The following is a 461,373-nucleotide window of genomic DNA, read 5'->3' as shown; positions in this document are numbered from 1 at the left end:
CGACGCTGATTTCGTTCAGCGCCTGCCACTTCTCACCCGCGATCGTCCACGGCTCGATGTTGCGGTTGTTCGCGCTCGTCGGGTCACTGCCGGTGCCCATGAACGGCATGCCCAGGATCGCCGCGAACTCCAGCTCGGTCTGCAGCCGGTCGTAGTCCCCGGTGGTCATCTTGCCACCGGCGCTGTTCGGGCCGTTCCAGGTGCTCGGGACGAACCCGTGGTTGCCGATCGCCTCCAGGCCGTACGCGTCGAGGAAGCCGCGCAGGGTCCGGGCGTAGGCGAGGTAGGCCGCGCGCGACTCCGCGGTGGTCGTCCCGCCCGGCGCCGGGTTGGGCGCGGCCCCGCCCGGGTTGGAGGCGTGCTGGCCGTAGCCGGCGAACTCGACCTGCTTGAAGCCGGCCTTGGCCAGGAACTCGAACAGCTCCTGCCAGCCGCCCGGCAGCGGCACCAGCGGGCCGAGGTCGGTAGGGTCATGCGGGAAGTTGGGCCCGCCCAGGTAGCCCATCGTCGGGGCCACGCCGAGCGCGCGGCTCGCGGCGATACCGAGACGGGTCGGCACGTCGCGCTGGGTGAAGGTGATCGTGCCGAGCTTGCCGCCGGGGATGAGCCGCCCGTTGGCGGCGCTCGCTAACGACGGCGAGAACACGGACGCGGGGCCGAGCGGGCTGAAGACGGCCGCTGCGGTGAGGCCCGCGCCGGCCAGGAACTTGCGCCGGCTGACGTTGCCGATGGACATCGTTGCTCCTTCGCTGTTGTGCGGGGTGTGCGGCCCGGGGCGGGGCGCGCCTTGTATCCCAGGGGTGACGCGGCCCCGCCCCGGCGGGTGGTGCTAGGGCACTCGCACGCCCTGGCCGCCGAACTCCACCCAGTTGAGGTTGAAGAAGTTGTTCGTCGGACCGCCCGCGACGGGACGGAACACCAGGTAGATCCGGTGCGCGCCGCCCGGGTCGGTGATCGGGAAGGTCTGGCTGGCGTACGTGGTCGCGTTCGCCGTGGCCGCGATCGTGACCGTGGTCAGGACCGGACCGTCCACGGAGTCGAGGCGGACCTCGACGGCCCCGGTTCCGGCCGCGCCGCTGCCGCCGGAGGTCCGCAACGTCAGCGTGTCGATGTTCGTGAGGTTGATCGTTCCGTTGAGGGCGATCCAGTCACCGCTGCCGATGCCGTTGCGCTGCAGCCCGCCGCCGGTGTCCGCGGTCGCCGCGGTGCTCGTGCCGGACTGGTCGATCGCCCACTCGACCTCCTGCTTCTTCTGCCGGATGGTCGCCTGGTTCACGGTGGTCAGCGCCGGGACGCCGCCGGGACCACCGAGGTCGGTGTACGAGGCGCTGATCACGCCGAACACGTTGCCGCCGTGCGAGGAGTCCTCGTCGAGGGTGGGCAGCGTCCCGGAGCAGCCGGTCGCGGTGGACTCCGCGTGCCCGTGGCTGTCGTGCCCGAGCACGAACGTCACCTGGACGCGGGAGCAGTCGATCTGGCCGTCCTGCGGGTCGGTGACCGTCACGTTGAACGGAATCGTGTCGCCGAAGGCGAACAGGCCGCCCTCGATCGGCACGGTGACCTTGACCGTCGGTGAGGTGTTGCCGACGGTGATGGTCGTGTTGGCCGAGGCCGTCTTGCCGCTGGAGTCCGTCACGGTCAGCCGCGCCGTGTAGACCCCGTTGGCGGTGTAGGTGAAGGTCGGGTTCGGGTCGACCGAGTCGATCGTGCCGTTGCCGTCGAAGTCCCACGCGAACTTGATGGAGTCGGCCGGGTCCGGGTCGTTGGAGCCCTCGCTGGAGAAGTTCACGGTGAGCGGCCCGACGCCGTCGGTCGGCGTGGCGGTGAGCTTCGCGATGGGTGCTCGCGTGCCCTTGACGTAGCTGAACTTCACCAGCGCCGCGTCGGGGTTCGCCGTGAAGAACCCGTCGCCGTAGGTCAGCAGGTAGAAGCTGCCGTCCTTGCCCCACTTCATGTCCATGGGGTTGTCGCACAGGAACGGACGGGCCGCCGTCGCCGGGCCGTCGCCGCAGCTGAGCAGATCGTTGATCTTGAAGACCTTCCCGTCCGAGTCCAGCCGGACCTCCCGCAGGTAGTCGCGGGTGAACTCGCCGAAGAAGATCGAGTTGTCGTAGTACTCCGGGAACTTCGTCGGGTTGGGGTTGTTCTTGTCGTACTCGTACTTGGCCGCGCCGTGCGGGCCGACGCCGCCGGTGCCGAGCTCCGGGAACAGCTGCGGGCACTTCCCGGGCGGGCTCTGCATGTAGTACGCCGCGCAGGGGGTGCCGAGCGGGTTGGCCGCGTTGTTGTCCTGGAAGGAGTACCAGATGTCCGGCTGCGCGATCGGCGGCCCATAGGTCAGACCGGTGTTCCACCGCGAGGTGTTCTCGGGGCCGCGGTTCGGGTTGTTGCACTCGAACGCCTGCGGCGGGTTGTCCAGCGGCGTCGAGGTGTTGAAGTTCCACCGGTAGTACGGCAGGTCCGGCGAGTAGCACAGCGGCCAGCCGTAGTTGGACGGCTTCCGCACGATCTCCACCCGGCCGGTCCCCGCCGGGCCGCGGTTCACCTGCGGCGTGGAGGAGTCCGGCGAGTAGTCGGTGACGTAGGCGACGCCGTCGCTGTCCACCGTGATGCGGAACGGGTTGCGGAAGCCCATGGCGTAGATCTCGGGCCGGGTCTTGCCGCCGCCCTCCTCCTTGCCGGTGAAGAGGTTGCCCGCCGGAACGGTGTACGACCCGTCGTCCTGGACGTGGATGCGCAGGATCTTGCCGCGCAGGTCGTTGGTGTTCTGGGCCGAGCGCCGGGCGTCGACGTACGGCGCGTTGTAGAGCCCGGCCGCGGTCATCTGGTCGTTGAACGGCGCGAACCCGCCCGAGTTGCCGCCACCGGCCGGCGTGTCGTCGCCGGTCACCATCCACAGGTTGTTGTCCTTGTCGAAGGTGATGTCACCCGCGACATGGCAGCAGGCACCGCGCTCGACCGGGACCTTCAGGATCTTCTGCTCGCTCGTCAGGTCGAGGTGCGGCTCGGCCCCGTCCACGAACTTGAACCGGGACAGCTGGAAGTACCCCTTCCAGGGGTCCCAGACGCTCGGGTCGGCACCGGTGGTCGGCGAGTTCGCGGTCGGCGTCGTCGCCGGGAACGGCGCGTCCTGGGTCGCCGGCGCGTAGTACAGGTAGACCCAGTGGTTGTTGGCGAAGTCGTTGTCGACGGCCGGCCCGTACAGGCCGTCCTCGCTCGCCGTGTAGACCGGGATCTTGGCCAGCACGTGGCTGGTGTTCTTGGCCGGGTCGTGCAGCCGGAGGGTGCCGAGGCGGTCGGTCTGGACGACCCGGCCGTCGGGCAGCACGTCGAAGCCGATCGGCTCACCGACGTTCGGCGGCGCGGCGACGGTCTCCATCTGGTAGTTGGCCAGCACCGTGGCGCCGCAGTCGCCGTCGGTCATGCCGGCGGCCCACTGGATCGCACCGGCGAGGTGCGCGCGCAGGTCCGTCGTGCCGAAGCTGGCCGGGGTGTCGCCGAGCCCGGTGTAGAAGGAGCGGCCGCCCCGGTAGTCCTTGCACCAGGTGATCGGGTGGTCGGCGCCCATGGTGCCGCCGGTGTACGTGTTCTCGTCGACGGTCGCCAGCACGTGCGAGAAGCCGCGCACGTTGGACGTGAAGTTGTACCACTGGTCGGTGCGCTTCCAGTACTCCGGAAGCTCCTTCGACGCCGGGTGCACGCGGTCGGCCACCTTGACCGTGGCCTGCGTGACCTTCGACGAGCCGGACGCCCGGGTGCCCAGCAGGTCGGTCAGGAACGACCAGGTCGGCTGCGTCTCGATCGCCGAGTGGACACCGACGAAGCCGCCACCGTCGCGGTAGTAGTCCTCGAACGCGGCCTGCTGGGTCGCGTCGAGCACGTCGCCGGAGGTGTTGAGGAAGACGACGACGCGGAACTGCTTGAGGTGCGGCTGGTCGAACTTGCGCGCGTCGTCGGTCTGCTCGACCGTGAACCGGAACTGGTTGCCCAGCTGGCGGATCGCCTCGACGCCCGCCGTGGTCGCCGGGTGCTGCCCGTTGGCTGCCTTCGTGAACACCAGGACCTTGTACTGATTGCCGTTGCCGTTGTTGCCGGCCGGTGGGGGCGCGGCGGCCGCTGGGGTGGACGCGGCCGCGGGACCGACCAGCGCAGAGCCAACGAGCGCGAGCAGGCCGGCGAACGCGGATACGCGACGGCCGGGAGCTCTGAACATGGAACCTCCTCCGCGGGGTGTTGCCGGACGAGCGAACCGCCGAAGACCCGATGCGCAGTCGCTGGCAGACGACGTCCGGCCGGGGAAAGGGATGGTGTGGATGCGGCGCGCCCGGAGGGAAGGCGTGCGGCGAGTGAGTTGCCGTGGTGGTGTTGGTGATCTTGGTGGTGCGGCGATGACGTCGCGATGAGGTGTGCCTGGGTGCCCGCCGGGATCCCGCGCGGGGCGGGGCGGGCGGCTCGCTCGATCAACGCATAGCCGTCACCGTATACGTCGGTCCGAGCAAAAGAAAGGCTTGAAAATTCGAAAGTAACGTCTATTTTGACGCATCTTCTGCTGGAACCAGCAAAAGTCCCGCCAGTGGCCCGGCGACGGGATCACCGTCAAAAGAGCGCAAGAACCGCCCGCGGCGTTACTCGCCGGGGCGGTGGGTGAGATTTCGATGCGTGACGGTGCCGACGCGTCAGGTCGACGAGCCCGGCCGGGGCGGGCATCCGCTGTGGCGCCTCTGGTGCGGCCGGGGAGATCCCGACCCCGGCCACACCGTCGACCGCTCCGTTTCCGCCGCTTCCGGCCGCGGGCGCCTTCCCGGCCGGACCCTCTGTGCGGCGTCACCGGAGAGCTGTGCGCTCCGGAGTTGCCCGCGCGCCGGCCGGCGGGGCGGCGGCGCGCATTGCCGGCACGGGCGGTCCGGTAACGGCTGCGACCGCCGCGGACGCGGCTGGGTCGGCGCTCGTCACGGCGCCCTACCTCCGGCTCGTTCACACGACGGAACGTTGCCGTGCGTGTTGGACACTAGGACCTTCCGCCCATCGTGTCCAGACTTCCAAATTCTAGAAGCTATCTTTTTGCGAATCTGACAAAAGTTGGCCGCACCTGACATACTGTGGCCCGGGCCCGGCACGTTCGACCTCGAGCTGCGATCCCCCGCTCGTCGGCCGGCGCCATCCCTCATGGTGGCGGCGGCGAACGGGGCGATGCCAGGCAGATCGAGCGGACGTCCCGACGCCGATCCGGGCTCGGGGCGGCTCCGCCCAGCAACTGTGAGCGAGCAGGACACCGAGGCGCTGCGGGTGGCGATCACGCGCGCCTACCGGCGCTTCTGGTCCGAGCGCCCCGCCGGTGAGCTCGGCGACCACGACCGCGTCACGCCCGGGTCGACGTGCCAGACGATCAACCGGCTGGCCGCCGGTGGCTACGTGTACGAAGGAAGGATCCGACGGAGATCCAAAATGAAGGCCCGGGAGGATCTCCCGGGCCTTCATTTTGGCTGGTCAAGCCGGTGGAGCCGCCTGACGGAATCGAACCGTCGACCTATTCATTACGAGTGAATCGCTCTGCCGACTGAGCTAAGGCGGCAACGGTTCCATAGTGTACGGCACTCCCCGGGGGTGCACGCGAGGGGATTCCCCGTTCCGCCGGACCCCGGTAACGTCCGGCGCGTGATGCCCGACGATATGCCACCTGCCCCGGGGGAGCTGACCGCCGAGCCCGGCGAGCCGCTGCTGCCGATCCCCCAGGAGGACGACGAGGCTGCGCCCGCGCCGCCCGGGGGCCGCCCGACCGCGCTGGACCCCGACCAGATGGGGTTCACGCCGCGGCGCGGGGTGCCGTGGCTGAGCCCGGTACTGCTGAGCGGGACGGCGGTGCGGGTGCTGCTGGCGGACCTTTTCGGGGCGTACCTCGACAAGCGCGAGCTGCAGAACGCCCTCTCCTCCCGCATCCTGCGCGAGGGGGCCGGCTACGCGGGCGAGGCCGGCGACGGGGACTGGCCGGACGGCGGGGAGCTGTGGCTGGACTACGCCGCCGACACCGGGGACGGCTTCAACGCCACCTACTCCGTGGCGTACCTGCTGGCCCAGCCGAGCCTGACCGTCGACGGCCACGAGCTGCCGCGGGGCGAGGTGCTGGTCCTCGGCGGCGATCAGGTCTATCCGACGGCGAGCGGGCAGCAGTACGAGGACCGCTTCAAGGGCCCGTTCCGCGCGGCCTTGCCGGAGCGCCCGGCGGAGGGCCCCGCGCCGCGAATGTATGCGGTGCCGGGCAACCACGACTGGTACGACGGCCTGACCGCCTTCCTGCGGCTGTTCGTCCGCGGCGACGAGGGCTCCGTCGGGGGCTGGCGGACCCGGCAGTCGCGGTCGTACTTCGCGATCGAGCTGCCGCACCGCTGGTGGCTGCTCGGCCTCGACGTGCAGGGCGACGCCTACATCGACGACCCCCAGCTGCGCTACTTCCGCTCGGTCGCCGCCCGCCTCGGCCCCGGCGACAAGGTCATCATCTGCCCGCCGTCGCCGAGCTGGGTGGAGTCGACCGACGACCGCAAGGCCTACGACAGCCTCGACTACTTCGTACGCACGATCATCGACCCCACCGGCGCGGACGTCCGCGTGATGATCTCCGGCGACCTGCACCACTACGCGCGCTACTCCCGCCCGGGCCGGGAGCTCATCACCTCCGGCGGCGGCGGGGCGTATCTCTACCCGACCCACGAGCTGCCCGAGCAGATCTCGGTGCCGCCGAAGCGCACGCAGGTCCGCAACGCGTCACCGTCGCTGCCGTACGACCTCAAGCGCACCTTCCCCACCAAGCCGCAGTCCCGCGGCCTGGCCCTCGGCGTCTTCTGGCGCCTGCCGTGGCGCAACCCGGTGTTCCTGGGCCTGCTGGGGCTGCTGCAGACGCTCACCATGCTCGCGTTCGTCAACGCCGCGGACCGGGTCGTCTCCGGCGTCGAGCAGCGCCTGGTGACCGTCCCCGCCGTGCTCATGGCGGTCCTCGACGTCCTCGGAACCTGTCTGCTCGCGATGCCCCGCTCGGCCGGCCGGCGAAGGCCGAGACACTGGCTGCTGGGCATCCTGCACGGCCTGGCCTTCGTCGGCCTGGCGACGCTGGGCACCTGGGCCTGGCTGAGCCTGCCGATCGTGGACCTGGCCTGGCCGTTGCCCCTGCTCATCGCGATCGTGCTGTACTTGCCGCTGTCGGCCGTCGCGGCGGGGGAGCTCTTCGCGCTGTACCTTCTCATCGCCGCGAAGTTCGACGTGAACCTCAACGAGCTCTTCGCCGGCCAGGGCATCACGGACTACAAGGGCTTCCTGCGCCTGCACTTCACCGCCGACGGCGGCCTCACGATCTACCCGATCGGTGTGCGCCGCACCGGCCGCCACTGGCACGCCCGCCCCGACGCCGCCCTCGACGCCCCGTGGTTCGAGCCCGGCCGGCCCCTCGAACCCCACCTCATCGACGACCCGATCACCATCGCATGAGCTCCTACCCGCAGTTCCTCCTCTTCGCCACGCTCCTGGTAGTGATACCCGGCGCCGACTTCACCGTGGTCGCGAAGAACACCCTGACGGGCGGCGCCCGCCGCGGCGCCTGGGCGTCCGTGGGCGTCTCGGCGTCGAACGTGGTGCAGGGCGCCGCCGCCGTGGCGGGCCTGGGCGCCGTGGTGGTCCGCGTGGAACCGTTGTTCCAGGCCGTGAAGTGGGCCGGAATCCTGTACCTGCTGTACCTGGCCCTCGAGTCCTTCCGATCCTTGCGCCGCGGCGAGTACCCACCGATCCCGGATGCCTCCGCCTCGGGCGCGGGCGGCCTGCGCCAGGGCTTCCTGTCCAACATCACGAACCCGAAGGTCCTCGTCTTCTACCTGGCGGTCCTGCCGCAGTTCCTCGGCCCGTCCTCGCCACCGCTGACCCTGATGGCGTACGCCCTGAGCCACGCCCTGCTCTCGCTGCTCTACCTGCTCCTGGTCGTCGCCCTGCTGAACCGGGTCCGCCGCTTCTTCGCCAGCCGTCGAGTGCGCCGCGCCCTGGACGCCACGACGGGCACGGTCCTGGTCGCCCTCAGCGCCCGCCTGGCCCTGGAGCACTGACCACGCCCGGTCAGAGGTTGACCCGCGTAACCCCGGAAATGGCGACACCGCCCCGCGGCACCACCGGCGGGTGATACGCCAACTCCACCAGCATGCCCTCGTACCGCCGGACGAGCGCCGCCCCTTCGTCAAGCGCCTCGGCCGCGGCCCGAAGCACCCGCTCCACAATCCGAGTGGCCGCCCCGACCAGCTCGACGTCAACGGCGTCCCCGGCGGTCACAACGGCCACGGCCTCGGCGGAGCACACGACCCGGGCAATCGCCTCCGCCAGCTCACGCCGAAACCCTTCGGCCCACCCGGCCACCGAGTCGATGTACGCGACGGTCGAAGCCACCTTCCCCACGATGGTCTGAGCCTCCCCGGCGGACCCGATATGCTCGGCCAGCGCGTCCCAGACGATCCCGAACGCCTCAGCCCCACCGCCTTCCCAGGCACTGCGAGCGACATCGGCCTCAAGCTTCCCGGGCAACCCACCGAACCGCGAGCCGACGCCCCGCAACTCACCGGCAGCGTTCCGCAGCCCTTCAACGTCGAGCCGCAACGCGTACTCAAGCACGTCGACCGGCATCCCCCCGACCCGCCGCACGAGCTCGAGGGCCTCACCGCCCAACGGCATCCCACCCCGACCCACAATGTCCCCGACCCGCCGGAACAGGTCTTCCCCGACCCCGGCCAGCCGATCAAGCGCATCGATCACGCCGCCACCCCACAACCCCGCCGCCAGCGATGCTCCCCGCCACTCGAACCAACGCGCCCGCCCACGATCCGCCACGCGCCCACGACGACCAACCCGCGCTCGACAGGCCGCCCGCCTTCAACGGACGCCTCGTTCCAGGCGAACCTCACGCTTCGACCAGACACCCCACTCCGGACGGGTTGCTCATTCGAGGCAGACCGCTCCCTCCAGACGGACCCCGCGCTCCGACCGAACGCTTCGCTCCAGGCGAACCCCGCACCTTGACCGAACACCTCACTCCAGACGGGTTGCTCATTCCGAGCACACCGCTCCCCCCAAACCAACCCCACGCTCCGACCCAACACCTCACTCCACGCGAACCCCACACCTCGACCGAACACCTCACCCCAAGCAGGTCGCTCACTCCGAGCACACCGCTCCCCCCAAACCAACCCCACGCTCCGACCCAACACCTCACTCCACGCGAACCCCACACCTCGACCGAACACCTCACCCCAAGCAGGGTGCTCGTTCTGGGTAACGCGGGCGCTCTGAGCGGACGGTTCGCTTTGGGTAGATCGCTGACTTTGGGAGGCTCGCCCGCTCACGACGGACCGCCCACTTCGCGGGGGCGGCTCGCTTCGGATGATCAACCCGCACACACCGGGCGCGGGCCGCTCGCATTTGACGGGCCGCCAGCTCACAACTGACCGCTCGCTTCTGGCGCGTCGCCCGCTGGCGGCGGACCGCTCGCTTCCGGCATCTCGCCAGCCCGAAACGCTGCCGGTCACGGGATGACCCGCGAGTCTTCTTCGGCGCTGCGATACTCGGCCGCCACCCGCCGCACAGCGTGCGCCGTCTCGGCCAGCCGAGCCCCGTGCGCCGAGGCCTCCCGCCCTCGGCTGGTCAGCGCGGCGGCCAGCAGCCGATGCAGGTCTCGCCCCAGCTGCCCCAGCGCCCCGTCCGAGTCCGCCCCGAGCACCCGGGCTCCCGGATCCACGATGTTGAGCGTGGTGCTGGCCCCGGCCAGCTCGTCCCCGGCCTCCTCGAGCCGCCGGGCAAGTTCCTCAAGCCGCATCTACGCCACCGCCCATCGGACAACCACCGCCGAGGGACCGCTGCCGTCCGCTCCCGGCCCAGAAATCACCGCGGATCCGGTCACCCCACATAGCCTGTCGCAGCCCGCCCAGGAGGATGCCGACTCGCCCTCGACGAGCCCGCGATCGCAGACGCCCCACCAGCCACCGCTCACCGGGCACATCGGCACCTCACCCCCGTCGTCGTCCGTCGAGCCCATCGACAGCCCCGCGCTATCGCAGGGACCGGTAGTCCCCAAACGTCTCCCCGTGCAGCCGCTTCCGCGCCCAGGCCGCAGCATCCGCAGCGGCGGTGACCGCCTCCCGAACCGACCGCGACAAACCCTCGCTGGTCTTGCTGTGCAGGGAACCGTTGATGCGCACGTCACGGATCGTCCCGTCGGCGGTGACCAGCACCTCGACCAGCCCATCGGCCGACCGCACGGTCACCTCGACGGTCTTCACCGCCTTGTCGAACTCGGCATGCAGAGCCTCGATCCGGCGGTAGCGCTCGACCGCCTCCTCGATCCACGCCTCGTCGATCTCACGCCCCATGCAACCTCCCCCGGTGACCGTACGGCACCGCCCGCTCACCGCGGAAGCCCGAATCAAGCCCTGTGGATAACTCCGCCACCAAGCCCCGAACCGCGCCCACTGCAAGACGTGGAGCCGCGAGGACGGACGGTCCACAGCAAAGACGGGCCGCCGCAGCGACGATCCATCGCGCGGAGGGCTCCGGCAAAGACTGTCCACCGCAGGAATGCGCCACCACAGAGACGGGCGCCCACCGTTGATCGACGCCGCGAGGCGCCGGACGAAACCGAAGCTACGGCACAGGCGTATATCGCGGCCCGAGGCCCACTCGCAGCGCGACGGCATCCCCGGCCGGGGAGCTCCCGCGTTGCGCGGGACCGCACGCCACCCCGAATACCGCACCGGGCGCGCCCACACGACTCCTCCACGCGGCCCGGCCACCGGCTACGGCTCGCCCACGACCCGAAGTTCGACCGCCAACGAAGGTTCGACTGCCAGTAGCGACCCCAGCTGGCCGTGGAGCGGAGGGCGCTTGTCGGCGGGGGAGAGAGGGCCGGACAGCGAGGGGCTAGCCGCGCCAGAGGGAGAGCATCATCGCCTCCACCGCGATGCGGGGCTTCACGTTGGCCTCGATGGCCACGCGGCAGTCCAGGACCGCCTCCAGGCGGCGCAGGGCGCTCTCCGGGGTCCACTTCTCGGCCGCGGCGTCCGCGAGCTCGTCGATGTCGCCGTGGACCGGGGACACCTCCGCCCGGAAGGCGTGGGCCAGGACGTCGCGGTAAAAGCCGGCCAGGTCGACCAGCGCGCGGTCCAGCGAGTCGCGCTGGGTCCGGGTGGCGCGGGACTTCTGGCGGCGCTCCAGGTCCTTCAGCTGGCCCGCCGAGCCGCGGGCCGCGCCCGCGGCGCCCTTGCCCGTGCCGCCGGCGCCCAGGGCCGTCTCCAGGGCCGAGCGCTCCTTGGCGTCGATCTCGACCACCGACGCGGCGGCCTCGGCCTCGGCCGCCTCGATCAGGGCGCTCGCGGCGTCGAAGGCGGCGCCGATGCCGGTCAGGCGGCGCGGCACGGCCAGGACGGCGTCGCGGCGGGTGCGGGCCTGCGGGTCGCGGGCCAGGCGGCGGGCGCGGCCGACGTGGCCCTGCGACGCGGCGGCGGCCCAGGCGGCGGTCGCCGCGTCGATGCCGTCGCGGCGCTGCAGGACCGCGGCGATGGCGTCAGCGGGGGGCTGCCGCAGCGGCACGACCCGGCAGCGCGACCGGATCGTCACCGAGATGTCGTCGGGGTGCGTGCTCGGCGTGCACAGCAGGAAGACCGTGCGCGCGGGCGGCTCCTCGACGGCCTTGAGCAAGGCGTTGCCGGCCGCCTCGGTGAGCCGGTCGGCGTCCTCGACCAGCAGCACCTGCCAGCGCCCCTGCGTCGGCGAGCTCGCGGCGCGCAGCACCAACGCGCGCATCTCGCCCACGGCGATGGACAGCCCCTCCGGCACCACGAAGCGCACGTCCGCGTGCGTCCCGGCCAGCGCTGTGTGGCAGGCCTGGCAACTGCCGCACCCGCCGTTGGGGCACTGCAGCGCCGCCGCGAACGTCCGGGCGGCCACCGACCGCCCCGACCCGGGCGGCCCGGTGAACAGCCAGGCGTGCGTCATGGCCTGCTGCCCCGCGGCGTCGGGCACCTCACCGCGCACGATCGCGTCGGCCGCCTCGACCGCCCGCGACAGCGTGGCCACGGCGTCGGGCTGCCCGACCAGCTCCTCGAAGATCGGCGGCGTCATACCCGCGTGCCCTCATCCCGAAAACCCGAAATATCAGATAAGTCGGACTTGCCACGCAAATCCGACTCGTTGGCAGCCTCACCATCGCCATCGCCACCGGCCGCGGCGCCTCCCCCGCGCCCGTCCGGGGAGCCCGACGCGGATGCGCCGCCGGCGGAGTCTGCGGAGCGCTGGACCCCGGCACCCCGCGACGAGCGCCGACCGGCTCCCCCGGAAACGTCAGGGCCCGGCCCGGCACCGCCGCCCGCGGAGCCCTCGGCACCGTCGCCCCGGGGGCGGGCGCCGGGCAACCCCACGCCGCCGGCGGCCGGCGGCGGCACAGGCGCGGTGTCGGAGGAGGTGGCCGTGAAGACGGAGGGTGCGGTGGCCGAGACGTCGTCCGGGTCCGGGTCGCCGGTCAGCGTCGCGGCGACCTCGGCCGTATCGTGCAGAACCGTCTCCACCGAGGACTCGTCCTCCGGGATCAGGTGGCGGACGCGCTGCAGGATGCCCCCGGCCAGCGCGTCGATGCCGTTCGTCGCGTCGAGGACCAGGTAGCGGCTCGGGTCCGCCGAGGCGAGGTCCAAGAACGCGTAGCGCACGCGCTCGTGGAAGGCCAGCGACTCGCTCTCCAGGCGGTCCGCGTCGCCGCGGCGGCCCGCGCGGGCCAGGCCGAGCGACGGGTCGAGGTCGAGCAGGACGACGAGGTCGGGCTTGAGGCCACCGGTCGCCCACTTCGACAGCCAGGACACCTCGTCGACCGGCAGGGTGCGGCCGGCGCCCTGGTAGGCAAGCGACGAGTCGACGTAGCGGTCGCTGATGACCACCGCGCCGCGGGCCAGGGCCGGGCGCACCACCGAGGCGACGTGGTGGGCGCGGTCGGCCGCGTAGAGCAGGGCCTCGGAGCGCGGCGAGACGACGTCGCCGCCCTCGGACGGGCGGTCCAGCACCAGGCTGCGGATGCGGGAGCCGACCGGAGTGGCGCCGGGCTCGTGGGTGACCACGACGTCGCGGCCGATCGCGCGCAGGGCGTCGGCGAGCAGGTTGACCTGGGTGGACTTGCCCGCGCCCTCGCCGCCCTCGAAGACGATGAACAGCCCGTGCGTGGAGCGGGGGTCGGCGGAGCTCAGCGGGCGGCCGCGGATCGAGCCGAGCAGGTCGGCCAGGATCGGGACGTCCTTCTTGTCGTCCATCTGGCGCAGGGCGAAGAGGCCGGCGAGGACGCCGAGGACGCCGGCGATCGCGAGCAGCGGGCGGGTGCTGGAGACCTCGAAGTCGTAGAAGCCCAGGTTGATCTTGCGGGTGCCGCCGAGGCCAACGATGACGCTGGACAGCGAGATGGTCAGCATGAGCACCACGCGGGTGCCCATCTGCACGAAGGCGAAGGCACGGCCGCGCATGTCGTCGGTGACCTCGCCGCCCAGCAGCGTCGTGCCGGACAGGAACGCCATGCCGGCCCCGACGCCGACCAGCAGCGCGCCGCCGACGGCGATGGACAGGTGCGTGGCGAAGGCGAGGATGATCACGGAGCCCGCGGCCAGGATGATCGACAGGCCGAACCAGCGGCGGCGCGACAGCGCGCCGACGAGCCTCGGGCCGGCCGCGATGCCGACCCCCAGGCCGAGAAACAGCACGGCGAAGAGCAGGGCGAACGCGGCCGTGCCGGCGCTGAGCGAGACCGCGTAGAACTTCGCGGTGCCGACCACCACGCCACCGCCGGCGAAGGCGCCGAAGATGCCCAGCACCAGGCCGCGCACCAGCGGGGTCTTGCTGACGAAGGCCCAGCCCAGGATGAACTCGCGCAGCATGCCGGGCCGGCGCTCGACGCCCGCGGTGCGCCGGCCGCTGATCTCGCGGATGCCGAAGAAGACGGTCGCCGCGGTGGCCAGGAACGACAGCGCGTTGAACCACAGCGCGAGGCTGCTCGGCTGCACACCGGCCGGGGCGTCGGCGCCGAACACGGCCGTCACCAGCCATTGCAGGCCGATGAGCACCAGGGCGGCGGCGACCGGGGTGATGCCGTAGGTCGTGGCGAGGGTGAGCTGGTTGGCCGTCTCCAGCCGCGCCCGGGGCAGGAGGTTGGGCACGGCCGCTTCCTTGGCCGGCGTCCAGATCATCGCGACGGTCTCGATGACGAACGTGGCGATCGCGGTCCAGGTGATGACCAGCGCGCCGTCGTGGATGACGAGCGCCGCGGCCGGGATGGAGGCGAAGAAGGCGAATCGGATCAGGTCGCAGACGACCATCGTGTAGCGGCGGTCGAACCGGTCGGCGAAGACGCCCGCGACCGGGCCGAGGATGAGCGCGGGCAGCAGGCGCACGGCGATGACCGAGCCGAACGCGACGCCCTGGGCGGCCTCGTTGGAGACCTGCGCGGCGGCGAACGTGGAGGCGGCGAGCAGGCCGAGCCAGTCGCCGAGGGACGACAGGCCCAGGACCGCCCAGAGCCGGCGGAAGGGCCGGATGCGCAACACGGCCTGGAGTCCCCCGAAACCGGAGAGATCGCTGCTGGCGATGGCGGCCACCCCCTTTTCTCCGGTCTCACGCTACAGGTCACCTCCGACAATTCCGGAGGCACCGCCGAGTACGCGAGCTTCTTTCATATTCCTCTGCATCTCGGTACGGTGAGGCGTGTCCAGCTCCCGTGCCGCCCGGCGGGCCCGTTACGACCGGGCCACCGCCGATCTCGATCCGCCGTTCGCGCTCGTCGACCTCGACGCCTTCGACGCCAACAGCGCGGCCCTCGTCGCGCGGGCGGCGGGCAAGCCGCTGCGCGTGCCGAGCAAGTCGGTCCGGGTCCGCGCGCTGATCGACCGCACCCTGGCCCGGCCCGGCTGGCACGGCATCATGGCGTTCACCCTTCCGGAGGCGATCTGGCTGGCCGGGCACGGCACCGCCGACGACATCCTGGTCGCCTACCCGACCGCCGACCGGGCGGCCGTGCGCCGCCTGGCCACCGACGAGAAGCTCGCCGCCGCCATCACCGTGATGGTCGACGGCACCGAGCAGCTCGACCTCGTCGACGCGCTCGTGCCGGCCGACCGGCGCGCCGCGCCCGTGCGGGTCTGCATCGACCTCGACGCGTCCTGGCGCCCGCTGGCCAAGGTCCACATCGGCGTGCGCCGCTCACCCGTGCACAGCGCGAAGCAGGCCGGCGAACTGGCCGCCGCGATCGCCGCGCGGCCGGGGTTCCGCCTGGTCGGCCTCATGTCGTACGAGGCGCAGATCGCCGGCCTCGGTGACGCCCCGCCCGGCCGCCCGGTGCGCGGCGCGCTCATCCGGGCCATCCAGGCGCGCTCGATGCCGGAGCTGCTGGCCCGCCGGTCCGCGGTCGTCGCCGAGGTACGCCGCCACGCCGAGCTGGAGTTCGTCAACGGCGGCGGCACCGGCAGCGTAGCCGCGACGGCCGCCGACCCGGCCGTGACCGAGGTCGCCGCCGGATCGGGGCTCTTCGGGCCGTGGCTCTTCGACGGGTACCGCAACTGGCGCCCGCAACCAGCGGCCTTCTTCGCCCTGTCGATCGTGCGGCGCCCCGACGCCACCACCGCGACCGCCCTCGGCGGCGGCTGGATCGCCTCCGGCGAGACGTCGCCGGCCCGCCAGCCGCTGCCCTGGCTGCCGGATGGCCTGCGGCTCATCGGCACGGAGGGCGCCGGCGAGGTGCAGACCCCGCTCGTCGGCCCGGGCGCCGCCGGCCTGCGGGTGGGCGAGCGGGTGTACTTCCGCCACTCCAAGGCCGGCGAGCTGTGCGAGCACGTCAACGAGATCCACCTGGTCCAGGGTGATCGGATCGTCGAGACCGTCCCGACGTATCGCGGCGAGGGCAGAATCTTCCTGTGACCCGCTGGCGCCAGGCCATGGAGGCGGCCCTCTACGGGCCCGACGGCTTCTTCACGCGGGAGCGCCCCGCCGATCACTTCCGCACCAGCGTGCACGCCTCGCCGCTGTTCGCCGGCGCCGTCGCGACGCTGCTGGGCCGGCTCGACGAGGCCCTGGACCGCCCGGACCGCCTCGACCTCGTCGACGTCGGAGCCGGCCGGGGCGAGCTGCTGACCGGCGTCCTGGCCGCGCTGCCGGACGACGTGCGTCGCCGGGTGCGCGCGACCGGGGTCGAGAAGGCACCCCGCCCGGGTGAATTACCGTCCACGATCGGGTGGACCTCGAATCCGCCCGACGGCACCGTCGGAATGCTGATCGCCACCGAGTGGCTCGACAACGTGCCCGCGGACATAGTGGAGCTCGACTCCGCTTTCCGGATTCGGTACCTCAAGTGCGATCTGACCCCCGCCGACGACCCCCTCGACCCGGCGGACCGGGCCTGGCTGGACCGCTGGTGGCCGCTGGACGGCGCCCCGCCGGGCGCCCGGGCCGAGATCGGCGCGCCGCGCGACGAGGCCTGGGCCGCCGCCGTGGCCACCGTCGAGCGCGGCGTCGCCGTCGCCGTCGACTACGGCCACTTCGCCGGCGACCGCCCGCTCTTCGGCACCCTGACCGGCTACCGCGACGGCCGGCAGGTCGAGCCGATCCCCGACGGCGGGCGCGATCTGACGATCTCGGTCGCCTTCGATCCGCTGCTCTCCCCCGGCACGCTGGTGCTGGCGCAGCGCGAGGCCCTGCGCCTGCTCGGCGTCGACGGCGCCCGCCCGCCGCTCGCGCTGGCGGGCACCGACCCCGCCGGATACATGCGCGCCCTGGCCCGCGCCTCGGCCGCCGCCGAGCTCACCGACCCGCACGGGCTCGGTGGCCACCAGTGGATACTGCATTGGGTATGACCGATGGTCATACCGGCGGTACACTTCGAGGCATGACGACCAAGGTGACACTCTCGTTCTCCGACCAGACCATCACCGACGCCCGGCACTGGGCCGAGCGCGACGGGGTGTCGCTCAGTGCGTGGATCGACCGCGCCGCGCAGGAGCGCGCCCTGCGGGAGATCTTCTCGGCCCACGCCGAGGCGGTCCGCCGCGCCAAGATCGATCTCGACGCGTCCGCACTCGCCGACGAGGAGGAGATCGCGCTCGTCAACGCCGAGCTATACCGTGGACGCCGTGCGTCGCGGTGAAGTGTGGCTCATCAAGGGTGCCCGTGAGCGGCTCGGCCTGATCATCAGCTCGGACGTGTTCAACAGCACCGACGTCCCCGTCGTCATCGTGGCCGAGGTGACCGACGCCGAGGAGCTGCGGGACTCGCCGCTCGCGGTGGAGCTCGACGAGTTCGTGGTCATGCCCGACCGGCTCTCCTCGCCACTGAAGCGCTGGTTCGTGGAGCGGGTCGCGGTCGCGGACACCAGCACCATGCACAACGTCTCGCGCGCGCTGCGCATCCTTCAGGATCTTTAGCCCGGCCCTCTAGGCTTGACGGCATGACGTCCGAGGTGACGGTCGGGACGGGCACGGGGCTCGACACCGCCGACATGGTGCTCAACATCGGCCCCCAGCACCCCTCGACGCACGGCGTGCTGCGCCTGCGGCTGGTGCTCGACGGCGAGCGGGTGCTCAGCGCCGAGCCGATCATCGGCTACATGCACCGCGGCGCCGAGAAGCTCTTCGAGGTGCGCGACTACCGCCAGATCATCATGCTCGCCAACCGCCACGACTGGCTGTCGGCGTTCTGCAACGAGCTCGGGGTCGTGCTCGCGGTCGAACGGCTCATGGGCATCGAGGTGCCCGAGCGGGCGGTGTGGCTGCGCACCGCGCTGGCCGAACTCAACCGGGTGCTCAACCACCTGATGTTCCTCGGCTCGTATCCGCTGGAGATCGGCGCCATCACGCCCGTGTTCTACGCCTTCCGGGAGCGCGAGACGATCCAGGCCGTGCTCGAGGAGGCTTCGGGCGGGCGGATGCACTACATGTACAACCGCGTCGGCGGGCTCAAGGAGGAGGTCCCGGCCGGGTGGACCGGGCGGGCCCGGGCCGCGATCGACCAGGTCCGCCGGCGCCTGCCCGACCTGGACGGCCTGATCCGGCGCAACGAGATCTTCCTGGCCCGCACGGTCGGGGTCGGGGTGCTCAGCGCCGCCGACGCCGCCGCGTTCGGGGCGTCGGGGCCGGTCGCGCGGGCCTCCGGGCTCGACCTGGACCTGCGCCGCGACGAGCCGTACCTCGCCTACGGTGAGCTCTCGGTGCCGGTGGTGACCCGGACAACGGGTGACTGCCACGCGCGCTTCGAGGTGCTGCTGGACCAGGTGTACGTCTCCCTCGACCTCGCCCAGCAGTGCCTGGACCGGGTCGACCGGCTCAGCGGGCCGGTGAACGTGCGCCTGCCGAAGGTGGTCAAGGCGCCGGAGGGCCACACCTACGCGTGGACCGAGAACCCGCTCGGCGTCAACGGGTACTACCTCGTCTCCCGCGGCGAGAAGACTCCCTGGCGGCTCAAGCTGCGCACCGCCTCGTACGCGAACGTCCAGGCGCTCTCGACGCTCCTGCCCGGCACGCTCGTGCCCGACCTGATCGCGATCCTGGGCTCGATGTTCTTCGTCGTGGGTGACATCGACAAGTAGGGCGGCATCGACAAAGCGGCCGGCTACCGCCAGCGGTCGTCGTCGCCCTCGAAGTCGACGATCTGCCGGGCCGCCCGGCCGCCGCGGTGCTCGTCGCGGCCGCCGTTCCAGCCGTACTCCTCGTCGTCGTCCGCCCGCGCGCGCCGCGGCACCCGCTCCTCGTCGCGTCCCTGGCCCGAGGTCCAGCGCGAGGCCGGCTCGGCCGGCGAGGCGGGCAGGGCCGCCTGGGCACCGCCCAGGGCCCGGTCGGTGCGGTCGTGGCGCACCTGCGACCAGCGGGTCGCGCCGGTCTCGTCGCGGCGACCCTCCTCATGACTGCGCTCCGACCAATGCGCCTCCTCGCGCCGGCCCACCTCGACGCGCGCCTGCTCGCCGGAGGCCCAGCTGCGCTCGCGCTCGCGACGGGCCTCGGAGCGGCGCGGGCTCTCGGTGCCGGACTCGTAGCGGCGCTCGATGCGCGGGTCGAACGCGTCGTCGTCGCGGTCGTCGGGATCGGCCCGGCGCCGGCCGCCGCCGCGCCGCTCGCCGCTGTGGTCGCCGTCCAGGGCGCGGTGGCCGCCCGAGGGGGGCTCCTCGGGGTAGTACTCCTCGTGCCGCACCGTCGCCCAGCGATCCTCGATGCGCACGTGGGTGCCCGTCTCGTCGGCGTGGACGGCGGAGCGCCGCTCGCCCATGCGCAGCTCCCGGCCACCGCGCTCGTCGCTGTGCACCGAGGCCCAGCGGTCGGTGGTGCGCAGCCCGGTGACCTCGTCCTCGTCGTCGGGCTCGGCCCGGCGCCGGCCGCCGCCGCGGCGCTCGACGTCCGCCCGCTCGGCGCGCGGCTGGTGCTGCGGCCAGTCCCCGCTCTCGGCCCGTGCCATCCGCTCGTGCAGCAACTGCTGGGTCCACGAGTCCTCGCGGGGCCGCTCCCGGGTCCGCTCGTCGCGCGGCTGGGGCCGCTCCACCCGCTCGGAGCGCTCAGAACGTTCGGAGCGCTCAGGACGGTCGGAGCGGTCAGGACGGTCGGAGCGGTCAGGACGTTCTGACCATTCGCCCCGCTCGGGCCGCTCCGCGCGGCGCCCGTGCTCCCCGCTGCGGTGCGCCTCGTGGGGCTCGGGGCGGGCCGGGCCGCGCTCGGAGCGGTCGGGGCGGCGCTGCTGGGGAATGTCGGGGCGCGCGGGCACGGCTCCGTAGACGGTGCCGGAGCGGGACTCGGCCGGGTCGACGACCATCGTCTTCGTGGTGACCTGCACGGTCTCGGTGTGCCGCAGGACGCCCTGGGGCACCGACGCCGAGCCGGTCGGGTGGGGCTGCGGCGGCGGCTGGGCGGCGGCCCGCTCGACCTGCCCGCGCAGCATCTCGACCTGGTTGCGCAGCGCGTCGACGGTCTCGTGCAGGACCCCGATGCGCTCCATGAGCTGGCCGTGGGTCTGGCGGGCGGCGTGGGTGATGTCACCGCGGACGTTCTCGCGAAGGGTGTCGATCTCCTCGTACACCATCTCCTCGACCTCGCCCTTGACCGTCTCGCCCTCGCGCCGCAGCGCGATCGACAGGCCGATGCACACGACGGCGAGCAGGCCGACAACGGCGGCGAACTGCAGGACGAAGCCGCTGCCCACGAGGAAGAGCAGGGCGGCGAGCGGGGCCAGCCCGATCCCGCCCCAGAAGAGCAGCTGGAGCACCATCGTGCTCCGCTTCGACCCGGGGGGTCCGGTGGTCTCCGCGGCCGGCATGTGCAGAGAACTTACCCGCTCCACAGCACAAACGAAATGTCCCCTCGTACCGCCCGCGGCGGGCGATACGAGGGGGCTGAGATTTCGGCTAACCCAGCGATCCGTCGGACGAGAAGACCAGCGCGAGCGAGGCGTTGCCCTTCTTCAGGGCGTCCTTGCTCTGCGGGCCGCCGGCGTCCAGGCTGAGCACCTTGCCGAACTGGATCTTGTACGTGTTCTCCAGGCCGGGCTGGCAGAACGGCCGCTGCGGGCACTCCGGCGGGCCACCGAGGACGGAGGCCTGACCCGAGCACTTGGCGGCGAAGTCGCTGAGCGTCTTCAACCCGTACTTCGACGCGAACTCCGACGTCACCGCGAACGCGTTGCCGTCGGTGGCCTTCGACGCCTTGCCGAAGGTGAGCCCCTGCTTGCCGCCGATCTCCTTGAGCGCGGCAACGGTCTTGTCCACGTCACCCGAGGCGAGTGGCGTGGCGCTCTTGCCGTTGACCGACTGGTTGATGAACTCGGTCAGCGTCGCGGCGTACTCCGGGACGATCTGGATGTCGCCCTTGGTCAGCTGGCCGTAGTACACCTCCCGCTGCCCGATCGTCTGCACCGAGGCGTCGTATCCGGCCGCGTCGAGGACGATCTCGTAGAGCGCGCCCAGGGTGGCGCTCTCCGAGAAGTTCGCGGCGCCGATCTTGATGGCCCCGCCCTTGCCCTTCTCGATGCCGGTGGTGAGGTTCTCGGCCTTGGCGAAGTCCTCCGCCGCGACCTTGGAGGTCTTGCGGTCGACGTCGACCGCCTTGTTGAGCGCGATCAGCTTCTCGGGGGTCAGCGCGCCGGAGACCTTGTCCAGCGCCGCGACGAGGACCGGGTCGGCGACCTTCGTGTTGATGGCCGCAATGACGTTGTCCGCCTGCTGCAGCTTCTTGTCGTCGTCGAGCACGACAAGCTTCTCCCCCGCGACCGGGGCACATCCCGCCCCGCTGACGCTCGCCGGCGCCTGGGTGCCCGAGGAACCCGACTCACCGCAGGCAGCGAGGCCCGCACCGGCGAGACTTAGGGCTAGCACCCCGAACATGGCGCGCATGGCTGTACGCAAAATGGCCCGCCTTCCGTGTCCCGGCGCGATCACTGTGACCGGCCGCGTGTCCGACGGACGGCGCTTATCGGCTGTCAAAGAAGCCCGCCCGCTCTCCATAGGCAACCCCGGAGATGGAAATTCGGCAACCGCACCCAGGCACGTTTTCGTAACGACCGGTCACGGTTCCCTCATCGCGGGTGGTGGTTCACGCTCATGAGCGGCCCGCGGCCTGCCGCAGCACCTTCGGTGTGAGCTTACGCTCTATGAGCGCCATCACGCCGTCGATGATCAGCGCGAGCCCGGCGACGAGGACCGCGCCGGCCAGGATCTGCCCGCCGTGGCCGGGGCCGAGGCCGAAGCCGGCCGAGATGATCATGCCGAGGCCGCCGCCGTTGACCGCCGTGGCCAGGGTCGCGGTGGCGACCACGGTGGTGGTGGCGATGCGCAGGCCGGTGGCGAGGAAGGGTACGGCCAACGGCAGCTCGACGCGGAAGAGCCGCTGCGCCGAGGTCATGCCGACGCCCCGCGCGGCGTCGCGGACCTCGGGGTCGATCTCCCGCATGCCGGTGTAGGCGTTGGCCAGCAGCGCCGGCAGCGCGAACACCGCGAGCGCGATGACGACCGCGGGCTTGCCGAGCCCGAGCGGCGTGAGCGTGAGGATCGTCAGCAGCGCGATCACGGGGATGGCCTGGGTCAGGTTGGACAGCAGCACGATGACCCCGGCCGCGGCGCCGCGGCGGCCGAGCGTGATGCCGAGCGGCCAGGCGACCACGCAGCCCAGCAGCACCGCGGCGACCGAGATCTCGATGTGCTCGCCCAGCCGTTCCAGGATCCCGCCGGGGTTGGTCCAGTTCAGCGGGTCGTTGAACCAGACCAGCGCGTCATTGATGATGCTCACGCCGCCCGCCTCCGCGCCCACGGGGTCAGCACCCGGCTGACCAGGATCAGTATCACGTCGAGCACCAGCGCCAGCGCGACGCAGGCGACGGCCGCCGTGGCGATCTCGGCCTTGTAGTAGTTGTTGCGGAAGCCGGCCAGGATCAGCCCGCCGAGGCCGCCCTGGGAGCCGACGATCGCGCCGACAGTGACCAACGCCACTGTCGAGACCGTCGCCAGGCGCAGGCCGGTGAGGATGCCGGGCAGCGCGAGCGGCAGCTCGACCCGCCAGAGCCGGGCGAAGCGGCCGTAACCCATCGCGGTGGCGGCCTCGCGCACGTCGTCGGGGACCTGCAGCAGGCCGGTGAGGGCGTTGCGGATCAGCACGATCAGCGCGTACGACGTCAATGCCACGATCACCGGGGAGCGCCCGGTGCCCATGAACGGGGCCAGGAAGGCCAGCAGCGCGAGCGACGGGATCGTGTAAAGCACGCCGGCTGATGTCAGAATCGGCGTGGCGAGCGGGCGGACCCAGTACGCCAGCACCGCCAGCGGGATCGCGATGACCACCGCGATCGCCACCGACCACACCGTGATGACCACGTGGTCGAGGAGCGCATCCCGGATCGTGTCGTAGTTGTCCCGGACGTACGACCAGGAGAACCAGGGGTTGCCCGCCTCACCGCGAGCCAGGAAGGACATGCGTGGACGTTACCGCGAAGCACGACGCCGCGCCGATCGCGCTCGATCGGCTGCGCAAGGTGTATCCGGACGGCACGGTCGCGGTCGAGGAGCTCAGCCTCGAGGTCGGCAGCGGCGAGGTCACGGTGCTCATCGGCCCGTCCGGCTGCGGCAAGTCGACCGTCCTGCGCATGGTGAACCGGCTCATCGAGCCCACCGCCGGCCGCATTCTCATCGACGGCTCCGACGTGACCACCGCGGACCCCACGCGGCTGCGGCGCACGATCGGATACGTCATCCAGAACGTGGGCCTGTTCCCCCACCAGAACGTGCACACCAACGTCGGCACGGTGCCGCGGATGCTCGGCTGGGACAAGCGCCGGATCGCCGAGCGCACCGACGAGCTGCTCGACCTCGTGGGGCTGGCGCCGGCGCAATATGCGAAGCGGTATCCGCACGAGCTGTCCGGTGGGCAGCGCCAGCGCGTCGGCTTCGCCCGGGCCCTGGCCGCGGACCCGCGGGTGCTGCTCATGGACGAGCCGTTCTCGGCCGTCGACCCGATCAACCGGGGGCGGCTGCAGGACGAGTTCCTGCGGCTGCGGCAGGCGGTGCGCAAGACCACGATCCTGGTCACGCACGACCTGCAGGAGGCGATCAAGCTCGGCGACCGCATCGCGGTGCTGTCGGATCACGCACAGCTGCAGCAGTACGCGACCCCGGCGGAGCTGCTGGCCCGGCCCGGCAACGAGTTCGTGGAGCGGTTCGTCGGCGAGGACCGCGGAATCATGCGGCTGTCCGTGACGCGGATTCCGGCCGACGGGCTGCGGCCGGTCGCCGAGGCCGGCGACGGCGCACCGGTGGTCGCGGCGAGCGCGACGCTGCGGGAGGCGTTCGGGGCGATGCTCGCGGCCGGGAAGGGCGCCGTGGTGGTCCGCGACGGCGATTCGCCGGTCGGCGCGCTGACCGCCGCCGACGTCCAGGTCGCCTTGGCGTCAGCGGCGGTTTCCGAGGGGCGCTGAGAAGGTTTCGTACCAGTCATGCTTCGCGCCGGCCATCGTCACCAGCCGATGATCAGGCCGTAGCCCGCTCCCCCGGCGGCGTTGGCGGTCGCCTGGCCGATCGAGGCGTTAGGCGGCCCACCCGGTGAAGATTGCTCGGCGTGGACCTCAAGGCCATCGGCGCGGTTCATCACGCTGCTCGTCGGCGCGCAGCCGGCCGGCGTCGCCGACAGCGGCGTCGGAGTCCCCGGCCGGCCGGGCGAGCGTCTCCAGGACGATGCCCCGCTCGCCGCCGGGACAAGGCCTTCGGCCGCACAACCAACTGATACCGTTACATCCGTAGATGTGCCCTATTTGCCAGGTTGCGTAATGTTGCCGTGCTGCATGACGTAGTCGATGAACGCGGCCCGCACCAGCGGCTCGTTCTCGCCGTAGTCGTGGCTGGTGGCCTCGCGCCACAGCGCGACCGCGTCGTCGATGGTCGCGTCGAGGGAGCCGATCCAGCCGTCCTGGGTGTCGTCGTCGCTGAGCGTCACGTGCGTGAACAGGTCCCAGAAGAACTTGATGTCGCGCCGCTGCCGGGCCAGCGTGAACGCCCGGTCCCTCAGGTCCTCGGTGGTCAGGGCATCGAGCTGTTCCAGCGTGACGTCGGTCATGCTCACAAGATTATCGGGTGCCCCAGCGCTCCTCGACTCCCCAGCCCCGATCGGAGCCGCCGCCGGCGCCGTCGAAGCCGCTGTTGCCGGACGACCAGCTCCCCGTGCGGCTCGGCGGGGCAGACCAGTTGTCCTCGGGCTCCCGCTCCGGCTGCGGCGAGGTGATCGACGGCGGCGTCCAGACGTCCTCGTCGCTGCCCTCCGGCGTGGCGCGCGGCCGCCCGAACGTCTCGACCAGCCGGGTCACCACCAGGCCGATGGCGATCGCCCCGGCGGCCAGCGCGAACGGCGGGAGCTTCCAGCCCTCCGCCGCCGTGTAGCGCAGCAGCAGCGTGATCACCGCGACCGCGAGCAGCGTGCCGAGGACACCGCCGCGTCGGCCGAACGCCGAGGTGCCGCCGACCAGGGCCGCACCGAGCGCGAGGCCGGTGATCGTGAGCCCGTTGAACGAGGCCGCGCCGTCGGCGGTGGTCACCCCGCGCTGGTCGAGCGCGAGCAGCACCCCGGCGACCGTCGCGAGCAGCGCGGACCCGGCGATGGCCAGGCCGGTGAGCGTGGCCGCCGCGCCGCCGCGCCGGTCGGCGGGGTCGCGCACGGGCCGGAACCGGCCGAGCGAGCGCCGCAGCGGCTGGATCAGGCCGAGGCCCCCGCCGACGGCCAGGACGACGGCCACGCCGATCGCCCACCACATGGCGTGGCCATGGGGGTCGTACGCCCCGGCGACGATCTTCTCCCCGGGCTGCTCGCCGATCCAGGCGACCAGCCCCAGCGCTCCGGCCAGGCTCGCCGCCCAGCCGGGCACGTGGAACGCGACGACCAGCACCGCGATCACGACGCCGACGCCGAGGGCGATCAGCGCGGTGATGCCGGCGGTCATCAGCAGGCCGCGATCGGAATTCTTGGCGAAGAACAGGGCCGCCGCGAAGGCGATCGGGCCGACGGCGAGGTTGGTCGCCCCGGCGCGCAGGGTCAGGCCGACCGCCGCGGCGGCCAGGCCCAGCTCGGCCCCGGCGAGCAGCAGCGACCGCAGCTCGGTGCCGCGCAGCGCGGCGGGGCTCGCGTCGCGCAGGAGGTAGAGCAGTGCGGCCGCGGCCAGCAGCAGGACCAGCTCCCACAGCGCGTGCACGGCGAAGCGGTCGCGGCCGGGCTCGCCGTGCTCGGGGTCGTCGAAGACGTCGCCGAGCTGTTGCGGGGTGGGCGTGCGGTAGCGGCTCGGGGCGGCCTCGGAAGGCGGGCCGTAGGCGGGCGAGACCGGATAGCTGCCGGGCGTGTAGACCGAGGAGCCGGAGACGCCCAGCGTCGGTGCGTCCTCGGGGACGCCCCCGGACCGGAAGTCGGGCTCCTCCCGGAACCCGGGCTCACCGCGGAACCGCGAGTCGTCGTACGCCATGGCGCGCGCCTCCTGCCAACCGACGGGTACGGTCGCACAGTAACCGCGGAAGGTGACCAGCGACAGACCTTGCCTCAGGCAGGATCCTGCGCCGATCGGCCGGGCTCCGCCCGCCGGGGCGGTTCAGGCGACCTGGTCGTCCGGCGCGCGGTCGGCCCCGTCCGGGCGGTTCTGCCGGGGCAGGTCCTTGTCGCGGCCGTTGGGCGGCACCCGGCAGGAGCGCTCCAGCCAGAGCGCGGCGGCGATGAGCACGATGGAGCCGGCCACCCCGAGCAGGGCCTGTGGCAGGTTCTCCGAGACCTTGGCCAGCACCCCACGCTGGGTGAGCAGCCAGGAGGACAGGCCGACGTACATCCCGCCGAACAGCGCCGCGACCAGGGCCGAGGCCTTGCCGAGCACCGCGTAACGGGCGATCACCAGCGGCTGGAGCGGGCCGGCGCCCTCCTTGCGCAGGATGCGGTTGCGGGTCGAATACGCCTCGATCCCCTCGAAGATCGCCAGACCGATCATCGTCAGCGGCGGCAGCCAGGGCAGGGTGGGCAGGCTGTTCCAGAAGTTGCTGATGGCGATCCACGCCAGCGCGGTGGTAGCGAGCGCCGCGACCACCAGCGTGGCCGGGCTCGTCGGCTCCATCCGGTTCTTGGGCCCGTCGGGCCGTTTGGCTCCGTTGACGTTGCGGTCTTCGGGTGACGGCGTGGCCATCGGCTTTCCGCTCCAGATCACGTATCGAGGTGGACGTCGGCTCTTGGACGCAGGTCGGCAAGGTCATCGGCGACCTCGTCCGCGCGGAGCAGGTCGTTGACCCACCCGTGCCCGGGCAGCTGCGCATACGGCTGAATGTCGATCCACGGCCGGAGCACGAATGCCCGTAGATGGGCGCGCGGATGCGGCAGGGTCAGGTCGGGATCGCCGGAGGTGACCGGCGATCCGTCGTCGTTCCACACGGCAATCACGTCAACGTCCAGGGTACGCGGGCCGAAACGGCGAGCAGGATCACGCACGCGACCCGCCGCGTCCTCGAGCCGGTGCGCGGTCGCGAGCCAGTCCTGCGGCGCGGCGCCCGGATCGACGGCGAGCAGCACGGCGTTGAGGTAATGCGGCTGGTCGGGGTCGCCCCAGGGCGGCGTCTCGTACACCCCGGAGACCACCGCCACCCGCTCCCCCAGCCCCGCGACCGCCCCCTTGAGGTGCGCCTCCCGGTCCCCGAGGTTGCTGCCCAGCGCGAGCACGGCCGTGGTCACCGCTGCTCCCGCCGGATCGTCACGCTGACGTCGGTGAACTGCAGCGGGATGGGGGCGCCCGGCTTGTGCACGGTCACCGTGGTCGCACGGACCCGGGCGTCGCCGAGGCACACGGCGGCCAGACGCTCGGCGAGGGTCTCGATCAGGTTCACCGGCTCGCCGGCGACCACGGCGGCCAGACGCTCGGCCAGCTCGCCGTAGTGGACGGTGTCGGTGACGTCGTCGGAGGCGGCGGCCTCGCGCAGGTCGAGCTCGAGGTCGGCGTCGATCACGAAGTCCTGGCCCTCGCGGCGCTCGAAGTCGAACACGCCGTGGAATCCCCGGACCGTGAGACCGCGCAGAGTAATACGGTCCGTGCTGCTCACATCGCCGCCCTGGTCGCCTGCCACACCTTGATCGCGTCCACGTTGCCACGAACCTCGTGAACGCGCACGCCCCAGGCACCGGCGGCGACCGACAGGACCGTGGTCGCGACGGTCGCGGCCTCCCGCTGCGTCGCCGGCCGGTCGCGGCCCTCGTCGTCGGCCAGCAGGCGGCCCAGGTGCGACTTGCGGCTCGAGCCGACCAGGACCGGATGGCCGAGCGCGACCAGCTCGGGCAGGTGGGCCGCGAGCTTCCAGGTGTGCTCAGGCCGCTTGGCGAAGCCCAGGCCAGGGTCGAGAATCAGCCGGTCGGGCGCGACACCGGCGGCGACCGCGGCGTCCACGCGCTCCAGCAGCTCGGCCGCGACCTCCTTGACCACGTCGTCGTACACCGCGAGGTCGGCCATCCGCCGGGAGTGCCCGCGCCAGTGCATGAGCACCCAGGGGCAGCCGGCGTCGGCGACCAGCCGGGCCATGTCCGGGTCGGCGAGGCCCCCGGAGACGTCGTTGACCAGCTCGGCGCCGGCCTCCAGGGCGGCGGCGGCCACGGCGGCGCGGGTGGTGTCGATGCTCATCGCCACCCCGTGGGCCGCGAGCGTGCGGATCACCGGCACCACGCGGGCCAGCTCGGTCGGCGCGTCGACCCGCTCGGCGCCCGGCCGGGTGCTCTCCCCGCCCACGTCGATGACGTCGGCGCCCTCCGCGCGCATCTGCAGCGCGTGCGCCACGGCCGCGTCCAGGTCCGCGTAGCGACCGCCGTCGGAGAAGCTGTCCGGCGTCACGTTGAGCACACCCATCACCACGGGCGAGGGACGTCGCAAGACCATCACTTGAATGAAGGTACTCAACTCAACGGAGCCACTCGGTGGCGACCTGCGACAACCGCGCCGGAGGGCGTGAGCCGACGCCTCACGAGGCACACTGTGCACACTGACCACGGACCGGTCAGCTTGTTGGAAAGAGGGCCGCAACGTACTCTCTGCAAGTGAACGTTATTCGGACCGTTAAACCCGACAATGGGCATTTAGCAGGGCAAACACCCGGATAAGGTTCCGCTGGAGGGCGACACAGCAGCCGGGGTTGTACCACCGGGTCGTCTTTTCGGCGAGGCTTAACGCGCGGCGTGCACCTCGCCCGTCGCGCCTCCGGGGAGGTCTGATGATGTTGATGGAGATCGGCCAGGCGATGTGGGGCTCCGCCACACGCGCCGTGGATGCGATCGCCCTCGCGCCGACGCCAACACCCGAGCCGAAGACGATCAACACCGACGGCATCCTCACGTTCTTCACCACCAAGATCGTGCCGATCCTGCTCGCGGCACTCGGGGTGATCTTCATCGGCCGGGCCAGCAAGGGCGAGGTGTCGCGCGTCCTGACGAGCTCGGCGATCGCCATCATCGGCCTCGCCTTCGTTGCCGGGGCCGCGTCGCTGTTCTTCTTCGGCGACTCGTTGGTCAACCTCATCTTCAAGTAGGCCTGACCGACCATGCGCCTGCGAACTGACGACGACATCTACCGGGCTCGCCTCGTCTACCTTGGCCCGCCCGGATACACGCTGCCCATCCAGCTGCCGTATGCGCAGTACGGGGTGTTCGCGCTGCTGGTGCCGCTGTTCATGTTCATCCGTTACCTGATCACGCTGCACGTCGACTACTTCCCCGCCTACGAGATCGCGCTCGCGATCGTGGCGACGTCGCTGATCTTCCGTTACGTCGACCCCGATCGACCCGCCCGCATGGTGGTCCGCACCGCCCTGACCGACTGGCGTCACACCCGCGAGCCCAGCTCCGAGCTGCGCGACGCCCGCCTGGTCGCCTCCAAGGTGCGCATCCGCCCGGAACTCACCGGTGATCTCGTATGACCACTCCGCCTCCCCGCCGGACCGGGGAACATCAGGACCGCTCGGACTTCGACGACGACGCTACGCAGTCAACCGATTACGATGGTGGCCTCCGCGCGGTCGCCGAGGGCGGCCGCGTCGCCATGTTCCGCGGGACCGGCCCCAACGGTTCGGACACCGCGGGTGGCGCGCGGGGCTCCCGCGGCTCGGCCGGTGAGGCCGGGCGCGGGGCCGAGCGGCCGGTCAGCGGGCAGCCCGCGCCGGACGTCGACTCGCCGTTCATGGGGCTGTTCGACGACCCGCCGGGCGGCAACCCGCGCGACCGGCTCCGCGCCCTGGAGCCCGGCGCCGGGCGGGTGGAGCGCGTCCAGCCGGTCTCCGGCGTTCCGATCTCGGCCGCACCCGCCTCCGGGGCGCCGCGCGCGCCCGAGGACCTGCGGGCGCCGACGCGGGCCGTGCCGCGCAACCCGGCGGTCGAGCCGGCGCGGACCAACGGGGAGCGGCACACCACGCGGCCGGCCCTCAGCGACCGGCCGGCGACCCGGGAGCGGCCCGCGCTGGGCGACCGGCCCTATGGCGACCGGTCTCCGTCCGGCGAGCATCCGCCGCTGGGCAGCCGTGCCGGTTCGGGTGGCCGGCCCGCCCTGGGCGATCGGTCCGCTTCCCGGGACCGCACCGGTTCGATCGATCGCACCGGTTCCATTGACCGGGCTGGCTCGGTCGACCGGACCAATCCCGGCGGCCAGTCCATTTCGCGCGATCGGGGCGGCCCGGGCGATCGGGGCAGCTCGGGTGATCGGGGCAGCTCGGGTGATCGGGGCGGCTCGCGTGGCCGGGGCAATTTTGGTGATCGGCCCGACTTCGCAGCCCCGTCCGGGGAGCATCCGCCGCTCGGCGCGCGGGACCGTTCGCCGTCGGGCGAGCATCCGCCGCTCGGTCAGCGGGACGCGTTCGGCGGGCCCGCAGCGCCGCGGCCGCCGGAGCGGGTCTCGCGGCAGGGCGACCGCACGCCGGAGCGGCGCGGGCGGGCCGACGAGCGGTTCCGCGCGACCGACGAGTGGGCCGCGGAGCGCTACGGCCCGCCGGGGGCGCGCTCGGCGGAGCGGTCCGGGGTGCCGGGCGAGCGTTCGGCGGAGCGCCACGGGTCGTCGGGTGAGCGGGCGGCCGGAGCGGGCACAAGCAGTACCGGCCGGAAGAACTCGGTGACCACCGCGCCGCCGCCACCGGCGCGACGGACCGTGCCCGCCCGCGGCGTCCCCGCTCAGCAGCCCCCGCGGACGCCGCGGGTCCAGCCGCCGCCGCAGCGCGGCCGCCGGACGCCGCTGGACAAGACGCCGAAGCCTCGGCACAAGGACCGCAGCGCCGCCATCGACCTGGCGATCACCGAGATCGCCGGGCACCTGACGTTCACGCCCAACACGGTCACCGCGTGGTACTGGCTGCCCGAGGTGCGCTGGGCGTTCCGCCCGGACGCCGAGCGCGAGGCGCTGCTGTCGGCGGTCTCGGAGCAGTTCGCGGGCCTGGCGGGTTTCCGGCTGCACCTGCGGCGCACGACCCGGCCGTTCCCGGCCGACCAGTGGGCCCGCGTGGTCGACGCCAACACGCCGCGCCCGCTGCCCTCCGCCGCGGGGCCGTCGTGGGCCGACCACCTGGTCGCCGCGCAGAAGCACCTGCTGTCGATCAATCACGCCGAGGGCCAGACGTACCTGGGCATCGCCTTCGCCCGCCGCACGCTCGGCGACACCTTCGCCGAGCGCATCGGCGCGCTGTTCAAGCGCGGGGTCGCCGACGCCGAGCGGCGCCGCATGGCCCGCACCGTCGAGCAGTTCGACGAGGTGCTGGGCGCCTTCGGCATGCGCGGCCGGCGGGTCACCACGGCCGAGCTGGAGTGGCTGCTGTACCGCTCCGTCGCGCTGTGCATGCAGCCGCCGGCGAACATCACCACGCTCGACGGGGGATGGGACGCGGGCGACCTGCTGGCGCTGACCGAGTCGGTGGAGCGTTACCGCACGCCGTACGGATCGACGGTGAAGCTGGTCAACCGGGTGACCGGCGAGGAGCGTCACGTCGCCGTGCTCACCGTCGGGCGCATGGAGCCGCTGGAGATCCCCGAGCGGCACGAGCCGTGGCTACACTTCCACGAGCGCCTGCCGTGGCCGATGGAGCTGTCGTCGCGGATCGACATCCTCGGCCCGGGCGACTCGTTCCGCAATCTCGAGCACCGGCTCCGCCTGATCCGCTCGCAGCAGGCCGACTACTCCGAGCACGGCATCGACGCACCGCCCGAGCTCGAGCGCCTGGCCATGCGCGCGCTCACGATCGGCGACGAGATCAGCACCGGCCTGCCGGTCGACTCTTCCCGCGCCCACGGCTGGCACCGCATCGCGGTCGGCGGCCGGACCCGCGAGGAGGCGCTGGAGCGGGCGCGGCGGGTCACGCAGTTGTACTCGCGCGAGATGCGCATCGCCCTGCAGCACCCGAAGAACCAGGACTGGCTGGCCCGCGAGTTCATCCCGGGCGAACCGCTGGCCAACACCGGCTACGTGCGCCGCATGCCGGTCAAGCTCTTCGCCGCCGCCCTGCCGCAGGCCGCCTCCACCGTCGGCGACCGCCGCGGCGACCTCATCGGCCGCACCGCGGGCACCTCCCGCCGCCCGGTCTTCCTCGACCTGCACTTCCCGATGGAGGTGCGGGAGCGCTCGGGCCTGGCGGTCTTCGTGGCCGAGCCGGGCGGTGGCAAGTCGACCCTCATGGGCGCCCTGGGCTACCTGGCGGCGCGGCGCGGGGTGCAGGTGACGCTGCTGGACCCGTCCGGCCCCCTGGCCCGCCTCGCCAGCATGCCGGAGCTGGCCCCGTACTCCCGCGTGCTCAACCTGACCGGCTCCGAGCAGGGGACGCTGGCGCCGTACGCGCTGATTCCGACCCCGCAGCGTGGCCACTACGCGCCCGGCCCGGGCGGCGACCGCGAGTTCGAGATCGCGATCTCCAACGCCCGCGCCGAGCGCCGCATGCTCGTGCAGGACATCTGCATGATGCTCGTCCCGCCCCAGGTCGCCCGCGAGGCCGCCACCGCGACGATGCTGCGCCACGCCGTCCGCCAGGTCCCCGCCGAAGAGTCCTCGACCCTCGAGGACGTCATCCGCTCCCTGCGCGACACCGGCGACCACGATGCCGCCGAGCTCGGCAACCTCCTGCTCGACACCGCCGAGATGCCCCTGGCCATGCTCTTCTTCGGCTCCCCGCCCGCCGGCCTGCTCGGCGCCGACGCCGGCATCACGATCATCACCATGGCCGGCCTCCGCCTGCCCGACCTCAAGATCGAGCGCGAGTACTGGTCCGCCGAGGAGTCCCTCGCCCTGCCCATGCTCCACACCGCCCACCGCCTGGCCGTCCGCCGCTGCTACGGCGGCGACATGGCCGCCCGCAAGCTCGTGGGCCTGGACGAGGCCCACTTCATGGAAGGCTGGCGCTCCGGCCGCTCCTTCCTGGTCCGCCTGGCCCGCGACTCCCGCAAGTGGAACCTCGCGGCCCTGGTCGCCTCCCAGAACCCCAAGGACATCCTGGGCCTGGACGTGCAGAATCTCGTCTCAACCGTCTTCGTCGGCCGCATCGCCGAGGACACCGAGATCGCCGCCGAGGCCCTCCGCCTCCTGCGCGTGCCGACGGACGTCGGCTACGAGCAGACGCTGGCGGCCCTTTCCCAGGTGGACACCAGCTCATCGTCACGCCTGGGCTTCCGCGAATTCGTGATGCGCGACGTGGACGGGCGCGTGCAGAAGGTCCGGGTCGATGTCTCGTACGTCACCGACCTGCTCCGCTACCTGGACACGACACCGGGGGGTGTACCAAGCGCCGGCAACGCAGTCGGCGGCGAAATCGTGGACGTCCACGATGACGACCCGGAGGATGATCGGTGAGACGCCTGCCCGTGCACGTGGCCGTGGTCCTCGTCACGGCCATGGCCACCCTCTTCGGAGGCCCGATTCCGGCGGCCAAAGCCGCCCCGTCCACCCACGCCCCCGGCGACCCCCTCTGCACCGTCGAGGAATGGCGGGTTCCGAGCAATTTCCAGAACTGCGCTAATCGACTACAGGTCGACGTGCAAGGAAAGTTGTCTTGTTTGAACGCTCCAACCCCGAGCGCTCCGGACTCCGGCATGGCCGGATGGTTCGCCCAGCAGCCTGAATCGTCGAAGACGACTGGCCTCCGCTTTAAGTATAGCGACTACGGATACGCCGGCTACGACTTCAGCACCTACGATCTAAAGTGCGCTTCAGTCGTCACAAACCCTAGCGCAGAATTTGAAAACACAATCGCGAACGGAGAGTTCACCCTCGCTACGGGCATTCTCGGCGCTTCGAACGCTCTGCGCGAGCGCGCCTGGGATCCAGCTTACATGTGGGGCTGGGCCGATCCCCTAGTCGAACAGGCCACCCGGGCCGTTTACGATAAGGTCTTCACCGTCTTCGGCGCCATTACCCTCGCAATCGTCGGCCTTTACCTTCTCTGGCGCTCCCGACAGTCGGACCTCTCCAATGCGATGACAACCGCTGGATGGGCCATATTCGTCATGGTGCTCATGAGCGCTATCGCAGCGTGGCCAACCTGGTCTGCCAGCCTTGCCGACAAGGGTCTGATCAGCAGCCTCGGAGTGATCCACGACGCCGTCGGCCCCCGAGATGAATCAGCAAATGCCAGCGAGTGCAACAACATCGACCCAGCAGCTTGCAAAGACACTCGCCCACCTGCGGTACGTGCGAGTGACACCGTCGTAGATGGACTGCTTTACCACAACTGGCTGCGAGGAACACTGGGCTCGGCCGACAGCGACACCGCCAAGAAGTATGGCCCGGCCCTATATGACGCGAAATCCTTCAGTTGGGCCGAAATCGAGCTGATCCGAGCTGACGAAAAGCGGGCCAGAGACGCCGAAGAGAAGCGGATCCGAAACAAGGAACCCGGCCCGCCAGTCGAGTCGAAGATGCGGCAAGTCGTCGAGGAAGGGAAACAGCAGCGCTGGATGCGAATCGCTGAACAGATTCGCACAGAAGACCCGGAAGCGTACGAGCACCTACAGGGCAGCAAGGGCATGGACCGCATCGGGGCAGGATTCCTGGCGATCATTTCCACCCTGTTCTTCGCCCTCTTCGACGTGACCGCATCAGTGCTAGTCATCCTCGGGTTCTTGCTGTTTCGCTGGGCCGTGATCGCCGCACCTATCCTCGGCACCATCGGTCTGCTACGTCCAGCAAACGCTGGGCTTCGTCGACTCGGGAACGCAGTTATCGCGGCACTGTTCAACATCATCATCTTCGGCACTGGATCAGCGATCTACCTCTTTGCGGTCACGCTCATCCTCCAGACCCCTTCACTGGCCCCGTGGCTTCAGGTCGTTCTGATCTGGCTTACCGGGGTGGTTGGGTGGTTGCTGCTGCGGCCCTATCGGCGGATTACGCAGCTCGGGGGTAAGGACTCGACGCGGGCTATTACATCTGCCGGTAGTTGGCATCGGTTGTTCATGCGTGATGTGCGGCAGGCGGCGGCGCTCAAAGTTGTTGAGGCCGGGGGGACCAGGGAGCCTGGAGCTCAGCGGCGGGGTGGGGAGAGCGTTCAGACGCAGGCCCGGCCCGAGTCTCGTAGTGAAGACAGTGTCACTGTTGGTGGCGGCGGGGACATGGTGCCCGTTGAGCGGCCGGAGACTGGGCGGGCGTCGCGGGGTTCTGGGGCGCAGCGGACTTCTCGGCGGCGGGAGCCTTCCTGGGAAGAGCCCGACGTGCCTTCCGAGAGTGCACCCTCCTACTCGATCTATCGGCCCGACTCGGATCGGTCCTCCGCTGGGGAGCGGGCGCCGGCTCGACGGCCCGAATCGGCGAGTCTTCCCGGGTAGGCGGCACAGATGCGGACTGTTCTGCGGCTGCTCGGTACGCGGTACGGCATTGCGCTGGTACTGGTGGTCGTGGTGCTTGCCGTTGTGGGGGTCGGGCGTACGGTGTTCGATCGCGGCGGTGGGGACTCGGCCAACGATGCGCTCGGGCCCACCGTCGCGCCGGTGCCCACCTCGGCCGATCCATATGCCTCGCTGGGGGACGACGGGGTGGACGAGACGCCTGTCGTCGCGCCGTCCCTCAGCAAGGGGGCCCCGGACGTTTCCACCGTCGCTACACGGTTCGCCGAGGCGTGGATTCGTAAGCCTGGGATTACCGGGGAGCAGTGGCGGGCCGCGTTGAAGCCGGACGCGTCCGCGGAGCTCATGGCCGATCTGGCCGAGACCGATCCCGCCGATGTGCCCACCGCGACGATTACCGGGTCCCCGCAGCTTGAGAACGTCGGGTCGGCCACCGTTGCCAAGTTCCCCGCCGAGGGCGGGACGATCGTGCTTGAGCTGCAGGTCGCCGACGGGCGGTGGCAGGTCACCTCGCTGGACTGGGAGACGGCGTGAGCATTCTCGGGGAAAGCGACGATTTCGAGGTACCGACGCGAGGAAAACGGCTTCGGCCCGCCTTTCTGGTGGCTCTCTGCGCCGGATTGGTCCTGATCTGCTGCGGGGCGGGGGTTGTCGGGTTCTTCATGGACGCGGCGCGCAACACGCAGGACTACGACGCAGCGGGATGCGGCAACGGGCAGCTGGTCGACGCCTCGGCCAAGCTGCCGAGCCACCATGAGCTGTCCGAGGAGCAGGTGCGCAACGCGGCGATCATCGTGCGCGTGGGGCAGGACATGAACGTGCCGCCGCGCGGGTGGGTGATCGCCGTCGCGACCGCGATGCAGGAGTCGAGCCTGCACAACCTGCCGAACCTCGGGGCGCGCAACGACCACGACTCGCTCGGGCTGTTCCAGCAGCGGCCGAGCACGGGGTGGGGCGCGCCGGCGCAGGTCATGGATCCGCAGTACGCCTCCCGGAAGTTCTACGAGAAGCTCCTGCAGGTCCCCGGCTGGGAGCGCCTCAGCCTCACCCGGGCCGCCCAGCGGGTGCAGCGCAGCGCGTACCCCAACGCGTACGCGAAACACGAGCAGCTGGCGAGCACCGTCGTCAACTCGCTCACCGGCGGGGCGGCGCGCGCGGCCGGGGACTCCACGAAGCTGACGTGCGTCAGCGGCGATCAGATCGCGGCGTCGGGCTGGACGGCACCGGTCAACGGGGAGGTCGGCTCCGGGTTCCGGACCGCCTCGCGCCCCACCCACCAGGGCGTCGACCTCATCGTGCCGCGCAACACCGTCATCCGGGCCGCGGCCGCCGGGCTCGTGGTGAAGGTGCGCTGCCAGGCCCACCTCGCCAACGGCACCGATTGGGGCTGCTGGCGCGACGGCTCGCCATCCGTGCTCGGATGCGGCTGGTACGTCGAGATCCAGCACGCCAACGGCCTGCTCACGCGGTACTGCCACATGATCAAGAAGCCCAGTGTCGTTATCGGGCAGCACGTCGCGCCCGGTCAGGAGATCGGGTTCTCGGGGACTACTGGGCACTCGTCTGGGCCGCACCTGCACTTCGAGGTACACATGAACAGCGATCCGAGTAACAATGGCGCCATCGACCCCGTGCCGTTCATGCAGCGCAATGGGGCGCCACTGGGGGTCAAGCCGTGACCGATCTGCCCGCCGGAGGGGACTTCCCCGACTGGGACCTGCTCGCCGGGAGTGAGCGCGCACCGGCCGGGATCGAGCTGGTGCCGGCCTCGATACTGCGCGAGCTGCGCGGGCGGCGGGCCGTGATCGGGCTGCCGGGGCTGGGATGGCGTGGGGACCTGCGCATCGACGACGTCGTCGTGCAGGCCAGCCGGACCTATGTTCCGGCGTTGCCGGAGCAGGAGTGGTACCGCGCAGAGGCCGAGCAGACCGAGGTGTTCGCGCCACTCGTGCCGCTGGAGCGGGTATGGGTGGAGCGGGTTTCGTCATCTGTCACCCGGTCCGGCGACGACTTCCAACTGGTTTCGCTGGATGCACCGCCCTCGCGGGCGCCTCGGCGGATTCGCGACGTCCCAGGGGTTACCGGGCGGCGGGTTGTTCGCGTGCCAGGGCCTGAGGACAAGACGGGCCGGGATCAGCGGGATTTACGGGCGGTTACTGAGGCGTACAGCGGGGTTGAGGGGGATATTTGCGTACGGGTCTGCCGAGAGGTGGACTGGTATCGGTGGGCGTGGAGCGGGCAGGCCCCAAAGACCCTGGAGGTCCCGATCCACCTGCTCTGGGTCGAGTAATTCAGCTCAGCCTGGTTGCCGAGCAAACACGCCATCCATTCACGTCTCGGAGCCCGAACTCCCATCGCTGGCTAACTACCGTCGTCCCGTTGCCCTGCGCGGCGCCGACATCCAGGTTGGTATTAATTGTTGCCGAGTTACTGGATTCCACAACAGACAGATCTCTCAAGGTCACCTGAATACCTACGCCGGTTTCTGATTCGCGACTCTCGATCGTGCCCAGTAGGTCGTCGACCTGACTAAGGTTGGCGTCGCCGCAAGTGAAAAGCTTCGCGCGGGTCTTGTCGCGGATCGAGAACTTCGCGGTGATGTATTGCTGGAGCGAGACCGCCGGCGTCCCACGCTCCGGTGTCGTCGCCTTGTCGTAAGCAACGTAGAAGGTCAGGCCGCCGCCCAGACAGACTGCCACTAGTACACCCAGCAAGGTCCATAGGATCGTGCGGCGGAGTTGGCCCGGTTTGCGGGGTGGCTGTGGCGGAGCCGTCGGCGGTGGAGGTGGCCCAGTGCGAGGCCGTCCAATAGGAACGCCCCTATCGATGATCTCGCCCTCGAGGACCTCGTCGGCTCCCGGCCGTGACCGGGGAATCGCCTTCCCCTGCTCCACAGCTGGGTCGTTGGGCTTCGATGGGTCCACGCTCCAGAGGCTAGCCGCCGCGCGCCCGCGAGGCATCCTCCCGCGCCGCGGACTTCCGGCGAGCCCGGGCCGCGGGCTGAAGGCGGGGATGAGTGCGAGGCGGCTACCTGCGACAACATGAGAGCAGTAGTGTGCCTGCTGACTGGATTAGCAGTCTGCGTTACCGTTCCCGCATCTGGCTTGGATCGGAAGGGGCGAAGTGGCACGCCTGCGGGCACGGATCGAGCGAGCGGCTGCGCAGCATCGGCACACCGCTGCGCTGATCGCCGCCGCCGGGCCGATTCTTGAGGGATATTCGCCCAACGCCGCCCCGGCTGAGCAATACGCGGAGCAGCACGATCTCGCCGCGGGTCTGCGGGCCAACGCGGCGATGCTGGCGCCGGGGTGGCTCGGGGCCCAGTTGGACGCGCTGGCGCCCGCCACACCGCTCGGCGGGCCGCTGCCGCCCACGTTCGTACGGGTCGGTCAGGCTCATCCGCTCGACGACGCCCGGTTTCCGGTGATTGTGCCGCTGCTGCGGGCGGGCCACATCGCGATCGACGCCGATGCGCGGGACAGCCGGGTGGCGGGGCTGCTGCGGAGCCTGGTGCTGCGGCTGCTGGCCTCGTCGCCGCCCGGGTCGGTGCGGATCCGCACCGTGGACGCGGTCGTCGACGGGTCGACGTTCGGGTGGTTCGGCGGGATCGAGGCGATCATGCCGCCGCCGGCGACGGATGCCGAAGGCCTGCGGGCAGTACTGGATGAGGGCGAGCGCTGGCTCGCGACGCGGACCGACGGGCCGGCGCCGACGCTGCTGATCGTGATCGCCTCGCTGCCCGAGCTGACGGAGGGGCGCGACCTGGCGCGCATCGCGCAGCTCGCGCACGCCGGGCCGGCCGGGCGGCTGCACCTGATCGCCGCGGGCTGGCCGCCGCCGCCGCTGACGCAGGAGACGACGCAGGCGCCGCTGCCGCACGCCACCCAGATCGCGATCCGCAACCCGCACGCCTGGGTCGGCGACCCGCCGGGGGCCACGTTCTCCGGCACCGGGACCGGGCCGAGCCGGCTCAACGCGCCCGTGTACCTCGACCCCGACCCGCCCGCCGAGCTCGTCCGCCGGGTCTGCGCGCAGCTGAGCGGGCCGTGGACGGCGCCGCCCGCGCCCGTGGGCGAGGCGAGCCGGAAGGCGTGGCTGGAGTATGTGGCGGCCGGGCAGCGCCTCGACGCCGTACGCCGCGAGGTCATCGCCATCGTGGCCGAGCACAAGTCGGCGCTCAAGGCCGCGCAGCAGGACCTGACCGCCATCCGGGCCAAGCTCGCCCACCACGAGGCGTACCTCCAGGAGGTCGTCGGCGAGGCGGGCGGCCGCCCCGTCGAGCTCGTACCCCCCTGGCCTGAGATCCAGGCCGCCCACGCCGCCCTGACGTCGGTGGCGCAGCCGCTGGACCCGCGCCGGGGCGCGCCCATGGCCCCGCCACCGCCTCCGGCCGCACTCATGCCCGGACCGGGCGGCTGGCCGCAGGGGCAGCGCATCATGACCAACCCGGTCAGCGCCCCGCCGCGGCCTCCCCTGAGCGTGCCGCCGGTGTCGGGGATACCGGGAACGCCTGCGGCCGCGGGAGCGCCACCGCGCCCCCTGCCGAACACAGGTGGCTATCCCATGGTCACGCCGCGCAGCGCACCGCCGGCGATGCGCAACAGCGGGGGACCGACCAGCGGTGTGCCGGTGTCCGGGGCGCCGGGTGCCGTCGGGACGGGCGTCGTGAGCCCGCTGAGCCCGCCTGTGCCGGAGTCGGTGCCCGGGAGGGTGTCGCAGGCCCTGCGATACGCGGCGGCCGGTCTGAAGCGCTCTGAGGCGGACTTGGCGGCGCCCGGACGCCAGGCGGCGTCGAACCGGCGGGTGTGGGTCAACGCGGCGATCTACTTCGGTTTCGCGCTCCTCGCCGCGGTCGTGCAGATCCCCGCGCTGGTGGCGAGCGAGGATCTCACCGGCGCGGGTCTCCTGGCCCTTCCCTGCGCTCTCGTACTCCCGGCCATCGCCTTCGGCCTCGGCTGGCTCACGATCGGCGCGATGACCCGCAAGACCACGTCGCGAACGCCCGTCCTGGGCCTCATCATCAGCCTGCTGGCGCTCGTTCCGGTGCTGGTCTTCGGCGGCGTGCTGCTGCTGGCCTGACCGGAGCGCCACCGGGCGCTAGCCGTGCATGATCAGCGCCATCGCCTCGGACCGGGACTTCGCGTCGTCCCGCAGCAGCCCCCGGACCGCGGACGTGATCGTGCGCGACCCGCCCTTCTGGATGCCCCGCATCGACATGCACATGTGCTCGCACTCGATGACCACGATGACGCCCCGCGGCACGAGCTGCGCCATGAGCAGGTCAGCGATCTGCGCCGTGAGCCGCTCCTGGACCTGCGGCCGCCGCGCGTACACCTCGACCAGCCGCGCCAGCTTCGACAGCCCGGTGATCCGCCCGTCATGCCCCGGGATGTACCCGATGTGCGCCACCCCGTGGAACGGCAGCAGGTGGTGCTCGCACATGGACATGACCTCGATGTCCCGCACGAGCACGAGCTCCTCGTGGTCGGCCTCGAAGGTGGTGGAGAGCACCTGGGCGGGGTCGACGCGCAGGCCGGCGAAGAGCTCGGCGTAGGCGCGCGCCACGCGGGCCGGGGTCTTGCGCAGGCCGTCGCGGTCGGGGTCCTCACCCACCGCGATCAGAATCTCACGGACGGCGTCCTCGATGCGTTTGAGGTCGACGTTGCGCTCGACCTCGACGCCGCTCAGCTTGCCGCTGACCAGCCGCGCGGCGACGTGGTCGAGCTCCCGGTCAGCAACGAGCCCGGCACCGTTATCAGTGTCGGGCTCGGTGCTGCTGTACTCGCTCAGTGCGTGCCGTCCGGGGTCTCGCCGCCGCTGGTGATGCGCACGTGGTCGTCGCCGCCCACGCTCACCGGCTGGGTGACCTCGGAGCCGTTCGTGCCGGCCTCGATCGCGCGCCGGCGCCGGCCGTTGCCGCTGAAGGGGGCCATCGGCGGGCGCTTGACCACGCGGGCGCAGATGCGGGTCATGTCCGTCTGGGAGATGGTCTCCTTCTCCATGAGCTCCTCGACGATGTTGTCGAGGACGTCGCGATACTCGACCAGGATCTCCCAGGCCTCGTCGTGCGCGATCTCGATCAGGGAGCGCATCTCGGCGTCGATCTCGGCGGCGATCTTCTCGGAGTAGTCCCGCTCGTGGCCCATGGTGCGGCCCAGGAACGGCTCGCCCTCGCCGGTGCCGTACTTGACGGCGCCCAGCTTGGCGCTCATGCCGTACTCCGTGATCATCGACCGGGCGAGCGCGGTCGCCTTCTCGATGTCGTTGCCGGCGCCGGTGGTCGGCTCGTGGAAGACCAGCTCCTCGGCGGCCCGGCCGCCCAGCGCGTAGGCCAGGGTGTCGATCATCTCGGAGCGGGTCTGCGTGTACTTGTCCTCGGTGGGCAGGACCAGCGTGTGGCCCAGCGAGCGGCCGCGGGACAGGATGGTCACCTTGTGCACGGGTGCTGAGTGGGGCAGCGCCCAGGCGACGAGCGCGTGGCCGCCCTCGTGGTATGCGGTGACCTTCTTCTCGTGCTCGCTCATCACGCGGGTGCGCCGCTCGGGGCCGGCGATGACCCGGTCGATGGCCTCTTCGAGGTAGTCGTTGGTGATCGCCCGCTTGTCGTTGCGGGCCGCCAGCAGCGCCGACTCGTTGATCACGTTGGCCAGGTCGGCGCCGGTGAAGCCGGGCGTGCGCCGGGCGACCGAGTCGAGGTCGACGTCGGGCGTGAACGGCTTGCCCTTGGCGTGGACCCGCAGGATCGCCTTGCGGCCCTCCATGTCGGGGCGGTCGACGGCGATCTGGCGGTCGAAGCGGCCGGGGCGCAGCAGGGCCGGGTCGAGGATGTCGGGCCGGTTGGTCGCGGCGATCAGGATGACGCCGCCCTTGGTGTCGAAGCCGTCCATCTCGACGAGCAGCTGGTTGAGCGTCTGCTCGCGCTCGTCGTGACCGCCGCCCATGCCGGCGCCGCGGTGGCGGCCGACGGCGTCGATCTCGTCGACGAACACGATCGCGGGCGCGTTGGCCTTGGCCTGCTCGAACAGGTCGCGGACGCGGGAGGCACCGACACCGACGAACATCTCGACGAAGTCCGAGCCGGAGATCGAGTAGAACGGCACCCCGGCCTCGCCGGCGACCGCGCGGGCCAGCAGCGTCTTACCGGTGCCGGGCGGCCCGTAGAGCAGCACGCCCTTCGGGATCTTCGCGCCGAGCGCCTGGTACTTCGCCGGGGCCTGCAGGAAGTCCTTGATCTCGTGCAGTTCCTCGACGGCCTCGTCGGACCCGGCGACGTCGGCGAACGTCGTCTTCGGGGTGTCCTTCGAGATCAGTTTCGCCTTGGACTTGCCGAAATTGAGCACGCGGGAGCCGCCGCCCTGCATCTGCGACATGAACAGCAGCAGCAGGACCACCAGCACCGCGATCGGCAGCAGGTTGATCAGCAGGCTGATGAAGATGTTGTCCTGCGTGACGTTGACGTTGAACTCGTCGAGCTTCTTCTGCGACTTGAGCGTGCTGAGTTCGTTCTGCAGTTCGTCAGCGCTCTGCGAGGAGAACTGGCCCTGGATCTTGTTGGTTTCCGTGCCCTTGACCTTGATCTTGTTGCGGAGATCAAGGTTGAGCGTCTGCTCCTTGTCCTGGATCACAGCCTTCTTCGCGTTGCCGTCGCGAAGCTGCTCGAGCACGACGGACGTGTCCGCCTTGGTGTAGCTCGGGCCGGAGGTGAAGAAGGAACTGAGCACGATGGCACCGATGATCACCAGAAGGATCCAGACCACCGGCCGGCGGAACAAACGGGTACGTTCCATGTTGTCGTCGGACGCGCTCGGCGCCCGGCCCCTCCATCCGTAAGGCCGTCGACCGCACCGGACCCACTTTTCCGGTGCGGTGCCGAAAGCGCCGCCAAGGGTATGGGCTCAGTTGACGCTTGCGACCATTTGACGGTACACCGTGGCACCGACAGTCGCGGATCGGCGTCGGCCGGGGAGGATGGGCTCTCAGCAGACTCTCAGGAAAGGTCCACCAAAACAGCCGGTCAGCCGCGTCCGTACACCGACGGCTTCAACACCCCGACGAACGGCAGGTCACGGTAGCGCTCCGCGTAGTCCAGACCGTATCCGACCACGAACTCGCTCGGGATGTCGAATCCGACATATCGCACCGGAATGCTGACCTTCAGCGCGTCGGGCTTGCGCAGCAGCGCCACCACGTCGACCTGCGCGGCGGAGCGGCTCTCAAGGTACTTCAGCAGCCACGACAGCGTCAGCCCGGAGTCGACGATGTCCTCGACCACGATCACGTGCCGCCCGGCGATGTCCCGGTCCAGGTCCTTGAGGATCCGCACGACCCCGGACGAGGTCGTCCCCTGCCCGTACGACGACACCGCCATGAACTCGAGCTCGACCGGCGGCCCGACCCGCCCGAGCGCCCGCGCGAAGTCGGCCATGAACATGACCGCGCCCTTGAGCACGCCCACGAGCAGGATCGACTCGGCGTCGGCGTGATCGGCCGCGACCTGCTTGGCCAGTTCCGCCGTCTTGTCGCGGATCTGCTCCTCGCTGACGATCACGTGTTCGATGTCGGACGAGTGCCAGGTGGTGCCGTCGGCCATGCGACAAGCCTGCACCATCAGCGCGCCAGGATCGATCCGGGGTCACTCCTTGAGAGAACTCTCCCACTCAGTGGGCCCGTCGCGCAGCCGTCGGCCCACGGCTCCGATCCCGCCACATATCTGACCGCCGTACGTCAGATCGCCCACCTCCTGCCGAACACCCTCGGCTCCTCGGCCGCGCCGGCTCGACGCACACGTCCAGCCCCGAGTGCCAGTACCACGGCGGCCGGTCCAACGCCGCCTGCGGATCCAGCCCGGTGGTCAACGGTTGAGCTGCATGGGCCCGCCCACAGCCAGCTAGCTTCGACCTGCCCACTCCGCAGCGGACTACTCGTCCGCCGAGCAGTGGGCAGGCGCCCTCCCCACAGTCACGCGGGTCCACCGCACAGCAGCCCGCCGACCCTGGTCACGAAGAGCCCGCCGGGCAGCGCCACCGCCCCCTGCCCGTGCCAGCCCACGACCAGGGCCTCCAACGCCACGACGTGCTGGTACGAAAGGCCGGTCCCGGGGCACCCCAGCCGGAGCGCCCAGCCGTGCAGCACCCGCCCCCGGACCGCCTCCGGCATGCGCCGCAGGGCGTCGACCGAAAGCCTGCCCGGCTCGACCAGCGCCTCCCGCAGCGCCACGCCCGCCACCTCGTCGAGGTATTCGGAGTCGACTCGAACCATCCGGGCCGTTCGCGCCAGGTTGCCCACCACCCGCTCCCCCAGCGCCTCGACAACGGGCCGAAGCCGCGACCGCGCGAACGCATGGTCGACGTTGTGCGGGTCCTGCCACACCGGAAGCCCCTCGGCCGCACAGGCGGCCCGGGTCTCGGCCCGGCTGATGTCCAGCAGCGGCCGTACGAACAACACCCCGTTACGCACCCGCCGCTCGGCCATCCCCGCCAGCCCCCGCGGCCCGGCCCCGCGGGCCAGCGCCAGCAGCACCGTCTCGGCCTGATCGTCCCGGGTGTGCCCGAGCAGCACCATCCCGGCCCGATGCTCCCGAGCCGCGGCCTCCAGCGCGGCATACCGAGCCTCCCGGGCTGCCGCCTCCGGCCCCCCACCGGCCCCGACCCGCACGCTACGCACCTGCACCGGCGCGAACCCGCGCGCAAGCGCCCAGTCCGCAAGCTCCGCGGCCCGCTCCCCGGACCCGCCCTGCAGCCCATGGTCGACGGTCACCAGCCCACACCGAAGCCCGCCCCGCCGGCAGACAAACAACGCCGCCACCGCCAACGCCAGCGAGTCCGCCCCACCCGAACAGGCCACCAACACCGTGTCCGCTTCCCGGCCAGGCACCATCTCGACCAAACCTGAGGGGCAACTCTCAGCCTCACGGGTCAGACCGGCGGCGAGCGGGCCCCGCTCACCGGCCCCGTCCGCGGACACACCCGCCCCGGCGGGCGTACCCGCGGCCCCGACCGGCGAGACATCAGCCCAGGTCAGCGAGGCGTCGGCCGCAGCCGAGGCCGGCCAAACCTGAGGCTCGGGAGGTGAGACCTCAGTCCCGACCGGCGAAACCTCGGCCTCGGCAGCCGAGCCCCCGGCCTCGACTGCGTGACCCGCGGGCCGGCGCCGCACCGTCTCCCGCTCGCCCGCGGCGGCCTCGCCCGCCACGAACGCCGGACGCAACTCGCCCAGGCTGCGCCGAACCGCATTCCGAATCGCGGCAACCGCGGGTGCGAGCGCAGCCACTCGTTCAGCCGCTGTTGACCGGCTTGGCTGGCCCCTCGCCACTGCCCACGGCTCCCCCGCCCGCCTTGTCGCCCTGCGGGGCATCCGGATCATCGCCCGTCGAGGCCGCCGCCGCATCGTCCTCGGCCGTGCTGCTGTCTGCCGAGGCCCCGGCCAGGTCGCTCTTCGCCGAGGTCTCCAGCACGTCGCTGTCCACCGGCTCGCCGTCACCGGCGGTCTTCGCCACGCTCATCGCCTCACCCGGCTCGAACGCCCCGATCGGCTCCGGCGCGCCGGCCACCTCTTCACCGGTCGCATTCAGCTCGTCCCCGGCCTCGGGGTCCGTCTCGGTGGTCGTTTGCTCCTTGCCTTCGGCCGGCGCCTCGGCCGCGGGCGGCTCGGCCTCGGCGGGAATGTCCCCCGGGGCGGGCTCGCCGCCGGCATCGGCCGCGGAGGCGGGAGGCTCGTGTGGTGCCGAACCCGGGGAAACGGCGGTCGTGGACTCGTCCGCCGCCAACCCGGCAACCTCGGTCGGCTCGGCGACGCCGGCCTCCGCCGGGGCCTCGTCCAGCGGCTCCGGCACCGTCGGAACCGGGGACGGCGGGGGCTCGACCGCAGCCGGCGGCGAAGCGCTCGCCGCGGCGGCCGGGGGCGGCGGGGCCGCGATCGAAGCCGACGAGGGGTTGGCCGGGCGGTTCAGGGCGCTGGTGCCGAGGACCCGGACGACCCAGGCGTCGGGCTCGGTCAGCTCGTCGAGGCGCGGGATGGTCAGCGGGGACTGCCAGATCTTGTTGAAGCCGTCCATGCCGACGCGGTCGACGACGGCGTGCACGAACTTGCGGCCCTCGGCATACTGACGCAGCTTCACGTCGATGCCGAGGAGCTTGCGCAGGACCCGGTCGAGCGGGTTGCCGGCCTCGCGGCGGCGGTTGAACTTGGAGCGGATGTCCTCCACGGTCGGCACGACGTCCGGGCCGACGCCGTCCATGACGAACTCGGCGTGGCCCTCCAGCACCGTCATCAGGGCGGTCAGCCGGTCCAGCACGGCCTTCTGGCCGGGGGTCTGGACGAGGTCGAGGACCGAGACGCGGCTTTCGGGGTCGCGCACCGCGTCGGCGAGGGCGCTGATGCCGCGGCGCAGGCGCTCGGCGAGCTGGTCCTGGTTGAGCTGTGAGGCGTCGACGAACGCGCCGACCTCGCCGAGGAAGTAGCCCCGCATCCAGGGCACGGCGGTGAACTGCACGCGGTGGGTCACCTCGTGCAGGCAGACCCAGAGGCGGAAGTCGCGGGAGTCGGCGCCGAGCTTGCGTTCGGCCTCGACGATGTTGGGCGCCACGAGCAGTAGCTGGCCGGGGTCGGCGGAGAAGACCTCATACTGGCCGAGGACCTTGCCGGACAGGTACGCCAGCACGGTCCCGGCCTGCACGCCCGTGAACCGCGATCCGATGGCGCTGGCGATCGCGCCCGGCTGCTTGCCGCCCGCAAGCCGCTCGGCCAGCGGCTGGATGACCTGCCGCAGCCCCTCGATGTTGGTGGTGGCCCAGTCGCGGCGGTCGACGACGCGGACCGGCGGCCCCTGGATCATGGCCTTGAGACGGGTGAACTCGTAGACGTGCCCGGCGGCCTCCTCGGCCAGACCGCGCAGGTCGGTGACGGCGTCCGCGGCCTGCTCGTAAGACACGGCGGGGCCGCTCTTGCCCAGCGCCGCTGCGGTTGCCGCGGCCAGATCCCAATCGACGAACTGCGCCATGACCCAACCGTACCCGTGTGCGGCCAGCGTCGCGGAAGGTGAAAACCCTGAGTGAACCCTGATCGACCCAGCGTGACGGCTGCTTCGCTCAGCGACATCCACACGCGGCGAGAGCTGCGGCGACGCGATCCAGCGCGACGACCGCCTGGTTGGCGTTGGTGGTCTGGTCCGCCATGAACGCGAACGCCAGCGTCCGCCCGTCCGCGTCGACGACGACGCCGGCGAGCGAGTTCACCCCGGTCAGCGTGCCGGTCTTGGCCCGCACCAGTCCGGCGGCCGAGTTCCCCTCGTTCGCCTTGAGAAAACGCATGGAGAGGGTGCCGGAGTACGCCGCGACGGGCAGGCCGCTGAAGATCGCGCGCAGGTCGCCGCGGTCGGCCCGCGCGGCCATCGCCAGGATCGCGGTCAGCAGCGCCGGGGAGAGGCGATCGTTGCGGGAGAAGCCGCTGCCGTCGACGAGGCCGTACCCCGCCACGGGCAGCCCGAGTTCCTCGAGCACACTCTTCATGGCCGCCGCGCCGCCCTCGAACGACGCCGGCTGGTTCTTGGCCAGGGCGACCTGGCGGGCGAGCGCGTCGGCGAGCACGTTGTCGCTCTCCTGCAGCATGAACTCGACCATCCGCGACACCGGCGCCGACTCGACCTTGCCCAGTTCCTTGGCGCCCTCCGGCGCGGTGCCGGCCGCGACCGCACCCGTCGGCACGCCCAGCGCCTTGGCGAACGCCTGGGCGGCCTGCGCGTCGGGCTGGGGATAGCGGTCGGAGTACTTCGTCGACTTGGTCCGCCCACCCTCGGTCATCAGCGGCGTCATGACGGCGCCGGATCCACCGGTGGTGGCGTCCTCGTCCCACCCCGGCCCGATCCCGGGCCCGGTGTAGACCGAGTTGTCGTAGAGGACCCTGGTCGGGGCCGCGTCGCCGAGCGCCTGCTTGACCTGCTTGGCGAGGTCGTCGAGGCGGGCGGCGCCGGGGTAGTACGAGGTCGGGAAGACCGCGAGCGTCGGGTCTCCGCCCGCGACGATCACAACCTCACCGGGCTGGGCACCGGCGACGACGCGGGTCGGGATGCGGTACGCCGGCCCGCGCGTGGCCAGCACGGCCGCCGCGGTGACGATCTTGGTGGTCGACGCCGGGGTCATCGCCGCGTCCTGCTCCGAGGAGAAGATCGACTGCCCCGTGGTCACGTCCACCACCGACGCGGTGATGTGCGGGCCGAGCGCCGGCACGGCCAGCAGCGGCGCCAGCACCGAGGAGACCCCGCCCTGGCTCGGCATCGGCGCCTGACCGTCCGCCGCGGCGAGCACCGCGGGCGGTGCGGCCGGGGTCGCGCCCGCCGTCCAGCGCGTCTTCTGCCCGCCGGCGAGCCCGAGCCCGTCGACGATCGAGGTGCCCGCGGACAGCGCGGCCACGGCCGCGACGAGCGCCACGACCAGCCCGGCGACGGCGGCGATCAGGCCGACCCGCCCGCCGCTCTGTGGTGTTTCCCTCGCCACCGGACCCTCCCCGCATTGCCCGACCGTGCCGTACGCGAGACTAATGGTCGGCGCAGCGGTGCGAGGGTGAGGAGTCGTCACATGGACTTCGACGTCACGGTCGAAATCCCCAAGGGTCAGCGCAACAAGTACGAGGTTGACCACGCCACAGGCCGGATTCGGCTGGACCGGACACTGTTCACCTCCACGCAGTACCCGGCGGACTACGGCTACATCGAGGGCACACTCGGCCAGGACGAGGACCCGCTCGACGCGCTCGTGCTCGTGCAGTCCCCGACCTTCCCGGGCTGTCTGATCCGCTCGCGGGCGATCGGCATGTTCCGCATGACGGACGAGAAGGGCGGCGACGACAAGGTCCTGTGCGTCCCGGCCGACGATCCCCGGCTGGAGCACCTGCGGGACATCCACCACCTGGGCGAGTTCGACCGCCTGGAGATCCAGCACTTCTTCGAGGTCTACAAGGACCTGGAGCCCGGCAAGAGCGTCGAGGGCGCGACGTGGGTCGGCCGCGTCGAGGCGGAGGCGGAGATCGTCGAGTCCCGCCGGCGCTACGCGGAGGCGATCGCCGCGGGCACATACCACGACCCGGGCGTAGCCCCGATCGCTCACCCGGTCGATTAGCCCGGCGTTTCACTCAAGTAGCCGGACCTTCACGACACGCCCGGCCGCCCCAAGGGCGGCCGGGCGTCATTCGTTTCCGCCAAGCCCCCGATCCCGTTCCGCCCGGCCCACCGCCCCCGATCCCGCTCCGCCCAGCCCGCGGCCCGAATCCCCGATCGGCCCCGGTCACGCGCGGCCCGGGTCCGAATCCGCCCCGACCCCGGTCCGTTTCTGCTCGACGCTGTTCCGCTCCCGCCCAGCCCCCGATCCCGTTTCTGCCCAGCCTCCTCCGATCCGCTGAGTAACCCGGGGCAACAGGCCGAGACCGCACCCGGTCGCGCCGGCGCTGGGGTGCTCGGCGTATCGCGACTCGCCCCGGCCGGGCAGCCGCGAGCAGGGCGCCTGCCGCCGGCCGCGCCTTCCCGGCCTTTCACCGCCGGTTCAGCCGAACAGCCCGTAGAGTCCCAGGACCGCGCACGCGATCGGCACGACGGCGACCAGGCACAGCGTGTCGAGCAGGTCCACGGCCTGCCCCACGTACGGCGAGGCCGGCCGCCCCGCCAAGCGTGCACCCGCGACGGCGACGACGAGCGCCACCAGGGGTACGACCGCGGAAATGATCTTCGCGTCGACCCGGACGAACAACGCGAGCAGGACGAACCCGGCCACACCCGCCACGATCAGGGGCAGCCGCTGCCGGACGGTCAGGAAGGTCCGCGCCCGCAGCAGTAGCGCGGTCGACGCGACCGCCACCAGGACCGTGCCGGAGACGTCGCCGGAGCGTGCCAGCACCAGCGACGCCCCGGCGCCCGCGATCGCGAGCCCCAGCAGCATTCCGGTGAGCATCTCGTCGGTGCGCGCCACGGCGGCGAAAATCCGCGTGCGGTCGGCCGCCGTGGTCAGCCCGCGTCCGCTGGAGGCCAGCTCGCCGGGGTCGGTGACGATCGGCATGGGCAGTTTTCCGAGGCGGATGGCCAGCAGCGGTACCCCGGCCACGCCCGCCACCAGCACCGCCAGCAGAACGGCCGCAGCCGCCGCGGGGCGGATCGCGGTTGCCAGCAGCCCGGTGAGCGCACCCAGCGCGCCGGCGCTGATCCCGGCCACGAAGATCCGCAGCAGGTGTGCGACGCCGGCCGCGGCGACCAGGGCGGCCAGCAGCAGGGCGACGCCGGCGAGCAGTGTGCGGTCGGCCGGCGTGGCCGGCTCGGGCGCGGCCAGCCAACCGCCCGCCGCGGCGAACGGCATCGCGAAGACGGCCAGGCCCGCCCCGACCAGGGCGTCGCCGTAGGCTCGCGAGGCCGTGACGCCGGCCAGCACCAGCCCGACCGCGACGGCCGCCGCGACCAGGGGCTGGTCGTTCCGCACGATCGACAGCAGCGCGACGAGGAGGCCGGCGCCGGTGACCCCGATCGCGGTCGCGCGGGTCGCGGCCGGGCTCCAGGGCAGGCCCTGGCGGCGCGCACCCGCCGCAATGGCCTCGACGACGTCGTCATACTCCAGCTCGGGCCAGCCCGTGCGGGCCGGGACCAGGTGCAGGACGGCGCCGTCGTACACCCCCTGCCCCGCCAGGCCCGCGGCGGACGACAGGGTGGTCCCGTCCGCGCGACGCAGTAGCCAACCTCCGTGCCGCTCCCCGTCGTCGGCGAGTCCGGCCCCGGCGTGCTGCAGGAGCTCCGGAAGCAGTTCAGCCAGCGGTACCGCATCAGGCACCGCGACATCGACGCGCCGCTGGGGTGCGTTGATCGTGATGCGGGCCAGTCCGGCCGGGGCGGTCGACATGGGCAATAGAGGTACCACGTGCCCCGGCCCGCCGTCCGCCCCGTCGAGCCGGCAATCACAGATGGTGAACAAGTCGTCACGATCTATCCGGCGGGGCCGCGAAATGTCGTACCGGGCGCCTAAAGTTCCCGGACGTGAGCACGGTCCTCGTCAAGCGATCACCACGGCGTCCCGCTCCGGAGATCCCGAGCGGGGAGCTTGTCGTGCAGGCACCTCCGGAGATTCCCCAGGCGCCCGCATCGCGCTGGCAGCAACTGATCCAGGTCGTGCCCATGCTCACCGGCACCCTCGCCACGGCGCTGCTGTTCGCCGGGCGGGAGGGCGGGACGTATTCATATGTGATCGGCGCGGTCTTCGGCTTCTCCACCCTCGGCATGCTGTTCACGTCGGCCGGCCCCGGCGCGCCGAAGAAGGCGGAGATGATCGCGGCCCGGCGGGAGTATCTGCGCCACCTGGCGACCCTGCGCCGCAGCGTGCGCGAGACCGTCACCAAGCAGCGCAACGGCCTGCACTACCGCCATCCCGACCCGCACTGCCTGTGGTCGTCGGTGGACGGCTACCGGCTGTGGGAGCGGCGCCCGACCGACGGCGACTTCGCCATCGTGCGGGTCGCGGTCGGACCGCAGACGCTCGCCACCCCGCTGATCCCGCCGATGACCCGGCCCCTGGAGGACCTGGAGCCGATGACCGCGGCCGCGCTGCGTCGGTTCCTCGACGCGTATTCGGTGGTGCCGGACCTGCCGGTGGCCATCTCCCTGCGCAGCTTCGCCCGGATCCACCTGCGGGCCGGCCGCCGGCGCCCGGGCTCGGGGCCGGCGGGGGTGCACGACCCGGCCCGCGCGCTGACCCGAGCGGTCCTCGCCCAGCTCGCCGTCTTCCACGCCCCCGACGATCTGCTCATCGCCGCCTGCGTCGCGCCCGAGCGGCGTGAATGGTGGGAGTGGACGAAGTGGCTGCCGCACGCCCTGCACCCGACCCGCACCGACGCCGCCGGTCCGGTCCGGCTCTTCGCCGACACCGCGAAGGAGCTCGAGGAGCGCCTCGACGACCTGCTGCGCAGCCGCGGCCGGTTCGACGCCGGCCACGAGCCGGGCCCGCCGTCCGGGCCGCACGTGGTCGTGGTGCTCGACGGCGGCGACCTCTCCGGCAGCGTCCACATCGGCACCGACGGCGGGATCGACGGCGTCACCCTGATCGACCTCGACCGGGAGCCGCCGCGCCTGCTCGACCGGTCCTCGATCGTGCTGGACGTGGCCGCCGGGCGCCTGACCACGACATCGGCCGACGACGACGTCACCGAGTCCCGGCCGCCGATCGGGGTCGCCGACGCGCTCGACCCCGCCGAGGCCGAGGCCGTCGCCCGCCGGCTGGCGCCGCTGCGGCTGGCGATCGCCACCGGCGCCGACCAGCAACCCGGCGAAGCCCGCGACGCCGGCACCGACCTGGACTTTCCGACACTGCTCGGCATCGGCGACCCGGAGGCGCTGGACCTCACGCGCCTGTGGGCGCCGCGGCCGCACCGCGACCGGCTGCGCATCGCCATCGGCGCCGGACCGCAGGGCCAGCCGGTCGACCTGGACCTCAAGGAGTCGGCTGAGGACGGGATGGGCCCGCACGGGCTGCTCATCGGCGCGACCGGCTCCGGCAAGTCCGAGCTGCTGCGCACGCTGGTGCTCGGGCTCGCCGCGACCCACTCCTCCGAGACGCTCAACTTCGTCCTCATCGACTACAAGGGCGGCGCGACGTTCGCGCGGATGGACCGCCTGCCGCACGTCGCCGCGTTCATCTCCAACCTGCGCTCGGAGCTGCTGCTGGTCGATCGGATGACCGACGCGATCACCGGCGAGGTGGTCCGGCGCCAGGAGGTGCTGCGCCGCTCGGGCGGCTACGACTCGGTCCGCGACTACGAGCGGGCCCGGGCCGGCGGGGGGCCGCTCGCGCCGCTGCCGAGCCTGCTGATCGTCTGCGACGAGTTCAGCGAGCTGCTGGAGGCCAAGCCCGACTTCATCGACCTGTTCGTGCAGATCGGACGAGTGGGCCGGTCGCTGGGCATCCACCTGCTGCTCGCCTCGCAGCGGCTCGAGGAGGGGCGGCTGCGGGGCCTGGACACCCACCTGTCGTACCGCATCGGCCTGCGCACGTTCACCTCGCTCGAGTCGCGGACGGTGCTGGGGGTGCCGGACGCGTACGAGCTGCCGAAGAAGCCCGGCGGGCACGGCATCCTCAAGTCCGGCACCGAGCCGCTGACCCGGTTCAAGGGCGCCTACGTCGGCGGCCTCTGGCAGCGGGCGGGACGCTCCGCGGCGGTGCCCGGCGGCGGGGGGCGGCCGCGGGTGATGGAGTATGCGACCCGATACATGCCCGTGCCACCACCGCCCAGGACCGAGGCCGAGCCGGCCGAGGCGCCCGAGGGCGAGAGCCTGCTGGACATCGTCGTCGAGCAGCTCGCCGGGCGGGGCGCGCCGGCGCACCAGGTGTGGCTGCCGCCACTGGGCGTCTCGGCGCCGCTGGACGACCTGCTCGGGCCGGTCGCCGTCGACCGCGCCCGCGGGCTGACCGTCACCAACCCGCAGCTGCACGGCGCCCTGCACGTGCCGGTCGCGCTCATCGACAACCCGCTCGAGCAGCGTCGCGACGTGCTGTGGTTCCGCCTCGACGGCGCCCAGGGGAACGTGGCGGTGGTCGGCGGGCCGCGCAGCGGCAAGTCGGTGGCGCTGCGCACGCTGGTCACGACCCTCGCACTCACCCATACGCCGGAGGAGGTCCAGGTGTACTGCCTGGACTTCGGCGGCGGCCAGCTCTCCGGCCTGCGGGCTCTGCCGCATGTCGGCGGGGTGGCGGGCCGGCTCGACACCGACCTCGTCCGGCGCACGGTCGGCGAGGTGGCGTCCATCCTCGCGGCCCGCGAGCAACACTTCGCCGCGGCCGGCATCGACGGGATGGCCACCTACCGCCGGCGGCGCGCGGCCGGCGGCGCCGGGAGCCCCGACGACGGCTGGGGTGACGTGTTCCTGGTCGTCGACGGATGGCCGAGCGTGCGCAAGGACTACGAGGATCTCGAGGCCGTGATGCTGGACATCGCGACGCGCGGGTTGTCGTACGGCATTCACATGGTCGTCTCCGCCTCGCGCTGGATGGACTTCCGCGCCAACCTTCGCGACCTGCTCGGGGCGCGGGTGGAGCTGCGGCTCGGCGACGTGACCGACTCGCTCGCCTCACGCAAGGCCGCCGGCAGCGTGCCGTCCGACGCGCCCGGGCGGGGCATCACACAGGAGGGTCTGCACCTGCTCGTGGTCGAGCCGCAGCTGACCAACGGCGACCCGGGCGAGCTGGTCACGGCGATCGCGTCGGCGTGGACGGGCGCCCCGGCCCGGCCCGTGCGGATGCTGCCCGCCGCAGTGCCCTTCTCCGCGATCGCCGGCGACGCCGACCCGGGCAACCGTCTCGCGCTACCGATCGGCATCGCCGAGTCCAACCTCCAGCCCGTGCGGATCGACTTCGCCGGGGAGCCGCACCTCATGGCGTTCGGCGACGCCGAGTCCGGCAAGTCGACGCTGCTGCGCGGAATCGCGGCCTCGATCAGCACCCGGTTCACGCCGGAGGAGGCGCGGATCGTGCTGATCGACCACCGGCGCAGCCTGCTGGGGGCGGTCCGGACCGAGCACCTGATCGGATACGGCACTGGCACCGAGCAGACCGCGGACCTGATCGCGTCCGTCGCCAACTACATGCAGCGGCGCCTGCCCGGGCCTGACGTCACCGAGGAGCAGCTGCGCAACCGCAGCTGGTGGACCGGGCCGCAGTGCTTCGTCCTGGTCGACGACTACGACCTGGTGCCGACCTCGGCGGGCAACCCGCTGGCGCCGCTGGTGCCCTATCTCGCCCAGGCCCGCGATATCGGCCTGCACCTGATCGTGGCCCGGCACAGCGGCGGCGCCGGGCGTGCCCTCTTCGAGCCGGTGCTGCAGCGCCTCAAGGAGCTCGCGTCGCCGACCCTGCTCATGTCCGGCGATCGGGACGAGAGCCTGGGTCTTGGCAACGTACGGTTCAGCGCCCTGCCGCCGGGGCGCGCCCGCCTCGTGACACGAAAGGAGAGCGGCACCCTGATCCAGATCGCGGACCTGCCGGCCACCTGATCCCACCGGACGCCGGCCAAACCCCGAACCCGCGGCCGCGGTCGAACTGGCCAGCAGGCACGGTTGGAGCGGACCTGCCGGCCACCTGACCCCACCGCACGCCAGCTAAACCTCGAACCCGCGGCCGCGTCGAACCGGCCAGCGGGCACGGTTGGAGCGAACCTGCCGGCCACCTGATGCCACCGCACGCCGGCTAACCCAGAACCCGCGGCCGCGGTCGAACCGGCCAGCAGGCACGGTTGGACTGGCAATGGACGCCCGTCGAAGTGGGCAGAGGGCGATCTCGACCCTTGGGACGGTGGTTTTGCCACGTTTCGGCGAGGTGGGCCGAGAGGCCTGACAGATCCGGGCAACACGGTCCAGAATGATGTCCATCGCGTTCTCCTCCCTCACCCGCGCCGCCGGCCGTGTCCTTGCTTTTGGGCTGTCGGCGGCGCTCGCCTGTGCGGTGGGGGTTGGGGTCGCGCCCGGGGCGGCGTTCGCCGATCAGGTTCGCGGGGAGCAGTGGCAGCTCAGCGCGCTCGATGCCAAGAATGCCTGGAAAGTGTCGACCGGCAAGGGTGTGGTCGTTGCCGTCATCGACAGCGGGGTCGACGCCACGCATCCGGATCTGGCCGGACAGGTACTGCCGGGGATCGATCTCGTCGAGCCGGAGGCGGGATACGACGGGAAGGTCGACCCGGTGGGCCACGGTACGACCGTGGCGGCGCTCATCGCCGGGAGCGGGCGGAACGGCTCGGGAGTCGAGGGGATCGCGCCGGGGGCGAAGATCCTGCCGATCCGGGTGCTGGACAAGGCGAACAAGTACGACGATCCGGGCATCGTGGCGCGGGCCGTGCGGTGGGCGGTGGATCATCGGGCGACCGTGATCAACCTGTCGCTCGGCGGGGCGCTGCGCAGCGAGGCGATCGCGGGGGCGCTGCAGTACGCGGCCGAGCATGACGTCGTCGTCGTTGCGTGTACTGGGAACGTCGCCACCGATCCGTCGATCCATCAGGTGTGGTACCCGGCGCGGGAGCCCGGGGTCGTCGCGGTGGCCGGGCTCGGGGCGGCCCGGTCGGCCGGCGGCAAGGGCGGGGACGCGCTCTGGTCGGGCTCGCTCACCGGGCCCGAGACGGTGCTCACGGCGCCGGCGGTGAACCTGACCGGGGCGAAGCCCGGGGGCGGCTACTGGCAGGTGCAGGGCACGAGCTTCGCGGCGCCGCTGGTGGCGGGGGCGGCCTCGCTGGTGCGGGCGCGGTTTCCGGGGATGAGCGCGGCGAACGTGATCAACCGGCTGATCGGGACGGCGAAGGATCTCGGGCCGAAGGGGCGCGACGACCGGTTCGGGTATGGCGAGGTCGATCCCGTCGCGGCCCTGCGCACCAGCATCGGCGAGGTGTCGGCGAACCCGCTCGCCGCGGCACCGGCCGAGGCCGTCGTGGACGCGCCGGCCGAGGAGTCGGCACCCGTGGCGCAGGGCGGGGCGGCGCCACTGCCCGACGGGACCGAGCCTGAGCTTCGGCAGATGGCCGGCGACGAGCGGGCCGGGGTCAGCGCGGTCGCCGGGCTGACGGCCATGCTGCTGATCCTGACCGGGGGCGCGGCCGGGGTGCTGCTGCATCACCGCCGCCGTGCCAAGCACCCGCCGACGTTCTGAACACTGCGCCGCATGGCCGGGCCGGCTTCAGCGCTGAGCCTGGGAATCGGGCAGGCGCGGATCGGCCCGGAATGCACAAAGAGGACGAAGACGCAGCTGGTGCGGTGACCGTGAGACCGCCGCGATCGGGTGCCTCAGGCGCACTTGCCGGTGGGGGTCGGGTCGGTGTGGATCTTGCCGGCGTCGGCGACGGTCGAGGCCTCGTCCGCCGTCACCGCGAAGCCGGTCTGTGGGTCGTCGGCGGCCGCGGCGAAGATGACGCCCAGGACCTCGCCGTTCGGGGCGAGCAGCGGGCCGCCCGAGTTGCCGGAGCGGACCAGCCCCCGGATCGTGTAGATCTCGCGCGTGACCTTGCCGTCGTCGTAGATGTCGGGGCCGGTGATGTTGCGGTGGTCGCGGATACGGGCCGACTGCGCGTCGTACGGCCCGTCGAGGGGGTATCCGAGCACGATCGCGTCCGCGTTGGAGTCGGACTTCTTGGTCGCGAAGGGCATGATCGGGGCGTTGAGGCTCTTGACGTAAAGCACCGCGATGTCCCGCTGCGGATCGTAGGCGACCACGGTCGCGGGCAGCGGGCGGGAGGAGCCGTCGACCAGGATGCTGACGGTCTTGGTGCCGGCGACCACGTGGGCGTTGGTCATGACGCGGTTCTGCGCGTAGACGAAGCCGGAGCCCTCGATGCGCCGCGAGCAGCTCGGCGCCTGGCCGAGGACCTTCACGACGGACTTCTTGGAGTTCTTGACCAGCTCGGAGCCGGCGAGCTTCGGGTCCGGCGGGGAGACCTCCTTGACCCGGGTCGGCGACAGGCCGTCGAAGACGTCGGGGAAGCCGCGGGTGTCGACGGTGTCGCGCAGCGCCTGGGAGAGCGCGTCGGCCTCGGCCGGCATGGCCTTGTCGACCACGCCGAGGATGAGCGAGTTGCTCACCGACCGGGCCAGCCAGGGCAGCGACGAGGTGCTCAGCGGCGCGGCGACGAGCCAGACGACGAGGAGGACGGCCACCACGGAGACGACGGCGCCGCCCGCGTTGTCGACCGCCTGGGCGTTGCGGTTGACGATCGCGCTGCGCAGCCGGTTGCCGACGAAGCTGGCCAGCGCCTGGCCGGCCACCGCGAGGCCGAAGACCGCGGTGAGCGAGATGACCACGCGGGCCTGGTCGGACTGGAAGAAGTTCTCGGCCAGCATCGGGCCCAGCTGCAGCCCCAGCAGCGCCCCGCCGAAGAAGCCGACGAATGACAGCAGACCAACAAGGAACCCCTGGCGGTATCCGTTGATGGCGAACATCACCATGAGGAGCAGAAGGACGATATCGATCACGCTGCCAGACACGCATTCAACGTACAGGTGCGGCACCAGATGTCGGCAGTTCCTCAACTCGGCCGGTCGGCCAGTCCACCGCCCATCCGCCGAGTTCCAGCAGCGTGGAGAGCACGCCGGCGGTGAAACCCCACACCAGCATGTCGTGGATCCGAAACGCCGGGCCGATCCATCCGCTCGGGTGGCGCAGCCGCAGCCGGTGCGCGGGATCGACCAGCTCACGGATCGGGAGCCGCTCGACGCGGGCCACCTCGCGCGGGTCCGCCGGGCCGACCGGGTGCGGCTCGCGCCACCAGGCGATGACCGGCGTGACGAGGAAGTTGCTGACCGGGATCCACAGCGTGGGCAGGGTGGTGACGACCTCGACCGTGCTCGGGTCCAGGCCGACCTCCTCCTCGGCCTCCCGCAGCGCGCACGCGATCGTGTCGGCGTCGCCGGGGTCGACCGCGCCGCCGGGGAAGGCGGGCTGGCCGGCGTGGTTGCGCATGGTGTCGGCACGCTGCAGCAGCAGCACGTCGGGGCCGGTCACGGGGTCTTCGCCGAACAGGATGAGCACGGCACTCTGCCGCCGCCCCTCGCCGTCCGGGGTCGGCAGCCGCGTGTAGTCGGACGCCTCGGACGAGCGAACCTTGTCGATCAGCGGCCGGAGCCAGTCCGGCGGATTACTCATAACCCCTCCACACTCCGATAGCCGAAAGAAGGGAAATGCCGGATATGTCGCGGCGCGAAGCGCCCGACATATCCGGAAAAAGCCGACGTGAACCAGCCGGACTCAGGCAACGGAAGCCCGCGCGCGGACCGCGAAAAGCCGAGCCCGAGCCCGAACCCGGACTCGGGGTCGGGCCGGAGCACGGCGCAAGAGGGCGCCGCGGACGCAACGGTGAGTGTCATACCGACACCCCGAGGTGCTGGTTCGTCAGCTCCCTCAGGCGCGCCTCGGTGAGGGCCTCACCCTGGTAGACGTACGCGATCCGGCCCTGCGGCGTGATGAACAGCGTCGCCGGCAGGTTGAACAGCGCCTTGGACACCACCGGGCTCACCGCGGTCGCGAACTGCTGCCCCTGGTCCTCCAGGATCGTGAACGTGAGCTTGTCGTCCTCGATCACCGACTGAGCCTGGTCGTGGCGGTCCTTCGTGGCGATGCCGACCACCCGCACGCGGCCCTGGCCGGCGACCGAGAAGCGCTGCAGCTCCGGCAACTCCTTGCGGCACGGCTCGCACCACGAGGCCCACAGGTTCACCACGGTCGGCATGCCGCCGAGGTCGGCGATGTCGGTGTAGCGGCCGCCGGAGAAGCAGGGCAGGGCCATGGCGGGAAGAGCGGGCCCGGATTCGGTACCGCCCGGGGCCGCCGCCGCGCTCGGCCGTTCGACGCAGCGCGGGCCGGGCGCCGCGGTGGCGTCGGCACCGGGGGCGTGGACGTCCGCGGTGCAGGCCGTGAGGCCCAGCAGTACGGCAGCGGCGGCAAGCAGCAGGCGAGCCCTCACAGGACCAGCTCCGCCAGCTCGCTCGCGCGCGGGCCCTTGAGCAGCTTGACGGCGACCTCCACCTCGGTCGGGCCCAGCCCGTAGGACGGGCAGTCCCGTTTCAGGGTGCAGGCGCCGCAGGCCGGCGTGCGGGCGTGGCAGACGCGGCGGCCGTGGAAGATCACGCGGTGGGAGAGCATGGTCCAGTCACGTGGCTCGATGAGCGGGGCGACCGCGAACTCGATCTTCACCGGGTCGCGCTCGGCGGTCCAGTTCCAGCGCTCGGCGACCAGGCGCTTGAAGTGGGTGTCGACGGTGATGCCGGGCACGTCGAAGGCGTTGCCGAGCACGACGTTGGCGGTCTTGCGGCCCATCCCGGGCAGGGCCACCAGCTCGGCGAGGGTGCCGGGGATCTCGCCGTCGTGCCGCTCGACCAGCGCCTGCCCGAGCCGGATGAGCGAGTCGGTCTTGTTGCGGAAGAAGCCCGTCGGTTTGATGAGCTCCTGCATCTCCTCACGGTCGGCCCCGGCATACGCGACGGCGTCCGGGTAGCGCGCGAACAGCTTCGGCGTCACCTGGTTGACCCGCTCGTCGGTGCACTGCGCGGAGAGGATCGTGGCGACGGCGAGCTCGAGCGGTGTGGTGAAGTCCAGCTCACAGTGCGCGTCGGGGTGGATCGTCACGAGGGCGCGGGCCATCCGCCGCGCCCGCCGCTTCAACGCCAACGCGGTCTCGGTCACGCAACGACAATACGTCGCCCGTCACCGCACCCCGATCCGGCGACCCGCGACCGAGCCGAACAAGCGCTTGGTAGAAACATCACACCTGGGGCGGCGTGATCGTCCCGTCGGCCGCGATCTTGGCCCCGGTCTTGGGAAAGTCCTGCTTGGACAGGTCGGACACCATCGGGATGGCCTGCTTCTTCGGGTCCGGCTTGGGCAGGCCCGGCGAGACCATGTACGTGGCGGTCAGCGACCCGCCCTTCCAGGTCCCGTCGCCGAGCAGCTGCACTTTCAGCACCCCGCCGACGCCGACGATCCCGTTGTAGGACAGCGCCTTGTACCCGCCGAAGTTGCCCAGGCTGTAGGCGATCAGCCGCCCCTTGTAGAACTCCATCCCGCGCATGACGTGCGGGCCGTGCCCGACGACCAGGTCGGCCCCGGCGTCGACGACCCGGTGACCGAACGCGATCGGATCGCAGCGGTTCTCGCCGAGGAACATCTCGGTGCCAGCCTTCACGTGGGTCTTGTCCGAGCCCTCGGCGCCCTGGTGGACCTGCACGACCACGAGGTCGGCCTTGGTCGCCGCCTCCTTGACGATCTTCTCGGCGGCGTCGAGGTCGGAGCAGAGGTTGGACCACTTGTAGGAGGCGAACCCGATCACGGCGATCTTGACGCCCTTGGCCTCGCCGACGGAGATGTCGCCCGGCCAGCCGGTGTACTTGATCCCGGCCTCGTCCAGCGTCTTCTGCGAGTTCTTGTACCCGACCTCGCCGAAGTCGTAGGCGTGGTTGTTCGCCATGTTCATCATCATGAAGCCCGCGTCCTTGAGGTTCTGCGCGTACGCGGGCGGGGTGCGGAAGGCGAAGCAGGTCTTGCCGGCGCTCTCGGCCGAGCACTTGCCGACGCCGGTGTCGTCGGTCAGCACCTGCTCGAGGTTGCCCATCTGGAAGTCGGCCTGCAGATACTCCTTCACCGGGTCGAAGAAGCCCTTGCCGTTGTTCGGCGGCAGGCCGCCCGGGGCCATGCCCATGACGATGTCGCCGGTGGCGCTGAGCGTGATGCCCTCGGCCGGGCCGGGGACCGCGCCGCCGGGCGCGGACGAGCCACCGCCGCCGGCCTTGGAGGCGCCACCCTGGGCCTGCGACCCGCCCTGGGTCTGGCTCGCGGCCGGCTCCTTGTCGTCGCCGCCGAGGAAGGTGGCCGCGCCCGCGGTGCCGGCGCCGATGACCACCGCCGCGACGGCGCCCAGGATGATCGCCGTGCGGCGGCCGCCGCCGCGCGGGGCCGGGGCCTCGCCGGGCAGCGGGAGCTTGCGCCGGCCGGCGCGCTCCTCGGGCTGGTACGCCTTGGCCGCGTACAGATCCTCGGGCCGCTGCGGCCCCGGGATCGGCTCGCGCCCGCCACCGTAGAGGGGGCCCGTGGCCGGCGACTGCCCGTAGACGTTTCCGGTCCCCTCGCCGCCGCCGCCCGGGAAGACCTGGCCGGTGCGACCCGCCGCAAATCCGTCGAAACTACCCGTGCCGGGGCCGTAACCCTCGCCCGGGCGGCCCGGTTGATCCTGAGGAGGGACGTGCGACGTGCCGTAGCCGGTCCGGTCTTCCCGGGGCTCATCGGGCCAGCGGGACGGTCCGCCGTACACCGTCATCCGAATCCACTCCAGCACTCGCGACACCCCGCGCCCACGGTGAGCGCGGTCGGGCACACGAGCGGGTCGTGTCCGACGCGAAGATATCGCACCCCCGCGACCCCCGGGCCGCCCTTGCGGACGACTGCCTCGTCGCAGGTCGCGGTGTACCATGACCAGCCTGCCCAACAGCCGGAACGCGACGCCGTATGCATAAACTGGCCTTCGCGCGATCGCTTCGCAGCGGCAAGGGCGCGCCGACGGATTTGAGGTGGACGCGATGGACGAGGTACTGGCGCGGAGCGGAATCTTCCAGGGGGTTGAGGCCGACGCCGCGGAATCCCTCGCCAAGGAGATGGAGACGATCGACGTTCGCAAGGGCGAGGTCGTGTTCAGCGAGGGTGAGCCCGGTGACAGCCTTTACATCGTGCTGTCCGGAAAGATCAAGGTCGGGCGCCGCGCGGCCGACGGCCGGCAGAACCTGATCGCCGTCATGGGCCCCAGCGACATGGTCGGCGAGCTGTCCCTGTTCGACCCGGGCCCGCGCACCGCGACGGCCACCGCCGTGCTCGACACCCGCCTGGCGCGACTGCGCAAGCAGGCGCTGCGGCCGTGGCTGACCAACCGGCCCGAGATCGCCGAGCAGTTGCTGCGCGTGCTGGCCCGCCGCCTGCGCCGCACCAACGACTCGCTGGCCGACCTCATCTTCACCGACGTGCCCGGCCGCGTGGCCAAGACGCTGCTGCAGATGGCCGGGCGCTTCGGCACCCGCGACGGCGGCGTGCTGCGGGTCAACCACGACCTGACCCAGGAGGAGATGGCGCAGCTCGTCGGCGCCTCGCGCGAGACGGTGAACAAGGCCCTGGCCGACTTCGCCTCCCGCGGCTGGCTCCGCCTGGACGGCAAGAGTGTGATCATCATGGACCCGGAGCGCCTCGCCCGCCGCGCCCGAGTCTGATCGAAGGCCGCCTCGGAAGAGGCGGCCTTTCTGGTGGCGAGAAACAATCAGGCTTGACTGTTTGTTTTTCGCGATACACCCTGGAGGTCATGCAGGAGCGCAGCCGGGTCACGCAGCGGCGCCTGCTGGAGGCGACCGTCGAGTGCCTCTACGAGTTCGGCTGGTCCGGCGCCACCACCACGGTCATCGCCGATCGCGCGGGCGTCTCCCGCGGCGCCCAGCTGCACCACTACCCCACCCGCGCCGCCCTGGTGCTCGCCGCCGTGCAGCACCTGGCCGAGCGGCGCGCCGAGGAGATCCGCACCGAGGCCGCCGCGCTGACGGGCGAGCGGGCCGAACGCCTCGACCGGGTGATCGAGCTGCTCGCCGCCGCCTTCACCGGCCCGCTGTTCGTGGCCGCGCTCGAGGTCTGGGTCGCCGCGCGCACCGACGCCGAGCTGCGCGACGCGCTCGTGCCGCTGGAGGCGCGGGTCGGGCGCGAGATGCACCGGCTCACCGTCGACGTGCTGGGCGCGGACGAGTCGCGGCCGGGCGTGCGGGAGGCGGTCCAGGCCACGCTCGACCTGCTGCGCGGCCTCGGCGTGGCCAACTTGCTCACCGACGACTCCGCCCGCCGCGATCAGCTCCTCGCGGCCTGGAAGCAGCAGCTCGCGAAACTGATCTAGGAGGCGGACGTGCAGCTCGACGAGGTGCTGCGTGACCTGAAAGCCGAGTCGGAGGCGCTGGACCGGCTGGTGGCCGGCCTGGCTCCGCACGAGTGGAGCCGCCCGACGCCCGCGCCCGGCTGGAGCGTCGCGCACCAGATCGCCCACCTGAGCTGGACCGACGAGCTTGCCACGCTGGCCAATGCCGACCCGGCCGGCTTCTTCGCCCGGCTGAGCGAGACCCTCGACGAGGACCCGCGGACCTACGTGGACCGGGCCGCGGCCGCGGGCGTCGCCCCGCCGGAGGAGCTGCTGGCGCGCTGGCGGGCGGGGCGGGCGGCCCTGGCCGAGGCGCTGCTCGCCGTGCCGGTGGGCGAGAAGCGGCCCTGGTTCGGCCCGGCGATGTCGCCGTTGTCGTGCGCGACCGGCCGGATCATGGAGACCTGGGCGCACGGGCGGGACATCGCCGAGACCTTCCCCGGCGACGAGCGCGCGCGGGAGCACCTGCGCCCGACGCAGCGGCTGCGCCAGGTGGCCTTCATCGGGTACCGCACAATCGCTCACGGCTTCGAGTCCCACGGCCGCGACGCCCCCGCGGACCCCTTCCGGGTCGAGCTGGCCCTGTCCGGCGGCGGCCTGCTGATCTTCGGCCCGCCGGACGCCGCCGACCGGGTGACCGGCCCGATCCTGGACTTCTGCCTGCTGGTCACCCAGCGGCGACACCCGGCCGACCTGGCGCTGCAGGCCACCGGCGACGCCGCGAACGCCTGGCTCGGCGTGGCCCAGGCGTTCGCCGGCCCGCCCGGCGCCGGCCGCGAGCCCCGGACGGCGAACCGATGACGGCACCCCTGCGCGTCGGCAACGCCTCCGGCTTCTACGGCGACCGGGCCACGGCCTGGCGCGAGATGCTCGACGGCGGCGAGCTCGACGTGCTCACCGGCGACTACCTGGCCGAGCTCACGATGCTCATCCTCGGCCGGGACCGGCTCAAGGACCCGGCGACCGGCTACGCGAAGACGTTCCCGCGCCAGCTGGAGTCCGTCCTCGGCACCGCGAAGGAGCGCGGCGTACGCCTCGTCGCCAACGCCGGCGGCCTCAACCCGGCCGGGCTGGCCGAGGCGGTCCGGGCCCTCGCCGCGCGGCTCGGCCTGGACGTGGCCGTCGCGCACGTGGAGGGCGACGACGTCACCGGGCGGGCCACCGAGCTGGGCCTCGGGCAGCCGCTGACCGCGAACGCGTACCTCGGCGCGTTCGGCATCGCCGAGTGCCTCACGGCCGGCGCGGACGTGGTGGTCACCGGCCGGGTCACCGACGCGTCCCTGGTCGTCGGCCCCGGCATCGCCCGCTTCGGCTGGACCCGCGCCGACCTCGACGCCCTCGCCGGCGCGACGGTCGCCGGGCACGTCCTGGAGTGCGGCGCCCAGGCCACCGGCGGCAACTTCGCGTTCTTCACCGAGCTGCCCGACGGCGCCCGGCGCCCCGGCTTCCCCCTCGCCGAGCTGCACGCCGACGGCTCCGCGGTGATCACCAAGCACCCGGGGACCGGCGGGGCCGTGACGGTGGAGACGGTGACCGCGCAGCTACTGTACGAGATCGAGACCCCGGCCTATGCGGGCCCCGACGTGGTCGCCGACTTCGCCTCGGTCCGCCTCGCCCAGGACGGCCCCGACCGCGTCCGGATCACCGGCGCCCGCGGCGCCCCGCCCCCGCCGGCGCTCAAGGTCGGCGTCAACACCCTGGGCGGCTTCCGCAACGCCATGACGTTCGTGCTGTGCGGGCTGAAGATCGAAGAGAAGGCCGCGCTCGTACGCGCGCAGCTCACCGACGCCCTCGGCCCCGACGGCCTCGACTTCACCCTGGCCCGCACCGACCGCGAAGACGCGCCCTCGCAGGCCGCGGCGAGCGCCCTGCTGACCGCCACGGTGAAGGACCCGGACCCCAAGCGCGCGGGCCGGCGGTTCTCACAGGCTGCGGTCGAGCTGGCCCTGGCGTCCTACCCGGGCCTGGCCCTGAGCACTCCCCCCGGTGACGCGACCCCGTACGGCGTCTTCACCGGCCACTACGTCCCCCAGACCGCGATCGAGCACATCGCGGTGCGGCCCGACGGCACTCGCCGCCCGATCCCGCCACCAACCACGACGCGAATCCCAAACATCCATGTTTCAGGCGTTACATCCGTATTCGTCCCTCAAAATACGATACGCCGGCCTTTGGGCGACCTGTTCGGAGCGCGCTCGGGCGACAAGGGCGGCGACGCGAACATCGGGGTCTGGGCCCGCTCCGACGAGGCCTACGCATGGCTGCGCGCGAACCTCACCGTCGGGCGCCTCAAGGAGCTCCTGCCCGAAACCGCGCAGCTGGCCGTCGAGCGGTATGACCTGCCGAACCTGAAGGCCGTGAACTTCGTGGTGCGCGGCATCCTCGGCGAGGGCGTCGCGGCCGGCACCCGCTTCGACCCGCAGGGCAAGGCGCTGGGCGAGTGGCTGCGCTCGCGGATCGTAGAGCTGCCGGCATGAGTGACCCGTTCGAGACCGAGGAGCGCCGCCGCCTGCGCGAGCTGACCCGCGCGTTCGTCACCAGGGAGGTGCGGCCCCACCTCGACGACTGGGAGAACGCCGGCGAGGTGCCCCGCGACCTGCACCGCAGGGCCGCCGAGATCGGCCTGCTCGGCATCGGCTTCCCGGAGGAGGTCGGCGGCAGCGGCGGCGACCTGCTCGACACCGTGACCGTCACCGAGGAGCTGATCCGGGCCGGCGGCTCGTCGGGGCTGGTCGCGGCGCTGTACACGCACGGCATCGCGCTCCCGCACATCGTCGCGTCCGGCAAGCCCGCGCTCATCGAGCGGTTCGTCCGCCCCACGCTGCGGGGCGAGCTGATCGGCTGCCTGGCGGTGACCGAGCCGGACGGCGGCTCCGACGTGGCCGGGGTGCGCACGCGGGCCGTGAGCGACGGCGACGAGTACGTGGTCGACGGCGCCAAGACGTACATCACCAGCGGCGCCCGCGCCGACTTCGCCACCACCGCCGTGCGGACCGAGGCGGGTTTCCGCCTCCTGGTGGTCGGCGGCGGCTTCACCGTCACCCGGAGGCTGGAAAAGATGGGCTGGCACTGCTCGGACACCGCGGAGCTCGCCTTCACCGGCGTGCGGGTGCCCAAGGATCACGTCGTGGGCGGGTTCGGCGAGCTCATGACGCACTTCGCGACCGAGCGGATCTCGCTTTCGGTACAGGCGTACGCCACCGCCCAGCGCTGCCTGGACCTCACGCTCGCCTGGGTGCGCGACCGGCACACGTTCGGCCGCCCGCTCGCGAGCCGGCAGGTGGTCCGGCACCGGCTCGCGGAGATGGCGCGGCAGGTCGACGTGGCCCGCACGTACGTCCGCCACGTCGCCGTCCGTGTCGCAAGCGGCGAGCGGCTCGTTACGGAGGTGGCGATGGCGAAGAACACCGCGGTCGCGACCTGCGACCACGTCGTCGACCAGGCCGTGCAACTGCACGGCGGCCTGGGGTACGTCCGCGACGCCGAGGTCGAGCGCCACTACCGCGACGCTCGGATCATGGGCATCGGCGGCGGGACCACGGAGATCATGAACGAGATCATCGCGAAGCAGTTGGGGGTCTGAGGCATGCCGGTTCTGACGAGCACCCTCGACCAACGCGCCGGCGTCCATCGGGAGAATCGCCAGGCGATGCTCGAGCGGCTGACCGAGCTGGAGTCGGCGCTGCGCCAGGCGCGCGGCGGCGGGGGCGAGAAGTACGTGGCGCGCCACCACGCGCGGGGCAAGCTGCTGCCGCGCGAGCGCATCGAGCTGCTGGTGGACCGCGACTCGCCGTTCCTGGAGATCTGCCCGGTCGCGGCCTGGGGCACCGACTACCCGGTCGGCGCGAGCGTGGTCGCCGGCATCGGGATCGTCGAGGGCGTCCCGTGCATGATCGTGGCGAACGACCCGACGGTGCGCGGCGGCGCGGTCAACCCGTTCTCGCTGAAGAAGACCCAGCGGGCCGGGCAGATCGCCCGCGAGAACCGGCTGCCGCTGGTCAACCTGGTCGAGTCGGGCGGCGCCGACCTGCCCCAGCAGGCGGAGATCTTCATCCCGGGCGGGGCCGCGTTCCGGGACCTGACCCGCCTGTCGGCCGCGGCGATCCCCACCGTCGCGGTGGTGTTCGGCAACGCGACCGCCGGCGGCGCGTACATCCCCGGCATGTCCGACTACACGATCTTCGTGCGCGACCGGGCCAAGGTGTTCCTGGCCGGGCCGCCGCTGGTGAAGATGGCCACCGGCGAGACCGTCGACGACGAGACCCTCGGCGGCGCGGCGATGCACGCCACCCGCTCCGGCCTGGCCGACTACATCGCCGAGGACGAGCGCGACGGCCTGCGCCTGGCCCGCGACTGCATCCGCAACTTCGCTTTTCCTGTCGCCCACACCTACGGTGCCGAGCCCAAGTTCGACGCAGACGACCTGCTCGGCATCCCCTCGGCCGACCTGCGGGTGCCGTTCGACCCGCGCGAGATCCTGGCCCGGGTCCTCGACGGCAGCGAGTTCGACGAGTTCAAGCCCGCGTACGGGCCGGCGCTGTGCACGGGGTGGGGCGCGATCCACGGCCACCGGGTCGGCGTGCTGGCCAACGTCCGCGGCGTGCTGTTCTCCGCCGAGGCGCAGAAGGCGGCCCAGTTCATCCAGCTCGCCAACGCGGCCGGCACCCCGCTGGTCTTCCTGCAGAACACCACCGGCTACATGGTCGGCAGCGAGTACGAGCAGGGCGGGATCATCAAGCACGGCGCGCTGATGATCAACGCGGTGGCGAACTCGCGCGTACCCCACCTGACGATCAACATCGGCGCCTCCTACGGCGCCGGCAACTACGGCATGTGCGGCCGCGCCTTCGAGCCGCGGTTCCTCTTCACCTGGCCCAACGCCAAGTCCGCGGTCATGGGGCCGGCCCAGCTGGCCGGGGTGCTGTCGATCGTGGCCCGGCAGGCGTCCGAGGCCAAGGGGCACGCCTACGACGAGGAGCAGGACCGCACCATGCGGTTCATGGTCGAGCACAAGGTCGAGCAGGAGTCGGCGGCACTGTTTCTCTCCGGCCGCCTGTACGACGACGGCGTGATCGACCCACGCGACACCCGGACGGTGCTGGGCATGTGCCTGGCGCTGGTCGGCACCGGATCCGGACCGGGTCCGCAGCAATTCGGCGTGTTCCGGCATTAGGGGAGCCATAGTGATTCGAAGGCTGCTGGTAGCCAACCGCGGCGAGATCGCCCGCCGGGTGTTCGCCACGTGCCGGGCCATGGGGGTCGAGACCGTCGCCGTCTACTCCGACGCCGACGCCGACTCCCCGCACGTCGCCGAGGCCGACTACGCCGTGCACCTGCCGGGCAACGCGCCCACGGCGACGTACCTGCGCGGCGACCTGCTCATCGCGGCGGCGCGCAAGTGCGGCGCCGACGCGGTACACCCGGGATATGGCTTTCTGTCGGAGAACGCCGAGTTCGCCCGCGCGGTCATCGACGCCGGACTGACCTGGGTCGGGCCGTCGCCGAAGGCGATCGCCCTGATGGGCTCCAAGCTGGAGGCCAAGGCTCTGCTGGCCGACGCCGGCGTGCCGATGCTGCCGACCGCGGTCGAGCCCGAGGACGTCGACACCTTCCCGGTGCTGGTCAAGGCCTCGGCCGGCGGCGGGGGGCGGGGCATGCGGATCGTGCGCGACCCCGAGTCGCTCGCCGAGGCGGTCGCCGCGGCGCGCCGGGAGGCGGCGTCGGCGTTCGGGGACGGCACGGTCTTCTGCGAGCGGTACGTCGAGCGCGCCCGCCACATCGAGGTCCAGATCATGGCCGACTCGCACGGCAACGTGGTCCCCCTCGGCGAACGCGAGTGCTCGATCCAGCGCCGGCACCAGAAGATCCTGGAGGAGACCCCGTCGCCGGCGGTCGACCCGCCGCTGCGCGAGAGGCTGTGCCAGGCGGCGATCGCGGCCGCCCGCGCCGTGTCGTACGTGGGCGCCGGCACCGTCGAGTTCCTGCTCGCCCCCAGCGGCGAGTTCTTCTTCCTGGAGATGAACACCCGGCTGCAGGTCGAGCACCCGGTGACCGAGTGCGTCGTCGGCGCCGACATGGTCCGGCTGCAGCTGGTCGTGGCCGAGGGCGGCGCCCTGCCGTTCAACGGGCCGCCGCCGCTGCGCGGCCACGCGATCGAGGTCCGCCTGTACGCCGAGGACCCCGCCTACGCCTGGATGCCCTCGACGGGCACGCTGCACCGCTTCGACATTCCCGGCGCGACCCACACGTTCGGCCCCCTGCCCGCGCCCGGCCTGCGGCTGGACTCGGGCGTCGCGGACGGCTCGGTCGTCGGCGTGCACTACGACCCGATGCTCGCCAAGCTCATCGCCTGGGCCCCGACCCGCGCCGAGGCGGCCCGGATGCTCGGCGCGGCCCTGGCCCGGGCGCGCATCCACGGCGTGACCACCAACCGCGACCTGCTCGTACGGGTGCTGCGGCACTCGGCGTTCCTCTCCGGCGGCACCGACACCGCCTTCCTGGATCGCCACCCGGAAGTCTTCGCGCCCCTGCTGTCCTCCGTGGACGCCGTACGGCTGTCCTGCCTCGCCGCGGCCCTCGCGGGCGCCGCGCGGCGGGCCAAGACCGCGCTGCTGCCCGGCCTGCCCTCCGGCTGGCGCAACGTCCCCAGCGCGCTGCAGACGGTGGTGTACGAGGGGCCGACCGGCATGATCGAGGTCGGATACCGCCTCGACCGCGCCAACGACCTCGCCGCCTGGGCCGTGCGCCGGATCGACCCGGAGGACGTCGGCCTGCCCGGCGCCGCGCTCGATCCGGCCGGCGCCCCGGACCACCCGCCGGCCGCGATCCTCAGCGCGACCGGCGAGCGGGTCGTGCTCGACGTCGGCGGCGTGCGGCTGCAGTTCGCGGTCCACGAGGTCGACGGTGTGTCCTTCGTGGACAGTTCCGAGGGTTCGGTGACGCTGACGGAGCTGCCGCGGTATCCGCTGCCCGTCGCCGAGGCGCCCGAGGGTTCCCTGGTCGCCCCGCTGCCGGGCGCGGTCGGCCGGGTTCTCGTCGTGCCCGGCCAGCGGGTCGCGGCCGGCGACCTGCTGCTGACGGTGGAGGCGATGAAGCTCGAGCACCCCGTGCACGCCCCCACCGACGGCGTCATCAGCGACCTGCGGGTCGCGGCCGGCTCGCAGGTCGAGTCCGGCGCACTGCTGGCGGTGCTCTCCCCCTCATAGTCCCCTTTGGAGTTCACGTGGACTTCGACTACACCCCTCAACAACAGGACCTCCGCGAGGCGGTCGCCAAGCTCGGCCGGCGCTACGGCCACGAGTACTTCGTGCGCAAGGCCAAGGCCGGCGAGCACTCCGACGAGCTGTGGCAGGAGGCGGCCCGGCTCGGCTACCTCGGCGTCAGCGTGCCCGAGCGCTATGATGGCGGGGGCGGCGGCATCACGGAGCTGGCGATCGTCTGCGAGGAGCTGGCCGCGGCCGGCTGCCCGCTGCTGCTGCTCGTCGTCTCCCCCGCGATCGCCGCGACGATCGTCGCCAAGCACGGCACCGACGCCCAGCGGCAGGCCCTGCTGCCCGGCTTCGCGGCCGGCACGCTGAAGGTCTGCTTCGCCATCACCGAGCCCGACGCCGGCTCGAACTTCCACAAGCTGACCACCGTCGCCCGTCCGTTCGACGGCGGCTACTCGCTGACCGGCCGCAAGGTGTACATTTCGGGCGTCGACGAGGCCGAGAAGGTCATGGTGGTCGCACGCCTTTCGGACGAGCGCACCGGCAAGCTCAAGCCGGCCCTGTTCCTGGTCCCCACCAACGCTCCCGGCCTGACGGCGACAAAGCTGGACATGCAGATCGTCAGCCCCGAGAACCAGTTCATGCTGTACCTCGACGACGTCCGCGTCCCCGCCGAGTCCCTCGTCGGCGAGGACCCCGAGGCGGGCCTGCCAGCATTGTTCTCAGGCCTCAACCCCGAGCGGATCACCGTCGCCGCGATGGCGTGCGGCACCGCGCGATACGCCCTGGAGCGCGCCTCCGCCTACACTGCCACCCGCGCGGTGTGGGGCCGCCCGATCGGCGCCCACCAGGGCGTGGCCCACCCCCTCGCACACGCCCATATCCAGGTAGAGTTGGCGCGGCTGATGGTCGCGAAGGCGGCGACCCTGTACGACGCGGGCCGCGACCTGGAGGCGGGCGTCGCGGCGAACATGGCAAAGTACGCATCGGCCGAGGCCGCGGCCCTGGCGGTGGACACGGCGATCCAGTCGCTGGGCGGCAACGGCATGACCACGGAGTTCGGCGTAGCCACCCTACTGGGCGCGGTCAGGGCCGGCCGAATAGCGCCGGTCTCCCGCGAGATGATCCTGAACTTCGTCTCCCAGCACCTGATGGGCCAGGAAAAGTCGTACTGACAACGCCCTCCGGGGAGTGACACCTCAACCCGAGGCCCGTCACTCCCCCCGGGTCTACACATCGCCACCTGCCCGGACACTGCGAAGCAACCCGGATCGACGCACCACGCCCGGCCCGCGTCGCGCCGGCCCGCCGAGGCCGGCCGCATCAAGGAGCGCACGCTGCGCCGCCCACGCCGAAGCGCACGCTACGCCACCCATGCCGGCCAGCCCAGCCCCCGCCCCGTGCCGACCAGCCCAACCCCACCCATGCCGACCAGCCAACCTCCGCCAATGCCGACCAGCCCAGCCCCCGCCCCATGCCGACCAGCCCAACCCCGCCTGTGCCGGCCTGCCCGAGCGGCTCTACTCGCCCCGCCCGTGCCGGCCACGCCCGAGCGGTTTGCGCCCGCGCTCACCGTCCACGGATGGTGCGATCACGGCGATCTGGTGGCGCCCAACGCTGGCACGGCCAGGCTGCCAACCAGCGCCTCTACCCGCGCCGGGCGGCTTGCCATGGCCAGGTGGCCTGCTCCAGTGCCCCGCCCGCCCCGGCGGCTGCGGCACACCGAGGTGGCGTCCCAACCAACGCCCCTGCCCGCCCCAGCAGCTTGCCGCCCGGCCCTCGCCGCCCGGCCCTCGCCACCCGGCCCTCGCCACCCAGCCTCGCCGCCCAGCCTCGCCGCCGCCCGGCCCTCGCCACCCAGCCTCGCCGCCGCCCAGCCTTGCGGGCCGGCCCCGCTGACCGGGCGCCCTCGCCCTCGGTGCCGGTCACCCCGGCTCGCGGGGGCCGTGGTTACGCCGTGGTGCCCGCAAGCGATCTCGCTCGGTGCCGGCCAGGGGCGTCACCTTGCCTTGTGGAGCTGGTCGCCGGTCATGGCGTCGGTGCCGCGGCCGGCCAGGCAGCGATACGTTGTCGGGCCCGCCTTCTGGGCCGCCTCGGTCGGCAGGAGGACGTCGATTTCCCAGTTGGCGGCGGCGATGTTGACCGAGACCAGCGTGGTGCGGCCGCAGACCGTGGCGACCGCCGGGTCCTTCTTGCTGGTGACGTCGCTGCCGGTCGGGAGGTCACCGTAGGCGAAGACCTCCCACGAGTGCTTGCCCGAACAGTCGATCGGGGCGAAGTCGGCGTCGAAGCACTCCGGGGTGTCGGAGCAGTGGGCGTCGGCGCTGGCGACCGGGCCGCAGGTCGATGTCGGCGGGGCGGCGATCGCGGACTTCGACGCGCTCGGGCCGGGGGTGCCGTCGCCGAACCCGTACGCCACGGCGAGGCTCGCCAGGGCGGCCACCGCGAGCAGGCCGCCGAGCACGCCGATCCACAAACCCCGGCGGCTCACGAGCGACGGCTTGTCCGATCTGTCCCCGAAGTCACCGGCGCCGGGGCCGGAGGGGCCGGAGGAAGGCACGAACGGGTCCACGGGCGGCGCGACCGGAGCGGGCGAACCGCCCAGACCGGGCAGACCACCGCTCGGGCCGCCACCGGACGGGACGTCCCAGCCGCCGCCGGACAAGCTACCGCCGGACGATCCGCCGCCGGATGGGCCGCCGCCGGACGAGCGGGCGGACGCGCCGGTGGAGGACAGGCGGTTGGTCGGGGGCTCTTCGGCGCCGGCCTGGTGCGGCACCGTCTGCTCCGGGTCGCGCGGGACGCCGCCCAGGAACGGGGAGTCCAGCAGCCGGTCGGCCGGCGGCGGAGGCGGGAGCGGCGGCGACGGGTAGACCGGCTCGACCGGCGGGGAGCCGAGTGGCGGCACGATCACCGGCGGGGCGGGCGAGAGCTGCAGGGCGATCAGCGCGTCGCGCAGCTGCAGGGCGGTCGGGCGGGCCGAGTCGTCGTTGGACATGCCCGCGCGGAGGACCGCCATCAGCTCGCCGGGGCAGCCGGGCAGGTCGGGGATGTGCTCGTTGAACATGTCGACCAGGGACAGCAGGCTGGGCATCTGGCCCTCCTGCCAGCGGGGCGGGCGGCCCCGCATCAGGGCATAGAGCGTCGCGCAGAGGGCGTAGACATCCGCGGCCGGGCCCGGCGGGGCGTGGCGGAAGGTCTCGGGCGGGGCGTAGGCCGGCGTGAGCACGTCGAGGGTGATGGACACGTCGCGCCACTCGGCGAGGATGGCCAGGCCGAAGTCGGCCAGGGCGGGCTCGCCGAAGCGGGAGTAGAGGATGTTGGCGGGCTTGACGTCGCGGTGCAGGACGCCCAGGGAGTGGGCGTCCGCGAGCGCATCGGCGATCTTGAAGCCGACCTCGCGGACCTCGGCGGCGGTCAGCGGTGCGGTGCGCATGCGCTCCGCATAGGACCCGTCGCAGAGCTCCATGACCAGATAGGGGTGGCCGTCGCCGGTGACGCCGGCGTCGAAGAGGTCGACGACGTGCGGGTGGCTGGACATGCGGCCGGCGGCGCGAGCCTCGCGCAGGAAGCGGCGGCGGTCGCGCTCGGTCTCCAGGGTGCGGTTCTCGACCTTGACGGCGACGTCGCGGCCGACCGACTCCTGCTCGGCCCGGTAGACGGTGGCGTAACCGCCGCGAGCCAGCACCGAGAACCCAGTCAGGCCGGGAACCGTAGGGAGAGGAGCCGATTCAGTCACGGTAAGACCGTACGACAGGGGTACGACAGTTCTCCGTCACGCATCGGCCACAGCCGAACTTCAGGACTCGGCGACCACCGCAACGGAGTCGCTCGCGCACTCTCGGTTGGCTTCGAGGGCCTCACGCAGTACTGCTGCGGCATAATCGCGACCGCGAACGTCCTCGCCCGGAGCGCCCTGCGCCTGCCTGGCCCAGTCCAGCGCCTCGGCGTTGCGCCCGGCGACCAGCAGTGCCGCGGCGTAGGCGGCCACCGCCTGCCGGCGGGAGAAGATCACGGACGGGCCGGGGCGTTCGGCGGCGACGCAGCTCAGCGTCGAAAGCGCCGCCGGCAGGTCGCCCTGCGCGAGGCGGGCCAGGCCGAACAGCACGCGCGGGCCCACCGTTGCGGGCTCGAGCACGTCGTGGGTCTCGACAACCTGCAGCACCGCGCGGGCGTCGGCCTCGGCGGCGACGGGGTCGCCCCGGTCGAGGCTCACGAACCCGCGCATCGTGCGCGACATGCCCAGCAGCAGCGGGTGCCCGGTCTTCTCGCCCCACTCGGTGGCGTCGGAGAGCAGATCGTACGCGTGCGCCGGCTCCGAAAGCTCGCGCGCGACCACGCCACGCACGACCAGCGCCAGGCCGCGGCCCCAGTCGTCGCCGGCCGCGGCGAACTCGCGGTAGGCGCGGCGGGCCTCCCGGTCGGCCTCGGCCAGGTCGCCGCTCTCGGCCGCCGCGAACGCCTCGACCGCGCGCAGGGTGCCCACAGCCCACGCGTCGCCGACCCGCTCGCCGAAGGGCAGGAACGCCTTGGCCAGTCGCCGGGCCTCACCGAGCCGCCCGGCGAGCAGCCGCACGAACGCCGTGGTGCCGCGCAGCCAGGCCCGCCCGACCGGGTCGCCGAGCTCGGCGAAGCGGCGGGCGGCCCGCCCGAGCGCCGCGTCGGCGCCGGCGAAGTCGCCCCGGGTGGTCGTGACCCAGGCCAGGTGCTGCAGCGACCATGCCTGGGCGCGCCGGTCACCGGCGGTGACGGCGATCTGGAACGACTCGGCGAAGCGGCCGCCGGCCTCGGCCAGGCGCCCCTCCAGGAAGTCGGCCATACCGAGGCGGCGCATGGCGTCGCCGCGCTCATACGTCAGGTGGGCCGCGGTCGCCGCCTCCAGAGCCTCGGTCAGCGTGGCGTAGCTGCGGCGGTGGTCGCCCATCGCCCGATAGGCGCGCCCGGCCACGAGCAGCGCGCCGACCCGCACCGACGCCTCGTCGCCGGCGTTGGCCGTGACCTTTTCGGCGTATCCCAGCGCCTCCGACGCCCGCCCCAGCTGCAGCAGCGCCCGCGCGTGCACCAGCCGGTCGGCCGCGGGCAGCGTGCCGCCCCCGAGCGCCGCCGCGCGATCGGCGGCCTGGGCGGCCTGGGCCGGCTCCCCGCCGGACAGCGCGGTCCGGCGGCGCGGCCGAGCGCCTGCACGCCCAGCGGCGCGGCGGAGCGCGCGAGCGAGTCCGGCCGCAGGCCGACGACGTCGGCGAGCCGGCTGGCCCGCTCGGCGTGCTCGGCGATGAACGCGTCGGCGGCGCCGAGCGACATGTTGAGGCCGGCGACGTTGCCGGTGCCGCCCCCGGTCAGGAACGCGGCGACCGCCGCCGCGGCCCAGCGCGACAGGGCCGCGTGCCGCTCGGCGAGGTCGGCCTTGCCGATGCCGGCGTACGCCGCCTCGCGCAGCAGCGGCGTGGCGAAGGCGAACCCGCCCCGGCCGCGGCGCAGCATGCGGCGCTGCAGCAGCTCCTCGACGGCGCGCTCGAGCTCGACCGCGGCGACGACCGCGGGCCGGGGCGGCTGGCCGGGCGGGTTGAAGCGCAGGGCCTCGAGCGCGCGGGCCGGCACCGTGTCGCCGATGACCGCCGCGTCGCGTAGCACGGCCCGGGTGTCGACGGGCAGCGCGTCGATGCGCGCGGCGAGCACGGCGGCGAGGTCGCGGGAGAGCAACCGGCCGCCAAGGGAGCCGGGCGCGAGCCGCCAGCCGGGTGGGTCGGTGCCGGCGACGGTGGTCAGCGCGCCCCGCTCCTGCAGCAGCGTGACGAGCTCGGCGAGGTAGAACGGGTTGCCCTGGGCGGTCGCCAGCAGCCGGTCCTCGTCGGGCGGGGCGAGGCGCCCGCCGCCGAGATACGCCGAGAGCAGCCGTGCCGCGTCCGCACCCCGCAGCGGCGGAATTGGTACGACCTCCGCGTCCGCGATCCGCGTCAGCACGCCGGCGGAGCGCACCAGCTCTGGGCGGCCCAGCAGCACGATGAGCACCGGGCCGGCGAGCCGCTCGATGGTGGCCCCGAGCGCGTCCAGCGTCTCCGGCGTCGCGTCGTGCAGGTCGTCGACGATCACCACCAGCGGCGTCTCGGCGGCCAGGCCCGACAGCAGCTCCGCGACCGCGTTCGGCACGGCGTCCAGGTCCAGCTCGTCGGCCTTGGCCCCGGGCGCGACCCAGGCGGTGTCGCCGACCGCCTCGGTGTAGCCGATCAGGCTCAGCAGCAGGTCGCTGGCGAACCGCGGCGGCTCCGGGCGCCCGCGCGCGGCTCGGGCCAGGCGCTGCGCGAGACGGCGCAGTCGCTCCTCGACCGCCTCGCGGGTCAGCACGGCGTCGGGCGGCAGGCCGATCGCGACCCGCACCAGGTCGGCCAGCGGGGCCAGGCGCCGCCGCTCGCCGAACGCTGCGCAGTGCACCGACAGCACGCGGGCGCCGCCGCCGGGGGCGAAGCCCACCGAGGGGGTGTATCCCGCGCCGCCCAGGTAACCCGCGGCGAAGCGCTCGATCTCGCCGGCGAGCCGCGTCTTGCCCAGGCCCGCCTCGCCGGTGAGCACCAGGACCCGCGACTCCTGGCGGTCGGCGATCTCCGCGAGGCGCCCGGAGACCCGGCCCAGCTCCGGCTCCCGCCCCACGAACGGTGCCTCGTCGCCGAGGCCGGAGCGGGTGCCCGGGGCGTCGAGCAGGCCGAGCAGCTCGAACGCGTCGACCGGCTCCCGCTTGCCCTTCAGCCGCAGCGGGCGCAGCGCGCGCCAGGAGGCGAGGCGGCGGGTGGACGAGGAGGTGCGATCTCCCGCGTACACCGCGCCGATCGCGGCCGCGTCGGCGAGCCGGGCGGCGGTGTTGACGGTGTCGCCGATGACCGTGTATTCGATGCCGGCCTGCACACCCGCGACCACCGGCCCGGTGTTGAGGCCGATGCGCAGGCCCAGCGGGGCGCCGCCGCCGCGCTCGTCGTCCAGCACGCGCCGCACCGCCCGCTGCATCGACAGCGCGGCGCGCACGGCCCGCTCGGCGTCGTCCTCGTGCGCGACCGGCGCGCCGAACACGGCCATGATCCCGTCGCCGGTGAGCTTGTCGACGTGCCCGCCGAACGTCTTGACGGCACCGGCCAGCGCGGCGAGAACCCGGTCGGTGACGGCTCCGACCCGCTCCGGGTCGAGATCCTCCGACCAGGCGGTGAAGTCCGAGAGGTCACCGAAGAGCACGGTGACGATGCGCCGCTCGGCTGCCGGCAAGGTGGCCGCGGCCGGCAGCGCGGAACCGCAGTGGTGGCAGAACCGCGCACCGGGAACGGCCACAGTCCCGCACACCGAACACGTCACGTTGCACTCAACCCATCAACGGGTGGGTGTGATTCCCGTCGCAGAAAATCTAGCTGCGCGCGCACGCTGAGCTCGGCCGCCGGCCACAGCGCGCGATCGACGTCGGCGTAGACCCGCGCCACGACCTCGGGCGCGTCGCCCGCCCCCGCCGCGACCGCCGCCCGCACCTGCTCCAGCCGCGCCTCGCGGTGCTGCCGGTAGAAGCGCGCGGCGACGCTGGTGTCGGTCAACGCCGGCCCGTGACCGGGCAGCGCCGGGCGCCCGTCGAGCGCGGCGAGGCGCCCGAGGCTGTCCAGGTAGTCGCCGAGGTCGCCGTCGGGCCAGGCCACGATGGTGGTCCCGCGCCCGAGGATCGTGTCGCCCGTCAGCACGATCTCCTCGCCGCGGTGCCGCACGAGGAAGCACACGGAGTCCTTGGTGTGCCCGGGCGTGGGCAGCGGCTCGACCGTGACCCCGCCGGCCTCGAGCCCGTCGAGCACGGGCGGGTTGTGCACCGGGGCGCCGGTCAGCTCGGCCAGGCGCCGCACGCCCTCCGTGTGGTCGATGTGGCCGTGGGTGAGCACGATCGCGGCGACGGGCGCGTGGGCGGCGACCGCGCGCAGGTGCCCCTCGTCGAGCGGCCCCGGGTCGACGACGATGCTGCCGCCACCCGGCGCGCGCAGCAGCCAGGTGTTGGTGCCCTCCAGCGTCATCGGCCCCGGATTGGGCGCGCGGACGAGCGTCACCCAGGCGGGCAACGCGGCGAGCACCTCGGCGGCAGGGGTGGTGACGTGGCTTACCACGAACGAATCGTACGGCGGGCCGCTTCGCCCGACACGTCACCCGACCGGCCAGTGGGACGCCCGGTATGGTCGGTTTCCGGCCCTGATCAGCCCCCTTGTCACGCCCCGCCACGGCCCTTGCACGGCCCGCGTTGCCAAATGATCACAGCGAGCCCACCCGGCCTTACGGTCCGCGTGCCGATCAGTCGCGGCGCGTGAGCGCCCGCGGCGGGTTGCAGGGTGACGGTGCGGCCGAGGGCTTCAGGGTTGGCGTACCCAGGTTGCGGATCTTGCGGCCGGTGCCGACCTGGGTGGTGTGGTAGTCGGGGCTTGCCAGACGATGCGCCGGCAGCGTTCGCCGAGGAAGGTGCGGTTGGGCGACGTGTCGCTTTCGCGCTGTGCAGGCTTCCGACCTGCGGATTGTCAGCCGGCGACCCAGGGTGGGCGCGAAAAATGATGATAAAGGCGAAATGTCCGGCGACGGAGTCGCCGGACATTTCGGTGACCATCCGGGTGCAGCCGCGAGAGCGCGCCGCCGGATCAGGCGACCTCGAGGATCGCCTCGACCTCGACCGGCGCGTTCAGCGGCAGCGCCGAGACGCCCACCGCGCTGCGCGCGTGCTTCCCGGCCTCCCCGAACACCTCGCCCAACAGCTCGGAGGCCCCGTTGACGACGCCGGGCTGCCCGGTGAACCCGGCCGCCGAGGCCACGAACCCGACGATCTTCACGACCTTGACCACCCGGCCCAGCCCGACCAGGTTCTCCACGGCCGCGAGCACGTTGATCCCGCAGATCCGGGCCAGGTCCTTGGCCTGCTCGGGCGAGACCTCCGCGCCCACGAGCCCGGTGGCCGCCAGGGAGCCCTCGACCATCGGCAGCTGCCCCGAGACGTACACATGGCCGCCGGTCTGCACCGCGGGGACGTAGGCGGCGACAGGGGGTACGACTGGCGGAACGGATATCCCCAGCTGCGCGAGCCGGGCGTAGACGTCGCCGTCCATGTTCACCCGGCCTTCGGACGCTTGAAGTAGGCGACGAGGTTCTCCGGGTTGGGGCCGGGCACGATGGCCACCAGCTCCCAGCCCTCCTCGCCGAAGTTGTCGAGGATCATCTTGGTGTTGTGGACCAGCAGCGGCGCGGTCAGGTACTCCCATTTCTGCATGTGGGGACAGTAACGCCGCGCGATCCGGCTCCGTCGGGCACAGCCTGATATCGAGCCCCCCACGGCTGGCCTCGGGCCGCTACTGTGAGGGCCGCCGTCGCGTGTGTCGCACAAAGGTGGGAAAAATGACGCAACCGCCCCAATACCCGGGCCAGCCGGAGTATCCGGGCCAGCCTGCGGGTCAGCCGGGTCAGCCGGGCTGGCCGCCGCCCCCACCGGCGGTGCACGACCCGTTCGCGGTGCAGCCGGACCCGTATGCGCCCCTGCCGACCTCGGCCCCGCCGACCTCCGGCCAGCCCTACGCCCAGCCGTATGCGCCGCCGACCGGGCAGATCCCCCCGACAGGCGCGTTCGGGCAGCCCACGGGGCAGTTCCCGCCGCCCACCGGGCAGTTCCCGACGGGGCCGATGCCGCCCACCGGGCCGATCCCGCAGCCGGGCATGGCGCCACCGTTCTCCGGGCCGCCGGCGCAGGGCTACCCGGTCTATCCGCCGCAGGGCCCGGAGAAGAAGAAGCGCGGCCTGACGATCACCCTGATCGTGCTGGCCGTTGTCGTCGTGCTGTGCGGCGGTGGCGGCGCGGCAGCATATTTCGTCGTGCAGAACAACCAGGGCACCGGCGCGCCGACGGCGGTCGAGGCGGTCAACAGCTTCCTGACCGCGGTGTACAAGAACAAGAGCGCCGACGACGCGCTCAAGTACGTGTGCTCCTCGTCTCGTAACAAGGACAAGCTGGCCGCGCGGGTGGACGAGATCCGCAAGTACGACTCGGGGCTCAGCAGCCCCACGTACACGTGGCCGACCCCGGCGGTGGAGAAGCAGAGCAAGGACGAGGCGACGCTCGCGGTGTCGGTGAAGGTGATCACGAGTGACGAGAAGGTCGCCGAGTCGAAGTACAAGTACATCGCCACGCACTCCAAGGGCTGGTGGGTGTGCGAGGTCACTGCCGCGTGAACGGTCCGCAGCGATGCGGAGGGGCCGTTCACCAGAAGCACTGCCGGCGCTCGACCATGTAGCGTCGAAGGCGTGACGGCACGCGATTCTTCGGACGGGCGGGGCGGCTACGGCTGGCCCGCCCGTCTGCATGTGGTCACCGGCAAGGGCGGCACGGGCAAGACCACCGTGGCCGCGGCGCTGGCGCTCGCCCTGGCCCGCGACGGCAAGCGGACGCTGCTGATCGAGGTCGAGGCCCGGCAGGGCATCGCCCAGCTGTTCGACCGCGACCCGCTGCCCTACCAGGAGCTGCGCATCGCCACGGCCAGGGGCGGCGGCGAGATGCGGGCGCTGGCGGTCGACGTGGAAGAGGCGCTGCTGGAGTACCTCGAGATGTTCTACCGCCTGGGTGTGGCCGGTCGGGCGCTGCGCAAGGTCGGCGCGGTCGACTTCGCCACCACGATCGCCCCGGGCCTGCGCGACGTGCTGCTCACCGGCAAGATCAAGGAAGCGGTCACCCGCACGGCCGACGGGCGGCGGGTCTACGACGCCGTCGTGCTGGACGCGCCGCCGACCGGGCGGATCGGCCGGTTCCTCAACGTGACGGCCGAGACGGCGCGGCTGGCGAAGGTCGGGCCGATCAAGACCCAGAGCGAGGGCGTCGCGGCGATCCTGCGCTCGCCGATGACCGCTGTGCACGTCGTCACCCTCCTGGAGGAGATGCCGGTCCAGGAGACGGCGGACGCGATCGAGGAGCTGACCCGGCTGGGCATCCCGATCGGGACCGTGATCGTCAACGCCACCCGCCCGCCGGTGCTGGCCGACGCCAAGCTCACCCGGGCCGACCTGCGCCGGGGGCTGGCCGCGGCCGGGCTGGGCGCCGACAAGGAGCTGCTCGGCGGGCTCGTCGGCGAGGGCCGGGCCTACCAGACCAAGGTCGCCGCGGAGGCCTCCCTGCGGGCCGAGCTGCTCGGCCTCGGCCGGCCGGTGGTCGAGCTGCCCGTAGTGCCCGACGGCGTGACCGCGGCCTCACTCGACTCCCTCGGCGATCTGCTCCTCACGTCTGCTTAGCGGTGCTCGCAGCGGATACGCTCGCAGAGTGCCTCCCAATGCCGAGACGCCCCGGTCGCCCGATCTGGAGCTCGATGCGATCCTCGCCGACGGCGCGATCCGGATCGTGGTGTGCTGCGGCTCCGGCGGAGTCGGGAAGACGACAACGGCCGCGGCGCTGGCGCTGCGGGCCGCGGAGGAGCACGGCCGGCGCACGGTCGTGCTGACCATCGACCCCGCGCGGCGGCTGGCCCAGGCACTCGGCCTGACCGAGCTGGACAACACGCCCCGGCAGGTCAAGGGCCTGCAGCCGGACGCGGCCGAGCTGCAGGCGATGATGCTGGACATGAAGCGGACCTTCGACGAGGTCGTGCTCGCCCACACCGACCCGAAGAAGGCCGAGGAGATCTTCGCCAACCCCTTCTACCAGGCCATGAGCTCGACGTTCTCGGGCACGCAGGAGTACATGGCGATGGAGAAGCTGGGCCAGCTGCGCGCCCGCGACGAGTGGGACCTGATCATCGTCGACACCCCGCCGTCGCGCTCGGCGCTGGACTTCCTCGACGCACCGGCCCGGCTGTCGCGGTTCCTCGACGGGCGCATGCTGCGCCTGCTGCTCGCGCCCGCCCGGGCCGGCGGCCGCAGCGTGTTCAACCTGGTCTCGGCCTCGTTCGGGCTGTTCAGCCGGACCGTGACGAAGATTTTGGGCGCGCAGCTGCTCACCGACCTGTCGGGCTTCGTGGGCGCGCTGGACTCGATGTTCGGCGGTTTCCGCGAGCGGGCCGAGCAGACGTATCGCGTGCTGCAGGCCCCCGAGACGGCGTTCCTGGTCGTGGCGGCGCCCGAGCCGGACGCGGTGCGCGAGGCGGTCTACTTCGCCGGGCGGCTCGCGGCGGACCGGATGCCCCTGGCCGGCCTGGTGCTCAACCGGGTGGTGCCGGTCGCGGCCCCGCAGCTGTCGGCGGACGACGCCCGCGCGGCTGCAGCCCGCCTGGACGAGGTCGGCGGTCACCCGGCCACGGCGGACGTCCTGCGGGTGCACGCCGAACTGGCGGACCAGCACGAGCGGCAGGCAGCGGTGTCCGGCCGGTTCCTGCGCGCCTATCCGGGCGTGCCGGTCGTACGCATCCCGGCGCAGCCCGCCGATGTCCATGACCTCGACGGGCTGCGCGCGATCGGTGCGACCTTCGCGTAGCGCGATATCGGCTCAGCCGGTCGGAACCAGCTCCTTGGTGTCCTTATCGTTGCGGTCCATGGCCGCTTCGAACATCCTGCGCCAGCTGGGCACCTGCGGGTGACGGCGCAGCAACGCACGGCGCTCGCGCTCGGTCATGCCGCCCCACACACCGAACTCGATCCGGTTGTCGAGGGCGTCCGCCAGGCACTCGTACCGCACAGGGCAGCTGCGGCAGATCCGCTTCGCCACGTTCTGCTCGGCACCCTGGACGAACAAAGCGTCCGGGTCGCCATTGCGACACGCGGCGATGCTGGGCCAGTCGACGACCATGCTCATATTTCCTCTTCCCCCCTTGGACTCCCCCCGGGTCCATCCGCCGGTCTTGCCCCGGTGAAAAGCGCCCAAACCACGTCCCCCCATGGCATTCGGGTGCAGTTCGCCAGTTTTTCCGGCACGACGGCAGGGTCCCCGGCCACGGGAACCCCGAGAGGAGCTTTCCGGAACATCATGCTCTGTAGTCGTCCAGTTACGCAACGTCGTTGCACCAGGTTAACCGCCCTTTTGGGATCCACCAAAGGGGCGATCCGGGCTACCGATGCGTCACTCCCGGGTGCGATTTGCCCAAAATGCCGACGCCCCCCGTGCTGCGTGCCGCAGAATCGGAATTGGGTCAACCTCACGCTCGGTGTCACGCGTCTAGGACAACGAGGACGCGTCCATCTGGACGCGGCCATATGACGTCGTCACGTAGTCTGAGGCGGTGACCTGGATGCGCAAACGCGAGCACGGCCTGCTGCCCAACGCGGCTTCATTGCTGCTGTGCGGGCTCTTGGCAGGGCTGGTGGTCGCTGCGGCCGCGTTCCCTGCGGTCGCGATGTCGGGACTGGCCGCCAAGGCCGGATCCGACACGTTCGAAAATCTGCCGACCGACATCGACGTGCTCCCGTCGCCGCAGATCTCCTACGTCTTCGCCTCGGACCGCAAGACGGTGCTGGCGATGATGTACGACGAGAATCGCCGTGACGTCCACATCGACGACGTGTCCCAGGTCATGCAGCAGGCGATGGTCGCGGCCGAGGACAACCGGTTCTACGAGCACCGCGGCGTCGACGTGAAGGGCGTGGCCCGCGCGTTCGTGGCCAACCAGAACGCCGGCGGCACGACCGAGCAGGGCGCCTCGACGCTGACGATGCAATACGTGCGCCAGGCGATCGCCTACTCGGCGAGGACGCCGCAGGAGGTCGTGGACGCCACCGACAAGACGCCCACGCGCAAGCTGCGCGAGATGAAATACGCGATCGACCTCGAGAAGAAGCTCTCCAAGAAGGAGATCCTCGAGCGGTATCTCAACATCGCGCCCTTCGGCCACGGCGCCTACGGCGTCTTCGCGGCCGCGCACGTGTACTTCGAGAAGGACCCCAAGGACCTGACGCTGCCCGAGGCCGCGCTCATCGCCGGCCTGGTGAAGGCGCCCGGCACCAACGACCCGGCGACGGCCGAAGGCCTGCCGCGGGCGCTGGACCGGCAGAAGTACGTGCTCAACCAGATGGTCTCGATGGGCTACATCGACAAGGCCACGGCCGACGCCGCCGGCAAGGAGAAGCTCACCGTCGTCGGCAAGCGCACCCCCGAGGGCTGCGAGTCGGTGCAGCGCCCGGAGCTGGGCGCCGGCTTCTACTGTGACTACCTGCGCCGCTGGTGGCTGGACCAGAAGGTCTTCGGCGAGGACCAGTACCAGCGCGCCAACCGGCTGCGGGCGGGCGGCTACAGCGTCATCTCCTCGCTGGACCTGCAGACCCAGGCGGCGGCGTTCAAGTACGCCCAGGAACAGCCGTACGTCTCCAAGGACCAGCAGGTCAAGATGGGCCAGTCCAACGCGTTGATGCTCGCGGCGGTCCAGCCCGGCACCGGGCGCGTGATGGCCCTGGCCACCAACCGCAACTTCAGCAACGACCAGAGCCACAACGGGCAGAACACCAACCCGGACAAGAAGAGTCAGAAGGGCAACTGGCCCAACACGACGGTGCCGGTCATCACCGGCGACACGGACATCCCCGGCTACCAGGCCGGCTCGGCGTTCAAGATGTTCACCGCGGTCGCGGCCCTGGAGTCCGGTTACCCGCTCGCGACGACGATCCAGACCGAGAAGCAGTTCGTGTCGAACTTCGTGATCGACCCGAAGAGCCCGGCGGCCTGCAACGGCCCGCACTACTGCCCGAAGAACTCCGGCGGCCAGTCCGGCCCGTACAACATGTGGACCGGCTTCGGCAGCTCCATCAACACGTACTTCGTGCCGCTGGAGCAGATGGTCGGCGTCGACCACGTCGTCGACGTGGCCAAGCGGCTCGGCATCCAGTTCAACGCGCCCCAGGACGCGCAGTACGCGGCCAGCCCAAAGCAGTGGGGCGCCTTCACCCTGGGCGTCTCGGCGACGACCCCGCTGCAGCTGGCCAACGCCTACGGCACCCTGGCCGCCGACGGCGTCTACTGCGAGCCGACCCCGATCCTCGAGGTCCACGACAACAGCGGCAAGAAGGTCGAGGGGCTCGACCCGAAGTGCAAGCAGGCCGTCGACGTCGAGGTCGCCCGCGCGGCCGTCGACATGGCCCGCTGCCCGGTCGGCGACCAGTCCGCCAACGGCAAGTGCGCCGGCGCCACCGCCGGCGGCGCGAAGGACTTCGTGAAGCGCCAGATCGCCGGCAAGACCGGCACCACGGACTCGGAGAAGAGCGCCACCTTCACCGTCATGACCAAACAGCTCGCGGTCTCCGGCTTCCTCACCGACCCGGACTGGCCCGAGACCAACAAGGACATGAAGCACCCGCCGGTCAACTACGCCGCGCTGGCCACGCTGCGCGACGGCCTCGCCGGCCAGCCCGAGGTGAAGTTCATCGCCCCGACGAAGGACAAGCAGCAGGGCAAGCTGGTCGACATCCCGTCGGTCAAGTGCCTCTCGGTCGACCAGGCGCGGGCGAAGGTCAAGAACGCGGGCTTCGCGGTCTCGGTCGCGGGCGCCCAGGTCGCCTCGCAGTGCCCGCCCGGCACCGTCGACCGCACCGAGCCGGCCGGGGCGACGGTCAAGGGCGGCCCGGTCGCGCTCGTCGTGAGCAAGGGCCCGGGGGCGCAGGCCCCGCCGAACATCGGCAACAACAACAACGGCTGGAACAACAGCAACCCCAACGGCGACGTCCCGAACACCGGCAACGGCGTGGATCCGGGCAGCTGCCCCATCCCGTGGGTGTGCTGAGTAGTCCCCCGAGGGCATGAAAAACGGCGGGCGTACCCGGAAGGGACGCCCGCCGTCGCGTTGCCGGGAATGCGTCAGCCGGACACGAGCTGCGCCTTGACGATCGCGGCGACCCGGCCGCCCTCGGCGCGGCCGGCGACGGCGACCTGTGCGGCCTTCATCGCCGGGCCCATGCTGCCCGGGCCGCTGAACCCGCCGGCCGCGAGTGCCTCGCGCACGATGCCGGCCAGCTCCTCGTCGGAGAGCTGCTTCGGGAGGTATCCCGCGATGACCTCCTCCTCGGCGCGCTCCTTCGCCGCCTGGGCCTCCCGGCCCGCGCCGGCGAACGCCTCGGCGGCCTCGCGCCGCTTCTTCGCCTCCTTGGTGAGCACCGACAGGACCTCGTCGTCGGAGAGCTCACGGGCGGCCTTCCCGGCGACCTCCGCGTTGCGCACCGCGGCGATCGCCATCCGCAGGGTCGACGTCACCAGCTCGTCCCGAGCCTTCATGGCGTCGCGCAGGTCGGACTCCAGGCGTGCCTTCAACATGAGAAAAGTCTATCCGCCCGATCTTGCTCATATTACGTTGTAAAACCTGCCCATATCGTGTTGTAGAACCGCCGGTAGGCTGAGTGAATGCGCTCGAAGACCGTTCTGCGACTCGCGGCCGGCACCGTCGCCGCCGGCACCGCCACCTTTGCCTACGCCTCGCTCGTCGAGCGCAACATGTTCACCCTGCGCCGCTTCGACGTGCCGGTGCTCGACCCCGACGCGGAGCCGCTGCGGGTGCTGCACATCAGCGACCTGCACATGACCCCGGGCCAGCACCGCAAGCAGCGCTGGGTCGCCGAGCTGGCCGGCACCGACCCGGACCTGGTCATCGTCACCGGCGACAACATGGCCCACGTCGACGCCGTCCCCGCTGTCGTGCGCGCGCTCACCCCGCTGCTGGACCGGCCGGGCGCGTTCGTCTTCGGCTCCAACGACTACCGCGGCCCCGTGTTCAAGAACCCGCTGGGGTACTTCGGCAAGAACAAGCCGTATGTCCAGGGCGCCGTGCTGCCCGCCGAGGAGCTCCGCGACCTGCTCACCGGCTCCGGCTGGGCCGACCTCAACAACGCGCGCACCACGCTCAAGGCGGGCGGGCGCACGGTCGAGCTCGTCGGCGTCGACGACCCGCACATCAACCGCGACGATTACGACGCCGTCGCCGGCGCGGCCTCACCCGACGTCGACGTGCGCATCGGCCTGACGCACTCGCCGGAGCCGCGCGTCCTCGACCGCATGGCCGACGACGGCTTCGACCTGCTGCTGGCCGGGCACACCCACGGCGGGCAGGTCGCCGTGCCGTTCTACGGCGCCCTGATCACCAACTGCGGCCTGGACCGCAGCATGGCCAAGGGCCTGCACCGCTGGCCCTACTCGGAGTCGTATCTGCACGTCTCGGCCGGCCTCGGCACGCATCCGACCGCGCCGATCCGCTTCGCCTGCCCGCCGGAGGCGTCGATCCTGACCCTCATCCCGCGATGACCACCCAGACCCAGTCGCTGCCGGCGACGGCGGGCCGCGCCACCCTCCCCGCGGCGCGCAACTGGCCCCGGCTCGCCGCCTACGCGGGCATCGCGGGCGCGGCCGGCCTCGCGGTCCTGCTGCCCACCGGCACCGCGGGCGCCGGCTGGTTCCTCGCCGGCCAGGTCCTCAACGTCAACGGCTCGCGGGTGTACCCGGTGCGGGTCCGCGCCCACGCCGGTCGCCGGATCACGCTCACCCGCACGCCGGACACGGCCCGCTCGATCCCGCTGTCGTTCGTCTGGGCCGCCGGCCACGCCCGCCTCGGCGAGGTGATCTCGGTCGACCGGGCGACGGTGACCCGCGAGGTGGCCGAGATCACGCGCGGGTCGCTGACGGCCGGCGTCAGGGGGTACACGTCGAGCTATGTTTTCGAGGGGGACCCGCGGACCGCGCGCGGCCTCCCCTTCGACGAGGTGGTCGTCGACGGGGAGCTCGGCCCGCTCCCGGCGTGGCTCGTCCCGCCCACCGACGGCCCCGCCGACGACACCTGGATCATCGCGGTCCACGGCCGCGGCGCCCCGCGCGGCGAGGTCCTCCGCGCCCTGCCCACGCTCGCCGCGTCCGGCCACCGGACACTCGTGGTGTCCTACCGCAACGACGTGGACGCGCCCCCGTCCCCCGACCACCGCTTCCACCTGGGCCACACCGAGTGGCGCGACGTGCTGTCCGCGGTCGAGCACGCCCGCTCGTCGGGCGCCCGCGACATCATCCTGGCCGGCTGGTCCATGGGCGGCGCCGCGATCCTCAACCTGCTGCGCGACTGGGAGCACGGCGGCTTCCTGCGCGCCGTGGTCCTGGACTGCCCGGTCGTCGACTGGAACGAGACCCTGCGGATGAACGCGCGCCAGCTGGGCGTCCCGCCGGTGTGGACCTGGACGGCCCTGAAGCTGATCCAGCACCGCCTCGGCGTGACCTCGGCCGACCTGGACTACCGCTCGCTCGCGCCCCGCCTCGACGTGCCCACCCTGCTGTACGTCGACCACGACGACCGCACCGTGGCGCCCGCCCCCACCGTCGAGCTCGCCCAGCTCGCCGGCGACCACGTAACACTGGTGGAGACCCGTGAGGCGGGTCACTGCCGCAGCTGGAACCTGGACCCACAGGCGTACGAGCAGCACCTCACGAAGTTCCTGAAGTCGGTATAACCGCAGCTGAAGACCGTGGCGTCCGACACGGGGGATACCGAGTTGGACGTGTGACGGGCGTGGGCTACGATTACTCGGCACGCTCGGGGTATAGCGCAGCTTGGTAGCGCGCTTCGTTCGGGACGAAGAGGCCGTCGGTTCAAATCCGGCTACCCCGACTTCGTGAAACACCAGGCCAGGGCCGGTTTCCTCACTACGAGGGACCGGCCCTGAGTCGTCTCCCAGGACCGTTTGGGAGAAATTTGGGAGAAGATCTTGCTCCTTCGCTCAGCAGGTCGTCGAGCACCCGCACCGGCGAGCCGGGCCGAATCTCCCGCCGAACCTCCAGCGCCGCCGTCCAAAGGTCGGTCAGGCCGTCCCTGAGCCGCTCGCGCATCTCCGGGGTGGTGTGGGAGTACCGCGCCTGCACGGAGCCGTCCAGGTGGCCGAGCTGTTCGTCCATCAGCACCGGTGGCGTACCCAACTCGATCATCAGCGTCTTGTACGTGTGCCGGAGCCCGTGCGGCGTCAAACCGGGCGCGATAGGCACCCAGCAGGTGTCAGACCGACCGGCGGCATTACGACCCCGTACCGGGACGCCGGGCCATGGCTCGCCGAGGATCGGCACCGGGCGGGGCTCCTTCCCCGGATACCGGCCCGTCGCCGCGGGCTGGAACAGCCAGGTCGCGAACCCGGTCCGCCGCCAATGTGCCGCCAGTGTTGTTGTGGTTGCCCCGCGGACGTAGCCGAGATCGGCGATGGCCCTGACCACTTTCTCCCTGGTCGCCGCCGCTACGCTGTCCCGCTCGTTCAGCACTGCCGAAACAGTGCCGGTCGACACCCCGGCCCGGCGCGCCACGTCAACGAGCTTCGGTCCCAGTTGCCGAGCGGCTCCATTCGCCGCTCGGTGCCCGCTGAACACGTAGGCCCGGCCGTGGCAACTACATGACCGCGCCGTCTGAGCACGGAGCAGCCCGGCCAGCCAGGACGGCACGATCACCGTCCGCCGCGAGTCGTCCTTCGGCGGGCAGCGGTGCATCTCCCCCGAGTCCAGTTCGTACAGCTGCCACTCGATCCGGACCTCCGCCGGCCGCACGTACTCGGCCTCCAGGCCGACAAGCTCGCCCCACCGCATACCGGTGAAGCCGAGCGTGACGAGCGCGGTGAACTCGTCATCGCGCCCGGACAGCAGCGCCGCCCGCTCAGCAATCAGCAGGACCCCGAGGGCGGTCGTGATCGCCTTCTCCGGTCCGCGACTCCGCGACCGCCCCGCCCGCTTGCCCCTCCCCCTCCGCTTGGTAGCCGGATTGGACGGGATCAGCCCCTCGTCGACGGCATCGGCGAGAAGCAGGTGCAGCGTGCCCCGCCAGGTCTTCACGCTGGCTTCCGCGTAGCCGGCGGCCCGCTCGCTCTTCGCCCACGTGTCGACGTCAGCGGACGAGATCGAGCCCAACTCCCGATCCTCGAAGGTCGGCAGCAAGTGCTCCTCGATGTGGCGCCGGTAGTTCTGCATCGTGGACGCCGCCAAGTCCTGCCGCTCATACCAGGCGTTGGCCCAGTTGCCGAAACGCATCCGGCCCTGCGGCGCCACCGGACGACGCCCCGTCGCCTCGGCTTCGTCGGCAGCCTTCTTCGCCTCCCGCTTCGTACGAAACTCGACCTTCGCTCCGGTCGCATCCTGGACGGTGCCGTACTTGCCGGGTTCGATCTTGTACCGGGCACGCCAGTACCCGCCCCGTTTCTCGGCATATCCCACGCCTCATCTCCCTTCAGGCCGCTCGCTGTGTACGCCGTGGTCTCCGCGCTTTGAGCGGACCGATCGCTGGTGCAGGCACCGCGCGTGGCGTCGCCGACCGCTCCGCTTCGGGCCGCACTTCGAAGAGCCGGATGATCTCGGCCAGGTGCTCATCGGTAAACCGGTAACTGCCGCCGATCCACGCGAACGGGATCCGGCGCTTGCGGGCCTGTTCCTTCACCCACCACTCAGAGCAGTCGAGAATCCTGGCGATCTCAGCTGGCCTGTGCAGCACTCGGCGCGCTTCCTCTCATCTCGGTTGCTGGGTCGGGTTGAATCGCTCGGTCTTTGGCCGCGTTGAGCGCGTTGCGCCACTGGATGCGTTGTGCGAGCGCACGGAGCAGCCGATGTCGCATCGGCGGTAGGTCCGGGTCGTTCGGCCGCGCCAGCTCCCAGGCGACCGGCGCGGGGGTGCCGGGCTGGTGGTCGTCGACGACCGGGACCTGGTCCACGCCCTCGGAGACGCCGAGCAGGGCCTTGACCCAGGCGCGAGCGTCGTAGCGGTGATCGGCGAGGGTCTTGCCGGACCAGTCGCGGGACACAAGGATGCGCCTGCCCCCGATGCCCAGCGTGGAGCGCTGGTGTACTCGGCCCTTGCAGTTGCCAGGCCGGAGACGGGCGTGGGCGTCCTTGGGCTGGATGCCGAAGGGCAGCCAGTTGGCGCACCGTTCCGAGCAGGGCGTGACGCGCAGTTCCCGCCAGAATCGTTCCAGGTGGTCACGCCGCCGGTCGGTGGTGACGGCGTGGCAGTCGGCCGCGGACTTGGTGATGTACTTCGTGATGTAGCCGATGGTCCGGTCCACGTTGCGGTCGTTCGCGTTCACGCCCTCGGCCCGGATCTGCGTGCCGAACCGGATCACGTGCGCCGGCTCGTCCCCGATCGCGTCCAGCGCCTCGTCCCAGGTGGTCAACGGAAGCCCCGTCGCGCTGTCGCACCAGGTTTCGGCGTCGGCATTCCACAGTGGACGACAGTTCGGTTCGTCGACCTTGGGCCACCACACCTGGTGGTAGGTCGCCGCCGCTACCTCCCGCAGCACCGTGCGCGGGATCGTGCCCCGGATCGCGAAGTGGGCGTGCGGAGCGAGGCGCCGTTGCGGCTCGACGCAGCCGGCGTACTGGACGTTCCAGCCGACGCAGCGGCGCAAGTTCTGCCAGAACCGGTCGAGCAGCCGGGGGAAGGTGATCGCGTCCCAGGCGGCCCGCCGGTAGTCGTACGTGGTCGGGTCTACCGGTGAGCCGTCGGGTCGTACGGGTCCGTACGAGTCGAGGGTGACCGTGAGCCACATCGACGGGCGGTACTCGGTGCCGTCCGGCGCGGTGTAGACCCGGCCGACCGTACGCGGGTCGACCTTCTGCCGGGGCAGGGCGGGTGCGTCCTGGCGTCGCTTCGTGGATCGCTGCCGCTTCGGTTCCGTCGGCTTGTCGTGGGCCGGTGCGACGCTGCCGCGCAGGCCCTCGGCGGCGATGGCCTCTTCTACCTCGCGGATGGCGTCGTCGACCTCGCCGACTTGGTCCCACTGTGACGCCCGGACCGCTTCGTCGCGGGCGTGTTCCAGGTGGGCGCGGAGGCTGATCAGCGCCCGCTGCCCCTCGGTGGCCGGCTCCGGCGGCGGGGCTGGTTCGTCGGCGCGGTGCCAGCCCTCCCGTATCTGGACCTTGCGCAGGCGGCGAGCCCGTTTCGCGCAGGGCGCACACTTGTCCTCCCGGGTCGCGCCGCAGGGCACGTCGATGATCTCGGTTTTGCCGGTGGTGAGGTCGGTGCGGCGTAGCCCGACCGGGCGTAGGCAGACGCCGTATTCGGCCGCCATGTCCTTGACCACGTTGGCCGCCAAGGGGATGAGCCTTCGAGCGGCGCGCGAGCCCGGCCGGGGTCGCTGCTCGTCTGGTTCGAGCCCGGTAAGCGCGGTGACGGTCACCAGTGCCCACACCCTCGGCAGTGCGTCTCTCGCCTACCTGCCATGAGCCCGGCGGCGACGAGGACCAGGGCGACGGTCGCGCCGACGACAGTCCGGTGCGCCGCCACCCACTCGACGAGCAGCCACACAATCCAGCAGACTGCGCCGGCCAGCGCGAGCCCGGCGACGATGACCGCGACCTGTGCAGCGCGGCGCCGGCCCTTGCGCTCCTGGACGGGCTCGAGGAGCGTGACATCGATCGCGTACCGGCCGTTGCCGAGCGGCTGCGGGCTCCCGTAGCGCACCAGGTGGCCGCGGGCGTACGCCGAGCGCAGCACGTTGGCCAGTTGGTCGGCCGGGCCGGTGAGGTAGTGGTCAATCGGTTGAAGCTCACGGGTCATCGCACGACTCCTGACGGGATCGCGCCTACCACGTGTAGGGCGGGGCGCGGTTCGGGCAGCGGCTCAGGAAGCGGTTCTTCGACATCCGGTGCTTTGGGCGTGCGGGGGTGGGCGGCGAGGAGTGCGGCGGCGGCCATGACCATGAGGCCGTCGACGGCGAGGGGGCCGAGGGTGGCGGTGAGTGGGTCTTCGCCGTAGTGGCGGAACAGCCCGGACAGGTGCCGGTACGACACGACGGCGGCGACGAGCGCGACGGGCAGTAGTCCGGCGAATCGGGCGAGGCGCCACCACCAGCCCGCCGGCCACACGGTGCGGACGAGGATTTCGACCGCGATGAACACCGCGATGGGCCAGAACATCGCCGACAGGACCGCCCCGACCTCCGGCCGCCACGACGCCGGGGCACCGGTGGGTGGGATGTAGCAGTGGGCGACGTTCGCGGCGAGGGAGCCGAGCCCGCCGAGCGCGGTGCCGAGGTAGGCCCAGGCGCGGCCGGTCATGACGGCCACCCGAACCCGTCGCGGTCCTCGGCGACCGTGCGGGCGTGCCGGCGCCGCGCGGCGCTGATGATGTCGGCTTGGTCGATGCGGCCGGGGGTGCAGTGTGGGCAGGTCATGTCGGGGAACCGGTGTGCCAGGTCCAGGCACCGGCGGCGGTGGGAACGCACAGCAGACCTCCTCATCGGCTCTTCGGGGTGATCGGGACGCGGATCCAGTCGGGCGGTGCACCGGTGGAGGCGACGGCTTCGGACAGGCAGCGCCACAGCGCCCACGCCTCCGCCGAGGTGAGGTACATCCGTCGCCGGCCCGCGCCGACCGCGACGTAGAGGTCTTCGCCGTCGGTGACCCGGACCGTCACCGCGGACGAGCCCGCGGTGGGATGCGGCGCGCGGAGCCGGTAGAACCGGCGGACCGTTTCGGTGATCGTCACGCGGGTTCACCGCCGTCGAGGAACCCGGCGAGGCTGTCCGGCAGCAGCGGCCCGGCCGCCGGGCGGGAGCGGTGGTTGACGTGCCCTGCCGGTTTGGTTCGCTGCCGTGGCGCGGGCCGGGGCGCCGGTTCGGGCGGGGCGGCGTACTGCACCGCCATGGTCCGAATCTCGTCGTCGGTGACGTAGCCGAACCGCACCCGCAGCGGCTCCGGCCGGTCGTCGAGGACTACGTACCCGATGCCCCGCATGCTGGGTTCGGCCGAGAGCTGGTCAGCGAGTGCTCCGCGTTCCCGGGCGCCGTCGCCGAGGACGAGGTCGACGTGGTTGCGTTCGTTGAGCCGCAACGCGATCCGGGTCGGGAAGAAGTCGCGCAGCTCGACCACTTCCTTGCGCGGGTCCTGCGTCGCGCCGATGACGAGCACGCCGAGCCCGGCACCTTGGGTCAGCAGCAGCGCCAGCGCCGCCCGGGCGCGGTTGCGCAGCTCGACATCCTGCAGCAGCGCGACGAGTGCCAGAAGCTCGTCGACCATGAGCACGTACAACGGCTCGACGTGGGTCGGCGTGTGGACACGCACGGCACCTTGCATGCGGGACTGCCGCTCGCGCATGACCGCCACGAGGTCTTCGAGCATGGCGACCATCGGCGCGGGATCGGCGTACTCGTACCGGGCGAACAGCTCCCGGCCGATCGACAGCTCGACCCCGCCCTTGGGGTCGATCGCCCACATCCGCACCAGCCCGGTCCGGATCGCGCTGGCAAGGGCGCGGATCAGCGACCACTGCACCGAGCCCTTGCCCGACCGGGTCGCCCCAACAATCAGGACGTGCGTCGCCAGGAGCCGCAGCACGAACACCCGGAGGTCTTCGCCGAGCCCGAGCGGCAGCCGCTCAAAGTCCGGGTCATCGGCCGGTGGGAACGCGGGCACGATCTGCCGCAGCGGGTCGCGGCGCGGGAAGACGAGCCAGACCAGGCGGGGCCGGTCCCGGAACCGAATCCGGTCCACAACCCGCAGCAGCAACGCCCAGCGGCCCGAGCGGGCCGGCGGAGTCGTGCGGCGGCCGGTGTAGACGCGGCAGTCGCGGGCGTTGAAGGAGTACGCCAGGTTTGCCGACGCCTTGTGGTACAGGTCCGGGTTCTGCCCGCGTGGCATCCGCAGCAGGACCTCATCCGCCGCCATCGTGCAGCGGACGCGCAGCAGGCGCGGCATGATCCGGGTGTCGTCGAACCGCTCGCTGAGCCTGCACAGCGTCATCGCCTCACGCCAGTGCAGCTGGTACAGCGATACCCGCCGCCACCACGCCGTGGCCGGCAGGAACACGAACCGCTCCCATGAGGCCCGCGCTCGCCACCACCACACGGCCAGCAGCACCGCGACGAGCAGCAGGGCCAGGACCAGGACGAGCCAGCCGTGGCACCACCACAGCCACCCGGCGGCGCCGACGAGGCTGAGCGAGACCCAGTTGCGGCGTACGACCGGCACCAGCCGCACGGCCGCGCGGACGACTTGCCAGGCGAGATAGGGAATGACCACGAGCAGGACGACCCACCACGGTGTGGACACCTGCAGCCGCCGGAACGTGATCAGCGGAGCGTTGTTCTTCACTTCGACCCTCCCCAGGAATGGACCCCGGGTTCACCGGCCAGCCGTTGCAAGGGGTGCGAACCGGCCGCGGGCATCGCGGCGGAACGCGAGCAGCTGCAACGGCATGCCGGTGAACCAGCGGGTGAACCGCCCAGACGCATCCCGCGCCACAGGCATCAGCAGGAGCAGCTGACCGGCGCACACACGTCGCCGGCCACGCTGGATCGAAGGCCCGGAGTTGGGCATGATGAAGCCCGCCTTCCTTGCCTCAACAGCGATTCAGGGAAGGAACGGGGCGGTCTGTATGCCGTAGGAAGCCGGACCGCCCCGAACCTGAATCGATCAACCGGCGGCTACTTCGCCGACCGGCCCGCCGCGACCGGAGCACGAAACCCGGTCGCCCGCATCGAGTACGCGAGCCGCCCGGTCGGCCCGACGTACGGCGTCACGGTCATGCCCTCGAACTCCACCGGCGCGAACGGCACCGACGACTCCGGAACCGGCTGCACCGGCGCCGAGATCTTCACCGCCACCTCACGCGCCCGGCCGGCGAGGTCCGGGTCCATGTCCATGACCCGCACCGTCCACACCCGCACACCCGTCAGCTTGTCCACCGCCGGGGTCCGAGCACCCGTCGCCGAGTTGAAGTCCTGCGCCTCGACGATCGAGTCCGGCACCAGCACACAGCCCGCCGGGAACACGTCCTCGAACCGGACCGTGAATCGGGTTCCACCCTTCAATGCCACTGCGTGCCCTCCAGAGCTTCGGTCACCCAACCGGGTAACCAGTTGACTTGTTAAGTTCCTCCAGTTTAACGACCGAACCTGACTTGTTAAGTGGTCGACCTTGCCCAATCTCAGATTGAGCAAGGCCTCTGCGACGGCTAAGTAAGCGGGAACGAGTCCTCGAACTCATGTCGCGTCGGCGGAACCGCGACATCCAGCGCAAACGCCGGAAGACCCTCGTTGGTGTAGACCGAAAACAGCAGCGTCATCACCCAGTCGCCCGGGTCGACGTCCAGCAGCTCCGGCTCGTCACCGGTGGCCGGGCGTGCCGAGATCCGCTCGGTGGCGTGCCCGAACCGAAGACCCTTGACCTTGGCCAGGTGCTGGAGCAGGCCCTCCGGTAGCGGCGCCGCCGACCGCACCGACGTTCCCTCCGCAAGGTCGACCGGCACGTACACCGAGCCCAGCTCCACCGGCCCTAGGCCGTCGACGCTCACCAGCCGGCGGCGTACCACGACCGGCGCACCCTCGCGGATGTCCAGCGCAGAGGCCGCGCGGGGCGAGGCCGGAACCTCGGTGACGTCGACGATCCGCACGCGGCCCTCGGCCTCGTTGATCAGCAGCGCAGCCGCCCGCGCTGGCATCGCACGCGCGTTGGCCGGCTTCGACCGGACGAACCGGCCCTTGCCCTGCTGCGTGTCGATCCAGCCGTCCTGGCGCAGGATCTCCAGCGAGCGGACCACCGTCGGGCGCGAAGTCTCGAACTCGGCCATGAGCGCGGTCTCGCTGGGCAGCATCGCACCGGACGGGTACGTCCCATCCTCGATACGCTCCTGCAGCGCGTTCACGATCACTATGTACTTGGGTGGCACGTACTCGATCGGCATCGAGACCACCGTTCACGAAGACGACAACATAGCTTGTCAAGAGCTTATCTGTGTGAGTGCGGCGTGTCGATCCGGCCCTCATGCGGCCTCGTCCCGCTGGCGGATCGCCTCGACGTGCTGCCGCCAGACGACCTCCAGCGACGCGTCGTAGTCGACCCCGCGATAGTCGCCATCGTCCGGCGCAGCATGCTCGACATCGTCCACGTACTGCGCCGCGAACGCCACGATCGCCAGCGCGTGATCGCCGGGGTACCGCCGCCGTTGATTGGGCTTGAGCGTGCTCCACCGCCGGGCCACCTCCCGCACGAGCGCACGCCGATCCTGCGCGTCGTCGAGCCGGTTTCCCTGGTGTCGTACTGCCCGGCCGTCTTCGAGCCGCACACAGCGCCCGATCAGCGGCAGCAGCGCGAGCGCCACTTCCAGTTGCAGCTCCGCGTCTTCGTGTTCGTCCTGCACAGCCATGTCACGCGACCCCCTCATGCACTGACTCCGCGACCGGTCGGCGCGGAATGGGAAGATAGGTCGCGGTCCCTTGGTGCTACCGACATCAAGGGGCCGCCCATCAGCTGATCTTCTGTACCTTTGCCTTCGCCATCGCGGCCCGCAGCGTCGCGGCGTACATCAGCGCGGCGTCGCCGAGCCGTTCCGCCGCCCGGATCGCCGAGTCCCACGCGACCTCGTCGGCGAACTCGATGACGACCGTGGACCCGGCATCCTTGAGCACCAGGACCGGGTCGCCGTTGTCGTCGACCGCCTCCCAGATCCGCAGCGTGCCGACGTCCAGATCGATGTCGGCCTGGGGCGCCCGCAGCACATGCATGCGTTCCTCCTTCACTCGTTGGGGTGCTCGGTCTTCGGCACGCCGTTGCAATCCGAGCAGGCCCGGACCTCGAACGCGGCACGGTGTTCGTCGTCGCGCAGGCGCCCGAGCAGGCTGACCATCTTCCAGCCGCGGCCCTTGCACGAGTTGCACTCGGATGGTTTGCGACGGCTCACCGGCCACCGCCGAGGCACGTCAACCGCTCGACCCGAACCAGAGCACCCCGAAACATAGATAAAGCGTCTACCCAAGGCAGGCATTCACCCCGGAAAATTGTTCCGGGGTCGATACGAGAGGCGGTGCGACGCTAACAGCATGCGTGGGATGACGAACAACCTGACCATCGGCGAGCGCGTGGCCTGGTACCGCCGGCGGCGCGGCATGTCGCAAGAAGTGCTCGCCGGCCGCGTCGACCGGACCGTGGACTGGCTGAGCAAGGTCGAGAACAACCGGATCGAGCTGGACCGGCTCTCCGTCATCAAGGCCCTCGCCGACGCACTCGACGTCGCCCTCGCCGACCTGGTCGCCGAGCCGTCCCTCATGCAGTGGACCAGCGACAGCGGCATGCGCACCGTGCCCGCCCTGCGCGCCGCCCTCATGGACTACCGCAAGGTCACCCCGTTCGGCGGGGAAACGTCCCGGGTCGAGCCGCCCTCGGTCGCCGACCTGCAGCACGAGCTGTCGACGTTGTGGGAGGCGTACCAGGCGTCGCGGTTCGGGTACGTCACCGGCCGCCTGCCCAGCCTGCTCGCCCACGCCGAAGCGGCCGTCGAGGTCTTCACCGGGTCGCAGCTCGACGCCGCGCGCCGGGTGCTCGGCCTGGCCTACCAGCTCGCCGCGGTCCAGCTGACGAAGATCGGCGAGGCGGATCTCGCGTGGATTGCGGCCGACCGGGGGTTGAGCGCGGCCCGAGCCGCTGGCGACGTCGCCGTGGTCGGCATGCTCCTGCGGTCCGTCACCCACGCCCTGCAGTCGACCGGCCGGTACCGCGAGGCGGTCCAGCTCACCAACGACGCGGCCAACTACCTCGAACCGAACATGCGCGACGCCACACCCGAGATGCTGTCGGTCTACGGGACGCTGTTCCTCGCCGGCTCCATTGCCGCCGCCCGCGCCAACGACGCCATCACCACCCGGTCATTCCTGCAAGTCGCCGACGAGGCCGCTACGCGGATCGGCAAGGACGCCAACCACCTGTGGACAGCGTTCGGGCCGACCAACGTCGCCATCCACCGGGTCGCCACCGCAGCCGAGCTCGGCGACGTCCAAGTCGCCGTGGACCTCGGCCCGCGCGTCGACACCTCCGCCCTGCCGATGGAACGCCGGGTGCGCCATGCCCTCGAAGTCGCCCGGGCCTACAGCACATGGAACCGCAGCGACGACGCGCTAACCACCCTGCTCGACGCCGAGAAGATGGCACCGGAACAGGTCCGCTACCACGTCATGAGCCGCCAACTCGTCCTGAACTGGGTACGGCAGAACAAGACCAAACCCTCCGCCACCCTCGTCGACCTCGCCCGCCGGCTCGACGTCATGGACTGAGCGCACGGCGCCCACACCGCTTATCGTGTGGACGTGACGCATGCCGACGAGAGCACCGCAGCGACCACGATTCCAGAGGAACACCGCGCGGACGTCGAGACGTTGTGGGAGTACCACAACATGCACCACGAACTCCGCCCGTGCGACGTCGGCATCGGCCTCGGCAGCCACGACCTGGGCGTGGCCATCATTGCCACCGACCTCTACCACCGCGGCATGTACCCGCTCCTCGTCTTCACCGGCGCCAACGCCCCGACGACGGTCGAACGCTTCCCACGCGGCGAAGCTGTGCACTATGCCGAGTACGCCATCGAACACGGCGTACCGGCCAGCGCGGTGTTGGTCGAGCCGGAAGCTACCAACACGCAGGAGAACTTCGAGCTGACCCGCAAGCTCCTCGACGACCGCGATATCACCGTGCGATCCGCGATCGTCATGTCCCGGCCATACCAGCAGCGCCGCGCCTACGCGACCGCCAAGAAGCTCTGGTCCGAACTCGATGTCATCTGCGCCTCAAACCTGCTGGACCTAAACACCTACGTGCGCAGCATCGGCGACGTCAACAAGGTCATCAGCATGCTCGTCGGCGACACCCAACGCATTCAGGTCTACGCCCAAAGGGGCTTCGCCATCCCTCAGGAAGTTTCCGCCAACGTCGTAGCGGCCTACGAACGCCTCGTCCGCGCTGGATACACTAGTCGGCTCCTTTGACCGCGTGACCGACAGCTCGCGCCGGGCTAGTCTTTCGTTCTCTTTGAATCAAGCAACTCTTGGCGATCGAACGTCTCTTGTTGGATCGCATAGTCGGCAATCGCCTTAACCAGTGAGCCCATCTGCATGATGGCACAAGAGATTGTGAAGATTGCACCTGCGAAGCTCCAACTTGATCGCCCGCAGTGACTGCAGTCGACCATCGCCAGGTCGCCAGCAACCGCAATGTACAACAGGCTTGCCACTGCCGCCGTTAACTGTGTTGACATCGTCCACAGAAAAACAAAGACCAAGTCGCCGTAGGAGGATCGAAAACCGTTTCCGTAGTCGACACCAGACGTGTCAGCACCGGGTTCCGGCACTGCACGGAAGCCCTCGGCACCATTTGCAATCCGCATCTTCGGCGCACCGGGGCCATTAACAATCATGGCGAGATAAAGAGAGGTTTTCGGTATTGCCAAGGCGAGGACCGTAGCGGCTGTTCCCGCCCCGAATCCGAGTGCGGTGAACGCCAGTACACCGGTTGCAAAGTCTTTAACCTGAACCTTTGTTAGTGCGGGGATCCAGCCAAGCCGAAACGAGACAAAAGTTAAGACTCCTGCGATAACTGCACTAATTACGATGTTTCGGTGAAGAAGCGTATCGCCGAGGCGCCGCCCGAGATGGCGTCGGCTGAAGCCCAAGAGGCGAACGCTCTTAGCGCGCTTCGTGGTGACCATGTCTTGACTCTACGCCGAGGGTACGACAGTTTTGTTGATCATCGCTCAGCCTCGGATCGCTCGCCCCGTTCGCGGATCAGAGCCTGCGCCCGCTCAGCCAACTCAATTTCGGCGGCGAAGACGATCTCATCTTCCACGTCGCGCGCAAGGGTCGCTTCTACATCTACGGTTGCCTGCAACTGATGCTTTTCTAGGGTGAGAGAGCTGTCCGCGCGATCATCTTCCTTCCGGCCGAAAATTTTAACGTTGCGAATGTTTGCTAGCCCGTTCGAGACGTGCTCTCGAATGACCTGGATTATACCGCCGACCTTTTCTAGAGATTGCCCTTTTGCGGCGACCACCGCCACTTGAGCCTTCTGTCCGCCAGAATCTGCCGCCAACTCGGAAAGCATGTCGTTGTTGTCATCCCAGTCGAAATTCGGGCGGCCAACCTCGATTACGGCTTCACGAATCCGGGTGAACCGATCCAACTCTTCTTCAAAAGAGGGGCTAGGAAGCGGGCTGATGTCGAGTGTAACGCGATCCATGAGACCGCGTTCACGAACAACCTTAGAGAAATATCGTTCGAGATTCGTTGCGCCGACTCCCCGGCGCGTACCCTCGACAATAATCACTCGCGATTCTGGCACGATTGCTACATGGGTTGCTGACGCTAGCCATGTTCCGTCGGGAGTGGTAGCAATGGCCAATTCACCTGTCTCGTCGTTGTACAGCAAGGGAACCTCTTCGGGATTCCCACTTGCGAACCGAACCGTAATGATCCCGCCCTGAATGAGCACACGATTCACGGCGATAACGAGCTCGCGGTGTATCTGGATGCGTAGCGCGCTTTGAGGTAAGGTGAAAATCCTACTAAAAAAGTCAACATAGTCGACTACACCGTCCTGGGTGCGCGCATGTATGACGTACGCTCGTACCCATCGGATCTGTCGGGCCACGTCGCCTCCTCTGTCGAGAGGCCAGATTAGCGTATTGACCTGATGGAATCTCATCGGTAGGGACGACCGCCGCGTCTGCATAAGTCGCCTTTGCGCCACCCGACCGGATGGTTCTTGAACCAGAAGCTTGTCGGCCCTTGATAGGTTATGTCTAGTCCCGCCACATGCTTGACGGATCTGTCCCAGCACATGCGCGACAACCGGCCTTGGTTGCTCGGCCATCTCGGTTACGGTCGGTGATGCCTGAGCGCCTGTGGCCGCTCACTCACATGCCGATGTCCGTGCGTATGAGGTCAGCTTGATGAGTCGTACACCCACTGCAGTGCGACATCGGGCTTCATGCGCAGCCACAGCGTGGCTGCCGGCGCTTCGTCCGGAAATTCGACCCGAAGCAGTCCTCGACCCTTTGCTCGGTCGACCCCGACGGTACGAACGCCAGTCAATTGAAGACACACCAGGTCCGCACCGCCAACTGCGGCTCGCATCCGCAGTTTGACCTGCTCATAGCCCGGTTCGATGTTCAACTCGATCTCATATCCGTCCCGTACAGCCTCGAACTTCGCCGAGGTGTACGGCCACGGAGAGCGCCACCCGTACGCGCCCTCCGTCCAACCTCCGCCGTCCGCGTCCATGTAGGTCGGCTCAGCTTCAAACAGCCAGACCAGATCCTCGAAGCTCGGGAGAGGTTCCATGACCACGACGAAATACTCACACATCCCCACGCGCCGCCGCGGCCTTGGTGCACGCTCATGCCGCGACCCTCGTGCCGATCAGGGTGCCGCGATCTCGTCTGCTAGAACACGGGCCGAAGGTGTTGCGGTAGACGGCCGCCGGATCGCGTCGACGGGCGGGCGAGGCCGGGACGGTTCTGGCAGGGACGGTCCCGGCCGAGGTCTCGGCAAGGGGATTTCCGGTTGGACCCATGCTCGAGAGGGTTGCGGTCGGGGCGTCGATCCGGACCGGGACGTCGCCGTCCGGTTCGATGTCTGGCCAATGGGTGCGAGCCAATCCTGTTCCACGGGGTACAGACGATTGAACCGCCGCAGCGTGCCGACCAGTTCAGGGATGCGGTCCGAGGGTGATGCGCCGACGTGTGGATAGGCAAACCGTTGTCAGCACTTCGAACTGCCTGAGTCCCGGTACCAACTGCTGCGGTTGGGTCGCCGGCGCAGGGCGGTCAAGTATCCGGCGCAGGATCGTGTGTACCTTGCCATGACTTCAGTGTTTCGATTTTACCCAAAGCACGCGGCGGCCACTCAGGTCGTGGTCTACGCGACTAACAGGCTCCGGCTGCGGCGTGGCTCGGTTCTCCGCCCGTCTTTCCCAGAGTTCTGCGGTGTCCGTAAGGTCATATTGGCGCAGGAGTTGAGCTAGACCTGCAAGGTCGCCTTGTTCGATATGCGATGTGGCCTCAAAAATTGGGCTGTCTACTGCGTTTAGAGTGTTGTCGTTGGCGAGGGCATCCAGGATTACGATCGCATCGATTTCGTTGGCGCCGGGTTGGACTCTCGGACTCTTAAGCAGAGGTCGTAGCGTTTCAAAAAGAGTATCGATGAGGACCTTCAAATCGAGGCCGAGCACCAAGACTTCGCAAGTAATGCAGACGCTGAGCCTTAGGCACATTCGCGCAAGGGCCAGCAGTTGATTGCTGTTATTGAACTGGTCGGCATTGACTTCCCCAGAGCGCAAGGCGTGGTTAAACCTTAGTTCAATGCCGGGGTGAGCTGACACCGACGCAGCGGAGATACAGCTCAAAAATTGGGGGTCATCCGAAGTGACATTGTCCGCCAGCGTATGCCAGATTTCCTCGGGAATTGTCGCAAGATCCGCAAAGAATATCGGTTGCGACTCATCGTCATGCCCCTCGGAATCGTGCGACCACTTCGACTGAACGTAGTCGACCAGATAATCAAACGCGATATAGCGATCGTCGTCCGCATTAGTGATGCAGGAACTTGCACCGTGAACCCGCTGCGTCGCCCATTCGAGCGCAGCACGAAAGTCGACATTAGAAAGGCGTCGCGCGTCCCTGCGCTCCAGATATGCGACGCACGCCTCCTTGATCCATTTTCGAGGAATCGGGCCCAGGTAACCGGCACGCCGGAAGTCGATCGTCGCTGAGACGACCGCGGCACCGCGAACGTTGACGCCATCCCGACCTGAAAGCCACCTGTCAACCACTGCTGGTCCCGCTGAGAGGAACTCAGCAAGACCTGATCCGTCTTGGGCAGCCAAGGCTGCCGATACCCTCGGGTCGTCGCGGCAAGCTGCTGCAGCTGATCGTTCAGCAGCGCTTAGTTGCCGATCTAGGCGAACCGTCCGCGACAGGGCCAACGTTCGCCGAACATCCATTGCGAAAGCCCCTCGAATATCTGCCTGCTCCGGGTGTACTCCGAGTGCCTGTTTGGCCTGTGATCGAAGGGTGCAAAGAACCGCCGTTGCAGTTTGCCCAGGTAGGCAAACTGCGCGAATGAGAGATCCGTCAACTCCGTTCACTGACAAGAAGCGCTCACAGTCGTCGAGCCACACAATCGACCCAGAGAAATCGTACCCCAGATCCAAGAGTCGTCTAAGAACAATGCCATCTTTCGGCAAAACGAGTCGATCGAATTTGCCTCGCGCAATAGCACGGCACGCAGCCTCGTAGGCTGTCCTGGTCTTTCCAGAAGCCGAGTTTCCCTCAACAATGACGAGACCGCCGGCGTCGAGAAGAGAGTCAATTTGGGAGTCTGCCGATCTCGGCGTATATGTCGGCAACTGTGGTTGACCAGCAACCTCAATCGCTGGATGGATTCCGAGGTCGGCAATTGGATCGTAACTTGCAATCTTCGAGTCGAAGAAATCTCCGCGTCTGCGTAGGGCTGCAACATCGAGAACCTCTTTAATAAGCGGGTCGCTTACCAGAATCCTGAGACTTTCAATGTTACCCGCGGCAATGCCCCCATAGCTGGCTGCATTGTGGTGCGCGAACTCGGTGGCCGGACGTTCGCCGGAATCGGTCAGGCCTCGCTCCGACCCGGCGTGAAAGGGTTTCCAGTTTGAACAGGACCATTGATCACGCCAGCAGCGACCCCGCCCGTGTTGGACGAATTGACCACGTTGCCCCCGACTATCATTGAATTGCTCTGAGAAGTAGTCGAGTTTAAGACACCCTTACTGTGAAGATCTTCCGCAAGAAGCGCCAACTCCGGTGCGAGATTTGGATACTCCTCAATAAGATCCGCCACCCGCGTACGCCATGCCTCCGCTTGGACTTCCCGCGCTCGGTCTAGGTCCTCACCTGCTAGCGCCTGCAGGTCGCTGCGCGTGGCGTCAAGTCGGGCTTCGATGACTGCGGACTGTTCCGGACGGGCCATCGAGAAGAGTCGTACAAATTTGGATCTTACCGCTTGCCATGCGTCAGTCGTTGCAGCTTCAACTAGGCCGGTCCCTGCCAGGGTAGCGAGCGTTGCCAAAGCGTCCGTTAGCGCCACTTGTCCTCCTGCAATCCTGAGCAGTCAGTTGCCATTGAAGCAGCAACGCGCAACAGCATCTACTGGCCGCCTCGGTGGTGTGTCGGTCAGCCGATCAAGCAAAAGCAACGAGATCGTCCCGCGTCGGTAACGTCCCGACCCTCTGGGCCATCTGATTGTTGCTGCCGAATTTGTCCGTACTAGATCAAGGCGCCTTCGGCGCAGCCCGCGGTCAGCCGGCTCGGCGTGCAAGCGGCGCCCACGCTTCGCGCCGGCGCCGTAAGCCCGCCGGCCGGAAGCCCACGCGCGGGCCGTCCGCAGCAGCACTAGATATGAGCCCAGCGAGCTTCCGGGCCGTCGATGGTTCCGCAGTTCTTGGACCCCGGTCCGCCGGGCTACATACCGCCGCTCCCGCGGACACCGGTCGCTTCGCTCCCTGCCAGCTGCGCGCCCAGTTGCGCTCTTTGCCTCCGGCGGGGCCTCCAGCCGGGGGCCTCAGGGTTCCGGTGGGCGCCCCTCCGCACCCCGCCGTCCAGGCAAAGCCAACGGGCCGGCGACGGGGGCCGCCGAGCGTGATCGCGGACGTCGCGGTCCGTACTCACGAGGGCAGCCCCCGCCGCCGGCCCGTTCCTCGGAAGGTGGACGACGGGTATACGGAGGGGCTTGGGGGGGCCGATCAGGACGAGGCGCGGCGCGCGGCCAACGCATCGGTGTCGAGGCGAATTACGAACGGGCCGTCAGACGTCAGCGTCTGTCCGGGGCCAGCCACCGCGTGCTCGACGTAGTGCTCACCCTCCAGGCGCAGGAGACGCAGCGTGACCGAGGACGGCACCTCCGGCTCGACCAGCAAGTACCAGTCGATCCGCGCGGCCGCGTACAGCTGGAGCTTCACCAACCGGTCAGTGCCCGCGTTGCTGGGCGAGACGACCTCGCCGACCATGGCCACGTCAACCGCGTTGATCATCGTCCCCTCATCAACATCCGACACCACGAGATCGGGGATGACGATCCGCCCCGTTCCCAGGCGAACGTTGACCGCCTCCAGGACCAACAGCCCGGCCTCCGAAGCACCGACGTCGAGGGCGTTCGCGATGCGGCGGGACAGGATCTGGTGCCGAATAGCCGGCGCCGGACTCACCAGCAAGCTCCCATCGATCAACTCGACCCGGTTCGGCGTCTCGCCGAGCGCGAAGTACTCGTCCTCACTCCACGGCCCGACGTGCTCCAGCACGCTCACGCTCATCGGCGACTCACCTCCACACGCATGCTCCCACCAGCGTCCCATGAGCACTGCCCCGGCGACGACAGGCGGCCACCCGCCTGGGAGAAATCTGGGAGACGATCTTGCGAAACCGGCCCTCGAAGCCCGATACGGACCAACGCGCACCAACGCCTTGACCCGCAGTTTCGCAAGATCGCACTACCCAGACATGCCCATTTACCTAATTCGGGACGAAGAGGCCGTCGGTTCAAATCCGGCTACCCCGACTTCGTGAAACACCAGGCCAGGGCCGGTTTCCTCACCGCGAGGGACCGGCCCTGAGTCGTCTCCCAGGCCCGTTTGGGAGACGACTTTGCTCCTTCGCTCAGCAGGTCGTCGAGCACCCGCACCGGCGAGCTGGACCGGATCTCGCGCCGGGCGTCCAGAGGTTTGTCAGGCCGCCCCTGAGCCGCTCCCGCATCTCCGGGTGGCGTGGGAGTACCGCGCCTGCACTGAACCATCCAGGTGGCCCAGCTGCTCGTCCATCAGCACCGGAGGAGTACCCAGCTCGATCATGAGCGTTTCCCCAGAGGGTGGACGACGGGTAACGGCGGGCCTGAAGAGATACAGCCAGCGCGCGCTACTCGTGGTGGTACCGGCACTGAGCAATCTGCACCGTGTCGTCGGCGATCCGGTACACCAGACGGTGCTCGTGATCGATTCGGCGCGACCAGAAGCCGGACCAGTTGCCGGGCAGTTGCTCCGGCTTGCCGATGCCCTGATAGCCGTTTCGCCGGATGTTCTCGATCAGCGCGTTGACCCGTCTGAGCATCTGCCGGTCCTGCTGCCAGCTGAGGTAATCCTCCCAGCCTCGGGAGGCGAACTGCACCTTCACGCGGCGGACGCGGACGACTCGTCGGGGTCGATCAGATCGTGAACCTCGCCGCCCCCGTTGCGGAGTTCTTCCACGGCCTCGTTGAGCCGGCGGGCGTTGGCCGGGCTGGCCATCAGATACGCCGTCTCCTTCAGCGACTCGTACTCGCGCAGGGAGATGATTACCGCAGCCTCACGGCCCGATCGGGTTACCACGACCTCCTCGGCGTCGTCGACGACGTGATCGAGCACCTTGGCCAGGTTCTGCCGAACCTCTGAGTACGTGACCGTGCGCATCGCGCCTCCCCTGAAGCTTACGTACAGGAAATTGTACAACCCGACGGGTTGAGCGTCAGGTGGCGACGCGGTTTACTGCGCAGGAGCTTGTCGATCCGGCCGACGCTGGGCTCCCGGATACGCACAGATTCGCGAAGGGCGGGGTCCGCTGCGTGGCGGCGACCGTGCCGGCGCGCTCCAACATCAGGTACACGAGTTCACCGCGGGCGCGGCGGGTCAGTTGGGCGGTACCGCTACCAGGGTCTCGCTCAGTGTCCGGGCCACCGACCAGTGCACGAGGTTCCGGGTGACCAGCTCGTCGACCGAGGCCAGCGGGCCGCGCATGTGCCGGTCGGCGATTATCCGCCGGGCGTCGTCCGGCCCGATCCCGTGCAGCGACCCGATGATGGTCTCCGGGGCGGTGTTGATGTCGACGAGGCCGCCGTCGTCGAACGTGCGCGGCAGGTCGGGCCGCCCGATGCGCAGCTCACGCGCGATCGACGGGTGGTGGTTGACGAGCTGCCGCGCCTGCTCCCGCCGTACCCTCTGGGCCAGCTCGACCGCGGCGGACGGCTCCGGAAGGCGGCCGGGCGGGCGGATGGTGATGAGTGCGCCGGCCAGCGAGCCACCCACGGTCGCCACGAGGAGGGCGAGCACCCCCACGCTCGCCCAAGTCCCGGCTTCGTCCTGCGGCCCGTCCAACTCCATGGCCGTTGCGAAGAACACCAGCAGCGCGAGGAACGCCGCCGCGACGAGGCCCAGCATCCGGCTGCGGTAGCGGATGGCGAGGACGCCGACGACCGCCCAGCTCGTCAACCCGCACGTCAGCAGCGGTATGGCGCTCGCGATGGTGCAGGCCAGCCAGACCGGAAAGCGATCGGATCGTGGTGCGGCGGGCGGCGGCATGGCGGGCAGCAGTACAGCGGGCTGCAGCACGGCGGGCGGTTGGTGCTGGTGGCCGTTGACCGCCAGACGTGGCGGTTCGGGCGCGGCCAGTGAGGGCTCCGCGCGCAGGATCCCGCGGTGGAGCTCCTGCAGCCGCTCGCTGGGTTCGACGCCGAACTCGTCGGCGAGCAGCTGGCGGGCGTCGCGGAACGCGGCCAGCGCCTCCGGCTGCCGGCCGCACCGGTAGAGCGCCAGCATCGACAAGTATCGCAGCTCCTCACGCAAGGGAAACTCGACGACCAGCTCGGCGAGCCTCGGTACGAGCTGGGCGTGGTGGCCGCGCTCCATCTCCAGTGCCGCCCAGGACTCCAGAGCGGTCGCCCGGCTCTCGGCGAGCCGGTCCCGGGTCGCGTCGAACGGCGCGCCGGACAACCCGGCAAGCGCGCTGCCTCGCCAGAGTCCCAGCGCGCGCTGCAGCAGCCCGCTGGCGTCGGCGAGCCGGCCCTCCGCTCGCGCGGCTTGCGCCTGCTGCAAATGGCTGTGGAAGACGTCGGCATCCAGCCGCTCCGGGCCGACCGAGAGCTGGTATCCAGCGTCGGTCAAGGCGAGCAGGCTGCCCGGGCTTCGCGGCGACCGGTCCGGCTCCAGCACCCGCCGCAGCCCGGCCACGTACTTCTGCACCACGTTCGCGCCGTTCTCCGGCGGCTCCGCCTGCCACACCGTGTCCACAATCTGCGCCGTCGGGACCGGCCGGTTCGCGTTGATCAGGAGCGCGGACAGCACTGCCCGCTGCTTCGCCGGCCCGAGGTCGAGTTCCGCCTCGCCCCGCCAGGCGCGCACAGGCCCGAGAATCTCAAAACGCGGCAGCTCTTGCCCGTCCGGCGTCCCGGCCACCCCGACCTCCCCATGCCGCCGGACAGTCTACGGGTGGCTTGGCAGACCCTCCAGCCAGGTACAACCCGCCGACGGCAGTGCGATCGCAGTGCCCGGCAGCGCGACGGCAGTCGGTCGACAGCGGGCTCCTTGACGATGTGTCGGCGGCCGACGGTCGCCTGAGAGAACGATCCATGAGAGGGACGAATGCTGTCCAGATTCATCGTCGGTTCGGTGCTCGGCACCGCCCTGGTCGCCACGCTGACCGGCTGCTCGGCCGCCGGTACGGCGGCCGGTGGGTCGACGGCCGTGCCTGCCTCGTCCGCAGCGTCTCCGGCGCCGGAACCCGCAACGGTGCTGGCCGCCGCGGTCGCCAAGACCACCGGGGTCAACCTGAAGGTGGTCCTCGCCGGCGACAAGGCCGAAGAGAACTTGACGGGTAGTTACGACGCGAAGCAGAAAATCGGGTCGATCGCGCAGGCATCGGGCACCGATCGCATGACGATCATCGCCACCCCCGACGACCTGTACCTCGCCGGCATGAGCGATTTCAAGGGCAAGACCATGCACCTGAAGATCGCGAAGCTCGACGCGAAGAGCCCGCTCGCCATGTTCGCCGACGTCCTGGCGCCGCTGACTTTGCTGACCGGCGTCAAGGACGTCAGCTTGACCGCGCCGGGCTCGTTCACCGGCACCCTGGACCTGACGAAAGCGCAGGGCGCCACGGCCGGCTCGCAGAAGTTCCTCGACTACGTGCTGGCGACCGCGGCCGACCGGGCCAACACGGTGAAGTTCACCGCGTCGGTCAACGAGCAGGGCTACCTGACCGAGTTCGACGCCACGCTGCCCAAGATCGACGACGGCAAGGACGGCGAGTACGACCTGAAGTTCTCGGACTTCGGCTCGCCGGTCACCATCACGAAGCCGACCGGCTCGAAGGTGGTCGAGGCACCCGCCGCCATGTACAGCTAGCAGTGAGCTGCGTGCGCATCGGCGCCACGGGGGCACCGATGCGCACGCTCAGCCACCTCAGGGCCAGGTCGCGGACGTCGCCGAGGAACTCTGCGCGGGCCTCGACGGGCGGCTCGCCGACGCCGGCGTGCCGACCCGGGTCCTGATCGACCCCAGCGCCACCTCAAACCCGCGCTCGTCCTCGCCCAATGGCCCCCGATACAGTGCATGACATCGCCGGACACATCAAGGAGATTCGTTGGCTCCGCGTCGCGCCGCGCCGCGCAACCGTGCATCCGCGCTGGCGTCCCTCACACTCGCCGAGAAGGGCGAACTGCTCGGCCGGTTCCTCACCGCCCAACCCGAACTGCGTGAGCAGGTCGAGGAGCTGGCCCGGCTCCAGTTGATCGAACAGGACCGGGACTCGATCGCCTCGGACATCGAGGATGCGCTGAACGCCCACGACATCGACGAACTCAACAGCCATGCGGGCTACCATCCCGGCCGGGGCTACGTCGACCCGGGTGAGGCGGCCGACGAGATCCTCGACGAGGATCTCCAGCCGTTCCTCGACGACCTCGCCCGCCGCGCCGAACTCGGCTTCACAGCAGCGGCCGCCCAGATCGCAGCCGGTATCCTCTGCGGACTCTATGCGTGCCGGGAAGCCAATTCCGAAACGCTGCTGGAGTACACCCCCGACTACCCGGTCGAGCGCGCACACGTCGTGATCGACCAGTGCACCAAGCTCGGCGTGACGCTGCCCGTTGATGACCTCCTCGACGAGGTGCCGGAGTGGGCCGGGCTGCTGCCTGCGACAAGGGCAGGGTGACGTTCAGGTGGAGGATCGGGTCGCCAGGGTTGGGGGCTCGGCGGGCGGCTGGTGACGACGGCGCGTCGGCGGAGCCGCTCATGCCGAGCGCGCCGAACTCCGCCAGGACCGCCAGTGCTCGTCTCACGTCGCGGTCGCGGCGTCGGCTCACAGCCCGCTCGCCTGTGGCCCACTCGACCACCGCAAGTTCCTCGCTGGTTCTGGTACGGAACACCCGGCCCCCAATCGTCGGGGCGATGACGTCGCCGTGCCAACCCGGCGGCCCGGCCGACATCAACCAACCCGGCCGCAGTATCCGCCCGCCGGACCCGACCCGGCCGCCCGGTAGGGTGACGGGTCGTGCCGGAGACATTGACCGCCCGCGACCGGGCTATTGCGCTTGAACAGGATGCGGCGCGGTATCCCGAGGAACGGGGCGAGATCCTGCTGGAGGCCGCCGACCAGTGGGAACAGGCCGGCGAACCCGACCGCGCCGTCGCACTGTGGCATGAACTGATCGACGCCGGGGGCGAGGACGCCGGCTACGCCCGCTACGGCCTGGCCGAGCTGTACTTCGAGCAGGACCGCGACGCCGAGGCGCAGGAACACCTACGAGCGCTGGAGGACGGTCCGGTGGCTGCCGGCCCGGCGGGCCTGGTGGCCGAACTGCTGGCAGGACGGGGCGACAACGAGGCCGCACTGCGCTGGTTCAACCGGGCCATCGCCACCCTCGGCGTGGACCAGGTGGCAGCGATCGGCGAGCCCGGCGGCAGCCCGTCGCTACACACGCCGTTGTTCTTCGGCCGGCAACGCTGCCGGCGCGCGTTGGGGCTGCCCGCCGACGACTGGGACCGCGTCGCGGACGTAGCCGAGCAGAACCGTCTGGAGTTCGGCCGGCTGCTGGAACGAGCGGCCCGCGCCTACAGCCGCCGAGGCCCGATGGATGCCACGATGCTGGTCTGGCAGCGGGACGAGCAGGAGCGGGCTTCCCGCCGGTGGCCGTCGGTGTTCCCACCCGACACCATCGGCCATCACCCGGGGGTGGAGCGGCGGCTGCACCGGATGACCCGGGAGGAAGGCCTGGCGAAGGTCACGCTGATTCTCGGCTCGGTTGACGGGTTCGCGGCCTACCTCGACGAGAGCGGCGGGGATCCGGCTGAGGAGAAGGTTCGCCTGGCCTATGCCGAGCGGGCACGCACGCAGGGGCGGCACATGTCGTGGCCGCCAGGCCGGAATGAGGCATGCTGGTGCGGCTCCGCGCGCAAGTACAAGAAATGCTGCGGCGACCCTCGAAACCGGTCCTGAACCCGGTCGGCCAGCCGGTGCTCGGCGGCAACCTCACGTCGCCGCGGAAAGGGACGAACGGGCCCCGGGGCGAGCCGGGCAGCGGACGCCAATGACCAGGCGTGTCTCCCGATGGGCCAATAACGCGCGAAGATCTCAGCGGGGGGCCGAAAAGGCCGATCAAGCTGGCGATGAACGTGCAGGGCGGGCCGGCACCGGTGACACTGGATCCAGTCACCGGTGCTCATTCGCGCGCGGCCCTGGACACCGCCCTGTCCGACGTGGCCGGCAGCAGCCTCCTGCTGTTCGACGTGGACCACTTCAAGACTGTCAACGACGCGTTCGGGCACCTGCGCGGCGACGTGCTGCTGCGCCAGCTCGCCGAGCGGATCATGGAGCTGATCCGGGCCGACGACACGCTGTTTCGCTACGGTGGCGACGAGTTCGTGCTGCTGCTGCCCGGCACCGCGGCCGACGAGGCGCTGCGCCTGGCGATCCGGCTCACCGACGAGGTGCGCGCCCGCGAGTTCGCCGGGACGCCGCCGCTGCACCTGTCGATCAGCCTCGGGGTGGCCTCCTGCCCGGCCGACGGCACCGACGGCGAGACCCTCATCGCCGCCGCCGACCGCCGCAACTACCTGGCCAAGCGGCGCGGCCGCGGCCAGGCGGTCGGCGACGACATCGAGACGGACTCGGCCGCCGGGTCGTCGCGCCTGTGGGAGCGCGACGCCGCGCTCAGCACCACGCAGGAGTTCATGACCCGCGTCGCGGCGGGGCTGCGCGGGGCGCTGCGAATCGCGGGCCCCAAGGGGGCGGGCCACACGCGGTTCCTGCGGGAGGTCGCGCAGATCGCGCGGCTGCGCGGGTTTCAAACCGAAATCTCCAGCGGTACCGCGAGCAGCGGCGAAAAGCCGGTGATCCTGCTCGCCGACGTCGGCGAGGCCCGGCCCGTGCTCGGTGACGCCGCGGCGATCGTCTACGCCGGCACCGAGCTGCACGGTACCACCGCTGGCACGGGGCTGCCGGAGACGGTCGTCGAGCTCACCCCGTGGTCGCCGGCCACGCTGCGGATCTGGCTGCGCATCGCGCTCACCGGGGAGCCGACCCAGGCGCTGCTGGACCGGCTCGTCGAGCGCTCCGGCGGCCTGCCGGCCCGGGCCGAGGCCGAGCTGCAGCGGCTTCGTACGCAGGGCGAGCTGGTCGCCGCCGGGGACGGCACCTGGGGCGTGAAGCCCGCCGCGCCGAAGCGCCGCCGCAGCCGCCTGCCGGTGCCGATGACGAAGCTGGTCGGCCGGGACCGCGAGACCGCCCGGGTCGCCGGGCTGATCCGCGACGGGCGCCTGGTGACGCTGGTGGGGCCGGGCGGCATCGGCAAGACCCGGCTGTCGCTGGCCGCGGCGGGGGCGGTGGCGGACGAGTACGCCGACGGGGCGGTGTTCGTGCCGCTGGCGGACACCAGGAACGCCGAGCTGCTCACGGCCGCCCTGGCCCGCGCCCTGTACGTGGCCGAGCTGCCCGACCAGCGCCTGTTCGACACCGTGCTGGACCACCTGGCCGAGGCCGAGCAGCTGCTGGTGCTCGACAACTTCGAGCAGGTCGTCGACGACGGCGCGGCGCTGGTCAGCGACCTGCTGTCCGCCGCGCCCGGTGTGCGCGCCCTGGTCACCAGCCGCGAGCGCCTCTCGCTGTACGGCGAGCAGGTCTACCAGGTCCCCACGCTCGCCGACTCGCCCGCCGTGACGCTGTTCGAGCAGCGCGCGCGGGCGGTCGACGCCGACTTCGAGATCACCATCGACACCGCGCTGCCGGTCGCCCAGCTGTGCCGGCGCCTCGACGGCCTGCCGCTGGCGATCGAGCTGGCCGCGGCCCGCATCGACCGGTGGAGCCCGGACGAGCTGCTCGAGCACCTCACCGAGCACCTCGACCGGGAGCTGGACACGATCGGCGGCTCCGGCCCGCGCGACCGGCCGGCCCGCCAGCAGACCCTGCGCGGGGCGATCGACTGGAGCTTCGTGCTGCTCGACACCGAGGAGCAGCGGCTCATGACCGAGCTGTCGGTGTTCGCCGGCGGCTGGACCGGGGCGGCGGCGCTCGCGGTGACCTCGCCGGGCGGCGACCTGGACCTGCTGGAGAAGCGGCTCGCGGCGCTGGTCGACAAGCATCTCGTGGTACGCGACGACGACTCGCGGTACCACCTGCTGTCCACCATCCGCGCGTATGCGCGCAACCGGCTCGGCGACGAGCCCGGCCCCGCCGACCGGCACGCGGACTTCTACGCGGCGTTCGCCGAGGCCTCGGCGATCGGGCTGACCGGGCCCGAGCAGGTCGAGTGGACCGGCCGGATCGAGACCGACTACGAGAACGTCCGCGTGGCGTTCGGGCACGGCGACGCGCCGGCGAAGACGCGGATCTGCCTGGGGCTGTGGCGGTACTGGCGCAACGGCGCGCACATCGGCGAGGGCCGGGACTGGCTGGCGCGCGTCCTGGAAGCGCCTGGGCCGGTCGATGACGGCACGCGGGCGCGGCTGCTGCACGCGGCGGCGATCCTGGCCGCGACGCAGGACGAGCACGAGGTGGCGTACCGGCTCGGCGAGGAGAGCCTGCGCCGGGCGACGACGGCCGGCGACCGGGCCACGATCGGCCACGCCCGCAACGCGATGGGTATCGCGGCGATCGGCGGCGGCGACCACGCCTCGGCGACCGCGCACTTCGGCGAGAGCCTCGCGGTGTGGCGCGAGCTGGAGGTGCCGCAGGGCGTGGCCGCGTCGCTGGGCAACCTCAGCAAGGTCGCGCTCAGCCGGGGCGACCACGCGGCGGCGGAGGCGTACGCCCGCGAATGTCTCGGCCTGGAGCGCGCGGCCGGCAACACGCGCGGGATCCTCCTCGCGCTGGAGTGCGTCGGGCAGGCCCTGCTCGCCCGCGGCGACGTGGCCGGCGCCCGCGCGGCGCTGGACGAGAGCCTGGCACTGAGCCGGCAGATCGGCGACGCGTTCGGCGCGGCGATGGCCCAGCACCAGCTCGGCCTGGCCGCGCGGGCCGAGGGCGACCGGGCCGGGGCGCTGCGGCTGCTGGCGGCGGCCCTGGCGACCCGCCACGACGTCGGCGACCGGCTGGACCTGGCGATCTCGCTGGACGTGGTGGCGGCGATGCTCGCCGAGGACAACCCGGCGCACGCGGCCCGGCTCATCGGGGCGGCGGACGGGCTGCGCAGCCGGCACCGGCTGGCCGAGCCGCCGGACGGGCAGACGCTGCGCTCGCAGACGCTGCCGCTGATCGCCGCGCACCAGCGCGACCGGGCGGCCGGGCGGGCGGTCAGCCTCGACCATGTCGTGCAGAGCGTGGCGCACCTAAGCTCGTAGGCGTGCTCGACGCCTGGCAACGCATCTTTCCCGGCGAGGAGACCGTCGGCCGGGACCTGCTGGCCCGCTGGTCCCAGCCGCATCGGCGATACCACACCCTCGACCACCTGGCGCTGATGCTGGGCGTCATCGACGAGCACGCCGGCCTGGCCGACGACCCGGACGCGGTGCGCCTCGCGGCGTGGTTCCACGACGCGGTCTACGAGGTGCATGGCTCCGACAACGAGGAGCAGAGCGCGCGGCTTGCGGGTACAACCCTTGCCGCCCTTGGCTTTTCCGCCCCTCGCACGGCGGAGGTGGCGCGGCTCGTGCGCCTCACGGCCGGCCACGCCGTCGCCCCGGGCGATCGCAACGGGGCGCTGCTGGCCGACGCCGACCTGGCGATCCTGGCCGCGGCGAAGCCGGACTACGACCGCTACGCCGCGGCGGTGCGGGCCGAATACGCGCAGGTGCCGGACGAGGTGTTCCGGCCGGGGCGGGCCGCGATCCTGCGCAGGCTCGCGGACCTGCCGGAGCTCTTCCGGGTCGTACCAGCACGGGCGGAGTGGTCCGCCCGTGCGCGCGCGAACCTCGAGGCGGAGATCAGGACGCTTCTGGGTGCTCGGTGACGTTTTGCAGGTAGAGCGCCTCGCCGAGCTTCTCGATGAGCCCGAGCTGGGTCTCGAGGTAGTCCACGTGGTGCTCCTCGTCGGCGAGGATGCCCTCGAAAATGTTCGCCGAGGTCACGTCGCCGATCGAGCGCATGTACTCGATCCCGCGCCGCAGCCGGTCGACGGCCTCCATCTCGATCTGCATGTCGCACTTGAACTGCTCCGGCACCGTCTCGCCGATGCGCAGCGGGAGGAGCCGCTGGTAGTTGGGCAGGCCCTCCAGGAACAGGATTCGATCGGTGAGCACCTCGGCGTGCTTCATCTCGTCGATCGACTCGTGCTTGGTGTGCTTGGCCAGGATCGTGTATCCCCAGTTCTCCTGCATCTTGGCGTGCAGGAAGTACTGGTTGATCGCCGTGAGCTCGGCGGTGAGCTGCTCGTTGAGAAATTCGATGACTCGCGCGTCCCCTTGCATGCTGTGCAGGGTACGCCCTTTATGCCCGTTTCTAGGTAAAAACGGGTATCGCGCCGGCATTCTCCGTATCGATCAGATCGGCGATGCGATCCAGGCAGGTGCCACAACCGGTGCCCGCGCCACACTCGTCGCCGACGGCGTCCTCGGTGCGGGCGCCGGACTGTATGACCCGGCGGATCTCACACTCGCGAACGCGATGGCAGATGCAGACATACACGGCCGTCTCCTCGCTTAGCCTTACCTAAGCAAGGGTCACCTAAGAAGCCCCGGGAAACAACCCCTGACCTGCCTTTTTCTTTCCCGTCGACCCGGACAAATGCCGCGGTCGACGCAGCCCGGCGGCAACCAGGCGCTCGACGATCACCCGGGAGGGGACGGGCCGGGCGCCTAGCCACACGGCGATGCGCGCCCGGTCGGCGGACACGTCGTAGTGGTCGCGCTCGAACGCCCGCGCCGGCGCCCCGATCAGCTCGGCGAACGCGTGCAGTTCGGCGACCGACACGTCGCTGATGAGGTGGGCGAAGAGCCGCCCGTGAGCCGGCCACCGGGGCGTGTCGATGTAGAGCACAACCATTAGCGTGCCAGGTATGAACACGGCTCTGCTTGAACAGTTGCGGACGGCGCTGCCCGACGAGGGCAGCGTCCTGACCGATCCGGACATATTGCGCTCCTACGAGCACGACGAGGCCGACCTGGTGCCGTACGGCACGCCGGCGGTCGTGGTGCGCCCCCGCACGACCGGGCAGGTTTCCGCCATCCTGCGCGCGGCGAGCCGGCACAACGTCCCGGTCATCCCGCAGGGCGCCCGCTCCGGGCTGGCCGGCGGCGCCAACGCGATCGACGGCGCGATCGTGCTGTCCCTGGTCGCGATGAACGAGATCATCGACATCGACCCCGACAACCGCATCGCGGTCGTGCAGCCCGGCGTCGTCAACGCGCAGCTGAGCCGGGCCGTGGCCGAGCGCGGCCTGTACTACCCGCCCGACCCCGGCTCCTGGGAGCTGTCGACGATCGGCGGCAACGTCTCCACCGACGCCGGGGGCATGTGCTGCGTCAAGTACGGGGTGACGAGCGACCACGTCCTGGGCCTGGAGGTCGTCCTGGCCAGCGGCGAGGTCCTGCACTGCGGCCGGCGCACCGCCAAGGGCGTGGCCGGCTACGACCTCACCAGCCTCTTCGTCGGCTCCGAGGGCACCCTGGGCGTGATCACCGAGATCACCGTCCGGCTGCGCCCCGCCCCCGAGCCGTCCCTGACCCTGGTCGCCGTCTTCGACACGTTCGCCGCCGCCGGCGCCGCGGTCTCGGCGATCGTCGGCTCCGGGATGCAGCCGAGCATGCTGGAGGTCATCGACCGGGTGGCGATGAGCGCGATCGAGGCGTACCGCCCGATGGATCTGCCCACCACGGCGGCGGCCCTGCTCATCGCCTCGGTGGACTCCGGCTCTCGCGCCCCCGACGACCTCGCCGCCATCGAGGCCATGTGCAAGCGGGCCCAGGCCGCCGAGGTCTACGTCGCCACCGATGCCGAGGAGGCCGACGCGCTGCTGGCCGCCCGGCGTCTGGCCCACCCGGCCCTGGAGCACTTCGCCGCCCACCTGTTCCCGCTCGGCGGCGGCATCATGGTCGACGACGTGGCCGTGCCCCGCACCCGCCTGGTCGAGCTCATCGAGGGCATCGAGCGCATCTCGACCGAGCACGGCGTCGTGGTCGCCACCGTCGGCCACGCCGGCGACGGCAACCTGCACCCGATCATCGTCATCGACCGCGCCGACCCGGTCAGCCTCAGCCAGGGCCAGAAGGTCTTCGACGACATCATGGCGCTCGGCCTGGCCCTGGGCGGCACGTCGACCGGCGAGCACGGGGTCGGGCTGCTCAAGCGCGACTGGCTGGCGCGGGAGATCGGCCCGACCGGGCTCAAGGCCCATCGATCGATCAAGCTGGCCCTGGACCCCGGCAACATCCTCAACCCCGGCAAGATCTTCTGACGGCCGCCGCCGGGTCGTACCGCGCCCCGGTGTCATTGCTCGTGCACCATTCCGGCGGCCGTGAGCGCCTGGTCCGGCCGCGGCCCGGGTGGCGTTGACCCCAGCCGCGGTCGAGCTCGCGGGTCGGCCCGCCGGGCCACCCAGAACGCGCCCAGCTTCCGGTAACGGGGGACGGCCAACCGCCGCCACTGGCTCCCGGCGCCCGGAACGGGCTGGTCCCGCACGATCCGTCCCGGCTCACGGCCCAGCCGGCCCGGATCCCGCCGGCAGTGACGGCCGGCACGCCCCCGAACGCACCAGCACGCCAGCCATGGGCCGCCGTGCACCGGACCTTCACGCGTCGGGCGCGAGGCCCGCAGTCCTACAGGGCGGCGGCGCGGTCGGCCTGGAAGCCGCGCACGTCCGGAGCGCCCAGCCGGGCCGCGTCCGCGGTCAGGTCGTCCGGCATACGCTGGGACTCCTGCTCCGCCGCGACCCGAGCCAGGTAGTGGTCCACCTCCCGCGACCGCGTGGCCGCGTCCCAGCCCAGCACGTCGCCCATCACCACGGCCGCATCCTGCGCCGACGCGGTCCCCCGGTGCTCGGTCTCGAACGAGATCCGGGTCCGCCGGGTCAGCACGTCCTCCAGGTGCAGCGCCCCCTCGGCGAGGGCCGCGTAGGCGACCTCGGCGGCGAGATACTCGGGCGCGCCGGCAACCGGCCGCCGCAGCTCGGGGCCGAGGGCGAGCACGTCGAAGGCCATCGACCCGTATCGCTCCAGCAGGTGCTCCAGCACGCCCACGGCGATCCCGTGGCGGCGGGCCAGGTCGGCCCGGTTGGTCCACAGTGGATGGTAACCGTCCGCGCCCAGCAGGGGCAGGTCCGCCGTCCGCGACGCCGGGACCAGGCCGCCGTGGCGGCGCAGTCCGCCCAGGCGGTGCGCGACGCGGTCGATGACGTCGGCGGCCATGACGCGGTACGTCGTGTACTTGCCGCCCGCGATCAGCATCAGGCCCAGCATCGGCTCGACGACCGCGTGGGTGCGGGAGAGCGCCGACGTCTGCTCGTCGCGTGAGTGCGGCTGCCGTTGCCGGGCCTCCCGGGACAGCAGAGGGCGCAGGCCCGCGTAGACGCCCTCGATGTCGCCGGTGCCGAGGGGCCGGTCGAGGACCGCGTTGACCTGACCCAGCAGGTATGTGATGTCGGTGGCGGACGCGGCCGGGTGGCCGCGGTCGAGGTTCCAGTCGGTGTCGGTGGTGCCGACGATCCAGTGACCGCCCCACGGGATCACGAAGAGCACGGACGTCGGGGTGCGCAGGATCAGGCCGGCCTCGCCGGTGATGGCGGAGCGGGGTACGACCAGATGGACGCCCTTGCTGGCGCGGACCTGCAGCCCGGCCGACTCCCGGGGCCCCTCCCCCGACAGCATGCCGGCGATGTCGTCCATCCAGACGCCGGTCGCGGCGACCACGGTGCGGGCGTGGACCTCGAACTCCTCGCGCGACTCCAGGTCGCGCACGCGCACGCCGGTGACCTCGCGGGCGTCGCGGAGCAGGCCGACCGCGCGGGCGCTGGGCACGATCGCGGCGCCGAGGCTCGCGGCGGTGCGGGCCAGGGTCGCCACGAGGCGGGCATCGTCGACCTGGCCGTCGAAGTACTGGATCGCGCCGCTGATCGCGTCCTCGCGCAGCGACGGGAAACGGCGGTGGGTCTCGGCGCGGGAGAGGTGGCGGTGCAGCGGCATGCCACGCGGCGAGGAACGGCGCAGCCGGGAGGTGGCGGCGAACGCGTCGTAGAGGCCGACGCCGGCGCCGTAGTAGGCACGCTGCCATGCGCGTCTGCCCAGGCCGGCGAGGCCGCGGTGGGCCGGCAGCGGCACGAGGATCGGCACCGGGCGCACCAGGTGCGGCGCGAGGCGGGTGGCGAGCAGGCCGCGCTCCTGGAGGGCCTCGGTGACCAGGCCGAACTCGAGCTGCTCGAGGTAGCGCAGGCCGCCGTGGATGAGCTTCGACGAGCGGCTCGACGTGCCCGCGGCCAGGTCGCGGGCCTCCACCAGGGCCACCGACAGGCCGCGCGAGGCCGCGTCGAGCGCGGCGCCGGCGCCGGTCACGCCGCCGCCGATGATCAGGACGTCGAAGCGCTCGCGGCGCAGGCGGGCGACATCGCCGGAGCGGCGGACGGGTGACAGGCGGGACGCCTCGAAGCGGGACGTGGAGGATTCTCGACGCACTACTACACGGTAGCCTCGCCCGTCACGGCGGTGGTGTGAGTTGCGCGGCCCTGGGCATCACACCATACGTGTCCATCACCGAACGTATCGTCCGAGCGCCGGCCGAGACCGTGTACTCCGTGCTGGCCGACGGCTGGTCCTACTCCGACTGGGTGGTCGGCACGGCGCACGTCCGCGACGTCGACGCGGGCTGGCCGGCGCCGGGGACGCGACTGCACCACAAGGCCGGGCCCTGGCCGGTGTCGGTCCCCGACGGCAGCGAGTCGCTCGAGTGCGAGCCGGGGCGAATGTTGTTGATCAAGGTGCACGTGTGGCCGCTCGGGGCGGGCCGGGCGAAGTTTACCCTCGACGCGCTCGACGAGCAGGCGACCCGGGTGACGCTGCAGGAGCAGTTCACGGAGGGGCCGCTGCTGGGCGTGCGCAACAAGGTGGGCGATGCCTTGCTGCACTTCCGCAATGCCGAGGTGTTGCAGCGCCTCGCCGACATCGCGGAGCACCGTTAGCGCGCGTTGGCGTTCCGCTTTCTCAACGCTACAGCACCCGGAAAAATCACTCGCGCGGCGTAGTTCCAATCTCACCGTGGGTAAATTCTCGTGAGGGCCGCATCGATCGCGGCGCGGTAGGCGTCGCCGAGCACAGGCCGGTGGCGGGTCAGCGCCGCGCGGGCCGCGTTCGCGCCGGCTGCCCCGTGCACACCGCCGCCGGGGTGGGCGCTGGAGCTGGCGAGGTACAACTTGTCGATCGGCGTGTCCGCCCGTCCGAGTCCGGCCGTCGGCCGCCAGATCAGCTGCTGGTAGGCCCCCGCGGTGCCGCCGTTGATCGCGCCGTCGATCAGCGACGGGTTCTTCGCCTGCAGTTCGGCCGGGCCGGCCACGTGCCGGCCGAGCACCAGGTCGTCGAAGCCGGGAGCGTGGCGCCGCAGGACGTCGGTGACGCGCTCCACGTGGGCGGACACCTGGTCCGCAGTGGTTTCGCGCGGAATATGGGTGTACGCCCAGAGCTGCTCGGTCCCGGCCGGCGAACGGCTCGGATCGGCGGTCGTCATCTGGCCCACGAGCAGGAACGGGTCCTCGGGCGGGCGGCCGATGGACAGGTCGGCGGCGTAGCGGACCGGATCGGCGCCGAGGTGGATCGTGCCGGCGCCGGCGACGTCCGGGGAGATCCACGGCACGGGGGCGGACAGCGCCCAGTCGATCTTCAGCGTGGGGTTGTCCCAGCGGAAGCCGGCCAGGTCGGCCAGCAATCGGCCGGGCAGATGCCTCGGCTCGATCATCGTCTGGTACAGCGACGGCGCCGGCACGTCCGCCACCACCGCCCGCCGCGCCCGCAAGAGCCGGCCGTCCGCGCAGCGCACCCCGAGCGCCCGGCCGCCGCCCACGATCACCCGCTCCACGGGCGCGTGGCGGTACACGACACCGTCGAAGCGGCGCAGCAGGGCCTCGGTGAGCTGCTGCGCGCCGCCCTCGGGGACCGGGAAGCCGTGCTGCTGCCCGAGCATCGCCAGCAGCCAGCCGAAGGCGCCGCCGGCCGCGTCGTCGGGCGCCAGGTCGGTGTGCAGGGCGAGCCCGGTGAGCAGCATGCGGGCGCCCTCGCCCGCGAACAGCTCCTCGCCCAGGACGCGGGCCGGCACCAGGAAACGACGGCCGAGCCGCAGGACGCCGCCGAGGCCGGCGTGGCGCGCGAGACGGGCCCCGGCGCGGATCGGCGGGAACGGCGTGAGCAGGGCGGGAATGAGGTCGGGGGCGAGGCGGCGCCATTGGGAGTACCACTGCCGCCAGGCCTTGCCGTCGCCCGGCGCGAACCGCTCCAGCGACTCGGCCGTCAGGTCGAGCTCGCGGCTGAGCACGGCCGCGCGGCCGTCGGGAAAGAGGTGCGCCACCACCTCGGGGGCGTGCCTCCAGCGCAGCCCGTGCGCCTCCAGATCGAGCGCGAGCAGCGGCGGGGAGGCGGCGGCCAGCGGGTAGAACGCGCTGCACAGATCGCTGAGAAACCCGGGCGCCGTGATCTCGGCCGAGCGGACGGCGCCGCCGAGGTCGCCGGTGGCCTCCAGGACCGCCACGTCCCAGCCGGCATCGGCGAGCATGTTGGCGGCGACCAGGCCGTTGTGCCCGGCACCGATGACGACCGCGTCGACCGTTTCCGTCATGCTCCCCAGTCTCCTTCCCTTCTCCTTCCGCGGCCTTCACGTTTTGTCATACCCACGACGTAAAGTCCGGACCATGGTTGACCCGCAGCACCCGCCCCGCCCATCGCGGCGTGCCTGGGGCTGGTCGCTGGCCATCACGATCGCGCTCGGGCTGTGGGTCCCGGCCGTCGTCGTGGTGCCGCAGGCGGTGCTGTGGCTCGTCGGCGACACCCTGACCATCGAGGGCGAGTCGCTGTGGCTGTGGCTGTGGCCGGTCGTTTCCGTGGCCACGCTGGTGCTGGTCGGTGTGCCGGCGCTGCTCCTCGCGCAACTGTCGCCGATCGGGTTCGCGCGCACCGCGGGCCGGCAGTGGCTGCTCGCCGCGGTGTTCGGCGTGCTGCTGAGCGTGGCCCGGCTGGTGCCGCCGACCTATCACGAGGTCTATCTGGCGGTCCTGGCCGCGATCGCGGCGGCCGCGGCCGCGGTGCATCGACTGGTCACCGGGCGGCTGGAGCGGCGGATGCTGCCGGACCGGTGGATGCCCTGGCTGTCGCTCGCCACCGGGCTGCTGCTCCTGCTGCCCTGGCTGTGGGTCGGCGCGCTCGGCGGCGCCGTCGAGACCGTGCTCGCGCTGCTCGCCGCGCTCGCCGTCGCCTGGCTCGCGGCCCGGCCGCTGCTGGCGCTCACCGTCCGGGTCGCGGCCGGCGGCAACGCCTGGGGCCGTGCGGCGCTGGGTGGGCTGCTCGCCGGCGTCGGGCTCGCGCCGCTGGCCGCCGGGGTCGGCGAGCCGGCCGTGCAACTGCTCGCCCTGGTGTGCGTGCCGCCGGCGGCGTTCGCGCTGGCCGCGCTGCGCCGGGCGGGTCAGCCGTCGGTCGTCGCGCTGCTCACCCCGGTGCTGTTCGGCCCGCTCGCGCTTGTCGACCCGGACGAGACCTCGCTCATCCTCGGCCTGCACGACGGGCTCTTCTGGGGCGCGGTCGGGGCCGCGGCCGCCGGGCTGCTGGCGCTGATCGCCGCGGTCGCGTTGCTGGTGGTGTTCCGCCGGGTGCGCTGGCATGCCTGGCTCGCCGCCGCGCTGGCGGTCGTGGTCGCCGGGGCCGGGGCGGCGGTGTATGTCGGGCTCGGCCGCCCGGGGCTCAACGGCGAGCGGCTTTTCGTGGTCATGCGGGAGCAGGCCGACCTGTCCGGAATCCCGGCCGCCACCACCCCGGCGGACCGGGTCCGCCGGACCTACGAGCGGCTGGTCGCCACCGCCGAGCGCACCCAGGCCCCGCTGCGGGCCGAGCTGCGCGCCAAACACGTGTCGTTCACCCCGTTCTATCTGGTCAACGGCCTGGAGGTGGACGCCGGTCCGCTGGCCCGGCAGTGGCTGGCCGGCCGCTCCGACGTCGCCCACGTGCTGCTCAACCCGAGGCTGCGCCCGCTGCCGGCCGCGGCGGAGCCGATGCACGGCTCGCGGGCCGCGCCCACCGAGACGCCGTGGAACCTCAAGCTGATCGGGGCGGATCAGGTCTGGCAGCGATACTCCACGGGCAAGGGCATCGTGGTCGGCTCCTCCGACTCGGGGGTCGACGGCACCCACCCGGCCCTGCGCGCCAACTTCCGCGGCGGCGACGACTCGTGGCTCGACCCGTATGGCAGCGACCGCACGCCCACCGACGGCAACGGACACGGCACCCACACGCTGGCCACCGCGGTCGGCGCCGGCGTCGGCGTCGCGCCCGGCGCCCAGTGGATCGCCTGCGAGAACCTGCCCCGCAACCTCGGCAGCATGGCCAACTATCTGACGTGCCTGCAGTTCATGCTGGCGCCGTATGCTCCCGGCGCCGACCCGTGGCACGCCGGCCACCCGGAGCGGGCGCCGCAGGTCCTCACGAACTCGTGGGGCTGCCCGGCGGTCGAGGGCTGCGATCTCTACTCCATGCGCCCCGCCATCGACGCCTTCACCGCGGCAGGCATCTTCTTCGTCGCCGCCGCGGGCAACACCGGCCCCCGCTGCGAATCGATCACCGACCCACCGGCCAACTACGCCGCGACCCTGACCGTCGGCGCGGTCGACCGCACCGGCCGCGTCGCCGACTTCTCCAGCCGCGGCCCGACCCCCGGCGGCCTGCTCAAGCCCGACGTGACGGCCCCGGGCGTCAACGTGCTGTCGGCCCTGCCGGGCGGCGGCTACGACATGCTGAGCGGCACATCGATGGCCACGCCCCACGTGGCGGGCGTGGTCGCCCTGATGTGGTCGGCCAACCCGGCCCTGATCGGCAACGTCGAACGCACCCGCGCCATCCTGCGCGCAACGACCCGCCCAGCCCAGCCGAACGGCCCGTCGTGCGGCCCGCAAGCCAACACAACGGGCGCCGGCCTGGTCGACGCTCTAGCCGCCGTCCAAACCGCCCTCGCCGAACCCCGCCCCTGACCCACCCCCAGCCCCAGCCCCGTCGCACCACCCCGCCTCTCCCCACAGCTCTCTCGCGCACCACCCCGCCTCTCCGCACAGCCCCCTCGCACCACTCCACCGCCCGCGCACCACCCCGTCTCGTTCACCGCCCCGTCTCTCCCCACACCGCCCCGTCGCACCACCCCGGCTCGCCAACCGCCCCCGTCTCCCCACAGACCCCCGCCTCGCCAACCGCCCCACCGCGTCTCGCCCACCGCACCACCGCACCACCGCCCCATCGCACCGCCCTGGCTCGCCATCGCTCCGTCGATCACCGCCGCCGACGCACCCAGCCCGCCAGGCGCTGACCGCCGGACCGTGTCGGGCCCTTTGTCGGCCGTGCCGGGCCGGCCCACGTCGGGCGCTCTGCTCTCGCTTCGCCCCAGGACCGTCGCGGCCTGAGCGAGCCGCTTGGATCGTTGCGGGACACGGGCTCGTCGCGGGCGCCGGATTGATTCATCGCCGCTGGGCGGGCCGAGCTCGTCAGCCGCAGGTGGCGCGGAGGACTCGCATGGCGTTGTCCCAGGCCAGTTTGCGCAGTTCGGCGTCCGACCAGCGGCGGGTTCGCAGCTCCTCGAACAGGGCCGGGTACGCCGACACGTCCGGCAGATCCGCCGGGAGGACCTCGGTGCCGTCGAAGTCGCCGCCCAGGCCGACGGCGTCGAGGCCGGCGACCTCGCGTACGTGGTCGATGTGGTCGGCGACGTCGCGCGCCGTGGTCCTGGGGGGCGGGTTGGTCTCGATCCAGGACTGGCGGATTCGCAGGAAGTCGGGGCTGTCCCACGGGGCGGCGATCGCGTCCTCGACCCGGGCCAGCTCGTCGCCCCACTCGCGGCAGGGGTTGGTCAGGAAGAACGGGACGAAGGTGAGCATGACGACGCCGCCGGTGTCGCGTACGCGGGTCAGGACGTCGTCGGGGACGTTGCGCGGGTGGTCGCACAGGGCCCGGGCCGAGGAGTGGGAGAAGAACGCCGGGGCGGTCGAGGTGTCCAGGGCCGCGTGCATGGTGGTGTCGGCGACGTGGGAGATGTCGCAGAGCATGCCGAGGCGGTTGAGCTCGCGGACCACCTCGTGGCCGAAGGGGGACAGGCCGCCGCTGGCCGGGGTGTCGGTGGCACTGTCGGCCCAGTCGGTGTTGCGGGAGTGCGTCAGCGTGAGGTACCGGATGCCGAGCTTGTGCAAAGAGCGCAGGACCACCAGCGAGTTGTCGAGGCAGTGGCCGCCCTCGGCGCCGAGCAGGGACGCGATTCGGCCCGTCGCGCGGGCGTGCTCGACCTCGGCGGCGTTCGTGGCCAGCGCGAGGGTCCCCGGGTGGCGGGCGACGAGGCGCCTGACCAGCTCGACCTGCTCGACGACCTGGATGGCGGCCTGCGGCTCGGGGCGGTCGTTGGGCACGTACACGCTCCAGAACTGGGCTCCGACACCGCCGCGGCGCAGGCGGGGCAGGTCGGTGTGCAGGCCCGTGGCGGCGAGGTCGGCGTCCAGGCCGCCGAGGAGGTCGAGCTCGTCGTCGGGATCGCGGACCCGCAGCCGCCACGGCAGATCGTTATGCCCGTCCATCACGTCCATGGCCCGAGCCTAGGGCCGGGATATGCGCGTTTTGCCGCCAACATGCGAACGGTCCTCATATGGTGAGGTTGGCCGAGATGAGGGGGTATGCCATGGGCAAGTCAAAGAAGAACAGCGACTTCGACAGCCAGGGCATCGAGCGCGGCATGCACCGCAGCGAGGACGACCTCGGGTACATGGACCAGGACCTCACCTCTGACGCAATCAGGTCGGGCGAATCCACCAACGCGAACACGGCCACCATGCGGGCCCGGACCAAGACGCAGCAGGAGCAGACCTCGCTGCGGAAGAAGCGCGGCAACCAGCCGGACATGTAGGCCGGCGAGGCGGACCGCCAGCGAAACGACGTCGACGCCCGTGGCATGACGGGGGATCACGGGCCGTCGGCGGCACGTATGCGGGGCAGGATCGTGGCGAACCCACGGCCTGCCCCGCATACGTTGGGCGCGTTACAAGGTCTTGGTGTAGATCCAGAAGATGCGCTCCAGTCGAGCCGCGACCGCCTTGGAATAGAAGCCGATCGGGCCGGCCCAGCCGATCTGCGCCGTCGTGTGGCCGGCTGCGCGCTGGTCGTCGAGGCAGCGGCGCAGCAGCACGCGGCCCACGCCCGTGCCCTCCGCGACCGGGGCAGTGCCCATGGGGCCGAACCAGCTCGGGCGGTTCGCGCCGTACGCCGCGAAGCCCAGGATCTCCCCGTCGCGCACTGCCACGTAACAGCCCGCGCCCGTGCGGTCCAGGGACTGCTCGACCTCCCACGCCCAGCCATCGCCCCAGATCGAGCGGACCCACTCCGGGGCGTCGGGGCCGGCCGGGAGGACCTTGACGCCGGTGGACTCGAGGCGGGCCTCGTCGGCGGGGGCCGCGGCGCTGTGCAGGGTCAGGTCCGCGGTCATGTTCCAGGCCGTATCGGTGACCTTGTACCCGGCGCGCCGGGCGAGGCAGACGGCCGGTGTGTACCGCACGTCGATGCCCGGCCACGCATAGCACGGCGGGTTGCCACCCAGGCGGACGCGGGTCGCGCCGAGGTCGGCCAGGCGCCGCTCGGCCTCGCTCAGCAGGGCGGAGCCGAGGCCGTGGCGGCGCTTCGAGGGGAGCACGGCCAGCAGCTCGACGTGGCCGAGCTCGGGATCAGCATCGTTGATCGAGGCGAAGGCGAGGCCGGCGCCGTCGGCCGTGGTCAGGCGTACCACCCGGCGGCCGGTCGGCGGCGCGGCGAGCCGGGCGGCCAGGACATGCCCGTCGGCGGCGTCCTCCGGCAGGTCCAGGGCTCGGGCCAGCAGCCCGCCCGCAGCGGCGACGTCGTCGAGAGCCACGATCATTTGGTAAACCTACCTAACTGTTCTCGGTCACAAGCGCCCTGGTCACACGGGTGTGACCAACATAAAAGGACTGAAAACGGAGCAAGGCGCAAACGTGACGCCAAGTGGGGACAGCGCGGTGGGACCACGCCAGCGAAACGCGAGCCGCGAGGGACGGCGGGCACGGGGCACCGAACACAACGCGCGGGGCACGGCGGGGCGGGGGCAGGACACCGGGCGCGCGGGGCGGCGGGCGCGGGGCGGCGGGCGCGGGGCGGCGGGCGCGGAGCGCGGGAGCGCGGGAGCGCGGCGCAAGGAGCCGCGGACGCCGGGTGCGAGGAGCGAGGAGCGAGGAGCGAGGAGCGAGGAGCGAGGAGCGAGGAGTCGCGGACGCCGGGTGCGAGGAGCGCGGGAGCGGGGCATCGAGCGCAACACACGGCGAGCCCCGCGCACCGAGCGCGAGGAGCGGCGGGCGCGGGGCCCGGCGGGGCCGAGGAGCGGCAGACACGGGACACCGAACGCAGACAGGGGCGCACCGGGCGCGAGGTGCAGGCGCAACAAACGGCGGGGTGCGAAGCACCGCGGGCGAAGAGCGGCAGGCACGGGACACCAGGCACAGCGGCGCACCGGGCGCGAGGCGCACAGGGGCAACGAACGGCGGGCGAAGAGCGGCCAGCCCGAAACACCGAGCACTGGGCGCGAGGAGCGGGCGTGAGGCACAAGAAACGCGGCGCGAGGACGGCGCATCGGGCGCGAGGCGCCGGGCAAGAATGGCGGGCAAGGAGCGGCAGGCACAGGACACCAGGCGCAGCGGTGCACCGGGCGCGCGGGGGCGGGGCGGTACGGCACAAGGCACGCGGGGGCGGGCGCTGGGAGCGTGGGGTATCGAACGAGGAGTGGGTGAAGGGGTAGGAAAAGCGAAGGGCGGGGCGGCCCGGAGGCCGCCCCGCCCTTGGCGTGGAGCTGGTGGACTCAGAAGTCCATGTCGCCGCCGCCCGGGGCGCCGGCCGGGGCCTTCTCCTTCTCCGGCTTGTCCGCCACCACGGCCTCCGTGGTGAGGAACAGGGCCGCGATGGAGGCGGCGTTCTGCAGCGCGGAGCGCGTCACCTTGGCCGGGTCGATGATGCCCTCGGCCAGCAGGTTGACGTAGTCGCCGGTCGCCGCGTTGAGGCCGTGGCCGGCCTCCAGGTTGCGCACGCGCTCGACGACGACGCCGCCCTCGAGGCCCGCGTTCACGGCGATCTGGCGCAGCGGGGCGTCGAGCGCGACCTTGACGATGTTCGCGCCGGTCGCCTCGTCGCCGACCAGGTCCAGCTTGTCGAACGCGGTCTTGCCGGCCTGCACCAGGGCCACGCCACCGCCGGGCACGATGCCCTCCTCGACGGCCGCCTTCGCGTTGCGCACGGCGTCCTCGATGCGGTGCTTGCGCTCCTTGAGCTCGACCTCGGTGGCCGCACCGACCTTGATGACCGCAACACCGCCGGCCAGCTTGGCCAGGCGCTCCTGCAGCTTCTCGCGGTCGTAGTCCGAGTCGCTCTTCTCGATCTCGGCGCGGATCTGCGAAACGCGGCCGTTGATCGAGTCGGCGTCACCGGAGCCGTCGACGACGGTGGTCTCGTCCTTGGTCACGACGACCTTGCGGGCGCGGCCCAGCAGCGACAGGTCCGCGTTCTCCAGCTTGAGGCCGACGGTCTCGCTGATGACCTGACCGCCGGTCAGGATCGCGATGTCGGTCAGCATCGCCTTGCGGCGGTCGCCGAAGCCGGGAGCCTTGACGGCGACCGACTTGAAGGTGCCGCGGATCTTGTTCACCACGAGGGTCGCCAGGGCCTCGGCCTCGACGTCCTCGGAGATGATCACCAGCGGCTTGCCGGACTGCATGACCTTCTCCAGCACCGGGAGGAGGTCCTTCACCGCGGAGACCTTCGACTCGACGATGAGGATGTAGGGGTCGTCGAGGACGGCCTCCATCCGGTCGGTGTCGGTCACGAAGTACGGCGAGATGTAGCCCTTGTCGAAGCGCATGCCCTCGGTGAGCTCGAGCTCGAGGCCGAAGGTGTTGCTCTCCTCGACGGTGATGACGCCTTCCTTGCCGACCTTGTCCATCGCCTCGGCGATGATCTCGCCGACCGTGGAGTCACCGGCGGAGATGGAGGCGGTGGAGGCGATCTGCTCCTTGGTCTCCACGTCCTTGGCCAGGTTGGCCAGCTCGTCGGCGACGGAGGCGACAGCCGCCTCGATGCCGCGCTTGAGGGCCATCGGGTTCGCGCCGGCGGCGACGTTGCGCAGACCCTCGCGGACCAGCGCCTGCGCCAGAACGGTGGCCGTCGTCGTGCCGTCACCGGCGACGTCGTCGGTCTTCTTCGCGACTTCCTTGACCAGCTCGGCGCCGATCTTCTCGTACGGGTCCTCGAGCTCGATCTCCTTGGCGATGCTCACACCATCGTTGGTGATGGTGGGCGCGCCCCACTTCTTCTCGAGGACGACGTTGCGGCCCTTCGGGCCCAGCGTCACCTTGACGGCGTCAGCGAGGGTGTTCATGCCCCGCTCGAGGCCACGGCGCGCCTCTTCGTCGAACGCGATAATCTTGGCCATTCGGCGTTGTCCTCCTGGACACTCACGATTCGCCTCAACCCACGTGGGGCCTGCGGCTCACCGCCTGCTTTCGCACCTTCGAGGACCCAGCGGGATCCCCGGCGGTCGGGCCGGATAGCCCGCGACGACCAGCCTCGCGGCGGTTGCCCACCGGAGGACTGCACCGTCCCGACCATTGGCACTCACCGGTTGCGAGTGCCAAGTCCTTGTTTAGCACTCTAGCTGGTCGAGTGCAAGCAAACCCGGGGTGACGCACGAGGTGGCACCGACCAAGATCAACTAGCGGCGACGGCGGAGACGGGCACGCAGCGAGCAAGGCGCGCAAAATCCGACAAACCGAGGAAAGTGTCAAAGAAACGACGCAGGGCACCGTTCCTCATCAATGAGGACGGTGCCCCGGCGGGTTGAAAACGGAGCTTGGATCAGGCAATCAGTCGAACCTGCTCGGCCTGCGGACCCTTCTGACCCTGCGCGATCTCGAACTCGACGCGCTGTCCGTCTTCCAGCGACTTGTAGCCGTCCATCTCAATCGCGGAGAAGTGGACGAACACGTCCTGTCCCCCGTCGACCGCGATGAAGCCATAGCCCTTCTCGCTGTTGAACCACTTGACGGTGCCCTGTGCCACGGTGCACTTCCTCTACTTCGGTCCTGCTGCGTCACTTCGGCTGGCTGTGGGGGACCAGCCCCGAGGTCTTCGACCACAGCCGCCGGTTCTGGGATGGCGCCGGCGAAGGAACGACGACCGACCCGCACGGTACACGAGCGAAGCCGAGCCACGACAGGCCCAAATCGGACAGCAAGGTCACGAATCAAGCAGTTCAAATGGTCGCCGAGCATGCCTTCTGAGCAATTTTTCCCCGCAACGTCAAACATCGCCCGGCGACTACGTGTTGGTAACCTACGGAACTACACGTGGCGGCGTGACTGAACCACACGGAAGCGGCTCGCGACGTAGGCCCCGTCGGTCAGGGCGGCATTGGCCGCGGGATTGGCGCCACTGGCGTGGAAGTCGGAAAACGCGGCCGACTGGTTCACGAAGACCCCGCCTGTCAGATTGACTGACAAATGCACTCCAGCAAGCAACGCGGACTCTTCCATGGCGTCGAGGACCGCCGGCGAAGTCGAATACACCGAGGCGGTCAATGCGCCCTTCCGGCCCACGGTGTCGGCGAAGATCCGCAAACTGCCCGCCGTGGAATCGGTGGCGACAACGAACGAAATTGGGCCGAACCACTCGCTGCCATAGGTCCCCTCGTCGCCCGCGCTCAGTTTCCGGATGAGCGGCGTGCGCACGATCGCACCGCCGTAAGCCGGGTGTGAAACGTCTGAGGATTCCAGCACCGGATCGCCAACCCCGGACGCCTCCTGGAGCCTTTCCAGAACTCCTTCGTTCACGATCGCGCCGGTGAGTTCGACACCCTTGGCGGGCTCGGCGGTCAGCGCCCGAACCGCCTCCGCAATACCCCGCGCGACCTCGTCGAGGCTCTTGTGCCCCTCGTTCGTCGCGATGCCGGCACCCGGCACAAGAATGTTCTGCGGAGTAGTGCACATCTGCCCGGAGTACAGCACCAGGGAGAAGCCGATGTTGCGGCACATTCCGGCGAAGTCGTCGGTGGAGTCGATGACCACCGTGTTGACGCCGGCCTTCTCGGTGTAGACGAGCGCCTGCCGGGCGTTGGCCTCCAGCCACTCGCCGAACGCGGTCGAGCCGGTGAAGTCGATGATGCGCACCTCGGGGCGCAGCGCGAGCGTCTTGGCCAGCCCCTCGCCGGGCGCCTCGGCGGCCAGCAGCATCAGGTTGGGGTCGAAGCCGGCGTCGGCGAGCGTCTCGCGGGCGATCTTCACGGTGATGGCCAGGGGCAGCACGGCCCGCGGGTGCGGCTTGACGATCACGGGGTTGCCGGTCGCCAGGGACGCGAAGAGCCCGGGGTAGGAGTTCCAGGTCGGGAACGTGTTGCAGCCGATGACCAGGGCGGCACCGCGGGGTACGACATGGAAGGTCTTCGACATCGAAAGCATCTGCCCCTTGCCCGCCGGCTTCTGCCAGTCCGCGGTGGCCGGGGTGCGGGTCATCTCGCGGTAGGCGTAGGCGAGCGCCTCCAGCGCCCGGTCGAACGCGTGCGGCGCGCCGGCCTGGAACGCCATGACGAAGGCCTGGCCCGTGGTGGCGTGCACCGCGTTGGCGAGCTCGAACGCGGCCCGGTGCAGGCGCGCCAGGATCTCCAGGCACACGCCGGTGCGGGTCTGCGGCCCGGCCGCCCGCCACGCCGGCATGCCCTTGGCGAGCGCGGCAAAAGCAAGATCAAGATCCAGATGCGGATACCGTACGTCGAGTGCGATGCCGAAGGGCGAGGACTCCGTCGCCACCCAGCCGGTGATGCCCGGCTGGTCCTTGAGCGGGAAGTCGGCGCCGAGGTAGGCCCGGAACGCCGCCTCGCCCTCGGCAGCGGCGCGCTCGCCGTAGACGCGCGGGCTGGGCGACTCGGGGTAGTTGGACCAGTACGCACGCTCGGCGATCGCGGTCAGCGCCCGCTCCAGCGTGTCGGCGTGGCTGGCGAACATGGGGTGTGAGTTCTCCATGGCGCCATCCTGCCACCGCGGCGGAGCGGGCGGACCGATGATTCGACGAGTGATTGACGGCTCCCGCGACCGGGCAACTAGGACCGCAGCGGCCCCTGCCAGTTCGCCCAGTGATCGACGAGGCGGAATCCCATGGCCTCGTTGATCGCGATCATGTACGGGTTGTCGGCCGCGTTGAACGTGTCGATCGTGGTCACGGCGGGCTCGGCCGCGCGCATCGCCCGCAGGTTGGCCACCTTCGCCACGACGCCGAGCCGGCGGCCGCGGTGCGCGGGGTGCACGAGGGTGATCATCTGCGAGCAGTGCCAGTCGACGCTGCGCAAAACCCGCATCGCGGTCCAGGCGACCAGGTGCCCGGTCGCCTCGTGAACCAGGCCGGCCTCGTAGCGCCGCGAGCCCCACGCCGTGAACGCCGCGTACTGGAGCCGGATCTGGGCCGCGTCGACCTGCTCCGGCTCGTAGTCGAGCTCGCCCATCGGCGTCTCGACCAGGAACGAGCTGTCGAGGGCGGCGAGGTCCTCGACGTACTGCTCCGGCAGGGTGTCGCCCCACTGCACCAGCGCGTAGCCGGCGGACCTGGCCAGGCCCTCGGCGTACATCCGCTGCAGTTCCTGCTCGTCGACCTCGGCCAGCAGCAGCCGGCGGCGCGCGTCGAGCAGGCCGTTGCTCAGGCCGGCCGACCCGGCGAACCCGTCCGGCGCGGGCGCGACCGGGCTGAAGCCGACCACACGGGTGCGGCCGTCGGCGCGGGCCGTCGCGGCGGCGCGGGCGTAGAGCGCGCGCCCGATCCCCCGGCGGCGGTGGGCCGGGCGCACTTGGACGTCGATGTGCGCCTTGTCGAGGTTGTCATGGCGGGGCAGGTCGAGCTGGGCGACGCCGGCGGGCTCGTCGCCGTGCCGGGCCAGGAAGAAGTGGCGGTCCCCGCGCGGCGGCGGGACCACGAACTGCATGTCGTACTGGTAGCGGCAGTTCGGCGGCATGCCGGGCACGTCGGCCCGGAGCGACTCGTTGACGATCTCGAACGCCGCGTCGACGGCCGCCGGGTCATCGGCGCGAACCTCGACGATCTCGAGCGTTGATGGAGGCATGCGGCCAGGGTCGCGCTGGGGGCGGGAGCCCGGCAAACCATTTACGGCCGGAAATTGGTCGAGAGGACGCTCGCCAACACCTCCGGTGTTGTGGTCGCGGACCCAGGGGTCTCGCGGCGACACGTCCTCCCGCACCGAGCATCCTGAACCCCGGGATATACGCAGTCAAGTCCACTTACGGACGTACCGCGCCCCGACGATCACGCTCGGTGTCGAATGACTCCTCCACCCGGACGAGGGGCTCCTCGTCCGAGCGTGGAAGCGCTCTCTGCAGATCAACGCTCGGTGATCGCGCCACCCTAAAAAATCATCCGAGCAGGCCAGCCTCCCGGGCCGACTTCAGCGAGGGCTTGACACGGTGGGTCGGGCCGACCCGGTCCGCGACCGCGTCGAGGGTCTTCAGGCCGTCGCCGGTGTTGAAGATGACCGTCTCCGCGTTCGGGTCGAGCTTGCCGGACTCGACGAGCTTCTTGAGCACCGCCGTGGTCACCCCGCCGGCCGTCTCGGCGTAGACGCCGGTGGTGCGGGCCAGCAGCTGGATGCCTTCGCGGATCTCGTCGTCGGTGACGTACTCCATCCAGCCCCCGGTTCGGCGCACCGACTCGAGCGCGTAGACGCCGGCCGCCGGGTCACCGATGTTGAGCGACTTCGCGATGCCGGTCGGCTTGACCGGGGTGATGTCGTCGACGCCGTCGTGCAGCGCCTTGGCGATCGGGTTGCAGCCGGCCGACTGGGCGCCGAAGACCTTCCACTCGGCCGGCGGGACCAGCCCGATCTCGACCAGCTCGGTGAACGCCTTGTCGATCTTCGTCAGCAGCTCACCGCTGGCCATCGGGATCACGACCTGGGCCGGGATGCGCCAGCCGAGCTGCTCGGCCACCTCGTAGCCGAGCGTCTTGGAGCCCTCGGCGTAGAACGGCCGGACGTTGACGTTGACGAACGCGGTGTTCTCGAACTCGTCGGTCTCCGTGAGCTCCGAGCAGAGCCGGTTGACCTCGTCGTAGGAGCCCTCGATGGCGACGACCTCGCCGCCGTACACCGCCGTCATCACGATCTTGCCGGGCTCGAGGTCGGCCGGGATGAACACGGTCGACGGGACGCCGGCCCGCGCGGCGTGCGCGGCGACGGAGTTGGCGAGGTTGCCGGTGGAGGCGCAGCTGTATCGCGTGAAGCCCAGCGCCTTCGCCGCGGTCAGCGCCACCGACACGACCCGGTCCTTGAACGAGTGGGTCGGGTTGGCGGAGTCGTCCTTGACGTGCAGCGGCGCGGTGAACCCGAGCTCCTTGGCCAGCCCGTCGGCCCGGACCAGCGGGGTCAGGCCCGGGTCGAGCGTCACGCGGGTCTGCGGGTCCAGCCCGACCGGCAGCAGCGGCGCGTAACGCCAGATGTTCTTCGGTCCCGCCTCGATCTGCTCGCGGGTCACCTTGGCCAGCGCCGCGGCGTCGTAGCCGACCTCGAGCGGGCCGAAACACTCGTAACAGGCGTGCTGCGCGGCGAGCGGGAACGTGGCTCCACAGCCGCGGCAGACGAGGTTGCGAGCGGGCGATTCGGCGAAGACGCTGAGCGTCGAGGTCATGACGGGAGGCCTTTCCTCTCATCTTTCCCAAGCGCACGGTTGCGCGCCGGGACGGATTTGGCACCTACCGCGACGAAACTCGTCATCGAAGACGTCGCAGGGGTTGCCGGGGCTTCATCGGGCCGTATCCCTCTGCCCCTCTGGATGAGGTATGTAGTTGTGTGGTGGTGCTTCCCTGAGTGTAAGGGGCACCACCGGCGACCGGGTATGAGTCATCTCACGACTTGGGCGCGGCTAGCGTTTCATTCATGCACCATATCGCCGCTTCCTGGTTCGCCCGGCGCACCTCTTCCTGGCGGGACTGGCCGGCTCCGGCGATGCTCGCCGCGAAGGGCGACACGCGGGTGAGCGTCGTGCTGCCCGCCCTGGACGAGGAGCCGACGGTCGGGGCGATCGTGACCGGGGTTCGCAGCCTGGGCCCGCTCGTCGACGAGGTCGTCGTCGTCGACTCCGGCTCCGTGGACCGCACCGCCGAGGTGGCCGCGGCGGCCGGCGCGACCGTCCACCACCGCGACGACATCCTCCCGGCGACCGGCTCCCGCCCGGGCAAGGGCGAGGTCCTGTGGAAGGCGCTGGCGGTCACCGGGGGTGACATCCTGGTGTACGTCGACGCCGACCTGACCGACTTCCGCCCCCACTTCGTCACGGCCCTGCTGGGCCCGCTGCTGAGCGACCCGGCGACGCTGATGGTCAAGGCCTTCTACGACCGCCCCCTGCTGGACGTCTCCGCGGCCGGCGGCGGCCGGGTCACGGAGCTGACCGCCCGCCCGCTGCTCAACGCGCACTTCCCGGAGCTGGCCGGGGTGGTGCAGCCCCTGGCCGGCGAGTACGCGGCGCGCCGCTGCCTGCTGGAGTCGCTGCCGTTCGCGGCCGGCTACGGCGTGGAGACGGGCCTGCTCATCGACACGTTCCGCGCACACGGCCTGGACGCGGTCGCGCAGGTCGACCTGGGCCAGCGCACGCACGGGCACCAGGACACAGCGGCGCTGGGCCGCATGGCCGCCACGATCGTCCAGACGATCCACGCCCGGGTCACGCCGGACCGGCCGCTCTGGCCGACGTTGACGCAGTTCGAACGCCACGATTCGGGCGTGGCCCCGCGGGTGACGAGCGTCGCCCACCCCGACCGTCCCCCGATGCGCACGGTCGCGGGCTACGCCGGGGCGCGCTGACGGCGCTTTCCGCTGGGCCGGGGCATCGCCGTCGACCAGGTCGCGCCTGGAAGGACCTCGCCACCCAAGCGGGCCGGCGCCGATCGTCGGACGTTTCCCGCCCAGTTGGCGAAGTCGGCGAACAGCGCCGGCGTGGCCTCGCGAGCCCGGCGGCCGCGCTCGCCGGCGGTGAGCTCACCGCCGCCCGCGGACCAGGGTGATCACCCCGGCCTCGGCGAATTAGCGCATTTATCCCGAAATTTCATACTAAGAACGCCCACCAACCGGCGGCTGCCCGCCCGCGTAGCGGCGGCACGACGAGGCCCGATCTCGACCTGCTGCCAGCCTCCCTTGGAGTCCGGCGACAGAACCAAAGGCGCCGCCGCGACGAAGCGTGACCTCGACCGACTGTCGACCGCTCCAAATCGGCTGTTCCGCACAGCACTCGGCGCGCCCCCGCCGCCCGCGGCCTCCGTGCACCGACTGCCGACCGCTCCGAATCGGCTGTTCCGCACAGGCGCGCCCCCGCCGCCCGCGGCCTCCGCGCCTCGACCGGCGGCCGGGCCTCTCCCATCTCGTCCCGCGCCCCGGCACCGGCCCTCACCGGCGCGCTATCGCAGCCCGGGCGCCGGCGGACGAACGGGCGGCAGGACATACGCGAGGGCCACGACCCCGGTCCCCGCGATCGCCGCCGCGGCCCCGTCGACCAGCGGCCCGAGCAGGTCCGAAACCAGCCACCAGAGCTCGAGTCCAAATCCCCAGGCCGCCACGACCGCGAGTCGCAGCGCGACGATGCTGCCCGCGCCGCACAGGTGCGCCGCCAGCATCCCACTTACCGCCACCCCGAGCACCGCGAACGGTGCCGCCACGAGCAGCACCACCGGCTCGCCGACCACCCCGCCGGCGACCACGAACACCCCGGCGATCGCCAGCAAAACCCCAGCCAGCGGCGACACCGCCCACTCGACCGCCCGCGGCGGGCCCGGGGGCGAGAGCGACGGCGAGTCCAGCAGGTGCCGGGCGCGGGGCAGCGACAACATCGCGAGGGCCGCCGCGGCCGCCAGGGCCAGGGACCAGGGGCGGTGCCAAAGCAGGTACGCGCCGCCGATCAGCACCGTCAGGCCGGTCAGCACGCGCAGGCGGTCCAGGGCGGTGGGGCGGCCGACGAGGTATTGCAGCAGGCCCACCAGTAGGAGCCCGGCCAGCGTCGCCGTCATCGCGCACATCGGCGTCGATGCGCCCGCGAACGTCACAGCGGCTGCGGCCAACCCCGCCAATGTGGTCAGGACCGCCGCGGCGACCGCGAACATCAATGCCATGGGCGCGACCTCGGTGGGGGTGCCGTACCGCTAATGCACCTTAACACGCCCAGAAAAGTTGGATCTATCTATGTTGCGGATTGTCATCCCTCCGGTACGAAACGCCATAGCCGCAGCGTCGTCGCGCCAGCGCCCAGCACCGCCACGGTCAGGGCTGCCCACTCCGCCGTCAACAGCCACCATGGGGTCTGGACCACGGCGACCGGGGCCTCGCCGGTGAAGGAGGCGACGATCAGCACGACCGTGATCAGCAGGAGAAGCACCAGCAGTACCGCCGCGGTCAGGCGCAGGACCCAGTCGCCCGTGCGGCCGGCCAGGCGGGCCATCAGGGCGCTGCCCGCGGCGATCGTCGCGGCGCAGGCGCTCGCGAACGCGCCGAGCAGGGTGAAGATCCTGGCCGTCTCCGCCTCGATCGGGCCGCGCGTCAGGTCGGAGGTCTGGGCGAAGTGGGTCCACTGCATGACGTGGGCCTGGTCGTAGTACAGGCCCGTCGCCAGGGCGGCCAGGCCGGCCGCCAGCACGTACGCGCCCCTGAGGGCGGAGATCCGCATGAGGGGGCACACTACCGGCCGGTAATGGGGCTCAGCTCACGACGTCCTTGCGCAGGAAGCGCCACCAGGCCAGGGCGAAGAAGACGCTCGCGTAGGCGAGCGCCGCGATGCAGCCCTTGACCAGGTCGTCGGTCTGCATCGGGCTGGAGAGCAGGCCGAGCCAGGCGTCGCTGTAGTGGGTCGGCAGGACGGTGCGCAGGTTTCCCAGTGCGGTGATCTGGTCGAGGATGTTCGACAGGATCTGCAGCAGCACCGCGCCGCCGACCGCGCCGAGCGGGGCGTCGGTCGACACCGACAGCAGGAATGCGAGCGAGGCGACCACGAGCAGGCTCACGCAGAGGTACGCCACGATCAGCAGCAGCCGCAGGACGCCCGGGCCGGCCGGGATATCGCCGCCGATCGGCGCGCTCAGCGGCGCCCAGCCGTAGCGCAGGGTGCCGGCCAGCAACGCGGTCGCCACCAGGGTCAGGATCGCGACCAGGCTGTAGAGCAGCGACACCGCCAGCTTGATGCCCAGCAGGCGGCTGCGGGGAACGGGCATCGCCAGGAGGTATCGCAGGCTCCCCCAGCTGGCCTCGCTCGCCACCGTGTCGCCGCAGAACAGGGCCACCACCACGACGAGGAGGAAGCCCGCCGAGACCAGGAGGGTGAACAGGGTGAAGTTCGGGCCGCCGCTGGTGGCGAGGTCCGACAGGCGGGAGAACTCGCCGTTGCCGCCGCCGTTGCCGTCGCCACCGCCGCTGTCGAGCTGGAACGCGGTGAGGATGATCAGCGGCAGCAGCACCATGAAGGCGAGCGCCAGCTGGGTGCGCCGGCGGGAGCCCTGCCGGCGGATCTCGGTCCACAGTGAGAGGGTCGCTCCGGGGCGGTACCCGACGGCGCCCCCGACAACGTCAGTGCTCACGAACGCTCCCCACTCGCCTTGGTGTCCCCGCCAACCAGGGACAGGAACGCGTCCTCCAGCCGCCGGCGCGGCGTGACCCGGTCGATGCCGACCCCGGCCCGCACCAGCGCCGCCACCACCTCGGCCCGCGGCGTGCCGTCGATGTCGACGACCAGCCCACGCCCGCCCGACCAGGCCACCGAGCGCACCCCGGTCAGCTCCTCGAGCACCTTGCCGGCCGCGTCCACGTCGGACACGTCCAGCTGCACGCTCGGCGAGTCCCCGACGATGTCATCGACCGGGCCGGCCGCGACGACCTCGCCCTTGTGCATGACGACCACGTCGGTGCAGGTCTGCTCGACCTCGGCCAGCAGGTGGCTGGAGACGAGCACGGCCCGGCCGCCGGTCGCGTAGCGCCGCAGGACCTTGCGCATCTCGGCGATCTGCGGCGGGTCGAGCCCGTCCGTCGGTTCGTCGAGCACCAGCAGCTCGGGCAGGCCGAGCATGGCCTGGGCGATGGCGAGGCGCTGGCGCATCCCGTGGCTGTACGTCTTGACGCGCCGGTGCACCGCGGTGCCGAGCCCGGCGATCTCGTACGCCTCCTCGAAGTGCGCGTCCGCCGCCGGCCGGCCGGTCGCCCGCCAGTACAACTCCAGGTTCTGCGCTCCGGTCAGGTGCGGCAGGAAGCCCGGCCCCTCGACGAGCGCGCCGACCCTCGACAGCACGGGCGAGCCGGGCAGGAGCCGGTGCCCGAAGACGAAGATCTCGCCCGACGTGGGGCGGGTGAGGCCCATGAGCACCCGCAGCGAGGTGGTCTTGCCGGCGCCGTTGGGGCCGAGCAGTCCGACGACCTGCCCGCGCCGCACGGTGAAGTCCACCTTGGCGACCGCGACGAAGTTCTTGTACTCCTTGCGCAGCCCCTTCACCACCAGCGGCGTGTCCACGTGCTCGGCGGCGACGCTGCGGTCGATGCGCCGGCCGCGGGCCCGGGCCACCAGCAGCGCGACGATCAGCGCCAGCACGATGACGGCGACGAGGCCGGCGAGGACGTACCGCCAGATCACGTCCGGGTTGGCGATCGGCGTCCCGGCGATGGCGGGCAGGGTGACCGCCCCGTCGACCGCGACGGTGTAGACGACCGGGTCCGGCGGCGACCAGTAGGCGGTGTCGGCGGTCGCCACGGTGACGCCGACCCGGCTGCCGGCCTCGAAGCGGTGCACGACGGCGGGGAGGACGACGGTGATCGGTACCGCATCCGCGATGTCCTTCGCAAGGCCCGTGAGCTTGATCGGGGCGATGAGCCCGTCCGGGATCGACGGGGAGCCCTTGGCCGGGATGTCGTACAGCTTCACGAACAGCGTCGCCTCGCCCGTCGGCGACGCCGCGCGGATCTTCACCCGCGGCGCGCCGGCCGCGTCCAGGGTGGCGCCGAGCGGGGCGGAGACGAAGTCGGCGTGCTGGCCCGGAATCTCCTGACTGACCCCGCTCGCCAGCCCCGAGGAGCCGAGCAGGCTCGACAGGCCGCCGAGCGGCAGCGACGAGAGCGCGGCCGGGTTCCCGTCCGGCGGGTTGGCGATCGGCTGGGCCGGGCCCTGCAGGTCGACCGCCGTGCCGGCGCTGTTGAGGCCGGGGTAGTCGGGGACGGACGACGCGGCGGTGACCAGGCCGCGGCCCTGGGCGTTGAGGCCGGAGACGCGGGCGTACGTGAAGCTGTTCGCCGGCGCCTTGCCCTCGCCCTTGACGTAGTACCCGAGCCACTGGCCGGTCAGCTGCCGCAGCCGGTCGACCTCGGACTGCGGGCCGGTGCCGCCGTCGTGTCCGCCGGTGAACCACGCGACCCGCACCGGGGTGCCGGTGGCGGCGATCCCGCGCGCGTTCGCGTCGCCCTCGCTGAGCGGGAAGAGGGTGTCGATCTGGCCCTGGACGAGCAGGGTGGGCGCCTTGATCTTGTCCAGTACGGACGAGGGCGAGGACCTGCGCAGCAGCGCCTCGGCGGCCGGGGTGGCCTTGCCGGTCGTGGCGATGTCGAGATACGCGTGGCAGATGTCGGCGGCGAAGCGCCCGCACTGCGGGTTGCCCTTGCTCTCCGTGGCGCCGAAGAACTGCCCGGCCCACTGCTTCTTGAAGACCCCGCCCGGCAGGAAGACGTTGACCAGGTCGTTCCACGTGATAATGGGCACGATCGCGTCGACGCGGGGGTCCTGGGCGGCGAGCAGGAGGGAGAGCGCCCCGCCGTAGGACCCGCCGACCGCGGCCACCTTCGGGTCACCGCCGGACTTGGCGATTTCCGGCCGCGCCGCCAGCCAGTCGATGAGCCGCTGCGCGTCCTTGACCTCCCAGTCGGGGCTGTCCAGGTGGATCTCGCCGGTGGAGCGGCCGAAGCCCTGCGCGGTCCAGGTCAGCACGGCGTAGCCCTGCTCGGCGTACAGCTCCGCGTCGCTCTTCACGCTCTGCTTCGTGCCGCCGAAGCCGTGGGCGAGCAGGATCGCCGGGACGGGGTGCTCGGCGCCGGCCGACTTGGGCAGGTAGAGCGTCGTGTCGAGGGTGACCTCGGCCGAGTCGTCGGGGCCGGTGCGCACCGAAAGCATCTGCTCGAAGGTGCGGTAGCTCTTCGGGGTTGGTGCCGCGGCCCACCCGACGAGCCCCGCGACGAGCACGACCGCGACGGCGCCGGAGATGAGCTGGCGCCGGCTGAGGTTCGGCAGGCGAAATCGCATTGACCAAACGTACGCACACGATGTTGCGGCTTGCCGAAAGACTCAGGGCCTTCACAGCAACGGTTACGCTCGATCACGTGTCGGCGACCTTGACGCTCACTGCCAGCCTGCGCCCGGCCGCGCTCGACGCCCGCCGCGGGGTCGTGCGCCTGCACCCGGAGGTGCTCACCGCGCTGGGGCTGCGCCCGGGCGACCCGATCTCGCTCACCGGCCGGCGCACCTCGGCCGGGATCGTCGCCGTGGCCGAGCCGGGGGCCAGCCGTGCCCTGCTCTACGCCGACGACCTGCTGCTGGGCAACCTCGGCCTGCGCGACGGCGGCCAGGTGGCCGTCGCCGCCGCCCCGCTGCGCGCCGCCCAGCGGGTCACCCTGTCCGGCCCGGTCGAGATCATGGCGGTCGTCACCCCCGAGATGCTGCGGCTCGCCCTGCTGGGCAAGGTCGTCACGGTCGGCGACAACGCCTCGCTGCTGCCCCAGGACGTGTCGCTCGGCACGCTGTCGGTGTCGGCACCCGCAGTACACATGGTGGATCGTGGGCTCGTCGAGGCGGCGCGGCGCAGCCTGTCCAACACCGTCGGCTACGCCTTCACCAGCGCGCTGCTCACCGTCGTCGCCGCCGAGCCCGACGCCGCCGCCCTGGTGACGATGGACACCACGGTCGGCTGGCAGCACGGCCAGGCCACCCACGCCCCGGGCACCGTCGTCGCTCCCGCCACCGCCGCCCCGGCCCCCGCGGCCGCGTCCGCGGCGGCCGACCGCACCACCCCGGCCACCACCCTCGACGACCTGCCCGGCCTGCGCGCCCAGGCCGAGCAGCTGATCGAGCTGCTCGACCTCGGCTTCCACCACGGCGAGGTGCTGGCCAGGCTCGGCACCACGGTCTCGCTGGGCGTGCTCGTCACCGGCCCCGCCGGCTCGGGCAAGTCGGCACTGGTGCACGCGGTCGCCAACGAGGTGCACGCTCAGGTCGTACCCCTCTGGGCGCCCGAGATCGCCGCCCTCACGAACAACGACGCCGCCGGGCGCCTGCGCAAGGCCGCCGACGAGATGCGCGCCCCCGGCCCGGCGATCCTGCTCATCTCCGACGTCGACGCCCTGGCCCCGCGCGACCAGCCCGGCCCGCTGTCCACGGTCTTCCGGCAGCTGCTCGGCGAGCTGATCCGCGAGGGCGAGGCGGTCGTGTGCACCACCAGCCGCCCCGAGGCCGTCGACCCGGCCCTGCACTCCCCCGAGCTGCTGGCCCACGAGATCTCGCTGCCGCTCCCCGACGCGGCCCTGCGCCGCGAGCAGCTCACGGTGCTCACCCGCGGCATGCCACTGGCCGAGGACGTCAAGCTCGACGACATCGCTTCCCGCACGCCCGGCTTCGTGGCCGCGGACCTGGCCGCGCTGGCCCGGGAGGCGGGCGTACGCGCCGCGCTGCGCCATCGCCGCGAGGCCGATTCACCCCGCATCCTCATGGCCGACTTCGAGGCCGCCCTGGAGGTGGTCCGCCCGACGTCGATGGCGGAGAGCTCGCTCGAGCTGGCGAAGATCACCCTCGACGACGTCGGCGACATGGTCGAGGTGAAGCAGACGCTCACCGAGTCGGTGCTGTGGCCGCTGTCGTACCCGGACGCCTTCTCCCGCCTCGGCGTCGAGCCTCCGCGCGGCGTGCTGCTCTACGGCCCGCCCGGCTGCGGCAAGACGTTCCTGGTCAAGGCGATCGCCGGCACCGGCAAGGCCAACGTCCTGTCCGTCAAGGGCGCCGAGCTGCTGTCGAAGTGGGTCGGGGAGTCCGAGCGCGCGGTCCGTGAGCTGTTCCGCCGGGCCCGCGAGGCCGCCCCCACCCTCGTGTTCCTCGACGAGGTCGACGCCCTGGCCCCGACCCGCGGCCAGGCGAGCGACGGCGGCACGACCGACCGCGTGGTGGCCGCCCTGCTGACCGAGCTCGACGGCGTCGAGTCCCTGCGCAACGTGGTGGTCATCGGTGCGACGAACCGCCCCGACCTGGTCGACCCGGCCCTGCTGCGCCCCGGCCGCCTGGAGCGCCTGGTCTTCGTACCACCCCCGGAGGCCGACGCCCGCGCCGAGATCCTGCGCGCGGCCGCCAAGTCCGTACCCCTCGCCCCGGACGTCGACCTGCCGGCCCTGGCCGCGACGCTGGACCGTTTCTCGGCCGCCGACTGCGCGGCCCTGGTCCGCGAGTCGGCCCTGGCCGCGATGCGCGAATCCCTGGACGCCACGGAGGTGACGGCGGCCCACGTGGAGCTGGCCCGCTCCCGCGTCCGGCCGTCGCTGGACCCGACCCAGGTCGCCTGGCTGGCCAACTACGCGGAACAGCACCAGGCCCGCTGACAGGTGGCTGCCGCGGCAGCCACCCGGCACGTTCGACAACCACAGGAGTGCCCGCCGGCAGGTTGTGCCGCTGCTCCGCCAACGCGCTCCCGGCGTGACCGACGGCCGCACGTCCGCTGGCAATCGACATGCCGGATTTTTGCCCTGCCAGGCGAAAAATCCGACATGTCGCGGCGCGGAGCGCCCGACATGTCGGCGCAGCAGAAACCTTGCGCAGCCGAGGTCGCGGGCCACCTGCAGCCCGGACGGCAGCACGTCAACGCCGGACAACCTCAGCGAAGCGCCCGACATGTCGGCGCAGCAGAGACTTCGTGTAGCCGAGGTCTGAGCGTGGCGCGGACGGCGACAGGCCGCGGCGGATCAGCGGTGGCGGGCCCGGGAGGCGCGCAGGCGCCGGAGGCGCTGGACCACCACGGGTTCGTGGGCCAGCGCCAGGGGGTTGTCGAGAAGCGCGTTGAGCAGCTGGTAATAGCGCGTCGCACTCAGGCCGAACGCGTCGCGGATGGCCTGCTCCTTGGCGCCCGCCTGCCGCCACCACCGCTTCTCGAAGCCGAGGATCTTCTTGCTGCGCTCGTCGAGCTCGGCCGGCTCCTCGGCGACCGCGATGTCGGCCCGGGGCGCCTCGTCGTCGCCGTCGAGGAAGTCGTCGGCGTCCTCCGTGGACGGTGTGGCGGACTGGGCCGGGACACGGGCGGCGGCGAGGTCGTCGCGCATGCGACCCACACTAACCGCTCCCGGCCTTGATCACGCTGCGCGCCGGACGAGCGAGCCGGGTCAGGCGGTGACGATCTTGACGCCCGCGTCGCGGAAGGCATCCAGGGTCGGCTGGGTCGCGTTGGAGTCGGTGACCAGGGTGTCGATGCGGTCGATCGGGCAGATGCGGGCGAACGCGTGCCCGCCGAGCTTGGAGCTGTCGGCGATGATCACCACACGGCGGGCGCGGGCGACCATCAGGCTGTTCATCGCGGCCTCGCCCTCGTGGTGGGCCGCGGCGCCCAGGGTGACGTCCAGCGCGTCGACGCCGAGCAGGGCGATGTCCAGGGTGACGTCACGCAGGATGTTGCCGCCCAGCGGGCCGACCAGTTCGAAGGACTGCGGGCGGACCACGCCGCCGGTGACGACGATCTTCATCCGGGAGCGCACCAGCAGCTCGTTGGCGATGTTCAGGGCGTTGGTGACCACGGTGAGCTGGGCGTCGTCGACGCCGCCGGTGAGCTCGGGGCGCACGGCCAGGGCCCGGGCGACCTCGGTCGTGGTGGTGCCGCCGTTGAGCGCGACCACCATGCCGGGCGACACGAGCGCCGCCGCGGCCGCGCCGATGCGCTGCTTCTCCGGGGCGTGCTTGGCCGTCTTGTACCGCAGGGGCAGGTCGTACGACACCCCGTTGGCGACGGCCCCGCCGCGGGTGCGGGTGATCATCTGCTGCTGCGCGAGCTGATCGAAGTCGCGGCGGATGGTCGCCTGCGACACGTCGAGGCGCTCGGCCGCGTCCTCCACGCTGATCCGCCCGCTGTCCGTGAGGATCTCGAGGAGCGCGTTCCAGCGCGCATAGCGATCCACGCAACCCCTCCCTGCGCGTACGGTGCGAGATATGTGCACAATAATGCGCGAAACAGCGGGTAAACGCAAAGGCAACTGCTCGAACCAGGGCGCGGGGTACGGTTGCCAGCCCGGCCACCGGTGCGCAATGATGCGCGAACCGACCGAATTTCTTGCAGTTCCGAAGCCAATCACGATCAGGCGAGGGTTGAGCGCAACATGACGCAGACCGTGATCGCCCTCGATGTCGGGGGCACCGGGATCAAGTGCGCGCTGGTCGGCGCCGATGGTGACGCATTGCACTCGGTCCTGCACGCGGAGCGGCACCCCACGGGCGCGGAGCGCGGCGGCGAGGCCGTCATCGAGACGATTCTCGGCATCGCCGAGGGGCTCGCGGCGACCGCCCGCGCCAAGGGGCTGCGGCCGGTCGGCGCCGGGCTCGCGGTACCGGGGGTCATCGACGAGGTCAATGGCGTCGCGGTGTGGGCGGCGAACGTCGGCTTTCGTGACGTACCGCTGAAAAAGATCCTGGAAGCGCGCCTCGGCCTGCCCGTGGCCCTCGGCCACGACGTGCGCGCCGGTGGCCTCGCCGAGGCCCGCCTCGGCGCCGGGCGCGGCCACGACTACGTGCTCGTCATCCCGATCGGCACCGGCATCGCGGCGGCCAACGTGGTGCACGGCCAGGTGTACACGGGCGCCCACGGCGCGGGCGGCGAGATCGGTCACATCGTCGTGCGCCCCGGCGGGCCGGTCTGCGGCTGCGGCCAGCGCGGCTGCCTGGAGGCGATCGCCTCGGCGTCCGCGGTCGGCCGGCGCTACTCCGAGCAGGCGGGGCGCACGGCCACCGCGGAGGAGGTCGCGCGCCTGGCCGCCGAGGGCGAGCCGATCGCCGTGGCGGTGTGGCGCGAGACGATCGACGCGCTCGCCGACGGGCTCATGACCGGCATCGCGCTGTTCGACCCGGCGGTGATCGTGCTCGGCGGCGGGCTCGCCGAGGCCGGCGAGGCGCTGCTGGCGCCGCTGCGCGAGGGCGTGCACGCGCGGGTGACGTTCCACCGCGAGCCGGCCATCACCCGCGCCGCGCTCGGCGACGAGGCCGGCTGCCTGGGTGCGGCGCTCGTCGCACTGGACAACCTGATCACGAAGGGGAACACGCAATGACGGTGGTGTCCGGGGTACGGGTCGTCGCGGGTGATCGCGTCATCGACAACGGCTTCGTCCGGGTCGAGGGCGAGCGGATCGCCGAGGTCGGGGCCTCCGAAGCCGCCGAAGAGGGCTCGGCCGCCGTGGTCGTGCCGGGCTTCGTGGACATCCACGTGCACGGGGGCGGCGGCGCGACCTTCACCACCGGCGACGCCCACGACGCGCGCAAGGCGGCGGCGTACCACCTCGGCCACGGCACCACCACCATGCTGGCGAGCCTGGTCACCTCCCCGCCGGAGCTGATGATGAGCGCCACCAAGGCGTTCGCCCCACTCGCGGCCGAGGGCGTGATCGCCGGCATCCACTTCGAGGGCCCGTACCTCTCCCAGGCCCGCTGCGGCGCCCAGAACCCGGCTCACCTGCGCCACCCGTCCCTCGACGAGCTGGGCGCGCTCATCGAGGCGGGCGAGGGTGCCGTACGCCTGGTGACGGTCGCCCCCGAGCTCCCCGGCGCCTTGGACGCGATCCGGCTGCTGGTCGAGCGGGGCGTGGTCGCCGCCATCGGGCACACCGACGCCACCTACGAGGAGACCCTCGCCGGCGTCGAGGCCGGTGCGACCGTCGGCACCCACGTCTTCAACGGCATGCGCCCGCCGCACCACCGCCAGCCCGGCCCGGTCTTCGCGCTGCTCGGCGCGGCCGGCGTCGTCTGCGAGTTCGTCGCCGACGGCATCCACCTGCACGACGGCACGCTGGCCTTCGCCGCCTCGGTCACCGGTCCGGGCCGCGCCGCCCTGATCACCGACGCCATGGCCGCCGCCGGCATGCCCGACGGCACCTACGAGCTGGGCGGGCAGAGCGTGGACGTGTCCGGTGGGGTGGCCCGGCTGACCCGCGACGGTGCGATCGCCGGCAGCACGCTGACCATGGACCGGGCCTTCCGCCGCGCCGTGGGGGCCGGGCTGTCGCTGGTCAGCGCCTCCCGGATGGCCTCGGGGACACCGGCCGGGGCGATCGGGCTGGCCGGGGAGGTCGGCGAGCTGCGCCCGGGCGCCCGGGCGGACCTGGTGCTGCTGGACGAGGACCTCAACGTTCAGCGCGTGATGCGCGCCGGCTCCTGGGTGTCGTAGAAGGCGCCGGCCCACCCGCTCTTCGTCAGGCGGGTGCCGAGCGGGATCGCGTCCCACGGCACCCGCCGCAGCACCCGGTCGAGCAGGACGCCCAGCATGAGCGCGGCCAGGCCGTCGGTGATCCAGTGGAAGCTCAGGTACGTCGTGGTGAACAGCAGCACCAGCGGGATCGTGTAGCGGATCGCGGCCACCAGCCGGGGACGCAGCACGCCGGTCAGCAAGGTGGCGAGCACGCCGTACCAGACGATGGCGTTGACGACGTGCCCGGACGGGTACGACATCCCGGAGCCGATCCGGAACAGCCACTCGGGGTGCGTGATCGTGTGCTCGCTCGCCGCGGCGCGGTCGGTCCAGATCTTCAGCGGGCCGATCGTGACGTACGTGATCAGGTAGGCGCCGACGACCAGCAGGAACGGGCGGACCGTGTGCCGGGCCCGGGTCAGGAAGAACGCCACGATCACGGCCAGCGGGGTGAGGATCTGCCCGCCCTGGCCGAGCCGGTTGAACACCCGCAGCGTGGTGTCGGCCCAGCCGGGGCGGTGTGCGTCGACGAAGTCGCGCACGGCGAGGTCCAGGCCGAGCAGCGGGGTCTTCGCCGCCAGCAGGATCGTGATCGCCACGAACCCGGCGACGAGCAGCGCGTCGAGCCACCAGCCGGCGGGGCGGACGGGTCTGGTCTCGAAGCGCACGAGCAGAAACGCTACCCGAACACGCGAAGGGGCCCGGTTTCCCGGGCCCCATCTCCATGCTTTCTCTACATCAGGCTGCGCAGCTGGGCGGCGATACGGTCGATGCGCACGCCTGAGTTCGGGCAGCCGCCGAAGTGATGCAGGGCGATGACCTTGTTGGTCCGGCGGGAGATGACCGGCGAGCCAGACGAGCCGCCGTCGGTGTCGCAGTAGTACGACATGTCGGTGTTGGCGGCGTAGCCGTCGTACGCCGGGTCGCTCACCGCGCAGTTGCCGCTGCGCTCGGTCGAGTCCTCAGTGGAGATGACCGTCGGGGCGCCGCGCGGGTGCTGCGGGATGTACAGCTCCTCGCCGCGCACCGGGGCCCGGTCGTCGATCTCCAGGTAGCCGAACTGCTGGATCTGGTTGAAGTTGCGGACGCTGAACAGCGTGTAGTCGAGGATGTCGTCGGTGGCCAGCACCTGGTCGCCCATGACCTTCGTCGGGCGCAGCGTGGCGCCGCCGCCGCACTGCGCGCACTCGTAGTTGAACCACACCTCGGTGCTGCGCGCCTCGCGGGTCGTGGTGAAGCAGTGGTGGTTGGTCAGCATCCGGTTCTGCGAGCCGACCCGCCACGCGGTGCACAGCTCCACGCCGTTGATGAGGATCCGGGCGACGGGCTTGGAGTTGGCGTACGCGACCGGGTCCGACGACTTGTAGCAGGCCGCGTTCTCGGTCTCGTTGCGACCGCAGATGCTCTCCTCGTGCGGCGCCGCGGCGAGCGCCGCCTTACGGTCCGCGTCGGCCTTGGCCCGCTCGTCCGCGGTCTGGCCGCGCGCGACCCGGTCGACGGTCACCCCCATGCTCGCGAGCCGGGACCGGATGCCGAAGACGTCGTCGCGGGCCTTGACCACCCGCACCACCGCACGGTCGCCGGAGACGGACATCGACCAGTTGTCGGAACCGCTCAGATCCTTCGAGGTGTACTCGTAGTGCTCCGCCCCGCTGGCATCGCTCACCCGCACCTTGTCGCCGTCGCCGAGTTCCAGGCGGGAGAAGTGCACCTTCACGTAGTCCGCGCCGGGGTAGCTGAAGGTCCGGCTCGCGGCCCGCTCGATGCTGCCACCCGTGACCGACTCGAGCACGCCGCCGGTCTGCCCGCCCGGCTCCTGCAGCCCGGACACGTCGTGGAACAGGCGCAGCTGCGGCGGTGCGGCGGGCGCTCGCTGCGGCTGGGCCGGGCGGGCCGACGCCATGGCGACCCCCGCCCCGGTGAGTGCGAGCAGGGTGCAGACCCCCGCCACCAGCAACGACCTACGGCGCATGAGCGCGTCCTTCCATGGGTTCGCAGCAGAAGGGAACGCCCGGTCGGGTGTTAGGGGTAAATCGGGCGATCCGCCCATTCAACGACCGATGCCGCCGCGAGGGATCGGGAATTCACCGGTATCCGTCGACCGTCCCGCCGGTCTGAGCCAGAAGTCCACCCAGCCCCAGCCGCGTCGTTACCACGGTCAGCAGGTCGTCGGCGCGCAGCACGTAGGAGGCCGGTGGGGCCCAGACCGTCTGGCGCTCCCCGTCGGTGCCGACCGCGAGCACCCGCACCTCGCCCAGCCCTGCGTCCGGGTCCTCGGCCGCCGCGATCGTGCGCCCGTCCAGCCACGACCCGACGCAGACCGGCACCTCGGCGAGCAGCAGCACCCGGCGGCCGACCGGGATGGTGCCGATGACCTCGCGCTCCAGGAGGGCGGCGGCGAAGGCGGGCGCGGCGAGGTACGACACGCTCCGCGAAGCGGTGATGCCGAAGTAGCGCTGCACGCGGTCGGCGAAACGGCCGTCGAACAGCCGCAGGATGACCCGCAGGTCGGGCTTGAGCGCCCGGCCCTCGATCGCCGCCTCCAGGTTGGCCTGATCGTCGGTGGAGACGACCACCAGCGCCCGGCTGGTGTCCACCGACGCGGCCCGCAGCGTCTCGACGCTGCTCGCGTCGCCGACGATGAACGGCACCCCGCGCTCGCGGGCCGCCTGCGCGCCGCGCGCGTTCTCGTTGCGGTCGATCACGACCACGGGCACGCCGAGGTCGACGAACGCGTGCATGACCCGGGTGCCGACGTTGCCGAGCCCGACCACGACCACGTGGTCCGACAGCGGCTCACGCAGCCGGCCGAGCGCGATCGCGAGCCGCGCGTTGACGACCGCCTCGACGACCGCGGCGGTGATGACCGGGATCAGCGCGACGTTGACCAGCCCCAGCAGCGTCGTGACGAGCTTCTCCGGCCAGTGCGACTCCAGCTCCGGGCTCGCCCCGGTGAGCTCGGCCAGCAGCGTCACGTAGGCGGCGTTCCACCAGCTGATGTGCTTGTAGTGCGCGATGATCGCGGTGCCGGCGGCGAGCATGGCCAGCAGCACCAGCGCGGTGACCCACAGCCGCCGGCTGACCAGACTTCGCAGCGTGTGCAGGAAGCCGTGGCGCTGCCGGCGCAGCCAGCGCCGGACCCGGCCGTCGCGACTGGCGGGAACCCGCTCGGCCCGCTCGTCGCGCACGATGACCGTGGCGGCGCGCTCGCCGTTGGCCACCGCGAGCACGAGATCCGCGTCCGCGACCGGTAGCAGCTCCGGGTCCTCACCGGCGACCGTACGAGCCAGCCCGCAGACCACGTCGTCGGCGCGCACCTCGTCGCGGCGGGCCACGAACAGCGTGCGCTGCGCCACCCGCACGTGCACGGGCGCGACCTCCCCGAGCGCCTCGGAGACGAACGCGGGCGCGGCCATCTGCGCGTCGGAGAGCACCCGCACGTCGGCGAAGTTGCGCCGCAGGCTGTGCCCGAGCCGCAGGTTGAACATCCGGATCACGAGCCGGACCTTCGGGTTGAGCTCCTGTGCCTGCAGCGCCGCGTCGAGGTTGCCGATGTCGTCCTGCTTGACCAGCGCGAGCGCGTCGGCGCCGGCGAGGTCGGCCCGCGTGAACGCCTCGGTGTCGGGCCGCTCGGCCTCGACCACGCGCCCGCCGTGCTCGGCGAGCAGCCGCGCGATCTCGGGGCCGTGGCGGCGCTTGGCGCTGGGCAGAACGGCGGTGACATGGACGCCGTACTGCGTGATGAGCTCCCCGACCAGCCGCAGCGCCAGCGGATCGTCCCCGCACACCACGACCCGCTTCACCGGGGCGTGCACGACGTGCCGCTCGCCCGCGCCCGCCGGCTCGATCGACCACGGACGGGTGATCGCCTGAACGCGTGGAAGATTGCCGCGCAGCCGCCGCATCAGCCACGACTCGGACGTCACCGGGCGATCCTAGCGAAGATCACCAGTTTCCGAAGACCCCCGACCTCGTTGGTCCCGGCGAATCGCATTGTCGACCAGATGGGTTTTCGAGGATGAACACGTGGTTTCGCCGGACGGTAGGGACCGTCGGCATCGCCGGCGGCATGCTGCTGCTCGGCGCCGGCGCCGCGCACGCCGATGACTCCGCACTGGCGCCCGGCCAGCTGGACGATCTCTTCTCGCCCACCGGCGGCCCGAACAACCAGTCGCTGCAGCTGGTGGCGCACGGCGATCGCATCGACACCAGCGCGGCCTCGACCGCCGAGGCGGGCCCGCGCACCACGTCGGCGTCGCTTCGCACCAGCCGCGCGACCAGCAAGGCCATGCCGGGCGTCCTGCCGGGCCTGCCGCTGTCCACCCTGGTCCCGACCGACAGCCTGGGCCTGCCGCGCACGACGTCGAGCCGCCTGCCGAACCTCCCCGCCCTGCCGACCGACGCGGTGGCCACCAGCGCCCTGCCGGCCGCGGGCCAGACGCCGTCGCTGGCCGGCACCGAGGCCTCGCTCGCCACGCTGCCGCTGGTCGGCCAGCTGACGAACCTCGACCAGCTGGGCCTGCCCGGCACCGACACGCTGCAGGGCACGTCGATCGCCGACACCTCCACGGCCTTCCCCGGCACCGTACGCAAGCCGTCCCCGCGCCACGGCTCGACCGAGGCCCTCCCGCTGGTCGGTGGCCTACCCTTGGTGGGCGGCGGCCTGCCGGTGCGCGGAACCCTGAAGCCCATCGACGACCTCGCCATCCCGGTCGGCGGCGCACTGCCCGGCGTGGGCCGCGGCGCCACCGAGGCGGACGGCCTGCCACTGCTGGGCAACGCCCCGCTGGGCGGCAGCGACGTACTCAAGAACGACTCGATCACCGGCATCCCGGTCATCGGCGGGGTAGGCCCGACCCCAGGCGTGAGCACGACCGCGGTGACGAACCGTCTAGTCCCGACGACGGGCGCCCTCCCCCAGGCCGCGAGCCACCTGCCACTGGTAACCGAGAGCTCATACGTCCCGAAGCACGCCGAGGCCTCCTACACCCCGCGCCACGCCCACGCCGAAGCCCTGCCACTGGTGACGGGCCTACCGGCAGTGGGCGGCGTAGCACAGGGCGTCCTGCCCTTCTTCAGCGGCATCGTCGGCTGATTCCAAGCGAAAGCCGGCCGCCCCGCGCCACACCTTGCCGGATATTTCGCATATCCACGATGAGCGCGGCCGGTCCGAGATTCTCGGACCGGCCGCGCTCATCGCGCACCCGGCCCACTCTTGGAACCGCGACCGCCCCGCCGTTCGGGCACGCCGGTTAGCGTCGCGGGCATAGCGGAGCGTCGGCTCCGCCTGGTGACGACACCACGGTCACGCCGGCGGGGACCGTGCTCCTGCCCGACTTCTGATACCCGAGGCGGTGAACACGAGGAGCGACCGACCCGGGGTCGGCCGTGGTGATGGGGTCGCCCGTGGTGTTGTTGCCGAGCGGCGCGTCCAACGGGCTCCTTCAGGCCGTCTGACAGTCCACGGCCGGCGAGACCCGGGGCGCGGATGACGAGGTCGACGCGGCCCAGGAGAAGCACATGACGGCCGAACCGAAGCGGGGTTCAGCGACGGCGAAGGACGCGCCGCGACGGCTCCGGGCCGACCGGTGGCCGGGGCCGAGGCGGTGGCCGGGGCCGAGGCGGTGGCGGTGAACGACGGCACGGCGCCGCCGGAACGGCTCGGCGGCTGCTGCGTCCGCGGTGACACAGCGTCGCCACCACAACGGCTTGGCCGCTGCGGTGATGGCGCTACGGATCGACAGCACGCCAACTGAACAGGCCGGGAACGTGGCGACTCGACCGGTCGAGAACGCAGCGACTGGACCGGTCGGGGGTGTGGTGACGTCGGTGCAGGCTGGTGACACGGCGACGGCGAACGCTCTGGCGATGGTGCACGGGACGCCGGCGGCGACGGTGGCCTCGGCGACTGCGTACGAGCTGTCGGCGCGGGCGGGGGCTGCGGCGGTGGGGTGGCAAGTTCGCGAGGGCGAGACGGTCCGGGCGGGGTGGGCGCGGACGAATCGGAGCGGGGGTTGGGCTGGATGGCCGGACGGCGGGAGTCGGATTGAGTCACCGGACCGCGGGAGTCGGGCTGCGGCCTCGGATCGCCGGAGCGGGGCTGGACCGGTGGACCACCCGGGCTGGACTGAGCCGACAGACCACGGCGACTGGGCTGGACGGCCGCACCGCAGGAGTCAGCCTGGACCGACAGACCACCCGGGCTGGACTGAGTCGATAGACCACGGGGACTGGGATGGACGGCCGGACCGCGGGAGTCGGATTGAGTCACCGGACCGCGGGAGTCGGGCTGGACCGGCGGACCGCTCCGGCTGGCCGGAGTCGACAGAGAACGGCGGCGGGCGGCTCGGGCGTCCTGTTCGGCCCAGTGGGCGGTGATCTCGGCGGTGCGAGCCTCGGCGTCCAGACGGGCCAGGCGCTCGGCATGACGCGCCTCCAAACCACGACGGCGAGCCTCAGCGAACTCAGCACGAACCGCACGACGACGAGCCACACGACCGCGGTGCTCAGCCAGCATCGCATCCAACCGGCTACGCCACTCCGAATCAGCGATCCCGGTCAGCACCTCACTCATGAAGACAACCTAGAACAGAGGTACGACAAAAACCGCTGACCAGCGGAAACAGGCGGGCGCGCGATCGTTGGTCCGCTGACGGTCCCATCCTGGTCGGGGAGGGCACGCGAATCAGTGGTACGAAAGCTCCCCGGCCCGGATCTCCGTCTCAAGCCGGTTTTCCCACGGCGCGAGCGGACACTGATACAACGGCCTGTATGCACAGGATGGGTTGTACGCGTAATTGAAGTCCAGACGTACGCGTCCGTCCGGTAGTGGGTCGACGCCTCGGCCGTGGGTGCCCTTCACGGTGTCGGTCAGGTAGCGGCCCGCGCCGTATGTCTCGGTGCCGCTCGTGCCGTCGCGGAAAGGCAGGAAGAGGCCGCCGCCGTACGCCGCCAGCCAGAACAGCGTCAGCGGGCCCCACGGTGTGTCCAGGATGCCGGCTCGCTCGTAGCGCAGCACGCCGTCCGGGCCGCCGGTTGCGATCTCCAGGGTGCCCTCGGCCGGGGTGAGCGGGACGGTGGCGATGAACTCGCCGGTGGGCGGGAAGTAGCGCAGCGGGCCCGGGGCCGCGGACTGCGGGTGGGTGGCGAACAGGGCGTCGCGCCGGGCCCGGAACCCCGCCAGGTCCACATCGGACAGATACATGGCGGCGACCCGGGCCCGGTAGTCGGCGAGTGCGAGATGGTCCACACCGCCGAAGTTACCGCCGCAGCGGCGCGCCGGCCTCGTGCAGGTGGCGCAGGGCCTGGGCGTAGGAGCTCACGAACGTCGCGGAGTGGTACGGCACGCCGATCTCGGCGCAGTACCGCTGCACGATCGGCTGGGCGCGGCGCAGGTTCGGCGTCGGCATGTTCGGGAACAGGTGGTGCTCGATCTGGTAGTTCAGGCCGCCGAGCACGACGTCGAGCCAGACGCCGCCGCGCACGTTGCGGGAGGTGAGGACCTGCTTGCGGAGGAAGTCGAGCTCGTCTTCGGCGGTGAGCACCGGCATGCCCTTGTGGTTGGGGGCGAAGGTCATCCCGAGGTACAACCCGAAGAGCGCTTGATGGATGAGGATGAACGCGATCGCCTGGCCCGGCGAGAAGAGCAGGAAGGCGGCCGCGATGTAGGCGGCGAAGTGGCCGTACAGCAGAAATGTCTCGAGGGCGCGGCGCTTCACCGTGCCGAGCGCCCGCGCGCTGGACACGTGCAGGTTGAAGCCTTCCAGGAGCAGCAGCGGGAAGAACAGCAGGGCCTGGTGGCCGCCGATCAGCCGGGCCGGCCCGCTCGCCCGCTCGGCCTGGCGCGTGGACCACACGAGGATGTCGGGTGCGACGTCGGGGTCGTGGTCCTCGTGGTTGGGGTTCGCGTGGTGGCGGGTGTGCTTGTTCATCCACCAGCCGTAGCTCATGCCGATGCCGGCGTTGCCCGCGAGCAGGCCCAGCGCCTCGGACCAGCGGCGGCCGCGGAACACCTGCTTGTGGGCGAGATCGTGGGCGACCAGTGCGACCTGGGCGTACGCGATCGCGAGCACCGCGGCGAACCACAGGCTGTGGGTCATGGCGACGCCGGCCCAGCCGCCGACGTACAGCGCGACGACCAGGGTGATCCGCAGGGCGTAATAGCCGGGGCGGCGCTCGAGCAGCCCGGCCGCGCGGATCCGCTGGGACAGGACGGAGAAGTCGGTGGCTCGCTCCGCAGAGACCAGAACTGTCATGCCGTTCAGCGTTCCGGTTCGCGGACGCCGGATCGAACCCGTCAGCCCCCGCGAATCACGGTGGGGCTGGCCCCACCCCTAGGGGTGGGGCGCCCCCGCTGCGCAGCCGCGCCGCGGAGCCTACTCTTGGTCGAGTGCCAGTGCTCATCGGCTCTTACGCAGACCAGTATTCGACCTACGACGACGACTTCAAGCCGCTCGCCCCGCCCGTGCACACGCCCGCCCCGGCCTTTCTGGCCGTGGGGCCGGCCGGGGTGCGATACGCGGTCGCCGAGATCGACGGCGGGCAGGTCTCGGCCTTCACCCGCGCCGGCGAGCCGCTCGGGAGGTTGCCGACCGGCGGAGGCGGGCCGTGTCACGTCGCGGTGGCCGGCGACCGGTTGTTCGTGGCCAACTACGCCACCGGCAGCGTCGCGGCGTTCGCGCTGCGCCCGGACGGCGGGCTGGATCGCCGCACCGACCTGGCCCAGCACGTCGGCGCGAGCGTCAACCCGGATCGGCAGGAGGGCCCGCATGCGCATCAGGTGACGGCCCGCGGGTCCATGCTGCACGCCGTCGACCTCGGCATGGACGCGATCGTGCACTATCGCGTCTCCCCCGAGGGCACCCTGGAGCATCTGCGCACCACGACGGTCCAGCCCCTGGGCAGCGGCCCGCGGCATCTGGTCTTCCACCCCGACGGCCGCGTGTTCGTCGCCAACGAGCTGACCTCGACGGTCGCGACGTACACGTCCGGCTTCGAACTGCTCGACGTGAAGCCGTCCTGCCTCGTCCAGCCGGTCGGCGACAACCTGCCCAGCGAGCTGGCCCTGTCCCCGGACGGCCGCCGCCTCTATGTCGCCAACCGGGGCAACGACACGATCACGACGTTCGCGGTCGAGTCGGGTGGCCTGCTGCCGATCGACGAGGTCTCGACGGGTGGCACCTGGCCCCGTCACTTCGTGGTGCTCGGCGGCGCTCTCTGCGTGGCGAACCAGCACTCCGACACGGTCGCGCTGCTGGAGCTGGATCAGGATTCGGGTGTGCCGAACCCGGCCCGGGTCGTCATCGAGCACCCGTCCCCGAGCGCGGTGATCCCCGTCGCTGAGTGATTGTGCGGATGGTGCGGCGCTCGAACGCTTGCTGAACTACCGTTCAGTGCCGCACCATCAACGCATGGGTGAGCTGGTTCCGCTGCCCAAGTCGGGCGACGTTTTCGAGGATCGGCGCGGCGGTGACCGCTCGATGCGGGTCACGTGCCATCCGCAGCGGGGCACGGTCGTGGTGTCCCTATGGGTCGACAAGATCTGCCGCGCGTCGTTCCAGCTCGCCGAGCGGGATCTCCCCCGCCTTCAGGAGGCCCTGGCCGGGATGCGCTTCGAGGAGGCCGCGGCCGATCCGCTCTCGGACACGGCCTGAGCGGATGGTTTACGCGGCCTCGGTGGCCGACAGGGCCGCCTTGTCCGTGGGCGCGGCCTCGGAGCGGGAGTTGCGGGTCCGCTGGCGCGGGACGCGGGCGCGCGGCTGCAGCGCCGACGCCGTGATGCCGGCCTGGCGGGCCGCGTTGAGCGTGTCGCGCAGCTCGGCCGCCTCCTCGGCAACCTCGGCCGCCTCGTGGGCCAGCGCCGCAGCGGCGACCACGGCCACGTCGGCGGCCTTGACCGCGGCGCGCTCCGTCGCCGCGGCCGCCTCGTAGAGCCGGCGGGCCCGGCTCTCGGCGGTGCGGCGCAGCTCGACCTCGCGGGCCGCGAGCTCCTGCAGCGGGTCGGCGCCCGCGACACCCTTGAAGACCTGCTCCAGCGCGTCGACCGTGATGTCGCCGCGCTTGAAGGCGTCGAGGGCCGCGCGGGACACCTCGCGCTTGGTGTCCTCGTCCTCGCCGGCGCCGGGCTGGGCCTCGACGACCTGGCCGGCCGCCTTCAGCGCATCCTGATAGGCCTTCTGAGCCACGTCGAAGGTCACCCATGCCTGCTCGCGGGCGGTCTGGGCGGCCACACTGTGGGCCCGGGCCTCGACGACGGTCAGCTGGGCGCGCTTGGCCGCGGCGCCCGCCGCGGCGGCCTGGCGGATCAGCTCGCCGGCCTCGGTGCGCAGCCGGGCCCGCTCGGCCGGGCTCAGGCTCGCCTGGGCCTCCTCGACGGCGGCGAGGCGGTCGGCGCGGTTGATCCGATGCAGGCTCCAGCGCGACAGGAACGCCGCGAGCAGGATGAAGAGCACGATGAGCGCCATCAGACCGAGCCACAGGACGATCGCGCCGGTGACCGGGTCGAGTCCGAAGATTCCCCGGCCGCCGGTGAGGGTCCACGGCAGGTCACGAGTCGTCTGCGCCAACGTGGCGGGGGTGTGAATGGCCACGGCAGGACCTCCGGCTGTGCGTGTCGCTACAGCGTAGACGTGATCCGCCAGGCGGGTCACCCCATCGAAAGGTGACTATTCGACGAAATCGCGTACACGAATAGTTACGACGACGCAAGAATGCGCCGCTCAACGGCGCGTCGCACGGCGTGTCGCCGTCGCGGTCCGTGTCGATCACCACAGCGAGTGTCGGCGACTTGTCACCACATCGTGATCAGGGCGGAATTCGGGTGTCCGCCCGCCGGGGGATCGCCAAGGTCCCCGCCACGTGCTTGCGTGCCGTGCGCCCACCGCCTCAGCAATAGCGGGCCGGCGGCGGCCGCCCGCCTCCAGCAACGCGTCCAGCCCGCGAACGCGCCGGCCTGAACCCCGACCCCGGAAATTTGTCCGTTTTGTCGTGTGATAGCTTCGCCGCGTCATCGCGCTCGCAGCGCTGAACACCACGGATGGAGCGCTCGAACGCCATGCGCCGCTTAGGTTCCACGCCCCGCGAACGCGGCTCCCGCGAGGAGGCCACGTGCCCGGACATCTTCGAGCTCGCCGACGGCCGGTTCGCGGTCATCGGCACCGAGATGACCGCCGAACTGCGTGGCCGGCTGCCGGCAGACGCCGGAGTCGCTGACTACGAACGGATCGTGGTCATCAGCCGCGAGACACTGCTGCACGCCAAGCGCGACATTCCTGAGTTCTAAGGCCTGTTGCAAACTCGGGTTTGGTGTCCGCGAGATGGAACAGTCCGGGTTGTGCGTCTCGTCGTTCCGGTGTGGTCCCGCATGTTGGGGTGCGGGTCTGGTCCGGGGTTGTCGAGGGCGTCGTTCCGGGAGTTCGCCGAGCACGCCGGCACCAGCCATCCAGGATGGCTGGTGCTGCGCTGCGGCCGCCGCGGCCGGGCACTGGTTGGGTGCCGGTCGGGGCGGTGGTGTCCGCTTGACTCAGGCAGGGCTCCTTGCAGCCCTTCCTTGATGGCATCCACGCCGTGGGTGGCGAGGGTGGTCTGCGCGGCGACCCAATCCACCCGGGCGGTGCCGGGCACGGCCGGGTCGCTCAGCACGGTGTGCGCGCCGACGAGGGCGGCGACGAGGTCCCGGTCGCCGGTCAGGCCACACTGTGGGCAGGTGTGGCGGCGGTGGTGGAGGTGTTTGGGGACGCGTGTGGTGCAGAGGCAGTGCTGGGTCCAGGCGGTGTGCCGGGTCCCGGCCCGGACCAACCCGCCACCACCGGCCAGGGCGGCAACGTTGGCGGCTTCCCGGTCGACGGCGGCCAGGAGGATGCCGGGGGTGAACGCGTGGATGCCGCGACCCCACCGCCGCGCCCACGCCCCCAGGTCACCGGCTTCGACGACCAGGTTCGGGCCGTGGGTGGCGACGATGCCGGCGGCGACGATCCGGGCGCGGGTGCGCCCGGCCTGGGTATGGGCCGCGCCGTCGGCGGCGGCCTGAGCGCGTAGCCGCTGGTAGTTGGCGGAGAGTTGGTCGCGGCGGTAGGCCTGCACCGGGATACCTGCCGTGTTGGCGATGCGGGCGCCGCCCGGCACGGCTACCTGTACCGGGGGCAGGCCGGCGGTTCGGCGACGGTCGGCTCGCCGCTGCTGCCGGGCGGAGAGCCGGTATTGGGTGGGGTTGGTGGCGCGGCGGGAGCGTTGCAGGGCGCGGTTACGCCGCCGCTGCCGCAACCGTTCCGCCGCGAGCCGGTCGGCGTCGGCGCCGGTCTTCGTGATCTGTGTGGCCCGCACCCCGTCACCACCACCGGCGATCGGGACGGAGACGACGGCGAGGTTGGACACGTTGACGTCGACGCCGCCGCGCCGGTGCAGGGCCGCGGCCGTCTGGCGGCGCGCCGCGACCGTGGGGGAGGTGTAGCCGGGGCCGAGGACCATCAGGTGCGCCTGGTACCGCCACCCACCCGGCGTCCCCGGGTCGCGGTACCGGACCAGGTCGATCTTGTGCCAGCGGCGCGGATCCGCGAGATAGTGCTCCAGCACCGGCTCACGGCCGGGTCCCTGCGGCAGGCGGACCGGCAGGACCAGGTCCCGGGCGCCGGTGCCGGTCAGCACGACGGCGAGGGGGCCGTCGTGGTCCCACCACGCCCGCACCGGCCGGCCGCCGGCAGTGGGGGTGACGGCGGGCATCCGCCGTGGCTGCCACAACCGCCCGGCCCGGTCGAACACCGCCTGATGCCCGGCCAGGGTGCCGGCCAGGCGGAACGTCTCCCACTTCCGTGCCCTGGTATGCGAACGGGCCCGGCCCGGGATGCGGCTGAACGTCCACCAGCCGCCGACCTTCGGCGGGCCGTGGCGTCGTCCGGTCGCGTCGGGGAACAGGTGCCGGTCCACGGCCTGCCACACGCTGTCGGCGACGTGCATCGCCACCGCTTTCGTACAGGAGCGGCGCAGGTGCGGGGCACGGTCCACATGCCGGTACGCGGCATGCTCCAACCCGGTCCGGGTCAACCCCAGCCGATCCCGGACCACAGCCGGCCCGGCGACGGCCCGCACGCGGTGCGCCGCCCAGTACGCATCTACCTTGGCGCGGGCGTCACGCTGCACCGCCCGTTGTACCCCGAACACCGCCGCGAACACCCGCTCCACATGCCGCCGCACCCCCGGGTCATGCACGTCCAGCGGCAGCCGCAGCACCGACACCGGACCGTCGTACCGCCACGGCACCGCCTGGTTCGGTCCACGCCGCCGTATCGACCCCGCTGCCGCCACACCGACCAATATAGGGCCACACGGCCCCCGGTACCATCGCTGTACCGGACTTTGCGACACGGCCTAGCCCAGCCGCGCGCAGACCTCGCGATACACGTCCTCGACGAGCGCGTCGAAGTCGCCGGCGGGCGATCCCGGCGGGCGGATCTCGCGCCGGTAGTCCCGCACGCTCGCCCAGAACTCCCGCACGATCGGATTCGTGAAAGCGTCACGCACCGCCGCTCGGACATACGACTCGTCGCGATCGCCGATTCGATGGATCAGATTCAGGTTGTTCAACATGAGATTCGCGAAGAAGAACTGCTTTCGCCGACGGGGCTCGATCGGGTCACCGTAGCCGCCCCACACCTCGGCGAGATCCGGATCGTTCATCGCCAGCTCCGTCAGGTGGACATGCAACTCCCGCATCGCCACCTCGGAGGAGCGGAACAGCTCGTGCCGGGACTGCTCGGCGGCCTCCCGCTGCATGCGCAGTTCCGCACGCTGCATCCGCAGCTCGTTGTACTGCACCCACAGGGTGGCGCCGACGACGATCAGGGCGAAGACCGAGAAGATCCCGTTGACGACGGAGAAGGCGTCGCTGAGCTGGTCCCAGCCCCGCGGCGCCTGCGTTCCGGTGGCCAGTTCGGCCGCACCGATGCTGGCCAGCCCCAGGACTCCGGCCGCCAGCAGCGCGGCCAGGCCGAAGCCGGCGAGAACCAGCAGACGCACCGGCGCGGAGCGGCCGGCGGGGGTTCTGTCCATCGCGCACCCGCCTCAATGGACGCCTTCGCCCGGCACTGGGCCGGGCGACCAAGGTTCCATCATGGGCGCGAATCGAGGTGTGCGGAGACTCTATTCCGGGACTCTCACCTGAATGAATCGTGAATGAGTCCGGAACGGTACATCCGCACGCCACAATATCATCAGCATCGGCCGGGGCCAAACGATTCACACGGCGTCGGCACGTGCATTCCGAAGCGCTGTGCGCCAATGCCTTACTGCATCGTCCAGACCTGGCTGGGCGCGGCGGTGCAGTCCCACAGCACGATCGGGGTGCCGGCTCCCGTGCCGTTGTTGGCCGCGGTCAGGCAGCGTTTCGAGTTCGGGTTCATCCAGGTGTTGTCGGCCCGGCGGACCCAGACCTGGGCGACGGTGCCGTTGCACCCGTACGCCTGGATCGCGTTGCCGTTGCCGGTCCCCGCGTTCTGCACGTCCAGGCACCAGCCGCGGTCGGACAGCAGGGTCGCGCCCGTCGTGGCATTGCCCTGCACGCGCCAGACCTGGTTGTTCCCGGAGTCGCAGTTGCCGATGATCACGCGATAGTTGTTGCGAGCGTCCAGATACTCCATGCACCTGTGCGACTGCGCGCCCACCAGGCGGCCCGTCGTCGGCTGGGCGGGCGGGGGCGGAGGCGGCGGCGACGTGGTGGCCTTGGTGGCCGACGGGGCGGCCGACGCGACCGCGCTCGGCTGGGTCGACGGGGCCGTCGTGGCGGTGCGGGGGTGGGTCGTCGCCGGGTTCGCGGCCGCGGTTTCGGACTCTTCCTCCCCGGCGGAGGGACTGCCCGGGTCGCCGGCCGGGACCGGGCCGGCGCCGCGCGGGCCGTCGACACCCGGGACGCGGCCCGGGAGGCCGTCGCTCGTGCCGCCGGGGCCGTCGTTGTCGACGGCCTGGAAGACGACCGCGCCGGTGATGAGCAGGATGAGCACGGCCACGGCGACCGCGCCGACCGGGTAGCGGCGCCACGGCATCACGCGGCGGCGGCTGCCGCGGTAGTCCTCGGCGTCCTCGTGGACGTAGTCGGTGACGATCGCCAGCGCCGGGGCCTTGTAATCGGCGACCGTGGGCGAGTCGTCGGGCGGGATCGTGGCGCCGGCGGGGAGGAGTTCGCCCTCGACCGTCTCGACGGGCTCCTCGGACGCGACCTCGAGCTCCCTCGACGGCGCCTCCAGTTCGGGGTCGTTGGTGACGACCGGGTAGCTGTCCGTGCCGGGCAGCGTGACGATGAACTCGAGGTTGCGGGTTTCGTCGGCGGCGTCCGCGCGGGCCTCGCCGGCCAGGGTGGCGACCGGTGAGGGGTCGGACTCCTCGGCGGCGGGCTCGACGACCGGGATCGAGGCCGTGGCGACCGCGGTGGGGCCGTCGGGGCGCCGCTGGTGCGGGATCGCCGGGATGACCGGCTTCGCCGGCTTGAACGGCGCCGGCAGGACCCCTGCCGATGCGGCGGCCGTCGGCGGGACTCGATGGTGGGCGGGGTGGCCGGCCGCGGGCGGCAGCGCGCCCGAATCGACCGCGTTTTCCCCGTCTCCAGCGACGGACATGCCGTCAACTCCCTCCGGTGGCCGAATTCGCCCGGAGCACCGTAGCCTGCTTGAGTTACAAACGCGACCGGCCGGAAGTCCGATGCGCGTCACATCCGGACCGTCAGCGGCCGGTATTACGCGCGGTGCATTGCGGTCGGCCGGTAAGTTTTCCCGCATGGCGCCAACGGGCTGGGAAACGATCGCGGGGCAGCATACGGTTTGGGGTCGCGTCGAGGATGCGCAGACCCACCGTGACCAAGCCGTCGCACTGGCGGGCTCACTCGCCGCGGCGCGCGGCCGGTCGGCGGCCACGCTGGGCGACGACCCGTGGCAGGACGACGACTTCGGCGATCGGATGTCGCGGCAGGTGGCCCGGCTGGTCGACCTGCTGCCGGCCGACGTGACGTTCACGGGCCCCGAGGCCGTGCTGCTGGTGACCGTGCCGCTGCTGCACGATGCCCTCTGGGCCGCGCTGGCGGCGCAGGAGCGTGCCGTGCAGCCGGGCGACCTGGAGCCCTCGCAGGACGCCACCAGCGACCGGGCCGCGTTCGAGCGCTTCACGCAGACCTATGCCCAGCCGCACCGGCGGGCCCTGGCCGCGATCCGGGCCGGGCGCCGCGAGACCGCGGCCGAGCTCGGCTGGTGGCTGCTGCACCGGTGGATCGGCCGCCGCCCGCAGGCCTACCAGCCCGCGACGATCGCGGCGCTGACCGGGGCGGCCGAGGACCCGCGCCTGGCCGAGCTGCTGCGCGCGATCCGTGCCGACCCGGCGTTCCTCAACCGGCACGACCGGCCGGAGTCGCTGCTGGCGCGGCATCATGACGTACGGGAGCGGCTGGTCGCCTTTCTGCTGGCGATCGCCCGCGGCCTGGCGGTCGAGGTGACGGTGCTGCCGGAGGTCGTCGGCGAGCACCTCGGCATCGGCGACCCGGTGACCGCCGAGCAGGTCCGGAACACCGTTCGCCACTCGCGCTGGGAGGCACGGGGCGCGACGCTGGTGCTCGGCGCCGCCTGCGCGCACCCGTCGATCGAGGTGGCGCTGCGCGCGCACATCGACACGCTCAACCAGCTGCTGGCCGAGGCGCAGCGGGCGACCGCGCGCGACGAGACGCTGCTGCCGCTGCGGCACCTGCCGAACCGGGCCGCCACCGACGAGGTCGGGCCGCTGGTGCGCGACGGCGTGCCGGCCTACCAGTCGGCGGGGGTGCGCTTCCGCCTCGCCGAGGACCGGGTGCGCGAGCTGCTGATGGGCGAGCAGCTGTACGGCGACCCGGCACTGGCCATCCGCGAGCTGTACCAGAACGCGCTCGACGCCTGCCGCTACCGCGAGGCCCGTACGGAGTACCTCACCCGCGCCCGCGACCGGGAACTGCCGTGGGAGGGGCGGATCCGGTTCGTGCAGGGCGTGGACGAGCACGGCCGCGCCTACCTCGACTGCACCGACAACGGCATCGGCATGGGCGTGCGCGAGCTCAGCGAGGTCTTCTCCCAGGCCGGCGTGCGCCTGGCCGACCTGCCGGAGTTCCTGGAGGAGCAGGCCGAGTGGGCGCGGCTCGACCCGCCGGTCCAGCTGTTCCCCAACAGCCGCTTCGGCATCGGCGTACTGAGCTACTTCATGCTCGCCGACGAGCTGACCGTGCAGACGTGCCGGATGGGCCGCGACGGCCAGGCCGGCGAGCGGCTGCGGGTCTCGATCGCCGGCCCCGGCAGCCTGTTCCGCATCCAGGACCTGGGGCCGGGCACGGAGACGGGCACGACGGTCCGGCTGCACCTGCGCGAGGGCGTGACCGTCAGCGCCGTCGAGGAGCTGCGCAAGCTGCTGTGGGTCGCCGAGTTCGACACCGAGGCGACCGACGGCGTGCAGAGCCAGCTGTGGGCGCCGGGCGAGCTCTCCGCCGCGGCCGCCGACCTCGGCGACGACGAGGACGAGGACGAGGGCGTCGGCTCGGTCGTCGTCGCGGCCGAGGGCTCGCGGGTCTGGTGGTGCCGCAACAACGGCGCGCTGCTGGCCGACGGGCTCTACGCCGGCAAGGAGATCTTCGGGGCGGTGGTGAACCTCAACCGGGATCTCGCGCCGCGACTGTCCGTCGATCGCACGAAGATTTTGGCGTACCGCGAGGACGACGTCGACCGCCTCCTGTGGGAGGCCGTCCCGGCGCTGACCGCCCCCGGCACGGCCCTGCTGGGCTACGAGTGGCTGTGCCGGCTCGCCCCCGTGCGTCCCCTGGTCGCGGACCTCATCTTCGAGCAGGCGATCGAACGCGGGCACGGCAAGTGGGAGATGGACGGCGAGATCGTGGACGCGGCGGTGACCGGCTGCTTCGTCGCCAACGACGGCCCGGTCGGCGGCCCGGACGAGCTCGTCGAGTGGCGGCTCACGGCGCTGGCCGCGGGCGGGCGCTACCGCAAGGTGCTCAAGCCCGGCCCGGACTGGAAGCGGGCCCTGCGCTCCCGCCCGTCCGACGCGCTGCTGCTCAGCGTCGACGTCGACGGCACCGGCCCGTGGCTCGACCCGGTCGACATCGTGCCGCTGGTGCACCTGGTCCGCGCGGCCCGCAAGACCGGCCGCTCGGCGCCGGAGGTCGCGGCGCGCCTGGAGACGCTCGGCTACGAGCCGTCGGTGGGCGCCGACACCGTCGGCGTCGACCCCGACGACCTGATCTTCACCAGCCGGGACGTGGACGGGACACGTCCGTGGCTGCAGCCGGATCAGCCCGTACACCTTGTGCATCTCCTGCGGGCCGCGCACCGCAGCGGCCGGACGGTCCACCAGGTCGTGGCGCGGCTGCGCCGGCTGGGCTTCGACGTCGACGTCGACGTCGAGGTGCTGCCGCTGGAGCAGTTCGGCCCCAAGGACCTCACCATCGCCAGCCGCGACCTGGACGGCTCGCACCCGTGGCTGGACCCGCGCGAGCCAGTGACGCTGCTGCACCTGCTGCGCGCCGCGCACAAGGTCGGGCTGCCGGCGGACGAGACGGCGGCGCGGCTGGCGCTGCTGGGCTACCCGCTCGACAGCGGCTGGGAGTCGCTGACCACCGAGCCCGACGACCTGGTGCTCATCTCCCGCGACCTGGACAGCACCTCGCCGTGGCTGGACCTGGCCGAGGAGGTGGCGCCGGTGCACGTCCTGCGCGCCGCCGAGCGCACGTCCCGCCCGGTGGCCGAGGTCATCGCGCGGCTGCGCTCGTTCGGCTTCAGGCTCGGCGGCGACCTCGACGCGATCGAGGTGGTGAAGCTGGAGCCGGAGGACCTGCAGCTGGCCAGCCGGGACCTCGACGGCTCGCAGCCGTGGCTGGACTCGTCCCGGCCGGTCCCGCTGATCCACCTGCTGCGGGCCGCGGAGGCGACCGGCCGCGAGGTGCGGGAGGTCGCGGCGCGGCTGTCGGCGTGCGGGTACCGCGTCGACATCGACCCCGACGCGATCCTCATCGACCATCTCGAGCCCGATGACCTGACCATCACCAGCGAGGACCTCGACGGCTCCGACCCATGGCTCGACCCGATGAAGCCGGTGCCGACGATCCGCATCCTGCGCGCGGCCCAGCGGACCCGGCGCAGCGTGCACGACATCGCCGCCCGCCTGACGTTCCTGGGATACGCGGTGAGCCTGCACGGCGCCGGCCCGTCGCTGGACCAGGTGGAGCCCGACGACCTGCTCATCACCAGCCGCGACCTGGACGGCTCGCAGCCGTGGCTGGATCTTGACGAGCAGGTGCCGCTGCCGCACCTGCTGCAGGCCGCGCGCCGGGTGCGCCGGCCGGTGCACGAGATCGCGGCGCGGCTGGAGACGCTGGGGTACACCGTCGACGTGGACCTCAGCAGCATCGCGGTCGACTCGGTCAAGCCCAACGACCTGCTGCTGGCCAGCACCGACCTGGACGGCTCCCGGCCGTGGCTGGACGCCTCGCAGCCGGTGCCGCTCAACCACCTGCTGGCCGCGGCGCAGAAGATCCGCAAGCCGATCGAGGAGGTCAGCACCCGCCTGCGGGCGCTGGGCTACTCGGTGCCGGACGTCGACTCGCGGCTGCCGCGGCTGCGCCCCGGGGGTGTGTAGGAGGGTCCGCTTCGCGCTGTGGCGTGGGTTACGCAGTTGTCGACCCCGCGCAGCGCATGGGACAGAATCAATCGATGTCCCCCTATTGGCCGGTGGTTCGGGACCGGGTGTTCGGCCGGGTGCTGCCCGGGCTCGCGCTCTCCGCGCTCGGCGATGGGATGAGCGCGGTCGCGATCGGGTGGCTCGCGGTGCAGTACGCGCCGCACGAGCAGCGGGCACTGTGGGTGGGCCTCACGGTCGCGGCGTACACGCTGCCGGGCGCGGTGGGCGCGGTGGTGCTGGCCCCGCTGCTGCACGGCCGCGGCGGGGCGCACCTGGCCGCGCTGGACGCCGCCCTGCGCGCGGTCTGCCTGGGCGCGGTGCCGATCCTGGTCTGGCTCGACGCGCTCACGATCGGCCGATACGCGGCCCTGCTCGCCTGCTCGGCCCTGCTCTCGGCGTGGGGGTCCGCGGGCCGGTACACCCTGGTCGCCCAGGTCCTGCCCACCGAGCTGCACCTGCCGGCGAACGCCCTGCTCACGGTGCTCACCGAGGCCTCGACGGTGGCCGGCCCGATGCTCGCCGGCCTGCTCATCGCCTGGCTCGGCGCCGCCGCGGTCCTGGCCGTCGACGCGGCCACGTTCGCGATCCTGGCCGTCTCGTTCGCCCTGCTCCGCACGCGGGCCCCGCTGCCGCGCCGGGCCCACCGCACGGCCGGCTTCGCCGCGATCCGCCGCGACCGGCACCTCTTCGGCCTCATGGTGCTGTCGTTCTGGTTCTTCCTGCTCTTCGGCCCGATCCCGGTGGCCGTGCCGCTGTTCGCGTCCTCAGCACAGGACGTCAGCCTGCTCTACGCGGCCTTCGGCGTCGGCGCCGTCGTCGGCGCCATCGCCACGGGCCACCTTCCGCACCTGCCCCTCTGGCCGGCCGCGATCGGCTCCGTCCTCGCGTTCGGCCTGCTGCTCACGCCCCTGGGCCTGGGCCTGCCGCGCTGGGCCGACCTGCTGACCCTGGCCCTGGCCGGCCTGGCCTGGGCCCCGTACCCGACCGCGAGCGTCTCCCTCGTCCAGCGCGCCGTCCCCGCCGAACGCCTGCCCCCGGTCCTGGCCGCCCGCGGCGCGGTGCTCGTCGTGTCCACGCCGCTGGGCACGCTGCTGGGCGCCCCGCTGGTCCAGGCCGCCGGCCCCGCGACGACGCTGGTGGCGTGCGGGGTCGCGACGGCGGCCCTGGGCACGGTCGCGCTGTTCATACGCCTCCGCGCCCGCGCCGCGGTCACCGCCCCGCTCGGCGGCATGGCCCACCACGGCCACCCCGGCTGATCGACTCGAGCCACGCCACCCGCCAGCAACGCAAACCTCAGGAACGCAAACCTCAGGAACGCGAACCCCAGCAACGCAAACCTGAGGGACGCAAACCCCAGCAACGCAAACTCCAGACGCAAACCCCAGCGCGGGAACCTCAACAACGCGAACCTCAGGAACGCGAACCTCACGTGAGGACTCGCGCAACCACCCTGGCGGCACGGACCTCGGCCGGTGGGCGTGCCGCTTAATCCACCGTACCCGACCCATCCAAATCGGATGATCTTGACGACACTCTGCGCCACCGGACGATTACACCTTAGGCGACCTCTTCCAGGACGTCGCGGTGGGCGCACAGGCGGCGGGTGTACTCCCGCAGCGCCGCGATCGCCTCGTCGACGTCCGAGGTCAGCACGTCCGGCAGGTCGATCAGCATGCGGCGGCCGTCGATGGTCACGTAGCCGCTCACCTCGAACGCGCCCTCCCGCACCCACAGGTCCACGCCCAGATCGACGGTTGTTCGCTCGTAGCGCAGCACGACCCCGACGAGCGCGAAGGGCGACTCGCCGGGGCCGACCCGGCCGATGCGGCCGATGAGCTCCCAGTGCACGGCGTCGTGGATGGCGGCAATCTGCTGGCCGTACCGCTGGAAGTCTTCACACGCCTCGTTCAGGGCGGACAGGAGCGTGGCGGCTCCACCCGATCTCGCGTCCATGGTCATCCTCCTGCGGCTCGATAGGCGGCGCCCACCTGGGTCGGGGTGGTGCCGTTGCTGTAGAGGCCGGTGTCGCCGGACTTGCTGGTGTAGAGCAGGAACCAGCTGTAGCGCTCGACGTAGGACAGCCCCTGCAGCATGGCGGTGGAGCTGTTGACGAACGCGACCTGCTGATCCGTCGTCGGGTAGACGACGCCGTTGTCGAAGCGCATCAGCGCGTACTCGGTCAGCCAGATGGGCAGGTGATAGCGGTTGTACACGTTCTGGATGTAGGTCTTGAGCTGGTTTGCGGCATTGGGGCCGAAGTCGCCGCCGTACCAGTGCAGCGTGATGAAGTCGACCCGGTAGCCGTGCTCCTTCACGCCGGTCATGAACTGGTCGAACCAGCCGCCGGGGGTGTCCGCGCCGTAGGCCGGGGCCGGGCTGCCCAGCCGCAGGCCGGTCGCCTGCAGCTGCGGCCACAGGTCGAGGGCCTGCTGCGGGGTCATGTTCGACTGTTCCTTGAGGTCCGGCTCGTTGAACGCGAGCAGCACCTTGCCGTTCGCCTTCGCCTTGGCCAGGTCCGCGGAGACGTTGCCGCCGCCCCAGATCATCGGGACGAACTCGACGCCGGAGACGCTGGCTACCGGGTTCGGGGACCAGTCGTAGTACCAGCCGGCCTTGACGTCCTTGATCGCCGGGGCGTTGTTCGAGCCGAACTTGTCGTTGGTGCTGACGCCCTTCTTCGCGCTCTTCGTCGGCGGCGGCGCGGCCGCGACCGTGGTCTTCGCCGGGGTCGGGCTCGGCGGGGCGCTGCTGGGCACCGGGCTGGGCGGGGCCGCGCTCGCCACCGCCGCCTCCGAGAGCGACTCGGAAGGGGCCGCCGCCACGACCGCCGGCTGCTCGTCCCCCTGTGTGGCGATGTAGACAGCTCCGGCAGTACCGGCAATGGCGACCGTCGCCGCAACCCCGACCAACGCCGGCTTGGCGGCCGCGAACCACCCGAAGAACATGGCCTTCAAACCGCCGGCTTTGGTGGTGACCGCGGTGGCCGTGGTGGCCGTGGTCAAAGAACCAGAGGCCAGTGCGCTGAAGACGAACGGGACCGGGACCAGCGCGACGCCGGCCAGCAGCCGCTCGGCGGCGACCATGTCCGACCAGGCCCGGTCGCACTGCCGGCACTCGCGGGTGTGCCGGGCGAGCCGCTTGCGCCACAGCGCGCTCGGGCGGCCGTCCCAGCTGTGCAGCACCGCGCTGAGCTCCGGGCAGCGGGGCCGGGCCGCCAGGGCCCGTACGACCGCCCGGGCCGCATCCAGCTGGGCCTTCATCCGCTGGATGCGCACGGCCGCGTGCTGGCGGGTCAGGTGCAGCGCCTCGACGACCTCGTCGCGGTCGAGCTGCCCGGCCGCCTCCAGCCACCACAGCGACAACAGCTCGCGGTCGTCGTGATCGAGCCAGCGGGTCGCCTCGGCAACCTCCTGGCGCTGGCCGGACAGGCGCAGCCGGGTGATCGCCAGGTCGGCGAAGTCGGCGCCGGGGTCGGCGGTGTCGGTCGGGTCGGCCCAGTCCCCGACCAGGGGCGCCTGGGTCTGGCGACGGTGCCGGTCGCGTACCTGCGACATCGCGATCGCCACCGCCCACGACCGGAAGCTGTCGGGCTCGCGCAGGCGCGGCAGCCCGTCGACGATGCGCAGCATCGTCTCCTGCACGACGTCGTCGACGTCCGCGTGCCCCTGCAGCGCGCGCCCGACGATGTTGTAGATCAGCGGCAGGTACTCGCCGACCAGGGCATCGAGTGCCCGCTGGTCGCCGCCCCGGGCCGCGATCACCGTGGCCGTGCTCATCAGCGCCTCCTGTCGAACCTATTCAGGAGACGCGGTGGCCCAGGGTCAATAACACTTCGCCGAAAACTACTTTTCGTGACGAACCCATTCCGGCGTTCGAGCTGTGGCTACTGGGTGCGAACGGGGCTGGTGGGGCAGAATGCATGCTCGTGACGACCTCGATTCACCAGCGCATCGCCGAGGAGCTCGGTGTCCGCGAGCGGCAGGTGGCCGCCGCGGTCGACCTGCTCGACGGCGGGGCCACGGTTCCCTTCATCGCCCGGTATCGCAAAGAGGCGACCGAGATGCTCGACGACGCCCAGCTGCGCACGCTGGAGGAGCGCCTGCGATACCTGCGCGAGATGGAGGAGCGGCGCGCCGCGATCCTCGAGTCGATCCGCAGCCAGGGCAAGCTCGACGAGGCGCTCGAGGCGCAGATCATGGCCGCGGACTCGAAGGCCCGGCTGGAGGACATCTACCTGCCGTACAAGCCCAAGCGGCGCACCAAGGCGCAGATCGCCCGCGAGGCCGGGCTGGAGCCGCTCGCCGACGGGCTGCTCGCCGACCCCACCGTCGACCCGCAGACGGCCGCCGCCGTCTTCGTCGACCCCGAGAAGGGCGTGGCCGATGCCGCCGCGGCGCTGGAGGGCGCGCGGGCGATCCTCGTCGAGCGCTTCTCCGAGGACGCGGACCTCATCGGCGAGCTGCGCGAGAGGATGTGGGGGCAGGGCCGGCTGGTCTCCAAGGTCCGTGAGGGCAAGGAGACCGACGGGGCCAAGTTCTCCGACTACTTCGACTTCTCCGAGCCGTACACCAAGCTGCCCTCCCACCGCATCCTCGCGATGTTCCGCGGGGAGAAGGAGGAGATGCTGGACCTGGTGATGGAGCCCTCGGCCGATCCGGAGGCGCCGTCGCTCTACGAGCCCACGATCGCCTCGAAGGTCGGCATCCGCGACGCGGGCCGCCCGGGCGACAAGTGGTTGAACGACACCGTGCGCTGGGCCTGGCGCACCCGCATCCTGGTGCACCTCGGCATCGACCTGCGGATGCGGCTGTGGCAGGCGGCCGAGGAGGAGGCGGTGCGGGTCTTCGCCACCAACCTGCGCGACCTGCTGCTCGCCGCGCCGGCCGGCACCCGCGCCACGATGGGCCTCGACCCGGGCTTCCGCACCGGCGTGAAGGTCGCGGTCGTCGATGCCACCGGCAAGGTCGTCGACACCCACACGATCTACCCGCACGTGCCGCAGAACAAGTGGCAGGAGTCGATCGCGATCCTGGCCGCGCTGTGCCAGAAGCACAAGGTCGAGCTCATCGCGATCGGCAACGGCACCGCCTCGCGCGAGACCGACAAGCTCGCCGCCGACCTGGTCAAGCAGTTCCCGCAGCTCAGCGTCGTGAAGGTGATGGTGTCGGAGGCGGGCGCGTCGGTGTACTCCGCCTCCGCCTACGCCTCCCAGGAGCTGCCGGGCCTGGACGTGTCGCTGCGCGGCGCGGTCTCGATCGCCCGGCGGCTGCAGGACCCCCTCGCGGAGCTGGTCAAGATCGATCCGAAGTCGATCGGCGTCGGGCAGTACCAGCACGACCTGTCCGAGTCGAAGCTGAGCCGTTCGCTGGACGCGGTCGTCGAGGACTGCGTCAACGGCGTGGGCGTCGACGTCAACACCGCGTCCGCCCCGCTGCTGACCCGGGTCTCCGGCATCGGCTCCAGCCTGGCCGACGCGATCGTGGCGCACCGCGACGCCAACGGCCCGTTCCGCAACCGCCGGGCGCTCAAGGACGTGGCCCGCCTCGGCCCGAAGGCGTTCGAGCAGTGCGCGGGCTTCCTGCGCATCCCGGGCGGCGACGACCCGCTGGACTCCTCCTCGGTGCACCCGGAGGCGTATCCGGTGGTGCGGCGCATCCTTTCCGCGACCGGCGGGGACATCAAGACGCTGATCGGCAACGGCACGGCGCTGGGCCGGCTCAAGCCCGCGGACTTCGTCGACGACACGTTCGGCCTGCCGACCGTCACCGACATCCTCAAGGAGCTGGAGAAGCCCGGCCGCGACCCGCGCCCGGCCTTCAAGACCGCCGAGTTCGCCGAGGGCGTCGAGAAGATCTCGGACCTGACCCCGGGCATGCTGCTGGAGGGCGTGGTCACCAACGTGGCCGCGTTCGGCGCGTTCGTCGACGTGGGCGTGCACCAGGACGGCCTGGTCCACGTCTCGGCCCTGTCGCGCACGTTCGTGAAGGACCCGCGCGAGGTGGTCAAGCCCGGCGACATCGTCCGGGTGAAGGTCCTGGACGTGGACATCCCGCGCAAGCGCATCTCGCTGACCCTGCGCCTGGAGGACGAGGCGACCAAGCCGGCCCCGCGCGAGAACGGCGGCGGTGGCGGAGGTGGCGGAGGACGCCCCCGCGGCGATCGTCCGCGCGGCGGAGGCGGAGGCGGTGGCGGCGGCGGTGGCGGCGGTGGCGGCGGACGCTCCGGCGGCCGGGACCGGGACCGGGACGCCCCGTTCACCGGGGGCGGGGCGCTGGCCGACGCGCTGCGCCGAGCCGGGCTGGACAAGGGCCTGGACGCGCTCAAGGACCAGCAGAAGCCGCGCCGGAAGTAACCAGGCGCCAGATCCTGGTGCGCATGACGTCCCCGTCCTCCAACACCCGGCGGACGGGGACGTCGTACACGGCCAGCTCCTCGAACAGCCGCTCCGGCAGGAAGCCGCGCCCGGGATCCCCGACGAGCGCGGCGATCCGGGCCCGGCGCAGCGACTTCAGGGCCGCCGCCGCGACCGGCGCCGAGTAGAAGACGTCCCCGGCGACGATGACGTCCACCGCGGGCAGTCTGTCCGAAGTGTCCACCGAAACCCCGTTGGCGGCGGCGTTTCGCCGCGCGGCGCCGAGCGCGGCCGGGTCGGTGTCGACGGCGGTCACCCGCTCGGCTCCGGCCAGCGCGGCCGCGATCCCGACCAGACCCGAACCGGCGCCCAGATCGGCCACGGTGCGCCCGCGGACCGCCGCCGGATGGTCGATCAGATATCGGGCGAGCGCCAGTCCCCCGGGCCACGCGAAGGACCAGAACGGCGGCGGGGTGTCACTGCGGTATCCCCCGGTGGCGTCGAACAGCCGCACGTGCTCGGGGGCGAGGTCGAGGGCAATTTCGGGCAGGAACGGCAGTTTCACGGCTTGACCGGGAATCGGGCGATGTTGGCCTCGACCCAGGCGCGCAGCAGGGCGAGGGGGCCGTTGGCGTCGCGGCCGAGGTCGGTCAGCGAGTACTCGACCCGCGGGGGCACCTCGGCGAAGACCGTGCGGGTGACCAGTCCGTGCTCCTCCAGGCGGCGCAGGGTGGCCGTCAGGACCTTTGGGCTCACGCCCTGCAGCCGCGCGCGCAGCTCGCCGAAGCGCCGCGGCCCCGGCTCCAGCGCGCCCAGGGCGAGTGCGCTCCACTTGTTCGCCAGCAGGTCCAGCATGTCGCGGCAGGGGCAGCAGGCGGCGTAGACGTCGTCGGCACGCACGTTCTCATGGTATCCGAAGGGTACTAATAACCCTTGCGGGTAACCACGGGCGCCGCAATAGCGTCGGGGTCATGAAGCGGAACATGCGAGCTGTCGGGTATCGGACGGCGGGCGGCCCGGCCGTCCTCGAGGACCTCGAACTGCCGGTGCCGGAGCCGGGGCCGCACGACCTGCTGGTGCGGGTCGAGGCGGTGTCGGTGAACCCGGCCGACGTGAAGCTGCGGGCCGGCGCGGACCCGGGCGGGAAGGCGCGGGTGCTCGGCTTCGACGCGGCCGGCGTGGTCGAGGCGGTCGGGGGCGAGGTCACGCTGTTCTCGCCCGGCGATGAGGTGTACTACGCCGGCTCCATCGACCGGCCCGGCTCCAACCAGCGCCTGCACCTGGTCGACGAGCGCATCGCCGGGCGCAAGCCGGCCTCGCTGGGCTTCGCCGAGGCGGCCGCGCTGCCGCTGACCACGATCACGGCGTGGGAGACGCTCTTCGACCGGTTCCGGCTCGGCCCGGACAGCACCGGCACGCTGCTGGTGATGGGGGCGGCGGGCGGGGTCGGCTCGATGCTGATCCAGCTGGCGCGGGTGCTGACCGGGCTCACCGTCGTCGGCACCGCGTCGCGGCCGGACTCGCGGCGATGGGCGCTGGACCTCGGCGCGCACGAGGTGGTCGGGCACGACGAGTTGCCCGATGGGGTCGACTACATCTTCTCGCCGTTCACCGCCGGCAAGATCGAGCAGTACGCCCGCGTCCTGCGCCCGGGCGGGCAGATCACGGCGATCGACGAGCCGCCCGGCCTCGACCTGCTGCCGCTGAAGAGCAAGAGCATCTCGTTCCACTGGGAGCTGATGTTCACCCGGCCGCTGTACTCCACGCCCGATCTGCTCGCCCAGCACGACCTGCTCGAGCGCACCGCCGAGCTCGTGGACGCGGGGCGGGTCCGTCACACCGCGACCGCGCACCTCGGGAAGATCGACGCCGAGCATCTGCGCAAGGCCCACGAAACTGTAGAAAACGGACACATGACTGGAAAGGTTGTCCTGGGCGGGACAGTCTAGGGTAGTTGCACGCCCCGATCGCTGCCCCGCCCGGAGGTTCCCGTGGACTGGCCCCCGTTCCTGCAGTTCAGCGTGCCCGTCACGCTGGCCGTGTGGGTCCTGCTCACGGTCGCCGCGCTCTGGCGCTCCCGCCCGCGGCTGCCCGAGGCCGGCCCGGCGGTGGCCGCCCCCGCGGGCGAAGAGCCGCCGGCGGTGGTCAGCCTGATGGTGAACCGCTGGCGCGCCAACGAGGACGCGATCGACAGCACGCTGCTGGACCTGGCCGCCCGCGGCTTCCTGGAGCTGCGGCAGCCGGGCGACGATCCGCACGAGACGACCGTCCGGCTGCGCAAGGGCGACGGGCGCAGCCTCACGGCCTACGAGCAGCAGGTCCTCGATCGGGTGAACCAGTTGTCGTCGGGCGGCGAGGCGTCGCTGACCAACCTCGCGTTTCGCAGCTGGACGGAGGCGCGCCGCTGGCGGGGCACCTTCTACCGGGCGGTGATCGAGGAGGCCCGCAACCGCGGCCTGTCCCAGCGCCGGCTGTCCCGGCCGACCCGCCGCACGCTGCTCGGCGCGGCGGTCGTCCCGTCCGGCTTCATGTTCGCGACCTGGATGTGGGCGGCGTTCAAGCTCAACGCCAACCTGGCCGACCAGGTCACCGGCTCACTCATGGCCGCGAGCGCGGTCTTCCTGGCCATGCTCCTCGTGGTCGAGCTGCGCTGGAGCGACCAGAACACGCCGGAAGGCACGCGGGTCGCGGCCGGCTGGCTGGCCTACCGCGCCCACCTTGTCGCCGTCGAGGGCGTCGCCGATCTCGCCCCGGCCGACGTCGCCTCGTGGGGGCGAGACATGGCGTTCGCCTCCGCGCTGGGGGTGCTGCCGACCGAGGAGGCCCTCATGCGCTCGCGGGTCTCGCTCTGAGCGGCCCGCTCAGGCCTGGCCGCGCAGCAGGAGGGTGAGGAACTCCGCGTTGGACTGCGTCTTGGCGAGGCGCTCCAGCAGCTGTTCCGTCGCCGGCTGACCGGAGGCGCCGAGGGCCTTGCGCAGCCGCTGGACGGCGAGCAGCTCGTCCGGGTGCAGGATGACGTCGTCGCGGCGGGTGCTCGAGGCGTCGATGTCGATCGCCGGATAGACGCGGCGGTCGGCGAGCCTGCGGTCGAGCTTGAGCTCCGCGTTGCCGGTGCCCTTGAACTCCTCGAAGATCACGGTGTCGCCGGTGGAGCCGGTCTCCACGAGCGCGGTCGCGATGATCGTCAGCGAGCCACCGTTCTCGATGTTGCGGGCCGCGCCGAGGAGACGCTTCGGCGGGTACAGCGCGTTGGCGTCGATGCCGCCGGTGAGGATGCGTCCGGAAGCCGGGGCCGAGTTGTTGTAGGCCCGGCCGAGCCGGGTGATCGAGTCGAGCAGCAGGACCACGTCGTGGCCCAGCTCGACGAGGCGCTTGGCGCGCTCGACAGCGAGCTCGGCGATGCCGGTGTGCTCGGACGCCGGGCGGTCGAAGGTCGAGGCGATGACCTCGCCCTGGACCGAGCGCTGCATCTCGGTGACCTCCTCGGGCCGCTCGTCGACGAGCAGTACCATGAGGTGGCACTCGGGGTTGTTGCGGGCGATGGAGTTGGCGATCGCCTGCAGCACCATCGTCTTGCCGGCCTTCGGGGGCGACACGATCAGCGCGCGCTGACCCTTGCCGATGGGCATGACCAGGTCGATCAGGCGGGCGGTGAGCTGGCGCGGCCCGGCCTCCAGGCGCAGTCGCTCCTGCGGGAACAGGGCGGTGAGCTTGCTGAACTCGGGACGGTTGCGGGCCCACTCGGGGTCGCTGCCGTGGACGGCGTCCAGGCGGGTGAGGGTGCCACCGTTGGCACTGCCGGTGAGCGCGTCGCCGTGGCGCAGCCCGTATTTGCGGACCATGGCGGCGGGGATCGCGACGTCGTCGGGGCCGGGCAGGTAGCTGTCGACCCGGAGGATCATCTTGTCGCGGTGAACGTCGACGATGCCGGCGACGTCGCGCGCCTCGCCCGGGGTGGGCGGCTGGGGCTGGTTGGCCGGGCGGCTGTGGTCGCGGTTGCGCTGCGAGGAGCGGGTGCGACGCCGGCCTTGACCCTGGCCGGTGGGGTTCTGCTTGGTGGTGCGTTCCAACGTGTTAGTTGGGGCCATATGCGTCCTCCTAAGGACTGTTCGGCCGTGTGGGAAGAGGAGGTTGAGATCTCCAGCTACGCGTGTGGGGCCGGTGAACCGGATTGCGCTGCGCGTGTGCAGTGGCCGCCTGGCTTCCTGCGCGAGAGCGTGACACGCGTGGGCGAAGGGTCCCCGGGCGGCCGAGTGCCGACATCCGCGGGACTGGCTCGACGGTAACGCGAACGGCAACCGTCGGCAAGCCCCGCGCTGGCGTGGCGCGCTACTGGCCGGCACCCGAACGGGTCCTGGCCCGGCACCTGGGCGCCGGTTCCCTGGATGGTGTCACGGAGCACACCAACCGGGGGGTTGACATGAACACGACGTTCGACACGGTTCGCGCCGAGGCCCTCTTCGCCTCCGCCCTGCAGGCCTCGCAGGAGCCGTCGCCGCTGCAGGTGCGCACCGCGGTCACCACCACGCTGCGCCGCTACGGCGTCAACGGCTGCGCGGCCCGGGTCGCCGGCGAGTTCGGCGACCACCCCGAGACCGCCGCCGGCCGGATGACCTGGGCGCTGGAGACGGTCCGCGAGGCCTACGAGGACCTCGCCGCGCGGGAGTTCGCGTTCGCCGGCTGAGATCACCCGCGGGCTCGGAACCGGTCGCGGCCGGCGCGGGAAACACCACCGCCAGGACGACGTTTCCGGCGGCGGCCGACGCGGTATGACGCAGTTGTGGACCTTCGTCTGACCGTGGATCTGCCGCGCGATCTCGATCGCATGAACACGCTCCGGCACGTCCTGGACGGGGCACTGAACGGGCTCGGCGTGGCCGAACAGACCCGGACGGACATCGGCCTCATCGTCAGCGAAACGTGGGCGAACGTGATCGCTCACGTGCGGGTCGGCGTGGCGTTTCAGGTCCGCGCAACGGTCGACGAGCTCCGATGTGTGATAGAAGTCACGCACCCGGGCGAGCCGGCCTCCGAGAATGTCAACGCCCTCATCACGTCCGGACATTCCCTCAAGGTCGTCCGCACCCTCGCCGATCACGTCGACGTGGACCGCGACGGCCTCCTCGTGAAGGTCACGAAGCTGCTATGACCGAGTTCGCCGCCACGGCCACCCCCACCACGGACGGCGCGGTCACCGTGACCGCGTCCGGCGAGCTCGACATGACCAGCGCCCCCGAGCTGATCAACGTGCTGCGGCACGCGATCCACGCACACCGACCCTCGCGGGTCGACCTGGACCTGACCGCCGTGACCTTCATGGACTCGACGGGCCTGCAGGTGCTGGTGGCCGCCGACACGGACGTCGGCGGCGGCCTGCGGATCACCGGAGCGAGCCCGACGGTGTACCGGCTGCTGGAACTGACCGGCGTGCTGTCGGAATTCGGTCTGCCGCCCCAGCGTTCCGCCAAGTAGGAGACATAACCGGTTGGCAACCGAACAGTTCCCACCTCGGCACCCGGACAGGAGTTAGCTGGATTCAGCAGGGAAGTTCAGCAGGAGGTTGTGATGGAGTCCACGTTCGAAGCGGTCCGCGCCGAAGCGCTCTTCGCCTCCACGCTGCAGATGTCCGAGCGTCCGGCCGACGGCGACGTCCGGGCCGCGGTGACGAGCACGCTGCGCCGCATCGGCGTCCAGGGCTGCGTCGCCCGGGTCGCGACCGAGTTCGGCGAGCACCCCGAGTGCGCCACCGGCCGGATGGGCTGGGCACTGGGGATGATCCGGCACGCCTACGCCGGGTCGTGCACGCCCGAGATTTTCGCCCGGCCCCGAGCGGCCCTGGCCTAGAATTTCGGGTAAGTCCCACCAAGCGCGAAGCCCCCGCCGAATCCTCGGACGGGGGCCTGCTACTCCTTCGGCCGTGAAGCGGGTCTCGGCCTACGACTTGGGGTGTGTGTCAGACCGCGCGGATGTTGTCGGCCTGCGGCCCCTTCTGGCCCTGCGTGATCTCGAACTCGACCTTCTGACCCTCGGCCAGCTCGCGGTAGCCGGTGGCCTGGATCGCCGAGTAGTGCGCGAACACGTCGGGTCCACCGTTGTCCTGCGAGATGAAGCCGTAGCCCTTCTCCGAGTTGAACCACTTCACCGTGCCTGATGCCACGTGTAACTCCTTAGCGACGTCGCCCCGATCCGCACCTCACGGATCAATGTTGAATCAGGCACACGCCACGGTGGAAACGGTAGCTTGCGCGCTGCGAAAACGCAGCCCCGGTATCGGCATGCGGACCCGTTCGACGGTCAAACCGAAATGCGCACCCGAACGTCGGGGACACTCAGCGTATTGCACTACTTGACGGTCGGTGATACAGAGACCGACTTCAACGCCCATATCTCGCGCCCAGCGCAGGGATCTAGTACAGTCAGCTCAGCTCGCCTCATCCGAACGGACAGTTCGGGTCCGGGCCCCGTCCAGCAGCGGCGGATCGACCCCCGGCGAGCCCCGCAGGTCTTGCACCGGCGCTCAAGAAACGGGTGCCGAAAGCGATTCCCGACCGGCGTGACGGCGCATGCCCTCTTTCCTCTTCCCGGGCGCAGCACGAGTCTGCGCGCAGGCGGCCGTCATCACATAGCCGGTCAAACGCACCAGAAGGGTCAATTCCGTGACCATCTCTGTCGACCGTGCCATCGACCGTGTCCTCGCCGACGCCGCCCCCAACACCCAGGGAACGAGCGAAAGCGCCAGCACCAGCACCCGCGCCACCGACGCGCAGGCCCGGGCGCTGCTCTCGCTGATGGCCGACCTCCCGGCGGGTGCCGACCGCGATCGCGTCCGCGCCCGGCTGATCGAGTTGTACATCCCGCTCGCCGAGTACCTCGCCCGCCGCTTTCGCAACCGCGGCGAGCACTTCGACGACCTCGTCCAGGTCGGCAACCTTGGCCTGATCAAGTCCGTGGACGGCTACGACCCGTCCCGCGGGGCCGCGTTCACCAGCTACGCGATCCCGATGATCGTCGGCGAGCTCAAGCGCCACTTCCGCGACAAGGGCTGGGACGTGCGCGTCCCGCGCCGGCTGCAGGAGCTGCGCCTGGAGATCAGCAAGGTCTCCGGCGACCTGGCCCAGGACCTCGGCCGCTCCCCGACCGTCGCCGACCTCGCCTGCCGGCTCGGGGTCAGCGAGGAGGAGATCATCGAGGGGCTGGACTGCGGGCAGGCGTACCGCGCCCTCTCCCTCGACGCCCCGGCCGGCGACGGCGGCGAGCCGGGCGCGGCCGGCCTGGGCGACCTGCTCGGTGGCGAGGACCCGGACATGCAGAACGTGGAGAACCGCGAGGCCCTGCGCCCGCTGCTGGCCAAGCTGCCGGTGCGGGAGCAGAAGATCATCGCGATGCGCTTCCACGGCAACCTCACCCAGTCGCAGATCGCCGCCGAGCTGGGCATCTCCCAGATGCACGTCTCCCGGCTGCTGGCCGCCGCGCTGCGCACCCTGCGCACCGAGCTGAGCGCGATGGCCGAGTAACGCACCAACGCACCACCGCGAGCGTGGGGGGACCAAGGTGGCGGGCGCCCGCCGGGGGGAAGGCGGGCGCCCGCTGATGATTCAGCTCGCGCCGACGATGCCCTGGTGGTTCTGCACGAACTCGGGCACCGTCCGGCCGCGCACCGCCGCCAGCAGGTCGAGCGTGGTCTGGTCCAGCGCCTCGGCCCCCGGGTTCTCCGTGGACTGGTGGAAGCCGCCGTTGTTGGTCTTGAGCGTCAGCAGCCGGTCGCCGTCGATGCCGCGCATCGCGAAGATCCAGTCGTCCAGGCCGAACGGCCCGGTGTCGATCGTCATCGCGCGCCCGACGACGTCGAGGACCTTGTTCAGCGTGCCCGGGCTGCCGAGCACCTCCTTGCTGGCGATCTTCTTCAGCAGCGCCTTGATGAACTGCTGCTGGTGGCGCTGGCGGTCGTAGTCGCTGTTGGGCAGCGTCTCGCGCTGGCGGACGAAGTCCAGCGCCTGCCACGCGTCCAGGTGCTGGTAACCGACCTCGTAGACGACCGGCGTCACGCCCTTGATCGGGATCAGCTGGGTGCCGCCGCCGGGGGCGTCGCGCTGCTCGAACGGCGTCTTGGTGTTGCCCTGCGCGTCGTGGCCGATGTGCACCGAGGTCGTGCGCTGGTCGACATACATGTCCACGCCGCCCAGCACCTTCACCACGTCCTGGAACCCGACGAAGTCCACGATCCCGGCCGCGTCGAAGGTGACGCCCCAGTTCTGCTTGATGGTCGCGGCCAGCAGCGTCGTGCCGTGCTTGCGCTGGTCCTTGCCGGTCAGCCCGTAGCCGCCCTCGGCGAACGCACCGTTGATCTTGTCCTTGCCGCCCTTGAAGGTGCGTTTACCGTTGTCGTACTTCGGAATCGACACCCACGTGTCCCGCGGGATCGAGATCAGGAACGCCATGTCGTGCGACGCCGGAATGTGCAGAATCAGGATCGAGTCGGACCGGATCGCGTCCGTCGGATTCTGGTTCGGCCGCGGGTCGATGCCGATCAGCAGGATGTTCTTCGCGCCGCTGATCGAGGCGTGCCGCCCCTGGTCCTCGGGGGGCAGCAGGTCCTCCTTGTGCACGCTGCGTGTGGCGTATCCGAACACCGCGTCCTTCACCACGAACGTGCCGCCCGCCGCGATCATCATCAGCGCGCCGGCGATCACCAGCGCCCGCGCCCAGGCCGGATCGCGCCGGCCGCGCTTGGCCCGGGCCCGGCCGCCCGACTGGGTCGTGCCTCTCGCCAAGGCCCCCACTCCCAACCGTCCATCACCATCAGTCACTGAGATGACGCCGGAACCGACCGTACCTGGGCAACGCGATATCGTCACGTCTCAGCGGCCGACGCGGATCGCCGGTAACGGCCAGTGACGGAGAGTGCTTGTGGTGACGGTGACGCAGCCCGAAACCGGCGACGGCCTGACCCCGCACGGCCCGCGTGACGGCCGCCCGGATCGGCGGGCCCGGGCCGTCCGGGTCGCGCTCGCCATCGTCCTGGCCTGGGCCGTGCCGCTCGCCGCCCACCCGCTGCGCCTGGATGCGCTGCTGCCGCTGGTGGTGCTCGCAGGCACCATGGCGATCCAGCGCGGGGCCACCGGCCTGCTCGACCGCTTCGTGCTCGCCTGCTCCCAGCTGTTCGGCGCGGCGTGCGTCTTCGGCGTCGGGCTCACGCTGTGGCCCGGACACCTGGACCCCACGCTGGTCGCCGGCGTCGCGCTCACCATCCTGGTGATCATCGCGGCGGCCACGGGCCGGTTCGAGCGCCCCGGGGTGGCGCGCCTCGACGGGCTGACGGCGCTCGCGTTCGCCGGCGTCGCCGCTGTCACTCTGGTGCCCTACGCCGCCCGTGACCTCGGCGGACGGCTCGGCCTGCCCCTCGCGGGCGAGGACGTCGCGCGGCACTACCTGCTCTACGACGTCATCGGCCGCACCGGCGGATACCTCTTCATGCGCCCGGAGGCCCTGCGCCCGTTCGTGCCGGACGAGGAGCTCACCGGCATCGCGAACTACCCGCAGGGCCTCCACTTCGCCTACGCGGTGGTGTACCGCTTCATCTCCTCGACCACGGGCCGCACCTCGGCCGCGGCGAGTGCCGACGCCATGGTGTGGCTGCTCGTCGGCACGTTCCTGCTGCTCGCGCTCGCGATCCTGTGGGCCGTGCGCCGCCTCGCCGGCCCCGGCGCCTCGGCGGCCCGCCTGTTCCCCGTGCTGCTCGTCGCGGGCGCGTGGCTGGTGCTCGGCGACCCGGTGACCGTGCTCGCCCGCGGTTACCCGAACGAGCTCGCCGGCCTGGCCTGCGCCGCCGTGCTCACCGCGCTCACCGCGCGCCCGCTGCACCGCCTCGGCGAGCAGACGGTGACCGTCGCGCTGCTGCTCGTGGGCATCTCGTTCAGTTATCCGCTCTTCCTGCCCTACGGCGGGCTGGCCGCCCTGTGGTGGATCCGGCGCGCCCGCCTGTGGCGCTTCTGGTGGGGCTGGCTCACCGCCGCGCTCGTGGCGCTGGTCACGGCGATCGGCCCGCTGACCGCCATGGCCGCCTCCAGCGGCACCCAGCTGCTGCTCAACGGCACCGCCCGGATCGTGGACCGCCCGGCCACCGCCGCCCTCGTGGGCCTGGCCGTGTTCGCGGTGCTCCTGCGCCGCGGGCTGCGCACGCAGAGTCACCGCGCGACCCTGTTCACGGTCGCGGCGGCGTTCACGATGGCCGCTGGGCTGGGGCTGTACCAGACGGCGACGATCGGCCACCCGGTGTACTACTTCGACAAGCTTCTGCACCTGCTGATCGTGGTCAGCCTGTGCGCGCTCGGCGGGCTGGTGCGGTTCCTGCCGGGTCTCGGTGCGGCCGCCCGGGTCGCCGTAGCCATCCCCGTGGTCGCCGCGCTGGCGGTCGCCGGCGGCGAGTGGCACGCCACGCCGGTCGCGCCCGGCGCGAAGCTCGCCCTCGGCAAGGACCGCGGCTCGCCCGAGGCGGCCCGCGACGCGCTGCTGATGGCCCGGATGTTTCCCGGTGGCGGCGGGGCGGTGAACGTCGATCTCATGGGCAGCCCGTGGCGCAACTGGTCGGCGACGCTCGGGGCGGCGGCGCTGCAGCATCAGTACCGCTACTTCCCCGCCTGGTCCGGGCTGCTGTACCCGGGCTCGGCCGGCCGGGCGAGCACCATGGACGACCTCGACCGGCTCGTGCGGGAGAGCCCGGTGCCGGTCCGGTTCTTCGTGCACGACCCGGAGGCGAGCCTGCTCGTTGTCGATGGGGAGCGCCCGTATCGGCCGAACGTAAGGCCTGGTCAGCCGCTCCCGGTGGCCTTCGGCGACCCGGCCGCACCGACCAACATCGCGGCCGCCCGCGCGCTGGCCGCGAAATATCCGACGAAAGTGCAGGTCGTGTACGCTACGCCAGCGAACCCGTAGGACTCAGTGTGGTGGCGCAGCACCGCAACCGAGACGGATTGGTAATCGTGCAAAAACCCGAGGTCAGCGTCGTCATCCCCACGCGCAACCGGCCCGAGCTGGTCGTACGCGCCGTTCGCAGCGCGCTGGCCCAGACCCTTCGTGACATCGAGGTCGTCGTCGTGATCGACGGGCCTGACCCGGCGACCGTGGAGGCGCTCAACGCGATCGGCGACGAGCGCGTTCGCCCCGTGGAGCTGCCGACGTCCGGCGGTGCCCCGAACGCGCGCAACCGGGGCGTCGACAACGCCCGCGCCGACTGGGTCGCGTTCCTCGACGACGACGACGAGTGGCTGCCGGAGAAGCTCGCCACGCAGCTCGAGCGGGCCCGCCGCTCCGGCGTCGCCCTGCCGATCGTGGGCAGCCGGCTGTACATGCGCACCCCCCGCGCCGAGCTGATCATGCCCCGCCGGGTCCCGGCCCCGGACGAGCCCATCAGCGAGTATCTCGCGGTCCGCCACGGCCTCTTCCACGGCGACGGCTTCATCCAGACCTCGACGATCATGGCCCCGACGGCCCTGCTGCGGAAGGTCCCGTTCACCGACGGCCTGCGCCGCCTGCAGGAGCTGGACTGGACGCTGCGCAGCCTGCAGGAAGAGGGCGTGGACCTGATCTACGCGGAGGAGCCGCTCGTCATCTGGTACGCCGACGAGAACCGCCCGCGCATCAGCTTCGACGCCCCCTGGAAGCAGTCTCTGGAGTGGCTGCACCAGACCCGCCCGAGGGTGACCCCGCGCGCGTATGCCGCGCTGGCGATGAGCGTCGTGGGCTCGATGGCCGCGGCGAGCCGCAGCCCGAAGATCTTCTTCGGGCTGCTGCGCGAGGCCCGCCGCCACGGCCAGCCGAGCTTCACCGACTACGTCACGTTCCTGCAGGTCTGGCTGGTTCCCGCCGGCCCGCGCAGGGTAGTGCGCGACTTCTTCCTCAGCCGCCGGCGCACCCGCGCCGGCACCGGATGACCACTTCCAGGGATGGATCTCGGCCGATGACCATGGCGAAGGGGCGCCTCGCCGGCGCCATCGCGGCGATCGTGATCGCGGTTCTGGCGGGCGTTCTGGAGTACACCAGGACGGATTCCCTCGGCCAGTCCGCCGCCGCGTTCGCCGCCGGCCTGATCGCCATGGCCGTGGTGGGCCTGGCCCTCAGCCTGCCCGGGATCACCCTGCCGGGGCTGGTCCTGGGCGGCCTGTTCGTCATCGCCGGCATCCTGACCTGGACCGCCACCAAGCGCCCGGGCATCATCTGGGCGGTTCTGGCGGTCGAGGTGATCGTCTTCGCGGTCTGGGCCTGGCCGTGGCTGCGTTCGCTGCGCTCCCTGTCCCGGCTCGGCACCGCGTGGCTGGGGCTGGCGTACTGGTTCTTCGGCATCGCCGGCGCGGTGCTGGTCGCCCACTGGAAGGTGGCCGGCCAGCGCGTCGCCTACGCGGGCGTCTTCACCCTGGCGGTCCTGGCCCTCATCGCCCTCAACACGACGGCCAAGCGCCGCGGCAAGGACCTGTCCATCGGTATCGCCGCGGCGATCCTGCTGGGCATCGCGGCCCTGATGCTCGTCGGCTCGGGCAGCCTCTTCGACAAGATCCACGCGGTCCCCGACAACGCCTCGGCCCGCATGATGACCAACCGCTTCTGGGGCGGCCCCGGCCTGTTCTACCACCCGAACTCCCTGGCCGGCTTCATGGCCGCGGCGGGCATCCGCATCGGCTTCGACCGCGCGATGGCGTGGTGGCAACGCCTGGGCGTGGCGGCCCTCGCGGCGTTCGTGCTGTCGATCAGCGACTCCCGCACGGGCTTCGTCTTCGCCGCGGCCGCCGCGGTGGTCCACCTGGGCCTGGCCCTGTGGAAGCGCAACACCGACGTCGACCGCCGCTGGCTGTCGGTCGCCACCCCGTTCGTGGTGCTGCTGATCGTGGTCACGCTGGGTAACGGATACCAGTTCCTGCTGCGCGACCGCTTCGCCGACAACCAGGGCGACGTAACCAGCGGCCGCACCGACACCTGGCGTCAGGTCTGGGTCGACTGGAAGGACGCGGGCTGGGCCGAGAAGACCTTCGGCAACGCCAAGACGTCCCGCGCGGTGGTCGAGCGCCTCGACGACGGCAACCCGATCGAGGGCCCGCGCCGCCAGCTGAACACGGACAACGCCGCGGTCGGCGCCTTCCGCCGCGGCGGCGTCCTGGGCGCCGCCGCCTTCCTGGCGGGCCTGGGCCTGCTGCTGTGGCACGCCCTGCGCCGCCGCCGCGACGGCACGCTGCCCGCGGCGTGGTTCACCATCGGCGCCCTGGCGGTGGTCCCGACGATAGCCACGGAGGACTGGCTGATCGGCGGCACCAACGGCGCGATCTGGCTCCTGCTCGCCGCCGGCGAGGCCCGCACCCTGCTGCACCGCACCGACCCGGCGGAACTGCCCCAGCAGCCGGAGCCCGCCGTCCCCTGAATCCGGTTCATTGACTACGATGCTGTTCTTCGGACCGGGAGGCCGTGATGATTGACAAGCTCGACACCGGAGTCCCGCACCCGGCCAGGCGATACAACTACTGGCTGGGCGGCAAGGACAACTTCGCCGCCGACCGGGAGTCCGGCGACCTGCTGGCGAAGTCCTATCCCGCCGCCCGGATCGCCGCCCGGGCCAACCGCGCGTTCCTGCAGCGGGCCGTGCGGTATCTGGCCGCCGAGGCCGGCATCCGCCAGTTCCTGGACATCGGCACCGGGCTGCCGACCGCCGACAACACCCACGAGGTGGCGCAGCGCATCGCCCCGGACGCTCGAATCGTGTACGTCGACAACGACCCGATGGTGATGACTCACGCCCGGGCATTGTTGAGCAGCACGCCGGAAGGGCGCACCCGATACATCGAGGAAGACCTGCGCAACCCGGAGCGGATCCTCTCCGACCTGGAGGTCCGCGACACGCTCGACCTCGACCGGCCGGTGGCGCTGATGCTCATCGCGATCGTGCACTTCCTGCCCGACCAGGCGGCCGCGCGCGGCGTCGTTGAAACGCTGCTGGACGCTCTGCCGTCGGGCAGTTACCTGGCCATGTCATGCGCCACGAAAGACTTCCTCACCCCGGAACTGGCCGCCAACTGGGACGAGACCCTGCGCACCGGCAAGTCCGACGTCTACCCGCGGGCCCGGGCCGAGTTCAGCGAGTTCTTCACCGGGCTCGACCTCGTGGATCCGGGCGTCGTCGCGGTCAGCGGGTGGCGCGCCGACTCGGACGCCGAGGAGCACCCGTTGCCGGTGGACGCCTCGATCTTCGGCGCGGTGGGCAGAAAGCCCTGACGAAACCTCGACAGCCTGGCACGACGGGACCGCCGTGCCAGGCTGCCTGCGGTTTCAGTTCCTGACGGTGAGCACGACGCGCTGGTAGGAGGTCAGTGCCGGAGATCCGCTGTCCGTCACCTGGAGGATGAGGTGGATCGTCTGGCCGGGTGCGGCATCATCCGGTACCCGGATCTTCACGACGTTCTGCTGCTGTCCGCGGGAGAGCTGGTTGATCGTGACGGCTCCCGGGTACGTGTCGGCGTCCTTGTACTGCCACCAGCTGCTGGTGACCTTGTCCCGATCCGGATCGCCCGTGAGGCCGGTGAGCACGACCGTCTGGCCGCGTGAGACGGTGCGGTCCAGCTGACCGGCCACCTTGGCCGTCGGCGCGTGGTTGGCCTTGGCGTACCGCGAGGTCACCGTCCACTGCAGTCTGGCGGCGAAGTCCTGCTGGGCCGCGCCGAACCAGCGGCTGGCGGCATAGTTGCTCGACGAGACCCCGTTCGGATCGGTGTCGTTTCCGTTGCGTCCGCCCCAGCCGCCGTAGCCGGCATCGACGTATCCGCGCAGACCGTTGTCGATGAGGTTCATGAAGATCGAGGTGTCGCCCTCGGAGATCCAGGATCCCTTTTCTTGCGGGGGTGTCCAGACGATGTACCCCATCGCCTTGAGCTGCGCGGTGGTGAGGCCGGAGAAGCCGAAGTGGTCGAAGATGTCACCGGGGACCATCTGCTTCCCGTCGCCCCAGACCCGGTAGAAGGCGCCGAACGGTCCGACGTTGGACACATTTGCCTTGGTCCATTCAGCGGACAGGTACTTCGCGTCCTGGGGGAGCACAGCGTTGCGGGCGCCGTAGCCCCAGATGCTGGTTGACATCTGGCGGAATTCGATGTCGGGCCAGTTCTTGCCGATGTAGCTGGCGTAGGCGCCGTCCTGGTCGCCGAACGACTGGATGATCGCCTTCTGCGAGACCTTCTTGTAGATCTGCGACCACTTGGGCGTGTTCTCGTACTGGTCCTTGATGGACTTCAGTGCCCGGGCGATCGTGCTCTGGCCGGCGCCGGTGAGCAGGTAGAGGGGGCCGGGCCGGTTGTCGAGCAGGCTCTCCTTGATCAGGTTCGAGCCCGCCGAGTCCTTGGAGATGTCACCGTCGAACTCGATGTTCCCGGTGTAGATCTTCGACTGCAGTTCCTTGGGCGAGGGGTAGCCCTCGGCGTGCCGGCGAAGGTTGGGGTAGACCTGTGCGTAGATGTCGACCGCTTCGTTGATGAACCGCTCGCCCGGCTTCCAGCGCCACGAGGTGCATGGGCAGATGTTCAGGCCGAACCGGGTGTACTCGCGCCCGGGCACGTACCACAACGTGCCCTTGCCGTCGCCGGCCCAGTGCACACCGCTGCTGGCGTAGACGAGACCCTCGGTGTCGAACTCGTTGCTGTACATCAGGTAGCGCACGAGCGTGTTCTGGTCGTCGAGTTCCGGGTCGTGCATGAGGATGACGCGGGGCTTGCCGTTCTCACCGCCGGAGTGGCGGTCCGACTCACCGGCGAACGCAGATGCGCCGTTGGTCGCGATCATGATTCCCGCGAGCAACGCCGCCGTCATGGTGCGCAGTGCGTGCCGGCGCACGCGCCCTGCGGTCGGACCAGGAAGTATTCGCAACAGATCCTCCTCGTAGTCCCAGGGGTGTCGTCCCGGGACGTCATCGGCCTTCAGTGCCACGCGTGATGTGAATATATATTCAGATCTGACTTGATATATAGCGTTAATCACCGTGACACAAAAGTCAAGGCTGTCGCTACCGCCGGCCGCCCGATCACGTTCCGCGCCGGAGCACGCCGCGAGCCCCGGGGATCTGTCGTGTTTTCGGGGTGACGGGAGTGATTGGTTGCTATTTGTCCGCGTGGAGCGGCCCCGACAAAGCCGAACGTGCGCGAGGAGCGCGTGCTCACTCTGCGTGCATGAGGGACGGGCGGATAGTCCGCGCGCCACGTCGCCTTTGACCCGAGGGGCGAGACTGAAGGTCAGCCCCTCAAGACGTCCGGCCAGCCCGCGGCGTTCGCGCCGACCGGCCGAATCCGCCTACCACTCGGGCCGCCCGGCCGTCCCCCGCTCTGCCTCGAGCCGCTCCAGCACGCCGTCCAGGATTCCGTCGGCAGCAGCCGTCGAGCCCGTCTTACGCTTGCGCGACAGGGCCGGGTGGAACTGGTCGCGCGCCGCGGCGAGGGTCGCCTGCACATAGGCATGCGCCCCGCGCCGGTCGTAGTGGCCGGGCGGGACCGCGGCCTCGAAAACCACGGTGCGCGTCCGGGCTATCCACCGCCCGACGCGCAGCCCCTCGAAGTCCGGCCGCCAGATCGCGCCGGGCAGCAGGAACACAACCCACAAGCCGACCTCGTCCGCCCCGATGTCCAGCCCGTCGTGCAGCTCGAGGGCGTGGTTACTGGCACGGATCGCGGCGTCGCTAACGGCGCGGGCTACCCGCTCCTGCGTGTAGCGACGCTCTGAATCGTAGGTGATGCCCCACTTGTAAAGACCACCCGAGTTTTTCTGCTGACGAGCGCATACAGGTAGGTGTGTCGCGGGGTTGTAGCGGCCGATGTCCACCACGCGCGCGCAAATCGCATCCACGCCGGTGCGCTCGTCGCAGATCCGGTCCGCCTGACCTGGCCGGCGCCGGTGCACCGGCCAGGTCAAGAACGACCTCGTCGCGGGCGGTCAGCCGTCCGACATCGTGGCCACGGCGACGATGAAGATGACGAACGCGACCGGGATGAACAGACCGATGATCGCCATCGGTCGCGCCAGCAGCGGCGGGCCCGGGTCCATCGGCGGCCGGCTCGCCCCGGACGGCGGCGGCTGCGGGGGCGCGAGGCTCGCCACCTTGTCCCGCCGGAAGACGTTCATCAGCACGGTGATCGGCGTGATCACGAACGATGCGTAGCCGTACCAACCCTGCACGAGCGTTCGCGCGGTCATCCCGCGGAACGTGGACAGCCCGCAGTCACGGCAGAAGGGCCCGTCCATCGACAGGAACCGCATGAGCAGGATCATGCCCTGGTGCCCGCGAAACTTGACGTTGGCGGCCGGCACGCAACCGCAGAAGCGGCACTGCACCAGCGGCATCGACTGGGGCTGCTGCGCCGGGTATGACTGGGAAGCGTACTGCTGCGGGGCGTAGGGCTGCGGAGGGTACTGCGGCGGCTGGGTCATCGTGGCACCTCGTTGGACTCCGGGGACGGGTCATCGTAATGCCGGCACGGCCGACCGCGTTGCCCCGTGACGCGGGCATGGGCGCAACACGGGCTCAGGACTTGGGGCGGATGGCGTACGTTACCGGGCCCTGGGTCTGCGGGTTCCACTGCTGCGGGATGTAGAAGGCGCAGCCGTTCGGCGGGTCGATGCACACCACCGCGTCGACCGACTCGATCGGTGGGGGTGGGATGTCCGGCTGCAAGGACTGCATCGATACCAGGTCGTCGCCCTTCAGCAGGACCCACCAGGGGTACTCCCAGGTGTTGTAGCCCTGGATGATGCCGACCCGCTTGGCGCCCGAGGCGTTCACCGCGTTCGCCGCCCACCGGTAATCCTGGCCCCACTCCGGGCGGCGGATGAAGCGTTCGTCCATTGTGCTCGTCGTGAAGATCGAGCCGGGGCCGATCAGGCGTCTCGGCCAGCCGAACGACACCGCGGCGACGCCGGCCGCCACGCCGCCCGCCAGGACCGCGGACATCAGCCAGGCGACGGCTCGGCGGCGGTACGCCAGGAGCGGCTCGACCCAGAGGGCGGCCAGCGGCGTGCCCAGCAGGATCAGGAAGACGATCAGGCGGTTGCCCCAGGGCTGCCATTTGACCAGGATGACGTAGGCCAGGACCGACAGCCAGAACAGCGACGCGTACACCCGGGTCGGGCCTCGGCGCCAGGCCAGGACCACCGCGGCGATGAGGATCAGGGCGCCCTGGACCGGGAAGGAGACGCGGTCCTCGTCCGGGGGCCAGGACTCGTACGGATACGTCGCGCCCCAGTAGGTGATGTCCCGCGCGTCCGGGTCGACGCCGATCGCGTGGGCCAGGGAGCGGATCGCGTCGGCGCCGACCGGGCCCGCCGGAGTCTGCAGCGCCGTTTCCGCGATGCGGAGGGCATTGATGAGGACCGACGCGGGGTCGTGGCGCTGCATCGAGATCGAGCCGCGCAGGTGCTCCGGGCCCAGCGGGTTCTCGTACGTCGTTTCCACGCGCCACAGATACGGGCCGGCAATCAGCGCCATCATCGCCACGACGATTCCGGTGCCGGCGAAGGCGCGCAGGACCGCGCGCCGGCGCAGCTGGGCCACGAACCACCACACCAGCAGCGGGCCGGCGGCCAGCAGGCCCGTGGCCTTGGTCAGCAGGGTCAGGCCCGCGGCGGCGCCCAGCAGCACCATCGCCGGCCACGGGGTGATTCGGCAACGTTCGTCCAGGACCAGGGTCGCCACTGTGCCGACCCACAGGGCTACCACCAGGTCCGTCTGGGTGCTGGTGGCCTCCAGCAAAACCATGGGAGTCGTACCGAAGATCAGCGCCGCCAGCAACTGGGCGCGACGGCCGCCGGCCAGCTGGGCCGTGATCCTGGACGCGATCAGCGCGCCGAACACGCCGGCCGCCAGCTGGACGAGGTTGTAGAGGGAATCGCCGCCGGTCAGCAGGCGCAGGTGCAGCAGGATGTACTCCGCGCCCGGGGCCATCGCCAGCTGGCGGTCGATGATCGTGGGGTAGAAATCGACGCCGCCCTGGGCCACCCAGTGCTCGATCTTCGGCAGGTGGTACGTCTGCGAGTCGAAGTTGTTGGGTGGCGCCAGGAGGGCGATCAGCAGATCCGCCGCGAACAGCAGGGCCAGGATCACGGCTACGGCGCGTTCACCGCGGGTGGCTTCGGTCCAGAGTTCCCGGAGGATGAGCGCGCGAATCCGCTTATATCCGAAATATCCCACTGCCGCGGCCGCGACCAGCCACAACGTGATGATTACCGGGCGATTCAGCCAGCCCGCGAATGACAGCAGCTCGACCAGGAGAACCGCCGCGGTACCGAAGATCAGGCCGGCGCGGATCAGCAGCAGGCGCGTCGGAGCTACGATCACCGCGGCAGGTTATCGGACTTTCCTGACAAGCCCGGCCGCTGGGCCGGATCACAACCGCTCAACCACCCGGCCCCGGCACCGGTTGCGGGTGTCGAAAATGTACTGCGCGTGCTCCTCCACCAGCGCGTAGTCGAAGTCGTCGTGGTCGGTGAGCACGACGACGGCGTCGGCGGCCATCACCTCCACCGCGGTCAGGTCGACCAGCGTCACGCCGCCCAGCGTGCCCACGTCGCGGGGCAGGGCGTGCGGCTCCACCGCGCGGACGTCGGCGCCCAGGTCGACGAGCAACTCGGCGACCGCCCGCGCCGGGGACTCGCGCAGGTCGCCGACGTTGCTCTTGTACGCCAGGCCGAGCAGGAGGATCCGGCTGCCGTTGACCGGCTTGAAACGGTTGTTCAGGCCGGCGGTCAGGCGCTGCACGACATACCGCGGCATGCCCTCGTTGACGTCGTTGGCCAGCTCGATGAAGCGGAATCGCTGGCCCACCTCGCGCTTGACCTGCCACGACAGGTACGACGGATCGATCGGCAGGCAGTGGCCGCCGACGCCGGGGCCCGGGTCGAAGGCCATGAAGCCGAACGGCTTGGTCGCGGCGGCGCCGATGGCCTCGCGCACGTCGACGCCGAGCTTGTTCGCGACGATCGCGAGCTCGTTGACCAGGGCGATGTTGATGTGCCGGAACGTGTTCTCGAACAGCTTCGTGAGCTCGGCGGTGCGGGGGGCGGAGACGGGCACCAGACGGTTCACGAACCGCTCGTAGAACGCCCTGGTGGCGGCCAGCGAGCTCGCGTCGATGCCGGACACCAGCTTCGGCGTGTTGTCCAGGTGCCAGGTCGGGTTACCGGGGTCGATGCGCTCCGGGCTGTACCCCAGGTGGAAGTCGTCGGGGGTGCGCAGGCCGCTCGCGTGCTCCAGGAGCGGGCGGAGCACCTGCTCGGTGGTGCCCGGGTACGTGGTCGACTCCAGGATCACCGTGCAGCCGGGGCGCAGGTGCGGCGCGATCTGCAGGGCGGCGTGCTCGATGTGGCTGATGTCGGGCACCCCGTCGGTGAGCGGGGTGGGGACCGTGATCGCGCAGGTGTCGAAGCCGGCCGCGTCCGCGTAGTCGTCACTCGGGCGGTACCGCCCGGTCTCCAGCGCCCGCGCGAGCCGCTCGTCGGAGATGTCCTCCACGAACGACAGCCCGGCGCCGAGGGACTTGATGCGGTCGGTGTCGGTGTCGAGCCCGACGACGTCGTCGCCGGCCTCGACGGCTCGGATGGCCAGCGGCAGGCCGACGTACCCCTGCCCGATGATGACGACTTTGCCCATGATCATCCTATCCGGGAACTACTCGGCCCGCCGGGGCGGCGAACACCCGACGGGCCAAGGAGGGTAATGAGAAATTCCGGTTGAACGCGACGCACGCGGGGCAGCCGGTTTTGGCGGGCGTGCGTCAGCCTGTGCGGCGGCGGTAGGTGATCCAGCCGCTGCCCGCCAGTGCTGTCAGGCCCAGCAGGGCCGGGATCAGGTCGGCGCCGTACGTGTGGTGGCCGTCCTGCTGGGCGACCGGTGACGCCACGGTGCTGGTCTCGTTGGCCGACAGCTTGAACGGCGACCAGCCGCTGCGGAACGGGCCGAAGAAGCCCACCGGCCGGTCGTGGCCGTCCCAGTGGCCGCGCACCGGGCTCGAGCCCAGCGGCGTGCCGTCGAAGATGTCGTCCGGCCACGCATTGCGCCAGGCCTGGACGCGCACGGCGACCTTCAGCGTCTTGTTCGACTTCTTGCCGGTCACCTTGATGATGGCGTAGCCGGGCGTGCTCAGCCTGATGCGGGCCGAGAACCGCCCCTGGTCGTCCGCGCGGCGGTCGCCGCTGATGCGCACGCCCCACGGATTGTCGTAGCCGCCGGAGTTGCGGGTGATCCGGTACTGCACGCTGATGCTGATCGGCTCGCCGGCGATGAAGCTGCGCCCCTGGAGGCGGACCGCGTCACCGGTGGAGATCGACCCCGCACTGACCCGGATCACCGGCGCGGGCGCCGGGTAGGACGCCTCGGGTGCGGCCTGAGCGCTGGTCGGCGCGCCGAGCACGGCCGCCGCGACGACGGCACCGGCCAGGCCGGCGAGTGTTGACAGCGACGTTCTTGTTCGGGCTCGCATTGCTCTCCCTTTCCTCTCCCCGAGACTTACCGTAGACCCACAAATCCCCTCGATAGGGGTGAACCGGACTATTTCTCGCATGTACGGCCCGGTTGCAACCGAGTCGTCCAAGGCGAGATCCCAGGTGTCGTGATCAGGCGGGGCTCGAGCGCCCCTTGCGACTTCATGGGCGCGGTGACCAGGTCCACGACGAGCGTCGAGGAGGCGCCGGGGGCCAGGTCGACCGCGACGACCGCGACCTCGCGGCCCTTCTCGTAGCCGGTCCCGAAGTCCGTCTCGGCGCCGTCCTGCGTGGCCGCGACGGGCGAGCCGCCGGTCGGGGCGTAGACCAGCACGTTGGTGCGGATGATCCCCTCCCCCGCCAGGCCGAGGCCGAGCACGCTTCTGGGCAGTCCGGTCTTCGGCGCGGTCGAGCCGAGCGTGACCGTCAGCCGCAGCGGGCGGGCGCCGTCCTCCAGGCAGCGGCCGGTCTCCAGGGTCACGGCGCGGGTGAGGTAGTACCCGAGCTTCGCCCCCGTGCCGTCGTTGAGGAACACACCGACGGTGGGGTGGGCGCCGTCATCGGCCGGCAGCACCCCCGCGAAGGGCGTCTTCGCGATCTCGGCCTGCTCCTCGGGGTGCGCGCTCCAGGCCAGCAGCCGCCGCTCCTGCGTCGCCTTCGTCAGCGCGGAGACCAGGCTCCTGCCGACCGGCACGCCGCCCATGAGCCGGTCCAGCACGGCCTTGGCCGCCCCGGCGAAGAAGGCGTCCTGCTCCGGCTCGGCGGCGATCTTGAGGTACACCTCGGAAAGCAGCTGGCGCACGGCGTTCGCCGCGGTCAGCTGCCCGCCGCCGGGCAGCGCCACCGGGCCGGTCGCGCCGAGCAGGTAGGCCAGGGCGACCGGGTCGGTGGCGAGGACGCCGTCGACGGCGCGGCCGGAGCGCTGACGGTACATCTCGCGGATCAGCGCGGCCGCGGTCGGGAAGTCGGGGGTGAGGTTCACGTCGGCCGGGTACGTCCCCAGCCGGTTGGTGAAAAGGTCCTCCTGGTCCTCGTCCAGCGGCAGCACCGGCGCGTCGAAGTCGCGCAGTGTCTTGGCCGCGGTGCCCTGCTCGACCAGGCTGATCCGGCCGTGGTCGGCCTGCACGACGGCGAACGCGCCGGGCATCCCGCCGGTGGCACGGACCTCGGCGAGGTTCTGGAACAGCACGAGGTACGTCCGCGGCCCGGCCGCCCCGAGCAGCGCCGGCAGCAGCTTCGCGGCCTGCGCGGCCGGGTCGAGCATCGGCACGACCCGCCCCAGGCCCGCGTCGAGCTGCTCCAGCGCGGCGCGGACCCGGGCGTTGAGGCCGTCGCGGTCGAGCCCGGCGAGCCGGCGCTGGGCGGCCCGGGCGACGGCGGCCGCCTCGGCGATGCGCGGCGCCGAGGCGGCCACCGACTTGAGGTCCGCCGACTTCGCCGAAGCATCGCCGCCCATCGCGCCGGTCATCGCGTCCGCGGCGTCGAGCAGCGGCGGCAGGACCTGACCGGCGAGCGCGTCCACGGCGTCGGCGACCGCCCCGACCGCGGTGAGGTCGTCCCCGGCCACCGGCAGGGTGCGCCCCAGCCACCAGCTGGGGCCGTGCACGTCCGCGCGCGCCGCGCCGGTCTGCTTCCGCAGATCCGCGGCGGTACGCCGGGCCGCCGCCAGATCCCCGGCCCGCAACTGCCGCTCCAGGTCCCCGACCAGGGCCGCGGCCCGCTGCAGGTGCCCGGCGGCGTCGGCGCCCACGATCGCCAGGCGCAGCCCGAACCCCGCGAGGACGACGACCAGGACGACAGCGGCGGCGACGATCCGCCGCCGGGGCGTGCGCAGCAGGTGCTTGAGATGTTCAATCGGCACCGCTGACCACCTCCTCGACTCGATCGGGAGCGGTGCGGACGCGCAGCGCGCGGTAGAAGCCGGCGCGCCGGCGGGCGAGGGTCTCGGCGGAGTAGTTGCGCGCCCGGGCCAGGTTCCGCGCGGAGGCGGCGGCCATCGCGGCGGGGTCGGCCGCGAGCGCGCTGATCGCGCAGGCGAGCGCGACCGGGTCCCCGGGCGGAACGAGCCGGGCGCCGCCGAGCAGCTCCGGCACGCCGCCGACGTTGGTGGCCACGGCGGGCAGGCCGCGCGCCATCGCCTCGATCAGGGCCCGGGGCAGGCCCTCGGTGCGCGAGGGCAGCACGAACAGGTCGGCGTCGTCGAGGAACAGCCGCACCGGCGCGCCCGGCGGGACCGCGCCGGCGAAGCAGACCCGGCCGCCGAGCCGGCGCTCGCGCACCAGCCGCTCCAGGTCGGCCCGGCAGCGACCGTCGCCGACGTGTACCAGGCTCGCCTCCAGGCCGGCGTCGACCAGCAGCGGCAGGGCCTCGATGAGCGTGTCGACACCCTTGTACGGCTGCTCCAGCGAGCCGACGGTGACCAGGCGCAGGCTCACCCGCGCGGCACCGGTGTCCTTGCGCGGCCGGTCGGCGAAGGCGTCCTCGTCGAGCTGGATGCTCGAGTACGCGGCGGTGACGGCGCCGGGGGCGGCCGGGTAGCGCGATTGCAGGGCACGCTCGGTGACGTAGGAGACGGCGGAGGCGGCCCGGCACTGGGCCCGCAGGCGGCGGGTGAACCACCAGCGCAGCGGGCGGCGCAGCGGGTGGCGGCTGGCGCCAGGAGCGAAGACGTCGTACGGGTCGCCGACGACCTCCAGCCCGAACGGGCCCCGCAGCCCTCGCAGCAACAGGGTGGCGATCGCCGAGGGAACCCGGAGCAGGACCGCGTCGCCCGGTTCGATCGCCGTCCTCAACGCCCGGCGCAGCCGCGGTAACCGCCGCAGGTACTGCACGGGTCCGAGGTATTGCGGCAGCGGATGGACCTCGACCCCGTCACCGTCGACGCGCTGGGCATCCACCGGACGACCGGGGACCTCGGCGCAGCGGGCCAGGACCCGCACCTCCTCGAATACCGCCCGGTATCGCTGCCAGAACGCGTTGGCCGCCCCGGTGCTCGACCACACCCGCCCGTCCGGGGTGCGCGAATATCGCTGCTCCGTGCTCACGACGATGCGCATGCGGTGACCTCCTCCCGCGACTCGCCGGGAATGCGCGCCGAGACCATGCGGATGACGCCGAAGAACACGACGCCGTACACCAGCGTCTTGATCAGCGACTGGCTCTCGCCGCGGAAGCCGTACATCCAGGCGACGGTGAACAGGATGCTGGCGTACGCGTAGACCGGCGCCCGGTCGATCCGGTTGACCAGCCACCGGTGCACGGCGGTGAGCAGCGCGAAGAGCACCGGGATGCCGGCCAGCCCGAAGTTCGCGTACGCCTCCGCGGTGAGCGAGAACCCGTAGCCGGAGGCGCTGCCGGGCGCGTACCGGTCCACGAGCCACTGCGCCAGCGGTGTCTGGTGCTGGCCGGGGATCAGGTTCAGCAGCGCGTGCAGGTAGCTGGCCCCGTGCTGGTACGGCTCGACCGACGGCACGTGCGTCATCACCCACGTGTCCACGAACAGCACCGAACCCTGGTTGAGGATCTGGCTCGTGTCCGAGCCGCTGGTCCCCGGGGCCCCGCCGCCGCGCAGCGTGAACAGTATGGTCGCGCCGATCAGCAGCCCGGCGCCCCACAGCACCGGGCGCGGCAGCCGGCGCTCGCCGCGGACCAGCTCGCGGTGCAGGACCAGGGCGAAGAGCACGAAGATGAAGTCGCGCTCGCCGGTGGCCAGGCAGTAGGCGATGTACACCCCGAGGTTGAGCCGGTACGCGAAGCGGCCGGTGGAGGTCTCCTGCGCGATGAAGTACAGCGCGCAGGCGCACATCTCCAGCAGCAGATAGTCGTAGTGGAAGGGGCCGGCGACGGCGATCCGGTCGAGCTTGGTGCCGGCCAGGAACGCGGGCCCGCCCCAGGCCAGCACCGTGAGGCCGTACAGCGTGAGCAGCGCCAGCACCGCCGGCACCAGTGGAAGGCGCCGAGGCTGCTGGTCCCGCAACGGATCCGCGATGTCCCGGCGCTGGCGCAGCAGCAGGCCGACGCTCACGATACCGGCGAAGGCGAGCAGCAGGCCGAGCGCGGCGCGGCCGATGAGCTGCGTGTTGGTGCCGAAGTAGATGGTGCCGCCGAGCAGGTAGCTCACCACCGGGCCGAAGCCGAAGAGGAGGAAGTACGCGGCGAGGTAGGCCAGCATGTCCCGCCGGCCCCCCGCGAACAGCAGCACCGGCACCGCGAGGGCCGCGAGGCCGACCGGCCACCAGGGCTGTGCCGCGAGGTCAAAGGGCACGCCGCAGCACCTCCCACTTCAGCGCGCAGTGCACGGCGGCGGCGATCGCGGTCGCCCAGGCGGCCCCGACGACCCCGTAGCGGGGCACGAGGACGAGCGCGGCGAGGCCGGCGGCGACGAGTACGACCGCGTTCACGGCGAGCTGGCCGGTGAAGCGGCGGGCCGCCGACAGCCCGGCGTCGAGCACGAAGCAGGCCCCGCCGATCGCGGTCGCGAGGGTCAGGATCGTCAGGACCCGGCCCTGCCCGGCGTAGGCGTCGCCGTAGAGCCGGCGGAGGAGCCCGTTGCCGAACAGCCCGGCGGCCCACACGCCCAGCCCGCCCGCGACGCCGACGCCGAGCAGCGCCTGGCGCAGCAGCCCGCGGAAGCCCTCCGGGGTGCCGTTGGCGCGCAGCTCGGCCAGGCGCGGCAGCAGCGTCTGGGCGACGGCGGAGAAGAACACGTTGCCGGTCAGCACGAGGTAGCCGGCAGCGGCGAACACGCCGAGCGCGGTCGCGCCGAGGTGCTCCTGCAGCGCGTACCGCGGCACGTTGGACGACAGCGAAGTGACTCCGGAGGCCAGGCCCAGTGGCAGCGCCGTCCACAGCAGCTCGGCGAGCCCGCCCGCGGCGCGGTGGGTGTGCTGCCGGGCGCGCGGGTCGGGGCGGTTGTGGAAGCGGCCGGCGAACGGGGCGCAGCACATGACCCAGGTCAGCGCCGAGGCCGCCGCCGAGCCGGCCGCGGCCCAGGCGATGCTGCTGGTGCCGTACAGCAGGGCCGCGACCAGGGCGACCGTCAGCCCGCCGTTGACCAGCTGGGCGGCGGCGATGCTGCGCTGGTCGTGGTGGCGCTGCAGCAGGCCCAGGTAGATGTCGCCGATGCCGTCGAAGGCCTTGGCCGCACCCACCAGCAGTACGACCGCGGCGGGAAGGTGCAGGACGAGGACCACGGCGGCGATCGTCGCCATGGCCAGCCCCATGCCGGCCAGCCGGATGCCCAGGTAGCGCTTGAACGGGTGCTCGCCGTTGGGGTCGGTCACCAGCACCGTGCGCAGCGAGAGGTTGGCCAGCAGCACGATCGGGGCGCCCACGGCCAGGCCGAGCGCGTAGTCGCCGACCATGGCCGGGCTGCCGATGCGCGCGATGACGACGAGGACCAGCCACTGGCACAGGGCGTATCCCCCGTTGCCGGCGACGCTCCAGGTCACGTTGCCGGTGAACGACGGGCGGACCGGGCTCGTGCGGTGCCGGGTGCTCGGGCGGGTCGCCGTCATCGGGCGGCGGCCCTGCGGTCGCGGGCCGCGCGCTCCAGGACGTCGGCGACCGCGCGGGCGGCCCGGTGCTGGGCGAAGAGGCGCTCGGCGCGCTCCCGGGCCAGCTCGCCGCGGCGGCGCAGGGTGCCGGCCCGGAAGTCGGCGTACGCCTCCCGCAGCGCCCCCGCCAACGCGTCCGGGTCGTCGCGCGGCACCACCCAGCCCGAGGCCGGATCCACCACCTCGGGCAGCGCCCCGGCATCCGAGACGACGCTCGGTACGCCCATCGCCGCGGCCTCGACGGCGGCGCCGTGGTTCTCCGACAGCGACGGGCTCACGCTGAGGTCGGCGGCCGCGTAGCAGTCGCGCACGTCGATGACGGAGTCGTGCCAGTCGATGGTGTGGTCGGCGGCGACGTCGAAGCGGTCCAGCAGCTCGCGCTTGTGGGCGGCGCCGGCCGCGTCGAAGCCGCCGCCGAGCAGGACCAGCCGCGCGTCCGGGCGATCCTTGGCAAACTTCTTCCACGCGGCCAGCAGCACGTCGTGGCCCTTCACGCCGCGGCCGGGGCGGATCAGGCGCTTGGGGGCGTACACGTAGGCGACCATGCACACCACGAACGTGTCGTCGCCGGCGCAGAGGGCGTCGCGGGACGCGGTCCGGTAGGCGGGCGACGGCGGGGTGAAGTCCTCGACGTCGACGCCGTACGGGATCGCCGGGGTCCGCTCGGGGGCGAGGCCGATCGCGCGGTACAGCTTCGCGATGTGCTCGCTGCCGCCGATCACGACGTCGTCGAGCCGGCACAGGAACCGCTCCACGGACCGGATCAGCGGCGACTCCAGGAACAGCGGCCCCGGGACCATGTGCACCTTGGCGACGTTCCAGCCAAGCGCCGCGAGGCGGCAGGCCAGGGCGGAGGCGTACAGGTGGTAATGCAGCACGTCCGGGTCGATCCCGCGCAGCTGCCGGCGCAGGCCCAGCAGGCCGGTCAGGGTCGAGGGAGCCGGGCGGAAGCGGAAGTCGAACGCGGACTGGACCACGTCGACGCCCCGGTCGTGCAGCGCCTTGCGCAGCCGCCCCTCGCTGCCCGGCGGCAGGACCGCGATCACCTCGTGGCCACGCTCGCGCAGCTCGTCGACGTGCGGCAGCGTCCAGCGGCCGCCCTCGTCGGTCTTCAGGACCAGCGCCACCCTCACTTCGCCGGCACCCCCTTCACGGTCGTCTTGGGCTCGACGTCGCGGGTCACGCAGGCCCCGGCACCGACCGTGGCGTCCGCCCCGACCCGCAGGCCCTGCAGCACGCAGGCGGTCGTGCCGATGAGCACGCCGGAGCCGACGTGGCAGTCGCCGGAGATCGCGGCGAGCGGGTTGACCTGCACGAAGTCCGACAGGACGGTGTCGTGGCCGATGGTGCAGTTCTGGTTCAGGTGCACGTGACGGCCGATCGTGACGTTGGTGGTGACCCGGGCACCCGGGAAGGCCACGAACCCCTCGCCGACCACCGCGTCGGGGCCGATCGTCGCCGCCGGGTGGACCAGCGTCGCCGCGGCGAGCCCGTGCAGGCGCAGGTCGTCGTCGATGCGCGCGCGGATGCGCGGGTCGCCGATGCCGATGACGTAGCCGATCGAGGGCCGCTCGTCGCTCAGGCGCGAGGTCGGGCCGAGGAACGGCACGCCGAGCGCGGCGATGCGGTCGAGGTTGCGCTGGCTCGGCCCGTCGTCGACGAAGCCGCGGACCGGCAGCCCGGCCGCCCGCGCGATCATGAGCAGCTCTCGCCCATGGCCGCCGCAGCCGACGATGACCAGACCATTCTTCATCGTGGTACACCCTCGAATTCATGGGCGGTGGCCGCCCCTTCGGCCGTGATGCCGTCGCGGCGCAGCACCGTGCGGACCGTCTCGGCGAGGATGCGCAGGTCCAGGGCGAGCGACCGGTTGGCCACGTACTCGAGGTCGTAGGCGAACTTCTGCTCCCAGCTCAGCGCGTTGCGTCCGCGCACCTGGGCGAGGCCCGTGATGCCGGGGCGCACGTCGTGGCGGCGGCGCTGCTCGTCGGTGTAGCGGTCCAGGTAGGCGACCGGCAGCGGTCGCGGTCCGATGAGGCTCATGTCTCCCCGTAGCACGTTCCACAGCGCCGGGAGCTCGTCGAGGCTGCAGGCGCGCAGGAACCGGCCGGCCGCGGTGAGCCGCTCGGCGTCGGTTCCCGGCCCCTCGCGCATCGAGCGGAACTTGACCAGCGTGAACGGCTCGCCGCGCAGCCCCGCCCGCTCCTGGCGGAACAGCACCGGCCCGCCGAGCGCCGCCCGGACGAACACGGCGGTGGCGGCGATGACCGGGGCGAGCAGCAGCACCGCGGCCAAGGCGGCGAGCAGGTCGAGCGAGCGCCTCATCGCGCGTCCAGGAACTCGCCGATCGCGTCGAAGACCCGCTGCTGGGCGTCCTCGCGCAGGCCGGAGCCGCTGGGCAGGTTGAGGCCGGTGGCGAACAGCCGGTCGGCGACGCCGGTGAGCCAGACGCGGCGGCCGCGGAAGACCGGCTGGGCGTGCATCGGCTTCCACACCGGGCGGGTCTCGATGTCGCGGGCGGCGAGCCAGGTGCCGAGGTCGGCCGCGGTCCAGCCGGCCCGCTGCGGGTCGACGACCAGCGTGGTGAGCCAGCAGTTCGAGCCCGGGTCGGCCTCGCCCAGCAGCCGGGTGCCCTCGGTGGCGGCGAAGAGTTTCAGGTACCGCTCCCGCAGCTGCCGCCGCCGGGCGATCATCTCGTCGAGGCGGGTGAGCTGCCCGCGGCCCAGCGCGGCCAGGAGGTTGCTGAGCCGGTAGTTGTACCCCACGTCGCGGTGCTCGTAGTGCGCGACCGGCTCGCGGGCCTGGGTGGCGAGGTGCCGGCAGCGCGCCGCGAGGTCCCCGTCGTCGGTGACGAGCATGCCGCCGCCGGACGTCGTGAGGATCTTGTTGCCGTTGAACGACAGCGCCGCGACCCGGCCGAACGAGCCTGCGGGCCGCCCGTCCCGGCTCGACCCGAGCGCCTCCGCGGCGTCCTCGACGATCGGCACGCCGAGCTCCTCCAGCGAGGTGTATTCCGCACACGCCCCGAACAGGTCCACCGGCACGATCGCCCCGACCGTGTGCCCCTCCCGCCGCAGGTCGGCCAGGACCCCGGCGGTCAGGTCCGGGTCCAGGTTGCCGTCGCCGGGGAGGCTGTCGACGAAGACCGGTTCGGCGCCGGTGTACACCACCGCGTTCGCGGTCGCCGCGAACGTCAGCGTCGGCACGATCACGAGCTGGCCGGGGCCGACGCCGAGCGCGAGCAGCGCCAGGTGCAGCGCCGCGGTGCCCGAGCTCACCCCGACGGCGTGCGCGGTGCCGCACCGGCGGGCGATCTCCGCCTCGAACGCGTCCAGATCCGGCCCGACGGGCGCGACCCACCCGGACCTCAGCGCGTTGACCAGGTAGCGCTCCTCGACGCCGGAAACGTCGGGCGCCGAGAGAAAGATCCGCGCGTTCACCACACACCCCCGCTGGAGTCGGCCCTGATGCTGTTCGTCTGCCGGGCCAACCGGTGCCGGTCCGCGATGGCCGAGCGCCTGGCCCACGCGCTCGGGCTGTCCGCCGAGAGCGCCGGCACGCACGCCGTGCCGGGCCTGGAGATGCCCGCGCACGCCGAGACCGTCCTGCGCGAGCACGGTGCCGACCCGGCCGGGTTCGCCAGCCGCCGGGTCGGGCCGGCGCTACTGCTGCCCGCCCCGCTGGTGCTCACCGCGACGCGCGCCGAGCGGGCGCACTGCGTCACGATGGCTCCGGCGATCGCCGGGAAGACCTTCACGCTGCGGCAGTACGCCCGGTACCTGGCCGCCCTGCCGGACGGCCCGGTGACCTTGCGGGACATCTCGGCGGTCCGGGGCCGGATGCAGCCCGGGAAGCCGGCCGACGACGATCTCGACGATCCCTTCGGCGGCCCGATCGAGGGGTTCCGCGAGTGCGCTGGGACGCTCGAGGACATCCTCAGGCTCCTCGCGTCCCGGCGTTGACGGGCTCCGGCTCGTCGTCCTCCACCGGCTTGGCGGGGCTGGCGGGCAAGGCGCGCTGCGGGCGGTGGGCGCCCTCGTGCGGGCCGTACGCGTACGTGTAGGCGTCGCCACCCGTGCCCCTGACGCCGTTGAGCACGCACCCGAACAGCCGCGCCGAGACCGCCTCGATCGCCTCGACGGCCGCCTGGGCCTGCGCGATCGTGGTCCGCCCCGCCCGGGTCACCAGCACCGCCCCGTCGGCGCGGCTGGCGACCACGGCGGCGTCGGTGACGACCAGCAGCGGCGAGGTGTCCACGACGACGTACTCGTAGTCCTCGCTCACCTCGGCCAGCAGCCGGGTCATCTGCTGGGAGCCCAGCAGCTCGCTCGGGTTCGGCGGGATCGTGCCGCTGGGCAGCACCCACAGCTCCTGCTCGCCCCAGCGCTGCACCGCGGTGTCGACGTCGACCTGCCCGACAAGCACGTTGGTCAGGCCGACCGCGCCCTCCAGGTCGAGGTACTCGGCGAGCTTCGGCCGGCGCACGTCCGCGTCGACGAGCAGCACCCGGTGCCCGGCCTCGGCGAGCACGATCGCCAGGTTGCACGCGATCGTGGACTTGCCCTCGTCGGGCAGCGCGCTGGTCACCACGACGCAGCGGGCCCGCCGGTCCGGGTCGACGAACTGCAGGTTGGTGCGTAGGTGCCGCATCGCCTCGCCCCGGGGCGACCAGGCGGCGTCCTCGACGAGCAGCGGGCTTTCCAGGGCGTGGGCGTCGTGCGGTACCGCCGCCAGAATCGCCTTCCCGGTCGCCTGCCGCAGCGTCGCGACGGACCGGATGCTGTTGTCCAGCAGTTCCCGCAGCACCGCGGCGGCGGCCCCCGCGACCAGCCCCAGCAGCAGCGCGATCGCGAAGTTGCGGGCCGGCTGCGGGCTGATCGGGTCGGTGCTCACCGACGGGCCGGTGACGACGTCCACGCGCACGGTCGGGTTGGCCGCGCCCGGCGGCGTCTCCAGGGTCGCCACCAGCGCCGCGAACTTCGTCGCGACCGCCTGGCTGACGCGCAGCGCGCGCTCGCTGTCGGTGTCGACGACGGTGACCTCCAGCAGCACGGTGTCGGGGACCGTGCGGGCGCTGATCCGCTTGCGCACGCCGGCCGCGTCCAGTCCGACGGCGGGGTCGGCGGCGACGGACCGGGCGAGGCGGTCGCTGCCGACGAGGCTGACGTAGGAGCGGGCGCGCTGCTGGGAGAAGAGGCCGCCCTGGTAGGCGTCGGTCACGCCGCTGCTGGGCGTGCTGACGAAGAAGGTGACGCCGGCGGCGTACGTCGGCGCGGTCCGGGCGGTCATCACCACGGCGGCGGCCAGCGCCAGGCACGCCGTCGTGGCGACCAGCCACCAGCGTTTGCGGACCGCGCTGACATAGTCGCGCAGCTCCATGCGCCATGACCTCCCGTAGCCGCTGTTCGACTCAGCGTGACAGCTCGGCTGCGGTTTTGGGGTGCGATACGGCTTTTACCCCGAAATAGGGCGGCAATTCATGAAGAATCGTCGCGTGGACGATCGCTCTCTTGCCATCCGCCCCACGCCGCACCGGCCCGCGGGGCCCGGGGACTGGCCCGCCGACCTCTACGCCTGGACGGGCGGGCTCGCGCTCGCCGTCGCGATCACCCCCTCACGCCCGGCGCTGGCCGCGGCCGCGGGCACGCTGCTGCTGGCGGCGGCGCTGCACTCCGCGGTCGCGTGGCCGGTGCAGCTGTACCGGCGGCGGTACGAGTACGCCTCCATGTCCGAGCTGCGCGCCCTGGCCGCCACCGTGGCGATCGCCTGCGGCCTGCTGACCGCGCTGGCCCCGGCGCCGCGCGTGATCCCGGTCCTCGGCGGCGCGGCGGCGATGGTGGCGATGGTCGCGATCCGCTGGACGCGCCTGGCCCGGCGCCGCTCCTCCACCGCCGCTCGCGTGCCGGTGCTCATCTACGGCGCGGGCGCGGCCGGGCACCGGCTCCTGCGGGCGATGCTGCAGGATCCCCACTGCCACTACCGCGCCGTGGGATTTCTCGACGACGACCCGCACAAGCATCGGCTTCGCATCTCGGGCATCTCGGTCCTCGGCGGCCGGGCCGCCCTGCGGTCGGCCTTGAGCCTGACCGGCGCGCAGGGCGTCGTCTTCGCCATCCGCAACGAGGACGGCGCGCTACTGCGCGCAATGCGCTCCGAACTGTCCGAAATTTCGGGATATTTCATGAAGGTTCTGCCGTCGCTCGACGACTCGCTCGACGGGCCGGTGCGCGTGCGCGACGTGGAGCTGGCCGACCTGCTCGGCCGCCGCCAGATCGAGACCGACCTCGCCGCGATCGGCGACTACCTCACCGGCCGCCGGGTCCTGGTCACCGGCGCGGGCGGCTCGATCGGCTCCGAGCTGTGCCGCCAGCTGCACCGCTTCGCCCCGGCCGAGCTGATGATGCTCGACCGCGACGAGTCCGCCCTGCACGCGGTGCAGCTGTCGATCCACGGCCGCGCCCTGCTCGACGACCCTTCGCTGATCCTCGCCGACCTGCGCGACGCCGCCACCATCCGCGCGATCTTCGCCACGCGCCGGCCCGAGGTGGTGTTCCACGCGGCCGCGCTCAAGCACCTGACGCTGCTGGAGCGCCACCCGGCGGAGGCGCTGCAGACCAACGTCCTGGGCACGCTCAACGTCCTGGAGGCGGCCGCGGCCACGGGCGTGCGACGCCTGGTCAACATCTCGACCGACAAGGCGGCCAGCCCGGCCAGCGTGCTCGGCTACTCCAAGCGGATCACCGAGCGGCTCACCACGCACCACGGCTACCTCAGCGTGCGCTTCGGCAACGTCCTGGGCAGCCGGGGCTCCGTGGTGACGGCGTTCCGGGCGCAGATCGCCGCGGGCGGACCGGTGACGGTGACGGATCCGGGCGTCACGCGGTACTTCATGACCGTCCCCGAGGCGGTGCAGCTGGTCATCCAGGCGGCCGCGATCGGCGCGGGCGGGGAGGCGCTGGTGCTCGACATGGGCTCGCCGGTGCGCATCGCCGACCTGGCGCGGCAGCTCATCGGCGACGCGCCGGTCGAGATCGTCTACACCGGCCTGCGCCCCGGCGAGAAGCTTCACGAGGAGCTGCTCGGCCCCGGCGAGGCCGACGTCCGCCCGCTGCACCCGCTGATCTCGCACGTGAAGGTCCCCGCGCTCGACCCCGCGCTGGCCCGGGCGCTGCGCGGCGACGGCGCCGATCTGACCGGGGCGATGGCGGATCTGTGTGTCGTACCGGACGTGGTCATGGACGCGCGGTCGCTGCCTGACCTTCGAACTGCCGCGCGTACCAGCTGACCGTCTCCGCCAGCCCGTCGTCCAGCGGCACCGGGCCGTGGCCCGGGAAGAGCTCCCGCAGCCGGGCCGAGTCAGCCTGGGAGTCCCGCACGTCGCCGGGGCGGGCCGGATCGAAGACCACCTCGACCGCCCGGCCCACCAGCGTGCGAATCTTGTCGACCAGCTCCAGCAGCGACGTCCGGGTGCCGAACGCCAGATTCACCGGCGTCGGGCTGGTCACCCGGCGCACGGCGGCGTCGGCGAGCAGCCGCGCGACCGAGCCCACGTAAGTGAAGTCCCGCGTCTGCAGCCCGTCGCCGTGCACGTGCACCGGCTGCCCGCGCAGGGCCGCGTCGGCAAACGTCGGAATCACGGCCGCGTACGCGTGCCCGACCGACTGCAGCGGCCCGTACACGTTGAAGAACCGCAGCGCCAGCACCGGCAGCCCGTAGGTCGCCCCGTACGCGAGCACGGCCGACTCCGCCGCCAGCTTGCTCGCCGCATACGGGCTCTGCGGCCGGGTCGGCAGCTCCTCGTGCTTGGGCAGCGTGCGCGTCGGCCCGTACACCGACGACGAGGACGCGGCGATGATCGGCGTCCCCCCGGCCCGGCACGCCTCGAGCACGTGCATGGTCCCGACCGCGTTGACGAGATGGCTGCGCATCGGATCGGCCACCGACCGCGGCACACTGGGCCGCGCGGCAAGATGGATGACAACGTCGGCCCCGGCAACGGCCGCGTCGATCGCAGCCCGGTCGAGAATGCTCCCGACAAGGAGCCGCGCCCCGACCCCGTCGAGATTATGCTCGCTTCCAGTGCTCAGATCGTCGAACGCCACCACTTCCACGACCCGCGGATGCGCGACCAGCTCCCGGCAAAGATTGCCGCCGATGAACCCCGCACCGCCCGTGACCAGAACTCTCATCGCTTCAGTCCAACGCCCACCAGCCCCACCAGATACGGCATTTTTGGATTATTCGGACTTTCCAGCAAGCCAACCGGTCCATCCAGCCACACCCTCCGGCCGTTCAGATGACCTAAATGCCGGAAAAGTCGATATGTCCGATACTGGCCATGTTCACCGGCCCGAGACAGCGAGTCCACTCGCCCGGCCGAACGCCCTGGCGCCGGTGGCCACTATCGACCGAGTCGATCCGGCCGGACGACGCCGACGCCGACGGTGCCGTTGCCCCAGACCGCTTTCCGTCGAGGGAGAGCATGCTGAACCCGGGAATGAACCGGTCGGCGACAGCCCGCCGAAGCCACTGCGAAGCGCGGCCACGCCACTGCCGACAAAGCTCCCACTCGACCGCCGTCGCGACTTGGAGCTCGACCAACAACCCCTTGCACACGCTTGCCCGCCCGCCGACCGGGCAACAGCGGAGCTGCGGCGTCCGCCCGGTGACGACACCACGGTCACGTCGGCGGCGACCGTGGTCCTGATCCACCCCTACCGCCAAAGACGCCGAACGCGGAGAACGACAGGTCTGCGGTCGGCCATGGTGAGGTCGTCGAGCCACACGCCCAACAACCGCCTTTGGACCGTCTGATAGCCCAAGGCCACGGCCGGCGAGATCGGGTGCGCGGACGCGACCCGGAAGAAGCACATGACGGCTGGGCCGCGCCGAGGCTCAGCGGCGGCAAGGGACGCACCGGTGCGGCGACGGGCCGACCGGCGGCGGGTGCCGGGGCCGGGGAGGTGGGCGGTAGCGCGGCGTCACCGACACGGCTCAGCCGTTGCGGCGGCGGTGACGCTGCGGATCGACAGCACGACGACTGGACCGGCTGAGAACGCGGCGACTCAACCAGCCGAGAACGCGATGACGTCGATGCAGGCTGGAAACGCGGTAACTCAACCTGCCGAGAACGCGGCGACTCAACCAGCCGAGAACGCGATGACGTCGATGCAGGCTGGAAACGCGGTAACTCAACCTGCCGAGAACGCGGCGACTCAACCAGCCGAGAACGCGATGACGTCGATGCAGGCTGGAAACGCGGTAACTCAACCTGCCGGGAGCGCGGTAACTCGACCGGCCGAGAACGCGATGACTCGACCGGCTGGGAGCGCGGTGACGTCGATGCAGGCTGGGAACGCGGCGTCGGCGTGGGCCTTGGCGAACGCTCTGGCGATGGTGCACGGGACGTCGGCGGCGATGGTGGCCTTGGCGACTGCGTACGCTCTGTCGGCGGGGGCGGGGGCTGTGGCGGCGGGGCGGCTAGGTCATGCGGGCGAGACGGCCCGGGCGGGGTGGGGGCGGGCGGATCGGAGCGGGGGTTGGGCTGGGCGGCCGGACGGCGGGAGTCGGGCTCGGTTGGCGGACAGCCCGGGCTGGGCTGAGTCGCCTCGGAACGGCGGCGGGCGGCTCGGGCGTCCTGTTCAGCCCAGTGAGCGGTGATCTCGGCGGTGCGGGCCTCGGCGTCCAAGCGGGCCAGGCGCTCGGCATGCCTCGCCTCCAAACCACGACGGCGAGCCTCAGCGAACTCGGCACGAACCGCACGACGACGAGCCACACGACGGCGCTGCTCAGCCAACATCGCGTCCAAGCGGCTACGCCACTGCGAATCAGCGATCCCGGTCAGCACCTCACTCATGAGAGCAACCTAGAACAAGGGTACGACAAAAACCGCTGAGCAGCGGAAACGGCGGCCCGGCCAATGCTGAGGGACGACCCGGACCCGCCTGGCGATGGTCTTCGCGATTGCCCACCCCGGCGTAACGTCGGCCATCATCGACCTCGCGCCCGTTGAGCAGTTCGCCGGTGCCGGCATCGCGGCGGCGCCCGTCCGGCGAACGCGCCGCCGGCTGACCTGGAACCACCGCGGGTCCGGGCGAGGGATCGTCCGGGCCCGCGGCATTCGTCCACAGTGGACGTCAAGCGTCAGATCGAGGCCAGGCGGGGCAGGATCTTCTCGGCCAGGCCGTTGGCGAACTCGACCGGGTTGCGGTCGGGCATGGTCATGACCTCGGTGATCCCGAGCGCCGCGAACGCCTCGACGTCGGACAGCCACGCGTCCGGGTCGACCAGTGCCGGCCGGGTGACCAGGGTGGTCTTGACGATCGAGTCGTAGTCGCGGCCCTCGGCGGCGCAGTGCTCGCGCAGCACGTCGAGTTTGTGCGCGACGTCCTCTTTGGACGTGCCGAAGATGTTGCAGGCGTCAGCGTACTTCGCCACCAGCCGCAGCGTCTTCTTCTCGCCACCGCCGCCGATCATGATCATCGGGTGCGGGCGGCTGATCGCCGCCGGGGAGTTGAGGACCTCGGTCAGCTGGTAGTGCTCGCCTTCGAAGGTTCCTCCCTGCCCGCCCCACATCTGCAGGCAGATCTGCAGCGTCTCCTCCAGGCGCTCGAACCGCTCGGCGACCGGAACGACCGGCACGCCGAGGCCGCGCTGCTCGCGTTCGTACCACGACGCGCCGATCCCCAGCCGGGCCCGGCCGCCGGAGAGCACGTCGAGCGTGGTGACGATCTTCGCCAGCAGGCCCGGGTGACGGTACATCACGCCGGTCACCAGCAGCCCGAGCGTCATCTTCGAGGTCAGCGCGGCGACGTAGCCCAGCGTCGTGTAGCCCTCCAGCATCGGCTCCTCGGCCGGCGCGTAGGCCTCCATCTGAAAGTAGTGGTCCATGACCGTGAACGAGGCGACCCCCGACTGCTCGGCGATCAGCGCGGTCTCCCGCAGCGTGGGCGCGATGACCGCGGGCTCGGCGGGGTTGGAGAAGTTCCAGTAGTGCAGACCCAGCTTCATAGGCCCATTCTTACGCGCACGCTCGGGCCCCGGCCGCGATCCGCCGCAACGGGAGCGTCGAGGACGTCGAAGTCCAGGCCGCCGGCCCGCGCCAGGTAGACCCGCTGGTCCACGTGCCGGGCAGTCACCGTCACCGTGCCGCGGCCGCCCGTCACCGTGGTGCCGTCGGCCGTGGCGTCCATCGCCGCCGGGTCGAGGCTGCCCGCGCGCCCGGCCAACCGTGAAAATCCCATGGCGAAGGGCCCGCCGCCAGAGCCGTCAGCAGGCGGACGCCGTCATAGCTGGCCTCGGCGTAACCGTTCAGGACGGGCGCCTGCCAGCCGTAGCGGTGCGTGTATCGCTCGACGAAGGCCAGCCCCGCGTCCGTGGCCACGTTGCCGAAGAGCCCATGGTCGCGTACAGCTCGCCAGCCTCGTCACCCCGGTGGCGAGCAGGCCGTTCTCCTCCAGAACGGCGCCCAGCCGCGGGACGCGGACGCCCAGGGGCGACTCGGTGTAGGCGCGGTTGAAGGCGGCCAGGTCGCTGCCGACCAGGGTGAGCAGCACGGCGACGGCGCGGCGGCGGGCGGCGAGGTCGAGCAGTGGGGCCGGGGCCAGCGCGCCGGACGGGACGTAATGCGCGGCGACGACCCGGGCCTCGGCTGCGCGCAGGTACGCGACCGCGGCGTGGTGCAGCATGCGCGGCCAGACGTAGTCGTTGCCGATCAGGGCCAGCGGCGGGTGCGGCGGTGCCGGACCAGCCAGTCCATCGCCGGGCGCAGCTGGCGGGCCGGGGTCTCGAAGGCGGTCGACCGCCTCGTGGACGACGCGCTCGTACCCGCACGATCGGCGGCGGGTCGCGGTGTACCTCTCCGAGGCCGCCACCGCCCACCACCGCGCCTTGGAGGCGACCTTCGGCACCGCCCGCGCCGAGCGGCTCATGCGCGAGCTGACCGACCTGGTCGAGAGCACCCGATGAGGCTCAAGGCCACGGTGCTCAGTGCGGGAACGGCCGCCGCGGCCGCGGGATGACCCCGTCGCGGAAGCGCTCGATCGCCGCCGCCACCGCCAGCATGTCCTCGGTGTCGCGGATCCGGTCCAGGTACAGCGAGCGGCGGGCCAGGCCGGGCAGGTCGAAGGTGAAGTACATGGCCATGAGCGGGTTGACGAAGAGCTCGCCGGCGCCGGTCCGGTCGGTGAACCTGACGTCGCCGGCCTCGCCCGCCAGCGCGGCGGCGATCTGGCCGTTGACGATGCTGACGTCGTCCGGCATCGCGGCGCGCGCGAACGCGACCGCGTCGCGGTAGAGGACGGCCTCGCGAGAGCCGCCCGGGATTGAGAAGGCGCCGAGGTACGCCCCGTCGCGCTCGAGTGCGGCGATGTTCTCCAGCACCTGCACGTGATTCACGCCATGATACGCGTCGATGCCGAAGCCGATGCTCGCCACCAGCCGGGTCGGCACCGGCGTGCCGAGCACCGCGGCCAGACTCGTGGCGTCCTCGACCGGCGTGCCCAGGCCCGCCTCGTCGCCGCGCAGCAGGATGTCCGTGCCGCCGTCGACCAGCACGATCGCGTCGAGGCGCAGGCGCTTGGCGAGGGTGCGATACGCCGCGCGCAGCGGCCGGACGCCCGTGCGCGGGAACGCGTGAACCGTCGCGGGCCGGCCGTGCCGGGCCAGCCAGCGGGCGAGGGCACGCTCCGGGCAGTACTCCTGATAGACCATCGTCTCCGGCCCGATCGCGGCGACGCCCGGCGCGAGCCACGCGTCCTCGTCGAGGCCGTAGAGGTGCGCGATCGACAGATTCCCGAGGTGTACCTCGACGCCGGCGCCCTGCAGCCACAGCGCGAGCGGCAGCCCGGCGAAGACGTCGAAGCCCCCGCCCGCCCCGGCGACCAGCACGCGGCGGGCGCCCCGGAGCCTTTCGAAGAACGGCGACGGCCACACGCTCGGCAGTCTTCCGGACACCCGCCGCGCTCGCACCGGGGTTTCCGCGTCCCAGTTCTGTCATCCGGATGGCGAGGCGATCCGTCCCGCGCTGACGACAACGCGCCTGCACCCGGGCCGCTACCGTAAATGGACCAGCCCGGCAACGGGCTGTCGGGAAGGCAGTGATCCGCCGGGCGTCATCTTGGTCGCCGAATCGGCCCAGCGGGGAGTCAGTGGCGAAACCGGCCCCGAACAACTTCGTTCCAAGGGGAGATCCGGTGGGTTCGTTCTTGCGTGCGGCAACGCATTCCTGACGCTCTCGAATTTTCTCGTACCGCAATTCACCGCTCGCCGCATACACCGCGGTCGCTGCACCCTGCCCGGAAAAGGGGATTCCGTCATGGCCAAGAAAATCGTCATCGCCGTCGCGGCCGGGGTTCTCGCCCTCGGGGCCGGGCTCGGCGGCGCGATCTGGGCGACCGCGGACCCCGCTCCGTCCGCGCCGACGGCGGAGAGCCGGCCCGCGAACGACGGGCAGATGCCGGCGCCGCCCGCGCCCCCGCAGCTGCGCCCGTCGGAGCGCGTGGTCGTCATCGGCAAGTAGCACCCCTGTACCGCCACCGAGATTCGGGAGAGCTCGTGTTCCAGTCCAAGAAGCAGAAGATCGCCGCCATCGGGGCCACCGCCGCGGCCGTCCTCGTCGGCGTCGGCGCCACCGCGTACGGTGCGGTGCCCGACACCGGAACCGGCGTGATCACCGGCTGCCGCAACACCAACACCGGAGCGCTGCGCGTCATCGACTACCAGGGCGGTCAGCGCTGCAAGAACGGCGAGCGCCAGATCCAGTGGAACAACCAGGGCCCGAAGGGCGACCGCGGCCTGAACGGCGCCACCGGCGCCCAGGGCCCGGCCGGCCCGGTCGGCCCGCCCGGCGCCAAGGGCTCGACGGGCGCAACCGGCGCCACGGGCGCAACCGGCGCGAAGGGCCCCACGGGCGCGACGGGTGCCACCGGCGCGAAGGGCGAGAAGGGCGACACGGGCGCAACCGGCGCGACGGGTGCCACGGGCGCGACCGGCGCGACCGGCGCCACCGGCGCGAAGGGCGCCCAAGGCGAGACCGGCGCGACCGGTGCCCAGGGCGAGAAGGGCGACACCGGCGCGCAGGGCGCTCAGGGCGAGACCGGGGCGACGGGCGCCACCGGGGCTCAGGGCGAAAAGGGCGACCAGGGCATCCAGGGCGAGACCGGTGCCGCCGGCGCCGCTGGCGCCCAGGGCGAAAAGGGCGACAAGGGCGAAACCGGCGCGCAGGGTGAGAAGGGCGAGACCGGGGCCCAGGGTGAGAAGGGCGAGAAGGGAGATAAGGGCGAGCAGGGGCTGCAGGGCATTCCCGGCGTCAACGGCAAGGACGGCGCTCCCGGCCCGCAGGGCGAGAAAGGCGAGAAGGGCGACACCGGGGCCCAGGGCACTCAGGGTGAGAAGGGCGACACCGGCGCGCAGGGGCTGCCCGGTATGCCCGGCGCCAGCGCGTACGACATCGCCAAGGCCGCGGACCCCAGCCTCGGCTCCGTCGACGAGTGGCTGCAGACGCTGATCGGGCACGGTACCGACGGCAAGGACGCGTATCAGATGGCCATCGACAGCGGCCTGTTCACCGGCACGCCGGAGCAGTGGCTCGCCTCGCTCAAGGGCGAGAAGGGCGACGCGGGCACGACCGGCGCGACCGGGGCGGCCGGGGCGGCCGGCGACAAGGGCGCCGCCGGCGAGGCGGGGGCGACCGGCGCCGCGGGTGCTGCGGGCAAGGACGGCGTGAGCGGCAAGGACGGGGCCAACGGCAAGGACGGCAGCACGATCCTGACCGGCGCCGGCGCCCCCGCCGGGACGCTGGGCTCCATCGGCGACGTGTACCTCAACACGACCGACTTCTCGATGTACAAGAAGACGGACGCCACGGCCTGGACCGCGATCGGCAGCATCAAGGGCGCGACGGGCGCGGCCGGGGCCCCGGGCCCGAAGGGCGACACCGGTGCGGCCGGCGCGGGCTACGTGAAGTACACGGCGGCCTCGGCCACCGCGGTCACCGGCTCGGGCACGAGGACGTACACCTTCGCCTGCACCAGCGGCGTGGTCGTCGCCGGCGGCTACACGATCAACTCCGGCGGGATCTCGCAGTCCGGCTCGCACCGCGACGAGACGGACGAGAGCGGCAAGACGTGGGTCTTCCAGGTCTCCCGCACCGGCTCCCAGAATGCCTCGTTCACCCCGTTCGTCTACTGCGCGAACTGACGCATCCCTCCCGGGCCCCGGCTCAACCCTCCGAGCCGGGGCCCATCCCACGATCCCCCAAAGGAAAGGCGAGCACGCAGTGCGCACTTCGGTGAAGCTGGTGGCATCGGCGGTCGTCGGCGCCATCGTCGCCGGCGGGTTCGGGACGGCGGCGCACGCCGCGGCCCCGGCCGTCACGGCGGTCACCCCGAAGAACGGGGCGACCGGAGTCTCGACGGGCGCCCGCCCGGCGATCACGTTCAACGACCCGACCGACCCGGCCTCGCTGCGCTACTCGTTCGTGAAGACGAGCGGCGGCGCCGCGGTGCCGGCGTACTACACCTACGACGCGCCCACGCACACCTTCACGTTCGTCCCGCGCAGCCAGCTCGCCGACGCCACGCGGTACACCATCACCGTGAAGGTCAAGGGTGCCTCGGGAGTGCTCAGCGACCAGTACGTCTGGGCCTTCACCACCGGCGTGGCCGACCGGACCCCGCCGAGCGCCCCGGGCGCGCCGGTCGCGACCGACGTGACCACCACCGCCGCCACGGTCAGCTGGGGCGCCGCCAGTGACGACACGGGCGTCACCGGCTACCAGCTCTTCGACAACGGCGGCGCGGCGCCGATCGCCACGATCACCGGCAACCCGCCGGCGACCACCACGACGCTGTCCGGCCTGGCGCCGTCGACCGCGCACTCGATCACCGTGAAGGCCGTCGACGCCGCCGGCAACGCCTCGCCGGCGAGCGCGGCGGCCGAGTTCACCACGCTGACCCCGCCGCCCCCGCCGGACACGACCCCGCCGACGGCGCCGGGCGCGCCGGTGGCGGGCGAGGTCACCGCGACGAGCGTGGCGCTCGCGTGGGCCGCGTCGAGCGACGACCGGGGCGTGGTGTCGTACCGCGTGACCGGCGGCCCGGCCGTGCAGACCGTCACGGCGACGAGCGCGACGATCACGGGGTTGACCGCGCACACGCAGTACACCTTCTTCGTGGAGGCGCTGGACGCGGCCGGCAACGTCTCCGCGGCCTCGCCCGCGACGCTCGTCACGACGCCCTCGGCGCCGCTGGTCAACGCGCGCAGCGGCGCGGGCATCCCCGGCGCGACCGGCAAGACCCTGGTGCTCTACGACACGACCGGCCCCTACGGCTTCCTCGGCGAGCAGTACGCCATCGCGACCGCGAACCTGGCCTCGCACTTCGGCGACTGGACCGCGCAGCCGGTGCTCGACTACGCCGCCGGCGAGATCGACGACTACCAGGCCGTCATCTACATGGGCTCCACCTACGACGAGCCGCTGCCGGCCGCCTTCCTCGACGACGTGACCGCCACGAGCAAGCCGGTGATCTGGGCGTACGACAACATCTGGCAGCTCACCGCGCGCGACGCGAGCTTCGCGGCCAACCGCGGCTTCACCTGGACGCAGTTCGACGTCTCGGCGGTGTCGAAGGTCAACTACGAGGGCCGGACGTTCACCCGCGACCCGCAGAACCTCGCCGGCATCATGGGCACGACCATCTCCGACCCGGCGAAGGCGAGCGCGATCGGCACCGCGGTGCGCGACGGCGACAGCTCGGCGATGTCGTGGGGCGTGCGGTCGGGCAACTTCACCTACCTGGGCGAGATCCCGTACGCCTACATGAGCGCCGACGACCGGTACGTCGCCTTCGCCGACCTGCTCATGGACGTGCTCGCCCCGCAGACCGCCGAGCGGCACCGGGCCCTGGTGCGCATCGAGGACGTCGGCCCCGATGCCGACCCGGCCGAGCTCAACGCCATCACGACGTACCTGTCCAGCAAGAACGTCCCGTTCTCGGTCGCGGTGTACCCGCGCTACGTCGACGCCAAGGGCGCGCTCAACAACGGGGTGCCGGAGAGCTACTCGCTGGCGGACCGGCCGCAGGTGGTGGCCGCGCTCAAGAACATGCAGGCGCACGGCGGCACGCTGCTCATGCACGGGTACACGCACCAGTACGCCAGCGCCGACAACCCGTACAACGGCGTGAGCGCCGACGACTTCGAGTTCTACCTGGCGCACGTGGACCCGGTCACCGACAACGTGATCTACGACGGGCCGGTGGCGGAGGACTCGCAGGCCTGGGCGCAGGGCCGCATCGACCAGTCGTTCCAGGCCTTCGCCGCGGCGGGTCTGAACAAGCCGACGATCTTCGAGTTCCCGCACTACGCCGGCTCCGACGCGGCCAACCGGGCCGTCGCCGCGACGTTCTCGACGCGCTACGACCGGGGGCTGTACCCCTCGGGCGCACTGCGGGGCGGGACGCTGGACAACTCGCGGATCATCGGGCAGTTCTTCCCGTACACGGTGCGTGATATCTACGGGGTGATCACGTACCCGGAGAACCTCGGGAACATCGAGCTGGAGCCGTACAACAACCACCCGGCGCACCTGCCGGCCGACATCGCCGCGTCGGCGCAGCTCAACACCGTGGTCAAGGACGGGGTGGCGAGCTTCTTCTTCCACCCGTACGTGCCGGTCAGCTACCTGCAGGCGACCGTCGAGGGGGTGCAGGCGGCGGGGTACACCTTCGTCCCGGCGTCTTCCATGTAGATCGCGATCTGCCCGCAAAGCCCGGCGTCCTCGGTCGCCGGGCTTTTCGCTGTCCGGATTTTTCCGCGGCAGGGTGAAACGGTCGGCGTCCGCCCGTCCGTCTAGTCCCCGCGACGATTGGAGTCCTGATCGGTGAACAGTGACGACGAGGCGGCGTTCCGGGAGTTCGTCACCGTGCAGATGGATCAGCTGCGCGGCCTGGCGTATCTCACCTGCGGCGACTGGCAGCTGGCCGAGGACGCGGTCTGCACGGTGCTGGCGAAGCTCTACGCCCGCTGGCGCCGGGTCGAGCGCCCCGAGAGCTACGCGCGGACCATGGTGGTCCGGGCGGCGGTCGACGAGGTCCGGCGGCCGTGGTGGCGCCGCGAGCACGCGACGGGTGACGCCATGCCGGAGCCGTCGGTGCGCGACGGCACCCCGGACGTGATCGACCGGATCACGGTGCTCGACGCGCTGCGCCGGCTGCCGGTGCAGCAGCGGGCGGTGCTCGTGCTGCGGTACCTCGAGGGCCGCACCGTCCCGGAGACCGCCGAGGCGCTGCGCTGCCCGGAGGGGACCGTGAAGACGAACACCGCGCGGGGGCTCGCCAAGCTGCGTGACTGGCTCGACGTCGCCGAACCCCTGGGAACGGTCGCGGGATCCGAACATATCGAAAGGGCGTCATGAGCCAGAACATGCAGGATTTGATGCGACAGGCGCGCGTCGACGCCCTGGCCGAGGCGCCGCCGATGCGCCACGACATCGACGCCGTCGTGGCCGCGGGCCGGCAGCGGCGCGCCCGGCGGCGGCTGCTGCAGGGCGGCGGGGCGCTCGTGACGGCCGCGGCGGTGCTCGCAGCGGTTCTGGCGCCGCGCGCGTTCGGCGACGGCGGGGCCCCGCCGGTCGTGGGCGCGGGCTCGCCGGCGGTCACGCTGGGATACCCGCAGGGGCAGTGGGAGTACGGCTTCCGCGGCTACATCGTGGGCGAGTTCACCGTCACCGCGCCGCAGCACATCACGCCCGGCTACCAGGAGTTGTACGTGCGGCGGGGCACCGAGACGTCGGACCTGGGCGACGGGGTCTCCACGCCGCTGTACAGCGCCGTGATCACCGTCTACCGCCCCGGCGTGTTCCGGCCGGCCCGGCTCGCCGGCGCCGAGCAGGTCCTGGTCAACGGGCGGCCCGGCCTGTACGGCGCGAAGGTCGCCTACTCCGGCACCGCCGACCTGGTCCCCGGCGCGACGCTGGCGTGGCAGTACAGCGACGACGCGTGGGCGGTCGCGACCTCGATCGTGGAGGGCGAGTACGACAAGGCCGAGCTGACGAGGATCGCCGCCGGGCTGGCCGCGGCGCCGGCCGCGCCCGCGACCGTGGCGCTCAAGGCGACGTCGGTGCCGGCCGGATACGTGCTCACCTCGGCCGGCGTCACCGACGACCTGCCGTCCGGGGCCCCGTACATGGAGAGCAGCATCCGGCTGAACAAGACCCGCCCGGCGTACGCGCCGCTGACCCAGCCGGTCGACCCGGCCGCGGGGCACGGGCCGTCGGTGCGGATCGCGCTCTACCCCGTCGAGTACACCGACACCACGCACCGCAAGCCGGGCGGGTCGTCGTACTGCAACCCCGGCAACGCGAACCTGTGCTTCCGGATGTCGGCGGACGGCAAGTACCTCGCCGAGATCTACGCCGAGGGCGGCGCGATCGCCCAGAGCGAGCTGCTCGCGACGCTGCGGGGCCTGCAGTTCGCGGATCCGGCGCGGCCCTCGACCTGGTTCCCGGTGACCTCGGCGGTGCCGGCCACCGCCCAGTGATTTCGGACTTTTCCGGAAAGCCCGGCCCGCGCGGTGCCGGGCTTTCCGCTGTTTTCGGCAGCCGTACCGGGGGACAGCTTCGCAACGCATTTGCACCTAGCCTGGAAATGTACCGATAACCGCGGACAAAAGGGGCGGGTAACCAATGGCCACGATCACCGAGAAGCCTTCCGTCCAGCAGGGGCGCGGTCGCCTGGTCATGGGGGCCGTCGCCCTCGCCGCGGTCGCGGGGGTCGCCGGATGGCAGGCGCCGAACGTGATCGGGCTGGTGAACCGGCCCGCCTACCTCGGGCAGAACGCCGACAAGGTCGCCACCGCGCTCGGCTGCGACGGCTACACCCGGGCCACGAAGCACGACGACGCCGTGTACAAGTACCGCGACCAGGGCACATGCACGATCGACGGCACCGTCGTCACCATCACCACGTTCGACTCGCTCGCCGACGGCCGCACCTTCGAGGCCGTGATGCAGGCCGTGATCCCGGTGCTGCACCCGACGTGGCGCGGGGCGTCCTACGCCGCCGGGGACGGCTGGAACGTCGCGGACGCCCGCAACCTCACGCCCGAGATCGCCACGCTGGCCGTGCAGCGGCTCGGCATGGGCGCCACCCACGTGATCCCGGCGGGCGCGGCGTCGAAGTAGCAGCACTATGTACAGCTGTACATAGTGAGTGTACGTTTGTACACATGACCGAGAAGTCCATGCGCCGGCGCATGCTCGACGGTGAGCTGTTCATCGCCGACGAGGAGATCGGGCGCGACTACCTGCGCGCCCAGGATCTCACCCGCCGCATCAACGCGGTGCCCGCCTCCGACGGCAAGGCCCGGCGGGAGCTGCTCACCGAGCTGCTCGGCGGGCTCGGCGAGGAGACCGACTTCCGCACGCCGATCCAGTTCGACTACGGATACCAGACGTTCTTCGGCGCGCGCGGGTTCGTCAACTTCGGCTTCGTCTGCCTCGACGTGGCCCGAGTCACGATCGGCGACGACGTGCAGATCGCCACGAACGTGCAGCTGCTGACCGCATGGCACCCGGTCGACCCGCAGCAGCGGCGCGACAAGTGGGAGGCGGCCTCCCCCATCACGATCGGCGACAACGTCTGGCTCGGCGGCGGCGTCATCGTCTGCCCGGGCGTGACGATCGGCGACAACACCGTCGTCGGCGCCGGCTCGGTCGTGGTCAAGGACCTGCCCGCCAACGTGGTCGCCGTGGGCAACCCGGCCCGGATCGTCCGCGAGATCTGATGTCCACCCGGCGCCACGACCCCGACCGCAAGGATCGCATCATCGACGCGGCCATCGCGGTCATCGCCGAGCACGGGGTCGCCGGCACCACCCACCGGCTCATCGCGGCCGCCGCGGACGTGCCGCTGGGTTCGCTGACGTACCACTTCAGCAGCCTGGAAGACCTGCGCTGCCAGGCGTTCCAGCGCCATGCCGAGCGCATGTCGGTCATCTACGAGGCCCACTTCCAGGGCGTCGAGTCGCGCGAGCAGCTCGTCGAGGCGGTCACCGACCTCATCGACGGCAACGCCGGTGCGAGCCCCGGCGACTGGGCGATCGCCTACGAGCTCTACCTGGCCGCCCTGCGCGACCCGGCCCTGCGCGCGGTCACCGAGACCTGGATGCGCGCGAGCCGGGCCGTGCTGGAGCGGTTCATCGACCCGACCACGGCCCGGGGCGTCGACGCCCTGATCGAGGGCCTGGTCATGCACAAGACCCTGTCGACCGGCCCGGTGTCCCGCCACGACATCCGCGTGATCGTCGACCGAACGATCGGATCAGGCACCGCATGAGCATCGCCGTCACCGCCGTCGATTTCCGCCCCGCCACCAAAGCCACCTACGCCGCCTTCATCTGGGCCGGCGTCGCCATGTCGAGCTGGGCGACCCGCATCCCCCAGATCCGCGACGCCCTGCACCTGACCCCGTCCCAGCTTGGCCTGGTTCTGCTGGCGATCGCCGCCGGCTCGATCACGTCGCTGGTGGCCTCCGGCCACATGGTCGCCCGCTTCGGCTCCCGCCGCACGGTCGCGACGATGGCCGCGGTGCTGGCGGTGGCCCTGACCGGCGCCGCCTCCGGCTACCACCTGGGCGTCGTCCCGGTCGTGCTGAGCCTCTACGCCTTCGGCTTCGCCAACGGCGCCTGGGACGTGGCCATGAACGTCCAGGGCGCCGTGGTCGAGCAGGGCCTGGGCCGCTCGATCATGCCGCGCTTCCACGCGGGCTTCAGCATCGGTACGGTCGCGGGCGCCCTGATCGGCGCGGCCATGGTCGCCGCGCACGTCCCGGTCACCCTGCACCTGACGGTGACCGCCGTCGCGGTCGGCCTGGGCACGATCTACGCGGTGCGCCGCTTCGTCCCCGACGTCGCCGCCGAGGAGCAGACCCCCGAGTCCGGCACCGGCCTGGGCCACACCCTGCGCTTCTGGCGCGAGCCCCGGACCCTCCTCGTCGGCGTCTTCGTCCTGGCCTTCGCCTTCGCCGAGGGCACCGGAATCGACTGGATCGGCGTGGCGGTGATCGACGGCTACGACGCTCCCGCGGCGGTCGGCACCCTGGCGTTCGCCCTGTTCCTGGCCGCGATGACCACCGGCCGCTGGTTCGGCCCGTGGCTGCTGGACCGCTACGGCCGCGTCCCGGTCGTCCGCGCCCTGGCCGTGATCAGCCTGGCGGGCCTGCTGCTGTTCGTCTTCGGCCCGTCGACCCCGGTGGCCTTCGGCGGCGCCCTGCTGTGGGGCCTGGGCGCGTCGCTGGGCTTCCCGGTGGGGATGAGCGCCGCCTCGGACGACCCGGCCCTGGCGGCCCCGCGGGTGAGCGTGGTGGCCTCGATCGGCTACTGCGCCTTCCTCGGCGGCCCACCGCTGATCGGCTTCCTGGGCGACCACGTGACCGTGGTCCGCGCCCTGGCCGCGGTCGCCGTCCTGCTGGGCGTGGCCCTACTGGTCGCCGGCGCCATCCGCCCCCTGCAACCAGCCCCGACCACCGACTGACCGGCACCGGACGGTCACAGCAGGGTGAGCTGGGCCTCCCACGCGGCCAGCTCCCACGTGCGCAGGATCGGCTCGTCGAGGTCCACCGTCAGCCAGCGACCTGGCAGCGTCGACGTGTACGGGTGGCCGACCGCCGCCGGGAAGTCCAAGGCCGTCACCGGGCGAAGCCTTCGAGTGGCCAGCAGCAGGTGCTCCTCAGGCCCGTCCGCGAAGTCGTCGTAGGAGACCCCGATCAGCGCGTAGTCCGGGGACACCACGGCGGGGATCTCCAGGCGGGCGTGCGGGCCGGCGATGTCGGTGACGTGCCGCTCGGCCAGGGTGGCGCCGGTGGCCAGGTCGTGCCAGCTCAGCGCGCCGTCGTCGGAGTACCCGACCGACAGGTAGCCGGGGCCCGAGGTGCCCGCGATGTACGCGCCGCCCAGGACCGTAAGAGCGATCCGACCACCGGTCAGGCGGGGGCGGCACGGGGTGTCGTCGAAGCGGCAGACCGCCGGCGGCGGGCCGGTCAGGATCGGCCCGGCAATGTCGGTGCGTGCGATTTCGCGGCCCGTGCCGGCGTCGACGGCGATGAGCTCGTCCCGCGTCGTCAGCCATAGGGTGCCGTCCCCGGTCAGGGCGCAGTCTTCGGCGCCGGTCTCACGGCGCCACAGCATGCGGCCGTCGAGCGCGACCACGGCGACCTGGGAGCAGTCGGTGAAGGCCAGCCGCTCGCCGTCGAAATGGGCCTCGAAAGCGGTCCGCGTCCGTGGGGACCGGGATGCGGGCCACACGGTCCAGGTCCGCAGACAGGATGTCGGCGACGCGGGCCGTCCGGTCGTTGACGAGCCAGCCGCCGTGCGGCAGGGCGGTGATGGACCGGAAGCCGGCGACCCTCGTCGCGGCGAGCCGGCGGGGGATCATCGGGGCTCGCGGTAGCCGACGGCGGCGGAGTTTGTCGCCGGTACTACGTGATAGCCCCAGCGCCGCAGCGCCTGCAGGACCTTGGCCGCGCCCGGCGGGTTGGCCGAGTGGACGTAGATCGTGGTGATGGTGAAGGGCTCGCCGTCGAAGGCGGCCCGCTCCAGCAGCTCCACCACCGGCCAGATCGTGTCCTCGCCGCCCAGGTCGTGGTCCAGCCACAGCTCGTCGATCGGCTCCGCGCGGTGCCGCCGCAGCAGCTCGGCCCCGGCGGCGCTCGTGCGGGCCACGTGCGCCGGGGCGGGGTCGAGGAAGTCGCGCAGGTCGTCGATCAGCAGCCGCACACCGCGACTGTAAAGCGGCTCAGGCAGCGGTACGCGACCCGGATCATGCCTTGCCCTGGGCCGATCGGAGTCCCTTCGCGGCCAAGCGGTCGGCCCGCTCGTTCTCCGGGTGCCCGGCGTGGCCCTTCACCCAGTGCCATTCGACCTGGTAGCGGGCGACCAGCGCGTCGAGCTCCAGCCACAGGTCGACGTTCTTCACCGGCTGCTTGTCGGCGGTCTGCCAGCCGTTGCGCTTCCAGCGCGGCACCCACGTAGTGATGCCGTTGCGTACGTAGGAGCTGTCGGTGTACAGGTGCACGGGCACGGGCCGGGTAAGGCTCTGCAGGGCCCGGATCGGGGCGGTCAGCTCCATGCGGTTGTTCGTGGTGGCCGTGGCCTCCCCGCCGTACAGCTCCTTCTCGATCGTGCCGTAACGCAGGACGGCGCCCCAGCCCCCCGGTCCCGGGTTTCCGCTGCAGGCGCCGTCCGTGTAGATCTCGACGTGGGTCACATCTCTATTAGACCGTGTGCCATTTCTGGTTCGCCGTGCCGGCGCAGTCCCACAGCTGCAGCAGCGCGTCGTTGTTCGGGTTCCAGTCCTTGATGTCGACGCACTTGTTCGCCTGCGGGTTCACCAGGTCGCCGGCGGCGCTGAGCACGAACTGCTGCGCGGCGTTGCCGGAGCAGTTCGCGATCTGGATCGCGGTGCCGTTGGCCGAGGAGCCCCAGGCCACGTCCATGCACTTGCCGTTCTCGGTGCGCAGCGTGCCGCCGACGAAGTTCCATTTCTGGTTCGTACCGCCCGTGCAGTTCCACACGATCAGGCGCTGGCCGTCGGCGAAGTTCCAGTTCGGCACGTCGATGCACTTGCCGTTCCAGTTGCTGGCGATCGACTTCACCGTGCCGGTGTTCGTCGGCGGCGGGGTAGTCGTGCCGCCACCCGTGTTGCCGCCACCCGTGTTGCCGCCGCCGGTGTTTCCGCCGCCGACGAAGGGGCTCAGCGTGATTCCCGCCGCGCGGGGGTCGCCGTCGTGCACCAGCGACTCCTGGTTCATGACATCGTCGAAGGCGAATCCGTACGCCTTCCCGTCCGCCATGTTCGCGTGCACGATCCGCGAGTAATGGTTGGTCAGCGCGCTCTTGTAGAAGTCGGCCGCCGTTCCGCCCGGCTGGGTGTCGATGGTGCCGAGCGTGCTGCGGTGCAGCGCGGCGCACAGCGTGCGGGCGATCGGCCCGACGACCTGGTCGTTCGGCGCGGCGAGAGCGCCGTCACAGCCCCACACGTTGCTGGTCGAGGGGCGGTTGAAGGACGCGACCTTCTGCCCGGAGGAGTTCGTGAAGGTCATCACGGTGCCGCTGGTGCGGCCGAAGTACTTCACGTTCGGCTGGTCCGTGAACGGCTGCACCGTAAGCGTCTTGGATGCGTACGCATTCCAGGCGTTGGCGATGTACGGGTCCAGGTACGTAGCACTGAACAGCCCCGCGTCGGCGGCCTTGCCTGGGGCGAGCACCCGCAGCACGGTCCCGTCGGCGCGGGTCACCACCGTGTTGCCCCAGCCGGCCTGGGCCTTGAGCTGGTCGATGACGTTCTGCCGGCCGTTGGCCTTGAGCGCGCCGGTGGTGCTCGTCGCGCCGTTCGCGCCGGTGACGCTGACCGCGTGCGGCACGGCGAACATGTCGACCTGCGAGCTGTTGAGCCACAGGCCGGCGTCGTTGTAGGTGAACTCGCTCCAGTCGAACAGGATGTCGTGGTTCGGGTCGCCCGCGGCCCACGGCGCCGGCTGGACCAGCCCGTCCGGGGTCAGGAAGAACTTGAGCTTCTGGCCGAGCGACATGTACACGCGACCGGAGAGGCCCTTGGGCAGCTGGATCGTCTTGCTGGCCCCGTTGACCGGGCCGGGGATCGCCACGTCCGGCGCGGGCATCGGCGGGTTGGTGCCGACCGACCACTGGGTGAACGTCCCGTTGGCGGAGACGTACCCGAGCCGGCCGGTGCTGAGATTGGTGCCGAGTACGTATAGGTATACAGAGTCCCCGCGTCCGGTCGTGTTGGTCACCGTGAACGGCAGCAGCGACGGCCCGGTCGCCTGCGCGGCGGGCATCGCGGCAATGGCCACGGGTATGGCGGCGGCGACCACGGCCGCGGCGCCGAGCAGCTTCGTTCTCAATCGCACGGTTGGAACTCCTCGTTGGGTCGTTCGCGAGAGCGCTCTCAGCATCAAAGCCCTGCTCACGAGTGTCAACGGAGGCCAACAAGAACCAACGATCTGTTAAGGGTGCTTTGAGGATCGAACCCGCTGGGCCTCGGCCCGTCAGTGCTGGGTGAAGATGCGTTGCACGCGCGGGCCGACCTGGGTCAGCAGCTCGTGGGAGACGGTGTCCATGGCGGCGGCGGCCTGTTCGACCGGGGCCGAGAATCCGGCGTACTGCCCGAAGATCAGCACGTCCGAGCCCACCTCGGCGTCGGGGTGGCCGGTGATGTCGATCGCCATCGAGTCCATCGAGATGGTGCCGGCGATCTCGCAGCGGCGGCCGTTGACCAGCACGTATCCGACCTTGCGGAAGGCGCGCGGGACGGCGTCGTAGTAGCCGGCGGCGATCAGGGCGATGCGCGTGTCCGGCGACTGGGCGCGGAACAGGCCGCCGTAGCCGACCCGCTCGCCCGGGGCCATGTCGTGGATCTCCACGATCCGGGAGACCAGGCCGACGCCGGGCGTGAGGGTGATGAGGCTGCTGGTCGCGGTCGAGGGCTGCAGGCCGTAGAGGCCGATGCCGATGCGGACCATGTCGTAGCGGGCCTCGGGGAAGCGGATCGTGGCGGCCGTGGCGCTGGTGTGGCGTACGACATCCTCGAAGCCCATCTCGGCGGCGGCCGCGCACACCGAGCCGAACCGCTTGAGCTGCTCGCGGGTCAGGTCGTCCTCGGCGGGGTCGTCGGGGCAGCCCAGATGGCTCATCAGGCCGGCCAGCCGCAGGTGCTCGTGGCCGCGCAGCTTGCCGAGGATCTCGATCGCGGCCTCCGGGTCGAGGCCGCTGCGGTGCATCCCGGAGTCGACCTCGACGTGGACGTCCAGGCGGCGGCCACTCGCCGCGGCGGCGCGGGCGGCGGCGTCGTACATCTCCATCGAGTACAGCGACGGGGTGAGACGGTGCCGGACCAGCCGCTCCAGATCACCGGGGACGGCCAGGAAGACGAGGATCGGCATCTGTACGCCCGCCCGGCGCAGCGCGATGCCCTCGTCCGCGGTGGCCACGCCGAGCCAGTCGACGCCGGCCTCGCGCAGGGTGTGGGCGACCGTGACCGGGTTCGTGCCGTACGCCTCCGCCTTCACCACGCCCATGAGCTTCGTGTGCGGGCCGACGAGCTTGCGGAAGGCGGCGACGTTGTCCCGCACCGCGGCGAGGTCCACGTAGAGCCGGGTCGCGGCCGCGGTCTCCACGAGGTGCATCCAGGAGTCGGTGACCATGGTGTCGCGCGGGACGTGCACCAGCGCCACGTCGTCCGGGCACAGCTCGGTGGCGACGAACGCGCGCATCCGGTCCTCGTCCTCGAAGCGGTGCACGGCCACGTCGCTGCCGGCCAGGGCCGCCTCGATCAGGCCGTGGGCCTCGTCGGCCAGGCCGCAGACCAGGCGGACGTTCTCGGCGCGCAGGCAGCGGGCCATCGCCTCGGCGCCCTCGGCGGTCAGGCCGGCCAGCGGGTCACCGATGATCATCAGGGTGCGGCCCTGGGCGCCCATCAGCGAGCGGGCCGTACGCAGGGCGCTGCTGAGCGCGAGCGGGTCGGTGTTGGCCAGCTCGCCGACGACGGTCGCGCCGTCGGGGCGGCGCCACATCTGCATCCGCGTCAACGGCGGCGTGTAGTCGGCGACCGCGGCGAGCAGGTCGGCGGGGCCGATGCCGAGCAGGGTCGCCGCGCCCATCGCGAGCTCCAGGTCGCTGAGCACCTCCGGCGACGGGGTCGCGACCAGCAGATCCTCCTCGGTGCCGCCGGGCAGCGCGGCGCGGACCAGCGAGGAGCGCTCGACATGGCGCAGGCGGGTCAGGCGGGGCAGGGCCGCGTCGCCGGCCGGCAGCAGGCGGGCACCGGTGATCTCGGCGGCCAATCGGTGTACTTCCGGATCGGGCTCCCCCATGAGCAGCCATCCGTCGCCGGGCAGCCCGGCCGCCATGCTCAGCAGCTCGCGGGCGTGCGCCTCGCGGCTGCCGAAGCTCTGCACGCTGCGGGACCCGAGGTTGGTGAACACCACCGCGTCCGGGGCGACGATCCGCGCCAGGCGGGGCATCTCGCCGGGCTCGGTCGCGGCCGCCTCGATGACGGCCACCGGGACGTCGGCCGGGCACTGCAGCACGGACAGGGCCACGCCGAGCTGGCTGTTGTAGCTGCCCGGGCTGCCGTACGTCGTGCGGCGCCCGGCCAGCAGCCCCAGCAGCGCGTCCTTGGTCGTGGTCTTGCCGTTGCTGCCGACGACCGCGACGAACGTCGTCGAGGTCAGCTTGGCGCGCCACCAGACCGCCATCTCCTGCAGCGCGGCGAGCGGGTCGGCCACGGCGATGAGGGGCCCCGCGCCGACCGGCAGTTCGGTGAGGCGCGTCTCGTCGACCACGGCGGCGATCGCCCCGTTGGCCAGCGCCCGCGCCACGAACCGGTGACCGTCCGTGATGCCGGAGAGTGCGAAGAAGAGACTGTCGGCCTGCAACCGGTCAGAGTGGATGGCGACGCTGCCGACCTCGCGGTCTTCCCGGGGGAAGTGCACGGTTCCGCCGACGATCGACGCGACCTCGGCGACCGAGACTGGGTCCATTCGCCGAATAGTAGCTGGAGTGCGCAGCTGCACGGACAGTAAGATTGCCCGGTGTTGGAGATCATGGAGATCCTCCGGAAGGACGCTCACGCGACACCGGAACGGATCTCGGCGCTGACCGGGATCGACGTGGAGCGGGTCCGGGTGCAGATCGCGGCCTGGGAGCAGCAGGGAGTCATCCGGCGGTACAAGGCCGTCATCGACGCCGACCGGCTGCGTGAGATCAGCGGCGAGCAGGTGATCACCGCGTTCATCGACGTCGCCGTGATGCCCGCCCGCGGCCTCGGCTTCGACGACGTGGCGCTGCGGATCGCGCGGTTTCCGGAGGTGCGCTCGGTGTATCTCGTCTCCGGCGCCCAGGACCTGCGCTGCGTGGTCACCGGCCGCAGCATGCACGACATCGCCGACTTCGTCGCCCAGAAGCTCTCCACGATCGAGCGCGTGACCGCCACCGCCACGCACTTCGTCATGAAGACGTACAAGGACGACGACGAGCTCTATGCGACCGCCGAGGTCGACCGACGCCTCCCGGTCACGCCGTGAAGCCGCTCAACCCGATCGTCGCCGCCTGCCCGCCCTCCGGCATCCGCCGCTTCTTCGACATCGCGGCGACGCTGCCCAACGTCATCTCCCTCGGCGTCGGCGAGCCGGACTACGTCACGCCCTGGCACGTGCGCGAGGCCGGGATCTACGCGCTCGAGCAGGGCTACACGACCTACACCTCCAACGCCGGCCTCCTGGAGCTGCGCGAGGCGATCGTCGAGGACCTTTCCCGGCGTTACCGTGTGAGCTTCGACGCCGCCACCGAGTGCCTGGTCACCTCGGGCGTCTCCCAGGGCCTCGACCTGATCATGCGCACCCTGCTCGACACCGGCGACGAGGTCATCATCCCCGAGCCGTGCTACGTCGCCTACGGCCCGTGCGTGACCTTCGCCGGCGGGACGCCCGTCTACGTCCCCTCCTCCCCCCGGTTCGAGATCCTGATCGACGAGATCGAGCGCGCGATCACCCCGCGCACGAAGGCGATCCTGGTCTCGTCCCCGTCCAACCCGACCGGCGCCATCCAGCCTCGCGCGGTTCTCGAGGAGCTGGCGGCTCTGGCCGTCCGCCATGATCTCTACCTGGTCTCGGACGAGATCTACGAACGCCTGAGCTACGACGCCGCCCACACGTGCCTCGCATCCCTGCCCGGCGCCCGCGACCGCACGGTGGTCCTGGGCGGCTTCTCCAAGGCCCACGCGATGACGGGCTGGCGGGTCGGGTTCGCGTGCGCGCCGGCCCCGGTGCTGGAGCTGGCGGGCCGCATCCACCAGTACACGATGCTCTGCGCCCCCCACGTCTCCCAGGCGGCGGCGCTGGAGGGCCTGCGCTCCGGCGATGGCCAGGTGGCCGAGATGGTCGCCGACTACGACCGCCGGCGCCGCCTGTTCGTGAAGGGCCTCAACGAGATCGGCCTGACGTGCGAGGAGCCCCAGGGCGCCTTCTACGCGTTCCCGTCGATCCGCTCGACCGGCCTGACCTCGGAGGCCTTCGCCGAGCGCCTGCTGCAGTCGCAGCAGGTGGCGGTGGTCCCGGGCAGCGTCTTCGGCCCCTCGGGCGAGGGCCACGTCCGCTGCAGCTACGCCACGGCCCTGCCGCTGCTGGACGAGGCTTTGGAGCGCATGGGCCGCTTCGTGCGGTCGCTTCAGAACAGCAGCCCGTAGGTCAGCGCGTACTGCAGCACGTACCACGCCCCGGCGCTCGCGGCCCCGGCCACCACGGCCGCGAGCACTGCCGTGGTGTATTTGGTCTGCCGGGTCACCAGCAGGCCGACGACCACGGTTGCGAGCACGACCCCGGACAGGGTGAGGGTGGCGATGCCCTGCCCCGCGAGCAGCGCCCAAGCGACCCCGGCGGCGATGGCCGACCCCTCGGCGATCAGCCGCCCGAGGAGGCCGAGCACCGCCCCGCCGACCACGGACCCGGCCAGCCAGAACCCGGTCGCCCTGGCGATGGACAGCAGCCCGTTCATGTCACCGGATGACCCGTCCTCGAGGAACTGGCCCTGCCAGCGCCGGCTCACGAACACGATGAGCAGGTAGTAGACGAGCGTCGCGACAACGAGCGCCCCCGCCCCGGCGACGGCCCCCTGACGCCGGGTCTCGGCCCTGCGCCCGGCCACCAGGGCTCCGCTCCCCCAGACGGCGGCGCTGGACAGCGCGGCCTGCACCCACCCGTCGAGGTAGTCGGCCCCGAACGCGGTCAGCCCGAGCACCGCCCCGATGCCCAGCACCCATCGACGCACGCCCGCACTGTAGTGGACGGTTTGCCCGAGGGTGGTATCCCGGAAGCGTCACGTTTCCGACGGGAGGGCCGCGGTGACTGGTCTGGAAGTGGTGGCCGGGTGGCTGGCGATATACGCGTGGGGCAAGGCGCGCCGCGCGGCCGGGCGGGCCGATGCCGAGGTCGACCGGCTCGTCGACCACGGGCTGGATCGGCTGCACGAGCTGGTGTCCGACAAGCTGGGTGGGGACACGGCGCTTTCGCAGCTCGAGGTCGAGGCCGGGCGGGACACCGCACAGGTCGAGGTCAGCAAGCGGACGCTGCAGCGCGTCGAACTGGCGCTTGAGGAGGCCGCCGAGCGGGATCAGCAGTTCGCCGCGCGGCTGGAGGAGTTGCGCGGCCAGGTGCAGGCCGCGCAGCCGCGGGCGTACATCGCCTCCAACACCGGCGATGCCACCGCCAGCGGAGGTGGGATCGCCGTTACCGGGGTGGTCGTCGGGGACCTTCGCGCCGGTTAGGAGTGGCTGGCCAGGTCCAGGATGCGCTCCAGGATCTGGCGCGGCGGGACCGGGGGCTCCTCGGCCAGGCCCTGGTGATAGAAGACCGTCGCGGGCGTGAGGCCGGGCAGGGAGTTGGCCTCGATGATGATGACCTCGCCGGTCTTGCGGTGCATGAAGGCGTCGATCCGGCCGTATCCCTCCATGCCCAGCACGTTCGCGGTGCGGGCGATGCGGGCACGGACGGCCTCGACGGCGCCCGGCTCCACGCGGCCCAGCGGGGGGCCGGGCGGGGGCGTGATGTTGATGCCGGTGCCGCCCATGAACTTCTCTTCCAGGCTCAGGATGCCGGCGCTGGCCACGGTGATCGACGGGTTCATGGCGAACATCGCGCCCTTCGGGCCGATCACGCCGACCGTGACCTCGATCCAGCCGGTGTCGCGGTCGCGGCCCCAGACCAGCTCGGCCTCGCCCCCGTGGTCCTCGACGCGCACGTCGTCGGTGTCGATGTAGTCCTCGAAGAGCAGGTGCTGCGGGCGGCTCGTCGGCATCTCGACCAGCTGGTCCGGGCTGAGCAGCGAGAACCCGGCGCCCTTGATACGGCGGGCGTCGGCGTTGATCAGCTCCAGGTAGCGGCCCAGGTCCTCGGCGTTGCCGAGCGGGACGATGCCGGCCGAGCAGCCGTCGTCGAGCGGCTTGACGACCACGCGGGTGTCGGTGCACTCGGTGATGATGTCGTGCCAGAGCGTCTCGATCGCCGCGGCGTCAACGGTCTTGGGGACGTCGACGCGGACGCGGCGGGCGGTGTGGATGCCCTCGCTCTCCAGCGTGGCGACGATCTTGCCCGTCTCGTACTTGTCCGCGCACAGGCGCGAGGCGGCCGGGCCGGAGCCGTTGTATCGCACGCTGTGGCGATCCAGCAGCTCCTGGAGGGTGCCGTTCTCCCCGGCCCCGCCGTGCAGGGCGATGAAGACGAGCTCGTGACGGTCGAGGAACTCCTCCATCGTCAGCTGTACGGGCGGTGCGACCGACGTGCTGCGGGCCTCCTCGGGCAGGCGCAGTCGCTCGATGATCCGCTCGGCCAGGCGTCCCCGGCGCTCCTCGAGGCGCACGCCGTCGCGGCACGCGTAGACGATCTCCTCCACGGAGTGGCGCAGCGCGGAGGAGTACGACACCTGCCAGACGGAGCCGTCCGGCGCGAGCAGATAGGGCACCGGCGCGTATTTCGCGGAGCGGGCCAGCTTGAGCCACACGTTGGTGCCGCTGAGCACCGACACCTGCCGCTCGGCCGTCGCGCCGCCGAAGAGCACGGCGACCGGCTGCCCGGTCTGCGCGACCTTGTCGAAGGTCTCCGGGAAGGGCAGCCCGACCCGGCGCGCGGCGGCCCGCAGGACCTCGCGCAGCACGTCGGCGTGGGTCATGCCCAGCTGCGCGGCCTGGACGAACAGGAAGCTGTTCTGCTCCATGCCGCTGATCGGGTTGACGTCGGAGACGAGCACCGAGCCGTCGGGCTGCAGCCAGGCGTCGATGCGGGCGAAGTCGCGCAGGCCGAGGGTGGCGAAGACGGCCTCGGCGGTCTGCTGGATGTGCGCGATCGTCGCGTCGTCCCGCGGCGGCGGGCAGTGGTAGTGCGAGTCGTTGCTGGCCAGATACTTGCGGCGGTAGTCGAAGATCTCATCCTCGGACGCCTGGTTCTGCAGCTCGATCTCGACCGGGATCAGCGCGACCGGGCCGTCCGGGCCGTCGAGCACGATCGTGGTGACCTCGACGCCGGTCATGCGCGGCTGGACCACGATGCGGTCGTGGCGCTTGCGCAGGGTGCGCAGAATGTCGACGGCCGCGGCGCGGTCCCGGGCGACGAAGACGTCGATGCTGGAGCCGCCCTTGGCCGGCTTGAGCACCAGCTTGGCGATCTCCGGGAAGGCCTCGGCGACGACCCGCTCCGCCTCGGCGTCGGACATCGAGGCGTCCACCAGCACCGAGGGCACCGCGCCGATGCCGTGGGCATCGAGCGCCTGCTTGGCCTTGTACTTGTCGAAGGCGGTCGCGCACTGCTGCGCCCCGGTCCCGACGTAGGGCACGCCGGCGCGCTCCAGCAGCGCCTGGACCTGCCCGTCCTCGCCGAACTCGCCGTGCATGACCGGGAAGACCAGGCCGGCGGTGCGCAGGCGGGCGATGAGCTCGTCCTCGCTCAGCGGCCGGCCCTCGTGGGCGAGCTTGAAGTCGAAGTCGGAGGGCGTGTTGCAGTAGAGCAGCCCGCGGGGGATCGAGTAGGGCCGCAACTGCCGGTCGAAGAAGATGATCTCCTTCAGCTCGACGACATCGTGCTCGAGGTGGTCCGCTACGGAGCGTGCGGAGTTGAGCGAGATTCCGCGCTCCTCGGACGGGCCGCCCAGCAGCAGCGCAACGTCGACCATCGGTTCCTCTTCATATGGGCCACTTCGACCCGGCCACTTTACACCGAGCCCTGATCACGCACTGTCGGCAAAGCGAAGCAAGGTCGCGATCGCGTACGGACATGGCGAAGGCCACCGGGAAGCGGGCGCGATCGATACCGCCCGCCCGTTCGTTGCCGGCATCCCCCGCAGATTCGTATGCGCGCGAACCGCCGCGACGCTGCCCGGCGCCGCCAAGCCGGACATTTCCCTCACGGCCACGCCCAACAAGTCCCTCAAGGCCACGCCCGACAAGACCGAGGGCGTCTACGAGGTCGACTGCACGCCGGTCGCGGCTGTCTTCGACCTCACCGCCGGGTCTCAAGCCCCGGCCGGCTGGAGATCATGGCCGTCGACGAAGGGGCGTCCGACGCCACGCCGACCCAGGCGATCGGCGACGCGGGCGACGAGCCTAATCTCTACGTCGTGGCCAAACAGGTGCCGATCCCGAGCGCGACCGGCGCCCTGTCCGCAGCCGCCAACACTGTCCTGCTCGTCGTCGCCGGCATCGCCGCCGTCGGGCTCGGTGCCGGCCCGGTCCTCATCGCGCGGCGCCGCCGCGTGCACCCCAGAGCTGAGGCCGGTTAAGCTCATGCGCGGCAGGCCGTAGTGCAGAGGTCGACACGCCACCTTGCGAAGTTGGAGGACGCCGGTTCGATTCCGGCCGGCCTGCCCTTCCTGGCGCGTGAGCTGCCGATATGGCGCAACATCCGGGCCGTGATGCCGCCGCCCGCACTCGTCGCGGCGGCGGCCTCGGCCCGGGCCGCCGGCGACTGGCGCGGCGCCGCCGCCCTGCTGCCGGCCACGATCGACGTCGACCTGCCCGCGGTCCGCGACCGCTTCGGCGCCGAGGCCGCCGCCGCGCTGGAGGACGACCTGCGCCACCTCTGCCTCGACCTGCTGTGGTGGCACCTGCCCCGCCACAGCGGCGGCCGCCGCACCCTGCAGGCCCAGGTCAGCGCGATCCTGGCGCCCCGGCAGGGCGCGAATACGGCACCCCTGGTGCGCATCAAGCTGCCGAAGTCCCCGATGGGGCCGCAGCGCCTGCTGATCGACGTCACGACGCTGGCCGACCTGGAGTACGAGCGGTGGTACTACGCACCCCGCCCGACCTGGGACGTCCGCGAGACCACGGACCTGGCACCGCTGTGGTCCGGCACCGAGGTCTTCGCGCTGCTGGCCGCGGAGTCGTACACCGAGGCCTGGCGACGCTGTGGCATCACGCTGAACTTCGACCCGGCCGGCACCGACGCACTCCAGCGGCCGACGACCTCGCCGACGAGCCCGCTGGGGGTGGCCGCACTGGCTCGGGAGGCCGCGGAGGCCTTCGGAGTGCAGCAGGTCCAGACCATCTTCGGCGCATACCTGACGCTGAACCTTCCGGCCCTGACCGCCGACGCATCCGACCCGAGCGACTGGCTCGAGCCAGAGGTACGGATTCCGACATTTCCGGTACCACCGGATCTGGCCCTGCTCGCAACCGGCCTGCTCTCCCCCGCCGACCTGCATCCGCTCATGCCCGGCTTCACCACCCCGAGCGACGCTGTCACCCCGGGCCGCATTGTCATCCGCAACGCCCCCACCGGCGCTCCCTCGACCGGCTCCGCCACCGCGCCTTCACCCTCGGCCATCGATGCCGCGCCTTCTCCTTCCACGGCCGCGCCTTCGCCCTCCACCGTCGCGCCTTCGCCCTCCGCCGTCGCGTCTTTTCCCTCCGGGGCCGCGCTTTCCGCCTCCTCTGCCGCAGCTCCCATCCTGGCCGCAGCTCCCATCCCTTCGACCGAACCCGAAATTTCGCCGATATCAGCATTTTTCCCGGCGGCGGATGGCGGTCCCGACGATCGGGCGCCGCTTGTCCGGGTTCGGTGTGGCGTGGACTGGCACTGCCTCGCCATCGCCGACGGGGCGCTTCGGCTGCTTGATCACGATGAGGAGGAGCGGCGGCGGGAGGCGACGCTGCGGGCCCTGGGCGGTGAGAGCAGCGGGTGCTACTCGGTCGAGATAGCCTGGCGGTCGGGTGGGGCTCGGTTGCCGCGGGCGCTGCATGAGTACCGGCGGCGGGTCATGCTGCGGCTGCAGCACGGGGACACCGAGTTTCTGCTGCGCGGGCTCGCCGACGGCAGCATCGATCCACAAATGCGGGCCGGGAACGGGTGGTCGCTCATGCACATGGCGCTCTGGCTCGACAGCGGGCGCGTGCTGCCGGCGCTGCTCGCGGCCGGGGTTCCCGTCGACTCGCCGGACCGGATCGGGCGGACGCCGCTGTACGAGGCCGTGATGCAGGGCGGCGACCCCGTCTTCGTGCGCGGGCTGCTCGACGCGGGAGCGAATCCGCGGGCGGAGACGGTGCACGGGGCGACACCGGCGTACGCCGCGCGCAATTACAACGACGGACGGGACCTGAGCTTCCTGGCCAGCCTGTAAGGTCGCCGGGCATGGCGGACATCTTCGAGATCGTGGTAACCCTGGACCTGGGGCCAGGGCTGCCCGCGGACGAGCTGGACGAGCTGCGCTGGCACCTCGGGCTCGGCACGCGGCCGGCGGTGCTGCCGCTCACCGGGGGCTTCGACCCGGAGCCGGTGTTCGCGCGGCGCGGGCCGGCGTGGAAGGTGAGCGGGGCCGTGGTCGCCGAACTGGCGGAGCGGGACGGACGCGGGTGGGCCTTGACCGTGCGTCAGGAGGTACACCCGGATGAATTCGACGCCCTGACCGCCCTGCTGACCGGGGTCGCACGGCACGCTCAGGGCGTCGGCTTCGCGGGATTCGTGCGGTTCTACGAAGACGACGTCCCGGAGCCGATCATGCTGAGCGGCGGGCAGTTGCGGCTGCCCGCCGCCCTGGAGTGACTTACTTGTAGGTGATGTCGGACGACTTGAAGTTGCAGTGGCCGTCGCCCATCCCGTCACCGAGATACTTCGGCTCGCTGCCCTTCGCCACGCCCTGATACTCCGCGCAGATGTGGATGCCGGAGGATTTCTGCACGACCACCCGGGTCAACGTGGCGGTGTCGCCCCAGTTGGTGTTGATGCCCACCACGTACTTCGCGCTGTCCAGCAGCACGTTGTCCACGCTCACGTGCCGCTCGTAGTGGTTGGTGCAGTTCCCGCAGCCGCGGTACAGCTTGCCGATACTCTTGGCGTAGAAGTTGCTGATGTGCACCGTGCCCGAACCGTTGTGCTGAAACACCTTGTCACTGGCCGACTTCGCGCCACCACCGATGACGTACGAGTCACCGTTGGTGCCCAGGAACGTGGCCGCGTCCTCGCCCACGTCCTCCCACCACACGTTCTGAATCGTGCAGCGACCCAGGCAGTGCACCCCGTCACCAGCGGGCGAACCGATGATCACGTTCTTGAGCGTCGCCCCGTCGGACAGCTCGAACATCGGGTCCTGACTCTCGCTCTGCCCACCGTCACCGATGCAGCAGTACCGCTTCATGCCCCCGTCGAGGGTCCCGGACACCTTGATCGTGCCGTTCACCGACGCCGAGCCGCTGGCGGTCGGCCACGCACCGGTCGGCGTGGAGCCGCCGCCGCCGGTCGGGGTGCTGCCGCCGCCGCCCGAGCCGAGCTTGACCAGCTGCCACTGCTGGTTGGCCCCGTCGAGGTTCTGGTAGCCGGCGATCTTCGCCCCGTCGGCGGTGGACCACTCCCACACGTCGAGGACGCTGTTACTGTGCCGGTTGACGAAGCGGACGTACCCGTTCGCCGAGTCCTGCAGACGGAAGTGCTGCGTGGTCGCGCCGCTGTCGGAGTTCTGGACCAGCTGGACCCCGTCGGTGGCGTTGGGCAGCTCGAGCACCTTGCCGCTCATCACCGACTTAATCTTGTAGTACCCCGACCCGGCGTCGACGAACTTCCACTGCTGGACGGCGAGATCGTTGCGCGACCACTGGTTGATCGGCGCCCCGTCGTTCGTCGCCCAGTTATAGACGTCGATGACCTTGCCGCTGTTACGGTTGACGATGACGTACGTCGCGTTGGTGTCGACGGTGGCCGCGGACGCCGTGGTCGTGGCGACCAGCGTCACCCCCGCCACCGCGACGACACTGGACGCGGCGGCAAGCGCGAGCCGCACCCGCCGCCGCGTGGGACTGGATTGCATGTGCTCCTCCATGACCGCTCAGACATTGAAGGAAAGCGCTTTCCTGCCCCGGACCGTAGAGCGGCTTCGAAAGTCGCGTCAACAGCTGCAACAATCCTGCGTACGCGCCCTCGGGGATGTGACGTAACATCGACGAACGTCGCTGTAAATTACATCGCGCCCGTGGGCTTGTGACGGCGGAACTACGCTCGGCAGCCGGATTTGGCGATCAATTAGGTGGTGCCGGGTACGGTGTTGAAGAGCGGAACGCCACCGCCGAGGTCCGCGGTCCTTGTTTTCCGCTTGCGCCGGGCGGCGTGCCGCAAGCCTGGCTCCGGTGAGGCGGGGTCGGCGCGCGGCGGGCTCGGCCGCGACGAGCGGTCGGTGCGCGGCGGGCTCGCGGCATACGCTGGACGGCGTGCTCACGGCGGGGGTCGATCTGGCGGCCGCCGACGAGCGCACGGCCCTGGCCCTCATCGAGTGGTCGGGAGGCCGCGCCCTCGTCCGCGACCTACTCCTCGGCGTTGACGACCAGCTCATCGTCGACACGGTGCTGGCCTCGGACAAAGCGGGGCTGGACTGCGCGCTGGGCTGGCCGGAGCCGTTCATCCGGATGGTCGTCGCCCACCGGGCCGGTCACATCACCGACCTGCCCGCCGCCGGCGCGGGCTCGGCGTGGCGGCGCGCGATGGTGTATCGCACCACGGACGAGGTCATCCGCGCCGCGATCCCGGGGCTGGTCCCGCTCAGCGTGTCCGCGGACCGGCTGGCCCACGCCGCGATGCGGTGCGCGGCGCTGCTGGCGATGATCGCCTCCGGCGGGGCGGACGTGGACCGCAGCGGCTCCGGGCGGGTCGTCGAGGCCTATCCGGCGGCGTCGCTCCACCGGTGGGGGTTGACGCATCGGGGGTACAAGGGGAAGAAGGGCGTTCCCGTCGACGCCCTCGTGGCCGCCACCCGGCCGTGGCTCGAGCTGGGAGCGCACGAGCTGCTGATGCGGGCCAGCCACGACGCGTTCGACGCGGTGATCGCGGCCCTCACGGCGCGGGCCGCCGCGCTCGGGCTCACCGCGCGGCCCAGCCCCGGGCAGCTGGCGGTGGCGCGGGTCGAGGGCTGGATCGCGCTGCCGACCTCGGCCCTCGACACGCTGCCCTGAGCCGCCGGACGCACGCCGCGACTCAGCAGCTCGTGCGCTCCCCGGTGACGCGTCGCGCGCATCAGCGCTCGCAGGCCACGCCGTCACCGTCTCGGTCCAGGGCCGCGCGGTAGCCCGGCTCGCCCCGGTACAGGGGCGCGGCGCCGGCGTTGCGGGCCTCCGTGCAGTTCTTGTAGTACACGTCCTCGGGCTCGTCCTCGGTCGTCGTCTCGACCACGACGGGCGGGGGTGGCGGCGGTTCGGTCGTGGTCGTCACCACGACCACCGGCGGCGCGGTCGTCGTGGCCGCACGCGTGGTGGCCGCGGACGTGGGGGCGGCGGCCGACGTAACGGCCGACGGGGCGGCGGGGCGCTCCCGGTTCCGGTCCTCGCCCTCGTGGTCCTTCGGCGCGAAGAACCCGACGCACGCGCAGAGCACGCATAGCCCGGCGAGGGCCGAGCCGAGACCGATGAGCAGCGGGCGATGGTTCTTCCTGGGCTGCGCGCCAAACGTCACCATGCGAGGCAACGTAGTGATTCCCGAGCCGGTATGAGATCACCGAACGGGCAGCGCTTTCAGCCGGTCGGGTCACCGTCGACCGCGCCCTGTAGTAGATCCGACACCAAGTGATACATTGGCATGCTTCTATAAAGCCCATGACGAGAATGTGGGCCCGTGGGGCCACTCTCCTGATGGCGCTCGCCGCCGGCGCCGTGGCCTGGACCGCGCCCGCCAGCGCGGCCATGCCCGACAAGTTCGCCTTCGTGCTGTGGAACGGCTCCGCCACCGTTCCGACCGGCACCACCCCGTCCGCGACGACCGTCGTGACCGGGCCACCCGGGCGGTACCGCATCACCTTCCCGGGCGCCGCCGCCGCTCGGGGCGTGGTGCACACGACCGCGATCAACACCGTCCCGCACTGGTGCCAGGCCAACTCGTGGGGGCCGGTCGGCTCCGACGAGGTCGTGTACGTCGACTGCTACAAGGCCGGCGGCACCCCCGACTTCACCCCGTTCACCGCGTTCTTCGAGAGCAGCTCGCCGCCCAACGCGGCCATCTCCGGGCACTTCGGCTACGTCGACGCGCAGCCGACCGGCGCCCTGGTGAGCCAGTTCAACTCCGCCGGCGCCGTCAACTCGGTCTCACCGATGGCCGTGGGCGTGTGGGCCGTGAAGATGCCGGGGCTGGCCACTCCGGGGCCGATCGACGGCAGCCTGCAGGCGACCGCGGTTGCGACGACCCCGGCCCGGTGCAAGGTTCTCAAGTGGAGTTCGGGCGCGAGCGGGCAGCTGGTCTACGTGGGCTGCTTCGACGCCACCGGCGCGCCGGTCAACACGCGGTTCACGCTGACGTACCAGTACCAGACCTCGCTCTACGGGGCGAAGATCCCGCCGAAGTACTTCGGCTATCTGTGGTACGCCCCGCCTCTGGGGCCGGTCTCGACCAACTTCAACTCCGTGACGGGACCGGGCACGAACGGGCTGGCGTCGGCGGGCATCGGGCTGTTCCTGCTGAAGTTCCCGAACCTGGCCGTCACCCCGGACACGGTCCAGGTCACCGCAGCCGGCAGCAACTCGGACTTCTGCACGATGAACACGCCGTGGTTCCACTTCCCGCCGGACACCGTGGTGCGTGACGTCAACTGCTTCACCAACGCCGGGACGCCGGTCGACACCGGCTTCCTGGTCAGCGTGAACTCGCAGTTCTGACCCGCCGGCAGGCGCCGCCCGCCGCTACCGGTGGGCGGCGTCCTCGGGGTGCTCGGCGCGGCGGTGGCGGCGGAAGCGGGGCATGGGGTCGAGCGGCGGTGGACAGCTGCGGTCCGGCTCGGGGCGCTCGGGCGGGGTTTCCTTGGCAACCAACTCGTCGCGGTCCATGATGCCCTCCTCACCGGAGTCGGTGCGCAGGACTATTGTTGCACTCTGCAACGACCAACGCCACTCATTGTGAGCGACCGTCATGGTGCCGAATCCCGCTCCCGCAGGATGGTCTTGATGAACGCCTCGGTCTCTTCCGGGGGCTTGGCGGCCACGCCGATGCGTGTCATCTCCTCGAGGTACGGGTCGGACTGGCCCTGGTCGGCGAAGAACAGGGCGCTGTCGATCTGCTCCAGGTAGACGACGTCGAGCAGGTGCTGGCTGCGCAGGCGCAGGATCGAGAACGAGTTGCCGGCGCCCGCACGGCCGCCGGCGCCGAAGGGCAGGACCTGGATGAGCGCGTCGCGACGGCGGCCGGCCCGGATGAGCGACTCCAACTGCTCGCGCATGATCTGCGGGCCGCCGACCTGCTTGCGCAGTGCGGCCTCGTCGACGACCGCCCACAGGCGCGGCGAGCCCGGCTGGTGCAGCATGCGCTGGCGGCGCATCCGCACGTTGACGCGGCGCTGGACCTCGGCCTCGTTGCCGAAGCGCAGGCGCGTCACGGCCTCGGCGTAGGCCCGGGTCTGCAGCAGGCCGGGGATGAACTGCACCTCGTAGGTGCGGATGGTCTCGGCGGCGGACTCCAGCAGCAGGTACGAGCAGAGCCAGTCGGTGAGCACGTCGCGGTACTCGTGCCACCACTGCGGCTCGTTGTCCCGCCGCACCAGATCCAGCAAGGCCCGCCACTCCGCAAGGGGCCGAACCCCGTACAGCGTGAGCAGGCGGCCCAGGTCGTCCTCTTTGACCTTCACGTCGCCGAGCTCGATCCGGCTGATCTTCGATTCCGAGCCGCCGAGGTGCAGGGCGGCATCCGCCCGGCTGATGCGCTTCGCCTCGCGGAACTCGCGCAGCAGCCGGCCCACGATCTCCCGGACGGCCCGGGGCTGGGCGGCCAGGAGGGTTTGCGCGCTCACCGGAGCACCGAGCCGGCGGCGATCGCGAGTCTTATCACGCGCCGTATCGTGCCGGTTCCCCAACGCCAGACGCAAGCGCGCCTGCACGTGTGCATGCACGTGCAGGCGCCCTGGCGATCGAATGAACCCGTCAGCCCATGGACTTCTGGCCGTCGATGGACTCGCGCAGGATGTCGGCGTGGCCCGCGTGCTGGGCGGTCTCGGCGATGATGTGGGTGAAGACCCGGCGGGCACTTCTGCGCGCGCCCGGGCGGAACCACGGGGCGGGCGGCAGTTCGTGGCTGGCGTCGAGGTCGGGCCAGGTGCGGATGAGCTCGTCGGTCTCGGACGCGATCTCGTCGTACCGCGCGATGATCGAGGCCAGCGTCTCACCCGGGAGCATGCGGAACCCGTTCGCCCAGGCCTCGAAGCCCGCCTCGTCCTCGGGCATCGCCACCGCCGACGGGCCGTCAGTGACGAACCGCGCCCACTGCCGCTCGATCTCACCCACGTGCTTGATCAGGCCGCCCAAGGTCAGCTCACTCACCGTCGGGCGCGCCGCCGCCTGCTCGTCGGTCAGATCGCGGACCGTGTACTTCAGGAAGTAACGCGCCATGCCCAGGGACTCCAGCAGGTCGGCGCGCTCGCCGGTGAGGGTCTGAACGGTCATCGTGCACCCATCCTTCGGAAGAAGAAGCTGATGCCGGGAACGTTAGGCGGGGATGCGGTCAGGTTCTGGCCGCTTTCGAAGGGCCCAGAAGGCGCTTGCGTACAGCGTCATACCCAGCAGCAGGAAGGCTCCAGGGAGCAGGAAGGTACGCGGCCAAGAACCAGGACATGTCCGATTTGCCAGCCACCACGAACAGCAGCGCCACGATCCCCCACGGGAAGAGCGGAATCGCCCCCAGGTCAAGGCCAACACTAGCCATAATCTTCGACAATTTTGACAAATCCCTATAAGTCAGAAACTTCCGGGACGTGACGGCCTTGATGTCCTGTGGCATGCATCGACGGCATGAACTACCGCGCCCGGACGGACTGACCCTGAATGCCCGGCCGGGGTGCAGTTATCTCCACCCCGGCCACAAAGGGCCATAGGGCCGTCCGATCACGGGCCGCGCCCGCGTGATGGCGTGAGCCCGGTGACGACGCCATCGGTCGATGAGTGGCCCGCCCGGGTACAGCGGGAACTGCGGCACTTCGCGCAGGAGCGGGACTGGCCCCAGTACCACACGCCGCGCAACCTACTGCTGGCCCTGGTCGGCGAAGTGGGCGAGCTGGCCGAGCTGTATCAGTGGGACCCACCGGAGCCACCGCCGGCCGCGCGGATCGCGGAGGAGGTCGCCGACGTGATGATCTATCTGCTCCGCTTCGCCGACACCGCCGGCGTCGACGTGGCCACGGCGGTCGCCGACAAGATGGCATTCAACGCCACCCGCTTCCCGACGCTCACTGACCAGGCCGAACGGAGCGAGCGGTGACCCGGCAGGCATACATCTACGTTGGTGACCGCGCCGACGAGAACTTCGCGGTCGGCATGGCCGGGCACATCTGGGGCTGGAAGACGTTCGCCAACGGTGGACAGAAGGTCGACGAGGCCCGGGCCTGGCTCAGCGAACCCGACCTGACCGAGTCGACCTGGCTCATCTTCGTGCGTGGCATCCGGGCCGCGCCCCCGGTGCCGTCCGGCTGGCCGCGGACCCGGCCCGAGGACTTCGGCGCTTGGACCGGCGCGACCATCCAAACGGTGACGTGCCGGCTTCTGGCCGCGCCGCTGCACGAGGATCACGTGCGCCAGGTGTGGCGGGACGACCAGTACCCGTACCGGGTGAATCTGGACCCAGAGACGGAGGAGGACCTCGGCCCGATCCGCGCGGCCGACATCGCCGAGGACGCGCTTCGCGCGATCCGGCACTCGGCCGTGCAGAAGGGCTGGCCGATCCTCGGACCGCCGCTGTTCCGTGCCAACTCGGTAGCTCCCGACCGGCACATCCCGGCCGGCGCTGGTCGCGAGACGGTCATGCGGGTGATCCCGCTGGAGCGCAATCGGACGGTCACGTTCGAGCGCCGCCCGGGCGAGTCCGTGACCGCGGTCCGCCGCGAGGCCGGCCTCGTCGAGCGGTACAAGGCCTACCTCGAGCGCCACGGCTTGCGCGCGGTCCGCAACGAGATCACCCTGCCGGGCCGGCTCGACACGTTCTTCACGGACGTGTACGTCGAGGACGTCGAGGAACTGCTGGAGGCCAAGGCCTCGTCCCGCCGCGAGCACATCCGGCTCGCGATCGGCCAGCTCTGCGACTACGGCCGGTTCGTCGCGCCTCGGTCGCGCGCGGTCCTGCTTCCTTCGCGGCCGGAGCAGGACCTGATCGATCTTCTCGCTACGCAGAACATCTCGTGTGTTTACGAGGCTGAGGAGGGCCACTTCATCCGCGAAGACGCCGCCGAGGAGGCCGCGAAGGGGGCGGGAAGCGGGGGGTGACCCAGCGGCGCGGGCGATGAGCCTGCCGCCGGACCCCCGTTCTCGCAGGTACCGACCGTACGCGGGACGGTCGGCCGGACACAGTCGTCCCTTCGTCCGAGTCATTCCGGGATCTCGTAGGTGGCGAGCTCGACGCGGGAGGCGATGCCGAGCTTCTGGTAGATCCGGCGCAGGTGGTAGTTCACCGTGTGCTTGCTGATACCCATCCGCGTCGCGATCTGCTGGTTGGTCAGGCCCTTGCGCACGTGACGGGCCACCGTGCGCCCGCGCTCGCTCAGCTCCGGCCACCCCGTTGGGGCCGTTAGGACGTCCGCGGGCAGTACAGCGACGATCACGATCTCGCCGCCGCCCGGGATATCGGTCAGGGTCACCGCATGCAGGCCCGACGAGCGCAGGCCGCGCAGTACCGCATCCAGGGCCGTCGTCATCGCAGCGCCTCCCCAGCGTGTCTCAGCCAGGCGCGGGCCGACTTGAGCTCGGCCAGCTCCTCGGCCTGGGCCGGGAGGGACGGATGCGGGCCTGGCTCGTCCAGGGCCCGGCGCACGGCCGCCTCCAGGGGCTCGATGCGCTCGGCGAGGCGCCGCTGGGCCAGCGCCAGTGAGGGACCGTCCAGGATCAGCTCTAGTAGGGAAGTCTCGGTCATGGTCGCGACCGGCCTTTCGCGTGAGGGGGAGACTCGCGTGAGGGGGAAAACAGACACCTGGCGATTAGCGGAATTTACTGGAGAATAGCGGAGCCATGCAACGCCGTTCATGGGCGCACGTGGGGATTGCTGGAAATTACTGGACGGCGTACGGTCGAGGCATGCCGGACAGTGCCGAGGAGATCGAGCAGCGGCTGGCCGCCCTGCGCGCCGAGGTGCGGCAGGCCACGGCCGCCGGGGACTGGCCGCGCGTACGGGTTCTGCGGGCCCAGCAGAAGGCGCTCGACGAGGCCTGGGAGGCCGCGCTGCAGGAACTGGCGCCGCCGCAGGTTCCGGCGCCACGGGAGCCGTCCTCGCTGCTGCCGCTGCGCGAGCAGGTGCACGGGGCGCTCACCCTGCTCACCGTCCCGGCCGCGCCGCGGCTCATCGCGCAGGTCTACAACGCCTGCTTCGGCGGCGAAGTCAACAGCGCCAAGCTCACCAGCCTGCGCCGCGACGAGGAGCGCTCGTTCCGGCCCGCACCCTTCGCCCGCCCCTACTACCTCTGCGCGGCGCTGGCCGCCGACCGCTTCGCGCCCGTGCGCGGCCTGCTCGCGGTCTCGACCTGGCCGCTGGAGCAGCGCATCATCGGGGCGCTCAGCCCCCGGGTCGACTTTCTCACCGCCGCGGTCAGAATCGCGGAACACGTCGACCGCCTTCCCGATACCGACCGGGCGACCGCACGCCTACTGTGGCTGTTCGCGGAGAACATCCCCGGCGCCGCGGACGGCATCGGCTCGGCCAAGCCGGAGGCCGTCAAGCGCGCCGCCGAGGCCGAACTGCAGACGCACCAGCCGGTCGACCGGTCGCACCGCGAAGCGGCCGCCGCCCGGGCCCGCGCGCAACTCGACGACGCCGACCAGCTCTTCGGCGTCAACCTCAAGGCGGTGCCCAACACCGGCACGTAAATCCACCGCGAAGGAAAGCCCGTGAACAGCACCGAGGAACGGCTCGCCGAGCTGCGGGGACCCGTACCGCCCAAGGCCCACAACGCCCGGACGATCGCCGCGCTCACCACCAACCCCGGCTGCGCCCGCCGCGCGGTCATGGACGCCGGCGGCGTCGACAAGCGGGCCGTCGCCGCCCGGGCCGGGTTCGCCCCGCCGTACGGTCAGTCCCCGTTCGCCATCACCCGCACGCAGGCGTTCGTCGCGCAGGTCAAGGCCAACGGCTGCGCCGAGCTGCTGCGCCTGCTGCGCGAGGTCCTCCGGCTGGAGATCCCCGAGGTGGCGTACCAAGACCTGGAAGACGCGGGCGGCAACGACACCCAGGAGGTCCGCCACCAGCTGGCGCGCCAGGTGCTCGGGGCGGCCGCCGCCGGCACCGCGGACTTCGGCACGCTCTTCGACCACCCCCTGCTGAAGCTGCCGGTCGGCGGCCGGCAGGTGTTCCTGGAGCCGGACCTCATCGCGCTGCAGTACGAAGGCAAGTTCTACGTCATCGCGATCAAGTCCTTCGCCGTGATCGACGGGCAGGCCGACGGCGGGAAGGTGGCCTCGGCGGCCGTGCAGTCCGCGGTGTACGTCGTGGCGCTGCGCCGCCTGCTCGAAGACCTCGGCCACGACCCGGAGAACGTCTCGCACGACGTGGTGCTGGTCTGCCCCGAGAACTTCTCCAACCACGCGGTCGCCACGAAGCTCGACGTACGCCGGCAGCTGACCGTGCTGGAGCGCCAGCTGCGCCGGATGACCCGCATCGACGAGCTGCTCGATCCGCTCGACGACGACCTGACGTTCGACCTCGCCCCCGACCGCGACGGCCGCCCCACACGCCCGATCGGCGAGCTGTGCACCGCGATCGAGAACATCCCCGCGCGCTACTCACCCGAGTGCCTGTCGATGTGCGAGATGTCGTACTTCTGCCGCGCCGAGGCCCTCGGCAGCACGCACGCGCTGGGCAAGTCGGTGCGCGAGGAGCTCGGCGGCGTGGAGTCGGTCGAGACCGCGCTGCGCCTCGCGGCGGGCGAGCTCGCCCCGTCGCCGGACCAGCAGGAGGCCGCATCGGTACTGCGAGCCGCGCTCCGCCTGCGCGAGGAGTCCCTGCGAGTGCTGGCATGAGTTCGTTGACCGCACTCGCGCGGGCGCTTGCCGTGCGGCACGAGGCCGCCCAGCCGATCACCACGGTCCGTCACACGCACGTCGCGCAGCGGCCGCTCGTGTTCATACCGCTGACGCTCGCCGGTGAGGCGAACGCCCCGCTCGCCGCGCTGGCCGGCGACGACCCGGACCGGCCGCGCCTGCTGATTGTGCCCCAGCCCCGCAACCGCGACCAGCGCTTCCAGTTCGCCGCCGAGCTCGGCCGCCTCGTCGTGTCCTATGTGGACGGATTCGCGCGCCATCAGGAGGACGTCAAGGGCCGGCGCCGCTTCACCGACGCGCCGCAGCTGCTCGTGCCCAACCCGGGCGGCGTCGAGTTCGTGCGGCTCTTCGGCCGCTCGACCCGACTTCGGCGCACGTACGGAGAATACGCCGTCAAGCCCGTCGTCCCCCTGCTCGGCAAGTGGCTGACGTTCTTCGCCGAGCGCGCAGAGCACCCGGGCTCGGCGCTGATGCTGGCGATGACCTCGACGCTCACCCAGCACTGGGCGACCGGCCAGAGCGCCGTCGAGGACGCGAACCTGGCCGCCGTCCTGGCCTGGCTGGACCCGCAGGACGACCGCTCCCCGTTCGAGGCGGCGCTGGACGCCGAGGACCCCGACATCTGGCCGCCGGCCGGCCCGGCCACCGACCCGGCCTTCGACGCGGGCAGCCTGGCGCCGGCGATCGAGCGATACGCCAAGACCGACGCCGACTCCGTCGCCCGCCGGGCCGCCCGGGAGCGCCTGGAGTCGGTCCTGCGCGGCCAGTTGGAGCCGACCTGGCGGCTGATGTGGCGGGCCGTTTCGCTGCTGCGCACGCTGCCGCCGGGCGCGAGCGTGCTGGAGCGCTGGGCCGACGACCGCGACGCGTACACGAACTTCGCCACGTATGTGCAGGAGCCGGGATCGCTGCCGCAGGCCCGGCGGGACAGCGCGGTCGCCGCGGCCAAGCGCCTCAACCGGCTGGAGCGGGCGCAGGCGCAGTACGACGCTCAGCGCGCCCTTGACGACCCGCTCGTGATGGCCGAGTTCCGGCTGGCCGGCGAGGCGTTCGCGGGCGAGGTCGTCGCCGCCGAGGCGGACCGTCTCGACGCCACGGGCCCGCGCCGCAAGCTCCGTCCACATGTGACGGTCCGCACCTCGGATCCGTTGCGCCTGACTGTCGGCGCCGAGCTGCGATCGCCGGCCCGCCGCACCCAGACCGCCCGAATCCTGACGGTGTCCGAAGTGGACGGTGGGCTGGACGTCCGGCTGGAGCTTACCGGCGGCATGGGCCGCGCGCTGACCCCGGCCCCGGGCAGCGTTCCCGAGTTCGGCGAGCGGGTCACGTACAGCACCGTGTCCGCGGGTTTCCAGCCGGGCGGCAACTTCCCGGCGGTCGAGGACACCCCGTGGACGCACGGCGGCCCGCCCCCGCCGCCGGAACCGACCGAGGAGGACGCGGTGGAGGCCTGGTCATGACCGACGTGCTGCCCGCAGTGCTGCGGGACCTGCAGTTCGCCGACGCGCCCGGCGTGGTCGTCGACTCCCCGCCGGGCGCGGGAAAGTCCACATTGGTCGTTCGCGCGGCCCGGCACATCGCCGGGACCGGCGAGCCGCTGGCGATCGTGGCGCAGACCAACGAGCAGGTCGACGACCTGATCGCCGCGCTGGCCCGCGCCGAGCCCGGCCTGGCGATCGGCCGTCTCTCCGCGCAGGGGTACGTCCCGGTGCCCCGCATCGCCGCGCACAACAACGTCACCGTGGACAACGCGGTGGCGGGCCTGGCCGGCTGTGCGGTCACGGTCGGCACCGCGGCCAAGTGGTCGACGCTGACCCAGGGCGCCTGGCCTTGGGCGATCGTCGACGAGGCGTACCAGATGCGCTCCGATGCTCTTCTGCAGGTCGCCGGCCGCTTCGAGCGCACCCTCTTCGTCGGCGACCCCGGCCAACTGGACCCGTTCTCGACCGTGGAGACGGAGCGCTGGGCGGGCCTGTCCTGGGATCCGCAACTCAGCGCGGTCGCGGTCCTGCTGCGCCACAACGAGGTCCCCGTCCACCGCCTCCCGGTCTCCTGGCGCCTGCCCGCCACGGCGGCCCCGGTCGTGTCGGAGGCGTTCTACCCGTTCACCGGCTTCACGTCCGGCACCGGGCTGCACGAGCGCTCGATGTCGTTCGCCACCAAGGCCTTCGGATCGTCCCCTTTGGACAGTACCCTGGAGACGGCCGCGGACACGGGCTGGGCCCTGCACGAGCTCCCGGCCCGGCACAGCATGCGCACCGACGCCGAGGTGGCGCAGGCCTGCGCGTCGCTGGCCATCCGCCTGCTGGAGCGCGGCGCGGTGGCGGTCTCGGAGAAGTCCCCGGCCGGCGCCCCGGTTTCCGCGGACCGCATCGCGATCGGCACCGCCCACCGCGACCAGGCCGCCGCGGTCCGCCGCTTCCTCTCCCCCGACTCCACGATCACCGTGGACACGGCGAACCGCCTGCAGGGCCGCGAGTACGACGTCACAATCGTGTGGCACCCCCTGTCCGGCCGCCGCGACGCCACGGCCTTCCACCTGGAATCCGGCCGCCTGTGCGTGCTGACATCGAGACACCGCCACGCCTGCATCGCGGTGGCGAGAGCGGGCATCACGGAGTTGCTGGACGCCCACCCGTCAACGGGCCGGATGTACCTCAACGAGCTGGTGAAATTCCCCGACGGCTGGGAGGCCAACCAGGCCGTGATGTCCCACCTGGAGACCCACCGCATCCCGGCATAGCACCCCGAAACGGACACCTCCACGCGGCGGTTTCCGCTGATGGTCAGCAAGCGGCAGGTGCAGTACCTCGCCGCGCGTGGCGAGTTGCGCAGCCCAGCCCGTGGCGTCATCGATGACGTCTCCGTCGACCGGTACATCGCGAGCCGGGGCGGGTCGCGAGCGCGGGCCTGGTCGGAGGCGACCGCCTGGGGCGCCGTGGCGCTGCTCTCGGGGCGGGACGCCGCGTGGACGGGGCCCGCCCAGCGTTCGCGGCTGCGGAGGCGGTTACGGGAGATGAATACGGGTGAACTGGTCAGCGGAGCACGGGGACGCACGCGAGGGGTTCGCGGGCCGATCGCGCCCGCGTCGCCGTGCTGCGGCAGGCGCTACCGGACGACCACGCCGCCTGGCGCGCGCTCGCCGGTGACACGCGGCCCTGACGTCATCCGCAGGGGGTGAGGACTTGGCAGGTTCACCGTCGGCATGGTTGATCGGTATCGAAGCTGCCGTCTTGGCTGTTCGTCGTAGGGGTGCTGGATGCAGATCATGCCCGAGGCCGTTGTTCTACCGGCGGACACCAGTCAGCTTCCGCAGGGCAAGTATGGGCCCGTTTATCCGCGGACGCCCGCGTGTTACGGGTTCACGGTCATCGCTACGGTCAAGCCGGGGCGCGCGGATGCGGTGCGCGCCTATGGGCAGACACTGGCCAAGGCGCTGGAGGTGGATCCGCGGCTGCTCGCGCCGTTGAAGTTGCATTACCTGCGGTGGGTGCTGTTCGACAACGACACCCGGTTCATGTACCAGGGAATCTTCGACACCGACTTCGACAAGTACACCGAGGACGCCGTCGCGTTGTTCATCAAGGCCGGCGTGGCCACGGTGTTCGAGAATCTTGAGGGCTTCCCGGAGGACTGGCGCGCGAATCCGGAGGCCTTCGTCAGGTTCGTGCGGGAACACCAGTGCCCGAGCTTCATGGAGTACGGCGAGTACCCGTACGTGACGGCCGACGAGATCAAGCGGGCGCTGCAGGTCAAGAACGCCTTTTCCGCCATGCTGGATCAGCTGCAGTAGGGCCGGGGACCGTCTATGGAGCAGTGGAGCACCGCCCGCACGTACAATCAGCGCCACCAGCGCCGACCGGCCACACCGGGACGTCGGCGGGTGACTGTCTACGTGGCCTGGAGCTACCCCGCCGAGGCCGGGCGCGACCCGGCCGAGCTGGACAACCGGTACTCGACAATGACCGAGGTCCGCCGGGCGGCGTGGCCGGCCTACGAGAACCCGCAATGGTCGGATCCGGGCCGGTATCTGCAGGGCGTCGCCGGCTCGCTGGAACTGTTCTTCCTGGCCTGGGAGCCGTTCCAGCAGTACGTGCTGGAGGTGACCGGTCATCCGGTCGCGGTGTATCAGCGCGTCGACCAGGCGGGTGCCGTCGCGCCGCTGGACGAGCGCGTGCTGGGCGACACTGACGTGCTGCTGCTGTTCGGCCTCGACCACATGGTGACCGGCCAGGAGGCCACCGACGCCGAGATCGAAGCGTTGCGGCAGTTCCTGACCCGGCCGGAGGCCCGGCTGGTGCTCGGCCCGCACCACGACGTCGGCGCGACGGACGATCTGAAGCAACGCGATGCCGAGTACCACCATCACGGCGATCCGCTGGTGCCCCGCCAGCAGCGGTTCGGCCGGTACACCCGCTCCGTCATGGCCGGGCTCGGCGTGCCGGTGGAGAACCGCTGGGGACTGCGGCCCGCGGTCCGCGGCGATGGCGGCATCGCCCCACTGTCGATCGACTCCGACCTTGACGAGCGGGGCTGGCTGGAGGGCGTCACCGGCTTCAACTTCCACCAGCATCTGCCGCACTACGCCGTGACGACGGACGAACCCGGCGTCGTGCGGGTGCTGGCCCGTCAACCCATCGACACCTCGCGGCCGCACCCGTTCGTCGAGGCGGGCAACAGCCAGTTCAACGCGCTGCTGTGGATGCCGCCCGGCGGACAGCGGGCCGCGGACATCCTGGTCGCCGACTCGACGATCTTCAGCACGCTGTTCGGCGCCGACGACAGCCTGCGCCGATTCTGGCACAACCTGGCCACCGACCCGCAGCGCCGGACATGACGCGGGCTACCACGCGGCTGGACCTGCACGACATCCAGCGAGGAGTGCTCAGCCCCCGGCCCACACCCTACGCGGCGACGTACCTGCTGTTGCGCATCGACGACCAAGCCGACGGTCGCCAACTCATGCGCCGCGCTGCCGAGGTCGTGACGTCGGCCGCGGATGCAGCACATCCCTTGGGCGACACGTCGGTCAGTGTGGCGGTCACCTACCACGGGCTGCGCGCGCTCGGCGTGCCGCGGCAGTCGCTCGACACGTTCGCGTGGGAGTTCCGGCAGGGCATGGCGGCCCGCGCCGCGGCGCTCGGTGACACCGGCGACAGCGCCCCCGAACACTGGGAACCGCCGCTGGGTTCGCCGGACGTGCATCTGGCGCTGACCGTGGTCGCGCCGGACAGCGACCGGCTCGACGCCGCGATCGACCGCGCCCGCCCGGCCTACGCGACGCTACCCGGCGTGACCGCGATCTGGCGGCAGGACTGCCACGCCACAGCCGACGAGACCGAACCGTTCGGCTACCGGGACGGGATCAGCCACCCTGCCGTCGAGGGCAGCGGCATCCCTGGCTCCAACCCCCTCGAAACACCCCTGCGACCGGGCGAGTTCGTCGTAGGCTACCCCGACGAGCTCGGCGGCACCCAGCATGTCCAGCCGGAGGTCCTCGGTCGCAACGGCAGCTACGTCGCGTTCCGCAAGCTCCATCAGCGCGTCGCGGCATTTCGTCGTTACCTCGCCGAACACGCCGCCACGCCCGACGAGCAGGCCCTGCTGGCCGCCAAATTCATGGGGCGCTGGCGCAGCGGTACCCCGCTCGCGCTCAGCCCGCACAACGACGACCCGGATCTCGGCGGCGACCCGTACCGGCGCAACGCCTTCGGCTACGCCGACGACCCCACCGGGTACGTGACGCCCGGCGGCAGCCACATCCGGCGCGCGAATCCCCGCGACGCCGACGTCGCCGGCGAACCGCGGTTGCACCGGATGATTCGGCGCGGCACCGTCTACGGCCCGCCCCTGCCCGACGGCGTCCTCGACGATGACGGCGCCGATCGCGGCATCATGTTCGCCTTCGTCGGCGCGCATCTGGGCCGGCAGTTCGAGTTCGTGCAGTCCGAGTGGATCAACAACGGCGTGTTCTTCGGCGCCGGCGCCGCCCGCGACCCGATCGCCGGCCAGCGGTCCGAGCAGGATGACTACACCATCCCGCAACGACCGGTCCGGCGGCGCCTGCACGGCCTACCGCAGTTCGTCGTCACCCGCGGCGGCGAGTACGGCTTCATGCCCGGACTGCGCGCTCTGCGGTGGCTCGGCGAGTTGCCCGGCTAGCCATGGATGTCGTGCTCCTGCTGCTCAACGTCGTCACGATCGTCTTCATCACCACCACCATGTTCGCCGCCGGCCTCGGCTCCACCGTCAACGCGTTGACAGCCGTCGCCACCGATGTGCCGCTGCTCCTGCTCGCCCTGCTGGTCAACATCGGTCTCGTCCCGTTGATCGCGTGGGCGCTGGGCATCCTGCTCCACCTGAACGCCGCGGCGTTCATCGCGCTGGTACTCGTCGCGGCGTCACCGGGCGGACCGTTCGGCGCCAAGCTCGCCACGATGCAACACGGCGACGCCACTACTGGCGCCGCCATGCAGGTCCTCCTCGCCGCCGTCGGCAGCGTCAGCTTCGCACCCGTCGCCAACATCGTGATCCGCGCTGCCGGCATCGCAGAAGGCTTCACCCTCGACGTCGGCGCGCTCATCCGCACCGTGGCCCTGCTCCAGCTCGTCCCCTTCGCCATCGGTTTGCTGGTTCGCCACACCCGGCCCGAAATCGCCGACCGCTGGCAGCTGCGCACCGCCGCGCTGTCCAACGCCACCTTCCTCGCCGTCCTCGCCGGCATGCTCGCCGGTAACTGGCAGCAGATCGCCGCCCTGCTCGGCTCCCGCACGATCCTCGCCGGAATCGTGCTCACGGCCGCGACCTGCGTCGTCGGAACCCTCCTGGCCACCGGCCCCGTTCCTCGCCGCACCACCATGGGCGGCGTCGCCGCCACCCGCAACGTCGGCCCGGCGCTCACCGCCGTCGGTCTCGCCTTCCACAACGACCCGGCGATCCTCGGCGCACTCGCCGGAATCTTCGTCACCAGCATGGTCGTTTCCGTTCCCGCCGCCGCGGTCCTCGGCCGCAGACGCCATCCACCAGACGCGGCCGAGCACTCAGCGAACGAGCCATGACCACCACGGCTGGTCCACGGGCTACAGCAGGGTGGTCTGCATCGGGAAGGTGAGCCTCGCCGTGGTGATGCTCTCCAGGATCTGGTCCTCGTTCAGTTCGCGCTCCATGACCCTCGCGTAGTTGCGGCCGCGGTTGTGGGTGTTGCGCATCCGCACCACGTTGGGGAAGCGGCCCACCGCTCGCATGTCGCCGAGGCCCGACAGGAAGACCAGCTGGATGCCGTTGGCCGCGGCCACTCGGCGTTGCAGGTCCAGGAAGGCCACGTAGTTCGCGGTGCCCAGCGGGTTGTCCATCGGCAGGACGCCCAGGCCGGGCACGTCGCCGCCGCGGTTGGCCGCGCGCAGGCGGGCCAGCATGCAGAACAGCAGCAGGCTGATGGTCACCTTTTCGCCGCCGGACCACTTGCTCATCAGCTCCACCGGCTGGCGGTCGTCCGTGAGTTCCGTGGACGGCTTCAGGACCCGGGCCACGAAGTTGCCTCGGCCCACCACCGCCGAGACCGCCTCCCAGGACAGGGTCAGGCCGTCCGGGATCGGGTCCTTGCCCGCCACCAGGCGGTCGACCAGGCGCTCGACCCGGCTGCGCAGCGTGGCGTCGCTCGTGTCCACACTGGAGCGCGGGCCCACGTCCAGGAAGCGGCGGTTGCGCAGGTGGTCGGCCAGGCCCGGGGGCAGTTGGGCGTGGTGCTGGGCCCGCTGCAGGGTTTTCAGGCCCTCGCGGACCTCCGCGCACAGCGCCGTCACCACCAGGTGCTTGTCCTTCTCGACCGCCTCCAGCTCGCCGGCCAGGCCCAGGCGATAGGTCCGCAGCTGCTCGGCCAGGAGTTCGACGGCGGCCAGGTCGACCTGGTTGGTGCGGAAGCGGTCGCGGACCTCGGGGCTCACCGTGGCGAAGCGGTCCTCGGCGGCCCAGCGGTCGATCCGGTGCGCCTCGTTGTTCAGGCGGGTGCGGGCCGAGGACACCGCGCGGTCCGCCGCCTGCAGGGCCCGGCGGGCGCCGCGGGTCAGGTCGCGGGCGGACTCCACGTCGCCGGCGAAGGGGGCGGCGTCGGCCGCCGCGACCGTGTCGTCGTCGGTCAGGTCCGTGACCAGCTGCTGCAGGTCGCCGGCGCGGCGGCGGGACGACTCGGCCCGGGACTCGGCGGCCGCGGCGCGGTCGCGGGCCGCTCGCTCGCCGGCCCGGACGGTCTCGAGCCGGCGCTCGCTCTCCTCGGCGAGGCGGGTCGCCTCCTCGAACGACGAGACCGCGAGGTCCAGCGATGTGACCGGCAGCGCGGACACGGCGCGAGCGGCCTCCGCCAGGGCGGCGCCGGCCAGGGTCGCGTCGCGCTGGGCGGACAGGAACGCCTGCTCGGCCTGGTCGATCGATCGGCGGACGTCCGCGGGATCGACCGACTCCAGCAGTGTCTGGGCCGTGGACCGCTCGGCCGCGGCGAACTGCTGGATCTCCTCGTCGAGGGCGGCCAGGCGGCTGGTGATCTCGGCGATCGTCGCCTCCAGGGCCGAGCCCGAGGTCTGGCGCAGATAGGCGTCGTTGGCGGCCTGGTACGCGTTCGTGGCCTCGGCCAGGCTCGGCAGGGCGCCGCCGTCGAACGGGGACGCGATGCGCTGCAGCTCCTCGCCGCGCAGGTGGTACTCCCGGATCGTCTGCGCGGCCCGCTGCGCGTCGGCGTCGAGGCCGACCACGGCGGCCGCGGCCGTTCGCTCCTGGTCCTCGGCGGCCGTCAGCTGCTCCTGCAGGCTCGCCCGCAGCGCCGGCAGCTCGGCCCGCTCCCGGCGCATGCGGTCGGCGTCGGGGGCGCGGCGGGTCAGGTCGGCCAGGGCGGCGATGCGGATGGTGAGGCGGCGGCGGTGCTCGGCCAGGTCGCGGCGGCTGCGCTCCAGCACCGCGGCCCGCTCGTCCAGGCGGATGCGGTCCTCCTGCAGCTCGGCGAGCCGGTCGCCGGCCGCGGCCAGCCCAAGAGCGAGGCGCTCGTGCTCGGCGTCGAGGTGCTCGCGGTGGCCGGGCGGGCAGCGGTCGGCCAGGTCGAGCAGCCGGGTCTTGAGGCGCATGTCGCCGTCGCGGGTCTCCAGCAGGTCGTGGATGCGACGGTCGCGCTCGGCCCGGTCCGCGCCGCGACGGCCGGCCTCCGCGAACGCGGCGGTCCGGTCGTACATCGCCGCCGCCGGAGGTACCACAAATCCCGGAATCTCCGAGGAATCGGAAATGTTGGCGAGGGCCGACGCAGGAGCGACCTGGAGAGCCGAGGTCGGATACAGGTCGGCGGCGAGGAGCTCGGTGCGGGCCCGGTCCAGATCGGCCGGGTCATGCACGAGCAACCCGCCCACCAGGTGCGGGGCCGTGGCGATGGCGGAAGGCCAGGCGGATGGCGGTACTGAATCCGCGAGAAAATGCCATCCCGTCGTCGCCGGAATCCGGGCCGCGGCCAGCACGTCCGCCGCCCGCGCCAGGTCCAGCGCGGCCGGCAGGAGGCCGCGGGCGGAGGCGAGGGCCTGCACCGCCCGGTCGTCCTCGGCATCGGCGACCGCCAGCTGGATGCGGTGCCGGTCGGCGGTGATGACCGCCTCGGTGAGCAGGTCGGCGAGGACCCGCCGGGCGGCGATCGGGTCGACGCGGTCCTGCTCGGCGAGGGCCGTCAGCCGGGGGTCGCTGCCCAGCGCGTCGATCTCGGCCAGCAACGGCCCGCGCTCGGCGTCCAGGACGGCCTTGTCCCGGGACAGCTCCGTGATGTCCGTCTGCGCGGCGGCCCGGTCGCGCTCGTACGCCGCCCGGTCCTGCGCGAGCCGCGCCGCATCGGCGGGCAGCTCGTGCTCCAGCCGATCGGCCGCGTGCGCCTCCGCGGAACGAGCCGCGGCCAGTGAGCCCTCCAGGTCCCCGTCAAGGTGCTCGGCGGCGGCCGCGAGGTCGCGGTCGAAGGCGGCCAGCTGCGCGTCGAGGGTGCGCTGCTGGGCGTCGAGGCTGCCCAGGCGGCCCCGCAGCGAGTCGGCCAGCGCGCGGGCCGTGGACTGGCGCTCGCGGGCGGCGAGCGCCTCGGCCCGCAGGGTCTCGACCCGCCCCGCAAGCTCCGCGCCGGCGGTCCGCAGCACCGCCAGCAGGACGGCCGCGGCGGCCGCCCGGTCGCGGCGCAGCGGGGCCGCGCCGGCCTCGGCCTGCTCCTGCTGCCGGCGGGCGACCTCCAGCCGCCGCCCCTGCTCCAGGTGCCGGGTCAGGGCCGGGACGAGCTGCCAGGACCGGTGCGCGTGGCGGCGCTCGCCGACCAGTTCGCCGGCCATGCGGTTCGCCGCCTCGGCGTCGGCGTGGGCGAGCTCGGCGGCGCGGCGGCGGTAGTGCCGGGCGTGCGCGTCGAGGGTCTCGGACTCGGCGGCGGCATGCAGTACACCTTGAAGCGCCTCGGCGGCGAGGGCGTCGTGCTCCCGGCCGCCGCCGCGGCGGTCCGCACCGCGGCGCCCAGCGCGCCCGCCAGCTCGGCGGCCTCGCCCCGGGCCGAGCGCGCGGCGGTCTCCGCGGCGGCGAGGGAGTCCCGGGCGGCGGCGAGGTCGCTCAGCAGGCCCGCGGCCTCGTCGCAGAACGCGACCTCGGCCCGCAGCCGCGGCTGGCGGGCGAGGCGGTCGCGGGTGGTGCGCAGGATCGCGGCGACCTTCCCGGCCGAGGTCGGCTCGGTGACCAGGGTGAGGAGGTACTGCACGAACTCGTCCGCCGTGCGGAACTTGAAGTGGTGCTCGATCCCGCCCTCGGTGGCGTTGATCTTCAGGATGGCGGTGAACAGGCCCGGGTCGAGGCCGCGGTCCTGCAGCGCCTGCGCCCAGCGCTCCTGCTTGGCGGTGACGACCGGCTCGGTCTCGGGCGGCAGCGCCTCGACCGTCCGGACGAGCTCGCGCAGGTCGGCCGAGTCGTACGGCAGCGTCGCAAGCTCCACGCCGGCGGTGGGCGTGAACGCGTACCAGCTCTGCCGCAGCCGCTCGTGGGCCGCGTTGGGGTCGGCGGGCTGCGCGCGGTCGGCCCACTCGTAGACGCCGCCGGTGACCAGCCGCCGCCCGGTGGGGTCGATCCACTCGACGACGACGTGCGCGGTGTCGGCGCCCAGGACGCAGTCCTCCAGGTGCCGGCCGGTGGTGGCGGTGGCCAGGAAGTCGCGCCGGTCGGGGCGGATCAGGGCGCACAGCAGGGCGATCAGCGTGGACTTGCCGCCGCCGTTGCGCATCCACAGGATGGTGTCCAGCGGTGTACCGTCCCGGCCGGTCAGGTCCAGCCACACCTCCCGGAACCGGGCGGCGGGCGAGCCGATCCGGTCGAGGTAGATGCGCCGGATCTGCCAGAGCCGCGCGGGGGCCGCCATCAGCGCCGCACCGCCCGCATCGCCTCCAGCGCCTCGCCGCCGGCGACGTCGGCGACGAGCAGCCGGAAGCGGTCGGTGAGCTGATACGTGGCCGGGCCGAGCTGCGGCATCGGCCGCGCCGCGCCCCGCTCGACGAGCCAGCCCAGCACCTCGGCCACGGCGAACTGCGTGCAGCCCTTGGCCGGCCCGGGCTGGCGGTCCTTGGGCCGGAACGCGGCCGTGCGCCGGTAGAGCTCGGCCGCCAGCCGCGCCTGCCCGTCGACCGTGTCCGGCTCGCCGGGGATGGCCAGGACCCGGTCGATCGTGTCCCGGACGAACTTGTCCAGCGCGGCCACCTCGACCGTCTTGACCTCGGTACTGTCCAGATCCACCTCCTGCGGGAACGCGTAGGCGGCCACGCCCAGCACGATGAGGCCCGCGATCAGCTTCTCGTCCGGGGACATGCCCGTGCTGCGCAGGTCGCCCATCCGCACCGCGAAGACGCTGCCCGGCTGGGTGCTCAGCACGAGCCCGGTCCGCGGCGGCGCGCCGAGCACGACCAGCCCGAGCCCGCTCGCGAGCGTGTCGACGGTGTCGCGGAACAGGGTGTGGGCGCGGTACCGCTCCAGCAGCCGCCCGTACGGGTTGCCGTCGCTCGGGCGGGCACCCGTGCGCAGCCCCAGGGCGACCAGCTCGGCCGCGGCCCGGACGTCCTCGATCGGCACTGTCACGCTTCCTGCTCCTCGTCCACGTACGTCACCAGCAGCTCGTCGCCCCAGACCAGCGGATGCTCGATGCGCGCCCCGGTCCGCTCGGCGACCAGCGCGGTGAGGTCGGCACCGCGCTGCTCCTCCGGGTCGACGACGTCGGGCGCGTACGACCACAGCGCCGAGAGCAGCACCAGCTCCCGGGTCTCGTCGTCCCCGGCGGCGCCGAGCAGGTCCGTCAGCCGGACCGGGCCCCGCTCGGCCCGCCGCAGGATGCGCGTGGCCTCGGCCACGACCGCGGGCGGATAGGACTGGAGGTCGGCTCCGTCGGTGTCGCCGGGCTCCTCGGTCTCCTCCTCGCCGGGCCCGGCCAGCCGCGGCGGGGCCAGCAGCACGTCGACGAGGTTGTCCAGCTGCAGCAGCCGGGGGATGCGCAGCCCGAGCACCCGGTCCCCGAACGCCTCGGCCACCGCCGTCGCCTCCTCCTGCGGCAGCCGCAGGACGGGGTGCAGCAGCTCCTGTTCGACGTTGAGCAGCCGCAGGTGTACCCGCCGGGCGAACACTTGCTGCAGCTGGGCCTGCAGGAAGATCGTCCGCGCGTCGCCGACCCGCTCGGCCAGGTCGAGGTGCACCTGACGGATGCGGCGCAGCGTGTCGACGAGGTCGCCGGAGGCCCGGCGGACCTCGGGATCGGTCTCGGCGTCGATGCCGGCCGCGACGTGGTCGAGCACCTCGGCGTCGGCGGCGATGCGGGCCTCGACGTGCTCCCGCGCCCGGGCGAGGCGCTGCGGCACGTCGGCGACCCAGTCGACGGAGCGCACGTCGCGCCGGGTCGCGTCGAGGATGTCGGCCAGCGACGCGGACATAGCCACCGAGACGCGCTCGGCCTGCATGGCGGTGCGGCCGGCGGCCTCGAACCGGCGGTCCCGCAGCTGCCGCTGCAGCACGACCGAGAACGCGGCCTCGGCGTCGTCGACGTCGAGATCGAGGCCGCTGAGGTACAGCATGACGGCCTGCGGCGAGGCCAGCACCACGGCGCCGTCCGGCCCGTCCTGCAGCTGGAGCAGCTTGAACGCGTACTCCTCGCGGTTGTCGTACGTGTACACGAACGCCCGCTGGTTGTCGGCGTCGTTGAGCAGCCCCTTGACCACCCACCGCGCCGCGTCCTGGTGCTCCTCGGCCGCCCCGGCCCGCATCCGCCCGGCCAGCTCCGCGACGGCCTCGATCAGCTCGGCCAGCGTGAGCGGCCGCGCGAATCCCAGCGACGCGACGGCGACATCGACCGCGGCCAGCGCGAGCTGGCGCAGGTCGTAGGCCTCGTGGACGTCGGCGTGCACGGCGTTGCGGACCAGTCGCGCGACGGGGTCGGTGAGGATGAGCGCCCGCCATCGGGCCCGCATGGAGGCATCCCCGACCGGAGACGTCACCTCCGCCACCCGATCACCCCCACGCACCTACCGTACTGACCACCCGGTTCGCGGACGAAATCCCCACTCGATCGTGGGCCCCTTCACACCGCCCCGCGATCACAATGAGAGGCGTGGAGCGGCATGCGTGTGCGGCGGCGATCCTCGGCGGCCCGACCGCCGTGCTGGACCTGGGCGGCCTGCGGATCGTCACCGACCCGACGTTCGACTCGCCGGGCCCGCAGGGGTACCTCACCAAGACCCGCGGCCCGGTCGCGGCGGAGGACGAGCTCGGCCCGGTCGACCTGGTGCTGGTCAGCCACGAGGCGCACGCGGACAACCTCGACCAGCGGGGCCGGGCGTTCGCGCTGGCCGCCCCGCTGGTGCTGACCGGCCCGTGCTCGGCGGAGCTCCTCGGCCCGCCCGCGATCGGCCTGGCCCCGTGGACCAGCCACGACGTGGGTCCGCTGAGCGTGCTGGCCGTCCCGGCGGTCCACGGCCCCGAGGACGGCGAGCGCGACTCCGACGGCAACGTCAACTGCGAGGTCGTCGGGTTCGTCCTGTCGGGTGAGGGGCTGCCCACGGTGTACGTCAGCGGCGACAACGCCTCCATCCGCACCGTGGCCGAGATCGCCCGCCGCGCCCCGGCCGTCGACGCGGCGGTGCTGCACGCCGGGGCCGCGCGGGTGCCGGCGAAGTTCGGCGGGCGCCCGCTGACCATGGACAGCCGCCGCGCCGCGGCCGCCGCGGCCGTGCTCGACGCCGCCGTGGTCGTGGCGGCCCACTACGACGGCTGGTCCCACTTCACCGAGGGCCGCGCCGATTTGGAGCTGGCCTTCCGCGAGGCCGGCCTGTCGTCCCGGCTGCACGCCCCGGCCCACGGCGTCCCGACCCCGCTGCGCTAAGGCCTGTTTCATAGCTCGAGCTCGTGGTTAGTGCTGGAGCTACGAACAGTCCGGGGTGTGCGCCTCGTCGTTCCGGTGCGGTCCGGTGCAGTGGCTGCGCCGGGCTCATCCCGGGGTTGTCGAGGGCACCGTTTCCGGTATTTCGCCGAGCACGCCGGCCCCAGCCCGGTGTGGCTGGTGCTGCGCTGCGGCCGCCGCGGATCGGCATCTGGATGATGCGGTACCCGGGGCGGTGGTGTCCGGTTGACTCGACAGGGCCCCTTGCGGCCCTTGGTGGTGCGTCGAACACCTTCAGAATACAGCCATGTGGCCTCAAGTCAATCGGCCGTGGATCCGATGGCGCGCCGCTACATCGTCAGCCGAATTCGAACCACGGATTTTGTGAAACAGGCCCCAGCTAGCTGTAGTCGGCGGCGCTCAGCGCGTACTGGACCTCCTCGTCCGGCTCGCCGGGCAGGTGGAAGGTCGCCGTGTGACGCAGGCCCGACTTCTCCATCACGCGCCGCGAACCCGTGTTGACCGCCATCGTCTCGGCGAAGACCCGCTCCACGCCCACCGTCTCGAAGCCGCGCTCGACCAGCGCGCGGCAGGCCTCGGTCGCGTAGCCCCGGCCCCAGGCCGCCCGCCGCAGCCGGTAGCCGAGCTCGATGCCGGACCGGTCGATCCCGGGCAGGTGCGGGTCGCCCTCGCGGTACGGCCGGAAGAAGACCCAGCCGAGGAACGCCCCGCTCGCCCGCTCCGCCGCGGCCCAGTAGCCGAGGTCGTCGCCGCGCTCATAGTAGGCGAGGATGCGCGGCAGGTACTCGTCGCGCATCCGCTCACGCGAGGTCGGGCGGCCGCCGAGGTACCGCATGACCTCGGGATCGCTGTCCAGCTCGACGAGGGCGTCCAGGTCGTCCGGCGTGATCCGGCGCAGCTGCAGGCGTTCGGTCTGAAGGTGTACCGACATGGCGACCATCATGGTTTAGGTAAGTTTCACGGATCGCCGAAAGCGCTTTCGGTTGCCAGCCATCGATGTCTGTCCCGGCGCCTCGGCCGTCGTTCCCAGCCGGGGTGCGGCGTGGCAACATGCGCTGGCGTGGAGCCCGCAGGCTCGCCGGAGATGGGTGCTCCGGCGAAACACTCCGCGAGGGCGCCACGTTTCGCAGCGTAAGTTTCAGGTCGGTTACCAGGCACTTACGAGCTAGAGGGCCCGCCTGGCACGGCTCTCCTTGACGCGGTCCCAGGGCGGTGCGGACGGTAGCTGCACCTCGATTCCGACCCGTCTATGTGAGGAGAATCGATGAGGCGCAAGATCGCCCTCATATCCGCCGCCGCCCTCGTGGCGACCGGCGGTGCTGTCATGGTCGCCAACCAGGCGAGCGCGGCGGCCGGATGTTCAGCGAAGTACACGATCGTCAACTCCTGGCCGAGCGGGTTCCAGGCCCAGGTCGACGTGACCAACCTCGGTGATGCCGTGACCAGCTGGAACGTCGGCTGGGACTTCGGTAACAGCTCCCAGACGATCAGCCAGATCTGGAACGCCGACAAGACCCAGTCGGGCGTGCACGTCAACGCGACCAGCCTCAGCTACAACGGCACCGTCGCGACCAACGGGACGATCTCGTTCGGGTTCACCGGCGCCTGGAGCGGCAGCAACCCGGCCGGCACCAACTTCACCCTGAACGGGACCGCCTGCACCGGCGGCACCACCGGCGGCCCGTCGTCGCAGTCGCCGTCGCCGTCGAGCTCGAACAACAACCCGGGCGCGCCGGTCGTATCGCTGACCAGCCCGACCGACGGCTCCTCGTTCACCGCGCCCGCCACGGTGGGCCTGGCCGCGAACGCCTCCGCCACCAACAGCACGATCAGCAAGGTCGAGTTCTACAACGGCTCGACGCTGCTCGGCGCCGACACCAGCTCGCCGTACACCTACAGCTGGACCAACGTCGCCGCCGGCAACTACACGCTGACCGCCAAGGCGTACAACGCGTCCAACGTGTCGACCACGAGCACCGCGGTGTCGATCAGCGTCACCACCGGTGGCGGCAACAACGGCACCCACGTCGACAACCCGTACGTCGGCGCCAAGGTCTACGTGAACCCGGACTGGTCGGCCAAGGCCGCCGCGGAGGCGGGCGGCAGCCGCGTCTCCAACCAGCCGACCGGTGTCTGGCTCGACTCGATCGCCGCCATCACCGCCCCGTCCGGCTCGGGCTACACCACGAGCCTGCGCCAGCACCTCGACAACGCCCTGGCCCAGGGCGCGACGCTGGCCCAGTTCGTGATCTACGACCTGCCCGGCCGGGACTGCGCCGCGCTGGCCTCCAACGGCGAGCTCGGCCCGACGGAGATCGGCCGCTACAAGACGGACTACATCGACCCGATCGCCGCGATCGAGGCCGACACCAAGTACTCCGCGCTCCGCATCGTCAACATCATCGAGATCGACTCGCTGCCGAACCTCGTGACCAACGCGGACGGCCAGGCCGGCGCCACCGCCGCCTGCGCGACGATGAAGTCCAACGGCAACTACGTGACGGGCGTCCAGTACGCCCTGAGCAAGCTGCACGCCGCGGGCTCCAACACCTACAACTACATCGACGCCGCGCACCACGGCTGGATCGGCTGGGACAGCAACTTCGGCCCGTCCGCCTCCCTCTTCGCGAGCACCGCGAAGGGCGCCGTCGGCGGCGTCAACACGGTCGACGGCTTCATCACCAACACCGCGAACTACTCGGCCCTGTCCGAGCCGTGGGTGCAGCCGTCCACCACGGTCAACGGCCAGTCGGTCCGCCAGTCGAAGTGGGTGGACTGGAACTTCTACACCGATGAGCTCACCTTCGCCCAGGCGTTCCGCACCCAGCTGGTCTCCCAGGGCTTCAACTCCAACATCGGCATGCTGATCGACACCTCCCGCAACGGCTGGGGCGGCTCGGCCCGTCCGACCGCGGCGAGCACCTCGACCGACATGAACACCTACGTCGACCAGTCCCGCATCGACCGCCGCATCCACGCCGGCAACTGGTGCAACCAGAGCGGCGCCGGCCTCGGCGAGCGCCCGCGGGCCACGCCGGCCGCCGGCATCGACGCCTACGTCTGGATCAAGCCCCCGGGCGAGTCGGACGGCTCGTCCTCGCTGGTCCCGACCGGCCCGAACAACCCGGGCGGCAAGGGCTTCGACCGCATGTGCGACCCGACCTACACGGGCAACGGCCGCAACGGCAACAGCCTGAGCGGCGCCCTGCCCAACGCCCCGGTCTCCGGCGCGTGGTTCTCGGCCCAGTTCCAGCAGCTCATGCAGAACGCCTACCCGGCGCTGTAATCGGCTCGCTGTAACCAGCTCCACCAAGAGGGCCCCCGGTTCGCCGGGGGCCCTCGTCCCATATCGTGCGGACGTGAGGACACCGACGGCGGCACTTCCATCACAGGTCCACATCTGGGACACGTGGCACCATCGTCGGGGCGCGACCGGCCAGGACCCGCTGCACCGCGAACTGCGCGAGCGCTTCGTCGAGCTGGTGACAAAGGTCGAGAATCCACGCGTCGCCGATCTGGGCTGCGGGCAGGGCCATGACGCAATAGCGTTCGCCGAAGCGGGATGCAGGGTCACCGCGATCGACTTCTCACCCGTCTCGGTGCGACAGGCGCGCCGCGGAGCCGCCGAGCGCGATCTCGATGTCGACGCCCTGTGCCACGATCTGGCCGAACCTCTGCCACTGCCCGACGCCTCGATGCACGGCGTGTATGCCCACCTGTCGCTGCACTACTTCGACGACACAACCACCCGGTCACTCTTCGCCGAGATACGGCGGGTCCTCACCGCAGACGGCGTTCTGGTCTTCAGCGTCAAGTCGACGGACGATCCGTACTGCGGGACCGGCGATGAGGTCGGCCCGAACATGTACTGCCGCGAAGGCCACCTCCGGCACTTCTTCGGACGCGACTACCTCAAGGACCTTCTTCCACGTGGTAGCCCGGAAGCCGCTACTCACCAACCCCTGATCTCGGGCTCGGTGTAGTTGGTCGGCCCGGTGCCGGGGGTGAGATCGACGAAGGGCCGCTCGGCGATGACCGTGCCGGTGTCGTCGTAGGCGCGGACTGTCGCGTTCAGCGGGCCCGGCAGCTCGATCTGGCCGACGCCGCCGGTCAGCGCGCCCTGGGCGAGTACCGTCTCGCCCTGGCGGACCTCGAAGCGGGCGGCGGCCGGGGGCGCGATGATCTGCAGCGTGTCGGGCTCGTCCGCGCTGAAGGTCGGCAGCCGCATGGCGATGAGCGCCTTCGCCGGGTCGCCGGCGATGCCGGCGCCGGTGGGGTGGTTGCGGCTGTTCGGCTGGGGGCTCGTGTCGGTGGCGATCGTGATGTACGGGCCGCCGCCGTCCGCCGTCAGCGCCATCACGGTCGCGATCTGGCCGAGGCCGGAGCCTTGGCCGTCGGGGTCGACGACCTCGAAGTCGTCGCTCCACAGCACGACGTAGTGCACGTCCGGGCCGGTGAGGCCGAACTGGTACGCGAGCGCGTTCGCGGCCACCTCGGCGGCGCGCGGGGCCGGCTTGCCGCGGCCGTACAGCGGGGACGGATCGACGGTGCCCGTCCGACCGGAAGGCACCGAGCCCTCGTAGAACACCTTGTTCCCGCCCCGGAAGCGCACCCGCAGCCCGGCCGGCAGCGTGGCGGTGTCGCGCAGGAGGTACCCGGCCGGCTCCGCCTGCCACTCGCGCGTGATGCTGCCGTCGGCGAGGTAGCGGGGCGCGGACGACACCGACACGTCGTAGTCGATGGGGCTGAGCACCAGCACGTACCCGGAGTTGTGCTCGCCGCCGCGCCACTCATCCCACACGATCGGCTCGCCGAGGTCCCCCCAGTTGGCCAGGTTGAGCCGCTCCGCCTTCGCCCCACGCGGCCCGAGGAGGTTGACCTTCCGTGGCGCGGCCGTCGCCCCCGCCACGATCACCAGGCGCCGGTTCCCGGGCACGTCCCCGGCGAACAGCACGCGCAGCCGTGCCCGGTCCCCCGGCAGCCCGAACTGCTCGGGGTCGGCGACGATCCGGTCCAGCACCGAGTTCAGGAAGGCGGCGTCGCCGGCCAGCGGCCCACGCGTGGGCGAGTCGAGCAGGGGCCGGACCACGGCCGAGGGCTCGCCGTCGAGCCGCCCCGGCCCGCCCTCCGGCCCCCCGATGCCACCGAAGCGGAACAGCGGCAGTACCGACACCACCCCGCCGAGCAGGCAGGCCACGACGAGCACGCCGAGCCCGGCCCGGCCCGCGATCCGCGCCCGCCGGCGTCGGCGCGCCCCGCGCACGGCCACCTCGGTGACGTCGTACACCTTCGCCTGGTCGGCGATGTCGTCGAGCATCTCGGCCAGCCCGCTCACGCCGGCACCTCCGCAAGCTCCGGTGCCGCCGCGAGGAAACTGAACCCCATGGTGAGCGGCCCCTCCGCTCCGCTCCGGACCGCTCACGAGCGCACCTCCATCGACTCCTCGACCCGCCCGGCGAGCTCGGGGGCGAGCGTGCGCAGCCGCGCCAGGGCATGGCTGGTCTGACTCTTGACGGTGCCGACCGAGGTGCCCATGACCTGCGCGGTGTCGGCCTCGGAGAGATCCTCGAAGTACCGCAGCACGATGACCGCCCGCTGCCGGGGTGTGAGCCTGCTCAGGGCCTGCTGGAGCACGACCCGCAGCACGGTCTGGTTCGTCTCGTCCGCGCTGGACGCCCGATCGGGCACGTCGGCGGTGGACTGCTCGCGCCACCTTCGCACCCGCCAGGTGCGCACGTGCTCGTGGTACAGAATCTTGCGGACGTACGCCTCGGGGTCCTCGGCACCGGCGATCCGCGGCCAGGCCAGCGCCGCCTTGATCAGCGCCCCCTGCAGCAGGTCCTCGGCCTGCGCATGCCCGCCGGCGAGCAGAAACGCGGCGCGCGACAACCGCGGCAGCCGCGCCCGCACGAACTCGCGAAACCCCTCTTCGTCGTCCACGCGGCTCCTCCCCCGACCGGCCCTACCCGAGTACATGCCTCGACCGGCCCGCCGGGTTGGAACCAGTCAGGCGGGGATTGCCCGCCTCCGGCAGTTCGCACGCTGCCTCGGGCGGGCTCTTGAAAAGCGCTGGTTACTCGGGGAGGAATGATCCGGCTGGTGCTGCTCACTGCCCTTGACGACTTCGTGTGGCTCCGGCCCGTCAGACGGGGGTTGCCGGCGTCGCGGGGGTCGTTGACTCCTCGGACGGCATCAGGAGCCATAGGATCGGGTAGATCAGGATCTGCGAGCCGGGGATGGCGAGCAGGATCAGGATGAACAGCAGGCGTGCGGGCCACGGGTCGATGCCGAACCGCTGTCCGAGGCCCGCGACCACACCACCGAGAAGGCGACCCTGCGTCGGGCGGACCAGGCCGTGCTGACGCATCGAGCCGTAGACGGTTTCCACTTTTGGCTCCTTGTCCGGGGTACCGAATCTGATGCATTCAGCATCGCGCCGTGGGCACCCTTCGGACATCGGGGAACGACCCCGGCCCCTCCCTGGGCGTCGGACCCTGAGCGGGGCCGGGGTCGCCGCCGTCAGAAGACCTTGCGGGCCGGGCCGAGGCGCAGGAATACCGTCTCGCCGGTGGCGTCCTTCACGGCGTCGTTGTCCGTGATGGCGTACACCTGCCCGTCGCCGCCGATCGTCAGGCCCTCGAGCTTCTCCTGGGTCCAGCCGTTGTCGGCGCGCAGCGCGGGGAGCACGTCGATCGCCAGGCGCTTGCGCAGGACCGGCAGCGTGCCGGCGGCCGGGTCCTGGGCGGGCACGGTCACGGTGTACACCCGCTTGATCTTCGCGTTCGGGCCGTTGAGCTTGTCGCGCTCGATCACCGCGAGGGTGTGCTCGTCGACGGCGACGATCTCGGACAGGCCGATCCAGTCGCCGGCGGTCGTGGTGGTCTCCAGCTGGTAGCCGTACCACGTCCACTGCTTGCTCACGGTGTCGTACCGGCCGATGCGGGCCACGCCCTTCGGGTCGGTGCTGAGCTCGCGCTGCAGGGCGACCCACAGGTACTTGCCCGAGCCGGTGACGCCCTCGATGCCCCACTTCGACAGGCCCGCGGCGACCTCGGAAGGCAGCGACACCGTCTCGACCGTGCGACCGGTCGCGTCGAGCCGGACGAGCTTGTTGGCGTCACCCGTGGCACCCTCGACGCCGAGCCAGAAGCCGCCCTGCGGCCGGGCGTAGATGCCTTCCGCGTCGTACCCGACCGGCGCTCCGGCCGCGTCCGTCACCGTCAGCGCGCTGGTGATCTCGGCCGGCTTGCCGCTGGTGTCGATCGTGAGGAGCCGGGTCGGCGTGTAGGCCGAGTCGGTCACGGAGTACAGCTTCGAAGGCTTGCCGGGCACGGCCGACAGCGCGCCGAGCGCACCCCAGCCGATGTCGTCGCGGCTGACGATGCTCGGGAAGCCCGGCTCGTCGCGGCCGAGCGCGAAGAGGGAGACACTGGAGCGGACGTTGACGGAGGCGTCGTCGACCTCGCTGGAGACCGCGAGCATGTCGCGCCCCGGGATCGGCAGCAGCCCCTCGGGCCCGTTGGTGGTCGGCAGCACCTGCTTGAAGACCGGCCGCGCGGGGTTGCTCAGGTCGTACACCGCGACGAAGTTGCTGCGCTCGGAGCCCACGAAGGCGTACCGCGTGCCGTGGAACGTAGCGATCGCCAGCCCCTCCGGCTCGGTGCCCTTCTTGCCGGCCCGGTCCTCGTTGTGCAGCCCGTAGGTGACGGCGAGCCGCTCGAACGTGTTCCCGGCGTCCCAGACCACGCGCCCGGTCTGGGTGTCGAACACCGTCCAGCCGCGCGTGCCACCCTTCCAGTCGCCCTCGTTGGCCGTGGCGACATAGCGGTCGTCGACCCAGGCGATGGAGTCGGGCTCCCGCGGCACGTCGGTGATCTGGCCCGTGAGATCGATCTTGCCGTCCTTCTTGACGTCGATCCCCTTGACGGTGGCGGTGCCGGCGCTGAACGCCTTCTCCACCTTGCCCGACCGCAGGTCGATCACCACGATGCCGTTGTTCTCCTGCAGCGTGACGACCAGCTTGCCCTTCTCGTTGATCGAGACGTACTCGGGCTCGGGGTCCTCGGGCGCGACGATCCCGGCCTGGGCCAGGGTCTGCGCGGGCAGCGTCACCTTCCGCACCGACCACTTCGCCGGGTTGTCCGAGGGGAAGTCGACGATCTGCACGAAGCCGGCCGGGGCCTGCGGGAGGTCGCCGTTGTTGACGCCCTCGTCGCGCTGGTTCTCAATGGCGATCGCGGCGTACCGCTTGTTGCCCTTGCTGAGCGCGATGGAGTCCGGCTGGCCACCGAGGTCGATGGTGCGAACCACCTTGCGGTCCTTGATCCGGACGACCTGCAGCACGCCGGACGGGTTGGTGAAGCTCTCGCTGGTGTCCACGACCACCAGGGCGTAGTCGCCGCGGACGGTTACCGACGTCGGCTCCCCGTTGACGCCGAGCGTGCCGAGGCCCTTGGGCTTGCGCGCGTTGCCGATGTCGACGAAGCCGATCCGCTTGGCCAACGCGTCCGTGTAGATCAGGGTGCGGCCGTCGTCGGTGACCGCGGAGATCTCGGCCGCCGTGGCCGGGACGGCGGGACCGTTCTGGTAGACGGGGTAGGTAGCCTGCCGGTCCCAGAAGAGGGAACGATTGCCGTGCGCACTCGCGGCGGTGCCAGGAATGAGGCCGGCCGAGGTGACCGCCAGGGTCACCAGCGCGGCAGAAATCTTGCGATGAGACATGCGTCGTGATCTTGGCAGACCTCGGAGACCGTCACCGGTCAGCCGCATGAACGCCTGGCGATCCCTCCATGAATCCGGTGCGGAAACTGTCACGCTGACGTGGTGGAGTGCAGGATGCGTCCGTCGGTGACCCGCACCTCTGATCTGACTGCCGGCCTTCGCCAGCCGGCTGTCGTCCGCCGCCAGGACCCCCTGCCCGCCCACATGGTCCACTGTGGACCCCGTCAGGTGCAGCTGGCCGAAGCCGCCCGGCGCGACACCGGTCGCCCCGCTGCGGGTGATCGTGCAGCGCTCGACGAGCACCCCGCCGGCATCGCCCGGCACGCCCGCGGGTGCGGTCACGGACCGCTCCGGGCGCAGCAGCGGCCACCACGCCGGACCGAACGCCGAACTGCCGGCCACCCGAATGCCGTCACCGGTCAGATCGTGCGGCTGGCAGTCGGTCAGCCGGGCCTGGCCGCCGCCCGCGACCTCAACGCCCGCGCCGGCGGCGTGACCAATGTCGCACCGCGCCAGGGTGAGCGCGGCACGCTCAGCCACCACGACACCGCTGCCGCCCACCTTCGTCAGGTGGGTATCGGTGAGCACGACCCGGGCGGTGCGGCCGTCGACGACCCCGTTACCCCCGGTCTCCTCCATCACCAGAGCAGTGCCCTCCGCCATGGCCTCGCCGGCCGCCAACAGCCCGGCAGAGCTGGTCCCCCGGATCGCGCAGTGCCGCAGCTCCGCCGCCGCGCTGCCGTCGACCTCCACCGCGCCGGCTCCACGGCCGGGTCGAGACCCGCTCCACCTTGCTCACCGGCGCATTGCTCGGGGCGGGCGCCGCTCGGTACCCGGTCACGCCGCGCTCACCCCGCCCGGTTCAAATGGGAGGAGGCCGACGGGGAAGAGGGCGGGCCGGTGTGCTCGTCGTCCGGGTCGCCGTCCTTGGCGGCGTCGCCGCGCATCACCAGCCGGAGCCGAAGGACCAGCAGGACCACCGTGATCAGCATGATCAGCGCCACGATCGCCAGGACCGCCACCCGGCCGCCGGTGAGATGCGAGCCGCCCGCCGGGCCGCCCGGCCGGTCGCCCGCGAGGGCTGCCGGCGCCTCGCCGTCGAGCACGGCACTCACCGACGTGAACGGATCGATCACCCCGTTGCCGTACCCGACACTTGCGGCGGAGTCGGTGGACTTGCTGGCGGTAGCCTTGATGCGGATCGCCACCTGAGCGGCGCTCAGCGCCGGAAAGGCCGAGCGTACCAGCGCCACCTGGCCCGCCACGTGCGCCACCGCATACTGGGTGCCGCTGCCCACGAACGGCTTGGTGCCGGCGATGCCGAGGCTGGTGACGTCGATCCCCGGCGCGACCACATCGACGCCGCCCGCCCGGTAGGTGTCCGCCAGCTGGCCGTTGCTGCCGATGGCGCCGACCCGCAGCACCCCGCCGTCGGACAGGATGGCCGCCGGATTGACCGGCGTCGAGGCGAGCGCGGCGCCGGTCACCACGACGACGTCGTGCCTCGCGGCGGCGTCGATCGCCTTGGCCACCCCGGTGTCGTTGGTGTCCACGTAGGAGCCGAGCGCGATCACCGTGGCCCCGGAGGCGACGGCCACCTCGATGGCGGTCGCCTGGTCCGCCGGCTGGGCCTTGGGGGTGGTGGTCGCCACCCGGACCGGCATGACGGTGGCGTCCGGCGCGACGCCGACCAGCCCGCCGCCCTGGCTGCGCTGCGCGACGGCGATGCCGGCCATCGCGGTACCGGTGCCGAGGCAGTCGGTGTCGCCCCGGCCAGTGCCCGAAACGATGTCGACGCCGACGGCTACGTGTCCGGTGAGCTGAGCAAGGCTGCCGTCCACGCCGGAGTCCACAATCGCGATCAGCTGGCCCTTGCCTCGGCTCCGAGCCCAGGTCCGGTCGAGAGCGAGCCGCCCCGCGGCCCAGTCCGAACCGCCCGGGCCCGCCGAGGCGGCCGGCGCCGAGCACTGCGCGCCGGTCGGTTTGGCCGCCGCGCTCGGCTGCACCGCCGGTGACCGCGATACGCCGCCGCTCGGTCCCGCCTGACCGGGGGGCGCACTTGTCCGAGGAACGGCGGTACGGGTGGCCGGGGGCACCGTCGGGGGCACTGCGGACACCGGCAGCGTGCCGTACTGGACGCCGGCCCCGACGGCGTCCCACGGCAACACCAGCTGCCATCCCGGGTTGAGCTTGGCCGGGTCGGTGAGCGAGCCGCCGTCGGCCTGTTCCCGGCCGACGTTCAGGTTGAAGATCTCCACCGCCCGGTCCGTGGTCCCGAGGAAGCGCTGGGCGATCTCGGCGAGGTTCTCCGGAGCGGCCTGGTAGGAGGAGGTCACCGTGTAGTACTTGACGAACAACGAGTCGTCGGCGCGGGCCGGGAGCATCGGCAGCGCGGCGAGGAACAGGACCCCGAGCCCCACCGCCAAGCACCACCGGATTCGCGGCCACGCGCGCCGGCTGGCCATCATCGATATTCCTTCCACGTCTCTTGGCACGCTGTATTGACCGACTGTGCAGACCGGCGGGTCACCGCACCGGGACCAGCCGCCAGAGGTGGTCTTCGGTGCCGTTGTCCGGGTGCTGGAACAGGCTGGTACCGTCGGTGTCCTGCATGTATTGCAGGGCCAGCAGCAGGCCGCTGTTCGAGTTCTGGATCTGGTAGCTGCCACCGCCGCCGTCTTTCAGCTGCCACCGGGTCGCCGGCGTGCTGGCGTCGGGCACCTGCGCGATGAACACGTAGGGGTCGGCGGACCCGTTGAGCGGTGAGAGCACGAGGCCGTTGAACGCGCTCTTGATCCGCAGCGTGCCGTCGACGTCCCTGATCAGCAGCCACTGCTGGCCGGGGTCGCCATTGTCGGGCTGCTGCACGAGGATCTCGTTGGCCGCCGTCGAGCGGTTGGGCACGGTCATCGCCTTACCGGTGAAGACGTTGATGACCTTGTACCGCGTCGGCCCGGTCGAGGACGGGCTGGGCGTCGATGACGGCCTCGGCTTGGCCGCCGTCTTGCTGGGCGTCGGGCTCAGGCTCGTGCTCGCCGTCGGGGTGGATGGCGGCGAGGCGCTGCTGGTCACGGCCGTCGGCCCCACGGTGGCGTAGAAGTCGGCCAGGGCCGCAACGCGGCTGACGAACTCCTTGACCGCCGGGACCGGCGGCAGGCCGCCGGCCGCGCGCACCGCGTCAATGCCGACCCGGAACGCCGCGAGGGCATACCGGTAGCTGTCCCCGCCCATCGTCGTGACCCTCGTGACCAGGTCGCACATCACCTTGCCCAGTGCCGGGATGGCCGTGCCGGGGTCCCACGGCGAACTGGCCGTCGGCTCGTATCGGCTCCACAGCTCGGCTCGGAACTGAGCGATGCCCATGGCGCCGTCGGCGGAGCGGTGGTTCGGGTCGAAGCCCGAGGCCGCCATCAGCTGAGCGGCGACCCGGGCCGGGGTGATCTGCGCGCATACCGATCCGGCGGACTTCACCGCCTCGACGTACGTCGGCGGGACGGCGGTCGGCGAGTCGGACGCCATCCGGTTCAGCAACACGCTCGGGGAATCCGTCTTGGAGGGCGTCGGGCTGGCCGGCACGCTGGTGCCGCCGAAGACCGCCAGGCCCGCGTACCATGTGGCATAGCCCGTTACCCGGTCCACATAGCCCTTGGCGTCGGCCGGGACGCCCGCCGCGGCTTTGACCGCGGCCGTCCCGGAGTAGTATGCGGCCAGCGCGGCTTGCCACCGGTCGGCGGCGACGCCGGCCAGCCGGACCTGACCGACAAGGTCGCACATGTAGTGCGCGAGTGCGTAGATGCTCGCGGTGGCGTCCCGCGCCTCCGCCTGCGGCCACGGCGCCCAGGACCGGAACGCGGCGGCGGGCATCGCGGCGATGCCACCGCCGTCGGGGCCGGTGGCATCCGGGTTGAGGCCGGAGTTGGCCATCAACTGCGCCGCCAGTCGGGGGCCACTCAACGCCGGGCAGGACAGCGCGGCCAGTGAGATCGTCTGCGCCGTGACCTCATCCACCGGCCGGCCGACGAGCCGGTCGTCGCCGGCCACGGCAACCTTGTGCCAGGCCAGTCCGGCCAGTACACACACGAGCGCCAGCACCGCGGAAGTCACGGCCGCGCCACGCCGACTCATCCCGCTCCACCAGGCCACCAGTCCACCTGCGCTCAGCTTTCTCACGCCAGTTGTCCCCTCGTCGCGGCGGTGAGCTCCCGTCCGGATATGCGCGGCTCACGACTCAACGACGGTCCCGAACGCCATAATGTTCATCGGTGTCGCAGGGATCTGGATTCGGCGGCGGCTCGGGCACGCCGTCCGGTGACCGGCCGGTCAATGCCCGGAACACGCCCCGGGCCAGCACCGCCACCTCCCACGGCGGCGACTCACCGGGCCGCTCGGACCGCAGCGACACCTGCCAGTGCTCCAGGCTCACCCACCAGTCGAGCCGGTCGTGCAGCCAGAAGCCGTCGCCCGGCCGGACCCGCAACCGCTCGAACGGGCCGGGCAGGGTGTCCCAGCCCCCGGACGCAGCGAACGGACCCGGGCCGAACGGGCCGGCGGGCTCGCCAGGCAAGCCCAGGATGCCTTCAAGCGCTTGGCGCTTTTCTGCTGCACCGTCGCCACGGCGACGCGGACGCCACGGCCGGAAGGCCGCATCATCCACTGTGGACAGTCATAACAATGGATGTATTACCCGGGGAGGCGCCACGTGAGCGGCGGCTGGGGCGAGTGGGTCTTGACGAAGTCTGACACCATCTTTCTTAGCGAGTGAGGGGACGAAGCTGGCTCATGGGTGAATTTCTCGATGCGATCCTTGGATTCCCCACCGTCCTGTTCACGTTCCTGCTCGTCATCGTCATCGCGTACTGGCTGATCGTGCTCTTCGGCGGCGCCGACACCGAGGTGCTCGACGGCGATGTCGTCGACGGCGTCGCGGACGGTGGCTTCGGCGGCTTTCTGGGCAGCGTCGGCCTGGGCGGCGTGCCGGCCACGGTCGGGCTGTCGGTGCTCGTGCTGGTCGCCTGGTTCGCCAGTCTGGCCGGCTCGACCGTCGGCGGCGGCGCGCTGCTGCGCGTGGGTGTCCTGGTGGGCGCCCTCGTCGTCGCGTGGCTGGCGGCGCGGGTGATCGTAATTCCGCTGCGGCGGCTCTTCCCGGTGACGAGTGGCGACTCCCGCACCGCGTTCGTCGGGCGCACCTGCGTAATTCGCACCGGCACCGTCACCGAGGCGTTCGGGCAGGCCGAGGTTACCGCCGCCGACGGGTCCAGCGCGATCGTGCAGGTTCGCCAGACCGGCACCGACACCTTCACCGCGGGCAGCACGGCGGTGATCTACGAATACGACCAGCACGGCGAATTCTTCTGGGTCGTTCCCACCCCCGGACACAGGGAGCTCTCATGACCGTCATAACCACCGGCTTCCTCGTTGTGCTCGGCGTGGCCGTGCTCATCCTGGTCGGTCTGCTGTACGCCGTCAGCCGCCTGTTCCGCAAGATCGAACAGGGCAAGGCACTGATCATCTCCAAGGTTCGCACGGTCGACGTCACGTTCACCGGCGCCATCGTCCTGCCGGTCCTGCACAAGGCCGAGGTCATGGACATCTCGGTGAAGACGATCGAGATCGCCCGGACCGGCCACGAAGGACTGATCTGCCGCGACAACATCCGGGCCGACATCCGGATCACGTTCTTCGTGCGGGTCAACAAGACCGTCGAGGATGTCATCAAGGTCGCTCAGGCGATCGGCACGGTCCGGGCCAGCGACCAGGAGACGCTGCAGGAGCTGTTCAACGCGAAGTTCTCCGAGGCGCTCAAGACCGTGGGCAAGCAGCTGGACTTCGTCGACCTCTACACCAAGCGCGACGAGTTCCGCGACCAGATCATCCAGGTGATCGGCACCGATCTCAACGGGTACAGCCTCGAGGACGCCGCGATCGACTTCCTCGAGCAGACGCCGCTGAGCCACCTCGACAACGCCAACATCCTCGACGCGCAGGGCATCCGGAAGATCACCGAGCTGACCGCGATCGAGCACGTGCGGACCAACGAGTTCCGGCGCAACGAGGAGAAGGAGATCAAGCGCCAGGACGTCGACGCCCGTGAGGCGGTCCTCGAACTGGAACGCCGGCAGGCCGAGGCGGAGATCAAGCAGGAGCGGGAGGTCGCTACCCTGCGGGCGCGCGAGGACGCGGAGACCGCCCGGGTGCGCGCCGAGGAGCGGCTCAAGTCGCAGACCGCCGAGATCCGCACCGACGAGCAGGTCGGCGTACAGCACGAGAACAAGCGGCGGGAGATCGCCGTCGCCGAGAAGAACCGCGAGCGGGTCATCGCGATCGAGTCGGAGCGCATCGAGAAGGACCGCATGCTCGAGGTCATCGCCCGCCAGCGGGAGACCGAGCTCAGCACGATCGCCAAGGACAAGGAGGTCGAGGCGGAGAAGCGGTCCATCGCCGAAGTCATCCGGGAGCGGATCGCGGTCGAGCGTACCGTCGCCGAGCAGGAGGAGCAGATCAAGCGGCTCCGCGTCGTCGAGGAGGCCGAGCGCACCCGCCAGGCCGTCGTCATCCAGGCGGAGGCGGAGGCGCAGGAGAACCTGGTCAAGGACATCAAGGCGGCCGAGGCCGCCGAGCAGGCCGCCAAGTTCAAGGCCCGCGAGGAGCTGGTGCTCGCCGAGGCCCGGCAGCAGACCGCCGAGCTCGAGGCGCGCGCCAAGATCCGCCTGGCCGAGGGTGTACAGGCTGAGGCGGCCGCGACCGGCCTCGCCGACGTGCAGGTCCGTGAGCGCAACGCCGATGCGATCGAGAAGGTCGGCCGCGCCGAGGCGGCGGTCGAGCGGGAGAAGGCGATCGCGAAGGCCGAGACGATCGAGAAGGCGGGCCTGGCCGAGGCCGCGGTCGAGCGGGAGAAGGGCGCCTCCCTCGCCGACGCGCTGCGCGACAAGCTCAAGGGCGAGGCCGACGGTCTCACCGAGAAGGCCGCCGCGCTCGCCGCGATGGACGAGGCGACCCGCGGACACGAGGAGTACCGCCTGCGCCTGGAGATGGAGAAGGAGATCCGCCTCGCCGGCATCGACGTGCACCGGCAGGTCGCTGAGCAGCAGGCGCTCGTCCTGTCCGCCGGACTGGAGAAGGCGAACATCGACATCGTCGGCGGCGACAGCGTCTTCTTCGACAAGCTGCTCAGCTCGATCAGCCTGGGCAAGAGCATCGACGGCTTCGTCCAGCACTCCGACGTCGTGCAGACGGTCGGCGCCTCCTACCTCAACGGCAACGGCGACCTGGTCGGCGACCTCGGGCGGCTGATCGGCTCGATGAGTACCGCCGACGTCTCCAACCTGACGCTGTCCGCCTTCCTGGTCCAGCAGATCCAGCGGGGCGGCCCCGACCGGGACAAGCTGCGTGAGCTGCTCGACGCGGCCCGCCGGCTCGGCATCGCCGAACGGCCCGTCGCGGCCCTGGCGGCGGCCGAGCAGTGACCCCCGACACGGTGGCGCCCGCCGCGGCGAGCCTTCCCGCCGGCACCTACGAGGTGCTGCGCGACCGGCTCGCCGCGCAGGCGGCCGAGCTGACCCGCCGGGCCGAGACCCTCAACACGCGGCGGACGGAGGTGTTCGGCGGCACCGAGCTGCGCCTGCTCGGCACCGAGCGCATCCGCACGGAGCACAACTGCGTCCCGCGCGACATCGTGTCCGTCGGCGGGCTGATGCTGTTCGGGTACAACGTCTTCATCGGCCTCAAGCCGGAGACGACTGTCGACGACGTGTTCTCGCTGCACCGGTTCAGCCGCGACGGCGACGCGTTCCGGTTCGACGAGCCGTCCCGGGACGACCTGCCCGGTCTGCTGCGCGACCCGCAGCTGCTGCGCGACTTCGGCGAGGTGTACAAGTACTACCGCGACACCCGGCTGCTGCAGCTGCGCCGGCTCGACGGGAAGCTCCTCGCCGTCTTCCAGACCGGTCCGCGCACCGACGACATCAAGGTGCTGCGCTGGAGCGTCGACACCGCCAGGCCCAATGAGACCGGCAACGTGTCCTATGTGGACAACCGCGGCGAACGCGACCACGTGTTCCCGCCGTCGCACGACTTCGAGTGGATCCCGGTCGGCCGGGAGCACCACGTCCTCGGCCGGCACCCGCACATCTCCATCGAGGATGTCGTGTTCGTCGAGACCGTCGGCGGTGACCTCACCGTCAAGGTCGAGAACAACACCGAGACGGGCGAGGGCGTCTACCGTGAGCCGGTCGACGAGCCGCTGCAGAGCCTCGCCGACGCCGATGTCAGCTACGCCCGTGTCGGTCCGCTCGTACTGCTGCGCATCCGGCCGTACAAGGAAACAGTTTTCAGGTTTCTGGTCTTCAACACCCGGACCCGGGCGGTCGTGCGGCTCGACGGGATCGGCCAGGGCTGCCAGCGCCTGCCGGAGGACCAGGGCCTGATCTTCCCGGGCGGCTACTACCTGGCCACCGGTGTCGCGCGGACGTTCGACACCGACGTGGCCGACCTCGAGTTCGAGCGCGTCATCCGGTCGACCAACGGCGAGGACGTGCTGTACGTCTTCCACGCCCGCGCCGACGGGCGATCGCTGCTGCTGCCGTACAACGTCATCCGCAAGGAGGTCGCGAACCCGCTCGTCTGCCACGGCTACTCCCTGTTCGACGACGGGACACTCGTGGTCTTCCGGGCCATGTCCGAGGAGCCGACCCGGGTCCACACCATGCAGGTGTGGCAGACGCCGTACCTGTCGGACACGTTCGCCGCGACCCAGCCGATCGGAACCGGGCCGCTGGACCGGGTGGGCAACGCCGACCTGGTCCGCGGCCTCTCCGACTGCCTGTCGGTGGCCCGCATGGTCGCCGAGATGGGCCCGTCGGCGGCGGTCTTCGAGGCGATCATCGCCGCGTGCGTCCGGACGTTCGACCACTACCACTGGCTCGGTGAACCGGAGCTCGGCGACCTGCGCGGTCCGCTGGCCGAGCTGCGCGACACCGCCGAGCAGGTGCTGGCCGAGTTCGAGCGGGTGCAGGCGCTCACCGAGCAGGCGGCCACCGCCGTCGGCGAGGCGGCGGGGCGGATCGAGTCGCTGATCCGCCGCTCCCAGGGCGAGGCGCCGGTGGACACCGACGCCTGGGTGCGCCGCCTCGCCGACCTCCGCCAGGCGCAGGGCTCCCTCGCCCCGCTGCGCGAGCTGCGCTACGCCGACACCGACCGGATTCTCGTTTTCCAGACGCGCCTCGGCGAGGAGCTCGTCTCGGCCGCCAACCGGGCGGTGACGTTCCTCCAGCGCGAGGACGCGTTCGCCGGCTACCACGCCGACGTGCAGCGCCTGGTCGCCGACGCCGAGGCGGTCCGTACCGTGGCCGAGGCCGCGCCCGTCGGCGAGCGGCTGGCCGCGCAGGCCGAGGCGCTGCAGATCGTCACGGAGGTGGTCGGCTCGCTCGACATCGCCGACGCCACCGTCCGGGTCGGCATCCTGGAGCGGATCAGCGAGGTCCTCGGCGGCGTCAACCGCGCCCGGGCCGTCCTCGACGCCCGCCGCCGCGAGCTGCTCGCCGTCGAGGGCCGGGCCGAGTTCGCCGCCGAGTTCGCCCTGCTGGGCCAGGCGGTCGTCGGCGCGCTCGCGGTCGCCGACACGCCCGAGCGATGTGACGAGCAGCTGGGGCGGCTGATGCTCCAGCTGGAGAACCTCGAGTCCCGCTTCGGCGAGTTCGACGACTTCCTCGCCCAGCTCGGCGACAAGCGCACCGACGTCTACGAGGCGTTCTCCTCCCGCAAGCAGGCGCTGCTCGACGAGCGCTCCCGCCACGCCGACCGGCTGGTCGAGTCCGCGGCGCGGATCCTCGGCAGCATCGAGCGCCGGGTCGCCACGATGACCTCGCCCGACGACGTCAACACGTACTTCGCGGCCGACCCGATGGTCGCGAAACTGCGCGGCGTCGCCGGCGAGCTGCGCGCGCTGGGCGACCAGGTCCGCGCCGAGGAGCTGGAGGGCCGGGTCAGGACGGCCCGGCTCGAGGCCGGCCGGATGCTGCGCGACCGGCTCGATCTGTTCGGCGGTTCGGCCGACGTCATCCGCCTCGGCCGGCACCAGTTCGCCGTCAACACCCAGGCGATCGACCTCACACTCGTACCGCACGGCGACGAGCTGGCGTTCACCGTGACCGCGACCGACTACCGCGCGCCGGTCGACGACCCGGTGATCACCGCCGCCCGTCCCTTCTGGGGGCAGCTGCTCGTGTCCGAGGCGCCCGACGTGTACCGCGCGGAGCACCTGGCCTGCCTGATGCTCGACACCGCCGCGGCCGGTGTGGACGGCCTCCACCAGGCCGCCGTCACCGACGGCGGCCTCCGCGACCTCGTTCGCAAGGTCGCCGACGACCGTTACGCCGAGGGGTACGAGCGCGGCGTCCACGACCACGACGCGGCCCTCATCCTCGACGCGCTGCTGCGGCTGCACGCCGGCGCCGGCCTCCTGCGCTACCCGGCCGCGGACCGGGCGGCGGCGCAGCTGTTCTGGGCCTTCGGCGCGAGCGACGCGGCCAAGGCGGCCTGGACCCGGCGGGCCCAGTCGCTGGCTCGGGCCCGGACGGCGTTCGGCCCGTCCGACGCGCTGGGGCAGCTGTACGCCGAGCTGCAGGCGGCGGTGGGTGCACCCGGTCTCGCCGGCGAGTATCTGTTCGAGGAGTTGAGCAGTGCCCCGTCCGGGTTCGTCACCAGCGCCGGGGCGCGGACCTTGCTCGACCGGTTCTGGCGGGTGACTTCCGCCCGCGAGCTCAACGAGGATCTGCGCGCCCTCGACGGTGATCTCGCCGCGCGCCGCCAGCTCGTCCACGCGTGGCTGTCGTCCTTCGCCGGGAACGTCGCCGATCTGGACGAGGCGGTGGCGATCGTGCTCTGCGGGACCGAGCTGCCGCGCTACGAGTCCTCCGCCGCCCTCACCGCGACCGTCGAGGGCCTGCTCGGCACCCATCCGCGGATCGCCGGCCGCCGGATGGAGGTGCGCCTCGACGAGGTGCTCGCCCGCACCCGCCGGTTCCGGCTCGAACGGATTCCGGCCTTCCGCGAGTACCAGCGGCACCGCAACGAGCTGGCCGCCCGCGAACGGCAGCGGCTGCGGCTGGAGGAGTACAAGCCGAAGGTGATGAGCGCGTTCGTGCGCAACCGGCTGCTCGATGAGGTGTACCTGCCGCTCATCGGGGACAACCTGGCCCGGCAGCTGGGCGCCGTGGGCGATGCAATGGGTTTGTTGCTGCTCATCTCGCCACCGGGCTACGGCAAGACGACGCTGATGGAGTACGTCGCCAGCCGCCTGGGGCTGGTGTTCGTCAAGGTGAACGGCCCGTCGCTCGGGCACCTGGTGACGTCGGTCGACCCGGCGGAGGCGCCGAACGCGACCGCCCGCCAGGAGGTCGAGAAGATCAACTTCGCCCTCGAGATGGGCAACAACGTCCTGCTGTACCTCGACGACATTCAGCACACCTCGCCGGAGCTGCTGCAGAAGTTCATCTCCCTGTGCGATGCCCAGCGCCGCATGGAGGGCGTCTGGAACGGCCGGACCCGCACGTACGACCTGCGCGGCAAGCGGTTCGCCGTGTGCATGGCCGGCAACCCGTACACCGAGTCGGGGCAGCGCTTCCGCATCCCGGACATGCTGGCGAACCGCGCCGACGTGTGGAACCTCGGCGACGTCCTGACCGGCAAGGACGAGCTGTTCGCGCTCAGCTACATCGAGAACGCGCTGACCTCCAACCCCGTGCTCGCCCCGCTGTCCACCCGCGACCGCGGCGACGTCGAGCTCCTGGTCCGCCTGGCCCGGGGCGACGACACCGTGCGCCCGGACCAGCTCGCCCACCCGTACTCGCCGGTCGAGGTGGACCAGATGCTGGCCGTGCTCCGCAAGCTGCTGCGGGTGCAGGAGGTGGTCCTGGCGAACAACCGCGCGTACATCGCGTCCGCGGCGCAAACGGACGCGTCCCGCACCGAGCCGCCGTTTCTGCTGCAGGGCTCGTACCGCAACATGAACAAGCTCGCCGGGCGGGTCGTGCCGGTCATGAACGACGCCGAACTGGAGGCCGCCATCGACGACCACTACATCGGCGAGGCGCAGACGCTCACCGCCGGCGCCGAGGCGAACCTGCTCAAGCTGGCCGAGCTCCGCGGCCGGATGACGCCCTCGCAGGCGGCGCGGTGGGCGGAGGTCAAGGCCGCGTACCTGCGGGCCCAGGCGCTCGGGGGTGCGCAGGACGATCCGATGAGCCGGGCGGTCGGCGCGGTCGGGCTGCTCGCGGACCGGGTCGCCGCGGTGGAGGCGGCAATCGACCGGGCGGCCGCGACAACGAACTCGGGAGCGGCATGCGCATCGCCATGATGGTCAAGGGGTGCGTCTGCACACCCGCCCCGGCCGACATCATCTACTCGCCCATGCAGTTGGCGATGCAGTTGACCCGCGCCCTGGCCGACCGGGGACACCACCTCGACTTCTACGGCCCGATCGGCTCCGAGGTCCCCGGCGCTCGGGTGATCGACTGCGGTGTACCCCCGCTGGTCACCGACAAGGACGGGTTCACCGCGGCGCTCACCGACCCGGGCCTGGCCAGCGACAACATCCTCGCGCTCTGGGACGACCGGCTCGCCCAGGAGATGTTCCTGCGGGCCGGTCGCGGCGAATACGACGTGCTGTACTTCCACCACCCAGAGGTGCCGCTGCCCTTCCTCGCCCACCACCCCGACGTCCCCGTCGTCAGCAGCGTCTACGACAGCCCCCTGCCACCGCTGCTGACCCAGGCCATCGGCATGTTCGCCAGCCCACGACACAGCCTCGTCGCGATCTCCGCCGCGCAGCGGCACGCCGACCCCGGCCTCACGTTCGCCGCCACCATCCACGGCGGCGTCGACACCGACGAGTTCGCTCCGGACCCAACCGCGCCACCGGGCCGGCACCTCCTCTTCGCCGGCCGCCTCGTGCCCGAGAAGGGCGTCGGCGACGCGATCGAGGTGGCCCGCCGGACCGGCCATGAACTGCGTCTGGTCGGCCCCTGGTACAGCAACTCCCCCTACTTCGCCGACGAGATAGCCCCGCACCTGGGCGACCAGGTTCGCTACCTGGGCCCGCTTTCCCTGCAGGAGCTGCGCAAGGAGCTCCAGACCCGGCCGCGCGCCCTGCTCATGCCCAGCCACCACGAATCGTTCGGCCTCATCATCATCGAGGCACTGGCCTGCGGCGTACCGGTCATCGGACTGCGCCGCGGCGCGATTCCGGAGATCATCGTCGACGGCCGGACCGGATTCCTCGTCGACGACGTCGACCAGATGGCCGCCGCGGTCCACGGTCTGCACACCATCGACCCCGGCGCATGCCGCGCCGACGCCGTCCGCCGATTCTCCCTCGAGCGGATGGCCGACGATTACGAGACGCTCTTCCGCCAGGTCGGGGCCGCCTGATGCGGGTGGCGACCATGGTGCGCGGCTGGATCGCCACGCCGGCACCACCCGATGTCGTGTACGCCCCGATGGCCATCGCCAGCACCGTCGCCGCCGGACTCACCGCGCGCGGCAACCCGGTCGACTTCTACGCACCACGCGGCTCACGAGTGCCGGGCGTACCCCTGCACGACGGCGGCCTCGACCCCGTGGTCACCGACCGCGCCGGCTTCGACCGGGTGATCGCCCGAGCCACCCGCGGCGACCACGCCGACCTGGTCAGGGCCGATCGTCACCTCGCCCGGCTGATGGCCCACGATGCCGCGGCCGGCCGCTACGACGTCCTGCTCTTCCACCACCTCGAAGTGGCGGCCGCGATCGCCGGCGACGTCCCGCAGACTCCCGTGGTCTCGGTACTCTGGGACCCGCCCGGCCCGGAACTCACCGCGCACACCGACGAGCACCCGAACCTCTTCGTGATCGCCGTCTCGGACAACCAGCGACGCGACGCCGGCACCCTGCCCGTCATCGACACCGTCTACCCCGGCGTCGACTGCCCCGCCAACCTCGCTCCGACGCCCCGGAGACAGGCCGAAACCCGCCTGGTGTACCTCGGCCGGCTCATTCCGGAGAAGGGCCCTGATATCGCCGTCGAGGTCGCCATCCGGACCGGAGCCAAACTGGACCTGCTCGGCCCGATCCGCACCGAGGACCAGCGATTCTTCGACGAAAAGATCCGCCCGCACCTCAGCACCCGCATCCGATATCGAGGCCACGTGCCGAACAACCGGCTGGCCGACTACCTGGCCGGCGCCTCCGCCCTGCTCATGCCGATCCGCTGGCAGGAACCATTCGGCCTGGTCATGATCGAGGCAATGGCGCACGACGTACCGGTGATCGGCTTCAACCGCGGCGCCGTACCCGAGATCGTCGCCCCCGGCGTCAACGGCTACGTCGTCAACTCCATGGATGAGATGTGCCGCGCCGTCCGGGCGCTGAACCAGTTGCCGGCGGATGGCTGCCGACGACACATCCGTGAGCACTTCTCGATACCTCAGATGGTCGACGGATACCAGGCCGCCCTCGCCAGAGCCACTACTCTCGCATCCTCGAGATCGGCGTAGCCTCCGTTGGTGACTACGCTCAGCAGAAGAATCACCGCGTGACGCCGCGCGGCGCGAGGTCGAAGAGGAACTCGGCCTGGCGATGTCGCCCGGCCGGTCACTGGTCGTCGACTGGGTACCGCCTCTGGATCACGACGGTTCGATCCTGGCTCATACGGCCCATTCGGGGTAGTCGGGATGGTCGGACCAGACCGATGCGTCGTTGCGAAGCTCTCGGCACGGAGCGGGCTCAGCACAGGTCCGGCACCAGTTCGGCTCGCGCGGCTCCTCGTCCCGGACCAGCACCTCGATCGTCTTGCCGTCCTCGCGCCGGTACACCTCGTGGTGCTGGCCGTACTCGACATTCCCGCTGGCATAGTCCGGCTTGTGCCGCTCGAGCCGCCGCCGCTTCGCCGCCACCTCCCGAACCACCCGGGCGGGATCGTGACGGGTGATGTGGATGTGCTGGTCACGAGTGCCCGGCACGACCCCGACCAACTCGCCCGCGTCGGGCGCCTGCGAGGGGCCCGCGATACCGGCGCCGTCGAACGCTCGGATCTCTCGCCAGCCACCGGGCTGGTCCGGTTTGACGCGCCACACCTGCGGCGCGTAGGCACCGGCCGAAATGATGCTGGCGAGCGACTCGTCCTCGGCAAGCCGCGCCTCGATGAACTCCACCAGGTCGTTGGTCATGCCCTCGATTCTCCTCAGGCAGCACCGTCCGCGGTGGTGGACCGGATTTTGGGTCCACCTCGATGCGCTCACCCAGGCGGGGGATTGCCAAGTTTTCTTGCCGTTCGGGGCGGCCGAGCTGAGCGCGCCACCGGCCGTCGCCGGTCCGGCTGACCAGGGCAATTACGCCCGTTGTAGGTCAATGCCAGAAGCCTGCATAAGATCTTCGAGTTCAGTAAGGTCGGCCGTACTCCGTTCCACCGATGTGCTGTGAGCTGCTTCGTAAATGGCCACAGCCTCGACCAGCACACGGTGCGCCAGGAGCAGGTCGCCCTTCTTTCGGAGAATTCTGGCCCGATTTTCGAGTGCCCTTGCGAGCTCGCTTCCAAATCTCGCCGGCTCGACAGCCGCGAGGCGACGAAGGATTGTCAGCGCCTCCTCGGCGGCGGCGTGTCCATCGTCCATTTGGTCGGCGTAGCTCCCTAGCGCTCGCGCTAGATCGGGCTCGTGCCGGATAGGATTGCGACCAACGAGGCGGCGGCAGATTGCTATTGCCTCGGCAGCTGCCGAAATTGCTTCCTCGTCATGCCCGAGCCTCGCCAGTTCGCTTGACAGCGAATCAAGCGCAATCACCAGTGGAGATTCGAACATGGCGGCATTGATGGCCGAAAGTCTGCGATACACCTTGACGGCATCGCGAGCCACGACAAGAGCCTCTTCGTGCCGGTCCAGGCTGACCAGGGCCAGGTGCAGATTGACCAGGCTGGCAGCAAAGTCCGGCTCATAGACCTTTGGCTGTTCGCGCGCAAGCCCGCGGAAGAGTTCGACGGCTTCCGCAGCCGCGGTATGCGCCTCGTCAAACCGCCGCATGGCGGACAGCGTCTGGCTCAGGTTGGTCAATCCGGTAGCCAGGTCAAATTCATACATAGCCGGGTTCGCAGCTGCGAGTCGGCGGCAGAGTTCGACGTGTTGAAGCGTTACGCGAAGGGCCTCGTCGTCGTTTCCCGCCTCCCACCAGGCCATACCAAGCACGCAGAGGGCGATAGCGTAACCAAGTTCGTGGTTGGCCGGATCTGCACCAGCCAGCCGGCCATGAAGCTCCACAGACTCCCGCGCTGCCGACAGGGCGGCCTGACGCTGGCCGACGGCGGCTAGTCGGAGGGCGAGGCTGGTCAATGATTCACCTAACACCGGCTCGAAGGACGCCGGTTCCCACCTCGCGAGAAGGCGCCGTAGCCGCACCGCTTCCTGACATGGGGGTACGGCTTCTTCGGCACGCCCTGCTTTTGCCAACTGATAGCTGAGAACGGCGAGCAGCTGCGCGCGCTCGGGCGAGCCCAGAGTGTACTGCAGTTGATAGTTTGTGAGCCGGACCGTAACGGCCGCATGTCCGACATCAAGGTCGAGGTCTCGACCGGCAGGTAACGTCGAGTTGACCACGGCAAGAGTGGACTCACTGATGTCACGGAGCGACGACAGAGCGACAAGAGCGTTACTCCCCGCCGCCGCAGCCAGTTCCGGGTCCGCCTGTATCAGGGGGTAGAGGTGCATTCCTCCAACGTGTGCCCATCGGTCCGCGGCCGCAGCAAGAAAGATAATCGCGCGGGCTGCGTACGCCGGATACTCGCCCGCCGGGTTTCTTTCGAGAAGCAGCCTTGTCACCGCTTGAGCTTGTGGATCACTAACGTATCCGGTGACGCCATGACCGGGCAATTGGAGGGCTAGGAAGTCCTCGGCCAGGCGGTCTGGATACAACGGTTCGAGGGCCATGCCGTCGCCGGCTGGATAGCAGACCGCGTGATCCGCCAAGACCTGCTCGACCGAGGTATCCCTTTCCTCCTCGCTTTGGAGTCCGGTAAGCAATGCCACCGCACTTGCTTTGGGCTGCTGCCCCACAAGGCTGGCAACGAATGCGGTCCGAGCAATCAGGGTTGGCTCTGTGCGAAAGGTGCCTCCGTGTTCGACTCGCCCGTGGAGTCGGAACCAGTGGGCGTGTTCACGGTTCAGCAGGTAGGCCGACAGATGCGCCGGTTTGGACGGCGGCACCACGCCGTGACGATACGCGTCAACCGCAACGAGCGCCGCCATGTGCAGTGACAGCACGAGTTCGTAGCTCGAGTCCTCCAAACCCGAAGGCGGACCGATCTCGTCTCGGCGGTCCACCCCGTAGAGGTCCGAATAGCGGTCACGAGCGGCCTCGAACGTAATCTGTCGCTCAGCGACCGTTCTGTCCAGTGGCGGCAACACCAGGTCCTGAGTATCTGCGTACACCTCAGTCAGTGCATGCTGAAGGGCCGGCCAGCCGTGCACCGAGCGTCCGATCAGCAACACTCGCGTGGGCACCGGCGTATGCAGGAGGCGATTGCGAAACAGCCACTCCAAATGAGAGTGCGGCCACCGGTCAGCGTAGTCGACCAGTAACAGCAGGCCAGGCGACTCACCGGGTCCCACGAACTGGCTGCCATCGGGCATGGAGGTCCTGTCGCCGCCATGCCTAGCGTGCACAACCCGCCATTCCGCCTCCTTCGAAAGCTCGGCGAATTTGGCAGCTATGCGCGTCTTGCCCTGACCGCCTGGACCGTGCAGAAAGAGGACGGACAACCGTGGACCGCTGTCTCGCCAGTTGATTAAAGATTCAAGCTCGGCAACGCGGCCAGCGAACGGCATGATCTCGTGTCGAGCATCCAGCAATTGACTCGGCAGTGAGAGCAGCCGGTCAACCGGTGGCGCTTCTCGCGGACGGCCCAGCTCGAGCGTATACACTGGGCGACCATCGCCATGCACATGAAGGTCGCCGTTGATCACACCGTAGGCGAACCCACCCAGTGCGATTACGTTCTGGATTACCGCCGGGTAGGACCCAATAGCAGGCGAGTCGCCCAATGGTTTCTGCTGATCGTCGGATGCATCCATGGCCGAGTTCAGTTCCATGACGGAACGCCGCAGCTCATCTGCGATCACCTGTCCACGCGGCACCAGAGGGGAGGATCAGTCACCGAAGCCGCCTTGTCTCGAAACGAGCCCCGCCCAAGATGAGGCCCTACGTGGGGCCTTACAGATCAACCCTAGTGTTCTAGATCGCAGCGCTGTGTCAAGAACGCGATAGCCCCACCACGCTGCCGGCGTCCGCTTTCAACGCCTCGGCCCTAACCAGCTCACCGCCACGCCGAGCACCGACCCCATTCCATGACGGGCCTGGCACTGCCAGCTGGCCAAGCAGCCCCGGCCAGAGGACGGGGCGGGCGCGGCGACGAGGGCATCCGCCGTACGCAGTCGTATCGACAACCCCGATGGACCGCTGTCAACCCGGCCGCACCAGGCACGGACACCGGTGCTCGAAGCGCGTCGGCGGCGGGGGTCGTGTCCACCCGATCCCAAGAGCGAGGCCGGCGTCGCATTTCGCTCGATGTCCGCATGCGCGTCCAGTGCGACGTCCACAAGCAGGCGCAGGACCTGGAGCAGGAAGCAGCCGGCGATGCACGGGTAGAGGAGGAGCAGGCCGCAAGGCCTTGGGATAATAGACTTCCGACGCACCCGCCTCTCGCGTGGAACTTTGATCGAGCGACATTACGGCATTCGGCCAAATTGCTCTGAATGCATCAAATCGCCACGCCGCTTGAGTGGGTGCCCCGCCCCCTCCGCCCAAGCAATTGCCCGTTGACGGCGCTGCCCCGATGGCGATGAGCCCGATCTACCGAAGCGCCTCGTCGGCAAGTTCGTCGCTGGGCGATGACATCTATTCGTTGTAGTACCTGCGACGATCGAGCCGCGGTACGGGTGCGCTCCGCGCATGAGCGCCTCAGCCCGACTGGCCGGTCGCACCAAAGGGCAGGGCATGTGCTGGACCTTCGACACCGACGCCGGCGCCGCCATCATTCGTACCAGATGAAGCAGCCTCACCCGACGACCCCGAAGTCTCAGAACTGGTCGTGGCCGGTGAGGAGGCCGCAAATGTACAACGTCCAACCTGCGACCGGCATTCACGACATGGGCGGTACCGATGGCTGGGGCCCCGTCCTTGTCCCCGAGCCTGACGAGCCGGTCTTCGAGGAGCGATGGCAGGGGCGCGCCTTCGCGCTCGGACTGCTCTCGATACCTCTGTCCGGCGCCAACATCGACGCGGTCCGCCATGCTGTGAACCGGCTCGACCGGCAGGACTACCTCGACGATGGCTACTACGGCCGATGGTTGCACGGCGCGGAGAATCTGCTGCACGACAGCTCGATCATCGCGCCCGGTGCGGTGGAAGCGAGGGCTGCAAACCTGTCCGGTGACTCGGTCGGGGAACCATCCGCGCCGGAGCCGGACAAGCCCGATTATGCGCAGACCGCCGAGGGGTCGATCCGCTCGGTCAGCGCGCCCCAGAAGTTCAAGCCGGCCGACCGGGTCCGCGCCAAGGAGTTCGAGCCGGCCGGGCACACCCGCCTGCCGCGGTACGTCATGGGGCACGAGGGCACCGTCGTGATCGTCGAGCCGGCGCAGGTACTGCCGGACACCAACGCCCACTTCCAGGGCGAGCATGCCCAGTGGGTGTACACGGTGCGCTTCGACTCCCACGAACTCTTCGGCGCCGACGCCGAACGGTTCAACCTCAACATCGACCTCTACGAGAGCTACCTGGAGAACGCGGCATGACCGATCAGCACCAGCGGGTCCCGATCGCGCTGCGTACAGAGGCGCTCGAGCAACTGCTCGTCGAGCGCGGCCTCGTCGATCCGGCGGTCATGGACAGTCTCATCAAGATGTACGAAACCGACATCGGGCCGCTGAATGGCGCCAAGGTCGTTGCCAAGGCGTGGACCGACCCCGATTATCGGGCCCGGCTGCTGGCGGACGGCACGGCCGCCGTAGCCGAGCTCGGCTTCACGGGCCGGCAGGGCGAGCACATCGTGGTCGTGCCGAACTCTTCCACAATGCACAACCTCGTCGTCTGTACCCTCTGCTCCTGCTACCCGTGGCCGCTGCTCGGCCTGCCGCCGTCGTGGTACAAGGACCCGGCGTACCGGGCGCGAGTGGTCAAGGAACCGCGCGCGGTCCTGTCCGAGATGGGCTTGCGGCTCCCCGACAACGTCGAAATCCAGGTGTGGGACAGCAGCTCGGAGGTACGTTACTTCGTGCTGCCCGAGCGCCCCACGGGCACGGTGGACTTCAGTGAGGAGCAACTCGCCGCGCTCGTGACTCGCGATGCGATGGTCGGCGTCGCCCGGGTGATGGCATGACCGCCGCGCTCGAGGTCGAGGGCAAAGCCGCCCCGCCCCGCGCCAACGGCGAGCTCGTGTTCACCGAACCCTGGGAGAGCCGCGCATTCGGCCTGGCGATGACACTGAACCAGTCGGGTGCCTTCGACTGGGAGGACTTCCGCCAGCGGCTCATCGCCCAGATCTCCGACTGGGAATCGTCACACGAGCCCGGGGAGTGTTTCAGCTACTACCACTGCTGGCTCGACGCTCTCGAGCAGATCGTCGTGGCGCAAAAGCTCGTCAGGGCCGGCGCCGTGCACGCGCGAGCCGTCGATCTCGCCGCCCGCCCAGCCGGCTGGGACCACAATCACGACCACGCCGACCAGCTCCCCCGAGAACACTCCAAGCGGCGGGCACATCCAGAACGAACGACAGGTCGCGTTCCGTAGCGGCGAAGCATGCGTGGAGCGCAACCGAATCCAGTGTCTCGCGGATCCCGCGACGGCGCGGCGGGTCCGGACGATCACCGACGCCGCTGGATTGAACCGTTCGTCGCTGCGCTCGCCGTACCCCGCACCGCACAACGTAGCGGCCTCAGCGGACGTCACCTGACACAGGCGACACACGACGCGCCCATCAACGCCCGGAGGATCTCCGGGTAGCAACGGAGGTGACAGGTGGACGCTTGGCCGGCATCGCTGACGTCCCGCCACTGATCACCGCCGCCTGCTTCCAATTCTGTGGCACACAAACCGATTTTTGTGGTACAGTATTGACATGCCGGTTCGGTTCACCGAACGTGCTGGGAAACACGGCTTCACCGAGGAAGAGGCCGTATACGCCATCGAGAACGCGGTGGCCACGTGCAGCACTTCACAGATCCTCAGCCGCCGGCGAGCATCCGACCCCACCTGTTCATCGGCCCGCGCAGCCTCGCAGACCACACGCTGCTCGAGGTCTTTCTCGAAGTTCGGGGAACCACGATCACCGTCTTCCATGTCATGGAAGCTCAGGAACGTAACCTTAACCTGATCGGAAGGAGCTATCGATGACGTCCGAACGATACTCGGCTAGCACCCCAATGCCGATCGACGACTACGAGGCAGCGGCGCGGTGGGCCGAAACCGCCACCTTCGACCCGAACGACCCCACCGTGGAGCGCGGCGCGGCTGCCTCGGCCAGCGGGCGCGCCTTGCTGCGGGCCGCCTACGGCGCGGACGAGCAGGTGCCGACCGCTGACGATTACGAGGCGGCTGCCCGATGGGCAGAAACGGCCACGATTGATGCAGGCGCGACGGTGGAGACAGGTTCCGCGGCCGCCGAAAGCGGGCGGGCACTGTTGCGCGCTGCTCGCGCCGGCAGACCTGCGCTTGATGTGCTGAACGAACCGGGACAGGCCTCACCGGTGCGCCGCTTCCGGCTATCGGTGACGCTCAACGCGGAGCTGGACGAATTCGTGGCAGCCAGCAAAGCCCGCGGCCACGATACGACACCTAGCGATGTCATACGGGCCGCACTCGTCGAATATCTTCACTCTCATCAAGCAAGCTGAAGGATCCACACCGGAAAGCCGCCGCGCCGGTGTCATTGCTGTGTCACTGCGGACGCCATGTCCGCACGCTCTTCCAGCCTCACGTGCCCACTGCACTGGCCGTGCTCGCGATGAGGCCGACGCGTTCGAAGCGGTCCAGCAGGCTCGGTTTACGGGCGTGTTCCAGACGCAGCTGGTGCATCCGCCCGCGGAACGCTTTGCGCTGGCCGTCGCGTTCGCCGAGGGTCTTCAGGTCGGCCAGCAGCGCGACCGCCGCGTCGTACTCCTTCGGTTTCTTGGTCGCGATCAGTTCCGCCACCCGCTGCCAGGCCCGTTCCGGATCGGCGGCCAGTTCGTCGAGGCGCCGCTCACGGGCGGTCGCGGCCGCCTCCTCTCGACGAGCCCGTTCGGCGGCCTTACGCTCTTCGGCCAGCCGCTGCCGGTCCGTCCAGCGCGACTCCGCACCGGCCAGCAACTCGCCCACCGTCCGAGCACCGCTCGCCATCGTCACCCCGCCGCCGTACCGACGCAGCAGCTCGGCGCGAAGGTGCGCGCCGTCGCCACGGAGCAGCCGCACGATGACCTCGTCCTTGTCCGCCGCCGGCAGCTGCCGCACCCATTTGGTCAACGCCGCCGCCGAGGGTGCCTGCGCGGTCAGGGGCGCGCTGGCCCGGGCCGCCGTGTTGAGCAGGTCGTGGTCCAGGCGCAGGAAGTCGGCGAGGCTGCGCAGCGGCCCCGACAGCTTGGCCAGGCCGGGCGGGACCGGCGGCTCCAACTCCGCCTCGTCCAACTCATGGTTCTGCACACACAGCAGCCACGCCAGATAGAGCAGCCGGGTGTCGCCGGCGGCCAACTCCGCCCGTACGGGAACGATCGACGCGAGCGCGACTTCGTCGTCCCACCACTCCTCATCGCCGTCCTCGTCGGTGCTGCACAGGTCCATGATCACGTGCTCGTCCGCGGCCCATGAGGAAGCGGAATCACCCACGCAGTACGTCGCCGCAAGATCCGGATCCAGCAGCTGTACCGGCAGCCGCAACGCGACCCGGCGAGTGCCCCAGTTCGCCAGGTAGAGGTGGGCGTCGAAATAACGCTCCATCCACCTGCGCGGATCGGCCTTCAGATCACCCCACTCGTAGGTGTTGACAAAGCTCGACGCGCTGATCCGGCCCCGCGTCGACACCGCCCGCAACTCGTCCTGCTCAGCAGCCGACAACGGCCGATCGATCGCAACGAACTCGTAGTACTGGTACTCGCTCACGGCTCACCCACCCCAGTGCCGGTATGCCTCGATCCACTGCGCACCGTCAGGTTGCGGATCGGGTAAGGGAAGGTCCAGGATTGCGATCGCTTGCCGCTCACGACCCCGATGGCAGATCGCCACAATCCGGTCGTCGACCAGGTCCACTCGGCGCACCGTGACCTCGACACCAAGAATCCGCGTGGTGAACGGCAACGCGAGATTGTCCTCGATCATCGTGTAAAGGCCCGTCAACTGCTCGTCCTCGTTGTAGCAGTCGACGGTCGCCTCCTCGACCAATGCATCAAGCTGTCGCCGGCTCAGCGAACTCACGGCGGAAGAATAGCCCGAACGTCAACAGACTCGCACTGGAGGCCCAGTCGTACCGACGTCAGCCACTCGGTGCCGACTTACTGTTGAACCTGCCCGCCGCATGTTGCCGATGCGGCCGACGATGTCGAGGTGGTCACCGAGTCCCACATAGACGATTCGTCGCTGGACTCATCCCCTCACCGCAAACACTCGGATCCTAGGGCCAGGCCGCACTCAGAATCCTGTTCGCATGACGGTTGTGCCCGACCGGGCAGGACGACACCGGGCACTCAGCCGCAGTGACGTATCGTGACGGCCCTATGGGTTGATTAGGGCGGTTGTGTCAGGGTTAAGCACCATGGTGGGGCGTCTGTTGAATGACCGGTACGAGCTGCGATCGGTCATCGGCCGGGGCGGCATGGCCGACGTGTGGCTGGCCGTCGACGGGCGGCTGGGCCGGCCCGTGGCCGTGAAGATGCTGCACGACGACGGCGGCGCCGATCCCTCGCTGGCGGAGCGGTTCAAGCGCGAGGCGCACACCGCTGCGCGGCTGTCGCACCCGAGCATCGTGGCCGTGTACGACGTCGGGGTCGACGACCGTACGCCGTACCTCGTGATGGAGCTGGTCCAGGGGCACAGCCTCGCCGACGAGCTGGCCACGGGCCCGCTGGATCCGCAGCGTGCGGTGCGCATCGCCGAGCAGGTGTGCGACGCCTTGGCGGCCGCGCACGACGCGGGAGTGGTACACCGGGATGTGAAGCCGGCCAACATCCTCATCGGTGACGAGGGCGGGGTGAAGGTCTGCGACTTCGGCATCGCCCGCATCACCGACCGGGCGCAGACCGCGCTGACCGCACCCGCCACCGTGATCGGAACCAGCTCGTACATGGCGCCGGAACAGGTCCTCGGCCAGCCCGTGGACGCCCGGACCGACCTGTACGCGCTGGGCTGCGTGCTGTACGCGATGCTCGCCGGCCGCCCGCCGTTCATCGCCGACTCGCCGGTGCAGATCGCCTGGCAGCAGGTGCACCGGGCAGCGGTACCGGTGACGGTTCTGCGACCCGGCCTGCCGCCGCGACTCGCCGGGCTGGTCGGCGCACTGCTGGCCAAGCGCGCGACGGACCGGCCGGCGAGTGCGGCGCAGGTCCGTGCGGCTCTGGCCGGCGGGGCCGCAACGGCTGTGCTCGCACACGCCGCCGGACCGGCCGCATTCGCGCGTGATGAAGGACCGGCCGCGCTCGGGGACGAGGCGCCGATCCGCGGCCGCGCCGCGGTGCGGCCGGCAACGCGCAGCCTGCCCGCGCTCGGCGAGCCGCCCGCGCCGGCCGCCCGGCGGCGGGGCCGTTCGGCCGGGATCGCACTGACGGCGCTCGGCGCAGCCGCCGTCGCCGTCGCCGTGTTCGCGCTCGGGACGCTCCCGGGCCGATCCGACCACCCGGCCGCGGCGCCCACCCCCGCGGACACGACCCAGTCCCTGCCGTCCGCGGATACTTCGAGCGCGGCGCCGAGTGACCCACCGACCGACACACCGAGCCCAGCGCCGACCTACACACCGACGGACACACCGAGCGACCCGACCGAGGCGACGCTGGCTGCGGTTCGCGCCGCCGTGCGGGCGCAGACCGGTGACGGCGGCCTGGACAGCGGTACCGCGCGTGAGCTGAACCGCCGGCTCGACCGCCTCGCCCGCGAGTTCGCGCGCGGCAACGACGACCGCGCCGCAGCGGAGCTGGCGAGTCTGCTCGACCGGCTCGACCAGCTGCACCAGGACGGCACACTCACCGGCACCGGGTACACGGCGGTACTCACCCTGGTCGACCAGCTCGCGGCGAGCCTGCCGGCCCCGGCGACGTCAGCGGGCGGGACCGACCCGACGCCTGGACCGCTCAGGCCGTCGGCCTAGGGTTTGAGATTCGGGCGGCTCGGCTTCGCGCCCGCAGCTTCAGCCCCGCTTGTAGCGCCCGGTGAGGCGGCCCGAGGCCAACACCTTCCCCGCTGCCGCGCGTCGCAGTTCGGCAGCCGACGCGCCGGCGGCAAGGCTCAGCGGTTCGGACAGGGCCAGTACTTCGAAGACGTACCGATGCGACCGACCACGGGGCGGGCTCGGCCCCCTGTACGCCCGCCTGCCGAAGTCGTTCCTGCCCTGCACGGCGCCCGTCGGCGCCTCGCCCTCACCCAGCCCTGACAGGTCAGGATCGATACCCCACATGACCCAATGCGTGAAGGTACCGCTGGGGGCGTCCGGGTCCTCGACGAGCACAGCCAGCTCAGCGGTCTGCTCCGGCAGTCCGGTGAAGTTGAGCGGCGGTGACACGTCGACGCCATCGCCCGTGAAACGCCGAGGGATCTCGGCGCCCTCGTTGAAGACCGGGCTGGACACAGCAATCGTCACCAGTGCCTCCGGATACTCGGCTTCAAAGGGGGTCAGGACGTCGTGTAGACCTTCTCCACGAACTCGGCGAGCCGGTGTTCGTCGAGGTTGCGAGCCAGGTCAGACTCGCTGATCATGCCGACCAGGCGGTGGTTCTCGATGACCGGTAGCCGCTTGACCTGGTGATCCTCCATCCGATGCAGCACCTCGTCGACGCCGGCGCCGGCGTCGACCCAGACCAGCTCGCCTCCGGCCAGGTCTCGCACCCTGACCTGGCTGGGCTCCTGGCCCTCGGCGATGCACCTCACGACGATGTCGCGGTCGGTAATGATGCCGTGCAGCCGGTCGTCCGCACCGCAGATCGGCAGGGAACCGACGCCGAGATCGCGCATCTTCCGCGCGGCGTACGCGACGGTCTCGCCCTCGTCGACGCACTCGGCTCCCGGGTGCATGATGTCTCTCGCCCGCCGCTCCTGCTTCTCGCGAAGCGCCTGCTCATGGTCATCCAGAGCACGAAGCTTGCTGGCCACGGCCTCAGGTGTCGCGTGGCCGGTGTGTTCGGCGTAGCTGGCCTTGCCCAGGTCGTACAGCAGCTTGTCGCGCTGCCGCTGAGCTCGCGTCTCATCCATTCGCGCCCGGCTCGTCGCCAGGCCACGCTTGGCGGACTCCATCATCTTGTCGAAGGCCATGGTGCCCTCCTCTCCGGCGTACCTCAACGCAAGAGAGCCAACAACGGCGGTGCTCACCACAACGCTACGTCGCCGCCGCCACGGACGCCGCCACCTCGTCAGCATGGCCAGGCGGTGACTCCCCGCGTGCCAGCCCGTCGATGACGTCCGGGAATGCTGCCGGTGAGTCCGATTGGACACCCGGGGACGCAGGACATCGGGAGACCGTGGTCGCCGAGTACGAACGCCGGCCCGACAGACCAGCAGCCAGCCAAACTGCGGGATCCGGACGCAAACCTTCCGATTACAGGGCGAGTTATGTCGGGTTTTACGAGTATTGTCGGTGCCAATTAGTGCGTTCTGTCCAGATTCCGATGCAGCTCAGCGGACCGCGTCCGGAACAGCCAGGCGGAGTCCAGAAACAGCGGAGCACGCGTCGAACCCGGCCAGATCCACAATGGACATCGCACCGAATTCGGCCGGGAGCCCTCGGGTGAGTGCACCGCATGGCCGACGACGACGACCGATTACGTAAAGATTCACGTCACTGGCTGCTGCCCATCAGGTTGTTACGCCACGCCGCGAACCGGGCGCGCAAACCGTCCAGCGCTCGACCGGTCACTCAGTACTCGGCGAAGTCGGTAGTCGACAGTTGCTCGATCGCTCCGACGGGTTTCCGTCCCGCCCCCTACCCGCGCTCGGGCGAGGCGCGGCCGCTCAACCCGTTGCGAAGAGTCGTGATGATCCGGTCGGTGTCCCCGGACGCGATCGCGTCGAGGATCCCGGTGATCCTGGCATCTTTCTCCGCCGCCTTGATGACCTTCGTCAAGTTCGCGCGGTCGGTGTAGAGGGAGCGAGCCAGTTCGGCGATCGGCAGCTCCTCGCTCGGCACCCGCGCGTACCCCGCTAGACCGAACTTTAGGGAGCCTCGAGCTTGCTGGAGCTGCGCCTCGCCCGCCTCGCGCATCAGCCATGCGCTTACGACCGACCGCGCCATGCCGGGTGGTCGGGGCGTATCGGACGCAATTGCCTCGTCACCGCTCCCATACTCCAGGGCAAGGTCGGTGACCCATCGGGCGTAGGTGCCGTAGGCATCAAGGACGGTGTAGGTGTGCACGACCTCGATACCGCCGTCAGCTAGGGTGCGGATAATCTTCGACTCCTTGGGGCCGACTTCCTCGGGCACGATTGCCACGACTCGGTCCCGCCAACCACAGAACTGACTGGCAGCCCCGGTGCGGAGGCAATGGGCCAGAAAGAGGCGGGCGGCGTCGTCGAATACGTCCTTCCGCTGGGTGCCCGCTGTCACCATCCACATCCGAGAGGGGGCTCCGGGCTCCCAGTCTCCGTCAGCGTCCACAGTGATGTCGCTCTCGTACAGGACGGTCTCGCCCGATTCCATCGCCTCACCGAGCACTCGGCCGGCTTGAGAGATGAACCCCGCAATGTATTCGGATGTTTCGGTGTCGACCATGCCGGCAAGGCGGTTCCGTTCGGCTGGATCGTCGACTGTGGCAGCGTGGCGTGGGGTGAGGAGGTTTGTGAGGTACCGAAAGTCAATCTGTGTCATGGGTACCCACTACACACCCCTCGCGCATTTCGGTCAAGAGCTGCCCCAACTTGTCCGGTGTCATCGAGCTATGCCCGCCTTGGTGGAGCCCGCTTGGTCTGTCACCACCAGGTACCGTCTATCGCTGGGGTGGTCGCCCGATCCGAAGGTCGGCGAGGAGCCTCTGGATGAGGCTCTCCTCATACGCCGCCAGGCCACGGTCGCTCATGGCGACTCCCAGCGCCGGATCCCATTTTGTGTCGAGGCAGGTCTCGGAGCGCAGCCGGGTTCGGTCGTCGGTGGGCGTGGAGGCGAGGTCAGCCAGGTAGTCAGCGGCGGACATCCGCCATGGCCGGGCGGCTGGCACACCGTTCAGCAGCGCGGCGACGTGTTGTACCCCGGCCTCGTCGAAGTCAGCACGGGCGGCGATCCGCCAGCCGGTGCCGGTGAGCCGGCTGATGGCAGCGATTTCGAGCGCTGACGGCGTTCCCAGGTGCACAGCAGCCGAATGGCGGGTCCGCGGCTGCGACTTGATCGGCGGCGGCGGTGACGACGGACGGGTTCTCGGTTACGAACACCCACGTGTCCCGGCCGGGCGGTGCCGGCCATGCGCATCGGGCGAGTTCGCGGGGTGGCAGCGTCACGACGGTTCCTGGTGGCAGGGACCAGCCGGCCGGGTGGATGCCGAGGGCGAGGAGCCCGCCGGTGAGGTCGTCGCAGTCGACGCCGACCGCGGCCCAGGCGGTCCGCGGCGACTGTCCGGTCGGGATCACCCCCGCCGCGGCCAGGATGGCGAGGACGAGCCCAGGCAGCGGTCCGGTGTCCAGTGCGTGTGGGTAGCGGGTCACGGCCTCCGCGAGCCGGCGGCGATCGAGTCGTTCGCCGGCCGTCGGCAGCGCGGCGATGACGGCGGCGGCCTGGTCGATGACGGCGGCGCCGTCCGTCGTGCCTGCCAGGCGGGCGATCCATCCGTTGCGGTGCAGGACCGGCCAGACCATGTCGAGGTCGGGCCGGACGGCGGCGTCGTGCGGTATCCGCGCGAACGCCTCGATCGCATGCTCGTGGAGTCGGGTGAGTGCATCCCGGCGCCGAGCGTTTTCGCGGACTCGTTCGCCGAGGCGGCGTTCAACGACGTGGGCGGCGATCATGCCGGGCGTGAGCCGGGCGTCGTGGGGGTGGAATCGACACACTCCGCACCCAGTTCGACGCGATCGACCTCTGCCGTTAGCGGTGACAGTCTCAAGACAACGCCTGCGGTGCCGTCGCATCGCATCGACCCGGCCTACGAACTCGCGGGCACGCAGCACCGGCACGCCCCGCCAGGGCGACATGCTGGTCAGGTCGGCGTCTTCAGCGACGATGAGCAGCCCGCCACCTCCGCCGCCCGCGAATCGACGGCCGACCATCGTCGCCCGATCTGGCGATCTGGCGAAGGTCGTTGCCGTAGTCGAAGATGATCCGCATCAGCGCGCCGAGCGCCTGCGTGTATCGGCTCAGGGTAGCGACCTCGTTGACGTCGAGGTCACATTCTCGATCTGACTGACTCGGCCCGGCGTCACACCCATGAGGTCAGCGACTTCGCGCTGGGTCATTCCCAGCCGCTTGCGCTCCTCAGCGAGATGGAAGGCGCTGACCCACGCTTCGGTGCGCGCACGCTCCTGAGCGAGCGCGTCGGCGTCACCGTCGTCCAACTCGGCGCGGATGTCCTGCCAGTTGTGGAACTCGGTCATGAGTCCTCTCTCCGCTTCCGCTCGAAGGCCAACCAGGCTTCGTACGCGACTTCCGCCGCCGGTATGGCGATCTTGTACCACCCCGACCATTCGCCGGCCTTTGCTGGCGACAATGAGCACCGCCTGCGACCACGGGTCGAAGACGAACAGGATCCGGATCGCCACGTCACGCCTGGATCTTGGCCGCAGCTCCTTCAGATGCCGATGGCAGACCCTTGAAGATATCGACCAGCGGGCGTCCCGGCCCGGGACCTCGCTCTGGCAGCATGTCGAGTGCCACGTTGACGGAGCGGTAGGTACGGGGCAGCTTGAACCCCGTGTTGCCGGGTATCCTCGCACCGGATGAGGAGGACTCAGTAATGCAAACGGGACTTCGCCGTCTCCGGCCTTCAGGTCGAGACTGATCAGCCGCAGCATGGCGACGGCCGTGACTGAAAGTCTGACTGGCGACGAGTTCCATCGCCGAGTCCAAGCCGCAGCAACCGCATTCTCTGTACCGCAACAACGGGTGGATGAACTCGCTGAAACTATCGGGACGCTGCCCAGCTGGCAACAGGCCCCATTCGTTGCCGCGTGGACGCATGCGACGGTGCTGTCCCTCGTCGAACGGCACGCAGGCTGCCAGCAATTGGACTGTCCCTCCTGCGCAGACCTCAGCGATATCATTGCGATGCTGCTCGCCGCAGGCGCACTTCGCCTCACCGAAGCGCTCGGCCGCAACAGCACCGGCGATGACCTTGAAGTGCTCGACCGGGCGAGTCAGGCAGGTCCCAGTACGCCGGAAGTGTCAACCGCTGGCGAGACGGCTTCCAGCGGCGCAGTACCACCCCAGCGGGCTGCAGACGAACTTACGGACGTTCGGTCGTCACGCCGTCAAGCGACAATCCCGGCCGATGCGACCCGGCAGCCGCACACCGGCAGCGGACGCCGCCGGCGTGCTGATGCATCTTTACGCCGGATGGCGCCGGCGTGGCTGGTACTGCTCAGCGCCGTGACGCTGGTCGTCGTCGCATCGGCCATACTGACAGCCGGCTTTCAGGCGTGGCGGGCACTCCCCGCGCTCGGAGCGGAGTCAGCGGTCGGTCGTGCGACGATGACCGGTCTCATCGCGTTGCTGCCAGTGGCCGCCGTCGGATGGGCGTTCGCACCTTGGCGCGAGCGGCGACGTTGGCAGCAGATCATCGCGCTCGGTGCAGCCGGTCTAGCTCTGGCGCTCGACTTTGCGGCGTGGGTCGCCTTCGCAGGCACCGAGCGCCTGCCGTCCTCCTGGTTCGCGGCCTCCATGTTCACCTGCATACACGCCTGCGGCCCGTTGACGCTGATCCTGTTCCTTCAAGGTTGGACAAGCAGGGCCAACGAGTCTGAATGAGGGTTGCTAGGGCGACGGGCCGTTCGCGAAACCTACCCGGCGCGAAAGCGTCCGAGCCGCTGCCGTAGTGCCGCTGGCGTCACGCGCGAGCCGGCGGTCAACGCTGGCGGTGCCAGCGCATCGCATCCACCCGGCCTACGAACTCGCGGACATGCAGCATCGGCACGCCCCGCCAGGGCGACATGCTGGTCAGGTCGGCATCCTCCGAGAGAGCTTCCGCTGTAACCTACCTAGATATTTCCTAGGTAGGTTACATCCTCCGTGGAGACCGTTGACGGTGTCGAGTTGCTGCTCGACGCCGTGCTGGACCGACGGGTCGTGGACAGTGCCGAGATCGATGTCGGCACCGGCTACGGCCGATGGTCACGTCGCCAAGTCATGCTGCTGCGCCATTCGCCGAGCCCGCGTGAGATCGATCGCGCTGTGAGGGCGCTCCGGCCACGCGTGGACGGGCTGCTCTTCGTAGTCCCGCGAGCGGGGCGTGCCTTGAACCCCAACCTTCTGATTACAAGGCGAGCTATTTCCGGTTTCGCAAGTATTTCGCATGCCATTTGGTGCGGTCTTGTCCGGATTTCGATCCGTCCCGGCGCGCGAAGTCCAAGACGGCAGGGCGGCGTCCAGAAACGGCGGAGCACATGTCGAGCCCGATCAGCTGCACGGTGGAGGTCGCATGTGGATCCGCTTCATCAGCGACCGTTGCCGAGCAGCTTGCTGCGCCACTCGGCGAACCGAGTACGCAGACCGTCCAGCGCTCGGCCGCTGACCCCGTACTCGGCAAAGTCGGTGGTCGACAGTTGATCGATCGCCCCGAGCGCGTCGGCAAACATGCGCGGCTCAAACCCGTTGTCGGCGCGGTGGGCCAGCCGCAGTAGGTCTTCGTGGCTGTATCGGCCGGACTCAGCGGCGGCGTCGACGTCGATAAAGTCACGGGCAAGCGCCCGGCCGAAGAGGGCGCACATCTTGTTCGCGACTGCGTCATCGGGATGCAAGACCGGACCGATCGACATGCGGACCGGGTCGTTCGCACGCCAGTCGACGCCCATCTCGACTTTGGCGTTGTTGCCGCCTGCCGTGTAAGTGACGCGAAGCCGCGCGAACGAACCAGCGTGCTGAAGCTCAACCGCTACGTGAAGGCCGTCGTTGACGTAGGCATTGACGACGGCGCTGACGGCAACATCGAACTCATCGGTTCGATTCCATGCCGTGAACAGATCAACGTCCTCGCTGGGCCGGTCGAGGAGGCCAGCCGCTTGGACGGCATAGCCACCGCTAGAGCGAAGCCATACCGATCCGCGGCCGCGAGTCCGACGCGAGCAAGCCGCTCATGAAAGGGATGCACCGGCTATCGCTGCCCGGCGCCGGCGGGACCAAGCCGAGGAAATCGAGCTTCCCAAAGCCGACGGACCTTGGGCGGCAGGTACATGCCGGCCCATTCGGCCTCGAGCCTCTCACGGTTCAGCCACGTGGCGAGGTCATCGACGCTTTGTGCCTCCTGGAGGACGACCTTGTACATGGTGACCAACCGTTTGGGGTCATCAAGGTCGTAGACCGGGTGGCCCGACCAGTCGAGATGACTCGGCAGTGTGACCGTCCCGCGCAACGGCCCATGCAGTTGGGAGAGACTGTCCGCGACGACCACCGGCTTCCGTTCCCCATAAGGCGTGTAGTCGGCCGGTGGGGTGAGTGCCGGCGTGGCGCCCTTGCCCCGTCCTCGCAAGCCGCGCTTCCAGCGCCGGTGCGGTGGAAGCAACTTCTGGGCGATGGATTCGCGAGTCAGACCGCTGTGGCGGGCGAGTTCGGACTGAGACACATGCTGGGCGGCCTTGACGACCTCGGCGTCGAGTTCGTCGTTCACGCGTTGGAGCTCGGCACGAAGTTCAGCACGTCGCTGGCCGAGCGAGTCAACACGACTGAGGTCGTATCCGGAGGTCACGTTTCAAGGGTAGCCAACCACTAGGCCTAGCGCTAGGCATGCTCGCTGACCTGATCCTCTGCCGCACCGGACTGGACCGTGGCCCGCTCAGCCTCCTCCCACTGTGAGCCTGCTCGCCGACGCCAGAGTCGGCGATCAGCGTCGCTCGACCATCTTGGTGATCGTTGGCGAGATTCCGCCGGCCTGGACGAACCAGCCAACCCATGATCCCGGCCACTCCGCAGGTGTGCCAACGTAAGCCGACGCGGATTGCGCGAAGGAGGCGACAGGCGTGGCACGGACGTGGTGGTCGATCCGGGTGGAGCTGGTGTCCGGGCGGGGCGAGGATTACTGGCCGCGACCGGGACGGATCTTCGCCGCAGCGCGCTCGCACTCCTTTGGGCAACTCGCTGCCGCAGTCGATGTCGCATTCGCCCGATGGGACCGCGCGCACATGAGCATGTTCACCTCGCCGAGGGTACGACAGTCACTCCGCTGCAGCACTGGGACGGCGACGCGCCCGACGATTCGGTGGACAGCAACAAGACGAAGCTGTCCCGGCTCCAGGCCGGCGATCGGTTCGCATACACCTTCGACCTCGGCCGACGAGTGGACCTACCTGTGCACCGCCGCCCTGGAGAAGATCGATCCGATGGACGTGCTGAGCATGACGCCAGCCCAGCCGGTGGCGTACTGGGGCTGGGGCGATCTGCCGGACCAGGTCGGACGACGCTGGGACGGCGACGACGGTGAAGAGACGCCACCGTCCCGTCCAAGTCGCCCACTGGTCGACCTGCCTCCGATCCTGCCCTGGTGGGGACGACCCGGAAAGCACCGGCCCCTGCCTGCTCAACGTGGCGGCGAGCCGGGCCCGCGACCATCTTGTCGTGGTCGGGGCGTTCGACCCGCTGCACCGCCGGGGATACTCGCCGATCCGCTGTGGCGGTTCTTCGCTCATCTCCTTGACGGGGCAAGGCAGCTGACGTGGAAGGAGGCGATCGACGGATCGGGCGGAGCCACCGAATACGCACCGCCGGAGGCCATCCTGCCGCAACTGCGCGAAGACCCCGGCCGCGCCCGTACGGTCGAGATGTGGCTGCCCGCTGCCCCGTTGCCGGCCCTGCAAGCGCTGCTGGCCGCGGACGGCGACGTTCGACCCGACACGATCTGGGTGGAGCCCGATCGTGACGGCTACCCGTCGGCCGAGGCAGTGCAAGCGCGACGGGCAGGCGTCAGCATCCGGCTCGGTACACCAATCCTCGAGTCCAGCGCTGTCGTGGGCGACGTCGTGTGGTCGGCCGGCAGCTCGCTGCTCGGCCCGAATCCCGGAGTGGTGCTGCGCATCCAAACCGTGGGTTCACCGACCTGGTCCGCCGTACGCAGTGGCGGAAGCGATCCCAGGCGGTGCCGGGCACCGGTCAGCTCGGCGACGCTTGCGACCGCTGCCAGTGCATGCTGGTCCGCTATGAGCCGCCTACTCGCGGCGCCCCCCATGTACGCTACAACTGCCCCGCCTGCGACCGCTCGTCGGCCGCCAGTCGCGCACGACGACGGTGAGTGCACCGTCAAGCGGCCTGATACATAGTGTCAACGTGCCACTCCAGGAACTCGCGGTGCGGACGGTCGGTTTTCCGTTCCGGAAGCGTGATCTGCGTCCCGCTGCGGGAGTAGAACTCCTCGCCGTTGCCGAAGTCTTCGCGCAGTCGCGGGCTGACCAGCAACCGGTGCTTGGGGTCGATACTGAGGTACCCACGGTCGAACATGATGTGGACGTCAGAGCGCAGCAGAAGGCCGTTGTCGATCCGATGCTCACCGCCCCGCGGCAGCGGCAAGATGTGCGCGGCCTGGAGCACGGGCCGGATCTTCGCCCCGGTAATGGCGCAACGGTGATGATAGGCGTCGAGGACAACGCCCTTGAACGCCTGCTGGCCGAGCCGTTGCGGCTGCAACCGCGGGTCGCCGTACACCGGTCCAGGGCGATGCCACGGCGCGCTGAGATCGACCTCGACAACCGTTCCGGTGAGTCGGTGCAAGAGGTCCAGGAAGTACCCCGAATAGGCGCCTTCGGCCAGGTCGTAACTCTTGCCCTGCACAACGTTCGTGGCGAAGTCGGGCGGCGCCGGGGCGTCCAGTTCTGGCCCGAAGAACCGGGTATCGCGGATGAAGAGGCACCCGATCAGCGGATCCTCGCGCGGCGAGATCGGCTCATTTCGGTAACGGCCGATCGCCTCGCGCATCTGCTGGAGACTCGAAGCGCCGTTGCCCTCGCCGAGCAGCTCCCAGGCCTCAGAGATGGCCAGCCGCGCGAAGCCGCTGAAGAAGCCTCCCCCGACGACGCGGTTGTGTGGGTGGTGGCTCTTGAAGAAGAAGGGCTCGCCTACCTGGACGGCCCCGAAACCATGCCTGCTCGAGGGCCGCCAGAAGTTCACCTCCTGCAACTGCGGCCGTTCGGCAAGGAACCGGTACCAATTGCCGTCCGTCACACCGACATAAGCCTTCACGATCGAACAGCTTGCCGTATGAATCGAGCTCGTCCGAGCACAGAATGAGCACGGCGCGCCGTTCGGAAGCCCATCAAGATCGTCAAGTTGCACGAAACGACCAGGTCGGGGGCTTGATCAGGAGAGCCGACGGGGGGACTTGAACCCCCAACCTTCCGATTACAAGTCGGGTGCGCTGCCAGTTGCGCCACGTCGGCTAGACCACCGATCGTACTTGGTCGCCCCGGGCTCGCGCGCCTGAGATTCCTGTCCGCGAGTCGGGCGAATCCGGACTTTCTCCGCCCTTGACCTTGGCAAGCAGGGCGGAAGCGCTTAAGGTGGCCTCACTCCGGTTCCTGCATCGTCGCAGGGTCGGTGACTTCTACTCGGATCGTCCGGCACGTTCCTGCCGGTGGAAGGTGGCTACCCCTATGGCTACGGTCACATACGCGAAAGCGTCCCGGATCTACCCCGGAACGCCGCGTCCCGCGGTTGACCAGCTTGAGCTCCAGATCGGTGACGGCGAGTTCCTCGTGCTCGTCGGGCCGTCCGGCTGCGGCAAGTCGACGTCGCTGCGCATGCTCGCTGGGCTCGAGGACGTCGACCAGGGCGACATCCTGATCAACGACAAGAATGTCACACACCTGCCGCCCAAGGCTCGCGACATCGCGATGGTGTTCCAGAACTACGCGCTGTACCCGCACATGACGGTGTACGAGAACATGGCGTTCGCGCTCAAGCTGCGTAAGACGCCGAAGCACGAGATCGACCGGCGCGTGAAGGAAGCGGCCGCGATGCTGCAGCTCGAGGAGTACCTCGGGCGCAAGCCGAAGGCGCTCTCCGGTGGTCAGCGGCAGCGTGTCGCCATGGGCCGGGCCATCGTGCGGGAGCCGCAGGTCTTCCTCATGGACGAGCCGCTGTCGAACCTCGACGCGAAGCTGCGTGTGCAGACGCGTTCGCAGATCGCCACGCTGCAGGCCAAGCTCGGCATCACCACCGTGTACGTCACGCACGACCAGGTCGAGGCCATGACGATGGGTCACCGCGTGGCGGTGCTCCTCGACGGCGTGCTGCAGCAGGTGGACAGCCCGCGCGCGCTGTACGACCGGCCGGCGAACGTGTTCGTCGCGGGCTTCATGGGGTCGCCGGCGATGAACATCAAGACCGTGCCGCTGGTCGAGCAGGGCGGTCGCTTCGGTGACGTCGTCCTCCAGCTGACCCGCGAGCAGGTCGCGGCGGCGCAGCAGGACGGCGCCAACGGGCGGGTCACCGTCGGGTTCCGGCCCGAGGACACGGACCTGGTCGGCCCGAACGACGGTGGCATCCCGATCACGGTCGACCTGGTCGAGGAGCTCGGTTCCGACGCGTACGTGCACGGCACGGTCGCGCTCGACGGCCAGGACGAGCGGTTCGTCGTCCGCGCCGACCCGCGCCGCACGCCGCGGCTGACCGAGATCGTGTACGTTCGCCCGCACGCGAACACCCACCACGCGTTCAACGCCGCCACCGGTCGCCGGATCTGATCCGCTAAAGTACCAAATATCCGACATCAGCAAAGGGCGGCGCCGAGCAATCGGTGCCGCCCTTTCGCATGGGCAGAGATCGCGCATCCGGCCTGCCGTCAGCTGGACGAAGGGAGGCCGGACGGAAGAGAGCTCGACGGAGAGAGCTCGACGGAGAGAGCTGGACGGAGAGAGCTCGACGGAGAGAGCTGGACAAGGGGGCCCAGACAAGGGGGCTGGACAGAAGGAGCTGAACGGAGGCGGGCTGGAGCACAGTGCGCAAACGGCCCGGCAGGCGAAGAGCCGCGCGAATTTCAGGCAGGGACAGCGGAGCCGGCGGCCCCGGAGAACAAGGCGCGAGAGTGGGACCGCCAGCTCGCGGCCAGCATGCCGATGACGAGGTAGCACGATCGGTCCCGGCTGCGCGGACGTGCGCATGGGGGCGTCGTCTGCGCTACCAGCTCCCGTAGCCTGGCCGTTGAATCCCCCGAGGTGCGGACCGTACTGACCTCTGCGTCCGTGCGAGCCGAGCTGTGGAGGTAGCCATGCGGATCATCGACTCGATTGACGATGCACTCATCACGGAGTTGTGCGACAGGCACGAGTTCTTCTGGCTGGACGTCACCGGCCCGACCGCAGAGCAGGTCGAGCGACTGGGCGCCGCGCTGGGGCTGCACCCGCTGGCGGTGGACGACAGCATCCGGTTCGGGCAGCGTCCGAAGCTCGACACTTACGCGGAGACGGCACTTCTGGTGCTGCAGGGCGGGGTCGAGTCCCAGCCGGAGGACGAGAATCCGCATCCCCTCGAGGAGATCCACTGCTATGTCAGCGGGGACTACATCGTCACCCTGCACCGCGAGCCGTATCCGCAGCTGGAGAAGCTGAAGCCGCTGTTCCAGCGCGTGACGACGACCAAGAGCGAGCAGTACTACGTGTACAAGGTCGTCGATGCCATCGTGGACAGCTACTTCCCGATCCTTGCCGACCTCGATGAGCAGATCAACGACCTGGAGGACACGATCGTCGCCGGGGCCGGCCGGCGTCAGCTGGAGGAGATCTTCCGGCTCAAGCGAGTACTGATGCGGCTGCGCAAAGCCGTCGTGCCGATGCGGGACGTCTTCGCTCGCGAGGCCGAGGCGATCGCCGACCTGGCCGGGCTTGAGGCTGACAGCCACGACTACTTCCGGGACGTGTACGACCACCTGATCCGTATCACGGACGAGCTCGATTCCTACCACGAGATGGTCGCAAGCTGCACCGACCTCTATCTCTCCACGGTCGCCAACCGGCAGGGAGAGATCTCCAAGCAGCTGACGGTGATCGCCTCGATCTTCCTGCCATTGAGCTTTCTGACCGGATTCTTCGGGATGAACTTCGATTGGGAGGGCAGCCATCTCCTCAGCGGGGTGTGGACCTTCATCGCGCTCGGCCTGGGGACCATGGCCGCCGCGGCCGGAGCGATGTGGTGGTGGTTCCGTTACAACGGCTGGACCAGGTCTGACGACTAGATGGCGGACCAGCGCGCGGACAGTGAAGGGCCGCCGCGGATAGGAAGTCCGCGGCGGCCCGAGACCACAACAAGCTAGGCGAAGGACCAGATCTGGAGCTTGCCGCCGCCGATGCAGGCGATCTTCGACGCGTTCCAGGAGCAGCTTCCGCCCACCACGTCGGGCAGGGTGCCGAGTGCCACCCGGTCGCCCGATGACGCGGTGACGCCGACCAGGGTCAAGTCATCCTCGGTTGAGCTGGGGGCCTTCGCGAAGAAGAGCAGGCTGCCGTTGGTCACCCGTGCGCCGAAGGCGGCCTGGTCCTCGGGCTTCAGCAGCTGGTTGCCGTCCTCGTCGAACAGGCGGCTGGCCTTGCTCGAACTGCCGGGGGTCGTGGCCAGGATCTGCTTGCCCACGGGCAGGAGTCCGGTGGTGTCCTTGGCGTCCTGCTGCCAGACCTGCTTCTTGTCGGCGATCGAGATCGCGCGGATCACCGCGTCCGAGGAGCCGGACGTCGAGTCGAGCAGGCACAGCCGGCCGGAGCCGCAGGCGGCTACGTCGGCGATGCGGCGCTTGTCATCCGCCGAGGTGGTGTACAACTGCTCGGGTTCGCCCTGCTTGGTCAGATCGTAGGCGCGGACGGTGTACTTCGTGCTGGTGCCATACACGAAAAGGCGATCGTCGTACATGGCGAAGCCGTCGTAGCTGTCCGCGGTGTTGTTCCACGAGCGTAAGACCTTGCCCTTGTCGCCCGCGTCGCGCAGGTTGATTTTGTTGCCGTCGATCGTGACGAAGTTGGTGTGGGACTTGAGGTCGCGGTTTGCCGGGCCGCCGGTGAGGTCGGACGGGCCGCGTTGGTCGCTCGAGTTCAGCGGGCCGATGACTTTGGTGCCGCCCTTGTCGTCGTCGAGGCTCCACTTCCAGGTGCCGTCCCAGGCGTACGCGTTGAGCTTCTTCGTCTTCGTCGAGTGCCAGACCCATACCGAGTCGAAGAAGAACACGCGGTCGCTGGAGTCGAAGTTTTGCTTGCCCTTCTCCGTGCCGGATTTGTTCAGCAGTCGCAGGGTCGGGGTCGTCCCGCCGCCGCCGATCAGGATCACGCCATCCGGGTTGGGCAGCACCTGCCAGCGGTAGTTGTCGTCGCCGGAATCGTATTTCCAGACCTGCTTCTTGTCGTCCAGGTCGTACGCCACCAGGTGGAACGTCTTGTCCGCGACGTAGCCGGCATACGTGCGCGAGCCCAGCGTCGCCGTCACCGGGTAGTCGAGCTTCGCGTTCAGGTCGAGCGAGCCGGCGCTCGACACCGTCTTGAACGACACCGTGTTGATCTTGTCGCGGAAGAAGAACCAGTATCCGGCCCCGGCCACGAGCGCGAGCACCACCACGGCCGCCACGCCCCCGACCAGCAGCCCACTCCGCTTCCGGCGGCCCGGCTCCGGCGGCATCGCGGGCGGCGCCCCGAACCCACCGCTCGTCGGCGCGCTGACCTGCCCGGGCGGGATGGCCTGCCCGGCCCGCATCGGATACCCACCCCCGCCCGGCGGAGCGGAAACCGGCGAACCACCAAAACCACCAGAAACCGGCGCAGCGCCAAAACCACCGGAAACCGGCGCGGCGCCAAGACCACCGGATGCCGGCGCGGCACCGAAACCACCAGAGACTGGCGCAGCGCCGAAGCCCCCCGAAACAGGCGCGGCGCCGAAGGAATCGGAAACCGGCGCGGCCGGCGACGGCGAGAAGGGCGCGGTAGGAGGCGCGGAGGGCGGAGCCAAAGGTGGTACCGATGAAGGAATGCCGGAAACGGGAACGCTCTCGGTCTGGTAGCCCCCGATCGGCACCAGTTCGGCGAGCGCGCCCTCGGCGACCGGCAGCTCCGGCTGCTCCAGCACGGTGGGCGCGATCCCCAGCTCCGCGTGCAGCAGCCGGGCCGCGAGAGGCAGCCGCGACGAGCCGCCGACGAGGAACATGCCGGCGAGCTGGTCGGGGCGCAGCCCGGCGGACTGGACGACCTTGCCGGTCTCCCACACCGCGCGGCGGATCAGCGGATCGGTGACCCGTTCGAGCTCCTCGCGGGTGAGGTGGATGGCCTGGTCCTGCCCGGGCACGGTGATCGGCGCGACGGTCGCGCGGGAGAGCATCTCCTTGGCGCCGCGGATGTCGTCCCAGAACAGGCGGCGGTCGCGGCGCTGGGAGGTCGACTGCGGGTTGCGCAGGGCGGCCCAGGACGCGGGCGCGGTCTGGTTGATGACATTGCCGAGGTGCTCGACGATCGCCGCGTCGACGTCGAGGCCGCCGAGGTCCTCCAGGCCGCCGGAGCCGATGACCGCGAACCGGCCGTTCTCGTTGCGCACGACCGCGATGTCGAGGGTGCCGCCGCCGAAGTCGAAGACGGCGATCGCGGCGCCGACGGGGACCGGGCGGCGCAGGACGTCGGCGAAGTATCGGGCCGCGGCGACCGGCTCGGGGACCAGGCGGACCGGGGGCCAGCCGGCGCGGCGGGCGGCCTCGGCGAGGGTGTCGCGGCGGCGGGTGCCCCAGGCGGCCGGGTAGGTCAGCACCGCCGTGGGCAGGAAGCCGACGGCCTCGACGGCGGCGCGGGCGACCGCGCCCAGGATCGCCGCGAGCAGGTCGACGGTTGGCAGCTCGCGGTCGCCGAGCAGGACCGTCGGCTCGTCGATGCGCCGCTTCGGGTTGGGGTCGAAGCGCGACGGGTCGAGGCCGGCCAGCCGGTAGGCGTCCCGGCCCACGTGGATTCGGCCGTGCTCGTCGACGTACACGCCGGAGGGCATGATCGGCGCGCCGTCGACGAGCAGTGGGCGCGTCCGGCCGTCGGGGTGGCGGACCACCGCGACGGTGTTGGACGTGCCGAGGTCGACTCCGATGGCGAAGCCCTGCTGAGGCTGAGTCACCGGCCCATATTAGGGTCGCTCGTAAAGATCTACAGTCGGCGACGACGGCTGACTTCGGCCAACGTGACGGCGGTCGCCACCGATGCGTTCAGCGATTCGACGTCGGAGACCATCGGGATCCCGACTCGCAGGTCGCACGTCTGGCCGACCAGCCGCGACAGGCCGCGCCCCTCGGAGCCGACGACGACGACCAGCGGGCCGATGGCGGCCTCCAGGGAGTACAGCGACGCCTCCCCGTCGGCGTCGAGCCCCGCGACGACGAAGCCCTCCTCCTGGCACTGCTTGAGCGACCGAGTCAGATTGGTGACCTGGGAGACCTTGACCCGGGCGGCGGCGCCGGCGCTGGTGCGCCAGGCGGTCGCGGTGATCGCGGCGGAGCGGCGCTCGGTGAGGAAGACGCCGTCGGCGCCGAACGCGGCGGCCGAGCGGATGATCGCGCCGAGGTTGCGCGGGTCGGTGATCCCGTCCAGGGCGATGAGCAGCGGCGCGGGCGACTCCAGCGAGGCGGCCAGCAGGTCGGGGAACGGCTCGTAGGCGAACGGGGGGACCTGCAGGCCGACGCCCTGGTGCAGTACCCCACCGGTCATGCGGTCGAGCTCGTTGCGCGTGACCTCGAGAATCGCCACGCCCCGCTCGGCGGCGGTGCGCACGGCCTCCTTGACGCGCTCGTCCATGTCGATGCCCAGCGCGACATAGAGGGCCGTGGCCGGCACGTGCGTGCGCAGGGCCTCGACGACGGGGTTGCGCCCGACGAGCAGCTCCGGGCCCTCCTTGGGCTGCGCCGCCTTCCGCCCGGGCGAGACGCGCACGCCGACCTTCTTGGCCACGGCCTTCTTGGCCCCGAACGGTCCCTTGCCGGCGGTCCGCTTCGTCCCGGGCTGGCCGACCTTCGGGGCGCGGCCCTCGGCGGCCGCGGCCCGGCGCTCCTTGTCCTGCTTCCAGGCGGTGCGATCGGGCAGCGGCTCGTCGCCGGAGTATCCCTTGTGCCACGGACGCTCGTCCGCGGGCAGGGTGCGGCCGCGCCCGGCCAGGGACTGCCGGTTCTTGCCGCCGGAGCCCTTCGTGGCGCCCTTCTTCGAGGTGACGCGCTTGCCGCGGCGCTCGGAGTTTCCTGGCATGGCTTCAGTGCTCCAACGTCCATCGTGGACCGGCCGCGGTGTCCTCCACCACGACGCCGGCCCGGTTGAGCTGGTCGCGCACCGCGTCCGCGGCGGACCAGTCCTTGCGGGCCCGGGCCGCGGCGCGCTGCTCCAGCGCGAGCGCCACCAGCGAGTCGACGACCTTGGCCAGGTCGCCCGCGCCGGTCGAGCGCCACTGCGGGTGCAGCGGGTCGAGGCCAAGGACATCAAGCATCGCTCGTACCTCGGACAGCGCCTGCCCCACCGCCGGCGCGTCGGCGGCCGTGAGCGCCGCGTTGGCGTCGCGCACCGCGTCGTGCACGACCGCGAGGGCCCGCGAGGTGTTGAGGTCGTCGTCCATCGCCTCGACGAACGCGGCCGGCAGCTCCCCGAGCTTGCCCTCGCCGACCTGCTCGGCGGCGCGCAGCACGAAGTTCTCCAGCCGCTGGTAGGCGACCGCGTTCTCGCTCATCGACTCGGGCGTGTAGTCGATCACGGAGCGGTAGTGCGGGAAGAGCAGGTAGTAGCGGATCTCCACGGGGCGTACGCCCGACTCGACCAGCGACTCCAGCGACACCACGTTGCCCAGCGACTTGGCCATCTTGGTTCCGCCGAGGTTCAGCAGGGCGTGGTGCACCCAGAACCGCGCGAAGCCGTGCCCGGCCGCCCGCGACTGCGCGATCTCGTTCTCGTGGTGCGGGAACTGCAGATCGAGGCCGCCGCCGTGGATGTCGAACTCGGCGCCGAGGTAGCGCCAGCACATGGCCGAGCACTCGATGTGCCAGCCGGGCCGGCCCGGCCCCCACGGCGAGGGCCAGTTGGCGTCCTCGGGCTCGTCGGCCTTCTTGCCCTTCCACAGCGCGAAGTCGAGCGGGTCGCGCTTGGCCGTCGCGGGGCCGTCCTGGGCGGGCTTCATGGCGTCGGGCCGCTGGCCGGACAGCGCGCCGTATTGCGGATAGGAGCGCACGTCGAAGTAGACGTCGCCGCTGCCGTCGACGGCCTCGTAGGCGTGCCCGTCGGCGATCAGCTGCTTGATCAGCTCGTGCATCTCCGGGACGTGCCCGGTCGCCCGCGGCTCGTAGGTCGGCGGCAGCACGCCGAGGCGCTCGTAGGTGGCGGCGAGGAGGCGCTCGTTGGCATAGGCGATCGACCAGAACGGCCGGCCGGCCTCGACGGCCTTGGCGAGCACCTTGTCGTCGATGTCGGTGATGTTGCGGATGAATGTCACCGCGTAGCCGGACTTGATCAGCCATCGACGCAGCACGTCATAGTTGACGCCGGAGCGCAGGTGACCGATGTGCGGCCCGGCCTGCACGGTGAGCCCACACAGGTAGATGCCGACCTGCCCGGGCGTCAACGGGACGAAGTCCCGGACCGATCGGCTGGCGGTGTCGTACAAGCGTAGGGTCACACGTGCAAGAGTAGCCGCCGACCGAATTGTGCCGTCGTTCACATAGCCTGTGCCGGTGGCTACCGAGACGGCGCAGACCCTGGACCGTGGCCTGCGCCTGCTCCACCTCGTCGCCGACACTCCCGCCGGCCTGACCATGACCGAGGCCGCGACCGCCCTGGGCGTCGGCCGCGCGGTCGTGTACCGCCTGGCCGCGACCCTGGCCGAGCACGGCATGGTCCGCCGCGACCGCGCCGGCCGCCTCCGCCTCGGCGCCGGCCTGCTCCAGCTGGCCCGACGCGCCCAGCCACTGGTCGCCGACGCCGCCCTGCCGGCCCTGCGCCGCCTGGCCGAGACGGTCGGCGCCACCGCGCACCTGACGATCGCCGACGGCGGCGAGGCGTACGCGCTGGCGGTGGTCGAGCCGAGCTGGACGCAGTTCCACGTGGCGTATCGCACGGGGTCGCGCCATGCCCTGGAGCTCGGCGCCGCGGGCCGGGCGATCCTGGCGGGCCGCCGCGGCGACTTCTCCGCGGTCACCACGACGGGTGAACTGCAGCCGGGCGCCCACGGCGTGGCGGCGGCCGTCCCGGAGGTCGAGGGCCTGGAGGCGAGCGTGGGGGTGGTCGCCCTGTCCGCCCTCGACCCCGCGACGGTCCCGGCCGAGGTGACGACGGCGGCCGCCGCGATCGCGCGGGCCCTTTCCTGACGACTGGACGGATGAACGTGGACGAGCTTCTGGTGTACACGGCGGCCGACGACGTGCTGAAGGCCGGGCTGGCGAACGACGGTTCCGCGTTCACCCCCGGGCGGGCCGTGTGGACCGCGGCGGCGGCCGACGCGCTGGTCGCCGCGTTCGTCGAGCAGCGCGACGCCGGGCAGGGCAGCTTCGTAGGAAAGCTGCGTGGCCAGCTGGCCGGGGTGGCACCCGAGGCGATCCAGCTCATGGCCGAGCTGATCTACCTTCATCTGCTGCTGCCGCGGGACATCGGCGGCACCGCCAAGCGCTCGGTGATCGGCGGAGCCCTGGAGCTGCTGCCGCAGCGCGTCACGGTCCCCGCCAACCTCGACATCGTGCTCGACTCGGGGCTGGTGCGAGCCGGCACCGCGTACATGACCCAGCGCGACCGGCAGATCGCCTATCTGGTGCGGTTCGTGCGGGACTGGAAGCGGCTCCCGGCCGAGCGGCGAGCGGCGGCGCTGCGCGACCCGTGGGCGTTTCGCGAGGTCGTCGACGCGGTGGCGCTGGGCGGCGCCTACAGCCAGCGCAACATCCTGCTCAACCTCGCCTTCCCCGAGACGTTCCCGGCCGTAGTTTCCCGCCGCCACAAGGCGCGGATCGTGGCCGCGTTCGCCGGCGAGCTGCCCCGGGTGACCGGCGACGAGGAGCGGGACCTCGCCGAGATCCGCCGCGTGCTGCAGGAGCGCGACGGTGCCCCGGTGCACTTCTACGCTCCGCCGTACGTCGAGCAGTGGCGCGACACCGCCGGCGTGGAGGACACCCCGCAGCAGGGCTGGCTCGTGCGCGGTGCCAAGGTCCACGGGCACAACCTCATCGGCCAGTGGCTGCGCGAGGGGTTCTGCTCCATCGCCTTCCCCGAGCTGCCTGAGCTCCGGCCGGGCCTGAGCAAGACCGATCTCGATGAGCAGCTGCGGCTCGCGACGCCGGAGCTGACGGTGGCCCAGCGTGGGTCGCGAGTCGGTGTGCTGGACCGCTTCCTCAATCGGATGCGCGAGGGCGACGTCGTCGTCGCCGTCGACTGGAAGGGCTTCTACGTCGGCACGGTCACCGGGCCGGTCACGTGGACCGAGACGCCCGGCGGCGTCTCCAGTCGCCGCCGAAGCGTCGAATGGGCCAACCCGGGCGCGCCGATCCCGCGCGACGAGCTGTCCGCGACGGCCCGCGGCAAGCTCGCCGGCCAGCTGACCGTCACCGACCTCGGGACTGCCACCGAGGAGTTCCTGGCGCTGGTCCCCGGTGCCGCGGTACCTGGTGAGGCCGAGCCGACCACGGCGGGCGAGGTGGAGCTGCGCGAGCCGAATCCGGCGCTCGCCGAGCGGCTCCACATCGATCTGGACTGGCTCGCCGAGACCGTGGACCTGCTGCGCGACAAGAAGCAGATCATCCTGTACGGGCCGCCCGGGACCGGCAAGACCTACCTCGCATACGAGCTGGCCCGCTTCCTCACCGGCGAGGCCGACAACGCGTACCGGCTGGTGCAGTTCCACCCGTCGTACTCGTACGAGGACTTCTTCGAGGGCTTCCGCCCGACCCGCGGCGACCAGTCCGGCGGGATCGCGTTCTCGCTGGAGCCGGGCCCGTTCAAGCAGCTCGTGATCGACGCCCGGGCCGAGCCCGCGCAGCCGTTCGTGCTGATCATCGACGAGATCAACAGGGCCAACCTGGCGAAGGTCTTCGGGGAGCTGTACTTCCTGCTGGAGTACCGCGGCCACCGCATCCAGCTGCAGTACTCCCCCACCGAGGACTTCGACCTTCCGCCCAACGTGTTCATCATCGGCACGATGAACACGGCCGACCGCTCGATCGCCCTCGTCGACGCGGCGATGCGGCGGCGGTTCCTGTTCCAGGGTCTCTTCCCGGGCGAGCCGCCGCTGCACGACATGCTGCGCCGGTGGCTGCGCGCCAACCAGCTGCCGGAGGACCGCGCCGACCTGCTGGACGAGCTCAACCAGGCGATCGGCGACCGGGATGCCGCGGTCGGCCCGTCGTACCTCATGACGAAGCGGGTCGCCGACGAGCGCGGACTGGCCCGGATCTGGCGGAGGGCGATCGAGCCGCTGCTGGAGGAGCGGCACCTGGGCGACGGAGTCGACGTCCGCGCGCGATACGGGCTGGAGGCGCTGCGGCGGCGGCTCGCCGCCCGGGCCGCCCGGTGAGGCGGTTCGAGCTCGGCGAGTACGAAACCTCGGTCTTCGACCGCGACGCCGCCGCGCTCGGGCCGGCCCTGGCCGCCACCGGCCTGGTCGAGGCCGCCCTCACCCTCGACGGGCGGCTGCGACTGACCGCGCGCTCGGTCGTCGGCGTGCTCGAGGTGGCGGCGGACGCCGAGCGGGCCGAGCTGCGCGTGCGGCCGAAGCTGCCGATCCGGCGGCTGCTGTGGCTGCTCGGTCACGCCCGCGATGACCGCGGCTGGCGGGACGACCCCGCCGACCTTACGGCCGAGGACGACTTCGTGCCGGCGATCGCGGTCGCGTTCGCCGCCGCGACATCACGGGCGCTGGCGCCCGGTGTCCTGCAGGGGTACCGCGTCGCCGACGAGACGCTGCCGCTGCTGCGGGGCCGGCTCCGCGAGGCCGACCAGCTCCGCGGCCGGCCGGGGCGTGCGCTGCCGCTGGAGGTCCGCTACGACGACTACTCGATCGACATCGCCGAGAACCGGATCCTGCGGGCCGCGATCGAGCGGCTCCTGCGCACCCCGGGCGTGCCGGCCTCGGCCCGCCGCGGTCTGCACCGCCTGGCCCAGGCACTGGCCGAGGTCACCCGGCTCCCGCCCGGCGCCCCGCTGCCGCCCACGACCTCGAACCGGCTCACCGCCAGGTACGGCCCCGCCCTGCGCCTGGCCCGCCTGGTGCTCTCGGGTCACGGCCTTGAGCACCACGGCGGCGGGATACGGGCGAGCGGCTTCGCGTTCGACCTCAACGCCGCCTTCCAGGACTGGCTCACCGCGGTACTGCGGCAGGAGATCACCACCGAGCACGGCGGCGAGGTGGTCGCCGAGCGTCCACTGCACCTCGACGCCGGCGGCCGCATCGACATGTACCCGGACGTCTCCTGGTGGCGGGGCCGGGCCTGCCTGGCGGTGGCGGACGCGAAGTACAAGAAGACCGCCGGCTCGTCGCCGCCGAACGCCGACGTGTACCAGATGCTCGCCTACTGCACCGCCCTCGGCCTGCGCGAGGGCCATCTCGTGTACGCCACGGACCACGAGCCGCGGCGGGAGTACGACATCGCCGGTGGCGTCCGCGTCGTCGCGCACGGGCTGAACCTCGGCGCGCCGCTGGACGAGCTGCGGCAGCGGATCCGGGCGCTCGCCGCGGAGCTGTCAACCCCGGCGACGGCTCGCGCGTCAGTGGTTCCATGGGATTCGTCGGTTCCATGGGCATTGCCCTTGCCGGGTTGCTGATCTTTCACGGGCTCGTGCCGAACCGGGTCGGGCATCTCGGCAGTCTCGTCGAGGCGCTGCTGCCCTGGTTCGGGCTCGGCGTGCTGATGCTGTTCGAGGTCGCGGTCTGGCGGCGTACCGTGCGCGCGTTCGTGTCGTTTCTGCTCCCGGCCGTCGCCTGGCTGGGGGTCTGCGGCGGGCAGCTGCTCCCCGCCGACGACGGCCCGGCGGACCTGACCGTCGTCCAGCACAACGTCAGCGACGAGAACCGGGCACCGGCGGCGACCGCACGGGCGATCATGGAGCCAGGCCCGGACCTCATCGGCCTGGAGGAGCTCACCCCCGAGGCCCTGCCCGTGTACGAGGCCGTGCTGACGAGCGACTACCCATACCACGCCGTCTTCGGCACCGTCGGGCTCTGGTCGCGGCGGCCGATCGACCGCGCCGAGCCGGTCGACATCAAGCCCCGGGGCCTCGACGCGGACTGGCGGCGGGGGCTGCGGGCTGTCGTCGGGCCCGTGGTGGTGGTCGTGGCGCACCTGCCGTCGGTGCGGATCGGGCTCGGCAAGGGGTTCGACACCGGGCGACGCGACGACAGCGCGGCCCGGCTGGGGGCGGTCGTCGCGGGTGAGGAGCGGGTGGTGCTGATTGGGGATCTCAACGGTACCGTCGAGGACCGCGGCCTCCGGCCGATCACCCGGCGGCTGACGACGGCCCGGTCCAGCCCGGCCTGGAGCTTCCCGGCCCGGATGCCGATCGGGCGGATCGATCACGTCATGGCCCGCGGCGGGACGGTGACCAGGGTCTGGACCCTGCCGGCGACCGGCAGCGATCACCTCCCCGTCGCGGCCCGGATCAGATGGTCCCCAGCACCTCGGTGAGGCACCGGCGGCGCAGCGCGCCCCAATTTTCTGTTCGTACATGCGTTCGAGAACGGGTAGGATTGGAGGGGCGGAGAGGGAGGTCTCGGAGTGCTCTTCAACCCGGTCGAAAACCTGAGCGGCATGCAGGATCTACGAGTCATCGCCGGTGACGGGCCGGTGAGCCAGGCCCTGTGCGACCCGGCGACCTTCGCCCCCGGCGGGCCGGTCTTCGACGCCCGGGTGCGCTCACTGCTCCGGCTGGTCTGGCCGGCCACCCCGGCCCAGGCCCGCCTGATGTGGGGCGCCCGGATCACCGCGGGTCCAGATTTCGTACCTTCTGTGCTCGCCACCATCACCGGCGTCCCCGGCGCCGTGCTGGAGGCCGCCACCCGGCCGGACGACACCGCGCCGCCGCTGGACAGGCTGCACACCGCCGTCACCGCCCTCGTCCACGACCGTGGCCCCGCCCGGCCCGAGACACTGCTGGACGAACTGCTGTTCTGGCGCGGCCTCGGCCACGAGTGCGTGCCGCTGGACACGATCGCGGCGCTGGTCACCGCCCTGACCGCCGCGATGTGGGACGCCACCACCACGCTGCTGACCCGGCCCGGGGCGCCGGACGACGGGCCCGGCGTGATCGGCTGGCTGCGCACGACCACGCAGGCGGTGGTGCTCGACGGGGAGCTGATCCCGGCCGGCGAGCGCTGCCTGCTGCTGGTCGACGCGCAGGAGCCCGGCGAGCGACCGGCCCGCGAGCCCCTGCGCATGCTGCGCTGGCTGGCCCCGGAAAACCCGTCCGGCGCCGGCGCCACCTTCGCCCGGCTCGTCGCCGAGCGGCTGTCCGACCCGTCGGCCGGCGCGCCGATCGTGCCGGCTCAGCCGGCCGGCGGGCCACGGCGGCTCCCCGTCTTCCTGCCCATCGCCGCGGAGCCGGCCGAGCACCGCCACCCCGTGCCCCGGCCGCGGACGGGATCCCGCCGCTGACCGAGCCGCGGGCGGCGTCGGTCGCCACGGACGCCGCCCCCAGCGCTCGTCGTAGGCGATCGCGTCCACGGCGCCCGTCCTCTGGTGGCGGACGTGCGCGCCCGTGGACGTCGGCCGGCCTCGGCTGGTCCAGCACGGCTGCGGACGGCCCGCGTCCGGGGCGCCCATCCTCTGGCCCATGGACGCCGGGCCGGCCTCGGCTGCTCCAGCACGGCCGCGGGCGGCCCGCGCCTGGTCGGCATTGGTCCAGTCGATCAGAACGGGGTTTCGCCGGTGAGGGGCCAGGTCCAGGCGAGGAGGTCGCGGAGGCGGCGGCCCCGGGTGATGCTTACGTCCGGGTCCAGGCCGCGGCGGACCGCCTCCGTGATCAACCAGGCGTCGCCGTGCGCGGCGAGCAGCATGACCTGGTCGCGGAGGCGACGCATGCCGCTCGGCATCGCGACGCGGTGGTCGTACCAGCTGTCGATCGCGGCCAGGCACCCGATGCGCTCGCCGCCCAGGGCCTGCAGCGCCCGCTCACGAGTGATCTCCTCCTCGGTGTGCGGGGTGACGAACCCGCCGTCGCGCAGGTGGATCTCGTGGGTGGCGTGGCCGCAGCGGACCCGGATGGACCCCGGCAGCTGCAACGGAGGCGGCGGGGTCGGGCCCGGGCGGCCGGGGAACAGGGTCGCGTGGACCACCGGGTGCAGGTCGTCCGGGGTGAGGTCGCCGTCGAGCAGCGCGGTCAGCTCGGCCGGGCGGCGGGCCAGGGCAAGCGGCATCAGCGGCACCCGCGACAGCTCGACCCCGAACTCCCGCACCTCGGCGCGGCGGCGCCGCTCGTCGACCCGGTTGTAGGGGACCCGCGACAGCAGCCGGACCCGCGCTCCCCCGACGTCCAGCACGAGACGCCGTCCCCGCAGGTCGATGCGGACCAGGCCGCAGTCCTCGTCCACGTCGACGGGGAGCGGAGGGTCGACACGCGGCTCGTCGCTCTCGGCCGCCGTCCGGCGGGCGGACCGGGCCTCCGCGGTGAGGTCGAGCGTGCGGCGGGCGGCGGCGGGCAGGGCGGTGTACGAGGGGCGTAGCCAGGCCAGGGAGGCGTCGATCGCCGCGTGCCTTCGAGCGGCCGACGTGAACGCGGCGGGATCGATGCGCTCGCGGCCCCACTCCTCGTCGAACAGCAGAACCCGCAGATCGAACCCGGCCGCGGACCAGGCCTCGGCATGCCTTCCGGCCTCGTCCAGCGCGAACGCCCGGGCGGCCGTCGTGCCGGCCTCGGCGGTGCCGGTGAAGAGTGGAAGGCCGCCGCAGCGGAGCAGCAGTTCCGCGGTACACCTGGAATCCCAGCGATCCCGCAGCAGCAGCAGGGTGTCGTCGCGGAGCATCCCGGCGTGGCCGAGGCGCTGCACACGAAGGAAGACGCGCTGCGGGTCGTGACTCGCGGGCGTGAGCGCCACCAGGGCGAAGCCGTCGCGCAGCAGCGCGAGCGGGTAGGTCATGGCGGGGCGGAACAGGCCGGTGGCGGGGCTCCTCGGCAGGTACCACCGCAGCAGGTCGGGAATGAGGTGCCGCAGCGCGTCCTCGACCGTCCCGGCGAACCAGACGCCGTGCCGCTGCCGCAGCGCGCCCAGGTCGACGTCGACGAAGACGAAAGCCGCCTCGCACGCACCGCGCCAGTCGCCCGCGAGCCGCCGCCCGGTCGCACGCTCAATCATCCGGGGCGGAACGGCGGACGGATGCAAAGGTCGCACCCCTGGAACCGTACGCTCGCGGCGCGAGGGGCAGAGCCGGCCGGAGTCGAACCGGCGTCCCCTCGCCGTGGAAAGGCGGTGCGACAACCTCTGCGCTACGGCTCTGCCCGCACGGAGTGTATGCGCCACGCCCTGCTCGCGTTGTACGGTCGTCAGCGGCCGCCCTCACGCAGCATCCTCGGGATTCCGCCGTTGCATGACCGCGCCCGCGGATTCGCGCCGGCCACGGCGTCGTGCAGGGGTGCGCGGTCGCGCTGGTCGCGCGCGGGTGGAGCAAAGACGGCGATGATCAACCGTTTCCGCATAACCGGTCGCCACGGCGCAGGAACCTGTGGGGTCAGGGCGATGGCGCTCGGCGGTGCGCCCGAAGGGCGGCAAGCAGCCAGTCGAAGGCAGGCACGGCGGCCGACGCGGCGGGGGCGCCGTTGAGCACGCTCAGCAGCTGCCAGTAGCGCTCGACCCGCCGGTCGGCGACCATCTCCACCCATTCGACCAACGAGGCGGCCTCGTCGTCCGGAAGGTCGGCCGGGGCGATCAGGCCCAGCACGACCCGCCCCTCGGGCGAGCCGGGGGCCACACCGCGCCTGAGCGCGCCGCCCGCGTGCTCGATGACCAGCGGCCTGATGTTCAGGCCGAACTCCAGACGGTTGTCGGCGCCGCCGCTGAGCACCATGGCCCGGACCTTGCGCCGGAAGGACTCGTCGGACACCAGTTCGGCCAGCTCGATCCACGCGTCGACCTGCTCCGGCGTCGGGGTGTCGGCCAGCTCGAGGGGGAGCTGCCGCATCCAGCCGGCGACGACCGAGGCGTCCTCGTCGTCGACTCCGGCGAACGCATCGTTGACGAAGTCGTCGATGATCTGCTGGCGTTCCCGCGCCGACAGGCGGGCCAACTTGTGTATCAGGGCCATCTCCTCGGTGGTGCTGTTTCGTAGTGCGACGGTGCCCAGGACGGCGCGACGCAGCCGGAGCGTGCGGATCTCGGCGTCGAGGGCCTTGACGTGCGTCTCGGCAAGCTCCTTCAGCGTGGTCTGGCGGGCCAGCAGCCGCTGGATGGCCTCGAGGCCGAGCCCCAGGTCGCGAAGCGTCCGGACCAGGTCGAGCCGCGCGAGCGCCTCCGCGTCGTAAAGCCGATATCCGCCGTTGGAGCGGACGGACGGCGGAACCACGCCGTTGTCCGACCAGAATCGGATGGTCCGGGCCTGCAGACCGGTGCGGCTCGCGAGCTGCCCGATCGTGTAGAGATCCGTCGCGTCGTCCATGGCCTCAACCTGCACCTTCCACCCGGTGGAACCTCAACTGGTTTTTAGACCTTTTGAAGGGTTTGGGATTGGCTGTCTGGTTCAGGTGCTGGGTTCTGCCGACTGGTGGATGGGCGGCGACGTGTTTGTTGCGTGAGCCGGGTGGGCGGCCCGGTGGGTGGCCGGCTGGTCCAGGTCGATGGCGAGGCCGGCCGAGCTGCCCGGGTGGGCAGGGCAGGTGGAGCACCCGATCGGAAACGCAGCCGGCCACCACGGTCACTGGCACCTCAGCGAGGAACCGGGCCAGGCGCACGATGTCGTAGCCAGCGTCGAAGACCACCAGGATTATCACCATCGCCGAGCGCCTGATTCTGCCGCGCGGGTTACGCCACAGGGTCGCCGGGATCGTCGAGGGTGCCGGCCCAGCCCGAATCAGGAAAGACCGTCATGGCCTGCGCCGTGACCTGGCCGTGGGTTGTGGCCAGCCGGGCCGGAGCCGCCGTGCTGTCCCGGCTGGGCGTGCTCGTTCTCGGACCACGGTGCTGCGGGTGCTCACGGGCAGCCCGACCCAGGCCCGGCCTGCCCCGGCCGTGCTGAGTGCGGACTTATCCCGATCCTGGGATCATCCCGCCACGGTCCGGGCGGAGTCCTTGAGTCGGTGGATCACGTCACGGTGCCGTTGGTGTACCGCTATCCGGACTGCTCGGCGACCGTGAACGTCACCTGACCGTTGGCGTCCGTCCCGGCGTCGAGCGCCTTGTCGTTGAGGATCATCGCCGCGTCTGGGTCCAGGAACAACCGAGCGCCGACCGCCTCAACGACAGCGTCGCCGGCCGACGGCGTCGGCGCAAGACTCAGGTTCAAGGAGCCACGGCTGGCGTCCGTCGCGATACGCAACCCAGTGCCCTCGGGAGCGTCCGGGCGGTCGGTGAGGTCGTGGATGGCGGCTACGGCGCGTTCGGTCAAAACGACCATGATTTTCCTCCTGGAACGTTGCGGTACAGGATGGGACGCCGCACGCAATGCGGGTGTGTCTGAACGCCCGTTCGGCGCAGCTTCAGCTGTCAGAGACGCACACGCAGACTGTCAGACGCGCGTCGACGCCAACGTAGCGGCGGAACGCCCCGGCACGGCCCATTCCTTCCGGCGCGATGCAGTGGTTCGACCGTACTGCCTCCACGTTTGCTCGCATGGCCCGATTCGTCAAGTCGAGCCCTCGACGGACCCGGTCACCGACCGCCGTCGACAACAGCGGGCTGCGGTCGGCGAACACCGGGGCATGCGCCGAGCGCCGCTGCTGCAAGCTCGCCGCACACGCCGCCACAGCGCCCGACCGCCTCGCCGAGAAGCAGAGCCTCTTCACATGACGCGCGCCGCGCGGGCGAAGCATCCGACCCTCGTGCGCATGCATGAAACTCTGTCGAGTCGTGTGGATTCGGCCGCAGTCATCGCCGCTGCCGACCGCCTCCGGTCCGCCGCCGTCAACGGCCGACCCACCCGGCCCGTACGGGACTTGATCGGTCACAACGACATCACCGCCGCATATGCGGTACAGCAGCGGCTGGCCACCGAGCGCATTGCCACCGGCGCAAACGTCGTCGGCCGAAAGATCGGACTGACCTCCACAGCGGTCCAGCAACAACTCGGTGTTGACCGCCCGGACTTCGGCCTGCTCTTCGACGACATGGCCTACGACGGTGGTGACACCGTGCCCTACCACGCTGTCCTGCAGCCGCGCGTCGAGGCCGAGATCGCCTTCATGCTCAAAGCGGACCTAGCCGTCGGCCCGCTCGACGCCACACAGGTACGCAATGCGATCAGCTACGCCACTCCCGCACTTGAGATCTGCGGCAGCCGCATCCAAGACTGGGACATCACCTTCGGCGACACCGTCGCCGACAACGCCTCCGCCGGTGCCTACGTGCTCGGCCCGCTACGCAAGACTCTCGATCAGATCGAGCCACGGTTGGTCGAAATGCAGATGACCATCAACGCAACGGTGGCCTCCACCGGCAACGGCGCGGCCTGCCTGGGCGACCCGATCGACGCGGTCGTCTGGCTAGCACGCCAGGCCCGCGAGTTCGGCGAACCGCTGCGCGCCGGACAGTTGGTCCTGTCCGGCGCTCTAGGACCGATGCGACCCGTCCAACCAGGCGACACCGTGACCGCCACGATCACCGGCCTCGGCAAAGTCACCGCCACATTCAGCCATGAGTAGTGCCTTGGGGCTGCGCCGCCATCGCCGGACGGTTGAGCCCGGGATCTACTCGGCGAACGTTCGCACCGCACAGCGGTCGTAGCCGCAGTTGAACCGTCGCACCCGCAGGTGCAGCCACGCCGGCGGTCCACCAATCGGCGTGTCAGCGCCCCGCTGCTGAAAGCGGCCATGCACACCGTCGCGCACGCCGGGCACGGCCTCGGCGCGGGCCTGGACGAGCAGATATGTGCCCGCGGCGGCAGTCTCCACCCGATCGACGACCATGCCGACAAGGCACGGCAGGACGACTCCGTCAACGCCGTGATCACGCACCGCAACAGCCGTGCAGGAACCGGTCCCGTCCACTATCGACACCGTCATCAGCCTCGACGCAATCGTCAAATCCTCGATTCCTGTGCGTGTGGCCAAGGTCAACCTGGTGACCCCGCGGCTGGAGCCGTGCAAGGCGGGCCGTCAGCTTTACGTGGCTGCTGTGCCGCAGTCGGGCGAGCCCGAATCAACAAGGTGAACATTCCGCTGACCATTACGGCCGCAACCATGACTACGAATGCCCAGACGAAGCCGATGTGCAGCAGGTCAAGATACTGGTGTTCTTTGAGTGTAGCCTGATAGAACTTCGAGCGCAGATCGATCGGCAGCGAGCTCGTGGCGATGGCCAGTCCTCCGGCGGTTGCGATCGATCCTCCAACGTTCATTACGGTCAGACGCACCCCATTGACGGCGCCGGTTTCATGGTCAGGCGATTCGCCGAAGATCATTGACGAGTTGATGGTGCTGAACACGCCGACGCCGACGCCGAGCACGAAGAGCGCGACGGCAATGGATGGGTAGCTCCACTGGCCCGTCAACGAGAGCAGTAATGAAATGAGGCCGGCGACCATGACAACGCTGCCTATCGTTGCGCTATGACGCTGACCAAGGCTCCGGGCGATTCGATCGGTCAAGATGGAAGCCAGCGTCACGCCGATTGGCAATGGCACGATTTTCAGACCAGCTTCCATGGCGGAGTCGCCGCTTACTGACTGGAAATACAGCCCGACGAGCACGGCTGAGGTGAAGCGTGGCATGACATTCAGGAAGCCGCTGAGGTTGGCCAGCAGGAACTGCCGGTTACCGAACAGGTGCAGCGGTAGGACCGGGTCGGCGGCGCGACGTTCGGCGACGTAAACCAGGGGAAACAGTGCAAGCGCGCCGGCGATTCCGGCGCCCACTTGCCAGCTGACGAGCCCGTTGCTTTGGACTGAAGACATGCCAATCAGTAGGGACAACAGGGCACCACTCATGAGAGCGGCGCCTAGGTAGTCCATGGCCCGGGTGCGTTCGATGCGGGGCGGGAGCCTTCGCAGATGAACGAACCCCAAGCCTAGACAGATCAAGCCAAGCGGGACTTGGGTCCAGAAGATCCACCGCCAGCCGATGCCTTCGGCGATGAATCCGCCGAGGCTGGGGCCAACGAGCTGCGCGACCGAGACTCCAGCGAGGTAGACGCCCATTGCGTAGTTCAACCGTGCGCCGTTGAACATGGAGGCGACGATGGCCCCCGTGTTGCACAGGAGCATCGCGGCACCGACGGCCTGTACGGCTTCCAGCCCGATGAGCGCCCAGACCGAAGGTGCAAATCCGAGGAGGACGGCGCTGCCGGTGTAGACAGCCAGACCGAGCAGAAACATGTGGCGGCGGCCGAACATGTCGGCAACGCGCCCGCAGGTGACGAGGAGGCACGTGCTGATCAGGCTGGGCGTCAGCAGGACCCACGTCGATGCCAGTGTCGAGGAATGAAAGTGCCGCAACACGGTGGGCAATGCGATCTGCAAGACGAAGGAGCTGACCGACACCATCAGCACCGTCATGGTGACCAGCCCGAGGATCCATCTCTCGGCGGCGGGTAATGGCTTGCGTGCCACGGCCTTCCGCCGGAACATCGATGACTTTGAGCTCCGCCGTAGCGGCGCCTCATCCACGGCGGTGGCCAGCGCGCCCGCCGCCGGCCCGGTCGACGCAGTCTTTGGTGGACCGACGACGAAGGGCGACTCCGGTTCGTTCATACCGAAGGTACGGCTGTGGTCATGGGCCGAAGACATCGGGGGTAGCCAATCGTTTGAGGGTGAGGCTCGTGGGTGGCCTCACCGCCTCCCTGCTCGAGGGGCAGCGCTGCCGGTGTGGGTTTCTGTACGGCGCGTTTACTCTGAGGCGGCATCGAGCATGTGTTGGCGCACGGTGTCGCAGGTCCACCGCACGAGCCAGCCGCATACGAATCCACTCAGCGGGCTCTCGGTCGCGCCCTGCGAAATTCGGCGGTCAGTGATCCGCACGCCATGCCTGTGCCAGGCCGTCGTTCGGCGGCCGGTGGCGACCAGGTCCAGCGCGATGTCGACGATGAGATCCTCCTGGCCGCCGACCAGCCCGCGCGGCTCGGTCACTGTCGGCGACCGGTTCTCCGGCTTCGCTGACGCTCATCACCGCACGATCCCTGCCTCCGTCCTTGGCGCGATCAAGTGCACGTTGCCGCTGAGCCCCCGTTCGGTGGTGCCATGTCCTCGACGAGCACGCCGCAGTCGGGCTTGTTGTCACCCAACTGCCGCATCGCCGGGACCGTGCTTCCGATCGCGCGCCCCACGATCCAGGCGCCAGCCTCGAGCCGTGCCTGAGTGAGTAGCCGCTGCCCGTCACCGGCACTGGCGACGCTGTGGAGGGCTGGCTTCAGGTGCTGTACGGCGGTCGCAATAGCGGCTTCGCGAGTGAGCGCGGCGTGTTCGGCCATCGTGATCCTTCAAAGCGGGGTCCCGGGTGCGATCGCTCGCCCACAGCCACTTTGACAGGGCGTGGGCGCGCGTTGTCGGGCGTGTTCAGGCAGGCGGAACGACTCCATCAGCGTGGCTCACAGGTGGCCTTACCGTGGCGTTCGATCGAGTGTCGGAGGTGGGCGGTGATGGGAATCGGCATCGATGCGGGCAAGCCGCCCAGCCCGCCGGCCCGTTACGGGCCTGAGCCTCCACCGACAACGTCTTGTTCGCGGTCGCTGAACCTCGGCGACGGGCGACAGGAAACCGACGAGCGGAAGATACGGCAAGCGAGGAGAGTCGTGACCATCCGGCGAGCACGAATAGTCATAGTTGGAGGGAGCGCCGCCGGCGTGTCTGCGGCGCTGGCGCTGCGTCGGGGCGGCTTCGACGGCGCGATCGCGATCGTGGACAGCGATCCTCGCGAACCCTACGAACGGCCGCCGCTGTCGAAGACTCTCTTGAGCAACCACGCGAGTCTGCTCAAACCCATCGTGGACCCTGCGACCTATCGCGAGGAAGGCATTGACCTTCTGGGTGGACTGGGCGTCTGCGGACTCGATTCCGGCGCACACCGGGTGCTGCTTGACGATGGCACCGCGTTGGATGCCGATCGCGTGTTGTTAGCCACAGGGGTTGCCGCGCGAGATCTGAACCTTGTCTCAGGCCCGCGGCCCAACGTGCTGCGCCTCCGCACTGCGGACGACGCCGGTGCTTTGGCAACGTGGCTGGCTCGTGGCGGTCCGCTGGTCATCGTCGGCGGCGGGTTCATCGGCTTGGAGTTGGCCGCTGAGGCACGCAGAGCCGGCATCGACACCACCGTCGTCGAGATGGCCCCGCTGCCGCTGTACGGACCGGCCGGGCCGGCCATCGGCCAGCTCGTGCGCGAGCTGCACGAAGCCAATGGCGTTCGTTTCCATCTGTCAACCACGGTCGCTGCGATGAACAGTACCCACACGTCAAGGGAGGTACACGAGGTCGTCCTCAACGACGGCACTCGGCTGCCCGCCGCCGTCGTCGTGGTCGGCGTCGGAGTGATCCCGCGCGACGAACTCGCCCGCTCGGCCGGCGTTGCCACGGATGGCGGCATCGTCGTAGACGAGTACGGCCGGACTGAAAACCCGTGGCTCTGGGCTGCGGGCGACGTCGCCTCACAGCCGCATCCGCACCTGCAAACGCGAGGTCGGATTGAGCACTGGGACGTGGCATTGCGTCATGGCGAGGCAGTTGGACTGTCGATGGCTGGACAGTTGACCGCGTTGGACGCCCCACCCTACTTCTGGTCGGATCAGTACGACCAGACACTGCAGAGCTTCGGTCGTAGCCGGCCTGGCGACACCTTTGTCCTGCGGCGAGATGCGACGCCAGCTCGGTTCCTCGGATTCTGGCTCCGCGACAGCCAGGTCGCCGCGGTGATGGGCCTGGACTGCCCGCGCGAGGTGCGGGCCGGAAAGCAGCTCATCGAGTCGGGGGTCACAATCACCGCCAACGAACTCGCCGACCCCGACACTGACCTTCGGGCAATCAGCCGCCGTGGCGCACTGGCCAAGCCGAGGACCGAGATCAGCCAGGGCATATCCGGGCAGCCGGCCGACCGGCACGCGGGCTCGCCACGCAGCACCTGAACGATCTCGTATGGCGACGGGCCTTCATATCCGCAGTCGGTCGGCCAGCGCGGCGCCCTCGGCGAGTTGGGCGGGCAACAAGACGCTCCGCGCGTTCCGTCTGGCCGAACGTGACCGTTCGCCGAGGCCTGTCCAACTCGGCAGACTATTGCGATGACGACAATGCGGCGCACGCTTGGCTGTTCCGGAATCGAAGTGTCGTTGCCGGCCCTCGGCGGCAACGTGTTCGGACCCCCGCGCCTGGACGCGAGCGCGACCCGCGAGGTGATCGCCGCCGCTCTCGACCTCGGCGTGGATTTCATCGACACGGCGAATGTTTACAACAGCGGCGAGTCCGAGCGGCTACTCGGCCAGGCCTTGGGCGCCCGGCGCCAAAAGGTGGTATTGGCCACCAAATTCAACCTCACGAATTGGGATCGCCAGGAGCCGGTTGCGCACTACATTCGTCAGCAGGCGGAGGAAAGCTTGAGCCGTCTCAGCACGGACTACATCGACCTTTACCAGCTGCATTTTCCCAACGGCAGCGCCGATGTAGCAGACCTGCTCGCGGCAGCTGGCGAGTTGGTCGCAGAGGGCAAGATCCGCGCGTTCGGCGTATGCAACTACTCGGCGTGGAGGCTAGCCGAGACGGTTCAGCTCTCCACCTCGGAAGGGCTCGCGGCTATTGCGACGGTGCAGAACTACTATCACCTGTTGGCTCGGCAGGTCGAGGCCGAAGTCCTTCCCTACGCACAGCGTGCTCAGATCAGCGTGCTGCCCTACCACCCACTCGGGGGCGGGTTTCTGACCGGCAAGTATCGGCAAGGGCAACCGGCGCCGTCCGGCACTCGGGGCGCCAACGGCAGCCGGATCATCCAAACGATGTCGACGCCGGAGAACTGGCGCCTGCTGGACCAACTTACCAAGATCGCCGCCGATCATGGCCACACGATTGGTGAGCTCGCAATCGCTTGGCTCGCCAACCAACCCATCGTTGGCGCTGTCATCGCTGGGGCCAGTAACGTCGACCAGCTTCGCAGCAACGTCACCGCATGCGGCTGGGCATTGACCCAAGATGTGTTGGACGAGATCGACCGGATTGTCGCGCCCAACGGGATTGCCTCACCTGAGCGCATGCCCTACGCCGCAGGGTGATTGACGCTCCGCCTGAATATAGCGGCGGTGCGCTGTCGCCGGGCAGCGCGCTTGCCGGTCCTGGACCGCGCCGGACCGACGGCCGTGTTCGCCACCGTGTTACAGCCGCTGCCAACGCGGGCGTTCCTCCTCGCGACGTGGTCGACCGCCAAGGTCGGCAAGGCGTTGTACTCCGTGCCGGGGCGGCTGCTCGGGCAGCGCTTGGCGCTCGGCCGAGCACCACATCAAACCGCAACTCGCCCGAAGTAGAGTCGTCTCACAGGGCCAGCACCGGGGGAACTGCGTGATCCTGTTCGCCACCGGAGGCGGACTTGGCCGGCGGGGAGTCCAGTACCGCCGCCGTCGGTTGCGCATCGCGGCCCTCGGCCTGGGGGACTTTCTCGCGCAGCGCGTCGTGGATGTCGTCCCACACCCCTTGCGCGGACCAGTGCCGGAACCACCGGTAGGCGGCGCGCCACGGTGCCAGATCATGCGGGAACAGCCGGAGACCAGCACGTACAGAGTGGTGTCGATGATCAGCCGGTGCCCGTGCCGCAACGGCCGCCCGCCCCGGGCGGCGTCCCCAAGCGACTTACAAGGCCTCCACAGCCCACAACCTCAAGTGGTCAACCGGTAGCACAACGCCCTCTCAGGTCGGCCGCGTTCACTTAAGTGAAAGACTCTGCTTATGAGACAGTCAGGGGAGCGATCGGGCCCAGACGAAACAGGCCCGCAGGAGGGCAGCGCGGGCAGCCAGGTCGCACGACTCGCGGCGCGGGATTCGGCTGCCGGGGGCCCTGCTCGTGGCGGTCCGGCACGTGGCCGCAATGCCGAACGAACTCGTGAAGAGATCGTCCGAGCTGCCGCGCGTCACTTCGCTCGACGAGGTTTCGCCCACGTCACGCTCCAAGACATCGCCGCCGATGCCGACGTAACGCCCGCATTGATCAATCGGTACTTCGGCTCGAAGAGGGCGCTGTTCGAGGTCGTCGCCACATCTGAGTTCGATTTCGATGAGGGCCTGGCGACCACGCCTGCAGAGATCGCCCACAACCTCACCGCGTACTGGCGTGACGTGAACGTGCGCACTCCCGCAGTTGCGCTGCTGCGGTCGATGGACCTCGACGACGGAGCACTGTTCTTTTCTGAACTCGAGCGTCGCCTGGTGACCCCATGGCGCGAGCGGCTACGCGGCTGTCCCGAGGCCGAAGCCAAGGTGCGGCTCATGACGGCCCTGTCGATGGGGGTCGGGCTGTTCGGGTTCGGCGCCCTGTCCGGTGACGCCACCGCCGAACCGTCGGACGACGATTCGGCGGCGATACAGCGAAGGCTGGCGCGGATGATCGAAGCCGGTCTGGCCGACTGAACGCGTTCGCACTACGTTCGCGGTCAGGTGTTCCGGCGACGGTCAGGTCCTGTCGACGAAATCGGCAACCAGCCGGTTGAACTCGTCGGCGTGCTCGATCTGGGCCCAGTGGCCGCACCGGTTGAGTAGCACCATCCGCGAGTTCGGAATTCGTGCCAGCAAGTTGAGGCTGTGCTCGTATGGCACCACCCGGTCGTCGCGGCCGTGCAGCAGCAGCGTCGGAGCTGTGATCTGGACGAGCTTCTCGTCCATGCCGAACCAGGCCGCCCTCGGGTTACCACCGAACCGGGTCTGCAGGAACGACGCAAGATGCTCCGGATGCTTCAATGCCGCGCTCGACCGTAGGTTCGCCAGCTCGTCGGTGGCCATCGACTGGTCGAAGCACATGATCTGAACCAGACGCTTGAAGTTCGCCGGCGAGGGATCCTCATACGCTTCCATCAACACCTTCAAGCCCTCACTGAGCCCGCCTCCGGCGGCGAACAACGCCGGCCCCGGGCTCGGCGCGCCCATCGTGATCAGGTGGCTTACCCGGTCGGGCCATTTCGCGGCGGTGACGAGCGAGGTCTGGCCGCCCATCGAGTTACCTACGAGCGCGGCCCGGTCAACCCCGAGGGCATCAAGCACAGCGATCAACGCGCTCGGATGGTCGCGAGCGAGGCCATCTACGGTGGAACTCTCGCCCCAGCCCGGCATGTCGATCGCCAGCACATGAAAGCGCTGAGCCAGGGCGCCGATGTTCGGCCAGAAGTTGCTCCAGCCCGTCGCACCGGCTCCGCTGCCGTGCAACAACACAACCGTGTGGCCGGCACCCGCTTCGTTGTAGTGAATGCGGAATCCCGGGATGTCCACGAAACGGCTGGTCGACTTAGCATCGACTTCGTTCGCTGTGGTTGCCGTCATGCTCACTCCCAGTTTCTGGTATCCGTACTGAAATCTGTCCCGCGCCAGAGGAGACGAAATCGCCCTGCGCCAACTAGGTCCAGGCTGGCGCGCAGCACTGAACCGAACCAGCGCCGTGTTCCGATCGGCGGAACCAGTCGCGCCTGTCGCGACTGGCTTCCACGGGCCCGCCGTCGGACCGCCACCCCGAAGATCGGCGCGCCACCTAGACTGCCGCTGCCTCCGGCGCGGCACCGGGACCTGCACCCGCCCGCGTCGCGGCCTCGGGCGCCGTGGCTGTCTCCGTGAGCGCGACGGCGTCAGCGGTGAAGCCGTGGCTGAATCGTGCGCGCCGTCCAGCCAACGCAGCGATCAGCGCTACCACCCCGATCACCGCGGCGTAGACGAGGATGGTCCGGTAGTTGCTTTCAGCGGGAACCGCGGTCTGCGTCCCGGGGATCAGCGAGAACTTGGATGTGAGCACGGCGACGTAGATCGCAGGCCCCACAGACGCTCCGAGTGCCAGGGCAGCGGCAGCCGCGCTGGCGATCATTCCGTACTCGCCCTTGCGTGCGCCCATCATGAAGCTCGCCGTCGCAGCAGTGTTGACGAGGGAATAGGCACTGCCGAACACGAAGGTGCCGACCACGATCTCCAGCACGCTGTCGTGGTTGTACGCGAATGAGATCTCGTCAGCGACGATCACCACCACGCCCGCGGTCAGGCACACCCCCGCTCCGATCCTGCGGATGATCGGGCCGGCCAGGAATCCACCGAGAGCGATCGGTATGGAGATCGGTAGCAGATAGACGCCCGCCATCAGCGGCGATGCGGACATACCGTAACCAGCGATACTGGGCGTCTGAACATAACCCGACACCGTCAAGCTCGTGTAGATGCCGAGCGAGTTCGCGATGCCGTACACCACTAAGGCAGGCCAAATGGTCCGCCGACTCACCACACGCAAGTTGACCATGGGGGCCGCAACCCGTAGCTCCCACAACGTCCAGGCGACCGCAAGGGCGCCGCCGACGATGAAGAGCGTGACGATCGAGGTGGCCGTCCAGCCCCAGGCGTTCCCCTGGCTCACGGCCAGCACGAGTGATACGAGCGCCCCAGCGAGCAACGCGGCTCCGAGCCAGTCGACCCTCGACCTCGCGCGTACGGGGCTGTCGTTCAGGAACAGCCACGACAACAGCCACAGCGCGGCGCAGACCGCGGTGACGATCCAGAAGAAGTCACTCACCGAGCCGTGCAGACGGAGGACTGCCCCGCCGACGAGGAACGACAAGGCGATACCGCCGCCGATCGCCGACGTGATCACGCCCGAGTTTCTATTCAGCTCGTGTTCGTTCTTGCTCGTCTCGCGAATCAGCGAGAACACCAACGCCGCCCCGGCGCTGCATCCGAGCACGCTCCGCCCGATCACGAGGACCTCGAAGTTGCCGGCCAGCGAGCACACCAATTGCCCGATGGTCACGAGCCCGAGGCTGACGAGGAACAGCCGTCGTAGGCCGAAGCGGTCACTGAGCCGGGCCAGGATGGGCACCATGGCGCAGGTGGCGATCGAAGCGGCGGACAGTGTCCAGGCCGCCTGAGTTGCCGACAGGTGGTATGTGGTGACCAGGCTGCCTTGCAAAGGGATCAGCGCAAGGGCTTGCGTGTCTGCGACGAGAACGAGCAACCCTCCGATGAGCGGCAGGACCAATCCAGGCGGCATGTGAAACAATGCCGTTCGACGAGCGATCCGGGCGGCCGTGGCCTCGTAACTGCCTCGATGTTCAATCGCCGCCAACGGTAGCGTGGCTGGCGGGCCGAAGTCGGTGGACAATGCTACCTCCTAAGCCGAAGTCGATTGATCTTTTGCGCGTCCCCCTGCTGCGCAGGGGAGACGTCGTACTGCGATTGGGTTGTGGTGTCATCCCGAGGATGATCGGGACGGGGGTGTCGATGGTTGAAGGCGCGGTTGGGTGCGGTTCGGGGTGGGGTGATGTGCCAGCAGGCGAAGACTGTTTGCGGCTGGGCATGGCCAAGTAGACGAACAGGCCGCGGAAACTTCGGATCGGTTCGCCGTCGGGCGGGTCTGGCGATGGCGGGGTGGGAGCGTCGGGCCGCGGCGATCGGTGTCGCGCCGGGTGGGTGTTGGGCGAGGTAGGTCAGTGGGCGCCCGGGTGCGGGTACAGGAAGGCCAACGGACCTGCCCGAGACGACTCGGGCAATGATGGTGCGCGGCAGCGTTTCCGTGGCTGGCAGCAGTGTGGCGCGTTTGGCGGCGTCGTGTTCGGCCCGGCACGGTCGCGGCAGGGACCAGTCGATCGCGGGATCAGTCGTCCGGATGGCTGATCTCGGCCAGCGCTTTCCGGTCGAGATCAGGCACCCGGTCCGCCTCGGCCCACGCCCGGTCGTCGTCATCGCGCACGACCATGTGGATTGGTCAGTTCCTAGCGCAGCGTGCTGTCCACGTCCGGCATGCGATCCTGCCAAGCCACAGACGACAGCTGTGCCGCTGCCTGAACAAGGACTGCGGTGAAGCCGAGAGCCGCTGGCGGCGAGTCCTCCTAGACGGTGATGTAGACGTCGCCGTCGCCGTCGACCCGCACCGGGTAGGTCCTCAGCGGGCATCGCGCGGGCAGACTCTTCACTTCGCCGGTCTTGATGCTGAACTTGGCCATGTGCCACGAGCATTCCACGATGTCACCGTCTATGTAGCCGTCCGTCGCCAGAGACCAGCGATCGTGCGTGCAGGTGTCGTCCGTGGCGTAGAACTCTCCGTCGACGTTGAACACTGCAATCGGGGGGTCGTGGGGAACTTGGAGGGCCTCTCCTTGGGGCAGGTCTTCCTTGTTGCAGGCACGGATCTGTGGCACTGGGGGCGGTTCCAATCGTTGACCGACAGCTGGAAGACAGCTGGGCTGGTTAGTTCAGCGGCGACGAACTCAGAACATGTTGCTCAGGTTGCGGCTGAGGAGCACTGTTTGCTCGAGCAGAATCGTGCGCTTGGCGATCTGGAACGAGTTGGCACTGGTCCGAAGCACGTCTCTGCGGGAGCCGATCCACTGATCTTCCTCAGACTTGAGTCGCGTGCGGTACAGCAGGAAGTTCGACTCCACGTGCAGCTCGTCGCCGGTCTGCTCGGTGATCCGGACGTTGGTGATGATGTGGCGCGTACGGGATGGCGGGTCCTCCGCCCAAGCCTTGCCTGTGGCGAATTTGACTGCCCTGGCCTCGAGCATTTGCTTGTTGTCGTCGAAGAACGCCATCTCCCCCGGCTGGGTGAACTCCTTGGCCAGGTTGCGGCGCAGCATCGTACGGCGGATCGGCATGAAGTAGTGGGTGTCGTCGGTGAACAGCTGGACCCACTCGTCGTAGGCGTGACGGTCCAATATCGCCGCCTCGTCGTAGTAGAACTGCTCGACGCGGTACTGCAGGAGCATCCGGGCCAACGCTTCGGTCGCAGCCGGACCCGTCTCGGTCATTGTTGCGGTCATCGTATTGTCCACCGTTCTCTTTTTGTTAAAGGATGTCGCCGGGCGTCGTGACCTGCTTGAGCTCGTCCCAGGACGCCCCGGACAGCCACGCCTTCCACGCCAGATAGGTCCACATCTGGCCGTGCTCGTTGATGTTGCCTTCGATGCGTGCGAGCCCGTCCTGGTGGATGATCTTTCCCCGGCCGAGATTCATCTTGAGTAGCTGCGGCACGGACTCCTGCGCCCCGCCGATGGCCGTCATGGTGCTCTGCGCCCAGTTCTCGCCGTCTTCCTGCTCGAGGAGGCCGGCCGGGCCGAACACATGGTTCTGCATGGCCAACTGGGCGGCACCCTGCTCAGGGTCGGCGTTGGCGTCGCGGAAGCTGAACCACCAGATCTCAGTCGTCGTCGGGGTGCGCGGCACGCGGAGACTGACCTGCACGGTTTGGGTGATCCACATCGTCGGGAAGATGTTGGGGTGACCGGCGACGTTAGCGGCCACACCGGGCAGCATCTTCTTGGCCTTCTCGGTCTCCCGCCATTTCATCGGAACTGTTGGGCCAACCCCTGCCGTGCTCGGTCCGCCAATGGCGTGACCGTACTCGCCAAGCACAATCAGTGACTCGATGAACGAGCGCTGCCACTCGACACCAAGATCTGCACCTTCAGGCGTCAGCACATTCGCCGCGTCGGCCAGGGAAGCGTCGGCCAGCGCCGAGTCCTGGGGCGCCAGAACGGGCGTCTCAAAAGCGGAGATGTGCGTGATCTGCGGGTGGTACCAGTCGAACAGGTTGTCGACCGTGAATTTCCAGTTGCAGTCGATCACGAACTTCTGGATACCGGGAACGACCTCCATCTCGCCCTGGGCCGCGATCAGGTGGATCCCGAGGCGGCCCGTCTCGCCGAGGAAGTCGTACAACGGTGGCGCGGTCGGGTCCAGTGTGGCAAAGACGAAACCCTCGTAGCTGTCCAGCTGCGCCACCTGACGTAGCCCGTATTTCGAGCGGTCGAGGTCCCCGCTGTAGAACTTCTCCAGACCCGGAACGCCCATCAGTTCGCCGTCCAGCCCGTAGGTCCAGCCGTGGTAGGTGCACATGAAGTTTCGGGCGTTGCCTTCTTCGGCGCGGCAGACGGCGTTGCCCCGGTGCATGCAGGTGTTGAGCATCGCCTTGATCGACCCGTCGCGTTGCCGCACGACGAGCACGTTGTCCCGGCCCATCGGGGCCTCGAAGAAGTCACCGGGCTTCTTGATCTGGGACTCGTGGCACAGGAACAGCCAGGCCCGTCCAAAGATCTGCTCCATCTCCAGGTCGAAGATCTCCTGGCTGGAGAAGATCTTGCGGTCGATCTCACCGGTCTCGCTGCTGACGAGTGTGTCGATTTCTGAGCTGCTCAGCATGGGACCCTCCAAGGGTTGTTCTCCGAGTGGTTCGTGTTTGGGAGCGCGGCGATCACGCCAGCGAGGCGCTTATGCCGACTGATCTTCGAGGACCCGTTTGTGTCCCCAGTTGCTCGTAGAGGTGTAGTGGCCGACGGTCCAGGTCGAATCGTCAACGAGTCGTCCATCCCAGCCGTACTCGACCTGGAAACCCGACGGGGTGTCCAAGTAGAAGGACGTCATCAGGTCGTTGGTGTGCTCACCGATCGATGTCTGCAGCGACGCTCCGTGTTCCTGTGCCCGGTCCAGAGCGCGACCGACGGCCGACAGCGAGTCGACTTCAAGCATCAGGTGGCCGAGACCGGGGGAAAGGTCCGGGATCTGAGCGACGGCAATCGAGTGGTGCCGCGCATTGCAGTGCAAGAAGTATGCCGTGGCGGGACCAAGGTCGATCGTGTCGCTCAGCGCGAAGCCGAGCGCATCCTGATAGAAGTCGAGCGTCTTGGTGAGGTCGCCGCAGAACATGAAGACATGCCCGAGTCCCATGTCGCCGGTGACGAACCGAACGCCCTGGGGCGAGACGAAGGGCCGGTGATTGGTCGCCGCGCCGTAGTAGAGCTCCAGCACATGGCCATCGGGATCTGTTGTGGTGATCAGGCGGCGAACGTCGCGGGCCTTCGCCAACGCCGGGTCGTCGCTGGTCGAGTGTCCTCGGCGGTGCAGGTCACTGGCCAGCCCCTCCAGGTCGCGCTCGGAGTGCAATTCCAACCCGAGCGCGGCGAGCCCGGCTTGCTCCTTCGGCGCCCCTTCGACGATGAGCCGGTAGGCGCGCTCGTCGGTCCTGAAGCGAAGCTCGCCCTCGGGCGCCGCGTCTGAGGGTTGAAGCCCGAGAACGTCCTGGGCGAAGGCCTTCCACTCGTCGTGAGGACCCCGTACGGCCAGATAACCAAGCGCGTGAATGTTCACCACGAGCGTCTCCCGTCAGCGGATGCAGGTGTTTGTTGCTTGCTCGATAGTCGGTGGCCGGCGTCGTGAGCCGTAGACCTCGGTTCCGCTGCTCGGAACACCTGACGGCGCCCCCTGGCTGAGGTCAGGTCCACAGGGTTGGTTGGGTCTCCAGCAGGCCATCCAGCTCGGCGAGCTGGTCCTTGGTCAGCGTGACGTCACAGCTGGGAAGCAACTGCTGCAGTTCCGTGACGGTCTCCGGGCCAACGACGGCCGTCGCGATGCCCGGCTTCGCCAGCAGCCATGCCAGCGCCAGGGTTGATGAGCTGTGCCCCCACTCTTTCGCGAGCGTCGCAACCCGCTGGGCAAGGTCACGTTCCTGGGCAGTGAAGCCCGCGCCGCCCCAGCGGGCGTCGCCGACGTATGTCTTGTCGACGGCCCCGTCAGCGAGCAGGCCACCTGCCAAGGGACTGAACACGGTCGTGGAGACACCGAAATGTCGGGCCGCCGGAAGGACCTCCTGCTCGACCCAGCGCTTCGCGAGGCTGTAGCGAGTCTGATGGCAGATGGGACGCCGCAACCCCAGGCGGTCAGCGGTCAGGACGGCTTCGCTCAACTGCCAACCGTCAAATGTCGAGAGTGCGTAGTACCGAATCTTGCCCTGGCGGATGAAGTCGTCGAAGGTGCTCAACGTCTCGGCGATATCGGTGTTCGGGTCGGGGTGGTGTGCGTAGTAGATGTCGACATAGTCCGTCTGCAGCCGGACCAGGCTCCGCTCCAGCATCCGTGCCATGTGCGTTCGGCTGAGCCCCCAATCGTTGGGGCCGCTCCCAGTTGGCTCGCCCACCTTGCTGGCCACTACCACGTCCGAGCGGCGACGGCCGAGCACTGCGCCGAGGACTTCCTCAGCCGAGAGGCGTTCGCTTGCCGCTGGCAGGTTGGCTCGATCGAATCGGGCTTGGTTGCCGTAGCTATTGGCCGTGTCGACGTAGTTGATTCCCGCATCCAACGCGGCGCCGATCAAGCGGTCCGCGTCTGACGGGCTAGGACTCAGTCCGAACGTCGCAGTGCCGAGACCGAGTTGCGACACGCGCAAGCCCGAGCCGCTAAGAACAGTGCGCTCCATATCATGCTCCAATCGACCTCCGCACGGACGATGCGGCGGGGTCTGAGTCTTGTGTCGACGAGGAACCTGCGTGCGCTCGGCGCGACGGCGGCACGCATCCTGAGTTACCGACACTCCATCCGCACGGCCCCGCATGAGCTTGGGGCTAACTAGCCCAACGGCTGGCGTGACAGCTCTCGAGCGGTATCACGGAGCATCTGCCCGTACTTGGGTTCCAATTTCTGCGTCGCCAATGAGCAAATTGACACCGCAGCAACGGCGCGGCCCGTTTGCGGATCGAGGATAGGCACGGCGATGCAATGCATATCGCGCTGCATCTCGCCACGATCGGTCGCCAACCCACTTGCCCGGATACTCTCCAACTCCTGCAGCAGACGATCGGCACCAGTGACCGTGCGACTGGTGTAGGCCCGAAATGGAGCCTGCACCGCGCGTGTCAACTCGGCCTCGCCCGAGAAAGCAAGAATCGCTTTACCCAAGGCCGTCGCGTAAGCGGGCCGACGGCTCCCCACAGCCGTCGAGCAGCGCACTCCGGTCGGCCCGAATAGTTTCTCCAAATACAGAACATCCGCTCCCGTCAAGGTAGCGAGATGAATCGTCTCTCGAGTCGATACAAATAAGCTTGACAGATACGGCATGGCCCGCCGGCGCAGGCCAGTCGACCGCAAGAAACCGAAGCCCACGCGGTTACCCAGCTCGAACACACGATCCGTCAGGCAATACCTGTCACCGACTTTGCACACATAGCCGCTATCGACCATCACCGACAGCAGTCGATGCGCAGTCGACTTGGGAACACCGATCGAGCGCGCCAGCTCCGAGACCCCGAGGACAGCACGGGGGCCAGCAAAGGCATCGAGCATAGCCAGCGCCTTCGCCGCAGAACTGACGCCATGGGCCTGCTCACCGCTACTCAACGCGCCCGGCCACTCCGGCGAAGCGCTCAGCGCCGACACCGTCACCAGCGACCTCCCGCCCTACTCAGGCCAGTAAGTAATTGGCCATTTACTTGGTGGCAATTTAGACGCAACACGGGGCTGTGTCAAGGATCACCGGCGCTGCTCACGCCGGGTGCCCAGGACGCCGGCAGGCGCAGCGCTCGGCCGCCGGTTCGGACCAGACCGGGCTACTCCGGGCTGAAGCGGCGCAGTTCTCTCAGGCCGTGGACTCGGTGGACGACGCGATCCGGGTAGCCGTCTGCCGGGTCGCTGTGGTCAGGGCTACTTCGCCGCTGCCGAATGCGGCAACATGCCACTGCCCATACGCTCAATGACCTCGAGTCTCGCGGACGGGTGGCGTGAGGTCGCCGTCGCAGAACCCCAGATCTCCGCTTCGTGCGACGTTTTTCACGCGACCGTCGCAGGCGACGATCTAGCGGTTGAAAACGAGTGCCGCCAGCCGCGCTCTTTCGCGCTGGATAATATTTCCGTCAGTGCTGCCGGGCCTCGTGCCGCGAATAATCGTGCGATATCGGAATTGTCGAACACCAAAACCTCAGCGGCGTCCCCGATAGTGGTGCAACGCGGCTGGCGTGATCGTCGAAACGTTCGTTCGGCATAGGATGAACTCTCACAGCACTCTCGAAAGGGAACCATCGCGAGCACTGTCGGACGCGTCACTGGATCCGATGCGGAACCTGCTGTCCACAGTGATCAACTCACCCGCGATGACTCCTGCAAAGTCGCCACTATGACGCCGGGACCATTGCCGATAAACCAGCCGACGCCGGCACTGCGCCGCCGCCGCGCCGTACGCCTTCGCTCAGCCGCTCGGCGTCACACCGCCCGAGTTCTTCTTGTCGTTGCCCGTTTCCTTGCTCTTCTCGTGCCCCTTGGGCTTGGGCGAGGTCGTGGCCGGGGTCGGCGTTATGCCGAGCAGCCGGTCGCAGTATCCATCGATCGCAGGCTCTCCGCCCGCCTGCTGGGAGAGAACCTTGCGGTCGTCGCCGGTCACCGGCCGCGCATGGGGATCGGTGCGGCGCGCGACCCAGGCCCGGCACAGGTCGGCCGTCGTCGTAGCGGCTCCGGGCGAGGCCTTCGGCGAGAGCGATGGCAATGGCAAGGGCGATGATGGCGCCGCCGCGGTCGTATGAACCGGCGGCGGCGCCGGCGCGTCGGAGTCGTCGAACCACGACTGCACCCGGTCGGGCAGGTGGCCGGTGTGCGCCGCGAACGCCGTCCCGCCGGCACCCACCGCGGCCAGCGCCAGCGCGGCGACCGCGACCAGCCGCCGCACCGGCCGCTTCTGGCGCACGGGCGCAACCGCGGGCCCCGGCTGGTACTGCTGCCGGAATTGGGCGACCGCCTCCTCCTCGCCACGCAGCTCGTGCGGCCGGCCCGGCGCGGCCGCCGCCGACAGCAGCTCGCCCAGGGGCCCCTCGGGCAGCTGGTCACGCCTCATCGCGGCCGTCCTCACCGTACGCGCGCACGTCCGGGTGCTGGGCGAGCCGCCGCAGTCCCCGCATCGTCGCGATCCGCACCGCCCCCGAGCGCTTCCCCAGCACCCGCGCGGTGCCGGCGACGTCGAGCCCCGCGACGACCCGCAGCATAACGGCCTCGGCCTGCTCCCGCGGCAAGGTCGCGATCAGCCGCAAGGCGCGTTCGGTGTCGTCGAGCTCGACCACCTCGGCGGCGACGTCGCGCACGGCGGCCGCGGACCGCAGCTGGTCGACGGCCTCGTGCGGTTCCTCGTGCCGCCGCCACGCCCGGCGATTCTCGTCGATGCCGCGATTGCGGGCGATCCGGAAGAGCCAAACCCGAAACGCGGATACCGTACCGTCGAATCGCCCCAGATCCCGGGCGACCTGCAGCCACGTCTCGGAGGCGACGTCCTCGGCAGCTTCCCCGCACACCACGCGCAGGTAACGCAGCACCGGCGGGTGCAGCGACCGCCACAGCACCGCGAACGCGGCAGCGTCGCCGTCGATGGCCGCGGCTAACGGCACGGCAAGGTCCTGGTCCCGAACCCCCTGCACCGACGCCGTCACCACCATACGGTAGGCCGAACCTCCTGAGTTTTCTCGACTCAGCTCCCCCCGAACGGACGATTTGGTACGTTCGTCCGTATTGACGTATAAGTGGCTTTCACATTCGGGGGATCGAAGCCGATGCGCGTAGGAGTACTACTGGGACTGGCCCTGGCCGCGGCCGCCGTACCGGCGTTCGCCCTCGCCGCCGCGAACGCGGGTCCGACGGCCGAGGTATCCGCAAGCCCGTCCACGTCGATCACCGCCTCGGTCGACCCCTCCGACAGCGCGTCGCCGTCGGTATCGCCGTCCGACAGCGCCTCGCCGTCGGCATCCCCGACCGGCAGCGCCTCACCGTCGACATCGCCTTCCAACAGCGCATCACCGTCGGCATCGCCCTCCGCCAGCGCATCACCGTCGCCGACACCCACGACCACCCCGGCGAGCCCGCAGCTCCCGCCCACGGTCCCGGCGGCCAACGGCACGTTGGAACTCGGCCAGGCCACCGGCGATCCGAGAACCGTCACGGTCAGCGGCGACGGCTTCGCCCCGAACTCCCCGGTGACGATCGCGATCTACTCGGCCCCGCATGCCCTGGGCACGGGCACCGCCGACGCGGCCGGCCACGCCGAGCTCCAGGTCGTCATCCCCGCCGGCTACACGGGCAACCACACGCTGGCCCTGGCCGGCTTCGCCTCGGACGGCTCGGCGCGATTCCTCACCGTGGCCCTTAAGGTCACCGCGGCCGGCTTGACGCTCCCGGTGACCGGCCCGTCGGCCGTACCGCTGACCGCGTACGGCGTAGCACTGATCCTGCTGGGCGCACTCCTGGCCGCGGCACCCCGGTACATCCGGCGGCGCCCCGCCCGGCACTGCCAATGACCGGTCAGGCCAGCACGCCCCAGGCCGGGAACGAAAGGCCGCCTCCAAATCCTGGGGGCGGCCTTCGCCTCGCCCCTAGCGTCGCTGCTTGACCGCCGCGAGCCCGACCCCCATCGCGGCCGTCCCGAGTGCGCCGATCACGCCGATGCCCATGAGTGCGGCCTGGTGCAGGCCCGGAATCCCGCCGAGCAGGGTGAGCGCGGTGATCGCCGCGGCGCAGATGTTCGCCGTCGTATGGGTGGACCGCACGACCGTGGATGTGGCGGAGCGCTTGGCTTCGTTCATGAGTAACAGCAGATCAACCAGCGCGTCGGGGCGGCCAGCTGAAGAATCACAGGGTGTGGCCCTAGGAGTCGGGGTCGGTGGCGTTCGGGGTGAGGTAGCCGGCCCGAGCCAGGACGTAGATGTACTCCGGATCGCCGATCGCAGGCTCGCGGCGCAGGCCGAGCCCCTCGGCCCGCTTGCGGACCTCGCGCAGCCGAAGGTCGATCGCTGATCGCGAGCGTTTGAGGCGATGAGCGGCTGCATCGAGGGTGCGTGGTCGTGCTCCCACCCGGGGCGGCCAGGCGAGGATTTCGTCGAAGACAGCCCGGACCGCTTCCAGTTGCGCCTCGGTGAGCGGCGGCGGCAGGTCGGTCGTCGCGGTGGTGCCGGTCGCCCGCGAGCCGGGTGCGGTGTACGCCTCGGTGTCGTCGAGCAGTATCCAGTGCTCACCTCCGTCGATTCCTCGCATCAGGCATCCGATGCGAGGCCACAGCACCGTTTCGGGTCGGGTGAGCGGCCGGGGCGGCTGCGCCCACAGGTGCAGGACGACGCCGTTGCGGTTGTGCGGCTCGATGTGCCAACCGGCTCGGGACGCGGTGACCGTCAGCGCGTGCCGAGAGACCTTCGGATCGACGGGATCGATCGCGATCGTCTGAGCCGTGTATCGACCGAACTCCACGGCGACGCCGGCCGTGGCCTCCGTTTTGATCGCCATTCGCCAATGCTCAGCGTGCCGCTCGCCGGTCTGGAAATAGTAGGGCAAAGGCGTGCTCCTTCATGGCGATCGGGGAGTCTTCGGCGATCGACAGGCTATCCGGTAGTACCCGCTCGGACGATGTGGTCTGTTTGGCCGGGCGGAAGGCTGGGCCCCCATGGACGATCGGTACTGGGTCGGACCCTCCGGCAAACCCGACACGTATCAGCTGCACAGTCTCGTCGGCCACGGCGGCGAGGGTACGGTTTGGAAGGCATCCGTGATGCTTTCCGATCAGGGGAAGTCCGACGTCGCGATCAAGATTCTCGAGATTGACGCGGACGAGGATCCGCAACGATGGCTCCGTCATGCGCACCTGCTGAAGGCACTCGACCACCCGGGCATCGTCCGCGTGATCGATGTCTTCACCGGACCGCCCCGCCATCGATTCGGCCAGCTGGGGACCACGCTCGTCGACACCGAGGGCGATGACGGCGTCCCGCAGCCCGGGCCGCGGCGGGATCGCGCGGCGACACATCGGTATGTCGTCATGGGACTCGTCGACGGCGAGCCGCTCGGCGACTGGCTCGCCGACCAGCCGAACGCGACCACGGCTCAGCGGATCCGGTCACTGCGGACGGTGGCCGCCGCGCTCGATCACATGCACTCCGGCGCCGGCACCCGGGTCCCGGTGGCACATGGCGACGTCAAGCCGGCGAACATCATCCGGCGCGCCGACGGTTCGACGATCCTCGTGGACCTGGGTCTGGCGCGCCTCGCCGACGACCGGGGCCGAGGCGGACACACCCGGCCGTACGCGGCGCCCGAACTGTTCGAGCGCAATGCGGTGGTGACGCCCGACTCGGACCGGTTCGCGTTCGTGGCCACGGTGGTCCATGCGCTGCTGGGCCAGACTCCGCCGACGGTCGACCGGTTCGGACCCGACCTGGCCGCGATCGAGCAGCTGCTGAGGAAGGCCTCCACCACGGCACACCGCCCGGAGCTGGTCGACCAGCTCATGTCGGCGCTGCGCTGCCGGCCCGAGGAGCGGCCTCGTTCCTTGTCGCTGTGGCTGACCACGTTGACGGAGACGCTGTCATCCACGACCGGCGCGCTGCAGCCGCAGCCGTACGACGGCGGGCCGGCGGTTTCGCCCGCACCGCCGACCGACCTGGTGGACATCCCACCCGCGCCCCGCTCGCCGGTGCCCCGGGCAGCGATCAGCGTACTGACGGCTGTGGTGGTCATCGCGATCGCGACGATCGTCTGGTGGGCGACAAAGGGTGACGCCACGGCGGACGAGAGCAAAGGGCTCAGTCCCACGCCGACCGGCGCGGCCACGGTTGCGGCGACGCCGTCGTTGCCGACCACAAGCCCGACGCCGAGCCCGTCGAGCAGCCCGGGTCCCAGCGCGACGACTCGGTCACCCACGCCCGGGCCTTCGACGCCCGGACCCACACCGTCGGGCGAGGTTCTCGGCGTGCTGATCGCCGGGCCGAACGCGAATGATTCGGGCGTCATCGTGAGCCGCTCCGAGAACGCGGTCTACGGCATGGGCATCGATGCCGAGAACTTCTCGATCAACGGCAACCACGTGCAGTACGGCTGGGTCGCAAGCTGCAAACTGATGTGCAGTCCGACCGAGGAGTCCTACGTGGAGCTCAATCTCGGCCGCTCGTACACGAAGCTGCAGGCAACGTTCGGCATCTCGGACAAAAGCTCCGGCAAGGGCCCGCTGACGATTCAGATCGCCGTGCTCGACAACAACCAGGTCAAGGTCATCTACAAGGAGCAGTTCACCATCGGCAGCGGCGGCCCGAAGACCGTCAACGTCACCGGCGTGCTTCGACTCAAGATCTCATTCATCGGCCCGCTGAGCTCAACGCGCGGGGCCCTGGGGGATCCGACACTGTTCTGAGTCCCGGCCAGGGGAACCTGACGCTCCAGTCGGACCACTGCCCGTCGATGTGGCCGTTGCTGAGCGCGTAGATCTCACCGTTGCCGCGGCACCCGCCGGCTCGAAAGGAGCAGGAATGCTTCGACCTGCGGAAATGTGAATGGATTTCCCGGAAGGCCGGGTGGGCGCTAACAGATCGCCGTCGTTCCCCGCGGCCGCATCTCAGGTGAAGGGCTGCTCCGCCAGGCGGTGCAGCAGGGCGAGCGTGAACTCCGCCGCCGCGTCGGCGGCGTCCGCCCGCAGCACCGGATCGCTGCGGGCATCGACCGCGCCGAGCACCATGAGCGCGGCGCCGTCGGCCTGCGGGTCCGAAGTGCCGATCGCCATCGGCCCGAAGTGCACGGCCGGGCTGTGGGCGAAGCGGTCGGGGATCCAGTCGTCGGCCTGTGTCGCCCGGGCCAGGGCGAGCAACTGGGCGTCGGGCCGGTACTCCGGCCGTCCGACCACCTTGGAGGGGACCAGGACGTCACCGGGGCGCACCGGCGGGAAGCCCTGGGCCAGGCCGACGAACAGCCGGTGACGCGCATCGAGGGCGCTGGTGGGCGACGACGGTGGCTCGACCGCGACAAGCAGAGAACCGATGTGGACGATGACGGCGGTACCACCCGGGTGGTGGACCGTCTCGCGGTCGCTGGACAGCACCCTCAGCAGGGCGGGCGCGGCGGTCACCACCGCGATGTCGACGGTCACAGCCAGCCCTCGTTGCGGGCGCCGACCTTGCTGATCGCGTTCATGTGCCTCCCTCCCCGGCGGGCACGGTCACCCGCAGTACGAACTCGTCACCGCGCACGGACGCCGACACCGCGCCGCCCGCAAGGCCCGCGATGCCGCTGCGGCCGTACGCGCGGACCGGTCGGCACAGCCGTCATGCCGCGAGCATCCCATCCGCCCGGGGCCGCCGCTAGATCAGGTCCTGGGCAGCCAGCTACCGGGTGCGGCGCCGTGGCGGCGAGTCTGGGCCCAGCGCCGGAACGGCCGGCGCTGCCCGTACGACATGGGCTGGATCGCGCCGCCCGCCATCACTCCCACATGCTGCGCGTGATCGGCGGCTTCTCGGCCGTCGGTCGCGGGCAACCCGAAGGACCGGGAGTTTTGCCGCTGGCTCAACACCGTCGAGAAGGTCGCTGCGGCGACACGAGCACAGCCGTGCCGCATCGCCGCAGGGCACCCAGCAGTTCCGGCAGTTCCGCCACGCCGTTCAGCCTGCCGTGAACGGTGTCACGGGCTGGTACAGGTGAGGGTGGGAGGCGCGGCGGTACCACTTCCGAGGAAGCCGAACTGGGTCGACGCGTGCGCGCCGAGTCCTCCGTTGTACGAAGCGTTCCGCACCGTGTAGGCGGGCGGGGAACCGCTGAGGGTGCCGTTCCACAACTGCGTCACGGTCACGCCGTTCGAGAATGTCATCCTCACCGTCCAACCGTTGATGGCGGTGCTACCGGCGGTGACCGTCACGTTGCCCTGGAAGCCGCCCTGCCAGGAGCCGACCTGCGTGTACGAGGCGGTGCAGGCGCCACCGCTCGTCGGTCCGGCGGTCGTCGGGCCGGCTGTGGTCGGCTTCACGGTGGTCGGCGGTGCGCTGGTCGGCGACGCGGTGCCGTCCACTGCCGTCCAGTGGTCGTTCGCGTGCACGATGCTGAACTTCAGTGCCGGGCAGTCGAAGCTGGATCCGGACGGCGGGGTGCCGAGGCTGGAGTTGGCGGCGGACGCCGCGACCCAGATGCCGTTCTGGCTGACCTGGACGCTGCTGGCCTCGAACACCTTGCCGTTGCCGTCAGCGCAGTAGTAGCCCGCACCGGTCGAGGGGTTGATCGTGGTGTAGATCTCGAAGAAGTCCCACGTGCTGCCGGGGATGTCCTTGGTACCGGATGTCGCATAGAAGGTGTCCCACGCCTGCGTGGTGTAGTTGAACAGGTACACGGTCCAGGCGTTGTTGCCGGTCGATGTCTGGACCTCGCGCATGGTGTACGCGGCCTGCCCGTTCACCGTCGTGGTGTAGTTGGCGCGGAATGTCGCGTCCATCTTCACGACCTTGCCGATGGTGTCCCGGCCACCGCACCAGTCCCAGGCCCACAGCAGCGGGCCCGTGTCCGTATACGCGGTGGTCATCTCCGTGCAGGCACCGCCGGGCGGCAGCGCGGTCGGCGCGTAGATGACGTCGCCGCCGTGGGTGGTGATGTTCTGCACGCTGTGGGTGGCCTGGAGCCCGGTCGAAGCCCGATCGTTGAACCAGATTCCCCACGCGTCGTGCAGGTCTTCGTCCAGCGTCGTGACCGGCGTGCCGGCCTTTGCGGCCGCCATCCGGCTGATCCGGTCGGCCGTGACCTGGCGGAACCGGTCGGCGGCGGCGCCGGCGAGGCGCAGCGCCGCCGGGCCGCTCAGTCCGGGAACCTCACCAGCGACCGGCGCCACCGCGCTCGGACCCGCGGCGCGGTCGTCAGCGGCGGCCATCGCGGTACCGGCCGCAGCCGCGAGCGGGCTGATCACGGCCAGAGCTAGGACGGTCCGCAAGGTGTAGCGCAGACCTCGACGGCTCATTGGCTTCCTCCATTCGTATGGAAGTCGGTGCCCTTGAGCCATCCGCGGACCGTCACCCGACTTCCTCCCGGTGCGGTCGCCGGCCCAGTCGGCGAATGAAAGTTGCACTTCGCGCGCACCGTAGGATCACTCATCGATGACCGTCAACCGACTCGTCGATCGGGGAGACGGCAGCACGTCCGGTTCGCGAAACTTTCAGCCGCCGGTGGAGCGCGTCAGGTGCGGTGAATAGGTGGCGGTTATTGATGCGATGCCGGCGTGCTCGGGAGGGATGCCGGTGATGGCGGCTGCAAACATCACGGGGAAGACCAGGCCCATACCGAGTCCGGCCAGCAGAACCCCGGGCACCAGCGCGGGGTAACGGGCCTCGATGGCGGGGCTCCCGCCGCGCCGGTGAGCAGTACGACGCGTGAGAACGTACGGAACGGATTGCAGACCTGGCTCCACGGCAGGCGTGACCGTTCCTGCCGGCGACGTATTGGGCATCGCGCCACTCCGTAGCGCCACGGACGCCCGAAACATGTAACTTTCACGCCGCCGCGGTCCCGGTCCCAGCGTTGTCGCGCAGTCCGGCGTTTCCGCCGGTTGACAAGGGAAGCCCGCCGCTTGACGTCGATGACGGTAGATGGTTCGGTCGACCCGAAAACGCTTTCAAAGTTTTCGGATTGTTCGAACCGCCGGTGACGTGGCCGGCGCGGGAAGGCGGCGAGCCATGAGGCGACCATGGGTCATCGCGTCGGTGGCTGCGGCGCTGGCCGCCGGCGGCGCACTCGCCGCCGCCCTGGCCGCCGGCCCCCTCACCGCCACAGGCCCGGCCACGCCGGCGGGCGAACCGGGACCGGGCGGTGCCGGCACCGGCCGGGAACCGGCGGTGGCCGCCTCGCGGGAGCCGGGCACCGCCGCCCCGGGCTCCGCCGCGCCGGTGCCCGGCACCAGCGGTGATGGGTACGCCCGCAACGCGACCGCCGGGGCGGCGTGCTCGCCGGCCGGCGCGGTGGGCTTCAGCGCACAGGCGAGGCTCCTGCAGTGCGCGCCGGGCACCGCCGATCCGCAGCCACGGTGGCGCGAACCCTGACCCCTGACCAGTTCGATCGGCTACTCAGCACCCCGAGGAGACCTATGTCCAGCCGACGACGCCAGTTCCTGGCCGCGGCCGCCGTCACGGCCACCGCCCTCACGACCGCCGGGGTCACCGTGCTGACCGCGCACGCCGCGGCGGCGGGTTGCCAGGTGTCGTACACGGTGAGCTCACAATGGAACACCGGGTTCACCGCCAACGTCAGCATCACCAATCTGGGTGACCCGATCAACGGGTGGACCCTGCGCTGGTCGTACACCGCCGGGCAGGCGGTGACCCAGGGTTGGAGCGCGTCGGTGACGCAGAGCGGCGCCGCGGTGACCGCCGCCGACGCCGGCTACAACGCATCGATCGCGACCAACGGCAGCGTCAGCTTCGGGTTCAACGGGTCCTGGAACGGGTCCGCCAACCCGTCGCCCGCCGCCTTCACCCTCAACGGGGTGGCCTGTACCGGCGGCGTGAGCACGCCGACCTCACCGGCGACCTCGCCGTCGCGGAGCACGAGCCCCAGCCCCTCGGCGAGCACGAGCCCGAGCCCGAGCACGAGTCCCGGCGGGGGCACCACCAGCCCGCCGCCGGCGGTCCCGGGGACCCCGGGAGCCTGGGCCGCGGTGCCGGTCAACCCGTTCAACGGCGGCGCGGGCACGTTCATGTGGCTGCTGACCGACGGCAGCATCCTGTCCAACGGCGCCGACCTGCACCAGTGGGTGAAGCTGGTCCCCGACCAGTTCGGCGACTACACCAAGGGCACCTGGGTCCAGCTTGCCACCTCGCCGTACGGCGTAGGCGCCGCGCAGGAGCAGATCCTGCCGGACGGACGGTTCTACCAGGCCGGCGGCGAGTACGTGTACCAGTGGCCGTCGGGCAGTTCGTCCAACGACCACAACGGCGTCCAGCTGTACAACCCCGTCACCAACACGTGGACGCTGGGCCAGTCCGGGCTCTACGGCAACCTCTGGGACACCGGTACCGCCCATCTCAAGGACGGGCGGATCGTCGCCAGCGACCAGCGCAGCGCCCGCACGCAGATCTTCAACCCGGCCACCAACAGCTGGACCGCGGCCGCGAACCGGCCGGCACCGGCGGCGGAGGACGGCTGGGTGCCGCTGCCCGACGGGTCGATCGTGTCGATCAGCAACGGCGGCACGTACCGCTACGACCCGGCCGCCAACGTCTGGTACACGGGAGCCCGGCCCCCCGCCTCGTACGCCAACGGCAACGTCGACACGTCGACCGTCACGCTGATGTACGACGGCCGGATCCTCGCCATGGGGCACAACACGTCGGTCATCTACACCCCCGGCGCCAGGCCGTCCGACCCGGGCAGCTGGGCGCAGGGGCCGGCGATCCCCCAGGGTTCGTTCGTCGATGACGTGTACGCCACGCCCGAAGGCAACGGCAAGGTCATCTTCGACTCGGTCCGCTGCTCGTGGCTCACCAACGAGTGCGGCTCCGCGTCCGGTGCGCTGATCAACGAGTTCGACCCGGCCACCAACACGATGACCACGATCAGCCAGCCGAACGACCCGGCCGGCGCCCCGGTCAACTTCATCAACCTGCCCAACGGTCAGGTGCTGGCCGCCGCGGGAAGCCGCAACTGGGTGTACACCCCGATCGGCGCCCCGAAGGACGCTTGGCGCCCGACGGTCACCTCGGTTTCCGGCAGCGGTACGACCTTCCACCTCAACGGCACGCAGCTGTCCGGGTTGGTCAGCCTGGGCGAGGACGACTACCAGAACCCCCAGAATTACCCCATCGTGTACCTCAAGGACAGCGCCGGCCACGTGTACTACGCGAGGACGTCGAACTTCAGCTCGATGATCACCAGCCGGCCCGGCGAGGCGCAGAGCACGGACTTCGCCGTGCCGGCCAGTCTCCCCCGCGGCAAGTACACCCTGTACGTGTCCGCGTGCGGCGTCTCCTCCGCCGGGTACGCCTTCACCTACTGACAACCGGCCGAACCTGTGCGCAACCGTCGAATCCTGATCGTCGCCGCGACCGCCGTCCTGGCCGTCGCGGCGGCGCTCGCCGTGTACCTGCTGCCGCGCCACGCCGCCGGCCGGCCGGGACAGTCCGTGGACGCCGGCCGGGCGCAGGAGCTGACCGAGGAGTACCGGCGCGACACGGTCGCCCGGATACCCGCGAGGCTCAGCTACGCCGAGGCGGTGCGCGGCTACGTCGCCTGCCCCGGGAAGCCCGGCCGGTACGAGCTCTCGTCGCGGTTTGACCTACGACCCGACTCGGGCCCGACCGTCGCCTTCACCGCGCTCCGCGAGCACTGGAAGCGGCAGGGCTACTGGGTGCTCAACGACGCCGCCGCGGCGAACGGGCAACTGCTCGTGGAGAACCCGGCCAACGGGTTCCGCCTCGGTGTGAGTCAACGCGCCACGCGGTACATCCGGGTCGTCATCTCATCGCCGTGCCTGGACCCGGCCGCGCCACCGGTGCCGCCCGTGCTGGCCCAGGACTTGGTCACCGCGCTCGGCGCCTACGAGGGGTACGCGGCCGCGCGCCTCGCCGAGCTCGCCGACGACGTGACCGCGCTGCGCGCCGCGGTCGCCGGTGGAGACGTCGCCAAGGCCCGCGCCGCATGGCTGACCGCCCGGCTGCGATGGGCCCGCGTCGGCGCCGCCTACGGCACCTTCGACGACCTCGCCGACGCCATCGGTGGCCTGCCGCAGGGGCTGCCTGGCGGCACCGGCGACCCGGACTTCGCCGGGCTGCACCGCATCGAGCAGGGCCTGTGGCACGGCGAAGATCCGGCGCGCCTGCTCGCAGTCGTCGACCGCCTAGCCGCCGACGTGAGCCGGCTGCGCGACACGCTCCACGAGGTCCTGCCCGCCCCGGCCGACCTGCCGCTGCGCGCGCACGAGATTCTCGAGGACGCCCTCCGCGACGACCTCACCGGACTGACCGACCTCGGCGCCGGCGCCGGCCTGGCGGCCACGTGGGCCGGTGTGGAGGCCACCGAGGCCCTGCTCGACATGCTCGCTCCCCTGCTCGACGCCCGGCGGCCGCAGCTGCTGCCGGCCGCCCGCGCCGGCCTGGCCGCGTTGCGGCAGGCGCTGCAGGCGGCCCGCAGCGGCGACGCCTGGCCCGCGCCGGACACGCTCGCCCCGGCCAGCCGCCGCCGCATCGACGCCGCGCTCGGCGGCGCGCTGGAAACCCTGGCCCAGGTGCCTGGCCTACTGGAGGTCGCCGGTTCATGACACACCACGGGAACGTCAACCGTCGCGAGGCCATCAGACGGCTGACCGCCGGCGCCGTCGGCGCGGCCATGGTCGCCGGGCTGAGCGGCGCCGAGCGACGGGAGCCCGCGCGGACCGGCGCTGTCGCCGCGGGTTCGCCCGCCTTCTACGGACCACACCAGGCCGGCATCTTCACCTCCGCGCAGCGCTCCGCGGTGTTCGCCGCATTCGACGTGACAGCCGGATCTACGGGTGTACTGCGGGACACGCTGCGGGCCCTCACCGCGCGCGCTGCCCTCCTCACCACCGGCGGGCGCCCGGCCGACGGCGAGCCCGGCGCCCCACCGGCCGACAGCGAGGTCCTCGGCCCCGAGCCGCCCACGGACGGCCTCACCATCACCGTGTCGGTCGGCGCCTCGCTGTTCGACGACCGCTTCGGCCTGGCCGCCCGCCGACCCGCCCGGCTGTCCACCATGCCGGTGTTCCCGAACGACGCCCTGGAACCGGACCGCTGCCACGGCGACCTCATGCTCCAGATCTGCGCCGAGAACCCGGATACCGTCCACCATGCCCTGCGCGACATCACCCGCCACACACGCGGCGCCCTGCAGCCGCGCTACCGCCAGTCCGGGTTCATCAGCCCCCCGCGCCCCTCGGGCGCGCCGCGCAACCTGATGGGCTTCAAGGACGGTACCGCCAACCCGACCGAGATCGACGGCGCCGAACTGGTCTGGGTGGGGCCGGGCCAGGGCGAGCCTGACTGGGCCGCCGGCGGCACGTACCAGGTGGTGCGCCTCATCCGGATGCTCACCGAGTTCTGGGACCGCATCACCCTTGCCGAGCAGGAGGCCATCTTCGGCCGGCGGCGTGCCAGCGGTGCTCCGCTCGACGGCGTCGCCGAGACCGACATCCCGGACTACGAGCGCGACCCGGTCGGCGTGCTCATTCCGCTCGACGCGCACATCCGGCTGGCCAACCCGCGCACCGCTGAGAGCGCACCCAGCCGCATTCTGCGCCGCGGCTACAACTACGACGGCGGCCTGCTACCCAACGGCAACCTCGACGCCGGCCTCATCTTCTGCTGCTACCAGCAGGACATTCCGCGCCAGTTCGAAGCGGTCCAGCGCCGGCTGGAGGACGACCCGCTCAACGACTACGTCCGGCCCTTCGGCGGCGGCTACTTCTTCGCCCTGCCAGGCGTGCGCCCGGGCGAGGACTTCTTCGCCCGGGCGCTGTTCCAGTAGCCCGTGGCTACATTTACGCCAACGGCGTCGTCCGCTCTCGCTCTTCCGCCGGTCAGCCGGTGAAGGACTGGGGGTCGAATCGGCCGAACGCCACGAAGGCGGCCAGGGCGAGTACGACCATTGTCATCACGATTCCCTGGACCTCGCGACGGCGGATATGCGTGATGAGCGCGCCGACCATCAGCAACACCAGGCCGACGGCCGCCAGCGGCACCAGCATCGGCGCGATGTCGAACGCGGCGGGCAGAATCAGACCCACCGCCGCCAGAACCTCGAGCGCGCCGATGGCCTTGATGCTCCCGGCGCTGTAGTCCTCGACCCATCCCCAGCCGGCGGGCAGCTTCTCCTTCGGCCGGATCAGCTTCGTGACGCCGCCGGCCAGGGACGCTACGGCCAGCAGTCCCGCAACGATCCACAGAGCGATGTTCATGGTTCTCCTTGCGATTTCCGGATGCGTCCACCCTGGACCTGACGCACACGGCCACGCATCCGTCGGGGCGATCATCCGCATCTACGCTCCATGACGTAGGGCCGGCTTCGTCACCTCCGCCGCGGTCGCCGTTCTGTGCGGGCATGCGTTGTCGGATAGGTTGCACCGATGATCGGCGGGGAGTTCGACGAGCCGCGGCCCGTCGAAGTGTTCGGTGTACGCGGGCCCCTTCTGCCTCCCCCGTTCACGCCGGCGCCGGTGGTCCCGCCGCCGCCCCCGCGGCGACGATGGGTTGTGCCCGCGGTCGTCGGGCTGGCGGTTCTCGCCATGGCGCTGTACCTCACCGGCGCGAGCACGGCCCCACCCGACGCGCCGGCTGCGGCCGTTGCGTCGGTCTCGGCCACGTCGGCGGCCCCGGCGGAGGCGGCGGCGGAGCGCGTGAACCGCGAGCTCGACGCGCAGAGCCGGGCGCTGCTCACCGGAGACCTGGATGCGTACCTCAAGCCGGTGCACGCCTCGCTGCGCGAGGAGTTCACGCTGCGGTTCACCTCGCTGCGAGCGCTCGGCGTGGCGGCGTGGACCGCGCGGGCGGCGGGCCGGCCGAGGACCGAGGGGGACGGCCGGTGGTCGATGACCGTGGAGATCCGGTACTGCCTCGGCGCCGCGGACTGCATGCCGGCGACGCTTCGGCTGCCCAGTACCTGGTCGGTCGAGACCGGCCAGGCCGTCATCACGGTATTCCAGCGCACCGTGCTGCCCTGGGACCTGACGCCGCTGCGGGCCGTCTTCGGCCGGCGGGTCATCGTCGCGGGCCCCGCCGAGACCGCCGGCCGGCTGACGCACATGCTCGCCGCCGCGGACCAGGCTGCCGACATCGCCGACCGGTACGCCCGCTGGGACCCACCACCGAAACGGTACGTCGTGTTCGTCGCACCGCCGCCGCAGTGGCACACCTGGTGGAACGGCAGCACGGACGACATCGACGCCTATGCCGAAGGCTCCTACGGCGTAGCGATCAAGTCCGACGTCGACCGGGACAATGGCCTGGTCAACCTGCTGACCCACGAGTTCACCCACGTGCTGAGCCTCGGCGACACCTACGGCGCCGGCCGGGACTGGTGGCTGTACGAAGGCCTGGCCGAATACGTCGCCGACCGCGACGGCAGCTGGACGAAGGCCCGGCTGCCGGACGTGCGGCGGTTCGTCCGCAGCGGCCGCTGGGACGGCACCGTCACCCTGGCGACGCCACCCAACGCCACCACGGCCGACGATCGCCGCGCCCGCTACGGCATCGCCCTGCTGACCGTAACCTGCCTGGCCAAACGCTTCGGCGAAGACCGGATGCTCAAATTCTTCACCGCAGTCGTCCGCGGCCGATCCGACCCACCAACGGCATCCCCGACCACCCTCGGCGCCGATTGGCAGCCCATCGCCGCCGACTGCGCCGCAGAGGTCCACACCCGCGCCACCTGACCCAACCCAGCACCGCCACCCCTACAGCCACGAGCACCGCCGGACAAGGCGTGACGACCACTGACGAACCACAGTGGACAATTCGCGGCATGAGCGCCCGGCCGATCAACGGACCGTGGACCGGCTCGACGCCTCGCGAATCGGGATGCCGGCCTCGTCCGACCGCCCTACCGTCTTCGCTGTGAGTTGGACGGAACTGATCTGCGGCGATCTCGGCGGGCCATGCCCCCGCTGCAGCGGGGCGATTTCGCTCCGTGTCGCCGAGATGGTCGAAGGTGATCGGCTCCTATGGACCGTCACGTCCCAATGCCTCGATTGCGGCTATACCGACGAGATGCACGATCGGCCTGACGTGTTCGACTCCGAAAGCATCGTCAGGCAAACCCTTATCGACCAGGTCGGGCTCACACGGCTACGAGCCGATCCGGATACGAACCGTGGGCTACGGCTGCGGTCGCTTGCAGTGTTTCGCAAGCGAGGAGCGACGATCGCGGAGGCGGCCGACGCCTGCGCCGCCCTCACCGGACACGGACTTGCCGGAACGCCCGGGGAGATGGCGATCCTGGCCGACCAGCTGACTGCGCAAGGCGTCCGGGTAACGCTCCAACCGTATGGCCCCGCCCGCGACGGTACCGTGTGAGCCGCCGCCTCCTCGCTCGCCCGTGAGAGAGAATGGGTGAGACCCCAACTCCAGCGTGCGTCAGCAGAGGCATGACAGGACGGCGCCGTCGAGTCAAGCCAACTTGCCTGGTTGCCGCTGACTCGCCGTAGCACAGAGGTGTCATGGAACGTCGATACGCCGCATACCGGGCGGCTTCGCAAGCGCGCCGCAGCTGGGGCTCTGTGCAACTGTTGAGCAGCGTGCGACTCAACCTGATCGGGTGGGCGGCAATCTTGGTGCTGTGCATGACCGGTGCTGGAGTCGGGTATGCCTGTAGTCGGCTCGTCGATCTACCAGTTGGGTTGGGGATTGTCGGAGGCACCTCGGCTGTGTTGGCCGGCCTGCTTGTCCTCGATCGCCGGCGGCGGGCACGACTCCGCGATCGCGGTGCACCCAACCGCTGACCTCTACGCCGCGGATAGAACAGGCACTCCTAGCCGACGGGGTCGCCGCCACCGCCGCTTTCGCCGTGGGGGTCACCGTTGCCGCTGGAGGACGCATACGACAACGACAGCGCGACCAGCGCTGCGATGGCGATCCGTCGCGTATTGACCATGTTGATCTCCTCGATGGGTCAAGAGGGTGGCCCGTTCGGAAGCTCTCACTGCTGGCGATATAGATCGTCAGCGATTCCCGGTTGACCGAGGATGTTGCCACGCCGCACTGGTCGCGCGTCATCCACATTGGAGGGATACCGCTGATGAAACTCTCGCGAATCCCGCTCGGCCTCGGTGGCCTGCTCGCCCTCGTGACCACGGCCACCGCCGTATTCGCCCTGTCCTCGCCGAGTATGGCCGCCGGTGAGGACTACTACCACAACTGCACCTACTCCTGGGCTTCCTGCCAGACCGGCGTGCCAGTCTCCGCGCCGAGCGGCCTGCCCTGCGGGACTGCCTGGACTTCCCACACGCCGTGCAGACCATCCGCATTCCCCGGCGTCGCTGCAACCTGGCCACCGGCCGCTGGTCGACCGTGACCGTCTACGCGGTCACCAACCTCGCCCAAGCCCTACGCCACAACGCCAGAGACCCCCACCGCCCACTCCACCTCCTCGGCATCGGACCGTAGGGCAAAGCGGAAAGTTCTGAAAAGAAATCCGCGAGGCGTGTCGGATCGGGGCGGTGGTATTCGTAGCAGGGGTGAGGCCGCCACAAGGCCCGGCGCGACCAACTTTCCCGCAAGGAGACGCCATGACTGCCACGTACACCTTCGACATCTTCTCCACGCTCGACGGCTTCGCCAACCACAACGGCGACTGGGGCGGCTACTGGGGCAAGCAGGGCCCCGAATTCCTTGCGCACCGCGCCGCCGCCTACCGCGACCCGCTACGCATGGTGCTCGGGGCCAACACCTACACGTCGAACGCGCCGTTCCTCGCCGCAGGCTTCGACCGCAGCCTGTTCGACGGGTGGATCACGCGCATGTTCGACTCCCCGGTCACGGTGCTCTCCAGCCGGCTTACCGAGCCGCTCAACTGGCCGGACACGACCATCGAGTCCGGCGATCCTGTCGAGGTGGTCACGCGCCTCAAGGCCGAATCCGACGTGCCGCTGCGCTCCCACGGCAGCCTGACACTCAACCGGGCGCTGCTGAACGCCGGCCTGATCGACACCATCGAGGTGACGGTCTTCCCAGTGATCTCCGGGACGACCGGCGTGGACCGGATCTTCGACGGTGCGGACGACTTCGACCTAGAGCTGCTCGAGGCCCGGACTTTTGACGGCCACACGCAGGTGTTGACCTATCGGCCGACCCGACACGGTTGATCGACTACGGGGCGGCGATGAGCTGATCGATTCAGTATGAGGATCGGGCGCTGGTGGCCAGTCGCGGGGCGCGACCGCGCTGGGGTTCCGCCCGGAACACCTACGCGGCTCCGCCCTGGGCTTCCGCAACCTCACCAACTACGTCGCCCGGTCACTGCTCGAGAGCGGCGGATTCAGATCCCAATTACACCCTCGATCATGAAGAGCCGGCAAAGCGGCCAAATACCTACCTTGCAGAGACCCTGGTCCTCAGGCACCCCTATCACGTACCGGCCGTGCCGGAACAACAAAGGATACGGCACCTGGGTCCGGTGCAATTTCAACTGGGGCGAAGCGGCACGAAGTACGTGGACGGCGGCTTCAAGAAGGACTACTACGACGGGTACACCGAGTTCCTGTGGTCGTTCTCCGGCAAATGACGACGCTCCTCCTTGCTGGATGATGGGTGGTCGCCGCCCTTACGACGCGGTGCGGCCGTGCCGGTCGAACTGGTCGAACTGGTCGCGCCGGCCCGCGAGCACCGGCTGGTCGTGACCGTCGAGGACGGCGTGCGCGCCGGCGGCGTCGGAGTCGCGGTGGCCAGGGCGCTGCGCGACGCCGGCCTTTGGTTGCCGCAGCGCGATCTCGGGGTGCTGCGGTCCCACCCTCCCACCGCAGCCGGGCGGAGATCCTCACCGAGATCGGCCTGATCGCCCAGGACGTGGCCCGCCCCGCCATCCACGTGCCCGCGAAGAGCTGCGCCAAAGCATTCAACAGCAAGATTCCCTCAAGTTGCGCCCGGCATCGCCATATCTGGAAACGCATCGACCACAATCGGTCGCACGAGGATACCGATCCATGCGGATGACAGCGACGAATGGACGGTTCCGAGGGCGCCCTACTGATCTGCTGTTCCGGCCCGCGCCGCCGGAACGAAATTCCTGGAAGGGAGAGGCTGTGAGACGTCTGCGCACGGTGGTCTGCTCGGCCCTGTTGGGAACCGCGTTGGCGGTGGCTTTCGCGACGGTATTCGCATCTCCGGCGTCCGCCGCGACGAACCTGTACTGGAAGAACGGGACCAACGTCTCGAAATCAACGGTGTGGTCCGGGGCGAACGCCAGCAACATCCAGTGCTATGCCCCGTCGGGATACTACGCGACCATGTGTATCCGGTTCGACCGGCGGACCATCTACGTACGAAGCGACAAGGCCAACGGCTATTTCAAGCTGGGGAGGTGGACCGGGGGCGGCAACGCATACGTCTGCCAGAACAACCACAAAAATTCCTCTGGCGACAATACCTGGGTGGGATGCCACTGGACCTGGCCGAAAAAAGGCTGCTACACCATGAGGACCGGATACGGGCAGTCCGACTGGTACGTAACCAGCGGCCCCAGCGGCGTCAAGTGCTATTAGATGTATAGGGACGCACCGCTTCCCGGATCGGAGAAGTAGAGGTGGGTCGGGTCCACCGCCTGACGGGGCGTCGACCGACCGGCGAACGGTGAACCCGGCCCGCTCCTCCTCCGCTTCGGCATGATCGGTGGCATGGGCAAGCCCAGGCCGGCGGATGTTCCGCGTTAGCGGCCGATCTTGTCCAGCTCGGCGTTGTCGTCGTCGGAGAGGGAGAGTCCCGCGCCCGCGATGTTCTCGCGCAGGTGTGTCGTGGACGAGGTACCGGGGATCAGCAGGATGTTCGGCGAGCGCTGCAGCAGCCAGGCCAGGGCGACAGACATCGGTGTTGCCCCCAGCCGGGCGGCTACGGTCGACAGCGCCGAGGACTGCAGCGGGTTGAAGCCGCCGAGCGGGAAGAACGGCACGTAGGCGATGCCCTGGTCGGCGAGCGCGTCGATCAGGGCATCGTCCTGGCGGTGCGCGAGGTTGTACATGTTCTGCACGCACACGATCGGCGCGATCGCCTGCGCCTCGGCGACCTGTTCCGGCGTCGCGTTACTCAGTCCGAGGTGCCGGATCAGGCCCTGCTGCTGGAGTACGACGAGCGTCTCGAGCGCCTCGGCGACCGAACCGGGCTGGGGTCCCTCGGCATCGCCGAGCCGGAGGTTGACCAGGTCGAGCACGTCGAGACCGAGGTTCTCGAGGTTCTCGTGCACAGACCGGCGCAGGCTTTCGGGGTCACGGGCCGGGGGCCAGCCGCCCTGCTGGTCGCGGTTCGCGCCGACCTTGGTCACGATGTGCAGCGAGTCGGGGTACGGGTGCAGTGCCTCCCGGATCAGCCGGTTGGTGACATGCGGCCCGTAGGCGTCGGCGGTGTCGATGTGGGTGATGCCGAGCTCGACGGCCTCGCGGAGGACGGCGAGTGCGCCGTCGTGGTCGGCCGGCGGTCCCATGACCCAGGGGCCGGCGAGCTGCATGGCGCCGTAGCCGAATCGGGTGACGGTCAGGTCCCCGAGCGTCCAGGTGCCGCCGGGAAGGGAAGTGGAGGCCATGCTCATACCTCTGGCTTTCGTATCGCGCTGAGCGGTGCCTGCTCCACTATCAGGGGGTAACTTCCTCACGGGAAGTAGGCACTCAGAGGTGCGTAACGCACTCCGCGACGGAAGGGGCGATTCGATGGCAACGACGACAGCGGCGCAGAAGAGGACGCAGGCCAAGGCGGAGTATGACGCTTTCCTGGCGCAATGCCCCAGTCGCGAGCTGCTCGACCGAATCGCGGACAAGTGGGTCACGTTGGTGCTGGCCGCACTACGCAGCGACGGCTCGCATCAGTTCGGCGCCGACTGCGCCGGTGAACCCCGGCCGATGCGATACTCGGAGCTGTCGCGCCTGCTGGCCGGGGTCAGCCAGAAGATGCTGACTCAGACGCTACGTTCCCTGGAACGCGACGGTCTGATCACCCGCACTGTGGTGCCGACCGTGCCCGTCACGGTCACCTACGAGCTGACCGACCTCGGCCTCTCCCTGCACCAGACGATGCGCGGCTTGAAGGCCTGGGCCGAAATGCACATGGACGACGTGCTCACCAACCGCGCGACATACGACAACCACGTCGCCTGATCCCGGCACGCCGGACTTTTCCGTCTTCGAGCGGGACGTCAATGACGCGACCGGGTACCTGAGGCAGTCGCGGACCTACGCAGCCAACGCCGACAACGAGCCTGACTGGACTGCTGCGTGCGACGACGCTCATGCCGCCCGGGACTACGCAAACGCCGTCCACGACAAAGCGAACGGTGTCCCAGACGAAGCCAACAGCGTGAACGAGCACATAACCGACGTCGCCTCCGCGGTCAACCGCAAGTTGGCCGCATACGACTTCAGGATTCGCGATCCACTGTGGTCGCGGTCGGTGGCCTCCCGCTCGTCGAACGGCATCAGCCTGGCAACCAAGTCGCGTAGTGTCGTCCACTCGTCCACGACCGCCGTCCCACAATCACCTCGCCGCCGGCCGCTTCGACCCCGCCGGGAGTAGGTCGACCGGATCGCCGGTCCTGCCTGGTAGGCTCGCCGGGCGTCCGCACCAATGCCGGGAGCTTCCCTTGACCACGCCGTTCCAGATGCCCGAACGCCTTGTGGAGCAGCTCCAGAACGGCCGGTGCGTCTTGGTCCTCGGAGCCGGCGTCGCCCGCGCCGTCGGAACACCCACTTGGCGCGAGGTCATCGCCGACCTAGCGCCGACGTTGGATGACAGTCTTGGATATCAGCCCGAGCAGATCCAGGCGATGAGCGGCGATGAGGTCGAGGTCCTGGCTGAGCTCTTGACCGCCGAGTTGGGTCGGAAGCAGATCTCTGGGGCAATCCGCGACCGGCTCAAACTCCAGCCGGTCCGATGGACACCACCCTGGGTCCGCGCCCTGGCGGAGCTGCCCTTTGCCGCCGTGATCTCGCTGAACTGGGACGACTCCTTCGAGCGGCTCTTGACGCCCCGCGGCCCAGAGGTCCTAGTGCCGGGCAGAACGCTTCCGGATCGCCTCGGCAGCAATGTCTCCACGCTCCGGGTCCTCAAGCCGCTCGGCACCATCGGGAGCATGACGTCGCTACTGCTGTCGTTGTCCGAGTACAACCGCCGCTACGGTGCCTCCTCCGACTTCGGACGTCTGCTCAGCGCCACGCTGGCGGCCAACACCGTGCTGTTCGTCGGCGCTCAAGCGCGGACGATCAACGAGCTCCTGATCAGCGCAGGCGTGGAGGGCGGTAAGGGCGAGCATCCAGATTTCGCGGTCCTCGACGACGACTCAGGCATCGAGGCTCGTCTGGTGCGGTCGAGGCACAACGTTCGGCAGCTGGCGACCTCCTCCCTGGAGCGCTTCGTGCCCGCACTCGAGGCACGTGTGAGTGCCCAGCCTCGTCGACGCCGGCCGCGGACCGATCATCTGGTTCACGAGATGCGGTTGTCGAACATCGGCCCATTCCGGCGGCTGCAGGTACGATTCACCGACGACTGGACGGTGCTCCTCGGCGACAACGGCGCCGGCAAGTCGAGTGTGCTCCGAGCGTTGGCCTTCGCCCTGTGCGGCGCCTCGGTCTTGCCGGGCGAGGCCGATCGCCTGTTGATGACCCACCGCGAGAGCGGCTCCATTGAGGTCACGGTTGGCGAGACCAAGTACATGACGTCGCTGCAGCGAGAGCGCAACGGTGTCCGCGTGAAGACCAGCGTCCCGACACCGGTGGAGACCGGCGAGATGCTGGCACTTGGCTTTCCCGCATTCCGGGGGGTGTCCCGGAAGGCGCCGTCAGGCCCGCGCGAGGATCGTGTCCTTGGCGTCGGACACCCTTCGGACCTCGAGGCGCTACGCACAGGCGCGGTCGACGATCGGTTTGACGAGCTGCAACAGTGGCTCATCAACTTGGCGGTCGTCCACGGGGCCGGCGATCACTTCGGCGATGCCGACCGGGCTGGAGAGCGGCTCGATTCAGTGTTCGCTCTGTGGGAGCGCCTGATGCCCGGCATGCGACTGAGTTATTCGGGTCTGGATAGCACTCGGTGGGAAGTGCTCGGACGCTTGGATGGAACGGTCGTGCCGTTGCGCACCTTCAGCCAGGGGGCGATGTCGACTGTCTCGTGGGTCGGCACGCTGGTGCGTCGGCTCGTCGACCATTACCACGGAGGGGTCGACGAACTCGCCAACATGCCAGCATTGGTGATCATCGACGAGCTTGATGCACACCTGCATCCCGAGTGGCAGCGCCTTATCGTTCCGCGACTGCGCGAGGCGCTACCGAATCTTCAAGTCATCGCCACCACTCATTCGCCGCTAGTCGTTGGTTCGCTCGAGGCTGGTGAGGTGCTGACCCTTCACCGGACGCCCGCCGGCGCCGGCAGCATCGAAGAGTCCGAGCAGTTCCGGGGGTGGAGAGCCGACCAGATTCTCACCAGCCCGGCGTTCGGTCTCGACACCAGCCGGGATGCAGAGACGGAGCGCGATCTGGATGAATACCAGGCCGCGTTGGGCGATCGACCGGTTGATCCGGCATTGCTCGATCGTGTCGCACGATTGCCGCGGTCGGGCGAGACCGAGCTCGAACGGCAAGCCGCGGAGCTCATCGACGCCGGTTTACGGGAGCGACTATCGAGCCTGCCCGACGATCGGCAGGCGGCTCTGGTACGACAGGCGGCAGAGTATCTGCGCCAGCTCCGCGATGGCGAGAACTGATGCGGCGAGTGCCATTCGACCCGGACGCGTTGGACGGTCCGGAGGCCGACTGGTTCATACGGTGGCAACGCCGCGCGCGGCAGGCCGCCAACGCGCTCCGGGCCGTGCCGCCGGGCGAGCAGCCGAGCTTCCGGCAAACGGTGTGGGCGGACCTCAAGGCGTGGCTGCTTACGCACGTGTTCCACGGCAAATGCGCCTAGTGCGAAGGCCGAATGATCGCCCAGTCGTACGGCGCCGCGGAGCACTACCGGCCCAAGAGCCGCGTTACGACACCGACGGGGCGCGAGCCGGGTTATGCGTGGCTGGCGTACGAATGGCGCAACATCGTGCCGGCATGCGATCAGTGCAACAGCGGCGACGGCAAGCAGGACCAGTTTCCGATAGCGGGCCGCCGGGTTCTCGCGGTCGACGAGCTCACGAATCCCAACGATGTTACAGAGCTCGATGCGATCGAGCAGCCATTGCTCCTGCATCCCTATTCGGACGATCCGGAGCGGCACCTGGTTTTCGGTCTGGCCGGCGCGGTCGGCCCGCGCGACGGCAGCGCCAAGGGCCGCGAAACCATCGCGGTGTGCCGACTGGACCGCGCGGCGTTGATGGACGATCGGGCCCGTCTTCAGGAGCAGGTCCGCACCGAGGTTGCGCTCGCCTTCCTGGAGGCCGGCCGTGGCGAGATGACGCTCGCGGCCGCGCTGGAGCGGGTCCGCGAGAAGCATGCCGGAACACGGGCCGAATACTCCGCGGCGGGCCGCCAGGCGCTCTTGGACGCAGTCGGCGACCTCGCCGACCAGGCCGCCAGATATCGAGCCGACGCCAGTCGGTGAGCCGACCGGCCAGGAATTCATGCAGATGGCATGATCGGGTCGGCCGTTCTGCGACTGACCCCGGCAGCGGCGACTATGCAAAGGCGTTGCCGGTGGCATTGTCCAAGTGGCGCTGGTTCAGGCCGGTGGAGCACCTGATGACGGCCGCAAAGGCTGCCGATACTCAGAGGTCATCTGGTGATGCCGGACATTACGTCCCCCACAAGTGACTGGCGTCAGTGGGGGTTGGCCATGCGGAGCAGGTTGAGGGCCTCGTCCAGCTGTTGTTCCGTCAGTGTGCCGCGCTCGACGTGGCCGCGTTCCAGGACCACCTCGCGGATTGTGCGGGCCTGTGACAGGGCCTGCTTGGCGATCGCTGCCGCCTCTTCGTAGCCCAGGTACCGGTTCAGCGGGGTCACGATCGACGGGGAGCCGGCCGCGTACGCCTCCAGGATTTCGTGGTTCGCCTTCAGGTCGGTGATGCAGCGCTGCGCGAACAGGCGGGACACGCTGGTCAGCAGGCGGATGGACTCCAGCAGGTTGCGGGCGATCACCGGGAGCATCACGTTGAGCTCGAAGTCGCCTTGGGTGCCGGCGAACGCGACCGCCGCGTCGTTGCCGATTACCTGGGCTACCACCTGGCGGACCGCTTCCGGGATGACCGGGTTCACCTTGCCGGGCATGATCGAGGAGCCCGGTTGCAGGTCCGGGATCGCCAGCTCGCGCAGGCCGGCTCGCGGGCCCGAGCCCATCCAGCGGATGTCGTTGGCGATCTTGTACAGGCCGGCCGCGATCGTACGGACCACGCCCGACGCCTCCACCAGGGAGTCGCGGGCGCCCTGGGCCTCGAAGTGGTTGCGGGCCTCGGTCAACGGCAGTGACGTGGCCTGGGCCAGCAGCTCGATCACCCGCGGGGCGAAGCCCTCGGGCGTGTTCAGGCCGGTGCCGACCGCCGTGCCGCCCAGCGGCAGCTCGGCGACCCGCGGCAGGACGGACTCGATGCGCTCGACGCCGTAGCGGACCTGGGCGGCGTAGCCGGAGAACTCCTGGCCCAGGGTGACCGGGGTGGCGTCCATGAGGTGGGTGCGGCCCGCCTTGACCAGGGAGGCGAACTCCTCGGCCTTGCGCGTCAGCGCCTCCTGCAGCTCGGTCAGGGCCGGTGTCAGCGCGTTGCGCAGCTCGCCCGCCACGGCGACGTGGATGGCCGACGGAAACACGTCGTTGGAGGACTGCGAGGCGTTGACGTGGTCGTTCGGGTGCACCGGCTTGCCGAGCGTCCGCGAGGCCAGGGTCGCGATCACCTCGTTGACGTTCATGTTCGACGAGGTGCCGGAGCCGGTCTGGAACACGTCGATGGGGAACTGATCGGAAAAATCGCCATCAGCAACAGCCCGGGCGGAAGAGGCGATAACTTCCGAAACATCCGGATCGAGCACGCCCAAGGAGCCGTTCACCGAAGCCGCCGCCGCCTTGATGAGCGCGAGCGCTCGGATCAGGGCGGGCTCAAGACGTACACCCGAAATGGGGAAGTTCTCGACGGCTCGCTGGGTCTGGGCGCGCCACAGGGCATCCGCCGGGACTCGGACCTCGCCCATGGTGTCGTGCTCGATGCGGAACTCCATAGGCCCATCTTGCCCACGGATCAGCGCGACAACGCAGTGAGATCGCGCGCACCCAGCGAGGTGAACAGGGCCACCGCCTCGTCCGTGCGGCCCAGGCCGGCCAGGGCGCGGGCCAGCTCGTACTGGTCGCCGATGCGGGACGCCTTCGCGAAGGCCTCCTTGTTGAGCCAGTCGGCCTCCGCCGGGCGGCCGACCGCGCGCAGGGTGAGGGCCAGGTCGTTGGCGGCCAGGCACTGGCCGGAGACGTCGGCGACGCGCTCCATCTGGTCGCGGGCGGAGCGCTGGCACGTCTCGGCGTCGGCGAGCCGGCCCCGGAGGCGGTACGCGGTGCCGAGCTTGCTCAGCGTCTCGGCGGCGCCGTACTGGTTCACGGAGTCCCGCTTGAGCACCAGGGCGCGCTGCAGCAGCGCGGTCGCGACGCTGAGGTGGCCGAGGTGGAGGTGGACCAGGCCGAGCTCGCCGAGGATGATCGAGAACGGCCGGATCGCGCCGATGCGGCGGGCGACGGCCAGGGCGCGGCGGTTCGCGGCGAGGGCCTGGGTGTAGTTGCCCGCCTGGGTGTGCACGAGCCCGACCGTGCTGTGCAGCTTGAACTCCAGGCTCGGCGGCAGCTCGGCCAGGCGGACCTGGGCGGCGGCCTCGGCGGACGCGATCGCCTCCGGATACTGCCCGAGGCGGCTGTACAGCATGGCCAGGTTGGTCAGGGCGGTGCCGACCAGCCGGGGCAGGTCCTCGCGCTCGGCGATGCGGATGACAGTCTGCAGGGTGGTCAGCGCGTCGGTGAGGCGGCCCATGCGGAAATAGACAGCAGCCAGATAGTTGCGCGACTCCGCCTCGAGCTCCGGGTCGGACAGGGCGACCGCGGCCTCGATCGCGCGCTCGTACAGGTCGAGCTGGTGCTCGCCGAAGCCGAAGCCGAACAGGAACGGCGACACGACGCGGGTGAGCATGCACGTGTGGCGATGGCGGCCGGCCTCGGCGGCGAGGCGGGCGACACCGAGCACGTTGGGCAGCTCGCGCTCCAGCCAGCGGCGTGCGTCGGGCGGGGCCGCGAAGTCCAGCGCGGTCGGCGGCGGGCTGTCCAGGCGCAGCAGCGACCGGGCGTCGGTGACCTCCATGAACCTTGTCGCGGCGACGACGCTGTACAGGTAATGGTCCAGCAGTCGCCCGACCGCGCCGGCGTCGCCCTGCGCGAGCTGCGCGGCGTAGTCGCGCAGCAGGTCGTGCAGCCGGTACCGGCCCGCCTCCGGCGCCTCCACGAGGTGCACGTCGACCAGGTCCTCCAGCAGGTGCTCGGCCTCGAGGACCGGGATGCCGGCCAGGGCCGCGGCCGCCGCGGGTTCGAAGTCGCCCGGCGGGTGCAGCCCCAGAACCGCGAAAAGCCTCTGCAGCGGTACGGCCAGTTGCTGGTACGACAGCGTGAACGCCGCCGCCACCGTCCGGCCGTCGACCGCGAGCTCCGGCAGCCGCGGGTCCGCAGTGCGCAGCCGCATCGCCAGGTCGGACACGCTCCAGCTGGGCCGGTGCTGCAGCCTCGCCCCCGCCAGCCGTACCGCGAGCGGCAGCCGCCCGCACAGCTCGGCGACCTCGACGGTGCAGGCGGGATCGGCGTACGCGCGCTCGCCCACGGTCCGCCGCAGCAGTTCGACGGCGTCGTCCAGCGGCAGCACGTCCAGCGACACCGTGGAGGATCCGTCGAGCCCGCCGAGGCGGCGCCGGCTGGTGATGACAACGCCGGTGTGCGCGGTGCCGGGCAGCACCGGCAGCACCTGGGCGGTGTCGAGGGCGTTGTCGAGCAGCACCAGCACCTGCCGGTCGGCGAGCTCGGTGCGCCACAGCACGGCCCGGTCGTCCAGGCCCGGCGGCACCCGCTCGGCCGGCACGCCGAGCTGGCGCAGCAGCGCGCCGAGCGCCTCGCCCGGGTCGAGCGGGGCCCGGTCGCTGTGACCGCGCAGGTCGAGGTAGAGCTGGCCGTCGGGATACCGCTCGGCGGCGGCGTGCGCGACCCGGACCGCGAGCGACGTCTTGCCGGTGCCGGCCATCCCGTCGATCGCGATGACCTCGGGCCGCTCGGCGCGCAGCGCCGCGACCAGCCGCTGGACCAGCTCCGCGCGGCCGGAGAAGTCGGCGACGTCCCGCGGCAGGCAGCGCGCGGCCCGCCGCCCCAGCGCCCGCGGCGCCTGCGGCAGCAGCAGCGCGGCGTCGCCGTTGAGGATGCGCCGGTGCAGCTCGGCGAGCTCGGCGCCCGGCTCGATGCCCAGCTCCTCGGCCAGCAGCGCCCGCCCGCGCCGGAACACCGCGAGCGCGTCCGCCCGCCGCCCGGTCCGTGCGAGCGCGGTCATCAGGTGCCCGCGGAACTGCTCGTGGTGCGGGAAGCGCTCGACGAGGTCGGCGACCTCGGCCAGGATCTCCTCGGCCAGGTCGAGCTGCAGCTCCAGGTCGAGGCAGAACGCCATGGCCGCGGTCCACTGCTCCTCCAGGTGCGCGGCCGCGGCCCGGACCACGTCCGAGTCGACGTCGGTGAGCGGCCGCCCCCGCCACAGCGCGAGCGCCGCCCGCAGCTCGTCGCGCCCGCCGGCCAGGTCGCCGTCGGCCGCCTGGGCCCGCCCGCGCTCGACCCGCGCGGCGAACAGCGCCGCGTCGAGGTCCTCCGGCCCGACCTTGATCCGGTACCCGGCCGGCTCCGTCACGACCAGGTCCTCGGGCAGCCCCACCCTGCGCAGCAACTGCCGCAGCCGCGACACGCAACTGTGCACCTGGGCCCGCGCGGTCAACGGCGGATTGTTGTCCCACAGCGCGGTGATGACCTGCTGCACTGGTACGAGCTGTCCCTCGCGCAGCAGCAACAGCGCCAGCAACACCCGCTCCCGCGGCGCCGCGACCGTGATCTCGGCCCCGGACGTCCGAATCTGGACCGGGCCGAGGATCGAAAATCGGGTCGAATCGCGCATCATCACCCTCTGTGCGGCCGCCGCCTCCCCTCGAAGCTGCACGCTGAATACCCGATGGTAGTCAGATGAGAGCGCCGAAAGAGCCGGGACGGCGACCCTTTTTCACGGGAGCGCATGCGCGTGCCGGAATGCGTCCAGAAGTTGCGGAGTCCTTGCTCAGGACGTGCGCTCGCCTTACTCAGCGGCGGCGAACCACTACTCTGGACGAACGGGGATATTCCGGTCAGCCGTGCGCTTCATTTGATGCGGGGCTGCGCCCAGCGATGCGCGCGGCCCCGAAAACTCTTTCCACCCCATTACCGATCGTGACCACCGATTTCGGAAATTTCGGGTGTTGGCGCGATAAGTCGGGCGCTCCGCACCACGACTTATCGGATTTTTCGCCCGTCAGGCGATATGTCCGCTTTCCACCGGACGGCAACCCGGCGCCTCGGCCCCTCATCCACCGGCTGAGAGCGATCACACACTCGGCCCCGAATGGCGGACCGATCCAAACCTTGTGCCTTCGGCCGATCATTCGGCACCGAACGGCCGATGCCATTCCGGCTATTCCGAGAACCGGCCCCACGGCCTGCGACGAGCGACGAGAGGGTGGCCCGCCGGGTCTCCACGTTCGGGTGAATAGCCGCGACACGGGCAAAAGCCGTCATCCGCCGCAGTACCATGCCGCGCCGCTACGCTGCCCCTCGTGGCGAGGGGAGCGGTCCGCAACTTCGAGACGGTGCTTGGCGCGATCGGTGTGCTGGCGCTCATCATCACCGCGATCATCATCACCGGCTGGAACCCGCTGCCCAAGGTCACCGACTGGTGGAACAAGGTCGCCGACAGCACCAGCAAGCTCTCCACGCCCGACACCAGCTGGACCGACCGGGTCGGTGGGCAACCGTCGTCCGCCGTCGTCGCCGGGACCGCCGCGATCGTCAGCATGCGCGGGACCGTCGAGGCGCGGTCGCTCACCAGCGGACAGGTGCTGTGGACCAAGGAGGCCGACTGGGCGGGCGTGGCCGGGGACGGCGGGAACGTGATCGCCGTCGTCGGGCGGCGCGGGACCGGGCTGGAGGCGCTGGAGCCCGGTAGCGGGACCGTGCGCTGGAAGGACGGCGACGCGGTCGGGGCCTGGACGTTCCGGGACTCCGTGCTGACGCTCGCATGCGGCGGGTTGTCGGACTGCACGCTCAGCGCCCGGGCACTGAAGGACGGGGCGCAGTACTGGAAGCTCACGCTGCCCGGCATCGGACGGGTGCTCAACGGGATCAACAGCGACCTGCTGGGGACCGAGATCAAGGCCGACGCGTACCGGGACGCGATCCAGGCGATGCCGCGGGCGATCCCGGCAATGCTCGGGTTCCCCATCGAGCAGAAGGTGAAGGTCGTCGACGCCTCGCAGGGAAAGCTGGTGCGGGAGGAGCATCCGTCCAACACCGCGCGGGTCGTGGTCGTCGGCGGACGGGTGCTGGTGTCGAGCGCCGTGCCGAAGGACGGCAACTGCCGGTACAGCCTCGAGGCCAAGGATCCGGGCACCGGCAAGACGGTGTGGAAGAAGGACGGGTACGACCTGCGGACCTCGTCCGGGGCCGGGTGCGAGCAGCGGCACGACCCGGCGGGCGCCGACACCGTGCTCATCGCCACGCGCGGGGACAACCGGGAGGTGTTCCTGTCGCCGCGGGACGGGCGCGAGATGTGGGCCGGGGCCGAAGGGGACGAGATCGTCGCGGCCGACAGCCAGTACGGGCTGGTGCGCACCGACGGCGGCAAGACCCTCGCCGTGGTCGGGTTCGAGAAGGGCGGGCGGCTCTGGCAGCACGAGGTGCCGGCCAAGGCCGACGTGGCGATCTCGCGCTACGCGGTGCTGGTGCGCGACTCGGCCGGCGGACGCCTGATCGCCTACGCACCCGACAGCGGCCGGACGCTCATCGACGCCAAGACCACCGCCGACGTCCTCGGCATCGGCGACCACGGGCTGATGGTCGGGCGCGGCCGGACGATCGGCTACCTGCCGTACAGCTAGCGGTGCTCCATCACGAGGGCGAACGAGGTGTGGGGCGCCAGGGCCTCGTAACCGTGCGCGACGTCGCCGGCGAAGGACGCGTAGTCGTGGACGTCGAGGTCGACCGGGGAGTCCTCGGGGCCGACGCGCAGCCGGCCGCTGATCATCACCACGTGCTCGACCGTGCCGGGCAGGTGCGCGTCGGCCTTGCGGGCGCCGACGGGCTCGACGCGCATGAGGTAGATGTCCCGGCGTACCCCGGGCGGGCTGGTCGCCAGCAGCGTCCCGACGAAGTCGGCCTGTTCGGACTTGACCGACGGCCCCTCGCCGGCCCGGATCACGCGGGGCGCGGTCGGCGGGGGTTCGACGAGGCGGCTGAACGGCACGTTGAGCGCGACCGCGAGGGCCCACAGCGTCTCGATGTTGGGGTTGCCGGCGCCCGATTCCAGCTGGCTGAGCGTGGACTTGGCGATCCCGGCCCGCTTGGCGACCTCGCTGAGGGACAGCTTCTCCCGTTCCCGCTCGCGGCGCAGGGCGGCGGCGATGAGGTCGATCGGGGGCTTGCTGGGATCCATGGACATCCGTTCGGTACGTCGAACGCCTTATTCGTCTTGACGAACACTCGATCTGCGTACAGCATACCGAACCATGCGTTCGATTCTCCGAACAGATCCGCTCGTCCGGGACGTGGCAGCCCTGTGCGCGGCGGGCGTGGTCGTCGGGCTGTCCTTCGGCGCCATCGCCAGCGCCGCCGGGGTGCCGCTGAGCCAGATCGTCGCCATGAATGCCCTGGTCTACGCCGGTGGCGCCCAGTTCCTCGCCGTCGGGCTGGCCGGCGCCGGGGCCACCGCGGCCGCGATCGTGCTCGCCGGGCTGCTGCTCAACGCCCGGCACCTGCCGTTCGGCCTGGCGATCGGCAACGAGGTGCTCGGCGAGAGCCGGCTCGCCCGCCTGGTCGGCAGCCACGTCATGACCGACGAGTCCGTCGCCTTCGCCCTGGCCCAGGACGACCCAGCCCGCCGCCGCCGCGCGTTCTGGCTCACCGGCGCCTGCCTGTTCGTGAGCTGGAACATCTCCGCGGCTGTGGGGGCGATCGCCGGCTCCGCGCTCGGCGACCCTGACACGTTCGGCATCGACGCGGCGTTTCCGGCCGCGCTGCTCGCCCTGACCCTGCCTTCCCTCAAAGACCACGCATCGGTACGCGTCGCAGTCGCCGGCGCCGCCCTAGCGCTCGCGGCCACGCCGCTGCTGCCGGCCGGCCTTCCGGTGCTCGTGGCGCTGGCCGGGATCGCCTTCGCGCTGCCCGTACCGACGCGGAAGGCCGGACCGAAGTGAGCTGGATCGCGATCATCGCGCTCGCGGCGGGCACCTACGCGTTCCGCTTCGCCGGGCCTGTCCTGCGCGACCGGATCTCGGTGTCCGAGCAGGTCGGGCGCTACCTCACGCTCGCGGCCGTCGCCCTGCTGGCCGCACTCATCGCGACCGCCGCCCTGCTGGACGGCACCCACTTCGTGGGCTGGGCGCGCCCGGCCGGGGTCGTGGTCGGCGCGATCCTGGCCTGGCGCAAGGCGCCCTTCGTCGTCGTGGTGGTCGCCGCCGCACTCACCGCCGCCCTGCTCAGAGCGGCCGGGATCAGCTGATTACAGTCGAGGCATGCCCGAATTCGCGTTCTCCCCGCTGCTGCCGCTCGGATCCGACACCACCGAATACCGCCTGGTCACCAGCGACGGGGTCGGGCGCGACGGGCGGTTCCTGACGGTCGAGCCGGAGGCGCTGACCCGCCTGACCGACGAGGCCATGCACGACATCGCGCACTTCCTGCGCCCCGCCCACCTGACCCAGCTACGCTCGATCATCGACGACCCGCAGGCGTCGGCCAACGACCGCTTCGTCGCGCTCGACCTGCTGCGCAACGCCAACATCGCCGCCGGCGGCATCCTGCCCATGTGCCAGGACACGGGCACCGCGATCGTGATGGGCAAGCGGGGCCGCTTCGTGCTCACCGACGGCAACGACGAGGCGGCGATCGCCCGCGGGGTGTACGACTCCTACACGCGCCTCAACCTGCGCTACTCGCAGCTCGCGCCGCTGAGCATGTGGGACGAGAAGAACACCGGCTCCAACCTGCCGGCCCAGATCGAGCTCTACGCCGAGGGCGACGACGCGTACAAGTTCCTGTTCATGGCCAAGGGCGGCGGCTCGGCGAACAAGAGCTACCTGTACCAGGAGACGAAGGCCCTGCTGAACCCGACCCGCATGATGCAGTTCCTCGAGGAGAAGCTGCGCCTCATCGGGACCGCGGCCTGCCCGCCGTACCACCTGGCGATCGTCATCGGCGGCACGTCGGCCGAGCACGCGCTGAAGACGGCGAAGCTCGCCTCGGCGAAGTACCTCGACACGCTGCCCACCGCCGGCACCCCGGTTGGCCACGGCTTCCGCGACCTGGAGCTGGAGGCCGAGGTCCTGCAGCTCACGCGGGAGTTCGGCATCGGCGCCCAGTTCGGTGGCCGCTACTTCTGCCACGACGTGCGCGTGGTCCGCCTCCCGCGCCACGGCGCCTCCTGCCCGGTCGCGATCGCGGTCTCCTGCTCCGCCGACCGCCAGGCCGTCGGCAAGATCAACGAGCAGGGCATCTGGCTGGAGCAGCTGGAGCGCGACCCGGCCCGCTTCCTGCCCGACGTCACCGACGAGCACCTCGACGACGACGTGGTCCAGGTCGACCTCAACCGCCCGATGGCCGAGATCCGCGCCCAGCTGTCCCAGCTGCCGGTGAAGACCCGGCTGTCGCTGACCGGCCCACTGGTCGTGGCCCGCGACATCGCCCACGCCAAGATCGCCGAGCGCCTCGACGCGGGCGAGCCGATGCCGCAATACTTGCGCGACCACGCCGTCTACTACGCCGGCCCGGCCAAGACCCCCGAGGGCTACGCGTCAGGCTCGTTCGGCCCGACGACGGCGGGGCGCATGGACGCGTACGTGGAGAAGTTCCAGGCCGCCGGCGGCTCGATGGTCATGCTGGCCAAGGGCAACCGCTCCAAGCAGGTGACCGACGCCTGCCGCACACACGGCGGCTTCTACCTGGGCTCGATCGGCGGCCCGGCAGCCCGGCTGGCCCAGGACTGCATCAAGCACGTCGAGGTGATCGAATACCCGGAACTGGGCATGGAGGCGGTCTGGAAGATCGACGTGGTCGACTTCCCAGCCTTCATCGTGGTCGACGACAAGGGCAACGACTTCTTCGCCGAGGTCACCAAGCCAACCCTGACCCTGCAAATCGGCCGCCGGTAGCTGCGTAGCCCCGAACCGTCCCCTCGCCTCGTATGGCGAGGGGGCTTTTGCCGTCTCTGGCTGCTGGCGCCCTGACGACGTGGCGCTTATAGCGTTTATTGCGTACCATGGGGACATGCGACGCACCCCCGACAACCTGCTCAGCACCGTCGAGGCGGCGCAGATCCTCCACTGCTCCCGTCAGCACATCGTCGACATGTGCACCCGCGGTGAACTGCCCTACACCCGCACCGGCACCCACCGGCGCATCCCCCGGCAAGCCGTCGAGCAGCTCGTCGAGCCGCAGCCTGAACTCCGCCGGGACGTTGAACGCTCCCTGTGGATCAACCACGCGCTCGCCGCGAAACTCATCAACAACCCCGACGGCGTCATCACCGCCGCCAAAGAACGCCTCCAATTCCTTCGCCACGTCCACAGCGACGGGCACAGCAACCCCTACTTCGACCAATGGCAGCAGCTCCTCGACGAAGGCCCTGGCGCAATCCTCGCCACCATGACCGAGCGATCCGAACGGGCCGCCGCCCTCCGCACCGCCTCGCCACTGTCCGGCCTCGGCCTTCTCACTCCAGAAGAACGGGAGCGAGTCATGACATCATTCAGGGCCTGGTGGAAGACCACCAACGGCAACAAGAAGCGCGGATGAGACGCGACGAACTCGAACACGCTCTCCGCGCCGCAGCAGACATCACCGGCGAACGGACCATGTTCGTCATCGGCAGCCAATCGATCCTCGGCAGCTACCGCGAATGGGAACTACCGGCGGCGGCCACCGTGTCACGCGAGGTCGACATCGGATTCTTCAACGACCCCGGCGGGCACAAAGCCGACCTCATCGAAGGCGCGATCGGTGAGGAGTCCGACTTCGACCAGACCTATGGCATCTACGTCGACGGCGTCGACGAACAGACCGCCGCCCTACCGAATGGCTGGTGGGAACGGCTCGTCGAGGTGACCGGCGCCAACACTGCCGGCGCTCGAGGTTTGTGCCTCGAACCGCACGACTGCGCCCTGTCGAAACTCGCCGCGGGCAGGGAGAAAGACCACGCGTTCGTCGCCGCTCTCCTCGACGCGGGCCTGATCAACGCTGACGTGCTGGCCGAGCGGGCAGAGACGATGGACGTGCCGCCGGTGGCGCTACGGCGGATGCTGGACTGGCTCAGCCGCTGGCGGTGACACTGCCCTGACGGCGCATCCAGCAGGCCCGGTCAGTGTGACCGGGCCTGCTGGATTGCTGGAAGATGCTGGAATTCAGCCAACCCGGCGCATCTGCCGACGGCGCCGCGACCTGCACCGGCCGGGGCGAGGCGAGGCGGTCGTCGGGCTCCCGGATGAACCGCGCGTGACCAACGCCTCCGCAGCTCCACCAGCAACCAGGAATGCATCCGTCATTCGGATGGTTCCCGCCAGCCAATATACGGCGGCAAAATCCCGCCGTGGATGAAGTCAGAGGACACAACGGGCAAGTCGAGTTCGACGGCACCTATGTAACGATCCGGCGCAAAGGCCTACTGGCCCGCGCGTCCGTGGGCAAGGGCGAGAAGCGGATCCCGCTTGCGTCCGTGGTGTCGGTGCAATGGAAGCAGGCCGGGGCGCTGGTCAATGGCTTCATCCAGTTCGAGACCGCCGGCGTCGGCGGCACCCGATCACGGTCCGGCTCCCAGACCCGCGACGCCAGCCGCGACGAGAACTCTGTGATCTTCACCAAGGCGCAGATGGGCGCCTTCGCGGATCTCCGCGCCGCCGTCGAGGAGGCGCTTGCTGCACGACACGCTCCGCAGCCGGTTCACCAGTCCGCAGCACCGGTGTCCGTCGCCGACGAACTCGCAAAGCTGGCCGCGCTGGCACAACAGGGCATCCTGTCCCAGCAGGAGTTCGAGGCGCTGAAGGCCCGGCTCCTCGGCAGCGGCCAGTAGCGCCCCGGAGCAGCGGAAGGCCCCGCGCCCGCTGGCGTGGGGCCTTCTCAGTACAGGGTCGGGTCGTAGCCGGGCGGATCCTCAGCCTCGTAGCGGTGCTCGTGCGCCAGCTCAGCGTCGGCGGTGTACGTGGAAGCCCAGGCGGTCACCGCGTCGACTCCTCGTTCCAGATGCGTCGCATTCGTCGCACCGGCCAGCTGCCGTTCGGCGTCGACGAGCGAGCCCGGCAGGTCGCCGCGGAGCGCGGTGTGGATGTTGAGGACGTGCTTGCCGAGTGGGTCGCGGCCAGCGAGCGCGTTCGCCTCCGACGGGCCGCAGCGAACCGATGGCTGCCGGGAGGTAGCGGACACCTGCCGGGGCCGTCACCGGTCGGCGAATCCGCCCTACCAGTCGCGCCACTCGTCGGTCAGTTCATGGGGCTCGCAACCGCGGCGAGCGGTCAACGCCTCCACATCGACCCCCGCGTCCGTCACAACGTCGTCGATGTACTCGCACAGCTCCTCGCGGGTAATGGTGTCGATGTGACCCTCGAACGTCTCGTCGACGACGTTGAGGGCACACACCACCCGCTCGACGGCCGCCCAGACAACCTCGTCCGCCGGGTCGGTCCCCAGCCCGGCGACATCTCGCTCGAACGCCGCCAGCGCAGCATCGACGCCGTCGGTGAAATCCGCGGGCCACGCACGCGACGCATACGCCTCTTCCGCGCTCAGCGTCCCGGCAGCGACCGCCGCCTCCTGCTCCGCCACCTCGCGCCGCCATCGCTGCGTCAATCGCTCGATCACGAGCGACAGCCTAGATCCCGCCGGTCCTCAATCGCGGCCGGCGGCTGCGGCGACGAGGGGGAGCACGCGGTACGGGATCTGCTCGGCCAGGGCGATGATCGTCGAGGAGCGGACGATCCCCTCGTGGCTCATCACCCGGTCGATCACGCGTTGCAGGTCGGCGTTGGAGCGGGCCACGATCCGGCACAGCAGGTCGCCCGAGCCCGTGATCGTGTGGACCTCCAGCACCTCCGGGATGCCCGACAGGTGGGCCGACACCGGGTCGTGGCCGAAGCGCTGGCGGATCTCCAGGGTCACGAACGCCGTCACCGTGTAGCCCAGCGCCACCGGGTCGACGTCCGGGCCGTGGCCGCGGATCACCCCCCGCGCCGCCAGCCGGTCCAGCCGGGCCTGGACCGTCCCGCGGGCGACCCCCAGGCGGCGGGAGGACTCGAGGACACCGATCCGCGGCTCGGCGTGCAGCAGGGCGATGAGCCGTGCATCGAGAACGTCGATTTCATTGGACAATCTGCCCACCCAACCCCGGCGCCGAGGCGACCAATTGTGCAACCTGACCAGGAAGAATAGCCTTCGTTGCCCAACACCGGAAACCGGGCGAGGCTACGAACATGACCCGCGCTGTCGAAGACCTCAGCGAACTCATCGGGGCCGTCGAGCACGACGTCTCCCATGATCCGTTTCCGCTCACCGGGCTCGATCACGTCCGGTTCTACGTCGGCAACGCCAAGCAGTCGGCGCACTACTACTCGACCGCGTTCGGCATGACGCTGCTGGCGTACCGCGGCCCGGAGCAGGGCTACCGCGACCACGCCGAGTACGTGCTCAAGGCCGGCTCGGCGATCTTCGTCATGGTCGGCGGCGTGCACCGGCAGGCCGAGGCCACCCAGCACTACGAGCGGCACGGCGACGGCATCATCGACATCGCGCTCGAGGTGCCCGACGTCGACACCGCCTACGCGTACGCCGTGCGGCAGGGCGCCAAGGGCCTTGAGGAGCCGCACGACGAGCAGGACGAGCACGGCGTGGTGCGCCGGGCCGTCATCGCGACGTACGGCGAAACCCGGCACACGCTGATCGACCGTTCGCGCTACTGCGGCCCCTTCCTGCCCGGCTTCGTCGCCAGGGACGCGATCGTGACGCCGCCGGCCCGGCGGTACTTCCAGGCCGTCGACCACGTCGTCGGCAACGTCGAGCTCGGCCGGATGGACGACTGGGTCGAGTTCTACCGGCGCGTCATGGGCTTCACGAACATGGCGGAGTTCGTCGGCGACGACATCGCCACCGAGTACTCGGCGCTGATGAGCAAGGTGGTCGCGAGCGGCACAAGGAAGGTCAAGTTCCCGCTCAACGAGCCCGCCGTGTCGCGCAAGAAGTCGCAGATCGACGAGTACCTCGAGTTCTACGGCGGCCCCGGCGCGCAGCACATCGCCCTGGCGACCAACGACATCCTGCGCACCGTCGACGAGATGCGCGCGGGCGGTGTCGAGTTCCTGACCACGCCGGACTCGTATTACGACGATCCGGAGCTGCGCTCCCGCATCGGCCAGGTGCGCGCCCCGATCGAGGAGCTCAAGTCGCGCGGCATCCTGGTCGACCGCGACGAGGACGGGTACCTCCTGCAGATCTTCACCAAGCCTGTTCAGGACCGTCCGACGGTCTTCTTCGAGCTGATCGAGCGCCACGGCTCGCTGGGCTTCGGGAAGGGCAACTTCAAGGCGCTGTTCGAGGCGATCGAGCGAGAACAGGAACTTCGCGGGAACCTGTAACACTGTCCGGGTGACGTATCCGGGTCAGCCGCAGCCGGGTGGTGTCCCGAACTACGGGCCGCCACCCGGCTCTCCGCAGGGTTATCAACAGGGTTATCCACAGAGTGCACCGCCATCCACCGGTTATCCACAGGTCAGCGGCGCCCCGGGCGGATATCCACCGGTGGGTTATCCACAACCCACAGGTTATCCACAGGGGGCGTACACCGTGCCGCCGCCGGTGCCGCGCGCGCCGAACGGCATGCCGCTGGCGAACTTCGGCGACCGGCTACTGGCGTACCTGATCGACGCGGCCGTCCTGGTCGGCGTCGCGTTGGTGCTGGCGATCCCGACCGTCATCGGGATGTTCGCGGTGTTCGCCGGCGCGGCCTCCGCGGCCGGGGACAACCCGAACGCGGGGCTGCTGTTCGGGCTGCCGCTGCTCATCGAGCTCGGATACGTCGTGCTGATCGTCGCCGTGCAGTACGTGTACCACGTCGAGATGTTCGGCCGCACCGGCGTCACGTGGGGCAAGCGGGCCATGAAGCTGCAGATCATCCGCACCGACAACCCGGGCGCGCCGATCGACCGCGGCGTGCTGGCCAAGCGCTGGGCGACCCAGTTCCTGGCCGGCACCGTCGTGCCGTTCTTCTCCTACATCGACGGGCTGTGGCAGCTGTGGGACAAGCCCTACCAGCAGTGCCTTCACGACAAGGCGGCGTCCACAATTGTCGTTAAGGTCGGGTAGATGGTGAACGGCACGGAGGCGGAGGCGGCGTGACAGCGCCTGGGTGGTACAAGGACCCTGCAGACCCGGACGTCCAGCGGTACTGGGACGGGGAGGGCTGGATCGGCGAGTCCATCCCCGCCTCGGAGCCGGCCCCGGCCGGACCGCCGGAGATCCCCGAACAGCCGGTCACGCCGGCCGCCCCGTCGGGCCCGGTCGTCACGACGCCCGGTGCCCCGCTGCCGCAGGGCGCGGTCGTGCTCCCGCCGGGCACCCCGATCCCGCCGGGCGGCTTCCCGCCCGGGCAGCTGCCGCCGGGCGCGATCGTGCTGCCCCCCGGCACGCCGCTGCCGCCCGGGCTGCGACCGCAGGGCACCCTGCCGGCGGGCGCGGTGCAGGTGCTCCTGCCGCCGCAGGCGACCCCGTTCGGCGCGGGGCTGCCGACGGTGCGCCCGCACGGATACGACATCGCCCCGGTCGGCTACCGGCTGCTCGCCCGGCTCATCGACATCGTGGTGGTCGGCGCGATCATCGCCGCCGTCGCCGGGTGGTTCATCTGGCAGTACATCGAGGAGATCTCCCCGATCTTGTCGGAGTTCCTCGCCCGCCGCAACGACGGCGAGCCGCTCACCGACGTGACCGCGTCCAGCCGGGCGCAGTACCTCGTGATCGTGATCGTGATCCTGATCGCCGCGCTGTGGTTCGCCTACGAGGTGCCCGCGATCGCCGGGGGCGGCCAGACGCTCGGCAAACGGATCATGAAGATCCGCGTGGTCGGCCTCGACGCCGACCAGCCGCTCGGCTTCGGCCGGGCGATCCGCCGCTGGAATCCGCTCGGCCTCGGGGTGCTGCTGTGGACCGCCTGCGGCATCGGCTTCCTGCTGCAGTTCATCGACAGCCTCTCGCCGGTCATCGACTGGCCGCTGCACCGCGCCTTCCACGACCGCACCGCCGGCACCGTGGTGGTGATGGCGCAGCGATCCCCGAATGCTCCCCCGCCCGACAACGCCGGAGACCAACCATGAGCCTCACCCGCCCGGATCTCGACGCCCTTCCCGCCTACGTCCCCGGCCGCTCCGTGCCGGGCGCGATCAAGCTGGCCAGCAACGAGGTGCCCTACGGCCCGCTGCCCGGCGTCGTGGAGGCGGTCACCGAAGCGGTCGCCGGCGTGCACCGGTATCCGGACATGGGCGTCACGCAGCTGCGCGAGCGGCTGGCCGAGCGCCTGGGCGTCGACGCCGAGCGCCTCGCAACCGGCTGCGGCTCCGTGGCGCTCTTCGAGCACCTGTTCCGGGTGGCGTGCCTGCCCGGCGACGAGGTCGTCTATCCGTGGCGGTCCTTCGAGGCGTACCCCATCATCGGCGCAACCACCGCCGCGACCAGCGTGCGCGTGCCGAACACCGCCGAGCACGCCCACGACCTCGACGCGATGGCCGCGGCGATCACCGAGCGCACCCGCATCGTGATCGTGTGCAACCCGAACAACCCGACCGGCACCGCCGTGCGCAAGGCCGACCTCGACGCGTTCATCGACCGGGTGCCCGGCAACGTGATCGTGGCCCTCGACGAGGCGTATCGCGAGTTCGTCACCGACCCCGCCGTGCCCGACGGCCTGGTGGAGTACGGCGACCGCCCCAATGTCGTCGTCCTGCGCACCCTGTCCAAGGCCTGGGGCCTGGCGGGCCTGCGCATCGGCTACCTCATCGGCTCCCCGGACGTGGTCGCCGCCGTGCGCAAGGTTGTCACGCCGTTCTCCACCTCGCTCGCCGCGCAGGCGGCGGCCCTGGCCGCCCTCAACGCCGAGGACGAGATGCGGCGGCGGGTGGAGCTGGTCGTCGCGGAACGGTCGCGGGTGGTCGAGGCGGTCCGGAAGGTGTACCCCGATGTGCCCGAGACCCAGGCGAACTTCTTCTGGCTGCCGCTGGGCGACGCCTCGGCCGAGTTCGCCGCGACCTGCGAGCAGGCCGGCGTGATCGTCCGTGCCTTCCAGGGCGACGGCGTCCGGGTCACCGTGGGCACGCCCGAGGAGAACGACGCCTTCCTGCGCGTGATCCTTTAACCGATCCCCACCAGGACCACCGTGTCCTGGCTGAAGTAGTACCTGTCGTCGATCTCGGATTCCTTGGTGGTCTGCAGCCGCTCGATCACCAGGTATCCGGCGTGCAGGTAGTACATGCTGTAGACGAACCGGTCCGCGGGCCGGATACGCAGCTCGGTGCTCGACGTGACGGCCCCGGTCTCCAGGTTGAGCACCAGCAGCTGATACTCGTTGTTGACCAGGTAGACGTTGCGCTGGTCGCCGCCGATCAGCCGGCCCGCGACCTCCGACATCCACAGCCGCTGCCCGCTCGTGCGCGAGAACGCCCAGATGTATCCGCCCGTCATCTGCTGCGCGACGATGTCACCGACCGCGAACACGGTGTCCTTGTCCGCGACGGGCTCGGCCTTCACGGTCCGGTCCGCCGCCAGCGACCAGTACGCCGGCGTGATCGTGCCCACCCCCGAGGCGGCGTCGGTGTACGTCACGACGTCCCCGGTCGGCGCGGCCTTGAACATCGCGCACCCGGACCGCCCGAGCTGGCACGAGGCCGGCTCGATGAACCAGTTGCTGACGTTGTCGGTCCCGAGCGAGGCGCCCGGCGGCCGCCAGGTGCCAAGCGGCGCCCCGCTGGCCGAGTCGTACATCTCCAGGGTCGCGGGCTTGGTGCAGGTGTTCTTGACGAAGTACGTGTCCGCGCCTGTCCAGTCGTTGCTGCGGCACCCCGGCTCGTTCGTGAACGACCGCGTCCACTTGATCGTCCCGTTGACCGGATCGATCCCCTCGACGACGTCCTTCCCGGTCGCGATGACCACGGACTGCCGATCGGTGGCGGAGGCGCTGACGAACAGATCCTCCGGCGACCACATCGTCTTGGCCCCGGTCCGCCGCCCCTTGAACGACTCCCCGTCGGCCGGATCGATCTTCGCCTGCCAGACGATGTCGCCCTTCTCCGCGTCCAGCGCGACGATCTCCCCGTCCGACCACTTCGTGACCACGACGGACAGCCCGACCCCACTCGCCGGCTTCTCCACCTCCACAATGGAGACGACCTCGGCCGGCCACCGCCGATACGACCAGTGCGGCGTCATCATCCGCTGCGCGGTGACCGGAGTGTCGGCAAACACCCGCCGCTGCTCGGTGTAGACCCGCAGCCGCCCCTCGACAATGAGCGGCGCCGACGGCAACTCTGAATACTGAATGGACTTGATCGGCTCCGGCGACGGCACCGGCTTGTCCCCCGCGCGACTGACCGTCTCAGCGGGCTTCAGCGTGCGATACGCCGTGATCCCCATCGCGCCCACGACGACCAGGACGAGCAGCCCGGTGAGCACAAACCGCACCGGCTTCGACCAGCTACGCGGCGAAACCAGCCGCCGCAGCCCGCCCGAACTCGTCCCCATAACCACCTCCGCGGGCACCATACCCGCCGCACTCCCACCCGCGCGCACGGCGACCTTCGATCCGCAGCAGACTCACACCACACTCCCACCACAACGTGACCTTCACCCCCGCCACCTCCGCAGCCGCCGCTCGCCCCGAGGACCTGCAGCGCCTCACCGACGGAGGCCTGGCCGCCTCCCCGCTGCACGAGATGCTCATCGACCTGGCCACGCTCGGCGGGCAGCCGGCGCTCAACACCGCCGGCCCGCCCCCAGTGCGCCTGCCCGTCGCGGGCTCCATCAGCCCAGCGCATCCATCCGCCGTGCAGGAGCCCCTGGTCCGGGCCCTGGACACCATCGGGCTGCTGGTCCTCGCCTCGGGCAAGGTCACTCACGCGAACTTGCGCCCTCACCCAGCCGACCCTCCGTCCTCACGAGCCCGAACGACGCTCCGCCTCCGGCCGTCGGCGGGACCAACCCTCCACCGCCCTTTCCGCACGACTAACCGGCCACGCCTCTGCCCCACCCACACCTTTCACCCAAACGTGGACCGTCCCGCCGCAGGCGAGGCGGCCATCACCCGCCGCACGCGCCCCACGCGGCCCGGGTCTTCCCCGCAACTTGCCGTCCCACGTGACCCATCAGCTCCTCGGCCGCGCCGACGGACTCCTCGATCATCAGCCCTCGCCGCACGCCCCGATCCTCCCCGCCGATCCGGCGCTCCCCGCGGGACCCGACCGCACGACCACGACTCGGCCTCGGAGCGGAACACGACGCCCCTCGGCCTTTCCGCACGGCCTTCGGTGATTCACGCGCGTCCGCAGCCCGGCCCGGCCCGGCGGCGGCCTCTCACTCCGGCTTGGTGATCGTGCCGGTCACCTCCCCGAACCCGATGCGCGCCCCGCCCGGCCCCGGCGCCGTCGCGCGGATCGTCACCGTGTCGCCGTCGAGCAGGAACGACCGGGTGGTGCCGTCTTTCAGCTGGATCGGGCGCGCGCCGTTCCAGGTCCGCTCGATGAAGGAGCCGGTCTGCTCGGGGCCGGGGCCGGAGACGGTGCCCGACGCGTACAGGTCGCCGGTCCGCGCCCACGCCCCGTTCACGGTCATGTGCGCCAGCTGCTGCGCCGGCGTCCAGTACATCCCGGCGAACGGCGGCCGCGAGACGAGCGTGCCGTTCCAGAAGACCTCAAGTCCGATGTCGTATCCGTAGTGCTCCCCCGCCCGCAGATACGGCAGCACGGCCGGCTCCTGCCGCGGCCCCGGCACCCGGGCCGCGTCGAGCGCGTCGAGCGGCACCACCCACGGCGAGACCGACGTGCGGAACGACTTGCCCAGGAACGGCCCGAGCGGCTGGTATTCCCACGCCTGCAGGTCCCGCGCCGACCAGTCGTTGACCAGCACCGCCCCGAACACGTGCGAGCGGAAGTCGTCGACGGCCACCGCCCCCTCCGACGGCACGCCGACCACGAACCCGACCTCGGCCTCGACGTCCAAGCGCGTCGACGGCCCGTAGACCGGCCCAGCCTCGTCCGCCACCTTCCGCTGCCCCGACGGCCGCGGCACGTCGGTCCCGGAGACAACCACGGTCCCGGCCCGCCCGTGATAGCCGACCGGGAGGTGCTTCCAGTTGGGCAGCAGCGGCTCCGCGTCCGGCCGGAACAGCCTGCCCAGGTTGGTCGCGTGCTCCAGCGAGGAGTAGAAATCGACGTAGTCGGCCACCTCGAACGGCAGCTCCAGCCGCACGTCGGCGACGGCCAGCAACAGCGGCTCGACCACCTCCCGATAGCGCGCCGTGCTCAGCAGCTCCGTCAGCCGCTCCCGCACCCGCACCCAGACGGGCCGCCCCGCGCTCATGAACCGGTTGAGGTTCCCCTGCCCGAGAAACGCCCCGCCCGCGTCGATCAGCCCCCGCCCCTCGGCCGCGGCGAGATTGAGGATCCGGTCCCCGATCCGCACGCCGGTCCACCGGAACCGGTCCTGCCCGAACGCGCAATACGGCAGGTTCTCCACCCCGAACGGATCATCCTCAGCCAGCTCCAGCCAGCCCGCCGCCCCACTCACCGCCCACCTCCGCAAGTCACGAGCCGCTGCCCACCCGAGTCGAGCGCGGCAAATCCGACAGACCCGATATGTCCAACCACACCGCCGCTCGCGGCGGCAGGATCGCTATGTTCGCGGGTGATGTCGGCGGATGGCCCCGCCAGACCCGCTGCCGCGGAACGCGTGATCCCGGCATCGCCGCCCGAGCCACCGCCGGGCGGACGGGACGACAGCACCCGCGGCAGTGCCAGCCAACGCACGGCCCGCACCGCGGCTCTGATCGCGGCACCGCCGCCCCGGCCGAAGGCCATCCGCTTCAGCCGCACCGGGGCCCTCATCGGGCCGGCTCCGCGGGCGTCGGGCGGGGTCGTTGCAGCAGCCCCAGCGTCACCAGGTCGGCGACCGGATCCTTGACGCTGCAGCTGCCGAATCCCACCCACAGCGGCCGCTCCCGCCCCAGCTCCGGCGCCACCCGATCGGCCAGCGGCAGCGGCTCGGTGGCACCCAGGATCGGTGCGAGATCGCCGGGGTCGCCCCCGTCCGCCGCGGCCAGGACCGCCGCCAGGACGTTGAGGAAGCCGTGGTGGACCAGGCCCGTCTCGGCGTCGGTGTGCCGGACCGCGTGATGCAGTCCGGCGGTCAACTTGAACGGCAGGTCGCGGTCGCGGCAGGCGCAGATCACGGACGCGAGCTCCGCTGGGCTCGGGAAGAGCTCGGCGGCCAGCCCGCCCGTGCGGAACTTGGCGGCGACCGGGAGCCCCTCGGCGCGCAGTTGGGCGAGCGCGTCCAGGGCTGACATGAGGCCCCAGGCGAGAGGCACTTCGAGATACAGCCGCAGGGGCTCTTCGCTCTTCCGCGAGAGCGTCGCGAGCCGCTCGATGCCGGGCAGCGGATCCTCGCCCCGCTTGGCGACCGGGCTCTCCAGCTGGCAGGTGCCGGCGGGCAGGTCGCCGAGGGCGGCCTCGACGGTGGCCGGGTCGCCGACCAGGCCGACAGCGGTGCCGGGCGGGGCGAGGGCGCGGAACGCGCGACGGTCGGCGACGGGGATGAGCAGTGGGCCGATGAGCTGGGCGAACCAGCTCCGCCGGTGCTCGGCGTGCGCGGGCACGGCGTCGGTCAGCGCCGCACTGCCGGGCGGGAACACGGCGGCGTCGTCGACCAGTGCGGTCAGCAGGGTTGGCACTGCGTTTGACACGGCTTCCGAATCTAGTGGACGCTTTAGAGGGCGGACAACTTCGTCCGCTATCCGGACACTCCGAAATGGAGGGCCGTGATGCCGTACTACCGCCGCGTCGGCGAAGTGCCGCCGAAGCGCCACACCCAGTTTCGCCAGCCGGACGGCTCGCTGTTCGCGGAAGAGCTGATGGGGCAGGAGGGTTTTTCGAGCGACTCCGCGCTGCTCTACCACCGCAACCGGCCGACGGCGATCCTCTCGGCGGTGCCGTTCGAGCCGCCCGCGTGGTCGCGGTTGCCCAATCTGCCGCTCAAGCCGCGCCACTTCCAGACCGGCAAGATCGGCGGCGACAAGGTGGACGCGGTGCTCGGCCGGCAGCACCTGCTCGCCAACGACGACGTGCGCATCTCCTACGTCGAGGCGACCGAGCCGTCGCCGCTGTATCGCAACGCGATCGGCGACGAGTGCCTCTACGTCTCGGCCGGCTCGGTGACGCTGGAGTCGACCTTCGGCGTGCTGGAGCTGGCCGAGGGCGACTACGCGATCATCCCGACCTCGGTCATTCATCGACTGGTGCCCAACAACGGGCCGGTGAAGCTGCTGGCGATCGAAGCAACCGGACATATCGGACCCCCGCGGCGCTATCTCTCCGTGCGTGGACAGTTCCTGGAGCACGCCCCCTACTGCGAGCGGGATCTGCGTGCTCCAGCGGAACCCATCCTTGCGGAGGGGTACGACATTTCTGTGCTGGTGCAGCACCGGCGGGGCTGGACCGAGCACATTTACGCAAATCACCCATTCGACGTCGTCGGCTGGGACGGCTGCCTCTACCCGTGGGCCTTCTCGATCCACGACTTCGAGCCCATCACCGGGCGCGTGCACCAGCCGCCGCCGGTGCACCAGACGTTCGAGGGCCCCAACTTCGTGATCTGCTCGTTCGTCCCCCGCAAGGTCGACTACCACCCGCTGGCGATCCCGGTGCCGTACAACCACCACAACGTCGACTCCGACGAAGTGCTCTTCTACACCGGCGGCAACTACGAGGCCCGCCGCGGCTCCGGCATCGAGCAGGGCTCGATCTCGCTGCACCCGAGCGGCTTCACGCACGGCCCGCAGCCGGGCGCGGTCGAGCGCGCGATCGGCGCCGAGGCGTTCGATGAGCTCGCGGTGATGGTCGACACGTTCCGCCCGCTCGACCTGTGCGAGCCGGCCGTCGCGATCGAGGACGCCGGCTACGCGTGGACCTGGGCGCGCAACGACTAATCACGGCGATGGCGCCGGGTCGTACTGAGGCGTCACCAGTCCAGGTACCCGTCGTCGTTGACCTCGACCGGCAGGCCGGCGGGCGACTCGCCGGTCTGGAGGGTGTGCAGCATCGTGGCGAGGGCTTCGGCCAGCGAGGGCCACGTCGGATGGTCAGCCGGCGCCCCGTCGGTCCACGTGAAGGTGAAGACGGCGCCGGCCGGATCGGCGGTCTCGACGACGAGATAGCTGTTGGTGAAGGACGACCCGGCAGCGAGCCACGAGGGCTGCCACACGGGCGGCGATACGGCGCCGCCGACCCTGCGATTGGACTCGGTAATCGAGACGATGTCGCGGGTGCCGAGCATGCCGTAGCTGGGAGCGACGGTCATGGGCAGGTCGCTGTCGCCGCCCCCGTTGTGCCAGCGCAGCAGGGTGACAAGCTCGCCGGGCAGCGGCAGGCCGAGCCCGCGGCGCAGCGCGTCCAGGTCCTCGTCGGTGGCGGGCGGCCCGAGCTCGGCGGCGGTCGCCGGGGCATTGGCGCGCAGCCAGTCTTCGATGCTCGTGAGCGTGTCGGTGAGGTGCACGGCGATAGCTTGAAGCGGCCTAGTGTTCGATCACCTTCGTCGCGCTCACCCGGACAACGACCCGGACCACGTCGGGGCGTGGCTCGACCCAGGGCTTGCCGTCGTACGCCCGGCTGAGCTCGTCGATCAGCTCCGGGCCACCCTCCTCGGTGAGGGTGACGGTGCCGCGGACCTCGACGTAGCGATACGGGTTGGCCGGGTCGTACACGCACAGCGAGACGCGCGGGTCGCGCTCCATGTTCCGGGTCTTGCGCCGCCCGCGGATCGTCGAGAAGACCACGTCGCCGGCGTCGTGTTTGGCCCAGATCACGCTGCTCTGCGGCCCGCCGTCGGGGTTGACGGTGCCGAGCACCAGGAACGCCCGCCGGTCCAGCAGCTCACGCAGGGTGTCGTTCATCTATGCCTCTTTCACGATTTGGTAGATCAGCGCCACGGCGGTCGCGGCGAGGCCCTCGCCCCGCCCGGTGAAGCCGAGGCCGTCGGTGGTGGTTCCGGAGAGCCGTACGATGGCGCCGATGGCGTCGTGCAGAACCCGCTCGGCCTCGGCGCGCCGCGTGCCGACCTTGGGCTTCACCCCGATGACCTGCACGGAGACGTTGCCGATCTCGAAGCCGGCGGCACGGACCCGCCGAGCCGTCTCGCGCAGCAGGGTCACCCCGGACGCACCCGCCCACTCGGGCCGCGACGTGCCGAAGTTCGCCCCGAGATCACCCAGCCCGGCCGCCGAGAGCAGCGCGTCGCAGATCGCGTGGGCGGCAACGTCACCGTCGGAGTGCCCGGCGAGCCCGTCGACGCCCTCCCACCTGAGCCCGGCGACCCAGCAGTCGCGCCCGGGCTCGAAGGCATGGACGTCCGTACCGTTACCGATCAACATCACTTCGGGAGGGTACGACGTTCGGTGCTCGGCCGTGAACCTTCGGTTGCCGAACGCTCGTCGGGGTCGGCAGTCCGGCGAGATGGGCCTACGCTGGGTCGGGTGCGCAGCGACCTGACGACCCCGACGAGCCACAAGCCGTGGTGGCGCACCGGAGCCGCGCTTCGCTTCGGTGCGCTCGCCGTGCTCGTGCTCACCCTGTCCGTGGCGATCATCATCGTTCACCCGACTCGGGCGTCCCTGGCCCACGCGATCGGCCCGAATCACCCCATGGCCCCGATCATCGCGATCGGCGGCTCGGCCGTGCTGACCACCGCCCTCGCGCCCCGCACGCTGCTGGCCGGCGTCGGGGGGCTGCTGTTCGGTTTCGTGGGCGGCGCGCTGTACATCATGCTGGGCGTCACCCTGGGTGCCCTGATCGCCCACACCGTCGGCCGCCTGCTCGGCCGCGACTTCATGGCCCGCCACCTCAGCGGCCGCCTGCTGACCATGGAGCAGGCCGTCGCCAAGCGCGGCGTTCTCGCGATCGTGATTTCCCGGATGGTACCTTTCGTGCCCTTCGGCATCGCCAACTACATCTTCGGGACCACGAGCGTGCGGATGAGCGCCTTCATCACGGGCACGGTGCTGGGCGCCCTGCCGGCCACGCTGGCGTACTCGGCCCTGGGCTCGGCCACCGCCCGCGGCGACGCCCTGGGCATGTCGATCGCGGGCGTCATGATCGCCACCCTGGGCATCGGCGGCTCGGTCGGCAGCTTCCTGCTGTGGCGCCGCCGCCCCCGCAAGACCCCGACCCCGGCTCCCTCCCCCGCCTGACCCGATCGCCTCCGAGAAGCGGCCACCGCTTTCCGCACTCCAGCGCCGCGCGACGCGGCATGGTCCGGCTGCCGCAGCGTTATGGCAGGAGGGCCACGAGCGAGACCTGATTGCCGGTCATTTCAGGGTGATTCGCCGTTGTCGCAGACCTCTGGCTCCGGTACCTCTCACCCAGGAGGCCAGCGCCCCGCGGCCAAACGCTCACAGGTCGCCGAGGCACATCTCGCCCGAGTCCTAGGGCGGCGTTCATTCGGCGACATGTCCGAAATATCGCCCGCGATGAGACACCAGAGCGACGGCGACGAGAACCCGAGGCGGCGACGCCAGAATCGGATTTTCCGCCTGCCGGGGTATAAGTCCGATAAGTCGCGGCGCGGAGCGCCCGACTTATCGCCCAAAACCCATCAGAGCAGCAGCGAAGCCACTTCGAGATCGAACGGCCGGGTGATCTTCAGGGCCGCTTCGGACCCCGGCACCGTGTGCACGGCAACACCGATCCGCTCCGCCATCCCGGCGTCGTCGGTGTGCTCGTCGACGGCGGCCTCATGCGCCTTGACCAGGACATCGCGCCGGAAGCCCTGCGGCGTCTGCACGGCCCGCAGGCAGGAGCGGTCCACGGTCTCGACGACCGCGCCGGAAGGCGAGACCCGTTTGATGGTGTCGACCACCGGGAGAACGGGTATGACCGCGCCGTGCCCCCCTCGTATCGCATCCGCCACGGACTCCACCAGCTCCGGTGGGGTCAGCGCGCGCGCCGCGTCGTGCACGAGCACGATGTCGAACCCGTCGGGCACGGCGGCCAGGGCAGCGGCGACAGAGGCCTGCCGAGTCGCCCCGCCGGCCACGACGATCACGGGCGCGACGGGCGCGAGCATCAAGGTCACGTCGGACACAGCGTCGGCCGGCGCCGCGATGACGATGCAGCCGACGCTGGGCGCAAGGGCCAGACGGCGTACGGCATGAACGAGGAGTGGTTCGCCGCCGAGCAGGCGAAGTGCCTTGGGGCCGCCGGGTCCGAGTCGGACCCCCATACCTGCGGCCGGCACGAGGACCGCGACGTCACCACGCACAAACACGTGCGCCGTCACGTCGCGGTCCTCGATCGAAGGGATAGCCGGGCTGGAATCTCAGGCCTCGGTCAGCACCTTGTCGAGCAGCGACTCCGCCTCGTCCTTGGTGCTCTTCTCGGCGAGCGCCACCTCGCCGACAAGGATGTCCCGAGCCTTGGCGAGCATGCGCTTCTCGCCGGCCGACAGACCGCGCTCACGGTCGCGACGCCACAGGTCACGGACGACCTCAGCGACCTTGAGCGGATTGCCGGAGGCCAGCTTCTCCAGATTCGCCTTGTAACGCCGCGACCAGTTGGTCGGCTCCTCGGTGTGCGGAGCGCGGAGGACGTCGAAGACCTTCGTCAGGCCTTCTTCGCCGACCACCTCGCGCACGCCGACGATCTCGGCGTTCTCGGCGGGCACCCGCACCGTCAGGTCACCCTGAGCGACCCTGAGGACGAGATACTGCTTCTCCTCGCCCCTGATGACGCGAGTCTCGATTGCCTCGATGAGTGCGGCCCCGTGGTGGGGGTAGACAACGGTCTCGCCGACACTGAAAACCATAGGTTCGAAACCCCTTTCGCTGTGTCTAGGGTAACACGGTCACGCGCTGTCGTCCCACCCCAGAGAGCAGCATTCGCGCAGGTCAGAACACATGTGAGTCCCCTTTCTCCCGCTTGACAGGAATCGTGGAACCTGCTGTGTAGCGGATCAACAACCCGGAGCACGCACAAATGACCTGCCAGTCGGACATATCCGATTGATTACGGCAAGTGTCTCCCCGCGCACGCGCAAGGTCCAGTTCCGACACCCTGTGTGACGTGACCAGCGGCGGAGCGTCGATGATACGCACAGATCTCGATGTAGTCACCTCTGGTGTATGGCGGTCGGGTGAGGGAAAGTTGAGGCAGGTGCGAGGAGAACAGCGATGGGTACGCTGCGTGGCGACAACGGCGGTGGTGATCGACCACAAGAGGGTGGTGGCCTGCCGGATCTCCCGCCTGAGTGGGGAACGATCATCATCCCCGACGATGCCGCCGCACTCGACCACGAGGGCGCGACCATCCGCCGACAATTCCGCCGGGCCGCAATCCGCCGCAGCTGGCGGCGCCGGTTCCACCTGCCGCCCGAGCCGGCGCGGCGGACCACCGACGATTCGCCCGGACTCGCCGTACCCCTGCTGATCATGTCGATCGCGGTCGTCGCGACGCTCGTGAGCCTCTTCGCCGTCGTGTGGCCCGGGCGCGCCCCCAGGACCACGCCCCGGCTCACCCCGCCCACGTCCGCGGCCGCCGCCGTGTCGCTGACCGGCGTGAGCCTGCAGGACGCCGAGGGCGCGCCGGTCGGGCTCACCGAGCTCACCCCGGTCGTCATCCTGCTCGTGGACGGCTGCACCTGCGAGCAGCTGATCCGAAGCACCGCCGACGCCGTCGCCGCCGCGAAGGGCACCGCCAAGGTCATCGTCGTCGCCACCCGGGCGCCCACGCTGCCGAGCGAGCTCAACCCGCAGGCGACGGTCCGCTCGCTGGCCGACCCGAACAACTCCGTGCGCGCCTCGGTGCCCGCCCTGGCCGGCGAGCGGACCACCGCCGCCGTCCTGGTCGCCGGCGACGGCCATCTGCTGCGGGCGGTCCGCTCCGTGACGTCGCCCGACTCCTTCTCCGAAGAGCTTTCAAAGCTGCAGTAGTACCCCGTAAAGTGTGAGCCCCGGCCCGAACGCCAGCGCCACCATGGTGCGCGGCGGGCCGGCGGCGCGGCGGCGTAACGCGTCGAGGATGAGCAGCACCGTCGGCGAGGAGCAGTTGCCGTGCGCCGCCAGCGTGCCGCGCGACTCGGCCAGGGCGGACTCCGGCAGCGCGAGCTGATCGCGCACGACGTCGAGAATCCGCGGCCCGCCGGGGTGCACAGCCCAGCCGTCCACGTCGGCCACCGCCAGCCCGCGCGGCGTGAGCAGCCGGTCGACGAGGTCGGCGACGTAGATCGACAGCACGTCGGGGACCTTCGGCGACAGGCCCATGCGGAAGCCGAGATCGGTGACGTCCCAGGTCATGTGGTCCGCGGTCGCGGTGTCGGTGACCGCGGCGACGTCGGACACGTCGTGACCGGCCGCGCCTGGCACGAGTACCACTGCGGCGGCCGCATCCGAGAACAGCGCGTGCGCGACGATCTGCTGCGGGTCCTCGCTCGGCGGCTGCACGTGCAGGCTGGTCAGCTCCAGGCAGAGCAGGACGGCCGGGCGCCTGCGCGCGGCCACGTAGTCCGCGACCGCACCGAGCCCGGGCAGGGCCGCGTAACAGCCCATGTGGCCGATGAACAGCCGCTGCGTGTCCGGGGCCATGCCCAGGTCACGGGCGAGGAGGATGTCGAGGCCGGGCGTGGCGTAGCCGGTGCAGGAGCACACCGCGAACAGCCCGATCTCGTCCGGGCGCAGTCCCGCGGCGTCCAGCGCCCCGGCGACGGCGTCCTTGCCAAGAGGAAGGGCCTCGGCGAGGTACCGGTGCATGCGCTCACCCGTCGACCACGACGACGCGTCCTCCAGCAACGGGTTGACCGCCCCGTGCCGCGTGACCACACCCGAGTTGGCGAAGATCCGTTTCGCCAGCCCCCGGCGGGGCCCGTCGTAGTGCCGCCTGAAGTAGCCGTCCCACACCTCGTCCTGGCTCATCTGCCCGGGAAACGTCGCGTACATCCCCGCGATGGCGGCACCGGTCACTGACTCCCCTTCCTGCCGCGCCCCTGGTAGAGGATCGCGGTCGAGAACGTCGGCACGATCGGCACGGCGTTGCGGCGGGTGGCCAGCCAGCGCGCGAGGGCCGGCAGGGCCGGGCGTACCCCGCGCACGTCCAGCGGCACCCCGTGGCGCGCGCACTCGGCCCGCAGGCGCCGCGGATCGACGAACAGGGCGGGGTCGTGGATGCCGCGCACCGCGGGCAGCACGGCCTCGGCGAGGCGTACGGCAACCAGCCGCGCCAGCGCCGTATCGGCCAGCGTGTCGAGCACCAGCCAGCCGCCCGGGCGCAGGATCCGGCACGCCTCGGCGACGACCCGCGGCAGGTCCGGCACGTGCTCGAGCAGCTCGCCGGCGCTGACGACGTCGGCGCTGGCGTCGGCGAACGGCAGTTGACGCACGTCGGCGAGGATCGGGGTGACGCCGTGCGCGGCGGACTGCTCCAGGCCGGAGACGATGAGATCGACGCCGATGTGATGGTACCCCTTGCCGGCCACGTGCGGGGCGAGCAGCCCGCCGCCACAGCCGAGATCGACCAGCACGGCGCCGGGGCGCTCCGCGGGCGGGATCAGCCGGGCACGGGCCTTCGCCAGCCAGTACAGCATCGACAGCGGGCTCCCCGGGCGCCACCACTCGCCGGCCAGGTCGTCATACTGACCGGGATCATTGCGAGCGCGCCGCAAGGGCATGAGACGAGCCTGACATGGAACCCCTCCGGCGGCCACACTTGCCGAGTGTCGGTTGCGATCTCGCTACTGCGTGCGAGCCACCCGGAGCCCGCCGCCGGGGTCACCGCGGTCGCCGTCCTGCTCTCCGCCGGCCTGGACCGGCCGGTTCCCGGGGTGGTGGCGGCCGGGGCGACGGTACTGTCGAGTCAGCTCGCCATCGGATGGGTCAACGATGCCCTGGACGCCGACCGCGACGCCGCCGCCGGGCGGGCGGACAAGCCCGTCGCGGCCGGGAAGGTGTCGCGCCGGCTCGTGCTCACCCTCGGGGTGGCGGCGGCCGCCGTCTGCGTGCCGCTGGGCTTCCTCTCCGGGCCGCAGGCCGGCCTGCTCTCGGCGCTGGCGCTGGTCTCGGCGCTGCTCTACGACTGGCCGCTGAAGGCGACGCTCGCCTCCGTGGTGCCCTACGTGGTGTCGTTCACCTGTCTGCCCGCGTTCGTGGTGCTCGGGGCGGGAAAGACGCCGCCGGTGTGGCTGCTGGCCGCGGGGGGCCTGCTCGGCGCGGGCGCGCACTTCGTCAACACGCTGCCGGACCTCGCCGCCGACACGCGCGCGGGGGTGCACGGCCTGCCGCAGCGCTTCGGGCGGCGGGGATCGCTGGCGTGCGCGGCGGTGCTGCTGCTCGCGGCGACCGCGGCGCTCGCGTTCGGGCCGCCGGGTCCGCCGCCGGTGCTGTTCTGGCCGGCCCTCGCGGCCGCGCTGATCGCGCTCTCCTGGGGTTGGTACCGCATGAGCCGCGACACAGCTTCCCGGGCACCCTTCCTCGCCGTCATCGTCGTGGCGCTGATCGATGTCGCGTTTCTCCTGCTCAGCGGCCTGAACTTGGATTGATTCCCCTTTGCCAGGGTGGGCGTAATCGCTCGATCAACGGCATCTAGGCTGTAGTGCGGCTGCATCTCTGGCCGACCCACACCGCACCCCGCCGGCCCTTGATTTGGAGGAACCAAGGTGACGCGTAAGACTCCGGCCATGCCGCTGGCTCGCCGCCGCACAGTGCTGGGCGCCGCGCTCATGGCAACGGCCGCGCTTGGCGTCGGCCTGCTCTCCGCGTGCGGGTCCGGTCAGGTCACCCAGACCGACACCCAGGTCGCCGCCGTCCCTGGGGTCAACGTCAACAGCGCCGACGGCAACATCGTGCTGCGCGACGGCGTGGTCGCCTACGCCGACCAGTACAAGCCCGGTTCGACGGTCCCGATCAACGTCCGGCTGTTCAACAACGCCACGCAGGCGGCCACGCTGACCGGCGTGACCAGCGACAACGGCACGATCGTCCTCGTCGGCGGCGCGTCCGCCGCGGCGGCGCCCGCCTCGCCCTCGCCGACCACCGCTTCCCCGACCCCGCCCGGGTCCAAGAAGCCGTCGGGCAGCGCCAACCCCTCGGGCAGTGCCAACCCCGAGGTTGGCGAGTCGGCGTCCGAATCGCCCGCGGCCGCGCCGTCACCGACCTCGGCCGGCAACGCGAAGATCTCGGTCCAGATCCCGGTCTCGGGCATTGCGGTGCTCAGCCGCGACAGCGGCACGTATCTCGCCGTCGACAAGCTCACCGGCGCGCCGCTGCTGTCCGGCGGCTCGCTGCGCAACGTCGTCTTCACCTTCGCCTACGCGGGCGGCGGGACCACCACGATCACCGTCGCCGAACTGCCGATGACGCCGCCGCTCACGCCGCTGCCGAAGCCGAGCTCGGTCGTGCACAACGAAGAGGGCGCCGAGTAACCGGTTTTGTCGTACCCCTCCGCTAGCTTCGGGGTGTGACGAAGACCAGGGGCTCCACCTACGAATGCGACGTCTGCGGGCACCGGCCGCCCAAGTGGATGGGCCGGTGCCCCGAGTGCGGTGAGTGGGGCGCCATCCTGGAGCTCGCGGGCGGCGCCGCCGTCGCCGGCCCGGCCGCCCTGCGCGCCGTGTCGCCCCGCGCCCCGCTCGAGCCGGCCCGCCCGATCGCCGAGATCAGCGCCGCCCCGGCCAAGGCCCGCCCGACCGGCGTCGGCGAGTTCGACCGGGTCCTCGGCGGCGGCATCGTCCCCGGCGGCGTGGTCCTGCTGGCCGGCGAGCCCGGCGTCGGCAAGTCCACCCTCCTGCTCGACGTCGCCCAGCAGTGGGCTGTGCAGGGCGAAAGCCCGTCCCTGGTGGTCAGCGGCGAGGAGTCCACGAGCCAGGTCCGCCTGCGCGCCGAGCGCATCGGCGCCCTGCACGAGCGGCTCTACCTCGCCTCCGAGACCGACCTCGGCGCGGTCCTCGGCCACCTCGACGCGGTCAAGCCCGGCCTGCTGATCCTCGACTCGGTCCAGACCGTCTCCGCCCCCGGCGTCGACGGCGTCGCCGGCGGCGTGACCCAGGTCCGCGCGGTGACCGCCGCCCTGGTCGCCATCGCCAAGGAGCGCGGCCTGGCCACCGTCCTCGTCGGCCACGTCACCAAGGACGGCAATGTCGCCGGCCCCCGCGTCCTGGAGCACCTGGTCGACGTGGTCCTCAACTTCGAGGGCGACAAGCACTCGTCCCTGCGCATGGTCCGCGGCCTGAAGAACCGCTTCGGCGCCGCGGACGAGGTCGGCTGCTTCGAGATGCACGAGGGCGGCATCACGAGCCTGCCCGACCCGAGCGGCCTGTTCCTGACCCGCTACGCCGACGCCGTCTCCGGCACCTGCGTCTGCGTGGCCATGGAGGGCCGCCGCGCCCTGGTCACCGAGGTCCAGACCCTGATCGGCGCCCAGATGCCAGGCTCCCCCCGCCGCACCGTGAGCGGCCTCGACTCGGCCCGCCTGGCCATGGTCCTCGCAGTGCTCCAACGCCGCGCCGGCATCCAGCTCCACGACCGCGAGGTCTACGCCGCCACGGTCGGCGGCCTGCGGGTCACCGAGCCGGCCGCCGACCTGGCCCTCGCCCTGGCGGCAGCCTCAGCCGCCCACGAGCTGCCGATGCCACCCGACCTGGTGGCGCTCGGCGAGGTAGGCCTGACCGGCGAGGTCCGACGCGTGGGCGCGGTGCCCCGACGGCTGGCGGAGGCAGCGCGGCTCGGGTTCCGGTTCGCGCTGGTCCCACCGGGCTGCGGCCCCGCGGCCACGGGCGTCACACCTCCGGGAATGCGGGTCCTGGAGGTCAACGACATCCGGACGGCGTTGCACTACGCGGTCAAGGCCACCGCTGAGGATGTCTGAGTCCAGGTCTTGAAGAGCGGGGGGCCGAGGGCCGGGGAGGCACAGCCCTGTCCAGGCCCGCCGGCGGTCATTGCTGTCGCGGCGTCCGTGCGGCTGCGGCGGGCCGGTCGGCTGAGCACGGCGGGCACGGCGGGCACGGCGCTCGACCGGCCCTGACCATCTGGTCGGCGGAGCGGGGTTGACATGACGCTCACCCAGCCACGACCGGCCGGATCGGCGGAACACGGCAGGCGCGACACTCGCCCAGCCCGGCGGAGGGCGGTGGCACGACACTTGCCCAGCCATGACTGGCCGGCAGGTCGGCGGAGCGCGGTTGACATGGCCCTCGCCCAGCCATGACTGGCCGGTCGGCGGACGCGGTAGGCACGACGCTCACTCGGTCGTGACCAGCCGGTCGGCGGGGCGCGCGGTTAACATGGCGCTCGCTCGGCCGCGACTGGCTGGATCGGCGGGACGCCGCCGCGTCCTCGCCTCGGCCCGGCCGGTTTGCGATGGCGCGGGCCGGCGCCTTGTATCTGCGGGCGAGCCGGTTGGCTGGGCGCATCGGCGGAGTGCTGGCGCGGCGACGTTCGATCCGCGGCGGCGCGTGGTCGGCTGGGCGCTTCCGTTCCTAGACGTAGCGCTCAAGGATTGAGGCCTCGGCCAGGCGCGACAGGCCCTCGCGAACGCCCCGGGCCCGGGCGTCGCCGACGCCCTCGACCGCCTGGAGGTCCTCCACCGTGGCGCCCAGCAGGCGCTGCAGGCTGCCGAAGTGCTCGACCAGCCGCTCCACCACCAGGTGGGGCAGCCGCGGAACCTTGGCCAGCAGCCGGAAGCCCCGCGGGGAGACCGCCGCGTCCAGGGCGTCGCTCGCGCCGGGGTAGCCAAGCGACTTGGCCACCGCGACCAGGTCGATCAGCTCCGTCGCGCTCAGGGCGTCGAGCTCCTCCAGCGCGTCGTCCGACGAGCGGGTGCGCCGGCCCGAGGGCACGTAGTCGCGGATGACCAGGGTGCGGTCGGCCTCGACGCCGGCCATCAGCTCCTCGAGCTGGAGGGCGAGCAGGCGGCCGTCGGTGCCGAGTTCGACAACGTAGCCCGCGATCTCGTCGGCGATGCGGCGTACCATCTCCAGCCGCTGGACGACCGCCACCGCGTCGCGGACGGTTACCAGGTCCTCGATCTCCAGGGCCGACAGGGTGCCGCTGACCTCGTCGAGGCGCAGCTTGTAGCGCTCCAGCGTGGCCAGGGCCTGGTTGGCCTTGGACAGGATGGCCGCCGAGTCGTCCAACACGTGGCGCTGGCCGTTGACGTAGAGCCCGATGATCCGCATCGACTGGCTGACCGAGATCACCGGGTAGCCGGTCTGCTTGGCGACGCGCTCGGCGGTGCGGTGGCGGGTGCCGGACTCCTCGGACGGGATCGTCGGGTCGGGCATGAGGTGCACGGCCGCGCGGACGATCTTGGCGCCGTCACTCGACAGCACAACCGCGCCGTCCATCTTGCAAAGCTCGCGGAGGCGGGTCGCGGAGAACTCGACGTCCAGGGGGAAGCCACCGGTGCAGATCTGCTCGACCACGCGGTCGTGCCCGAGCACGATGAGGGCACCGGTCCGGCCGCGCAGGATGCGCTCCAGGCCGTCGCGCAGGGCGGTACCCGGGGCCATCAGGGCCAGGGTCGCGCGCATGGGATCGGCACCGGGCAGCGCGGCGGCCCAGCCCCCGATGAGGCCGGTGTTGGCGCCGCCCCTGCCGGGCTCGCGGTCAATCGGCACCCGCACAGTCTACGGATGGCCGCGCATCCGGTGCTGGTGCGGTATCGACCCAGCCCGTAGAGTGGGCAGATGCCATCCACCGATTGATTGCGGTTGATTTCCGAGGGGTTCCCGCACGGTGGCCGGTCCGGAGCGGATCGAATGGCGACGGAGTTTCCGTCCCGGCCCCTGGGAACGCTCACGTGGTACGTCGCCTGTGCCGCCCTCGCCGTCCTGCTGGTCCGCGCCCTGTTCGGCGACGAGCCCGAAACCCTGGACTCCGGCGCCCACAACCCGCTCGCCGAACTTCCGATGTGGACGGCCGGCCTGGCCGCGGCCGGCGCCGCGCCGATCGCCCTGTCGGTGGCGCGCCGCCCCCGGGTAGCCGCGAACCACTTCGCGCTCACCGTCCGCCCCGGCTGGGTCCGCACGCTGGTCCTGCCCTGGTCCCGCGTCGGCGAGGTGGCCGCCATCGAGGTGGCCGGCGAGCGGTATCTCACCGTCCGCCTCCAACCAGGTCTCGACCGCACCGGCTCGAACCCGGCCTGGGTCGACCAGACCGTGCTGCGCAAGCTCGCCAAGGCCAGCGACCACGGCGCGCGGGGCATCAGCCTCGCGGTCCGGCTGCGGGACTTCAACGGCAGCCCCGACGGCCACCTCGCCGCACTCGCCGCGTTCGCCCCGGACCAGGTCCAGGTCGCCAACCGCCTGGAGAAGCGATAACCAGGCGGGCGAACATCCAGGAACTAACCGGGAGAACATCCAGGTCGCCGGCCTACGGCAGCGCGCCTGCCGGCGATCGGCGAGCCCAAGGTCGCGGTCGGCGTGTCCGGCGACCTCGACTCGACCCACGCGCCCATCGTCGCGACCCGGGCGACAAACCGAGCCAGGCGCCCGAACACCGAGCGGTACCGAGCCGAGCCGCAGGCAACCCGACCTGCGGAAGCGGGTAACCGCGCTGGAGCGCAGGTAACCGAGACGGGAAGCGGGTAGGCGAACCAGGAAACACCGATCAGGCAGGAGAAAGCGCCGGGGCGGAGAAGCGTCAGCACGGAACGCGGCTCCAGGGTGCTGCTCCGCCCTTCAATGGCACCTTAACATTCAGCACCTAATTGATCATCACGGCGATCGATCAATTCGTCACGCTGAGCAATCAGAGCATCACGTCAGCTGGACCTGCACCGGGTCGCTCAGCTTTGTGCCCAGGCGGCCCACCAGCTCGTACTTCCCGGCCGGCGGCGTCTCGCGGTTCGCGCAGCCGTTGTTCGTCGCCTTGCCGTTCCACACGTTGGTGAACGAGACCTCGATGCCGGGCTTCAGCACGGTCATCTGAGTGCCGTGCGGCGCGTCGCACGTATCCGAGGACCAAATTTTGCTGGCGGCGACCTGCAGGTACAACTCCTGCGCATCCGCCCCGACGTCCCGCGAGCAATCGTGGCCCGACGTATTCTTGATCTTCAGCATGAACTTGAGGTAGGCACCGCGGAACTGGACCGCCTGCTCGGGCGTGGCGATCAGGGACAGGTCGGCGTCGGCGCACGGCGGCGCCGTCGACGGCGGCGGGGCAGCCGGCGAACTCGCGGCGGGCGGCGGCGCGGAGGACGTGGGCGCGGGGCCGCCGGTCGTCGGCACCTGGATGGTGACCGTCGGCTCGGGGGCCGGGCTCGTCGCGTCGGCCGTACCCGACGTGCGCCGCTGATCGTCCCCGTCGCCGCCGCTGCCGCCGCAGGACGTCCACAGCATGAGCGAGGCGACGACGAGCACCCCGCCGACGATCGCTCGGCGCCGCCAGTAGACGCCGGCAGGCAGTGGGCCAATCGTCAGCTTCATGATGTACTCACCGTATCGAGGGAACCGTCGGTGACCGTGGCGGCACGCCGTGAGAAGCGCTCAGAGATAGACCTTGCGGGCGTAGACCGCGTGCGCCCCGGCGACCCGGTCGAGGAACAGCAGGCCGGAGCAGTGGTCGATCTCGTGCTGCAGCGCCCGGGCCTCGAAGGCGTCCGTGGTGATCTGGATCTCCTCGGTACCCCCGGGAGCGAACCCGGCCACCACGAGCCGGTTGGCCCGCTTGACGTCGCCGGTGAGGTCCGGCACCGACATGCAGCCCTCGCGCCCCTTCTGCCACTGCGAGGCCTCGACGATCCGCGCGTTGCACAGCACGAAGGCGCCGTGTGTCGTACGTGCCTTCGGGTGCCCGGTGACGTCGACGCAGAAGATCTGCGCGGCGACCCCGACCTGCGTCGCGGCCAGCCCGACGCAGCCGGGCGAGACACGCATGGTCGCCAGCAGGTCCTCGGCGAGCTGCAGGATCTCGGGGGCGGTCGGGTCGACGGGCTCGGTCGGGGTGCCGAGGACGGCGGCTGGTGCTTGTACGACCGGCAGAACGACGCCGCTCACAGCAGATCCGCGTCGGCCGGGCGCAGCGAGACCTCGACGCCGAGCCGGTCCGCCGCGGCGCGCAGGGCCGCGTCGAGCGCGTCCGGGTCGGCGACGTCGAGCTCCGCGACGACCACGTAGAGGCTGCCCGACAGCCGGGTCGTGAGGTCCGTGATGTTGCCGCCGTACTCCGCGACGGTGCGGGTGAGAGTCGCCACAATCCCGAGCCGGTCGGCGCCGTGGACGGTGAGGACGTGGTGGGTGCCGGCGGGCTCGTGCACCGGCTCCTCCATGACGCCGCGCACGGTGACCAGCAGCGTCCGGTCGGCCGTCAGCGGCTCCAGCGCCGTGTCGATCTCCTCGGCGGTCGGCGGTCCCGCGCACACCAGCGTCATCGCGAAGTGCCCGCGCAGCCGGGTCATGGTCGAGTCGGTGAGGTTGAGGCCAAGGCGGGCCAGGATCTCGGCGACGTCGGCGATGATGCCGGGCCGGTCGTGGCCGATGACCGTGACGGCGTACTCGTTCACAGCCTTATCCTTGCGTATCGCCAATCACCGCAACACAGAGACCACCATCGCGTCCATTCTGACGCGGTGGTATTCCGCCAACGCCCGCGACCTCGCGTGGCGCCGCCCCGGCGCGACCCCGTGGGGTGTACTCGTCTCCGAGGTCATGCTCCAGCAGACCCAGGTCTCACGGGTGGAGCCCGCCTGGCAGCGGTGGATGGAGCGCTGGCCCACCCCGGCCGACCTGGCCGCGGACCCGCCCGGCGAGGCCATCCGCGCCTGGGACCGCCTCGGCTACCCGCGCCGGGCCCTGCGCCTGCACGCCTGCGCGACCGCGATCGTCGAGCGCCACGACGGGGTCGTACCCGACGATGTCGAGGCGCTGCTGGCCCTGCCCGGCATCGGCGTCTACACGGCCCGCGCGGTCGCCGCGTTCGCCTTCCGCCAGCGCCACCCGGTCGTCGACACGAACGTGCGCCGCGTCGTGGCCCGCGCGGTCGCCGGCACCGCGGACGGCGGCGCCAACACCACCCCCGCCGACCTGCGCGCCGTCGAGGCACTGCTGCCGGAGGACGACGAGGCCGCGGCCCGCGCGTCGATCGCGTTCATGGAACTCGGCGCCGTCGTGTGCACCGCCCGCGCGCCGCGCTGCGAGGAGTGCCCGCTGACCGTGGTGTGCGCGTGGCGGCTGGCCGGATCGCCGCCGTCCGACGGGCCGGTTCGCCCTTCCCAGCGGTACCACGGGACCGACCGCTATGTCCGTGGCCTGTTGATGGCCGTCCTGCGCGCCAGCGACGACCCGGTGCCGGCGCAGCGCCTCGACGCCGTGTGGCCGGACGTCGACCAGCGCCGCCGAGCGCTGGCCGGGCTGCTGGCCGACGGGTTGGTGAACCAGCGGGAGGGGACGTTCACACTGCCGGGGTAGGTTGCAGGCCGTACGGGTGGCGTTGTTCACCGGGATGGATACCCCGAACGGGTACTCCCGCGGCCGTCCCGCATCGCTACTCTCAGGTTTGTGCTTGTTTCTGCCCGGGCGCGCCGGTTCGGGGCCACGATCAGCGCGATCGCCGCGCTGGCCGTCGCGGTCGCCGCCTGCGACGACAAGGCCCCCGGCCACTCCCAGGTCAACGGCGCCGCTCCCGCGAGCTCGGCGACCAGTTCCGGCGCACCGCAGACATCGACTGACGCCGACGACCCGGACGAGTCCCCGTCCGCTCAGCCGTCGGGCACCGCGACCGCCACGGCCAAGCCGAGCGCGTCGAAGTCGGATCAGCCCCCGCCGCCCGGCAATGCCTACGCGGGCCGCCTGCCGAAGTTCGGCCAGCCCCCGGTGCCGGAGCGCATCAACATCCCGGAGGGCGCCGGCGCACCGTATTACGCACGGATCCCGACCGACCAGCCGGTGGCGTTCCTGACCATCGACGACGGCTGGGTCAAGCGCCCGGAGGCCCTGGAGCTGCTACGCGAGTCCGGCGTGAAGGTCACGCTGTTCCTGACGATTAACGCGATCAAGGACAACCCGGGCTACTTCAAACAGCTGCAGGCCGCCGGCGCCGACATCGAGGCGCACACGATCACGCACCCGAACCTGAAGGGCAAGTCGTACGATTTCCAGAAGCGCGAGATCTGCGGCTCCGCCGACCAGCTGGGGACGATGTACGGTCACCGCCCGAAGCTGTTCCGCCCGCCGTTCGGCGACAAGGACGCGACGACGATGAAGGTGGCCCGCGACTGCGGCCTGCAGGCCGGATTCTTCTGGAAGGAAACTGTCGACAAGGGTACGGTCCGCTACCAGGAGGGCCACGGTGTGCAAAAGGGCGACATCATCCTGATGCATTTCCGTGACCGCTTCGTGGACGACTTCATCGCGTCGCTGCAGGCGATCGCGGCCGCAGGCCTGACCCCGGCGCTGCTGATCGACTACCTGCCGGCGACCTGATCCTCGCGGCTGCGCCGGTATCGCGCCCGCAGCGCCTCGACCTCGGCGGCGGTCATGGGCAACTCGGCCCGGACCGCCGCCTTCCATCCGTCGGGCACGACGAACCATCCGGGTCGGCACGCGAGCCCCTGAATCAGCGGTGGAACGGCCGCGAGATCCGCGGTGATGTCGAGCAGATCGGCTGTGCGGGCGTCGAGGCCCGGCAGCCAGGCCAGCCGCCGCAGCAGTTCCCGATCCCGGCCGGAAAGCCCCGCGATCACCGCCGGCACGAGAAACTCGGAGAGCCCGGCCTCGGCCCAGGCGAGCGTCCGCAGCTTGCCGACCCGTTCCCGGGGCGGTTGCTGTGCGAGCCAGGCCGCCGCCAGCCCGACAAGCCCCGGCCACCCGCTGGTCAGCAGATGCAGGTCCGGCGCGAGGGAATCGGCGGCCTCGGCGTCGCCGAACGCGGCCGCGAGCACCTGGTACGTCTCGTCCTCGGCGAACCCTAAATCGCCGGCCGAAACCTGCACGGCCCCGGAGATCCCCAGCTCCTCCTGGGCCGCCACCACCACGCCCCGCCGCCCGGCCAGCGGCCGGAGCAGCCGCGAGTCCGCGGCGGTGGCCCCGTCGATCGCCAGCGCCCCCGCCGCCGGCCAGTCCCCGGTGTCGCCCGCCTCGCCGAGGTCGACCAGCGCCCCGCCGTGAGCCGCCACCCAGGCGTCCAGCAGCGCACTCTTTCCCGCCCCAGCCCCGCCAACCAGCACCACCATCCGGTCGGCCGCGTCCAACCGCCCCATCAACCCCGTGCGCACAATCGGCCGCCCCGCCGCCGGTCGCCCACCTCGTCCGGACCCAAACGAGAACTGCCCCTTACTCACGCGCGGAACATACCCGCAAGAGGCGCTCAACAGGCATCCCGAGTCCTCTGTACGACTCCCGAACCCGACAAACCCACCCGAGCCATCGGACCCGCCCACAAATCGTGATCCACCTCGCCGAACATGGCGAGACCGGCGTCCTGACCCAGCCCCACGCTGCGCCCAGGGCGCCCGCAGCAACCCGACACACGGGGCAGGCGTGGCCGGCCCGGGCGAACGACCGCCCGGCGGCCGGAACGCGGCTCAGCCAGGGGCTGACGGCCTTTCCGCCGACCCCCGAGCCCGGCGACAGCGCCCGGCCAGGACACCCGCAGCAACACGACACGGGGCAAGCGGCCAGCCCAGGCGAACGGCCGATCCGCCGGAGGAAGGCTCAGTCACGGGCTGACGGCCGTTCCGCCGACCCCCCGAGCCCGGCGCCGCGGACCGGCCGCGCCCCGGCCCAGCCTCACTGCGCCCAGGGCACCCGCAACAACCTGCCAAGGGGCCAGGCGGCAAGCCCGGTCAAGCCGTGCGACCCGGCTCAACCACGGGCCGACGGCTTTCAGCCCGCCCCCGAGCCAGGCGCCGCCGACCGGCGACATCCGGCCAGGACACCCACAACAACCCAACACGGGACAAGCAACGAGCCCAGACGAACGGCCGACCCGCCGGAGGGCGGCTCAGACACGGGCTGACGGCCATTCCGCCGACTCCCGAGCCCAGGCGCCGCCAACCGGCGGCGTGCGCCCAGGGCGCCCGCACCAACCTGCCACGGGGCACTGGTCAAGCGGTGCGGTTGACGCCATGTCGAAGTCGGGCCGCTTGAACCCGGTTGGCCACGCGGCGCGTCGGCGCGCGCTCTCACTCAGCTTGCGCCGGATTCCGAGCGCGGCGCTGCGCGCCGGCGGTCAAAACGCCGGGCCCCGCTCGGGCCTGGTGGCCTGAGCGGGGCTCGGGTGGTTGGGGCAGGACGGCTGGCCGGTCAGGCCGACGCCTCGTCGGCGGAGCCGCCGCCGGCGAGCTCGGCCGGGACCGCGTCGGGCACGGCGCCCGGGCGGTCCGCACCGTCGAAGACCAGCTTGGCCTTCTCGAACTGGGCCGGGTCACCCTCGCAGTCGATGACGACGATCTGGCCGGGGCGCAGCTCGTTGAAGAGGATGCGCTCGGACAGTGCGTCCTCGATCTCGCGCTGGATCGTGCGGCGCAGCGGCCGGGCGCCCAGCACGGGGTCGTAACCCTTGTTCGCCAGGAACTTCTTGGCGTTGTCGGTCAGCTCGAGGCCCATGTCCTTGTTGCGCAGCTGGGTCTCGATCCGGGCGATCATCAGGTCGACGATGCCGAGGATCTGGTCCTGCAGGAGCTGGTGGAAGACGATCGTGTCGTCGATGCGGTTGAGGAACTCCGGGCGGAAGTGCTGCTTCAGCTCGTCGTTGACCTTCTGCTTCATCCGCTCGTAGTTGGACTCGTTGTCCTCCGACGCCTGGAAGCCCAGGGACACGGCCTTGGCCACGTCGCGGGTGCCCAGGTTGGTGGTCAGGATGATCACCGTGTTCTTGAAGTCCACGATGCGGCCCTGACCGTCGGTGAGGCGGCCGTCTTCCAGGATCTGCAGGAGCGTGTTGAACACGTCCGGGTGGGCCTTCTCGATCTCGTCGAAGAGGACCACCGAGAACGGCCGGCGGCGGACCTTCTCGGTCAGCTGGCCGCCCTCGTCGTAGCCCACGTATCCGGGCGGCGCACCGACGAGACGGGACACCGTGTACCGGTCGTGGAACTCGGACATGTCGAGCTGGATGAGCGCGTCCTCGGAACCGAAGAGGAACTCGGCCAGCGCCTTGGACAGCTCCGTCTTACCGACACCGGACGGGCCGGCGAAGATGAACGAGCCGGACGGGCGCTTGGGGTCCTTCAGGCCGGCCCGGGTGCGCCGGATCGCCTTCGAGACCGCCTTGACCGCGTCCTCCTGGCCGACGAGGCGCTTGTGCAGCTCGTCCTCCATGCGCAGGAGGCGGGCCGTCTCCTCCTCGGTCAGCTTGTAGACCGGGATGCCGGTCCAGTTCGCCAGCACCTCGGCGATCTGCTCGTCGTCAACCTCGCTCACGACGTCGAGATCGCCGGCCTTCCACTCCTTCTCCCGCTGCGCCTTCTGCCCGAGCAGCTGCTTCTCCTTGTCGCGCAGCTGCGCGGCCCGCTCGAAGTCCTGCGCGTCGATCGCGGACTCCTTGTCGCGGCGCACCTGGGCGATGCGCTCGTCGAAGTCGCGCAGGTCCGGCGGCGCGGTCATGCGGCGGATGCGCATCCGGGCGCCGGCCTCGTCGATCAGGTCGATCGCCTTGTCCGGCAGGTAGCGGTCGGAGATGTAGCGGTCGGCGAGGGTCGCCGCGGCCACCAGGGCGGCGTCGGTGATCGTCACCCGGTGGTGCGCCTCGTAGCGGTCGCGCAGGCCCTTGAGGATCTCGATGGTGTGAGCCAGCGACGGCTCACCCACCTGGATGGGCTGGAAGCGGCGCTCGAGGGCGGCGTCCTTCTCCAGGTGCTTGCGGTATTCGTCCAGCGTGGTCGCGCCGATGGTCTGCAGCTCCCCACGGGCCAGCATCGGCTTGAGGATGCTCGCCGCGTCGATCGCACCCTCCGCGGCACCCGCCCCGACGAGGGTGTGGATCTCGTCGATGAACAGGATGATGTCGCCGCGGGTGCGGATCTCCTTGAGGACCTTCTTCAGCCGCTCCTCGAAGTCACCGCGGTAGCGGGAGCCGGCGACCAGCGCACCCAGGTCGAGCGTGTAGAGCTGCTTGTCCTTGAGCGTCTCGGGCACCTCGCCCTTGACGATCCGCTGGGACAGCCCCTCGACCACGGCGGTCTTGCCGACGCCGGGCTCGCCGATGAGGACGGGGTTGTTCTTGGTGCGGCGGGACAGCACCTGCATGACCCGCTCGATTTCCTTCTCACGGCCGATGACCGGGTCGAGCTTGCCCTCGCGCGCGGCCTGGGTGAGGTTACGACCGAACTGGTCGAGCACCAGGCTCGTCGACGGGGCCGCCTCGCCGGGAGCACCGGTGCCGGCTGCCGCCGGCTCCTTGCCCTGGTAGCCGGAGAGCAGCTGGATGACTTGCTGGCGGACCCGGTTGAGGTCGGCGCCCAGCTTCACCAGCACCTGGGCCGCGACGCCCTCACCCTCCCGGATCAGGCCGAGGAGGATGTGCTCGGTGCCGATGTAGTTGTGCCCGAGCTGCAGCGCCTCCCGCAACGACAGCTCCAGCACCTTCTTGGCGCGTGGCGTGAACGGAATGTGCCCGCTCGGCGCCTGCTGGCCCTGGCCGATGATCTCCTCGACCTGCTGGCGGACACCCTCCAGCGAAATGCCGAGGCTCTCGAGCGCCTTGGCCGCCACGCCCTCACCCTCGTGGATGAGGCCGAGCAGGATGTGCTCGGTGCCGATGTAGTTGTGGTTGAGCATCCGGGCTTCTTCCTGCGCCAGGACGACAACCCGTCGTGCTCGGTCGGTGAACCGCTCGAACATCCCTGCTCCTCACGTGCCGTGTCCGTCGCCGCCGCTTGCCGCGGAACCCCCGGGTGCAGGGGTCGCCACGCCGAAGCTCTGTCGGACGCCAACGTGACCGTGCCATCACTCTATCGCCGAGGACCGACACATTGCGGGGTGTGCGGCGTTGCCGCACCCCACATTCGAGCGCCGGGACCCCCGGTCCCTACATGCCTACCCTCCGGGAACCACGTGTACCCGGTGCTTTCGCCCAACGTTCGCACCTGGTCGCATGTTCCTGCACCCCCGCGCGTACGCCGACAGCGAAATCCGCCTCACGCGCGCGAACACCCACCGTAACTGAACCGCTACGGTGGGTGTCTGGAGTTACTGGAATCGGATGTGGGACCACATAACAACCGCTAAGGCGTCCCGTTCCGGACGAAACGGTCAACGGGCGCTATCGGCCCGCTTCGGCGTTAAACCGGTCGACGATTTCCTGCTTGATGCGACCCCGGTCCGAGACTCTGATGCCCTTGTTCTGGGCCCATTCCCGAATCGCCTTGTTCTGCTCGCGGTCGGCCGCGGCCCCACCTCGGCCGCGCGCGCTGGCGGCACGCCCGCCGACCACCACGCCACCCCGCCCGACCTTGGTGCCGGCGGTCAGGAACGGCCCGAAGGCATCGCGCAGCTTCGTTGCGTTCTTCTTGGACAGGTCGATCTCGTACTGAACGCCGTCGAGCGCGAACTTCACCGTCTCGTCGGCTTCCCCGCCGTCGAGGTCATCGACCAGCACGTGGATGGTCCGCTTGGCCACTGTCGTATTCCCTTCGAGGAAGTCCGCCCCGCTTCGGTGCGAATGCAAAGATAACGCAGTAAGGCCCGACCCCGTCAACGGTACGCCGAAAACCACCGCCGATTCCCGATCGATTCCGCGATACGGTCACCCGCGGCGATCCGATCGCGATCCCGCGCGGATGTACGGATTGCCACCGGCCCCACGCAATGCGGAATAGCCCGGCAGCAATGCGACGCCCGTACAGATCCGTGTCGGTCGCATTGCTATGTGTGACGGGTCGAGAAATCCGATCGGCGTACGGTTGGCCGCGTGGACTTCAGCAAACACGCGTCTTCGTTCGGCGCGGCCGCCGAGCTCTACGACCGAATCCGCCCGCGCTATCCCGCGGAGGCCCTGCGCTGGGCGCTCGGCCCGGACCCGCGAGACATTGCCGACCTGGGCGCCGGCACCGGCATTCTGACCCGCCAGCTGCGCGAACTCGGCCACCGGGTCGTCGCCGTCGAACCGGATGACGAAATGCGCCGCCAGATCGACGGCGACGCGCGGGCCGGAAGCGCGACCGCGATTCCCCTCGAGACGGAAAGCCAGGACGCGGTGACCGCCGGCCAGGCCTACCACTGGTTCGCCGGCGAGCCCGCGCACGCCGAGATCGCCCGGGTGCTGCGCCCGGGCGGCTGGTTCGTGCCGGTCTGGAACGTGCGCGACGAGTCGGAGCAGTGGGTCGCCGACCTCTCCGACGTCTTCGACGGCCACCGCGCGCGCTCGGTCATCGACGAGCGCCGGCTGCCGCCCGATCAGTTCGGGCCATTGTTCGCCCCCGCCGAACTCGAGCTGTTCCGCTGGAGCACCACGCACACGGTGGACTCGCTGGTCGAGCTGATCAAGTCGCGCTCGTACTACCTCGTCTCCGACGCCGGCATGCGCGCCGCGCTCGAGCAGCGGGTGCGCGACCTGGCCGGGCGCACGTTCGCCGGGCAGGAGTACTTCGACATGCCGTACGTCACCTATGCGTACCGCGCGAAAAAGCTCTAGGTGTTGCGCTCGAAGATCAGGCGGAGGCCGATGAGCGTGAGCATCGGCTCGTGATGGGTGACACTCTGGCACTCCCCGATCACGATCGACGCGAGGCCGCCGGTGGCGACCACGGCCTTGACGTCGCCGCCGAGCTCCGCGGTCACCCCGCGCACGACCCCGTCGACCTGGCCCGCGAACCCGTACACCACGCCGGACTGCAGGCACTCAACGGTGTTCTTGCCGATCACCCGCGGCGGCTTGACCAGCTCGACCTTGCGCAATTGGGCGGCGCGGCCGGCGAGCGCGTCGACGGAGATCTCGATGCCGGGGGCGAGGACCCCGCCCAGGAACTCGCCCCGGGCCGACACCACGTCGAAGTTGGTCGAGGTGCCGAAGTCCACGACGATCGAGGGGCCGCCGTAGAGCGTGTACGCCGCGAGAGTGTTCGCCACCCGGTCGGTGCCGACCTCTTTCGGGTTGTCGATGGCCAACTGGACACCGGTGCGCACGCCGGGCTCCACGATGACGGTGGGGACGTTGTCGTAGTACCGCCGAAGCATCGTGCGCAGCGAACGCAGCGCGGCGGGCACGGTCGAGCACGCCGCGATGCCCGTCAGGGACACCGCGTCGGTGGCGAGCAGCCCGCGGTAGAGCAGGCCGAGCTCGTCCGCGGTGTCGCGGGCGTCGGTCTTGATCCGCCACGAGTGGACGATCTTCTCGCCCTCGAACGTGGCGAGCACCGTGTTGGTGTTCCCGATGTCGATGCACAGCAGCACCCCGGAAGCCTAACCAACGCCCATTCAATTACGATCGCGTGCCAATGATCCCGAACGCCCGTGTACTGCTCGCCCTGCTGCCGGTGGTCACGCTGGCGTTCACGGCCGTCGCGCTGCGGCCGCGCGCGGAGGCCGGCCGACGCCTGGCGATCATCCGCGCCGCCGTCGCCGTCGCGGCCGGCACGGTCGCCGCCGTCGAGCTGCTCTCGCTCCTCGACCTGGTCGCCGGCGCCCCGGTGATCATCCTGTGGTCACTCGCCGCGATCACCGCCGGCATCCTGGCGTACCGCTCAATACCGGATAAAACCCGAGATATAGCGAAAAATCCGACACAATGGTGGCCAGCACTCCGCCCAAAAAGCACAAAACGCAGATATCGTACCGCGAGCAAGCCGGACAAATCCGACACTCCGCCAACCAAGTCGACGCCCGCTGACGATCAACCCACACACCACCGGGGTTGGCTCGTCCGTGCACTGCAGGTGACCGTCGGACTCCTCGTGGCGAGCGAGCTCGTCCTGGCCATCGCATCCTCGCCGAACAACTTCGACTCGAACCACTACCACCTGGCCAAGATCGAACACTGGATCGCCAACGGCAACGTCGGCACGTACGCCACGATCCAGACGCAGCAGATCATTCTCGTGCCGGGCGCGGAGTTCCTCCTGCTCCAGCTGCGACTGCTCACCGACGGCGACGGGACGCTCAACCTGCTGCAGTGGGCCGCCGGCCTGCTCGGCGCCCTGGCCGTCGCCCGCTGCGCCGCCCAACTCGGCGCCGGCCGGGCCGGGCAGTGGCTCACCGCGGCCGTGTTCCTCACCGCGCCCGCGATCGCCCTGGAGTCCACCAGCACCCAGAACGACCTGGTCGTCACCGCCTGGATCGCCTGCGCCGCGACGATCGCCCTGGACGCGCGCCACCGCCCCGCCACCGTAGCCGACACGCTCACCCTGGCCGGGACCGCCGGCCTGGTCGTGGTGACGAAGTCCACCGGCCTCATGGCCCTCGGGACGATCCTCGCCTACTGGGCGATCTGCCACCTGCGTCGGAAAAGCCTCAAGCCGGTGCTGTACGGCATGGGCCTCACCGCGCTGGCCGCCGCCCTCCTGGCCGGCCCGTCGCTGCTACGGGTCCAGGAGGCCTTCGGCTCCCCGCTGGGCCCGCCCGAGTACCGCACGTCGCTGTCCACCACCCGCCACGACCCGCCCGCGGTCCTCGTCAACGGCCTCCGCCTGGGCGCCTCGACGCTACTGACCCCGGTGCCGCAGATCAACGCGGCGATCGGCGACACCGTCGTGCGCATCGCGGACCTGGTCGGCGTCGACCCGAACGACCCCGGCATCACCCAGTGGCGCAGCGTGTTCCCCGGCGACCGATGGAAGCCCGACGAGGACCGCTCCCCGTACCCGATCCAATCCGCCCTCGCCCTGCTCGGCACCGCCCTGGGCCTGGCCTTCCGCCGAACGCGGGGCTACGCCCTGCTGGTGCTCGGCGCCCTGGTCGCCACCGCGGTGATCGTGAAGTGGCAGGACTGGGGCAACCGCCTGATCCTGCCCGCGTTCGCGGTCGCCACCCCGCTGGCCGGCCTCTACCTGGAAAAGCTGACGGCTTTTGTCGCCCCAAGGACGGCCACGGCAACGGCTGAGAACTGGTCCACGACGGCCGGAGACAAGGACACGGCAGACCAAGACACGGACACAGCGGGACGGGACGCGGCAACGACTGAGCACCAGGCCACAGCGCCATTGGGATTTGCCGGCCCAAGGACGACGCAGGCCACGGCAACGGCTGAACACCAGTCCACAGCAGGCGGGGACACCGACACAGCAGGCGGGGACACCGGCACGGCGGGGCGGGACGCGGGGACGGCGGAGAGCCGGGGCGCGGGGATGGCTGAGCGGCGGGGCAGGGCGGCTGCCGGGCGGCAGGGCGTGGTGGGCGTGGTGCGGTGGGGCGTGCGCAGCGTCGGGGCCGTGCTGGCGTTGATCGTGCTGGCCGGCGGCACCGTGCACGGCTATCTTGCCGTCTACTACGGTCAGCCGCGCCGGCTCGTCGGGCAGGGATCGGTGTTCACGCTGGACGACTGGCAGGAGCGGTTCGTCCGCATGCCGGATCAGGCCGCCGGCTACCGCAAGGCGATCGACGAGGTCCGGGCGAGCGGTGCCGAACGGGTCGGGCTGGTGCTCGACGGCGACCTGTGGGAGTACCCGATCCAGATCGAGCTGCGCGACAAGCAGCTCGTCGAGCTCGAGTCGGAGGTGCCCGGCCGCCCGCCGGCGAGCGTCACGTCGGTCGATGCGGTTGTCTGCGTCGGCGGACCGGACCGCTGCCGGGCGATCGTTCCGGCGAACTGGCAGTACAACCGCATCGACCAGTTTGTGACGACGGCCTTTCCGCCCCGTCAGTGAAGGCGCAGGTCCATCGCGATGTCGAGGATCGGCGAGGAGTGGGTGAGCCCGCCGACCGAGAGGTAGTCGACTCCCGTCGCCGCGTATTCGGCGGCGGTGGCCAGCGTCAGGTTGCCCGTCGCCTCGAGCTCGGCGCGGCCGCCGACCGCGCTGACCACCTCGCGCAGCAGCTCGGGGCGCATGTTGTCCAGGAGCAGGAACGGCGCCCCGGCGGTGACCGCCTCGACGGCCTCGCCGACGGTGGTCACCTCGACCTGGACGGGGACGTCGGGGAACGCGGCGCGCACCCGCTCGTACGCCGCCGTGATCCCGCCCGCGGCCAGCTTGTGGTTGTCCTTGATCATGGCGACGTCGTAGAGCCCCATGCGCTTGTTGGTGCCCCCGCCCGCCCGGACCGCGTACTTCTCCAGGACCCGCAGGCCGGGGGTGGTCTTGCGGGTGTCGAGCACGAGCGCGTCGGTGCCCTCCAGCAGGTCCGCCCAGCGGCGGGTGTGGGTGGCGACGCCCGACATCCGGCAGAGCAGGTTGAGCGCCGAGCGCTCGGCGGTGAGCAGGGCCCGGGTGGGCCCGCTGACCGTGGCCAGCGCATCGCCGCGGGCCACGCGCTCTCCGTCGCGCCTCTTCATCTCCACGGTGGTACTGCCCGAGACCGCCTCGAACACCGCCGCCGCGACCCACAGCCCGGCGACAACGCCGTCGGCCCGGGCCACGATGTCGGCCTCGTCGGTCTGGTCCTCGGGGATCGTCGCGACGCTGGTGACGTCGAGGCCGTCGGGCCCCAGGTCCTCGGTCAAGGTACGGCGGACGATGTCCTCGACCGCCTCTGGATCGAGTCCGACCTTGCGCAGCTCGGACTCGGTCTGGATCCTCACGCGTCCTCCCAGGTTTCGGTGAGTGCGCCGGCGTCGTCGAGGGCGGCGAGGAAGTGGCCCCGGAAGACGTCGCTGGCGTCGGGAAAGTCCTCCCGCCAGTGGCAACCCCGGGTCTCCTGCCGCTGCGTTGCGGCCGCGACCAGGGCACTGGCGACGGTGAGCAGGTTGGTGGCCTCCCAGGCGGCCACGTTCGCGGCGGCCCGGTCCAGCGAGAGCTTGGTGAGGGCCTGGTTGGCCTGGTCGAGGGAGTCGGCACTGCGCAGTACCGATGCATGGGCCGACATCGTGGCCTGCAGCTGGCCCCGGATCGCCGGATCGGCGGACCAGGCTTGCCGGTCGTGCTCGGCGGGCGCCGCGGGGTCCGCCTGGCGGGGCAGGTCGCGGGCGATGTCCTTGGCGATGCGGCGGGCGAAGACGAGCCCCTCCAGCAGCGAGTTGGAGGCGAGCCGGTTGGCGCCGTGGACGCCGGTGCAGGCGACCTCGCCGCACGCGTACAGGCCGGGGATCGAGGTGCGGCCGTTCAGGTCGGTGCGGACGCCGCCGGAGGCGTAGTGCGCCGCGGGCGAGACCGGGATCAGGTCGGCGGCGGGGTCGACCCCGGCGGCGCGGCAGGAGGCGATGATCGTGGGGAAGCGGGAGTCGAGGAACTCGCGGCCGAGGTGGCGGGCGTCGAGCCAGACGTTGGCGGTGCCCTCGGCGCGCATGACCCGGTAGATGCCCTTGGCGACCACGTCGCGGGGCGCCAGCTCGGCGAGCTCGTGCCGGCCGACCATGAAGCGGTTGCCGTCGCCGTCGCGCAGGTACGCCCCCTCGCCCCGCAGCGCCTCGCTCACCAGTGGCTGCTGCGAGTCGCGGTTGCCCAGCGCCAGCGCGGTCGGGTGGAACTGCACGAACTCGAGATCGGTGACCCGCGCGCCCGCCCGCAGCGCCAGCGCCACGCCGTCGCCGGTGGACACGATCGGGTTGGTGGTGGCCGCGAAGATCTGCCCCATCCCGCCGGTCGCGAGCACCACAGCCCGCGCCTGTACGGCACCCACGCCGTCCTCGGCCCCCTCGCCCAGCACGTGCAGCGTGACCCCGCAGGCGCGCCCGTCGGCATCCGTCAGCAGGTCCAGCACCAGGGCATGCTCGATGAGCCGGATCCAGGGGTCCCGGTGCACGGCCGCGTGCAGCGCCCGCTGGACCTCGGCCCCGGTGGCGTCCCCGCCGGCGTGGATGATCCGGTTGGCGTGGTGCCCGCCCTCGCGGGTCAGCATGAGCGAGCCGTCGGTGTTCCGGTCGAACTCCGCCCCCCAGCGGATCAGCTCCCGGACCCGCGTCGGCCCCTCCCCCACCAGCACGTCCACGGCCGCCGGGTCGCACAGCCCGACCCCGGCCACGAGCGTGTCCTGCGCATGCGCCTCGGGCGTGTCGAGCGGATCGAGCACCGCCGCGATCCCACCCTGCGCCCACCGCGTCGACCCGTCATCGATATTGACCTTGGTGACGACGGTGACGTGCAGCCCGGCCTCGCGCAGGTGCAGCGCGGCGGTCAGACCCGCGACCCCGGACCCGATGACGACGACGTCGGTCGGCTCGGCCCAGCCGGGCTGTGGCCCGGCCAGCCGCCGGGGGACGGTCGGCCCGTTCATGCCTACAGTCATCCCTACAGTCAACATCACTAGCCCGTACGACGGGTGGTGATGCTCATCGCCCTGCTCAGGCACCCTTGGGCGAGTTCTCGCCTTTTCCGATATATCGGACGCCCCGTTGGCCACGACATATCGGACCTTTCACATTCGTCGAATCCTTGCAACCGTCCACCGTCCGTTTTAGCACGATAAGTCGGGCGCTCCGCGCCGACTTATCGTATTTATCGCCCGACAGGGCATAAGAGCACCCAGACCTCCGCGTGTGCCTGCCGGCCCGGCAGGTCCGAGCGCCGAAGCGCCGCCACGACAAGGCGCGATCTTGGCCTGCCTGAGCCACGGCCGCGCGGGGCCACGCCGGCCGTTCAGGCCAGCGGCAGGGGTGCGGTGCCGAGGCCGCGGACCGTGGCCTTGAGGGGCTTCGCGCTCATCAGGTAACACGTGAAGGCCTGGTCGCTGCCCAGCCACTCGTTCGGCGTCTTCGGGCCGACCGAGCCCGGGGTCAGGTCGTCGCGGCCGCCGTCCGCCGACAGTCCCAGGTAGCTCAACCCCACCGCGGTGCAGCCCTTCGCCGTCGCCGACTGCACGGCCGTCTCGTCGAACGGGGCCTCGGGCGGGGTGATGGTGTAGACGCCGGAGTACTCGCCGTCGTGGGGGGCGGAGCACTGGACGTACTGGAGCTGATTTATGCAGGCGATCGCCAATGCGGACCCGTGCGCCAGTTCGCCCTTGAGCGAGCCCTCGTGCGGCACGAACCGGTCGCCGGTCGGCCCGGTCACCTCCGCGACCCCGCAACCGAAGAAGCCGTCGGTCGCCGGCTTGATCCACGAGGCCACGATCCGCAGGCGGGTCTCGTGCCAGGCGCCGCCCAGGAACAGCGGCCCCTGGGCCAGGCAGGCGCGGCGGGCCTGGGCGTACAGCAGCGCCTGCGTCACCTTGACGTCGTCACCCTTCGCGTCGTCGAGCCGGTGCAGCAGGTCCTTGCCGACCTGGCCGACGTGGAACAGCTCGACGGTGTGCCCGCCCGCGCAGTCGACGGGCCCACCGGCCCACGGCAGCGCCACCTTCACCCCGTCGGCGTCGACCTTGTAGCAGGTTCCGGCCTCGGGCGCGCCCGCCGGCGGGGTGCCGGGGATGTCGCGGCCCCGCCCCCGCTCGTACATCCAGTAGATCCCGCCCCCGATGAGCGCCACGACCACGACGATGAGGGCGACCCGCTTCATGAGGAAGCAGTCTGCGTTACCCGCCGGTAACTGTCTACCCTCGCTCGTTAAATGCTGAAATTTCGGATAAGTCCGGACACGGAGTGTCTGGACTTATCCGCGCTGGGCCGAACGGGAACGACAGTCCGCCTCGTCGCTTGGACCTGCCGCGCCACGGGTGTGCAGGGGAAAGCGGGGCGCCTGTCGTCGAGCGCTCTTACCTACGAGCTGGAACCGCCGTCGCCGAGCAAGAGCCACGAGTCTTCGAGGGACGGGAGCGGCACCGAACAGGAGCGCGGCGACCACGAGCCGAGGAACGACGGGGCACGCGGGTGCGGGCCCGCCGCTGCCCCGCCGCGCGGCGCTCCAGCACCCGCTTGACGGTCTTGTGTGTCGTGCCGCAGAGGGCGGCCGCGGCCCGCAGGCTACCGGTCTCCGCGTAGGCGTTGATGATGTCCAACTCCTGCCTCGCAGTCTTCAATAGAGGGGTCCTTCGGGGCTCGCCGAGTCGCTGGTTGGCGCCGCAAGTCTCGGCCCCGAAGGACCCCAAAGATCAACTCATCCCCTGCGAGGTGGGGACATTCACTGGCCACGCGCAAGACGCCAGCGACGGCCTTGCCGAGGCGAGGACTCCGAGTGCCGCGTGAGGAGCGACAGCAGCCCGGGAACGACCGGCGAAGACGCCACCGCAGCGCCGCGCGAGGAGCGACAGCAGGCCCCGGAGCGACGAGGACCTGAGCGTGCCGGCGACAGCGCAACGGGGCCGCAGCGAGCACCGGGGACGCGGCCGGCGAAAGGCGAACGGGAGCCAGGAGCACGGCCCGGGGCGGGAAAGGGCTGCGCCCCCGGGCCGCGAGGAATCCGGGGGCGCAGGACGTGCTGATCAGATGGTGCCGGAGCCGATGCCCTTGATGGACTTCGTGACCGTCTTCTTGTCGAAGAGCATCGCGTAGCAGCGGGCCGTGCGGTTGCCTCGGTTCCAGTTCTCCTCGTCGACCATCCAGAAGCCGATGCCGACCTGCTGGTGGTTGGTCAGCTGGGACGCCGTCATCCCGAGATACTTGGCGCCCAGGCCCTCGCAGCCCGGCCGCATCGCCGTCTTGCGCTCGTCCGAGTTCGACGGGAAGGGGCGGTCGGTCGAGGCGTACGTCCCGACGTATTCCATGTTGTGCGTCGACGTGCACGCCGCCGGCGTGTAGTCCAGCCAGGTCTTGCCGTCGGTGTCGTACACCTCCATCGCGCACGTCAGCCCCAGCGGCTTGTCCCCGCTCAGCGTGCCCTTCAGGCTGCCTGTGCGGTTGACCGGCTTGTCACCGTCGCTGACCACCTCGGCCAGGTCGCAGCGCAGGTAGCGCGCACCGGCCGACCACTGGGTCGAGGACGGGATCAGGACCAGCAGCTCCAGGCGGCCGTCGTGGAAGTCGCCGCCCAGGAACTTCTCGGCCTCCGTGTTGCACGTTGCCCAGCCGTCCTTGAGCGCCGCGCCCTTCGGCGGCGTGGTGCCGGTCGCGGCCGAGCTCGGCAGGTCGCCGACCCAGAAGGTCTCGCTCGCGTGCGACGTGGAGCAGGAGTCGACCGGCTTGAACGAGAACAGCGTCGTGGTGTCGGTGGCGAAATAGTCGACGGTCGTCGTGTAGCACTGGCCGACCGGCGGGGATGGGATCTTCGGCGCCGCGAGCATCGCCCAGTCGTCGGTGAGATCCTTGTCGGTCCCGGCCGGCGTGCCGCAGCCCGCCAGGAGGGCCAGCGCCATCACCGGCACCAGCGCCGCGATCAGCTTGCGCGCCATCCTCGTCCGTCCTCCCCCAAGGCATGCGTACGCCGACGACTCGGCAGTCTGCACAACCATAGACGCGGTTGGCAACAACCCGATAAACGGCATTAAGCCTGTACGAGGTCTCCCCGGACGGGAGAACCGGCCATTCCGGGCACCGCGTCGGCGGGGTCGGTGCCGAGCTCGATGACGCGGTTGTCCGCGTCGACGTGCACGACCCGGGGCTGATAGGTGCGGGCGGTGGCGTCGTCGAGCTGGGCGTAGGAGATCAGGATGACCAGATCGCCCGGGTGCACGAGGTGGGCGGCGGCGCCGTTGATGCCGATGACGCCGCAGCCGCGGGGGCCTGCGATGACGTACGTCTCCAGCCGCGCCCCGTTGGTCACGTCCACGATCGCGACCTGCTCGCCGGCGAGCAGGTCCGCGGCGTCCATGAGGTCCTCGTCGACTGTCACGGATCCGACATAGTGCAGATCGGCCTGGGTGACCGTGGCCCGGTGGATCTTCGACTTGAGCATCGTGCGGATCACGGAAGGTCAACTCCAAGGTTGTCGATCAGTCGGGTGCCGCCCACCCAGGCGGCGGTGATGGCGCGGGCCGGGCCGTGGGCGGGCGCCGGTCCGAGCATCGGGTCGGTGAGCACGAGGTAGTCGAGCTTGACGTCGGGCACGCGGGCGAACTCGGCCAGCCCGGCCTCGACCGATCCGGCCGCCGCAGTCGCCGCGAGGGCCCGGTGCAGGACCAGCGCGGCCTCCCGCTCGGCGGGGGCGAGGTATCGGTTGCGGCTGCTCAGCGCCAGCCCGTCGGCCTCGCGCACGGTCGGCACCCCGCGCACCTCGATCGGCAGGTCGAAGTCGCGGGCCATCGCTCGGATCAGGGTCAGCTGCTGGTAGTCCTTCTCGCCGAAGTACGCGAGGTCGGGCCGGGTCAGCTGGAAGAGCTTGTTGACCACGGTGAGCACCCCGTGGAAGAAGCCCGGGCGGCTGGCGCCCTCCAGCACGCCGCCGAGCGGGCCGGGCTCGACGCGGACGGAGGGCTCACCCAGCGGGTACATCACCTCGCGCGTCGGGGCGAAGACCAGGTCGACGCCCTCGGCGCGGGCCAGCTCGAGGTCGGCGTCCATGGTCCGCGGGTAGCGGTCGAAGTCCTCGTTGGGGCCGAACTGCAGCGGGTTGACGAAGCTGGTCAGCAGCACCGACCTCGCCTCGGCGCGCGCCCGGCGCAGGAGCGTCGCGTGCCCGGCGTGCAGGGCGCCCATGGTCATCACGACGGCGACGTCGCCGGGCAGCTCGCCGCGCGCCTGCCGCAGCGCCGCCCGATCCGATGCGACCTTCACGCGGCCCGCTCCTTGGCCTTGGCGTCCCGCAGGACGTCGAGCAGGGGTTCGGCGTCCTGGGGACGCAGGCGGCCCGCGGCGATGACCCGGTCCGCGGTGCGCCGGGCGAGGGCGAGATATGGCGGTACGGAACCGGGCGCCACGGCGTCGAGGGCCTGCAGGTGCCGGCGCACGGTCCCGGCGTCGCCCCGGGAGACCGGGCCGGTGATGGCCGCGTCGCCGAGGCGCAGCGTGTTGTCCAGCGCGGCGCCCAGCAGCGGGGCCAGCACGCGCTCGGGCTGGTGCACGCCCGCGTCGCGCAGCCGGTCCATCGCCTCGGCGACGAGCGTGGCGAGGTGGTTGGCGCCGTGGGCGAGCGCCGCGTGGTACAGCGGCCGCTTCTCCTCGTCGATCCACTCCACGATGCCGGCGAGGTCGGCGACCAGCGCCTCGGCGACCGGGCGCAGCTCGTCCGGCGCGGTGACGCCGAAGGAGATGCCGGCCGTGAGCCGCTCGAGGTCGGTCTCGGTGCCGGTGAACGTCATGGCCGGGTGCAGCGCCAGCGGGAACGCGCCCGCGGCGGCGACCGGCGCGAGGACGGCGAGGCCGTGGGCGCCGGAGGTGTGGGCGACGATCTGGCCGGGGCGCAGCGCGCCGGTCTCGGCGAGGCCGGCGACGAGTGCGGCGAGGGCGTCGTCGGGCACGGCCAGGACGACCAGGTCCGCGGCGGCGGCGACCTCGTCGGCGGGCCGGAGGCGCGCGTGCGGCAGGAAGCGCTCGGCGCGGGACTTGGAGGCGGCGGAGACGGCCACCGCGGCGACCACGGTGTGGCCGGCGCGCTCCAGCGCGGCCCCGAGGACGGAACCCACCCGACCGGCACCGATGATGCCGACGTTGTTTCTGCTGGTAGAGCCACGGTTCATGAAGATCGATCCAGTCCTCGTCAGTGGGGTACCGGTCGATCTGAAGTATGCGTCGCAGCGGGCAAAGCGGACAGACGTTGTGGGATTGTCAACAGCGTGTTCGTCCGCCTTGCCCGCCGTCACGACGTCAGAGCCGGTGGTGCAGGTACTCCCTGATCAGCGCCTTCGCCTCGCCCAGCACGATCGGGTCGCCGTCGCTCGAGCGGCGGAACGCGAGCTTGATGAGCGCGTCGGCGGCCTCGACCGCGATCGCCAGCACGAACTGCAGCCGCTGCGGGTCGAGGTCGCCGAAGCGCTCGAGGAGCAGGCCGGCGAGCTGCGAGACGATGACGTCGTTGTTGTCCCGCTCGTCGTCGAGCAGGTGGATGTCCACGACATCGCCGAAGTGCAGGGTGCGGAAGCCCGGCACGGTCCGGTGCATGTCGATGTACTCGTCGATGGCCGCGTCGACCGCGTCCCACCAGTGCGAGATGCCCTCGCCGTCGGCCAGCCGGGCGCCGAGGCGCTCCAGGTAGCCCTCGAGGCTGCGCAGCGTGAGCGCCTGCACGATGGCCCGCTTGTCCGGGAAGAACTGGTAGACCGAGCCGATCGCCACCCCCGCCCGCTCCGCCAGCAGCGTCGTGGTGAGCCCGTCGTAGCCCACCTCGTCGACCAGTTCCGCGCAGGCGTCGAGCATCCGCCCGACGCGCGCCACACTGCGCCCCTGCACCGGCACCCGGCGCAGCGGCTTCGTACCGGCGCCGGCCACTGTCTGCGTCGCCACCCGGTCTTCCCCCTCTACCTCGTCGGACCCGACCGATAGCCCGGGGCCCGCCTTTGAAACCTACTCACGTCAACGACCGGGCACGATCGACGGATAGGGCATTTCACCCTTGTGATTGACGGAGGGCATACATGAAGGGTACTCAGATTTCGTGACATCTCCGTGGACCAACTGGGCTGGCAACCAGAGCGCGACCCCCGCCCGGGTCGCGCACCCCGGCAGCGCCGCTGAGCTGGGCGAACTCATCCGCGCGGCGGCGGGCGAGGGGGTGACGGTGAAGGCCGTCGGCAACGGCCACAGCTTCACCCCGACGGCCCTGACCGACGGCGTCCGGGTGGAGCTGGACCGGATGGCGTCCCTCGTGCGGGTGGACGGAAATCTCGTCACGGTCCAGGCGGGCATGAAGCTATCCGCCCTCAACGCCATCCTGGCCGCGAACGGGCTCGCCATGCCCAACCTCGGCGACATCGACGCACAGACGATCTCGGGCGCGCTGTCGACCGGCACGCACGGCACGGGCGCCGCCTACGGCTGCCTGTCCACCTTCATCGAGGCGCTCACCCTGGTCACCGCCGACGGCACCGAACTGTCCTGCTCGGCCACCCAGAACCCCGACCTCTTCGCCGCGGCGCGGGTCAGCATCGGGGCGCTCGGCGTGCTCAGCTCGGTGACGCTGCGCTGCGCGCGGGCGTTCACGCTGCGGGCCGACGAGCGCCCGGCGCACCTGGGCGACGTGTGGTCCGGCCTGGACGAGCACATCGGGGGCAACGAGCACTTCGAGTTCTACTGGTTTCCCTACACCGACCGCGTCCAGATGAAGCGCAACAACACGGTCCCGGCCGCGGACACGCCGCTGCCGGGCTGGCGCCGCTGGCTCGACGACGACTTCCTGTCCAACACGGTCTTCGGGGCCGCATGCCGTCTCGGCCGCGCTTTCCCCGCGACAGTACCGCCGGTCAGCCGCATCTCCGCCCGGGCGCTCTCGGCCCGCACGTACACCGCCGCCTCCCACGAGGTCTTCTGTACCCCGCGCCGGGTCCGGTTCGTCGAGATGGAGTACGGCCTGCCCCGCGCGGCGCTGCGCGAGGCGTTCGACGGGCTCCGGTCGGTCGTGGCCGGGCTGCCGTACAAGATCCAGTTCCCGGTCGAGGTGCGCTTCACCGCGGCCGACGACATCTGGCTGTCGCACGGCTACGGCCGCGACAACGCCTACATCGCCATCCACCAGTATGTCGGCGCGCCCTACGAGGAGTACTTCCGCCGCTTCGAGGCGATCACCACCCCGCTGGGCGGCCGGCCGCACTGGGGCAAGATGAACTTCCGCGACGCGGAGTCGCTGTCCCGGGCGTACCCGCGCTTCGCCGACTTCACCGCGATGCGCGACAAGCTGGACCCGAACCGCGTGTTCGCGAACGTCTACACGGAACGGGTCCTGGGCGCCTGACCGCTACTCCTCGGAGGAGGCCTTCTTGCGCGTCGAGGTGGCCTTCTTCGGGGCCGCCTTCTTCGCGGGCGTCGCCTTCTTGGCCGCCGTGGTGGTCTTCTTCGCCGCAGTGGTCTTCTTCGCCGCGGTGGTCTTCTTGGCGGCCGTCGCCCTCTTCTCCGGGGCGGCCTTCGTTGCCGTGGTCTTCTTGGCGGCCGTCGCCTTCTTCGGCGCCGGGCCCTTCGCGCGCTTCTCGGCGAGCATCTCGCTCGCCTCCTCCAGGCTCAGGGTCTCCACGCTCTGACTGCGGCGCAGGGAGGCGTTGAACTCGCCGTCGGTGACATACGGCCCGAACCGCCCGTCCTTGATGACCAGCGGCTTCTGGGTGGCCGGGTCGTTGCCCATCTCGCGCAGCGGCGGCTTGGCCGCGGCCCGCCCGCGGGTCTTCGGCGCGGCCAGCAGCGCCAGCGCCTGCTCCAGCGTGAGCGTGAAGAGCTGGTCCTCGTTCTCCAGCGACCGCGTGTCGGTGCCACGCTTGATGTAGGGCCCGTAGCGCCCCGGCGAGGCGGTGATCTCGTTGCCCTCGGGGTCGCGGCCGACCACCCGGGGCAGGGTGAGCAGCTGCAGCGCCTGCTCCAGGGTCAGCTCGTCCGGGCGCTGGGTGGACAGCAGCGAGGACGTCTTCTCGCCGGTGGACACGTAGGGCCCGTAGCGGCCGGCCTTGACGACGATCGGCTCGCCGGTCTCCGGGTGCTCGCCGAGCTTGCGCTCGCTGGTCTGGCCGCCGACGAAGAGCTCCGCCACCTTCTCGGGGGTGAGCTCGTCGGGCGCGATGCCCTCGGGCACCGGGGCACGCTCACCCTCCTCACCCTCGGGCGCGTCGGGCATCGTGCGCTGCAGGTAGGGCCCGTAGCGGCCGACCCGGACCACGACGTCGCGCCCGGCGTCGTCGCGGAACAGCGGGATCGAGTTGATGCCGCGCGCGTCGATCTCGCCGAGGCGCTCGGTCACCATCCGCTGCAGGCCGCCCTGGCGGGCCACGGAGCCCTCGTCGCCGTCGCCGCCGAAGTAGAACGGGTGCAGGAAGTTCACCGCGCGCTCGTCGCCGTTGGCGATCTCGTCGAGCACGTTCTCCATCGAGGCGGTGAAGTCGTAGTCGACCAGGCGCGGGAAGTGCTGCTCCAGCAGCCCGATCACGGCGAAGGCGAGGAAGGAGGGGATCAGCGCCTGGCCGCGCTTGAACACGTAGCCGCGGTTGTTGATCGTCTCCATGATCGACGCGTAGGTCGACGGGCGCCCGATGCCGAGCTCCTCCATCGCCTTGACCAGCGACGCCTCGGTGTAGCGGGCCGGCGGCTGGGTGGTGTGCCCGGTCGGGGTCAGCCCCTTCTCGGTCAGCGGCTGCCCCTTGACCAGCACCGGCAGGCGGCGCTCGGCGTCGTCGGCCTCGGCGTTCTCGTCGTCGGAGGACTCGACGTAGGCCCGCAGGAAGCCCGGGTCCGTGATCGTCTTGCCGGTGGCGCCGAAGTCGACCGACTCCTGGGCCGGGGTGACGGCGTTGATGCGCACCGAGGTCGAGTTCCCGACCGCGTCGTTCATCTGCGAGGCGATGGTGCGCTGCCAGATCAGCTCGTAGAGGCGCAGCTCGTCGGCGCCGAGCTCGCGGGCGACGTCGCCGGGCGTGCGGAACGAGTCGCCGGCCGGGCGGATCGCCTCGTGCGCCTCCTGGGCGTTCTTGACCTTGCCGGTGTATCGCCGGGGCTGAGGCGGCACCGCCGCGGCCCCGTAGAGGTCGTGGATCTGCTGGCGCGCCGCCGCGATCGCGGCCTCGGACAGGTTGACCGAGTCCGTACGCATGTAGGTGATGTAGCCGTTCTCATACAGTCGCTGCGCGATGCGCATCGTCTGCGCCGAGGAGACCCGCAGCTTGCGGGCGGCTTCCTGCTGCAGCGTCGAGGTGATGAACGGCGGGTAGGGCTTACGGCGGTAGGGCTTCTCCTCGACCCGGGTGACCGTGAACCGCTGGCCCTCCAGGCGCGCGGCCAGGCCGCGGGCGCCGGTCTCGTCGAGGTGGATCACGCCGGCGCCGGGGCGGACCTGGCCGGTCTCGGGGTCGAAGTCGCGGCCGGTGGCCACGCGGTCGCCGTCGAGCGCGATCAACGTCGCGTTGAACGTGCGCGTGTCGTTCTCCGGCAGAAGCCGGGCGATGATGTCCCAGTAGTCGGCCGAGCGGAACTTCATCCGCTGCCGCTCCCGCTCGACCACGATCCGGGTCGCCACCGACTGCACACGCCCGGCGGACAGGCCCCGCTGGACCTTCTTCCACAGCACGGTGGACACGTCGTAGCCGTAGAGGCGGTCGAGGATACGCCGCGCCTCCTGGGCGTCGACGAGCGAGCGGTTGATCTCGCGCGGGTTGGCCACGGCGGCCTGGATCGCGGGCCGGGTGATCTCGTGGAAGACCATCCGCTTGACCGGCACCTTGGGCTTGAGCGTCTCGAGCAGGTGCCAGGCGATCGCCTCGCCCTCGCGGTCCTCATCTGTGGCGAGATAGACCTCACTCGCCTGCTTGAGCAGATCCTTCAACCGCGTGATCTGCTTTCGCCGGTCGGCCGAGATGATATAGACCGGAGCGAAATCGTTGTCGATGTCGACGCCGAGGTACGCCCAGGGCTTGCTCTTCAGCGCCTCGGGCATGTCCTTCTTGCCCACCGGCAGGTCGCGGACATGGCCGAAACTCGCCTCGACGAGATAATTCGGGCCCAGATAGCCCGAAATCGTCTTGGCCTTCGCCGGCGACTCCACGATCACCAGCCGCTTCGTGTTGGCGGAGTTCGGCACAGTTCTCCCCGGTGCGGACGGACAGACGTCAAACGTAACGCTCGCCTCAGCGCCGAGTTGCGCAATGGGCTCCCGGCGTCGGCTTGCGACACGCCGATCGGCGCCACGGTACACCCATGCACAACCGCGACCTGCCGGATCTTGCCAACGTGTCGCGCCGACTGCCATGTTTGTACCGATTTGCCGGGGCGATCAGCTGCAAATCACATCTACGCAGCGGCTCGATCACCCTACTGCGGGTGACCCGCGATCAGGCTGGCCAGACGCCCGCCGGGGCCCCGGCCGGAGCCTCCCCGACGAGCTCCGCGAGGCGGTTGATCCGCCGGGGTCCCACGATGCGGTACGCCGGGCCGCCGGACTCGGCACCGACGAGCACGGCCGGGAGCCCTACGGCCACCAGCGCATCCCCGACCGCGATCCAGTTGTCCGCAACCTGCCGGTCGATGCCCTCCTCGCCGGGTTCGGCCGGGGCCACGACGGGCTCCGGCTCGGGCTCGGCAACCGTGTCGAGCATGACCGTCGGCAGCTCGTCGGGCCACTCGTCGGGGTTGAAGACCTCCTCGACGTCGGCGAACTCGTCGGGGCCGGGATCGAAGGCTGTGATTTTGCTCTCGCTCTTGCGCCGCCGGACGTTCGGGCGGTCGTCCCGGCTCGGACGCGGCGCGACCACCGTCGGCGGTTTTGCGGCGGTTTCTTCCAATTTCGGGGGTTCTATAACGATCTCGTCGGCCTCGAGGGCTTCCGTGGGCGCGAGCGGGCGCGGGGCCAGGCGCAGCAGGTAGGAGCGCGGGCCGTCATAGCTGCCGGCCGCGGCGACCCACAGCCTCAACCGGCGGCCGTCCAGCGCCAGCGAGCGGGGGGAGACCTTCACGCCCCACTCGTCGAGCCAGGCGGCGGCGAGGGGGGCGAGCAGCGCGGAGTACGACGTCCGAAGTTGCCACCGGTCCTCCTCGCCGGTCGCCTCGCAGCTGACCGTCAGCCCGCGCATCTCCAGTTCGGCGCGTATCGCCGCGCAGCGCCAGGCGTCGTCGACCACGATCGAGACCCGGCCGGTGCCGCCCATGCGCCCGACCTGCCCCGCCCCGGCGAGCAGCCCCTCCAGGTCGAACGGCGCCGGCGGGCGTGCCTCCACCCCGAACAGCGACAGTTGCCGGCCACGGGCCGGCTTCACCGGCACTCGGGCACCTCGTCGAACGCCTTCTGCAGATCGGCCGGGCCGACGTGGGCCGGGTCGATCGCACTGCGCTCGTACTCGTCCTTGAGCGTCGTGAACGCCTTGCCGACCTCGCCGTAGAAGGTCTTCGCGTTGTCGGTCGGCAGGGCGGAGATCGCGCGCTTGGCGTTGCCGTAGGCGTCGCGGGCCTTGGACAGCGAGGCCGTGAACTGCTCGGCGACCTTCCCGCCGTCGTCGACCCGGGGAATGCCGGCGCCCTCGACCCCGGCCCGGGCCTTCTCGCTGGCCGACTCGGCGCCGGCCAGCAGGTCCACGATGTTGGTCTTGGTCGCGGCCGGCGTCCTGGCCGCCTGGAGCTGCTGCTGGGCCTTGGCGGTGAGGTCAGCGATCTCGGCCCGCCACGGGGTCAGCGCGGCGCAGACCGTCTTCGCCCACCGCTTCGGCTCGACCCCGTCCTGGCTGCACGCCGCCGCGAGGGCGGCCACCGTGACGGCGGCGGCGAGGAGGCGGGCGGCGCGCATACGTTGCAGCCTAGATCCGATCGTCTGTTCGAGAAAACACGACGCCCCGGCCGGAAACCCGGCCGGAGCGTCGCTGCGGGCGTATCGATAGGTCAAGCGGTGACCTTCTCGGACTCCGCCTCGGACGAGGTGGCGCCGTTGCCGTTACCGGCGTCGACCGCCACCGGCTTGCGCTTGCTGACCAGCACCGCCCCGGCGATGACCAGCACCGCGACGATCGCGATCGCGTAGCGCGCGAACTGGTTGCCGTCGCCGACCGTCATGGTGACCACGGCGGGGGCGATGAGCAGGGCGACCAGGTTCATGACCTTGAGCAGCGGGTTGATGGCCGGGCCCGCGGTGTCCTTGAACGGGTCGCCGACGGTGTCGCCGATGACCGTCGCGGCGTGCGCGGGCGAGCCCTTGCCGCCGTGGACGCCGTCCTCGACCAGCTTCTTCGCGTTGTCCCACGCGCCGCCGGAGTTGGACAGGAACACGGCCATGAGCGTGCCGGTGCCGATGGCGCCGGCGAGGTAGGCCGCCAGCGGGCCGACGCCGAGGCCGAAGCCGACCGCGATCGGCGCCATCACCGCGAGGAGACCCGGCGTGATCAGCTCGCGCTGGGCGTCGCGGGTGCAGATGTCGACGACCTTGCCGTACTCCGGGCGCTGCGAGCCGTCCATGATGCCCGGGAACTCCCGGAACTGCCGCCGGACCTCGAACACGACGGCGCCCGCGGAGCGGGCCACGGCGTTGATCGCCAGGCCGGAGAACAGGAACACGACCGCGGCACCGATGAGCAGGCCGACCAGGTTGCCCGGGTTGGCCACGTTGAGCAGGATCGCGGTCGCCGCGTCGTCGGCGGCCTGCTTGGCATCGACGAGGGCGGTCTTCATCGTGTCCGTGTACGAGCCGAACAGGGCGGTCGCGGCCAGCACGGCGGTCGCGATCGCGATGCCCTTGGTGATCGCCTTGGTGGTGTTGCCGACCGCGTCGAGCTCGGTGAGGGTGCGGGCCCCCCGCTCGTCGATGTCGCCGGACATCTCGGCGATGCCCTGCGCGTTGTCGCTGATCGGGCCGAAGGTGTCCATGGCGACGATGACGCCCACGGTGGTGAGCAGGCCGGTGCCGGCCATGGCGACCGCGAACAGCGACAGGGTGATCGAGCCGCCACCGAGCAGGAAAGCACCGAAGACGCCCGCGCCGATGACGATGGCCGAGTAGACGGCCGACTCGAAACCGACGCTGACGCCGGCGAGCACGACCGTGGCGGGGCCGGTCAGCGCGCTCTTGCCGATGTCCTTGACCGGGCGGCGCTCGGTCTCGGTGAAGTACCCGGTCAGGGCCTGGATGATCGTGGCGAGCGCGATGCCGATGACGACGGCGATGATCGCCGTGACGTGCGGGCCGAACGGCGGCGCGTCGTCACCCTGCAGGCCGATGATGGCCTTGAGGCCGGCGGTGTCACCGGTCAGGTCCGACCACTTGCTCGGCAGGTAGAACAGCGCGGCGGCGCTGACCAGGATCGCCGAGACGACGGCGGAGATGTAGAACGCCCGGTTGATCGCGACGAGCCCGTTGCGGTCGGACTTGCGCAGGCGGGTGAGTGCCACGCCCAGGATCGCGATGATCACGCCGATGGTCGACACGATCAGCGGGAACACCAGGCCCTGCTCGCCGAAGGCGGCGCGGCCCAGGATGAGCGCGGCGACGAGCGTGACGGCGTAGGACTCGAACAGGTCCGCGGCCATGCCGGCGCAGTCACCGACGTTGTCGCCCACGTTGTCGGCGATGGTCGCCGCGTTGCGCGGGTCGTCCTCCGGGATGCCCTGCTCGACCTTGCCGACCAGGTCCGCGCCGACGTCGGCGGCCTTGGTGAAGATGCCGCCGCCGACCCGCATGAACATCGCGAGCAGCGCCGCGCCGAAGCCGAAGCCCTCGAGCACGGTCGGGGCGCGGTCCTTGAAGATCAGCACCACCAGGGCGGCGCCGAAGAGGCCGAGGCCCACGGTGAGGAAGCCGACCACACCACCGGTGCGGAACGCGATCTGCATCGCTTTCTCCCGGCCGCCGTCTTCTCGGGCCGCCGCCGCGACGCGCAGGTTGGCGCGGGTGGCCAGCGCCATACCGGCGCCACCGATGAAGGCCGAGAAGACCGCGCCGACGACGAAGAACGCCGACCGGCCGATCTTGATCAGAGTCTCGTTGCCGCCGGCTTCGTTCACCGGAAGCAGGAACAGCAGCACCACCGCGATGATCACGAAGATGCCCAGGGTCTTGAACTGGCGCACGAGGTACGCGCTCGCGCCCTCCTGGACCGCCCCGGCGATCTCCTGCATCTTGGGAGTGCCCCGACCGGTCGCGAGCACCGCCTTGACCAGCGCGGCGGCGAAGCCGAGCGCCACGAACGCGATGACGAGTGCCACGACGATGTAAGTCAGATTGCTCCCGGAAAGGGAAATCTCGCCGGCTGCGACGAGTGATCCGGACATTCGTTGTCCTCCTGTACCGACACATGACAGCGCCGCGAGCGGTCAGGCCGGCGGCGGTTCTCCACGCGGGGAGCCGTGCTGAGCGACCGAGGTACCCAGCGACCAGGGGCGTCATACACGATCGCCGTACTCTAGCCGGACGACGTGTCCGTGGTCACACCAACTTGCGCGTTTGGTCAAATCGCATTCTATCGATTTGATCACGCAGTCAGTCGCTGGACCGCTCCAGTGGCCAGGACATACGGACCTCGGTCCCGACACCCTCGGATAATTCGGACACGTTGAGGTCGTCAACCAGCCCCGCCAGCAGCGCCAGCCCCATCCGGGCGGCGACCGCCTCCTCGGCCAGCAGGTCCGGCGGGGCGGTCAGCGGCAGGGCGGGATCGGAGAGCAGGACCGCGGCCTCGTCCTGCGGGCTGCGGTGCACCATCGCGCCGTTGGCCGCGCGGTCGACCACCCGGACGGTGAACCGGTCGCCGTCGGCCATCGCGACATCGACCAGGTCGTCGAGGCCGTGCGAGCGGTGCAGCGCGACGGCCCGCGAGCACGCCTCGCCGATCGCGAGCCGGACCTCCTCCAGCAGCTCCTCGGCCACACCGGCGCGCCGCGCCACGGCCACGCCGACCAGGCGAGCCGTCCGGACGTGCGCCGGGGCCGGCGAGAAGGAGAGTCGAACCGTCGGCATGGACCTACGCCGGGGTATCGGTGCCCGCGCCGGTCGCGGCGGCCGCGGCGGCAACGGTGTCGTACAGCGAGAAGACCCGGTCCAGGGCCGTGATCCGGAAGATCTTGAGCAGCCGCTCGTGCGAGCACACGAGCCCGAACGTGCCGTTGACCGCACGGAGCCGCTTCAGCGCGCCGACGAGCACGCCGAGCCCGGTCGAGTCGAGGAACTCCACCCGGCTCAGGTCGACGATGACGTGGCGAGCGCCCTGCTCCACGAGCTCCACGAGCTTCTCGCGCAGGCGGGGGGCCGTGTAGACGTCCACCTCACCCGCCACTTCGAGCACCTTGTGGTCGCCGGAGTCGTACGCCGACAACGACAGCTCCATGCGGACCTCCTCCTCTGGCGGCCAGACTGTGCATGCCCTCCACGGGCATCTAACCATCGACGCCCCCGTCAGGCGACGCCTCACCCCTTTTCCCATATCCGCCCGGCGTGTACCGTGACGATGGTTTCGAACATGTGTTTTACAGTGCTCGACGTGCTGCTCCACACCGAAACGCTCCCCCGGCGCGCCGGAGTCGTCGTCCCCTGGCCGGAGTGGGTGCCGGATCCGGTCCGGGCCGCGTTCGGCTTCGAGCCGTGGCGCCACCAGGCCGAGGCCGCGACGGCCGCCTGGGAGGGCACCCACACCGTGATCGCGACCGGCACCGGCTCCGGCAAGTCGCTCGCCTACCAGCTTCCCTCCCTGGCCCGGCTGCTGAGCGATCCGCGCGCCACGGTCCTCTACGTCGCCCCGACCAAGGCCCTCGCCGCGGACCAGCTGCGCGCCCTGACCGACCTGGGCCTGTCCGGCCTCTACCCGGCCACCTACGACGGCGACACGTCCCGCGAGGAGCGCGACTGGGTCCGCCAGCACGCCCGGATCGTCCTGACCAACCCCGACATGCTGCACCACGGCATCCTGCCCGCCCACGGCGCCTGGTCGCGGTTCCTGCGCGGCCTGGCCTACATCATCGTGGACGAGTGCCACGCCTACCGCGGCGTCTTCGGCTCCCACGTCGCCCACGTCCTGCGCCGTCTGCGCCGGGTCACCGCCCGCTATCGCAGCGCCCCCGTCTTCGTCCTCGCCTCGGCCACCTCCGGCGATCCGGCCGCCTCCGCCGAGCGCCTCACCGGCCTGCCCGCGACCGCCTTCACCCAGGACACCTCGCCCCGCGGCGAGATCACCTTCCGTCTCTGGGAGCCGCCGCTGCTCACCGACGACGGCCCGCGCCGCTCCTCCCTCAGCGAAACCGCCACCCTGCTGGCCGACTCGGTGTCCCGGGGCGTGCCCACGCTGGCGTTCGTCCGCTCCCGCAAGGGCGCCGAGCTCGTGGCGACGATGACCCGCCACCACCTGGACCTGGCCGTCCCCGGCCTCGGCGAACGCGTCGCCGCCTACCGCGCCGGCTACCTGCGCGAGGACCGCCGCGCCCTGGAGCGCGACCTCATGGACGGCCGTCTGCTGGGCCTGGCCTCGACCAACGCGCTCGAACTCGGCGTCGACCTGACCGGCCTGGACGCCGTACTCATGTGCGGCTACCCCGGCACCATGGCGTCCCTGTGGCAGCAGGCCGGCCGCGCGGGCCGGGCCGGGCGCTCCGCCAGCTGCACCCTGATCGCCCGCGACGACCCCCTGGACACGTACCTGGTCCACCACCCCGAGGCCCTCTTCGGCCGCCCGGTCGAGGCGACGGTCTTCGACCCCGCCAACCCCCACGTCCTGGCCCCGCAGCTGTGCTGCGCCGCCGCCGACCTCCCCCTCACCGAGGCCGACCTCGCCCTGTTCGGCCCCACCACCCGCGACGTCCTCGACGCCCTCGTCGCCGCCGGCATGCTCCGCAAGCGCCCCGCCGGCTGGTACTGGACCGAGCGCGACCGCCCCGACGTCGACCTGCGCGGCGCCGGCGGCGGCCCGGTCGCCGTGGTCGAGTCGGCGACCGGGCGCCTGCTGGGCACCGTCGACACCGGCTCCGCCCACCACCAGGTCCACGACGGCGCGGTGTACCTGCACCGCGGCGCCACCTACGTCGTCGACAAGCTGGACCTCGCCGACAACTGTGCCCTGGTCCACGCCGAGGACCCGGACTGGAGCACCCACCCCCGCGACGTGACCTCTATGGTCGTCCTCGACGTCCGCGAGTCCCGCACGTCCGGCCCGATCACCCTGTCCCTGGGGCGGGTCGAGGTCACCAACCAGGTGGTGAGCTACCAGCGCCGCAAGCTCGTCTCCGGCGAGGTCGTCGACACCGTCCCCCTCGACCTGCCCGAACGCGTCCTGCGCACGATCGCCGTCTGGTGGACCATCGACCCGGAAGCCCTGGACGAGGCCGGCATCCCCGCCACGGAGTGGCCGGGCGCCCTGCACGCGGCGGAGCACGCGGCCATCGGCCTGCTCCCGCTGGTGGCGACCTGCGACCGCTGGGACATCGGCGGCCTGTCGACCGCGGCCCACGCGGACACCGGCCTGCCGACCATCTTCGTGTACGACGGCCATCCGGGCGGCGCGGGCTTCGCCGAGCGCGCCTACTCCACCGCGCCCGCCTGGCTGACGGCCACAAGGAACGCCGTCAACGCGTGCCGCTGCGAACACGGCTGCCCGTCCTGCGTCCAGTCCCCGAAATGCGGCAACGGCAACAACCCCCTGAACAAGCCCGAGGCCGCTCGCCTCCTCTCGCTGGTGCTGAAGCACATCTAGCCGGGTCCCCGCCCCACCAGAAGCGCCCGCGAGGTCTCGAATGACCACCTCTCTGGCCCCCGGTTGTCCCCACCCGCCAGGAGCCGTCCCGTGAGGGCCCGGAAACCCACCCTTACCGGGGTTGTCCCGTCCTGTCTCAGGAGCCGTCCGTGAGGCCCGGCCGACCACTAACCCGGTCCCGTCCCACCAGAAGCGTCCGTCCGTGAGGCCCGGAACCCGTCCCGTGAGGGCCCGGAAACCACCCTTACCCGCGTTGTCCCGTCCTGCCAGGAGTCATCCGTGAGGCACGGGCCGATCTCTAGCCGGTCCCGTCCTGTCAGGAGCACGTCCGTGAGACCCAGAAACCGTCCTGTCAGGAGCGTCCGCCCGTGAGGCCCGGAACCCGTCCCGCCAGGAGCGTCCGTGAGGGCCCGGATCGGCCCCTCACGGATTGCTGCCGCAGTTCTCCGCTTCGGCGTCAGTTCCCCGCCTCGACCGGTCCGGCGCGGGCTTCGGCTCGGGCGGCGAGCCCCGTCCGCGCGACCACCTCGACCGTCACCGTCACGATCGGCCCGGCCACCGCGCAGGAGACGAGCCGCGCGTCGTTCTCCTCCGCCAGCCGCCCGGCCGCCGCACAGGCCGCCCGCGCCCCGCCCACGACCGCCATCGCCCCGGCGAGCGCTCCGGCGTCGGCCGCGTTCCGTGCCCGGTGCCGGGCCACGATGACCCCGCCACCGGCCAGGAACCCCAGCGCCATCAGCATCAGTGCGACGCCCACGGCCAGGCAGATGATCGAGGCGGACCCCCGTTCCCGCTCCAGCGACGTCATCCGGCGGCCCACGGCGCTCCAGCGGCTAACGGTGCCGCGGCGGCTCACGGCGCCGCAGCGGTGGACGGCTCGGCCATCGCGGTGGCCTTCTCCTCGATGAAGAACCCGGCGAGGAGCGGCCCGCCGGAGACCCTCTGCCGGACGGTCACCCGCACCAGGTCCCCGTCGTGCACGATCACCACCTCGGCGTCCTTCCCCAGGTCCGGCAGCTGCTCCCCGCGCGCCGCCGCCCGGACCGCCGCCCCGGTCGCATCCACCACCTTGAGCCGGGCCACCAACACGCTGAGCAGGGTCGCCCCGGCGATCAGCAGCAGCAGGACCACCGGCGTCGCGATCGCCACCTCCAGCGCCGTGGCCCCGCGCTCCCCGTCCCGCCGATGCCGGGCCCCGCCGCGTCTTCGCCGGCGCTTCGCCGCGACCGTCTCCCTCGCCGGCGCATCGGGCAGGTCGGGCGGCACGAACCGCAGCGACACCCGCTCCTTCTCCCGCTCGACGGGCTCCTCGGGCGCCGCATGTGCGGGCTCAATACGTCTGGGCTGCGCACGTCGGGGTCCCACACTTCGAGGTTCGGTATCTCGCGGCTGCGCGTGTCTGGGCGCCGCACGTCCCGATCCCGCACCTCCACGCTCCGCATCCCCCGGCTGCGCATGTCTGGACGCCGCACGTCCCGATCCCGCATCTCCCGGCTGCTCACGTCCCGATCCCGCATCTCCCGGCTGCGCATGTCTGGACGCCGCACGTCCCGGTCCCGCACTTCCACTTCCACGCTCCGCATCTCGCGGCTGCGCATGGCTGGACGTCGCACGCTCCGGCGCAGCATGTCTGGGCGTCGCACGTTCCGGCGCCGCGTGTGCGGGCGGTGCCGGCTCCGGCCGCGCCAGGGTCGTCCAGCGCAGCACCGGCGGCTCCTTGAGCTGCGCCCTCGTCGGGCGGTGCGGCAGCGGCACCGAGGCCGCCGCGAGCCGTGGCCACAGCGGCAGGCTCGGCACGTGGGCCCGGCCCCGGGCGGTCACGGGACGGTCCGCATCACGAGGCCGGTCAGGTATGCGCGGAACTCGTCGGACCGCACGATCGCCAGTAGCACGCCGGCGATGACGACGCCGACGATGACGAGAAAGGCGTATTCGACAGTGGCCGACCCGTCGTCGCGCCGCATGCGCGCGAGCAGCCTGGTCTTCGCAGCGAACATGAATGGTCTCTCCTTCGGTTCAGTCGGTTCGAAACTTCAGATGGCGACGAGCACGTCGTGGACCAGGGCGACGAGCATGGGGACCACGCCCGCGAGGACAAAGGCCGGCAGGAAGCACACGCCGACCGGAAGGATCGCCAGGACGCCCACGCGGCGCACGGCGGCCTCGGCGGCGGTCGACCTGGCCGTGCGCAGGTCCGTGGCCTGCCGGTCGAGCGTGCGGGTCAGCGCGAGCCCGTGCTCCGCGCTGCGGGCCGCGGCCCGGGCGAACCGCGCCCCGCCCGGCAGGTCGGCCAGGTGCCCCCAGGCTGCCTCGGGCTCGGCTCCGAGCCGCAGCGCCCGCCCGGTGCGGGTCAGCCGCTCCCCGACCGGCCCGCCGAGCACCTCCCCCACCGCCAGGGCGGCCCGATCCGGCGGCGCTCCGGCCCGCAGCGCCGCGGCCAGCAGATCGGCCGCGAACGGCAGGTCCGACCGCGCGGTGGCCCGCTCTCGCCGTAGGTGGGCCGGCTCGACCCGCCCCAGCAGCACCCCGCCCCCGACGGTGGTGACAATGCCGATCGCCACTCCACCGACGCCGCCGATGACCAGCGCGGCCCCGAGCCCGCCGGCGAACGCCGTGGCCCATCGCCTCCAGCCGCTCATCGCCCGGTCCCCGCATCCACGAATCGGGCCGCCCGCCGAGCGATGCCGTTCATCGGCGGACCGCCACGTCGGCCGAGCAGATGGGGCGGCCGCCGACCAGCAGCGCGACGCTCAGGCCGCCCGCCGTCGCCCCGGCCGGCGCCGACACCCAGCCGCCGATGGCCAGCGCGATGTGCGGACCGAAGTGCAGCCGCCAGCACACCCAGGCGCCCATCAGCGCACCTCCGCCGTCGCCGCGTGGACCATCCGAGCCGTCCACAAGAAGCCGCCGCACTGCATCGCGGCCGCCGTCACCGCGCAGGCCGCGCCGAGCGGCGTGTGCAGCAGCAGCCACAGCGGGCGCGTGCCGAGCGCCGCGCCCACCCACAGCCCGGCCACCGGAAGCAGCAGGAGCACCGCCGCCGTGGCGTGGGCCGCGGAGAGCTGGACCGCCATGCCGGCGCGCACCGCCTGCCCGGCCCGCAGGTCGGACTCGACCCGCTCCAGGAGGTCGACCAATGGGACGCCGAGGGCCTCGTGCAGCCGGTATGCCGCGTCGAGCCGCGCCCGCGCCACGTGCGCCACCGCGCCCGCCCACCGCTCGGCGGGGTCGGGGCGGGAGCGGGTGCCCTCCCGCGCCGGGTCGCCGTCGGGCAGGGCGCCCGCCCGCAGGCCCTCGGCCGTCGCGTCGACGGCGTCGAGCAGCGCGGCGACGAGCCGCTCGGCGTCGCGGCGGACCAGGCGCCGGCGGACGGTGACGACGGCCATCGCCGCGTATGCCGCGGCGAGCACCCCGCCACCGGCCCGGCGCCCAGCAGCGCGCCCCCGGTGGCCAGGGCGACGAGCGCACCGCCGGCAAGCACCGGGCGGCGCAGCAGGGCCCACTCGGCCCGTCGTGCGAGACGCCGGCCCGGCACCCGGCGGGGCCGCGCCCCGGCGCCCCGGGTCAGCCGGGCGAGCCGGGCCGCGGCGCGCCGGGTCCGCAGCCAGAACACCAGCCACCCGGCGCTCAGCGCGGCGCCGGTGGCCAGAGCCAGATCGAAAGCGCTCATGACCAGCCCTTCCCAGGAGTGAACCGCCACCGTCCGTCGGGGCGCGGAGGCTCCACGCCGTGGCGGGACAGCAACTCGTCGAGGTCCGGCGCGGCCGGGCCCGGGCCGCTGCCCCGGCGCCAGGCCGTCACCACGACCGCGGTGTGGCGGTCGGGGTGGTGCGACAGGACACAGATCTCGGTGAGCTCGCGCTGGCCGCTCTGAGCCCGGTGCAGGTGGACCACGACCCGCAGGGCGGAGACGACCATGGCGTGCAGCGCGGCACGTGGAACGCCGCCCATCAGCCCCAGCGCCTCCAGCCGGGCCGGCACGTCGGCGGGCGAGTTCGCGTGCAGCGTGGCCGCGCCGCCCTCGTGGCCGGTGTTGAGCGCGCCGAGCAGGTCGACGATCTCGGCGCCCCGGCACTCGCCGACGACCAGGCGGTCGGGGCGCATCCGCAGGGCCTGGCGCACCAGTTCGCGCAGGGACACCTCGCCGGCGCCCTCGACGTTGGCCGCGCGGCTCTGCATCGACACCACGTGCGGGTGGGCCGGGCGCAGCTCGGCGGCGTCCTCCACGACGACGACGCGCTCGGCGGCGGGCACGAGGGAGAGCAGCGAGGCCAGCACCGTGGTCTTGCCGGTGCCGGTGCCGCCGGTGACGAGGAACGGCAGCCGCGCGGCGACCACCGAGCGCAGCAGCCGCGCCGCGCCCGGGTCGACCGTGCCGCAGTTGACCAGCTCCTCGACGGAGAAGGCGTGCCGGCGGAAGGTGCGCAGCGACAGATATGGACCGCGTAGCGCCACCGGCGGCAGGACGGCGTGCATGCGGGTGCCGTCGGGCAGGCGGATGTCGGCGAACGGGCTCGCGTCGTCCAGGCGGCGCCCGGCGTTGGAGGCGAGCCGCTGCGCGAGCCTGCGCACATATGCCTCGTCGCCGAGCGTCCCGATCACCCGCCGCAGCCCGCCGGTGCCCCGGTCGACCCAGACCTCGCCGCCGTTGACGAGCACGTCGGTGACGCTCGGGTCGGCCAGCAGCGGGGCGAGCGGTCCGGCTCCGACCATCTCGCCGGCGAGCCGGCCGGCGACGCGGCGCAGCGTGTGCTCGCCGAGGAGGGCGGCGCCGGGTTCGGCGAGCACCGCGGCCGCGACCGCGCCCGGGGTCGCCTCCGCGCCCTCGTCGGTCATCCGGGCGCGGACCCGCTCGGCGAGGCCGGGGTCGGCGGGCAGGATCGCATCGGGCTCCAGCACCTTGGTCGTGGGCAGGGCCGCGGGCGCGGCCATTCGCGGAGTGCGCTTCACGCCGCGGCCCCCGCCGCGAGCCGGGACCGGTCGAGGCCGGCGTCGGCCAGGATGCGGCGGCACAGCCCGGCGAGCGGGCCGCTGCCGGTGGCGGCCGGCGCGCGGCCGAGCTCGAGATCGCGGGGCAGGGCCGGCTCGGCCTGCAGGGTGCCGGCGACGGGCAGGCGCAGCGAGCGGGCGACGTGCTTGGCGCGCAGGCTGCCCGGGGCCGGGCCGCGCACGACGACGTGGAGCGCGTCGGTGTGCGGGGCGAGGGTCTCGGCGACGCGGCCGGCGGCGACGCAGGCGCGCAGTTCGGCGGGGACGACGAGCAGGACGCGGTCGGCGGCCCGCAGCGCGAGGACGGCGGCCTCGTCGAGGCGGCGCGGCAGGTCGGCGACGACCAGGTCGCAGCCGCGGCGGCCGGCGTCCAGTGCGCTGGCCATCGCCTCGGCCGGCAGGCCCGCGGCCTCGCCGGCGACCGAGGGGCCGCGGCCACAGGAGAGCACGGCGACGTCGCCCCGGCTGGGCAGGGCGCCGACCAGGGCGGGCGGGTCGATGGCGCCGCTGGTGGCCGACAGCGCCCGCCAGCGCAGGCCGGCGATGTTCTCCCAGCCCAGGACGAGGTCGGCGCCGCCGCCGAGCGGGTCGGCGTCGACGAGTAGGGAGCGCAGCCCGAGCAGGCCGGCGGTGACGGTCAGGCCGGCGGCGAGGACGGTCGCCCCGGCGCCGCCACGGCCGCCGACGACGGCCAGGACGCGGGCGGGCTCGGCGGCGGCGACCGCGATGCCGGCGGCGAGGCGGCGCAACTCCTCGGCGAGGTAGCCGACGCCGTCGGGGAAGCGCACCACGCGCTCGGCGCCGACCTCCTCGGCGAGCAGCGTGAGCCGGGCCATCCCGTGGCCGCGGCTGACCAGCACGACGCCGGGGCGGCCGGGCAGTCCGGCCTGGGCGCACGCCGGGGCGGCCTCGTCGCCGATGAGGACCAGTGGCGCGGAGGGGTATCGGGGGCGGGCGGCGTCCGGGCTGGGGGCAACGTCGATTTCGAGCGCGTGCCTGGCGGCGAGGTCGATGACCTGGTCGAGCAGCGCGGGATCGTCGGAGACGAGCAATGGTCGGTGCACGGGATGGCTCCACGGTCATGAGCGGTTCGACAACTGCGCTCACCCTGACGCCATCCGCCGGCCGACGGCCCGCCTCCGAGGCCGGATCTGTGGATAACGGACCGCTTGTGGATAACTGTCGGATCCGAAGTGGATCTGCTATGGAAACCGCGACAAATCGGGCCAGGACGGGCGTAGGCTTCGCGGGGTACTGAATAAAAAGAAGTAGGCCGGGCACCCAAGAACGGTGAACGCTCAAGAGAGCATCGGGCGTCAATGCTGGCTAACCAGCACGGTTAGCGGCGAAAGCCGCGCCACCACCGGAAAGGCCATGTGGCAACCTGCGCGGAAAACTGCGGAGAAGAGGGGACGACCCCCGCCGGGGGGTGACGGGGGTCGCCGGGGGTTCGGCTCCGGGGGGGTCGAGCCGAACCCGCTCAGCGGTCACGGGGGGTGCAACCGCCGAGGGTCAATAACGGGTCTCCGTCTCGCCGACATGAAACCGCGTCGCAAACATAAGCATGCCTGAGTCGACCGCCATACGTCGAGTAGGACCGGCCCGCAACACGCCCAGGACGCCAATCAATATTTCAGTTTTGAGCAACCGAGGCGTGATCGCCCACGAGCCCAGCGTGATCCAGTCGGCCTTTGGACTGTCTTTGGTCAACTCGGGGCTCCACGGAGCCCTCCGCGACGCTACACTTGCCCGCCGTGGGGCGTAGCGCCGCGTTTTTCGACCTGGACAAAACGGTGATCGCCAAGTCAAGCGCCTTGGCCTTCGGTCGACCGTTCTATCGTGACGGCCTGATCAGCCGCCGTGACGTCATCAAGGGCGCCTACGCGCAGCTGATCTTCCGGGTCGGCGGCGGCTCGGACGAGCAGACGATGGCCCGCACCAGAGACTATCTCGCCGCGCTCGTCAAGGGCTGGCGCGCCGAGCAGGTCCGCCAGATCGTGCGGGAGACGCTGGACGAGCTGATCAACCCGTATATCTACGCCGAGGCCGCGGCGCTGATCGAGGAGCACCGCGCGGCCGGCCGCGACGTCGTGCTCGTCTCCACCTCCGGCGACGAGATGGTCCGGCCGATCGGCGAGCAGCTCGGCATCACCGACATCATCGCCACGCGCATGAACGTCGGCGAGGACGGCTGCTACACCGGCGAGATCGACTTCTACGCCGCCGGCCCCAACAAGGTCGTGGCGGTCAAGGAGCTCGCCGTCGAGCGCGACTACGACCTGGCGGCGTCCTATGCGTATTCCGACTCCGTCACCGACGCCGGGCTGCTCAGCCTCGTCGGGCACCCGACCGCGGTCAACCCCGACCGCGGGCTGCGGCGCATCGCGGTCGAGCGGGGCTGGCCGATGCTCGACTTCCGCCACCCGATCCCGCTGAGCCGGCGCCTGCGCGAGCGGCCGGCGGTGCCGGTGGCCGCGGCCGCGATCGGGCTCGGCGCCGTGGTCGCCATCGGCTTCGCGATCTGGAGCAAATACCGCAAGGCCCGATCCGCCCGGCTCACCGCCGCGCCCGCCACCTGAGCCCCACCAGTCACTTTCTTCGGGGCGACCCTTCCGATCGTGATGAGCGCGGCGTAGAAAAGAAGAAGAGCGAGATCACACGGGTCGCAAGCCCGATGATCTCGTGCACGGCCGCCGGGCACCCACGAGCGACCAGCCGCGATAAGGCGCGTTACAGCGGATTCGCAAGGACCGCTGCCAACGGACTTGAGGTGCACGCCTGGTAACCCGGTAGGACGTGTGTGACGGCGCCTCCGCAACCGAGGCGCCGTTCACTGTTCCCGGGGCCGATAAACGGGGCACATGGATTTGGTTTTGCGATCTACGCTGTCGCAGCACTTCCCCCCTTTCCATCCCCCGGAGGCACCTCAATGAACGCTGCTCTTGGCGAGATCAGCGCTGGCCAGGAGTTGGCCTACATCGGCCTGCTCGGCCTCAGCGGCCTGATCGCCCTCGTGATCGGCGCCGTCGGCTTCGGCCTGAACTCGGTCGGCCAGCGCGTGCTGAATATCGCGATCGGCCTGGCCTTCATCGTCTACGGCCTGTATCTGCTGATCGGCGAGCCGGACACGGTCTACGTCATCTGGTACGTCTTCATCGTGCCGATCTTGCTGATCGTCAACGTGGTCAAGGCGGCCCGCGCCCGCAGCAACGGTTGACAAGGGAAGCGCCGCGGCTCAGGCCGCGGCCTTCTCGCAGATCTCGACGAGTTCCTCGGCGGCCCGCTCGGCGGCGGCCGCGTAGTGCCGCAGCCAGGAGCGGATGCCGTCGGGCGTGCCGGTGGCGAAGGCGCCCGCGGACCCGACATACTCCGGCTCACGGCTGCGGTGCCCCACGTCCATCGCCAGCAGCCCCCGCGGGTCCAGGCCCCCAGCCAGCAGGGTCAAGCGCGCCGCGGCGCGGGCGACGACCCCGTTGGGTCCGGCGAAGGCCTTCAGCGCCAGCAACTCACCGTGCACGACCGCCGCCTGCAACAGCACAGGGACGCTCGTGCCCCCGGCGACCAGCGCGGCGAGCGCGTCCAGCCGCGGCACGACCCCGGCGGCGACCGGCCGGCCCAGCTCGCCCGGCCCGAGCACGTCCCGGGCCGCCAGCGTGTGCAGCTTCGCCAGCACCTGCCGCGGCGCCTTCGGCCAGGTGCCCGTCAGCCCGTCCAGGGCCGCCGTGACGCGCAGCGCGCCGTGGACCACGGGGTCGGTGACCACACCCGCTCGCACGCCCTCCAGGTCGAAACCGTGGGTGTCCAGGGCGGCGCTGGCCACGGAGGTGCGCAGGGCCACCTCGGCGGCGACCGGGCCGCCGGAGCGGCGCAGGGCACGGTGGCGCATGGCGGCGTCGACGGCCGCGCGGGCCTGATCGAGGGCGGGCCTGACGTCGGCGAGGTCAAGCAGCGGTGCGAGCGGATCGGACGGCACCCTCAGACGGTATCGTGCCACTACTGTGAACAAGGTTTAAAGAAAGGGCCGCTTCTTTTCTGTCGTACCCCCGAACTAGCCTCATTGCGAGAGCTTGGACCACATCGAGGAGCCGTCACCGATGAGCGAAACCTTGGAAAACCTTCTCAACGAGACACGGCAGTTCCCGCCCCCTGCCGAGTTCGCCGCCGCCGCCAACCTCACCGAGGGCGCCTATGCCGAGGCCCGTGCCGACCGCCTGGCGTTCTGGGAGCAGCAGGCCCGCCGGCTGAGCTGGGCCAAGGAGTGGGACCAAGTGCTGGACTGGTCCAACCCGCCGTTCGCGAAGTGGTTCGTGGGCGGACAGCTCAACGTCGCCTACAACTGCCTCGACCGGCACATCGAGGCCGGCCGCGGTGACAAGGTCGCCATCCACTTCGAGGGCGAGCCCGGGGACACCCGCACGATCACCTACGCCGACCTGCACCGCTCCGTCTGCCAGGCCGCCAACGCCCTCACCGACCTCGGCGTCGTCGCCGGCGATCGGGTCGCGATCTACCTGCCGATGATCCCCGAGGCCGCGGTCGCGATGCTCGCCTGCGCCCGCATCGGCGCCACGCACTCGGTGGTCTTCGGCGGCTTCTCCGCCGACGCGCTCAGCGGCCGCATCGACGACGCCAGCGCCAAGATCGTCATCACCGCCGACGGCGGCTTCCGCCGCGGCAAGCCCAGCGGCCTCAAGAGCATCGTCGACGAGGCCGTGGCCCGCACGCCCAACATCGAGAAGGTGCTCGTCGTCCGCCGCACCGGCCAGGACGTCGAGTGGAACGCCGAGCGCGACCTGTGGTGGCACGAGACCGTGGAGACCGCCTCGGCCGAGCACACCGCCCAGCCGTTCGACGCCGAGCAGCCGCTGTTCATCCTCTACACCTCCGGCACCACGGCGAAGCCGAAGGGCATCCTGCACACCACGGGTGGCTACCTCACCCAGGCCAGCTTCACCCACCACTCCGTGTTCGACCTCAAGCCCGACAGCGACGTCTACTGGTGCACCGCCGACATCGGCTGGGTCACCGGGCACAGCTACATCGTCTACGGGCCGCTGTCCAACGGCGCCACCCAGGTCATGTATGAGGGGACGCCCGACACCCCGCACCGCGGGCGGTTCTGGGAGATCGTCGAGAAGTACAAGGTCACGATCCTCTACACCGCGCCCACCGCGATCCGCACGTTCATGAAGTGGGGCGATGACATCCCCAAGGGCTTCGACCTGTCGTCGCTGCGCCTGCTGGGCTCGGTCGGTGAGCCGATCAACCCCGAGGCCTGGATGTGGTATCGCGAGAACATCGGCGGCGACCGCTGCCCGATCGTGGACACCTGGTGGCAGACCGAGACCGGCGCGATCATGATCTCCCCGCTGCCCGGCGTCACCGCCGCCAAGCCCGGCAGCGCCATGCGGCCCCTGCCCGGCATCTCCGCCGATGTCGTGGACGACCAGGCCAACTCGGTGCCCAACGGCGGCGGTGGCTACCTGGTCCTGCGCGAGCCGTGGCCGTCGATGCTGCGCACGATCTGGGGCGACGACGAGCGGTTCAAGGAGACCTACTGGTCGCGCTTCGAGGGGATGTATTTCGCCGGTGACGGCGCCAAGAAGGACGACGACGGCGACCTGTGGCTGCTGGGCCGGGTCGACGACGTCATGCTCGTCTCGGGCCACAACATCTCCACCACCGAGGTCGAGTCGGCGCTGGTGAGCCACCCGAAGGTGGCCGAGGCCGCGGTCGTGGGCGCCACCGACCCCACCACCGGCCAGGCGATCGTCGCGTTCACCATCCCGCGCGGCGGCGTGGAGACCGAGGGCGAGGCGGGCGAGGCCCTGATCCAGGAGCTGCGCAACCACGTCGCGAAGACCCTCGGCCCGATCGCCAAGCCCCGCCAGATCATGCTCGTGGCGGAGCTGCCCAAGACCCGGTCGGGCAAGATCATGCGCCGGTTGCTGCGCGACGTCGCCGAGAACCGCAGCCTGGGCGACGTCACCACGCTGCAGGACTCCACGGTGATGGACCTCATCTCCTCCGGCCTGCAGTCGGGCAAGTCCGAGGACTGAGCACGCAAAGAGGGGCGGCCCCCGGGACCGGGGCCGCCCCCGCTACGCGTAGGTGGAGCTACGCGTAGATCTTCACCGGGGTGTAGGTCTGACGCGGGAAGATCTGGCCGACCTCGGCGTCGGTCAGGCCGAAGCGGCCCTGCGCGACGGAGCCGAAGACCGAGAACATGTTGTTCATCTCGGGCAGATCGCCGTTGACCAGGGTGTCGAAGCCGGTCCAGTTGCCCAGCACCTTGCCGGCGAGCTTCTTGCCGGACAGGACGATCACACCGCCGCCGTGGCCGTGGTCGGTGCCGCCGCCGTTCTCGGCGACGCGGCGGCCGAACTCGCTGGAGACCATCACGGTGACGTTCGAGGACAGGTCCGGGCCGAGGTCGTCGAAGAACGCGGCCATGCCGGTGGCGAGCTCGCCGAAGCGCTGAGCGAGGTAACCGCCGCGGGTGCCCTGGTTCTCGTGGGTGTCCCAGCCGCCCATGCCGACGGTGGCGATGCGCACGTTGGCTCCGCCCTTGATCAGCTGCGCGAGCTCGCGGAAGGCGTTGCCGACGCCGGTGTACTTCACGCTGTTCGCCGGCGTGTAGCCCTCCTGCGCCAGCTTGCTCGCCAGCTGCAGCGCGTCGATGCCGGCCCGCACCGGAGCCTCGATCGGGTGGTTGACGCCGGTGAACAGGGTCTTGATCGCATCCACAGTCGGCTGCTTGAACTTGCCGTCGCCGTTGACGTTGAGCGACGCGACGCTGTTGAGCGCGAGGGCCCCGCCGCCGCCGACCAGCGAGCGGGGCAGGGTCGAGCCGATGCCGACGGCGCGGAACGCGGTGCCGGGGCCGAGCTTGTCGGCCAGATTCGTCAGCCACCCCATGCCGCCCGTCTCGGCCGGCAACCCGCCGAGCTGGCAGACGTCGGTCGCGGCGAAGTGGCTGCGGTCGAGGCGGCGGTCACTCACGGCTGGGACGAAGGCGAGCTGGCCCGCGTCGAGGTACTTCTTCAGCGGCGCGAACGCCTCGTTGAGCCCGAACCCGCGCTCGAGCGCGATCGACGTGCTCGCCGGCAGCGTGAAGCTCGGCCGGACCCGGTTCAGCGTCGCGTCGTTCATCGGCGCGAACAGGCTCAGCGCGTCGGCGCCGCCGTAGAGGAACACGTGGATGAGCGTGCCGGTCGGGGTCGCCGCGAACGACGCCTGCGTGGTGAGGAACTGGCTGGTCGCGAGCGCCGTCGTGGTGGCGGCCGCCCCGACGACGAAGCGGCGCCGGGTGACGCCCTTGCCCTCCTCCTGCTCGTCCTCCTGACGGGCGAACTCGAGGTACGAATTCCGGACGCTCTTCTGCTCTTCCTTCACCGCCACGGCCTCGGCCCGCAGCGCCGCCTCGAAGCGGTTGGGGCCGAGCCGGAGCAGGTCGGGGACCTCCGGATGGAGCGAGTTCTGCTTCCGCACTGGCTTCTCCATGATGTGCCGCCTACCGGAGGTGGTGATGGGGAGTGGCGAAGATCGCACGCACGACCGCCGCGATGCCGCCGTTGAACGTGGCGTCCACCGGGGTGGAGGCGGTCATCGTCGGGCTGACGATGTGCAGGATCGCGTTCTTGCGATCGTTGTCGAGCGTCACGTTGATGAGCTTCTTGGTGAGCGCGTCGAGGTAGGCGCCGGCGGTGTTCGGCGGGTTGGCGATGAGCGCCTCGGGCTTGCTCCAGGTGAACTGGCGCCGGCCGCCGGTGACCGCGGTGTACGCGTCGTTCCACTGGTTGACCATGGTGCCGGCCGAGGTCCAGGCGACGTAGACGTCCGCGTAGCCGTTCGGCGTCGGCAGCTCCATCGGCGAGTGTCCGAACTCCTCGAGCTTGCGCATGATGTCGCCGAGGCCCTGCACCATCGGGCTCATGTTCGTGTTGTTGGACGTGAACGTGGTCGGGGCGTCGGCGCCGATCTCCAGCGCACGGTACGTGGCGGTCAGGTACTCGCCCGGCCGGCGCACCTTCTGCCCGACGGACTCCCAGAACTCCGTCCGCGACAGCATCGTCACGAGCACCGCGGGGATGTTGCTCTTCTTGTCGACGTACGTCTTGGCCATCGCGTCGACGAGCGTCTTCGGCGGCACGTCGGAGACGAACCGCGTGGCGAGGTTCTGCGCCATGTAACGGGCGGTGTTCGGGTGCAGGGCGAGATACCGGAAGTACGCCTCCTGCACGGCCTCTCCCCCGGCGGCGTCGCCGTTCGGGTGCGCGAAGCCCATGATCTTCACGGGCCCGACGTAGTGCTGCTCGGGCCGGTACACGTACTGGTTGTCGCGGATGCTGCGCCCGGTCTGCAGCATGGCGGCCTGGCGCACGTCGGTCTCGTTGTAGCCGTTGAACGCGCCGACCGTGTACAGCTCGAGGTTCTCGCGGGCCAGGTTCTCGTTGATCTGGTTCTTGGTCGAGTCCTGCTGGTCGAGGTAGCGCAGCAGCGCCGGGTGCTTGTTCGCCGCGACGAACATGTCGACGTAGTTGCCGAGCGCGTGCTTGCGAATGACGTCGCGGTCGAAGCTCGCGCGGGTCAGCTCGTTGCCGTCGTGAAACGCCGCGACGTGCAGATAGTCGTTGAAGAAGTCGCACATCATCTCGAAGAGCTGGCGGTCCGAGAAGAGCTGCTTGGCAATCGTGTACCGGACGTTCTGGTCGTCCGCGTGGATGCCCTTCTTGTCCAGGTCGGCGCGCTGGGTCTTGAGCTGGTCGTACGACATCGCATAGGTGACGAGCTCGGAGTCCGCCTTCTGCTCGCCCCGGGTCAGCGGGATCGTCTCGGGCTTGAGCTGCTTGTCGATCCAGGCGTTGATGCCCAGCTTGTTGATGTCGCCGATGACCTTGGTGTTGGGCCCGAACGTGAGCCGGCTGGCGAGGTGGCGGACCGGGTCCTTCTTCGGCAGCACCGTGTTGGCCTTGACGACCGCGCTCTTGGCGGCGTCGGCCGGGGTGCCGAACGACGAGCCGGACGTCGGCGTGTTCTTGCGGATGCCCAGGCCGGCGTTGCCGTTCATGAGGCTCTGGTTCTGGTCGACGTACGCCGGGCCGGTCGTGTCCGCGACCGCGTCGGCCGTCGCCGCCGAGTCCGAGCCGGCCGGCTGCGTGCCCTTGCCGAAGAACTGCGTCACGGCGTACGCGCCGCCGCCGATCAGCGCGGCCGCGCCGCCGCCGATCGCGACCATCGCGGCGCGCCGGCGCCACTTGGACGGCTCGTCGTCGTAGTCCTCGGGGTCGTCGATGTCGGGCAGGCCGCCGCGGCTGCGGGGCATCGCGTTCGGGTCGTAGAAGTGCGGGCCGGAGCCCCCGCGGTCGGCCCGCATCGAGCCGTAGCCCGGCCGGCCGTATCGACCGGTCTGGTCCTCGTAGCCGGACTCGTAGTACGGGTCGTAACGCTCGTTCATCTACAGGTCCCGATCAGAGATTTGGGGCACGCGTTCGTCGTTAGCGGAAGGTAGTGGCTGCTCAGGACCCGTTCAACCCACGACTGAAGTGCTCTGATCGAGACTTAAGACAATGCCGGTGACCCAAGGTCACCGGCACCGCGTCACGCTCTGGAATTCCGTCCTTGACCTGCTGAAACACTTGTAACAACAGGGTTCTTGACGAGACGTTCACACAGATACATTTAAGGCACCGTTGCAACTCTTGCCGGGCCCGATTCGTGGCTATTCGTCCAGCTGAATGTGGTGGTACCCGACGGCACCACACGGCGGCCCCGCGGCGATCGACATCCGCCGCTCGTCGAGATCGAGCACCAGCGAGTAGAGCGACTCGGTTCGATCGTCGTCGGCCGCGCCCTGCTCGTCGTGCCGGCAGATCGACAGCGGCCACCCGCCATGGTCCCGCAGCACCGCCTGGATCTTCTCCTCGTCGATGACTCCGCCGCCGAGCAGCCGCCGGGCCCGCGCGGCCCGGAAGTACGACGAGCCGCCGATCCCCTTGAGCGTGTCCACACCGGCCAGCGCCGCCGTCTCGAAGTGATTCGCGTGCGTGACGACCCCGTCGACCGGGTGCAGGAATCCGACGTCGTCGGGCCCGACCTCGAGATCGATCACCTCGCCCGGCGTGCCCGCTCCGAACGCCTGCCCGATGAGCAGGTTGATGCTGGTGCCACGCGGGGTGGAGCAGACGGCCTTGATCGCGGCCCCGAGGTGCGGCGCCTCGAGGGCGGCTCGCAGCAGCACGTGGTACGGCGCGCCGCCGTCCCGCCGATCGCGCACGGTCCCGAGCATGTTGACGCAGACCCCGAGACCGGCGTCGTTGATCCCGGCCTTGGCGAGCATGCCGGCCTCGGTCAGCGCCAGCACCCGCCGGCCGCGCTCGTCGCGGGTGTCGAGCAGCAGCGCGTACGCCCGCTGGTCGGGGTGCCAGTCCCAGTTCTGGGCCAGCAGCGTGTGCCCGCTCGCCGTGCGCTGCCCGAGCACCCCGAGCGCGGTGCACTCGCCGGGCGCGCGCCGGGGGTCGCTGTAGATCAGCTCCGTGCGGCCGTTCAGGGCGTAGATCTCGGCCACCGGCACCCCGGAGCCCTCGGCGACGCCGTCGAGCATCTCGGCGACGCGCGGGGCGTAGCGGTGCGACGCGGCCCGGAACGACATTCCGTAGGTTCGAGTCCGCTCGCGGTCGATGCCCACGGCGGCGAAGCGGGCCAGGTAGTTGTCGGTGTTCGCGGCGATCGCTTCGGCGGCACCGGTACCATATGCAATTCCGCAGTCACGGGGCGTGCCGGAAGCGACGATCAGCGGCAGCGGAGAGGGCATGCACCGAACGCTATCCGGTTACCTGGCGTGATTTCGACCGGCTTGGCCCTACGCTGAGCGACATGAACCCCTCGGTTGACGACACGTGCGTCATGATCGACGGGCCGTGGTCGCACCGATTCGTCAGCGCCAACGGCACGCGCTTTCACGTGGTCGAGGCGGGCACCGGACCGCTGGTGCTGTTCCTGCACGGGTTCCCGGAGTTCTGGTATGCCTGGCACAACCAGCTCCCGGCCCTGGCCAACGCCGGGTTCCGGGCCGTCGCCGTCGACCTGCGCGGATACGGGGCGAGCGACAAGCCACCGCGCGGCTACGATGGGTACACGATGGCCGGCGACGTCGCCGGGCTCATCCGCGCGCTCGGCGAGCGCAGCGCGATCCTGGTCGGTGCCGGATACGGCGGGATGATCGGCTGGGCGACCGCCGCGTTCCACCCGAAGATGGTCCGGCGCCTGGTCGTCCTGGGTGCGGCGCATCCGCTACGGCTGCGAGCCGGGCTCGCGACCGACCCGCGCGGGCAGCTGGCCGCGGCCAAGCCGGTGCTGCGGTTCCAGGTGCCACGGTTCGAGCACATGCTCACCCGGCACGATGCGGCACTGGTCGGTGACTATCTGCGGCGGTGGGGGTCCCCCGAGTGGACCTCTCAGGAGTCGTACCGCGAGTACGAAGCGTGCTGCCGCTCCGCGATGCAGATCCCGCAGGCGGCATTCTGCGCCATGGAGACCTACCGCTGGGCGGTTCGATCGGCGCTGCGGCTGCAGGGGTACCGCTTCGTGAAGCTGCTGCAGCAGCCGGTGACCGCGCCGACGCTCCAGCTGCACGGGGCGCTCGACCCGGCGGTCCTGCCGCGCACGGCGCAGGGCTCCGGGCGCTATGTCCTGGCCGAGTACGAGTGGCGACTGCTGCCCAACGTGGCCCACTTCCCGCACGTCGAGCAGCCTGACATCGTCGCCGGGGAGATCATCCGCTGGGCGAAGGCCGGCTGACCCTACACCCGGTATTCGCGCAGCTCGCTGACCTCGGCCCGGGGCGCCCAGCCCTGGTACACGCCGTAGTCGAACTCCTCGAGGCCGAGCTCGGCGGCGAGCGGGGCGCGCCCGCCGGTGTACTCGACGCGCAGCCAGCCCTCGTGCTCACCCAGGACGATGAACGGCTGTTCGCGCCAGAAGCAGGTGGTCCGGACGTACACCAGGTCGTCGACCTCGCCGCGGGGAACGATGCGACGGTACCGCCCCGGGCGAACCTCCTCGAAGCCCTGGCTCGCGTCCGGGCGGTACAGGCGCACGTCATCGCCGTCGGGGCTGGCCTCGTACTCGGCACCACGCCATCGCGCCGCGTAACCGTCACGTATCACACCGTCACACCCTCCGCCAGGCGGGACCGTCGGCGTCGAGGCGGGCGATGAGGTCCTGGCGGCCGTCACGGCGCACGCGCCACAGCTCGGCGTGGTGCGGCAGCCGGGCGCTGTCGACCTTGAACTCCGCGATGACGTCGCTGGTCTCGCTCGGGGCGAAGCCGTTGCCGCGGAACGGCGGGCGCTCAATGACCCAGCCCTCCATGGCGCGCATCGCATCGAGCGACGACCCGCCGTAGGGAATCCGGTACAGGTCGCCGCGGTAGGCGATCCAGCGCAGGACGTACGCCTCCTCGGCATCCGGCTTGAACGACGACCCTGCGTAGTTGAGACCGAGCGCGTTGTACAGCTGCTCGGGGGTCTCGAGGTGCCCGACCTCGCCGGCGCGGTGCACGAACCCGGAGACGCGGTCGTAGTTGCGCTCCAGGTAGTGCGAGAGCTGCTCGGGCGAGATCGGCTTCTGCATGACCTGCTCGCGGCCGGATCCCGGCGGCTCGAACGCGGGCCGCTTCTCCGGCGCAGGCGCCTCGGCGACGGGCTGCTCGTCGGGGTCGTCGACGCCGAGCCCCATCTCGGTCGCCCAGGTCGCCAGCTGCACGACCTCGGCGCCGGGCAGTACCGCACCGGCCGGCGACTCCGGGTTGATCGCGAACGCGAGCTGGTCGCCGGGCGGCCAGTTACGGATCAGGCGCGTGAACTTGATCCAGCTACCCTGCGCTTCGTCACCGAGACGCTGGGTCATCAGCTCCTGCGAGCTGAACGCGACCAGGTGCGGCAGCCCGTTCATGTGCTCGGTGCGCCACTTCGCCGGCTCCACCGGCCCGTCCCCGGTCCAGAACGGGATCAGCACCTTGGCCAGCAGCAGCGTCGAGAGGAACCGGTCCGTGTTGTTGGCCTGCACCGCCTCGGCGAGGTCCCGCTCGACGGTGTTGGCCGGCACGAACTCGCTCTCCGCGGCCTTGGCCCCGCGCACCGCCGACGCCACGACCTCCGCGTCGACGATCTCCTCATGCAGCCGTACCGGCGCCGCCTCGACGATCTCCGGCTCGTACACCGGCTCCGCGGTGGGCTCGCGCGGCGACTCGACGTGATAGGTCGTCGCGGTTTCGGGTTCTTCGCGGGTGTACTCCCACGAGAACGCCCCCACCACCGCGGCTTCGCCCTGACCCGCCTCGCGCGCGGTGCTGTCGTACCCGGTCCCGGTGAACCCGCTCCGGAACTCGCTGTCCGAGGCCACAGCGTCGTAACCGGCCTGGAGATCCCGCTCCGGCTCCGGGCCGGCGCTATCCGCGGCGCCCGGCTGGAAGTCCTGTGCGGCCTGCTGGAAGTCCGGCCGCTCGGCGGCCCCGTCCTCGAAGAAGGACCGCAGCGCGGGCGACGGCTCGGCGTCGGACCGGCTCTCGGCGTCCCGGCCCGGCCCAGGCAGGAAGAACGACCCGGTGTTCTCCTTCTCGGCCCCGGCGAACGGCCGCGAGCCGTCCCCCGCCGAAGACGTCTCAGACCAAGCTCCGGTCGTCTCGGACTCCCCGTACGGGCGCGCGTCCTCGCCCGGCGACGCCGTGCCCGATGCGAACGCATCCATCCCGGAGGCGAACGACAGCTGCGAAGGCTCGTCGGGATCCGGCTCGGAGCGAAGCTCGGCAAGCGCCGCGTACGGGTCCCGAATCGGCGGTTCGTCATCCGCCGGCGACTCCGCGAACGCGTTGAACGGCCGCGGCTCCGGCTCGTCGTCGAAGAACGGCCGCTGATCGTCGTCGCGCGCCTGCTGCTCCGCGGGCGCTTGACCGCCGAAGAAGGACTGCGGCTCGGCGCGCTCCTGGAAAAGCGGCGACTGTACCTCAGCCCGCCCACTGAAGAACGACCCCGACGCCTCGGCAACAGGTTCGGACCTTTGCCCGCCGGCAGACGCCTCCGCCTCCTGCTGACCGCTCCAACTCCCAGTCCCAGCCGACGCACCCGACCAGCCCGCGACCGACCCGCCCTCACCAGAAGTCGACGCACCCGACCAGCCCACATCCGACGCGCCCGGTCCAGCATCACCCGACCAACCCGCGGCCGACATGCCTGGCCCAGCATCACCCGACGCACTCGAAGCTGACGCACCCGACCAGCCCACATCCGACGCGCCCGGTCCAGCATCACCCGACGCACCCGACCAACCCGCGGCCAACGTGCCTGGTCCAGCGTCACCCGAGGCACCCGGCGCCGACGTATCTGACCAACCACCAGCGGCCAACGACGTTGACGCACCCGGCCAGCCCGCGCCCAGGTCACCGTCGGCCGACGCCGACGCACCCGACACCGGCTCGTCCGACCAGCCAGCTGCCGACGGGGTCGGCGTTTCAGGCCAGGACGTGGCTGGCGGCGCAACTGGTTCGGACCTTTGACCGTTCGCCCAGCCCGAAGACGAGGACGGCGGCTCGTCCCGTGGTGCGAACAGCCCGCGCTCGTCACCCGGCCGCTCCGCGGGAACCCCGGGCTCGGCGGCGAAGAACGGATGATCGTCGAGATCGGACTGCCCGAACCCGGCACTGCGAGCCCCGGCCGCAACATCCCCGAACAGCGAGCCCGACGGCTGCGGGCCGCCCGCCGCGGCCTCGTCGCCCGCGGGGTCCTCGATGTCGACCCGGCTGAGCCCAGGCCGATCGAACACCGGCCGGTCGAACGGCAACGGCTCGGAAGCCCCCGGCCCCAAATCCGCCGGCAACCCAGACGTATACGACACCCCCGGACCAGAGCCCGCAGGCGACCCGGACGCATACGCCGCCGGCTCCGAAGCCTCGGGTGGCGCGGAAGAAGAAGACGATCCGGAAGCAGGCGGCGCAGAGGTCACCGGCGAGCCGAAGCCACCGAGCGGCGCGGAGCCCACGGACGGCCCAGCCGAGCCCGGGACCGCGAAGGAACCGGAGACCGAAGACGAGCCGGAGGCCGCAGGCGGCGCGGATGCGGGCCGCGACCCGGCGGGTGGCGCGGAGGTCACGGGCGGCGCGGAGGCCGGCGACAGCCCCGAACCACCGGCCTGGCCGGGACCCCCCGAAACCGGGGGCGCCGGATAGATGCCGGACGACCCGTAGGTGCCATACGGCTCGGCGGGGGACTCGCCGGAGTGGAACGCGTCGCCGCTGCGGGGGGCGGGACCGGGTCGTGCGTCGGCGGACCCCGTCCACGCCGGACGGATCGGCTGCGTCTCCTCGCTGGGCGGCACATCCCCCTGGTAGCCGAACCCGGGCCGGGGCGGCAGCACCTCTCCGGAGATGGGGCGCGACGGCAGGGGGTCGCCCGAAACGGGCCGCTGCGGGAGCCCACCACCGGAAGTCGGCCGGGCGTCACCGAAACGGTCCCCGGAGCCGGGTCGCTGCGACAGCTGGCTGCTGGGTCGGGACGGCAGCGGACCGCCGGAACGGAGCCCGGCGGGATCGTCGGCGCCGGGGCGGGACGGGAGCGGGCTGCCAGGATGGTACGCGGCCGGCGGCTCGGGCTCGGGGCGTGTGGCTTGCGGCTGCCGGGTCGGCAACGGCGACCCCGAGGCCGCCGGGAGGTCCGGGGGCGGCTGCCAGGCGGCCGGGATGACCGCTTCGGCATGCTCGGTGTAGATCTCGCCGAGGCTGCGCGCGGGCTCACGCCGAGGCCAGTACTGCGGATCCCCCTGCTCCTCGCCGCCACCGGCGCCCCGCGAAGGCAGCCCGGACTCGGAACCGGCGGGCCGCGACGGAAGACCCGATCCCGAGCCGACGGGCCGAGACGGCAACCCCGACTCCGAACCGACGGGCCGAGACGGCAACCCCGACTCCGAACCAACCGGCCGCGACGGAAGACCTGACTCGGAACTGGCGGGCCGTGAGGGCAGCCCCGGCTCCGAACCACCGGGCCGCGAAGACAGCCCGGACTCGCCGCCGCGCGGGCGCGAGGGAAGACCTGAGGACGGAAGGAGTCCGCTCGGCCGTCCGGGCAGCCCGGACTCGGCCCCGGTCGGACGCGTCGGCAGCCCTGAACCGTTCGGGGCCCGGCTGCCCGGGCCCCGGTCCAGGCCGGAGAACAGCTCACGCTCGCCGGGCACGTCCAGCGAGGCGCGGTCGGACTCGTCGAACAGCCCTCGCGACGGGGGCCCCGGGAACGACGCGCGCCCGCGGGCGCCCGAGGTCGGTGCGTTCTCGGCCGGCGGCGTCGGGCGGGCCGGGGCGGGCGGCGGTGGCGTGAAGGGGCGGCCGGCCGAGCGCTCGAAGTGCACGGGACGGTCCGCGCGAGTCGGGAGGAACGCGCCGGGCGGCGCCACATCGGGCGGCGGGACCTCGCGCCGAGGCGGCACGGTGGAGGGCGGCGGGGGCTGCTGCTCCGCCTTCATCCGCTGGCGCTCGATCGGCGTGGGCGCGGGCTGGTTCGGCACGCTTCGCAGTGGTACCTGCGCGGTCGCCCGAGTCCGCGAGCTCGCCTGCTCCATGCGGGCCCGCGCGCCGAGGGTGCGGCCGGGGAGCCGAACGTCGCCGCGGCTGATCTGGGTCACGAACCAGGACGGAAGGTATCCCTCGATGGGCAGCCCGGGATTGACGGCGAGCCACCAGTCGACGTTGGGCCAGATGCCGGCGAGGTCACGGAACGGCACCCGGCGATGGGTGCCGGGATGGCCCGCCAGGCACTCCTGCAGCGCGCCAGGCGACGTGAAGGCCAGCACGTGCGTGCGGCCCTCGGTGGTCCAGGTGCCCCAGCCGCCCTCGCCGCCGGCCGTGCTGCCCGGTGCGATCGGCAGCAGGACGTCCGTGCGCGCCAGGATGCGAAAGTACTGCTCCTGGTCGTTTGCGCGCAGGGCGTCACGCATGGCGACCTCGGCCTCGGTGGCCGGCTCCCACTCGCTCAACGGCCACCCCCTCTTCGGGCTCGGAAACCGCCGCGTCGCCGAAACCTAACCTATACGGCCACGGCACTTCGAGGGGTACGACGCGGGCAAGCGCTCCGGCCAGCATAGCGATCCAAGCCCCGCCCCTCACAGGCCTGTCTCATTCGCGGCACCCGTACGAGCCATTCGACGTCCCGACTGGTCGGAACGGTTGACAGGCGCCGCTTCGCGGGGCAGCCCATCGATGCCGGAGTGCCTAGCATGATGGCCATGCCGCGCCGGTACGGGATGTCCGCTTTGGCGCTCCTGCTAGCCCTCGCGGGATGCCTCGTCGCGGCGCCCGCCGCCGCCCGGGCGCCCGCCACCTGCCCGAACCAGCCGCGTCAGCCGGCGCCGGCGCCGTCGGGGGTGCCGTGGACGCAGCAGCGGTACGACCAGACAATGCTCAACGCTCTTGCCGACGGCCGCGGAATCCTCGTGGCCGTGATCGACTCGGGCGTCGACGCGCGCAACCCGCAGCTGCAGGGTGCCGTGCAGGCCGGCCCCGACCAGCTCGACGGCGGCAACTCCATCCTGGACTGCGTCGGCCACGGCACGGGCGTCGCCGGCGTGATCGCCGCCCGCCCGAGCGCGGCGTCGCCGTTGCGCGGCCTGGCACCGGCGGCGACAATCCTGGCACTGCGCGTGAGCGAGCAGACCGAGACCGAAAACGCCACGCCGACCGGCCGCCGGGGCAGCCCGGCGGGCCTGGCCAACGCGATCCGCGACGCCGTCGCCCGCCACGCCCGCGTCATCAACCTCTCCCTGGTGTCGTACTCCGACGACGCCGTCGTCCGCGACGCCGTCAACTTCGCCCTGGCCAGCGACGTGGTGGTCGTAGCCGCGGTGGGCAACGCCGCCGAGCGGGGCAACCCGACGCCGTACCCGGCCGCCTACGACGGCGTGATCGGCGTCGGCTCGATCGCCCCCGACGGCCGCCGCGTCCCGACATCGCAGACCGGCCCGTACGTCGACCTGGTCGCCCCCGGCGCCCAGATTGTGACAACGGCAACACCCGACGGCCGGACGACGATGGACGGCACCAGCTTCGCCGCCCCGTTCGTCTCGGCCGCCGCCGCGCTCCTGCGCCAGTACCACCCCGAACTCTCCGCCGCCCAGGTGTCCGCCCAGCTCATCGCCACCGCCGACGGCGGCCGCGCGGGACCGGGCTACGGCGCCGGGGTCCTCAATCCGTATCGCGCCCTCACCGAACGCACCGGCGCCTCACCGAACCCGCCCGCCCACGCCCTGCCCGGGCCCGCCCACGACACGAACCCGGCCGGCGCGGCGGCGACCGAACGCCGGACACTGCTGCTCGGCCTGACCGGCCTGGGCACGGTCCTGCTGGCCGTGCTGATCGCGGTGGTACTCCCCCGCGGCCGCCGCCGCAGCTGGCGCCCCGGCCTGCGCGAACTCCCATCCGCCCCGGCTCCGCCCCCGGACCACACAGCTCCAGCCTTCGGCCCCCCGACCTGACCACACCTCCCGCGCCGCCCTCACCGTCCCACCCACACCTCCACCGGCGCCCTGACCGCCCAACCGCACCTCCACCAGCGCCCTCACCGCCCCAACCGCACCTCCACCAGTGCCCTGACCGCCCAGCCACGCGCCACAGTGCACGCCCGCCCCCAACCACCGTCCACCGGCGCCCTCACCGCCGCGGCGGACCTCCACCGGTGTCCTCACCAGCCCGACCGCGCCTCCACCGGTGTCTCACCGCCCGGCTGCGCTCACCGAGAGCACGCGGCGCTCCCACCATCCCAACCACACCTCCACCGACGCCCTCACCGTCCGGCGACGCACGCCGCAGTCCACACCGCGCCCTCCCGCCCCAGGGCGCCCTGCAGTCCACACAGCCCCCGCCCCATGGCGGCCCTCACCGCTCCGACCCGACTTCCAGCGGCCACCCTGAACGTCGCCGACCGCGCACGCCGCAACGCGCCCGGCATGACCCCGTCCAGCCCCGCACTCTTCACGGCGCCCGGGTCCGAACCCGGACGCCCTCACGTCATGCCTCAGCGACTCGACCACGCCCAGCACGACGCCTCTCCAGCCCCACCGCACACGCCACCATTGCCTCAATCACCGTAAAACGGACCATCGCGCCGCTATCGTCCCGCCAGTCGATCACCCGCAGATTCCGCAGTCCTCGCCCAAAGCGACCAAAGGCACAACCTTCCCTCAGACCGCTAAATGCTGATAAGTCCGAAATGTCGGGCGCTTGCGCCTGACATTTCGGACTTGACAAAGGCGCCTAGAACGACGCAGCGGCGCTCCTTCCGCT

The 461,373-nt window shown here is 71.0% G+C and carries 398 protein-coding genes, 5 tRNA genes, 11 pseudogenes and 1 riboswitch (1 of these 415 only partly in view); of the genes and pseudogenes, 173 read left to right on the top strand and 241 right to left on the bottom strand.

Translation table 11 applies throughout. The annotated features are described in order from the left end of the window. The 3 genes from ACQPY0_RS04175 to ACQPY0_RS04165 all read right to left on the bottom strand — a co-directional run. A protein-coding gene (locus tag ACQPY0_RS04175; protein WP_432984919.1) for a hypothetical protein crosses the window boundary here: on the bottom strand, positions 1 to 736 show its 5' portion. It extends 572 nt beyond the left edge of the window; 736 of the gene's 1,308 nt are visible here — the first part of the coding sequence; it begins with the start codon at positions 734 to 736; the stop codon falls past the left edge of the window. 93 nt (positions 737 to 829) lie between these two features. Continuing rightward, positions 830 to 4,213, bottom strand: coding sequence for a ThuA domain-containing protein (locus tag ACQPY0_RS04170; protein WP_432984916.1), 3,384 nt, complete (start codon positions 4,211 to 4,213; stop codon positions 830 to 832). Positions 4,214 to 5,496: 1,283 nt separating this feature from the next. Further along, positions 5,497 to 5,572: transfer RNA gene (locus ACQPY0_RS04165), tRNA-Thr, on the bottom strand. An 86-nt stretch (positions 5,573 to 5,658) separates the two neighbouring features. Between ACQPY0_RS04165 and ACQPY0_RS04160 the strand changes: the two genes are divergently transcribed. Continuing rightward, entirely contained in the window at positions 5,659 to 7,476 is a 1,818-nt protein-coding gene (locus ACQPY0_RS04160; RefSeq protein WP_432994983.1) for a metallophosphoesterase, read from the top strand. Further along, positions 7,473 to 8,081, top strand: a complete 609-nt coding sequence (locus ACQPY0_RS04155) for a LysE family translocator (protein WP_432984913.1) — start codon at positions 7,473 to 7,475, stop codon at positions 8,079 to 8,081. Before ACQPY0_RS04160 ends, ACQPY0_RS04155 begins: the two co-directional genes overlap by 4 nt. Before the next feature lie 10 nt (positions 8,082 to 8,091). Here ACQPY0_RS04155 and ACQPY0_RS04150 read toward each other — a convergent pair whose 3' ends face one another. The 5 genes from ACQPY0_RS04150 to tmk form a co-directional block, all read right to left on the bottom strand. Beyond that, complete coding sequence (locus ACQPY0_RS04150; protein ID WP_432984910.1) at positions 8,092 to 8,778, bottom strand: hypothetical protein; 687 nt, start codon at positions 8,776 to 8,778, stop codon at positions 8,092 to 8,094. A gap of 766 nt (positions 8,779 to 9,544) precedes the next feature. Beyond that, positions 9,545 to 9,835, bottom strand: a complete 291-nt coding sequence (locus ACQPY0_RS04145) for a hypothetical protein (protein ID WP_432984907.1) — start codon at positions 9,833 to 9,835, stop codon at positions 9,545 to 9,547. A 232-nt stretch (positions 9,836 to 10,067) separates the two neighbouring features. Next, entirely contained in the window at positions 10,068 to 10,388 is a 321-nt protein-coding gene (locus ACQPY0_RS04140; RefSeq protein ID WP_432984904.1) for a YbaB/EbfC family nucleoid-associated protein, read from the bottom strand. 547 nt (positions 10,389 to 10,935) lie between these two features. Beyond that, the gene (locus tag ACQPY0_RS04135; RefSeq protein WP_432984901.1) at positions 10,936 to 12,135 is read right to left on the bottom strand and encodes a DNA polymerase III subunit delta'; all 1,200 of its coding nucleotides are present in this window, start codon (positions 12,133 to 12,135) and stop codon (positions 10,936 to 10,938) included. Beyond that, positions 12,132 to 14,588: a dTMP kinase gene (gene tmk, locus ACQPY0_RS04130; protein WP_432994981.1), complete on the bottom strand. Its 2,457-nt coding sequence runs from the start codon at positions 14,586 to 14,588 to the stop codon at positions 12,132 to 12,134. Before tmk ends, ACQPY0_RS04135 begins: the two co-directional genes overlap by 4 nt. A gap of 157 nt (positions 14,589 to 14,745) precedes the next feature. On the opposite strand from tmk, the gene ACQPY0_RS04125 reads away from it, so the two are divergent. The 5 genes from ACQPY0_RS04125 to ACQPY0_RS04105 are packed head-to-tail and all read left to right on the top strand — an operon-like array spanning position 14,746 to position 18,613. Then, positions 14,746 to 15,954, top strand: coding sequence for an amino acid deaminase/aldolase (locus ACQPY0_RS04125; protein ID WP_432984898.1), 1,209 nt, complete (start codon positions 14,746 to 14,748; stop codon positions 15,952 to 15,954). A 17-nt stretch (positions 15,955 to 15,971) separates the two neighbouring features. Then, a complete protein-coding gene (locus tag ACQPY0_RS04120) occupies positions 15,972 to 16,886 on the top strand; it encodes an SAM-dependent methyltransferase (protein ID WP_432994979.1) in 915 nt (304 codons plus the stop codon). Positions 16,887 to 16,918: 32 nt separating this feature from the next. Continuing rightward, a complete protein-coding gene (locus ACQPY0_RS04115; protein ID WP_432984896.1) occupies positions 16,919 to 17,176 on the top strand; it encodes a DUF6364 family protein in 258 nt (85 codons plus the stop codon). Beyond that, positions 17,154 to 17,453, top strand: a complete 300-nt coding sequence (locus ACQPY0_RS04110) for a type II toxin-antitoxin system PemK/MazF family toxin (RefSeq protein ID WP_432984893.1) — start codon at positions 17,154 to 17,156, stop codon at positions 17,451 to 17,453. Before ACQPY0_RS04115 ends, ACQPY0_RS04110 begins: the two co-directional genes overlap by 23 nt. Positions 17,454 to 17,476: 23 nt before the next feature. Next, positions 17,477 to 18,613: an NADH-quinone oxidoreductase subunit D gene (locus ACQPY0_RS04105; RefSeq protein WP_432984890.1), complete on the top strand. Its 1,137-nt coding sequence runs from the start codon at positions 17,477 to 17,479 to the stop codon at positions 18,611 to 18,613. Positions 18,614 to 18,636: 23 nt separating this feature from the next. On the opposite strand, the gene ACQPY0_RS04100 is transcribed toward ACQPY0_RS04105, so the two are convergent. From ACQPY0_RS04100 to ACQPY0_RS04085, 4 genes are all read right to left on the bottom strand, one after another. After that, positions 18,637 to 20,277, bottom strand: a complete 1,641-nt coding sequence (locus ACQPY0_RS04100) for a hypothetical protein (protein ID WP_432984887.1) — start codon at positions 20,275 to 20,277, stop codon at positions 18,637 to 18,639. Positions 20,278 to 20,413: 136 nt separating this feature from the next. After that, positions 20,414 to 21,508, bottom strand: a complete 1,095-nt coding sequence (locus tag ACQPY0_RS04095) for a glycine betaine ABC transporter substrate-binding protein (protein WP_432984866.1) — start codon at positions 21,506 to 21,508, stop codon at positions 20,414 to 20,416. Positions 21,509 to 21,602: 94 nt separating this feature from the next. Beyond that, the gene (locus tag ACQPY0_RS04090; protein ID WP_432984848.1) at positions 21,603 to 22,289 is read right to left on the bottom strand and encodes an ABC transporter permease; all 687 of its coding nucleotides are present in this window, start codon (positions 22,287 to 22,289) and stop codon (positions 21,603 to 21,605) included. Then, complete coding sequence (locus tag ACQPY0_RS04085) at positions 22,286 to 22,969, bottom strand: ABC transporter permease (RefSeq protein WP_432984845.1); 684 nt, start codon at positions 22,967 to 22,969, stop codon at positions 22,286 to 22,288. Before ACQPY0_RS04085 ends, ACQPY0_RS04090 begins: the two co-directional genes overlap by 4 nt. A gap of 2 nt (positions 22,970 to 22,971) precedes the next feature. Between ACQPY0_RS04085 and ACQPY0_RS04080 the strand changes: the two genes are divergently transcribed. Then, complete coding sequence (locus ACQPY0_RS04080; RefSeq protein WP_432984842.1) at positions 22,972 to 23,967, top strand: ABC transporter ATP-binding protein; 996 nt, start codon at positions 22,972 to 22,974, stop codon at positions 23,965 to 23,967. 38 nt (positions 23,968 to 24,005) lie between these two features. On the opposite strand, the gene ACQPY0_RS04075 is transcribed toward ACQPY0_RS04080, so the two are convergent. The 7 genes from ACQPY0_RS04075 to folP form a co-directional block, all read right to left on the bottom strand. Continuing rightward, positions 24,006 to 24,137, bottom strand: a complete 132-nt coding sequence (locus ACQPY0_RS04075) for a hypothetical protein (RefSeq protein ID WP_432984839.1) — start codon at positions 24,135 to 24,137, stop codon at positions 24,006 to 24,008. Positions 24,138 to 24,296: 159 nt separating this feature from the next. Further along, positions 24,297 to 24,602 carry a hypothetical protein gene (locus tag ACQPY0_RS04070; RefSeq protein WP_432984837.1) on the bottom strand — a complete coding sequence of 102 codons (306 nt, stop codon included), beginning with the start codon at positions 24,600 to 24,602 and terminating at the stop codon, positions 24,297 to 24,299. 10 nt (positions 24,603 to 24,612) lie between these two features. Further along, a complete protein-coding gene (locus ACQPY0_RS04065; protein WP_432984834.1) occupies positions 24,613 to 25,992 on the bottom strand; it encodes an ABC transporter permease in 1,380 nt (459 codons plus the stop codon). A 123-nt stretch (positions 25,993 to 26,115) separates the two neighbouring features. Then, complete coding sequence (locus ACQPY0_RS04060; RefSeq protein ID WP_432984831.1) at positions 26,116 to 26,694, bottom strand: DUF3180 domain-containing protein; 579 nt, start codon at positions 26,692 to 26,694, stop codon at positions 26,116 to 26,118. A gap of 17 nt (positions 26,695 to 26,711) precedes the next feature. Next, positions 26,712 to 27,233 carry a 2-amino-4-hydroxy-6-hydroxymethyldihydropteridine diphosphokinase gene (gene folK, locus ACQPY0_RS04055; protein WP_432984828.1) on the bottom strand — a complete coding sequence of 174 codons (522 nt, stop codon included), beginning with the start codon at positions 27,231 to 27,233 and terminating at the stop codon, positions 26,712 to 26,714. Continuing rightward, positions 27,230 to 27,598, bottom strand: a complete 369-nt coding sequence (folB, locus tag ACQPY0_RS04050) for a dihydroneopterin aldolase (RefSeq protein ID WP_432984825.1) — start codon at positions 27,596 to 27,598, stop codon at positions 27,230 to 27,232. The genes folK and folB overlap by 4 nt, the downstream gene beginning before the upstream one ends. After that, complete coding sequence (gene folP / locus ACQPY0_RS04045; protein WP_432994977.1) at positions 27,595 to 28,422, bottom strand: dihydropteroate synthase; 828 nt, start codon at positions 28,420 to 28,422, stop codon at positions 27,595 to 27,597. Before folP ends, folB begins: the two co-directional genes overlap by 4 nt. A gap of 331 nt (positions 28,423 to 28,753) precedes the next feature. Here folP and ACQPY0_RS04040 point away from each other — a divergent pair, with 331 nt between their 5' ends. Genes ACQPY0_RS04040 through ACQPY0_RS04010 form a run of 7 tightly spaced genes read left to right on the top strand, consistent with a single transcriptional unit; the run spans position 28,754 to position 37,629 of the window. Further along, positions 28,754 to 29,068, top strand: a complete 315-nt coding sequence (locus ACQPY0_RS04040) for a hypothetical protein (protein WP_432984822.1) — start codon at positions 28,754 to 28,756, stop codon at positions 29,066 to 29,068. A gap of 12 nt (positions 29,069 to 29,080) precedes the next feature. Then, positions 29,081 to 29,455, top strand: coding sequence for a hypothetical protein (locus ACQPY0_RS04035; RefSeq protein WP_350544567.1), 375 nt, complete (start codon positions 29,081 to 29,083; stop codon positions 29,453 to 29,455). Further along, entirely contained in the window at positions 29,452 to 33,351 is a 3,900-nt protein-coding gene (locus tag ACQPY0_RS04030) for an ATP-binding protein (RefSeq protein WP_432984819.1), read from the top strand. Before ACQPY0_RS04035 ends, ACQPY0_RS04030 begins: the two co-directional genes overlap by 4 nt. Positions 33,352 to 33,392: 41 nt before the next feature. Then, a complete protein-coding gene (locus tag ACQPY0_RS04025) occupies positions 33,393 to 35,321 on the top strand; it encodes an MFS transporter (protein WP_432994975.1) in 1,929 nt (642 codons plus the stop codon). 9 nt (positions 35,322 to 35,330) lie between these two features. Continuing rightward, on the top strand, positions 35,331 to 35,873 hold the full coding sequence (locus ACQPY0_RS04020; protein ID WP_432984816.1) for a hypothetical protein: 543 nt from the start codon (positions 35,331 to 35,333) through the stop codon (positions 35,871 to 35,873). A 2-nt stretch (positions 35,874 to 35,875) separates the two neighbouring features. Further along, entirely contained in the window at positions 35,876 to 37,018 is a 1,143-nt protein-coding gene (locus tag ACQPY0_RS04015; RefSeq protein WP_432994972.1) for a M23 family metallopeptidase, read from the top strand. After that, on the top strand, positions 37,015 to 37,629 hold the full coding sequence (locus tag ACQPY0_RS04010; RefSeq protein WP_432984813.1) for a hypothetical protein: 615 nt from the start codon (positions 37,015 to 37,017) through the stop codon (positions 37,627 to 37,629). The genes ACQPY0_RS04015 and ACQPY0_RS04010 overlap by 4 nt, the downstream gene beginning before the upstream one ends. Before the next feature lies 1 nt (position 37,630). Here the strand turns inward: ACQPY0_RS04010 and ACQPY0_RS04005 are convergent, their stop codons facing one another. Next, entirely contained in the window at positions 37,631 to 38,038 is a 408-nt protein-coding gene (locus ACQPY0_RS04005) for a hypothetical protein (RefSeq protein WP_432984810.1), read from the bottom strand. 424 nt (positions 38,039 to 38,462) lie between these two features. Between ACQPY0_RS04005 and ACQPY0_RS04000 the strand changes: the two genes are divergently transcribed. Then, the gene (locus ACQPY0_RS04000; RefSeq protein ID WP_432984807.1) at positions 38,463 to 40,418 is read left to right on the top strand and encodes a hypothetical protein; all 1,956 of its coding nucleotides are present in this window, start codon (positions 38,463 to 38,465) and stop codon (positions 40,416 to 40,418) included. Between the two features lie 18 nt (positions 40,419 to 40,436). Here the strand turns inward: ACQPY0_RS04000 and folE are convergent, their stop codons facing one another. The 6 genes and pseudogenes from folE to dacB all read right to left on the bottom strand — a co-directional run bounded on the left by folE (position 40,437) and on the right by dacB (position 48,829). Beyond that, on the bottom strand, positions 40,437 to 41,129 hold the full coding sequence (folE, locus tag ACQPY0_RS03995) for a GTP cyclohydrolase I FolE (protein WP_432994970.1): 693 nt from the start codon (positions 41,127 to 41,129) through the stop codon (positions 40,437 to 40,439). Continuing rightward, positions 41,126 to 43,126, bottom strand: coding sequence for an ATP-dependent zinc metalloprotease FtsH (gene ftsH / locus ACQPY0_RS03990; protein ID WP_432984804.1), 2,001 nt, complete (start codon positions 43,124 to 43,126; stop codon positions 41,126 to 41,128). The genes folE and ftsH overlap by 4 nt, the downstream gene beginning before the upstream one ends. 227 nt (positions 43,127 to 43,353) lie before the next feature. Further along, a complete protein-coding gene (gene hpt, locus ACQPY0_RS03985) occupies positions 43,354 to 43,929 on the bottom strand; it encodes a hypoxanthine phosphoribosyltransferase (protein WP_432984801.1) in 576 nt (191 codons plus the stop codon). Positions 43,930 to 44,297: 368 nt separating this feature from the next. After that, on the bottom strand, positions 44,298 to 45,215 hold the full coding sequence (gene tilS, locus ACQPY0_RS03980) for a tRNA lysidine(34) synthetase TilS (RefSeq protein WP_432984798.1): 918 nt from the start codon (positions 45,213 to 45,215) through the stop codon (positions 44,298 to 44,300). Positions 45,216 to 46,296: 1,081 nt separating this feature from the next. Continuing rightward, positions 46,297 to 47,337, bottom strand: a pseudogene (locus ACQPY0_RS03975) (zinc-dependent metalloprotease); the annotation flags it as partial. 88 nt (positions 47,338 to 47,425) lie between these two features. After that, a complete protein-coding gene (gene dacB / locus ACQPY0_RS03970) occupies positions 47,426 to 48,829 on the bottom strand; it encodes a D-alanyl-D-alanine carboxypeptidase/D-alanyl-D-alanine endopeptidase (RefSeq protein WP_432984795.1) in 1,404 nt (467 codons plus the stop codon). Between the two features lie 81 nt (positions 48,830 to 48,910). Between dacB and ACQPY0_RS03965 the strand changes: the two genes are divergently transcribed. Next, on the top strand, positions 48,911 to 49,450 hold the full coding sequence (locus tag ACQPY0_RS03965; protein WP_432984792.1) for an inorganic diphosphatase: 540 nt from the start codon (positions 48,911 to 48,913) through the stop codon (positions 49,448 to 49,450). Positions 49,451 to 49,870: 420 nt separating this feature from the next. Here the strand turns inward: ACQPY0_RS03965 and eccD are convergent, their stop codons facing one another. After that, positions 49,871 to 51,208, bottom strand: coding sequence for a type VII secretion integral membrane protein EccD (gene eccD / locus ACQPY0_RS03960; protein WP_432984789.1), 1,338 nt, complete (start codon positions 51,206 to 51,208; stop codon positions 49,871 to 49,873). 134 nt (positions 51,209 to 51,342) lie between these two features. On the opposite strand from eccD, the gene eccCa reads away from it, so the two are divergent. Together eccCa and mycP are read left to right on the top strand one after the other, a co-directional pair. Continuing rightward, the gene (gene eccCa / locus ACQPY0_RS03955) at positions 51,343 to 55,344 is read left to right on the top strand and encodes a type VII secretion protein EccCa (protein ID WP_432984786.1); all 4,002 of its coding nucleotides are present in this window, start codon (positions 51,343 to 51,345) and stop codon (positions 55,342 to 55,344) included. A gap of 367 nt (positions 55,345 to 55,711) precedes the next feature. Next, on the top strand, positions 55,712 to 56,983 hold the full coding sequence (gene mycP / locus ACQPY0_RS03950; protein WP_432984783.1) for a type VII secretion-associated serine protease mycosin: 1,272 nt from the start codon (positions 55,712 to 55,714) through the stop codon (positions 56,981 to 56,983). A gap of 134 nt (positions 56,984 to 57,117) precedes the next feature. Here the strand turns inward: mycP and ACQPY0_RS03945 are convergent, their stop codons facing one another. From ACQPY0_RS03945 to ACQPY0_RS03925, 5 genes are all read right to left on the bottom strand, one after another. Further along, entirely contained in the window at positions 57,118 to 58,272 is a 1,155-nt protein-coding gene (locus tag ACQPY0_RS03945; protein ID WP_432994968.1) for a MarP family serine protease, read from the bottom strand. Between the two features lie 43 nt (positions 58,273 to 58,315). Next, positions 58,316 to 58,969, bottom strand: a complete 654-nt coding sequence (locus tag ACQPY0_RS03940; RefSeq protein ID WP_432984780.1) for an NUDIX hydrolase — start codon at positions 58,967 to 58,969, stop codon at positions 58,316 to 58,318. A 217-nt stretch (positions 58,970 to 59,186) separates the two neighbouring features. Then, positions 59,187 to 59,786, bottom strand: a complete 600-nt coding sequence (locus ACQPY0_RS03935) for a TlpA family protein disulfide reductase (RefSeq protein ID WP_432984777.1) — start codon at positions 59,784 to 59,786, stop codon at positions 59,187 to 59,189. Continuing rightward, positions 59,783 to 60,463, bottom strand: coding sequence for an endonuclease III (gene nth, locus ACQPY0_RS03930; protein ID WP_432994966.1), 681 nt, complete (start codon positions 60,461 to 60,463; stop codon positions 59,783 to 59,785). Before nth ends, ACQPY0_RS03935 begins: the two co-directional genes overlap by 4 nt. Before the next feature lie 121 nt (positions 60,464 to 60,584). Continuing rightward, positions 60,585 to 61,790 (bottom strand): CapA family protein, encoded by a 1,206-nt coding sequence (locus ACQPY0_RS03925; RefSeq protein ID WP_432994964.1) that lies wholly within the window; start codon positions 61,788 to 61,790, stop codon positions 60,585 to 60,587. A 601-nt stretch (positions 61,791 to 62,391) separates the two neighbouring features. Between ACQPY0_RS03925 and ACQPY0_RS03920 the strand changes: the two genes are divergently transcribed. The 8 genes from ACQPY0_RS03920 (at position 62,392) to ACQPY0_RS03885 (ending at position 72,135) form a co-directional block, all read left to right on the top strand. Next, positions 62,392 to 63,069: a Crp/Fnr family transcriptional regulator gene (locus ACQPY0_RS03920; RefSeq protein WP_426509797.1), complete on the top strand. Its 678-nt coding sequence runs from the start codon at positions 62,392 to 62,394 to the stop codon at positions 63,067 to 63,069. Between the two features lie 89 nt (positions 63,070 to 63,158). Next, a complete protein-coding gene (locus tag ACQPY0_RS03915; protein WP_432984774.1) occupies positions 63,159 to 63,734 on the top strand; it encodes a TetR/AcrR family transcriptional regulator in 576 nt (191 codons plus the stop codon). Positions 63,735 to 63,743: 9 nt separating this feature from the next. Continuing rightward, positions 63,744 to 64,553: a TIGR03084 family metal-binding protein gene (locus ACQPY0_RS03910; protein WP_432984771.1), complete on the top strand. Its 810-nt coding sequence runs from the start codon at positions 63,744 to 63,746 to the stop codon at positions 64,551 to 64,553. After that, positions 64,550 to 66,229, top strand: a complete 1,680-nt coding sequence (locus ACQPY0_RS03905) for an acyclic terpene utilization AtuA family protein (protein ID WP_432984768.1) — start codon at positions 64,550 to 64,552, stop codon at positions 66,227 to 66,229. Before ACQPY0_RS03910 ends, ACQPY0_RS03905 begins: the two co-directional genes overlap by 4 nt. Then, entirely contained in the window at positions 66,226 to 67,335 is a 1,110-nt protein-coding gene (locus tag ACQPY0_RS03900) for an acyl-CoA dehydrogenase family protein (protein ID WP_432984765.1), read from the top strand. Before ACQPY0_RS03905 ends, ACQPY0_RS03900 begins: the two co-directional genes overlap by 4 nt. 3 nt (positions 67,336 to 67,338) lie before the next feature. Next, entirely contained in the window at positions 67,339 to 68,925 is a 1,587-nt protein-coding gene (locus ACQPY0_RS03895) for an acyl-CoA carboxylase subunit beta (RefSeq protein WP_432984762.1), read from the top strand. A 10-nt stretch (positions 68,926 to 68,935) separates the two neighbouring features. After that, entirely contained in the window at positions 68,936 to 70,957 is a 2,022-nt protein-coding gene (locus ACQPY0_RS03890; RefSeq protein WP_432984733.1) for a biotin carboxylase N-terminal domain-containing protein, read from the top strand. Positions 70,958 to 70,974: 17 nt separating this feature from the next. Next, entirely contained in the window at positions 70,975 to 72,135 is a 1,161-nt protein-coding gene (locus tag ACQPY0_RS03885; protein WP_432984710.1) for an acyl-CoA dehydrogenase family protein, read from the top strand. An 824-nt stretch (positions 72,136 to 72,959) separates the two neighbouring features. On the opposite strand, the gene ACQPY0_RS03880 is transcribed toward ACQPY0_RS03885, so the two are convergent. From ACQPY0_RS03880 to ACQPY0_RS03860, 5 genes and pseudogenes are all read right to left on the bottom strand, one after another. Further along, positions 72,960 to 74,699 carry a serine/threonine-protein kinase gene (locus ACQPY0_RS03880; RefSeq protein WP_432984707.1) on the bottom strand — a complete coding sequence of 580 codons (1,740 nt, stop codon included), beginning with the start codon at positions 74,697 to 74,699 and terminating at the stop codon, positions 72,960 to 72,962. A 108-nt stretch (positions 74,700 to 74,807) separates the two neighbouring features. Continuing rightward, positions 74,808 to 78,295: pseudogene (locus ACQPY0_RS03875) on the bottom strand (adenylate/guanylate cyclase domain-containing protein); the annotation flags it as partial. Beyond that, positions 78,292 to 79,077 carry an MBL fold metallo-hydrolase gene (locus tag ACQPY0_RS03870; RefSeq protein WP_432984704.1) on the bottom strand — a complete coding sequence of 262 codons (786 nt, stop codon included), beginning with the start codon at positions 79,075 to 79,077 and terminating at the stop codon, positions 78,292 to 78,294. The gene ACQPY0_RS03870 and the pseudogene ACQPY0_RS03875, both read right to left, overlap by 4 nt. A gap of 519 nt (positions 79,078 to 79,596) precedes the next feature. Continuing rightward, the gene (locus tag ACQPY0_RS03865) at positions 79,597 to 80,058 is read right to left on the bottom strand and encodes a RidA family protein (RefSeq protein ID WP_432984701.1); all 462 of its coding nucleotides are present in this window, start codon (positions 80,056 to 80,058) and stop codon (positions 79,597 to 79,599) included. Between the two features lie 2 nt (positions 80,059 to 80,060). Further along, on the bottom strand, positions 80,061 to 80,219 hold the full coding sequence (locus ACQPY0_RS03860; RefSeq protein ID WP_190251269.1) for a hypothetical protein: 159 nt from the start codon (positions 80,217 to 80,219) through the stop codon (positions 80,061 to 80,063). Between the two features lie 125 nt (positions 80,220 to 80,344). Between ACQPY0_RS03860 and ACQPY0_RS03855 the strand changes: the two genes are divergently transcribed. From ACQPY0_RS03855 to ACQPY0_RS03845, 3 genes are all read left to right on the top strand, one after another. Next, a complete protein-coding gene (locus tag ACQPY0_RS03855; protein ID WP_432984698.1) occupies positions 80,345 to 81,172 on the top strand; it encodes an Rv0361 family membrane protein in 828 nt (275 codons plus the stop codon). A gap of 72 nt (positions 81,173 to 81,244) precedes the next feature. Next, positions 81,245 to 82,222: an ArsA-related P-loop ATPase gene (locus ACQPY0_RS03850; protein WP_432984695.1), complete on the top strand. Its 978-nt coding sequence runs from the start codon at positions 81,245 to 81,247 to the stop codon at positions 82,220 to 82,222. Positions 82,223 to 82,250: 28 nt separating this feature from the next. Beyond that, complete coding sequence (locus tag ACQPY0_RS03845; RefSeq protein ID WP_432984692.1) at positions 82,251 to 83,396, top strand: ArsA family ATPase; 1,146 nt, start codon at positions 82,251 to 82,253, stop codon at positions 83,394 to 83,396. A 12-nt stretch (positions 83,397 to 83,408) separates the two neighbouring features. Here ACQPY0_RS03845 and ACQPY0_RS03840 read toward each other — a convergent pair whose 3' ends face one another. Further along, the gene (locus ACQPY0_RS03840) at positions 83,409 to 83,714 is read right to left on the bottom strand and encodes a WhiB family transcriptional regulator (RefSeq protein WP_432984689.1); all 306 of its coding nucleotides are present in this window, start codon (positions 83,712 to 83,714) and stop codon (positions 83,409 to 83,411) included. 433 nt (positions 83,715 to 84,147) lie between these two features. Here ACQPY0_RS03840 and ACQPY0_RS03835 point away from each other — a divergent pair, with 433 nt between their 5' ends. Continuing rightward, positions 84,148 to 86,625: a transglycosylase domain-containing protein gene (locus ACQPY0_RS03835; RefSeq protein WP_432994961.1), complete on the top strand. Its 2,478-nt coding sequence runs from the start codon at positions 84,148 to 84,150 to the stop codon at positions 86,623 to 86,625. A 74-nt stretch (positions 86,626 to 86,699) separates the two neighbouring features. Here the strand turns inward: ACQPY0_RS03835 and ACQPY0_RS03830 are convergent, their stop codons facing one another. Beyond that, positions 86,700 to 87,152, bottom strand: coding sequence for a GatB/YqeY domain-containing protein (locus ACQPY0_RS03830; protein WP_432984686.1), 453 nt, complete (start codon positions 87,150 to 87,152; stop codon positions 86,700 to 86,702). Between the two features lie 87 nt (positions 87,153 to 87,239). Here ACQPY0_RS03830 and ACQPY0_RS03825 point away from each other — a divergent pair, with 87 nt between their 5' ends. From ACQPY0_RS03825 to ACQPY0_RS03815, 3 genes are all read left to right on the top strand, one after another. Then, on the top strand, positions 87,240 to 88,133 hold the full coding sequence (locus ACQPY0_RS03825; protein ID WP_432984683.1) for a metallophosphoesterase: 894 nt from the start codon (positions 87,240 to 87,242) through the stop codon (positions 88,131 to 88,133). After that, positions 88,130 to 89,320 (top strand): alpha/beta hydrolase family protein, encoded by a 1,191-nt coding sequence (locus tag ACQPY0_RS03820; protein WP_432984680.1) that lies wholly within the window; start codon positions 88,130 to 88,132, stop codon positions 89,318 to 89,320. Before ACQPY0_RS03825 ends, ACQPY0_RS03820 begins: the two co-directional genes overlap by 4 nt. Before the next feature lie 84 nt (positions 89,321 to 89,404). Continuing rightward, positions 89,405 to 89,478 (top strand) — tRNA-Pro (locus ACQPY0_RS03815). A 35-nt stretch (positions 89,479 to 89,513) separates the two neighbouring features. Here the strand turns inward: ACQPY0_RS03815 and ACQPY0_RS03810 are convergent. From ACQPY0_RS03810 to ACQPY0_RS03750, 13 genes are all read right to left on the bottom strand, one after another. Continuing rightward, positions 89,514 to 91,055, bottom strand: a complete 1,542-nt coding sequence (locus ACQPY0_RS03810) for a LacI family DNA-binding transcriptional regulator (RefSeq protein ID WP_432984677.1) — start codon at positions 91,053 to 91,055, stop codon at positions 89,514 to 89,516. Between the two features lie 13 nt (positions 91,056 to 91,068). Next, entirely contained in the window at positions 91,069 to 91,275 is a 207-nt protein-coding gene (locus ACQPY0_RS03805) for a hypothetical protein (RefSeq protein ID WP_432984674.1), read from the bottom strand. A 34-nt stretch (positions 91,276 to 91,309) separates the two neighbouring features. Continuing rightward, positions 91,310 to 93,010 (bottom strand): replication initiator, encoded by a 1,701-nt coding sequence (locus ACQPY0_RS03800; protein WP_432984671.1) that lies wholly within the window; start codon positions 93,008 to 93,010, stop codon positions 91,310 to 91,312. Further along, the gene (locus tag ACQPY0_RS03795) at positions 93,007 to 93,390 is read right to left on the bottom strand and encodes a hypothetical protein (RefSeq protein ID WP_432984668.1); all 384 of its coding nucleotides are present in this window, start codon (positions 93,388 to 93,390) and stop codon (positions 93,007 to 93,009) included. The genes ACQPY0_RS03800 and ACQPY0_RS03795 overlap by 4 nt, the downstream gene beginning before the upstream one ends. Further along, entirely contained in the window at positions 93,387 to 93,890 is a 504-nt protein-coding gene (locus ACQPY0_RS03790) for a DUF2637 domain-containing protein (protein ID WP_432984665.1), read from the bottom strand. Before ACQPY0_RS03790 ends, ACQPY0_RS03795 begins: the two co-directional genes overlap by 4 nt. Beyond that, on the bottom strand, positions 93,887 to 94,057 hold the full coding sequence (locus tag ACQPY0_RS03785) for a hypothetical protein (RefSeq protein ID WP_432984662.1): 171 nt from the start codon (positions 94,055 to 94,057) through the stop codon (positions 93,887 to 93,889). The genes ACQPY0_RS03790 and ACQPY0_RS03785 overlap by 4 nt, the downstream gene beginning before the upstream one ends. Before the next feature lie 11 nt (positions 94,058 to 94,068). Further along, on the bottom strand, positions 94,069 to 94,320 hold the full coding sequence (locus ACQPY0_RS03780) for a spread protein (protein WP_432984659.1): 252 nt from the start codon (positions 94,318 to 94,320) through the stop codon (positions 94,069 to 94,071). Next, the gene (locus ACQPY0_RS03775) at positions 94,317 to 95,924 is read right to left on the bottom strand and encodes an FtsK/SpoIIIE domain-containing protein (RefSeq protein ID WP_432984656.1); all 1,608 of its coding nucleotides are present in this window, start codon (positions 95,922 to 95,924) and stop codon (positions 94,317 to 94,319) included. Before ACQPY0_RS03775 ends, ACQPY0_RS03780 begins: the two co-directional genes overlap by 4 nt. 332 nt (positions 95,925 to 96,256) lie before the next feature. Next, positions 96,257 to 96,649 carry a transcriptional regulator gene (locus ACQPY0_RS03770; RefSeq protein ID WP_432984653.1) on the bottom strand — a complete coding sequence of 131 codons (393 nt, stop codon included), beginning with the start codon at positions 96,647 to 96,649 and terminating at the stop codon, positions 96,257 to 96,259. A 137-nt stretch (positions 96,650 to 96,786) separates the two neighbouring features. After that, positions 96,787 to 97,515, bottom strand: coding sequence for a GntR family transcriptional regulator (locus ACQPY0_RS03765; protein ID WP_432984650.1), 729 nt, complete (start codon positions 97,513 to 97,515; stop codon positions 96,787 to 96,789). Between the two features lie 78 nt (positions 97,516 to 97,593). Next, entirely contained in the window at positions 97,594 to 97,977 is a 384-nt protein-coding gene (locus tag ACQPY0_RS03760) for a hypothetical protein (protein WP_432984647.1), read from the bottom strand. 100 nt (positions 97,978 to 98,077) lie between these two features. Then, entirely contained in the window at positions 98,078 to 98,335 is a 258-nt protein-coding gene (locus ACQPY0_RS03755) for a hypothetical protein (protein WP_432984644.1), read from the bottom strand. Positions 98,336 to 98,346: 11 nt separating this feature from the next. Next, positions 98,347 to 98,511, bottom strand: coding sequence for a hypothetical protein (locus tag ACQPY0_RS03750; protein WP_432984641.1), 165 nt, complete (start codon positions 98,509 to 98,511; stop codon positions 98,347 to 98,349). 148 nt (positions 98,512 to 98,659) lie between these two features. Between ACQPY0_RS03750 and ACQPY0_RS03745 the strand changes: the two genes are divergently transcribed. After that, the gene (locus ACQPY0_RS03745) at positions 98,660 to 99,877 is read left to right on the top strand and encodes a helix-turn-helix domain-containing protein (RefSeq protein WP_432984638.1); all 1,218 of its coding nucleotides are present in this window, start codon (positions 98,660 to 98,662) and stop codon (positions 99,875 to 99,877) included. Between the two features lie 33 nt (positions 99,878 to 99,910). Continuing rightward, positions 99,911 to 100,588 carry a YdcF family protein gene (locus ACQPY0_RS03740; RefSeq protein WP_432984635.1) on the top strand — a complete coding sequence of 226 codons (678 nt, stop codon included), beginning with the start codon at positions 99,911 to 99,913 and terminating at the stop codon, positions 100,586 to 100,588. A 26-nt stretch (positions 100,589 to 100,614) separates the two neighbouring features. Here ACQPY0_RS03740 and ACQPY0_RS03735 read toward each other — a convergent pair whose 3' ends face one another. From ACQPY0_RS03735 to ACQPY0_RS03700, 8 genes are all read right to left on the bottom strand, one after another. Then, positions 100,615 to 101,307, bottom strand: coding sequence for a hypothetical protein (locus ACQPY0_RS03735; protein ID WP_432984632.1), 693 nt, complete (start codon positions 101,305 to 101,307; stop codon positions 100,615 to 100,617). A gap of 38 nt (positions 101,308 to 101,345) precedes the next feature. Next, entirely contained in the window at positions 101,346 to 102,245 is a 900-nt protein-coding gene (locus ACQPY0_RS03730) for a hypothetical protein (protein ID WP_432984629.1), read from the bottom strand. Between the two features lie 293 nt (positions 102,246 to 102,538). Continuing rightward, positions 102,539 to 102,937: a hypothetical protein gene (locus ACQPY0_RS03725; RefSeq protein WP_432984626.1), complete on the bottom strand. Its 399-nt coding sequence runs from the start codon at positions 102,935 to 102,937 to the stop codon at positions 102,539 to 102,541. A gap of 526 nt (positions 102,938 to 103,463) precedes the next feature. Then, positions 103,464 to 104,426 carry a hypothetical protein gene (locus ACQPY0_RS03720; RefSeq protein ID WP_432984623.1) on the bottom strand — a complete coding sequence of 321 codons (963 nt, stop codon included), beginning with the start codon at positions 104,424 to 104,426 and terminating at the stop codon, positions 103,464 to 103,466. Positions 104,427 to 106,373: 1,947 nt separating this feature from the next. After that, on the bottom strand, positions 106,374 to 106,940 hold the full coding sequence (locus ACQPY0_RS03715; RefSeq protein ID WP_432984620.1) for a Uma2 family endonuclease: 567 nt from the start codon (positions 106,938 to 106,940) through the stop codon (positions 106,374 to 106,376). Positions 106,941 to 107,538: 598 nt separating this feature from the next. Further along, positions 107,539 to 107,793, bottom strand: a complete 255-nt coding sequence (locus ACQPY0_RS03710; protein ID WP_432984617.1) for a Txe/YoeB family addiction module toxin — start codon at positions 107,791 to 107,793, stop codon at positions 107,539 to 107,541. Beyond that, positions 107,790 to 108,068 (bottom strand): type II toxin-antitoxin system Phd/YefM family antitoxin, encoded by a 279-nt coding sequence (locus ACQPY0_RS03705; RefSeq protein ID WP_432984614.1) that lies wholly within the window; start codon positions 108,066 to 108,068, stop codon positions 107,790 to 107,792. Before ACQPY0_RS03705 ends, ACQPY0_RS03710 begins: the two co-directional genes overlap by 4 nt. Before the next feature lie 216 nt (positions 108,069 to 108,284). After that, a complete protein-coding gene (locus ACQPY0_RS03700) occupies positions 108,285 to 109,772 on the bottom strand; it encodes a BTAD domain-containing putative transcriptional regulator (protein ID WP_432984611.1) in 1,488 nt (495 codons plus the stop codon). Between the two features lie 240 nt (positions 109,773 to 110,012). Here ACQPY0_RS03700 and ACQPY0_RS03695 point away from each other — a divergent pair, with 240 nt between their 5' ends. The 5 genes from ACQPY0_RS03695 (at position 110,013) to ACQPY0_RS03675 (ending at position 116,815) form a co-directional block, all read left to right on the top strand. Beyond that, a complete protein-coding gene (locus ACQPY0_RS03695) occupies positions 110,013 to 110,777 on the top strand; it encodes a hypothetical protein (protein WP_432984608.1) in 765 nt (254 codons plus the stop codon). Between the two features lie 238 nt (positions 110,778 to 111,015). Continuing rightward, positions 111,016 to 111,585 carry a hypothetical protein gene (locus ACQPY0_RS03690; RefSeq protein ID WP_432984605.1) on the top strand — a complete coding sequence of 190 codons (570 nt, stop codon included), beginning with the start codon at positions 111,016 to 111,018 and terminating at the stop codon, positions 111,583 to 111,585. A gap of 339 nt (positions 111,586 to 111,924) precedes the next feature. Continuing rightward, positions 111,925 to 112,869, top strand: coding sequence for an SEC-C metal-binding domain-containing protein (locus tag ACQPY0_RS03685; RefSeq protein WP_432984602.1), 945 nt, complete (start codon positions 111,925 to 111,927; stop codon positions 112,867 to 112,869). A 197-nt stretch (positions 112,870 to 113,066) separates the two neighbouring features. Beyond that, positions 113,067 to 116,207 (top strand): diguanylate cyclase, encoded by a 3,141-nt coding sequence (locus tag ACQPY0_RS03680; protein WP_432984599.1) that lies wholly within the window; start codon positions 113,067 to 113,069, stop codon positions 116,205 to 116,207. A gap of 2 nt (positions 116,208 to 116,209) precedes the next feature. Next, complete coding sequence (locus ACQPY0_RS03675; RefSeq protein WP_432984596.1) at positions 116,210 to 116,815, top strand: HD domain-containing protein; 606 nt, start codon at positions 116,210 to 116,212, stop codon at positions 116,813 to 116,815. Here the strand turns inward: ACQPY0_RS03675 and bfr are convergent. From bfr to ACQPY0_RS03660, 3 genes are read right to left on the bottom strand one after another with little or no spacing between them, the layout of a single operon-like run. Continuing rightward, positions 116,790 to 117,272: a bacterioferritin gene (gene bfr / locus ACQPY0_RS03670; protein ID WP_432984593.1), complete on the bottom strand. Its 483-nt coding sequence runs from the start codon at positions 117,270 to 117,272 to the stop codon at positions 116,790 to 116,792. The two genes, ACQPY0_RS03675 and bfr, sit on opposite strands and share 26 nt — an antisense overlap. A 31-nt stretch (positions 117,273 to 117,303) precedes the next feature. Beyond that, positions 117,304 to 117,489, bottom strand: coding sequence for a (2Fe-2S)-binding protein (locus tag ACQPY0_RS03665; protein ID WP_432984590.1), 186 nt, complete (start codon positions 117,487 to 117,489; stop codon positions 117,304 to 117,306). Between the two features lie 39 nt (positions 117,490 to 117,528). Next, on the bottom strand, positions 117,529 to 117,840 hold the full coding sequence (locus ACQPY0_RS03660) for a DUF4031 domain-containing protein (protein ID WP_432984587.1): 312 nt from the start codon (positions 117,838 to 117,840) through the stop codon (positions 117,529 to 117,531). Positions 117,841 to 117,859: 19 nt separating this feature from the next. On the opposite strand from ACQPY0_RS03660, the gene ACQPY0_RS03655 reads away from it, so the two are divergent. Then, positions 117,860 to 119,257, top strand: coding sequence for an FAD-binding oxidoreductase (locus ACQPY0_RS03655; RefSeq protein WP_432984584.1), 1,398 nt, complete (start codon positions 117,860 to 117,862; stop codon positions 119,255 to 119,257). A 361-nt stretch (positions 119,258 to 119,618) separates the two neighbouring features. Here ACQPY0_RS03655 and ACQPY0_RS03650 read toward each other — a convergent pair whose 3' ends face one another. Further along, positions 119,619 to 121,466 (bottom strand): glycerol-3-phosphate dehydrogenase/oxidase, encoded by a 1,848-nt coding sequence (locus tag ACQPY0_RS03650; RefSeq protein ID WP_432984581.1) that lies wholly within the window; start codon positions 121,464 to 121,466, stop codon positions 119,619 to 119,621. Positions 121,467 to 121,534: 68 nt separating this feature from the next. Here ACQPY0_RS03650 and ACQPY0_RS03645 point away from each other — a divergent pair, with 68 nt between their 5' ends. After that, the gene (locus ACQPY0_RS03645; protein ID WP_432984578.1) at positions 121,535 to 121,969 is read left to right on the top strand and encodes an SRPBCC family protein; all 435 of its coding nucleotides are present in this window, start codon (positions 121,535 to 121,537) and stop codon (positions 121,967 to 121,969) included. A gap of 71 nt (positions 121,970 to 122,040) precedes the next feature. Here ACQPY0_RS03645 and ACQPY0_RS03640 read toward each other — a convergent pair whose 3' ends face one another. Next, positions 122,041 to 123,612: a phytoene desaturase family protein gene (locus ACQPY0_RS03640; protein WP_432984575.1), complete on the bottom strand. Its 1,572-nt coding sequence runs from the start codon at positions 123,610 to 123,612 to the stop codon at positions 122,041 to 122,043. Positions 123,613 to 123,685: 73 nt separating this feature from the next. Here ACQPY0_RS03640 and ACQPY0_RS03635 point away from each other — a divergent pair, with 73 nt between their 5' ends. Further along, positions 123,686 to 126,007, top strand: coding sequence for a S8 family serine peptidase (locus tag ACQPY0_RS03635; protein WP_432984572.1), 2,322 nt, complete (start codon positions 123,686 to 123,688; stop codon positions 126,005 to 126,007). A gap of 504 nt (positions 126,008 to 126,511) precedes the next feature. On the opposite strand, the gene ACQPY0_RS03630 is transcribed toward ACQPY0_RS03635, so the two are convergent. Beyond that, positions 126,512 to 127,597 (bottom strand): dipeptidase, encoded by a 1,086-nt coding sequence (locus ACQPY0_RS03630; protein ID WP_432984569.1) that lies wholly within the window; start codon positions 127,595 to 127,597, stop codon positions 126,512 to 126,514. A gap of 77 nt (positions 127,598 to 127,674) precedes the next feature. Here ACQPY0_RS03630 and ACQPY0_RS03625 point away from each other — a divergent pair, with 77 nt between their 5' ends. Continuing rightward, a complete protein-coding gene (locus ACQPY0_RS03625; RefSeq protein ID WP_432984566.1) occupies positions 127,675 to 127,914 on the top strand; it encodes a hypothetical protein in 240 nt (79 codons plus the stop codon). A gap of 132 nt (positions 127,915 to 128,046) precedes the next feature. Here ACQPY0_RS03625 and ACQPY0_RS03620 read toward each other — a convergent pair whose 3' ends face one another. The 6 genes from ACQPY0_RS03620 to thrC all read right to left on the bottom strand — a co-directional run bounded on the left by ACQPY0_RS03620 (position 128,047) and on the right by thrC (position 136,735). Continuing rightward, entirely contained in the window at positions 128,047 to 128,916 is an 870-nt protein-coding gene (locus ACQPY0_RS03620; protein WP_432984563.1) for a GNAT family N-acetyltransferase, read from the bottom strand. 951 nt (positions 128,917 to 129,867) lie between these two features. Next, positions 129,868 to 131,490 (bottom strand): chaperonin GroEL, encoded by a 1,623-nt coding sequence (groL, locus tag ACQPY0_RS03615; protein ID WP_432984560.1) that lies wholly within the window; start codon positions 131,488 to 131,490, stop codon positions 129,868 to 129,870. 422 nt (positions 131,491 to 131,912) lie between these two features. Further along, positions 131,913 to 132,116, bottom strand: a complete 204-nt coding sequence (locus tag ACQPY0_RS03610; RefSeq protein ID WP_432984557.1) for a cold-shock protein — start codon at positions 132,114 to 132,116, stop codon at positions 131,913 to 131,915. Between the two features lie 281 nt (positions 132,117 to 132,397). Further along, positions 132,398 to 134,071 carry a phenylacetic acid degradation protein PaaN gene (gene paaN, locus ACQPY0_RS03605; protein WP_432984554.1) on the bottom strand — a complete coding sequence of 558 codons (1,674 nt, stop codon included), beginning with the start codon at positions 134,069 to 134,071 and terminating at the stop codon, positions 132,398 to 132,400. Positions 134,072 to 134,148: 77 nt separating this feature from the next. Then, positions 134,149 to 135,159, bottom strand: coding sequence for a GNAT family N-acetyltransferase (locus ACQPY0_RS03600; protein WP_432984551.1), 1,011 nt, complete (start codon positions 135,157 to 135,159; stop codon positions 134,149 to 134,151). Positions 135,160 to 135,466: 307 nt separating this feature from the next. Next, a complete protein-coding gene (gene thrC / locus ACQPY0_RS03595) occupies positions 135,467 to 136,735 on the bottom strand; it encodes a threonine synthase (RefSeq protein ID WP_432984548.1) in 1,269 nt (422 codons plus the stop codon). Positions 136,736 to 136,750: 15 nt separating this feature from the next. Continuing rightward, a riboswitch (SAM riboswitch) is annotated at positions 136,751 to 136,886 on the bottom strand. Positions 136,887 to 137,052: 166 nt separating this feature from the next. On the opposite strand from thrC, the gene ACQPY0_RS03590 reads away from it, so the two are divergent. Further along, positions 137,053 to 137,907, top strand: a complete 855-nt coding sequence (locus ACQPY0_RS03590; RefSeq protein ID WP_432994959.1) for a glucosyl-3-phosphoglycerate synthase — start codon at positions 137,053 to 137,055, stop codon at positions 137,905 to 137,907. A gap of 590 nt (positions 137,908 to 138,497) precedes the next feature. On the opposite strand, the gene ACQPY0_RS03585 is transcribed toward ACQPY0_RS03590, so the two are convergent. From ACQPY0_RS03585 to ACQPY0_RS03570, 4 genes are all read right to left on the bottom strand, one after another. Further along, positions 138,498 to 139,205 carry a hypothetical protein gene (locus ACQPY0_RS03585; RefSeq protein ID WP_432984545.1) on the bottom strand — a complete coding sequence of 236 codons (708 nt, stop codon included), beginning with the start codon at positions 139,203 to 139,205 and terminating at the stop codon, positions 138,498 to 138,500. Between the two features lie 83 nt (positions 139,206 to 139,288). Continuing rightward, complete coding sequence (locus tag ACQPY0_RS03580; RefSeq protein WP_432984542.1) at positions 139,289 to 139,756, bottom strand: hypothetical protein; 468 nt, start codon at positions 139,754 to 139,756, stop codon at positions 139,289 to 139,291. Positions 139,757 to 139,787: 31 nt separating this feature from the next. Further along, positions 139,788 to 140,660, bottom strand: coding sequence for an ABC transporter permease (locus ACQPY0_RS03575; protein WP_432984539.1), 873 nt, complete (start codon positions 140,658 to 140,660; stop codon positions 139,788 to 139,790). Next, a complete protein-coding gene (locus tag ACQPY0_RS03570; RefSeq protein ID WP_432984536.1) occupies positions 140,657 to 143,356 on the bottom strand; it encodes an alpha/beta fold hydrolase in 2,700 nt (899 codons plus the stop codon). Before ACQPY0_RS03570 ends, ACQPY0_RS03575 begins: the two co-directional genes overlap by 4 nt. 77 nt (positions 143,357 to 143,433) lie before the next feature. Here ACQPY0_RS03570 and ACQPY0_RS03565 point away from each other — a divergent pair, with 77 nt between their 5' ends. Beyond that, positions 143,434 to 145,692, top strand: a complete 2,259-nt coding sequence (locus ACQPY0_RS03565; RefSeq protein WP_432984533.1) for an AAA family ATPase — start codon at positions 143,434 to 143,436, stop codon at positions 145,690 to 145,692. A 360-nt stretch (positions 145,693 to 146,052) separates the two neighbouring features. On the opposite strand, the gene ACQPY0_RS03560 is transcribed toward ACQPY0_RS03565, so the two are convergent. Together ACQPY0_RS03560 and ACQPY0_RS03555 are read right to left on the bottom strand one after the other, a co-directional pair. Continuing rightward, positions 146,053 to 146,406: a DUF3263 domain-containing protein gene (locus ACQPY0_RS03560; RefSeq protein ID WP_432984530.1), complete on the bottom strand. Its 354-nt coding sequence runs from the start codon at positions 146,404 to 146,406 to the stop codon at positions 146,053 to 146,055. A 60-nt stretch (positions 146,407 to 146,466) separates the two neighbouring features. Continuing rightward, on the bottom strand, positions 146,467 to 147,252 hold the full coding sequence (locus ACQPY0_RS03555; protein ID WP_432984527.1) for a DeoR/GlpR family DNA-binding transcription regulator: 786 nt from the start codon (positions 147,250 to 147,252) through the stop codon (positions 146,467 to 146,469). Between the two features lie 198 nt (positions 147,253 to 147,450). Between ACQPY0_RS03555 and ACQPY0_RS03550 the strand changes: the two genes are divergently transcribed. Both ACQPY0_RS03550 and nagA read left to right on the top strand, forming a co-directional pair. Then, positions 147,451 to 148,392 carry an ROK family protein gene (locus ACQPY0_RS03550; RefSeq protein ID WP_432984524.1) on the top strand — a complete coding sequence of 314 codons (942 nt, stop codon included), beginning with the start codon at positions 147,451 to 147,453 and terminating at the stop codon, positions 148,390 to 148,392. Then, positions 148,389 to 149,504 carry an N-acetylglucosamine-6-phosphate deacetylase gene (gene nagA, locus ACQPY0_RS03545; RefSeq protein ID WP_432984521.1) on the top strand — a complete coding sequence of 372 codons (1,116 nt, stop codon included), beginning with the start codon at positions 148,389 to 148,391 and terminating at the stop codon, positions 149,502 to 149,504. The genes ACQPY0_RS03550 and nagA overlap by 4 nt, the downstream gene beginning before the upstream one ends. Here nagA and ACQPY0_RS03540 read toward each other — a convergent pair. The 3 genes from ACQPY0_RS03540 to ACQPY0_RS03530 form a co-directional block, all read right to left on the bottom strand. Next, positions 149,468 to 150,193, bottom strand: coding sequence for a phosphatase PAP2 family protein (locus tag ACQPY0_RS03540; RefSeq protein ID WP_432984518.1), 726 nt, complete (start codon positions 150,191 to 150,193; stop codon positions 149,468 to 149,470). The genes nagA and ACQPY0_RS03540 overlap by 37 nt on opposite strands. 65 nt (positions 150,194 to 150,258) lie before the next feature. Next, positions 150,259 to 151,497, bottom strand: a complete 1,239-nt coding sequence (locus ACQPY0_RS03535) for a trypsin-like serine peptidase (RefSeq protein WP_432984515.1) — start codon at positions 151,495 to 151,497, stop codon at positions 150,259 to 150,261. A 112-nt stretch (positions 151,498 to 151,609) separates the two neighbouring features. Next, positions 151,610 to 153,451, bottom strand: coding sequence for a potassium channel family protein (locus ACQPY0_RS03530; RefSeq protein WP_432984512.1), 1,842 nt, complete (start codon positions 153,449 to 153,451; stop codon positions 151,610 to 151,612). Positions 153,452 to 153,543: 92 nt separating this feature from the next. Between ACQPY0_RS03530 and ACQPY0_RS03525 the strand changes: the two genes are divergently transcribed. Beyond that, positions 153,544 to 154,620: a hypothetical protein gene (locus ACQPY0_RS03525; protein WP_432984509.1), complete on the top strand. Its 1,077-nt coding sequence runs from the start codon at positions 153,544 to 153,546 to the stop codon at positions 154,618 to 154,620. Positions 154,621 to 155,892: 1,272 nt separating this feature from the next. Continuing rightward, complete coding sequence (locus ACQPY0_RS03520; RefSeq protein WP_432984506.1) at positions 155,893 to 156,138, top strand: hypothetical protein; 246 nt, start codon at positions 155,893 to 155,895, stop codon at positions 156,136 to 156,138. A gap of 72 nt (positions 156,139 to 156,210) precedes the next feature. On the opposite strand, the gene ACQPY0_RS03515 is transcribed toward ACQPY0_RS03520, so the two are convergent. Together ACQPY0_RS03515 and ACQPY0_RS03510 are read right to left on the bottom strand one after the other, a co-directional pair. Beyond that, positions 156,211 to 156,774: a DUF1684 domain-containing protein gene (locus ACQPY0_RS03515; protein WP_432984503.1), complete on the bottom strand. Its 564-nt coding sequence runs from the start codon at positions 156,772 to 156,774 to the stop codon at positions 156,211 to 156,213. A 10-nt stretch (positions 156,775 to 156,784) separates the two neighbouring features. Next, on the bottom strand, positions 156,785 to 157,780 hold the full coding sequence (locus tag ACQPY0_RS03510; RefSeq protein WP_432984500.1) for a fatty acid desaturase family protein: 996 nt from the start codon (positions 157,778 to 157,780) through the stop codon (positions 156,785 to 156,787). Positions 157,781 to 157,914: 134 nt separating this feature from the next. Between ACQPY0_RS03510 and ACQPY0_RS03505 the strand changes: the two genes are divergently transcribed. Further along, positions 157,915 to 158,871 (top strand): lactonase family protein, encoded by a 957-nt coding sequence (locus ACQPY0_RS03505; RefSeq protein ID WP_432984497.1) that lies wholly within the window; start codon positions 157,915 to 157,917, stop codon positions 158,869 to 158,871. A 64-nt stretch (positions 158,872 to 158,935) separates the two neighbouring features. Then, positions 158,936 to 159,178 (top strand): hypothetical protein, encoded by a 243-nt coding sequence (locus ACQPY0_RS03500; protein ID WP_432984494.1) that lies wholly within the window; start codon positions 158,936 to 158,938, stop codon positions 159,176 to 159,178. A 9-nt stretch (positions 159,179 to 159,187) separates the two neighbouring features. Here the strand turns inward: ACQPY0_RS03500 and ACQPY0_RS03495 are convergent, their stop codons facing one another. Next, positions 159,188 to 160,114 (bottom strand): hypothetical protein, encoded by a 927-nt coding sequence (locus ACQPY0_RS03495; protein WP_432984491.1) that lies wholly within the window; start codon positions 160,112 to 160,114, stop codon positions 159,188 to 159,190. Positions 160,115 to 160,578: 464 nt separating this feature from the next. Between ACQPY0_RS03495 and ACQPY0_RS03490 the strand changes: the two genes are divergently transcribed. Continuing rightward, the gene (locus ACQPY0_RS03490; RefSeq protein ID WP_432984488.1) at positions 160,579 to 160,806 is read left to right on the top strand and encodes a hypothetical protein; all 228 of its coding nucleotides are present in this window, start codon (positions 160,579 to 160,581) and stop codon (positions 160,804 to 160,806) included. On the opposite strand, the gene ACQPY0_RS03485 is transcribed toward ACQPY0_RS03490, so the two are convergent. The 3 genes from ACQPY0_RS03485 to ACQPY0_RS03475 all read right to left on the bottom strand — a co-directional run bounded on the left by ACQPY0_RS03485 (position 160,803) and on the right by ACQPY0_RS03475 (position 165,127). Then, positions 160,803 to 162,755, bottom strand: coding sequence for a hypothetical protein (locus tag ACQPY0_RS03485; protein WP_432984485.1), 1,953 nt, complete (start codon positions 162,753 to 162,755; stop codon positions 160,803 to 160,805). The two genes, ACQPY0_RS03490 and ACQPY0_RS03485, sit on opposite strands and share 4 nt — an antisense overlap. 132 nt (positions 162,756 to 162,887) lie before the next feature. Continuing rightward, entirely contained in the window at positions 162,888 to 163,568 is a 681-nt protein-coding gene (locus tag ACQPY0_RS03480) for a DUF6082 family protein (RefSeq protein WP_432984482.1), read from the bottom strand. 233 nt (positions 163,569 to 163,801) lie between these two features. Then, positions 163,802 to 165,127 (bottom strand): ricin-type beta-trefoil lectin domain protein, encoded by a 1,326-nt coding sequence (locus ACQPY0_RS03475; RefSeq protein WP_432984480.1) that lies wholly within the window; start codon positions 165,125 to 165,127, stop codon positions 163,802 to 163,804. Between the two features lie 157 nt (positions 165,128 to 165,284). Between ACQPY0_RS03475 and ACQPY0_RS03470 the strand changes: the two genes are divergently transcribed. The 3 genes and pseudogenes from ACQPY0_RS03470 to ACQPY0_RS03460 all read left to right on the top strand — a co-directional run. Then, complete coding sequence (locus ACQPY0_RS03470) at positions 165,285 to 169,163, top strand: HD domain-containing protein (RefSeq protein WP_432984477.1); 3,879 nt, start codon at positions 165,285 to 165,287, stop codon at positions 169,161 to 169,163. A 74-nt stretch (positions 169,164 to 169,237) separates the two neighbouring features. Beyond that, a complete protein-coding gene (locus tag ACQPY0_RS03465) occupies positions 169,238 to 170,461 on the top strand; it encodes an MFS transporter (RefSeq protein WP_432984474.1) in 1,224 nt (407 codons plus the stop codon). Between the two features lie 63 nt (positions 170,462 to 170,524). Then, positions 170,525 to 170,638 (top strand): annotated as a pseudogene (locus ACQPY0_RS03460) (pentapeptide repeat-containing protein); the annotation flags it as partial. A gap of 124 nt (positions 170,639 to 170,762) precedes the next feature. Here ACQPY0_RS03460 and ACQPY0_RS03455 read toward each other — a convergent pair. Both ACQPY0_RS03455 and ACQPY0_RS03450 read right to left on the bottom strand, forming a co-directional pair. After that, a complete protein-coding gene (locus ACQPY0_RS03455) occupies positions 170,763 to 171,158 on the bottom strand; it encodes a hypothetical protein (RefSeq protein ID WP_432984471.1) in 396 nt (131 codons plus the stop codon). A gap of 2 nt (positions 171,159 to 171,160) precedes the next feature. After that, the gene (locus ACQPY0_RS03450) at positions 171,161 to 172,981 is read right to left on the bottom strand and encodes a sigma-70 family RNA polymerase sigma factor (protein ID WP_432984468.1); all 1,821 of its coding nucleotides are present in this window, start codon (positions 172,979 to 172,981) and stop codon (positions 171,161 to 171,163) included. Positions 172,982 to 173,124: 143 nt separating this feature from the next. Here ACQPY0_RS03450 and ACQPY0_RS03445 point away from each other — a divergent pair, with 143 nt between their 5' ends. After that, positions 173,125 to 175,557: a Tex family protein gene (locus ACQPY0_RS03445; RefSeq protein WP_432984465.1), complete on the top strand. Its 2,433-nt coding sequence runs from the start codon at positions 173,125 to 173,127 to the stop codon at positions 175,555 to 175,557. Here ACQPY0_RS03445 and ACQPY0_RS03440 read toward each other — a convergent pair. Together ACQPY0_RS03440 and ACQPY0_RS03435 are read right to left on the bottom strand one after the other, a co-directional pair. Beyond that, complete coding sequence (locus ACQPY0_RS03440; RefSeq protein ID WP_432984462.1) at positions 175,526 to 176,122, bottom strand: class I SAM-dependent methyltransferase; 597 nt, start codon at positions 176,120 to 176,122, stop codon at positions 175,526 to 175,528. The genes ACQPY0_RS03445 and ACQPY0_RS03440 overlap by 32 nt on opposite strands. Continuing rightward, positions 176,119 to 176,457 (bottom strand): winged helix-turn-helix transcriptional regulator, encoded by a 339-nt coding sequence (locus tag ACQPY0_RS03435; RefSeq protein ID WP_432984459.1) that lies wholly within the window; start codon positions 176,455 to 176,457, stop codon positions 176,119 to 176,121. Before ACQPY0_RS03435 ends, ACQPY0_RS03440 begins: the two co-directional genes overlap by 4 nt. A gap of 71 nt (positions 176,458 to 176,528) precedes the next feature. Between ACQPY0_RS03435 and ACQPY0_RS03430 the strand changes: the two genes are divergently transcribed. Both ACQPY0_RS03430 and ACQPY0_RS03425 read left to right on the top strand, forming a co-directional pair. After that, positions 176,529 to 177,506 (top strand): zinc-binding alcohol dehydrogenase family protein, encoded by a 978-nt coding sequence (locus ACQPY0_RS03430; protein ID WP_432984456.1) that lies wholly within the window; start codon positions 176,529 to 176,531, stop codon positions 177,504 to 177,506. Positions 177,507 to 177,548: 42 nt separating this feature from the next. Next, positions 177,549 to 178,409: a DUF2207 family protein gene (locus ACQPY0_RS03425; protein WP_432984453.1), complete on the top strand. Its 861-nt coding sequence runs from the start codon at positions 177,549 to 177,551 to the stop codon at positions 178,407 to 178,409. A gap of 9 nt (positions 178,410 to 178,418) precedes the next feature. On the opposite strand, the pseudogene rho reads toward ACQPY0_RS03425, so the two are convergent. Beyond that, positions 178,419 to 179,624: pseudogene (rho, locus tag ACQPY0_RS03420) on the bottom strand (transcription termination factor Rho); the annotation flags it as partial. Positions 179,625 to 179,977: 353 nt separating this feature from the next. Here rho and ACQPY0_RS03415 point away from each other — a divergent pair. The 4 genes from ACQPY0_RS03415 to ACQPY0_RS03400 all read left to right on the top strand — a co-directional run bounded on the left by ACQPY0_RS03415 (position 179,978) and on the right by ACQPY0_RS03400 (position 181,401). Beyond that, positions 179,978 to 180,241: a hypothetical protein gene (locus tag ACQPY0_RS03415; RefSeq protein WP_432984450.1), complete on the top strand. Its 264-nt coding sequence runs from the start codon at positions 179,978 to 179,980 to the stop codon at positions 180,239 to 180,241. Positions 180,242 to 180,355: 114 nt separating this feature from the next. Next, positions 180,356 to 180,706: an ATP-binding protein gene (locus ACQPY0_RS03410; protein WP_432984447.1), complete on the top strand. Its 351-nt coding sequence runs from the start codon at positions 180,356 to 180,358 to the stop codon at positions 180,704 to 180,706. After that, a complete protein-coding gene (locus ACQPY0_RS03405; RefSeq protein ID WP_432984444.1) occupies positions 180,703 to 181,029 on the top strand; it encodes an STAS domain-containing protein in 327 nt (108 codons plus the stop codon). Before ACQPY0_RS03410 ends, ACQPY0_RS03405 begins: the two co-directional genes overlap by 4 nt. Before the next feature lie 93 nt (positions 181,030 to 181,122). Continuing rightward, on the top strand, positions 181,123 to 181,401 hold the full coding sequence (locus tag ACQPY0_RS03400) for a hypothetical protein (RefSeq protein ID WP_432984441.1): 279 nt from the start codon (positions 181,123 to 181,125) through the stop codon (positions 181,399 to 181,401). Between the two features lie 109 nt (positions 181,402 to 181,510). Here ACQPY0_RS03400 and ACQPY0_RS03395 read toward each other — a convergent pair whose 3' ends face one another. Beyond that, positions 181,511 to 181,714: a cold-shock protein gene (locus ACQPY0_RS03395; protein ID WP_350609970.1), complete on the bottom strand. Its 204-nt coding sequence runs from the start codon at positions 181,712 to 181,714 to the stop codon at positions 181,511 to 181,513. A 505-nt stretch (positions 181,715 to 182,219) separates the two neighbouring features. Here ACQPY0_RS03395 and ACQPY0_RS03390 point away from each other — a divergent pair. Next, positions 182,220 to 183,071, top strand: a complete 852-nt coding sequence (locus ACQPY0_RS03390; RefSeq protein WP_432994957.1) for an RNA polymerase sigma factor SigF — start codon at positions 182,220 to 182,222, stop codon at positions 183,069 to 183,071. An 81-nt stretch (positions 183,072 to 183,152) separates the two neighbouring features. Here the strand turns inward: ACQPY0_RS03390 and ACQPY0_RS03385 are convergent, their stop codons facing one another. Beyond that, positions 183,153 to 184,328: an LCP family protein gene (locus ACQPY0_RS03385; protein ID WP_432984438.1), complete on the bottom strand. Its 1,176-nt coding sequence runs from the start codon at positions 184,326 to 184,328 to the stop codon at positions 183,153 to 183,155. Between the two features lie 139 nt (positions 184,329 to 184,467). Between ACQPY0_RS03385 and ACQPY0_RS03380 the strand changes: the two genes are divergently transcribed. Genes ACQPY0_RS03380 through ACQPY0_RS03365 form a run of 4 tightly spaced genes read left to right on the top strand, consistent with a single transcriptional unit; the run spans position 184,468 to position 189,810 of the window. After that, complete coding sequence (locus ACQPY0_RS03380) at positions 184,468 to 186,489, top strand: hypothetical protein (RefSeq protein WP_432984435.1); 2,022 nt, start codon at positions 184,468 to 184,470, stop codon at positions 186,487 to 186,489. A gap of 47 nt (positions 186,490 to 186,536) precedes the next feature. After that, the gene (locus ACQPY0_RS03375) at positions 186,537 to 187,487 is read left to right on the top strand and encodes a glycosyltransferase family 2 protein (RefSeq protein WP_432984432.1); all 951 of its coding nucleotides are present in this window, start codon (positions 186,537 to 186,539) and stop codon (positions 187,485 to 187,487) included. A gap of 26 nt (positions 187,488 to 187,513) precedes the next feature. Then, positions 187,514 to 188,962, top strand: a complete 1,449-nt coding sequence (locus ACQPY0_RS03370; protein ID WP_432984429.1) for an O-antigen ligase family protein — start codon at positions 187,514 to 187,516, stop codon at positions 188,960 to 188,962. Positions 188,963 to 189,009: 47 nt separating this feature from the next. Further along, positions 189,010 to 189,810, top strand: a complete 801-nt coding sequence (locus ACQPY0_RS03365; protein WP_432984426.1) for an SAM-dependent methyltransferase — start codon at positions 189,010 to 189,012, stop codon at positions 189,808 to 189,810. A 54-nt stretch (positions 189,811 to 189,864) separates the two neighbouring features. On the opposite strand, the gene ACQPY0_RS03360 is transcribed toward ACQPY0_RS03365, so the two are convergent. The 14 genes from ACQPY0_RS03360 to ACQPY0_RS03295 form a co-directional block, all read right to left on the bottom strand. Continuing rightward, a complete protein-coding gene (locus tag ACQPY0_RS03360) occupies positions 189,865 to 191,511 on the bottom strand; it encodes a nucleoside hydrolase-like domain-containing protein (protein WP_432984423.1) in 1,647 nt (548 codons plus the stop codon). 360 nt (positions 191,512 to 191,871) lie between these two features. Further along, positions 191,872 to 192,486 (bottom strand): hypothetical protein, encoded by a 615-nt coding sequence (locus ACQPY0_RS03355; RefSeq protein ID WP_432984420.1) that lies wholly within the window; start codon positions 192,484 to 192,486, stop codon positions 191,872 to 191,874. Between the two features lie 21 nt (positions 192,487 to 192,507). Next, on the bottom strand, positions 192,508 to 193,002 hold the full coding sequence (locus ACQPY0_RS03350; protein ID WP_432984417.1) for a hypothetical protein: 495 nt from the start codon (positions 193,000 to 193,002) through the stop codon (positions 192,508 to 192,510). Between the two features lie 94 nt (positions 193,003 to 193,096). Continuing rightward, positions 193,097 to 194,905 (bottom strand): ArnT family glycosyltransferase, encoded by a 1,809-nt coding sequence (locus ACQPY0_RS03345; protein ID WP_432984414.1) that lies wholly within the window; start codon positions 194,903 to 194,905, stop codon positions 193,097 to 193,099. A gap of 48 nt (positions 194,906 to 194,953) precedes the next feature. Continuing rightward, positions 194,954 to 196,216: a nucleotide sugar dehydrogenase gene (locus tag ACQPY0_RS03340; protein WP_432984411.1), complete on the bottom strand. Its 1,263-nt coding sequence runs from the start codon at positions 196,214 to 196,216 to the stop codon at positions 194,954 to 194,956. 124 nt (positions 196,217 to 196,340) lie between these two features. Next, positions 196,341 to 197,045, bottom strand: a complete 705-nt coding sequence (locus ACQPY0_RS03335) for a hypothetical protein (protein ID WP_432984408.1) — start codon at positions 197,043 to 197,045, stop codon at positions 196,341 to 196,343. Between the two features lie 68 nt (positions 197,046 to 197,113). Next, positions 197,114 to 198,907: a DUF4012 domain-containing protein gene (locus ACQPY0_RS03330; RefSeq protein WP_432984405.1), complete on the bottom strand. Its 1,794-nt coding sequence runs from the start codon at positions 198,905 to 198,907 to the stop codon at positions 197,114 to 197,116. Continuing rightward, the gene (locus ACQPY0_RS03325; RefSeq protein ID WP_432984402.1) at positions 198,897 to 200,102 is read right to left on the bottom strand and encodes a glycosyltransferase family 4 protein; all 1,206 of its coding nucleotides are present in this window, start codon (positions 200,100 to 200,102) and stop codon (positions 198,897 to 198,899) included. The genes ACQPY0_RS03330 and ACQPY0_RS03325 overlap by 11 nt, the downstream gene beginning before the upstream one ends. Next, entirely contained in the window at positions 200,087 to 201,310 is a 1,224-nt protein-coding gene (wzy, locus tag ACQPY0_RS03320; RefSeq protein WP_432984399.1) for an O-antigen polysaccharide polymerase Wzy, read from the bottom strand. The genes ACQPY0_RS03325 and wzy overlap by 16 nt, the downstream gene beginning before the upstream one ends. Continuing rightward, entirely contained in the window at positions 201,300 to 202,562 is a 1,263-nt protein-coding gene (locus ACQPY0_RS03315) for a lipopolysaccharide biosynthesis protein (RefSeq protein ID WP_432984396.1), read from the bottom strand. Before ACQPY0_RS03315 ends, wzy begins: the two co-directional genes overlap by 11 nt. Next, on the bottom strand, positions 202,559 to 203,734 hold the full coding sequence (locus tag ACQPY0_RS03310; RefSeq protein ID WP_432984393.1) for a glycosyltransferase: 1,176 nt from the start codon (positions 203,732 to 203,734) through the stop codon (positions 202,559 to 202,561). Before ACQPY0_RS03310 ends, ACQPY0_RS03315 begins: the two co-directional genes overlap by 4 nt. After that, positions 203,731 to 204,354 (bottom strand): acetyltransferase, encoded by a 624-nt coding sequence (locus tag ACQPY0_RS03305; protein WP_432984390.1) that lies wholly within the window; start codon positions 204,352 to 204,354, stop codon positions 203,731 to 203,733. The genes ACQPY0_RS03310 and ACQPY0_RS03305 overlap by 4 nt, the downstream gene beginning before the upstream one ends. Continuing rightward, positions 204,351 to 204,926 carry a sugar transferase gene (locus ACQPY0_RS03300; RefSeq protein ID WP_432984387.1) on the bottom strand — a complete coding sequence of 192 codons (576 nt, stop codon included), beginning with the start codon at positions 204,924 to 204,926 and terminating at the stop codon, positions 204,351 to 204,353. Before ACQPY0_RS03300 ends, ACQPY0_RS03305 begins: the two co-directional genes overlap by 4 nt. Next, complete coding sequence (locus ACQPY0_RS03295; RefSeq protein ID WP_432984384.1) at positions 204,923 to 206,041, bottom strand: DegT/DnrJ/EryC1/StrS family aminotransferase; 1,119 nt, start codon at positions 206,039 to 206,041, stop codon at positions 204,923 to 204,925. Before ACQPY0_RS03295 ends, ACQPY0_RS03300 begins: the two co-directional genes overlap by 4 nt. Before the next feature lie 27 nt (positions 206,042 to 206,068). Here ACQPY0_RS03295 and ACQPY0_RS03290 point away from each other — a divergent pair, with 27 nt between their 5' ends. Next, entirely contained in the window at positions 206,069 to 206,563 is a 495-nt protein-coding gene (locus tag ACQPY0_RS03290; RefSeq protein WP_432984381.1) for a low molecular weight phosphatase family protein, read from the top strand. Here ACQPY0_RS03290 and ACQPY0_RS03285 read toward each other — a convergent pair. Then, positions 206,538 to 207,980 carry a polysaccharide biosynthesis tyrosine autokinase gene (locus ACQPY0_RS03285; protein WP_432984378.1) on the bottom strand — a complete coding sequence of 481 codons (1,443 nt, stop codon included), beginning with the start codon at positions 207,978 to 207,980 and terminating at the stop codon, positions 206,538 to 206,540. The genes ACQPY0_RS03290 and ACQPY0_RS03285 overlap by 26 nt on opposite strands. A 115-nt stretch (positions 207,981 to 208,095) precedes the next feature. Between ACQPY0_RS03285 and ACQPY0_RS03280 the strand changes: the two genes are divergently transcribed. Continuing rightward, a complete protein-coding gene (locus tag ACQPY0_RS03280) occupies positions 208,096 to 209,886 on the top strand; it encodes a polysaccharide biosynthesis protein (protein ID WP_432984375.1) in 1,791 nt (596 codons plus the stop codon). On the opposite strand, the gene ACQPY0_RS03275 is transcribed toward ACQPY0_RS03280, so the two are convergent. Continuing rightward, on the bottom strand, positions 209,834 to 210,790 hold the full coding sequence (locus tag ACQPY0_RS03275) for an NAD-dependent epimerase/dehydratase family protein (protein WP_432984372.1): 957 nt from the start codon (positions 210,788 to 210,790) through the stop codon (positions 209,834 to 209,836). The genes ACQPY0_RS03280 and ACQPY0_RS03275 overlap by 53 nt on opposite strands. Before the next feature lie 1,460 nt (positions 210,791 to 212,250). Between ACQPY0_RS03275 and ACQPY0_RS03270 the strand changes: the two genes are divergently transcribed. After that, positions 212,251 to 212,496: a hypothetical protein gene (locus ACQPY0_RS03270; RefSeq protein WP_432984369.1), complete on the top strand. Its 246-nt coding sequence runs from the start codon at positions 212,251 to 212,253 to the stop codon at positions 212,494 to 212,496. Positions 212,497 to 212,744: 248 nt separating this feature from the next. On the opposite strand, the gene ACQPY0_RS03265 is transcribed toward ACQPY0_RS03270, so the two are convergent. From ACQPY0_RS03265 to ACQPY0_RS03250, 4 genes are read right to left on the bottom strand one after another with little or no spacing between them, the layout of a single operon-like run. Further along, the gene (locus tag ACQPY0_RS03265; RefSeq protein WP_432984366.1) at positions 212,745 to 213,611 is read right to left on the bottom strand and encodes an LLM class F420-dependent oxidoreductase; all 867 of its coding nucleotides are present in this window, start codon (positions 213,609 to 213,611) and stop codon (positions 212,745 to 212,747) included. After that, positions 213,608 to 213,829 carry a hypothetical protein gene (locus ACQPY0_RS03260; RefSeq protein ID WP_432984363.1) on the bottom strand — a complete coding sequence of 74 codons (222 nt, stop codon included), beginning with the start codon at positions 213,827 to 213,829 and terminating at the stop codon, positions 213,608 to 213,610. Before ACQPY0_RS03260 ends, ACQPY0_RS03265 begins: the two co-directional genes overlap by 4 nt. Positions 213,830 to 213,886: 57 nt before the next feature. Next, positions 213,887 to 214,561, bottom strand: a complete 675-nt coding sequence (locus ACQPY0_RS03255) for an ABC transporter substrate-binding protein (protein WP_432984360.1) — start codon at positions 214,559 to 214,561, stop codon at positions 213,887 to 213,889. Positions 214,562 to 214,586: 25 nt separating this feature from the next. Beyond that, the gene (locus ACQPY0_RS03250; protein ID WP_432984357.1) at positions 214,587 to 215,555 is read right to left on the bottom strand and encodes a DUF1152 domain-containing protein; all 969 of its coding nucleotides are present in this window, start codon (positions 215,553 to 215,555) and stop codon (positions 214,587 to 214,589) included. A gap of 361 nt (positions 215,556 to 215,916) precedes the next feature. On the opposite strand from ACQPY0_RS03250, the gene ACQPY0_RS03245 reads away from it, so the two are divergent. From ACQPY0_RS03245 to ACQPY0_RS03205, 9 genes are all read left to right on the top strand, one after another. After that, positions 215,917 to 216,120: a hypothetical protein gene (locus tag ACQPY0_RS03245; protein ID WP_432984354.1), complete on the top strand. Its 204-nt coding sequence runs from the start codon at positions 215,917 to 215,919 to the stop codon at positions 216,118 to 216,120. A 35-nt stretch (positions 216,121 to 216,155) separates the two neighbouring features. Further along, entirely contained in the window at positions 216,156 to 217,799 is a 1,644-nt protein-coding gene (locus tag ACQPY0_RS03240; protein WP_432984351.1) for an exosporium protein, read from the top strand. Positions 217,800 to 217,878: 79 nt separating this feature from the next. Next, a complete protein-coding gene (locus ACQPY0_RS03235) occupies positions 217,879 to 220,350 on the top strand; it encodes a DUF2334 domain-containing protein (RefSeq protein ID WP_432984348.1) in 2,472 nt (823 codons plus the stop codon). 132 nt (positions 220,351 to 220,482) lie between these two features. After that, a complete protein-coding gene (locus ACQPY0_RS03230; RefSeq protein WP_432984345.1) occupies positions 220,483 to 221,016 on the top strand; it encodes a SigE family RNA polymerase sigma factor in 534 nt (177 codons plus the stop codon). Between the two features lie 20 nt (positions 221,017 to 221,036). Beyond that, complete coding sequence (locus ACQPY0_RS03225; RefSeq protein ID WP_432984342.1) at positions 221,037 to 222,140, top strand: hypothetical protein; 1,104 nt, start codon at positions 221,037 to 221,039, stop codon at positions 222,138 to 222,140. Between the two features lie 145 nt (positions 222,141 to 222,285). Beyond that, entirely contained in the window at positions 222,286 to 222,783 is a 498-nt protein-coding gene (locus tag ACQPY0_RS03220; protein WP_432984339.1) for a hypothetical protein, read from the top strand. A 44-nt stretch (positions 222,784 to 222,827) separates the two neighbouring features. Further along, complete coding sequence (locus ACQPY0_RS03215; protein WP_432984337.1) at positions 222,828 to 223,385, top strand: sugar O-acetyltransferase; 558 nt, start codon at positions 222,828 to 222,830, stop codon at positions 223,383 to 223,385. After that, on the top strand, positions 223,385 to 223,936 hold the full coding sequence (locus ACQPY0_RS03210; RefSeq protein ID WP_432984334.1) for a TetR/AcrR family transcriptional regulator: 552 nt from the start codon (positions 223,385 to 223,387) through the stop codon (positions 223,934 to 223,936). Before ACQPY0_RS03215 ends, ACQPY0_RS03210 begins: the two co-directional genes overlap by 1 nt. Continuing rightward, positions 223,933 to 225,132, top strand: coding sequence for an MFS transporter (locus ACQPY0_RS03205; protein WP_432984331.1), 1,200 nt, complete (start codon positions 223,933 to 223,935; stop codon positions 225,130 to 225,132). The genes ACQPY0_RS03210 and ACQPY0_RS03205 overlap by 4 nt, the downstream gene beginning before the upstream one ends. A 14-nt stretch (positions 225,133 to 225,146) precedes the next feature. Here ACQPY0_RS03205 and ACQPY0_RS03200 read toward each other — a convergent pair whose 3' ends face one another. The 5 genes from ACQPY0_RS03200 to alr all read right to left on the bottom strand — a co-directional run bounded on the left by ACQPY0_RS03200 (position 225,147) and on the right by alr (position 231,157). Beyond that, positions 225,147 to 225,902 (bottom strand): hypothetical protein, encoded by a 756-nt coding sequence (locus ACQPY0_RS03200; protein WP_432984328.1) that lies wholly within the window; start codon positions 225,900 to 225,902, stop codon positions 225,147 to 225,149. 126 nt (positions 225,903 to 226,028) lie between these two features. Further along, positions 226,029 to 226,373 (bottom strand): cyclic-phosphate processing receiver domain-containing protein, encoded by a 345-nt coding sequence (locus ACQPY0_RS03195; protein ID WP_432984325.1) that lies wholly within the window; start codon positions 226,371 to 226,373, stop codon positions 226,029 to 226,031. 43 nt (positions 226,374 to 226,416) lie between these two features. After that, positions 226,417 to 226,863, bottom strand: a complete 447-nt coding sequence (gene rnhA, locus ACQPY0_RS03190) for a ribonuclease HI (protein WP_432984322.1) — start codon at positions 226,861 to 226,863, stop codon at positions 226,417 to 226,419. Positions 226,864 to 226,870: 7 nt separating this feature from the next. Next, the gene (locus ACQPY0_RS03185) at positions 226,871 to 228,526 is read right to left on the bottom strand and encodes a glycoside hydrolase family 64 protein (protein ID WP_432984319.1); all 1,656 of its coding nucleotides are present in this window, start codon (positions 228,524 to 228,526) and stop codon (positions 226,871 to 226,873) included. Positions 228,527 to 228,664: 138 nt separating this feature from the next. Next, the gene (gene alr / locus ACQPY0_RS03180; RefSeq protein ID WP_432984316.1) at positions 228,665 to 231,157 is read right to left on the bottom strand and encodes an alanine racemase; all 2,493 of its coding nucleotides are present in this window, start codon (positions 231,155 to 231,157) and stop codon (positions 228,665 to 228,667) included. A gap of 51 nt (positions 231,158 to 231,208) precedes the next feature. Between alr and ACQPY0_RS03175 the strand changes: the two genes are divergently transcribed. Both ACQPY0_RS03175 and ACQPY0_RS03170 read left to right on the top strand, forming a co-directional pair. After that, entirely contained in the window at positions 231,209 to 231,700 is a 492-nt protein-coding gene (locus tag ACQPY0_RS03175) for an Lrp/AsnC family transcriptional regulator (RefSeq protein ID WP_432984313.1), read from the top strand. Continuing rightward, a complete protein-coding gene (locus tag ACQPY0_RS03170; RefSeq protein ID WP_432984310.1) occupies positions 231,697 to 232,860 on the top strand; it encodes an aminotransferase class I/II-fold pyridoxal phosphate-dependent enzyme in 1,164 nt (387 codons plus the stop codon). The genes ACQPY0_RS03175 and ACQPY0_RS03170 overlap by 4 nt, the downstream gene beginning before the upstream one ends. Here the strand turns inward: ACQPY0_RS03170 and ACQPY0_RS03165 are convergent. Then, positions 232,842 to 233,441 carry a hypothetical protein gene (locus ACQPY0_RS03165; RefSeq protein ID WP_432984307.1) on the bottom strand — a complete coding sequence of 200 codons (600 nt, stop codon included), beginning with the start codon at positions 233,439 to 233,441 and terminating at the stop codon, positions 232,842 to 232,844. The genes ACQPY0_RS03170 and ACQPY0_RS03165 overlap by 19 nt on opposite strands. A gap of 73 nt (positions 233,442 to 233,514) precedes the next feature. Here ACQPY0_RS03165 and ACQPY0_RS03160 point away from each other — a divergent pair, with 73 nt between their 5' ends. Then, positions 233,515 to 233,937: a chromosome partitioning protein gene (locus tag ACQPY0_RS03160; protein WP_432984304.1), complete on the top strand. Its 423-nt coding sequence runs from the start codon at positions 233,515 to 233,517 to the stop codon at positions 233,935 to 233,937. On the opposite strand, the gene ACQPY0_RS03155 is transcribed toward ACQPY0_RS03160, so the two are convergent. After that, positions 233,934 to 236,333 carry a hypothetical protein gene (locus ACQPY0_RS03155; protein WP_432984301.1) on the bottom strand — a complete coding sequence of 800 codons (2,400 nt, stop codon included), beginning with the start codon at positions 236,331 to 236,333 and terminating at the stop codon, positions 233,934 to 233,936. The two genes, ACQPY0_RS03160 and ACQPY0_RS03155, sit on opposite strands and share 4 nt — an antisense overlap. Positions 236,334 to 236,696: 363 nt before the next feature. Between ACQPY0_RS03155 and ACQPY0_RS03150 the strand changes: the two genes are divergently transcribed. The 4 genes from ACQPY0_RS03150 (at position 236,697) to ACQPY0_RS03135 (ending at position 239,197) form a co-directional block, all read left to right on the top strand. Further along, positions 236,697 to 236,939 (top strand): hypothetical protein, encoded by a 243-nt coding sequence (locus ACQPY0_RS03150; protein ID WP_432984298.1) that lies wholly within the window; start codon positions 236,697 to 236,699, stop codon positions 236,937 to 236,939. Positions 236,940 to 236,951: 12 nt separating this feature from the next. After that, a tRNA-Arg gene (locus ACQPY0_RS03145) sits at positions 236,952 to 237,024 on the top strand. Beyond that, on the top strand, positions 236,991 to 238,775 hold the full coding sequence (locus tag ACQPY0_RS03140; RefSeq protein WP_432984295.1) for a hypothetical protein: 1,785 nt from the start codon (positions 236,991 to 236,993) through the stop codon (positions 238,773 to 238,775). The genes ACQPY0_RS03145 and ACQPY0_RS03140 overlap by 34 nt, the downstream gene beginning before the upstream one ends. A gap of 11 nt (positions 238,776 to 238,786) precedes the next feature. Further along, positions 238,787 to 239,197 (top strand): hypothetical protein, encoded by a 411-nt coding sequence (locus ACQPY0_RS03135; protein WP_432984293.1) that lies wholly within the window; start codon positions 238,787 to 238,789, stop codon positions 239,195 to 239,197. A 1-nt stretch (position 239,198) separates the two neighbouring features. Here ACQPY0_RS03135 and ACQPY0_RS03130 read toward each other — a convergent pair whose 3' ends face one another. After that, positions 239,199 to 240,455, bottom strand: a complete 1,257-nt coding sequence (locus ACQPY0_RS03130) for a pectate lyase (RefSeq protein ID WP_432984290.1) — start codon at positions 240,453 to 240,455, stop codon at positions 239,199 to 239,201. A 397-nt stretch (positions 240,456 to 240,852) separates the two neighbouring features. On the opposite strand from ACQPY0_RS03130, the gene ACQPY0_RS03125 reads away from it, so the two are divergent. Further along, the gene (locus ACQPY0_RS03125; protein WP_432984287.1) at positions 240,853 to 241,590 is read left to right on the top strand and encodes a DUF429 domain-containing protein; all 738 of its coding nucleotides are present in this window, start codon (positions 240,853 to 240,855) and stop codon (positions 241,588 to 241,590) included. Between the two features lie 61 nt (positions 241,591 to 241,651). Here ACQPY0_RS03125 and ACQPY0_RS03120 read toward each other — a convergent pair whose 3' ends face one another. Then, positions 241,652 to 242,089, bottom strand: coding sequence for an excalibur calcium-binding domain-containing protein (locus ACQPY0_RS03120; RefSeq protein ID WP_432984284.1), 438 nt, complete (start codon positions 242,087 to 242,089; stop codon positions 241,652 to 241,654). 137 nt (positions 242,090 to 242,226) lie between these two features. On the opposite strand from ACQPY0_RS03120, the gene ACQPY0_RS03115 reads away from it, so the two are divergent. Next, a complete protein-coding gene (locus ACQPY0_RS03115; RefSeq protein WP_432984281.1) occupies positions 242,227 to 243,279 on the top strand; it encodes a hypothetical protein in 1,053 nt (350 codons plus the stop codon). Positions 243,280 to 243,303: 24 nt separating this feature from the next. Here the strand turns inward: ACQPY0_RS03115 and ACQPY0_RS03110 are convergent, their stop codons facing one another. The 4 genes from ACQPY0_RS03110 to ACQPY0_RS03095 all read right to left on the bottom strand — a co-directional run bounded on the left by ACQPY0_RS03110 (position 243,304) and on the right by ACQPY0_RS03095 (position 245,386). Continuing rightward, complete coding sequence (locus ACQPY0_RS03110; RefSeq protein WP_432984278.1) at positions 243,304 to 243,498, bottom strand: hypothetical protein; 195 nt, start codon at positions 243,496 to 243,498, stop codon at positions 243,304 to 243,306. 29 nt (positions 243,499 to 243,527) lie between these two features. Continuing rightward, positions 243,528 to 244,403 (bottom strand): helix-turn-helix domain-containing protein, encoded by an 876-nt coding sequence (locus ACQPY0_RS03105; protein WP_432984275.1) that lies wholly within the window; start codon positions 244,401 to 244,403, stop codon positions 243,528 to 243,530. A gap of 130 nt (positions 244,404 to 244,533) precedes the next feature. Beyond that, the gene (locus ACQPY0_RS03100) at positions 244,534 to 245,052 is read right to left on the bottom strand and encodes a DinB family protein (protein ID WP_432984272.1); all 519 of its coding nucleotides are present in this window, start codon (positions 245,050 to 245,052) and stop codon (positions 244,534 to 244,536) included. Positions 245,053 to 245,110: 58 nt separating this feature from the next. Then, the gene (locus tag ACQPY0_RS03095) at positions 245,111 to 245,386 is read right to left on the bottom strand and encodes a hypothetical protein (RefSeq protein ID WP_432984270.1); all 276 of its coding nucleotides are present in this window, start codon (positions 245,384 to 245,386) and stop codon (positions 245,111 to 245,113) included. 138 nt (positions 245,387 to 245,524) lie between these two features. Between ACQPY0_RS03095 and ACQPY0_RS03090 the strand changes: the two genes are divergently transcribed. Further along, a complete protein-coding gene (locus ACQPY0_RS03090; protein ID WP_432984267.1) occupies positions 245,525 to 245,863 on the top strand; it encodes a nucleotide pyrophosphohydrolase in 339 nt (112 codons plus the stop codon). After that, a complete protein-coding gene (locus ACQPY0_RS03085) occupies positions 245,860 to 246,861 on the top strand; it encodes a hypothetical protein (RefSeq protein WP_432984264.1) in 1,002 nt (333 codons plus the stop codon). Before ACQPY0_RS03090 ends, ACQPY0_RS03085 begins: the two co-directional genes overlap by 4 nt. A gap of 101 nt (positions 246,862 to 246,962) precedes the next feature. On the opposite strand, the gene ACQPY0_RS03080 is transcribed toward ACQPY0_RS03085, so the two are convergent. Together ACQPY0_RS03080 and ACQPY0_RS03075 are read right to left on the bottom strand one after the other, a co-directional pair. Next, positions 246,963 to 247,289, bottom strand: coding sequence for a response regulator transcription factor (locus tag ACQPY0_RS03080; protein ID WP_432984261.1), 327 nt, complete (start codon positions 247,287 to 247,289; stop codon positions 246,963 to 246,965). Further along, positions 247,286 to 247,504 carry a hypothetical protein gene (locus ACQPY0_RS03075; RefSeq protein WP_432984258.1) on the bottom strand — a complete coding sequence of 73 codons (219 nt, stop codon included), beginning with the start codon at positions 247,502 to 247,504 and terminating at the stop codon, positions 247,286 to 247,288. The genes ACQPY0_RS03080 and ACQPY0_RS03075 overlap by 4 nt, the downstream gene beginning before the upstream one ends. A gap of 161 nt (positions 247,505 to 247,665) precedes the next feature. Between ACQPY0_RS03075 and ACQPY0_RS03070 the strand changes: the two genes are divergently transcribed. The 8 genes from ACQPY0_RS03070 to ACQPY0_RS03035 all read left to right on the top strand — a co-directional run bounded on the left by ACQPY0_RS03070 (position 247,666) and on the right by ACQPY0_RS03035 (position 256,679). Next, positions 247,666 to 248,451: a hypothetical protein gene (locus ACQPY0_RS03070; RefSeq protein ID WP_432984255.1), complete on the top strand. Its 786-nt coding sequence runs from the start codon at positions 247,666 to 247,668 to the stop codon at positions 248,449 to 248,451. A 21-nt stretch (positions 248,452 to 248,472) separates the two neighbouring features. Beyond that, on the top strand, positions 248,473 to 249,600 hold the full coding sequence (locus ACQPY0_RS03065; RefSeq protein ID WP_432984252.1) for a hypothetical protein: 1,128 nt from the start codon (positions 248,473 to 248,475) through the stop codon (positions 249,598 to 249,600). Further along, the gene (locus ACQPY0_RS03060) at positions 249,597 to 251,081 is read left to right on the top strand and encodes a hypothetical protein (RefSeq protein ID WP_432984249.1); all 1,485 of its coding nucleotides are present in this window, start codon (positions 249,597 to 249,599) and stop codon (positions 251,079 to 251,081) included. The genes ACQPY0_RS03065 and ACQPY0_RS03060 overlap by 4 nt, the downstream gene beginning before the upstream one ends. Further along, entirely contained in the window at positions 251,078 to 252,364 is a 1,287-nt protein-coding gene (locus ACQPY0_RS03055; RefSeq protein ID WP_432984246.1) for an AAA domain-containing protein, read from the top strand. Before ACQPY0_RS03060 ends, ACQPY0_RS03055 begins: the two co-directional genes overlap by 4 nt. 516 nt (positions 252,365 to 252,880) lie before the next feature. Continuing rightward, positions 252,881 to 253,414: a hypothetical protein gene (locus tag ACQPY0_RS03050; protein WP_432984243.1), complete on the top strand. Its 534-nt coding sequence runs from the start codon at positions 252,881 to 252,883 to the stop codon at positions 253,412 to 253,414. Between the two features lie 90 nt (positions 253,415 to 253,504). After that, a complete protein-coding gene (locus ACQPY0_RS03045) occupies positions 253,505 to 254,458 on the top strand; it encodes a hypothetical protein (protein WP_432984240.1) in 954 nt (317 codons plus the stop codon). Next, a complete protein-coding gene (locus ACQPY0_RS03040) occupies positions 254,455 to 255,783 on the top strand; it encodes a Dyp-type peroxidase (protein ID WP_432984237.1) in 1,329 nt (442 codons plus the stop codon). Before ACQPY0_RS03045 ends, ACQPY0_RS03040 begins: the two co-directional genes overlap by 4 nt. A 2-nt stretch (positions 255,784 to 255,785) precedes the next feature. After that, entirely contained in the window at positions 255,786 to 256,679 is an 894-nt protein-coding gene (locus ACQPY0_RS03035) for a bile acid:sodium symporter family protein (RefSeq protein ID WP_432984234.1), read from the top strand. A gap of 21 nt (positions 256,680 to 256,700) precedes the next feature. Here ACQPY0_RS03035 and ACQPY0_RS03030 read toward each other — a convergent pair whose 3' ends face one another. Genes ACQPY0_RS03030 through ACQPY0_RS03015 form a run of 4 tightly spaced genes read right to left on the bottom strand, consistent with a single transcriptional unit; the run spans position 256,701 to position 263,102 of the window. Then, entirely contained in the window at positions 256,701 to 259,952 is a 3,252-nt protein-coding gene (locus ACQPY0_RS03030) for a hypothetical protein (RefSeq protein WP_432984231.1), read from the bottom strand. Continuing rightward, on the bottom strand, positions 259,886 to 261,016 hold the full coding sequence (locus ACQPY0_RS03025; protein WP_432984228.1) for a hypothetical protein: 1,131 nt from the start codon (positions 261,014 to 261,016) through the stop codon (positions 259,886 to 259,888). Before ACQPY0_RS03025 ends, ACQPY0_RS03030 begins: the two co-directional genes overlap by 67 nt. Then, the gene (locus ACQPY0_RS03020; protein ID WP_432984225.1) at positions 261,016 to 261,726 is read right to left on the bottom strand and encodes a hypothetical protein; all 711 of its coding nucleotides are present in this window, start codon (positions 261,724 to 261,726) and stop codon (positions 261,016 to 261,018) included. The genes ACQPY0_RS03025 and ACQPY0_RS03020 overlap by 1 nt, the downstream gene beginning before the upstream one ends. Beyond that, entirely contained in the window at positions 261,723 to 263,102 is a 1,380-nt protein-coding gene (locus ACQPY0_RS03015) for a hypothetical protein (RefSeq protein ID WP_432984223.1), read from the bottom strand. Before ACQPY0_RS03015 ends, ACQPY0_RS03020 begins: the two co-directional genes overlap by 4 nt. A 131-nt stretch (positions 263,103 to 263,233) precedes the next feature. Here ACQPY0_RS03015 and ACQPY0_RS03010 point away from each other — a divergent pair, with 131 nt between their 5' ends. After that, positions 263,234 to 264,013, top strand: a complete 780-nt coding sequence (locus ACQPY0_RS03010; RefSeq protein ID WP_432984220.1) for an MBL fold metallo-hydrolase — start codon at positions 263,234 to 263,236, stop codon at positions 264,011 to 264,013. A 397-nt stretch (positions 264,014 to 264,410) separates the two neighbouring features. Here ACQPY0_RS03010 and ACQPY0_RS03005 read toward each other — a convergent pair whose 3' ends face one another. Further along, positions 264,411 to 264,962 (bottom strand): GNAT family N-acetyltransferase, encoded by a 552-nt coding sequence (locus ACQPY0_RS03005; RefSeq protein WP_432984217.1) that lies wholly within the window; start codon positions 264,960 to 264,962, stop codon positions 264,411 to 264,413. Positions 264,963 to 265,295: 333 nt separating this feature from the next. Here ACQPY0_RS03005 and ACQPY0_RS03000 point away from each other — a divergent pair, with 333 nt between their 5' ends. Continuing rightward, on the top strand, positions 265,296 to 267,317 hold the full coding sequence (locus tag ACQPY0_RS03000) for a glycoside hydrolase family 6 protein (RefSeq protein ID WP_432984214.1): 2,022 nt from the start codon (positions 265,296 to 265,298) through the stop codon (positions 267,315 to 267,317). Positions 267,318 to 267,390: 73 nt separating this feature from the next. Then, positions 267,391 to 268,014 carry a class I SAM-dependent methyltransferase gene (locus ACQPY0_RS02995; protein ID WP_432984211.1) on the top strand — a complete coding sequence of 208 codons (624 nt, stop codon included), beginning with the start codon at positions 267,391 to 267,393 and terminating at the stop codon, positions 268,012 to 268,014. Here ACQPY0_RS02995 and ACQPY0_RS02990 read toward each other — a convergent pair. The 7 genes from ACQPY0_RS02990 to ACQPY0_RS02960 all read right to left on the bottom strand — a co-directional run bounded on the left by ACQPY0_RS02990 (position 267,984) and on the right by ACQPY0_RS02960 (position 277,406). Then, positions 267,984 to 269,366 (bottom strand): hypothetical protein, encoded by a 1,383-nt coding sequence (locus ACQPY0_RS02990; protein WP_432984208.1) that lies wholly within the window; start codon positions 269,364 to 269,366, stop codon positions 267,984 to 267,986. The two genes, ACQPY0_RS02995 and ACQPY0_RS02990, sit on opposite strands and share 31 nt — an antisense overlap. An 83-nt stretch (positions 269,367 to 269,449) precedes the next feature. Next, positions 269,450 to 269,971, bottom strand: a complete 522-nt coding sequence (locus ACQPY0_RS02985; protein ID WP_432984205.1) for a SigE family RNA polymerase sigma factor — start codon at positions 269,969 to 269,971, stop codon at positions 269,450 to 269,452. A gap of 202 nt (positions 269,972 to 270,173) precedes the next feature. Continuing rightward, complete coding sequence (locus tag ACQPY0_RS02980; RefSeq protein WP_432984202.1) at positions 270,174 to 270,419, bottom strand: PspC domain-containing protein; 246 nt, start codon at positions 270,417 to 270,419, stop codon at positions 270,174 to 270,176. A 131-nt stretch (positions 270,420 to 270,550) separates the two neighbouring features. Beyond that, on the bottom strand, positions 270,551 to 273,505 hold the full coding sequence (locus tag ACQPY0_RS02975) for an esterase-like activity of phytase family protein (protein WP_432984199.1): 2,955 nt from the start codon (positions 273,503 to 273,505) through the stop codon (positions 270,551 to 270,553). A gap of 95 nt (positions 273,506 to 273,600) precedes the next feature. Further along, positions 273,601 to 275,172 (bottom strand): S8 family serine peptidase, encoded by a 1,572-nt coding sequence (locus ACQPY0_RS02970; protein WP_432984196.1) that lies wholly within the window; start codon positions 275,170 to 275,172, stop codon positions 273,601 to 273,603. A gap of 106 nt (positions 275,173 to 275,278) precedes the next feature. Continuing rightward, on the bottom strand, positions 275,279 to 276,856 hold the full coding sequence (locus ACQPY0_RS02965; protein WP_432984193.1) for an RICIN domain-containing protein: 1,578 nt from the start codon (positions 276,854 to 276,856) through the stop codon (positions 275,279 to 275,281). 124 nt (positions 276,857 to 276,980) lie between these two features. Continuing rightward, positions 276,981 to 277,406 carry a hypothetical protein gene (locus tag ACQPY0_RS02960; protein WP_432984190.1) on the bottom strand — a complete coding sequence of 142 codons (426 nt, stop codon included), beginning with the start codon at positions 277,404 to 277,406 and terminating at the stop codon, positions 276,981 to 276,983. Positions 277,407 to 277,531: 125 nt separating this feature from the next. On the opposite strand from ACQPY0_RS02960, the gene ACQPY0_RS02955 reads away from it, so the two are divergent. The 6 genes and pseudogenes from ACQPY0_RS02955 to ACQPY0_RS02930 form a co-directional block, all read left to right on the top strand. Then, the gene (locus ACQPY0_RS02955; protein ID WP_432984187.1) at positions 277,532 to 278,143 is read left to right on the top strand and encodes a hypothetical protein; all 612 of its coding nucleotides are present in this window, start codon (positions 277,532 to 277,534) and stop codon (positions 278,141 to 278,143) included. After that, positions 278,140 to 280,215, top strand: a complete 2,076-nt coding sequence (locus ACQPY0_RS02950; protein ID WP_432984184.1) for a flotillin family protein — start codon at positions 278,140 to 278,142, stop codon at positions 280,213 to 280,215. Before ACQPY0_RS02955 ends, ACQPY0_RS02950 begins: the two co-directional genes overlap by 4 nt. Then, positions 280,212 to 285,104 (top strand): DNA repair ATPase, encoded by a 4,893-nt coding sequence (locus ACQPY0_RS02945; protein ID WP_432984181.1) that lies wholly within the window; start codon positions 280,212 to 280,214, stop codon positions 285,102 to 285,104. The genes ACQPY0_RS02950 and ACQPY0_RS02945 overlap by 4 nt, the downstream gene beginning before the upstream one ends. Next, positions 285,089 to 286,177, top strand: a complete 1,089-nt coding sequence (locus ACQPY0_RS02940) for a glycosyltransferase (protein ID WP_432984178.1) — start codon at positions 285,089 to 285,091, stop codon at positions 286,175 to 286,177. The genes ACQPY0_RS02945 and ACQPY0_RS02940 overlap by 16 nt, the downstream gene beginning before the upstream one ends. After that, positions 286,177 to 287,280, top strand: coding sequence for a glycosyltransferase (locus ACQPY0_RS02935; protein WP_432984175.1), 1,104 nt, complete (start codon positions 286,177 to 286,179; stop codon positions 287,278 to 287,280). Before ACQPY0_RS02940 ends, ACQPY0_RS02935 begins: the two co-directional genes overlap by 1 nt. A gap of 49 nt (positions 287,281 to 287,329) precedes the next feature. After that, positions 287,330 to 287,452, top strand: a pseudogene (locus ACQPY0_RS02930) (NUDIX hydrolase); the annotation flags it as partial. Here ACQPY0_RS02930 and ACQPY0_RS02925 read toward each other — a convergent pair. Both ACQPY0_RS02925 and ACQPY0_RS02920 read right to left on the bottom strand, forming a co-directional pair. Further along, on the bottom strand, positions 287,431 to 287,937 hold the full coding sequence (locus ACQPY0_RS02925) for a DUF6221 family protein (RefSeq protein WP_432984172.1): 507 nt from the start codon (positions 287,935 to 287,937) through the stop codon (positions 287,431 to 287,433). The pseudogene ACQPY0_RS02930 and the gene ACQPY0_RS02925 overlap by 22 nt on opposite strands. A gap of 177 nt (positions 287,938 to 288,114) precedes the next feature. Next, positions 288,115 to 290,892 (bottom strand): tetratricopeptide repeat protein, encoded by a 2,778-nt coding sequence (locus tag ACQPY0_RS02920; protein WP_432984169.1) that lies wholly within the window; start codon positions 290,890 to 290,892, stop codon positions 288,115 to 288,117. Positions 290,893 to 291,918: 1,026 nt separating this feature from the next. Here ACQPY0_RS02920 and nthB point away from each other — a divergent pair. The 5 genes from nthB to ACQPY0_RS02895 all read left to right on the top strand — a co-directional run bounded on the left by nthB (position 291,919) and on the right by ACQPY0_RS02895 (position 294,663). Next, a complete protein-coding gene (nthB, locus tag ACQPY0_RS02915) occupies positions 291,919 to 292,566 on the top strand; it encodes a nitrile hydratase subunit beta (RefSeq protein ID WP_432984166.1) in 648 nt (215 codons plus the stop codon). Further along, a complete protein-coding gene (gene nthA, locus ACQPY0_RS02910; RefSeq protein ID WP_432984163.1) occupies positions 292,563 to 293,150 on the top strand; it encodes a nitrile hydratase subunit alpha in 588 nt (195 codons plus the stop codon). Before nthB ends, nthA begins: the two co-directional genes overlap by 4 nt. Further along, positions 293,147 to 293,560 (top strand): nitrile hydratase accessory protein, encoded by a 414-nt coding sequence (locus ACQPY0_RS02905; protein WP_432984160.1) that lies wholly within the window; start codon positions 293,147 to 293,149, stop codon positions 293,558 to 293,560. The genes nthA and ACQPY0_RS02905 overlap by 4 nt, the downstream gene beginning before the upstream one ends. Before the next feature lie 414 nt (positions 293,561 to 293,974). Further along, entirely contained in the window at positions 293,975 to 294,163 is a 189-nt protein-coding gene (locus ACQPY0_RS02900) for a hypothetical protein (RefSeq protein ID WP_432984157.1), read from the top strand. Next, positions 294,160 to 294,663 (top strand): hypothetical protein, encoded by a 504-nt coding sequence (locus ACQPY0_RS02895; protein WP_432984155.1) that lies wholly within the window; start codon positions 294,160 to 294,162, stop codon positions 294,661 to 294,663. The genes ACQPY0_RS02900 and ACQPY0_RS02895 overlap by 4 nt, the downstream gene beginning before the upstream one ends. Positions 294,664 to 294,742: 79 nt before the next feature. Here the strand turns inward: ACQPY0_RS02895 and ACQPY0_RS02890 are convergent, their stop codons facing one another. Together ACQPY0_RS02890 and ACQPY0_RS02885 are read right to left on the bottom strand one after the other, a co-directional pair. Continuing rightward, entirely contained in the window at positions 294,743 to 295,903 is a 1,161-nt protein-coding gene (locus tag ACQPY0_RS02890; protein ID WP_432984152.1) for a hypothetical protein, read from the bottom strand. 3 nt (positions 295,904 to 295,906) lie between these two features. Next, complete coding sequence (locus tag ACQPY0_RS02885; protein ID WP_432984149.1) at positions 295,907 to 296,215, bottom strand: calcium-binding protein; 309 nt, start codon at positions 296,213 to 296,215, stop codon at positions 295,907 to 295,909. A 352-nt stretch (positions 296,216 to 296,567) separates the two neighbouring features. On the opposite strand from ACQPY0_RS02885, the gene ACQPY0_RS02880 reads away from it, so the two are divergent. Then, the gene (locus tag ACQPY0_RS02880) at positions 296,568 to 298,097 is read left to right on the top strand and encodes a protein kinase domain-containing protein (protein WP_432984146.1); all 1,530 of its coding nucleotides are present in this window, start codon (positions 296,568 to 296,570) and stop codon (positions 298,095 to 298,097) included. A gap of 39 nt (positions 298,098 to 298,136) precedes the next feature. On the opposite strand, the gene ACQPY0_RS02875 is transcribed toward ACQPY0_RS02880, so the two are convergent. The 6 genes from ACQPY0_RS02875 to ACQPY0_RS02850 form a co-directional block, all read right to left on the bottom strand. After that, on the bottom strand, positions 298,137 to 298,574 hold the full coding sequence (locus ACQPY0_RS02875; protein ID WP_432984143.1) for a YbhB/YbcL family Raf kinase inhibitor-like protein: 438 nt from the start codon (positions 298,572 to 298,574) through the stop codon (positions 298,137 to 298,139). A 44-nt stretch (positions 298,575 to 298,618) separates the two neighbouring features. Continuing rightward, on the bottom strand, positions 298,619 to 299,254 hold the full coding sequence (locus ACQPY0_RS02870; RefSeq protein WP_432984140.1) for a CBS domain-containing protein: 636 nt from the start codon (positions 299,252 to 299,254) through the stop codon (positions 298,619 to 298,621). A 667-nt stretch (positions 299,255 to 299,921) separates the two neighbouring features. Further along, entirely contained in the window at positions 299,922 to 300,803 is an 882-nt protein-coding gene (locus ACQPY0_RS02865; RefSeq protein ID WP_432984137.1) for a hypothetical protein, read from the bottom strand. Between the two features lie 118 nt (positions 300,804 to 300,921). Continuing rightward, positions 300,922 to 301,281 carry a DUF2399 domain-containing protein gene (locus ACQPY0_RS02860; protein ID WP_432984134.1) on the bottom strand — a complete coding sequence of 120 codons (360 nt, stop codon included), beginning with the start codon at positions 301,279 to 301,281 and terminating at the stop codon, positions 300,922 to 300,924. Beyond that, on the bottom strand, positions 301,196 to 301,930 hold the full coding sequence (locus tag ACQPY0_RS02855; RefSeq protein WP_432994955.1) for a TIGR02679 domain-containing protein: 735 nt from the start codon (positions 301,928 to 301,930) through the stop codon (positions 301,196 to 301,198). Before ACQPY0_RS02855 ends, ACQPY0_RS02860 begins: the two co-directional genes overlap by 86 nt. Positions 301,931 to 302,275: 345 nt before the next feature. Next, the gene (locus tag ACQPY0_RS02850; protein ID WP_432984131.1) at positions 302,276 to 302,677 is read right to left on the bottom strand and encodes a helix-turn-helix domain-containing protein; all 402 of its coding nucleotides are present in this window, start codon (positions 302,675 to 302,677) and stop codon (positions 302,276 to 302,278) included. A gap of 262 nt (positions 302,678 to 302,939) precedes the next feature. On the opposite strand from ACQPY0_RS02850, the gene ACQPY0_RS02845 reads away from it, so the two are divergent. Further along, positions 302,940 to 303,881 carry a hypothetical protein gene (locus tag ACQPY0_RS02845; RefSeq protein ID WP_432984128.1) on the top strand — a complete coding sequence of 314 codons (942 nt, stop codon included), beginning with the start codon at positions 302,940 to 302,942 and terminating at the stop codon, positions 303,879 to 303,881. A 686-nt stretch (positions 303,882 to 304,567) separates the two neighbouring features. Here ACQPY0_RS02845 and ACQPY0_RS02840 read toward each other — a convergent pair. The 4 genes and pseudogenes from ACQPY0_RS02840 to ACQPY0_RS02825 all read right to left on the bottom strand — a co-directional run bounded on the left by ACQPY0_RS02840 (position 304,568) and on the right by ACQPY0_RS02825 (position 308,491). After that, a pseudogene (locus tag ACQPY0_RS02840) lies at positions 304,568 to 305,220 on the bottom strand (nucleotidyl transferase AbiEii/AbiGii toxin family protein). A gap of 3 nt (positions 305,221 to 305,223) precedes the next feature. Then, positions 305,224 to 305,814: a hypothetical protein gene (locus tag ACQPY0_RS02835; protein ID WP_432984125.1), complete on the bottom strand. Its 591-nt coding sequence runs from the start codon at positions 305,812 to 305,814 to the stop codon at positions 305,224 to 305,226. A gap of 1,544 nt (positions 305,815 to 307,358) precedes the next feature. Beyond that, the gene (locus tag ACQPY0_RS02830; RefSeq protein WP_432984122.1) at positions 307,359 to 308,294 is read right to left on the bottom strand and encodes an HNH endonuclease; all 936 of its coding nucleotides are present in this window, start codon (positions 308,292 to 308,294) and stop codon (positions 307,359 to 307,361) included. 124 nt (positions 308,295 to 308,418) lie between these two features. Beyond that, a tRNA-Thr gene (locus ACQPY0_RS02825) sits at positions 308,419 to 308,491 on the bottom strand. 213 nt (positions 308,492 to 308,704) lie between these two features. On the opposite strand from ACQPY0_RS02825, the gene ACQPY0_RS02820 reads away from it, so the two are divergent. Together ACQPY0_RS02820 and ACQPY0_RS02815 are read left to right on the top strand one after the other, a co-directional pair. Beyond that, on the top strand, positions 308,705 to 309,796 hold the full coding sequence (locus ACQPY0_RS02820; protein WP_432984119.1) for an ABC transporter ATP-binding protein: 1,092 nt from the start codon (positions 308,705 to 308,707) through the stop codon (positions 309,794 to 309,796). Between the two features lie 524 nt (positions 309,797 to 310,320). Beyond that, positions 310,321 to 311,283, top strand: a complete 963-nt coding sequence (locus tag ACQPY0_RS02815) for a magnesium transporter CorA family protein (protein ID WP_432984116.1) — start codon at positions 310,321 to 310,323, stop codon at positions 311,281 to 311,283. A 74-nt stretch (positions 311,284 to 311,357) separates the two neighbouring features. Here the strand turns inward: ACQPY0_RS02815 and ACQPY0_RS02810 are convergent, their stop codons facing one another. From ACQPY0_RS02810 to cysS, 3 genes are read right to left on the bottom strand one after another with little or no spacing between them, the layout of a single operon-like run. Then, positions 311,358 to 314,171: an Hsp70 family protein gene (locus ACQPY0_RS02810; protein WP_432984113.1), complete on the bottom strand. Its 2,814-nt coding sequence runs from the start codon at positions 314,169 to 314,171 to the stop codon at positions 311,358 to 311,360. Between the two features lie 29 nt (positions 314,172 to 314,200). Next, on the bottom strand, positions 314,201 to 315,289 hold the full coding sequence (gene rlmB, locus ACQPY0_RS02805) for a 23S rRNA (guanosine(2251)-2'-O)-methyltransferase RlmB (protein WP_432984110.1): 1,089 nt from the start codon (positions 315,287 to 315,289) through the stop codon (positions 314,201 to 314,203). 4 nt (positions 315,290 to 315,293) lie between these two features. After that, positions 315,294 to 316,700, bottom strand: a complete 1,407-nt coding sequence (gene cysS, locus ACQPY0_RS02800) for a cysteine--tRNA ligase (protein ID WP_432984107.1) — start codon at positions 316,698 to 316,700, stop codon at positions 315,294 to 315,296. A gap of 49 nt (positions 316,701 to 316,749) precedes the next feature. On the opposite strand from cysS, the gene ACQPY0_RS02795 reads away from it, so the two are divergent. From ACQPY0_RS02795 to ACQPY0_RS02775, 5 genes are all read left to right on the top strand, one after another. Then, entirely contained in the window at positions 316,750 to 317,388 is a 639-nt protein-coding gene (locus tag ACQPY0_RS02795) for an IclR family transcriptional regulator (RefSeq protein ID WP_432984104.1), read from the top strand. Between the two features lie 17 nt (positions 317,389 to 317,405). Further along, positions 317,406 to 319,577: an McrB family protein gene (locus ACQPY0_RS02790; RefSeq protein WP_432984101.1), complete on the top strand. Its 2,172-nt coding sequence runs from the start codon at positions 317,406 to 317,408 to the stop codon at positions 319,575 to 319,577. After that, positions 319,574 to 320,824, top strand: a complete 1,251-nt coding sequence (locus tag ACQPY0_RS02785; RefSeq protein WP_432984098.1) for an McrC family protein — start codon at positions 319,574 to 319,576, stop codon at positions 320,822 to 320,824. Before ACQPY0_RS02790 ends, ACQPY0_RS02785 begins: the two co-directional genes overlap by 4 nt. After that, on the top strand, positions 320,797 to 321,684 hold the full coding sequence (locus ACQPY0_RS02780) for an endonuclease/exonuclease/phosphatase family protein (RefSeq protein WP_432984095.1): 888 nt from the start codon (positions 320,797 to 320,799) through the stop codon (positions 321,682 to 321,684). The genes ACQPY0_RS02785 and ACQPY0_RS02780 overlap by 28 nt, the downstream gene beginning before the upstream one ends. Positions 321,685 to 321,774: 90 nt before the next feature. Continuing rightward, positions 321,775 to 322,650: a hypothetical protein gene (locus tag ACQPY0_RS02775; protein WP_432984092.1), complete on the top strand. Its 876-nt coding sequence runs from the start codon at positions 321,775 to 321,777 to the stop codon at positions 322,648 to 322,650. A 254-nt stretch (positions 322,651 to 322,904) separates the two neighbouring features. Here ACQPY0_RS02775 and ACQPY0_RS02770 read toward each other — a convergent pair whose 3' ends face one another. From ACQPY0_RS02770 to ACQPY0_RS02750, 5 genes and pseudogenes are all read right to left on the bottom strand, one after another. Beyond that, positions 322,905 to 324,347 (bottom strand): hypothetical protein, encoded by a 1,443-nt coding sequence (locus ACQPY0_RS02770; RefSeq protein WP_432984089.1) that lies wholly within the window; start codon positions 324,345 to 324,347, stop codon positions 322,905 to 322,907. Positions 324,348 to 324,414: 67 nt separating this feature from the next. Further along, positions 324,415 to 324,488, bottom strand: a tRNA-Gly gene (locus ACQPY0_RS02765). A 232-nt stretch (positions 324,489 to 324,720) separates the two neighbouring features. Then, positions 324,721 to 325,644 carry a MerR family transcriptional regulator gene (locus ACQPY0_RS02760; RefSeq protein ID WP_432984086.1) on the bottom strand — a complete coding sequence of 308 codons (924 nt, stop codon included), beginning with the start codon at positions 325,642 to 325,644 and terminating at the stop codon, positions 324,721 to 324,723. A 199-nt stretch (positions 325,645 to 325,843) separates the two neighbouring features. Beyond that, positions 325,844 to 325,978 (bottom strand): annotated as a pseudogene (locus ACQPY0_RS02755) (hypothetical protein); the annotation flags it as partial. A 335-nt stretch (positions 325,979 to 326,313) separates the two neighbouring features. Further along, a complete protein-coding gene (locus ACQPY0_RS02750; protein WP_432984084.1) occupies positions 326,314 to 326,598 on the bottom strand; it encodes an adhesin in 285 nt (94 codons plus the stop codon). 215 nt (positions 326,599 to 326,813) lie between these two features. Here ACQPY0_RS02750 and ACQPY0_RS02745 point away from each other — a divergent pair, with 215 nt between their 5' ends. Both ACQPY0_RS02745 and ACQPY0_RS02740 read left to right on the top strand, forming a co-directional pair. Then, the gene (locus ACQPY0_RS02745; protein ID WP_432984081.1) at positions 326,814 to 326,990 is read left to right on the top strand and encodes a hypothetical protein; all 177 of its coding nucleotides are present in this window, start codon (positions 326,814 to 326,816) and stop codon (positions 326,988 to 326,990) included. After that, the gene (locus tag ACQPY0_RS02740) at positions 326,987 to 327,841 is read left to right on the top strand and encodes a 2-keto-4-pentenoate hydratase (protein WP_432984078.1); all 855 of its coding nucleotides are present in this window, start codon (positions 326,987 to 326,989) and stop codon (positions 327,839 to 327,841) included. Before ACQPY0_RS02745 ends, ACQPY0_RS02740 begins: the two co-directional genes overlap by 4 nt. Before the next feature lie 45 nt (positions 327,842 to 327,886). Here ACQPY0_RS02740 and ACQPY0_RS02735 read toward each other — a convergent pair whose 3' ends face one another. From ACQPY0_RS02735 to ACQPY0_RS02720, 4 genes are all read right to left on the bottom strand, one after another. Then, positions 327,887 to 328,249 carry a hypothetical protein gene (locus tag ACQPY0_RS02735; protein WP_432984075.1) on the bottom strand — a complete coding sequence of 121 codons (363 nt, stop codon included), beginning with the start codon at positions 328,247 to 328,249 and terminating at the stop codon, positions 327,887 to 327,889. Positions 328,250 to 328,251: 2 nt separating this feature from the next. Further along, entirely contained in the window at positions 328,252 to 329,886 is a 1,635-nt protein-coding gene (locus ACQPY0_RS02730; protein WP_432984072.1) for an MFS transporter, read from the bottom strand. A gap of 135 nt (positions 329,887 to 330,021) precedes the next feature. Beyond that, on the bottom strand, positions 330,022 to 330,261 hold the full coding sequence (locus ACQPY0_RS02725) for a hypothetical protein (RefSeq protein WP_432984069.1): 240 nt from the start codon (positions 330,259 to 330,261) through the stop codon (positions 330,022 to 330,024). Between the two features lie 71 nt (positions 330,262 to 330,332). Then, positions 330,333 to 330,602: a hypothetical protein gene (locus ACQPY0_RS02720; RefSeq protein WP_432984066.1), complete on the bottom strand. Its 270-nt coding sequence runs from the start codon at positions 330,600 to 330,602 to the stop codon at positions 330,333 to 330,335. A 372-nt stretch (positions 330,603 to 330,974) separates the two neighbouring features. Between ACQPY0_RS02720 and ACQPY0_RS02715 the strand changes: the two genes are divergently transcribed. Together ACQPY0_RS02715 and ACQPY0_RS02710 are read left to right on the top strand one after the other, a co-directional pair. Continuing rightward, the gene (locus ACQPY0_RS02715; protein ID WP_432984063.1) at positions 330,975 to 332,246 is read left to right on the top strand and encodes an NAD(P)/FAD-dependent oxidoreductase; all 1,272 of its coding nucleotides are present in this window, start codon (positions 330,975 to 330,977) and stop codon (positions 332,244 to 332,246) included. Positions 332,247 to 332,399: 153 nt separating this feature from the next. After that, positions 332,400 to 333,380, top strand: a complete 981-nt coding sequence (locus ACQPY0_RS02710; protein ID WP_432984060.1) for an aldo/keto reductase — start codon at positions 332,400 to 332,402, stop codon at positions 333,378 to 333,380. Positions 333,381 to 333,636: 256 nt separating this feature from the next. On the opposite strand, the gene ACQPY0_RS02705 is transcribed toward ACQPY0_RS02710, so the two are convergent. Beyond that, entirely contained in the window at positions 333,637 to 333,792 is a 156-nt protein-coding gene (locus tag ACQPY0_RS02705) for a hypothetical protein (RefSeq protein WP_432984057.1), read from the bottom strand. Between the two features lie 255 nt (positions 333,793 to 334,047). Here ACQPY0_RS02705 and ACQPY0_RS02700 point away from each other — a divergent pair, with 255 nt between their 5' ends. Then, complete coding sequence (locus ACQPY0_RS02700; protein ID WP_432984054.1) at positions 334,048 to 334,725, top strand: TetR/AcrR family transcriptional regulator; 678 nt, start codon at positions 334,048 to 334,050, stop codon at positions 334,723 to 334,725. Between the two features lie 42 nt (positions 334,726 to 334,767). Here the strand turns inward: ACQPY0_RS02700 and ACQPY0_RS02695 are convergent, their stop codons facing one another. The 11 genes from ACQPY0_RS02695 to ACQPY0_RS02645 all read right to left on the bottom strand — a co-directional run bounded on the left by ACQPY0_RS02695 (position 334,768) and on the right by ACQPY0_RS02645 (position 345,919). After that, positions 334,768 to 335,628 carry an alpha/beta fold hydrolase gene (locus tag ACQPY0_RS02695; protein WP_432984051.1) on the bottom strand — a complete coding sequence of 287 codons (861 nt, stop codon included), beginning with the start codon at positions 335,626 to 335,628 and terminating at the stop codon, positions 334,768 to 334,770. 205 nt (positions 335,629 to 335,833) lie between these two features. Then, complete coding sequence (locus ACQPY0_RS02690; protein ID WP_432984048.1) at positions 335,834 to 337,438, bottom strand: MFS transporter; 1,605 nt, start codon at positions 337,436 to 337,438, stop codon at positions 335,834 to 335,836. A gap of 727 nt (positions 337,439 to 338,165) precedes the next feature. Continuing rightward, complete coding sequence (locus tag ACQPY0_RS02685; RefSeq protein WP_432984045.1) at positions 338,166 to 338,474, bottom strand: bifunctional 3-phenylpropionate/cinnamic acid dioxygenase ferredoxin subunit; 309 nt, start codon at positions 338,472 to 338,474, stop codon at positions 338,166 to 338,168. A gap of 69 nt (positions 338,475 to 338,543) precedes the next feature. Further along, a complete protein-coding gene (locus ACQPY0_RS02680; protein WP_432984042.1) occupies positions 338,544 to 339,083 on the bottom strand; it encodes a 3-phenylpropionate/cinnamic acid dioxygenase subunit beta in 540 nt (179 codons plus the stop codon). A 37-nt stretch (positions 339,084 to 339,120) separates the two neighbouring features. Then, complete coding sequence (locus tag ACQPY0_RS02675) at positions 339,121 to 340,473, bottom strand: aromatic ring-hydroxylating oxygenase subunit alpha (RefSeq protein WP_432984040.1); 1,353 nt, start codon at positions 340,471 to 340,473, stop codon at positions 339,121 to 339,123. 69 nt (positions 340,474 to 340,542) lie between these two features. Beyond that, positions 340,543 to 341,421: a VOC family protein gene (locus ACQPY0_RS02670; protein WP_432984037.1), complete on the bottom strand. Its 879-nt coding sequence runs from the start codon at positions 341,419 to 341,421 to the stop codon at positions 340,543 to 340,545. A 121-nt stretch (positions 341,422 to 341,542) separates the two neighbouring features. Beyond that, positions 341,543 to 342,523 (bottom strand): aldo/keto reductase, encoded by a 981-nt coding sequence (locus tag ACQPY0_RS02665; RefSeq protein ID WP_432984034.1) that lies wholly within the window; start codon positions 342,521 to 342,523, stop codon positions 341,543 to 341,545. Positions 342,524 to 342,672: 149 nt separating this feature from the next. Next, a complete protein-coding gene (locus ACQPY0_RS02660) occupies positions 342,673 to 343,485 on the bottom strand; it encodes an IclR family transcriptional regulator (RefSeq protein ID WP_432984031.1) in 813 nt (270 codons plus the stop codon). Between the two features lie 799 nt (positions 343,486 to 344,284). Beyond that, positions 344,285 to 344,923 (bottom strand): hypothetical protein, encoded by a 639-nt coding sequence (locus tag ACQPY0_RS02655; protein WP_432984028.1) that lies wholly within the window; start codon positions 344,921 to 344,923, stop codon positions 344,285 to 344,287. Continuing rightward, complete coding sequence (locus ACQPY0_RS02650; protein ID WP_432984026.1) at positions 344,913 to 345,509, bottom strand: RNA polymerase sigma factor; 597 nt, start codon at positions 345,507 to 345,509, stop codon at positions 344,913 to 344,915. The genes ACQPY0_RS02655 and ACQPY0_RS02650 overlap by 11 nt, the downstream gene beginning before the upstream one ends. A gap of 38 nt (positions 345,510 to 345,547) precedes the next feature. Next, complete coding sequence (locus ACQPY0_RS02645; RefSeq protein ID WP_432984024.1) at positions 345,548 to 345,919, bottom strand: hypothetical protein; 372 nt, start codon at positions 345,917 to 345,919, stop codon at positions 345,548 to 345,550. A gap of 55 nt (positions 345,920 to 345,974) precedes the next feature. Here ACQPY0_RS02645 and ACQPY0_RS02640 point away from each other — a divergent pair, with 55 nt between their 5' ends. Next, positions 345,975 to 346,370: a hypothetical protein gene (locus tag ACQPY0_RS02640; protein ID WP_432984021.1), complete on the top strand. Its 396-nt coding sequence runs from the start codon at positions 345,975 to 345,977 to the stop codon at positions 346,368 to 346,370. A gap of 75 nt (positions 346,371 to 346,445) precedes the next feature. Here ACQPY0_RS02640 and ACQPY0_RS02635 read toward each other — a convergent pair whose 3' ends face one another. Together ACQPY0_RS02635 and ACQPY0_RS02630 are read right to left on the bottom strand one after the other, a co-directional pair. Further along, the gene (locus ACQPY0_RS02635) at positions 346,446 to 346,655 is read right to left on the bottom strand and encodes a hypothetical protein (protein ID WP_432984018.1); all 210 of its coding nucleotides are present in this window, start codon (positions 346,653 to 346,655) and stop codon (positions 346,446 to 346,448) included. A 61-nt stretch (positions 346,656 to 346,716) separates the two neighbouring features. Beyond that, a complete protein-coding gene (locus ACQPY0_RS02630) occupies positions 346,717 to 347,349 on the bottom strand; it encodes a hypothetical protein (RefSeq protein ID WP_432984015.1) in 633 nt (210 codons plus the stop codon). 262 nt (positions 347,350 to 347,611) lie between these two features. Here ACQPY0_RS02630 and ACQPY0_RS02625 point away from each other — a divergent pair, with 262 nt between their 5' ends. Then, complete coding sequence (locus ACQPY0_RS02625; protein ID WP_432994953.1) at positions 347,612 to 349,246, top strand: serine/threonine protein kinase; 1,635 nt, start codon at positions 347,612 to 347,614, stop codon at positions 349,244 to 349,246. 201 nt (positions 349,247 to 349,447) lie between these two features. On the opposite strand, the gene ACQPY0_RS02620 is transcribed toward ACQPY0_RS02625, so the two are convergent. The 3 genes from ACQPY0_RS02620 to ACQPY0_RS02610 all read right to left on the bottom strand — a co-directional run bounded on the left by ACQPY0_RS02620 (position 349,448) and on the right by ACQPY0_RS02610 (position 352,306). Beyond that, on the bottom strand, positions 349,448 to 349,975 hold the full coding sequence (locus tag ACQPY0_RS02620; protein ID WP_432984012.1) for a hypothetical protein: 528 nt from the start codon (positions 349,973 to 349,975) through the stop codon (positions 349,448 to 349,450). Between the two features lie 528 nt (positions 349,976 to 350,503). Then, positions 350,504 to 351,820 (bottom strand): cellulose binding domain-containing protein, encoded by a 1,317-nt coding sequence (locus tag ACQPY0_RS02615; RefSeq protein ID WP_432984009.1) that lies wholly within the window; start codon positions 351,818 to 351,820, stop codon positions 350,504 to 350,506. Positions 351,821 to 352,015: 195 nt separating this feature from the next. Beyond that, on the bottom strand, positions 352,016 to 352,306 hold the full coding sequence (locus ACQPY0_RS02610; RefSeq protein WP_432984006.1) for a hypothetical protein: 291 nt from the start codon (positions 352,304 to 352,306) through the stop codon (positions 352,016 to 352,018). 226 nt (positions 352,307 to 352,532) lie between these two features. Here ACQPY0_RS02610 and ACQPY0_RS02605 point away from each other — a divergent pair, with 226 nt between their 5' ends. The 4 genes from ACQPY0_RS02605 to efeB are packed head-to-tail and all read left to right on the top strand — an operon-like array spanning position 352,533 to position 357,330. Continuing rightward, positions 352,533 to 352,895, top strand: a complete 363-nt coding sequence (locus tag ACQPY0_RS02605) for a hypothetical protein (protein ID WP_432984003.1) — start codon at positions 352,533 to 352,535, stop codon at positions 352,893 to 352,895. A gap of 44 nt (positions 352,896 to 352,939) precedes the next feature. Continuing rightward, complete coding sequence (locus tag ACQPY0_RS02600; RefSeq protein ID WP_432984000.1) at positions 352,940 to 354,847, top strand: cellulose binding domain-containing protein; 1,908 nt, start codon at positions 352,940 to 352,942, stop codon at positions 354,845 to 354,847. A 15-nt stretch (positions 354,848 to 354,862) separates the two neighbouring features. Continuing rightward, on the top strand, positions 354,863 to 356,107 hold the full coding sequence (locus ACQPY0_RS02595; RefSeq protein WP_432983997.1) for an EfeM/EfeO family lipoprotein: 1,245 nt from the start codon (positions 354,863 to 354,865) through the stop codon (positions 356,105 to 356,107). After that, on the top strand, positions 356,104 to 357,330 hold the full coding sequence (efeB, locus tag ACQPY0_RS02590; RefSeq protein WP_432983994.1) for an iron uptake transporter deferrochelatase/peroxidase subunit: 1,227 nt from the start codon (positions 356,104 to 356,106) through the stop codon (positions 357,328 to 357,330). Before ACQPY0_RS02595 ends, efeB begins: the two co-directional genes overlap by 4 nt. Before the next feature lie 52 nt (positions 357,331 to 357,382). On the opposite strand, the gene ACQPY0_RS02585 is transcribed toward efeB, so the two are convergent. After that, the gene (locus ACQPY0_RS02585; RefSeq protein ID WP_432983991.1) at positions 357,383 to 357,841 is read right to left on the bottom strand and encodes a DoxX family protein; all 459 of its coding nucleotides are present in this window, start codon (positions 357,839 to 357,841) and stop codon (positions 357,383 to 357,385) included. Positions 357,842 to 358,054: 213 nt separating this feature from the next. Between ACQPY0_RS02585 and ACQPY0_RS02580 the strand changes: the two genes are divergently transcribed. Both ACQPY0_RS02580 and ACQPY0_RS02575 read left to right on the top strand, forming a co-directional pair. Then, a complete protein-coding gene (locus tag ACQPY0_RS02580) occupies positions 358,055 to 359,233 on the top strand; it encodes a hypothetical protein (protein WP_432983988.1) in 1,179 nt (392 codons plus the stop codon). A gap of 115 nt (positions 359,234 to 359,348) precedes the next feature. After that, complete coding sequence (locus ACQPY0_RS02575) at positions 359,349 to 359,873, top strand: hypothetical protein (RefSeq protein ID WP_432983985.1); 525 nt, start codon at positions 359,349 to 359,351, stop codon at positions 359,871 to 359,873. Between the two features lie 454 nt (positions 359,874 to 360,327). Here ACQPY0_RS02575 and ACQPY0_RS02570 read toward each other — a convergent pair whose 3' ends face one another. Further along, positions 360,328 to 360,450: a hypothetical protein gene (locus tag ACQPY0_RS02570; protein WP_432983982.1), complete on the bottom strand. Its 123-nt coding sequence runs from the start codon at positions 360,448 to 360,450 to the stop codon at positions 360,328 to 360,330. A 634-nt stretch (positions 360,451 to 361,084) separates the two neighbouring features. Between ACQPY0_RS02570 and ACQPY0_RS02565 the strand changes: the two genes are divergently transcribed. The 4 genes and pseudogenes from ACQPY0_RS02565 to ACQPY0_RS02550 all read left to right on the top strand — a co-directional run bounded on the left by ACQPY0_RS02565 (position 361,085) and on the right by ACQPY0_RS02550 (position 363,055). Beyond that, positions 361,085 to 361,660, top strand: a complete 576-nt coding sequence (locus ACQPY0_RS02565) for a dihydrofolate reductase family protein (RefSeq protein ID WP_432983979.1) — start codon at positions 361,085 to 361,087, stop codon at positions 361,658 to 361,660. A gap of 55 nt (positions 361,661 to 361,715) precedes the next feature. Then, positions 361,716 to 361,862 (top strand): annotated as a pseudogene (locus tag ACQPY0_RS02560) (ISL3 family transposase); the annotation flags it as partial. A gap of 226 nt (positions 361,863 to 362,088) precedes the next feature. Further along, a pseudogene (locus ACQPY0_RS02555) lies at positions 362,089 to 362,507 on the top strand (transketolase C-terminal domain-containing protein); the annotation flags it as partial. Positions 362,508 to 362,596: 89 nt separating this feature from the next. Continuing rightward, the gene (locus ACQPY0_RS02550; protein ID WP_432983976.1) at positions 362,597 to 363,055 is read left to right on the top strand and encodes a hypothetical protein; all 459 of its coding nucleotides are present in this window, start codon (positions 362,597 to 362,599) and stop codon (positions 363,053 to 363,055) included. A 164-nt stretch (positions 363,056 to 363,219) separates the two neighbouring features. Here ACQPY0_RS02550 and ACQPY0_RS02545 read toward each other — a convergent pair whose 3' ends face one another. Continuing rightward, positions 363,220 to 364,086 (bottom strand): aldo/keto reductase family oxidoreductase, encoded by an 867-nt coding sequence (locus ACQPY0_RS02545; RefSeq protein ID WP_432983973.1) that lies wholly within the window; start codon positions 364,084 to 364,086, stop codon positions 363,220 to 363,222. Positions 364,087 to 364,210: 124 nt separating this feature from the next. Here ACQPY0_RS02545 and ACQPY0_RS02540 point away from each other — a divergent pair, with 124 nt between their 5' ends. From ACQPY0_RS02540 to ACQPY0_RS02525, 4 genes are all read left to right on the top strand, one after another. Further along, positions 364,211 to 364,654: a winged helix-turn-helix transcriptional regulator gene (locus tag ACQPY0_RS02540; RefSeq protein ID WP_432994950.1), complete on the top strand. Its 444-nt coding sequence runs from the start codon at positions 364,211 to 364,213 to the stop codon at positions 364,652 to 364,654. Between the two features lie 482 nt (positions 364,655 to 365,136). Continuing rightward, entirely contained in the window at positions 365,137 to 367,251 is a 2,115-nt protein-coding gene (locus ACQPY0_RS02535; protein WP_432983970.1) for an AAA family ATPase, read from the top strand. Continuing rightward, on the top strand, positions 367,251 to 367,451 hold the full coding sequence (locus ACQPY0_RS02530) for a hypothetical protein (protein WP_432983967.1): 201 nt from the start codon (positions 367,251 to 367,253) through the stop codon (positions 367,449 to 367,451). The genes ACQPY0_RS02535 and ACQPY0_RS02530 overlap by 1 nt, the downstream gene beginning before the upstream one ends. Before the next feature lie 12 nt (positions 367,452 to 367,463). Continuing rightward, positions 367,464 to 368,075, top strand: a complete 612-nt coding sequence (locus ACQPY0_RS02525; RefSeq protein WP_432983964.1) for a hypothetical protein — start codon at positions 367,464 to 367,466, stop codon at positions 368,073 to 368,075. Between the two features lie 215 nt (positions 368,076 to 368,290). Here ACQPY0_RS02525 and ACQPY0_RS02520 read toward each other — a convergent pair whose 3' ends face one another. Continuing rightward, on the bottom strand, positions 368,291 to 369,676 hold the full coding sequence (locus ACQPY0_RS02520) for a class II fumarate hydratase (protein ID WP_432983961.1): 1,386 nt from the start codon (positions 369,674 to 369,676) through the stop codon (positions 368,291 to 368,293). 20 nt (positions 369,677 to 369,696) lie between these two features. Beyond that, positions 369,697 to 372,669 carry a BTAD domain-containing putative transcriptional regulator gene (locus ACQPY0_RS02515; protein ID WP_432983958.1) on the bottom strand — a complete coding sequence of 991 codons (2,973 nt, stop codon included), beginning with the start codon at positions 372,667 to 372,669 and terminating at the stop codon, positions 369,697 to 369,699. Positions 372,670 to 373,315: 646 nt separating this feature from the next. Between ACQPY0_RS02515 and ACQPY0_RS02510 the strand changes: the two genes are divergently transcribed. Beyond that, a complete protein-coding gene (locus tag ACQPY0_RS02510) occupies positions 373,316 to 374,635 on the top strand; it encodes a PQQ-binding-like beta-propeller repeat protein (protein ID WP_432983955.1) in 1,320 nt (439 codons plus the stop codon). Here ACQPY0_RS02510 and ACQPY0_RS02505 read toward each other — a convergent pair. Beyond that, positions 374,632 to 375,189: a helix-turn-helix domain-containing protein gene (locus ACQPY0_RS02505; RefSeq protein WP_432983952.1), complete on the bottom strand. Its 558-nt coding sequence runs from the start codon at positions 375,187 to 375,189 to the stop codon at positions 374,632 to 374,634. The two genes, ACQPY0_RS02510 and ACQPY0_RS02505, sit on opposite strands and share 4 nt — an antisense overlap. Positions 375,190 to 375,262: 73 nt before the next feature. Between ACQPY0_RS02505 and ACQPY0_RS02500 the strand changes: the two genes are divergently transcribed. From ACQPY0_RS02500 to ACQPY0_RS02475, 6 genes are all read left to right on the top strand, one after another. After that, positions 375,263 to 375,949, top strand: a complete 687-nt coding sequence (locus ACQPY0_RS02500; protein WP_432983949.1) for an AzlC family ABC transporter permease — start codon at positions 375,263 to 375,265, stop codon at positions 375,947 to 375,949. After that, complete coding sequence (locus tag ACQPY0_RS02495; protein WP_432983946.1) at positions 375,946 to 376,254, top strand: AzlD domain-containing protein; 309 nt, start codon at positions 375,946 to 375,948, stop codon at positions 376,252 to 376,254. The genes ACQPY0_RS02500 and ACQPY0_RS02495 overlap by 4 nt, the downstream gene beginning before the upstream one ends. Positions 376,255 to 376,267: 13 nt before the next feature. After that, a complete protein-coding gene (locus tag ACQPY0_RS02490) occupies positions 376,268 to 377,902 on the top strand; it encodes a fumarate hydratase (RefSeq protein ID WP_432983943.1) in 1,635 nt (544 codons plus the stop codon). 115 nt (positions 377,903 to 378,017) lie between these two features. Next, positions 378,018 to 378,545 carry a helix-turn-helix domain-containing protein gene (locus tag ACQPY0_RS02485; RefSeq protein ID WP_432983940.1) on the top strand — a complete coding sequence of 176 codons (528 nt, stop codon included), beginning with the start codon at positions 378,018 to 378,020 and terminating at the stop codon, positions 378,543 to 378,545. Beyond that, positions 378,509 to 379,075, top strand: coding sequence for a DUF6036 family nucleotidyltransferase (locus ACQPY0_RS02480; protein ID WP_432983937.1), 567 nt, complete (start codon positions 378,509 to 378,511; stop codon positions 379,073 to 379,075). Before ACQPY0_RS02485 ends, ACQPY0_RS02480 begins: the two co-directional genes overlap by 37 nt. 260 nt (positions 379,076 to 379,335) lie before the next feature. Continuing rightward, positions 379,336 to 379,815 carry a DUF4429 domain-containing protein gene (locus tag ACQPY0_RS02475; protein WP_432983934.1) on the top strand — a complete coding sequence of 160 codons (480 nt, stop codon included), beginning with the start codon at positions 379,336 to 379,338 and terminating at the stop codon, positions 379,813 to 379,815. 47 nt (positions 379,816 to 379,862) lie between these two features. On the opposite strand, the gene ACQPY0_RS02470 is transcribed toward ACQPY0_RS02475, so the two are convergent. From ACQPY0_RS02470 to ACQPY0_RS02460, 3 genes are read right to left on the bottom strand one after another with little or no spacing between them, the layout of a single operon-like run. Beyond that, positions 379,863 to 380,165, bottom strand: coding sequence for a hypothetical protein (locus tag ACQPY0_RS02470; RefSeq protein ID WP_432983932.1), 303 nt, complete (start codon positions 380,163 to 380,165; stop codon positions 379,863 to 379,865). Between the two features lie 33 nt (positions 380,166 to 380,198). Beyond that, entirely contained in the window at positions 380,199 to 380,600 is a 402-nt protein-coding gene (locus ACQPY0_RS02465) for a hypothetical protein (RefSeq protein ID WP_432983929.1), read from the bottom strand. A gap of 27 nt (positions 380,601 to 380,627) precedes the next feature. Continuing rightward, complete coding sequence (locus tag ACQPY0_RS02460; protein ID WP_432983926.1) at positions 380,628 to 381,107, bottom strand: Lrp/AsnC family transcriptional regulator; 480 nt, start codon at positions 381,105 to 381,107, stop codon at positions 380,628 to 380,630. 101 nt (positions 381,108 to 381,208) lie between these two features. Here ACQPY0_RS02460 and hppD point away from each other — a divergent pair, with 101 nt between their 5' ends. The 4 genes from hppD to hisC all read left to right on the top strand — a co-directional run bounded on the left by hppD (position 381,209) and on the right by hisC (position 385,131). Continuing rightward, positions 381,209 to 382,366: a 4-hydroxyphenylpyruvate dioxygenase gene (hppD, locus tag ACQPY0_RS02455; RefSeq protein WP_432983923.1), complete on the top strand. Its 1,158-nt coding sequence runs from the start codon at positions 381,209 to 381,211 to the stop codon at positions 382,364 to 382,366. A gap of 220 nt (positions 382,367 to 382,586) precedes the next feature. After that, a complete protein-coding gene (locus tag ACQPY0_RS02450; RefSeq protein ID WP_432983920.1) occupies positions 382,587 to 383,093 on the top strand; it encodes an RDD family protein in 507 nt (168 codons plus the stop codon). 29 nt (positions 383,094 to 383,122) lie between these two features. Beyond that, on the top strand, positions 383,123 to 384,097 hold the full coding sequence (locus ACQPY0_RS02445) for an RDD family protein (protein WP_432983917.1): 975 nt from the start codon (positions 383,123 to 383,125) through the stop codon (positions 384,095 to 384,097). Next, positions 384,094 to 385,131 (top strand): histidinol-phosphate transaminase, encoded by a 1,038-nt coding sequence (gene hisC, locus ACQPY0_RS02440; protein ID WP_432983914.1) that lies wholly within the window; start codon positions 384,094 to 384,096, stop codon positions 385,129 to 385,131. Before ACQPY0_RS02445 ends, hisC begins: the two co-directional genes overlap by 4 nt. Here the strand turns inward: hisC and ACQPY0_RS02435 are convergent. From ACQPY0_RS02435 to ACQPY0_RS02425, 3 genes are all read right to left on the bottom strand, one after another. After that, a complete protein-coding gene (locus ACQPY0_RS02435) occupies positions 385,128 to 386,513 on the bottom strand; it encodes a PQQ-binding-like beta-propeller repeat protein (RefSeq protein WP_432983911.1) in 1,386 nt (461 codons plus the stop codon). The two genes, hisC and ACQPY0_RS02435, sit on opposite strands and share 4 nt — an antisense overlap. An 828-nt stretch (positions 386,514 to 387,341) precedes the next feature. Then, on the bottom strand, positions 387,342 to 388,553 hold the full coding sequence (gene fahA / locus ACQPY0_RS02430; protein WP_432983908.1) for a fumarylacetoacetase: 1,212 nt from the start codon (positions 388,551 to 388,553) through the stop codon (positions 387,342 to 387,344). Between the two features lie 313 nt (positions 388,554 to 388,866). Beyond that, on the bottom strand, positions 388,867 to 389,727 hold the full coding sequence (locus tag ACQPY0_RS02425; RefSeq protein WP_432983905.1) for a hypothetical protein: 861 nt from the start codon (positions 389,725 to 389,727) through the stop codon (positions 388,867 to 388,869). A gap of 78 nt (positions 389,728 to 389,805) precedes the next feature. Between ACQPY0_RS02425 and ACQPY0_RS02420 the strand changes: the two genes are divergently transcribed. Then, positions 389,806 to 390,969 carry a homogentisate 1,2-dioxygenase gene (locus ACQPY0_RS02420; protein WP_432983902.1) on the top strand — a complete coding sequence of 388 codons (1,164 nt, stop codon included), beginning with the start codon at positions 389,806 to 389,808 and terminating at the stop codon, positions 390,967 to 390,969. A gap of 32 nt (positions 390,970 to 391,001) precedes the next feature. On the opposite strand, the gene ACQPY0_RS02415 is transcribed toward ACQPY0_RS02420, so the two are convergent. The 3 genes from ACQPY0_RS02415 to ispF are packed head-to-tail and all read right to left on the bottom strand — an operon-like array spanning position 391,002 to position 392,409. Then, complete coding sequence (locus tag ACQPY0_RS02415) at positions 391,002 to 391,535, bottom strand: SMI1/KNR4 family protein (protein ID WP_432983899.1); 534 nt, start codon at positions 391,533 to 391,535, stop codon at positions 391,002 to 391,004. Positions 391,536 to 391,554: 19 nt separating this feature from the next. Next, entirely contained in the window at positions 391,555 to 391,932 is a 378-nt protein-coding gene (locus tag ACQPY0_RS02410; protein WP_432983896.1) for a PPOX class F420-dependent oxidoreductase, read from the bottom strand. Beyond that, complete coding sequence (ispF, locus tag ACQPY0_RS02405; protein ID WP_432994948.1) at positions 391,933 to 392,409, bottom strand: 2-C-methyl-D-erythritol 2,4-cyclodiphosphate synthase; 477 nt, start codon at positions 392,407 to 392,409, stop codon at positions 391,933 to 391,935. A 102-nt stretch (positions 392,410 to 392,511) separates the two neighbouring features. On the opposite strand from ispF, the gene ACQPY0_RS02400 reads away from it, so the two are divergent. After that, positions 392,512 to 393,225 carry a TVP38/TMEM64 family protein gene (locus ACQPY0_RS02400; RefSeq protein WP_432983893.1) on the top strand — a complete coding sequence of 238 codons (714 nt, stop codon included), beginning with the start codon at positions 392,512 to 392,514 and terminating at the stop codon, positions 393,223 to 393,225. Positions 393,226 to 393,629: 404 nt separating this feature from the next. On the opposite strand, the gene ispD is transcribed toward ACQPY0_RS02400, so the two are convergent. Beyond that, the gene (gene ispD / locus ACQPY0_RS02395; protein WP_432994946.1) at positions 393,630 to 394,256 is read right to left on the bottom strand and encodes a 2-C-methyl-D-erythritol 4-phosphate cytidylyltransferase; all 627 of its coding nucleotides are present in this window, start codon (positions 394,254 to 394,256) and stop codon (positions 393,630 to 393,632) included. A 96-nt stretch (positions 394,257 to 394,352) separates the two neighbouring features. Continuing rightward, a complete protein-coding gene (locus ACQPY0_RS02390; RefSeq protein ID WP_432983890.1) occupies positions 394,353 to 394,838 on the bottom strand; it encodes a CarD family transcriptional regulator in 486 nt (161 codons plus the stop codon). A gap of 364 nt (positions 394,839 to 395,202) precedes the next feature. Here ACQPY0_RS02390 and ACQPY0_RS02385 point away from each other — a divergent pair, with 364 nt between their 5' ends. Continuing rightward, entirely contained in the window at positions 395,203 to 395,961 is a 759-nt protein-coding gene (locus tag ACQPY0_RS02385) for a hypothetical protein (RefSeq protein WP_432983887.1), read from the top strand. Here the strand turns inward: ACQPY0_RS02385 and ACQPY0_RS02380 are convergent. Both ACQPY0_RS02380 and ACQPY0_RS02375 read right to left on the bottom strand, forming a co-directional pair. Further along, the gene (locus ACQPY0_RS02380) at positions 395,947 to 396,963 is read right to left on the bottom strand and encodes a type III polyketide synthase (protein WP_432994944.1); all 1,017 of its coding nucleotides are present in this window, start codon (positions 396,961 to 396,963) and stop codon (positions 395,947 to 395,949) included. The genes ACQPY0_RS02385 and ACQPY0_RS02380 overlap by 15 nt on opposite strands. Before the next feature lie 20 nt (positions 396,964 to 396,983). Then, entirely contained in the window at positions 396,984 to 397,691 is a 708-nt protein-coding gene (locus ACQPY0_RS02375; RefSeq protein WP_432983884.1) for a methyltransferase domain-containing protein, read from the bottom strand. A gap of 45 nt (positions 397,692 to 397,736) precedes the next feature. Between ACQPY0_RS02375 and ACQPY0_RS02370 the strand changes: the two genes are divergently transcribed. The 3 genes from ACQPY0_RS02370 (at position 397,737) to radA (ending at position 400,882) form a co-directional block, all read left to right on the top strand. Continuing rightward, positions 397,737 to 398,558, top strand: coding sequence for a UbiA family prenyltransferase (locus tag ACQPY0_RS02370; RefSeq protein ID WP_432983882.1), 822 nt, complete (start codon positions 397,737 to 397,739; stop codon positions 398,556 to 398,558). A 117-nt stretch (positions 398,559 to 398,675) separates the two neighbouring features. After that, on the top strand, positions 398,676 to 399,440 hold the full coding sequence (locus ACQPY0_RS02365) for a hypothetical protein (RefSeq protein WP_432983880.1): 765 nt from the start codon (positions 398,676 to 398,678) through the stop codon (positions 399,438 to 399,440). A 35-nt stretch (positions 399,441 to 399,475) separates the two neighbouring features. Beyond that, positions 399,476 to 400,882: a DNA repair protein RadA gene (gene radA / locus ACQPY0_RS02360; protein WP_432983877.1), complete on the top strand. Its 1,407-nt coding sequence runs from the start codon at positions 399,476 to 399,478 to the stop codon at positions 400,880 to 400,882. A gap of 610 nt (positions 400,883 to 401,492) precedes the next feature. On the opposite strand, the gene disA is transcribed toward radA, so the two are convergent. Continuing rightward, entirely contained in the window at positions 401,493 to 402,632 is a 1,140-nt protein-coding gene (gene disA, locus ACQPY0_RS02355) for a DNA integrity scanning diadenylate cyclase DisA (protein WP_432983874.1), read from the bottom strand. 141 nt (positions 402,633 to 402,773) lie between these two features. On the opposite strand from disA, the gene ACQPY0_RS02350 reads away from it, so the two are divergent. Then, positions 402,774 to 403,334: a hypothetical protein gene (locus tag ACQPY0_RS02350; protein WP_432983871.1), complete on the top strand. Its 561-nt coding sequence runs from the start codon at positions 402,774 to 402,776 to the stop codon at positions 403,332 to 403,334. A gap of 438 nt (positions 403,335 to 403,772) precedes the next feature. Here ACQPY0_RS02350 and ACQPY0_RS02345 read toward each other — a convergent pair whose 3' ends face one another. From ACQPY0_RS02345 to ACQPY0_RS02335, 3 genes are read right to left on the bottom strand one after another with little or no spacing between them, the layout of a single operon-like run. Further along, positions 403,773 to 404,441 carry a hypothetical protein gene (locus ACQPY0_RS02345; RefSeq protein WP_432983869.1) on the bottom strand — a complete coding sequence of 223 codons (669 nt, stop codon included), beginning with the start codon at positions 404,439 to 404,441 and terminating at the stop codon, positions 403,773 to 403,775. Between the two features lie 60 nt (positions 404,442 to 404,501). Then, entirely contained in the window at positions 404,502 to 405,011 is a 510-nt protein-coding gene (def, locus tag ACQPY0_RS02340) for a peptide deformylase (RefSeq protein ID WP_432983866.1), read from the bottom strand. Further along, positions 405,008 to 405,517, bottom strand: coding sequence for a glycine cleavage system protein R (locus ACQPY0_RS02335; protein ID WP_432983863.1), 510 nt, complete (start codon positions 405,515 to 405,517; stop codon positions 405,008 to 405,010). The genes def and ACQPY0_RS02335 overlap by 4 nt, the downstream gene beginning before the upstream one ends. Before the next feature lie 16 nt (positions 405,518 to 405,533). Here ACQPY0_RS02335 and ACQPY0_RS02330 point away from each other — a divergent pair, with 16 nt between their 5' ends. Both ACQPY0_RS02330 and ACQPY0_RS02325 read left to right on the top strand, forming a co-directional pair. Then, the gene (locus ACQPY0_RS02330; RefSeq protein ID WP_432994941.1) at positions 405,534 to 406,421 is read left to right on the top strand and encodes an A/G-specific adenine glycosylase; all 888 of its coding nucleotides are present in this window, start codon (positions 405,534 to 405,536) and stop codon (positions 406,419 to 406,421) included. Between the two features lie 90 nt (positions 406,422 to 406,511). Next, positions 406,512 to 407,435 carry a polysaccharide deacetylase family protein gene (locus tag ACQPY0_RS02325; RefSeq protein WP_432983860.1) on the top strand — a complete coding sequence of 308 codons (924 nt, stop codon included), beginning with the start codon at positions 406,512 to 406,514 and terminating at the stop codon, positions 407,433 to 407,435. On the opposite strand, the gene ACQPY0_RS02320 is transcribed toward ACQPY0_RS02325, so the two are convergent. The 3 genes from ACQPY0_RS02320 to ACQPY0_RS02310 form a co-directional block, all read right to left on the bottom strand. Beyond that, positions 407,417 to 408,202 (bottom strand): hypothetical protein, encoded by a 786-nt coding sequence (locus ACQPY0_RS02320; RefSeq protein WP_432983857.1) that lies wholly within the window; start codon positions 408,200 to 408,202, stop codon positions 407,417 to 407,419. The genes ACQPY0_RS02325 and ACQPY0_RS02320 overlap by 19 nt on opposite strands. A gap of 1,054 nt (positions 408,203 to 409,256) precedes the next feature. Next, positions 409,257 to 411,794 (bottom strand): ATP-dependent Clp protease ATP-binding subunit, encoded by a 2,538-nt coding sequence (locus ACQPY0_RS02315; protein ID WP_432983854.1) that lies wholly within the window; start codon positions 411,792 to 411,794, stop codon positions 409,257 to 409,259. Between the two features lie 421 nt (positions 411,795 to 412,215). Then, on the bottom strand, positions 412,216 to 412,572 hold the full coding sequence (locus ACQPY0_RS02310) for a histone-like nucleoid-structuring protein Lsr2 (RefSeq protein WP_432983851.1): 357 nt from the start codon (positions 412,570 to 412,572) through the stop codon (positions 412,216 to 412,218). Between the two features lie 291 nt (positions 412,573 to 412,863). Between ACQPY0_RS02310 and ACQPY0_RS02305 the strand changes: the two genes are divergently transcribed. Further along, positions 412,864 to 413,586, top strand: coding sequence for a class I SAM-dependent methyltransferase (locus ACQPY0_RS02305; protein WP_432983848.1), 723 nt, complete (start codon positions 412,864 to 412,866; stop codon positions 413,584 to 413,586). Here ACQPY0_RS02305 and ACQPY0_RS02300 read toward each other — a convergent pair. Continuing rightward, on the bottom strand, positions 413,583 to 414,344 hold the full coding sequence (locus ACQPY0_RS02300) for a type III pantothenate kinase (RefSeq protein WP_432983845.1): 762 nt from the start codon (positions 414,342 to 414,344) through the stop codon (positions 413,583 to 413,585). The two genes, ACQPY0_RS02305 and ACQPY0_RS02300, sit on opposite strands and share 4 nt — an antisense overlap. Before the next feature lie 44 nt (positions 414,345 to 414,388). On the opposite strand from ACQPY0_RS02300, the gene ACQPY0_RS02295 reads away from it, so the two are divergent. Beyond that, positions 414,389 to 416,752, top strand: a complete 2,364-nt coding sequence (locus ACQPY0_RS02295) for a hypothetical protein (protein WP_432983842.1) — start codon at positions 414,389 to 414,391, stop codon at positions 416,750 to 416,752. Here ACQPY0_RS02295 and nadC read toward each other — a convergent pair. From nadC to ACQPY0_RS02255, 8 genes are all read right to left on the bottom strand, one after another. Then, positions 416,746 to 417,624, bottom strand: a complete 879-nt coding sequence (nadC, locus tag ACQPY0_RS02290; protein ID WP_432983839.1) for a carboxylating nicotinate-nucleotide diphosphorylase — start codon at positions 417,622 to 417,624, stop codon at positions 416,746 to 416,748. The genes ACQPY0_RS02295 and nadC overlap by 7 nt on opposite strands. Next, complete coding sequence (locus ACQPY0_RS02285) at positions 417,621 to 419,255, bottom strand: L-aspartate oxidase (protein ID WP_432983836.1); 1,635 nt, start codon at positions 419,253 to 419,255, stop codon at positions 417,621 to 417,623. Before ACQPY0_RS02285 ends, nadC begins: the two co-directional genes overlap by 4 nt. Before the next feature lie 362 nt (positions 419,256 to 419,617). Continuing rightward, positions 419,618 to 420,475, bottom strand: a complete 858-nt coding sequence (locus ACQPY0_RS02280) for a septum formation family protein (protein WP_432983833.1) — start codon at positions 420,473 to 420,475, stop codon at positions 419,618 to 419,620. A gap of 862 nt (positions 420,476 to 421,337) precedes the next feature. Further along, positions 421,338 to 422,243, bottom strand: coding sequence for a septum formation family protein (locus ACQPY0_RS02275; RefSeq protein ID WP_432983830.1), 906 nt, complete (start codon positions 422,241 to 422,243; stop codon positions 421,338 to 421,340). Positions 422,244 to 422,335: 92 nt separating this feature from the next. Beyond that, positions 422,336 to 422,758 carry an aspartate 1-decarboxylase gene (gene panD / locus ACQPY0_RS02270; RefSeq protein WP_432983827.1) on the bottom strand — a complete coding sequence of 141 codons (423 nt, stop codon included), beginning with the start codon at positions 422,756 to 422,758 and terminating at the stop codon, positions 422,336 to 422,338. Beyond that, positions 422,755 to 423,564, bottom strand: coding sequence for a pantoate--beta-alanine ligase (gene panC, locus ACQPY0_RS02265; RefSeq protein WP_432983824.1), 810 nt, complete (start codon positions 423,562 to 423,564; stop codon positions 422,755 to 422,757). Before panC ends, panD begins: the two co-directional genes overlap by 4 nt. Further along, positions 423,561 to 424,466, bottom strand: a complete 906-nt coding sequence (locus ACQPY0_RS02260; RefSeq protein ID WP_432983821.1) for a Rossmann-like and DUF2520 domain-containing protein — start codon at positions 424,464 to 424,466, stop codon at positions 423,561 to 423,563. The genes panC and ACQPY0_RS02260 overlap by 4 nt, the downstream gene beginning before the upstream one ends. A 127-nt stretch (positions 424,467 to 424,593) precedes the next feature. Next, a complete protein-coding gene (locus ACQPY0_RS02255; RefSeq protein WP_432994939.1) occupies positions 424,594 to 425,142 on the bottom strand; it encodes a TetR/AcrR family transcriptional regulator in 549 nt (182 codons plus the stop codon). A 238-nt stretch (positions 425,143 to 425,380) separates the two neighbouring features. Here ACQPY0_RS02255 and ACQPY0_RS02250 point away from each other — a divergent pair, with 238 nt between their 5' ends. Beyond that, entirely contained in the window at positions 425,381 to 426,673 is a 1,293-nt protein-coding gene (locus tag ACQPY0_RS02250; RefSeq protein ID WP_432983818.1) for a D-arabinono-1,4-lactone oxidase, read from the top strand. Positions 426,674 to 426,676: 3 nt separating this feature from the next. On the opposite strand, the gene topA is transcribed toward ACQPY0_RS02250, so the two are convergent. The 6 genes from topA to ACQPY0_RS02220 all read right to left on the bottom strand — a co-directional run bounded on the left by topA (position 426,677) and on the right by ACQPY0_RS02220 (position 434,711). Then, positions 426,677 to 429,493: a type I DNA topoisomerase gene (gene topA, locus ACQPY0_RS02245; RefSeq protein WP_432983815.1), complete on the bottom strand. Its 2,817-nt coding sequence runs from the start codon at positions 429,491 to 429,493 to the stop codon at positions 426,677 to 426,679. Between the two features lie 250 nt (positions 429,494 to 429,743). After that, positions 429,744 to 430,664, bottom strand: a complete 921-nt coding sequence (locus tag ACQPY0_RS02240) for a hypothetical protein (protein ID WP_432983812.1) — start codon at positions 430,662 to 430,664, stop codon at positions 429,744 to 429,746. Then, a complete protein-coding gene (locus ACQPY0_RS02235; RefSeq protein WP_432983809.1) occupies positions 430,661 to 431,188 on the bottom strand; it encodes a hypothetical protein in 528 nt (175 codons plus the stop codon). The genes ACQPY0_RS02240 and ACQPY0_RS02235 overlap by 4 nt, the downstream gene beginning before the upstream one ends. Before the next feature lie 92 nt (positions 431,189 to 431,280). Further along, on the bottom strand, positions 431,281 to 433,659 hold the full coding sequence (locus ACQPY0_RS02230; RefSeq protein ID WP_432983806.1) for a sodium-translocating pyrophosphatase: 2,379 nt from the start codon (positions 433,657 to 433,659) through the stop codon (positions 431,281 to 431,283). A gap of 208 nt (positions 433,660 to 433,867) precedes the next feature. After that, the gene (locus ACQPY0_RS02225) at positions 433,868 to 434,344 is read right to left on the bottom strand and encodes an ATP-binding protein (protein ID WP_432983803.1); all 477 of its coding nucleotides are present in this window, start codon (positions 434,342 to 434,344) and stop codon (positions 433,868 to 433,870) included. A 4-nt stretch (positions 434,345 to 434,348) separates the two neighbouring features. Next, positions 434,349 to 434,711, bottom strand: coding sequence for an STAS domain-containing protein (locus tag ACQPY0_RS02220; RefSeq protein ID WP_432983800.1), 363 nt, complete (start codon positions 434,709 to 434,711; stop codon positions 434,349 to 434,351). 120 nt (positions 434,712 to 434,831) lie between these two features. Here ACQPY0_RS02220 and ACQPY0_RS02215 point away from each other — a divergent pair, with 120 nt between their 5' ends. Then, positions 434,832 to 437,063, top strand: a complete 2,232-nt coding sequence (locus ACQPY0_RS02215) for a DEAD/DEAH box helicase (protein ID WP_432994937.1) — start codon at positions 434,832 to 434,834, stop codon at positions 437,061 to 437,063. Between the two features lie 457 nt (positions 437,064 to 437,520). On the opposite strand, the gene ACQPY0_RS02210 is transcribed toward ACQPY0_RS02215, so the two are convergent. From ACQPY0_RS02210 to ACQPY0_RS02170, 9 genes are all read right to left on the bottom strand, one after another. Further along, entirely contained in the window at positions 437,521 to 437,883 is a 363-nt protein-coding gene (locus tag ACQPY0_RS02210; RefSeq protein WP_432983797.1) for an Rv3654c family TadE-like protein, read from the bottom strand. 32 nt (positions 437,884 to 437,915) lie between these two features. Next, complete coding sequence (locus ACQPY0_RS02205) at positions 437,916 to 438,428, bottom strand: hypothetical protein (protein ID WP_432983794.1); 513 nt, start codon at positions 438,426 to 438,428, stop codon at positions 437,916 to 437,918. Positions 438,429 to 438,880: 452 nt separating this feature from the next. Then, on the bottom strand, positions 438,881 to 439,060 hold the full coding sequence (locus ACQPY0_RS02200; RefSeq protein ID WP_432983791.1) for a DUF4244 domain-containing protein: 180 nt from the start codon (positions 439,058 to 439,060) through the stop codon (positions 438,881 to 438,883). Between the two features lie 36 nt (positions 439,061 to 439,096). Beyond that, entirely contained in the window at positions 439,097 to 439,702 is a 606-nt protein-coding gene (locus tag ACQPY0_RS02195) for a type II secretion system F family protein (RefSeq protein ID WP_432983788.1), read from the bottom strand. Between the two features lie 49 nt (positions 439,703 to 439,751). Further along, the gene (locus ACQPY0_RS02190; RefSeq protein ID WP_432983785.1) at positions 439,752 to 439,916 is read right to left on the bottom strand and encodes a hypothetical protein; all 165 of its coding nucleotides are present in this window, start codon (positions 439,914 to 439,916) and stop codon (positions 439,752 to 439,754) included. After that, the gene (locus tag ACQPY0_RS02185) at positions 439,916 to 440,473 is read right to left on the bottom strand and encodes a type II secretion system F family protein (RefSeq protein ID WP_432983782.1); all 558 of its coding nucleotides are present in this window, start codon (positions 440,471 to 440,473) and stop codon (positions 439,916 to 439,918) included. Before ACQPY0_RS02185 ends, ACQPY0_RS02190 begins: the two co-directional genes overlap by 1 nt. A gap of 256 nt (positions 440,474 to 440,729) precedes the next feature. Then, positions 440,730 to 441,944, bottom strand: a complete 1,215-nt coding sequence (locus ACQPY0_RS02180) for a TadA family conjugal transfer-associated ATPase (RefSeq protein ID WP_432994934.1) — start codon at positions 441,942 to 441,944, stop codon at positions 440,730 to 440,732. Positions 441,945 to 442,009: 65 nt separating this feature from the next. Next, a complete protein-coding gene (ssd, locus tag ACQPY0_RS02175) occupies positions 442,010 to 443,116 on the bottom strand; it encodes a septum site-determining protein Ssd (protein ID WP_432983779.1) in 1,107 nt (368 codons plus the stop codon). Between the two features lie 448 nt (positions 443,117 to 443,564). Continuing rightward, the gene (locus ACQPY0_RS02170) at positions 443,565 to 443,762 is read right to left on the bottom strand and encodes a hypothetical protein (protein ID WP_432983776.1); all 198 of its coding nucleotides are present in this window, start codon (positions 443,760 to 443,762) and stop codon (positions 443,565 to 443,567) included. Positions 443,763 to 443,806: 44 nt separating this feature from the next. Here ACQPY0_RS02170 and ACQPY0_RS02165 point away from each other — a divergent pair, with 44 nt between their 5' ends. Next, positions 443,807 to 444,631 carry an HAD family hydrolase gene (locus ACQPY0_RS02165; RefSeq protein ID WP_432983773.1) on the top strand — a complete coding sequence of 275 codons (825 nt, stop codon included), beginning with the start codon at positions 443,807 to 443,809 and terminating at the stop codon, positions 444,629 to 444,631. A gap of 389 nt (positions 444,632 to 445,020) precedes the next feature. Further along, entirely contained in the window at positions 445,021 to 445,269 is a 249-nt protein-coding gene (locus ACQPY0_RS02160; protein ID WP_432983770.1) for a hypothetical protein, read from the top strand. Positions 445,270 to 445,287: 18 nt separating this feature from the next. Here the strand turns inward: ACQPY0_RS02160 and ACQPY0_RS02155 are convergent, their stop codons facing one another. After that, positions 445,288 to 446,025 (bottom strand): oxidoreductase, encoded by a 738-nt coding sequence (locus tag ACQPY0_RS02155; protein ID WP_432983767.1) that lies wholly within the window; start codon positions 446,023 to 446,025, stop codon positions 445,288 to 445,290. 121 nt (positions 446,026 to 446,146) lie between these two features. Here ACQPY0_RS02155 and acs point away from each other — a divergent pair, with 121 nt between their 5' ends. After that, positions 446,147 to 448,111 (top strand): acetate--CoA ligase, encoded by a 1,965-nt coding sequence (acs, locus tag ACQPY0_RS02150; protein WP_432983764.1) that lies wholly within the window; start codon positions 446,147 to 446,149, stop codon positions 448,109 to 448,111. 58 nt (positions 448,112 to 448,169) lie between these two features. Here acs and ACQPY0_RS02145 read toward each other — a convergent pair whose 3' ends face one another. The 3 genes from ACQPY0_RS02145 to ACQPY0_RS02135 form a co-directional block, all read right to left on the bottom strand. Next, on the bottom strand, positions 448,170 to 449,543 hold the full coding sequence (locus tag ACQPY0_RS02145; RefSeq protein ID WP_432983761.1) for a DUF1501 domain-containing protein: 1,374 nt from the start codon (positions 449,541 to 449,543) through the stop codon (positions 448,170 to 448,172). Positions 449,544 to 449,565: 22 nt separating this feature from the next. Beyond that, positions 449,566 to 451,509, bottom strand: coding sequence for a DUF1800 domain-containing protein (locus ACQPY0_RS02140; protein WP_432983758.1), 1,944 nt, complete (start codon positions 451,507 to 451,509; stop codon positions 449,566 to 449,568). Positions 451,510 to 451,773: 264 nt separating this feature from the next. Then, complete coding sequence (locus tag ACQPY0_RS02135) at positions 451,774 to 452,865, bottom strand: C45 family autoproteolytic acyltransferase/hydolase (RefSeq protein ID WP_432983755.1); 1,092 nt, start codon at positions 452,863 to 452,865, stop codon at positions 451,774 to 451,776. Between the two features lie 62 nt (positions 452,866 to 452,927). Between ACQPY0_RS02135 and ACQPY0_RS02130 the strand changes: the two genes are divergently transcribed. Continuing rightward, on the top strand, positions 452,928 to 453,851 hold the full coding sequence (locus ACQPY0_RS02130; RefSeq protein WP_432983752.1) for an alpha/beta fold hydrolase: 924 nt from the start codon (positions 452,928 to 452,930) through the stop codon (positions 453,849 to 453,851). 2 nt (positions 453,852 to 453,853) lie between these two features. Here the strand turns inward: ACQPY0_RS02130 and ACQPY0_RS02125 are convergent, their stop codons facing one another. The 3 genes and pseudogenes from ACQPY0_RS02125 to ACQPY0_RS02115 all read right to left on the bottom strand — a co-directional run. Beyond that, complete coding sequence (locus ACQPY0_RS02125; RefSeq protein WP_432983749.1) at positions 453,854 to 454,219, bottom strand: hypothetical protein; 366 nt, start codon at positions 454,217 to 454,219, stop codon at positions 453,854 to 453,856. 4 nt (positions 454,220 to 454,223) lie between these two features. Next, positions 454,224 to 454,922 (bottom strand): annotated as a pseudogene (locus ACQPY0_RS02120) (SseB family protein); the annotation flags it as partial. A 3,879-nt stretch (positions 454,923 to 458,801) separates the two neighbouring features. Next, a pseudogene (locus ACQPY0_RS02115) lies at positions 458,802 to 459,032 on the bottom strand (hypothetical protein); the annotation flags it as partial. Positions 459,033 to 459,314: 282 nt separating this feature from the next. Between ACQPY0_RS02115 and ACQPY0_RS02110 the strand changes: the two are divergent. Further along, entirely contained in the window at positions 459,315 to 460,565 is a 1,251-nt protein-coding gene (locus ACQPY0_RS02110) for a S8 family serine peptidase (RefSeq protein WP_432994932.1), read from the top strand. The last annotated feature ends 808 nt before the right edge of the window (positions 460,566 to 461,373 follow it).

The sequence above is a fragment of the Dactylosporangium sp. CA-233914 genome (assembly GCF_050942935.1).
In the GTDB taxonomy this organism is placed as follows: domain Bacteria; phylum Actinomycetota; class Actinomycetes; order Mycobacteriales; family Micromonosporaceae; genus Dactylosporangium.
The sequence above is the reverse complement of the archived record's forward strand: the minus strand, read 5'-3'. Positions and strand labels throughout refer to the sequence as shown.

Bases quoted from the DNA above. Each gene is read 5' to 3' on its own strand.
- ACQPY0_RS03450 (WP_432984468.1), bottom strand. From the start codon at position 172,981: ATGAGCACGGCCACGGTGATCGCGGCCCGGGGCGGCGACCAGCGGGCA.
- ACQPY0_RS02280 (WP_432983833.1), bottom strand. From the start codon at position 420,475: ATGAAGCGGGTCGCCCTCATCGTCGTGGTCGTGGCGCTCATCGGGGGC.
- ACQPY0_RS02285 (WP_432983836.1), bottom strand. From the start codon at position 419,255: ATGAACGGGCCGACCGTCCCCCGGCGGCTGGCCGGGCCACAGCCCGGC.
- ACQPY0_RS04075 (WP_432984839.1), bottom strand. From the start codon at position 24,137: ATGAACCGCGCCGATGGCCTTGAGGTCCACGCCGAGCAATCTTCACCG.
- ACQPY0_RS03465 (WP_432984474.1), top strand. From the start codon at position 169,238: ATGTCCCCCTATTGGCCGGTGGTTCGGGACCGGGTGTTCGGCCGGGTG.
- ACQPY0_RS02255 (WP_432994939.1), bottom strand. From the start codon at position 425,142: ATGCTCGACGCCTGCGCGGAACTGGTCGACGAGGTGGGCTACGACGGG.
- ACQPY0_RS02630 (WP_432984015.1), bottom strand. From the start codon at position 347,349: ATGGCGATCAAAACGGAGGCCACGGCCGGCGTCGCCGTGGAGTTCGGT.
- ACQPY0_RS02260 (WP_432983821.1), bottom strand. From the start codon at position 424,466: ATGAACCGTGGCTCTACCAGCAGAAACAACGTCGGCATCATCGGTGCC.
- ACQPY0_RS03585 (WP_432984545.1), bottom strand. From the start codon at position 139,205: ATGGCATTGATGTTCGCGGTCGCCGCGGCGGTCCTGACCACATTGGCG.
- ACQPY0_RS04115 (WP_432984896.1), top strand. From the start codon at position 16,919: ATGACGACCAAGGTGACACTCTCGTTCTCCGACCAGACCATCACCGAC.
- ACQPY0_RS02230 (WP_432983806.1), bottom strand. From the start codon at position 433,659: ATGTCCGGATCACTCGTCGCAGCCGGCGAGATTTCCCTTTCCGGGAGC.
- ACQPY0_RS02610 (WP_432984006.1), bottom strand. From the start codon at position 352,306: ATGCCCAATACGTCGCCGGCAGGAACGGTCACGCCTGCCGTGGAGCCA.
- ACQPY0_RS02955 (WP_432984187.1), top strand. From the start codon at position 277,532: ATGGGTGAATTTCTCGATGCGATCCTTGGATTCCCCACCGTCCTGTTC.
- ACQPY0_RS02740 (WP_432984078.1), top strand. From the start codon at position 326,987: ATGACGCGCGCCGCGCGGGCGAAGCATCCGACCCTCGTGCGCATGCAT.
- ACQPY0_RS03715 (WP_432984620.1), bottom strand. From the start codon at position 106,940: ATGAGCGTGAGCGTGCTGGAGCACGTCGGGCCGTGGAGTGAGGACGAG.
- ACQPY0_RS03305 (WP_432984390.1), bottom strand. From the start codon at position 204,354: ATGAAGAATGGTCTGGTCATCGTCGGCTGCGGCGGCCATGGGCGAGAG.
- ACQPY0_RS03695 (WP_432984608.1), top strand. From the start codon at position 110,013: ATGCTGTCCAGATTCATCGTCGGTTCGGTGCTCGGCACCGCCCTGGTC.
- ACQPY0_RS03365 (WP_432984426.1), top strand. From the start codon at position 189,010: ATGATTGACAAGCTCGACACCGGAGTCCCGCACCCGGCCAGGCGATAC.
- ACQPY0_RS04145 (WP_432984907.1), bottom strand. From the start codon at position 9,835: ATGCGGCTTGAGGAACTTGCCCGGCGGCTCGAGGAGGCCGGGGACGAG.
- ACQPY0_RS03550 (WP_432984524.1), top strand. From the start codon at position 147,451: ATGACGCAGACCGTGATCGCCCTCGATGTCGGGGGCACCGGGATCAAG.
- ACQPY0_RS02135 (WP_432983755.1), bottom strand. From the start codon at position 452,865: ATGCCCTCTCCGCTGCCGCTGATCGTCGCTTCCGGCACGCCCCGTGAC.
- ACQPY0_RS03075 (WP_432984258.1), bottom strand. From the start codon at position 247,504: ATGACCGAGACTTCCCTACTAGAGCTGATCCTGGACGGTCCCTCACTG.
- ACQPY0_RS02935 (WP_432984175.1), top strand. From the start codon at position 286,177: ATGCGGGTGGCGACCATGGTGCGCGGCTGGATCGCCACGCCGGCACCA.
- ACQPY0_RS03535 (WP_432984515.1), bottom strand. From the start codon at position 151,497: ATGCGCCGTAGGTCGTTGCTGGTGGCGGGGGTCTGCACCCTGCTCGCA.
- ACQPY0_RS03340 (WP_432984411.1), bottom strand. From the start codon at position 196,216: ATGGGCAAAGTCGTCATCATCGGGCAGGGGTACGTCGGCCTGCCGCTG.
- ACQPY0_RS03480 (WP_432984482.1), bottom strand. From the start codon at position 163,568: ATGGACAGAACCCCCGCCGGCCGCTCCGCGCCGGTGCGTCTGCTGGTT.
- ACQPY0_RS04025 (WP_432994975.1), top strand. From the start codon at position 33,393: ATGGCCACCCTCTTCGGAGGCCCGATTCCGGCGGCCAAAGCCGCCCCG.
- ACQPY0_RS03865 (WP_432984701.1), bottom strand. From the start codon at position 80,058: ATGGACGGCGACGTCTACGCCCGGCTCGCGCAGCTGGGGATATCCGTT.
- ACQPY0_RS04100 (WP_432984887.1), bottom strand. From the start codon at position 20,277: ATGGTGCTCCAGCTGCTCTTCTGGGGCGGGATCGGGCTGGCCCCGCTC.
- ACQPY0_RS04040 (WP_432984822.1), top strand. From the start codon at position 28,754: ATGATGTTGATGGAGATCGGCCAGGCGATGTGGGGCTCCGCCACACGC.
- ACQPY0_RS03010 (WP_432984220.1), top strand. From the start codon at position 263,234: ATGAGAGGCGTGGAGCGGCATGCGTGTGCGGCGGCGATCCTCGGCGGC.
- ACQPY0_RS02485 (WP_432983940.1), top strand. From the start codon at position 378,018: ATGCGACGCACCCCCGACAACCTGCTCAGCACCGTCGAGGCGGCGCAG.
- nagA (WP_432984521.1), top strand. From the start codon at position 148,389: ATGACGGTGGTGTCCGGGGTACGGGTCGTCGCGGGTGATCGCGTCATC.
- ACQPY0_RS03570 (WP_432984536.1), bottom strand. From the start codon at position 143,356: ATGCGATTTCGCCTGCCGAACCTCAGCCGGCGCCAGCTCATCTCCGGC.
- ACQPY0_RS03735 (WP_432984632.1), bottom strand. From the start codon at position 101,307: ATGGTCACCACGAAGCGCGCTAAGAGCGTTCGCCTCTTGGGCTTCAGC.
- ACQPY0_RS03005 (WP_432984217.1), bottom strand. From the start codon at position 264,962: ATGTCGGTACACCTTCAGACCGAACGCCTGCAGCTGCGCCGGATCACG.
- ACQPY0_RS02605 (WP_432984003.1), top strand. From the start codon at position 352,533: ATGAGGCGACCATGGGTCATCGCGTCGGTGGCTGCGGCGCTGGCCGCC.
- ACQPY0_RS02275 (WP_432983830.1), bottom strand. From the start codon at position 422,243: ATGGCGCGCAAGCTGATCGCGGCGCTGGTGCCGGTGATGGCGCTGGCC.
- ACQPY0_RS03840 (WP_432984689.1), bottom strand. From the start codon at position 83,714: ATGAGCATGGTCGTCGACTGGCCCAGCATCGCCGCGTGTCGCAATGGC.
- ACQPY0_RS03825 (WP_432984683.1), top strand. From the start codon at position 87,240: ATGCGCTCGAAGACCGTTCTGCGACTCGCGGCCGGCACCGTCGCCGCC.
- ACQPY0_RS03655 (WP_432984584.1), top strand. From the start codon at position 117,860: ATGAACACGGCTCTGCTTGAACAGTTGCGGACGGCGCTGCCCGACGAG.
- ACQPY0_RS03290 (WP_432984381.1), top strand. From the start codon at position 206,069: ATGCTGTTCGTCTGCCGGGCCAACCGGTGCCGGTCCGCGATGGCCGAG.
- ACQPY0_RS03220 (WP_432984339.1), top strand. From the start codon at position 222,286: ATGGCCACGATCACCGAGAAGCCTTCCGTCCAGCAGGGGCGCGGTCGC.
- ftsH (WP_432984804.1), bottom strand. From the start codon at position 43,126: ATGGAACGTACCCGTTTGTTCCGCCGGCCGGTGGTCTGGATCCTTCTG.
- ACQPY0_RS02490 (WP_432983943.1), top strand. From the start codon at position 376,268: ATGCCCGAATTCGCGTTCTCCCCGCTGCTGCCGCTCGGATCCGACACC.
- ACQPY0_RS02895 (WP_432984155.1), top strand. From the start codon at position 294,160: ATGACGTCCGAACGATACTCGGCTAGCACCCCAATGCCGATCGACGAC.
- ACQPY0_RS02820 (WP_432984119.1), top strand. From the start codon at position 308,705: ATGGCTACGGTCACATACGCGAAAGCGTCCCGGATCTACCCCGGAACG.
- bfr (WP_432984593.1), bottom strand. From the start codon at position 117,272: ATGCAAGGGGACGCGCGAGTCATCGAATTTCTCAACGAGCAGCTCACC.
- ACQPY0_RS03030 (WP_432984231.1), bottom strand. From the start codon at position 259,952: ATGGCCGGCGAACTGGTCGGCGAGCGCCGCCACGCGCACCGGTCCTGG.
- ACQPY0_RS03040 (WP_432984237.1), top strand. From the start codon at position 254,455: ATGACGCGGGCTACCACGCGGCTGGACCTGCACGACATCCAGCGAGGA.
- ACQPY0_RS02375 (WP_432983884.1), bottom strand. From the start codon at position 397,691: ATGCCCTTGCGGCGCGCTCGCAATGATCCCGGTCAGTATGACGACCTG.
- ACQPY0_RS03760 (WP_432984647.1), bottom strand. From the start codon at position 97,977: ATGGCTGTGCAGGACGAACACGAAGACGCGGAGCTGCAACTGGAAGTG.
- ACQPY0_RS02700 (WP_432984054.1), top strand. From the start codon at position 334,048: ATGAGACAGTCAGGGGAGCGATCGGGCCCAGACGAAACAGGCCCGCAG.
- ACQPY0_RS04160 (WP_432994983.1), top strand. From the start codon at position 5,659: ATGCCCGACGATATGCCACCTGCCCCGGGGGAGCTGACCGCCGAGCCC.
- ACQPY0_RS02505 (WP_432983952.1), bottom strand. From the start codon at position 375,189: ATGGATCCCAGCAAGCCCCCGATCGACCTCATCGCCGCCGCCCTGCGC.
- ACQPY0_RS03860 (WP_190251269.1), bottom strand. From the start codon at position 80,219: ATGCAGAAATGGGAGTACCTGACCGCGCCGCTGCTGGTCCACAACACC.
- folP (WP_432994977.1), bottom strand. From the start codon at position 28,422: ATGGTCTTGCGACGTCCCTCGCCCGTGGTGATGGGTGTGCTCAACGTG.
- ACQPY0_RS02420 (WP_432983902.1), top strand. From the start codon at position 389,806: ATGCCGTACTACCGCCGCGTCGGCGAAGTGCCGCCGAAGCGCCACACC.
- ACQPY0_RS03245 (WP_432984354.1), top strand. From the start codon at position 215,917: ATGGCCAAGAAAATCGTCATCGCCGTCGCGGCCGGGGTTCTCGCCCTC.
- hisC (WP_432983914.1), top strand. From the start codon at position 384,094: ATGAGCCTCACCCGCCCGGATCTCGACGCCCTTCCCGCCTACGTCCCC.
- ACQPY0_RS02680 (WP_432984042.1), bottom strand. From the start codon at position 339,083: ATGACCGAGACGGGTCCGGCTGCGACCGAAGCGTTGGCCCGGATGCTC.
- ACQPY0_RS03285 (WP_432984378.1), bottom strand. From the start codon at position 207,980: ATGGAGCTGCGCGACTATGTCAGCGCGGTCCGCAAACGCTGGTGGCTG.
- thrC (WP_432984548.1), bottom strand. From the start codon at position 136,735: ATGACCTCGACGCTCAGCGTCTTCGCCGAATCGCCCGCTCGCAACCTC.
- ACQPY0_RS02665 (WP_432984034.1), bottom strand. From the start codon at position 342,523: ATGGAGCGCACTGTTCTTAGCGGCTCGGGCTTGCGCGTGTCGCAACTC.
- ACQPY0_RS04155 (WP_432984913.1), top strand. From the start codon at position 7,473: ATGAGCTCCTACCCGCAGTTCCTCCTCTTCGCCACGCTCCTGGTAGTG.
- ACQPY0_RS02770 (WP_432984089.1), bottom strand. From the start codon at position 324,347: ATGATTGAGCGTGCGACCGGGCGGCGGCTCGCGGGCGACTGGCGCGGT.
- ACQPY0_RS02540 (WP_432994950.1), top strand. From the start codon at position 364,211: ATGGCAACGACGACAGCGGCGCAGAAGAGGACGCAGGCCAAGGCGGAG.
- ACQPY0_RS03835 (WP_432994961.1), top strand. From the start codon at position 84,148: ATGCGCAAACGCGAGCACGGCCTGCTGCCCAACGCGGCTTCATTGCTG.
- ACQPY0_RS03135 (WP_432984293.1), top strand. From the start codon at position 238,787: ATGGCGGACATCTTCGAGATCGTGGTAACCCTGGACCTGGGGCCAGGG.
- ACQPY0_RS03455 (WP_432984471.1), bottom strand. From the start codon at position 171,158: ATGGACGCGAGATCGGGTGGAGCCGCCACGCTCCTGTCCGCCCTGAAC.
- ACQPY0_RS04035 (WP_350544567.1), top strand. From the start codon at position 29,081: ATGCGCCTGCGAACTGACGACGACATCTACCGGGCTCGCCTCGTCTAC.
- ACQPY0_RS03325 (WP_432984402.1), bottom strand. From the start codon at position 200,102: ATGCGCATCGTCGTGAGCACGGAGCAGCGATATTCGCGCACCCCGGAC.
- ACQPY0_RS02940 (WP_432984178.1), top strand. From the start codon at position 285,089: ATGCGCATCGCCATGATGGTCAAGGGGTGCGTCTGCACACCCGCCCCG.
- ACQPY0_RS03630 (WP_432984569.1), bottom strand. From the start codon at position 127,597: ATGGACGTGATGGACGGGCATAACGATCTGCCGTGGCGGCTGCGGGTC.
- ACQPY0_RS03600 (WP_432984551.1), bottom strand. From the start codon at position 135,159: ATGCCTCCATCAACGCTCGAGATCGTCGAGGTTCGCGCCGATGACCCG.
- ACQPY0_RS03500 (WP_432984494.1), top strand. From the start codon at position 158,936: ATGGGTGAGCTGGTTCCGCTGCCCAAGTCGGGCGACGTTTTCGAGGAT.
- ACQPY0_RS03490 (WP_432984488.1), top strand. From the start codon at position 160,579: ATGCGCCGCTTAGGTTCCACGCCCCGCGAACGCGGCTCCCGCGAGGAG.
- ACQPY0_RS02295 (WP_432983842.1), top strand. From the start codon at position 414,389: ATGATCCCGAACGCCCGTGTACTGCTCGCCCTGCTGCCGGTGGTCACG.
- ACQPY0_RS03335 (WP_432984408.1), bottom strand. From the start codon at position 197,045: ATGCGAGCCCGAACAAGAACGTCGCTGTCAACACTCGCCGGCCTGGCC.
- ACQPY0_RS02710 (WP_432984060.1), top strand. From the start codon at position 332,400: ATGACGACAATGCGGCGCACGCTTGGCTGTTCCGGAATCGAAGTGTCG.
- ACQPY0_RS02745 (WP_432984081.1), top strand. From the start codon at position 326,814: ATGGCCCGATTCGTCAAGTCGAGCCCTCGACGGACCCGGTCACCGACC.
- ACQPY0_RS03275 (WP_432984372.1), bottom strand. From the start codon at position 210,790: ATGAGAGTTCTGGTCACGGGCGGTGCGGGGTTCATCGGCGGCAATCTT.
- ACQPY0_RS03405 (WP_432984444.1), top strand. From the start codon at position 180,703: ATGACCGAGTTCGCCGCCACGGCCACCCCCACCACGGACGGCGCGGTC.
- groL (WP_432984560.1), bottom strand. From the start codon at position 131,490: ATGGCCAAGATTATCGCGTTCGACGAAGAGGCGCGCCGTGGCCTCGAG.
- ACQPY0_RS04070 (WP_432984837.1), bottom strand. From the start codon at position 24,602: ATGACCGACGTCACGCTGGAACAGCTCGATGCCCTGACCACCGAGGAC.
- ACQPY0_RS03430 (WP_432984456.1), top strand. From the start codon at position 176,529: ATGAAGCGGAACATGCGAGCTGTCGGGTATCGGACGGCGGGCGGCCCG.
- ACQPY0_RS03525 (WP_432984509.1), top strand. From the start codon at position 153,544: ATGAACACGTGGTTTCGCCGGACGGTAGGGACCGTCGGCATCGCCGGC.
- ACQPY0_RS02530 (WP_432983967.1), top strand. From the start codon at position 367,251: ATGCGGCGAGTGCCATTCGACCCGGACGCGTTGGACGGTCCGGAGGCC.
- ACQPY0_RS02435 (WP_432983911.1), bottom strand. From the start codon at position 386,513: ATGGGGACGAGTTCGGGCGGGCTGCGGCGGCTGGTTTCGCCGCGTAGC.
- ACQPY0_RS02390 (WP_432983890.1), bottom strand. From the start codon at position 394,838: ATGGTTTTCAGTGTCGGCGAGACCGTTGTCTACCCCCACCACGGGGCC.
- ACQPY0_RS02545 (WP_432983973.1), bottom strand. From the start codon at position 364,086: ATGGCCTCCACTTCCCTTCCCGGCGGCACCTGGACGCTCGGGGACCTG.
- ACQPY0_RS02235 (WP_432983809.1), bottom strand. From the start codon at position 431,188: ATGCGCGCCGCCCGCCTCCTCGCCGCCGCCGTCACGGTGGCCGCCCTC.
- ACQPY0_RS03215 (WP_432984337.1), top strand. From the start codon at position 222,828: ATGACCGAGAAGTCCATGCGCCGGCGCATGCTCGACGGTGAGCTGTTC.
- ACQPY0_RS04085 (WP_432984845.1), bottom strand. From the start codon at position 22,969: ATGTCCTTCCTGGCTCGCGGTGAGGCGGGCAACCCCTGGTTCTCCTGG.
- ACQPY0_RS03000 (WP_432984214.1), top strand. From the start codon at position 265,296: ATGAGGCGCAAGATCGCCCTCATATCCGCCGCCGCCCTCGTGGCGACC.
- ACQPY0_RS03580 (WP_432984542.1), bottom strand. From the start codon at position 139,756: ATGCGGATCTCCGCCCTCAGGGGCGCGTACGTGCTGGCGGCCGGCCTG.
- ACQPY0_RS03855 (WP_432984698.1), top strand. From the start codon at position 80,345: ATGACGCAACCGCCCCAATACCCGGGCCAGCCGGAGTATCCGGGCCAG.
- ACQPY0_RS03765 (WP_432984650.1), bottom strand. From the start codon at position 97,515: ATGCCGATCGAGTACGTGCCACCCAAGTACATAGTGATCGTGAACGCG.
- ACQPY0_RS03795 (WP_432984668.1), bottom strand. From the start codon at position 93,390: ATGACCCGTGAGCTTCAACCGATTGACCACTACCTCACCGGCCCGGCC.
- ACQPY0_RS03920 (WP_426509797.1), top strand. From the start codon at position 62,392: ATGGACGAGGTACTGGCGCGGAGCGGAATCTTCCAGGGGGTTGAGGCC.
- ACQPY0_RS04060 (WP_432984831.1), bottom strand. From the start codon at position 26,694: ATGGCCACGCCGTCACCCGAAGACCGCAACGTCAACGGAGCCAAACGG.
- ACQPY0_RS04170 (WP_432984916.1), bottom strand. From the start codon at position 4,213: ATGTTCAGAGCTCCCGGCCGTCGCGTATCCGCGTTCGCCGGCCTGCTC.
- ACQPY0_RS02865 (WP_432984137.1), bottom strand. From the start codon at position 300,803: ATGACACAGATTGACTTTCGGTACCTCACAAACCTCCTCACCCCACGC.
- ACQPY0_RS02385 (WP_432983887.1), top strand. From the start codon at position 395,203: ATGGGTACGCTGCGTGGCGACAACGGCGGTGGTGATCGACCACAAGAG.
- ACQPY0_RS02215 (WP_432994937.1), top strand. From the start codon at position 434,832: ATGGTTTCGAACATGTGTTTTACAGTGCTCGACGTGCTGCTCCACACC.
- hpt (WP_432984801.1), bottom strand. From the start codon at position 43,929: ATGGCCGACGGCACCACCTGGCACTCGTCCGACATCGAACACGTGATC.
- ACQPY0_RS04135 (WP_432984901.1), bottom strand. From the start codon at position 12,135: ATGACGCCGCCGATCTTCGAGGAGCTGGTCGGGCAGCCCGACGCCGTG.
- ACQPY0_RS02190 (WP_432983785.1), bottom strand. From the start codon at position 439,916: ATGGGCGCCTGGGTGTGCTGGCGGCTGCACTTCGGTCCGCACATCGCG.
- ACQPY0_RS02220 (WP_432983800.1), bottom strand. From the start codon at position 434,711: ATGGAGCTGTCGTTGTCGGCGTACGACTCCGGCGACCACAAGGTGCTC.
- ACQPY0_RS02140 (WP_432983758.1), bottom strand. From the start codon at position 451,509: ATGAACGAGCGTTACGACCCGTACTACGAGTCCGGCTACGAGGACCAG.
- ACQPY0_RS04020 (WP_432984816.1), top strand. From the start codon at position 35,331: ATGCGGACTGTTCTGCGGCTGCTCGGTACGCGGTACGGCATTGCGCTG.
- ispF (WP_432994948.1), bottom strand. From the start codon at position 392,409: ATGTTGATCGGTAACGGTACGGACGTCCATGCCTTCGAGCCCGGGCGC.
- ACQPY0_RS03640 (WP_432984575.1), bottom strand. From the start codon at position 123,612: ATGACGGAAACGGTCGACGCGGTCGTCATCGGTGCCGGGCACAACGGC.
- ACQPY0_RS03225 (WP_432984342.1), top strand. From the start codon at position 221,037: ATGCGACAGGCGCGCGTCGACGCCCTGGCCGAGGCGCCGCCGATGCGC.
- ACQPY0_RS02615 (WP_432984009.1), bottom strand. From the start codon at position 351,820: ATGAGCCGTCGAGGTCTGCGCTACACCTTGCGGACCGTCCTAGCTCTG.
- ACQPY0_RS02520 (WP_432983961.1), bottom strand. From the start codon at position 369,676: ATGGAGTTCCGCATCGAGCACGACACCATGGGCGAGGTCCGAGTCCCG.
- mycP (WP_432984783.1), top strand. From the start codon at position 55,712: ATGTCCATCGCGTTCTCCTCCCTCACCCGCGCCGCCGGCCGTGTCCTT.
- ACQPY0_RS03940 (WP_432984780.1), bottom strand. From the start codon at position 58,969: ATGAGTAATCCGCCGGACTGGCTCCGGCCGCTGATCGACAAGGTTCGC.
- ACQPY0_RS02315 (WP_432983854.1), bottom strand. From the start codon at position 411,794: ATGTTCGAGCGGTTCACCGACCGAGCACGACGGGTTGTCGTCCTGGCG.
- ACQPY0_RS03050 (WP_432984243.1), top strand. From the start codon at position 252,881: ATGCAGATCATGCCCGAGGCCGTTGTTCTACCGGCGGACACCAGTCAG.
- ACQPY0_RS02635 (WP_432984018.1), bottom strand. From the start codon at position 346,655: ATGAACGAAGCCAAGCGCTCCGCCACATCCACGGTCGTGCGGTCCACC.
- ACQPY0_RS02500 (WP_432983949.1), top strand. From the start codon at position 375,263: ATGCGTTCGATTCTCCGAACAGATCCGCTCGTCCGGGACGTGGCAGCC.
- ACQPY0_RS02750 (WP_432984084.1), bottom strand. From the start codon at position 326,598: ATGGTCGTTTTGACCGAACGCGCCGTAGCCGCCATCCACGACCTCACC.
- ACQPY0_RS03415 (WP_432984450.1), top strand. From the start codon at position 179,978: ATGAACACGACGTTCGACACGGTTCGCGCCGAGGCCCTCTTCGCCTCC.
- ACQPY0_RS03445 (WP_432984465.1), top strand. From the start codon at position 173,125: ATGCTCGTGACGACCTCGATTCACCAGCGCATCGCCGAGGAGCTCGGT.
- ACQPY0_RS02870 (WP_432984140.1), bottom strand. From the start codon at position 299,254: ATGGCCTTCGACAAGATGATGGAGTCCGCCAAGCGTGGCCTGGCGACG.
- ACQPY0_RS04095 (WP_432984866.1), bottom strand. From the start codon at position 21,508: ATGGAGAGCGGGCGGGCTTCTTTGACAGCCGATAAGCGCCGTCCGTCG.
- ACQPY0_RS03025 (WP_432984228.1), bottom strand. From the start codon at position 261,016: ATGGCGGCCCCCGCGCGGCTCTGGCAGATCCGGCGCATCTACCTCGAC.
- ACQPY0_RS03205 (WP_432984331.1), top strand. From the start codon at position 223,933: ATGAGCATCGCCGTCACCGCCGTCGATTTCCGCCCCGCCACCAAAGCC.
- ACQPY0_RS03210 (WP_432984334.1), top strand. From the start codon at position 223,385: ATGTCCACCCGGCGCCACGACCCCGACCGCAAGGATCGCATCATCGAC.
- ACQPY0_RS04030 (WP_432984819.1), top strand. From the start codon at position 29,452: ATGACCACTCCGCCTCCCCGCCGGACCGGGGAACATCAGGACCGCTCG.
- ACQPY0_RS03790 (WP_432984665.1), bottom strand. From the start codon at position 93,890: ATGACCGGCCGCGCCTGGGCCTACCTCGGCACCGCGCTCGGCGGGCTC.
- ACQPY0_RS03350 (WP_432984417.1), bottom strand. From the start codon at position 193,002: ATGACCCAGCCGCCGCAGTACCCTCCGCAGCCCTACGCCCCGCAGCAG.
- ACQPY0_RS03080 (WP_432984261.1), bottom strand. From the start codon at position 247,289: ATGACGACGGCCCTGGATGCGGTACTGCGCGGCCTGCGCTCGTCGGGC.
- ACQPY0_RS03475 (WP_432984480.1), bottom strand. From the start codon at position 165,127: ATGTCCGTCGCTGGAGACGGGGAAAACGCGGTCGATTCGGGCGCGCTG.
- ACQPY0_RS02350 (WP_432983871.1), top strand. From the start codon at position 402,774: ATGGCGACGGAGTTTCCGTCCCGGCCCCTGGGAACGCTCACGTGGTAC.
- ACQPY0_RS03150 (WP_432984298.1), top strand. From the start codon at position 236,697: ATGGCCGTCGACGAAGGGGCGTCCGACGCCACGCCGACCCAGGCGATC.
- ACQPY0_RS02695 (WP_432984051.1), bottom strand. From the start codon at position 335,628: ATGACGGCAACCACAGCGAACGAAGTCGATGCTAAGTCGACCAGCCGT.
- ACQPY0_RS02380 (WP_432994944.1), bottom strand. From the start codon at position 396,963: ATGTACGCGACGTTTCCCGGGCAGATGAGCCAGGACGAGGTGTGGGAC.
- ACQPY0_RS02675 (WP_432984040.1), bottom strand. From the start codon at position 340,473: ATGCTGAGCAGCTCAGAAATCGACACACTCGTCAGCAGCGAGACCGGT.
- ACQPY0_RS02855 (WP_432994955.1), bottom strand. From the start codon at position 301,930: ATGATCGCCGCCCACGTCGTTGAACGCCGCCTCGGCGAACGAGTCCGC.
- ACQPY0_RS03745 (WP_432984638.1), top strand. From the start codon at position 98,660: ATGACGAACAACCTGACCATCGGCGAGCGCGTGGCCTGGTACCGCCGG.
- ACQPY0_RS04140 (WP_432984904.1), bottom strand. From the start codon at position 10,388: ATGGGGCGTGAGATCGACGAGGCGTGGATCGAGGAGGCGGTCGAGCGC.
- ACQPY0_RS03470 (WP_432984477.1), top strand. From the start codon at position 165,285: ATGGCGCCAACGGGCTGGGAAACGATCGCGGGGCAGCATACGGTTTGG.
- ACQPY0_RS03100 (WP_432984272.1), bottom strand. From the start codon at position 245,052: ATGACCGTTCAGACCCTCACCGGCGAGCGCGCCGACCTGCTGGAGTCC.
- ACQPY0_RS03130 (WP_432984290.1), bottom strand. From the start codon at position 240,455: ATGCAATCCAGTCCCACGCGGCGGCGGGTGCGGCTCGCGCTTGCCGCC.
- ACQPY0_RS02730 (WP_432984072.1), bottom strand. From the start codon at position 329,886: ATGAACGAACCGGAGTCGCCCTTCGTCGTCGGTCCACCAAAGACTGCG.
- ACQPY0_RS04065 (WP_432984834.1), bottom strand. From the start codon at position 25,992: ATGGCGTACGACGACTCGCGGTTCCGCGGTGAGCCCGGGTTCCGGGAG.
- acs (WP_432983764.1), top strand. From the start codon at position 446,147: ATGAGCGAAACCTTGGAAAACCTTCTCAACGAGACACGGCAGTTCCCG.
- ACQPY0_RS02655 (WP_432984028.1), bottom strand. From the start codon at position 344,923: ATGAGGCGTGACCAGCTGCCCGAGGGGCCCCTGGGCGAGCTGCTGTCG.
- ACQPY0_RS02600 (WP_432984000.1), top strand. From the start codon at position 352,940: ATGTCCAGCCGACGACGCCAGTTCCTGGCCGCGGCCGCCGTCACGGCC.
- ACQPY0_RS02585 (WP_432983991.1), bottom strand. From the start codon at position 357,841: ATGCGGATGATCGCCCCGACGGATGCGTGGCCGTGTGCGTCAGGTCCA.
- ACQPY0_RS03315 (WP_432984396.1), bottom strand. From the start codon at position 202,562: ATGACGGCGACCCGCCCGAGCACCCGGCACCGCACGAGCCCGGTCCGC.
- ACQPY0_RS02200 (WP_432983791.1), bottom strand. From the start codon at position 439,060: ATGTTCGCTGCGAAGACCAGGCTGCTCGCGCGCATGCGGCGCGACGAC.
- ACQPY0_RS03510 (WP_432984500.1), bottom strand. From the start codon at position 157,780: ATGACAGTTCTGGTCTCTGCGGAGCGAGCCACCGACTTCTCCGTCCTG.
- ACQPY0_RS02570 (WP_432983982.1), bottom strand. From the start codon at position 360,450: ATGGTCAATACGCGACGGATCGCCATCGCAGCGCTGGTCGCGCTGTCG.
- ACQPY0_RS02950 (WP_432984184.1), top strand. From the start codon at position 278,140: ATGACCGTCATAACCACCGGCTTCCTCGTTGTGCTCGGCGTGGCCGTG.
- eccD (WP_432984789.1), bottom strand. From the start codon at position 51,208: ATGTCGACCGCCCCGGCCGGACTGGCCCGCATCACGATCAACGCACCC.
- ACQPY0_RS03895 (WP_432984762.1), top strand. From the start codon at position 67,339: ATGCCGGTTCTGACGAGCACCCTCGACCAACGCGCCGGCGTCCATCGG.
- ACQPY0_RS03905 (WP_432984768.1), top strand. From the start codon at position 64,550: ATGACGGCACCCCTGCGCGTCGGCAACGCCTCCGGCTTCTACGGCGAC.
- ACQPY0_RS02565 (WP_432983979.1), top strand. From the start codon at position 361,085: ATGACTGCCACGTACACCTTCGACATCTTCTCCACGCTCGACGGCTTC.
- ACQPY0_RS02195 (WP_432983788.1), bottom strand. From the start codon at position 439,702: ATGAGCGGCTGGAGGCGATGGGCCACGGCGTTCGCCGGCGGGCTCGGG.
- hppD (WP_432983923.1), top strand. From the start codon at position 381,209: ATGACCCGCGCTGTCGAAGACCTCAGCGAACTCATCGGGGCCGTCGAG.
- ACQPY0_RS03945 (WP_432994968.1), bottom strand. From the start codon at position 58,272: ATGGTGATGTTCGCCATCAACGGATACCGCCAGGGGTTCCTTGTTGGT.
- ACQPY0_RS02525 (WP_432983964.1), top strand. From the start codon at position 367,464: ATGATCGCCCAGTCGTACGGCGCCGCGGAGCACTACCGGCCCAAGAGC.
- nthB (WP_432984166.1), top strand. From the start codon at position 291,919: ATGGGCGGTACCGATGGCTGGGGCCCCGTCCTTGTCCCCGAGCCTGAC.
- ACQPY0_RS03055 (WP_432984246.1), top strand. From the start codon at position 251,078: ATGACCGACGTGCTGCCCGCAGTGCTGCGGGACCTGCAGTTCGCCGAC.
- ACQPY0_RS02345 (WP_432983869.1), bottom strand. From the start codon at position 404,441: ATGAAGCTGACGATTGGCCCACTGCCTGCCGGCGTCTACTGGCGGCGC.
- rlmB (WP_432984110.1), bottom strand. From the start codon at position 315,289: ATGCCAGGAAACTCCGAGCGCCGCGGCAAGCGCGTCACCTCGAAGAAG.
- nth (WP_432994966.1), bottom strand. From the start codon at position 60,463: ATGGCCCGCGCCCTCGTGACGATCCACCCCGACGCGCACTGTGAGCTG.
- ACQPY0_RS03915 (WP_432984774.1), top strand. From the start codon at position 63,159: ATGCAGGAGCGCAGCCGGGTCACGCAGCGGCGCCTGCTGGAGGCGACC.
- nthA (WP_432984163.1), top strand. From the start codon at position 292,563: ATGACCGATCAGCACCAGCGGGTCCCGATCGCGCTGCGTACAGAGGCG.
- ACQPY0_RS03830 (WP_432984686.1), bottom strand. From the start codon at position 87,152: ATGTTGAAGGCACGCCTGGAGTCCGACCTGCGCGACGCCATGAAGGCT.
- ACQPY0_RS03120 (WP_432984284.1), bottom strand. From the start codon at position 242,089: ATGGTGACGTTTGGCGCGCAGCCCAGGAAGAACCATCGCCCGCTGCTC.
- ispD (WP_432994946.1), bottom strand. From the start codon at position 394,256: ATGGGGGTCCGACTCGGACCCGGCGGCCCCAAGGCACTTCGCCTGCTC.
- tilS (WP_432984798.1), bottom strand. From the start codon at position 45,215: ATGGTGCCTGGCCGGGAAGCGGACACGGTGTTGGTGGCCTGTTCGGGT.
- ACQPY0_RS03820 (WP_432984680.1), top strand. From the start codon at position 88,130: ATGACCACCCAGACCCAGTCGCTGCCGGCGACGGCGGGCCGCGCCACC.
- ACQPY0_RS03015 (WP_432984223.1), bottom strand. From the start codon at position 263,102: ATGCGGGCCCGATGGCGGGCGCTCATCCTCACCGACCCCGTCGCGCGA.
- ACQPY0_RS03155 (WP_432984301.1), bottom strand. From the start codon at position 236,333: ATGGTCGACGTTGCGCTGCTGCTGGGCGGCCCGTCCGAGGAGCGCGGA.
- ACQPY0_RS03400 (WP_432984441.1), top strand. From the start codon at position 181,123: ATGGAGTCCACGTTCGAAGCGGTCCGCGCCGAAGCGCTCTTCGCCTCC.
- ACQPY0_RS03560 (WP_432984530.1), bottom strand. From the start codon at position 146,406: ATGCGCGACGACCTCGCCGCCGCCCGTGTCCCGGCCCAGTCCGCCACA.
- ACQPY0_RS03725 (WP_432984626.1), bottom strand. From the start codon at position 102,937: ATGGAACCTCTCCCGAGCTTCGAGGATCTGGTCTGGCTGTTTGAAGCT.
- ACQPY0_RS02625 (WP_432994953.1), top strand. From the start codon at position 347,612: ATGCTTTCCGATCAGGGGAAGTCCGACGTCGCGATCAAGATTCTCGAG.
- ACQPY0_RS03965 (WP_432984792.1), top strand. From the start codon at position 48,911: ATGGACTTCGACGTCACGGTCGAAATCCCCAAGGGTCAGCGCAACAAG.
- ACQPY0_RS03590 (WP_432994959.1), top strand. From the start codon at position 137,053: ATGCTCGCCGCGAAGGGCGACACGCGGGTGAGCGTCGTGCTGCCCGCC.
- ACQPY0_RS03035 (WP_432984234.1), top strand. From the start codon at position 255,786: ATGGATGTCGTGCTCCTGCTGCTCAACGTCGTCACGATCGTCTTCATC.
- ACQPY0_RS03620 (WP_432984563.1), bottom strand. From the start codon at position 128,916: ATGATCGTGGCTCTCGACGACGTCGCCGCTGCGGGCGGGCTGCTGGCC.
- ACQPY0_RS03755 (WP_432984644.1), bottom strand. From the start codon at position 98,335: ATGCATGTGCTGCGGGCGCCCCAGGCCGACATCGATCTGGACGTCGGC.
- ACQPY0_RS03705 (WP_432984614.1), bottom strand. From the start codon at position 108,068: ATGCGCACGGTCACGTACTCAGAGGTTCGGCAGAACCTGGCCAAGGTG.
- ACQPY0_RS03265 (WP_432984366.1), bottom strand. From the start codon at position 213,611: ATGAAGCTGGGTCTGCACTACTGGAACTTCTCCAACCCCGCCGAGCCC.
- ACQPY0_RS03115 (WP_432984281.1), top strand. From the start codon at position 242,227: ATGACGAGAATGTGGGCCCGTGGGGCCACTCTCCTGATGGCGCTCGCC.
- ACQPY0_RS03070 (WP_432984255.1), top strand. From the start codon at position 247,666: ATGCCGGACAGTGCCGAGGAGATCGAGCAGCGGCTGGCCGCCCTGCGC.
- ACQPY0_RS04105 (WP_432984890.1), top strand. From the start codon at position 17,477: ATGACGTCCGAGGTGACGGTCGGGACGGGCACGGGGCTCGACACCGCC.
- ACQPY0_RS03300 (WP_432984387.1), bottom strand. From the start codon at position 204,926: ATGAGGCGCTCGCTCGACCTGCTCGCCGCCTTGGCCGCGGTGCTGCTG.
- ACQPY0_RS02720 (WP_432984066.1), bottom strand. From the start codon at position 330,602: ATGGCCGAACACGCCGCGCTCACTCGCGAAGCCGCTATTGCGACCGCC.
- ACQPY0_RS02780 (WP_432984095.1), top strand. From the start codon at position 320,797: ATGGGCATTGCCCTTGCCGGGTTGCTGATCTTTCACGGGCTCGTGCCG.
- ACQPY0_RS02225 (WP_432983803.1), bottom strand. From the start codon at position 434,344: ATGCCGACGGTTCGACTCTCCTTCTCGCCGGCCCCGGCGCACGTCCGG.
- ACQPY0_RS02130 (WP_432983752.1), top strand. From the start codon at position 452,928: ATGAACCCCTCGGTTGACGACACGTGCGTCATGATCGACGGGCCGTGG.
- ACQPY0_RS03095 (WP_432984270.1), bottom strand. From the start codon at position 245,386: ATGCCACAGGACATCAAGGCCGTCACGTCCCGGAAGTTTCTGACTTAT.
- ACQPY0_RS03625 (WP_432984566.1), top strand. From the start codon at position 127,675: ATGAGGGGGTATGCCATGGGCAAGTCAAAGAAGAACAGCGACTTCGAC.
- paaN (WP_432984554.1), bottom strand. From the start codon at position 134,071: ATGGAGAACTCACACCCCATGTTCGCCAGCCACGCCGACACGCTGGAG.
- efeB (WP_432983994.1), top strand. From the start codon at position 356,104: ATGACACACCACGGGAACGTCAACCGTCGCGAGGCCATCAGACGGCTG.
- ACQPY0_RS03900 (WP_432984765.1), top strand. From the start codon at position 66,226: ATGAGTGACCCGTTCGAGACCGAGGAGCGCCGCCGCCTGCGCGAGCTG.
- ACQPY0_RS04120 (WP_432994979.1), top strand. From the start codon at position 15,972: ATGGAGGCGGCCCTCTACGGGCCCGACGGCTTCTTCACGCGGGAGCGC.
- alr (WP_432984316.1), bottom strand. From the start codon at position 231,157: ATGGACCCAGTCTCGGTCGCCGAGGTCGCGTCGATCGTCGGCGGAACC.
- ACQPY0_RS02815 (WP_432984116.1), top strand. From the start codon at position 310,321: ATGCGGATCATCGACTCGATTGACGATGCACTCATCACGGAGTTGTGC.
- ACQPY0_RS03370 (WP_432984429.1), top strand. From the start codon at position 187,514: ATGACCATGGCGAAGGGGCGCCTCGCCGGCGCCATCGCGGCGATCGTG.
- ACQPY0_RS03060 (WP_432984249.1), top strand. From the start codon at position 249,597: ATGAGTTCGTTGACCGCACTCGCGCGGGCGCTTGCCGTGCGGCACGAG.
- ACQPY0_RS02905 (WP_432984160.1), top strand. From the start codon at position 293,147: ATGACCGCCGCGCTCGAGGTCGAGGGCAAAGCCGCCCCGCCCCGCGCC.
- ACQPY0_RS02760 (WP_432984086.1), bottom strand. From the start codon at position 325,644: ATGGACGACGCGACGGATCTCTACACGATCGGGCAGCTCGCGAGCCGC.
- ACQPY0_RS03635 (WP_432984572.1), top strand. From the start codon at position 123,686: ATGGTTGACCCGCAGCACCCGCCCCGCCCATCGCGGCGTGCCTGGGGC.
- ACQPY0_RS02110 (WP_432994932.1), top strand. From the start codon at position 459,315: ATGGCCATGCCGCGCCGGTACGGGATGTCCGCTTTGGCGCTCCTGCTA.
- ACQPY0_RS02410 (WP_432983896.1), bottom strand. From the start codon at position 391,932: ATGAACGACACCCTGCGTGAGCTGCTGGACCGGCGGGCGTTCCTGGTG.